At 58.0% G+C, this 461,373-nt stretch carries 394 protein-coding genes, 6 tRNA genes, 1 other RNA gene and 1 riboswitch (1 of these 402 only partly in view); of the genes, 216 read left to right on the plus strand and 185 right to left on the minus strand.

Translation table 11 applies throughout. The annotated features are described in order from the left end of the window. Positions 1-17: 17 nt before the first annotated feature. Genes I6L34_RS19015 through I6L34_RS19030 form a run of 4 tightly spaced genes read right to left on the minus strand, consistent with a single transcriptional unit; the run spans position 18 to position 1,236 of the window. Positions 18-242 (minus strand): ogr/Delta-like zinc finger family protein, encoded by a 225-nt coding sequence (locus I6L34_RS19015; RefSeq protein ID WP_005351998.1) that lies wholly within the window; start codon positions 240-242, stop codon positions 18-20. Between the two features lie 8 nt (positions 243-250). After that, a complete protein-coding gene (locus I6L34_RS19020) occupies positions 251-760 on the minus strand; it encodes a phage regulatory CII family protein (RefSeq protein ID WP_216955167.1) in 510 nt (169 codons plus the stop codon). Then, entirely contained in the window at positions 753-1,022 is a 270-nt protein-coding gene (locus tag I6L34_RS19025; protein WP_216955168.1) for a regulator, read from the minus strand. Before I6L34_RS19025 ends, I6L34_RS19020 begins: the two co-directional genes overlap by 8 nt. Positions 1,023-1,047: 25 nt before the next feature. After that, positions 1,048-1,236, minus strand: coding sequence for a Cro/CI family transcriptional regulator (locus tag I6L34_RS19030; RefSeq protein ID WP_216955169.1), 189 nt, complete (start codon positions 1,234-1,236; stop codon positions 1,048-1,050). A gap of 124 nt (positions 1,237-1,360) precedes the next feature. Between I6L34_RS19030 and I6L34_RS19035 the strand changes: the two genes are divergently transcribed. The 5 genes from I6L34_RS19035 (at position 1,361) to I6L34_RS19055 (ending at position 5,651) form a co-directional block, all read left to right on the plus strand. Next, complete coding sequence (locus I6L34_RS19035) at positions 1,361-2,056, plus strand: LexA family transcriptional regulator (RefSeq protein ID WP_139460780.1); 696 nt, start codon at positions 1,361-1,363, stop codon at positions 2,054-2,056. A 105-nt stretch (positions 2,057-2,161) separates the two neighbouring features. Continuing rightward, a complete protein-coding gene (locus I6L34_RS19040) occupies positions 2,162-3,022 on the plus strand; it encodes a DUF4393 domain-containing protein (RefSeq protein WP_216955170.1) in 861 nt (286 codons plus the stop codon). Positions 3,023-3,145: 123 nt separating this feature from the next. Then, positions 3,146-4,093, plus strand: coding sequence for a hypothetical protein (locus I6L34_RS19045; protein WP_216955171.1), 948 nt, complete (start codon positions 3,146-3,148; stop codon positions 4,091-4,093). Positions 4,094-4,145: 52 nt separating this feature from the next. After that, positions 4,146-5,189: a site-specific integrase gene (locus I6L34_RS19050; RefSeq protein ID WP_216955172.1), complete on the plus strand. Its 1,044-nt coding sequence runs from the start codon at positions 4,146-4,148 to the stop codon at positions 5,187-5,189. 144 nt (positions 5,190-5,333) lie between these two features. Continuing rightward, a complete protein-coding gene (locus I6L34_RS19055; RefSeq protein ID WP_216955173.1) occupies positions 5,334-5,651 on the plus strand; it encodes a hypothetical protein in 318 nt (105 codons plus the stop codon). Positions 5,652-6,202: 551 nt separating this feature from the next. On the opposite strand, the gene I6L34_RS19060 is transcribed toward I6L34_RS19055, so the two are convergent. Beyond that, a complete protein-coding gene (locus I6L34_RS19060; protein ID WP_058056142.1) occupies positions 6,203-7,273 on the minus strand; it encodes a permease in 1,071 nt (356 codons plus the stop codon). Between the two features lie 106 nt (positions 7,274-7,379). Here I6L34_RS19060 and I6L34_RS19065 point away from each other — a divergent pair, with 106 nt between their 5' ends. Then, positions 7,380-7,706: a helix-turn-helix transcriptional regulator gene (locus I6L34_RS19065; protein WP_058056143.1), complete on the plus strand. Its 327-nt coding sequence runs from the start codon at positions 7,380-7,382 to the stop codon at positions 7,704-7,706. An 88-nt stretch (positions 7,707-7,794) separates the two neighbouring features. Here the strand turns inward: I6L34_RS19065 and I6L34_RS19070 are convergent, their stop codons facing one another. Next, complete coding sequence (locus I6L34_RS19070; protein WP_005352966.1) at positions 7,795-9,177, minus strand: amino acid permease; 1,383 nt, start codon at positions 9,175-9,177, stop codon at positions 7,795-7,797. A 347-nt stretch (positions 9,178-9,524) separates the two neighbouring features. On the opposite strand from I6L34_RS19070, the gene I6L34_RS19075 reads away from it, so the two are divergent. Then, positions 9,525-9,860, plus strand: coding sequence for a hypothetical protein (locus I6L34_RS19075; protein WP_216956952.1), 336 nt, complete (start codon positions 9,525-9,527; stop codon positions 9,858-9,860). Between the two features lie 239 nt (positions 9,861-10,099). Here the strand turns inward: I6L34_RS19075 and I6L34_RS19080 are convergent, their stop codons facing one another. Next, positions 10,100-10,912, minus strand: a complete 813-nt coding sequence (locus I6L34_RS19080; protein WP_005333888.1) for a pyruvate, water dikinase regulatory protein — start codon at positions 10,910-10,912, stop codon at positions 10,100-10,102. 347 nt (positions 10,913-11,259) lie between these two features. Between I6L34_RS19080 and ppsA the strand changes: the two genes are divergently transcribed. Further along, positions 11,260-13,632, plus strand: coding sequence for a phosphoenolpyruvate synthase (gene ppsA / locus I6L34_RS19085; RefSeq protein ID WP_216955174.1), 2,373 nt, complete (start codon positions 11,260-11,262; stop codon positions 13,630-13,632). Between the two features lie 67 nt (positions 13,633-13,699). Here ppsA and I6L34_RS19090 read toward each other — a convergent pair whose 3' ends face one another. Together I6L34_RS19090 and I6L34_RS19095 are read right to left on the minus strand one after the other, a co-directional pair. Beyond that, positions 13,700-14,158 (minus strand): hypothetical protein, encoded by a 459-nt coding sequence (locus I6L34_RS19090; RefSeq protein ID WP_058056145.1) that lies wholly within the window; start codon positions 14,156-14,158, stop codon positions 13,700-13,702. Between the two features lie 18 nt (positions 14,159-14,176). After that, complete coding sequence (locus I6L34_RS19095; protein WP_058056146.1) at positions 14,177-16,051, minus strand: S8 family serine peptidase; 1,875 nt, start codon at positions 16,049-16,051, stop codon at positions 14,177-14,179. Between the two features lie 603 nt (positions 16,052-16,654). Here I6L34_RS19095 and I6L34_RS19100 point away from each other — a divergent pair. Continuing rightward, entirely contained in the window at positions 16,655-17,440 is a 786-nt protein-coding gene (locus tag I6L34_RS19100; RefSeq protein ID WP_058056192.1) for a MetQ/NlpA family ABC transporter substrate-binding protein, read from the plus strand. An 84-nt stretch (positions 17,441-17,524) separates the two neighbouring features. Here the strand turns inward: I6L34_RS19100 and I6L34_RS19105 are convergent, their stop codons facing one another. Both I6L34_RS19105 and I6L34_RS19110 read right to left on the minus strand, forming a co-directional pair. Continuing rightward, positions 17,525-19,375, minus strand: coding sequence for a DUF3413 domain-containing protein (locus tag I6L34_RS19105; protein ID WP_058056147.1), 1,851 nt, complete (start codon positions 19,373-19,375; stop codon positions 17,525-17,527). Between the two features lie 47 nt (positions 19,376-19,422). Further along, positions 19,423-19,650 (minus strand): YejL family protein, encoded by a 228-nt coding sequence (locus tag I6L34_RS19110; RefSeq protein ID WP_005333874.1) that lies wholly within the window; start codon positions 19,648-19,650, stop codon positions 19,423-19,425. A gap of 73 nt (positions 19,651-19,723) precedes the next feature. Here I6L34_RS19110 and yejK point away from each other — a divergent pair, with 73 nt between their 5' ends. The 5 genes from yejK (at position 19,724) to I6L34_RS19135 (ending at position 26,199) form a co-directional block, all read left to right on the plus strand. Then, positions 19,724-20,773: a nucleoid-associated protein YejK gene (gene yejK, locus I6L34_RS19115; RefSeq protein ID WP_005333872.1), complete on the plus strand. Its 1,050-nt coding sequence runs from the start codon at positions 19,724-19,726 to the stop codon at positions 20,771-20,773. A 408-nt stretch (positions 20,774-21,181) separates the two neighbouring features. Next, positions 21,182-22,363: a maltose/maltodextrin ABC transporter substrate-binding protein MalE gene (gene malE / locus I6L34_RS19120; protein WP_005333871.1), complete on the plus strand. Its 1,182-nt coding sequence runs from the start codon at positions 21,182-21,184 to the stop codon at positions 22,361-22,363. Between the two features lie 75 nt (positions 22,364-22,438). Next, positions 22,439-24,091 (plus strand): maltose ABC transporter permease MalF, encoded by a 1,653-nt coding sequence (malF, locus tag I6L34_RS19125; protein WP_005333870.1) that lies wholly within the window; start codon positions 22,439-22,441, stop codon positions 24,089-24,091. Between the two features lie 12 nt (positions 24,092-24,103). Continuing rightward, positions 24,104-24,994 carry a maltose ABC transporter permease MalG gene (gene malG, locus I6L34_RS19130; RefSeq protein ID WP_005333868.1) on the plus strand — a complete coding sequence of 297 codons (891 nt, stop codon included), beginning with the start codon at positions 24,104-24,106 and terminating at the stop codon, positions 24,992-24,994. Positions 24,995-25,062: 68 nt separating this feature from the next. After that, positions 25,063-26,199 (plus strand): ABC transporter ATP-binding protein, encoded by a 1,137-nt coding sequence (locus tag I6L34_RS19135; RefSeq protein WP_005333867.1) that lies wholly within the window; start codon positions 25,063-25,065, stop codon positions 26,197-26,199. Between the two features lie 112 nt (positions 26,200-26,311). Here the strand turns inward: I6L34_RS19135 and ppk2 are convergent, their stop codons facing one another. After that, positions 26,312-27,127, minus strand: coding sequence for a polyphosphate kinase 2 (ppk2, locus tag I6L34_RS19140; protein ID WP_069529166.1), 816 nt, complete (start codon positions 27,125-27,127; stop codon positions 26,312-26,314). Between the two features lie 128 nt (positions 27,128-27,255). Here ppk2 and I6L34_RS19145 point away from each other — a divergent pair, with 128 nt between their 5' ends. Next, on the plus strand, positions 27,256-28,056 hold the full coding sequence (locus tag I6L34_RS19145) for an alpha/beta fold hydrolase (RefSeq protein ID WP_058059009.1): 801 nt from the start codon (positions 27,256-27,258) through the stop codon (positions 28,054-28,056). A 114-nt stretch (positions 28,057-28,170) separates the two neighbouring features. Here the strand turns inward: I6L34_RS19145 and I6L34_RS19150 are convergent, their stop codons facing one another. Genes I6L34_RS19150 through I6L34_RS19160 form a run of 3 tightly spaced genes read right to left on the minus strand, consistent with a single transcriptional unit; the run spans position 28,171 to position 30,342 of the window. After that, positions 28,171-28,977 carry a MipA/OmpV family protein gene (locus I6L34_RS19150; RefSeq protein WP_021230832.1) on the minus strand — a complete coding sequence of 269 codons (807 nt, stop codon included), beginning with the start codon at positions 28,975-28,977 and terminating at the stop codon, positions 28,171-28,173. A 35-nt stretch (positions 28,978-29,012) separates the two neighbouring features. Next, positions 29,013-30,083, minus strand: coding sequence for an AI-2E family transporter (locus tag I6L34_RS19155; RefSeq protein WP_005333851.1), 1,071 nt, complete (start codon positions 30,081-30,083; stop codon positions 29,013-29,015). A 25-nt stretch (positions 30,084-30,108) separates the two neighbouring features. Continuing rightward, positions 30,109-30,342, minus strand: a complete 234-nt coding sequence (locus I6L34_RS19160; protein ID WP_005361432.1) for a sulfurtransferase TusA family protein — start codon at positions 30,340-30,342, stop codon at positions 30,109-30,111. A 121-nt stretch (positions 30,343-30,463) separates the two neighbouring features. On the opposite strand from I6L34_RS19160, the gene I6L34_RS19165 reads away from it, so the two are divergent. Next, complete coding sequence (locus I6L34_RS19165) at positions 30,464-31,918, plus strand: M48 family metalloprotease (RefSeq protein WP_005333848.1); 1,455 nt, start codon at positions 30,464-30,466, stop codon at positions 31,916-31,918. A 100-nt stretch (positions 31,919-32,018) separates the two neighbouring features. On the opposite strand, the gene I6L34_RS19170 is transcribed toward I6L34_RS19165, so the two are convergent. Continuing rightward, the gene (locus tag I6L34_RS19170; RefSeq protein ID WP_058056151.1) at positions 32,019-32,501 is read right to left on the minus strand and encodes a TlpA disulfide reductase family protein; all 483 of its coding nucleotides are present in this window, start codon (positions 32,499-32,501) and stop codon (positions 32,019-32,021) included. A 60-nt stretch (positions 32,502-32,561) separates the two neighbouring features. Here I6L34_RS19170 and arsC point away from each other — a divergent pair, with 60 nt between their 5' ends. Together arsC and I6L34_RS19180 are read left to right on the plus strand one after the other, a co-directional pair. Next, positions 32,562-32,912, plus strand: coding sequence for an arsenate reductase (glutaredoxin) (arsC, locus tag I6L34_RS19175; RefSeq protein WP_005352924.1), 351 nt, complete (start codon positions 32,562-32,564; stop codon positions 32,910-32,912). Further along, positions 32,909-33,292: a DUF2069 domain-containing protein gene (locus I6L34_RS19180; protein ID WP_005352922.1), complete on the plus strand. Its 384-nt coding sequence runs from the start codon at positions 32,909-32,911 to the stop codon at positions 33,290-33,292. The genes arsC and I6L34_RS19180 overlap by 4 nt, the downstream gene beginning before the upstream one ends. A gap of 56 nt (positions 33,293-33,348) precedes the next feature. Here I6L34_RS19180 and I6L34_RS19185 read toward each other — a convergent pair whose 3' ends face one another. Both I6L34_RS19185 and I6L34_RS19190 read right to left on the minus strand, forming a co-directional pair. Beyond that, positions 33,349-33,957 (minus strand): ACP phosphodiesterase, encoded by a 609-nt coding sequence (locus I6L34_RS19185; protein ID WP_058056152.1) that lies wholly within the window; start codon positions 33,955-33,957, stop codon positions 33,349-33,351. 127 nt (positions 33,958-34,084) lie between these two features. Then, positions 34,085-34,345 (minus strand): hypothetical protein, encoded by a 261-nt coding sequence (locus I6L34_RS19190; protein ID WP_141108856.1) that lies wholly within the window; start codon positions 34,343-34,345, stop codon positions 34,085-34,087. Position 34,346: 1 nt separating this feature from the next. Here I6L34_RS19190 and I6L34_RS19195 point away from each other — a divergent pair, with 1 nt between their 5' ends. Together I6L34_RS19195 and iadA are read left to right on the plus strand one after the other, a co-directional pair. After that, on the plus strand, positions 34,347-35,126 hold the full coding sequence (locus I6L34_RS19195) for an ABC transporter substrate-binding protein (protein WP_026034932.1): 780 nt from the start codon (positions 34,347-34,349) through the stop codon (positions 35,124-35,126). Between the two features lie 66 nt (positions 35,127-35,192). Continuing rightward, entirely contained in the window at positions 35,193-36,323 is a 1,131-nt protein-coding gene (iadA, locus tag I6L34_RS19200; protein WP_075115578.1) for a beta-aspartyl-peptidase, read from the plus strand. Positions 36,324-36,420: 97 nt separating this feature from the next. Here iadA and I6L34_RS19205 read toward each other — a convergent pair whose 3' ends face one another. Further along, positions 36,421-37,323 carry a lysine exporter LysO family protein gene (locus tag I6L34_RS19205; RefSeq protein WP_216956954.1) on the minus strand — a complete coding sequence of 301 codons (903 nt, stop codon included), beginning with the start codon at positions 37,321-37,323 and terminating at the stop codon, positions 36,421-36,423. 533 nt (positions 37,324-37,856) lie between these two features. On the opposite strand from I6L34_RS19205, the gene I6L34_RS19210 reads away from it, so the two are divergent. The 10 genes from I6L34_RS19210 to maiA all read left to right on the plus strand — a co-directional run bounded on the left by I6L34_RS19210 (position 37,857) and on the right by maiA (position 46,915). Further along, on the plus strand, positions 37,857-38,627 hold the full coding sequence (locus I6L34_RS19210) for an ABC transporter ATP-binding protein (RefSeq protein WP_005337310.1): 771 nt from the start codon (positions 37,857-37,859) through the stop codon (positions 38,625-38,627). Between the two features lie 49 nt (positions 38,628-38,676). Then, positions 38,677-39,450, plus strand: a complete 774-nt coding sequence (locus I6L34_RS19215) for an ABC transporter substrate-binding protein (protein WP_005337307.1) — start codon at positions 38,677-38,679, stop codon at positions 39,448-39,450. A 211-nt stretch (positions 39,451-39,661) separates the two neighbouring features. Continuing rightward, complete coding sequence (locus tag I6L34_RS19220) at positions 39,662-40,402, plus strand: ABC transporter permease (protein WP_005352911.1); 741 nt, start codon at positions 39,662-39,664, stop codon at positions 40,400-40,402. Between the two features lie 3 nt (positions 40,403-40,405). Next, positions 40,406-41,098: an ABC transporter permease gene (locus I6L34_RS19225; protein WP_005337302.1), complete on the plus strand. Its 693-nt coding sequence runs from the start codon at positions 40,406-40,408 to the stop codon at positions 41,096-41,098. Between the two features lie 176 nt (positions 41,099-41,274). Beyond that, positions 41,275-41,934: a TIGR01621 family pseudouridine synthase gene (locus I6L34_RS19230; protein WP_216955175.1), complete on the plus strand. Its 660-nt coding sequence runs from the start codon at positions 41,275-41,277 to the stop codon at positions 41,932-41,934. Positions 41,935-41,960: 26 nt separating this feature from the next. Then, entirely contained in the window at positions 41,961-42,629 is a 669-nt protein-coding gene (locus I6L34_RS19235; RefSeq protein ID WP_216955176.1) for an HAD family hydrolase, read from the plus strand. Between the two features lie 224 nt (positions 42,630-42,853). Then, the gene (gene hppD, locus I6L34_RS19240) at positions 42,854-43,990 is read left to right on the plus strand and encodes a 4-hydroxyphenylpyruvate dioxygenase (protein ID WP_216955177.1); all 1,137 of its coding nucleotides are present in this window, start codon (positions 42,854-42,856) and stop codon (positions 43,988-43,990) included. Beyond that, the gene (locus I6L34_RS19245) at positions 43,983-45,134 is read left to right on the plus strand and encodes a homogentisate 1,2-dioxygenase (RefSeq protein WP_075112729.1); all 1,152 of its coding nucleotides are present in this window, start codon (positions 43,983-43,985) and stop codon (positions 45,132-45,134) included. The genes hppD and I6L34_RS19245 overlap by 8 nt, the downstream gene beginning before the upstream one ends. Positions 45,135-45,144: 10 nt before the next feature. Continuing rightward, complete coding sequence (locus I6L34_RS19250; RefSeq protein ID WP_216955178.1) at positions 45,145-46,140, plus strand: fumarylacetoacetate hydrolase family protein; 996 nt, start codon at positions 45,145-45,147, stop codon at positions 46,138-46,140. A 139-nt stretch (positions 46,141-46,279) separates the two neighbouring features. Then, positions 46,280-46,915: a maleylacetoacetate isomerase gene (gene maiA, locus I6L34_RS19255; RefSeq protein WP_043819356.1), complete on the plus strand. Its 636-nt coding sequence runs from the start codon at positions 46,280-46,282 to the stop codon at positions 46,913-46,915. 125 nt (positions 46,916-47,040) lie between these two features. On the opposite strand, the gene I6L34_RS19260 is transcribed toward maiA, so the two are convergent. Genes I6L34_RS19260 through I6L34_RS19270 form a run of 3 tightly spaced genes read right to left on the minus strand, consistent with a single transcriptional unit; the run spans position 47,041 to position 50,012 of the window. Continuing rightward, positions 47,041-48,573: a tripartite tricarboxylate transporter permease gene (locus I6L34_RS19260; RefSeq protein ID WP_216955179.1), complete on the minus strand. Its 1,533-nt coding sequence runs from the start codon at positions 48,571-48,573 to the stop codon at positions 47,041-47,043. 9 nt (positions 48,574-48,582) lie between these two features. Further along, positions 48,583-49,014 carry a tripartite tricarboxylate transporter TctB family protein gene (locus tag I6L34_RS19265; RefSeq protein WP_216955180.1) on the minus strand — a complete coding sequence of 144 codons (432 nt, stop codon included), beginning with the start codon at positions 49,012-49,014 and terminating at the stop codon, positions 48,583-48,585. Positions 49,015-49,025: 11 nt separating this feature from the next. After that, entirely contained in the window at positions 49,026-50,012 is a 987-nt protein-coding gene (locus I6L34_RS19270) for a tripartite tricarboxylate transporter substrate binding protein (RefSeq protein ID WP_216955181.1), read from the minus strand. A gap of 221 nt (positions 50,013-50,233) precedes the next feature. Here I6L34_RS19270 and tctD point away from each other — a divergent pair, with 221 nt between their 5' ends. Both tctD and I6L34_RS19280 read left to right on the plus strand, forming a co-directional pair. Next, positions 50,234-50,908 carry a transcriptional regulator TctD gene (tctD, locus tag I6L34_RS19275; RefSeq protein ID WP_216956957.1) on the plus strand — a complete coding sequence of 225 codons (675 nt, stop codon included), beginning with the start codon at positions 50,234-50,236 and terminating at the stop codon, positions 50,906-50,908. Between the two features lie 91 nt (positions 50,909-50,999). Then, positions 51,000-52,307: a sensor histidine kinase gene (locus tag I6L34_RS19280; protein ID WP_254202982.1), complete on the plus strand. Its 1,308-nt coding sequence runs from the start codon at positions 51,000-51,002 to the stop codon at positions 52,305-52,307. Positions 52,308-52,373: 66 nt separating this feature from the next. Here the strand turns inward: I6L34_RS19280 and I6L34_RS19285 are convergent, their stop codons facing one another. The 5 genes from I6L34_RS19285 to I6L34_RS19305 form a co-directional block, all read right to left on the minus strand. Then, complete coding sequence (locus I6L34_RS19285) at positions 52,374-52,622, minus strand: GlsB/YeaQ/YmgE family stress response membrane protein (protein ID WP_005359720.1); 249 nt, start codon at positions 52,620-52,622, stop codon at positions 52,374-52,376. 247 nt (positions 52,623-52,869) lie between these two features. After that, on the minus strand, positions 52,870-53,046 hold the full coding sequence (locus I6L34_RS19290) for a DUF3606 domain-containing protein (RefSeq protein ID WP_021229425.1): 177 nt from the start codon (positions 53,044-53,046) through the stop codon (positions 52,870-52,872). A 255-nt stretch (positions 53,047-53,301) separates the two neighbouring features. After that, complete coding sequence (gene lpxH / locus I6L34_RS19295; protein WP_139411876.1) at positions 53,302-54,033, minus strand: UDP-2,3-diacylglucosamine diphosphatase; 732 nt, start codon at positions 54,031-54,033, stop codon at positions 53,302-53,304. Further along, complete coding sequence (locus I6L34_RS19300; protein WP_216955182.1) at positions 54,030-54,827, minus strand: DUF4269 domain-containing protein; 798 nt, start codon at positions 54,825-54,827, stop codon at positions 54,030-54,032. The genes lpxH and I6L34_RS19300 overlap by 4 nt, the downstream gene beginning before the upstream one ends. Continuing rightward, positions 54,817-55,314, minus strand: coding sequence for a peptidylprolyl isomerase (locus tag I6L34_RS19305; protein ID WP_005337417.1), 498 nt, complete (start codon positions 55,312-55,314; stop codon positions 54,817-54,819). Before I6L34_RS19305 ends, I6L34_RS19300 begins: the two co-directional genes overlap by 11 nt. Positions 55,315-55,526: 212 nt before the next feature. On the opposite strand from I6L34_RS19305, the gene cysS reads away from it, so the two are divergent. Next, positions 55,527-56,903 (plus strand): cysteine--tRNA ligase, encoded by a 1,377-nt coding sequence (cysS, locus tag I6L34_RS19310; RefSeq protein WP_019445081.1) that lies wholly within the window; start codon positions 55,527-55,529, stop codon positions 56,901-56,903. 199 nt (positions 56,904-57,102) lie between these two features. Here cysS and I6L34_RS19315 read toward each other — a convergent pair whose 3' ends face one another. From I6L34_RS19315 to I6L34_RS19360, 10 genes are all read right to left on the minus strand, one after another. Beyond that, on the minus strand, positions 57,103-58,875 hold the full coding sequence (locus I6L34_RS19315; protein ID WP_254202898.1) for an ATP-binding protein: 1,773 nt from the start codon (positions 58,873-58,875) through the stop codon (positions 57,103-57,105). Continuing rightward, a complete protein-coding gene (locus I6L34_RS19320; RefSeq protein ID WP_216955183.1) occupies positions 58,856-60,073 on the minus strand; it encodes an SIR2 family protein in 1,218 nt (405 codons plus the stop codon). Before I6L34_RS19320 ends, I6L34_RS19315 begins: the two co-directional genes overlap by 20 nt. 930 nt (positions 60,074-61,003) lie before the next feature. Then, positions 61,004-61,759: an ABC transporter substrate-binding protein gene (locus I6L34_RS19325; protein ID WP_216955184.1), complete on the minus strand. Its 756-nt coding sequence runs from the start codon at positions 61,757-61,759 to the stop codon at positions 61,004-61,006. Positions 61,760-61,898: 139 nt separating this feature from the next. After that, positions 61,899-62,645: an ABC transporter substrate-binding protein gene (locus tag I6L34_RS19330; RefSeq protein ID WP_216955185.1), complete on the minus strand. Its 747-nt coding sequence runs from the start codon at positions 62,643-62,645 to the stop codon at positions 61,899-61,901. Between the two features lie 130 nt (positions 62,646-62,775). After that, entirely contained in the window at positions 62,776-63,522 is a 747-nt protein-coding gene (locus tag I6L34_RS19335; RefSeq protein WP_076494799.1) for an ABC transporter substrate-binding protein, read from the minus strand. Positions 63,523-63,593: 71 nt separating this feature from the next. Continuing rightward, the gene (locus I6L34_RS19340; RefSeq protein ID WP_216955186.1) at positions 63,594-64,112 is read right to left on the minus strand and encodes a GDYXXLXY domain-containing protein; all 519 of its coding nucleotides are present in this window, start codon (positions 64,110-64,112) and stop codon (positions 63,594-63,596) included. Then, positions 64,109-65,113: a DUF4401 domain-containing protein gene (locus I6L34_RS19345; protein ID WP_216955187.1), complete on the minus strand. Its 1,005-nt coding sequence runs from the start codon at positions 65,111-65,113 to the stop codon at positions 64,109-64,111. Before I6L34_RS19345 ends, I6L34_RS19340 begins: the two co-directional genes overlap by 4 nt. Next, entirely contained in the window at positions 65,106-66,044 is a 939-nt protein-coding gene (locus tag I6L34_RS19350; protein ID WP_216955188.1) for a DUF2157 domain-containing protein, read from the minus strand. Before I6L34_RS19350 ends, I6L34_RS19345 begins: the two co-directional genes overlap by 8 nt. A gap of 164 nt (positions 66,045-66,208) precedes the next feature. Next, positions 66,209-66,766 carry a TMEM165/GDT1 family protein gene (locus tag I6L34_RS19355; protein ID WP_005346773.1) on the minus strand — a complete coding sequence of 186 codons (558 nt, stop codon included), beginning with the start codon at positions 66,764-66,766 and terminating at the stop codon, positions 66,209-66,211. Between the two features lie 259 nt (positions 66,767-67,025). After that, positions 67,026-67,355: a translation initiation factor gene (locus tag I6L34_RS19360; RefSeq protein ID WP_216955189.1), complete on the minus strand. Its 330-nt coding sequence runs from the start codon at positions 67,353-67,355 to the stop codon at positions 67,026-67,028. 119 nt (positions 67,356-67,474) lie between these two features. Between I6L34_RS19360 and I6L34_RS19365 the strand changes: the two genes are divergently transcribed. The 3 genes from I6L34_RS19365 to I6L34_RS19375 all read left to right on the plus strand — a co-directional run bounded on the left by I6L34_RS19365 (position 67,475) and on the right by I6L34_RS19375 (position 70,339). Further along, positions 67,475-67,702 (plus strand): FeoA family protein, encoded by a 228-nt coding sequence (locus I6L34_RS19365; RefSeq protein ID WP_005337384.1) that lies wholly within the window; start codon positions 67,475-67,477, stop codon positions 67,700-67,702. 130 nt (positions 67,703-67,832) lie between these two features. Further along, complete coding sequence (gene feoB / locus I6L34_RS19370) at positions 67,833-70,103, plus strand: Fe(2+) transporter permease subunit FeoB (protein WP_075115593.1); 2,271 nt, start codon at positions 67,833-67,835, stop codon at positions 70,101-70,103. After that, complete coding sequence (locus I6L34_RS19375) at positions 70,100-70,339, plus strand: FeoC-like transcriptional regulator (protein WP_005346763.1); 240 nt, start codon at positions 70,100-70,102, stop codon at positions 70,337-70,339. The genes feoB and I6L34_RS19375 overlap by 4 nt, the downstream gene beginning before the upstream one ends. 94 nt (positions 70,340-70,433) lie before the next feature. Here I6L34_RS19375 and I6L34_RS19380 read toward each other — a convergent pair whose 3' ends face one another. Then, positions 70,434-71,084: a DUF2913 family protein gene (locus I6L34_RS19380; protein ID WP_075115594.1), complete on the minus strand. Its 651-nt coding sequence runs from the start codon at positions 71,082-71,084 to the stop codon at positions 70,434-70,436. A gap of 98 nt (positions 71,085-71,182) precedes the next feature. Beyond that, positions 71,183-72,478 carry a DEAD/DEAH box helicase gene (locus I6L34_RS19385; protein ID WP_005337380.1) on the minus strand — a complete coding sequence of 432 codons (1,296 nt, stop codon included), beginning with the start codon at positions 72,476-72,478 and terminating at the stop codon, positions 71,183-71,185. Positions 72,479-72,765: 287 nt separating this feature from the next. On the opposite strand from I6L34_RS19385, the gene I6L34_RS19390 reads away from it, so the two are divergent. Beyond that, positions 72,766-73,344 (plus strand): O-methyltransferase, encoded by a 579-nt coding sequence (locus I6L34_RS19390; protein ID WP_075115595.1) that lies wholly within the window; start codon positions 72,766-72,768, stop codon positions 73,342-73,344. Positions 73,345-73,419: 75 nt separating this feature from the next. On the opposite strand, the gene I6L34_RS19395 is transcribed toward I6L34_RS19390, so the two are convergent. Both I6L34_RS19395 and gltB read right to left on the minus strand, forming a co-directional pair. Beyond that, positions 73,420-74,835, minus strand: coding sequence for an FAD-dependent oxidoreductase (locus I6L34_RS19395; RefSeq protein ID WP_216955190.1), 1,416 nt, complete (start codon positions 74,833-74,835; stop codon positions 73,420-73,422). A 12-nt stretch (positions 74,836-74,847) separates the two neighbouring features. Further along, positions 74,848-79,305 (minus strand): glutamate synthase large subunit, encoded by a 4,458-nt coding sequence (gltB, locus tag I6L34_RS19400; RefSeq protein WP_058059332.1) that lies wholly within the window; start codon positions 79,303-79,305, stop codon positions 74,848-74,850. 611 nt (positions 79,306-79,916) lie between these two features. Here gltB and I6L34_RS19405 point away from each other — a divergent pair. The 9 genes from I6L34_RS19405 (at position 79,917) to I6L34_RS19445 (ending at position 102,573) form a co-directional block, all read left to right on the plus strand. Next, positions 79,917-80,846 (plus strand): TIGR01212 family radical SAM protein, encoded by a 930-nt coding sequence (locus I6L34_RS19405; RefSeq protein WP_058059333.1) that lies wholly within the window; start codon positions 79,917-79,919, stop codon positions 80,844-80,846. Positions 80,847-81,223: 377 nt separating this feature from the next. Next, positions 81,224-83,368 carry a type I secretion system permease/ATPase gene (locus I6L34_RS19410; protein WP_005350980.1) on the plus strand — a complete coding sequence of 715 codons (2,145 nt, stop codon included), beginning with the start codon at positions 81,224-81,226 and terminating at the stop codon, positions 83,366-83,368. Then, on the plus strand, positions 83,361-84,794 hold the full coding sequence (locus I6L34_RS19415) for an HlyD family type I secretion periplasmic adaptor subunit (protein WP_005350982.1): 1,434 nt from the start codon (positions 83,361-83,363) through the stop codon (positions 84,792-84,794). The genes I6L34_RS19410 and I6L34_RS19415 overlap by 8 nt, the downstream gene beginning before the upstream one ends. Before the next feature lie 37 nt (positions 84,795-84,831). Further along, positions 84,832-86,148 (plus strand): TolC family outer membrane protein, encoded by a 1,317-nt coding sequence (locus I6L34_RS19420; protein WP_058059334.1) that lies wholly within the window; start codon positions 84,832-84,834, stop codon positions 86,146-86,148. 135 nt (positions 86,149-86,283) lie between these two features. Next, positions 86,284-87,036, plus strand: coding sequence for a transglutaminase-like cysteine peptidase (locus tag I6L34_RS19425; protein ID WP_234781291.1), 753 nt, complete (start codon positions 86,284-86,286; stop codon positions 87,034-87,036). Positions 87,037-87,039: 3 nt separating this feature from the next. Continuing rightward, positions 87,040-88,965, plus strand: coding sequence for an EAL domain-containing protein (locus tag I6L34_RS19430; protein WP_058059335.1), 1,926 nt, complete (start codon positions 87,040-87,042; stop codon positions 88,963-88,965). Between the two features lie 254 nt (positions 88,966-89,219). Then, on the plus strand, positions 89,220-101,159 hold the full coding sequence (locus I6L34_RS19435; RefSeq protein WP_302054754.1) for a retention module-containing protein: 11,940 nt from the start codon (positions 89,220-89,222) through the stop codon (positions 101,157-101,159). Positions 101,160-101,245: 86 nt separating this feature from the next. Further along, positions 101,246-101,806, plus strand: a complete 561-nt coding sequence (locus I6L34_RS19440; protein ID WP_019446091.1) for a hypothetical protein — start codon at positions 101,246-101,248, stop codon at positions 101,804-101,806. Positions 101,807-101,862: 56 nt separating this feature from the next. Continuing rightward, positions 101,863-102,573 carry an SIMPL domain-containing protein gene (locus tag I6L34_RS19445; RefSeq protein WP_058057381.1) on the plus strand — a complete coding sequence of 237 codons (711 nt, stop codon included), beginning with the start codon at positions 101,863-101,865 and terminating at the stop codon, positions 102,571-102,573. A gap of 136 nt (positions 102,574-102,709) precedes the next feature. Here I6L34_RS19445 and ahpF read toward each other — a convergent pair whose 3' ends face one another. The 3 genes from ahpF to I6L34_RS19460 all read right to left on the minus strand — a co-directional run bounded on the left by ahpF (position 102,710) and on the right by I6L34_RS19460 (position 106,118). Further along, complete coding sequence (gene ahpF / locus I6L34_RS19450; protein WP_075115864.1) at positions 102,710-104,290, minus strand: alkyl hydroperoxide reductase subunit F; 1,581 nt, start codon at positions 104,288-104,290, stop codon at positions 102,710-102,712. A gap of 123 nt (positions 104,291-104,413) precedes the next feature. Then, positions 104,414-104,980: an alkyl hydroperoxide reductase subunit C gene (gene ahpC, locus I6L34_RS19455; protein ID WP_005337335.1), complete on the minus strand. Its 567-nt coding sequence runs from the start codon at positions 104,978-104,980 to the stop codon at positions 104,414-104,416. A 691-nt stretch (positions 104,981-105,671) separates the two neighbouring features. Beyond that, positions 105,672-106,118 carry a CBS domain-containing protein gene (locus I6L34_RS19460; protein ID WP_013723842.1) on the minus strand — a complete coding sequence of 149 codons (447 nt, stop codon included), beginning with the start codon at positions 106,116-106,118 and terminating at the stop codon, positions 105,672-105,674. A 212-nt stretch (positions 106,119-106,330) separates the two neighbouring features. Between I6L34_RS19460 and queA the strand changes: the two genes are divergently transcribed. The 7 genes from queA (at position 106,331) to nlpI (ending at position 113,298) form a co-directional block, all read left to right on the plus strand. Continuing rightward, a complete protein-coding gene (gene queA / locus I6L34_RS19465) occupies positions 106,331-107,383 on the plus strand; it encodes a tRNA preQ1(34) S-adenosylmethionine ribosyltransferase-isomerase QueA (protein ID WP_216955192.1) in 1,053 nt (350 codons plus the stop codon). Positions 107,384-107,457: 74 nt separating this feature from the next. After that, positions 107,458-108,594: a tRNA guanosine(34) transglycosylase Tgt gene (gene tgt / locus I6L34_RS19470; RefSeq protein ID WP_005337329.1), complete on the plus strand. Its 1,137-nt coding sequence runs from the start codon at positions 107,458-107,460 to the stop codon at positions 108,592-108,594. Between the two features lie 50 nt (positions 108,595-108,644). Beyond that, positions 108,645-108,980, plus strand: coding sequence for a preprotein translocase subunit YajC (gene yajC, locus I6L34_RS19475; RefSeq protein ID WP_005337327.1), 336 nt, complete (start codon positions 108,645-108,647; stop codon positions 108,978-108,980). Between the two features lie 18 nt (positions 108,981-108,998). Beyond that, complete coding sequence (gene secD / locus I6L34_RS19480; protein ID WP_058059535.1) at positions 108,999-110,852, plus strand: protein translocase subunit SecD; 1,854 nt, start codon at positions 108,999-109,001, stop codon at positions 110,850-110,852. A gap of 10 nt (positions 110,853-110,862) precedes the next feature. After that, complete coding sequence (gene secF / locus I6L34_RS19485; protein WP_005337322.1) at positions 110,863-111,810, plus strand: protein translocase subunit SecF; 948 nt, start codon at positions 110,863-110,865, stop codon at positions 111,808-111,810. 84 nt (positions 111,811-111,894) lie between these two features. After that, a complete protein-coding gene (locus tag I6L34_RS19490) occupies positions 111,895-112,263 on the plus strand; it encodes a rhodanese-like domain-containing protein (RefSeq protein WP_019446086.1) in 369 nt (122 codons plus the stop codon). Positions 112,264-112,353: 90 nt separating this feature from the next. Further along, the gene (gene nlpI, locus I6L34_RS19495) at positions 112,354-113,298 is read left to right on the plus strand and encodes a lipoprotein NlpI (protein ID WP_302054755.1); all 945 of its coding nucleotides are present in this window, start codon (positions 112,354-112,356) and stop codon (positions 113,296-113,298) included. A gap of 65 nt (positions 113,299-113,363) precedes the next feature. Here the strand turns inward: nlpI and I6L34_RS19500 are convergent, their stop codons facing one another. Together I6L34_RS19500 and I6L34_RS19505 are read right to left on the minus strand one after the other, a co-directional pair. Continuing rightward, on the minus strand, positions 113,364-114,236 hold the full coding sequence (locus I6L34_RS19500) for a U32 family peptidase (protein ID WP_058059534.1): 873 nt from the start codon (positions 114,234-114,236) through the stop codon (positions 113,364-113,366). Between the two features lie 11 nt (positions 114,237-114,247). Further along, positions 114,248-115,243, minus strand: a complete 996-nt coding sequence (locus I6L34_RS19505) for a peptidase U32 family protein (protein WP_058057385.1) — start codon at positions 115,241-115,243, stop codon at positions 114,248-114,250. Positions 115,244-115,432: 189 nt separating this feature from the next. Between I6L34_RS19505 and I6L34_RS19510 the strand changes: the two genes are divergently transcribed. Next, the gene (locus tag I6L34_RS19510) at positions 115,433-115,966 is read left to right on the plus strand and encodes an SCP2 domain-containing protein (protein WP_005344837.1); all 534 of its coding nucleotides are present in this window, start codon (positions 115,433-115,435) and stop codon (positions 115,964-115,966) included. Here I6L34_RS19510 and I6L34_RS19515 read toward each other — a convergent pair. Next, positions 115,919-116,335 carry a hypothetical protein gene (locus tag I6L34_RS19515; RefSeq protein ID WP_005351023.1) on the minus strand — a complete coding sequence of 139 codons (417 nt, stop codon included), beginning with the start codon at positions 116,333-116,335 and terminating at the stop codon, positions 115,919-115,921. The two genes, I6L34_RS19510 and I6L34_RS19515, sit on opposite strands and share 48 nt — an antisense overlap. A 187-nt stretch (positions 116,336-116,522) precedes the next feature. Between I6L34_RS19515 and trmJ the strand changes: the two genes are divergently transcribed. From trmJ to I6L34_RS19615, 20 genes are all read left to right on the plus strand, one after another. Continuing rightward, a complete protein-coding gene (trmJ, locus tag I6L34_RS19520; protein ID WP_058057386.1) occupies positions 116,523-117,245 on the plus strand; it encodes a tRNA (cytosine(32)/uridine(32)-2'-O)-methyltransferase TrmJ in 723 nt (240 codons plus the stop codon). A 92-nt stretch (positions 117,246-117,337) separates the two neighbouring features. Beyond that, positions 117,338-117,841 (plus strand): Fe-S cluster assembly transcriptional regulator IscR, encoded by a 504-nt coding sequence (gene iscR, locus I6L34_RS19525; RefSeq protein WP_058059533.1) that lies wholly within the window; start codon positions 117,338-117,340, stop codon positions 117,839-117,841. 53 nt (positions 117,842-117,894) lie between these two features. Continuing rightward, entirely contained in the window at positions 117,895-119,109 is a 1,215-nt protein-coding gene (locus tag I6L34_RS19530) for an IscS subfamily cysteine desulfurase (RefSeq protein ID WP_013723838.1), read from the plus strand. A 41-nt stretch (positions 119,110-119,150) separates the two neighbouring features. Beyond that, entirely contained in the window at positions 119,151-119,534 is a 384-nt protein-coding gene (gene iscU / locus I6L34_RS19535; RefSeq protein ID WP_005333813.1) for a Fe-S cluster assembly scaffold IscU, read from the plus strand. Between the two features lie 15 nt (positions 119,535-119,549). Beyond that, the gene (iscA, locus tag I6L34_RS19540) at positions 119,550-119,873 is read left to right on the plus strand and encodes an iron-sulfur cluster assembly protein IscA (RefSeq protein ID WP_005333812.1); all 324 of its coding nucleotides are present in this window, start codon (positions 119,550-119,552) and stop codon (positions 119,871-119,873) included. A gap of 118 nt (positions 119,874-119,991) precedes the next feature. Further along, on the plus strand, positions 119,992-120,510 hold the full coding sequence (gene hscB, locus I6L34_RS19545) for a co-chaperone HscB (RefSeq protein WP_005351031.1): 519 nt from the start codon (positions 119,992-119,994) through the stop codon (positions 120,508-120,510). A gap of 28 nt (positions 120,511-120,538) precedes the next feature. Next, positions 120,539-122,386, plus strand: coding sequence for a Fe-S protein assembly chaperone HscA (gene hscA / locus I6L34_RS19550; protein WP_005351033.1), 1,848 nt, complete (start codon positions 120,539-120,541; stop codon positions 122,384-122,386). A 1-nt stretch (position 122,387) separates the two neighbouring features. Then, positions 122,388-122,726 (plus strand): ISC system 2Fe-2S type ferredoxin, encoded by a 339-nt coding sequence (fdx, locus tag I6L34_RS19555; RefSeq protein WP_005333808.1) that lies wholly within the window; start codon positions 122,388-122,390, stop codon positions 122,724-122,726. Positions 122,727-122,899: 173 nt separating this feature from the next. Further along, positions 122,900-124,204, plus strand: a complete 1,305-nt coding sequence (pepB, locus tag I6L34_RS19560) for an aminopeptidase PepB (RefSeq protein WP_005351034.1) — start codon at positions 122,900-122,902, stop codon at positions 124,202-124,204. Next, positions 124,201-125,484 carry an aminopeptidase PepB gene (gene pepB, locus I6L34_RS19565; RefSeq protein WP_005359802.1) on the plus strand — a complete coding sequence of 428 codons (1,284 nt, stop codon included), beginning with the start codon at positions 124,201-124,203 and terminating at the stop codon, positions 125,482-125,484. The genes pepB (I6L34_RS19560) and pepB (I6L34_RS19565) overlap by 4 nt, the downstream gene beginning before the upstream one ends. 267 nt (positions 125,485-125,751) lie before the next feature. Next, entirely contained in the window at positions 125,752-126,180 is a 429-nt protein-coding gene (gene ndk, locus I6L34_RS19570; RefSeq protein ID WP_005333805.1) for a nucleoside-diphosphate kinase, read from the plus strand. Between the two features lie 167 nt (positions 126,181-126,347). Next, on the plus strand, positions 126,348-127,451 hold the full coding sequence (locus I6L34_RS19575) for a bifunctional tRNA (adenosine(37)-C2)-methyltransferase TrmG/ribosomal RNA large subunit methyltransferase RlmN (RefSeq protein WP_005344856.1): 1,104 nt from the start codon (positions 126,348-126,350) through the stop codon (positions 127,449-127,451). Between the two features lie 11 nt (positions 127,452-127,462). Continuing rightward, positions 127,463-128,254, plus strand: a complete 792-nt coding sequence (gene tapF / locus I6L34_RS19580; RefSeq protein ID WP_152985403.1) for a PilW family type IVa pilus biogenesis/stability lipoprotein TapF — start codon at positions 127,463-127,465, stop codon at positions 128,252-128,254. Continuing rightward, positions 128,244-129,212 carry a cytoskeleton protein RodZ gene (gene rodZ / locus I6L34_RS19585; protein ID WP_058057393.1) on the plus strand — a complete coding sequence of 323 codons (969 nt, stop codon included), beginning with the start codon at positions 128,244-128,246 and terminating at the stop codon, positions 129,210-129,212. Before tapF ends, rodZ begins: the two co-directional genes overlap by 11 nt. A gap of 10 nt (positions 129,213-129,222) precedes the next feature. Continuing rightward, positions 129,223-130,338, plus strand: a complete 1,116-nt coding sequence (ispG, locus tag I6L34_RS19590) for a flavodoxin-dependent (E)-4-hydroxy-3-methylbut-2-enyl-diphosphate synthase (protein WP_103251707.1) — start codon at positions 129,223-129,225, stop codon at positions 130,336-130,338. A gap of 138 nt (positions 130,339-130,476) precedes the next feature. Next, positions 130,477-131,754 (plus strand): histidine--tRNA ligase, encoded by a 1,278-nt coding sequence (gene hisS / locus I6L34_RS19595; protein ID WP_040066513.1) that lies wholly within the window; start codon positions 130,477-130,479, stop codon positions 131,752-131,754. A gap of 3 nt (positions 131,755-131,757) precedes the next feature. Continuing rightward, positions 131,758-132,408, plus strand: a complete 651-nt coding sequence (locus I6L34_RS19600) for a tetratricopeptide repeat protein (RefSeq protein WP_040066512.1) — start codon at positions 131,758-131,760, stop codon at positions 132,406-132,408. Next, positions 132,401-133,585 carry an outer membrane protein assembly factor BamB gene (gene bamB / locus I6L34_RS19605; RefSeq protein WP_005333796.1) on the plus strand — a complete coding sequence of 395 codons (1,185 nt, stop codon included), beginning with the start codon at positions 132,401-132,403 and terminating at the stop codon, positions 133,583-133,585. Before I6L34_RS19600 ends, bamB begins: the two co-directional genes overlap by 8 nt. 74 nt (positions 133,586-133,659) lie before the next feature. Then, a complete protein-coding gene (gene der / locus I6L34_RS19610) occupies positions 133,660-135,156 on the plus strand; it encodes a ribosome biogenesis GTPase Der (RefSeq protein ID WP_005333794.1) in 1,497 nt (498 codons plus the stop codon). A gap of 123 nt (positions 135,157-135,279) precedes the next feature. After that, positions 135,280-135,504, plus strand: coding sequence for a zinc ribbon domain-containing protein (locus I6L34_RS19615; protein WP_058057395.1), 225 nt, complete (start codon positions 135,280-135,282; stop codon positions 135,502-135,504). 373 nt (positions 135,505-135,877) lie between these two features. Here I6L34_RS19615 and mltF read toward each other — a convergent pair whose 3' ends face one another. Then, the gene (gene mltF, locus I6L34_RS19620) at positions 135,878-137,362 is read right to left on the minus strand and encodes a membrane-bound lytic murein transglycosylase MltF (protein ID WP_005344877.1); all 1,485 of its coding nucleotides are present in this window, start codon (positions 137,360-137,362) and stop codon (positions 135,878-135,880) included. Between the two features lie 149 nt (positions 137,363-137,511). Between mltF and purL the strand changes: the two genes are divergently transcribed. Further along, positions 137,512-141,435: a phosphoribosylformylglycinamidine synthase gene (gene purL / locus I6L34_RS19625; RefSeq protein WP_216955193.1), complete on the plus strand. Its 3,924-nt coding sequence runs from the start codon at positions 137,512-137,514 to the stop codon at positions 141,433-141,435. Positions 141,436-141,499: 64 nt separating this feature from the next. Here purL and I6L34_RS19630 read toward each other — a convergent pair whose 3' ends face one another. The 33 genes from I6L34_RS19630 to I6L34_RS19790 form a co-directional block, all read right to left on the minus strand. Beyond that, a complete protein-coding gene (locus tag I6L34_RS19630) occupies positions 141,500-143,044 on the minus strand; it encodes an HD domain-containing phosphohydrolase (RefSeq protein ID WP_216955194.1) in 1,545 nt (514 codons plus the stop codon). A gap of 1 nt (position 143,045) precedes the next feature. Then, the gene (locus I6L34_RS19635; RefSeq protein WP_216955195.1) at positions 143,046-144,503 is read right to left on the minus strand and encodes an HD-GYP domain-containing protein; all 1,458 of its coding nucleotides are present in this window, start codon (positions 144,501-144,503) and stop codon (positions 143,046-143,048) included. Further along, positions 144,500-145,636 carry an FIST signal transduction protein gene (locus tag I6L34_RS19640; protein WP_216955196.1) on the minus strand — a complete coding sequence of 379 codons (1,137 nt, stop codon included), beginning with the start codon at positions 145,634-145,636 and terminating at the stop codon, positions 144,500-144,502. The genes I6L34_RS19635 and I6L34_RS19640 overlap by 4 nt, the downstream gene beginning before the upstream one ends. A 232-nt stretch (positions 145,637-145,868) precedes the next feature. Beyond that, positions 145,869-147,332: an NADH-quinone oxidoreductase subunit NuoN gene (gene nuoN / locus I6L34_RS19645; protein ID WP_139743581.1), complete on the minus strand. Its 1,464-nt coding sequence runs from the start codon at positions 147,330-147,332 to the stop codon at positions 145,869-145,871. Next, positions 147,329-148,873 carry an NADH-quinone oxidoreductase subunit M gene (gene nuoM / locus I6L34_RS19650; protein WP_216955197.1) on the minus strand — a complete coding sequence of 515 codons (1,545 nt, stop codon included), beginning with the start codon at positions 148,871-148,873 and terminating at the stop codon, positions 147,329-147,331. The genes nuoN and nuoM overlap by 4 nt, the downstream gene beginning before the upstream one ends. Positions 148,874-148,971: 98 nt before the next feature. After that, positions 148,972-150,819 (minus strand): NADH-quinone oxidoreductase subunit L, encoded by a 1,848-nt coding sequence (gene nuoL, locus I6L34_RS19655; RefSeq protein ID WP_216955198.1) that lies wholly within the window; start codon positions 150,817-150,819, stop codon positions 148,972-148,974. Beyond that, positions 150,816-151,124 carry an NADH-quinone oxidoreductase subunit NuoK gene (nuoK, locus tag I6L34_RS19660; protein ID WP_005337247.1) on the minus strand — a complete coding sequence of 103 codons (309 nt, stop codon included), beginning with the start codon at positions 151,122-151,124 and terminating at the stop codon, positions 150,816-150,818. The genes nuoL and nuoK overlap by 4 nt, the downstream gene beginning before the upstream one ends. After that, on the minus strand, positions 151,121-151,672 hold the full coding sequence (gene nuoJ / locus I6L34_RS19665) for an NADH-quinone oxidoreductase subunit J (RefSeq protein ID WP_005359828.1): 552 nt from the start codon (positions 151,670-151,672) through the stop codon (positions 151,121-151,123). Before nuoJ ends, nuoK begins: the two co-directional genes overlap by 4 nt. A gap of 10 nt (positions 151,673-151,682) precedes the next feature. Beyond that, positions 151,683-152,225 (minus strand): NADH-quinone oxidoreductase subunit NuoI, encoded by a 543-nt coding sequence (gene nuoI / locus I6L34_RS19670; protein ID WP_005337245.1) that lies wholly within the window; start codon positions 152,223-152,225, stop codon positions 151,683-151,685. A gap of 10 nt (positions 152,226-152,235) precedes the next feature. Next, positions 152,236-153,204: an NADH-quinone oxidoreductase subunit NuoH gene (gene nuoH / locus I6L34_RS19675; protein ID WP_005337244.1), complete on the minus strand. Its 969-nt coding sequence runs from the start codon at positions 153,202-153,204 to the stop codon at positions 152,236-152,238. Further along, positions 153,201-155,957 (minus strand): NADH-quinone oxidoreductase subunit NuoG, encoded by a 2,757-nt coding sequence (gene nuoG / locus I6L34_RS19680; protein ID WP_216955199.1) that lies wholly within the window; start codon positions 155,955-155,957, stop codon positions 153,201-153,203. The genes nuoH and nuoG overlap by 4 nt, the downstream gene beginning before the upstream one ends. A gap of 41 nt (positions 155,958-155,998) precedes the next feature. Then, positions 155,999-157,384: an NADH-quinone oxidoreductase subunit NuoF gene (nuoF, locus tag I6L34_RS19685; protein ID WP_216955200.1), complete on the minus strand. Its 1,386-nt coding sequence runs from the start codon at positions 157,382-157,384 to the stop codon at positions 155,999-156,001. Further along, the gene (gene nuoE, locus I6L34_RS19690) at positions 157,381-157,923 is read right to left on the minus strand and encodes an NADH-quinone oxidoreductase subunit NuoE (protein WP_042658436.1); all 543 of its coding nucleotides are present in this window, start codon (positions 157,921-157,923) and stop codon (positions 157,381-157,383) included. Before nuoE ends, nuoF begins: the two co-directional genes overlap by 4 nt. Positions 157,924-158,003: 80 nt before the next feature. Next, a complete protein-coding gene (nuoC, locus tag I6L34_RS19695) occupies positions 158,004-159,809 on the minus strand; it encodes an NADH-quinone oxidoreductase subunit C/D (RefSeq protein WP_159157078.1) in 1,806 nt (601 codons plus the stop codon). Positions 159,810-159,811: 2 nt separating this feature from the next. Then, the gene (locus tag I6L34_RS19700) at positions 159,812-160,486 is read right to left on the minus strand and encodes an NADH-quinone oxidoreductase subunit B family protein (protein ID WP_005344917.1); all 675 of its coding nucleotides are present in this window, start codon (positions 160,484-160,486) and stop codon (positions 159,812-159,814) included. 29 nt (positions 160,487-160,515) lie between these two features. Then, the gene (locus I6L34_RS19705) at positions 160,516-160,920 is read right to left on the minus strand and encodes an NADH-quinone oxidoreductase subunit A (protein ID WP_005344919.1); all 405 of its coding nucleotides are present in this window, start codon (positions 160,918-160,920) and stop codon (positions 160,516-160,518) included. Between the two features lie 100 nt (positions 160,921-161,020). Beyond that, a complete protein-coding gene (locus I6L34_RS19710) occupies positions 161,021-161,257 on the minus strand; it encodes a hypothetical protein (protein WP_216955201.1) in 237 nt (78 codons plus the stop codon). Positions 161,258-161,298: 41 nt separating this feature from the next. Next, positions 161,299-161,868, minus strand: a complete 570-nt coding sequence (locus I6L34_RS19715) for a DUF1566 domain-containing protein (RefSeq protein ID WP_005351118.1) — start codon at positions 161,866-161,868, stop codon at positions 161,299-161,301. A 13-nt stretch (positions 161,869-161,881) separates the two neighbouring features. Continuing rightward, complete coding sequence (locus tag I6L34_RS19720; protein ID WP_216955202.1) at positions 161,882-163,321, minus strand: DUF1566 domain-containing protein; 1,440 nt, start codon at positions 163,319-163,321, stop codon at positions 161,882-161,884. A gap of 59 nt (positions 163,322-163,380) precedes the next feature. Then, positions 163,381-165,828 (minus strand): proprotein convertase P-domain-containing protein, encoded by a 2,448-nt coding sequence (locus I6L34_RS19725; protein ID WP_216955203.1) that lies wholly within the window; start codon positions 165,826-165,828, stop codon positions 163,381-163,383. Further along, positions 165,825-167,831 (minus strand): prolyl oligopeptidase family serine peptidase, encoded by a 2,007-nt coding sequence (locus tag I6L34_RS19730; RefSeq protein WP_216955204.1) that lies wholly within the window; start codon positions 167,829-167,831, stop codon positions 165,825-165,827. Before I6L34_RS19730 ends, I6L34_RS19725 begins: the two co-directional genes overlap by 4 nt. After that, positions 167,831-169,969, minus strand: a complete 2,139-nt coding sequence (locus tag I6L34_RS19735; protein ID WP_216955205.1) for a TonB-dependent hemoglobin/transferrin/lactoferrin family receptor — start codon at positions 169,967-169,969, stop codon at positions 167,831-167,833. The genes I6L34_RS19730 and I6L34_RS19735 overlap by 1 nt, the downstream gene beginning before the upstream one ends. A 161-nt stretch (positions 169,970-170,130) precedes the next feature. Beyond that, positions 170,131-171,006, minus strand: a complete 876-nt coding sequence (locus I6L34_RS19740) for a flagellar motor protein MotB (RefSeq protein WP_152985400.1) — start codon at positions 171,004-171,006, stop codon at positions 170,131-170,133. Continuing rightward, positions 170,984-171,742, minus strand: coding sequence for a flagellar motor protein (locus I6L34_RS19745; RefSeq protein ID WP_216955206.1), 759 nt, complete (start codon positions 171,740-171,742; stop codon positions 170,984-170,986). The genes I6L34_RS19740 and I6L34_RS19745 overlap by 23 nt, the downstream gene beginning before the upstream one ends. Positions 171,743-172,130: 388 nt before the next feature. Beyond that, positions 172,131-172,218, minus strand: a tRNA-Ser gene (locus tag I6L34_RS19750). A 145-nt stretch (positions 172,219-172,363) separates the two neighbouring features. Further along, on the minus strand, positions 172,364-172,981 hold the full coding sequence (locus I6L34_RS19755) for a TPM domain-containing protein (protein WP_075115886.1): 618 nt from the start codon (positions 172,979-172,981) through the stop codon (positions 172,364-172,366). A 20-nt stretch (positions 172,982-173,001) separates the two neighbouring features. Further along, positions 173,002-173,727, minus strand: a complete 726-nt coding sequence (locus tag I6L34_RS19760; RefSeq protein ID WP_005351128.1) for a YgcG family protein — start codon at positions 173,725-173,727, stop codon at positions 173,002-173,004. Beyond that, a complete protein-coding gene (locus I6L34_RS19765) occupies positions 173,724-174,314 on the minus strand; it encodes a LemA family protein (protein ID WP_005346564.1) in 591 nt (196 codons plus the stop codon). Before I6L34_RS19765 ends, I6L34_RS19760 begins: the two co-directional genes overlap by 4 nt. Positions 174,315-174,399: 85 nt before the next feature. Then, positions 174,400-175,137 carry a penicillin-insensitive murein endopeptidase gene (gene mepA, locus I6L34_RS19770; RefSeq protein WP_058057411.1) on the minus strand — a complete coding sequence of 246 codons (738 nt, stop codon included), beginning with the start codon at positions 175,135-175,137 and terminating at the stop codon, positions 174,400-174,402. Then, positions 175,131-176,036 (minus strand): amino acid ABC transporter permease, encoded by a 906-nt coding sequence (locus I6L34_RS19775; RefSeq protein WP_058057412.1) that lies wholly within the window; start codon positions 176,034-176,036, stop codon positions 175,131-175,133. The genes mepA and I6L34_RS19775 overlap by 7 nt, the downstream gene beginning before the upstream one ends. Further along, positions 176,036-176,857 (minus strand): transporter substrate-binding domain-containing protein, encoded by an 822-nt coding sequence (locus I6L34_RS19780; protein WP_216955207.1) that lies wholly within the window; start codon positions 176,855-176,857, stop codon positions 176,036-176,038. The genes I6L34_RS19775 and I6L34_RS19780 overlap by 1 nt, the downstream gene beginning before the upstream one ends. Before the next feature lie 2 nt (positions 176,858-176,859). Beyond that, on the minus strand, positions 176,860-177,657 hold the full coding sequence (locus I6L34_RS19785; RefSeq protein WP_216955208.1) for an amino acid ABC transporter permease: 798 nt from the start codon (positions 177,655-177,657) through the stop codon (positions 176,860-176,862). Next, the gene (locus I6L34_RS19790) at positions 177,650-178,420 is read right to left on the minus strand and encodes an amino acid ABC transporter ATP-binding protein (RefSeq protein WP_216955209.1); all 771 of its coding nucleotides are present in this window, start codon (positions 178,418-178,420) and stop codon (positions 177,650-177,652) included. Before I6L34_RS19790 ends, I6L34_RS19785 begins: the two co-directional genes overlap by 8 nt. A 106-nt stretch (positions 178,421-178,526) precedes the next feature. Between I6L34_RS19790 and I6L34_RS19795 the strand changes: the two genes are divergently transcribed. Further along, entirely contained in the window at positions 178,527-179,069 is a 543-nt protein-coding gene (locus I6L34_RS19795; RefSeq protein WP_150389274.1) for a hypothetical protein, read from the plus strand. A gap of 249 nt (positions 179,070-179,318) precedes the next feature. Further along, positions 179,319-179,567, plus strand: a complete 249-nt coding sequence (locus I6L34_RS19800; protein ID WP_013723828.1) for an RNA-binding protein — start codon at positions 179,319-179,321, stop codon at positions 179,565-179,567. A 70-nt stretch (positions 179,568-179,637) separates the two neighbouring features. Here the strand turns inward: I6L34_RS19800 and I6L34_RS19805 are convergent, their stop codons facing one another. Next, positions 179,638-180,537 carry an aldo/keto reductase family oxidoreductase gene (locus tag I6L34_RS19805; RefSeq protein ID WP_075115940.1) on the minus strand — a complete coding sequence of 300 codons (900 nt, stop codon included), beginning with the start codon at positions 180,535-180,537 and terminating at the stop codon, positions 179,638-179,640. A 147-nt stretch (positions 180,538-180,684) separates the two neighbouring features. On the opposite strand from I6L34_RS19805, the gene I6L34_RS19810 reads away from it, so the two are divergent. The 3 genes from I6L34_RS19810 to ltaE all read left to right on the plus strand — a co-directional run bounded on the left by I6L34_RS19810 (position 180,685) and on the right by ltaE (position 183,013). Then, on the plus strand, positions 180,685-181,092 hold the full coding sequence (locus I6L34_RS19810; RefSeq protein ID WP_033137628.1) for a helix-turn-helix transcriptional regulator: 408 nt from the start codon (positions 180,685-180,687) through the stop codon (positions 181,090-181,092). A gap of 87 nt (positions 181,093-181,179) precedes the next feature. After that, complete coding sequence (locus I6L34_RS19815) at positions 181,180-181,881, plus strand: short-chain dehydrogenase (RefSeq protein ID WP_075115894.1); 702 nt, start codon at positions 181,180-181,182, stop codon at positions 181,879-181,881. A gap of 112 nt (positions 181,882-181,993) precedes the next feature. Continuing rightward, a complete protein-coding gene (gene ltaE, locus I6L34_RS19820; protein WP_216955210.1) occupies positions 181,994-183,013 on the plus strand; it encodes a low-specificity L-threonine aldolase in 1,020 nt (339 codons plus the stop codon). A gap of 90 nt (positions 183,014-183,103) precedes the next feature. Here ltaE and I6L34_RS19825 read toward each other — a convergent pair whose 3' ends face one another. Genes I6L34_RS19825 through I6L34_RS19835 form a run of 3 tightly spaced genes read right to left on the minus strand, consistent with a single transcriptional unit; the run spans position 183,104 to position 185,559 of the window. Beyond that, positions 183,104-183,535, minus strand: a complete 432-nt coding sequence (locus I6L34_RS19825) for a PAS domain-containing protein (RefSeq protein ID WP_005337175.1) — start codon at positions 183,533-183,535, stop codon at positions 183,104-183,106. 8 nt (positions 183,536-183,543) lie between these two features. Further along, complete coding sequence (locus I6L34_RS19830) at positions 183,544-184,566, minus strand: response regulator (protein WP_047438363.1); 1,023 nt, start codon at positions 184,564-184,566, stop codon at positions 183,544-183,546. Positions 184,567-184,620: 54 nt separating this feature from the next. After that, on the minus strand, positions 184,621-185,559 hold the full coding sequence (locus I6L34_RS19835) for a LysR family transcriptional regulator (protein ID WP_005337171.1): 939 nt from the start codon (positions 185,557-185,559) through the stop codon (positions 184,621-184,623). Positions 185,560-186,420: 861 nt separating this feature from the next. Here I6L34_RS19835 and I6L34_RS19840 point away from each other — a divergent pair. The 5 genes from I6L34_RS19840 (at position 186,421) to I6L34_RS19860 (ending at position 192,383) form a co-directional block, all read left to right on the plus strand. Continuing rightward, positions 186,421-188,373 carry a bifunctional diguanylate cyclase/phosphodiesterase gene (locus I6L34_RS19840; RefSeq protein ID WP_013723827.1) on the plus strand — a complete coding sequence of 651 codons (1,953 nt, stop codon included), beginning with the start codon at positions 186,421-186,423 and terminating at the stop codon, positions 188,371-188,373. A gap of 143 nt (positions 188,374-188,516) precedes the next feature. Beyond that, positions 188,517-190,082 (plus strand): AbgT family transporter, encoded by a 1,566-nt coding sequence (locus tag I6L34_RS19845; protein WP_216955211.1) that lies wholly within the window; start codon positions 188,517-188,519, stop codon positions 190,080-190,082. A 71-nt stretch (positions 190,083-190,153) separates the two neighbouring features. Then, entirely contained in the window at positions 190,154-190,879 is a 726-nt protein-coding gene (nfsA, locus tag I6L34_RS19850; RefSeq protein ID WP_058057420.1) for an oxygen-insensitive NADPH nitroreductase, read from the plus strand. Between the two features lie 191 nt (positions 190,880-191,070). Next, the gene (locus I6L34_RS19855; RefSeq protein WP_005337161.1) at positions 191,071-191,835 is read left to right on the plus strand and encodes a hypothetical protein; all 765 of its coding nucleotides are present in this window, start codon (positions 191,071-191,073) and stop codon (positions 191,833-191,835) included. Then, on the plus strand, positions 191,829-192,383 hold the full coding sequence (locus tag I6L34_RS19860) for a VOC family protein (protein ID WP_216955212.1): 555 nt from the start codon (positions 191,829-191,831) through the stop codon (positions 192,381-192,383). Before I6L34_RS19855 ends, I6L34_RS19860 begins: the two co-directional genes overlap by 7 nt. Positions 192,384-192,528: 145 nt before the next feature. Here I6L34_RS19860 and I6L34_RS19865 read toward each other — a convergent pair whose 3' ends face one another. Beyond that, positions 192,529-193,752, minus strand: coding sequence for an MFS transporter (locus I6L34_RS19865; protein WP_216955213.1), 1,224 nt, complete (start codon positions 193,750-193,752; stop codon positions 192,529-192,531). Between the two features lie 95 nt (positions 193,753-193,847). Between I6L34_RS19865 and I6L34_RS19870 the strand changes: the two genes are divergently transcribed. Both I6L34_RS19870 and I6L34_RS19875 read left to right on the plus strand, forming a co-directional pair. Beyond that, positions 193,848-194,723, plus strand: a complete 876-nt coding sequence (locus tag I6L34_RS19870; RefSeq protein WP_005337156.1) for a LysR family transcriptional regulator — start codon at positions 193,848-193,850, stop codon at positions 194,721-194,723. A 63-nt stretch (positions 194,724-194,786) separates the two neighbouring features. After that, entirely contained in the window at positions 194,787-195,743 is a 957-nt protein-coding gene (locus I6L34_RS19875) for a LysR substrate-binding domain-containing protein (RefSeq protein WP_216955214.1), read from the plus strand. A gap of 70 nt (positions 195,744-195,813) precedes the next feature. Here I6L34_RS19875 and ribA read toward each other — a convergent pair whose 3' ends face one another. Further along, complete coding sequence (gene ribA / locus I6L34_RS19880) at positions 195,814-196,407, minus strand: GTP cyclohydrolase II (RefSeq protein ID WP_005351157.1); 594 nt, start codon at positions 196,405-196,407, stop codon at positions 195,814-195,816. 248 nt (positions 196,408-196,655) lie between these two features. On the opposite strand from ribA, the gene cmk reads away from it, so the two are divergent. The 6 genes from cmk (at position 196,656) to pyrF (ending at position 201,829) form a co-directional block, all read left to right on the plus strand. Continuing rightward, on the plus strand, positions 196,656-197,348 hold the full coding sequence (gene cmk / locus I6L34_RS19885) for a (d)CMP kinase (protein ID WP_019444698.1): 693 nt from the start codon (positions 196,656-196,658) through the stop codon (positions 197,346-197,348). 94 nt (positions 197,349-197,442) lie between these two features. Further along, positions 197,443-199,113, plus strand: a complete 1,671-nt coding sequence (rpsA, locus tag I6L34_RS19890) for a 30S ribosomal protein S1 (RefSeq protein WP_005337148.1) — start codon at positions 197,443-197,445, stop codon at positions 199,111-199,113. 92 nt (positions 199,114-199,205) lie between these two features. After that, on the plus strand, positions 199,206-199,490 hold the full coding sequence (gene ihfB / locus I6L34_RS19895; protein WP_005299934.1) for an integration host factor subunit beta: 285 nt from the start codon (positions 199,206-199,208) through the stop codon (positions 199,488-199,490). A gap of 158 nt (positions 199,491-199,648) precedes the next feature. Continuing rightward, the gene (locus tag I6L34_RS19900) at positions 199,649-199,933 is read left to right on the plus strand and encodes a LapA family protein (RefSeq protein ID WP_005337143.1); all 285 of its coding nucleotides are present in this window, start codon (positions 199,649-199,651) and stop codon (positions 199,931-199,933) included. A 9-nt stretch (positions 199,934-199,942) separates the two neighbouring features. Beyond that, positions 199,943-201,109 carry a lipopolysaccharide assembly protein LapB gene (gene lapB, locus I6L34_RS19905; RefSeq protein ID WP_005346478.1) on the plus strand — a complete coding sequence of 389 codons (1,167 nt, stop codon included), beginning with the start codon at positions 199,943-199,945 and terminating at the stop codon, positions 201,107-201,109. Between the two features lie 18 nt (positions 201,110-201,127). Beyond that, entirely contained in the window at positions 201,128-201,829 is a 702-nt protein-coding gene (pyrF, locus tag I6L34_RS19910; RefSeq protein ID WP_058057425.1) for an orotidine-5'-phosphate decarboxylase, read from the plus strand. On the opposite strand, the gene rrtA is transcribed toward pyrF, so the two are convergent. Continuing rightward, positions 201,804-202,397 (minus strand): rhombosortase, encoded by a 594-nt coding sequence (rrtA, locus tag I6L34_RS19915; RefSeq protein WP_162838995.1) that lies wholly within the window; start codon positions 202,395-202,397, stop codon positions 201,804-201,806. The genes pyrF and rrtA overlap by 26 nt on opposite strands. Between rrtA and I6L34_RS19920 the strand changes: the two genes are divergently transcribed. The 5 genes from I6L34_RS19920 (at position 202,396) to I6L34_RS19940 (ending at position 205,284) form a co-directional block, all read left to right on the plus strand. Beyond that, the gene (locus I6L34_RS19920; RefSeq protein ID WP_058057426.1) at positions 202,396-203,019 is read left to right on the plus strand and encodes a tRNA-uridine aminocarboxypropyltransferase; all 624 of its coding nucleotides are present in this window, start codon (positions 202,396-202,398) and stop codon (positions 203,017-203,019) included. The genes rrtA and I6L34_RS19920 overlap by 2 nt on opposite strands. A 20-nt stretch (positions 203,020-203,039) precedes the next feature. Beyond that, positions 203,040-203,747 carry a 7-cyano-7-deazaguanine synthase QueC gene (gene queC, locus I6L34_RS19925; RefSeq protein ID WP_075115900.1) on the plus strand — a complete coding sequence of 236 codons (708 nt, stop codon included), beginning with the start codon at positions 203,040-203,042 and terminating at the stop codon, positions 203,745-203,747. A 61-nt stretch (positions 203,748-203,808) separates the two neighbouring features. Then, positions 203,809-204,480 (plus strand): 7-carboxy-7-deazaguanine synthase QueE, encoded by a 672-nt coding sequence (queE, locus tag I6L34_RS19930; protein WP_216955215.1) that lies wholly within the window; start codon positions 203,809-203,811, stop codon positions 204,478-204,480. Between the two features lies 1 nt (position 204,481). Further along, positions 204,482-204,712: a DUF3820 family protein gene (locus I6L34_RS19935; protein ID WP_005337126.1), complete on the plus strand. Its 231-nt coding sequence runs from the start codon at positions 204,482-204,484 to the stop codon at positions 204,710-204,712. Next, the gene (locus I6L34_RS19940) at positions 204,709-205,284 is read left to right on the plus strand and encodes a cob(I)yrinic acid a,c-diamide adenosyltransferase (RefSeq protein WP_058058407.1); all 576 of its coding nucleotides are present in this window, start codon (positions 204,709-204,711) and stop codon (positions 205,282-205,284) included. The genes I6L34_RS19935 and I6L34_RS19940 overlap by 4 nt, the downstream gene beginning before the upstream one ends. 69 nt (positions 205,285-205,353) lie before the next feature. On the opposite strand, the gene I6L34_RS19945 is transcribed toward I6L34_RS19940, so the two are convergent. Then, entirely contained in the window at positions 205,354-205,758 is a 405-nt protein-coding gene (locus tag I6L34_RS19945; protein ID WP_005337123.1) for an H-NS family nucleoid-associated regulatory protein, read from the minus strand. Positions 205,759-206,060: 302 nt separating this feature from the next. After that, positions 206,061-206,232: riboswitch (Lysine riboswitch) on the plus strand. 88 nt (positions 206,233-206,320) lie between these two features. Here I6L34_RS19945 and I6L34_RS19950 point away from each other — a divergent pair. Beyond that, entirely contained in the window at positions 206,321-207,901 is a 1,581-nt protein-coding gene (locus I6L34_RS19950; protein ID WP_005351177.1) for a Na+/H+ antiporter NhaC family protein, read from the plus strand. A 91-nt stretch (positions 207,902-207,992) separates the two neighbouring features. Next, positions 207,993-208,574, plus strand: coding sequence for a thymidine kinase (locus tag I6L34_RS19955; RefSeq protein WP_005351181.1), 582 nt, complete (start codon positions 207,993-207,995; stop codon positions 208,572-208,574). A gap of 80 nt (positions 208,575-208,654) precedes the next feature. On the opposite strand, the gene I6L34_RS19960 is transcribed toward I6L34_RS19955, so the two are convergent. After that, entirely contained in the window at positions 208,655-209,992 is a 1,338-nt protein-coding gene (locus tag I6L34_RS19960; RefSeq protein ID WP_005337120.1) for a flavohemoglobin expression-modulating QEGLA motif protein, read from the minus strand. A gap of 158 nt (positions 209,993-210,150) precedes the next feature. Here I6L34_RS19960 and I6L34_RS19965 point away from each other — a divergent pair, with 158 nt between their 5' ends. Then, the gene (locus tag I6L34_RS19965; RefSeq protein WP_005337119.1) at positions 210,151-210,606 is read left to right on the plus strand and encodes a YbjN domain-containing protein; all 456 of its coding nucleotides are present in this window, start codon (positions 210,151-210,153) and stop codon (positions 210,604-210,606) included. 134 nt (positions 210,607-210,740) lie between these two features. After that, positions 210,741-210,828, plus strand: a tRNA-Ser gene (locus tag I6L34_RS19970). Between the two features lie 306 nt (positions 210,829-211,134). On the opposite strand, the gene I6L34_RS19975 is transcribed toward I6L34_RS19970, so the two are convergent. The 8 genes from I6L34_RS19975 to I6L34_RS20010 form a co-directional block, all read right to left on the minus strand. Further along, a complete protein-coding gene (locus I6L34_RS19975; protein WP_216955216.1) occupies positions 211,135-211,842 on the minus strand; it encodes a virulence factor in 708 nt (235 codons plus the stop codon). An 11-nt stretch (positions 211,843-211,853) separates the two neighbouring features. Next, positions 211,854-214,403 carry a bifunctional lysylphosphatidylglycerol flippase/synthetase MprF gene (gene mprF, locus I6L34_RS19980; RefSeq protein ID WP_216955217.1) on the minus strand — a complete coding sequence of 850 codons (2,550 nt, stop codon included), beginning with the start codon at positions 214,401-214,403 and terminating at the stop codon, positions 211,854-211,856. Positions 214,404-214,556: 153 nt separating this feature from the next. After that, entirely contained in the window at positions 214,557-214,739 is a 183-nt protein-coding gene (locus I6L34_RS19985) for a hypothetical protein (RefSeq protein WP_076494658.1), read from the minus strand. Positions 214,740-214,793: 54 nt separating this feature from the next. Next, entirely contained in the window at positions 214,794-216,119 is a 1,326-nt protein-coding gene (gene rstB / locus I6L34_RS19990) for a two-component system sensor histidine kinase RstB (protein WP_216955218.1), read from the minus strand. A gap of 21 nt (positions 216,120-216,140) precedes the next feature. Beyond that, a complete protein-coding gene (rstA, locus tag I6L34_RS19995) occupies positions 216,141-216,851 on the minus strand; it encodes a two-component system response regulator RstA (protein WP_058057434.1) in 711 nt (236 codons plus the stop codon). A 316-nt stretch (positions 216,852-217,167) separates the two neighbouring features. Then, a tRNA-His gene (locus I6L34_RS20000) sits at positions 217,168-217,243 on the minus strand. A 53-nt stretch (positions 217,244-217,296) separates the two neighbouring features. Continuing rightward, a tRNA-Arg gene (locus I6L34_RS20005) sits at positions 217,297-217,373 on the minus strand. A 37-nt stretch (positions 217,374-217,410) separates the two neighbouring features. Then, positions 217,411-217,487, minus strand: a tRNA-Pro gene (locus I6L34_RS20010). Positions 217,488-217,700: 213 nt separating this feature from the next. Between I6L34_RS20010 and folD the strand changes: the two genes are divergently transcribed. Beyond that, positions 217,701-218,555 (plus strand): bifunctional methylenetetrahydrofolate dehydrogenase/methenyltetrahydrofolate cyclohydrolase FolD, encoded by an 855-nt coding sequence (gene folD, locus I6L34_RS20015; protein ID WP_005346435.1) that lies wholly within the window; start codon positions 217,701-217,703, stop codon positions 218,553-218,555. 116 nt (positions 218,556-218,671) lie between these two features. Here folD and cspD read toward each other — a convergent pair whose 3' ends face one another. Continuing rightward, positions 218,672-218,890 (minus strand): cold shock-like protein CspD, encoded by a 219-nt coding sequence (gene cspD, locus I6L34_RS20020; RefSeq protein WP_005300025.1) that lies wholly within the window; start codon positions 218,888-218,890, stop codon positions 218,672-218,674. A 229-nt stretch (positions 218,891-219,119) separates the two neighbouring features. Here cspD and clpS point away from each other — a divergent pair, with 229 nt between their 5' ends. Together clpS and clpA are read left to right on the plus strand one after the other, a co-directional pair. Next, positions 219,120-219,437, plus strand: a complete 318-nt coding sequence (clpS, locus tag I6L34_RS20025) for an ATP-dependent Clp protease adapter ClpS (protein ID WP_058057436.1) — start codon at positions 219,120-219,122, stop codon at positions 219,435-219,437. A 59-nt stretch (positions 219,438-219,496) separates the two neighbouring features. Beyond that, positions 219,497-221,752 (plus strand): ATP-dependent Clp protease ATP-binding subunit ClpA, encoded by a 2,256-nt coding sequence (gene clpA, locus I6L34_RS20030; protein ID WP_005351201.1) that lies wholly within the window; start codon positions 219,497-219,499, stop codon positions 221,750-221,752. Between the two features lie 68 nt (positions 221,753-221,820). Here clpA and infA read toward each other — a convergent pair whose 3' ends face one another. The 3 genes from infA to aat form a co-directional block, all read right to left on the minus strand. Then, positions 221,821-222,039 (minus strand): translation initiation factor IF-1, encoded by a 219-nt coding sequence (gene infA, locus I6L34_RS20035; RefSeq protein WP_005300033.1) that lies wholly within the window; start codon positions 222,037-222,039, stop codon positions 221,821-221,823. Between the two features lie 68 nt (positions 222,040-222,107). Next, on the minus strand, positions 222,108-222,824 hold the full coding sequence (locus tag I6L34_RS20040) for an arginyltransferase (RefSeq protein WP_040066402.1): 717 nt from the start codon (positions 222,822-222,824) through the stop codon (positions 222,108-222,110). After that, positions 222,821-223,528, minus strand: coding sequence for a leucyl/phenylalanyl-tRNA--protein transferase (aat, locus tag I6L34_RS20045; RefSeq protein ID WP_058057437.1), 708 nt, complete (start codon positions 223,526-223,528; stop codon positions 222,821-222,823). Before aat ends, I6L34_RS20040 begins: the two co-directional genes overlap by 4 nt. A gap of 19 nt (positions 223,529-223,547) precedes the next feature. Between aat and I6L34_RS20050 the strand changes: the two genes are divergently transcribed. Then, complete coding sequence (locus tag I6L34_RS20050) at positions 223,548-224,018, plus strand: glycine zipper 2TM domain-containing protein (RefSeq protein ID WP_005337104.1); 471 nt, start codon at positions 223,548-223,550, stop codon at positions 224,016-224,018. A gap of 108 nt (positions 224,019-224,126) precedes the next feature. On the opposite strand, the gene I6L34_RS20055 is transcribed toward I6L34_RS20050, so the two are convergent. The 3 genes from I6L34_RS20055 to ald all read right to left on the minus strand — a co-directional run bounded on the left by I6L34_RS20055 (position 224,127) and on the right by ald (position 227,688). Further along, positions 224,127-225,374 carry a diguanylate cyclase gene (locus I6L34_RS20055; protein ID WP_058057438.1) on the minus strand — a complete coding sequence of 416 codons (1,248 nt, stop codon included), beginning with the start codon at positions 225,372-225,374 and terminating at the stop codon, positions 224,127-224,129. Between the two features lie 62 nt (positions 225,375-225,436). Then, positions 225,437-226,387, minus strand: coding sequence for a thioredoxin-disulfide reductase (trxB, locus tag I6L34_RS20060; protein WP_019445530.1), 951 nt, complete (start codon positions 226,385-226,387; stop codon positions 225,437-225,439). A 185-nt stretch (positions 226,388-226,572) separates the two neighbouring features. After that, positions 226,573-227,688 carry an alanine dehydrogenase gene (gene ald, locus I6L34_RS20065; RefSeq protein ID WP_005351212.1) on the minus strand — a complete coding sequence of 372 codons (1,116 nt, stop codon included), beginning with the start codon at positions 227,686-227,688 and terminating at the stop codon, positions 226,573-226,575. A gap of 150 nt (positions 227,689-227,838) precedes the next feature. Here ald and lrp point away from each other — a divergent pair, with 150 nt between their 5' ends. The 14 genes from lrp to I6L34_RS20135 all read left to right on the plus strand — a co-directional run bounded on the left by lrp (position 227,839) and on the right by I6L34_RS20135 (position 243,090). Beyond that, on the plus strand, positions 227,839-228,330 hold the full coding sequence (gene lrp / locus I6L34_RS20070; protein WP_005300047.1) for a leucine-responsive transcriptional regulator Lrp: 492 nt from the start codon (positions 227,839-227,841) through the stop codon (positions 228,328-228,330). Positions 228,331-228,532: 202 nt separating this feature from the next. Further along, complete coding sequence (locus I6L34_RS20075) at positions 228,533-231,049, plus strand: DNA translocase FtsK (RefSeq protein ID WP_058057439.1); 2,517 nt, start codon at positions 228,533-228,535, stop codon at positions 231,047-231,049. Positions 231,050-231,129: 80 nt separating this feature from the next. Then, positions 231,130-231,738 (plus strand): outer membrane lipoprotein chaperone LolA, encoded by a 609-nt coding sequence (gene lolA, locus I6L34_RS20080; protein WP_058057490.1) that lies wholly within the window; start codon positions 231,130-231,132, stop codon positions 231,736-231,738. Positions 231,739-231,814: 76 nt separating this feature from the next. Continuing rightward, on the plus strand, positions 231,815-233,152 hold the full coding sequence (locus I6L34_RS20085) for a replication-associated recombination protein A (protein WP_216955219.1): 1,338 nt from the start codon (positions 231,815-231,817) through the stop codon (positions 233,150-233,152). Between the two features lie 308 nt (positions 233,153-233,460). Beyond that, a complete protein-coding gene (gene serS / locus I6L34_RS20090) occupies positions 233,461-234,756 on the plus strand; it encodes a serine--tRNA ligase (protein ID WP_005351225.1) in 1,296 nt (431 codons plus the stop codon). Between the two features lie 188 nt (positions 234,757-234,944). After that, complete coding sequence (locus I6L34_RS20095; protein WP_005337086.1) at positions 234,945-235,433, plus strand: CvpA family protein; 489 nt, start codon at positions 234,945-234,947, stop codon at positions 235,431-235,433. Between the two features lie 21 nt (positions 235,434-235,454). Continuing rightward, a complete protein-coding gene (gene purF / locus I6L34_RS20100; RefSeq protein ID WP_005351229.1) occupies positions 235,455-236,975 on the plus strand; it encodes an amidophosphoribosyltransferase in 1,521 nt (506 codons plus the stop codon). Between the two features lie 204 nt (positions 236,976-237,179). Further along, positions 237,180-237,938: a tRNA-(ms[2]io[6]A)-hydroxylase gene (gene miaE / locus I6L34_RS20105; protein ID WP_005346385.1), complete on the plus strand. Its 759-nt coding sequence runs from the start codon at positions 237,180-237,182 to the stop codon at positions 237,936-237,938. A gap of 303 nt (positions 237,939-238,241) precedes the next feature. Next, positions 238,242-238,886, plus strand: coding sequence for an adenylate kinase (adk, locus tag I6L34_RS20110; RefSeq protein WP_005337083.1), 645 nt, complete (start codon positions 238,242-238,244; stop codon positions 238,884-238,886). 98 nt (positions 238,887-238,984) lie between these two features. Continuing rightward, on the plus strand, positions 238,985-239,959 hold the full coding sequence (hemH, locus tag I6L34_RS20115) for a ferrochelatase (RefSeq protein ID WP_058057441.1): 975 nt from the start codon (positions 238,985-238,987) through the stop codon (positions 239,957-239,959). A 34-nt stretch (positions 239,960-239,993) separates the two neighbouring features. Then, on the plus strand, positions 239,994-240,386 hold the full coding sequence (locus I6L34_RS20120; RefSeq protein WP_058057442.1) for an MAPEG family protein: 393 nt from the start codon (positions 239,994-239,996) through the stop codon (positions 240,384-240,386). A gap of 186 nt (positions 240,387-240,572) precedes the next feature. Beyond that, positions 240,573-241,877, plus strand: a complete 1,305-nt coding sequence (locus I6L34_RS20125; RefSeq protein WP_005337079.1) for an inosine/guanosine kinase — start codon at positions 240,573-240,575, stop codon at positions 241,875-241,877. Positions 241,878-242,057: 180 nt separating this feature from the next. Then, positions 242,058-242,420, plus strand: coding sequence for a DUF2750 domain-containing protein (locus tag I6L34_RS20130; RefSeq protein ID WP_005337077.1), 363 nt, complete (start codon positions 242,058-242,060; stop codon positions 242,418-242,420). A 175-nt stretch (positions 242,421-242,595) separates the two neighbouring features. Continuing rightward, a complete protein-coding gene (locus I6L34_RS20135) occupies positions 242,596-243,090 on the plus strand; it encodes a hypothetical protein (RefSeq protein ID WP_042055706.1) in 495 nt (164 codons plus the stop codon). Here the strand turns inward: I6L34_RS20135 and I6L34_RS20140 are convergent. Then, positions 243,053-244,693, minus strand: coding sequence for an EAL domain-containing protein (locus I6L34_RS20140; protein ID WP_031227665.1), 1,641 nt, complete (start codon positions 244,691-244,693; stop codon positions 243,053-243,055). The genes I6L34_RS20135 and I6L34_RS20140 overlap by 38 nt on opposite strands. Before the next feature lie 189 nt (positions 244,694-244,882). Between I6L34_RS20140 and glgC the strand changes: the two genes are divergently transcribed. After that, positions 244,883-246,157, plus strand: coding sequence for a glucose-1-phosphate adenylyltransferase (gene glgC, locus I6L34_RS20145; protein WP_005337070.1), 1,275 nt, complete (start codon positions 244,883-244,885; stop codon positions 246,155-246,157). Between the two features lie 84 nt (positions 246,158-246,241). Here the strand turns inward: glgC and I6L34_RS20150 are convergent, their stop codons facing one another. Both I6L34_RS20150 and I6L34_RS20155 read right to left on the minus strand, forming a co-directional pair. Next, positions 246,242-248,239 carry a hypothetical protein gene (locus I6L34_RS20150; RefSeq protein WP_216955220.1) on the minus strand — a complete coding sequence of 666 codons (1,998 nt, stop codon included), beginning with the start codon at positions 248,237-248,239 and terminating at the stop codon, positions 246,242-246,244. A 195-nt stretch (positions 248,240-248,434) separates the two neighbouring features. Further along, positions 248,435-248,986 (minus strand): lipoprotein, encoded by a 552-nt coding sequence (locus I6L34_RS20155; RefSeq protein ID WP_005337065.1) that lies wholly within the window; start codon positions 248,984-248,986, stop codon positions 248,435-248,437. Positions 248,987-249,194: 208 nt separating this feature from the next. Here I6L34_RS20155 and I6L34_RS20160 point away from each other — a divergent pair, with 208 nt between their 5' ends. After that, positions 249,195-249,965 carry a hypothetical protein gene (locus I6L34_RS20160; RefSeq protein WP_042080398.1) on the plus strand — a complete coding sequence of 257 codons (771 nt, stop codon included), beginning with the start codon at positions 249,195-249,197 and terminating at the stop codon, positions 249,963-249,965. A 12-nt stretch (positions 249,966-249,977) separates the two neighbouring features. Here the strand turns inward: I6L34_RS20160 and I6L34_RS20165 are convergent, their stop codons facing one another. The 3 genes from I6L34_RS20165 to I6L34_RS20175 all read right to left on the minus strand — a co-directional run bounded on the left by I6L34_RS20165 (position 249,978) and on the right by I6L34_RS20175 (position 253,472). Further along, positions 249,978-250,439: a DUF2919 domain-containing protein gene (locus I6L34_RS20165; protein ID WP_042657897.1), complete on the minus strand. Its 462-nt coding sequence runs from the start codon at positions 250,437-250,439 to the stop codon at positions 249,978-249,980. 148 nt (positions 250,440-250,587) lie between these two features. Further along, a complete protein-coding gene (gene corA, locus I6L34_RS20170; protein WP_005337059.1) occupies positions 250,588-251,535 on the minus strand; it encodes a magnesium/cobalt transporter CorA in 948 nt (315 codons plus the stop codon). Positions 251,536-251,828: 293 nt separating this feature from the next. Next, positions 251,829-253,472 (minus strand): electron transfer flavoprotein-ubiquinone oxidoreductase, encoded by a 1,644-nt coding sequence (locus I6L34_RS20175; protein ID WP_058057447.1) that lies wholly within the window; start codon positions 253,470-253,472, stop codon positions 251,829-251,831. Positions 253,473-253,641: 169 nt separating this feature from the next. Between I6L34_RS20175 and I6L34_RS20180 the strand changes: the two genes are divergently transcribed. The 5 genes from I6L34_RS20180 (at position 253,642) to aroG (ending at position 259,433) form a co-directional block, all read left to right on the plus strand. After that, positions 253,642-254,409: an electron transfer flavoprotein subunit beta/FixA family protein gene (locus tag I6L34_RS20180; protein ID WP_058057448.1), complete on the plus strand. Its 768-nt coding sequence runs from the start codon at positions 253,642-253,644 to the stop codon at positions 254,407-254,409. Next, positions 254,406-255,332: an electron transfer flavoprotein subunit alpha/FixB family protein gene (locus tag I6L34_RS20185; RefSeq protein ID WP_058057449.1), complete on the plus strand. Its 927-nt coding sequence runs from the start codon at positions 254,406-254,408 to the stop codon at positions 255,330-255,332. The genes I6L34_RS20180 and I6L34_RS20185 overlap by 4 nt, the downstream gene beginning before the upstream one ends. Before the next feature lie 225 nt (positions 255,333-255,557). Further along, on the plus strand, positions 255,558-256,646 hold the full coding sequence (gene serC / locus I6L34_RS20190) for a 3-phosphoserine/phosphohydroxythreonine transaminase (protein ID WP_058057450.1): 1,089 nt from the start codon (positions 255,558-255,560) through the stop codon (positions 256,644-256,646). A 227-nt stretch (positions 256,647-256,873) separates the two neighbouring features. Then, positions 256,874-258,157: a 3-phosphoshikimate 1-carboxyvinyltransferase gene (gene aroA / locus I6L34_RS20195; protein WP_216955221.1), complete on the plus strand. Its 1,284-nt coding sequence runs from the start codon at positions 256,874-256,876 to the stop codon at positions 258,155-258,157. 220 nt (positions 258,158-258,377) lie between these two features. After that, entirely contained in the window at positions 258,378-259,433 is a 1,056-nt protein-coding gene (gene aroG, locus I6L34_RS20200) for a 3-deoxy-7-phosphoheptulonate synthase AroG (RefSeq protein WP_058057452.1), read from the plus strand. A 126-nt stretch (positions 259,434-259,559) separates the two neighbouring features. Here aroG and I6L34_RS20205 read toward each other — a convergent pair whose 3' ends face one another. Continuing rightward, a complete protein-coding gene (locus I6L34_RS20205) occupies positions 259,560-261,155 on the minus strand; it encodes a methyl-accepting chemotaxis protein (protein ID WP_058057453.1) in 1,596 nt (531 codons plus the stop codon). 256 nt (positions 261,156-261,411) lie between these two features. Here I6L34_RS20205 and hutW point away from each other — a divergent pair, with 256 nt between their 5' ends. After that, positions 261,412-262,773, plus strand: coding sequence for a heme anaerobic degradation radical SAM methyltransferase ChuW/HutW (hutW, locus tag I6L34_RS20210; protein WP_216955222.1), 1,362 nt, complete (start codon positions 261,412-261,414; stop codon positions 262,771-262,773). Positions 262,774-262,886: 113 nt separating this feature from the next. On the opposite strand, the gene I6L34_RS20215 is transcribed toward hutW, so the two are convergent. Both I6L34_RS20215 and I6L34_RS20220 read right to left on the minus strand, forming a co-directional pair. Continuing rightward, positions 262,887-264,275, minus strand: coding sequence for a DEAD/DEAH box helicase (locus I6L34_RS20215; protein WP_058057455.1), 1,389 nt, complete (start codon positions 264,273-264,275; stop codon positions 262,887-262,889). Positions 264,276-264,457: 182 nt separating this feature from the next. Next, positions 264,458-264,934 (minus strand): glutathione peroxidase, encoded by a 477-nt coding sequence (locus I6L34_RS20220; protein ID WP_019445549.1) that lies wholly within the window; start codon positions 264,932-264,934, stop codon positions 264,458-264,460. Positions 264,935-265,284: 350 nt separating this feature from the next. On the opposite strand from I6L34_RS20220, the gene I6L34_RS20225 reads away from it, so the two are divergent. Both I6L34_RS20225 and I6L34_RS20230 read left to right on the plus strand, forming a co-directional pair. Further along, a complete protein-coding gene (locus I6L34_RS20225; RefSeq protein ID WP_058057456.1) occupies positions 265,285-265,893 on the plus strand; it encodes a 2OG-Fe(II) oxygenase in 609 nt (202 codons plus the stop codon). Between the two features lie 204 nt (positions 265,894-266,097). Further along, positions 266,098-267,087 carry a D-alanine--D-alanine ligase gene (locus I6L34_RS20230; RefSeq protein ID WP_058057457.1) on the plus strand — a complete coding sequence of 330 codons (990 nt, stop codon included), beginning with the start codon at positions 266,098-266,100 and terminating at the stop codon, positions 267,085-267,087. Between the two features lie 170 nt (positions 267,088-267,257). Here I6L34_RS20230 and mngB read toward each other — a convergent pair whose 3' ends face one another. Together mngB and mngA are read right to left on the minus strand one after the other, a co-directional pair. Next, entirely contained in the window at positions 267,258-269,912 is a 2,655-nt protein-coding gene (gene mngB / locus I6L34_RS20235; RefSeq protein WP_216955223.1) for a mannosylglycerate hydrolase, read from the minus strand. Positions 269,913-269,998: 86 nt separating this feature from the next. After that, positions 269,999-271,945, minus strand: a complete 1,947-nt coding sequence (gene mngA, locus I6L34_RS20240) for a PTS 2-O-a-mannosyl-D-glycerate transporter subunit IIABC (protein WP_216955224.1) — start codon at positions 271,943-271,945, stop codon at positions 269,999-270,001. Between the two features lie 247 nt (positions 271,946-272,192). Between mngA and I6L34_RS20245 the strand changes: the two genes are divergently transcribed. Next, positions 272,193-272,912, plus strand: coding sequence for a GntR family transcriptional regulator (locus I6L34_RS20245; protein ID WP_005337027.1), 720 nt, complete (start codon positions 272,193-272,195; stop codon positions 272,910-272,912). 116 nt (positions 272,913-273,028) lie between these two features. Here the strand turns inward: I6L34_RS20245 and xseA are convergent, their stop codons facing one another. Then, positions 273,029-274,408, minus strand: a complete 1,380-nt coding sequence (xseA, locus tag I6L34_RS20250; protein WP_158113130.1) for an exodeoxyribonuclease VII large subunit — start codon at positions 274,406-274,408, stop codon at positions 273,029-273,031. A 290-nt stretch (positions 274,409-274,698) separates the two neighbouring features. Between xseA and I6L34_RS20255 the strand changes: the two genes are divergently transcribed. The 5 genes from I6L34_RS20255 to I6L34_RS20275 all read left to right on the plus strand — a co-directional run bounded on the left by I6L34_RS20255 (position 274,699) and on the right by I6L34_RS20275 (position 281,065). Next, positions 274,699-275,250 carry a cytochrome b gene (locus I6L34_RS20255; protein WP_216955225.1) on the plus strand — a complete coding sequence of 184 codons (552 nt, stop codon included), beginning with the start codon at positions 274,699-274,701 and terminating at the stop codon, positions 275,248-275,250. Between the two features lie 442 nt (positions 275,251-275,692). Beyond that, the gene (gene guaB, locus I6L34_RS20260) at positions 275,693-277,156 is read left to right on the plus strand and encodes an IMP dehydrogenase (protein WP_005345006.1); all 1,464 of its coding nucleotides are present in this window, start codon (positions 275,693-275,695) and stop codon (positions 277,154-277,156) included. Between the two features lie 84 nt (positions 277,157-277,240). Continuing rightward, positions 277,241-278,830 carry a glutamine-hydrolyzing GMP synthase gene (gene guaA, locus I6L34_RS20265; protein ID WP_040066364.1) on the plus strand — a complete coding sequence of 530 codons (1,590 nt, stop codon included), beginning with the start codon at positions 277,241-277,243 and terminating at the stop codon, positions 278,828-278,830. A gap of 379 nt (positions 278,831-279,209) precedes the next feature. After that, positions 279,210-279,482 (plus strand): hypothetical protein, encoded by a 273-nt coding sequence (locus tag I6L34_RS20270; RefSeq protein ID WP_005337011.1) that lies wholly within the window; start codon positions 279,210-279,212, stop codon positions 279,480-279,482. Between the two features lie 578 nt (positions 279,483-280,060). Next, positions 280,061-281,065 carry a DUF4062 domain-containing protein gene (locus I6L34_RS20275; RefSeq protein WP_120414420.1) on the plus strand — a complete coding sequence of 335 codons (1,005 nt, stop codon included), beginning with the start codon at positions 280,061-280,063 and terminating at the stop codon, positions 281,063-281,065. A gap of 343 nt (positions 281,066-281,408) precedes the next feature. Here I6L34_RS20275 and I6L34_RS20280 read toward each other — a convergent pair whose 3' ends face one another. Together I6L34_RS20280 and I6L34_RS20285 are read right to left on the minus strand one after the other, a co-directional pair. After that, positions 281,409-282,236, minus strand: a complete 828-nt coding sequence (locus tag I6L34_RS20280; RefSeq protein WP_216955226.1) for a bifunctional transcriptional activator/DNA repair enzyme AdaA — start codon at positions 282,234-282,236, stop codon at positions 281,409-281,411. Between the two features lie 51 nt (positions 282,237-282,287). Next, positions 282,288-283,052, minus strand: coding sequence for an SDR family oxidoreductase (locus I6L34_RS20285; RefSeq protein WP_216955227.1), 765 nt, complete (start codon positions 283,050-283,052; stop codon positions 282,288-282,290). Between the two features lie 322 nt (positions 283,053-283,374). On the opposite strand from I6L34_RS20285, the gene I6L34_RS20290 reads away from it, so the two are divergent. Together I6L34_RS20290 and I6L34_RS20295 are read left to right on the plus strand one after the other, a co-directional pair. After that, entirely contained in the window at positions 283,375-284,745 is a 1,371-nt protein-coding gene (locus I6L34_RS20290; RefSeq protein WP_216955228.1) for a leucine-rich repeat-containing protein kinase family protein, read from the plus strand. A 283-nt stretch (positions 284,746-285,028) separates the two neighbouring features. Beyond that, entirely contained in the window at positions 285,029-285,676 is a 648-nt protein-coding gene (locus I6L34_RS20295; RefSeq protein ID WP_005337003.1) for a thiopurine S-methyltransferase, read from the plus strand. 331 nt (positions 285,677-286,007) lie between these two features. On the opposite strand, the gene I6L34_RS20300 is transcribed toward I6L34_RS20295, so the two are convergent. After that, positions 286,008-288,794, minus strand: a complete 2,787-nt coding sequence (locus I6L34_RS20300) for an insulinase family protein (RefSeq protein WP_216955229.1) — start codon at positions 288,792-288,794, stop codon at positions 286,008-286,010. A 162-nt stretch (positions 288,795-288,956) separates the two neighbouring features. On the opposite strand from I6L34_RS20300, the gene sixA reads away from it, so the two are divergent. The 3 genes from sixA (at position 288,957) to I6L34_RS20315 (ending at position 290,846) form a co-directional block, all read left to right on the plus strand. Beyond that, positions 288,957-289,424: a phosphohistidine phosphatase SixA gene (gene sixA / locus I6L34_RS20305; protein WP_005336999.1), complete on the plus strand. Its 468-nt coding sequence runs from the start codon at positions 288,957-288,959 to the stop codon at positions 289,422-289,424. 133 nt (positions 289,425-289,557) lie between these two features. After that, the gene (locus tag I6L34_RS20310) at positions 289,558-289,764 is read left to right on the plus strand and encodes a DUF1107 domain-containing protein (RefSeq protein WP_005336998.1); all 207 of its coding nucleotides are present in this window, start codon (positions 289,558-289,560) and stop codon (positions 289,762-289,764) included. 164 nt (positions 289,765-289,928) lie between these two features. After that, a complete protein-coding gene (locus tag I6L34_RS20315; RefSeq protein WP_216955230.1) occupies positions 289,929-290,846 on the plus strand; it encodes a DMT family transporter in 918 nt (305 codons plus the stop codon). 103 nt (positions 290,847-290,949) lie between these two features. On the opposite strand, the gene I6L34_RS20320 is transcribed toward I6L34_RS20315, so the two are convergent. Next, on the minus strand, positions 290,950-292,566 hold the full coding sequence (locus I6L34_RS20320; protein WP_216955231.1) for a peptide ABC transporter substrate-binding protein: 1,617 nt from the start codon (positions 292,564-292,566) through the stop codon (positions 290,950-290,952). 382 nt (positions 292,567-292,948) lie between these two features. Here I6L34_RS20320 and fbp point away from each other — a divergent pair, with 382 nt between their 5' ends. Next, positions 292,949-293,983: a class 1 fructose-bisphosphatase gene (gene fbp, locus I6L34_RS20325; protein ID WP_005336993.1), complete on the plus strand. Its 1,035-nt coding sequence runs from the start codon at positions 292,949-292,951 to the stop codon at positions 293,981-293,983. Between the two features lie 100 nt (positions 293,984-294,083). Here fbp and mfd read toward each other — a convergent pair whose 3' ends face one another. Together mfd and I6L34_RS20335 are read right to left on the minus strand one after the other, a co-directional pair. Further along, positions 294,084-297,551 carry a transcription-repair coupling factor gene (gene mfd / locus I6L34_RS20330; RefSeq protein WP_216956963.1) on the minus strand — a complete coding sequence of 1,156 codons (3,468 nt, stop codon included), beginning with the start codon at positions 297,549-297,551 and terminating at the stop codon, positions 294,084-294,086. A gap of 55 nt (positions 297,552-297,606) precedes the next feature. Further along, positions 297,607-298,182: a hypothetical protein gene (locus I6L34_RS20335; RefSeq protein ID WP_005351323.1), complete on the minus strand. Its 576-nt coding sequence runs from the start codon at positions 298,180-298,182 to the stop codon at positions 297,607-297,609. Between the two features lie 76 nt (positions 298,183-298,258). Here I6L34_RS20335 and I6L34_RS20340 point away from each other — a divergent pair, with 76 nt between their 5' ends. The 3 genes from I6L34_RS20340 to lolE all read left to right on the plus strand — a co-directional run bounded on the left by I6L34_RS20340 (position 298,259) and on the right by lolE (position 301,522). Next, the gene (locus tag I6L34_RS20340; RefSeq protein ID WP_058059055.1) at positions 298,259-299,494 is read left to right on the plus strand and encodes a lipoprotein-releasing ABC transporter permease subunit; all 1,236 of its coding nucleotides are present in this window, start codon (positions 298,259-298,261) and stop codon (positions 299,492-299,494) included. Between the two features lie 88 nt (positions 299,495-299,582). Continuing rightward, a complete protein-coding gene (gene lolD, locus I6L34_RS20345) occupies positions 299,583-300,281 on the plus strand; it encodes a lipoprotein-releasing ABC transporter ATP-binding protein LolD (RefSeq protein WP_058059054.1) in 699 nt (232 codons plus the stop codon). Further along, the gene (lolE, locus tag I6L34_RS20350; RefSeq protein ID WP_058059053.1) at positions 300,281-301,522 is read left to right on the plus strand and encodes a lipoprotein-releasing ABC transporter permease subunit LolE; all 1,242 of its coding nucleotides are present in this window, start codon (positions 300,281-300,283) and stop codon (positions 301,520-301,522) included. The genes lolD and lolE overlap by 1 nt, the downstream gene beginning before the upstream one ends. 99 nt (positions 301,523-301,621) lie before the next feature. On the opposite strand, the gene yfbR is transcribed toward lolE, so the two are convergent. Together yfbR and I6L34_RS20360 are read right to left on the minus strand one after the other, a co-directional pair. Further along, on the minus strand, positions 301,622-302,212 hold the full coding sequence (gene yfbR / locus I6L34_RS20355; RefSeq protein ID WP_216955232.1) for a 5'-deoxynucleotidase: 591 nt from the start codon (positions 302,210-302,212) through the stop codon (positions 301,622-301,624). A 92-nt stretch (positions 302,213-302,304) separates the two neighbouring features. Then, positions 302,305-302,739, minus strand: a complete 435-nt coding sequence (locus I6L34_RS20360; protein ID WP_005336982.1) for a YccF domain-containing protein — start codon at positions 302,737-302,739, stop codon at positions 302,305-302,307. Between the two features lie 441 nt (positions 302,740-303,180). Between I6L34_RS20360 and tig the strand changes: the two genes are divergently transcribed. The 6 genes from tig (at position 303,181) to ppiD (ending at position 311,619) form a co-directional block, all read left to right on the plus strand. After that, positions 303,181-304,491: a trigger factor gene (gene tig, locus I6L34_RS20365; protein ID WP_075115925.1), complete on the plus strand. Its 1,311-nt coding sequence runs from the start codon at positions 303,181-303,183 to the stop codon at positions 304,489-304,491. 86 nt (positions 304,492-304,577) lie between these two features. After that, on the plus strand, positions 304,578-305,201 hold the full coding sequence (clpP, locus tag I6L34_RS20370) for an ATP-dependent Clp endopeptidase proteolytic subunit ClpP (RefSeq protein WP_005336979.1): 624 nt from the start codon (positions 304,578-304,580) through the stop codon (positions 305,199-305,201). Between the two features lie 70 nt (positions 305,202-305,271). Then, on the plus strand, positions 305,272-306,546 hold the full coding sequence (clpX, locus tag I6L34_RS20375) for an ATP-dependent protease ATP-binding subunit ClpX (protein ID WP_005336977.1): 1,275 nt from the start codon (positions 305,272-305,274) through the stop codon (positions 306,544-306,546). A 141-nt stretch (positions 306,547-306,687) separates the two neighbouring features. Then, positions 306,688-309,042 carry an endopeptidase La gene (lon, locus tag I6L34_RS20380; protein WP_005336976.1) on the plus strand — a complete coding sequence of 785 codons (2,355 nt, stop codon included), beginning with the start codon at positions 306,688-306,690 and terminating at the stop codon, positions 309,040-309,042. Between the two features lie 240 nt (positions 309,043-309,282). Beyond that, positions 309,283-309,555 carry a nucleoid-associated protein HU-beta gene (gene hupB, locus I6L34_RS20385; protein ID WP_005315375.1) on the plus strand — a complete coding sequence of 91 codons (273 nt, stop codon included), beginning with the start codon at positions 309,283-309,285 and terminating at the stop codon, positions 309,553-309,555. A 150-nt stretch (positions 309,556-309,705) separates the two neighbouring features. Further along, positions 309,706-311,619, plus strand: a complete 1,914-nt coding sequence (gene ppiD / locus I6L34_RS20390) for a peptidylprolyl isomerase (protein WP_216955233.1) — start codon at positions 309,706-309,708, stop codon at positions 311,617-311,619. Between the two features lie 208 nt (positions 311,620-311,827). Here ppiD and I6L34_RS20395 read toward each other — a convergent pair whose 3' ends face one another. From I6L34_RS20395 to I6L34_RS20415, 5 genes are all read right to left on the minus strand, one after another. Continuing rightward, a complete protein-coding gene (locus I6L34_RS20395) occupies positions 311,828-313,420 on the minus strand; it encodes an ABC-F family ATPase (RefSeq protein WP_005336974.1) in 1,593 nt (530 codons plus the stop codon). Positions 313,421-313,586: 166 nt separating this feature from the next. Continuing rightward, positions 313,587-315,239, minus strand: a complete 1,653-nt coding sequence (locus tag I6L34_RS20400) for a cation acetate symporter (RefSeq protein WP_216956965.1) — start codon at positions 315,237-315,239, stop codon at positions 313,587-313,589. Positions 315,240-315,250: 11 nt separating this feature from the next. Continuing rightward, the gene (locus I6L34_RS20405) at positions 315,251-315,562 is read right to left on the minus strand and encodes a DUF485 domain-containing protein (RefSeq protein ID WP_005336970.1); all 312 of its coding nucleotides are present in this window, start codon (positions 315,560-315,562) and stop codon (positions 315,251-315,253) included. A 105-nt stretch (positions 315,563-315,667) separates the two neighbouring features. Beyond that, the gene (locus tag I6L34_RS20410; protein WP_064336231.1) at positions 315,668-316,294 is read right to left on the minus strand and encodes a 3'-5' exonuclease; all 627 of its coding nucleotides are present in this window, start codon (positions 316,292-316,294) and stop codon (positions 315,668-315,670) included. 2 nt (positions 316,295-316,296) lie between these two features. Further along, the gene (locus I6L34_RS20415) at positions 316,297-318,084 is read right to left on the minus strand and encodes a putative nucleotidyltransferase substrate binding domain-containing protein (RefSeq protein ID WP_216955234.1); all 1,788 of its coding nucleotides are present in this window, start codon (positions 318,082-318,084) and stop codon (positions 316,297-316,299) included. 168 nt (positions 318,085-318,252) lie between these two features. On the opposite strand from I6L34_RS20415, the gene I6L34_RS20420 reads away from it, so the two are divergent. After that, on the plus strand, positions 318,253-319,059 hold the full coding sequence (locus tag I6L34_RS20420; protein ID WP_124929626.1) for a crotonase/enoyl-CoA hydratase family protein: 807 nt from the start codon (positions 318,253-318,255) through the stop codon (positions 319,057-319,059). Positions 319,060-319,129: 70 nt separating this feature from the next. On the opposite strand, the gene I6L34_RS20425 is transcribed toward I6L34_RS20420, so the two are convergent. Further along, positions 319,130-320,629 carry a sodium:alanine symporter family protein gene (locus tag I6L34_RS20425; RefSeq protein WP_005336959.1) on the minus strand — a complete coding sequence of 500 codons (1,500 nt, stop codon included), beginning with the start codon at positions 320,627-320,629 and terminating at the stop codon, positions 319,130-319,132. 348 nt (positions 320,630-320,977) lie between these two features. Here I6L34_RS20425 and I6L34_RS20430 point away from each other — a divergent pair, with 348 nt between their 5' ends. Together I6L34_RS20430 and I6L34_RS20435 are read left to right on the plus strand one after the other, a co-directional pair. After that, complete coding sequence (locus I6L34_RS20430) at positions 320,978-321,415, plus strand: GNAT family N-acetyltransferase (RefSeq protein ID WP_019445255.1); 438 nt, start codon at positions 320,978-320,980, stop codon at positions 321,413-321,415. Positions 321,416-321,491: 76 nt separating this feature from the next. Beyond that, positions 321,492-322,253: a zinc-dependent peptidase gene (locus I6L34_RS20435; RefSeq protein ID WP_058057492.1), complete on the plus strand. Its 762-nt coding sequence runs from the start codon at positions 321,492-321,494 to the stop codon at positions 322,251-322,253. A 197-nt stretch (positions 322,254-322,450) separates the two neighbouring features. Here the strand turns inward: I6L34_RS20435 and I6L34_RS20440 are convergent, their stop codons facing one another. The 4 genes from I6L34_RS20440 to I6L34_RS20455 all read right to left on the minus strand — a co-directional run bounded on the left by I6L34_RS20440 (position 322,451) and on the right by I6L34_RS20455 (position 325,825). Then, positions 322,451-323,350: an alpha/beta hydrolase gene (locus tag I6L34_RS20440; protein WP_216955235.1), complete on the minus strand. Its 900-nt coding sequence runs from the start codon at positions 323,348-323,350 to the stop codon at positions 322,451-322,453. A gap of 36 nt (positions 323,351-323,386) precedes the next feature. Next, on the minus strand, positions 323,387-324,220 hold the full coding sequence (locus I6L34_RS20445) for a LysR family transcriptional regulator (protein WP_216955236.1): 834 nt from the start codon (positions 324,218-324,220) through the stop codon (positions 323,387-323,389). 170 nt (positions 324,221-324,390) lie between these two features. Further along, on the minus strand, positions 324,391-325,425 hold the full coding sequence (locus tag I6L34_RS20450) for an alpha/beta hydrolase (protein ID WP_110303841.1): 1,035 nt from the start codon (positions 325,423-325,425) through the stop codon (positions 324,391-324,393). A gap of 34 nt (positions 325,426-325,459) precedes the next feature. Further along, positions 325,460-325,825 (minus strand): DUF6506 family protein, encoded by a 366-nt coding sequence (locus I6L34_RS20455; protein WP_230848150.1) that lies wholly within the window; start codon positions 325,823-325,825, stop codon positions 325,460-325,462. 185 nt (positions 325,826-326,010) lie between these two features. Between I6L34_RS20455 and deoC the strand changes: the two genes are divergently transcribed. The 3 genes from deoC (at position 326,011) to I6L34_RS20470 (ending at position 329,604) form a co-directional block, all read left to right on the plus strand. After that, positions 326,011-326,784, plus strand: coding sequence for a deoxyribose-phosphate aldolase (gene deoC / locus I6L34_RS20460; protein WP_216955237.1), 774 nt, complete (start codon positions 326,011-326,013; stop codon positions 326,782-326,784). Positions 326,785-326,893: 109 nt separating this feature from the next. Beyond that, entirely contained in the window at positions 326,894-328,216 is a 1,323-nt protein-coding gene (deoA, locus tag I6L34_RS20465; protein ID WP_058057181.1) for a thymidine phosphorylase, read from the plus strand. A 194-nt stretch (positions 328,217-328,410) separates the two neighbouring features. Continuing rightward, entirely contained in the window at positions 328,411-329,604 is a 1,194-nt protein-coding gene (locus tag I6L34_RS20470) for an MBL fold metallo-hydrolase (protein ID WP_201993728.1), read from the plus strand. A 274-nt stretch (positions 329,605-329,878) separates the two neighbouring features. On the opposite strand, the gene I6L34_RS20475 is transcribed toward I6L34_RS20470, so the two are convergent. From I6L34_RS20475 to I6L34_RS20515, 9 genes are all read right to left on the minus strand, one after another. After that, a complete protein-coding gene (locus I6L34_RS20475) occupies positions 329,879-330,475 on the minus strand; it encodes a GPR1/FUN34/YaaH family transporter (RefSeq protein WP_005336948.1) in 597 nt (198 codons plus the stop codon). Positions 330,476-330,698: 223 nt separating this feature from the next. After that, positions 330,699-333,701 (minus strand): DUF748 domain-containing protein, encoded by a 3,003-nt coding sequence (locus tag I6L34_RS20480; protein ID WP_058057193.1) that lies wholly within the window; start codon positions 333,699-333,701, stop codon positions 330,699-330,701. A gap of 52 nt (positions 333,702-333,753) precedes the next feature. Then, positions 333,754-334,515 (minus strand): ABC transporter substrate-binding protein, encoded by a 762-nt coding sequence (locus I6L34_RS20485; protein WP_058058286.1) that lies wholly within the window; start codon positions 334,513-334,515, stop codon positions 333,754-333,756. 36 nt (positions 334,516-334,551) lie between these two features. Next, the gene (locus tag I6L34_RS20490) at positions 334,552-334,962 is read right to left on the minus strand and encodes a MerR family DNA-binding transcriptional regulator (RefSeq protein ID WP_005336945.1); all 411 of its coding nucleotides are present in this window, start codon (positions 334,960-334,962) and stop codon (positions 334,552-334,554) included. Positions 334,963-334,964: 2 nt separating this feature from the next. Then, positions 334,965-335,933 (minus strand): hydroxymethylglutaryl-CoA lyase, encoded by a 969-nt coding sequence (locus I6L34_RS20495; RefSeq protein ID WP_058057195.1) that lies wholly within the window; start codon positions 335,931-335,933, stop codon positions 334,965-334,967. Next, positions 335,930-337,900 (minus strand): biotin carboxylase N-terminal domain-containing protein, encoded by a 1,971-nt coding sequence (locus I6L34_RS20500; RefSeq protein WP_216955238.1) that lies wholly within the window; start codon positions 337,898-337,900, stop codon positions 335,930-335,932. Before I6L34_RS20500 ends, I6L34_RS20495 begins: the two co-directional genes overlap by 4 nt. Beyond that, the gene (locus I6L34_RS20505; protein WP_058057197.1) at positions 337,897-338,751 is read right to left on the minus strand and encodes an enoyl-CoA hydratase-related protein; all 855 of its coding nucleotides are present in this window, start codon (positions 338,749-338,751) and stop codon (positions 337,897-337,899) included. Before I6L34_RS20505 ends, I6L34_RS20500 begins: the two co-directional genes overlap by 4 nt. 11 nt (positions 338,752-338,762) lie before the next feature. Continuing rightward, positions 338,763-340,364 carry a carboxyl transferase domain-containing protein gene (locus tag I6L34_RS20510; RefSeq protein ID WP_216955239.1) on the minus strand — a complete coding sequence of 534 codons (1,602 nt, stop codon included), beginning with the start codon at positions 340,362-340,364 and terminating at the stop codon, positions 338,763-338,765. Beyond that, entirely contained in the window at positions 340,361-341,503 is a 1,143-nt protein-coding gene (locus I6L34_RS20515) for an isovaleryl-CoA dehydrogenase (protein WP_058057199.1), read from the minus strand. Before I6L34_RS20515 ends, I6L34_RS20510 begins: the two co-directional genes overlap by 4 nt. A gap of 305 nt (positions 341,504-341,808) precedes the next feature. Between I6L34_RS20515 and I6L34_RS20520 the strand changes: the two genes are divergently transcribed. The 13 genes from I6L34_RS20520 (at position 341,809) to I6L34_RS20580 (ending at position 354,167) form a co-directional block, all read left to right on the plus strand. Then, on the plus strand, positions 341,809-342,966 hold the full coding sequence (locus I6L34_RS20520; RefSeq protein ID WP_058057200.1) for an acyl-CoA dehydrogenase family protein: 1,158 nt from the start codon (positions 341,809-341,811) through the stop codon (positions 342,964-342,966). A 140-nt stretch (positions 342,967-343,106) separates the two neighbouring features. Next, positions 343,107-343,889: an enoyl-CoA hydratase gene (locus I6L34_RS20525; RefSeq protein WP_005345131.1), complete on the plus strand. Its 783-nt coding sequence runs from the start codon at positions 343,107-343,109 to the stop codon at positions 343,887-343,889. Between the two features lie 18 nt (positions 343,890-343,907). Further along, complete coding sequence (locus tag I6L34_RS20530) at positions 343,908-345,020, plus strand: enoyl-CoA hydratase/isomerase family protein (protein ID WP_075114785.1); 1,113 nt, start codon at positions 343,908-343,910, stop codon at positions 345,018-345,020. Between the two features lie 51 nt (positions 345,021-345,071). Then, a complete protein-coding gene (gene mmsB, locus I6L34_RS20535; protein WP_216955240.1) occupies positions 345,072-345,974 on the plus strand; it encodes a 3-hydroxyisobutyrate dehydrogenase in 903 nt (300 codons plus the stop codon). A 51-nt stretch (positions 345,975-346,025) separates the two neighbouring features. Further along, complete coding sequence (locus I6L34_RS20540) at positions 346,026-346,805, plus strand: SDR family oxidoreductase (protein ID WP_216955241.1); 780 nt, start codon at positions 346,026-346,028, stop codon at positions 346,803-346,805. Positions 346,806-347,163: 358 nt separating this feature from the next. After that, a complete protein-coding gene (gene arcD / locus I6L34_RS20545; RefSeq protein ID WP_005336921.1) occupies positions 347,164-348,600 on the plus strand; it encodes an arginine-ornithine antiporter in 1,437 nt (478 codons plus the stop codon). Positions 348,601-348,706: 106 nt separating this feature from the next. Beyond that, complete coding sequence (locus I6L34_RS20550; protein ID WP_216955242.1) at positions 348,707-349,495, plus strand: sulfite exporter TauE/SafE family protein; 789 nt, start codon at positions 348,707-348,709, stop codon at positions 349,493-349,495. Between the two features lie 102 nt (positions 349,496-349,597). Further along, positions 349,598-349,694: signal recognition particle sRNA small type (gene ffs, locus I6L34_RS20555), an RNA gene on the plus strand. 137 nt (positions 349,695-349,831) lie between these two features. Then, on the plus strand, positions 349,832-350,479 hold the full coding sequence (locus tag I6L34_RS20560; protein WP_064336210.1) for a TnsA endonuclease N-terminal domain-containing protein: 648 nt from the start codon (positions 349,832-349,834) through the stop codon (positions 350,477-350,479). Beyond that, positions 350,472-352,343, plus strand: coding sequence for a Mu transposase C-terminal domain-containing protein (locus I6L34_RS20565; RefSeq protein ID WP_216955243.1), 1,872 nt, complete (start codon positions 350,472-350,474; stop codon positions 352,341-352,343). The genes I6L34_RS20560 and I6L34_RS20565 overlap by 8 nt, the downstream gene beginning before the upstream one ends. Continuing rightward, positions 352,343-353,350 (plus strand): TniB family NTP-binding protein, encoded by a 1,008-nt coding sequence (locus tag I6L34_RS20570; RefSeq protein ID WP_043826355.1) that lies wholly within the window; start codon positions 352,343-352,345, stop codon positions 353,348-353,350. The genes I6L34_RS20565 and I6L34_RS20570 overlap by 1 nt, the downstream gene beginning before the upstream one ends. A gap of 107 nt (positions 353,351-353,457) precedes the next feature. Next, entirely contained in the window at positions 353,458-353,787 is a 330-nt protein-coding gene (locus I6L34_RS20575) for a helix-turn-helix domain-containing protein (RefSeq protein WP_043826353.1), read from the plus strand. Between the two features lie 95 nt (positions 353,788-353,882). Further along, positions 353,883-354,167: a hypothetical protein gene (locus tag I6L34_RS20580; protein ID WP_043826351.1), complete on the plus strand. Its 285-nt coding sequence runs from the start codon at positions 353,883-353,885 to the stop codon at positions 354,165-354,167. An 89-nt stretch (positions 354,168-354,256) separates the two neighbouring features. On the opposite strand, the gene I6L34_RS20585 is transcribed toward I6L34_RS20580, so the two are convergent. After that, complete coding sequence (locus tag I6L34_RS20585) at positions 354,257-358,375, minus strand: HigA family addiction module antitoxin (RefSeq protein WP_216955244.1); 4,119 nt, start codon at positions 358,373-358,375, stop codon at positions 354,257-354,259. 318 nt (positions 358,376-358,693) lie between these two features. On the opposite strand from I6L34_RS20585, the gene I6L34_RS20590 reads away from it, so the two are divergent. From I6L34_RS20590 to cas6f, 4 genes are read left to right on the plus strand one after another with little or no spacing between them, the layout of a single operon-like run. Next, positions 358,694-359,926 (plus strand): TniQ family protein, encoded by a 1,233-nt coding sequence (locus I6L34_RS20590; RefSeq protein ID WP_216955245.1) that lies wholly within the window; start codon positions 358,694-358,696, stop codon positions 359,924-359,926. A gap of 5 nt (positions 359,927-359,931) precedes the next feature. Then, on the plus strand, positions 359,932-362,028 hold the full coding sequence (locus I6L34_RS20595; protein WP_216955246.1) for a hypothetical protein: 2,097 nt from the start codon (positions 359,932-359,934) through the stop codon (positions 362,026-362,028). Positions 362,029-362,032: 4 nt separating this feature from the next. After that, positions 362,033-363,073 (plus strand): type I-F CRISPR-associated protein Csy3, encoded by a 1,041-nt coding sequence (csy3, locus tag I6L34_RS20600; RefSeq protein ID WP_216955247.1) that lies wholly within the window; start codon positions 362,033-362,035, stop codon positions 363,071-363,073. After that, positions 363,070-363,717 carry a type I-F CRISPR-associated endoribonuclease Cas6/Csy4 gene (gene cas6f, locus I6L34_RS20605; RefSeq protein WP_216955248.1) on the plus strand — a complete coding sequence of 216 codons (648 nt, stop codon included), beginning with the start codon at positions 363,070-363,072 and terminating at the stop codon, positions 363,715-363,717. The genes csy3 and cas6f overlap by 4 nt, the downstream gene beginning before the upstream one ends. Before the next feature lie 464 nt (positions 363,718-364,181). On the opposite strand, the gene I6L34_RS20610 is transcribed toward cas6f, so the two are convergent. Together I6L34_RS20610 and I6L34_RS20615 are read right to left on the minus strand one after the other, a co-directional pair. Beyond that, entirely contained in the window at positions 364,182-364,832 is a 651-nt protein-coding gene (locus I6L34_RS20610; RefSeq protein ID WP_216955249.1) for a metallophosphoesterase, read from the minus strand. A 239-nt stretch (positions 364,833-365,071) separates the two neighbouring features. After that, positions 365,072-365,812, minus strand: a complete 741-nt coding sequence (locus I6L34_RS20615; protein ID WP_043819719.1) for an NYN domain-containing protein — start codon at positions 365,810-365,812, stop codon at positions 365,072-365,074. Positions 365,813-365,918: 106 nt separating this feature from the next. On the opposite strand from I6L34_RS20615, the gene I6L34_RS20620 reads away from it, so the two are divergent. From I6L34_RS20620 to I6L34_RS20655, 8 genes are all read left to right on the plus strand, one after another. Continuing rightward, complete coding sequence (locus I6L34_RS20620) at positions 365,919-367,088, plus strand: hypothetical protein (RefSeq protein WP_216955250.1); 1,170 nt, start codon at positions 365,919-365,921, stop codon at positions 367,086-367,088. A 231-nt stretch (positions 367,089-367,319) separates the two neighbouring features. Continuing rightward, a complete protein-coding gene (locus I6L34_RS20625; RefSeq protein ID WP_216955251.1) occupies positions 367,320-369,224 on the plus strand; it encodes an ABC-three component system protein in 1,905 nt (634 codons plus the stop codon). A gap of 1 nt (position 369,225) precedes the next feature. After that, positions 369,226-369,825: an ABC-three component system middle component 1 gene (locus I6L34_RS20630; RefSeq protein ID WP_043819727.1), complete on the plus strand. Its 600-nt coding sequence runs from the start codon at positions 369,226-369,228 to the stop codon at positions 369,823-369,825. Further along, on the plus strand, positions 369,822-372,812 hold the full coding sequence (locus I6L34_RS20635; protein ID WP_216955252.1) for an AAA family ATPase: 2,991 nt from the start codon (positions 369,822-369,824) through the stop codon (positions 372,810-372,812). Before I6L34_RS20630 ends, I6L34_RS20635 begins: the two co-directional genes overlap by 4 nt. Before the next feature lie 1,250 nt (positions 372,813-374,062). Further along, on the plus strand, positions 374,063-375,319 hold the full coding sequence (locus tag I6L34_RS20640; RefSeq protein ID WP_216955253.1) for a hypothetical protein: 1,257 nt from the start codon (positions 374,063-374,065) through the stop codon (positions 375,317-375,319). 630 nt (positions 375,320-375,949) lie between these two features. Then, the gene (locus tag I6L34_RS21925; protein ID WP_254202902.1) at positions 375,950-376,060 is read left to right on the plus strand and encodes a DUF3283 family protein; all 111 of its coding nucleotides are present in this window, start codon (positions 375,950-375,952) and stop codon (positions 376,058-376,060) included. A gap of 460 nt (positions 376,061-376,520) precedes the next feature. Next, a complete protein-coding gene (locus tag I6L34_RS20650; protein WP_216955254.1) occupies positions 376,521-377,846 on the plus strand; it encodes a DUF6602 domain-containing protein in 1,326 nt (441 codons plus the stop codon). A 476-nt stretch (positions 377,847-378,322) separates the two neighbouring features. Further along, complete coding sequence (locus tag I6L34_RS20655; RefSeq protein WP_230848183.1) at positions 378,323-378,604, plus strand: hypothetical protein; 282 nt, start codon at positions 378,323-378,325, stop codon at positions 378,602-378,604. A 140-nt stretch (positions 378,605-378,744) separates the two neighbouring features. Here the strand turns inward: I6L34_RS20655 and I6L34_RS20660 are convergent, their stop codons facing one another. The 3 genes from I6L34_RS20660 to I6L34_RS20670 form a co-directional block, all read right to left on the minus strand. Beyond that, positions 378,745-379,863 (minus strand): MFS transporter, encoded by a 1,119-nt coding sequence (locus I6L34_RS20660; protein WP_254202903.1) that lies wholly within the window; start codon positions 379,861-379,863, stop codon positions 378,745-378,747. Between the two features lie 96 nt (positions 379,864-379,959). Continuing rightward, positions 379,960-380,409 (minus strand): cyclophilin-like fold protein, encoded by a 450-nt coding sequence (locus I6L34_RS20665; protein ID WP_234781298.1) that lies wholly within the window; start codon positions 380,407-380,409, stop codon positions 379,960-379,962. An 82-nt stretch (positions 380,410-380,491) separates the two neighbouring features. Continuing rightward, positions 380,492-381,628 (minus strand): alpha/beta hydrolase, encoded by a 1,137-nt coding sequence (locus tag I6L34_RS20670; protein ID WP_058057346.1) that lies wholly within the window; start codon positions 381,626-381,628, stop codon positions 380,492-380,494. Between the two features lie 209 nt (positions 381,629-381,837). Between I6L34_RS20670 and I6L34_RS20675 the strand changes: the two genes are divergently transcribed. Next, positions 381,838-382,722 (plus strand): LysR family transcriptional regulator, encoded by an 885-nt coding sequence (locus I6L34_RS20675; protein WP_058057350.1) that lies wholly within the window; start codon positions 381,838-381,840, stop codon positions 382,720-382,722. Between the two features lie 213 nt (positions 382,723-382,935). Here the strand turns inward: I6L34_RS20675 and I6L34_RS20680 are convergent, their stop codons facing one another. Together I6L34_RS20680 and I6L34_RS20685 are read right to left on the minus strand one after the other, a co-directional pair. Beyond that, the gene (locus tag I6L34_RS20680) at positions 382,936-384,762 is read right to left on the minus strand and encodes an ATP-binding protein (protein ID WP_058057345.1); all 1,827 of its coding nucleotides are present in this window, start codon (positions 384,760-384,762) and stop codon (positions 382,936-382,938) included. Between the two features lie 8 nt (positions 384,763-384,770). Continuing rightward, positions 384,771-385,262: a molybdopterin-dependent oxidoreductase gene (locus I6L34_RS20685; RefSeq protein WP_005351410.1), complete on the minus strand. Its 492-nt coding sequence runs from the start codon at positions 385,260-385,262 to the stop codon at positions 384,771-384,773. Between the two features lie 339 nt (positions 385,263-385,601). Between I6L34_RS20685 and I6L34_RS20690 the strand changes: the two genes are divergently transcribed. The 6 genes from I6L34_RS20690 to I6L34_RS20715 all read left to right on the plus strand — a co-directional run bounded on the left by I6L34_RS20690 (position 385,602) and on the right by I6L34_RS20715 (position 391,755). Beyond that, complete coding sequence (locus I6L34_RS20690; protein ID WP_005333409.1) at positions 385,602-385,952, plus strand: STAS domain-containing protein; 351 nt, start codon at positions 385,602-385,604, stop codon at positions 385,950-385,952. Then, positions 385,949-386,365, plus strand: a complete 417-nt coding sequence (locus tag I6L34_RS20695) for a hypothetical protein (RefSeq protein ID WP_019445317.1) — start codon at positions 385,949-385,951, stop codon at positions 386,363-386,365. The genes I6L34_RS20690 and I6L34_RS20695 overlap by 4 nt, the downstream gene beginning before the upstream one ends. An 18-nt stretch (positions 386,366-386,383) precedes the next feature. Beyond that, entirely contained in the window at positions 386,384-388,489 is a 2,106-nt protein-coding gene (locus I6L34_RS20700; protein ID WP_005360128.1) for an SLBB domain-containing protein, read from the plus strand. Between the two features lies 1 nt (position 388,490). Continuing rightward, positions 388,491-389,159 carry a tyrosine-protein kinase family protein gene (locus tag I6L34_RS20705; protein ID WP_005360129.1) on the plus strand — a complete coding sequence of 223 codons (669 nt, stop codon included), beginning with the start codon at positions 388,491-388,493 and terminating at the stop codon, positions 389,157-389,159. A gap of 23 nt (positions 389,160-389,182) precedes the next feature. Next, positions 389,183-390,673 carry a SpoIIE family protein phosphatase gene (locus I6L34_RS20710; RefSeq protein ID WP_058058294.1) on the plus strand — a complete coding sequence of 497 codons (1,491 nt, stop codon included), beginning with the start codon at positions 389,183-389,185 and terminating at the stop codon, positions 390,671-390,673. Between the two features lie 80 nt (positions 390,674-390,753). Next, on the plus strand, positions 390,754-391,755 hold the full coding sequence (locus tag I6L34_RS20715; protein ID WP_216955255.1) for a glycosyltransferase family 4 protein: 1,002 nt from the start codon (positions 390,754-390,756) through the stop codon (positions 391,753-391,755). Positions 391,756-392,159: 404 nt separating this feature from the next. Here I6L34_RS20715 and I6L34_RS20720 read toward each other — a convergent pair whose 3' ends face one another. Genes I6L34_RS20720 through I6L34_RS20730 form a run of 3 tightly spaced genes read right to left on the minus strand, consistent with a single transcriptional unit; the run spans position 392,160 to position 395,132 of the window. Continuing rightward, positions 392,160-392,795, minus strand: a complete 636-nt coding sequence (locus I6L34_RS20720; protein ID WP_216955256.1) for a sugar transferase — start codon at positions 392,793-392,795, stop codon at positions 392,160-392,162. After that, positions 392,792-393,985 (minus strand): glycosyltransferase family 2 protein, encoded by a 1,194-nt coding sequence (locus I6L34_RS20725; protein WP_058058296.1) that lies wholly within the window; start codon positions 393,983-393,985, stop codon positions 392,792-392,794. Before I6L34_RS20725 ends, I6L34_RS20720 begins: the two co-directional genes overlap by 4 nt. 31 nt (positions 393,986-394,016) lie before the next feature. Next, positions 394,017-395,132, minus strand: coding sequence for a glycosyltransferase (locus I6L34_RS20730; RefSeq protein ID WP_058058297.1), 1,116 nt, complete (start codon positions 395,130-395,132; stop codon positions 394,017-394,019). Positions 395,133-395,289: 157 nt separating this feature from the next. Between I6L34_RS20730 and I6L34_RS20735 the strand changes: the two genes are divergently transcribed. From I6L34_RS20735 to I6L34_RS20745, 3 genes are all read left to right on the plus strand, one after another. Continuing rightward, entirely contained in the window at positions 395,290-396,705 is a 1,416-nt protein-coding gene (locus tag I6L34_RS20735; protein WP_216955257.1) for a GNVR domain-containing protein, read from the plus strand. A 390-nt stretch (positions 396,706-397,095) separates the two neighbouring features. Continuing rightward, positions 397,096-397,857, plus strand: coding sequence for a hypothetical protein (locus I6L34_RS20740; RefSeq protein ID WP_216955258.1), 762 nt, complete (start codon positions 397,096-397,098; stop codon positions 397,855-397,857). A gap of 48 nt (positions 397,858-397,905) precedes the next feature. Beyond that, positions 397,906-398,820, plus strand: a complete 915-nt coding sequence (locus tag I6L34_RS20745) for a DUF3754 domain-containing protein (RefSeq protein ID WP_216955259.1) — start codon at positions 397,906-397,908, stop codon at positions 398,818-398,820. A 210-nt stretch (positions 398,821-399,030) separates the two neighbouring features. Here the strand turns inward: I6L34_RS20745 and I6L34_RS20750 are convergent, their stop codons facing one another. After that, positions 399,031-399,876 (minus strand): DUF1194 domain-containing protein, encoded by an 846-nt coding sequence (locus tag I6L34_RS20750; RefSeq protein ID WP_128835868.1) that lies wholly within the window; start codon positions 399,874-399,876, stop codon positions 399,031-399,033. A gap of 167 nt (positions 399,877-400,043) precedes the next feature. Between I6L34_RS20750 and I6L34_RS20755 the strand changes: the two genes are divergently transcribed. Further along, entirely contained in the window at positions 400,044-400,811 is a 768-nt protein-coding gene (locus I6L34_RS20755; protein WP_005360144.1) for a hypothetical protein, read from the plus strand. 90 nt (positions 400,812-400,901) lie between these two features. Beyond that, positions 400,902-401,348 carry a hypothetical protein gene (locus tag I6L34_RS20760; protein WP_128835865.1) on the plus strand — a complete coding sequence of 149 codons (447 nt, stop codon included), beginning with the start codon at positions 400,902-400,904 and terminating at the stop codon, positions 401,346-401,348. On the opposite strand, the gene I6L34_RS20765 is transcribed toward I6L34_RS20760, so the two are convergent. Genes I6L34_RS20765 through I6L34_RS20780 form a run of 4 tightly spaced genes read right to left on the minus strand, consistent with a single transcriptional unit; the run spans position 401,326 to position 406,302 of the window. Then, positions 401,326-401,802 carry a hypothetical protein gene (locus tag I6L34_RS20765; protein WP_216955260.1) on the minus strand — a complete coding sequence of 159 codons (477 nt, stop codon included), beginning with the start codon at positions 401,800-401,802 and terminating at the stop codon, positions 401,326-401,328. The two genes, I6L34_RS20760 and I6L34_RS20765, sit on opposite strands and share 23 nt — an antisense overlap. A gap of 11 nt (positions 401,803-401,813) precedes the next feature. Further along, positions 401,814-404,354 carry a hypothetical protein gene (locus I6L34_RS20770; RefSeq protein WP_216955261.1) on the minus strand — a complete coding sequence of 847 codons (2,541 nt, stop codon included), beginning with the start codon at positions 404,352-404,354 and terminating at the stop codon, positions 401,814-401,816. Continuing rightward, positions 404,351-405,550, minus strand: a complete 1,200-nt coding sequence (locus tag I6L34_RS20775) for a glycosyltransferase (RefSeq protein WP_216955262.1) — start codon at positions 405,548-405,550, stop codon at positions 404,351-404,353. Before I6L34_RS20775 ends, I6L34_RS20770 begins: the two co-directional genes overlap by 4 nt. After that, positions 405,547-406,302, minus strand: coding sequence for an acyltransferase (locus I6L34_RS20780; protein ID WP_040069217.1), 756 nt, complete (start codon positions 406,300-406,302; stop codon positions 405,547-405,549). The genes I6L34_RS20775 and I6L34_RS20780 overlap by 4 nt, the downstream gene beginning before the upstream one ends. A 299-nt stretch (positions 406,303-406,601) precedes the next feature. On the opposite strand from I6L34_RS20780, the gene I6L34_RS20785 reads away from it, so the two are divergent. The 4 genes from I6L34_RS20785 to I6L34_RS20800 are packed head-to-tail and all read left to right on the plus strand — an operon-like array spanning position 406,602 to position 411,732. Further along, on the plus strand, positions 406,602-407,921 hold the full coding sequence (locus I6L34_RS20785; RefSeq protein WP_043819779.1) for a lipopolysaccharide biosynthesis protein: 1,320 nt from the start codon (positions 406,602-406,604) through the stop codon (positions 407,919-407,921). Next, positions 407,909-409,315, plus strand: a complete 1,407-nt coding sequence (locus I6L34_RS20790) for an O-antigen ligase family protein (protein WP_081042869.1) — start codon at positions 407,909-407,911, stop codon at positions 409,313-409,315. Before I6L34_RS20785 ends, I6L34_RS20790 begins: the two co-directional genes overlap by 13 nt. Beyond that, positions 409,312-410,583, plus strand: a complete 1,272-nt coding sequence (locus tag I6L34_RS20795; protein WP_058060038.1) for a glycosyltransferase family 4 protein — start codon at positions 409,312-409,314, stop codon at positions 410,581-410,583. The genes I6L34_RS20790 and I6L34_RS20795 overlap by 4 nt, the downstream gene beginning before the upstream one ends. A 12-nt stretch (positions 410,584-410,595) precedes the next feature. Next, a complete protein-coding gene (locus tag I6L34_RS20800; protein WP_058059085.1) occupies positions 410,596-411,732 on the plus strand; it encodes a glycosyltransferase family 4 protein in 1,137 nt (378 codons plus the stop codon). Between the two features lie 50 nt (positions 411,733-411,782). Here I6L34_RS20800 and I6L34_RS20805 read toward each other — a convergent pair whose 3' ends face one another. Further along, positions 411,783-412,823 (minus strand): diguanylate cyclase, encoded by a 1,041-nt coding sequence (locus I6L34_RS20805; RefSeq protein WP_216955263.1) that lies wholly within the window; start codon positions 412,821-412,823, stop codon positions 411,783-411,785. Positions 412,824-414,084: 1,261 nt separating this feature from the next. On the opposite strand from I6L34_RS20805, the gene hybO reads away from it, so the two are divergent. From hybO to I6L34_RS20865, 12 genes are all read left to right on the plus strand, one after another. Beyond that, positions 414,085-415,218, plus strand: a complete 1,134-nt coding sequence (gene hybO, locus I6L34_RS20810; RefSeq protein WP_005345182.1) for a hydrogenase 2 small subunit — start codon at positions 414,085-414,087, stop codon at positions 415,216-415,218. A gap of 2 nt (positions 415,219-415,220) precedes the next feature. Next, a complete protein-coding gene (gene hybA, locus I6L34_RS20815) occupies positions 415,221-416,267 on the plus strand; it encodes a hydrogenase 2 operon protein HybA (RefSeq protein WP_118853773.1) in 1,047 nt (348 codons plus the stop codon). Then, positions 416,260-417,447 (plus strand): Ni/Fe-hydrogenase cytochrome b subunit, encoded by a 1,188-nt coding sequence (gene hybB / locus I6L34_RS20820; RefSeq protein WP_216955264.1) that lies wholly within the window; start codon positions 416,260-416,262, stop codon positions 417,445-417,447. Before hybA ends, hybB begins: the two co-directional genes overlap by 8 nt. Beyond that, positions 417,444-419,147 (plus strand): hydrogenase 2 large subunit, encoded by a 1,704-nt coding sequence (gene hybC / locus I6L34_RS20825; RefSeq protein WP_216955265.1) that lies wholly within the window; start codon positions 417,444-417,446, stop codon positions 419,145-419,147. The genes hybB and hybC overlap by 4 nt, the downstream gene beginning before the upstream one ends. After that, the gene (locus I6L34_RS20830; RefSeq protein ID WP_216955266.1) at positions 419,147-419,677 is read left to right on the plus strand and encodes a HyaD/HybD family hydrogenase maturation endopeptidase; all 531 of its coding nucleotides are present in this window, start codon (positions 419,147-419,149) and stop codon (positions 419,675-419,677) included. Before hybC ends, I6L34_RS20830 begins: the two co-directional genes overlap by 1 nt. Beyond that, entirely contained in the window at positions 419,659-420,210 is a 552-nt protein-coding gene (gene hybE, locus I6L34_RS20835; protein ID WP_216955267.1) for a hydrogenase-2 assembly chaperone, read from the plus strand. Before I6L34_RS20830 ends, hybE begins: the two co-directional genes overlap by 19 nt. 131 nt (positions 420,211-420,341) lie before the next feature. Continuing rightward, the gene (locus tag I6L34_RS20840; protein WP_216955268.1) at positions 420,342-421,952 is read left to right on the plus strand and encodes an ABC transporter substrate-binding protein; all 1,611 of its coding nucleotides are present in this window, start codon (positions 420,342-420,344) and stop codon (positions 421,950-421,952) included. After that, entirely contained in the window at positions 421,937-422,947 is a 1,011-nt protein-coding gene (locus tag I6L34_RS20845) for an ABC transporter permease (protein WP_216955269.1), read from the plus strand. Before I6L34_RS20840 ends, I6L34_RS20845 begins: the two co-directional genes overlap by 16 nt. Continuing rightward, positions 422,937-423,752: an ABC transporter permease gene (locus tag I6L34_RS20850; protein ID WP_216955270.1), complete on the plus strand. Its 816-nt coding sequence runs from the start codon at positions 422,937-422,939 to the stop codon at positions 423,750-423,752. Before I6L34_RS20845 ends, I6L34_RS20850 begins: the two co-directional genes overlap by 11 nt. Further along, positions 423,746-424,534 (plus strand): ATP-binding cassette domain-containing protein, encoded by a 789-nt coding sequence (locus tag I6L34_RS20855; RefSeq protein ID WP_216955271.1) that lies wholly within the window; start codon positions 423,746-423,748, stop codon positions 424,532-424,534. The genes I6L34_RS20850 and I6L34_RS20855 overlap by 7 nt, the downstream gene beginning before the upstream one ends. Beyond that, positions 424,534-425,166: an ATP-binding cassette domain-containing protein gene (locus I6L34_RS20860; RefSeq protein WP_216955272.1), complete on the plus strand. Its 633-nt coding sequence runs from the start codon at positions 424,534-424,536 to the stop codon at positions 425,164-425,166. Before I6L34_RS20855 ends, I6L34_RS20860 begins: the two co-directional genes overlap by 1 nt. A 234-nt stretch (positions 425,167-425,400) precedes the next feature. After that, on the plus strand, positions 425,401-426,249 hold the full coding sequence (locus tag I6L34_RS20865; protein ID WP_139399792.1) for a hypothetical protein: 849 nt from the start codon (positions 425,401-425,403) through the stop codon (positions 426,247-426,249). A gap of 154 nt (positions 426,250-426,403) precedes the next feature. On the opposite strand, the gene hypB is transcribed toward I6L34_RS20865, so the two are convergent. Then, positions 426,404-427,264: a hydrogenase nickel incorporation protein HypB gene (gene hypB / locus I6L34_RS20870; RefSeq protein ID WP_254202985.1), complete on the minus strand. Its 861-nt coding sequence runs from the start codon at positions 427,262-427,264 to the stop codon at positions 426,404-426,406. Here hypB and I6L34_RS21930 point away from each other — a divergent pair. After that, complete coding sequence (locus tag I6L34_RS21930; protein ID WP_254202905.1) at positions 427,151-427,525, plus strand: hypothetical protein; 375 nt, start codon at positions 427,151-427,153, stop codon at positions 427,523-427,525. The two genes, hypB and I6L34_RS21930, sit on opposite strands and share 114 nt — an antisense overlap. On the opposite strand, the gene hypA is transcribed toward I6L34_RS21930, so the two are convergent. The 20 genes from hypA to I6L34_RS20975 all read right to left on the minus strand — a co-directional run bounded on the left by hypA (position 427,503) and on the right by I6L34_RS20975 (position 450,172). Then, positions 427,503-427,844, minus strand: coding sequence for a hydrogenase maturation nickel metallochaperone HypA (hypA, locus tag I6L34_RS20880; RefSeq protein ID WP_005333346.1), 342 nt, complete (start codon positions 427,842-427,844; stop codon positions 427,503-427,505). The two genes, I6L34_RS21930 and hypA, sit on opposite strands and share 23 nt — an antisense overlap. 69 nt (positions 427,845-427,913) lie before the next feature. After that, a complete protein-coding gene (gene hypE, locus I6L34_RS20885; protein WP_171280665.1) occupies positions 427,914-428,918 on the minus strand; it encodes a hydrogenase expression/formation protein HypE in 1,005 nt (334 codons plus the stop codon). Then, positions 428,915-430,033, minus strand: a complete 1,119-nt coding sequence (gene hypD / locus I6L34_RS20890; RefSeq protein WP_216955274.1) for a hydrogenase formation protein HypD — start codon at positions 430,031-430,033, stop codon at positions 428,915-428,917. Before hypD ends, hypE begins: the two co-directional genes overlap by 4 nt. Further along, positions 430,027-430,278, minus strand: coding sequence for a HypC/HybG/HupF family hydrogenase formation chaperone (locus I6L34_RS20895; RefSeq protein ID WP_040065728.1), 252 nt, complete (start codon positions 430,276-430,278; stop codon positions 430,027-430,029). Before I6L34_RS20895 ends, hypD begins: the two co-directional genes overlap by 7 nt. Positions 430,279-430,283: 5 nt before the next feature. Beyond that, positions 430,284-432,722 carry a carbamoyltransferase HypF gene (gene hypF / locus I6L34_RS20900; protein WP_216955275.1) on the minus strand — a complete coding sequence of 813 codons (2,439 nt, stop codon included), beginning with the start codon at positions 432,720-432,722 and terminating at the stop codon, positions 430,284-430,286. Beyond that, on the minus strand, positions 432,719-434,614 hold the full coding sequence (selB, locus tag I6L34_RS20905) for a selenocysteine-specific translation elongation factor (RefSeq protein WP_216955276.1): 1,896 nt from the start codon (positions 434,612-434,614) through the stop codon (positions 432,719-432,721). Before selB ends, hypF begins: the two co-directional genes overlap by 4 nt. Positions 434,615-434,618: 4 nt before the next feature. After that, on the minus strand, positions 434,619-436,097 hold the full coding sequence (selA, locus tag I6L34_RS20910; RefSeq protein ID WP_216955277.1) for an L-seryl-tRNA(Sec) selenium transferase: 1,479 nt from the start codon (positions 436,095-436,097) through the stop codon (positions 434,619-434,621). A 314-nt stretch (positions 436,098-436,411) separates the two neighbouring features. After that, positions 436,412-436,503, minus strand: a tRNA-Sec gene (locus I6L34_RS20915). 213 nt (positions 436,504-436,716) lie between these two features. Continuing rightward, positions 436,717-437,208, minus strand: coding sequence for a hydrogenase maturation peptidase HycI (gene hycI, locus I6L34_RS20920; RefSeq protein WP_041207574.1), 492 nt, complete (start codon positions 437,206-437,208; stop codon positions 436,717-436,719). Then, complete coding sequence (locus I6L34_RS20925; protein ID WP_011706331.1) at positions 437,208-437,621, minus strand: formate hydrogenlyase maturation HycH family protein; 414 nt, start codon at positions 437,619-437,621, stop codon at positions 437,208-437,210. The genes hycI and I6L34_RS20925 overlap by 1 nt, the downstream gene beginning before the upstream one ends. After that, positions 437,614-438,429, minus strand: coding sequence for an NADH-quinone oxidoreductase subunit B family protein (locus I6L34_RS20930; protein ID WP_005301886.1), 816 nt, complete (start codon positions 438,427-438,429; stop codon positions 437,614-437,616). The genes I6L34_RS20925 and I6L34_RS20930 overlap by 8 nt, the downstream gene beginning before the upstream one ends. Then, positions 438,429-439,007 (minus strand): formate hydrogenlyase complex iron-sulfur subunit, encoded by a 579-nt coding sequence (locus tag I6L34_RS20935; RefSeq protein WP_005333322.1) that lies wholly within the window; start codon positions 439,005-439,007, stop codon positions 438,429-438,431. Before I6L34_RS20935 ends, I6L34_RS20930 begins: the two co-directional genes overlap by 1 nt. A 9-nt stretch (positions 439,008-439,016) precedes the next feature. Next, the gene (locus tag I6L34_RS20940; RefSeq protein WP_049047265.1) at positions 439,017-440,735 is read right to left on the minus strand and encodes an NADH-quinone oxidoreductase subunit C; all 1,719 of its coding nucleotides are present in this window, start codon (positions 440,733-440,735) and stop codon (positions 439,017-439,019) included. An 80-nt stretch (positions 440,736-440,815) separates the two neighbouring features. Beyond that, complete coding sequence (locus I6L34_RS20945) at positions 440,816-441,769, minus strand: respiratory chain complex I subunit 1 family protein (protein WP_216955278.1); 954 nt, start codon at positions 441,767-441,769, stop codon at positions 440,816-440,818. 1 nt (position 441,770) lies between these two features. Further along, a complete protein-coding gene (hyfB, locus tag I6L34_RS20950) occupies positions 441,771-443,642 on the minus strand; it encodes a hydrogenase 4 subunit B (protein WP_216955279.1) in 1,872 nt (623 codons plus the stop codon). Next, positions 443,642-444,307: a 4Fe-4S dicluster domain-containing protein gene (locus I6L34_RS20955; RefSeq protein WP_216955280.1), complete on the minus strand. Its 666-nt coding sequence runs from the start codon at positions 444,305-444,307 to the stop codon at positions 443,642-443,644. Before I6L34_RS20955 ends, hyfB begins: the two co-directional genes overlap by 1 nt. A 488-nt stretch (positions 444,308-444,795) precedes the next feature. Beyond that, positions 444,796-446,664, minus strand: a complete 1,869-nt coding sequence (gene kup / locus I6L34_RS20960; protein ID WP_201995946.1) for a low affinity potassium transporter Kup — start codon at positions 446,662-446,664, stop codon at positions 444,796-444,798. Positions 446,665-447,198: 534 nt separating this feature from the next. Beyond that, positions 447,199-448,158 carry a DUF4435 domain-containing protein gene (locus I6L34_RS20965; RefSeq protein WP_216955281.1) on the minus strand — a complete coding sequence of 320 codons (960 nt, stop codon included), beginning with the start codon at positions 448,156-448,158 and terminating at the stop codon, positions 447,199-447,201. Between the two features lie 3 nt (positions 448,159-448,161). Next, positions 448,162-449,544 carry an AAA family ATPase gene (locus I6L34_RS20970; RefSeq protein WP_216955282.1) on the minus strand — a complete coding sequence of 461 codons (1,383 nt, stop codon included), beginning with the start codon at positions 449,542-449,544 and terminating at the stop codon, positions 448,162-448,164. 355 nt (positions 449,545-449,899) lie between these two features. Further along, positions 449,900-450,172: a hypothetical protein gene (locus I6L34_RS20975; RefSeq protein WP_216955283.1), complete on the minus strand. Its 273-nt coding sequence runs from the start codon at positions 450,170-450,172 to the stop codon at positions 449,900-449,902. A 15-nt stretch (positions 450,173-450,187) separates the two neighbouring features. On the opposite strand from I6L34_RS20975, the gene I6L34_RS20980 reads away from it, so the two are divergent. From I6L34_RS20980 to fdhD, 5 genes are all read left to right on the plus strand, one after another. Next, positions 450,188-450,787, plus strand: coding sequence for a 4Fe-4S binding protein (locus tag I6L34_RS20980; RefSeq protein WP_040065709.1), 600 nt, complete (start codon positions 450,188-450,190; stop codon positions 450,785-450,787). A 46-nt stretch (positions 450,788-450,833) separates the two neighbouring features. Continuing rightward, positions 450,834-452,978, plus strand: a complete 2,145-nt coding sequence (gene fdhF / locus I6L34_RS20985) for a formate dehydrogenase subunit alpha (RefSeq protein ID WP_216955284.1) — start codon at positions 450,834-450,836, stop codon at positions 452,976-452,978. Between the two features lie 96 nt (positions 452,979-453,074). Then, on the plus strand, positions 453,075-453,473 hold the full coding sequence (locus I6L34_RS20990; protein WP_005360244.1) for a hypothetical protein: 399 nt from the start codon (positions 453,075-453,077) through the stop codon (positions 453,471-453,473). 416 nt (positions 453,474-453,889) lie between these two features. Continuing rightward, complete coding sequence (locus tag I6L34_RS20995; protein ID WP_216955285.1) at positions 453,890-456,022, plus strand: sigma 54-interacting transcriptional regulator; 2,133 nt, start codon at positions 453,890-453,892, stop codon at positions 456,020-456,022. After that, on the plus strand, positions 456,019-456,879 hold the full coding sequence (fdhD, locus tag I6L34_RS21000; RefSeq protein ID WP_254202907.1) for a formate dehydrogenase accessory sulfurtransferase FdhD: 861 nt from the start codon (positions 456,019-456,021) through the stop codon (positions 456,877-456,879). Before I6L34_RS20995 ends, fdhD begins: the two co-directional genes overlap by 4 nt. Before the next feature lie 101 nt (positions 456,880-456,980). Here the strand turns inward: fdhD and asd are convergent, their stop codons facing one another. The 3 genes from asd to I6L34_RS21015 form a co-directional block, all read right to left on the minus strand. Next, positions 456,981-458,093, minus strand: a complete 1,113-nt coding sequence (gene asd, locus I6L34_RS21005; RefSeq protein WP_005345266.1) for an aspartate-semialdehyde dehydrogenase — start codon at positions 458,091-458,093, stop codon at positions 456,981-456,983. A 307-nt stretch (positions 458,094-458,400) separates the two neighbouring features. Beyond that, positions 458,401-459,666, minus strand: coding sequence for a D-amino acid dehydrogenase (locus I6L34_RS21010; RefSeq protein ID WP_216955286.1), 1,266 nt, complete (start codon positions 459,664-459,666; stop codon positions 458,401-458,403). Between the two features lie 224 nt (positions 459,667-459,890). Further along, on the minus strand, positions 459,891-461,373 hold the 3' portion of the coding sequence (locus I6L34_RS21015) for a cryptochrome/photolyase family protein (RefSeq protein ID WP_216955287.1). 38 nt of this gene lie beyond the right edge of the window; the window shows 1,483 of its 1,521 coding nt (coding positions 39-1,521); its start codon lies beyond the right edge, outside the window — the gene reads right to left on this strand; its stop codon occupies positions 459,891-459,893.

A 461,373-nucleotide genomic window follows, 5' to 3' on the forward strand; every position in this document is an offset into this window, starting at 1 on the left:
GGCGGCCAGTGAGGGGGTCACTGGGCCACCTCTTTCACCCTGCGCGGGACAATGGGCAGCACAATGGCCGGATTGGGCATGGCACTAGGGCTGATGGTTGCGATGATTTCGAACCCCGCCTTGAAGGTGTGGCCGCAATCCACATTGCTGCATTGGTAAGTGGCGATGCCGCAAAGCGGGCTCATCCGGATGGATGTGCGAGTGCTGGCGCGTGCACCACAGTGGGGGCAAATCAGTCTCATGGGTTCTCCTAAGCCCCGGCCGCCATGCGCGCCATATCCAGCGCACAAGACAGAGAGGGAATGGCTTGGTATTTGTGCTCGATCTCGGTGATCAGCAGGGCGAGGTTGCCCATGGCCGCTGTCGCCGCACCGACCAGCGCATTGCGCTGCCCCTTGGTGACACGACCGCTCTCCACCACCGTCAGCGCCTGCGCGCCGAGTCCGGCCACCTTGGCCGTGGTGTCAATCACCTGATGGGCCAGGCTCGGGCCCTTCTCCCGCTCGGGGATGGCCACGGCCGTCAGGCCACAGCAGAACAGGGCGCCATCGAAGAGGGTTTCATCGCCCTCACTCGCCTGGGTGATGGCAATCAGCTCGACCACGGTCAGTTCGTGGGGCTGGTCGGGGTTTAACTTGTTGCGCAGGGTCTGCGGGTTAATGCCTGCTTTGTCGGCAAGTTCGGCCACGTTGTGGTTCGCCGCAAAGCGCTGGCAGGCACTGACCCAGTGATGATGTTTGCTGCAAGTTTGCTCAAACATGGCTTTCATTCCTCTGCTTGCGCGACACTCTAGGGCGGCGGACAGGTGCCGGTGCAGGTTCCAGACCCGGCTGATTCATGGCCTGCTGGGTGTAGAGCACCAGGTTGATCAGCACTTTTTCAGAGCGGCCTTGCTTGGGCATGATGGGAATGCGCCCGGCACGCACGTAGTTTTCCACCGTGCGCTGGGTTAAACCGGTCCGTTCGGAGAAGCTCTCGACCGTGCAAACCGGGGTATCGATATGGATGGGGGCGATAATCATGGATGGTTGCCTCCTGCGAGTTCAGTTACGCGCAACCTTGCGCGGTATGGTGCAGATCGGCTTTCAACTTGCCGCCGGTAAGCACTTCGATTTGGTAGGAGCGCAGCTCTGGGACTTTCTCTTTCCATTGAGAGATCGCCTGTGTTTTTACGCCCAATGCCTTTGCTAATGGGGCTATTCCCCCAAAGTGAGCTACTGCGTCTGCTGTTTTCATGGTCGATAGCACCTTGGTTAACTAACTTACGAAACTTACTTTACGATCATGGAAAGCTCGGGCGCAAGTTAATTTACCCAAAAAGTAAATCTAATTACGTAACTTGGGGTGTAATCTCTCTTACATGAACGTAAGCGAACGCATTAAGACCCGGCGATCAGCCTGTGGGTTTACACAAGATCAGTTAGCTGCCCGAGTTGGTGTAACTCGGGTGGCTGTCAGTCATTGGGAGAGGGGAGGCGCAGAGCCAAAAGGGCGTTATCTCAATGATTTAGCCGAAGCCCTTGGCGTGACAGTGGATTGGTTGTTGACGGGAAATGGCACGGGTTCCGAAGTGTCACCCACTCAACCAATACCAGGGTTCCACAACGTCGAATCGGCGGTGATACCCCAGGGTAAGCGGATCCCTGTAATCAGCTATGTCCAGGCGGGGAACTGGCGTGAGATGTGCGAGCAGGCCACTACCTTCGATGGCAATGTTGAGTATGTGATGGCCAGTGTCGATATTGGGACCTGTGGCTTTGGCCTCTGGCTACGTGGCGATTCCATGTTGCCGCAGTTCAAAGAAGGGGACTTGATCATCGTTGACCCTGACGAAGCGCCACAACCTGGGGATTACGTCGTGGCCAAGAACGGCAGCAACGAGGCCACTTTCAAAAAGTACCGGCCCCGTGGCATCGACGAGAACGGGCAAGAGGTGTTTGAACTGGTCCCTCTCAACGACGATTACCCCACCATGCACTCTGATCGACAACACATCCAGATCATCGGCGTGATGGTAGAGCACCGAATATTTAGAAAAAGGCAAACAGGGCGCTAATGCGCCCTTTTGTTGTTGCCCTGGTCAACAAATAGCCTCATTAGGGCGAAAATTTCTGAATAGCTGGCTAGCTAGGATGGCAAGAACATTTTAGGGAGATAGAGGATGTCTGATGAAAACAAGATTCGTGACGCTGCTGATGCAATAAAAGGCATTGTCGAGGCTGTACCTGTATATCAGGACGCTGTGCAACCGGCCGCGAAGGAGATTGGAACTGCTCTACAGACAGTTGCAAAGACGATCCATATCGCCCTTGCACCAGTCAGCGCTCTGGTCTGGGGATATGACAAACTCACAGGTTTTCTATCGACTCGTGTTGCAGAGAAGCTGAAGCATGTGCCGCCTGATTGTATCGCGACCCCTAAGCCAAATGTGGCTGGGCCTGCATTGGAAGCCCTGAGATATACCGGTCACGAAGAGTCTCTCAGGGAGATGTATGCAAATTTGTTAGCCGCGTCCATGGATACTCGAACAGCTAAAGGAGCTCATCCCGCTTTTGTAGAGATCATCAAGCAATTGACACCAGACGAAGCGCGCCTGTTAAAACTCATGTCTGTCTCCAGACCGTTACCGCTTATTAATGTGCGCCGAGAGTTCAAATCTCCAACCGCAACGGAGAGAGGTAGCAGTGAACTGATGGCCAATTTTTCACTTTTAGGTTGGGAAGCTGGCTGCGAGCACCCTGAACAAACCCCAACTTATCTCAATAATCTTTGTCGACTGGGTCTATCAGAGATTCCAGTAATGTATGAATACACGGCTCCGAATGTTTATGATGAAGTCGAAAGCCATCCAATAGTTCAAGCTATCAAGGCTGCTTTCGAGTCGAATGCAAAGTATCGAATAGATATCTTAAGGGGTGGACTTCGAATTACAGCTCTTGGTCGATTATTTTGCGATACCTGTGTTGTGTCGCATGATGACAAGGAGTTAACTGTGGCAAGTAGCCACATGGCTCACGATTAGAAAAGCTGAAGGCAAACGCGTAGATGCCTATATCATTGGCTATGTGATGTTGGCAGGAAAAAGCCCTTACTCGAATAGAGATTTTAATTGTAGTTAACTAATGCAATGGTGGCCTGATAGCATATGGTAAAAAAAGAAGAGACTATTACAGATAATAGTATAGGCAAATTTAATGACACGGCTGAATCTTTTCAGAAATTAAAGTGTGGTCTGATAATGCCTATTTCAAAAAGCCAAGGGTTAGATCCTGAACACTGGCTTAATGTAAAAGCAATAATTTGTGAGGCATTGGCTGATACTGACTTTGAGGTGCGCTTGGTCAGTGAGTCAGATGATGTTGGCGTGATTCATAAATCAATAGTTCAGAATATATACAAAAACGATATAGTTATTTGTGACGTCAGCACCCACAATGCAAATGTGATGTTTGAACTTGGTCTGCGCTTGGCTTTTGATAAACCTACTGTAATCATTAAAGATGATGAAACGCCATTTTCCTTTGATACGCAAGTAATTGAACACATTGTTTATAAAAGAAGTCTTCATTATGTTGATATAGTTTCTTTTAAAAAGAAACTAAAAGATAAGGTATTGGCAACCCTTTCACTGTCTCAGCAGCCGGGTTTTTCGACATTTTTGGGACACTTTACGATTAACCATGTCTCAAAGATCGAGGAGAAAACCGTAAGCGTGACTGATGCGTTAGTTGAGCGAATTGATCAAATGCAAAGCACTATCAATATGGTGGCAAGGCAACAGGCAAAGCAAAGTAATTATATAGTGGAATCACCTACCGAAGCATTTGGCAAGCGACCGTTACCTGAGGGTGAGTGGATATTCAAGCGGAATGTTAGAGATTATTTATGCACTATGGCAAACGCTGCTGATATGGATGGGGTAACATTTGCTGATTATCTTCTTAATATGACTGATGATGAAACTGACTCTTTTGTGAAAAGAATATATTCAGCGGTGCTAAGTAATACTAAAAAAAATGGATTGCCCCCCCCTCCAAGTATTGTTAAGAAGGAAATAAAAGAATTCATAGACTCTGCAAAAGTAAATGCTTAGAAAAGCTAGCTTATTCTAGGCTAAGTAGTTTAGTCCACTGGCTGAGGATAACATGACGGTCCGTAAACTAGAGGATGGGAAGCCGCTTCTATGGCTTGTCGAAGTCTATCCTCAAGGCCGCGAAGGCCCCCGCAAGCGAAAGCGCTTCGCCACCAAGGGTGAGGCACTTGCGTTCGAGCGTTTTGTGCTGGACCCGGATAAGGGCAAGCCTTGGCTGGAAGGACAGGAGGAACCGACTGATGGCCGACGACTCTCCGATCTGGTCGAACTCTGGTTTGGTCGCCATGGACAAAGCCTGCGTGATGGAGAGGCTCGTAAGTCCAAGTTGCTGACGGTCTGCCAGTCCCTCGGAGACCCGCTGGCTGTGAACTTCACCGCTCGCGATTTTGCTGCCTACCGTGAAGCTCGTCTCTCGGGTGATATCACCGACCGACGCGCCATCAACCAGGAGAAGCAGGGCGTCACTCCCAATACCGTTAACCGCGAACATGCCTACCTGCGTGCGGTCTTCAACGAACTGAAAAGGCTAGGAGAGTGGCAGGGAGAAAACCCTCTTGATGGTTTGCGAGCCTACAAGGTGGCCGAGGCCGAGCTGGCCTTCCTCTATCCCGACGAACTCAAGCGCCTGTTGGCCGCCTGCGCCGAGAGCCCAAACCCCGACCTGTTGTTGGTGGTGAAGCTGTGCCTGGCCACCGGTGCCCGTTGGTCGGAGGTGGAGGAGCTGACCCAGTCCCAGGTATCCCCCAATCGCATCACTTTCACCCGTACCAAGAGCAAGAAAAGCCGCAGCGTGCCCATCAGCCCCGAGCTCTATGCCCAGTTGCCCAGAAAGCGCGGCCGCCTGTTCGGTGACTGTTATCGAGCCTTCGAGATGGTGGTCGAACGTGCAGGGTTGGAACTGCCACCCGGGCAGAATACCCACGTTCTGCGCCATACCTTCGCCAGCCACTTTATGATGAACGGCGGCAACATCCTGGTGCTGCAGAAAATCCTGGGTCACTCCACAATCACCATGACCATGCGCTATGCCCACTTTGCTCCCGATCATTTGGAAGATGCAGTGAGGTTAAACCCGCTGGCTAGGCTTATTTGGTAAGTGAAATTTTGTCTGATAAGACTGATTATTAGAGTGATCTAAAAGTACGAAAAAAAGTTGGTGTGCTACTTGAGTTATAGTTCAATCGACTCCATGTAATGGGTTCTTGGCAGTTTTCTGCTTTCACCATGCATGGAGTCACAAATGCACATACAGGACCTCGTTAACGACGTACTTCCTCACATTCCTTTCCGGAATGAATCTGTCGCGCAGACATTCCTTGATAACTATAGCGTTGATGATCAACTGGCCTTGATCTCAGCACTCCATATTGGCCGCAGCCACAATGGACTTAACAAGTTGATGGAGGATTACCAAGACACGGATCGTCGTCTTTGTGACCACATCCATGAGGACGAGTTTGCTCGTATTTTGTACGAAAAAAATACTCAGTTAGCGACCTATTATCAAAACTTTAATACTTGTGGAAGTAGCGAGGTTGGCTACTTCGATCGCTTCTAATTCAATTGATAGAGCCGTAGATATACCGGCTCTATCTCTTACATCTTTCGATTCAACAGTGATGAGACAATGATGGTTGTATCCAGCATGATTTGTGTTCATCAATGAATGGCGACAAAGTGGCGACAAAATTTTAAATGGATGGTCATTTTTGGTTGTCATTGGTTCGCTAACTATTTGATTTTTATGTAAGTGCTTGTTTTGTCATAGGGCTGAATCAGATTTAAAATCCCTCGACGTTCGCGTCGTGCCGGTTCGATTCCGGCCTCGGCACCATTAAAATCAAAGCGTTACGAAAGGCCACTAGAAATAGTGGCCTTTTTATTTTTCTTCAGTATCCACATTTGATCCACACAGATTTATTCCGGCAGCTCTGCCAGTTTCACTTCGAGTTGCAGGCGATTGGTGTAGCCCTTAATTGTGAGGTCGACCACTGAGATGAGGAGCAGACCAAAGGAACGCCGATCTGTTGATCGGCGTTTTGTCTATGGGAAGCCTGATGGTTTCACAATCAGCTGGCTTAACACCCAGTCTGTTTAATGATGGGCGACTTAAAACAGCAGTTGCGTCAGGTAGCCCATCAGGATCGCCATGCCGAGGATCACGGTAAGGAAGGCCGCAATCATCGGGGTTCTGAACATGGATTTGAGCAGGATCACCTCGGTCAGACTGGCACCGGCACTGCCGATGATCAGCGCCATGACGGCGCCCATCCCCATCCCTTTGCCCAGCAGTACCGACGCCAGCGGGATCACGGCCTCGGCACGGATGTAGAGCGGGATCCCTACGATAGCACTGAAGGGGATGGCCAGCGGGTTGTTGGCGCCGGCATGGGCGGCGATCCACTCGGTCGGAATAAAGCCGTAGATAAACGAGCCGATGAGTACCCCCAGTAGCAGGAAGGGCAATACGGTTTTGAACTGCTGCCATGCATCGATGCGAGCTTTGACCCAGGCTGTGGGGAGCTGTGGCGCACGAGTCAGGGTTGCCGTGCCATCGCCGCAGCAGGAGAGGGTTGCCTGTTCTGCCATCTCTGGTTGCGGTGCCGGGCAGCACGCTGCCCCGTTGAGGGGTTTTATTGCGCGAATGGCACTGCGTTGGTTGTCACTGCAATGTACTTGAGTGGTGGTGCGGGTCGCCGGGCCACAGCCGCTACCGCAAGAGGGGGTGGCCTCTTTGGGGTCGATGACATGGCGCTCGAACCCCAATCTGTCGAGCAGCATGCTCGCCATGACAGAGACGCTGGCGGCGATCACGGCGTAGAGCAGGGTCACTTTCCAGCCAAAGGTGGCCCACATCAAGCCGACGATGATGGGGTTCAGCAGTGGGGAGATAAACAGGAAGGTGAGAGTGGGGCCAAAGCCAGCCTTGGCCGAGAGCAGCCCTCTCAGCATGGGGATGGTGGAGCAGCTGCAAAAGGGGGTGACGGCACCGAGCAGGGCCGAGAGCAGATAGCCCTTGCCATGTCTCGCCCCCAGCATCCGCTGGATCTTCTCGTCGGGGATCTTCTGACGGATCAGGCTGACCCCGGCGCTAATGACCAGAAACAGCACCGACAGCTCGACAGCCAGAAACAGGAACATCTGGGCTGCATCGGTCAGCATGGTTAACCACTCATTCATTGTCGTATCCTCACTTGGTTTCTATATTTCCAAAATAATCGAAATGAATGGCCGGTCAAGATATTTCTGGTATTATCGAAATATCACATTTGTGGAGAGCGCAAAGATGCAACTGGAAGAGGTCGCCAAGGCATTGAAAGAGCTGGGTCATCCGACCCGGCTGTTTATCTTCAAGCATCTGGTCAAGGCGGGAGAGCAGGGGCTGCCGGTGGGTGAGCTGCAAAAGCAGCTGGCGATCCCCGCTTCCACCCTTAGCCACCATATCGCGGCGCTGGTCTCGGTGGGGCTGGTGAAGCAAAACCGGGAGAGTCGCACCCTGCTTTGCGTCTCTCAATACGCGGTGTTGGAGGAGATCATCGCCTTTTTCCGCGATGAGTGTTGCGTCAACAGCCCGGAGCATCGGCAAGATCAAAGGCAAGGGCTGCCTTCCTGAGGGCTATGGCTGCTAGTCGTGCTGCTCGCAATAAAAAAACGCCGATCATCCGATCGGCGTTTTGCATTGTTTTTCTCAGCTGCGGGTATTAACCCAGATTGGCTGCAACCTTGCTTTGGGCCTGTCCTTTGCGCTTGATGACAAAGCCAATGCCCAGTACCACCAGCCAGGCGGGGATCAGTTCGACCGAGATGCGAAAATCCGGGGTCATATACATGATCACCAGAATACCGGCCATGAACGCGAGGCAGAGATAGTTGCCGAAGGGATACCAGAACGCCTTGAACTTGGGCTGGACGCCCTCTGCGACCTTGGCCTTGCGGAACTTGAGGTGCGCGAGGCTGATCATCGCCCAGTTGATCACCAGTGCGGAGACCACCAGCGCCATCAGTAGACCGAAGGCTTTGCCCGGCATCAGGTAGTTGATAAGCACGCAGAGCAGGGTGGCGATGGCCGAGACTGAGAGGGCAACCAGCGGCACGCCGCTCTTGTTGGTCTTGAGCAGGGCTTTCGGGCCGTTGCCCTGTTTGGCCAGACCGAACAGCATCCGGCTGTTGCAGTAGACGCAGCTGTTGTAGACCGACAGTGCCGCCGTCAGCACCACGATGTTGAGTACGGTGGCGACCAGATTGCTGTCCAGTGCGTGGAAAATCATCACGAACGGGCTGCCGCCTTCCACCACTTTACCCCAGGGGTAGAGGGACATCAGGATAGCCAGAGCGCCGATGTAGAAGATGAGGATGCGGTAGATCACCTGATTGGTTGCCTTGGGAATGCTCTTCTCGGGGTTGTCCGCTTCCGCGGCGGTAATGCCCACCAACTCGAGACCGCCGAAGGAGAACATGATCACCGCCATCGCCATCACCAGACCGCTGATGCCGTTGGGGAAGAAGCCGCCTTGGGCCCACAGGTTGGTGACGCTTGCCTCGGGGCCGCCGGCACCGGAGAGGAGCAGATAGCCGCCAAAGCCAATCATGCCGATGATGGCAACCACCTTGATGATGGCGAACCAGAACTCCATCTCGCCAAACGCTTTGACGTTGGAGAGGTTGATGGCGTTGATCAGCACGAAGAAGAAGGCTGCCGACATCCAGGTCGGGATCTCGGGCCACCAGTACTGGACATAGATGCCCACTGCGGTTAACTCGGCCATGCTCACCAGCACGTAGAGCACCCAGTAGTTCCAACCGGACGCAAAACCGGCAAACTCGCCCCAGTATTTGTAGGCAAAGTGGCTGAATGAACCGGCTACCGGCTCTTCCACCACCATTTCACCGAGCTGGCGCATGATCAGGAAGGCGATAAAGCCACCAATGGCATAACCCAGCAGAACTGAGGGGCCTGCCATCTTGATGGTTTGGGCAATGCCCAAAAAGAGGCCGGTGCCGATGGCGCCGCCTAAAGCAATCAACTGAATGTGGCGGTTTTTAAGGCCGCGCTTCAGCTCCTCACCGTCTTGTTTCAAATCCATGGGTCTGTCCTTACGTCTCTGTTGTCTCTGGTCGGTGTTGGGCTCATCCTGAGCAGGCCGCAGTGCGTAGCCAAAACCTGACGAAAGCTGTATTTATTTCGTTACGCCATGCCATTTTCAATTTTTAGTGTTGGCTGGCAACCGAAGCAGAATAGTGATAATCGGCCGTGAATGCACCTGTTTTCCATCTCTAATGGCCGTGTTTTGTACCAAAGGCAGCTTTTTCATGATCTGAAGAGGCTTCTTGGTAGTTTTTGGTTGATGTTTGTGCAATCGAATTCTGTTTTGTTGACATTTTGTCTTGTTGGTGTGCTTTTTTGGTGCCAAGCCACAAATGGATGCAAATGATGCCAAGCAAGCGAGAGTACAGGGAAGAGTGCAGGGAGTTGGAGTGCAGAGAGCGCGAAAGCGTGCTGCAACAAGGGGTTGCCCGGGGTGTACTGGTGGCGCTCTGGTTAGGGATTGCCGCCAGTCCGCTGTTGTTGCTGGTGGCCGCCACCATGCTGCTGGGCTGGCTCTCGCTCGGTGATCATGGGTTGCTGCACTACTGGCAGCCGCTGTTGCTGATTGGCGGGGTAACGGGGGCGCTCGTTGGCGGCTGGCTGGCGGAGCGGGTTCGCCTGCGCCACGGTTTGCTGGCCTTCTATGCCCGGTTGATGAACAACCCTGAGCTCAATCGTTAGTTAACTCTGGCTGTTTGCCGAGCGCAGCAGAACGGAATCGAATAGCGGCTAACTGGCAGCAGGTGACAAGGGCACAACGCCAAGGTCGACAAGAAGAGGGATAAGCATTTGTGGTGCCTATCCCTTTTTTATCCACGCTTTTCACTGTCATCTATGTGAATTGCAGTTCGCCACAGCTGACTTTCGCCGCGACACTGTAATTTTTATCTTTTGTTGATGCCGATAGCTGTCAAGCTGGCTTAACAGAGCTGGCGGCGCAGACCGGTTGCCTCGAGGACCTTGGCGCTGATCTCCTCCACCGAGTGGGAGCTGGTATCCAGGAAGCGTATCGCCTCCTGGCGAAACAGCCTCTCCACGCAGGCCAGCTCCTGCTCGCACTGTTCGATGGAGGAGTAGCGGCTGTTGGCACGGCGCTGGTTGCGGATCTCGTGCAGCCGCTGCGGCGCTATGGTGAGGCCAAACAGCTTGTGACGGTTGGCCTTGAGGGGGGCGGGCAGCTCCAGCATCCCCATGTCCTGCTCGATAAAGGGGTAGTTGGCGGCGCGAATGCCGAACTGCAGCGCCAGATAGAGGCTGGTGGGGGTTTTGCCGCAGCGGGAGACCCCGATCAGGATGATGTCCGCCTCATCGTACTCCCTGGTGGTGATGCCATCGTCGTTGGCCAGTGCGAAGTTGACCGCCTCGATGCGATCGTCATAGAGCTTGCGGTTCTCCATGCCGTGGGTGCGGTGGAGGCGGGGCTCGGCTTTTACCCCCAGCTCCTGCTCCAGCGGGCTGACGAAGGTGTTGAGAAAGTCGTGGCCGCACGCCTCCGATTTCAGTACCTCTTCCCGTACCAGCGGGTCGACGATGGTGTGAAACAGGATGGGGCGCACCCCGGTCTGGCGAAACTGCTCGTCGATCCGCATCCGTACCTGACGGGCTTTCTCCAGTGTCTCCACAAAGGGGATAGTGATCTGCTCGAATGCCAGCGGAAACTGGCTCAGTACCGCGTGGCCGAACACTTCGGCGGTGATGGCGGTGCCGTCTGAAACATAAAATACGGTGTGCACGTAGGGCTCCTGTGATACCGCGGGTGGGGTCGCATGGGGTAAGGGGGGAGAAGTATCTCCCGAAACCATACCAGTTTTGTCAACCGGTCTGCTGTGCCCAAGTTGTGAAGTGGCTTGCAAACCTGAATCGTTATCTTTTTGTGTCGCCATTGTAGAATGTTCCGGTCATTCGACCATCCCCAACGCTTGCTCGGGGATTTTTTTGAAAATCAGTAGAAAACGTTTTCATGGTCGTTGGCAACAAAAGAAACAGACAATAACGCACCTGACTTACCCATAACCTCATCGATTAAATCGGGCGCACGAGGTGCTATGGCATCGGTGCCCACCAACCTGGAGACATCCAAGTGCAACAGTACGTGCTCTGGTACGAACAACTCGGAATGCAGGACGTAGAACGAGTTGGCGGCAAGAACGCATCCCTTGGCGAGATGATCAGCAACCTCTCTGGCGCCGGCGTATCCGTGCCGGGGGGCTTTGCTACCACCGCCTTTGCGTTTAACGAGTTTCTGGAGTCAAGCGGCCTCAACGGCAAGATCCACCATCTGCTCGACAATCTGGACGTGGACGATATCGCCGCCCTCAACCGGGCCGGTCAGCAGATCCGCGACTGGGTGATCGACGCCCCGTTCCAGCCCGAGCTGGAGCAGGCTATCCGGGTTGCCTATGAAAAGTTGAGTGCCGGTGTCGAGGCCTCGTTTGCGGTGCGCTCCTCCGCCACCGCCGAGGATATGCCGGACGCCTCCTTTGCCGGTCAGCAGGAGACCTTCCTCAACGTACGTGGCATCGATGCCGTCATGACGGCGGTCAAGCATGTGTTTGCTTCTCTGTTCAACGATCGCGCCATCTCCTATCGGGTGCATCAGGGCTACGACCACAAGGGTGTTGCCCTCTCGGCAGGGGTGCAGCGGATGGTGCGTTCCGATCTCGCCGCCTCCGGCGTCATGTTTACTCTGGATACCGAGTCCGGCTTCAACGACGTGGTCTTTATCACCGGGGCCCATGGTCTGGGCGAGATGGTGGTGCAGGGGGCGGTCAACCCGGATGAGTTCTATGTGCACAAGCCGACTCTCAAGGGGGGCCGCCCGGCGGTGGTGCGCAAGACCCTCGGCTCCAAGCTTATCAAGATGACCTATTCGGACGATGCCGGTCACGGTCGTCAGGTGAAGATTGTCGACACCAACGAGGCCGAGCGTAGCCGCTTCTGCATCACCGATGAGGAGGTGATGGCGCTGGCGAAACAGGCCCTCATCATTGAGCAGCACTATGGCCGCCCGATGGATATCGAGTGGGCCAAGGATGGTCAGGATGGCCAACTCTATATCGTGCAGGCCCGCCCGGAAACCGTGCGCAGCCGCCAGGAGGCTAACACCCTCGAGCGTTTTGCCCTCAAGCAAGCGGGCAAGGTGCTGATCGAGGGGCGGGCTATCGGTCACAAGATTGGCGCGGGCCCGGCGCGGGTCATCTCATCCATCAGCCAGATGGACGAAGTACAACCCGGCGATGTGCTGGTTACCGACATGACCGACCCGGACTGGGAGCCCATCATGAAGCGGGCCTCCGCCATCGTCACCAACCGGGGTGGCCGCACCTGTCACGCCGCCATTATCGCTCGCGAGCTGGGCATTCCGGCAGTGGTGGGCTGTGGCAACGCTACCGATCATATTCAGCTGGGCCAGCGGATCACCGTCTCCTGCGCGGAAGGGGATACCGGTTTTATCTATGACGGCGAGCTGGACTTCGACGTGGCGGTGACCGAGGTGGGCAATATGCCGCGCCTGCCCATCAAGATCATGATGAACGTCGGCAACCCGGACCGCGCTTTCGACTTTGCCCAGTTGCCCAATGCCGGGGTAGGGCTGGCGCGCCTTGAATTCATCATCAACCGGATGATCGGCGTGCACCCCAAGGCCTTGCTGGAGTTTGACCAGCAAACCCCAGAGCTGCAGGCCACCATCGGCAAGATGATCGCCGGTTACGACAGCCCGCGGGAGTTCTATGTGGCCAAGCTGACCGAGGGGATCGCCACTCTGGGGGCCGCCTTCTGGCCGGAGCGGGTGATCGTGCGGATGTCGGACTTCAAGTCCAACGAGTACGCCAATCTGCTGGGCGGTCGTGGCTACGAGCCCCACGAGGAGAACCCGATGATCGGTTTTCGTGGCGCATCCCGCTACATCGCCGACAGCTTCCGCCCCTGCTTTGCCCTCGAGTGCGAGGCGATCAAGCGGGTGCGCGATGTGATGGGATTGACCAACGTCGAGGTGATGATCCCCTTCGTGCGCACCGTGGGCGAGGCGGAGCAGGTGATCGACATCCTGGCCGAGAACGGTCTGCGCCGCGGCGAGCGGGGGCTCAAGGTGATCATGATGTGCGAGATCCCGAGCAATGCCCTTTTGGCAGACAAGTTTTTGGAGCACGTGGACGGCTTCTCCATCGGTTCCAACGACATGACCCAGCTCACCCTTGGGCTGGATCGGGACTCGGGGCTGATTGCCCATCTGTTCGACGAGCGTAACGAGGCGGTCAAGGCGCTGCTGGCGATGGCGATCCAGGCTGCGCGCAAGGCGGGCAAGTACGTGGGGATCTGCGGTCAGGGGCCATCCGATCACCCGGATTTTGCCGCCTGGCTGGTGGAGCAGGGGATCGACTCGGTGTCGCTCAACCCCGATACCGTGGTCGATACCTGGCTCTATTTGGCGGAGCAGCATGGCGCCAAGTAAGTCACTGTCAAAATGAGCAGCAGAAAGGGGGCCATGATGGCCCCCTTTGTTATTTGTCTGTCGCGACCTATTTCGGCTGCTGTTCGGCCCCCGACAGCTCGATCTGCACATTCACCCCTTCGCTCTTTAGCTTGGTGGCGATGGCGTTGAGATCGGTGCCCGGTTTGGCCTCTAGCAGGGCGATACCACCGCTGCTCTGCTTGAAGTTCAGGCCGTGGCGAGTCGCCAGCGCTTTGGCGCTGGCATCGTCAGCTTCCACCAGCAGGGTACCGCTTACAGTCAGCTCCGGGCTGGCGGCCCCTTGCATCAACACGTCACCACGGCGCAGGGTCTGTTGCGGGACCTTGCTGTCAAGGCTGCGGGCGACCCGCTTCTTGCTGCCGTTGTCGGGAATGAGGTAAGTCTGGCCGTTCACCTCTATGGTGCTGTATTGTTTGCCATCCATGGTGACGGACTCCTGGGCGCAGAGCTGTCCCGAGAGGGGGGCCAGCAGGGTTGCCAGAAGCAAGGTAACAGGTTTGTTCATGGTAATACTCCTAGCGTGTTAGCTGCGGTTGGCATCGTGACCCAGGACCCGCAGGGACCATGAGATCAGCTTGCCCGGTTGGCGATTGTTGCGCTCAGTCAGGGTGGTACGCTCACGGGTCTCGCGATTGAGCAGAGAGACCTGACGGGTACCGTTGGCAACGTCGGTTACTTCCAGTCGCCATGTGCCTTGCGCCGATTCGCCGTAGAACTTGTTGGATAGCATCCGCATGTCACGCAATCCCTTGGTTCGCACAAAGCCCAGCTGCTGCTGGTCGAGAGATTGGCCGACCAGGCTGTTGAAGGGGCTCAGCAGGATGCTGCGGGTGCCGGCGGGGGAGACCAGTTCGATCAGCAGATCGGGCAGACGCTGATGATCCAGACTCACCATCACCTGAACCGCTTCTACCGTCAATGGTGTGGCAATGCGGGTTGTCGAGCTGGTCGGGCTGTTGCCCACATCCGCAATGGCGGCGGCACTGCCGGTGACATTGATCTTCTGCCATGGCAGCTGTACCAGCGGGGGCAGGGGCTGGTGATTGGCTGCCAGCTCAAGGGCCTTGTTGACGTCGATCAGACCAAAACCGTAAGTCGGGCTGAACCACATGCCGGCGGCATTGCGCTCCCAACCTTCCAGTCCTTTCACGTCGCGCACCTTGCCGGTGCTGCTGGTGTAGCTGACCATCACGGGCTGATGTTTGGCATCGACCCGGGTTGCGCTGCGCGCCAGCAGATCCCGCAGGTCACGTACCGACAGATCCGGGTAGGCGGACATCAGCAGCGCCATGGCGCCGGAGGTGCTGGGGGTGGCGGAGGAGGTGCCGTTCATCACGCCGTTGTAGTCGCAGCTGGCATCCAGTTGCGAGTTGCCGTGCAGCCGGTTGGTGCTGGGATCGTCGGTGCGGTTGTAACCCATGTCGCAGCCGGGCAGGTCCGTGGTCACCATCGCCGGAGTGTCGGTACCGTACTCGCCGCCGGTCGCGCTCAGGAAGATGTTGCTGCCGACGCTGGAGTAGGAGGATCTGACGCCATCGGCGTTGAGCGCGCTCACCACCAGGTTCCAGAAGTTGCTGTTGGAGGGATCGAGGTTGCTGTTTTCAAACGGCAATTTGGGGCCATTGCCGGTGCGGTTAAGCACATAGCCGCCCGCCGCTATCTTGTTGAAGCCGTTGCCGGCGGCCTTGATATAGGCCGCGCCCTGCGCCTTGAGGGTCTGCTGTTCAAACAGACGATCAAGCTGGGATTGATCCAGAGAGTTGGCAGAGCGGGGATCCACCACACTCATGCCGTAGCTCTGGTTGAACACCCGGTTGTCGCGGCTGGCATTGCTGTCCCCAAGGGCGTAGAGCCAATCCTTCTGCAACTGCTGGCTGTTGTCATCCAGCAGGTTGAACCCCTGCAGTTGGGCTCGCGGGGCAATTCCTTTGGTCCCGATGGCGTTGTCTACCGCCGCTATGATGCCGGAGACCGAGGTGCCGTGGGCCGTATCCGGATCGGTCGGAGTCGGGTCATCGCTGCCGGTCACCACGTTTTTTGAGCCCGGACGGACGTTGTCCGCCAGATCCGGGTGGGCGATGGCCAGACCATCATCCACCACGGCCACATTGACTCCCTGGCCCAGCACGCCGGTGCGATGAGCCCACCAGAGGTTGAGATCATTGCCCGCTATGCCGCCACGGGCGCTGAATCCATCCTGGCCGCTGTTGAGCAGATACCACTGCTGCTCCTGCAGGGGATTGGCACCTGGCAGGCAGCGCTCGGTGCTGCTGCGTCCGATATCCATGCCGCTCTCCTTACCGGTGAGCGGCGCACAACCTTCATTTGCCTGAACGAGCGCACTGGGCAGGGTCGACAGCAGTGCTGTGATCGCCAGTGCTAACGATGTTTGCTTCATTATTTTTTTAACTCCATCTTGGATCGCACCATCCTGAGTGCGACGGAAATCTATACACGGGTGGTAGGGGTTCAAAAAGAGCCATTTTCAAAAAACGCAATGAGGTTCAAAGAAATCCGATCTGGTTTATGGTAGGTATTTCAATGACGCTGGTTATGTGTTCTATTGAGAATGGTTCTCACCGTTCACTACTGATCTTTTTATCTGTAATTCACTCCTCTCGCGACTCTCCTTCGCCGCAGCCATCTCGATTCGGGGCAATCCCGAGGGGAGCTCGTGCGCTCTTGAAAGTGAGTGGCATGGTGGTGTGTGCCAACGTGAGTACAGCTATGCATTCGGGGGTGACAGCAAGGGTGATGAGGTGGAACCAGCGGTTTATTGCTTGGCGGCGGTGGATGGCTCTGTTATGGTAATTAAAATAGCCGTTTGGATGGCTAGATTGCTGCGGTTTGAGGGGCGTCATCTCTGAGAGCCACCCCGCCGCAGTCCCATAGCTTGATGCGTACCTGACAGGGAGTCCCTATGCCGTTTCGTTCCTTCTTATCTTCTCCTTTGACTGCTTCCTTGCGCGCCACTGCTGGCGCCAGCACCTTTATTGCCGCGATGGCGGTCGGGAGCCTCTCTTTTTCCGCGGTTGCCGCCGATGCTCCCTTGCCGACCAAGCAGGAGATCGTGATTGGTACTACGGTGGGGGATTTTGCCGACATGGTGACCGACTCGATCAAGCCGCAGCTGGAGGCCAAGGGGTACAAGGTCAAGCTGGTGGAGTTCACCGACTATGTGACGCCCAATATTGCTCTGGCTGACGGATCACTGGATGTGAACTGCTTCCAGCACAAACCCTATTTGGAGAGTTTTGCCAAAGATCGCGGCTTGTCGCTGGCGCCCATTACCCAGGTGCCAACCGGTCCGATGGGACTCTATTCCGGCAAGCTGGCAGCACTCGACAAGGTGAAAGAGGGGAGCACGGTGGCCATCCCCAACGATCCCACCAATCAGGCGCGGGCGCTGTTGATGCTGCAGGATCTTGGTTGGCTCACTCTCAAGGAGGGGATAAACCCGCTCAAGGCGAGCGAGTTTGATGTGGTGAACAATCCGCACAATCTCAAGCTGGTGTTGCTGGAGGCGGCGCAACTGCCACGCTCGCGGGAGGATGTGGACTTCTCGGTGATCAACGGTAATTTTGCCGCCTCCAGCGGAATCCCGTTCAGTGAAGGACTGTTTCTGGAGCGCAGCTACGATTTTATCAACTGGGTGGTGGTGAAAAGCGCAGATGCGGATCAGCCGTTTGCCAAAGATGTGGCGGCAGCCTACAACTCGGCGGCTTTCAAAGCCTATGCAGCCAAGCGTTTCGTCGGCTACAAGTACCCGCAAGGGTGGGGTGGCTAACAGTCGTGAACGTGGCCGGCTATACAACGAAAAACGCCCCGAATTCGGGGCGTTTTTTATGGTATCAAGCCATCAACGGGCGCTTCACTGGTTGCGATAGAAGCGGTTCAGCTCGTTCATCACCTGGATCATGGCGCCCATATCCGGGGTGCCGTGCTTGATCGGGCGATAGCTGTTGCGCTCCAGCAGTTCGAAGTCACCCTGCTTGTTGAAGTGGGTGATGGTCTCCCCTTCATAGATGGCGAAGTCGTTCTGATCCCCGGCCAGCAGCCAGTTGCGCGGGCTGGTATCAAACAGCGAGCGGCCAACGCTGTAATCGCGCGCCGGATTGCGCACGCCCAGCATCCCCTGCATCAGGGTCGGCGCCAGATCGAAATGGCTGCTCGGTTGTTCCCGAACGTCACTGCCGCGCCCCGGCCAGGCCATTACCAGCGGTACCTGCACCTGATAGGGTGAGTAGTTGCTGCCTGCGCCCCAGCTGTTGCTGCGGGTGTCGTTGAACTCCTGACCGTGGTTGGAGGTGATGACGACGATGGTGTTGCTGTCCATCCCCTGCGACTGCAATTTGGTCAGCATCTGCTCAAGCAACTGGTCGGTATAGAAGACCGAGTTCTTGTAGCGGTTTTCCAGTTTTTGCAGGTTCTCCGCCCGATAGGCGGTCGCCGGATTGAAGTTGGCAAGCTCCGGTTGGAACGGCCCCTTCATGGTGGCGGGTAACTGGTAGTCGCCTGGGCTCGAGAGATAGACCAGCGAGAACCAGGGGCGCTCGGGAGAGCGCTTCTCCAGCCACTGTTGCCAGTCGGTCAGCAGCTTGCCATCGTCACTCTGTTCGGAGACAAACACCTGTTTGCGCAGACCGGCGAGGATGCTCTTGCGATACTTCTGGGCATCTTCCATCGCGCCGAACAGCCCGAACTGGTAATCCTGGCGCAGCATCTCGTCGAACAGCACCGGCGGACGCTTGTCGCTGCTGATGTCCTTGTAGTAGTGACCGGGCAACCCGTAGAAGAGGCTGAACATGCCCATCAGGTCGTCGTTGCCGCCACTCAGGTGATTGCGGAACGTCAGATGCTGATCCGCATAGCGCTGCAGATTGGGCATGTTGATGTTGTTGAGCATGTCAAAGCGCAGCGAATCGACCACCACAATCAGCAGATTGTTGTGAGTCAGGGGGGCGTTGACGTTGAGCGGGCGCAGCGGATAGTGCATCCGGCTGTCGCTGTTATCCCCCTGGGAAGCAGCCTGCTTCTCGTACTGATCCAGATCCAGCCAGCCATGTTTGGCCAGGAAGGAGCGGGCCGTCATGGGGTAGGAGAGGGGGAAGTTGGCTCTCTGCATGGTGATCGGCTGATAGAGGGTCGCATCCGCCCAGCTGTTGACCACGTGGGTCAGAATAAAGCAGATCAGCAGGGCCAGCCCCACCTGATTGCCGTACTGGCGGCGCTTGCGCTTGTTGATCTTGCGCCAGACATAGGCCGACAGCAGCAGTTGCAGCAGGAAGATGGTGGGCACGGCAACGAAGATGATGCTCCAGATTGAGCCCTCTTCGGTCTGCGCCTGATCCAGCAGTAACTGCCATACCTGACTGTTGAGGTGGAACTTGAACAGCCGGAATACCTGGGTGTCGATCAGCAGCAACACCAGCGCCAGGGTAGCGATGATGGCCGAGATGAACCGCAACGACTTCTCCTTGGGCAGCACGAAGCTGAGCGGGAAGATCGTCAACAGGTAGGTGACAAAACTCAAAAACGAGAAGTGGCCAATCCAGCTTACAACGAGATAGATCACGCCAAGCGTGGTCGATGGCCAGCTGATGGCACCCAGATAACGGGTGGCGATGAGCATGGCCAGAATAATGTTGAAGAAGGAGAACCAATGCCCCCAGGTGATCAGGCGAGAGACATTATCACGATAGGGGTTACCGGTTTCGACCATAGTGATCCATCTGCGTTGAGAAACGTCAAATCAACAGAGTCGGGGACTCAGTGTGCGTCGTGGCGATTATCGACCGATGCGGTCAGGGCCTGGACAAACTTTTCAGTGATGGCCTGGCGCTGGGCCGGTGCCATACCGTTGATGATATTGGTGGTCAGATTGCCAAGCACCATAAGGCTGAGATCCACCGGCGCTTTATGCTTTTCCAGCGCGGTGATCAGGTCGTTCATCAGGGCGTCAAATTGCTCGTTATTGTACTTTGATACGATAGGCATAATCTTCAGTTCATCTCGGTTCAAAGCGCCTTATAATACTTCACCCTTTCGGCTAACACTATGGCTTTGTGACATGAGTCTCGATATCGACAAGATCATTCTTCACTCCTTGCGCCAGGGCGGCGATGGTCAACCCCACGCCGATACCCGCAGCCAGACCCTGCCCCCTGATGAGGCGGTACAGGGACTGATGGCGGAACTGCATCGGATCTACAACGGCAAGGGCGGCAAGGGCTTTGGCTTCTTTGCTGACCCCGAGGCCGCCGTCGCCGAGCTGGCCGACGGTGAAGAGGCTCCCAAGCAGCCTTCACCCGCGTTTCGTATCGCCCTCGAACAGCTGCTCGACGAGCAGACCGAATTCGTCCCCTTCTCGGTCACTGTGACCCAGATGCTGGTCAAGCAGCTGGTGGAGCACGCCCTCGATGAGCAGGGGGTGCTGCTGTTTGCCAAATATAACTACGTCGGGGTCGATTATCTGCTAATTGCTCTGCTGGAGGGCAAGGAGAGCGTCACCGTCAGCGAAGCGCTGGAATTACGCCATATCCAGTATCTGGATATCGGCAAACTCAATCTGGTGGCCCGCATTGATTTGACCGAATGGAAAACCCAACCTGATTCGCGCCGCTATATCACCTTCAGCAAGGGGCGCATTGGTCGCAAACTGGGCGACTTCTTTATGGATCTGCTGGGTGCCCGCGAGGGCATGGATGCCAAGGTACAAAATAAAGGCTTGCTGCAGGCGGTCGAAGATTATTGCGACAGTCGTCAGCTCGAACCGACCGAGCGCAATGACTATAAAAAGCAGGTCTTCAAATATTGCACCGAACAGGCGAGCGCCGGTGAAGAGATCGAAATCAAGGAGCTGTCTGCAGAATTGCCCGGCGACGGTGACCTCGATTTTTACAGCTTTATCGGTCAGGAGTATGAGCTGGAAGAGCGCTTCCCGGCGGATCGCTCTACCCTGCGTGGTTTGACCAAGTTTGTCGGCTCCGGCGGCGGTCTGACTCTGAGCTTTGAGCAGAAGCTGTTGAACAGCCGGATCTTTTACGATCCCCAGACCGACACCCTGACCATCAAGGGTGTGCCGCCCAATCTCAAGGATCAGCTGCTGCGCCAGTCGTAGTCATGCTCCCGAGTGTGATCAACTCGTCATTTCTGGCAAAAAGAGACTCCGCCCCGGCGGGGTCTCTTTTTTTATTGCGCCCGGGCAGACCTCGAAACTGGCGCGGTACTTTGTTAACAAATCAAACAAAATAAACCATCTGAAAGGGTTTTCATTGAGGTGAAAACCCTTTCACTCATGAAATTTTATTTCATTTTGGTAATTATTATTCTGTGGTTGTCTGGAATTAAGCCGATAAATGGCCGTAATTCCCTGAAATAAGAAAATGTTTTCAAAACTTTCTGGAAGGAAATACGTAATTGCATTTCAAAAATGCGAGTTGCGTCATGTGAGCCGTTTGCCGCTTGGGATAATATTCATCTCGCACACAATGCTCTTACAGCGCGGAACTAATACAAGGAAAGGCTCATGAAAAAGAAATTGCTGTCATCCCTGATCGGTCTGGCCACTCTTGGCGTCGCTTGCTCTGCTACTGCTGCCATCGATGAAGGCCAGCTGACCATCTGGATCAACGGTGACAAGGGATACAACGGTCTGGCTGAAGTGGGTAAGAAGTTTGAAGCAGAAACCGGCATCAAGGTTACTGTGGCTCACCCGGATCAGGTTGAAGTGAAATTCCAGCAAGCCGCCGCCACTGGCAACGGCCCGGACATCTTCTTCTGGGCTCACGACCGTTACGGTGAGTGGGTCAAAGCCGGTTTGCTGGTTCCGGTAACGCCGAACGCTGCCACCAAAGGCAAATTTGAACAGCTGGCATGGGATGCCATGACTGTTGATGGCAAAACCTATGGCTACCCGGTTGCCATGGAAGCAGTCAGCCTGATTTATAACAAGGACCTGCTGCCCGAGCCGCCGAAAACCTTCGAAGAGATCGCCAAGATTGACGAGACTCTGAAGAAAAACGGCAAGCGCGCCATCATGTGGGCTTATGACACCCCGTACTTCAGCTATCCGCTGGTGGCTGCCAACGGTGGTTACGCCTTCAAGAAAACCGCTACCGGTTATGACGTCAAAGATACCGGCGTGAACAACGCAGGTGCCAAGATGGGCGTGGGCTACATCTCCGAGATGATCAAGTCCGGTCACCTGGAAAAAGGCATCGACTACGGTGTGATGGACGCCAAGTTCAACAAGGGCGAAGTGGCCATGATGATCAACGGTCCCTGGGCCTGGAGCAACCTGGACAAGAGCGGCATCAAGTACGGCGTAGCGCCGCTGCCGACCCTGAACGGCAAGCCGGCCAAAGCCTTCGTTGGCGTACTGGGTGCCACCATCAACGCCGCCAGCCCGAACAAGGATCTGGCTATCGAGTTCCTGGAAAACTACCTGCTGACCGATGCCGGTCTGGCGCCGGTTAACGCCGACAAGCCGCTGGGGGCCGTTGCGCTGAAATCCTTCCAGAAGACCCTGGAATCCGATCCGCACATCAAGGCTACCATGCTGAACGCCCAGGCTGGCGAGCCGATGCCATCCGTTCCCGAGATGAGCCGTTTCTGGTCTTCCTTCGAAACTGCCCTCAAGAACGTGACCTCCGGTCGTCAGGGTGTTGACGAAGCTCTGGATACCGCTGCCAAGCGTATCGTTCAGTAAGCACGCACTACCCGGGAGGCCGTCATGGCCTCCCACTCTCTCAAATCTCTCTTGGCGTTATAAAGGTTAATTGGCATGGAAGTAGTACCTTCTGTTGAGTCCTATGCCGGTCCGAAGGATAAGCACACCTGGCTTAAGTGGACCATAGCGGCCCTGGTTGCCATCCTCAACGGCTACGCAGCCGTGATGATGTACGCCAGTGGCGAGTGGGTATTCGCGCTGCTGGATCTGGTGGTGGTTTCCGTCGGTCTGTATGTCTTCATGAACAAGAAGACCTATGCCCATCGCTACATCTTTCCGGGTGTTGCGGGCATGGTTGTGTTTATCATCTTCCCTCTTGCCTACACCATTGGCATTGCCTTCACCAACTATTCGGGGTCCAACTTGCTCTCCGTGGAGCAGGCGCGGGACTACCACCTGAAGAAAACCTACAAGGTGGCGGGCGGTGAATTCGATTTTACCCTGCTGGGTGGCGACAATGGCCAGTTCCAGCTGCTGCTGACACAGGATGATCAATCCTTTATCAGCCAACCTGTTTCCCTGATGACCAACAAGGCCCGTGAGCTGGCGTCCCGCGAGGGCCGTGTGCAGAACACCCAGCAAGTGGTCGAGCTGCAGCCCTTCACTGGCGAAGCTGCCAGCAAGGCCGCACCGATCCGCGCCATTGTTGAGCATCGTACTCATCTGAGTGACCTTGATCTGGTACTGCCGGATGGCGGTACCCACCTGACCCTGAGCAGTCTGCGCAAGTTTGCCGCCCAGAAGCAGCACTACACCCGTCTGATGGATGGTGCCGTGCTCAAGTCCGGCGTGGTGATCAAAGACAGCAACCTGCTGCGTGATACCCAGAATGGCGAGCTGATGCTGCCCAATGGCGAGACCGGCTTCTATCAGTACATCGACGAACAGGGTCAGTTTGTCGGCAAGGGTATTGCTCCGGGCTTTGTGGTGAGCGTCGGTTGGAAGAACTTCGCGCGCATCGTCACCGATCCGGGCATCCAGTCACCCTTCCTGCAGATCTTCATCTGGACCGTGATCTTCTCAACCTGCTCCGTCGCTTTCACCCTGGCTATCGGCATGGTGCTGGCCTGTCTGGTGCAGTGGGAAGAGCTCAAGGGGCGCGGTTTCTATCGGGTCATGTTGATCCTGCCCTATGCGATCCCGGCGTTTATCTCCATCTTGGTGTTCAAGGGGTTGTTCAACCAGAACTTCGGTGAGATCAACATGTTCCTGGAAGCGGCGTTTGGCATCAAGCCGGACTGGTATACCAACCCCTTCCTGGCCAAGGTGATGATCCTGATTGTCAACACCTGGCTCGGCTACCCCTACATGATGATCCTCTGCATGGGCCTGCTCAAAGCCATTCCGGAAGATCTCTATGAAGCGTCTGCCATGGACGGTGCCGGCCCAGTACAGAACTTCTTCAAGATCACCGTGCCGCTGCTGATGAAGCCGCTGACACCGCTGTTGATTGCCTCGTTCGCCTTCAACTTCAACAACTTCGTGCTTATCCAGTTGTTGACCAACGGTGCGCCGGACATCATCGGCGCCAGCACCCCGGCCGGTACCACCGACTTGCTGGTGAGTTATACCTACCGGATTGCGTTCCAGGGATCGGGTGGTCAGGACTACGGTCTGGCCAGTGCCATCGCCACAGCTATCTTCCTCATCGTGGGTGCGCTGGCGCTGCTCAACCTGAAATTGTCCAAAGCCGACAAGCAGCTGTAAGGAGGCTTCAACATGGCAATCGTACAACCCAAATCAGTCAAATACCGGGTGTGGGCAACCCACCTGGTCATGTGGGGCTTCCTGGCGCTGATCATCTTCCCGTTGATCATGGTTATCGCCATCTCGTTCCGTAACGGTAATTTCGCGGTAGGGGAGATCATCCCCTCCAATCCGACGCTGGATCACTGGAAGCTGGCGCTGGGCATGTCCATCACCAACGCCGACGGCAGCATCACGCCGCCGCCGTTTCCGGTGCTGACCTGGTTGTGGAACTCCATCAAAATCGCCGGCATCACTGCCCTGATGATCGTGACGCTCTCCACCACTTGTGCTTACGCCTTTGCCCGCCTGCGTTTTCGTGGCAAGTCCACCATCCTGCAGGGCATGCTGATTTTCCAGATGTTCCCGGCGGTGTTGGCGCTGGTAGCCATCTACGCGCTCTTTAACAAGATTGGTGACTATATTCCCTGGCTGGGTCTCAACACCCACGGTGGCCTGATCCTGGCGTACATGGGGGGGATTGCCCTCCACGTCTGGACCATCAAGGGCTACTTCGAGACCATCGACTCCTCCCTGGAGGAGGCTGCGGCCATCGACGGGGCGACCCCGTGGCAGGCATTCCGTCTGATCCTGTTGCCTCTGTCGGTGCCCATCCTGGCGGTAGTGTTTATTCTGGCCTTTATCGGTTCCATTACCGAGGTGCCCATGGCCTCCATCCTGTTGCAGGATGTGAACAATCTGACCCTGGCGGTCGGGGCCCAGCAGTACCTCTATCCGCAGAACTATCTGTGGGGTGATTTCGCGGCGGCCGCAGTGCTCTCCGGTTTCCCCATCACAGTGGTCTTCCTGCTGGCACAGCGCTGGTTGGTTGGTGGTCTGACTGCTGGTGGTGTGAAAGGTTAAGTTTATGGCCGGGGGAGCTGACTCCCCCCGCTATCACGATTTGCAAAGATTCAAGAGCGGAGCTCGTCATGGCTGAAGTAGTACTCAACAACGTTCGCAAAAATTACGATCCGGCTGTTCACAAGGACACCCTGCGCAACATCAACCTCTCCATCAAGGAGGGCGAATTCATCGTCTTCGTCGGCCCGTCCGGCTGCGGTAAATCCACCCTGCTGCGGATGATCGCGGGTCTGGAAGACATCACCAGCGGTGAGCTGACCATCGGCGGTCGCTACATGAACGACGTACCGCCGGTAGAGCGCAACGTCGGCATGGTGTTCCAGTCCTACGCCCTTTATCCGCACATGAACATCTACGAGAACATGGCCTTTGGTCTGAAGCTCAAGAAGATGGACAAGGAGAACATCCACAAGCGGGTGATGCGCGCCGCCGAGATCCTGGGTCTCGAGCCGCTGCTGGACAGAAAGCCCAAGGCGCTCTCCGGTGGTCAGCGTCAGCGTGTCGCCATCGGTCGCTCCATCGTGCAGCAGCCGCAGGTGTTCCTGTTTGACGAGCCGCTCTCCAACCTGGATGCCGCGCTGCGGGTCAAGATGCGGATCGAGATCGCCAAGCTGCACAAAGAGCTTAACTCCACCATCATCTACGTGACCCACGATCAGGTGGAAGCGATGACTCTGGCCGACAAGATTGTTGTGCTGAGCCCGCTCAAGGCCGAAGCTGCCACCAACCTGGAACAGTTCGGTTCACCGCTGGATCTCTACCACAACCCGGACAACAAGTTCGTGGCGGGCTTTATCGGCTCTCCCAAGATGAACTTCCTGGCGGGCGAGTTGCTGGAGATTGGCGAGCAGGAGTGCCTGGTCAAGTTGACCTCTGGCGATACCGTGCGGGCCCGGGTCGATGCCCGCAGTGGCGCTGTGGGTGACAAGGTGGAGCTGGGTATTCGCCCCGAGCACCTGATGCCGCTGGATCACCCCCATGCGCACAGCAAGGTGAGCGGGATCGTGCAGGTGGCCGAGCACCTGGGTGCCGAGTCCTTCGTTTATATGGATGTGGATGGTCACGACTTTACCGTCAAGGCCACCTCGGATGTGGATGTGGCGACCGGTCAAACCTACAGCGTGGGTATCCCGGCCGAAGCCTGCTACCTGTTCGATGCCAAGGAGCAGGCGTTCCCCCGTACCGCCAAATATATCCGTACCTGATTTTTTGTTGTGCTGGTTTTCCTTTCTTAATAATCAATGCCTTTTTGCCGGTCGTCAGACCGGCTTTTTATTGCCTGCGATTTGAACATGCAGATAGGCAAGGTAGCCCGGTTCAAGCCTCGAGTTCGGCGGTAATATCGGGCACAAAGGTCTGGCTGGCCAGCGGCGGGCGCTCATACCCTTCGGTCTTGATGGGGGGGAGCTTGATAGGCTCGTAGTGGATCGCCTCGTAGGGCACCTTGCTCAGCAGATGGGCGATGCAGTTGAGGCGAGCACGGCGCTTGTCGTCCGCCTCCACCACGAACCAGGGGCAATCCTCGGTGTCGGTGTAGGTGAACATGTCATCCTTGGCGCGGGAGTATTCCACCCAGCGCGAGCGGGACTGCAAATCCATCGGGCTGAATTTCCAGCGCTTGATGGGGGTGTTGATCCGCTCCTTGAAGCGCTTCTCCTGCTCCTCGTCGCTGACCGAGAACCAGTATTTGATCACCGTGATGCCGGAGCGGATCAGCATCCGCTCAAACTCGGGGCAGGCGCGCAGAAACTCGCGATACTCGGCGTCGCTGCAAAATCCCATCACCCGCTCGACTCCGGCCCGGTTGTACCATGAACGGTCAAACAGCACCATTTCGCCAGCGGCGGGCAGGTGGGCCACATAACGCTGAAAGTACCACTGGGAGCGCTCCCGATCGGAGGGGGCGGGCAGCGCCGTGACCCGGCAGACCCTGGGGTTTAGCGGCTCGGTGATCGCCTTGATGACGCCCCCTTTACCGGCGGCGTCCCGTCCCTCGAACAGCACCACCACCTTCAGTCCCTCCTGCTTGACCCACTCCTGCAGCTTGACCAGCTCCTCCTGCAGATGGGCAAGGTGGTGCTCGTAGCACTTCTTGTCCAGACGCGGCCGCTTCTTGCTCTTCTCCTTCGCCATGGGCTTCTCCTTTTGGCATCCTTTCATGGGTGACTTCTTTGAGTCACTGTCAGCTTGCACCAGGGAGGCGTCACCTGCCAAGGGGGACGTGATACACTGCCCGCCCATCGCTGGCAACAGGAGATAACATGAAGCATTTTATGGAGATAGCGGGCCGTCGGATGGCCTATCTGGACGAAGGGCAAGGGCCGGTACTGCTGTTTGGTCACAGTTATCTGTGGGACAGCGCCATGTGGGCGCCGCAAATCGAGGCGCTCAAGGGCAGCTATCGCTGCATCGTTCCCGAGCTGTGGGGCCACGGTGATTCCGACCTGCTCCCCGAAGGTGGCTGCACCCTGGCGACTCTGGCGCGGGATCACCTGGCGCTGCTCGATGCCCTCGGGGTTGACGAGTTCGTACTGGTGGGCCTCTCCATCGGCGGCATGTGGGGTGTTGAGCTGGCGCGCATGGTGCCAAACCGCCTTAAGGGTCTGGTGCTGATGGACAGTTTTGTCGGCCTGGAACCGCAGATCACCTGCGAGCGCTACCTCGGCATGCTGGCGATGATCGAGCAGCTCGGCACCGTGCCGGCGCCCATCATCGAACAGGTGGCGCCTATCTTCTTTGCCAGCCAGCCTGATGAGGCGCTGATGAGTGGCTTCAAGGCGCGCCTCGCTGCCTGGCCAAAGGATAAGATTGCCGCCATGGTAGCGGTGGGCCGCAGCTTTGTGACCCGCGAAGATCGTATCGAGTGGCTGGAGGAGATCACCACTCCCGCGCTGGTGATGACCGGCTGCGAGGACAAGGCCCGTCCGGTGCTGGAGGGCTATCTGATGGCCGAGGTGCTGGGTTGCCCGTTCAGGGAGATCCCGATGGCTGGCCACATCTCATCGTTGGAAAATCCGGCCTTCGTCAATCAGCAGCTGGCCGATTTTCTGGCGACGCTGTAAGCCTGAATAGGCAGCTTGAGCAGGCTGTACTACCAGCCTGATGATGGCCGTGAAAAAGGGAGCAGAGGGCTCCCTTTTGTTTGGTCGTGTCTCACGGTTCAAGACTCATAACTGTTACCAGATATAGCCCAGCGCAAAACCCGCATAAAGTTCGCCATCGTGCTGGACGATGGGGCTGTTTTTGATGTCCCGATCATACCATTCGTAGTTCATGGCAAACATGCCAATCCAGTTGGGGCTGAAGCGGTAGCTGGTGATGAGGGCCGCCATCGGGGAGAGGGTGGTGCCGGTATCCCAGGCGGGCCGCTGGGCGGTTGCCTCGCTCTCGGAGATGCCGCCAAAGTAGTAGTTGGCCATCTTGTCGCTGCGCAGCATCAGCCCCATCCCCGGCATGATCAGCAGGTTGTCGCGCAGGATGGGGAAGTCGGCCCACAGTAGCAGCTCCTGCCCCTTGCTGCGGCCGGTGACATCGCTGTTGGCCCGCACGGTCAGCAGGGCATAGGGGGTGATGATGTTGCCACCGATCCCGCCCTCCAGTTGCCATTTTCGCTGCTCCATGCCAGTAAAGGCCGGAGAATCCTCGGGATCCAGATTGCCAAAACGGACCCGGCCATAGCCGTAGAGGGCCACGTTCTCATCCTTGTGGAAGTAGTAGCGGGCCCGATCTCCCAGAAACATAAAGTCGTCGCCGAAGTAGATAAAGCCGGGGATGGCGTAGAGGGCGTTGTCCTGCGCTTCATAGCGGGCTTGTCCCCCGATGAGCGCCGCTCCGGCGACAAAGCCCTGTGGCACCGGGCTGGTAGGGCTGTCGCTGGTGAGCAGATCCATGGCGCCAAGATCGATATCGGCACGCGCTGGGAGGGCGGCAGCGAGGAGCAGGGCCGTCAGCCCTGCCGCTCTGATTTGACGAAAAAAGGTCATGGACACTCCGTTGTCACGATTGCAGGGGAAGCAGGTTATTTTGCGGCACCGGGCATCTCTTCGCGTTTTGGCCAGGCATTGATCACCGCCTTGACCAGGGTGGCGAGGGGAATGGCGAAGAAGACTCCCCAGAATCCCCACAAGCCGCCGAAGACCAGCACGGCGATGATGATGGCCACCGGATGGAGGTTGACCGCTTCCGAGAAGAGCACCGGTACCAGCAGGTTGCCATCGAGGGCCTGAATGACCAGATAAGCTACCATCAGCCAGGCGAACTCGGGGGTGAGCCCCCACTGGAACAGGGCGACCATGGCTACCGGTACGGTCACCACGGCAGCGCCGATATAGGGGATCAGCACCGAGAAGCCGACCGCGACAGCCAGCAGCACCGAGTAGCGCAGTCCCATCAGGGCGAAGGGAACATAGGTGGCGATGCCGACGATGAGGATCTCGATCACCTTGCCGCGGATGTAGTTGATGATCTGGTTGTTCATCTCGACCCACACCCGGTTGACCAGGGTGCGGTTGCGCGGCAGGAAGCGGCGCAGGCTGCCCATCAGTACCCGCTTGTCTTTGAGCATAAAGAAGACCATCAGCGGCACCAGAATGAGGTAGATCATGATGGCGACCACGTTGACCAGCGAACTGAGGGAGGCGCTCACCAGATGCTCGCCGCCACTGAGGATGCGCTGGCGAATATTGTCGATGACGGTCTCCACCAGACTGACGTCGATGAGCTCGGGGTATTTGTCCGGCAGGGTGCGCACATAATCCTGAGCGTGGGTCAGCATGGCCGGCGCCTCTTTGGCCAGATTGATCCCCTGACTGACCAGCGTCGGGATAAGACCCAGCAAGGAGGCGACTGCTACCGCAATAAAGAGGATCAGAATGACGCTGGTGGCCAGGGTGCGCGACAGCCCCGCTTTTTGCAGCCGGGCGACCGGCCACTCCAGCAGATAGGCCATTACCAGCGCCACCAGCAGGGGGGCCAGCAGATCGCCAAACAGCCAGATGATGGTGAAGCAGAACACCAGCAACAGGAAAAGGGTAACGGCATCGGGATCGGAAAAACGGGTCTGATACCAGCGCTTCAATACTTCTAACATGACGGCATCCTTACATCACTGGGGCTCAAGATGGTTGTTTCGCCCCGACAACCAACTGCAAAGAGAGGGTATTGTCCGGTTGTTGCTGCATCTCGACATGGTGGCCCTGACGGTGCAGATAGGCCGGAATATCCTGCCGGGAGCCCGCATCGGCCAGCCGGATGGTGACGGTTTGACCGCTTTTGGCCCCCCTTAACCAGAGCTTGAGCCGGATCAGCGGCTCGGGGCAACGCCAGGGGGTCAGGTCGAGAATTTCCATGGGGTCTCCATCAGGCAGGTGGCTGCTATTATGGCCGTGATAAGAGCGTGAAACAACGCTTGTAGCCCTTGATGGGCAAGGGTATTCTGCCGAGGCCCTTTCTGATGGAGATAGAGATAACGTGGCACGTTTTTCCCCCCTGATGGCATCGCTTCCCCTGCTGGCTTCCCTGATGGGCGCCACGTTTCATGCCGAGGCCAACAATCAGCTTCCCGACATCGGCACGGCCGGGGTTGCTGCCCTGCCCATCGAGCAGGAAGTGCGTTACGGCAACGCTTTTATGCGCTTTGCCCGTGCGGGTCTGCCGATCATCGATGATCCGGTGCTGAGCCAGTACATTGATGATCTGGGTCAGCGATTGCTGACCAACGCAGATGGGGTGCGTTTCCCGTTTACCTTCTTCCTCATCAATGATCCCAGCATCAACGCGGCCGCCTTCCTCGGCGGGCGAGTCAAGGTGCACACTGGCCTCTTCCTCTACGCCGACAGCGAGAGCGAGCTGGCCTCGGTGCTGGCCCACGAAATCACCCACGTGACCCAGCGCCACATCGCCCGTTATATGGAGGCGCAGGCGAGCAGCTCGGCGGTGACCCTGGCCGGTCTGGTGGGCTCCATCGCGCTAGCGGTGATCAACCCGACTGCCGGTATCGCTGCGTTGCAGACCACGCTGGGTCTCTCCATGCAGTCGGCCATCAACTACACCCGCGACAACGAATATGAAGCGGATCGCATCGGCATGAAGACGCTTTATGATGCCGGTTTCGACCCCATGGGGATGGCCAACTTCTTCCAGAAACTGGCTGCCGAGTACCGTTACGCCAGCAAGCCGCCGGAAATGCTGCTCACTCACCCGCTGCCGGAGACCCGGATCAGCGAGGCACGCGCCCGGGCGGGCAGCTATGGCCGCCGCGACTTGCCGCCCAGCCTCGACTTCTGGCTGGCCAAGGTGCGGATTCAGGTGCGTTTTGGTACCGATACCCCGCAGGGGCTGCTGAGCTACTTCGATAGCCGGATCCAGAAGGGGGATTACCCGCTCAAGGATGCCGCCATCTATGGCAAGGCGCTGGCGCTGATCCAGCTCAAGCGCACCGACGAGGCGGATACCCTGATGCAGGAGCTGGCGGCCCGTCATCCGGAAGATCTCTTTATCGTCGATGCCCAGACCGACATCGATCTGGCCAAGGGGCGCAGCGCCCAGGCCATCGCGCGCCTCGAGAAGTTCCGCAGCCGGATGCCGGATAACGAAGTTGTGGTGGTCAACCTCGGCAACGCCTACCTCGAGAGCGGCAACTACAAGAAGTCCATCGCCATCCTCGACCCCTATGCCCGTGCCCATGAGGAGAACAATCTGGCCTGGAACCTGCTGGCCGATGCCTATCGCAAGGCGGGCAGAATGACCGAGCTGCATATGGCGCGGGCCGAGATGCTCGCGCTGCGCGGGGATTATCAGGCGGCCATCGACGAGCTGATCGTGGCGCGCGGTACCACCAGCGACCGGATGACCCTGGCTCGTCTGGAGGCGCGCATCACCGAGCTGGAGCGGGCCAAGAAGGATCTCGACAGCCTCAAGGGCTAACGAAATCTGGCATTGGCCTATCAAACAAGGGTGCACCACGGTGCGCCCTTGTTGTTTATAGCGATGATGTTGATGTGGGTTACATTGATAGTGCGACGAGTTAGTGATTCAGGCTGCTGGCGGTCGCCTTGAGCATCTCGATCTGCTGCTGGTCTAGCTCGCCGACCAGCGTCTGCTTGAGCTTGCCCTCGCTATCGAGCAGATAGCTGGTGGGCAGGCCGCTTGGGCGCGGGAAGGGAAGCCTGGCATCTTCATTGGCAATAAGGAGCGGCACCTTGATGTGGTACTGCGCGGCCAGCTTGCCCAGCTCTGCCGGGGTGGTCGGGTCGTAGTTGATGGCCACCACTGTGATCTGGCCTTCTGCCGCCAGCGCGTTGAGGCGCGGCATCTCCCGCAGGCAGGGGGCGCACCAGGGGGCGAAGTAGTTGACCAGCAGCGGCTTGCCGGCAAAGTGGCGCAGGCTGACCGACTGCCCTGTTGCATCGGTAAATTCGGGGGCTGGCGTGCAGGCGCCCAGCATGCCAGCCACAATCAGCCAACAAATTCGTTTCAATTCCTTTCCACTGCCGCTTACCCTGACCATCACTTTCCCCTACAATAGCGCCGTTTCTAGTCCCATCTTGCGATTAATCAGGGAGTTACCATGAGCGAGACCCAAATCTACCACAATCCGCGCTGCTCCAAGAGTCGCGAAACCCTGGCCCTGCTGGAACAGCACGGGATCGCCCCTGATGTGGTGTTCTATCTGGAGCAGGCCCCGAGCGAAGATGAGATCCGCAACCTGCTCTCTCTGCTCGGTTTTAGCGATCCCCGCCAGCTGATGCGCACCAAGGAGGATCTCTACAAGGAGCTGGGATTGGCAGGTGTCAGCGGCGATGCCCTCGTCCGCGCCATGCATCAGCATCCCAAGCTGATCGAGCGTCCCATCGTCATCAAGAACGGTCAGGCCCGTATTGGTCGGCCGCCGGAGCAGGTGCTGGAGATCCTCAAGTGAGCACCCGCTTCGCACGTTGGCTGACTCTGGTCGGCTTCTTCGGTCTGCTGTGTTGGGTCATCCTCTGGCATCTGTGGCTGTCGCCCCATCCGGACCTCAACCCCTGGCTGCTGCCGGTGATCTGGACGGTGCCGCTGCTCTTCCCTCTCAAGGGGATAGTGCAGGGCAACCCCTACACCCACGCCTGGGGCAACTTCGTGTTGATGCCCTATTTCCTGCACGCCCTCACCCTGATCACCACGGATGAGGGGGAGCGGTGGCTGGCGGTGGTGGAGCTGGTCTTCACCACTCTCGCCTTTGTCGGCACCATCTATTACGCCCGACTGCGTGGTCGGGAACTGGGCTTAAGCATTCGCAAAAAGAAAGACGAAGCCAACTGATGACAAACGCCCCGCAAGGGGCGTTTTTTATGGGGAAGCAGCGCTATCCAGAGGGATCACTGTGCCCCTTGGGCTGCCCGATATTGGGCCAGCTGCTGCTGGCTAAAGGCCATCAGCTGGGGATAGAAGCGCAGAAACCCAGCCTCGCATGTTTGCCACTGCGATTCATCGAGGGTCAGCAGCGCCTCTCCCAGTTGTACCGGGCGGCGCAGTCGGCGACCGATGCCATTTAGCGCTTGCCCCAGCCCCTCCCTGTGGCGGTAGGAGGCGATCCAGTTTTGCTCGGCCATCCGCTTGAGGGGGAGTGGCAGCCCATCCTGCAGGCGTGGGTGATCCGCCAATAGCTGGTCATAACTGCGTTGCAGGAAGCGGGGCAGGGGCTCGGTACTGAACAGCTCCCAGTGCTGACTCAGCCAGTGGTCGTAGATCATATCCACCACTATGCCGCCAAAGCGGCGCCAGGGGGCCTCGAAACAGGCGACGGCCGCCTTGTGCTCGGGGTGGCTGTCGGTGAAAGCGTCAATTTTGCGGTGCAGCCAGATCCCCTCATCGAAGTGGGCGGCAAGCCCCGTGGGCAGCGTGCCTTTGACGAAATCGCCGAGCAGATTGCCGGTGAGGGAGCTTCGGGTGTGGGCAGCCAGATGGAGATGGGCCAGAAAATTCATCGGTCGCTGTGGGTCTGTTATGGGATGGCAAGGTGCTTCGAGCCTAACGGATCCCGCCCGCCTTGACCATGATCTGGATTTTGCTACTGCCCTGCGGCTGCCTCTTGCCGGGCAAAATTCGGGCGTGCTAAGGTGATGCCATTTTTGTCACAGGACGCGACAAACCACCATGATGCGCAAAGCCAGAGGCTTTTTTCTGGCCTTCTACTTCAAGCCTTTCTATCTCTCCGAGTGGTTCGACGAATAGATCGAACCCCTGGAGCAGTTCACTGACGCCCGCTCGGGCGTGATCTCGCTCATCCAGATTTTGCCGCTTTTGGTCATCGCATGCTTTCGCCTGCGGTGCCTTGTCCGCGCCTGTGCGCTTTTTATGTAATGGAGTACTCATGATGAAGATCAGACTGACCCTCTCAGCCCTGTTTGTTGCCAGCCTGCTGGCCACCCCCGCCATGGCCAAGGAGTGGAAAACCGTGCGTTTCGGGGTGGAGGGGGCCTACCCGCCCTTCTCCTGGACCGATGCGTCGGGCGAGATCAAGGGGTTTGATATCGATCTCGCCAACGCCCTGTGTCAGCAGATGGCGGTCAAGTGCGAGCTGGTGGCGCAGGATTGGGACGGCATGATCCCGGCCCTGCTGTCGCGCAAATACGATGCCATCATCGCCGCCATGTCGATCACCGACGAGCGGCGCCAGAAGGTCGACTTCACTGAGAAATATGCCCATATTCCCAATCGTTTTGTGGCGGCCAAGGGGACCGAGCTGACGCTGACCCCGGAAGGCATGGCGGGCAAGCGCATCGGTGTGCAGCGTGCCACCACCCACGACAAGTACCTGACCGACAATTTTGGCTCGAATGTCACCATCGTCCGCTACGGCAATGCCGATGAGGCCTATCTCGATCTGAAAGCGGGTCGGGTGCTGGCCCTGTTGGCCGATGCCTCTGCCATTGAGCAGGGACTGCTTGGCAAAGAGGGGGGCGACAAGTTCGACTATGTGGGGCCCGCCCTGACCGATCGCCAGTGGTTTGGTGATGGGATGGGGATCGCCGTGCGCAAGAGCGATAAGGAGCTCAAGGGCAAGCTGGACGAGGCGATCAAGGCCCTGCGTGCCAATGGCACCTATCAGCAGATCAACCAGAAGTACTTCAAGTACGATATATATGGTGGTTGACGGGGGGAGGGAGCTTGCTCCCTCTCTTTTCATTGGACAAGCGACAATCGTGCAAGGAGGATCGCCATGTTGACCCTGATCGAGGGAGCCGAGATCTTCAGCCCCACCCACCTTGGCCAGCAGGATCTGCTGGTGGCCGATGGCCGTATCGCCTGGATGGGCAAGGGGTTGACGGTGCCCGCAAACTGGCCGTTGCACAGGGTCGATGGTCGAGGCCGCTATCTGGTGCCCGGGCTGGTGGATCCGCTGGCCCATATCACCGGCGGTGGCGGTGAGGGGGGCTTTGCCTTTCGCACCCCTGAGCTGTCGGCGAGCGAGGCGCTCAAGGCCGGCGTCACTACCCTGGTGGCGGCGCTTGGCACCGACAGCCTGACCCGCACTCCCGCGCAGGTGCTCGGCAAGGTGCGCGAGTTTCGCGCCGCCGGGGTGAGCGCCTTTATGTATACCGGCTCTTACCATCTGCCGGTCAAGACCCTGACCGGCACGGTGGAGTCGGACATCATCCTGATCCCTGAGGTATTGGGGGTGGGGGAGGTGGCCATCAGCGACCACAGATCCAGTGCGCCGACCCACGATGAGCTGGCCAGGCTTGCCAGCGAGGCGCGAGTAACCGGGCTGCTTGCGGGCAAGAGCGGGGTCAGCTTCTTCCATGTCGGGGATGGCAAGGGGGCATTGGCCCCCCTGCGGGCCCTGCGCGATGAGACCGACATTCCGCTGCGCCAGCTCTATCCCACTCACTGCAACCGCAACCCCTGGCTCTTTGCCGAGGCCATCGAGTGGGGCAAGGCAGGAGGTTGGGTCGACCTCACCACCTCGAGCTTTCCCGATCTGCTGGAGGATGGCGAGCGGCTTGCCGCCGATGCGTTTCTCGAGCTGCTGGCCGCCAATGTGCCTGCCGATCGCATCACCTTCAGCTCGGATGCCAACGCCAGCCTGCCGCGCTTTGATGGCGAAGGGCGGCTAATCGAGATGCGCTGCGGCCAGATTGCCAGCCTGTGGCAGCAGTGCGTGCGCGCGACCCGGCTCGGTGTCTCGCTGGAGAGGGCATTGGCCGCGGTGACGAGCAATCCGGCACAGGCGTTGGGGCTCGGCAGCAAGGGGCGTATCGGGGTCGGGCAGGATGCGGATCTGCTGCTGGTGCACGATCGGACGTTTGCTATCGAAAGGGTGATGAGCGGCGGCCAGTGGCGCAAATAATGCTGCGAGCAATATCGCAGCCAGTGCGTGGTTGCTCCAAACAGCAAAAGCCCGACAACAAGGTCGGGCTTTTTTATCTGCAATGTGGGAACAAGGCTTAGATCGCCAGAAATCCGAGGATCAGGATGGGGCCGAGCAGGCTCAGGATAAAGCCGGAGACAATGGCCACCGGCACCACCTGAATGCCCCCTGATTTCTGGATAACCGGCAGGGTGAAGTCCAGCGCCGTGGCGCCGCCGTAACCGATGGCCGCCGAGGGGTGGCGGCGCATCAGGACCGGGATGATCAGAATGGCGATAAGCTCGCGCCCAAGATCGTTGATAAAGGCAGCAGAACCGAGCACCGGCCCCAGTTTGTTGGCCACCAGAATGCCGGAGAGCGAATACCAGCCGAAGCTCGAGCTCATCGCCAGACCATGGGCAAAGGGCATGCCCAGCAATTGGGCCGCCAGCAGGCTACCCAGCCAGCTGCTGAGGATGACGGTGGCGGCGATTTTCATCCCCCAGGGGTTGAGCAGGATCTGGCGCAGCCGCATGCCGGAGTTGCGCATCTGCACCCCGATGAGAAACAGCAGCAGCATCAGGGCCCACTCGCTCCACTTGTCGATGGGCAGGGCGCGCAGATCCACCAGTAGACCCAGCAGCACACCGCCGAGCACCACAAAGCAGAGCTGCAGGGATTCCCACAGCAGGTGTAGCTTGCTCGGCATCTTGGTATCACTCGCCTCATGGGTCGGCGGTGTGCGCTTGTCGAGCCACCAGAGGGCCAGCAGGTTGCAGACCGTGATCGCGGTCAGCATCACCCCGGCGACCTTGAAGATCACCGCCAGATTGCTGCCCAGGTTCTCCACATAGGCAAGCCCGAGCCCCATCAGAAACAGAATGAGGTAGACCATCTTGCCCAAACTCTGGTTGACCAGCTTGATCAGCCGGGCAGAGGAGAGGGGAACCAGATAGCCGATTGCCAGTGGCAACAGGATCAGCAACACATTGAGCAGCATCGAAGCCTCGATCACAAAAACTGATAAAAACACCACCTTATCATTACTTATTGGCTCTGTGTCACATATCTCTCGCTTTCATGGCCGAAAACAGCCCTTTTGGGGGCTGATTGTTACTTTTTTGCCACAACCTTTCTGTTTGATAAGGTTCTGTGCGAGCCCGAGTGCACCAATGAAATCAAGTTGATCCAATCGGGGGGCTGATATTTCGCTCTGCAAGGGGGTGCATAAAGCCATTTTGGTGCCGGTTTGGCACACATCACGCTTTTCTCTTGCCACTGATATGATTGGGGTATAAAAAGGCGTTATCGGAATAGCCATTGAAACGGCTTTTTATGCAAACAAAGTGCTGAAAAATACGCAAAGAGCGAATAAAAATAGAGCGAATACCCTGAAGACCCTCGTTCTGTATTGTTTTTTCACTATCTGGGTGATATTTTCGCTGAAGGTTGCCATCGGTTAACTTTTTGTTAAATAGATGATGGTTGAGTCACGCCCCCTGCGGCGTCTAGGGACAGACAAGGTTGTAATGGATGAGCGACGTTGCCGCACTGGAAGTACGTGATCTGCACAAATATTTTGGCACCCACGAAGTGCTCAAGGGCATCGACATGACCGCCCACAAGGGGGATGTGATCTCCCTTATCGGCTCCTCCGGCTCGGGGAAGTCGACCTTTCTTCGCTGTATCAATCTGCTTGAAACCCCCTCATCCGGCACCGTCTCGCTCCATGGCGAGCTGATCCGGATGAAAACCAGCCGCGCCGGCGAGCGGTTGCCCGAGGATATGCGTCAGGTGGAGCGGATCCGCAGCCGACTGGCCATGGTGTTTCAAAGTTTCAATCTCTGGTCACACATGACCATCATGCAGAACATCATCGAAGTGCCAATCCAGGTGCTCAAGGTGCCTCGCGCCGAAGCATTGGCCAAGGCAGAGCAACTGCTCAACCGGGTTGGACTCTGGGAGCGGCGTGACTACTATCCCGGCCACCTCTCCGGTGGTCAGCAGCAGCGAGCCGCCATTGCCCGTGCGCTGGCGGTAGAGCCCGAGGTGATGCTGTTCGATGAACCCACCTCGGCGCTGGATCCCGAGCTGGTGGGAGAGGTGCTCGGCCTGATGCGCGAGCTGGCCGAAGAGGGGCGTACCATGCTGGTGGTGACCCACGAGATGTCGTTTGCCCGGGATGTGTCGAACAAGGTGATGTTTCTGCATCAGGGGCGGGTGGAAGAGGAGGGCAACCCCAAGGAGATTTTCGCCCATCCCAAATCCGAGCGGTTCAAGCAATTCATCTCCTCCATCTACTGATGGCGGGATGCCTGGTTACCCAATCAACTGTTTTATCAAGGAGAGATACATGAACAAGCTGATGCTGGCGACAGCCGTAGTTACTGCCCTCGCGTCTGGTAGCCTGATGGCCAAGGAGTGGAAAGAGGTCCGGATCGGGGTTGAGGGTGCCTATCCCCCCTTCTCCTGGACCGAGCCCAGTGGCGAGGTGAAAGGCTTTGATATCGACATCGCCAACGCCCTGTGCGAAGAGATGAAAGTGAAGTGCACCCTGGTCAAGCAGGACTGGGACGGCATCATTCCGGCGCTGCTGTCACGCAAGTTTGACGCCATCATCGCCACCATGGACATCACAGAAGAGCGCAAGAAGAAGGTGGACTTCACCCAGAAGTACCAGCACATTCCGGCCCGCTTTGCCGCCAAGAAGGGCACTGATGTGCAGCTCGACAAAGCCTTTATGGAAGGCAAGTCCGTCGCGGTGCAGCGTGCGACTTCCATGGATACCTTTATTACCGACAACTTCCCCAACGCCACCATCAAGCGTTACGGCACGGCCGATGAAGCTTATCTCGATCTGAAATCCGGTCGTGTGGACTATGTGCTGGCCGACTCTGCCGCCATCACCGACGGTCTGTTGAAGAAAGAGGGGGGTGATGCCTTCGAATTCGTCGGCCCGAAACTGACCGATCCCAAGTGGTTTGGCGAGGGTGCCGGTATTGCGGTGCGCAAGGCTGACAAGGATCTGAAAGAGAAATTCAACGCCGCCATTCTGGCGCTGCGTGCCAACGGCAAGTACAAGGAAATCAACGACAAGTACTTCGAGTTCGACGTTTACGGAGAGTAAAACAAAGAGGCGTTTACGGCGAGTAAGTCCAAAGACGTCTACGGCAAGTAACGACAGGTTGATCCCGTCAGTAGTCATCGGGCCCGTCACCTCCCTGAGGGAGTTTACGGGCCCGCATTGATTGCAATGGAGCTGCACATATTTCATTCGGACTGCTATGGAGCCTTCTGGTTAGCAGGTGCGTGAAGATTCAGTGGCGATGGAGCTGCATATGTTTGATTTGAAAGGATACGAAGCCTCGCTGCTGGAGGGCGCCTGGGTCACCCTGGAAGTGGCGCTGGCCTCCCTGCTGCTGGCGTTGCTGCTGGGGATGCTGGGGGCGCTGGCCAAACTCTCTCCCTACAAGTGGGCCCGGGCCATCGCCACCGGCTACACCACCATTATTCGCGGTATCCCCGATCTGGTGCTGATGATGCTGCTCTTCTTTGGCGGCCAGGTGCTGATTAACGGCATCTGCACCTGGGTCAACGAGACTTACAACAGCTGGTTACTGGAGAGCAATCCCAATCAGGAGTGGGTCTCCCTGCTTCCGGACTATATCGACATCAGCCCCTTTGTGGCCGGTGTCGCGACCATCGGTTTTATCTTCGGCGCCTACATGACCGAGACCTTTCGCGGCGCCATTCTGGCGGTGGACAAAGGTGAGCTGGAGGCCGCACGGGCTTTTGGCATGCGGGCTACCCAGGTGTTTGTGCGGATCCTCTTCCCCCAGATGATGCGCCACGCTCTGCCCGGGTTTGGCAACAACTGGCTGGTGCTGCTGAAAACCACCGCGCTGGTCTCCATCATCGGCCTTGATGACATGGTGCGCAAAGCCTCGCTGGCGGCGGGCTCGACCCAGCAACCCTTCACCTTCTACATGGCGGTGGCGTTGATCTTCCTGATCTTCACCGCAGTCTCCACCTCGGCGCTCAAGTGGGCCGAGCGTCATTACGCCATCAAGACGAGGTAAGCCATGGATTTCTCAATCATTCTCAAAGAGTGGCCCACCTACTGGGAGGGGCTCTATACCACCGTCTGGCTGGTGGCCCTCTCTCTGATCCTTGGGTTGATGCTGGCGGTGCCCATGGGCATTCTGCGCAACAGCCGCAACTGGCTGATCAAGGGGCCGATCTGGGCCTATATCTACTTCTTTCGCGGCACCCCGCTGCTAGTGCAGCTCTTTATCATCTACTACGGCGCCGCCCAGTGGGAGTGGCTGAAGAACAGTGCCGCCTGGTCGCTCTTCTCCGAAGCCTGGTTCTGTGCGCTGCTGGCTTTCACCCTCAATACCGCCGCCTATACCGCCGAGATCGTGCGCGGGGCGGTGCACAACATGCCGCGCGGCCAGATTGAGGCAGCCAACGCCTTTGGCATGACCCGCTGGCAGACCCTGACCCGGATCATTTTGCCCAACTCGTTTCGTCGGGCACTGCCGGCTTACAGCAACGAGGTGATCTTCATGCTGCAAGGCTCGGCGGTGGCGGGCATCATCACCATCGTCGATCTGACCGGCGCGGCGCGGATCATCAACTCTCGCTACTACAGTCCGTTCGAGGCCTTTTTGACCGCAGGGCTGCTCTATATGCTGCTCACCTTTGTCATCGTCTGGCTGTTCAAAAAGTGGGAAGCGCGCTGGCACGCCCACCTGCGCCCGCGCAATGTGTAAGGGTTGACCTGCCAATATGAGCGAAAATGGCTCCGCCTGTTGCAGGCGGGGCCATTTTTTATCTTTATCCTCTGCCCGCCCGGTTTGCCAAATAGTGCCCGAGCAGGGAGAATGCAGCACTCCCGAGCGCCGCCAGTCGTTGGCTGTGAGCCTTATTCCCCAGTTCCCGAGGTTTTATGTACCGGATATTGTTTGAGCATCCCGCTTTCCTGGTTATCGACAAGCAGCCCGGCATAGGCATGCACGACGAGAAGGGCGACGGGGAGTCGGTCAATCCGGGACTGGTCAATCGCGTGAAAGCCGATACCGGGCTCACCCTCTATCCGGTGCACCGGCTCGACAAGATGACCTCCGGGCTGGTGCTGCTGGCCCGCACCACAGAGGCGAACCGTGAGCTGAGCATGGCTTTTGCGGCCCGTGAGGTGAGCAAGCAGTATCTGGCGCTCTCCGATCGTAAACCGAAGAAGAAGCAGGGTTGGGTGAAAGGGGATATGCAAAAGGGGCGTGGCGGCAGCTGGCTGCTGGCGCGCACGCTGGATAATCCTGCCATCAGCTGGTTCGATTCGGTGTCGGTGCGCGAAGGGCTGCGGCTCTATCGCGTCAAGCCCCAGACCGGCAAAACCCACCAGATCCGGGTTGCCCTCAAAAGTATCGGTGCCCCCATTCTCGGGGATGAGCGCTATGGCGGTACGCCAGCCGATCGCGGCTATCTGCACGCCTGGCGATTGAGTTTTAAGCTGGCGGGCGAGCCGTTCGATTTTGTCTGCCCGCCCGATGTGGGGAGTGAATTTGTCACCCCCGAGCTCATGGCCGCCATCGCAGCCCTTGCGCCCTGATGCTGATGCGCCCAGCACCTGACACCATGATTCATTCAGCGAAAGAGCGTGATCCTGACGGACGTGCGCCGCGCTGGATCCTGGCCGACTTTGACGACACCCTGGCCCCCGGCGACAGCCACGCCGGTCTGCTGCGCTATATCCTGCGCCGACGGATCTGGCCGTTGTTGCTGTTGCCAGTAATCGCGCTCGGTGGTTTGGTCTATTTGCTGCCCAGCCAGCGGCGGCGCGGTATCTCCCTGATCTGGTGGGCCATCACGCTTTGGCTCTCTCCCCTCGGCTGGCGCAAGCTGGTGCGTGCCTATTGCCGCACCAGGCCGGGGCTGTATCGTCAGGCTCGCGAATTGCTGCAAAGCGAGGGGGCGCGCTGCTGGGTGATCTCCGCCAGTCCCTGCGCACTGGTGCGAGCCCAGCTCTATCAGCAACTGCCCGGCCAGTTGCCCCACCGGATCATTGGCTCGCAGATGCACTACCGTTTTGGCGGCCTGATGCCGCGCTTCTATTGCCACGGCCAGCACAAGCTGCTGCCGGAGATTTGCGCCCTCAATGCCGAGCTGGCCTTGAGCGACAGCCTGCACGATCTGCCACTGCTGGGGTTGGGGAAAGAGGCGTGGCTGATCAATTCGACGCCTGTGCGACTGCAAAAGGCCCGGGCCTGCTTGCCCCATCTGATGGTTAAAAACTGGCAACTGTAAGGCAAAGCTGACAGCCCTGCGGGTCATTACCGTTTGATCCGCAAGGCTGCGGCTTGAATGTCACAATCCATTTACATTCTTTGCTGCCAGCTGCGAAAAACTATCTGCATCTCGCCTCTTCTCTTCCTGCTACGCCCTGCTTCTAATGAAACAAGTTGTTAACACTTGCCGCGCCGCTGGGTGCCGCAATCCGTTTTAACCGAATCAAGAGCAAGGAGCGCCCGATGAATGCCACCTCTTCCGCCACCCATACCATCAATCCGTTAGGCACAGACGGTTTCGAGTTTGTCGAGTACACGGCCCCCGATGCCAAGGGGATTGCCGCCCTCAAGAGCCTGTTTGTTTCGCTCGGGTTTGCCGAGGTCGCCAAGCACAAACACAAGCAGTGCTGGCTCTACCGGCAGGGGGATATCAACTTTGTGGTCAATGCCGAGCCTCACTCCCAGGCGGAGCAGTTTGCCAGCCTGCACGGGCCGAGCGTTTGCGGCATGGCATTTCGAGTGAGCGATGCGGGCAAGGCCCAGCAGTTCGCCATAGCCAAGGGGGCCAAGCCCTTTGTCGGCAAGATTGGCCCCATGGAGCTCAATATTCCCGCCATCTACGGTATCGGCGAGAGTACTCTCTCCTTTGTCGACCGTTATGGCGACAAGGGCTCCATCTATGACGTGGATTTTGTCTTCTACCCCGACTGGCAGTCCCGGATGGCAGAGGTAGATGCCGGTCTTATGGAGATCGATCACCTGACCCACAACGTCCATCGCGGCAATATGGATGTCTGGTCCAACTTCTATGAGCGGATCGGCAACTTCCGCGAAATTCGCTACTTCGATATCGAGGGCAAGCTGACCGGGCTGCATTCACGCGCCATGACCGCTCCCTGCGGCAAGATCCGCATCCCCATCAACGAGTCGGCGGATGACAAGTCCCAGATTGAGGAGTACCTGCGTCAGTACAAGGGGGAGGGGATCCAGCACATCGCCATGGCCTCCAGCGATATCTACCACACCATCCGCACCCTGCGCAGCCGCGGTACCGGTTTTATGCCAACCCCGGATACCTACTACGAGAAGGTGAACAACCGGGTCGAGGGGCATCAGGAGGATCTGGCGGCCCTCAAAGAGCTGCGCATCCTCATCGACGGCTCCCCCACCAAGGACGGCATCCTGCTGCAGATCTTTACCGATACCGTGATTGGCCCGGTTTTCTTCGAGATCATCCAGCGCAAGGGCAACGAAGGGTTTGGCGAGGGCAATTTCAAGGCGCTGTTTGAATCGATCGAGCTGGACCAGATCCGCCGCGGCGTGCTGGATGGCACCGAGGATGAGAAGGGTGCCCGCAAAGAGGGAGCGAGCGATGCGTAACTGGATTAACTTCCCCCATCGGGAGGGGACCCACTCCCGACAGGCCCATGCAGATCTGCCCGAACAGGCCATCTATGAGCGCGAGCTGGGGCGCAGCGGCTTTTTCGGCCCCGCCACCCACATGCACCACAAGCATGCCCCTACCGACTGGAGCAGTTGGGAGGGGCCGCTGCGGCCACGGTTGTTTGACCTTAATGCCCTGCAAGAGGAGGTGAGTTCCCTCTCCCCTTGGGTGGCTCCCGACATTCTCAGCAACCCCCACTGCCGCTATCGCATCTGGCGGCTCTCCGAGGCGATGCCGTTTCTGGTGCGCAACGCCGACGGTGACGAGCTGCTCTTTATCCACGAGGGGGGCGGCGAGTTCTTCTGCGACTACGGCCACCTTACTCTGCGCGATGGCGACTACGTGGTGATCCCCCGCGGCACCATGTGGCGCATCGAGCCGACGGCGCCCCTGTTCATCCTGATGATCGAGGCGACCAACGACAGCTACCAGCTGCCGGATAAGGGGCTGGTGGGCAATCACGCCATCTTCGACCCGGCGGCGCTCGATGTGCCCGCCATCAACGAGCGCTTTTTGGCCCAGCAGGATGAGAATCCCTGGTCGCTGCAGGTGAAGCGCCACGATCAGGTGTCGGTCATCACCTGGCCGTTCAACCCGCTGGATGCACAAGGGTGGCACGGGGATTTGTGCGTGGTGCGCCTAAACTGGCGGGATATCCGCCCGCTGATGAGCCATCGCTACCATCTGCCGCCGTCGGCTCATTCGACCTTTGTGGCGAGCCGCTTCGTGATCTGTACCTTCGTGCCGCGCCCCATCGAGAGCGACCCTGGTGCCCTCAAGGTGCCCTTCTACCACAGCAATGACGATTATGACGAAGTGCTCTTTTACCACGCCGGGGACTTCTTTAGTCGCGACAATATCGAGCGGGGCATGGTCACCTTCCACCCTGCCGGTTTCACCCACGGCCCCCATCCCAAGGCGTTTGCGGCAGGGCAGGCCTATGCCAAGAAATTCACCGACGAGGTGGCGGTGATGCTCGATACCCGCGATGCGCTGAACGTCGGCAGTCTGTGCGAAGGGATCGAGAACACCCGGTATGTCTCCAGCTGGCAGCGCCCGGACGCGGCTGCCGGCAAATAAGGAATCGTTTATGAAATTGGCAACATTGAACAATGGCAAGCGCGATGGCGCTTTGGTGGTGGTGAGCCAGGATCTGACCCGTGCGGTGCGGGTGAGCGAGATTGCCCCGACTTTGCAGGCCGCCCTCGACGAGTGGGCCGAGGTTGCCCCCAGGCTTGAGGCTGTCTATCAGCAGCTTAACGAGGGCCGCGTGGCCGAGGCGTTCCTCTTTGACGAAGCGTCTTGCCTCTCTCCGCTGCCGCGCGCCTATCAGTGGGCCGATGGCAGCGCCTACGTCAACCATGTGGAGCTGGTGCGCAAGGCGCGCGGCGCCGAGATGCCCGAGAGCTTCTGGCACGATCCGCTGATGTATCAGGGGGGCTCCGACAGCTTTTTGGCTCCCCGTGGGCCGATTGTGATGGGTTCGGAAGAGTGGGGGATCGATTTCGAGTCGGAGGTAGCCATCATCACCGACGATGTGCCGATGGGGGTGAGCCCGCAGGGGGCCGCCAGCCACGTCAAGCTGCTGATGCTGGTCAATGACGTGAGCCTGCGCAACCTCATTCCGGGGGAGCTTGCCAAGGGCTTTGGTTTCTTCCAATCCAAACCGTCTAGCGCCTTCTCGCCGGTGGCCATCACCCCGGACGAGCTCGGCGATGACTGGCGCGATGGCAAAGTCCATCTGCCGCTTCTGACTCACCTCAACGGTGCGCTGTTCGGTGCGCCCGAAGCCGGGGTGGACATGACCTTCAACTTCTTCGAACTGATTGCCCATGCCGCCAAGACCCGTCCCCTTGGCGCTGGCTGCATCATCGGCTCGGGCACTGTCTCCAACTACGATCGCAGCGCCGGTTCATCCTGCATCGCCGAGCGCCGCATGCTGGAAATTCTTGATTGTGATCAAGCTATAACCCCCTATTTGCAGTTTGGTGATAGAGTGTCGATCGCGATGGAGGATCGCTCTGGCCAAAACCTGTTTGGCACCATCTCTCAACAGGTGGTGCCAGCGAGCGGTCAGGGAGGTTGATGACCAGCGCCGGTTGGCGGCAAGGATATTCGGGATATGTCCGGATCACGACGAGTGCTCAACCGGTGCCGGATACACACGGAGGCAGGTGGCGAGCACCTGCCGGGCTTCAGGCCCAGATAAGATGCAGGGACAGATTATGTTGCAGTTGTTTGGCTATTGGCGTTCGTCGGCAAGTTTTCGGGTGCGGATCGTGTTGCAGCTCAAGGGGCTCGCCTACGAGCAGCATCCCATCAATTTGCGGCAAGGCGAGCAGAGCGAGAAGGCCTATCGCCGGATCAACCCCCAAGGGCTGGTGCCGTTTCTGGTGGATGGCGATGTGCAGATCGGTCAGTCGGTCGCCATCATGGAGTACCTTGACGAGACCTATCCAGCCTACTCCCTGATGCCCTCTTCCCCCGACGCGCGGGCCCGAGTGCGCCAGATCGTCAACATGATCGCCTGCGATATTCACCCGCTCAACAATCTGCGGGTGCTCAACTATCTGGAAGAGCACTTCAGGGCTAACAACGAGCAGGAGGCTCGCTGGTATCGCCACTGGATTGACGAGACCTTCACCGCCCTCGAACAGCTGTTGATGACCACCGCCGGTGTCTACTGCGTCGGCAACGAAGTGACCCTGGCCGACTGCATGCTGGTGCCCCAGGTCTACAACGCCCGCCGCTACGACATGACCCTTGACGATTACCCCACCATCCGCCGCATCGTCGCCAACTGTGAACAGTTGCAAGCCTTTATCAAGGCAGCCCCCGTCAACCAGCCGGATGCGCAGTGACCTATTGACTTGAATCGCGGGATGGCATCAACACGCCATTCATAAACAAGGGCCCCACTGTGTGGGGCCCTTGTTCGTTAACGGCACTCCAGTTTGCTGGCGCGCCTCTTTCTGTTCAGAGGGGATCAGGCTCCCTGCTCCGGGCGGGCGTCCGGGATCTGCGGATCGGCTTTGCGGCGGCGCAGCAGGCGCACCAGCGGGGGTAGGGCGATCACCACGATCGCCAGCACCAGCAGGGTCTGGCTGATGCTGCTGCTCCACAGGATGGCGGTATCGCCATTGCTGATGGAGAGGGCGCGGCGCAGGTTCTGCTCCAGCATTTCACCCAGCACGAAGCCCAGAATGAGCGGTGACATGGGGAAGTGCATCTTGCGCAGCAGGTAGCCAAAGACCCCTAGGCCAACCATCAGCAGCAGGTCGAAGGTGGTGCTGTGCACCGCATAGACTCCCACCGCCGAGACGCTGGCGATGGCGGGCACCAGAAACCAGAGCGGGATGGAGAGCATGCGGGTGAAAATGCCCACCATGGGGATGTTCATCACCAGCAGCATGACGTTGGCCAGCAAGAGGGCGGCGATCAACCCCCACACCACATCGGGCTGTTCGGTGAACATGGTGGGGCCCGGGGTGATGTTGTAAAGGGTCAGCGCCCCCATCATGACCGCCGTGGTGCCCGACCCCGGCACCCCCAGGGTCAGCATGGGGATAAAGGAGCCACAGGCGGAGGCATTGTTGGCCGCCTCTGGCGCGGCCACACCGCGAATATCCCCTTCGCCGAATTTGGCATTGGGCCCCGCCAGCCGTTTCTCGCTCATGTAGGTGATGGCGCTGGCGATGGTGGCACCGGCGCCGGGCAGAATGCCGACGAAGAAGCCGATGGTGGAGGATCGCAGCATGGTGCCGGTGCAATAGACCAGCTCCTTGAAGTTGAACAGCATCCGCCCGGTGGTGCGCACCAGCTTGCCGCCACTGCTGGTGTGCTCCAGCATCAGCAGGATCTCGCTCACCGAGAAGAGACCAATCACCACCACGATAAACTGCACCCCGTCCGAGAGGTGGACGCTGTCGAAGGTGAAGCGATAGATGCCGGTGTTGGCATCCACCCCGACGGTGGCGAGCCCGAGCCCAATCAGCGCCGCCATAAAGGATTTGAGCGGGTTCTGGCTCATCATGCTGCCAAGGCAAGCGATGGCGAACACCATCAGGGCGAAATACTCTGCCGGGCCGAAGGCCAGTGACCAGCGCGCCAGCGCCGGAGCGAACAGGATAATCCCGCCGATGGCGAGCATGGAGCCGACAAAGGAGCTGACCGCCGAGATGGAGAGGGCCACGCCCGCCTTGCCCTGCTGGGCCATGGGGTAGCCATCCAGCGCGGTCATGATGGCAGCGGCATCTCCCGGTACGTTGAGCAGGATCGAGGAGATCCGCCCGCCATACTCGCAACCGATATAGACGGTGGCGAGCAGAATGAGCGCCGATTCGGGAGGCAGTTTCAGGGCAAAGGCCAGCGGCAACAGGATGGCGACGCCGTTGATGGGGCCAAGACCCGGCAGCAGACCGACCACGGTGCCGACAAAGCAGCCGATGAGGGCAATCACCAGATTCTCCGGGGTGAGTGCCACCGCAAAGCCCTGGGAGAGGTACATCCAGGTATCCATATTGACTCCTTAAGAGAACCAGATGCCGAGGGGCAGGGTGACATCCAGCAGCCTGTCAAAGGCGAAATAGAGCACCAGCCCGCCGACGATGCCGGAGAGCAGGGCGGCTTTGGCCGAGGCGCCAAACAGGCGCCCCAGCACAAAGGTGAGCAGGGCGGTAGCCAGCGGAAAGCCCAGCCACTCGAAGCTGGCGCCGTAACCGGCCAGCGCTGCCACCATGATGGCGAGGTGGCGCAGGGTACGCAGCGGCGGCCAGCTGACGGTGTCCGGCTGGCGGCGCAGCAGGAGCAGGGCACAGAGTGCCATCAGACCGAGGATCCCGAGCGGAAAGGGGCGTGGCCCCAGCGGCTCATAGCTGTATTCGCTCTGGTACTGCCAGGCGAGGGAGGCCCCCGCCAGACAGAGCAGCAGCCAGATGGCGGCAAAGATGCGATCGCTCATGGCTGCGGCTCCTATTTGGCCAGACCGAAGGCCTTGGCCTGCTCGCGATATTGCGCCACCTGGGTCTTGACGTAGCTGTCGAGGGCATCCCCGGTCAGGTCAAACTCGAACAGGCCGCGCAGATCCCGCTGCGCCTTGAAGGTGTCGGTCTTCACCAGCTGATCGAAAGTCTGCTTCCACCACTGGTATTCGCTGTCGCTCACCTTGGGGCCGACATAGAAGCCGCGGATCACCGGCCACTCCAGATCATAACCCTGCTCTTTGGCGGTAGGAATGGTGGCCAGCTTGCCGGGCAGCCGCTCTTTGGCGAACACCGCCAGCACCCGCAGCTTGTCGCCACCGATATAGGGCACCATCTCGCTCAGATCGCCGGAGACTGCCTGCACATGGTTGCCCAGCAGTGCAGTGACCGGCTCGCCGCCCCCTTCAAAGGCGACGTAGCGCATCTTGTGGGGGTCAACTCCGGCCTGTTTGGCCAGCAGCGCCGTCTTCATCCAGTCCTGACTGCCGATGGAGGCTCCCGCCCCGATGACCACGCTGTTGGGGTCGTTTGCCATGGCATTTACCAGATCCTTGAGGTTCTGATAGGGGGCATCATGGCGCACCGCGATCATGCCGTAGTCGGTACCCACCGCCGCCAGCCAGCGCACATCATCCACCCCGTAACGGCCAAATTTCCCCTGGGAGAGGTTGAGCAGGGATCCACCGGAGAAGGCGACCACAGTCCCCGCTTCGGCAGGGCGCTGCGCCACGATGGCGTTGTAGGCCACGGCGCCGACCCCGCCCGGCATATAGGTGACCCGCATCGGTTTGTCGATGGTGCCGGTCTCCTGCAGGCTCACCTGCAGCAACTTGCAGGTGAGATCGAAACCACCACCCGGTTTGGCCGGTGCGATGCATTCGGTACGGCTCGGGGCGGTGACACTCTCGGCCGCCTGCAGCGGCAGGGCGCCGAGCAGGGTCAGCAGGGCGAGGGCATGACGTGTGCATTGCTTCATGGTTGTGTGCTCCATCTTGTCGTTGTTTTTTCTCGGTGTGACTCCGTCGATGGACGAAGTGATGCGAAATTGTTAAAACAACAACCTTTCATTCACCTTTCAATCGCTGACCAATTGGCGGGAGTGTGACCGTGATCGCACCTTGTTCCACTCAGGCAAAGTGAATGGATGCAGTTGCAGCACTGTGGTTGCACGCCGTCGTTAAGAACAAGGGGATAGGGATGCGCTTGCTGTTGGCAGAAGACAATCACGAACTGGCCCACTGGTTGTCGCGGGCGCTCACCAGCGCCGGTTTCGCAGTGGATTGGGTGGCTGACGGCGCCCGGGCCGATCACCTGCTGCGCCACGAAGAATACGCGCTGGCGGTGCTCGATATCGAGATGCCCAAGCTCGACGGGCTGGCGGTACTCGGCCGGTTGCGCAGTCGGGGGCAGGGGTTGCCGGTGCTGCTGCTTACCGCCCGCGGCGCGGTGGAGGAGCGGATCTGCGGCCTCAATGCCGGTGCCGATGACTATCTGGCCAAGCCGTTTGATCTGGGGGAGCTGGATGCCCGGCTGCGGGCCCTGCTGCGGCGCAGCGAAAGCGGTGGTGCCGAGCTGCGGCTGGGGCGCCTGACCCTGCACCCCGACGGCTATTTTCTGCTGGCCGATACCCGGCTGGCCCTGACTCCGCGCGAACAGGCGCTGCTGACGGCGCTGATGTACCGCCACGGGCGCCCCGTCGCCAAGGGGCAGCTGTTCGAGCAGGTGTTCAACCTCGATGACGAGGCGGGGCTCGACAGCATCGATCTCTATATCCACCGGCTGCGCAAAAAGCTGGTGGGCAGCGGAGTGGTGATCACCACCCTGCGCGGGCTGGGCTATCTGCTGGAAGCGGCGCCGGAGGCCTCCCATTAGTCGCTCCCTGCTCAATCAGCTGCTGCTGTTTCTGGGCGGCCCCCTGCTGATCCTCTGGGCCGCCTCGGCCTGGTACAGCTACTACGGCGCGCTGGCGGCGGCCACCTCGGCCTATGATCGCACCCTGCTCGCCTCGGCCCGCACCGTCGCCGAGCGGCTGACGGCAAGCGATGGCATCCTCAAGGTGGATGTGCCCTATGTGGTGCTCGACAGCTTCGAGCGCAACATGCGCGATCGCCTCTTCTATCAGGTGCGCGGCATCGACGATGGGGTCATCTCCGGTTTTGACGATCTGCCCCCCATGCCGGTTGGCACGCCCCTGACCGACCGCTATCCGGCACTCGCCTACTTCTACGACGGCCTCTATCAGGAGGCGCCAATTCGCGCCGTGATGCTGCTGCAACCGGTGGGCGAGGGGGGCGTCACCGGCATGGCCCGCATCACGGTGGCGGAAACCCTGCTCGGCCGCCAGCAACTGGCACAGCAGTTGCTCTGGTCGGCAGTGCTGACCCAGGGGGCGCTGGTGGTGCTCACCCTGCTGCTTGCTTATCTGTTGCTCAAGCGGCTGCTCACCCCGATGCGCCGTTTGTCGTGGGAGATCCTGCGCCGCGATGCCGCCACGCTCGCCCCCTTGCCGGATCTGCTTCCCTGGCAGGAGACCCGGCCGCTGGTGCAGGCGTTCAACCGCCAGCTGACCCGATTGCGCCAGCTGGTGGCCCGGCAGGAGCGCTTTAGCGCCGATGCCGCCCACCAGCTGCGCACCCCGCTCACCATTCTGAAAACCCAGGTTGAGGTGGCGCGCGGCAGTGGCGATCCGGCCCTGATGAGCGAAAGTCTCGATGCCATGGCCGTGCGGCTCGATCACACCATCGCCCTGACCGAGCGGCTCCTGCTGCTGGCTCGGCTCAAATCGGACGAGTGTTCCGGGCTGCGCCAGCGTGAGCCCATCGAGTTGACGGCGCTGGTGCAGCAGGCCTGTCTGTCACGGTTGGCGCAGGCGCGCAGCAAGGGGATCGATCTCGGTTACGAGGGGGAGGAGTCCGCCATCATGGTGGCGGGGGAGCCGCTGCTGCTCGGGGAGCTGTGTGCCAACCTGCTCGACAACGCCATCAAATACACCCCGCCCCACGGCACGGTGACGGCGCGGGTGGTGCGAAGCAAAGGGCAGATCTGGCTGGAGGTAGAGGATAGCGGCCCCGGCATTGCCCCCGAGCTGGCAGAGCGGGTCTGGCAGCCGTTTCAGCGCCTCGAGCAGGGCAGCGAACAGCCGGGAGCAGGGCTTGGTCTGGCGCTGGTGCGCGATATCGCCCACTACCACCACGGCGAAGTTGTGTTGCTGCCAGCGACCCAGCTGGGGGGCTTGCTGGTGAGGCTGATCTTGCCGCTGGCAATATCGTGAGGGCGATAAAAAAAGAGAGGGCACCTCGCGGTGCCCTGTTTATCTACACATAGATGGCGTTGGGGGTCAGCTGCGGATCTTGTTGAAGACAAACAGGACGATAAGGGCGCCCACGGTCGCCAGCGCGATGCTCGGGATATTGAAACCGGTCACCGAGCCCAGCCCCAGCAGGGTACCCACATAGCCGCCAACCATGGCGCCGACAATCCCCAGCAGGGCAGTCATAAAGAAGCCACCGCCGTCGCGACCCGGCATGATCCACTTCGCCAGAATACCCACCAACAGTCCCAATACGATCCAGGTGATAAAGCCCATGGATTAATCCTCTCTGTGTGTTTGAGCCCGCATTATAGGCAGGGATACCGGGATGCGAAGGGCCGGATGGCGCTGGCCGGTCACAAGCTGTCGGACGGCGGCCGGCGCTGGTCTGGCTGCACAGTCCGGTTATGAGCGGTTGAATGGCGGTATGTGCGCCGCCAAACAGGGACGGGGATGGCTCACGTAAAGGCCAAGATGAGAAAAGCCCCGCAAGCGGGGCCGGGTTTGTGACGGGGTTGTGCCCTCACTTTTTGAGGTGTTTTCGGATCGCCTTGCCTGAGGTGCCGACTGCCTTGACTGCCCGCTTCAGCTGGACTTCGGTGCACTCGAACATTTTGACCCACTGCTTCATCTCATAGGGATCGTTGACATTGATCTTCTTGGCATCGAACGGGTGAGCGACCGCATTGCTGTCAGGCATACAAACCTCAACTTGTTGAAATAGCTGGCGAGAAAGACGTTTCTGCCTGAGCGCCATCATCCTCTCAATTGGCAAGGGGCAAGGTGACGGGGTTCACACAACCCGGGGACTGAAGGAGGAGTGCAGGTTTGCTTTGCTGATCTGTGAGCGATCACCACTTATTCGCTCGCGCCTGATGGGCAGTGAACCGGATGGCGCGAACGATGGGGAGTGATGGGGGGCCGGCGCTTGGTGGTCAACCGGACTGGCGGGCTATCAAGCCTCTGCCAGCGCCCGCATTTCCAGCCGCTGCTCGCCGGGGCGGCAGACCAGCACCGAGCCTTGCTCGAACCAGTCTCCCAGCACGATGCGGCGGGCGGGGTGGCCATCGAGGGTGAAGTCGTGGATGGCGGGTCTGTGGGTGTGGCCGTGGATCATCATCCGGCAGTCGTGGGCGCGCAGGGTGTCGTCCACCGCCGCGGGCGTCACATCCATGATGATCTGGCTCTTGTGGGCATTTTCCATCTGGCTTTGGCCGCGCATCTTGCAAGCGATGGCCTGACGGCGGGCGAGCGGCAGTCGCAAAAAGAGCCAGCGCAGCCACTTGAGCTGGGTGATGCGGCGAAACTTCTGATACCCCTCATCCAGGGTGCAGAGCAGATCGCCGTGGCTCAGCACTACCCGCTCCCCATAGAGGTCGATCACGCAAGGGTCACCCAGCAATGTCATCCCCGCGCGCTTGGCAAACTGCTGGCCCAGCAGAAAGTCGCGGTTGCCATGGATAAAGTAGATGGGCACGTTCTGCTGGCTCAGGGCCAAGAAGGCGTCGGCCATCTGTTGATGAAGCGGATTGGGGTCATCATCGCCAATCCAGAATTCGAAGAGATCCCCCAGCACATAGAGGGCATCGGCGCCGGGGGCGTCGTGCTCGAGAAAGCGCACCAATGCCGCGGTCATATCGGGCCGCTGGGCAGAGAGGTGAATGTCACTGATAAAGAGGGTGCTCATGATGTGGGGGTCGGGCTCTCGGTCGAAACAGGGCAAACAGGGGTGGCAGAGGTAGTAGAAACAACAGGGGACGAACAGTGCGCTGCGGGCGCCATCGCGCCAGTTGAGGTATGGATATCGTCACGGGATGGCGGCTGCCATGACAGCTCGGCCAGATTGCATCCCTCCAGCGTCAGCAGGGCGGCGTAAGGATCGCCCGCCAGACCCAGCAACCGACATATGGCTGCTTCCCCTTTTAATCCCTCTTCAAGGCGCAGGCGCAGCACTTCGAGATAGAAGTCATCGCCAAAGCGTTGTAGCAAAGCCGCCATCAGGGTGAGGTGGCGCCAGCCATTCAGCGTCTCGATGGGGGCGGGGGTGACATAGAGCTCCAGCGGCCAGCTGGCATCGCTTTGATCGCAACCGCTAACAGCACAGTGCTGGTCGAGGCAGGAAAAGGTACGCTCCAGCAGCCAGATATTGCCGCCCTTGTCGCTCGCCTGCCAACCTTGAGCCTCGAACGTTGTGGCAAACGCCGCAGGATCGGGATGCTGGCAGAGAATATCGAGATCGCTGCCCGGCCGATCGAGGCCGATGGCCAGCGTGCTCACCAGCGCCATATCGGCGCACTGCGCGGCCAGCTCATCCCACACACCGGCGGTGAGCAGGGCATGGGCCGAGCGCTGGCGCGGGTTGCCGTGGGCCAGATAGTCGAGGCGGCGCCAGTTCGGACTGGCTGTTGGGGAGGCAGATGGAAAAACTGCGGCCGGGGCCGCAGTTTTGTCAGTGCCGAGTCGGCAGAGATCAGTCAGCAAGGGTCACCTTGGTGATCACCACGTCTTCTACCGGCACGTCCTGGTGGATGCGGCCGTAGTTACCGGTCTTGACGCCCTTGATCTTGTTGACCACGTCCATACCGGCGGTCACTTCACCGAATACGCAGTAGCCAAAGCCCTGGGTGGTGGCGGATTTGAAGTCGAGGAAGTCGTTGTTGTTCACGTTGATGAAGAACTGGGCGCTGGCAGAGTGCGGCTCCATGGTGCGGGCCATGGCGATGGTGCCGATCTTGTTGGACAGACCGTTGGCCGCTTCGTTCTTGATGGGAGCGCGGGTGTCTTTCTCTTCAAAGCCCGGGGCATAGCCGCCGCCCTGGATCATGAAGCCGTCGATGACGCGGTGGAAAATGGTGTTGTCGTAGTGACCGTCACGGCAGTATTGCAGGAAGTTGGCCACGGTTTCCGGGGCTTTTTCAGCATTCAGGGTGAGGGTGATGTCGCCGTGATTGGTGTGCAGAGTGACCATGATATGTCCTTTCATTTGATGCGGGCGACGAAGTGCCCGCAGGTGTATGGCATAAAGTGGTGGCAATTCTAGCCCATCAGGGGCTGGCGGCATAGTCTCTCTGGCGCCGTAACCGTGCTGGCAGGCGGGATTGGCCCGCTTTTCTGCCTCGTTTTCTGCCCCTGAACGGGGTATTATGACCAACCATTTTACTCACAGGCAGTGGTTAGAAGATGCTGAAGATATACAACACACTCACTCGTCAAAAAGAAGAATTCAAACCTATCCACCCGGGCAAGGTGGGCATGTATGTGTGTGGTGTCACCATCTACGATCACTGTCATATCGGCCACGGCCGCACCTTCGTCGCCTTTGATGTGGTGGCTCGCTACCTGCGTTACGCCGGTTATGACCTCACCTACGTGCGCAACATCACCGACGTGGATGACAAGATCATCAAGCGCGCCGCTGAAACCCGCGTCACCTGCGACGAGCTGACCGAGCGTCTGATTGGCGACATGCACGCCGACTTCGACGCCCTCGGCATGGTGCGCCCGGATATCGAACCGCGCGCCACCCAGCACATCGAAGAGATCATCGAGCTGGTGCAATCCCTGCTGGAAAAAGAGCACGCCTACGTGGCGGATAACGGCGATGTGATGTTTATCGTCGAATCCTACGCCGACTACGGCAAGCTCTCCGGTCAGGATCTGGAGCAGCTGCAAGCCGGTGCCCGCGTCGACGTGGTCGATGCCAAGCGCAACCCGCTCGACTTCGTGCTGTGGAAGATGTCCAAGCCGGGCGAACCGACCTGGGAAAGCCCCTGGGGCCCGGGCCGTCCTGGCTGGCACATCGAGTGCTCCGCCATGAACTCCAAGCACCTTGGCAACCACTTCGACATCCACGGCGGCGGCTCCGATCTGCAGTTCCCGCACCACGAGAACGAGATCGCCCAGTCCTGCTGCGCCCACGGTGGCGACTACGTCAACACCTGGATGCACAGCGGCATGGTGATGGTGGATAAAGAGAAGATGTCCAAATCCCTTGGCAACTTCTTCACCATCCGCGATGTGCTGGCTCACTACGACGCCGAAACCGTCCGTTACTTCCTGATGTCTGGCCACTACCGCAGCCAGCTCAACTACTCGGAAGATAACCTCAAGCAAGCCCGCGCCGCGCTGGAACGGATGTACACCGCCCTGCGCGATCTGCCGGTGGCCGCTGCTGCCGGTGGCGACGAGCAGGTGGCTCGCTTCAAGGAGGCGATGGACGATGACTTCAACACCCCGGAAGCCTACTCCGCCCTGTTCGATCTGGTGCGCGAGATCAACCGCCAGAAGGGTGAAGACATGGCCGTTGCCGCCGCGCTGGGCGCCCGTCTGCGCGAACTGGGCGCCGTGCTCGGCATCCTGCAGCAAGACCCCGAGGCTTTCCTCAAGGGTGACGAAGCGGATGAAGAGGTTGCCGAAATCGAGCGCCTGATCGCCGAGCGCAATCAGGCCCGTGCCGACAAGAACTGGGCTGCTGCCGATGCCGCCCGCAACCGTCTCACCGAGATGGGTATCGTGCTGGAAGACAGCGCCGGCAAGACCAGCTGGCGCCGTGCCTAAGGCCGGTTGGCCTTGTTGGCGTCTGGTGCCAACAGGTTGAGCCAATAAAAAAACCGCAGCCCTAGGGCTGCGGTTTTTTATTGCCTGCTTGAAGGCTGGTAGCCATCTTTATTTTCTAACATCAATAGCCTTTTCAAAAATAAGCTACTCAATGACGATGTGTCTCATGTGACAACAACTAGATACATACCTTCAATATTTACCCCCACAGAGTTTCAATATCAATATCATCACTGTCGGGCCTACTACCCTCAGCCATCTCATTGAACTGAACAACCATTGGAATATCAAATGATGTTCCAGTAATAACAGCACATCCTTTTGCTAGGTTAGGTATCATCTGCCTTGATAAGTCGTCTAGTGAGCTAATAGTACTTTCAAGTAATTTAAGGTCTCGATCATTTACTAACCGATGGATAAAGAAGTTATGTAATTGAGACATGATCGTTGGTGATATATCTGCAGGTCTTTGACTTGATAGAGTCAAAAAGAAACCAAATTTACGACCTTCTTTAATTATCTCTTCAAATAACTCTAACCTGTAGTCTTTCCAACTTTCACTTTCACGATTGGACTGCGTTGAAAGGATATTATGTGCCTCATCTATAATCATGTGAAAGGTGTGTTTGGGAGGGCTTTGATTAATCACCTTTTGTTTATGTGAGCTATAATAATACTTGGCGAGCAACAGCGGCAATATCTTTTTAATCTCTTGGTTTGTTTTTCGAAGAGAGATTATTGATAATAGCTTGTTTGACGGCGGTGTATCACCAATGTCAAATACACGTTCAAGTGAGTTTAATGATGCTTCGACCCTTTTTAATAGAGGTTGAATATGATCAAATTGGACATAGCCACTGATGAGATCAGAAAGTAATTGAACATGAATCCTTAACTTTAATTCATTGAAAGATGATAATTGATTGATGTTGATAGCGTCAATGTGTTGCTTGCAAGTCAGAATATATGTTCTATCATTATATCCCCCATTAAAGAATTGTTGAGAATTTGGGAAATATAGTTTTTCATGACCACTATGCCATCCCATTTGTGCAGAGAGCCGTTTCAATTCGTGAGAGTCAACAAGTTTTGATATTTCTAATATTATATCTACAAACTCTTTTTTTTGCGCTGTACTGGTGAAGGCTTTATGTAATGTTGATTTAACGTAATTAGTCAGACTATCATGTTTTTCTTTGAATTTACTTCTCCCAGAAACTATACGTTTTAAGAATGGTTTTTGAGTATTTTCAGTTGCTTTGAAAAGAATGCCAAATAACTCTTCATCCCAAAAAACATCTCTCATTAATGGGAATTTATTTCCTTCAGTGCTGCCGGTGTCTAGTTGGTATACTGTTTTAAATTCTGAATCAGAAATAAGTTGGTTTCTAGTATACTCACCATTAAAATCAATTACGATGAAGTGACTAACTTCTTTGATATTATTTATCTTATTGTTAAATAGAGTTGTATAGATGTTGGTCAATGTATTGGACTTTCCACTGCCGGTATTGCCAAATACACCTATATGAGTATTGAAAAGCTTAGTCCAAGGAAGTGATATTGCTACTTCTTCTGTGAGAGTTTCACCAATAATGAACTTGTCATCTGGTTTACCAAAGAGAGATTTTACTTGATTGTCACTCATCAAGTACGCAGTATCCCGGATCATTGGTAAGTGCTTAATTCCCTCATGGAAAATGTCAAAATAAAAATACCCGATAGGCACTAATTCGACTTTACGAATGTAACAATTATTTACCTCATCCTTTACTCTTTCATCTAGATATTCACCTTGGACTCTAGCAACAATTTCCCTAAATCCTCGACGAATTAATATAAATTCTTGGATTGATACACCATTAAATTTCTCGCCGTTATAGAAAAGGGTTTCTTTATTTGATTCTTCGTAAAGTGCTATGATGATATTCGTGCCCCTAACTGAGATAACTTCACCTATAGCGATACTCATTTTTTCCACCTAGTACTGGTTCAGTTTCGTTGGGGAGGGGGACTTTGTCATGTTCTTCTTTTTGTGGGTGTAGAGTGAAAATCGAATTATTAAACGTTCTGAAATCTAACAAATCATTCTCAGAATAAATGAATTTTACATTTTGATAGCCATTAAACTTATCTTTCATCCACCGTAATTCTGACTCATTAAAGCATGAAATAAACACTGTCAGTGATGGATTGGACAAAGACCGTTGCACTAAAGTAAGAATATGTTCATCAGCAAAAGAGAAACCAAATGTAACAAGAACAGTATTTTCTCTCTCTAATTCATAGCTTAAATGGCGTAGGATTTGATAGTAGGCTTCTTCAAAAACAGTTTCATGGAATTTCCATTTCGTTGGATTGACAATAGGCATTTCATTATATTTTCTCCAAAACTCATCGATCCTTGAAAGTTTAAAATCGTCAGAAGAATAAAATTCTTCTATATCATTGTTAGTTTTGTTAGCATCATACAAAATTGCTTTAAATTGATCTATTATTTTGTCTTCAGCTTCATCAAATTGAATTATGTAGTTGCTCATACCATAATTTAGTTCAATTTCACCATCTCTGGCCCCTTTTTCCCAATGAACGGAGCCATGAGCATGTAGAACGTTTATCTGAGGAATAATTTGATCATATCGCCCAAATGCCCCTTTATTCACAACTCTGTTATTGAAGTTTTTCGTGTGAAAGATACGCTTTTGGAATCCACTACTTCCATCATTAACATAAAATGGAGATACACGCAGGGTTAGTAACTCTTCGCAGGCAGTTTCAATGCAATTATCATAGTTCGTGGTAAATATATTTGCCTTTTTTGCAGAGTCCCTCTGTCTATCTAAAACACGAATTAATGTGTTAATAAAAAGTTTATATTCGCGAATGACTGCTTCTTTTACTGGCGCTCTAGGGGGTGCCGGCACCCCTTTAGGCAATATACATGGCAGTCCAGGTTTTATACACTCTCGGTAGTACAACATAAATAGCAAACATTTCATTTCAGAATTACTTTCAAAAATCTTAGCTAATGTTTCAAATGTATGCTTTTTACCATCATCATCTTTAATTTCTAGAGCTAGGGTAGGTAAAAATCCGTGTGAGGCTCCAGCTCCAATCAAGAAATTTAAATTTTGTTCGTATATATCTTTTAGGTTGAATTGGTCAGGCATTTGAAAGTCCACATAAAATAGTCGGGGCTATAGGTTCGATTAGCGAAGTGTAATCGGACGTTCGAGAAATAAGGTGTTATTACGGTGAGCTACTCACTATCGGGTCTTCTATATACAACCGCTCCCGATAGGAATGTATACCGCTTTCTGTTGTACCCACCATGATTTTTCATCTATGTAACTATGGCGATGACTCCTGTTGCATAGGAGTGACAATCTGATCTCGCCATAGGGTGGTCGAGGGGGGGAGGTAATCCCTCTCCCGATCTTACCCTCAAATAGACAGAGGCCTGTTAACTGGCCTCGGGGCTGAAGGTACGGGGTTGCCCCCTGTTGTTCGCCGAGGTGAGCCCGACGCAGGAGGGCGAACAAGTGGGGGAGAAGACTTTTGGTGTTATTTGCTAAAGAGAGCGGGTCTTTCCAAAGTCACTCGCCAAGCCGCGCAGCGGCGGCGAAACCCCGTCGAGGACGGAGTCCTCGCGTCCTGCATGGCGAAGCCATGCCAATACCTTGTTGCAGGGCAAAGACGTTACCTACCCCCTCACCCTAGCCCTCTCCCGCAAGGGGAGAGGGGACGGTTACCGCGGACGATTACGCTTCGCTAATCGACCCTACGCTAAAGTCGCTACCGCCCCTGACTGTCGCTACCAGATTGCGCCGTTGACCATTGATCTCGGAAAAGGGGTCAACAGACGCCCGTCGCCATATTACGGAGCCAGAGTGGTCTTATCTATGGTTTTGATGAGCTAACTATCAGAAATGAGTGATTTTTTGCGCTGGCACAAACTTTTATTAATTAGCGATTAGTTGATGATTGTCGGGGCTTGGCAGTGGCAGGGCGGTGGGGTGACGCCGCGAGAGGCGTGCAAACGGTAAAAAGCGAAGGGGCCCGCGGTGGGCCCCTTGTTGTTGGTACTCGACGCCGCGCCGCTATTTGGCGGCGGGGGTTGGGAAGTATTTGCTGTGCAGCAGCGGGTATTCGCTGCTCGCCAGCACCTGGGTCAAGCCGGTCTGGAACTCCTTGACCAGCTCGTCGCTCACCGGATGGCTGAAGGCGAAGCAGAACTGCTCCGAGCTCAGCACCCACTGCTCCTTGAAGCGGGCGGGGTCGAGTTTTTGCTCGACGATCAGCTGCTCCATGGTGGTCTTGTTGGTGGAGACCAGATCGACCCGGCCTGAGGTGAGCATCTTGAGCGCCTGTGCCAGTCGGTTGGCGGCCATCAGTTTGGTCTCGTCAAAGCCGTTGTTGAGCAGCAGTTGCTCCCCCACATCGGCCCGCACCGCCCCGATATTGAACGTCTTGGCATCGTCGAGCTTGGTGATGGTGATATTGCGATCGGCCAGCCCCACCAGCACGATCTCGGCATACCCGATGGGGCAGGCCCACTTGAACAGGGGATCCCGCGCCTGGGTGCGGGCGGTGGAGAAGAGCACCGCATTGGGCTTTTGGGTCAGCAGGTAGTAACCACGCGCCCACGGCATGATGGTGATGGGCTGCGCCGGGGTATTGGTCTTTTTCCACACCAGTTGCAGCAGCTCGACCGCGAGGCCGGTGGGGGCGCCGCTGGTATCGGCGTAGTTGTAGGGTTTGTACTCTTCGGTGATGTAGTGCAGTTTGCCGAGCTCAGGACTCGCCTGTGCGAGGGTGGCCAGCAGCGCCCCGGCCAATCCAATCCATGGTTTCATTTTTGCCATCCTGATCAAGGGAATATCTGCTCAAGTGTGACCAAGCTGGCCGATTTCGCCAAGGCGACGGAGCATGTTTGGCAAAAAAGCGCGAGGGGCGGCCGCCATCTTGCGCCCTATGTCGGCGGCGATCAGGGCGTTAGCGCAGCGGCAGGTATTTGGCTTGCAGGGCCGAGTAATCTGCCGAGGCGACGACCTGGGTCAGCGCCTGCTGAAAGAGGGCGACCTCGCTGTCGGGCACCTGACGGCTGAAGGCGTAGCAGAGCGGTCTGGCATCCAGCACGAAGGCGACATGAAAGTCATCCGGTTTGAAGCCGAGCTGCTGCAGAGTTTGATAGCCCGCCAGCTTGTTGGTCGCAAACAGATCGGCGCGACCTGAGGTGAGCATCTTGGCCGCCTGGGTGAGGCGGTTGGCCAGCATCAGCTGGTGTTCATCGATACCGCGTTCGAGCAGCAGCTGTTTGGAGACGGTGGAGCGCACCACGCCGACCTTGTAGCGGCTGATCTCGGCCACGGAGCCTAGGGTGATGTTGTCCGTTTTGCGCCCCAGCAGCACAAATTCAGAGTGATCGATGGGGCAGGCCCACTTGAAAAGCGCCTCCCGCTGCGGGGTGCGTGCGGTGGCAAACAGCACCACATTGGGTTTTTGTTGCAGCAGGTTGTAGCCCCGGGCCCAGGGCAGAATGCGGATTGGCTGGGGCGATACGCCGCGCGCTTTCCAGATAAGCTGCATCAGCTCCACCGACAATCCGGTCGGCATCCCTTGCTGGTCGCTGAAATTAAACGGGGGAGAGATTTCGCTCAGATACTCGAGCTTGCCCGGATCGGCTTGCGCGAAGGTGGCCCACAAGAGCAGTAGCAGATGAGGTAGGTGCCATGTCCGCACGGGAAAGATCCTTCGCAATCAACTATGTAGCACAGTTTGACTGCTTGTGGCGGGAATAGCTAGCCACCTCTATTGCATCTTTCATCAATAAAATGGGCAGCGAACTGCTGCCCATCGGGTGAGTGAGTGCTCAGCGCACCGGCAGGTATTTGGCCTGCAATTTGCGAAACTCTTCCGAGGCGAGAGCGCGGGTCAGGCCCTGCTGAAAGAGGGTGATCTCGCTGTCGGGCACCTGACGGCTGAAGGCGTAGCAGAGCTGCTCGGCGCTCAGCACCATGGCTACATTGAAGTCGTCGCTGCTCAGCTTCAGTTCGCGGATGGCGTCATATCCCGCCAGCTTGCTGGTGGCGAGCAGGTCGGCGCGGCCGGAGAGCAGCATCTTCAACCCCTGCGACAGGCGGTTGGCCGGGATGATGTTGTTGTCATCCATGCCGTTGTTGAGCAGCAGCTGCTCGGCGGCGTCCGAGCGCACCGCGCTGATCTTGTACTGGCTCATCTGTTCGAAGGCGGTCAGGGTGATGTTCTGCGCTTTGCGGCCGAGCAGTATGTACTCTGAGTAGCCGATGGGGCAGACCCACTTGAAGAGATCCTCCCGCGCCTGGGTGCGGGCGGTGGAGAAGAGCACCACGTTGGGCTTCTGGGTTAGCAAGTAATAACCTCGTGCCCAGGGCAGGATGCGCACCGGCTGGGGTGTCACGCCGCTGTGTTGCCAGATCATCTGTAGCAGATCGACCGCAAGGCCGGTGGGCTGGCCTTGCGGATCGCTGAAGTTGTAGGGGGGGTACTCTTCGGTGAGGTACTCGAGCTTGCCCAGATCAGCCCGTGCCGTCGAGGCCCAGCAGAGCAGCAACAGATGACAGATCAGCCATATCCTCATTGGGAACATCCTTAGCGATCAACCTTCCCTTGAGTGTGACCATGAACAGAGTAAATAGCCACTCACTGCCATTACCAGCGGGCGCGGATCTGCCCGATGGGCTGGTAGGCCTCATCCCGCAGCCCCACCAGCAGGGTCTTGCCATCTGCTTGCAACCGGAACTCGCCGTAGCGGGCCATTTCGTACTGCTCCCCCGTGCCCTCTTCAAAGAAGTAGGCATCGGGGCCAATCTGCCACTGCCGCTCGCTCTGGTGCACCTGCAATAGCCGCTCATCGCTGGCGAGCCGATCCGGTTTGCTATCGGCCACCAGAGTGGCCACCTGATGGGCATCGAGGCGGATCACCAGGGTGTCGCTGCCCTTGTTTTGAGTCGCACGGGCGTCGCGGCTGGTCAGCTCGCGGGCAATCTCGTAGTTCAGCCGCATGTAATCCCCCTGCATCAGGGAGCGGGGATCGACCGGAGCGAGTCGCAGCAGCACCACTTCGCCGCTGCTCATGGCGTGCTCATAGCGCCAGACGGTGGCATTGATGCCCGCCAGGATGGCGAGGCCGCTCAGCAACAGGGCGAGTTGTCGGGTGACGGGGTTCATGAATCGCTCCTTGCCGCGAAGGTGTTGAGCAGTTGGCGGGCACCCAGCAGCAGGATGCCGGAGCCCAGCAGCAGCCAGGATTTGGTCATCAGGGGGAGCCCCAGATCGTAGTAATAGAGCGAGCCATAACCGAGCAGCAGCAGGGCCGAGAGGGTCATCAGCCCCAGACTGCCAGCATAAAAGCCGAGGATCAGCACCAGTGCGCCTGCCCCCATGCCGGGAATGATGGCGCTGATCAGCACCAGCGGCAGGCCAAACAGCAGGGGGAGCTTGAGCTTCACCATCACCGCCAGCAGCAGGGCGGCGCAGAGCAGGGGATTGAGCCAGAGCGGCAGGCGGGACAGCCCTAGCTCGTCCAGCACGCTGCTGCCACCATCCCAGAGCGGGTGGTGCAGACGGCCCAGCACCAGCAGCGAGAGGGCCAGCCCCAACGTGATGGAGTGGTAGAGCTGGTGGCGCTCTGGATCCCTATCTGCCCGCAGCCAGCAGAAGGTGATGGCCGCCATCACCAGCGGCAGGGCCAGCAGTTGCAACCCGAGGCAGGCGAGACCAAGGGTGAGCAGCAGGGCCGCCGCCACGCTGTGAAACAGCCGCACCAGCCAGTGATCGAACAGCACGGCGATGACAAGGGACAGCAGGCACAACCCAAACCAGAGCAGGGCGTGATGAAGATCAAGCTGATCGAGCAGGCCATAGAGCAGCCATGCATCGGCCGCCAGGGTGAGGGCCAGCACGAACTGATCCCAGAGATCACCGCTTTGGCTGCGATTGAGGGCGTAGGCCCCCGCCAGCAGCACGGTCCCGAGCAGCAGGGCACTGTTGGCCTCGCGGGTCAGCTGCTCGAAGGTGAGAAACAGGAAAAAGAGCAGGAACAGGGCGGCAATCCAGCCCACCAATCCCAGCAGAAAGCGGCTCGACCAGTGGGGTTGGGTATCACGGGGCATCTCCCCTTCCACCAGATTGGCCTGTTGCAGCGTTTGCCAAAGGGTCAGATCACTCATGGGACCTCCGTTGTTGTTGCAGCCAGCGGGCGGCGGTGACAGAAAGGCCGATGGCAATCAGGCTCAGCAGCAAGAAGCCGTTGATGTCGGGCTCCATCCACTTGCCCAGCGCCGCGAGGATGACGGCAATCAGGCTGAGGCACCCCATGGCGAGTCCGGCGATAAATCTGTGATGCCAAAGGGCATAGGCCGCAGCGAGCCAGCCAAGCCAGAGCGGCCACACCAGCGGGGAAGCTGCATCAAACAGCGCCAGCAGGGTGAGCAGGGTGGCCCCCAGACCGGCAGCCAGACCCGCCAGCCAGCTTGGCATCAGGCGCCAGCGGGCCGGTGCCAGCAGAAGCAGACCCCATAGGGCGGCGTTGAGCAGGGTAAGGCACCAGCCCAATCCCTCTTCATCGAAGGTAAAGAAAAACGTGAACAAACCGAGCCGCCAGTAGAGCACCAGCGCCAGCTGGCCGAGCAGCCAGCTTAAGGTCCAGAGCAGGGGGCTTTGGCCAAATACCGCCAGCGGCACCAGCATCAGCGCCCAGGTGGCGAACAGCTGCCAGGGATCGGCGCCGGTCTGGTAGGTTTGACCCACCAGCGCCAGCAGGGCGCCGGTATTGAGGGCGATGGCGAGCAGCAGCGCCTGACGGGGGGTATCCCCCAGCGGTTTGCGCCACAGCAGAAGCAGCATGGCGAGCAGCGGTGCCTCCAGCAGGGCGAGGCGGGAGACCCGGCCCAGCTCTTGCCAGTTGAAGGCGACGAAGAAAATAAGGCCAGCCCCGATACAGAGGGCTCCGAGCCAGAGCAGCAGCCGGTCAAACAGCCACTGCCAGCGCGCCGGATGGGGGGGAAGATCGGCGAGGGTCAGGGCGTCCGCCAGCTTCTCTGGCACCAGCCGTCCTTGTTTGACCCATTCGAGAAGCGTCTCTCTTGATACGTTGTGCATGGGGGGACTCCGCGAGGTTTGCCCCATTATGGCATGAGGCACCCGCAACCGTGCACTGCCCCTTGGCTCTGCGGCTGGTGGTTGCGACAGCGGATTACGCAATAGACACAGCAGTAAACAAAAAAGCCCTCCGAGGTGGAGGGCTTGGTCAGCGGAAAAGGCGATCAGGCAAAGATCAGGGTGCTCACCCCGAGGCCGACGAAGAGGATGGCGCAGGCGATGCGGATCCCCTTGAGCGGCAGCTTGTCTGCCCCCAGCTTGCCGATCAGCACCACAGGCACGTTGGCCAGCATCATGCCGAGGGTGGTCCCGGTAATGACCTGCACCAGCGAGTCATACTTGGCGGCCAGCAGCACGGTGGCGATCTGGGTCTTGTCGCCGATCTCGGCAATAAAGAAGAGCACGAAGGTGGCCATAAAGGGGCCGTATTTATCCAGCGGGCTCTCCTCGTCATCCATCTTGTCCGGCACCAAAATCCAGATAGCCATGGCGATAAAGGCGATGGCGACCAGCCAGGTCATTATCTTGGGATCGAGCCAGCGGCTGATGAACTCACCAATCCAGGCAGCGCCCGCATGGTTGAGCAGGGTAGCCGCCAGCATGCCGGCGATGATGGGCCAGGGCTTGCGAAAACGGCAGATGAGCAGCAACGCCAACAGCTGGGTTTTATCGCCGATTTCGGCAATGGCGACGCTGAGGGTTGAGGTTAACAAGGCTTCCATAAAAATGACCGGGGGACGGAATTGTTATAAACCAAAGACAAGCCTGCGCCATCCGTCCCCGGTATTGGCACTGGCCCGTCAAAGGTCTTGTCAAATCCATGGCTGGCATGGATCACCCTGACCATGGTGATTTGGCACCAAGTATGTTGATCAGGGTCGCAAACCGGTATTCATGCAATGGATGGCGCCGGCGTGCGAGACTACTCCCCCTCGATGGGAGCGGGCATTCTAGGGAAAAACCGCATGAGTGACAAGGGGATCAGCCACCCACCAGCTTGACGCTGAAACCGGCTTTCTCCAACTCGGTTTTGATCAGGTCCCGTTTATCCCCCTGGATCTCGATCACTCCCTCCTTGATACCGCCTCCGGTGCTGCACTTTTTCTTGAGCAGGGTGGCCAGGGATTTTTGCTGATCGGCGGGTACGCCATGAATGGTGATCACACCGGCACCCTTGCGCCCCTTGGTCTCGCGGCGAATGCGCACGGTGCCGTCGGTGGGGAAGGGGGAGGCGGATTGGGGAGCGCTCTGCTCCTTGATCATGCCGCCATCTGTGCTGTAAACGAGGCGGCTGTTGTTGTCGTGACTCATGGCAATACTTTATGGGTTAGCTAAGCGGAGTTTGATTTTACTCAAATAAAAGTTGAAGACACAGCTTATAATGCCCCAAGTAAAAGCGAATTATTATTGTTTAACTTCAGGAGTCAGTCATGGTACTCACGCAGTTGTCACCGGGACAGAGTGCTCGCATCAAGAATATGAATCAGCTCGCCCGGCCGCTGCGCCGCAAACTGATGGTGATGGGCCTGTTGCCCCAGACTGAAGTCATCTATCTGCGCTCCGCCCCCCTGGGGGACCCGCTCCAGATCCAGTGCCAGGGGATCTGTCTCTCCATGCAAAAGAGTCTGGCCCAGCAAATAGAAGTCGAGCCGGTATAACCCCCCTGCTCGGCTGCCGCTCCCGTTTAGAAACGTCACCGGGAGCGGTTCAGAGACAAGAAGTCGAACCTGCAAAGCGGCTTGCCACACGCACGCGGCGGGTTCAGAAGAAAATAGAGGTAGAGCTGGTATGAATTATTCCCTGGTAACGGTAGGTAACCCCAATAGCGGCAAGACCTCCCTGTTCAACGCCCTGACCGGCGCCCGCCAGCAGGTAGGCAACTGGAGTGGTGTCACCGTCGACAAGAAGATGGGTGAGTTCAGCGCGGGTGAACATCACTTCAAGCTGATGGATCTGCCCGGCATCTATAGCCTGGCCAGTCAGGATGGCAGTCTGGACGAGCAGATCGCCAGCCGCTTTGCCCAGGGCCAACAACCCGACCTGCTGCTCAACGTCATCGACGCCGCCAATCTGGAGCGCTCCCTCTACCTCACGCTGCAACTGCGCGAACTGGGCCTGCCCATGGTGGTGGTGCTCAACAAGCTGGATATCCTGCAAAAGCGCCGCATCGTCATCGACGAGAGCAAGCTCGGCAAATCCCTCGGTTGCCCGGTGGTGGCCCTCTCTGCCCACAACAGCAAGCAGGTTGCCGCCTTCAAGCAGCAGATCCGCCAGTTTATCGGTCAGCCGCAAGCGGCCTTGCAGCTCGATTACGGCCACGCGCTTGAAACCGATCTGGCGGAGCTGGAGACCCTGCTCGCCCCGCATCACCTCACTACCCGTGGCCGCGCCCTGCGCCTGCTGGAAGAGGATGCGGTGATGCAGGAGACCCTGCTGCCCGGTCAGCAGGCGGCCGCAGCCAATGTAGTGGCTCGCGCCCATCAGGGACAGGATATCGACCTGCAACTGGCGGATATTCGCTACGGCCATATCCACCAGTGGGTACAACAGGCTCGTCAGCAGAAGGGCAAGCTCACCGAGGCCCAGAGCGAGTGGCTGGATCGGGTGCTACTCAATCGCTGGATTGGCATCCCCTTCTTCCTGTTTGTCATGTACCTGATGTTCCTGTTTGCCATCAACGTTGGCAGCGCCTTTATCGACTTCTTCGACATCATGGGCGGCGCCCTGTTTGTCGATGGGGTGCACCACCTGCTGGGGCTGGTCAATGCCCCCGAGTGGCTGGGCGCCATTCTGGCTGATGGCTTTGGTGTCGGCTTGCAGACCGTGGCCACCTTTATTCCGGTGATTGGCTGTCTCTATCTCTTCCTCGCGGTGCTGGAGAGCTCCGGCTATCTGGCCCGTGCCGCCTTCGTGGTGGATGCCCTGATGCGCCGCCTCGGCCTGCCGGGCAAGGCGTTCGTGCCGATGCTGATGGGCTTTGGCTGTACCGTCCCCTCGGTGATGGCGACCCGTACCCTCAACTCCGAGCGGGAGCGGCTGATGACCTCCGCCATGGCTCCCTTCATGTCGTGCGGTGCCCGTCTGCCGGTTTACGCCCTGTTTGCGGTGGCTTTCTTCCCCGAGTCAGGTCAGAACCTGGTGTTCGGTCTCTACCTCATCGGCATTGTGGTGGCGGTGCTCACCGGCCTGTTGCTGCGCAGCACCCTGCTGCCGGGCAAGAGCGACTCCATGCTGATGGAGATGCCGGATTACGAGTGGCCGCGTCCGGTCAACGTTGCCATCAAGACCTGGCAGAAGCTCAAATCCTTCGTCTTTGGCGCAGGTAAAACCATCGTGCTGGTGGTTGCCGTGCTGAGCGTGCTTAACTCCTTGGGTACCGATGGCAGCTTCGGCCATCAGGAGCAGGAGAGCTCGGTCCTGAGCAAGATAAGCCAGGCGGTGACCCCGGTGCTGCACCCCATCGGTGTACGCGATGACAACTGGCAGGCCACGGTCGGTATCGTCACCGGTATCTTCGCCAAAGAGGCGGTGGTCGGTACCCTCAACAGCCTCTACGCTGGTGGTGGCGATGCAGAGGAGGAGAGCGAGTTCTCGCTGGTGGCCAGCTTCCACGAGGCAATCGATGCCGTGGCGGCCAATCTGGCGGAGATCAACCCGAGCGACCCCATGGGGCTTGATGTTGGCAACCTCGACGACCAGAAAGCTGCCGCCGAGGCGCAGGAGGTAGATGTCTCCACCTACGGCAATATGCAGACCCACTTCGACGGGGCTGCCGGTGCCTTTGCCTACCTATTGTTCGTGCTGCTCTACATGCCTTGCGCCGCCGCCATGGGCGCGCTGGTGCGGGAAACCGGTCGTCAGTGGGCGCTGATGACGGCGGTATGGTGCAACTATATGGCCTTTATGTGCGCGACCCTCTTCTATCAGGTGGCCACCTTTGCCGCTCATCCGGAGCAGAGCCTGTTCTGGATCGTCAGCTACGGCCTCTCTCTGGTACTGCTCTGGTGGGCCGGTCGCCGTCACGGTGACATCGTTGCCCGCAAGGTGGTGACCTTATGATCCTGCGCGAGCTGGGGGATTACCTCGCCGCGCAGCAGAAGGTGAGCCGGCGTGATCTGGCTCGCCACTTCCACACCTCGGAAGATGCGGTGGAGGCCATGCTCGGCGTCTGGATGCGCAAGGGGCGGGTCATCAAGCGCGAGAGTCGGGTCTGTGGTGGCAGTTGCTGCGGCAAGAGCGAGGAGGTGATGTTCGAGTGGTGTGACGCGGGCCAGATTGGGTTCAAGATCCGCTAAACGACTACCCAACCTCATCACCAAACATCGAACAATAAAAAACGGCAGATCCTGCGCAAGGGTCTGCCGTTTTTATTGCAGCACACTGGCGGGATCAGGCGCTCTGGCGAGCCTCGCTCAGCAGTGCCAGCGCCGGTTGGGCGTTGTCCGGCATCAGCCGGTAGGCTTTGTGGTGTTTGACCAGGGTGGTTTTCTTGTTGCCCTGGCTCAGCAGCAGGCCGTGCTTGAAGGCCGCTTCGGCCAGCACCTTCTCGTCACCGCGCACATAGAGGGTGAGGGGTTTGACAAGCTCACCGTCCTCGATATGGCCTTCATATTCGCTATGGCTTACTACCAGACTCGGCTGACCGCCCGATTGCAGGCGCAGCTTGGCGTTCACCTCGCTCTCGGTCAGCACCAGCCAGCCTGCCGTTGCCAGCTCATCCAGCAGGGCTGCCAGCTTGGCCCCCAGTTGTTGCGGGTTGGTCATGGCGCACTGGTACTGGAAGGCGATGCGCTCCAGCAATCCCTTGAGATCGGCGCCCGCACCCAGAGTGCGGCCAAGCTGCACCCAAGCTTTCAAATCTTCCATCACCAGACGGGAGAAGCGCTTCTCCTTGAGGGAGTCGGCCATCCAGGTGCAGAGAAAGTGGCTCTCTTGGGCCGGAGTGCGCTTGCCCGCCTTTTGCTCGGCGGTGCGGGCCAGTTCGGCCAGGCTCTGGGTGGCCATCTCGAACAGGGCCTGATTGTAGGTCGGAGAGGTCATAAGCAATCCTTGGGTTGACCACCAGGGGCCAACACCGATGACAGAGATGGCAAAGGCGCCAGTGGCGCCTTTGCGGTTCAATAGAGCAACAGCCCGCCTTATTTCGGCTGACGGGGCTTCTTGGCGGCGGCCAGACGCTTGAGGCGCTGACCCTGCAGCTTGGCTTCGGCCATTACCTGGGCCACGGCGTTATCTTCACGCTGCGGGCGCTTGCCGAAGCGACGACGCTCTTGCAACTGTTTGATCAGCTCGTCACGGCTGCTCACCTCATAGCCAGGCACCATGATGCGACGGATCTTCTGGCCGATCAGGGCCTCGATCTCCAGCAGGGTACGCTCCTCTTCACGGCTGACGAAGGAGATGGCCATGCCGCGCTTGCCGGCGCGACCGGTACGACCGATGCGGTGCACATAATCTTCCGCCAGGAACGGCAGATCATAGTTGACCACGTATTCCAGATCCGGAATGTCCAGACCACGGGCGGCCACTTCGGTGGCGACCAGTACCCGTACCTTGCCTTCCATGAATTCGCGCAGGGCGCGGCGACGGTTGCCCTGGGCCTTCTCGCCATGGACCACGGCGGACTTGATGCCGTCGAGGTTCAGCTCCTCGACCAGCACATCACAGCTCTCGCGGGTACTGGCGAACACCAGCACCTGCTGCCAGTTCTGCTTGCCGATGAGCTCGGAGAGCAGCTCACGCTTGCGCTTCTGCTCGACCGGATAGACGGTGTGGCTGACGGTGTCGGCGGTGGAGTTCTGCTTGTTGACGCTGACGATCTGCGGGCGATCCAGCATCAGGTTGGCCAGCTTCTTCACCGCGTCGGAGAAGGTGGCGGAGAAGAGCAGGTTTTGACGGGTCTTGTTGACCGCTTGCAGGATCTTCTGCACATCGGCACTGAAGCCCATGTCGAGGATGCGATCCGCTTCATCCATCACCAGACACTCGACGCCGGAGAGGCTAAGGTTGCAGGCGGTGAGGTGCTCCAGCAGACGGCCCGGGGTGGCCACAATGATGTGAGCGCCCGCTTTGAGCTTCTTGGCCTGCACGTCCTGCTTGCCACCGCCGACGATGGTGATGGTGGTGATATCGAGATACTTGGCGAAGTCATTGATGTTGCTCGCCACCTGAGCCGCCAGCTCGCGGGTCGGGGTCAGGATCAGCACACGGGCGTTGGAAGGCTGGACCGGCGCCGGATTGTCTACCAGACGTTGCAAAATGGGCAGGGCGAAGGCGGCGGTCTTGCCGGTACCGGTCTGGGCGCTGGCCAGCACATCGCGGCCACGGCGAATGGCCGGGATCGCTTGCTGCTGCACAGGGGTCATCTCCTGATAACCGCAATCTGAGACAGCACGCAAAATCTCGGGGGCAAAATCGAACGATTCAAATCTCATAATGGGTTCCTGTGTTCCAGCTGGGCTGTGTTTGGCTTGGTTAGCTCGGCATGAGCGAGACGGAGGTTGTAACCACCGACGGCTGCGCCTGACATCAAGTCAGAGAGTGAGCCGGAAAATGGCGGGCGCGAAGTGTAACAGATAGACGTCACAAATTCTGCCTCAAATGGTTGTCCTTTTCTCATCCTTTGTGGTGTGAATGGCGGTTGAAAGCAATCATTTGACTCCCAAATGCCAAGCTTGGAGGTGTGGGCTAACGGTTTTGGGCAAGGACGAAAGGGATATCGATGGAACTGGAACAGTTAAAACGACAGCTGGAGCAGCTTGGCGAGCGCAATGACAGCATGCAGCAGGCACGCCACCGCAAGCTGCTCAATATCACCCGCGACACTGGGGAGTTGCTGTCAGTATTGGTGCAGACCCGTGGGGCGCAGGCGGTGCTGGAGATAGGCACCTCCAATGGTTACTCCACGCTCTGGCTGGCAGAAGCGGTGCGTCGGCTGGAGGGGCACGTGACCACCATTGAGCTGGATGAGGATAAGCGCGTGCTGGCCCATGACAACTTTCAGAGGGTAGGGCTGGCCCCCTGGGTAACCTTGCTGGCAGGGGATGCAGGCGAGCTGTTACCGACCTTGCCGCAAGCCGGCTATCAGCTCATCTTCCTCGATTCGGATCGTCAGCACTACCGGGCATGGTGGCCGCAGATCCGCCGCCTGCTGGCACCCCGTGGCCTGCTGGTGGTCGATAACGCCATCTCCCATCGCAGCGAGATGGTGGAGTGGATGAACGAGGTCGGGCAGGATCCGGCCTTTGCCACCTCGCTGGTGCCGGTCGGCAAGGGGGAGTGGCTGGTGGTGCGTTTGTAGGGGGTAGCTACAAAAAATCAGCCTCGCATTGGCGAGGCTGATTGTGAAAGCGCATCAGGGTCTTGGTCGGTCGGATCAGACCGCCAGATAGTCCATGATCCCTTCGGCCGCTTTGCGCCCTTCGTAGATGGCGGTCACCACCAGATCGGACCCACGCACCGCGTCGCCACCGGCGAACACCTTGGGATTGCTGGTCTGGAAGGCATATTCCGCCTGCTCGCGCGCCTTGATGCGATCCCGGTTATCGAGCTCGATGCCGAACTCCGCCATCCAGGGCTGGGGGTTGGGCTGGAAGCCAAACGCCATCACCACCGCATCGGCGGCAAGCACCTGCTCTGAGCCTTCGATGACCACCGGATTGCGGCGGCCATTGGCATCGGGTTCACCCAGCTCTGTGCTCACCACCTTGATGCCGACGGTGCGACCGCTGGCATCCAGCTCGACCGCTACCGGTTGCAGGTTGAACATGAACTCGACCCCCTCCTCGCGGGCGTTTTTCACCTCCCGCTTGGAGCCCGGCATGTTCTCCTCGTCGCGGCGATAGGCACAGATCACCTTGGCGGCTCCCTGACGGATAGCGGTACGTACACAGTCCATGGCGGTATCGCCGCCGCCCAGCACCACCACCTGCTTGCCGGCGAAGTCGATGTAGTCGGCTTGCTCCTTCTCAAAGCCCAGCAACCGGTTGGCGTTGGCGATGAGGTAGGGCAGGGCGTCATAGACGCCCGGCGCCTCTTCGTTGGCAAAGCCGCCCTTCATGTACTTGTAAGTGCCGACCCCGAGGAAGACCGCATCGAACTCGCCGAGCAGATCGGCGAAAGTGATGTCCTTGCCCACCTCGGTTTCGAGACGAAACTCCACGCCCATCCCCTGAAAGATCTCGCGGCGACGCTGCATCACCTCTTTTTCCAGCTTGAAGGAGGGGATGCCGAAGGTGAGCAGGCCACCGATCTCCGGATACTTGTCAAACACCACCGGGGTGACGCCATTGCGTGCCAGCACGTCGGCGCAGGCAAGACCCGCAGGGCCGGCGCCGATGACGGCAACCCGCTTGCCGGTCTTGACCACGTTCGAGAGATCGGGCTTCCAGCCCATCTCGAACGCCTTGTCGGTGATGTACTTTTCGATGTTGCCGATGGTCACCGCGCCGAAGCGATCGTTGAGGGTGCAGGAGCCCTCACAGAGGCGATCCTGCGGGCAAACCCGGCCACACACCTCCGGCAGGCTGTTGGTCTGGTGGGAGAGCTCCACCGCCTCCAGAATGCGCCCCTCTTTGGCCAGCTTCAGCCAGTTGGGGATGTAGTTGTGGACCGGACACTTCCACTCGCAGTAGGGGTTGCCGCACTCGAGGCAGCGATCCGCCTGCATCTGTACCTGCGGCTGATTGAAGGACTCGTAGATCTCCACAAACTGGATTTTGCGGATCTTGAGAGGCTTCTTGGGTGGGTCGACCCGCTGGACATCGATAAACTGAAATACGTTCTGGCTCATAGGGTTCCCTCCTTATTGCGCCTGGATTCTGAGTTCTGCACTGGAACGGCTGGTGTGACCCAGCAGCGATTTCACGTCGCTGGACTTGGGTTTGATCAGCCTGAACTTGGGCACATAGGAGTCGAAGTTGGCCAGGATCTCCTCGGCGCGCGAGCTGCCGGTCTCATTGAGGTGCGCCGTGATGATGCCGCGCAGGTGCTCCTGATGGATGGCGAGATCCGCCACGTCCAGCAGTTCCACCAGCTCGGGGTTAGTGCGCTTGGCGAAGTTGCCGCACTCGTCGAGCACGTAGGCAAAGCCGCCGGTCATGCCCGCCGCAAAGTTGACGCCGGTCTGACCCAGTACGGTGACGATGCCGCCGGTCATGTATTCACAACCGTTGTCGCCAATTCCCTCGACCACCGCCAGGGCGCCGGAGTTGCGCACCGCGAAACGCTCGCCGGCAGTGCCTGCGGCGTAGAGTTTGCCGCCGGTGGCGCCGTAGAGGCAGGTGTTGCCGATGATGGCCGCTTCATGGGATTTGAACGCTACGCCGACATGGGGCTTGATCACCAGCTTGCCGCCGGTCATCCCCTTGCCCACATAGTCGTTGGCGTCACCGGTGAGGATCATCTCGAGGCCACCTGCGTTCCAGACGCCGAAGCTCTGGCCTGCGGTGCCGTTGAAGTGCACCTTGACCGGATCCGCCGCCATTCCCTGATTGCCGTGACGTTTGACGATCTCGCCCGAGAGACGCGCCCCCACCGAGCGGTCGGTGTTGCGAATGTCGTAGCGGAACTCGCCGCCGCTTGAGGTTTCCACCGCTTCCAGCAGATCTTCCACCATTTTCAGGTTGAGCGGCCCCTTGTCGAAGGTGGGGTTGTGCTGCTGGCTGAACAGGCTGGATCCTGCCGGTGCTACCGGACGGGCCAGAATGCCAGAGAGATCCAGCTTGGCCTGACGGGCGGTGAGGCCGGGCAGGGCTTCCAGCAGATCGGTGCGGCCAATCAGGTCGGTCAGCTGGGTGACGCCGAGCTGAGCCATCAGCTCGCGGGTCTCTTCGGCGATGAACTTGAAGTAGTTCATCACCATCTCCGGCAGGCCGGTGAAGTGCTCGCGACGCAGCTTCTCATCCTGAGTGGCAACGCCGGTGGCGCAGTTGTTCAGGTGGCAAATACGCAGGTATTTGCAACCGAGCGCCACCATGGGGCCGGTGCCAAAGCCGAAGCTCTCGGCGCCGAGGATGGCCGCCTTGATGATGTCCAGACCAGTCTTGAGACCGCCATCCACCTGCAGCCGCACCTTGTGGCGCAGACCGTTGGCGACCAGCGCCTGCTGGGTCTCGGCCAGGCCCAGCTCCCACGGGGAGCCGGCATATTTGACCGAGGTGAGGGGGCTCGCGCCAGTGCCGCCGTCATAACCGGAGATGGTGATAAAGTCGGCATAGGCCTTGGCCACGCCGCAAGCGATGGTGCCCACACCGGGCTCTGAGACCAGTTTCACCGACACCAGACAGCTCGGGTTGATCTGCTTGATGTCGAAGATGAGCTGGGCCAGATCCTCGATGGAGTAGATGTCGTGGTGCGGCGGCGGCGAGATCAGGGTCACGCCGGGCACGGAATAACGCAGCTGGGCGATCTGTGCGGTGACCTTGTCGCCGGGCAGCTGGCCACCTTCGCCGGGCTTGGCACCCTGAGCCACCTTGATCTGCACCACATCGGCGTTCATCAGGTAGTGGGGGGTGACGCCAAAGCGGCCGGAAGCCACCTGCTTGATGCGGGAGTTTTTCTCGGTACCGAAACGCTTGGGATCTTCGCCACCTTCGCCGGAGTTGCTCTGACCGCCGAGGCGGTTCATGGCGACAGCCAGTGCCTCGTGGGCCTCAGGACCGAGGGCGCCGATGGACATGGCGGCGGAGTCGAAGCGGGGGAACAGCTTGTCGGCCGGCTCAACCTGATCCAGCGCGACCGGATTGTCGACTTTTTTCAGGGCAAGCAGATCGCGCAGGGTGGCAACCGGGCGCTCGTTCACCAGACGGGCATACTCCTTGTAATCGGCATAGTTGCCGGAGCGCACCGCGGTTTGCAGGGTCTGCACCACATCCGGGTTGTAGGTGTGGTACTCGCCGCCGTGGACAAACTTGAGCAGGCCGCCGTGGGGGAGGGGCTTGCGCACCAGCCAGGCCTGACGGGCCAGATTGTGCTGATCCTGCTGGATGTCGGCAAAATCGGCACCCTGAATACGGCTGGAAACGCCGCGGAAGCAGGTATCGACCACCGACTTGGCCAGGCCTACCGCTTCGAACAGCTGGGAGCAGCGGTAACTGGCGACCGTGCTGATGCCCATCTTGGACATCACCTTGTAGAGCCCCTTGTTGATGCCGTTGCGGTAGTTGACCATGGCCTGGCGCAGGGACATGGTGAGCACGCCCTCTTCAACCTGTTTGGCCAGGGTTTCGTAGGCGAGATAGGGGTAGATGGCGGTCGCGCCAAAGCCCAGCAGCACCGAGAAATGGTGCGGGTCGCGGCAGCTTGCGGTCTCCACCAGAATGTTGGCGTCGCAGCGCAGGTTGTTGTCCACCAGGGTGCGCTGCACTGCACCCACCGCCATGGCGGCCGGGATCGGCAGGGTGTCGGCGCTGATATCGCGATCAGACAGCACCAGCAGTACGGTGCCGCTCCTGGCGGCGGTTTTGGCCTCATCGCAGATGCGCACGATGGCCGCTTCCAGTCCCTCTTCGGGCTTGAAGTTGAGGCTGATCACCTGATGACGGTAGTACTCACCTTCCAGTGCCAGTAGCTGGTGGAAGTCGGAGTAGAGCAGGATCGGTGACTGAAACAGCACCCGGTGGGCGTGGCCGAAGGTTTCGTTGAAGACGTTCTGCTCGCGACCGATACAGGTGGCCAGTGACATCACGTGGTTCTCACGCAGTGGATCGATGGGAGGGTTGGTCACCTGTGCAAACATCTGGCGGAAGTAGTCATAGAGGGTACGCGGGCCGGAGGAGAGCACCGCCATCGGGGTATCATCCCCCATGGAGCCCACCGCCTCCTGACCATTTTCACCGAGCACCCGGATGATCTGATCCAGCTCCTCGAAGGAGTAGCCAAACAACTTCTGATAGGTTTTCAGCTGGTCGTCGGAGAACTCGCGGCTACCGGTCTGGCTGTCGTCCATCTGCTCGAAGGGGACCAGTCGGCGGCAATGTTTGTCCATCCACTGTTTGTAGGTGTGGCGGGTCTTGAGATCGTCATCGATCTCGAAGCTGGTCCACACCTTGCCGTTGCTGGTATCCACCACGAACAGCTCGCCAGGGCCGACCCGGCCCTTCTCCAGCACTTCGTCCGGGGTGTAGTCCCAGGTGCCGACCTCGGAGGCGAGGGTGATGAACTTGTCCTTGGTGATGACGTAGCGGGCCGGACGCAGACCGTTGCGATCAAGTGCGCAGGTGGCGTAGCGACCGTCGGTCATAACGATACCGGCCGGGCCGTCCCACGGCTCCATGTGCATGGAGTTGAAGTCGTAGAAGGCGCGCAGGTCGTCATCCATGTTCGGGTGCTTTTGCCATGCAGGCGGGATCAACAGGCGCATGGCGCGGAACAGGTCCATGCCACCGGCGAGGAAGAGATCCAGCATGTTGTCGAGACTGGAGGAATCCGACCCCGTGGTGTTGACGAAGGGGGCCGCTTCCTGCAAATCGGGAATGAGCGGCGTCGCAAACTTGTAACTGCGTGCCTTGGCCCACTGGCGGTTGCCGGCGATGGTGTTGATCTCGCCGTTGTGGGCCAGATAGCGGAACGGCTGGGCCAGCGGCCAGCGCGGGCTGGTGTTGGTGGAGAAACGCTGGTGGAAGACGCAGATGGCCGCCTGCATACGGATGTCGGCGAGATCCAGATAGAAGCGCGGCAAGTCCACCGGCATGCACAACCCTTTATAGACGGTGACCAGGTTGGAGAGGCTGACCACGTAGAAGTAGTCATCGTTGACGCGCTTTTCGATACGGCGACGCACGATATAGAGACGGCGCTCGAGATCCTTGTCGACCCAGCCGGGCGGGGCGTTGACAAAGACCTGTTCAATGCTGGGCAGGGAGGCTTTGGCGATGGTACCCAGTACGTTGGTATCGACGGGCACCTTGCGCCAGCCGACCAGACTCAGGGTCTCTTTTTCCAGCTCTTCGTCGATGATGTCGCGGGTCTGCTGGGCCAATACGGGGTCAGGGTTGAGAAACAGCATGCCGACCGCATAGTTGCGGCCAAGGTGCCATCCCTTCTCCTCGGCGACAGCTCTGAAGAAGCTGTCCGGTTTTTGCAGCAGCAGACCGCAACCATCGCCGGTCTTGCCATCGGCGGAGATCCCGCCGCGGTGCTGCATGCGAGCCAATGCTGACATCGCGAGACGGACAAGCTTGTGGCTGGCTTCCCCTTCCATGTGGGCCAACAGGCCGAAGCCACAGTTATCCCTCTCCAGCTTTGGATCATATAGTGACATTGCATTTCTCCCTTGCTCGGCCTTGTATCGCACAGTCATCACCTGACTGCATAAATTGCGATTGGCTCTTGTGGTTCCGTCTGCCTGACGTGGCGAATCTCCAAACTAATGGGATTTTCTGGCGAGGTCAATCGCAGGTCAGGTTTGTCTTCATGGTTACATTCGCATAACAAAATGTCGGGTTAGGGGGATTCGCTCGCAGTTATGAAGTATTTATTCTGTGTTGTTTGATTTTGTTGGTTAAATATATCGCCATTGACAGGCTCAATGGTGTGCTCGGCGACGATGGGCGAATGTAGTAATTTTACCAACCCGATGTGGCCGACAGCGGAAGGGATCACATTTTCAATATCCCATGCTTGCAATTGTGTGCTGTCGGGTCTCTTTGAATTTCTCATTGTTCAACAGTGGGTTATCAGGTCTCATTTTCATATGGATGTTTACTGTTTGAATCGTCAAAGAACTGTAAAAATCCTTTTTTTGCGCTTTTTCTCTATATTTATTCAAAATTGGTCGGGTATTTATATGTTTTACCCTCTCCGCTAGCTTGATCCAGCTCAGCCCCTGTTTTGCGCAAGCTCGTACAATGGCGCTCCTTTAGCGGAGGTGTCATGCAGTTACACGAACTCGTCAATACATTCGGTCAGGATCTCAAGCAACGTCATGGTCAGAAGATCCACAAACTCTCCATCCACGGGGCCTTCACCTGCCCGAACCGTGACGGCACCCTGGGTCGTGGTGGCTGCACCTTCTGCAATGTATCCTCTTTTGCCGACGAGTCGGCCCAACAACTCTCCGTGGTGCAACAACTGCTGGCTCGCCGGGACGAAGTCACCCGTGCCAAGCGCTATCTTGCCTATTTTCAGGCCTATACCAGCACCTATGCCGAGGTCGAATATCTGCAGCGGATGTATGAAGAGGCGCTGTCGGTGAGCGATATGGTGGGGCTCTGCGTGGGCACTCGCCCCGATTGCGTACCGGATGCGGTGCTGGATCTGTTGGCGGGCTATCAGGCCCGGGACTACGAGGTGTGGCTGGAGCTCGGGCTGCAAAGTGCCAATGACAAGACCCTGCAACGGATCAACCGCGGCCATGGTTATGCCGCCTATGAGGATGCGGTAAGACGTGCCCATCAGCGTGGCATCAAGGTATGTGCCCATCTGATCGTCGGCCTGCCTGGCGAAGTACCGATGGACAGCCTCGATACCCTGCATCGCATCGTTGAGACCGGTGTTGAGGGGATCAAGTTGCATCCGCTTCATGTGGTTGAAGGCAGTACTCTTGGCAAAGCGTGGCAGGCGGGGCGCCTTGAGGTATTGACGCTGGAGCAGTATGTGGAGGCGGCCGTTGCCATGATCCAGCACACGCCGCCCGAGGTGGTGTATCACCGGATTTCGGCATCCGCGCGCCGTCCAACCCTGTTGGCGCCAGCCTGGTGTGAAAATCGCTGGACGGCCATGGCGGACATTGCCAAAGCACTTTCATTGAGCGGCCCGCAAGGTCACGCGTTGGGCAGACCCTTCATACTCCCTGACCTATAATTGAGCGCCAGATTATTATTTTCACGTAAAACATAGGGTTATATAAAAAACTTCATACCCTAAACTATAGTTTTGGTACGTGCCGGTTGATATAGTGGTGCGCCATAATAAATGTCATTATCAATTAACACCGACATTCACCCTGATTGCAGTGTTAGCATGGTGTTGATGAGCCGATTATTTTTACCAATAACGAATCATGCCGCCATTGCTGCTGTGCCGGGAAATTGGCGATGAGTGTCGCGATCTATCTGGACAGGTTTATCCCCTGATCAGTCTCATCAGCGGGAAGGCCACTCGGTTTTAGCGTGGCTATAGCAGGGAAATATGAGCGATGAACGCTCTTATCTACCTCATTTATGCAGTGACAGGATGCTATGCAAGCAGAAACAAGTCGTATTGATGAGTTATTGGAGTGTCTGGTCTTCTTGACCCGTTTTTATGGTGTGCCCAACAGCCAGGATGCCCTGACGACCGGGTTGCCACTGGTCTCCGGACGCCTGACAACCGCACTCTTTTGCCGTGCTGCCGAGCGGGGCGGGTTATCCGCCCGTGAAGTGATACAGCCACTGGCCGATATTTCTCCCTTGCTGCTGCCTTGTGTATTGCAGATGCGCAGTGGTGGCGCCTGCATTTTGCTGGAGTGGAACGAAGATCGCAGCCAGGGGAAAGTGATTTTCCCGCAGGCCGGTGATGCCGCGCAATGGCTGACCGCAGCCCAATTGGGTGATGAGTATCTGGGACGCCTCTTCTATGTAAAGAAGCAGTTCAAGTTTGACGAGCGCTCGCCCAAGGTACTGGAAACCCGTGATGGACACTGGTTCTGGAGCACCTTGTTCGAATCCCGCGGCATCTATCGCGATGTGCTGATCGCCTCCATTCTGATCAACCTGTTTGCCATCGCCAGTCCGCTCTTTACCATGAATGTTTATGACAAGATTGTGCCCAATCTGGCGTTTGATTCGCTCTGGGTGCTGGCGGTCGGGGCCATGGTGGTCTTTACCTTTGATTTTGTGATGCGGCAGTTGCGCAGTTACTTTATCGATATCGCTGGCAAAAAGTCTGATGTGCTACTGTCCGCCAAGATTTTCGCCAAGGTGATGGGCATGAGGATGGAGTCTCGTCCCGCTTCCACTGGCGCGTTCGCCAAACATCTGCAGGAATTTGAATCGGTGCGGGAGTTTTTCACCTCCGCAACGGTTTCTACTCTTATCGATCTCCCCTTTGCCGTTTTCTTCCTTTTTATTATCTGGATGTTTGCCGGTGTGATGGTGGTGGTCCCCATCGTCGCCATGCTGATCCTCATCGCCTACAGCTTCTATATTCAGGAGCCCCTCAAGCAGTCCATCGAAGAGGGGTCACGCCTTGCGTCCCAGAAGAACGCCAACCTGATTGAAAGTATTTCCGGGCTGGAAACCGTCAAGATTTTCGGCGCCGAGAGCATGTTCCAGCATCGCTGGGAACAGGCCGTCTCCCATATTTCCACCTGGGGCGTACAGACCCGCCGCATTACCAACTCCATGTCCTCACTGGCCAGTTATATCCAGCAGGTGGTGACGGTCGGTCTGGTGATCGTCGGTGTTTACCAGATCTCCGAAGGCTTGGTCACTATGGGGGGCATGATTGCCGCCGTGATGCTCTCCAGTCGTGCCATTGCGCCCATGGTACAACTCTCCGTGTTGTCGACCCGTTATAACCAGGCTAAGTCAGCACTGGATATTCTGGAAAAAATCATGCAAACCCCGGGTGAGCAGGAGGAGGGCAAGCAATATATCCATCATCCGGTGATTGCCGGCCGAATTGAATTCGAAAATGTCTCCTTCAAATATCCGGGAATGGAAACCAGCACCCTGCACAATATCAATTTGCGCATTCAGCCGGGCGAAAAGGTGGCGATTATCGGCCGGATTGGGGCGGGTAAAACGACCCTCGAGAAGTTGTTGATGGGACTGTATCGACCGACCGATGGCTCGGTACGTATCGACGGCTTTGAACTCGATCAACTGCCACCTGCTGTGATCCGTCGCAATATTGGTTGTGTCCCGCAAGATGTCATTCTTTTCTTTGGCTCGGTGCGGGACAACATCATGCTGGGTAATCCGCTGGTGGATGATGTGAGAGTCTTGCGCGCCGCCAAGCGGGCGGGTGTCACCAACTTTACCAACCGGGATCCCAACGGGCTGGATCGGCAGATAGGCGAGGGTGGCCGTCAGCTTTCCGGTGGCCAGCGTCAGTCGATCCTGCTGGCTCGCGCCCTGCTTAATGACCCCCCCATTCTGGTGATGGATGAGCCGACCTCCAACATGGACAACCAGTCCGAGATGCAGGTCAAACAGGAGCTTGCCAGACTGGGCCCGGAAACCACATTGATCCTCATCACTCACAAAACCTCGATGCTGGATGTGGCATCGCGAGTGATCGTTATCGAGCAGGGGCAGATCGTTGCTGATGGCCCCAAAGAGGTGGTGTTACAGCAGTTGAAGGAAGGGAAAGTACGCGTGCAGGAGGTGTCCCATGGTTAAGGGGCTCATGGACTGGTTCAAGCGCAGCAAAAAGACGCCTTCCGGCGAGGTATTGCCGGCACCCGAGCATCTGGAGTTTGTCGATGACGGCGCGGCAGCTGTACTGCTGACCACGCCGACCGGAGCTCGTATCCTGTTGTGGTGCTGTTTCCTCTTTTTCATGAGTGCCATCGTCTGGGCGGCCTGGGCCGAACTGGATGAAGTCACCGTGGGTCAGGGCAAAGTTATTCCGTCCCGTCAGCTGCAGGTGATCCAGAACCTGGAAGGGGGGATCGTCAAAGAGATCTTCGTCAAAGAGGGGGATATCGTCGAAAAGGGGCAGCCGCTGCTGCGCATTGATGACACCCGTTTCCGCTCCGACTTTAGAGAACGGGAGCAAGAGGTAGTCACCCTCAAGGGGGATGTGGCTCGTCTGCGCGCCGAGATGGCCAGCGTCGAGGTGAAAAACGACCCAGCGTTAGGGTGGCGTGAACAGGTCGTGGTAGGCGAAGCGCCAATCCAGTTCCCCGATGGTTATGAAACCGTCTTTGCCGAATATGCGCACCGTGAGCGCTCTGTACAGCGGGATCGCCTCAATAACCTGAAGAACCAGCTCTATATTCTTGGTCAGCAAATCGAACAGAAAGAGCAGGAGCTGATTGAACTGAATGCCAAGATCCGCACCGTGAATCGCAGTGTGGATCTGGCCAGACAGGAACTGAATATTAGCCGTCCGCTGGCGAAAGAGGGCATAGTGCCTCAAGTGGAGCTGATCAAGCTTGAGCGGCAGGTCAACGAGATGCAGGGGGAGCTGGAGAGCAACCGTCTGCTGATCCCAAAACTCAATTCGGTACTGCGTGAGACCATCTCCAAGCGTAATGATATTGCGCTGAAGTTCAGAGCAGACTCCCAGACTGAACTGAATGAGAAACAGGGGCGGCTTGGCCAGTTATCAGAAGGGCAGGTTGGCTTGCGAGACAGGGTCGACCGGACCAGCGTGATTGCTCCGCTCAAGGGCACCATCAAGAAACTCAAGATCAACACCCTGGGCGGCGTGGTTCAGCCCGGCATGGATTTGATGGAGATTGTGCCGCTGGAGGATACCTTGCTGGTAGAAGCCAAGGTGTCACCGAAAGATATCGCCTTCCTGCGACCGGGGCTGGATGCCATCGTCAAAATTACTGCCTACGACTTTACAATCTATGGAGGATTGCATGGCAAGGTTGAACAGATAAGTGCGGATTCGATCCAGGATGAGGAGGGGAACTCCTTTTATCTGGTTCGGGTTCGAACAGAGAAGAGTTACTTGGGCGATGAGCTTAACGCACTTCCCATCATCCCCGGTATGTTAGCCAGTGCTGATATCATTACTGGTAAAAAAAGTGTCCTAGACTATTTGCTTAAGCCGATTTTACGGGCAAAGCAGTCGGCACTGAGAGAACGATAAGCCAACAATCTAAAAACAAAACATGACTGGAGATAACATGAAAAAAACGATTGTTGCCATGCTGGTCAGTGGCTGCATCCTGATCCCGAGTTTGGGTCAGGCCCAGACTCTGGAAGAGTCGGTGGCACAGACACTTGCTACGCATCCCAAGATAAAGGAAGCGTTTGATCTGTATCAGGCACGACTCTATCAGCATGATGGAGCCAAGGGTGGCTATTATCCTACGATCGATCTGCGTGGCGGCGTAGGCTATGAAAAAACTGATAGCCCTTCAACGCGTCGTGATCCAACTAGTGATGACTCGTTGACTCGTAAAGAGGCTGGGCTCAGTCTGCGGCAAATGTTGTTTGATGGCTTTGATGTCAGCAACAATGTCTCCAGAACCGAAGCTGAAGCGAATGCCCAGCGTCTGGCGATGATCTCTGAAGCTGAAAATACCGCGCTGCGAGTAGCTGAGGTCTACCTCAATATGCTGCGTCAGCAGGAGATCCTGGAGCTTTCCAAACAAAACCTGGAAACCCACGAACAGATCCGCAGCGACATCAGCAAGCGGACTGATTCAGGGCTTGGTTCTACTGCGGATCAGACCCAGATTGAAGGTCGTGTTGCCCGAGCCTATTCAAATCAGGCTGCTGCTGAAAACAACTATCGAGATGCAGAGAGTGAATTTATTCGTGTCGTGAACGAGGTACCCAAAGATCTGGTGCAGCCGGTTCCCAATACCGAGCTTATCCCGACCAGCCTCGATAGTGCGCTGAAAACGGCGACCGAAGTCCACCCCACCCTGCTCTCTTCCTTGCAGGATATCGAAGCGGCCAAGTATCAACATGAAGGCGCCAAATCCGGTTTCTACCCGAATGTAACATTCGAGGTCGATCAGAACTGGAATGAGGATATCGATGCGGTCAAAGGGCGCAACGATGATCTGACCGCAATGGTGCGCATGCGTTACAACCTGTTCCGTGGCGGTTCTGATGTGGCAGAGAGCAATGCAACATCGGCGCTCTACTCTCAGGCGAAAGACATTCACTTGAATGCGTTTCGCCAGGTTGAGGAAGGCACTCGTCTGGCCTGGAACGCGAAAGAGTCGCTGGCCAAGCAAAAGACCTTCCTGAAAGAGCATGTTGACGCCAGCTATGACACCGTACAGGCATACAAGAAGCAGTTTGGGTTGGGTCAACGGACATTGCTGGACGTATTGAACACCGAGAACGAACTGTTCGAGGCGCGTCGCAGCTATATCACTGCCGAGTATGATGCACTGCTGGCGGACTATCGCATTCTCAACGCGACAGGCAGTCTGCTCAATGCATTTAGCGTCAAACAACCCGCTGAATGGCAGGCCAGGCAATAACCATTTGCCCATGATCCCGCAGGGAGCATGAACGCCAACATGGTGACTGCTGCTGGTAGTCACCATGTTTGGCTAACGCAGGTGGTTGCACGGGCTTTGAGGAGTGCAGCAGCAATAATGCAGCAGGAATATGATGTGACACTCCAGCGTGGTACTAGTAACAGATGGTGTTATCTTCTTAATGAATGGAGATACAGATCCCTACGCGCTTTGCGCCACTCCTTATGGATCCTGCTGTTACCCTTCTCACTTCTGCTCTGTGCCAGTCAGCCTCTGCCACAGGAAGATCTCAACTTGATCAAACGGGCGGAGCAGACCTATGGCGCCAGAGCCGGCAAGCGTGTAACCAGTTGGCGTATGCTAGTCATGGAGACAAAGGGCAGGGCCCTGAGCGAAGAAAAGAAGCTTGAGCGGGTAAATAATTTTTTCAATCGGATGCGTTTTATTGACGATATCAAGTTGTGGCGCAAAAAGGATTATTGGGCAACCCCGCTAGAATTTTTGGGAGCCGCCGGGGGAGACTGTGAAGATTTCAGTATCGCTAAATACTCTACGCTGCTCGAGCTTGGGATCCCGGATGATAAAATGCGGATGGTGTACGTAAAGGCTCTTGATTACAACCAGTTTCACATGGTGGTGGCATATTATGAGACACCCTCTTCCGTTCCGGTTATTTTGGATAATTTGATAGGCTCGATTCGCCCTGCCACACAGCGGCGTGATTTGGTGCCTATTTACAGTTTTAACGGTAGTCACTTGTGGTTGATGAAGGCACGAGGCCAAGGGGAACTGGCTGGTCAATCATCCCGCTTGGGATTATGGAATGATTTACGCAATCGCATGACCTCGGGGCGATTGGCTCGGCCAGTGGTGAATTTGGATGATTAACCTATGACGCTCTATCGACAGTTATTAGCCACCATGCTGCTGCTGTTTGGATTGTTATTTGCGGCCACATACTGGGTGCAATTCAATTCAACCCGCACTTATCTGGCGCAGCAACAGGAAACAACGGTCATCAATACGGCAACCTCGCTGGGGCTTGCGCTCACCCCCTATCTGGAAAATGGTGACAAAGTCGGTGCCGAGTCGGTGATCCAGGCTATTTTTGATGGCGGCTATTATCGACTTGTTCGCCTTGACCTGCTTGCATCAAAGGATGTCATCGAGCAGGAAAATACCAACAATATTCAGGGGGTGCCGCAGTGGTTTGTGAATTTGGGTCTGTTTCCTGAGGTATCCAACGAGTCAATTCTGACGTCTGGCTGGTTGCAGCTTGGAAAATTAAAAGTAGTGGGTCACCCTGGCCAGGCTTATTACGAGTTGTGGCGGGGGATGAGCGAGCTGGCGAGCTGGTTTCTGGTCGGCTTTTTGATCACCACAATTTTGTTGATGAGAGCACTCAACTACTTGCTCAAGCCACTCAAACAGATCTGTGATCAAGCCGTCGAGATCGAGCTGCACCATTTCGGTCATACGATCCCGGAGCCTAAAACCCATGAATTGAAGCAGGTCGTTCAGGCGATCAACACCCTCTCAAGCAAGTTGGCGTTGCAGTTCAAAGAGCAAGCCGATGAGGCCGAGAAATTGCGTGAGCGGGTTTATGTCGATGCCGTGTCGGGGCTTGGCAACCGAGCCTATTTTGTGGGTCAGGTAAACGCATGGATAGCGGAGGCTGGCCAAGGTGGCGTCATGCTGGTTGCGGTCGACATGCTGGATGATATCTATCGCGATGAAGGCTTTGCTGCCCGTGACAACATGGTCAAATCGATAGCTCAGGCTTTGAAAGAGCAATTAAAAGGGTGGGATGGCGCCGCCTTGGCACGGATCTCCGCGACGGAATATGCGCTGCTCTGTCCAACTGACGATCTGACTCAGCTAAAAGAGTTGGCTGAAGTGATTAATAGTCGCATTGCTGATCTGGTGGTGAATCCAATGGGCGAAGGGGATGCGCTCTCCGTCATTGGTATTGCCGGTCGTGATGGCAATGATGATCTCTCTGCCTTGTTGACCAAAGCCGATAATGCGCTTGGCAAGGCGCGCAATGAACGCCGCGGTGCTGTGGTGATGGAAGGGGGGACTGAGCAAGGTTTGATGGGGCGTTTGGCCTGGCGAGATCTGGTACAAGATGCCATTTCACGTCAACTTTGGCGCTTCAAAGCCCAACCAGCTTGCCGGTTTGATAATGGAGCAAGGTTGCATGCCGAGCTGTTTGCTTCTATCTCTCGGGATGGCACAGATTATTTTGCCGGTCAGTTCTTGCCCGCGATTGAACAGTTCAAATTGGGGGGCGAGTTTGACCAGGCGGTGCTTGATGCTTGCGTTCCATTACTGCAAAAACAGTCTGATCTGGTACTGGCGATCAACATCACTGCTGGCTCGCTCTGCTCGGATGAGTTTTTAACCTGGCTGACGCGCTATCTGACCGAACATGCAGAGCTCAAAGAGCGGTTGTTATTTGAAATACCTGAAGCTGCCATCATGAAACATAAAGACAACGTGGCTGCGTTGGTGGGCACCTTGCAAGCTCATGGCTTCCAGTGGGGGGTTGACCACTATGGTCGTCACTTCCAGTCTCTGGGCTATCTGGAGGAGCTGTCGCCGGCTTATGTCAAGGTCGATCACGGTTATACCAGTCAGGTCATGGAGCCGGGGGCAGACACCTCATTCCTGGCGGCTGTGTGTCGCGCCGCACACAATGCCGGTGTGACCACCATTGCGACCCGCGTCGAGGATCAACATCAAGTGGAACTGCTTTCCAAGTTGCATATCGATGGTTACCAGGGATTTGTTCATCCCGCCTTCCCATTGCCTTGAATTAAATGGCCCCGATAGGGGCCTTTTTTATACCAGTCACTTCTCTTTTCGCCATTTTTCTATAACAAACTCAAGGTCAGCCTTGAATGGGGCTGTATCTAGGGTTCTGATTTGTATTAAGAAATACCAACTCTTCGATTTTTTTCCGTCCATTTGTTGAATTCCTCTCGAACGTGCGCTTTTTTGCAACGGAACAGCGCGCTATCTCCTTCTACGGTGTAGACATCAAGATCTGTCACCTTGGAGCAATGGATATGCGTACCCAAATCATCGACAAGTCCGTGGTTGTCTCAGCTATAGAAGGCAATGTGGAGATTGTGCTGGCTGATGGAAGCAGCCGTCCTCTGCAAAAAGGGGAAATTCTCCAACCCGGAGCAAAATTGGCCATAGCTGATGACGCCAAGCTGGCTCTTTACCCTTATGACGATACTCCAGCATCGGATGTTCCGGCAGGTTCCGAGTCCGCTGAACCTGCTCAACCGCAAGTGGCGGCTAGCCAGGAAGGCGCACCTTCAGATATTGCCGCATTGCAAGAATCGATTCTGCAGGGTGTTGACCCGACTCAAAACTTTGAGGCTTCTGCTGCTGGTGGGGCACCAGCGGCCGGTGGTGGTGGCGGTATTGGTGGGGTTGCGGGGGCCAGTGGTAATGGTGGTTTCGTCACAATTGATCGAACTGGTGATGCCACGATAGCGGCTGCAGGGTTTGATACCACCTACGATACGGCCGCTGTCATCAATGAAAATCAGGCCGAAGATTTGATTCTTGAAAATCAGCTTGATGATTTGGGCGAAACCGCCGTGACCCTGGAAGACACTCAGGTCAGTGGGAATTTGCTCGACAATAGTACCAATCCAGATGGACCTGCTGATGCCTCTATCGTTTCATATGACTGGGGTATCAATATCGGAGTCCCTGCCGGTGTTGCTGCCACTATTACCGGAGTGGGCACGCTGATCATCAATCCGGATGGGAACTATACCTTTACTCCTGCTCCTAACTATGATGGCGCAGTTCCCCCGGTGAGCTATCAGGTAACTGATGGCCAGGAGACAGTGACTTCAACACTCGTTATCTCCATTACTCCGGTAGATGAGGAGGTAAGTCTTGATGGGCTTACTCAGGAAGGGGGAGAGGTGTTGGTCAGTGATGCCAACCTGGTCGACGGTTCGGCACCTAACGCTGCCGCGTTAACTCAAAGTGGGGTGTTTACCTTTAATGCCCCTGATGGTGTGCAAACGCTGGCAATCGGGGCGATCCAGTTGATCAGCAATGGCACCGTGATTGCTCTGCCTGTATCCATTGAGACTCCGCTTGGCAATGGATTGCAAATCACTGCAATAACCTACGATCCCGTTACCGGTAACGGCAGTGTCTCCTACAGCTATACCCTCCTTGATAACGAGGCCCATCAACAACCCGCGTTTGATCTGCAATTGGGTGAGAGTCTCGCTGTGACCTTGACCGATGATGACGGTGATACAACCAGTGCAACGCTGGACATCGTTATTCAGGATGATGTGCCGACCCAGGATGTGGGGGTGGCCGAAGAGGCTAATTTGGGTGGATTGTCGGTCAGTCTGGACGAGACGGTTGGCAAAGAGGATACCTACAGCGAAAGTGATGTGAATGACGGCTATGTCAGTGATGACGTAGAGGGTGCACTGGCCCGGGCTACAACTGCGATTGAAGGTGGTCTGCTGTCACTGTTTACCAGCAGTGGCAGCTACGGTGCTGATGGTGCAGGTAGCATCACCGGCAGTTTCAGCTTTGTCGGAATTGGCGAGGCGGGGGTTGCCACCAACCTGTCGGCCACCAAAGGTGGTGCGATTACCCTCAATGCAGCGAGCGCGACCGAGCTGCAAGGGGTTGATGGTGAAGGAGGTGTGGTCTTCAGCATCAAGATTGTGGTGGTAGATGGGGTATCCCAACTGCAGACCACCCAGTTTGAAGCCTTGTCTCATGACGACTCCGGTTTGTTTGATGAATCACTGTCGCTGCTGCTCAGTGGGCAGAACAGTCTGGAACTGCAATACAGCGTGACCCGTGTGGACGGAGATGGCGATAGCGTGACCGACAGTGCCACTGTCACTCTGATTGCAGGCGAGCGGTCGGTATTCAGCTTCGATGATGATGGCCCGACTCTGAGTGTCAGTGCCGAGGCCTCGGAAGGGGAACTGGCGGCCCTGCAGGTCAGCTTGGATGAGAGCGTCGGGGACGACCGAGCGGCGCCTGGTGAGACCGCCGATGGTAATGATGACGATACCGGTCCGGGCCTGGCCCAGGTGTACAGCAGCGTCAGTGGCGGACTGGCCAGCCTGTTTGCCCAAAGTGGCGTCAGCTATGGCTCGGACGGTGTGGGTAGCACCACCGCCAGCCTGAGCTTCGTGGGGGTACCGGTGGGGGGGCTGGCGACCAATCTGAGCTCGACTGCGGGGGGGGCAATCACCCTGTTCCTGGAGGGGGGGAACCTGGTGGGTCGCGATGCCAATGGTGGCGACCCGGTGTTCACGATCAAGATCGTCAATGTGGCCGATGCCGGCGACCCGCCGGTCTACCAACTGGAAACCACCTTGTACGAAGCGCTGGACCATGATGATAACGCCACCTTTGACGAGGCGGTAAACCTGTTGCTGAGCCAGGACGGCGCTGTGCAGCTGCAGTACAGCGTGACCGTGGTGGATGGTGATGGTGACAGTGTGACCGACAGTGCCACTGTCAGTTTGATTGCGGGCGAGCGGTCAGTATTCAGCTTCGATGATGATGGCCCGACTCTGAGTGTCAGTGCCGAGGCCTCGGAAGTGGAACTGGCGGCCCTGCAGGTCAGCCTGGATGAGAGCGTCGGGGACGACCGTGCAGCATCTGGTGAGACCGCTGATGGTAATGACGACGATACCGGTCCGGGCCTGGCCCAGGTGTACAGCAGCGTCAGTGGCGGACTGGCCAGCCTGTTTGCCCAAAGTGGCGTCAGCTATGGCTCGGACGGTGTGGGTAGCACCACCGCCAGCCTGAGCTTCGTGGGGGTACCGGGGGGGGGGCTGGCGACCAATCTGAGCTCGACTGCGGGGGGGGCAATCACCCTGTTCCTGGAGGGGGGGAACCTGGTGGGTCGCGATGCCAATGGTGGCGACCCGGTGTTCACGATCAAGATCGTCAATGTGGCCGATGCCGGCGACACGCCGGTCTACCAACTGGAAACCACCTTGTACGAAGCGCTGGACCATGATGATAACGCCACCTTTGACGAGGCGGTAAACCTGTTGCTGAGCCAGGACGGCGCTGTGCAGCTGCAGTACAGCGTGACCGTGGTGGATGGTGATGGCGATAGCGTGACCGACAGTGCCACTGTCACTCTGATTGCAGGCGAGCGGTCGGTATTCAGCTTCGATGATGATGGCCCGACTCTGAGTGTCAGTGCCGAGGCCTCGGAAGTGGAACTGGCGGCCCTGCAGGTCAGCTTGGATGAGAGCGTCGGGGACGACCGAGCGGCGCCTGGTGAGACCGCCGATGGTAATGATGACGATACCGGTCCGGGCCTGGCCCAGGTGTACAGCAGCGTCAGTGGCGGACTGGCCAGCCTGTTTGCCCAAAGTGGCGTCAGCTATGGCTCGGACGGTGTGGGTAGCACCACCGCCAGCCTGAGCTTCGTGGGGGTACCGGTGGGGGGGCTGGCGACCAATCTGAGCTCGACTGCGGGGGGGGCAATCACCCTGTTCCTGGAGGGGGGGAACCTGGTGGGTCGCGATGCCAATGGTGGCGACCCGGTGTTCACGATCAAGATCGTCAATGTGGCCGATGCCGGCGACCCGCCGGTCTACCAACTGGAAACCACCTTGTACGAAGCGCTGGACCATGATGATAACGCCACCTTTGACGAGGCGGTAAACCTGTTGCTGAGCCAGGACGGCGCTGTGCAGCTGCAGTACAGCGTGACCGTGGTGGATGGTGATGGTGACAGTGTGACCGACAGTGCCACTGTCAGTTTGATTGCGGGCGAGCGGTCAGTATTCAGCTTCGATGATGATGGCCCGACTCTGAGTGTCAGTGCCGAGGCCTCGGAAGTGGAACTGGCGGCCCTGCAGGTCAGCTTGGATGAGAGCGTCGGGGACGACCGAGCGGCGCCTGGTGAGACCGCCGATGGTAATGATGACGATACCGGTCCGGGCCTGGCCCAGGTGTACAGCAGCGTCAGTGGCGGACTGGCCAGCCTGTTTGCCCAAAGTGGCGTCAGCTATGGCTCGGACGGTGTGGGTAGCACCACCGCCAGCCTGAGCTTCGTGGGGGTACCGGTGGGGGGGCTGGCGACCAATCTGAGCTCGACTGCGGGGGGGGCAATCACCCTGTTCCTGGAGGGGGGGAACCTGGTGGGTCGCGATGCCAATGGTGGCGACCCGGTGTTCACGATCAAGATCGTCAATGTGGCCGATGCCGGCGACCCGCCGGTCTACCAACTGGAAACCACCTTGTACGAAGCGCTGGACCATGATGATAACGCCACCTTTGACGAGGCGGTAAACCTGTTGCTGAGCCAGGACGGCGCTGTGCAGCTGCAGTACAGCGTGACCGTGGTGGATGGTGATGGTGACAGTGTGACCGACAGTGCCACTGTCAGTTTGATTGCGGGCGAGCGGTCAGTATTCAGCTTCGATGATGATGGCCCGACTCTGAGTGTCAGTGCCGAGGCCTCGGAAGTGGAACTGGCGGCCCTGCAGGTCAGCTTGGATGAGAGCGTCGGGGACGACCGAGCGGCGCCTGGTGAGACCGCCGATGGTAATGATGACGATACCGGTCCGGGCCTGGCCCAGGTGTACAGCAGCGTCAGTGGCGGACTGGCCAGCCTGTTTGCCCAAAGTGGCGTCAGCTATGGCTCGGACGGTGTGGGTAGCACCACCGCCAGCCTGAGCTTCGTGGGGGTACCGGTGGGGGGGCTGGCGACCAATCTGAGCTCGACTGCGGGGGGGGCAATCACCCTGTTCCTGGAGGGGGGGAACCTGGTGGGTCGCGATGCCAATGGTGGCGACCCGGTGTTCACGATCAAGATCGTCAATGTGGCCGATGCCGGCGACCCGCCGGTCTACCAACTGGAAACCACCTTGTACGAAGCGCTGGACCATGATGATAACGCCACCTTTGACGAGGCGGTAAACCTGTTGCTGAGCCAGGACGGCGCTGTGCAGCTGCAGTACAGCGTGACCGTGGTGGATGGTGATGGTGACAGTGTGACCGACAGTGCCACTGTCAGTTTGATTGCGGGCGAGCGGTCAGTATTCAGCTTCGATGATGATGGCCCGACTCTGAGTGTCAGTGCCGAGGCCTCGGAAGTGGAACTGGCGGCCCTGCAGGTCAGCTTGGATGAGAGCGTCGGGGACGACCGAGCGGCGCCTGGTGAGACCGCCGATGGTAATGATGACGATACCGGTCCGGGCCTGGCCCAGGTGTACAGCAGCGTCAGTGGCGGACTGGCCAGCCTGTTTGCCCAAAGTGGCGTCAGCTATGGCTCGGACGGTGTGGGTAGCACCACCGCCAGCCTGAGCTTCGTGGGGGTACCGGTGGGGGGGCTGGCGACCAATCTGAGCTCGACTGCGGGGGGGGCAATCACCCTGTTCCTGGAGGGGGGGAACCTGGTGGGTCGCGATGCCAATGGTGGCGACCCGGTGTTCACGATCAAGATCGTCAATGTGGCCGATGCCGGCGACCCGCCGGTCTACCAACTGGAAACCACCTTGTACGAAGCGCTGGACCATGATGATAACGCCACCTTTGACGAGGCGGTAAACCTGTTGCTGAGCCAGGACGGCGCTGTGCAGCTGCAGTACAGCGTGACCGTGGTGGATGGTGATGGTGACAGTGTGACCGACAGTGCCACTGTCAGTTTGATTGCGGGCGAGCGGTCAGTATTCAGCTTCGATGATGATGGCCCGACTCTGAGTGTCAGTGCCGAGGCCTCGGAAGGGGAACTGGCGGCCCTGCAGGTCAGCCTGGATGAGAGCGTCGGGGACGACCGTGCAGCATCTGGTGAGACCGCTGATGGTAATGACGACGATACCGGTCCGGGCCAGGCCCAGGTGTACAGCAGCGTCAGTGGCGGACTGGCCAGCCTGTTTGCCCAAAGTGGCGTCAGCTATGGCTCGGACGGTGTGGGTAGCACCACCGCCAGCCTGAGCTTCGTGGGGGTACCGGTGGGGGGGCTGGCGACCAATCTGAGCTCGACTGCGGGGGGGGCAATCACCCTGTTCCTGGAGGGGGGGAACCTGGTGGGTCGCGATGCCAATGGTGGCGACCCGGTGTTCACGATCAAGATCGTCAATGTGGCCGATGCCGGCGACCCGCCGGTCTACCAACTGGAAACCACCTTGTACGAAGCGCTGGACCATGATGATAACGCCACCTTTGACGAGGCGGTAAACCTGTTGCTGAGCCAGGACGGCGCTGTGCAGCTGCAGTACAGCGTGACCGTGGTGGATGGTGATGGCGATAGCGTGACCGACAGTGCCACTGTCACTCTGATTGCAGGCGAGCGGTCGGTATTCAGCTTCGATGATGATGGCCCGACTCTGAGTGTCAGTGCCGAGGCCTCGGAAGTGGAACTGGCGGCCCTGCAGGTCAGCTTGGATGAGAGCGTCGGGGACGACCGAGCGGCGCCTGGTGAGACCGCCGATGGTAATGGCGACGATACCGGTCCGGGCCAGGCCCAGGTGTACAGCAGCGTCAGTGGCGGACTGGCCAGCCTGTTTGCCCAAAGTGGCGTCAGCTATGGCTCGGACGGTGTGGGTAGCACCACCGCCAGCCTGAGCTTCGTGGGGGTACCGGTGGGGGGGCTGGCGACCAATCTGAGCTCGACTGCGGGGGGGGCAATCACCCTGTTCCTGGAGGGGGGGAACCTGGTGGGTCGCGATGCCAATGGTGGCGACCCGGTGTTCACGATCAAGATCGTCAATGTGGCCGATGCCGGCGACCCGCCGGTCTACCAACTGGAAACCACCTTGTACGAAGCGCTGGACCATGATGATAACGCCACCTTTGACGAGGCGGTAAACCTGTTGCTGAGCCAGGACGGCGCTGTGCAGCTGCAGTACAGCGTGACCGTGGTGGATGGTGATGGCGATAGCGTGACCGACAGTGCCACTGTCACTCTGATTGCAGGCGAGCGGTCGGTATTCAGCTTCGATGATGATGGCCCGACTCTGAGTGTCAGTGCCGAGGCCTCGGAAGTGGAACTGGCGGCCCTGCAGGTCAGCTTGGATGAGAGCGTCGGGGACGACCGAGCGGCGCCTGGTGAGACCGCCGATGGTAATGGCGACGATACCGGTCCGGGCCTGGCCCAGGTGTACAGCAGCGTCAGTGGCGGACTGGCCAGCCTGTTTGCCCAAAGTGGCGTCAGCTATGGCTCGGACGGTGTGGGTAGCACCACCGCCAGCCTGAGCTTCGTGGGGGTACCGGTGGGGGGGCTGGCGACCAATCTGAGCTCGACTGCGGGGGGGGCAATCACCCTGTTCCTGGAGGGGGGGAACCTGGTGGGTCGCGATGCCAATGGTGGCGACCCGGTGTTCACGATCAAGATCGTCAATGTGGCCGATGCCGGCGACCCGCCGGTCTACCAACTGGAAACCACCTTGTACGAAGCGCTGGACCATGATGATAACGCCACCTTTGACGAGGCGGTAAACCTGTTGCTGAGCCAGGACGGCGCTGTGCAGCTGCAGTACAGCGTGACCGTGGTGGATGGTGATGGCGATAGCGTGACCGACAGTGCCACTGTCACTCTGATTGCAGGCGAGCGGTCGGTATTCAGCTTCGATGATGATGGCCCGACTCTGAGTGTCAGTGCCGAGGCCTCGGAAGTGGAACTGGCGGCCCTGCAGGTCAGCTTGGATGAGAGCGTCGGGGACGACCGAGCGGCGCCTGGTGAGACCGCCGATGGTAATGATGACGATACCGGTCCGGGCCTGGCCCAGGTGTACAGCAGCGTCAGTGGCGGACTGGCCAGCCTGTTTGCCCAAAGTGGCGTCAGCTATGGCTCGGACGGTGTGGGTAGCACCACCGCCAGCCTGAGCTTCGTGGGGGTACCGGTGGGGGGGCTGGCGACCAATCTGAGCTCGACTGCGGGGGGGGCAATCACCCTGTTCCTGGAGGGGGGGAACCTGGTGGGTCGCGATGCCAATGGTGGCGACCCGGTGTTCACGATCAAGATCGTCAATGTGGCCGATGCCGGCGACCCGCCGGTCTACCAACTGGAAACCACCTTGTACGAAGCGCTGGACCATGATGATAACGCCACCTTTGACGAGGCGGTAAACCTGTTGCTGAGCCAGGACGGCGCTGTGCAGCTGCAGTACTGCGTGACCGTGGTGGATGGTGATGGTGACAGCCTCACCCGTTCAGCGACCGTGGATCTGATCAGCCGCAGCACAGATGAACAAGAGGTGGTCAGCCAGAGCAGTGTGTTCAGCTTCGATGATGACGGCCCAGGTGTGACGGCGATGACGCTGGCAAGCAGTGTCACCACCGATGAATCGACCCAGCTGGGTGTCACCGTGACCAGCGTTGCGTCGATCTTCAGTGGTGGCGTGGGCAGTACAGGCGTGGACGGCGGCACGACCGATGTGTCGCTGCGTATTGATGTGGCGGCCAGCGGGCTGGTGACCACGGTGGGCAACAAGGCCATCACCCTGGTGGCGGACGGTGCTGACAGCGACATCGTGTACGGCAAGTTTGACAGCGATGGTAACGGTAGCCTGGACAGCAACGCATTCAAGCTGGAGATAGGGGAAGACGGCAAACTGAGCGTGACCCAGTTTGTAGCTATCAAACATCCGGATAGCCCGACCAACTATGACGAGCCGGTAGACCTGGCAGGCAAGCTGTCGGCGGTGGTGACCACCACCGATGGTGATGGTGATGTGGCGAGCAAGAGCGTGAGCATCGGTGCTGGCGTCAAGTTCGAGGACGACGGTCCGAGCGTGACGGCGATGACGCTGGCAGGCAGTGTCACCACCGATGAATCGACCCAGCTGGGTGTCACCGTGACCAGCGTTGCGTCGATCTTCAGTGGTGGCGTGGGCAGTACAGGCGTGGACGGCGGCACGACCGATGTGTCGCTGCGTATTGATGTGGCGGCCAGCGGGCTGGTGACCACGGTGGGCAACAAGGCCATCACCCTGGTGGCGGACGGTGCTGACAGCGACATCGTGTACGGCAAGTTTGACAGCGATGGTAACGGTAGCCTGGACAGCAACGCATTCAAGCTGGAGATAGGGGAAGACGGCAAACTGAGCGTGACCCAGTTTGTAGCTATCAAACATCCGGATAGCCCGACCAACTATGACGAGCCGGTAGACCTGGCAGGCAAGCTGTCGGCGGTGGTGACCACCACCGATGGTGATGGTGATGTGGCGAGCAAGAGCGTGAGCATCGGCGCAGGCGTCAAGTTCGAGGACGACGGTCCGAGCGTGACGGCGATGACGCTGGCAGGCAGTGTCACCACCGATGAATCGACCCAGCTGGGTGTCACCGTGACCAGCGTTGCGTCGATCTTCAGTGGTGGCGTGGGCAGTACAGGCGTGGACGGTGGCACGACCGATGTGTCGCTGCGTATTGATGTGGCGGCCTGCGGGCTGGTGACCACGGTGGGCAACAAGGCCATCACCCTGGTGGCGGACGGTGCTGACAGCGACATCGTGTACGGCAAGTTTGACAGCGATGGTAACGGTAGCCTGGACAGCAACGCATTCAAGCTGGAGATAGGGGAAGACGGCAAACTGAGCGTGACCCAGTTTGTAGCTATCAAACATCCGGATAGCCCGACCAACTATGACGAGCCGGTAGACCTGGCAGGCAAGCTGTCGGCGGTGGTGACCACCACCGATGGTGATGGTGATGTGGCGAGCAAGAGCGTGAGCATCGGTGCTGGCGTCAAGTTCGAGGACGACGGTCCGAGTGCTGTGGCTGATACCATTACCAGTGGCACTAATGGCACTGTCAACCTGGTGTTGGTTCTCGATAGCTCAGGCAGTATTGGTGATACCAATATGCAGGTTATCAAGGATGCTGTAACGAATCTGATGAACAGCTATGGCAACTCGTTGGTCAAGGTTATGCTGGTTGATTTTGCGGGCTCTGCCACCGTCAAGAGTGTCGGTAGTCAGGTATGGCTGACTAAGGACCAGGCGACTGGTCAGCTGACAACTATCTCTTCCGGTGGTTCGACAGACTACGATGATGCCTTGCAAGCGGTACAGGACAACTATGGAACACCGCCTTCGGCTGATAATACCTTTGTATTTTTCATCTCGGATGGTGTGCCCAGTTCGACCGATGACGCTATTAACACCGCAGAGCGCAATGACTGGACGAATTTCCTGACGCAAAAAGGTATTGATGGTGCCTATGCCGTGGGAATTGGCTCAACCAGCGTGCTTGATGCCGACTTGCAAAGTGTCGCCTGGTCACCTAGTGGTGCTCACAACAGCAATGTGGTGGTGATCAATACCGCGGGTCAGCTGTCGGGAACTCTGACCAACCTGACGCAGGTAATCGATGGTAATGTCACAGCCAATGACAGTGCCGGTGCTGATGGTTTCGCTACGCCCAAGTTGGTTTCTGTGGAGTACAACGGAACAACCTACACCTTTAATAACAGCAATACCTCTTTCTCTATCGCACTGGGTACCAATAAGGGCACCCTATACATTGAAAATGATGGTGATTACCGATTCACACCACCATCAGGAGGTGCTGAGGGGGCTCCTGTCGAGATCACTTACAAGATCAAGGATGGCGACGGTGATACCAGCAGTGCCAAGTTGACCATTATCAATCCGGTCCTGGTGGTTGGTAGCAATGCCAATGACACTGGTTCTGGGGCAAGCACGGCCATTGACGATCACGTTCGTCCCAACCCTCTTCTTGCTCCGGATGTGGATGGGGCAATAGTGGGTGGAGTTGGGGCAGATGTATTGATCGGTGATGTTGGCGGAGTGACTTCGGGTAGTTACAACCTGACATTCATGATTGATATGTCGGGAAGTATTAGCGGCACTGAATTCCAGCTCATGAAAGATGCCATCAATAACTTGCTGGCCAAGTTCAGTGGCATATCACAGTTGCAAGTCGAGATTGGTACGTTTGCAGATAATAGCAACGTTGTGGGTACCTATTCCTCGGTTACCGCTGCTCAGCAGGCTGTCAGTAATCTAACTCGCTCAGGGGGGGGGACCAACTATCAGGCTGCGTTGACAACTCTTAATACCATGATGACCGGGGATCCTGTCGCGGATCATAAGTATGTCTACTTCCTCACGGACGGGGAGCCAACTGTTGGAAGCTGGACCAATTCAACCCAGATTGCTAACGGTATGGCAGCCCTGAATGCGTTGACGGCTCCTGGGGTGGTGATTAATGCGGTCGGGATTGGGGTGCCATCAGGTGCATCATTTGGCAATAACCTCAATGCGATTGATAACACGCCAGACAACTACCTCGCCGTAGACAACTTTGATGACCTGTCCAGTGGCTTGGGTTCGCTCTTTACCGCTGTTAGTGTCGGCTCTGACCTGTTGCAGGGCGGTGCAGGCAACGACGTGATTTTTGGTGACAGCGTTCATGCGGACAATGTGGATGGTGGCTGGTTCGAGTTTGTGGCAGACAATCCGGGCAAGAGTGGTGGGCAACTGCTCAACGAACTTTACAGTCGGCATGCAGTGTATGGTAAGGAGGGGGCTGTCGGTGGCGATGATACCCTTGAAGGTGGCGACGGTAATGATGTGCTTTATGGCCAAAAAGGGAATGACATCCTGATTGGCGGTGACGGTATCGATATTCTGATTGGTGGGACCGGGTCTGACACCCTCACTGGGGGGGCTGGCAAGGACACCTTCAAGTGGGGCGCTGGAGATGTTGGTGGCACCGATGTGATCAAGGACTTCACCACTGGAACTGGCGGTGATGTGCTGGATATCAGCGAACTGCTTACTGGTGAACATGCCAACTCTAGTTCGCTTGATGCGTACCTCAATTTCAGTAGTGATGGGCCAGGCACAAACAAATCAACATTGACTATTGATTTGGATGGTACGAATGGAGGAACCACCCACGTCATAAAATTTGACAGTATTGACTTGACGACCCTGGGTAACAGTGACTTGCAGATTATTCAGAAGTTGCTGGATGACGGTAACTTGAAGGTTGATCCGTAACCTTGTCTTGGGGCCGGGCTTGCCTGGCCCCTGTTTTTTCCCCAAGGGGATGGATAAGATAGCGGTAGTAGATGAGAGGGGTAATCATGCAGTCATTCAACTGGGTCGACATTGATGGCATCCGTTATAGCTGGGATGGGCAGGGGAACATTACCTGCGCAGGCCAGTTTGGCTATCAGGCCTCGATCGAGGGGGATCGGCTGGATGGGATGGAGATTGAGAATGAGGCCGGTGATGTAGCGGGCTCGCTCTATGTTGATTTCGCTACGGCCTCTATCACTTATGTGCCGGTCATGGATACCGAGTCTGCCCATAACATGATTCTGGTTGGCCATCATCAGGGGCAGCAGGAATATCCGCTGGCCAGTTTTCACTCTCCGTTGTTGCAAGATTTGCTAGGGCCATCTGATACCATCCCTTGGTCTGCGATGGAGGAGGATAGTGGTGGCACCAATATCGGACAGGCGGTGCAAGGACACGTTCTGTCGTGGGACTCGTTCCATTTCGATGATGAGGTGTTGGTCTGTGGCGCGGCTCCTGCGCTGGATATGGCAAACCAGAGCCAGGATCCCGGCAGCATGGTCACCATAAGCCTCGATCTGACCAATCAGATACTGGATCAGCTCCCGCCCTTGCACGATATATGAATCCCCTAGCTGCACGGGCATAATGGCCTCAATCTTTCCGATTGAGGTTTTTTTCTATGTGGCGTCCCCTTCTTACTCTTTCTGCTCTGGTTGTCAGTGCTCCGCTGCTGGCGATTGAAGTGCCGCAAGCACCCCATCTGGTGGTGAGCGGTTATGCCGAGCAGAAGACCGAACCCGATATGCTCACCCTCAATGTGGCGGTGAGTGCACTGGATAAGCAGGGCCTCAAGGCCAAGCAGCAGGTCGATACCAAGGTCGCAGCCTTTTTCAGCCAACTGGAAGGGTTGGGGATCAAGCGCAGCGATGTTGAGGCTGGCAACCTGATGGTCTCTCCGGAATATCAGTATGGCGAGAACAAGAAGCCGGTATTGTTGGGATACCGTGCTCAGCGACAATTGGCGGTGAAGCTCTATCAGCTCGACAAGTTGAGCCCCCTGATGGATACCGCACTCAAAGCCGGGCTGGAGTCCGTATCCCAGATTGAGTACGGGTTGAAATCGCCGCAGGTCATCAAGGAGCAGGCCCGTCTGAATGCCGTTGAGGATGCTAAAACCAAGGCTGAATCTCTGGCCAAGGCGTTCGGGATGAAGCTTGGCAAGGTCTACAGTGTGGAGTACCGCAATGCTTCGCCCATTACCGCCTACAGCCGCAACCTGAAGATGTTGCAGGCGATGGCTGCACCTGCGGCGGATATGGCGGACAACAGCTATCAACAACAGCAGATCACGGTAAGTGATAATATCGAGGCTGTTTTCTTGCTGGAGTGATGCCCGTAGTTTAAGTCCAGTCATGAATAACCCCGCCATTTGCTGCGGGGTTTTTATTGCGCATCGATGCAGATATAAAAAAGCCGACGCTCGTGTTTACTTCATCGGGCGTCGGCTTTTTGTTGCGCGGGGTTTATCAGACAGTCACAGCGTCAGCCTTGGTCGCTTCAGGAGCCGGGTTGCGGATGAGGTAATCAAACGCACCCAGTGCGGCGGTGGCGCCAGCACCCATGGAGATGATGATCTGCTTGAACGGTACCGTGGTGGCATCCCCTGCGGCGTAGACGCCGGGCAGGGAGGTCGCCCCTTTGGTATCGATCTCGATCTCGCCAAAGCGGGTCAGGGCTATCTCGCTCCCTTTCAGGAACTCGGTGTTCGGTACCAGACCGATCTGGACGAAGATGCCCGCTACCGCCAGGTGTTTGATCTCACCTGTGGTGCGATCTTCGTAGTCCATACCGACCACCTTGCTGCCATCACCGATCACTTCGGTGGTGCGCGCGCTCATGATGATGTCGATATTGCTCATGGAGCGAGCCTTCTTCTGCAGCACTTCATCGGCACGCAGGGTGTCGGCAAATTCCACTACGGTGACGTGTTCGACGATGCCAGCCAAGTCGATCGCTGCCTCGATGCCGGAGTTACCGCCACCGATCACAGCCACTCGCTTGCCCTTGAAGAAGGGACCATCGCAGTGCGGGCAGTAGGCCACGCCCTTGGTGCGGTACTCGAGCTCACCCGGCACGTTCAGGTCACGCCAGCGGGCACCGGTCGCCAGGATCACGGCGCGGCTCTTCAAGGTGGCACCGGAGGCGAGATCCACGTTCACATACCCATCTTTGCTGATGGCGGCGGCGCGCTGCTCGGTGATCACTTCCACGCCGTACTGTTTGACGTGCTGCTCCAGGCTGGCGGCCAGCTTGGGGCCTTCGGTATAGGGGACGGAGATAAAGTTCTCGATGCCGACAGTGTCCATCACCTGACCACCGAAGCGCTCGGCAACGATGGCGGTGCGAATGCCTTTACGGGCGGCATAGATGGCCGCTGCGGCGCCAGCCGGGCCACCGCCCACCACCAGTACGTCGTAGGGATCTTTCTCATTCAGCTCGGCAGCCTTGCGCTCGGCGGCGCCGGCGTCGAGTTTGGCGACGATCTCTTCGAGTGAAATACGGCCCTGGCTGAACGGTTGACCGTTCAGGTAGACATTCGGTACCGCCATGATTTGACGCTCGGCGACTTCTTCCTGGAACAGGGCGCCGTCGATCATGGTGTGAGTGATGCCGGGGTTCAGGGTCGCCATCAGGTTGAGGGCCTGTACTACGTCCGGGCAGTTGTGGCAGGAGAGGGAGATATAGGTCTCGAAGTGGAACTCGCCCTTGAGATTGCGGATCTGCTCCTGCACGGCCGCATCGGCCTTGGAGGGGTGGCCGCCGCTTTGCAGCAAGGCGAGCACCAGAGAGGTAAATTCATGACCCATGGGGATGCCGGCAAAGTGAACGCGCGGGGCTTGGCCCTGCGGCGCGACACTCATGGAAGGCTTGCGAACGGCAGTGCCAGAGGTCTGGGTGATCTTGGGGGACATCTCGGCGATCTCGCTGGCCAGTGCCAGCAGCTCTGCAGATTTGTCGCTGTCGTTGCCGGACACGCTGATCTCGATGGGATTGACGATGTACTGCAGATAGGTGTTCAGCTGTTGTTTGAGGTTGGTATCCAACATGGTCGAATTCCTTCTTGTAATGGCGAGTTGGCATTAAATGTGAGTCGGTCTGCTTTCAGGCCTATTTGGCAATGCCGGAAAGCAGACCGGCCCTTATGCGGGCCGGTCTTGGAAGCGGGAGGCTTAGATCTTGCCTACCAGGTCCAGGGACGGGGCCAGAGTGGCTTCGCCTTCTTTCCATTTAGCCGGGCACACTTCACCCGGGTGGGAGGCAACGTACTGGGCTGCTTTGACTTTGCGCAGCAGTTCCAGTGCGTCACGGCCGATGCCGCCAGCGTTGATCTCGACGATCTGGATGATGCCCTGCGGGTCAATCACGAAGGTACCGCGGTCAGCCAGACCAGCTTCTTCGATCATCACGCCGAAGTTGCGGGTGATGGTACCAGTCGGGTCACCAATCATCGGGTACTGGATCTTCTGAATGGTGTCAGAAGTGTCGTGCCATGCTTTGTGAGTGAAGTGGGTATCGGTAGAGACAGAGTAGATCTCGACGCCCAGCTTCTGGAATTCAGCGTAGTTGTCAGCCAGGTCGCCCAGCTCGGTCGGGCAAACGAAGGTGAAGTCAGCCGGGTAGAAGAAGACCACGGACCACTTGCCTTTCAGGTCAGCGTCAGACACCTGAACGAATTTGCCATTGTGGTAGGCGGTAGCATTGAACGGCTTGATTTCAGTGTTGATGTAGGTAGACATGTAATTGCTCCTTGGTGATGTACATATGCCGGTCTGGTGTTGAAGAGTCTTGCCAGACGAGGCGCTTAACTTTCGATGGATTCATCATAGGGGCTTCCGTTAATCGATAAAAGCCGCAATTTTGAATCGCTTAAATCTATTTATTAGATAGCTCACTATGGCTGTACCTAACATGAATATCTCTGGCCTACTGAGATAACTCCTTGTCGTGGTTCAATATCTGTGCGCTACATCGCCTTTTCAAGGCATAAGAAGGGGTGTGCAGAGTCACGATGACGCGATGAGATAAACGGTGGTGCAAACAGGTGGCGCAGGAGGTTGAGGCCGCTGCTCGCAGCGATGGGGGATGTGCTGGTAAGGGGGAAGCCGAAAAGCGCAGATAAAAAAATCCCGGCGCTATCGCAACGACAGGGCCGGGTCATCAAACAAGGAATGGCTATATAAACAAATGCTTTACAGCAAAGACTAACTACGGGGTGTGCAAACTTGCAGACATATGAGAGGAAGATAATGGGTGCACAATCCCTCGTCTCCCCTCGGCAACTATTGCATGAGAGGGATGATAGTGTGACGCAGATCACAAGGCAAGTGTTTGGTGTAATTTTTCAATCAAAATGAAAGTGTTTCATCATTTCAGCTTATTTTGACGGCTGAAAACGCTTTTGTTGTAATTTAATTACAGATAGATCTATCAAAAGTCGGTAGGTGGTTCCTGCTCTTCCATCAATTCCAGCAGGTTGATGGCCACGGCAATAAAGTCCGACTCGGTGACAATGCCGATCAGCTTGCGTCCTTTGAGTACCGGCAGGCAGCCATATCTGTGGCGCTGCAGGTAGAGTGCTGCCTCTTTGATGCCGGCGTGAGGATCTACGCTCGCCACTTGCCGTGTCATGATCTCGTCGAGTTGCACGCTGTCGGTAAATTCGGCTTCCCGCTCCGGGCTGATGAGCAGCAGCTTGGATTCCCGGGTGGCCAGGATATCGGTGAGGGTCACCAGCCCCAGCAGGTGGTGCTGCTCGTCGACGATGGGAATGTGGCGGATCCGCTCCTGCTGCATCAGGTCCATCGCTTGTTTGACACTGTTTGACGGACCCAGAGTGAAGGGGTGTTCGGTCATGATTTCGGATAGGGTCATCATGGTGGGCCTCCTTGTGTATCTGCTTTCACCCTAGCCCAGCCCCAACTGGCAAAACATGATCAGGGTCAATACAGAACATTAAAGAATCATTAACCGGATGTGTGTCTCAATATTGCTCGCTACCCCTTGTCTCTCTTGGGTTTTTGGTCTTTTGGGTTGCCTTGGAAGATGGGGATAACTAGACTAGCCGCCGATTCCCCCCGAGGTGAAAGATGCAAGTATCCGATTTTCATTTTGATCTGCCAGACGAGCTGATTGCCCGCTATCCGATGGCAGAGCGTACCGCCAGCCGCCTGTTGCAGCTCGATGGTCAAACTGGCGCCCTGCGCCACGGTCAATTTGTGGATGTGCTGGATCAGCTCAATCCGGGTGACCTGCTGGTATTCAATAACACCCGTGTCATTCCGGCGCGCATGTTTGGCCAGAAGGCCAGCGGCGGCAAGCTGGAGGTACTGGTCGAGCGCATTCTGGACGAGCACAGCGTGCTGGCCCATGTCCGTGCCTCCAAGGCGCCCAAGCCCGGCACCCGGATGATCATGGATGGTGGTGTGGAGGCAGAGATGCGCGCCCGCCACGACGCCCTGTTCGAGATCCACTTCCTCGACCCGCGTCCGGTGCTGGAGATTTTGGAGGCCATCGGCCACATGCCGCTGCCACCCTATATCGACCGTCCCGACGAGGATGCCGACAAGGAGCGCTACCAGACCGTTTACAATCAAAAGCCGGGCGCCGTTGCCGCGCCGACCGCCGGTCTGCACTTTGATGAGCCGCTGCTTGAGAAAATTCGGGCCAAAGGGGTTGAAACGGCCTTTGTCACCCTGCATGTAGGGGCGGGGACCTTCCAGCCGGTGCGGGTTGAGAAGATTGAAGATCACCACATGCACTCCGAGCATGCGGAAGTGCCGCAAGAGGTGGTAGATGCCATCGCGGCCACCCGTGCCCGTGGTGGTCGGGTGATTGCGGTAGGTACCACATCGGTGCGTTCGCTGGAGAGCGCGGCCAAGGTCACCCTGGCACAGGGCAAACCGCTGGCGCCCTTCTTTAGTGACACCGATATCTTCATCTTCCCTGGTTACAAGTTCCAGATTGTCGATGCCATGGTCACCAACTTCCATCTGCCGGAGTCGACCCTGATCATGCTGGTCAGCGCCTTCGCCGGTTATGACAACGTGATGGCGGCCTATCAGGCAGCTGTGGCCGGTCGGTACCGTTTCTTCAGCTACGGGGACGCCATGTTCGTCACCCGTCGCCAGGTTGAAGCATAAGCTTCAGCTTATTTACCGGGCCGTGAGCGGCCCTCCTATTGTCAGACTGTTTATCTGACGCAGCCGAGGTAGCAATGAAATTTGAGCTGAAAACCACCGACGGCCGTGCCCGTCGCGGTCAACTGGTCTTCGAACGTGGTGTGGTACAAACGCCGGCCTTTATGCCGGTCGGGACTTACGGCACCGTCAAGGGGATGACCCCGGAAGAAGTGCGTGAAACCGGCGCCCAGATCCTGCTGGGCAACACCTTCCACCTCTGGCTGCGTCCGGGTCAGGAAGTGATGCGTGCCCACGGCGATCTGCATGACTTCATGAACTGGCAGGGCCCGATCCTGACCGACTCCGGTGGTTTCCAGGTGTTCAGCCTGGGCCATATTCGCAAGATCACCGAAGCGGGCGTCCACTTCCGTCACCCCATCAATGGCGAGAAGATCTTCCTCGACCCTGAGAAGTCCATGGAGATCCAGTACGATCTGGGCTCCGATATCGTGATGATCTTCGACGAGTGCACCCCGTACCCGGCCACTTATGAAGAAGCGCGCAAGTCCATGGAGATGTCCCTGCGCTGGGGCAAGCGCTCCCGCGACAAGTTTGATGCGCTGGGCAACAAGAACGCCCTGTTCGGCATCATTCAGGGCTCGGTCTACGAAGATCTGCGGGATGTCTCCCTCAAGGGGCTGCTGGAGATCGGTTTCGACGGTTATGCGGTCGGTGGTCTGGCCGTGGGCGAACCCAAAGAGGACATGCACCGCATCCTCGAGCACGTCTGCCCGAAAATTCCGGCTGACAAGCCGCGCTACCTGATGGGTGTCGGCAAGCCGGAAGATCTGGTGGAAGGGGTGCGCCGTGGTATTGACATGTTCGACTGCGTCATGCCGACCCGTAACGCCCGCAACGGCCACCTGTTCACCACCGATGGCGTGGTGAAGATCCGCAATGCCCAGCACCGCAACGACACCAGCACCCTGGATGCCGAATGCGATTGCTACACCTGCAAGAACTACAGCCGTAGCTACCTGCACCATCTGGACAAGTGCAACGAGATCCTCGGTGCCCGTCTGAATACGATTCATAACCTGCGTTATTACCAACGCGTGATGCAGGGTTTGCGGGACGCGATCGAGCAGGGTAAATTAGACGACTTTGTAACAGAGTTTTACCGTCGGCAAGGGAAGCCTGTGCCTCCGTTAGCTGAAAATGACGTTAAATAACAACATATAATTTTGTTTTTTTTAAATCTACATCAATAAGAGGTTGTTAAATGAGCATTATCTCCAAGGCGTATGCAGAAGGCGCAGCACCGGGTGCACAGGGTGGTGGTATGGAAATGATCATCATGCTGGCCGTATTCGGCCTGATCTTCTACTTCATGATCTATCGTCCCCAGGCCAAACGTGCCAAGGATCACCGCAATCTTATGAGCTCCTTGTCCAAGGGTGATGAAGTGCTCACTTCCGGTGGCCTGGTTGGCAAAATTGCCAAAGTGGCTGCTGACAGCGATTACCTGGTGATCGCCCTGAACGACCAGACTCAAGTCACCATCAAAAAGGACTTCGTCTCTGCCGTTCTGCCCAAGGGTTCTATCCAGTCCCTTTAATCTCCCAAGGAGCACAGCGTGTTGAATCGCTATCCGCTGTGGAAATACCTGATGGTGATCCTGGTGATCGCCATCGGTTTTCTATATGCAGCCCCCAATCTTTACGGCGAAGATCCGGCTTTGCAGGTTTCTGCCAGCCGTGGTGCCGAAGTCAAGCTAGATACTCTTGATCTGGTGAAAGAGACCCTTGAAGCGGCCAAGATCCCGGTCAAACATGCTGCATTCGAGCACGGTTTTATCCTGGTCCGTTTCAAGAACACCGAAGACCAGCTGAAGGCGCGCGATATCGTTGCCAACAAGCTGGGCGACAACTTCATTACCGCACTCAACCTGGCACCTTCCACTCCCGCCTGGCTCGAAGCCATCGGTGCGGCGCCTCTGAAGCTGGGTCTTGATCTGCGCGGTGGTGTGCACTTCCTGATGGAAGTGGACATGGCCGAAGCACTGACCAAGCAGCAAGAGCAGATGGTGCAGGATTTCCGCTCCGAGCTGCGCACCCAGAAGATCCGTTACTCCGGCGTACGCCGGGTCGGTGATCAGGTGCAGGTGATCTTCCGTGACGAAGCCGATCAGGAACGCGCCGTTTCTCATCTGCGTCGTCAGAACCCTGATTTGACCTTCACTACCGAGCAGAAAGGGGATGAGTTTATCCTGCTGGCTGGTCTGAGCGAAGCCAAGATCAAGGAAGTGAAGAAGTACGCCCTCGAGCAGAACATCACCATCATCCGTAACCGGGTCAACGAACTGGGCGTGGCCGAGCCGCTGGTACAACAGCAAGGCGCCGAGCGCATTGTCGTTGAACTGCCCGGTATTCAGGATACCGCCCGCGCCAAGGAGATCCTGGGTGCAACCGCGACCCTGGAATTCCACATGGTCGATGAGACTGCCGACATCCAGGCTGCGGCCGATGGCCGTGTCCCGCCCAGCTCCAAGGTCTACAACGATCGCAATGGTCGTCCCGTGGTGCTGCAAAAGCGGGTGATCCTGACCGGTGACCACATCGTGGGTGCCCAGTCCGGTTTCGACGAGTACAGCCGTCCCCAGGTCAACATCAAGCTGGATGGCCAGGGTGGCAACAAGATGGCCAACTTTACCAAGGATAACGTCGGTAAAGGGATGGCGACCGTCTTCATCGAGTACAAGCCGGTCGGTCAACCGGGTCCGGATGGCAAGCGCAAGTTCCGCAAGCAGGAGGAGGTGATCAACGTCGCCACCATCCAGTCGCGTCTTGGCAGCCAGTTCCGTATCACAGGTATCGACAACGCCAACGAAGCCCACAACCTGGCGCTGCTGCTGCGTGCCGGTGCCCTGATCGCTCCGATCCAGATCGTGGAAGAGCGGACCATCGGCCCAAGCCTGGGTCAACAGAACATCGACAGTGGTATGGAAGCCATCGGCTGGGCCATGCTGGTGATCGTGCTGTTCATGGGGATCTACTACCGCGCGTTCGGCTGGGTTGCCAACCTGGCGCTCTGTATGAACCTGGTGTTGATTGTCGGCATCATGTCGATGATCCCGGGGGCCACCATGACACTGCCGGGTATCGCCGGTATCGTCCTGACGCTGGGTATGGCGGTGGATGCCAACGTACTGATCTACGAGCGTATTCGTGAAGAGATCCGCAACGGTCGCGGTGTTCAGCAAGCCATCCATCTGGGCTTTGATCGGGCATTCTCCACCATCGCCGACTCCAACGTGACCTCGCTGATCACCTGCGTGATCCTGTTCGGTATCGGTACTGGCGCCATCAAGGGCTTTGCCCTGACGCTGGGCATTGGTCTGACCGCCTCCATGTTTACTGCCATCACAGTTTCCCGTGCCATTATCAACCTGGCTTGGGGTGGACGGCGTATCGACAAGCTGCCCATCTGAGGATAGAGAAATGTTTCAGATTCTACATTTTGAAAAACCGATCCCGTTTATGCGTTATGCCAAGCCGGGTGTGGTTTTCTCTTCCGTGCTGATGGTGGTAGCCCTGTTCTTCCTGTTTGATCGGGGGCTGAACTGGGGCCTGGACTTTACCGGTGGTACCACCATCGAGGTGGGGTTCCAGCAGTCGGTGAGCCTGGACAAGATCCACGACGCTCTGGAAGAGCAGAAGATTGAAGGGGCAACCCTGCAACACTTTGGCTCCAGCCGTGACGTGCTGTTCCGCCTGACCCCGAAAGAGGGGGTCAAGGTAGAACAACAGGGTAACGAAGTGCTGGCGGCGGCCAAGCAGCTCGACGAGGGCGCAGTGCTCAAACGCGTCGAGTTCGTCGGCCCTTCCGTGGGTGATGAACTGGCGACAGACGGTGCGCTGGCCATGCTGGCCTCCATCCTCTGTATCCTGGCCTACGTGGCAGTGCGTTTCGAATGGCGTCTGGCGCTGGGGGGCATTCTCTCCCTGGTGCACGACGTGGTGATCACGCTGGGTGTCTTTGCCTACTTCCAGTACGAGTTCGACCTGACCGTACTGGCGGCGCTGATGACCCTGGTGGGTTACTCCCTGAACGATACCATCGTGGTGTTCGACCGCTTGCGGGAGAACTTCCGCAAGGTGCGTAAAGGGGATACCGAGTACATTCTGGATCTCTCCATGACCGAGACCCTGAGTCGTACCATCATCACCTCCGGCCTCACCTTTATCGTGGTGCTGGCGCTGCTGCTCAAGGGCGGTGCGCTGATCCACGGTTTTGCCGTGGCCATGGTGATCGGTGTGGCGTTCGGTACCTACTCTTCCATCTATGTGGCGAGTGCGTTTGCCATGTTCCTCGGCGTCAAGCGCGAGCACATGCTGCCCACCCAGGTAGAGAAAGAGGGTGCGGACCAACAGGAAATCCTGCCGTAACAGTGAAGAGCGCCTCATGGCGCTCTTTTCTTATCTCTGCGTGTCGTTTGCTGACGCACATGATTTAAACAACAGGAGTTTGTCATGCATCACAATCCCCGTTTTTTGGCGCTGGTTGACGGGATCCGCTCCCGCATCACCGAAACCGATGTTCACCAGATCAAGCGCTGGCAGGACGAAGGGCGCACGTTTCACCTGATCGACGTGCGGGAAGAGAGCGAGTGGGCCAAAGGCCATCTGCCCGGTGCCCGATATCTGGGTCGTGGAGTGATTGAGCGGGATATCGAGACCCAGTTCCCGGATCTCGAGACCGAGCTCTACCTCTATTGTGGTGGTGGTTTTCGCTCAATTCTGGCGGCGGACAACCTGCAACAGATGGGTTATCGCAAGGTGATCAGCGTCGACGGCGGCTTTCGCGGTTGGTGCGATGCCGGATACCCTGTCGAATCCTGATTTATTTGAGGTAGAGGGGCACAGCTACATGACAAAGCGGCAGTTGACCTTTACCATATGCGGGGTCAAGCGTAAGCGTCGGAGTGTTCATTGAACGTCAGGAAAGGGATTGGATACCTCCTCGGTATCCTGTTGTTGCTTCCCATGTGGGGTTGCAGCAGTAGCAGTCAGGTTAACACCCTCAAGGTTCCCAAGCCGCAGCCTGCTTCACTGGTGTTGGCGACCCCCCTGCAGGTCTCCTACCAGAGTGAGCTGGCGCTCGCCCGACTCGGGCAGATGCTCAGTGAAATGGAACTGACCACCGAGCAACGGGCAGAGTTGTTCTATGAGCGTGCCGTGGTGTTTGATCGGGTTGGTCTGCGTTCCCTCGCGCGGCTCGATTTCAACCGTGCCCTGCGGGAGAAACCGGATTTCGCCGAAGCCTACAACTTCATCGGCGTCTATCTGGTACAGCAGCAGAATTACGACGAAGCCTATGATGCGTTCGATTCCGCCCTCGAACTGGCGCCGGACTATGACTATGCCTATCTCAACCGTGGCATTGCCCTCTATTACGGCAACCGTCCCGAACTGGCTGCGGCCGATATGAAGCGTTTCTACGAGGCGCAGCCGGAAGATCCCTATCGGGTGATCTGGCTCTATCTGGCCGAGCAGAAACTCGACCCGTCGGCTGCCATGAGCCGGATGCGCGAGCGTCTCAACAAGTACGATGACGACGCCTGGAACTGGGATCTGGTTCGCCTCTATACCGGCGAGATCAACGCTTCCCAGCTGATGGGCAACGTGGTGAAAGGGGTGAAGGATAACCGGGAGCTTGCCGAGCGCCTGTGTGAAACCTACTTCTATCTGGGCAAGTTCGAGTTGGGCAAAGGCAACCGCAAGGAAGCCATCAGCTACTTCAAGCTGGCCTTATCCAACAACGTCTATGACTTTATCGAGCACCGCTATGCGCTGCTGGAGCTGGAGTTGATGGCGCGCAAACCCTTGCCGCCAGGTGCCCAGAGCGCTCGTAACAAGGGTGATCAGCCCTCCTGATCTACTGCCAGATAGTGGTAAAAAAGGCCTCGCGATGAGGCCTTTTGGTTGGGCGAATGGCGGGTTTACTCCACCAGGCTCATACCGGGGATCTGGCGCCAGTAGCCGTTGCAGTCGCTTCCTTGCTGCAAGGGGAGGGGAGCCTGGCCCTGCCGGTTGGCTTTGAAGCGGGCCAGCATCTCCAGCGTCTCCATCCCTTGCGGCGAAAGCCTGACCACATCTACCAGACCTTCCATACCAGCCAGCTCGTTACCCAGGTTGTAGCAGTAACCGGACTGGGTCTGGATCCCGTTGAGATTGAACACCCGTTGCCCCTCGCGGCTGTTGGCCAGTCGTCCGGTGGGGTAGTTGATGCAGGCGAGCTCGCAGTTGTCCTTGGGCTTGTCGAGGGATCGGGCGGTGAAGCAGCGCGCCGAGTATGCGAGCGGCAGATGGCCGTAGGCAAACACCTCGACCTCAAATTGGTCGCGCAGGGTGCCCAGATCCTGATTGAGCTGGATCAGCCAGTCACGGGAGAGCTCCACCGGCATGACCCAGCGTTTCATCCCCTGTTTGAGCAACATGCGCAGCACATCGGCGTTATAGGCGTTGATGGCGGGGCCACAGACGAAGGGGATCCCAGCCTCCCAGGCGAGTTGCACCGTACCGAGATCGTTGGCTTCGACCATCAGATCGCCATTGTCGACCAGCCGCTTCACCTCCTTGAGTTCGGAGGGGGCGGAGATAAGGGCGAGGGTCGAGAGCACCACCTGCTTGCCGGAGCTGGCCACCTGACGGGCCAGCGTAATCCAGTCATCGACTTTGAGTTCGCGCCGTTTGCTGCAAACGGTCTCTCCCAGATAGATGATGTCGGCCTGACTGTCGGCGGCGGCATGGTAAAAGGCTTCGGTATCGGCTTTGGGCCAGTAGAAGAGCAGAGGCCCGAGAGAAAATTGCATGGGTGGACTCCTTATTGCCACTGACGATGGTAGGCGCCGAGGGTAGTCTGGCTACCTTCGGAGACGCGGGCGAGCTGGGCATCCCACTCAGCTTTGACCTGATAGGCCTCGGGATTGGCCTGATAGGCATCGATGGCTGCACGCCAGACCCGGGTCACTTGCTCCACATAAGCGGGGCTGCGCTGGCGCCCTTCAATCTTGACCGACTGGATCCCGGTCTTGAACAGCTCGGGCAGGAGACCCAGGGTATTGAGACTGGTGGGCTCTTCCAGCGCGTGGTAGGTCTGGCCATCCACGTTGAAACGCCCCTTGCACAGGGTCGGGTAACCGGCATTTTCGCCCGGGCCATAGCGGTCGATCAGCACCTCGTTGAGCCGCGACTCGAGACCGTTCGCGGTCTCTTCCCAACGGACGAACTTGGCCGGTGAGCAGGCGCCGACGGTGTTGGGACTCTCGCCAGTCATGTAGGAGGAGAGATAGCAGCGCCCCTCGGCCATAATGCAGAGGCTGCCAAAGGCGAACACCTCTAGGCCAACATCGGTCTCGCGGGCCAGCTGCTTGACCTGATGCATGGAGAGCACCCGCGGCAGCACCACCCGTGTGACATTGAATTGCTGCTGATAGAAGCGAATGGCGGCGGCATTGGTGGCGCTGGCCTGCACCGAGACATGGAGTTCCATCTCGGGGTAGTGGCGGCTGGCATATTCCAGCACGGCGAGATCGGCGATGATTAACGCATCGGCGCCGAGGGCCACCCCGCGATCAACCGCCTGTTTCCATCGAGTATCGGCCCCGGGATGGGCAAAGGTATTGATGGCAATATGCAGCTTGCGACCATGTTGATGCACATAATCCACCGCCTTCTCCAGTTTGCTGTCGGTAAAGTTGAGGCCGGCAAAGTGGCGGGCATTGGTGTCATCCTTGAAACCGATATAAACGGCATCGGCCCCGTTATCCACGGCGGTTTTCAGTGCCGGCAAACTGCCTGCCGGACAGAGTAATTCCATTGGTACGCTCCGAGAGTGCATATGAAGGGCAAACGAGCCCTGATTGTATGCAGCCATGCTCTCCCGCTTTTTGACCTGAGGCAGCTTTGTGTGGCTTTACCCTTCTTGAGGTAACCCTGCACAAGTTTGATTTCCAACAGGATCTTGCGACTCTCCCTGTGTTTGAATGCGCAAAAAAGGGAGTCTATCGTGTTTCAACAACTGCAACGCCGCCTGGTCGAACAGGCTCCGCGCTTCTTGCGCCATCCCCTCAAGCTGGTTCCGTTCAATCTGCAAAAGCAGCTGATGGAGAGTTTGCTGGCCCGGGTTTTCAAAGAGGCTATCGAAGATGGCGATTTCGAGTTTCTGGCAGACAAGTGGCTGAAAGTCGAAGTCTCTGATCTGGAACTGTGCTGGTTTATCAGTGAGCAGAATGGCCAGCTGGTGGTGGCTCGCGAGTGTGACAAGGCCGATGTCTGCTTCAGCGGTACCGCCAACGACCTGATCCTCATCGCTGGTCGCAAAGAGGATCCGGACTCGCTCTTTTTCCAGCGCAAGCTGAAGATAGAAGGGGATACCGAACTGGGCCTTGAGGTGAAAAACCTGATGGACAGTCTGGATCTCGATGGCTTGCCAAGCCTGATGAAGTATCCCCTGATGGATCTGGCGACGTTTATCGAACGCGCCCGCACCGAGTCAGCGCAGGCTCCGGTGCAGACGGCGCCGGGCGGGATCCCGTCTTAAGTGGACAATCACCCCATGGGCATGGCGACGATAATGGTGCCGTGCCCAGAGGCAACGACAGGCCCACAGACAGGGCACCAAGGCGATGAGTGCCGCAGGGGCGGGCAGCTGTGACATGGCCAGCCCCGCAGCCAGCCAGATGAAGGGCTGCGCTTCATACAGCCACTCCGGCTGTAGCCAGCGTTTGCTCGGAAAGATAATCAGGTCGGTACGCCGGTAACTGGAGCGCATCATCCAGGTCACCGCTCCGGCGATAAACAGCAAGGCGCCTGCAAACCAGAGCAGGGGCTGTTCACTCAACGTAATAATGGCAATGGCTGCCAGCAGGTAGAGGCTGGGCAATCTCTCATAGATAAAGGGAGGAAGCATGGCGTTGTGTCTCCTGTGCCGTTTATCGGATATCCATCAAGTTTAGTCCCCCCCTCTCACTTCCCTCATGCTGGTTTGTTATACAAACGGGTGGTTTTGTTCTGAAATGGCTCGGCTTTTACGGTGCCAACATTGCGTACTCTTATGTTACAATTGCGCGCCATTTTTGACTGAAGATTGACTGGGCATGTTGGATCAGATTCGTATCGTTTTGGTAAACACCTCTCATACCGGCAACATGGGGTCTGCGGCACGCGCCATGAAGACCATGGGGTTGACCCAGCTGGTATTGGTTGATCCGCAAGCCTTGCCGGATGACAATGCCTTCGCCCTGGCGGCTGGTGCCAGCGATGTGCTTGCAAATGCCCGTATCGTCCCGACACTGGACGACGCGATCGCCGATTGTGTTCTGGTGATTGGCACCAGCGCCCGCTCTCGAACCCTGAGCTGGCCGATGCTCGATCCCCGTGAGGCCGGCGAAAAGTCGGTGGTTGAGGGGATGCAGCACCCGGTTGCGTTGGTGTTTGGTCGTGAGCGCACCGGTCTCACCAACGACGAGTTGCAAAAGTGCCACTACCACGTGGCCATTCCGGCCAATCCTGATTATAGCTCTCTCAATCTGGCCATGGCGGTGCAGACCCTCTGTTACGAAGTGCGGATGCGCTGGCTGCAGGGGCAGGCCGCCGAGCCTGAAGATGAGATGGCCTACCCGAGTGCCGCCCAGCTGGAAGGGTTTTATCAGCACCTGGAACAAACCCTGATGAAGACCGGTTTTATTGCCGATGACCATCCGGGTCATGTGATGAGCAAGCTGCGTCGCCTGTTCAATCGGGCTCGGCCGGAAGCAGCTGAGCTCAACATTCTGCGCGGTATTCTGACCTCGGTGCAGAAAGCGCGCGTACCGGATTAATCCGACTGATTTACTCAACCATATACTTGACTGATTTGGTCGGGTATGTGACCATGTGCCCCATTAAATTGCTTCGCAAGACGGTAAGGCACATGAGACTGACTTCAAAAGGACGTTACGCTGTAACCGCCATGCTCGACGTGGCGCTGCATGCAGAGCAGGGGCCCGTCCCCCTTGCCGATATTTCCGAGCGCCAGGGCATCTCGTTGTCCTATCTCGAGCAGCTCTTTGCCCGCCTGCGCAAACATGGTCTGGTGAGCAGCGTGCGTGGTCCGGGCGGTGGTTATCGCCTCGGTTTGGCCCCAGGCGAGATTTCGGTTGGTCAGGTGATCACCGCGGTCGATGAGTCGGTCGATGCCACCAAGTGTCTCGGCAAGGGCGGCTGCCACGGTGGTACCCAGTGTCTGACGCATTCCCTGTGGCGCGATCTGAGCGAGCGGATCTCCAGCTTCCTCGGGGATATTACCCTGGCCGAGCTGGTACGCCAGGCCGATGTGCGCCGCATTGCCGGCAAGCAAGATGAACAAATGAAGACCGTGTTGTCCCTGGTTGATCGGGCAGAACGCGGCGATGTGAGCTTGAAAGTCCAACTATAAACGTGCTTTCCACAGCGGGACTCTGTATGACCCGGACTGTGACGGAGAAAAACATGAAACTGCCTATTTACCTTGATTATTCGGCAACCTGTCCGGTGGACCCGCGTGTCGCAGAAAAAATGATGCAGTGTCTCACCATGGATGGCCTGTTCGGCAATCCGGCTTCCCGTTCTCACCGCTTTGGCTGGCAAGCCGAAGAGGCGGTGGATCTGGCCCGTAATCAAGTGGCAGATCTGATCGGTGCCGATCCCCGCGAGATCGTCTTCACTTCCGGTGCGACCGAATCCAATAACCTGGCCATCAAGGGTGTTGCCCACTTCTATGCCAGCAAGGGCAAGCACATCATCACCTCCAAGACCGAACACAAGGCGGTGCTCGATACCTGTCGCCAGCTGGAGCGTGAAGGGTTCGAGGTGACCTATCTTGAGCCGATGCCCAACGGCCTGTTCACTATCGAGATGATCGAGAATGCCATGCGTGATGACACCATCCTGGTCAGCATCATGCATGTGAACAACGAAATCGGCGTGGTTCAGAACATTGCCGCCATCGGCGAGTTGTGCCGTTCCCGCAAGATTCTGCTGCACGTGGACGCCGTTCAGAGTGTGGGCAAGATCCCGGTAGATGTGGAAGCACTGAAAGTGGATCTGCTCTCCGTCTCAGCACACAAGGTGTATGGTCCGAAAGGGATCGGTGCACTGTTTGTTCGCCGCAAACCCCGCGTTCGTCTGGAAGCCCAAATGCACGGTGGCGGCCACGAGCGCGGCATGCGTTCCGGTACTCTGCCGACCCACCAGATCGTCGGGATGGGCGAAGCTTTCCGCATCGCCAAAGAAGAGATGGTGAGTGAAGGCGAGCGCATCTTGGCTCTGCGCCAGCGTCTGTGGAATGGCATCAAGGATATTGAAGCCGTCTACATCAATGGCGATCTGGAGCAACGTGTTCCGGGCAACCTCAACGTCAGCTTTGCCTATGTGGAAGGGGAATCCCTCATCATGGCGCTGAAAGATTTGGCGGTATCTTCCGGTTCGGCCTGTACCTCCGCCAGCCTGGAACCTTCCTATGTGCTGCGCGCACTGGGTCTGAACGACGAGTTGGCGCACAGCTCCATCCGTTTCAGCATGGGTCGCTTCACCACCGAGGAAGAGATTGACTACGCGGTCAAGCTTATTCGTGACTCCATCGGTCGTCTGCGCGAGATGTCCCCCCTGTGGGAGATGTACAAAGACGGCGTCGATCTGAACACGGTCGAATGGGCTCATCACTGATCTATCTGGTCAGTGAGCAACAGAATTAGCAGGAGTGAGATATGGCTTACAGTGAAAAAGTAATCGACCACTACGAGAATCCTCGCAACGTCGGTGGTTTCGACAAGAATGATCCCAGCGTTGCAACCGGCATGGTCGGTGCGCCCGCCTGTGGCGACGTGATGAAGCTGCAATTGAAGATCAGCGACGAAGGCATCATCGAAGATGCCAAGTTCAAGACCTACGGCTGCGGTTCCGCCATCGCCTCCAGCTCCCTGGTGACCGAATGGGTCAAGGGCAAGACCCTGGACGAAGCAGCTGGCATCAAGAACACCGATATCGCTGAAGAGTTGGCCCTGCCACCGGTGAAGATCCACTGCTCCATTCTGGCTGAGGACGCCATCAAGGCCGCCATCGCCGATTACAAGCAGAAGAAAGGTCTCTAAGCGCCGGAGAGCAGTATGGCTATTACCATGACAGATGCCGCCGCGGCACGGGTTTCCTCTTTTCTGGCTAACCGGGGCAAGGGCATTGGCCTGCGCCTCGGCGTCAAAACCACCGGCTGCTCCGGTCTGGCCTACGTGCTTGAGTTCGTTGATGAACTGACCGATGAGGATCAGGTGTTCGAGCAGCAGGGCGTCAAGATTATTGTCGATGCCAAGAGCCTGATCCATCTGGATGGCACCGAGCTGGATTTCGTCAAGGAGGGCCTCAACGAGGGCTTCCAGTTCAACAATCCCAACGCCAAAGGCGAGTGTGGTTGCGGCGAAAGCTTCAGTGTCTGAGTTGTTTGACGTCAATGATCCTTCGTCTGTGGTTGAGCGGGTTGTCCATGACCCGTTCAACCACATCTCGTTTGCCAAGGGCGAGTGAGGTTGTGACGAACGTTTCCAAGAGGTTTGCATGAATCATTTCGAGCTGTTTGGGCTGGTTGAAGGCTTCGAGCTCGATACCCGTCAGTTGGCTGATACCTACCGCCAGCTGCAAACCCAATTCCATCCTGATCGTTTTGCCACCGCCCCCGAACGGGAGCAGCTGGCTGCGGTGCAACGTGCCGCCCAGATCAACGAAGCATTCACCACCCTCAAGGCGCCGCTGCGCCGTGCCGAATATCTGCTCTCCCTGCGTGGCACCGATATCCGTGGTGAACAGCAGACTCTGCAAGATACCGCATTTCTGATGCAGCAGCTGGAGTGGCGCGAGCGTCTGGCCGATCTGAAAGATGACGCCGACCCTGAGCGCGCCATCAAGGATTTTCGCAGCGAGATCAGGCATGATCACCAGATGTTGATGCAGCAGCTGACCGAGTCTCTTGCCGCCGGCAGAGATCTCGTTGCCGCTGATTGCGTTCGCAAACTCAAGTTTGTCGACAAGCTCCTCGAAGAGCTGGAACGATTCGAAGACTCGCTTCTCGAGTCTTGATCCTTTAACGCTGGAAGTTTCATTATCCATGGCATTACTGCAAATCGCCGAACCCGGCCAGAGCGCTGTTCCTCATCAGCACAAACGTGCCGTCGGCATCGATCTTGGCACCACCAACTCTCTCGTCGCTGCGGTTCGCAGCGGTCACGCTGATACCCTTTGCGATGAGCAAGGGCGCGACCTGCTCCCGTCAGTGGTGCACTATCAAAGCGACGCCATTCGAGTCGGAATTGATGCCAAGCGCGAAGCGGCTCTCGATCCTCACAACACCATCGTCTCGGTCAAACGGATGATGGGCAAGGCGCTGGCCGATATAGATACCCGCCAGCAGCCTTACCAGTTTGTTGCCGCCGACAATGGCATGCCGCAACTGCAAACCCGTCAGGGGCTGGTCAATCCGGTGCAGGTCTCGGCCGAAATTCTCAAAAAGCTGGCCGAGCGTGGCGCCCAGACACTCGGGGGCGATCTCGATGGCGTGGTCATTACCGTGCCCGCCTATTTCGATGATGCCCAGCGTCAGGGGACCAAGGATGCGGCCCGTCTGGCCGGTCTGCACGTACTGCGTCTGCTCAACGAGCCGACCGCGGCCGCGATTGCCTATGGCCTTGACTCCGGTCAGGAAGGGGTGATCGCGGTTTACGATCTGGGGGGCGGCACCTTCGATATCTCCATCCTGCGTCTGCACCGCGGTGTGTTCGAAGTGATGGCGACCGGCGGCGATTCGGCCCTCGGTGGTGATGATTTTGATCACCTGCTGGCGGACTGGATCAAGGAGCAAGCGGGCCTCTCCGGCGAGCTGGATGCCCATCTGCAGCGCGAGCTGCTGGATGTGGCCGCTGCCGTCAAACACGGCCTGACCGATGCCGAGCAGGTGGCGTGCACCTTTGCTGGCTGGCAGGGTTCAGTGAGCCGTAGCCAGTTTGATGAACTCATCACCCCGCTGGTGAAACGGACCTTGCTGGCTTGTCGCCGCGCCCTGCGCGATGCCGGTCTCGAGCAGGTGGAAGTGCTGGAAGTGGTGATGGTCGGTGGCTCCACCCGGGTGCCGCTGGTGCGTGAACTGGTGGGCGAGTTCTTCCAGCGTACGCCGCTGACCAGTATCGATCCTGACAAGGTGGTCGCCATTGGCGCCGCCATCCAGGCCGATATTCTGGTGGGCAACAAGCCCGATGCCGAGATGCTGCTGCTGGACGTTATCCCCTTGTCGCTGGGTCTGGAGACCATGGGTGGCCTCGCCGAGAAAGTGATCCCGCGCAACACTACCATTCCGGTTGCCCGCGCCCAGGAGTTCACCACCTTCAAGGATGGTCAGACCGCCATGGCCATTCACGTGGTACAGGGTGAACGCGAGTTGGTGGCCGATTGCCGCTCCCTGGCCCGCTTTACCCTGACCGGTATTCCGCCGATGGCAGCCGGCGCCGCCCATATTCGCGTCACCTTCCAGGTGGATGCGGATGGTCTGCTCTCGGTCAGCGCCATGGAGAAATCCTCCGGCGTGCAGGCCGAGATCCAGGTCAAGCCCTCTTACGGGCTGGCGGAGCAGGATATCCTCAACATGCTGAGTGCCTCCATCGAGAACGCCCAGCAGGATATGGATGCCCGCATGCTGGCAGAGCAGCAGGTTGAAGCTGACCGTGTGGTCGAGAGTTTGAATGCCGCGCTGGCTGCCGATGGCGATGCCCTGCTCAATGCTGCCGAGCGTGCCGAGATTGATGCCGCCATCGCCCATCTGCTGACCATGCGCAACAGCGGCGCAACCCATCAAATCAAAGAAGCCATTGAGGCAGCCGATGCTGTCAGTGGCGAGTTTGCAGCCCGCCGGATGGACGCCTCCATCCGCAAGGTGCTGACCGGACAAAACGTCAACAAGGTGTAATATGCCAAAACTGATCATTCTTCCTCATCCCGTACTCTGTCCGGATGGCGCCGCCCTCGAGGGGCAAAGCGGCGAGACCATTCTGGATGTGGCGCTGCGCAACGGTATCGAAATCGAGCATGCCTGCGAGAAATCCTGTGCCTGCACTACCTGCCACTGCGTGGTGCGCGAGGGCTTTGACTCCCTCGAGCCAAGTGACGAGCTGGAAGACGACATGCTGGACAAGGCGTGGGGGCTGGAGCCGGAATCGCGCCTCAGCTGCCAGGCAAAACTGGCGGACGAGGATCTGGTGGTGGAACTGCCCAAGTACACCCTGAACCTTGCCTCTGAACGCCATTAATTACACATGAGTGAATTGCACGTGCAGCATCCTGTGGTGCTTCAGTGATATGGTGGAAGGCCGTGACCCTCGGGGGCACGGCCTTTTTTGTATTCGTTATTCTCTCTTTGCCAATAAGCTCTTTCCCATAAAGAGTGCTTATACATAGTGCCAGTAAAAAGGAAGCAAACACGATGGCTGACATGATGAAGGTAGCGTTATCCACCCAGGCTGCGGCCGCCTATTGGGGCGAGGGCGCCCAGCTCAGTTTCAATGGCGACGAGGCACTGATCCATCTTGGTGCCGCCGGTCAGGAGAAGGATGTTCTGCGCACCGTTCAGCGCGCCGCCCGTCGCCTCGAATCGAGCGGGATCAAGCGGGTGACGCTGGTCGGTGAAGGCTGGGATCTGGAGCGTCGCTACGCGTTCGCCCAGGGGTTCTACGCCGCCAAGGGATCGCGTGAACTGGATTTTGGCCAGCAGAGCGACGCGGAAGCCCGTGAACTGGATGCGCTGCTCAAGGCGGCTCGCTGGGTACGTGACATCACCAATGGCTGTCCGGAAGAGATCTACCCCATGAGTCTGGCGGAATCGGCCCTGTTGCTCATTCGTGGTCTGGCCGGGGATCAGGTTACAGCTCGCATCACCGCCGGTGAAGCGCTGCGCGAGTCCGGCCATATCGGGATCTGGTCGGTTGGCCGTGGCAGCGAGCGCGAGCCTGTGCTGCTGGAGCTCGACTATAACCCGACTGGGGATCGCAATGCACCCGTGGTGGCGGCGCTGGTGGGCAAGGGGATCACTTTTGATTCCGGTGGCTACTCCATGAAGTCCTCTGACAACATGCTGCCGATGAAGTCCGATATGGGCGGCGCGGCCATGGTGACCGGCGCGCTGGCGCTGGCTATCAGCCGCGGTCTGAACCAGCGGGTGAAGCTCATTCTCTGCTGCGCCGAGAACCTGGTCTCCGGCCACGCCTTCAAACTGGGCGACATCCTCACCTACAAGAATGGGGTTTCGGTCGAGATCCAGAACACCGATGCGGAAGGTCGTCTGGTGCTGGCCGATGGCCTGATGGCGGCCTCCGACAGCGGTGCGGCTTATATCCTTGACGCAGCCACCCTGACCGGCGCCGCCAAGATGGCGCTGGGGCGCGATTATAATGCGGTGTTTGCCCTCGATGAGACCGAACAGCAGCGTGCGCTGGCCGCCGCCAAGGTGGAAAACGAGCAGGCGTGGGCGCTGCCGCTGGAGCCCTGGCATGCCAGCCAGCTCACCTCGGCCTTTGCCGATCTGGGCAACGTCGCCTCGGCAGAAGGCACGGCCGGTGCCACCACGGCTGCTGCGTTCCTTTCCCGTTTCGTACGTGATGAGGGCAAGGGTTGGGTGCACCTGGATCTGGCAGCCTCTTATCAGAAATCGGGCAATGATCTCTGGGCGACCGGCGCCAAGGGGCACGGTCTGCGTACCATCGCCCGCTGGCTGCAGGAGGTGACCGCATGAATGTCTGGTTAAGTCGTGAATTTGCACCGGCCGAGTGGGGGGAGGGGGCGCTGCTCTCTCACCGTGCCGACGGCATGGTGATCCATCTGGTGACGGCCAATCCGCTGCTCGATATCCAGCAGGCGGCCCGTCGTCTCTGCCAGCAGGGGATCCAGAAAGTGACCCTGGCTGGTCACTGGGAGCGTGAACAGCAGTGGGCTTTTGCCCAAGGACTGCAAACCCCCAAGGCGGAGGTGCAACTGCAGTGGGCCATGTCCTCGGAAGAGGACAGAGAGGAGCTGGAAGCGCGTTGGCTCTGCGGCCGCTGGGTGCGCGAGATGACCAATGCCACCCCGGAGCAGTTGGGCCCGCTGGAGCTGGCGGTGGAAGCGGCCTCCTTTATTACCGAGCTGGCGCCGGACAAGGTGAGTCATCGCATTTTGAAAGGCGAAGCGCTGCAACAGGCGGGCTGGGTCGGCCTCTATCAGGTGGGCCGCGGCAGTGCGCGCGAACCGGTATTGCTGGAGCTCGACTTCAACCCGGGGCGTGACCCCAAGGCGCCGGTGGCGGCAGCGCTGGTGGGCAAGGGGATCACCTTTGACTCCGGCGGCTACTCCATGAAGAGCTCCGAGGGGATGCTCACCATGAAGTGCGACATGGGTGGTGCGGCGATTGTCACCGGTGCGCTGGCGCTGGCTATGTTGCGCGGGCTCGACAAGCGGGTGAAGCTGATCCTCTGCTGCGCCGAGAACCTGGTCTCCGGCCACGCCTACAAGCTGGGCGACATCCTCACCTACAAGAACGGCACCACGGTCGAGATTGTGAACACTGATGCCGAAGGGCGGCTGGTACTGGCCGACGGTCTGCAACTGGCGAGCGAGTCCGGCGCACCGCTGATCATCGATGCCGCGACCCTGACCGGTGCAGCCGTGATGGCGCTGGGTGGGCGCTACAATGCCCTGTTCGGCCTCGATAAAGGGCTGGTGAGCCGGGCCATGACTTATGCCGATGCCGAGCATGAGCCTGCCTGGCCACTGCCGCTGGAGCCCTGGCACCGCCAGCAGTGCCCCTCCCATTACGCCGACACGGCCAATAGTCGTCCGGTGAAGGGGGGCGGGCCGGGGGGGGCCTCCAACGCGGCAGGTTTCCTCTCCCGTTTTGTTGCCAACGAAGGGATGGGCTGGTTGCATATCGATCTGGCCGCCTGCTTCAGTGACAACGGCGATGCCCTCTGGGCGCCGGGGGCCAATACCCTGGGGATGCGCACCATAGCGCGGGCCTTGCTGGCGGAAGCCAAATAGGCGAGACAAGGCACCTTCGGGTGCCTTTTTCATGCTGTTCGAATTGTGAACAAAAGATGGGGTTTTGGCGGCTTAAGGTAACTATCGTGCGCAAGCGCACATATTTTCCGGCTCTGCTCGGTCAAGATGAGTGTGGATGTTGATTGCAAGGGAGTGATGTTTAATAAAAAGTTGCTTGTTTGTGTGTTTTTCCGGTTTTTGTTTACGTATAATCGCCAGCGAACATGGATTCTAACAATAAAACTCTGTAGTTAAGGAAAGATATCAATGGCCATCGAACGTACCTTCTCTATCGTCAAACCGGATGCTGTCAGCAAGAACCTGATCGGTGCCATCTATAGCCGTTTCGAAAGCGCAGGCTTGAAAGTGGTGGCATCCAAAATGCTGCACATGAGCAGTGAACAGGCTGCCGGTTTCTATGCCGAGCATCAGGGCAAGCCTTTTTATGACAATCTGGTCAGCTTCATGACCTCTGGCCCTGTCATGGTGCAGGTGCTGGAAGGGGAAGACGCCATTCGTCGCAATCGCGAGATCATGGGGGCTACCAACCCGAAAGAGGCGCTGGCTGGTACCTTGCGTGCCTGTTATGCCGAGAGCATCGATCGCAACGCAGTACATGGCTCCGATGCACCGGCATCCGCAGCCCGCGAAATTGCCTACTTCTTCTCTGACAACGAGATCTGCCCGCGCGGCTGATTCTTGTGGATGATGACCCAAGGGAGCCTCGGCTCCCTTTGTTGTTTTCGCCGTTTACGCAATATCCCTCTATTCTCCAGGTGGAAAGCCAGACCCATTATTTGTACAATGCCGCCCCCTGACGTCGTCAGCCAATAATTGATGAAGTGTTTGAACTGAGGCCATTGATGAGCGAAACAAAAATCAACCTGCTGGATCTTGATCGGGATGCCATGCGTGCCTTTTTCGTCGAACTGGGCGAGAAGCCATTCCGGGCAGATCAGGTCATGAAGTGGATCTATCACTTTGGGTGTGATGATTTCGATCAGATGACCAACGTCAACAAGGTGCTCAAAGAGCGCCTCAAGGCGATCGCCGAGATCAAGGCGCCCGAGATCAGCCGCGAGCAGCGCTCTGCCGATGGCACCATCAAGTGGGCTCTGCAGGTGGGCGATCAGGAGGTAGAGACCGTCTACATCCCGGAAGATGACCGCGCGACCCTCTGCGTCTCCTCTCAAGTTGGCTGTGCGCTGGAGTGCAAGTTCTGCTCCACGGCTCAACAAGGCTTCAACCGCAATCTGAAAGTCTCCGAGATCATCGGTCAGGTGTGGCGTGCGGCCCGCGTGGTCGGTGGCAAGCGTCCCATCACCAACGTGGTGATGATGGGGATGGGCGAGCCGCTGCTCAACCTCGCCAACGTGGTGCCCGCCATGCGTCTGATGATGGATGACTACGGCTTTGGTATCTCCAAGCGCCGGGTGACCATCTCCACCTCTGGCGTGGTACCTGCGCTGGACAAGTTGGGCGACCAGATCGACGTGGCGCTGGCTATCTCCCTGCACGCCCCGAACGACAAGCTGCGTTCAGAGATCATGCCGATCAACGACAAGTACAACATCGAGGAGTTCCTCGCCGGTGTCCGTCGTTACCTGGCCAAATCCAATGCCAACGGTGGCCGGGTGACCGTCGAATATGTGCTGCTCGATCATATCAATGACGATATGCAGCATGCGCACGAGCTGGCCAAGGTGCTCAAGGACACTCCGAGCAAGATCAACCTGATCCCGTTCAACCCCTTCCCGGGCAACCCTTACGGCAAGCCGAGCAATAGTCGTATCGATCGCTTCTCCAAGGTGCTGATGGAGTACGGTTTCACCGTGATTGTCCGCAAGACCCGTGGTGATGACATCGATGCCGCCTGTGGTCAGCTGGTGGGTGACGTGATTGACCGTACCAAGCGAACTATCAAAAATCGGATGCAACAGGATGGGATTTCCGTCAAAATGGTTTAAATGCTAAGCCATTGTATAGACAGGGAATGGATACACGTACATTGATCGTAGTGGCAGCGCTCTGCGCGCTGCCAGGCTGTGTGACCGAGACCACTTACGCTGGCCAGAATTCGACCCAGCGTGAAGTGGGTCCTGACCTCAAGGCGGCTGCCCAAACCCGCCTCGACCTTGGTATCCAGTACCTGCGTCAGGGCAATGCCGAGCAGGCCAAGTTCAATCTTGACCGCGCCCTCCAGTATGACCCCTCCAACCCCCAGATCCAGATCGGTTTTGCCTACTTTTACCAGAAGGTAGGAGATTTCAAGGCAGCCGAGACCCATTACAAGAACGCCCTTGCCATGGATCCGTCCAATGCTGACGCAATGAACAACTATGGTGCCTTCCTCTGTGATCGCGGCAGGTATACCGAGGCAGATCAGGCGTTCAACCAGGCTGTTATTCAGCCAGGCTATGTAAAAATTGCCGATACCTATGAAAATGCGGCACTTTGTGCGCTGCAAAATCGCAGAAATGATAAAGCAGGCGAGTACTATCGCCTGGCCTTGGGGTATAATCCCCGCAATCCAGGGTTATTGCTGGACTTGGCCGAGCTTTCCATGAAAGATGGCAAGCTGCCTGATGTGCAGTCCTACCTCGCCCGTTTTGCCGATGTGTCAGACGAGAACGAGGAGAGTCTCTGGTTGAGACTTCGGCTGGCACAGGCGATGGACAAGCCGGCATTACTTCACCAATTCGGGACTGAGCTGGTAAGGCAATATCCCACTTCGCAACAAGCCAAGCGTTATTTAGCCAATGACTATTGAACAGCAACACGATTTCCAAGACGACTCCCAGGCAGTAGGCCCAGGCCAATTGCTGCGCAACGCCCGTGAACAGCTTGGCTGGACACGAGAACAGGTTGCGTCCCGCATTCACCTTCGTCTGACCCTGATCGCCGCTATCGAATCGGATACCTACGACAAGCACACCTCCCATACCTTTATTCGGGGCTATCTGCGTACCTATGCCAAGCTGGTCGGGATCCCCGACGAGACCATTCTGGCTGCTTACGACAAGCTGGGTCTGACTCCTCCCGACAATATCGACATGCAGAGCTTCTCCCGTCGCTCCCGTCAGCAAGCCAACGACAGTCGGCTCAAGGTGGTGACCTGGCTGGTGATCCTGGTGTTGATTGCGCTCTCGGTCGCCTGGTGGTGGCAGAGTACTTCCCGTCGCTCCGCCGGTGATGAAGCGCTGGCAGCCACCGAGATGAGTGCAACCGGTTCGACTCCGGCTGAACCTGCCATCACGCCGCCCGATGCAATCAACACCGCTCCGGTGGAAGGCGCTACCATCGCACCGGCCGCCACTGATGTAGCTGCCCCTGCGGTGGTCTCCGATGCGTCTGCTACCCTGGCGCCTGCTTCTGCGGCTGTTGCCCCGACCGATGTCAGTGCGGCTGTCGGCACTGCGACCGATGCTGCAGTATCCGGTGCCAATGGCACTGAATCTGAAGAGGCTGTCGTTGATCCGGCGACTGCGCCGCAACTGAAGATGAGCTTCACCGCCGATTGCTGGCTGGATGTGAAGGATGCCAACGGCAAGACCCTGTTCAGTGGTCTGAAGAAGGCCAACGACGAGCTGGTGCTGGAAGGCGCCGAGCCCCTGAAGTTCATCATTGGCGCGCCCATGGCCGTCAAGCTTGACTACAAGGGTCAGTCGTTTGATATGAGCCGTTACAACAACGGTCGTACAGCCCGCTTCTCACTGCCGCAGGAGTAATCTGTTTCCCATGTCTTCTCACGAATCTCCCATCATTCGTCGTAAATCCAGACAGATCATGGTTGGTAATGTACCGGTGGGGGGCGATGCCCCCATTACCGTGCAGACCATGACCAACACCAAGACCACAGATGTCGCCGCCACCATCGAGCAGATCCAGCGGATCGAGCGGGTCGGTGCCGATATCGTCCGTGTCTCCGTGCCCACCATGGAAGCGGCGGAAGCCTTCCGGCTGATCAAACAGCAGACCCGCATTCCCATCGTCGCCGATATCCACTTCGACTATCGCATCGCCTTGAAAGTGGCCGAGTACGGTGCCGATTGCCTGCGTATCAACCCGGGTAACATCGGCAACGAGCAGCGGGTGCGCTCGGTGGTCGATTGTGCACGCGACCTCAATATCCCGATCCGTATCGGGGTCAATGGCGGGTCGCTGGAGAAAGATATCCAGGAGAAGTACGGCGAGCCGACCCCAGAGGCGCTGGTGGAGTCCGCCATGCGTCACGTGGACTATCTCGATCGTCTCGATTTCCAGGACTTCAAGGTGAGCGTCAAGGCTTCCGATGTGTTCCTGGCAGTTGGTGCCTATCGCTTGCTGGCCAAGCAGATCGAGCAGCCGCTGCACCTTGGCATCACCGAAGCGGGCGGTTTCCGTGCCGGCGCGGTGAAGTCTGCCATCGGTCTGGGTATGCTGCTTACCGACGGCATCGGCGATACCCTGCGTATCTCGCTGGCGGCGGATCCGGTGGAGGAGGTAAAGGTAGGTTTCGATATCCTCAAATCCCTGCGTATTCGCTCCCGTGGCATCAACTTTATCGCTTGCCCATCCTGCTCACGGCAGGAGTTCGATGTGATCGCCACTGTCAACGCGCTGGAAGAGCGGCTCGAAGACATCATCACCCCGATGGATGTCTCCATCATCGGCTGTGTGGTGAATGGGCCAGGCGAAGCGCTGGTCTCCGACCTTGGTCTGGCGGGTGCCGCCAACAAGAGTGCCTTCTATGAAGGGGGCCAGCGGGTCGATCGGCTCGACAACAAGGATCTCATTCCAACTCTGGAGCGCCGCATTCGCGCCCGCGCCGCCATGCTGGATCCCGCCAACCGGATCCTGATGGACAAGGAGTGAGCGAAACAGGGCCACATTGGGTGGCCCTTTTTCCAGGTGACTGATTTTAAATCCCGCATCCGGATTCCCTGATTTTACCTTGGGGGGGAAAATCCCTATAATGCGGCCAAATTTTACCTCTTTTTCTCGAGTATCAACGTGGCAAAACAGATCCAAGCTATTCGCGGTATGAATGATTGCCTGCCGGAGCAGAGCCCGGTATGGCAGAAGGTTGAACAGATCCTGCGCCAGGTCGTTGCCAGCTATGGCTACAGCGAAGTGCGCATGCCGATTGTCGAGCAGACTCATCTGTTCAAGCGCGCCATCGGTGAAGTGACCGACGTGGTCGAAAAAGAGATGTACACCTTTGAAGATCGCAACGGCGACAGCCTGAGCCTGCGTCCGGAAGGGACCGCCAGCTGCGTCCGTGCCGGTATCGAACACGGTCTGCTCTACAACCAAGAACGCCGGATGTGGTACATGGGCCCCATGTTCCGTCACGAGCGTCCCCAGAAGGGCCGTTATCGCCAGTTCCACCAGTTCGGTGTCGAGCTGTTTGGCATCAACGGGCCGGACATTGACGCTGAGCTGATCATGCTGACCCACCGTCTGTGGCGTCTGTTTGGCATCAGCGAGCATGTCACCCTGCAGCTCAACACCCTGGGTCAGAGCGCCGAGCGTGCCGCTTACCGCGATGCGCTGGTGGCCTATCTGGAGCAGTACAAGGAGCAGCTGGACGAAGAGAGCCAGCGCCGTATGTACAGTAACCCGCTGCGGGTGCTCGACTCCAAGGATGAAAAGGTGCAGGCCATTTTGGCGGGTGCCCCGCGTCTGTTCGACCATCTGGGCGAAGAGAGCCTGGCCCACTTCGAGGGGCTCAAGCGCCTGCTCGAGTCTGCCGGTATCAAATACGAAGTGAACGAGCGTCTGGTGCGTGGTCTTGACTACTACAACCTGACCGTGTTCGAGTGGGTCACCAGCAGTCTGGGTGCCCAGGGCACCGTCTGTGCCGGTGGCCGCTACGATGGTCTGGTAGAACAGCTGGGCGGTCAATCGACCCCTGCCGTGGGCTTCGCCATGGGCATGGAGCGTCTGGTGCTGATGCTGGAAACTCTCGAGCTCAACGCCGATATCCGCCCGGCGGTGGATGTCTATCTGGCGATGGTGGGCGAGGGGACCGAACAGGCTGGCTTCCAGCTGGCCGAGCGTCTGCGCGATGCCCTGCCGGACCTGCGCCTCATGAGCCACTGCGGTGGTGGCAACTTCAAGAAACAACTCAAACGTGCCGACAAGAGCGGCGCGGCAATCGCCCTGATCCTTGGTGAGACCGAGGTGCAAAACGGGGAGATCACTATCAAATATCTGCGTGGTCAGGCCGAGCAACAGACCGTCAAGGTTGACGCCGCCATTGCCCTGCTGGCAGCCAAAGGAGAGTAAGCTGTGGAAGTCTATACCACCGAAGAACAACAGGTTGAGGTTATCAAGGAGTGGTGGAAAGAGAACGGAACCTCGGTGATTGCCGGGACCGTGATCGGTCTGGTCGGTCTGTTCGGCTGGCGCTATTACAACCAGCACCAGCAAGAGACCATGGAGGCCTCCTCCCACTCTTACAACCAGGTGATTGAGCAGCTGGCCAAGGGCGATGCCGCCGGTTTCGAGCAGGCACAGCAGTTTGTTACCGCCAACAAGGGTGACTCCTACGGTGAACTGGCCGCTTTGCAACTGGCTGCCGCTGCCGTCAAGGCGGGCAAGCTGGATCTGGCTGTCGAGCAGCTGGAGCTGGTGGCGACCACGGGTGACGAGAGCATTCGTCCCATCGCGGCGCTGCGTCTGGCTCGTGTGCTGAATGATCAGGGCAAGGCAGATGAAGCGCTGGCCAAGCTGGCAACCATCCAGAATGAGGCCTTCAAGGCGCAGGTAGCCGAAGCCCGTGGTGATGTGCTGCAAAAGCAGGGCAAGACCGAAGAGGCTCGTGATGCCTATCAGGCGGCGGCCGATGCCGGCGGCCTGCAGGGTAGCGCCGAGCTCAAGCTGAAAATGGACGATCTGGCCCTGCCGGCCGTTGCGACTGGTGAGGCACCGGATGCGTAATCTATTCAAGATGGTGGCGCTGGGGGCTGCGGTCTCCTTCGCTCTGCAGGGTTGCTCCCTGTTCAGTTCCGAAGAGGATCTCAACCCGATGGCGCCGCTGCCCAAGGTTGAATCTGCCTTCACGGCCGACACCGCATGGTCATCCACTGTGGGTGATGGCATCGGTGACTTCTACTCCCAGCTCAAGCCGGTGGTGGAAGAGGATCGTATCTATGCGGCGGCCCGTGACGGCGATGTCAGCGCCTTTGACCGTGCCAGTGGCGATCGCCTCTGGACTGTCGATCTGGCCGACCTGCCGGTCAACGCCGACAAGCGCAGCGCCCGCCTCTCCGGTGGTCTGGTCTCCCGTTACGGCAAGCTCTTCCTCGGCTCCGAGAACGGGGTGGTCTACGCCCTGAACGAAGAGAACGGAGAAGTGCTCTGGCAGACCAATGTGCCCGGCGAAGTGGTGGCAAGCCCTGCGGTGGAAGATGGCCGCGTGGTGGTGTTGACCACCTCCGGTCGCCTGATCGCCCTCGACACTGATGAAGGCAAGATGCAGTGGTCGCTCTCCGAAGAGCAGCCGCCGCTGACCCTGCGCAGTGCCGGTGCACCGGTGATCACCAACGGCGCTGTGATTTACGGTCGTGCCGATGGCAAGGTGGGCATCGCTCTGCTGAGCAACGGCCAGCCTGTGCGCCAGTCCAAGGTGGCTGATCCGCGCGGTGCTACCGAGCTGGACCGCATGGTTGACGTCGATGCCAGCCCGCTGATCGCCGGTGATGAGCTCTACGCCATCGCCTACAACGGTCAGTTGATGGCGCGCAAACTGATGACCGGCGATGAAGTGTGGAAGCGCAAGTATTCCGGCTATCGCGATCTGGCGATGACCGGTAATGCCATCGTGCTGACCGACAGCCGCAGCCACCTGTTTGCCATCGACCGTCGCAACGGTCTGGAGCTGTGGTCCAACACCCAGCTGGAAAATCGTACCGTCACTGCACCTGTCATCTTCGGTGACTATGTGGTGGTGGGTGATGTGGAAGGATACCTGTATTGGCTTGATCGTACCGACGGTACCATCAAGGCGATGCAGCAGCTCGATAGCAGTGGTCTCTACGCCGCCCCGCTGGTGGATGGCGAGACCCTGTATGTGCAGAGCCGTGACGGCAAGTTGTACGCCCTCAAGCGTCCTTGATCGTCCGATAATGTGAATATCCGGCTCCTGGTCTTCGGACCCGGAGCCTTTGTCGTCTTGAGAATGAGGCTTTTATGACTCCTGTAGTAGCCCTGGTGGGCCGCCCCAACGTGGGGAAATCCACCCTGTTTAACCGCTTGACCCGTACTCGGGATGCCCTGGTTGCCGATTTTCCCGGTCTGACCCGGGACCGTAAATACGGTCAGGCGAAGTTGGGCGAGCTGGAATTTATCGTGGTCGATACCGGCGGTATCGATGGCACCGAAGAGGGGATCGAGCTGAAGATGGCCGAGCAATCCCTGCTGGCCATCGAAGAAGCGGACGTCGTGCTGTTCATGGTGGATGCCCGTGCCGGTCTGACCGCGGCGGATCAAGCCATCGCCGAGCACTTGCGCAAGGCCCACAAGAAGGTATTTCTGGTGGCCAACAAGACCGACGGTATCGACGGTGATTCCGCGGTCTCCGAGTTCTACGGTCTGGCGCTGGGCGAGGTCTACCAGATCGCGGCCGCTCACGGTCGTGGCGTGCTGAGCCTGCTGGAACTGGCCCTGGCTCCCCATCTGGAGACCCTGGTCGACTCCGCTACCGATGAAGATGCGCAGGATGAGGAAGAGGAGGACTTCGACGAAGAAGCCCTGCTGCGCATGGTGGCTGCCGGTGAACTCGATACCAAAGAGGACACCAAGGAGACCCCGTTCGCCGACCTGCCTATCAAGTTCGCCATCGTTGGTCGTCCCAACGTCGGTAAATCTACCCTGACCAACCGTATGCTGGGTGAAGATCGGGTCATCGTCTATGACATGCCCGGCACCACCCGTGACTCCGTTTACATTCCGATGGAGCGTGACGAACAGAAGTATGTGGTCATCGACACCGCCGGTGTGCGTCGTCGTGGCAAGGTGCACGAGACGGTGGAGAAGTTCTCCGTTATCAAGACCTTGAAAGCCATCGAAGATGCCAACGTTTGCCTGCTGGTGATCGACGCCCAGGAGACCATCACCGATCAGGACTTGAGCATCCTTGGCTATGTGCTCCACGCCGGTCGCTCCGTGGTGCTGGTGGTGAACAAGTGGGATGGTCTGGATCAGAAGGTGAAAGAGGATGTGAAGAACGAGCTGGATCGTCGCTTGGGCTTCATCGACTTCGCCCGCGTTCACTTCATCTCCGCCCTGCACGGCAGCGGTGTCGGCCATCTGTTTGAATCCATTCAGGAGGCTTACCAGTCCGCCACCCGTCGTACCAGCACGGCCATGCTGACCCGCATCATGCAGATGGCGCAGGAAGATCACCAGCCGCCGATGGTCAATGGTCGCCGCGTCAAGCTCAAGTATGCCCACGCCGGTGGCTACAACCCGCCGCGCATCGTGATCCACGGCAACCAGTTGAACGACTTGCCGGACTCCTACAAGCGGTATCTGATCAACTACTTCCGCAAGTCCCTCAAGATCATGGGCTCGCCGATCCGGGTCGAGTTCCAGGAGTCGGTCAACCCGTTTGAAGGGAAGAAGAACACCATGACCCTGAGTCAGGAACGTCAGCGCAAACGCCTGCTGAAAATGAAGAAGAAATAAGTCCTTGCGGCTGCCCTCACCGGCAGCCGCTTTGTTATCCTCGCCATGTTAAGGTGAGGAATAAGGGGAGGGGGATCGGCCATGGAACAAGACCATGGCAGATCCACTTTCGAGGAGTTGATTATGGAAGTCCTGCTTTGTCCATCATGCCAGGCTGAACTGGATACCCGCAGCAAGGAGCAAACCTGTGGCCAGTGTCAGGTCAATGTCCGCGTCACGGCCATCTGCCCCACCTGCCAGCAGGAGCTGGAGCGTCTCAAGGCGTGCGGCGCGGTGGATTACTTCTGCAACCACTGCAACTCGCTGATCTCCAAGCGGTCGGTACAGTTCAAGGCGGCACTGGTGTAAGACAGTATTCAGGTGAGAAAGAAGATAAAAAAACCCGGCGAATGCCGGGTTTATGCTGTGTGCTCTGCAATAAGCAGGGTATAGGATCGATTTCTGCGCCACAGGTTGCGCTTGATGTCATTAAGCTTGAGTTTGCGTCTGGGGCTCCAGCTGCACTTCGCTTTTCTGACCAGACTGATTTTTCTACGTTTTTGCATCTTGGTCTCCTCCCAACTCAGGTGGCCATCCCGGCCTTGGGTCATTGATGGAGCCCATCCGAAATTGCTGTTATTTAATCTCTCAACATAATGAAAACAATGCGATTTCGGATAGGCTCCGATGTGAATCGATGGTAACAGAGAAGTTTGCGTGAAAACAGCCGAATAATGGCTGGTTAGCGCATGGTGATCTGATTGACCACTTCGGCGATGGCGGTGGGGCGCTCGGCCAGCTCGGGCTCGCTGTCGTTGTCGAGACTCTCCCGCTGATGTGCCTTCTGCTGCTCGTTGTCGAGCCAGAGCAGACTCTGGTAATACTGCCGCACGTTGTTGACATAGTTGCGCGCCTCGCTGCCACGGGCATAGCCGTAACGTACCTTGCGGTGCCAGCGCGCCTGTTGCAGCAGCGGCAGCACCTCTTTCACGTCGCTCCAGGCGTCGGGATTCTTGCCGAGCTCTTTAGTTAGGCGGCGGGCGTCCATCATGTGGCCGTAACCTATGTTGTAGGCGGTGAGGGCAAACCACACCTTCTCGTCATCGGGCACCGAATCCGGCACCTTCTCCATCATCTGTTGCAGATAGAGGGAGCCACCTTTGATGCTCTCTTCCGGATGAAGCCGGTCGTTGACTCCCATCGCCTTGGCAGTGGGCTCGGTCAGCATCATCATGCCGCGCACGCCGGTGTAGGAGCGGGCCTGCGGGTCCCAGTGGGACTCCTGATAGCTGATGGCGGCGAGCAGACGCCAGTCAATATTCTTGGCGTGAGTCTGGAACAGCGGCTGGTACTTGGGCAGCAGGCTCTTGGCGCGCTTGAGGAAGGTACGGGTATCGACAAAGTCGAAGTTCTGCACGTGGCCGAAGTACTTCTCGTCCAGCTTGGCGATGGCACCATCCATAAAGCGCTGACCGAAGAAGTCGATCACGCTGGCATAGAGGCTGTCATCGGGCAGCTTGCTCATGGCCCAGGCAACGGTCTGCTTCTGGGCCAGGGTCAGCCCCTCGGTGAGCTCCGGGTAGTAGCGCTGGGTACGGGCCAGCACGGTATCCTGCACCACCGTGTAGTCAATCTTGCCATCCACCACCTGCTTGAGCAGCTCCTCCACATCGGCGTTGTCGCTGGTGCTCCAGGCTAGTTTCGGATTTTCTTTGCTCATCTCTTTGAGCAGATCTTCACCGGTGGAGCCGGCGGCCACCACCAGCTTGCCCTTGATATCGTTCAATGAGGCCGGCTTGGGTTTGCCGTTGCGGTAGACCAGTTTGGGAGAGACCTGATAGAAGCCCGGGCCGAAGCGAAACAGCTCGCGCCGTTCGGGGGTGACCATGATGGCGGCAGCCGCCAGATCGAGTTTGCCCTTTTTCAGCAGGGTGACCAGTTGGTCAGTGGTGTCGACCGGGATGATGGTGAGTTTCACCCCCAACCAATCGGCATAATTTTGCGCCAGCTCGTAATCGAACCCCTGGGCGAGGTCGTCACGCTGGTAATAGGAGGTGGGACCATAGATGGTGCCAACCCGGATCTCGCCTCGCTGGCGGATCTGCTCCAGCTGGCTGGAGGGGCTATAGAAGTCGCAGCCAACCAGTGTCAGCGTCAACAACAGCCCGATAAACAGTCGAAAAATGCAGCGCAAGTAGGTGAGTACCTTTGTTGAAAAAATCGGCATTTGTCAAAAAAGAGGCACCTTTATACCAGAGAGTGTGCGCAGAGTCACACTGCACGAAGTGAGAAAAACGTTTGTCCGCTGTGAGCCAGATCCCTATAATACGCGCGTCTCAATTCCCCCCCACTTTAAAACTTGGTGAGAAAGGTCATATGGATATCTTGCGTGGTGCCCCAGCACTGTCTGATTTTCGTGTCCAAAAACTGCTGCAACGCTTCGCACAGATGAGAAACGAGAGTGGAGTAGAGAGCGGAGTAGAGATAGAGGATGTCTATGCCGAGTATGTGCACTTTGCCGAGCTGACAAGCCCCCTCTCTCCCCCCGAGCGAGCGACCTTGGGCCAGCTCTTGCGCTACGGCCCGACCATCCCCGAACACACCCCCAGCGGTCAGCTGTTTCTTGTTACCCCCCGCCCCGGCACTATCTCCCCCTGGTCTTCCAAAGCAACCGACATCGCCCACAACTGCGGCCTGAAACAGGTCAAGCGGCTGGAGCGTGGTATTGCCTATTACCTGACCATCAAGGGGCAGGGTGAGCTGAGTGCCGCCCAGCGCAGCGCCATTGCCGCCGTGCTCCATGATCGGATGATGGAAGTGGTGTTTGCCGAGATGAGCGAAGCTGCCGCCCTGTTTGCTCACCACGAGCCGCGCCCCTTCACCCAGGTGGATGTGCTGGGCGGTGGTCGCGCAGCCCTGGCCGAAGCCAACGTGGCGCTCGGTCTGGCGCTGGCCGACGACGAAATCGACTATCTGGTGGAGAACTTCACCAAGTTGGGTCGCAACCCCAACGACATCGAGCTCTACATGTTCGCCCAGGCGAACTCCGAACATTGCCGTCACAAGATCTTCAATGCCGACTGGACCATCGATGGCGAACAGCAGCCCAAGTCGCTGTTCAAGATGATCAAGAACACCTTCGAGCAGACGCCGGATCATGTCCTCTCTGCCTATAAAGACAACGCCGCCGTGATGGAAGGGAGCCAGGGGGGCCGCTTCTTCCCGAGCCCGGCCAACGGCGAATACCAGTATCACCAGGAACAGGTCGACATCCTGATGAAGGTGGAGACCCACAACCACCCGACCGCCATCTCCCCGTTCCCGGGGGCAGCCACCGGCTCCGGCGGCGAGATCCGCGACGAGGGGGCCACCGGTCGCGGTGCCAAGCCCAAGGCGGGGCTGGTCGGTTTCTCCGTCTCCAACCTGCGCATTCCCGGCTTCGAGCAGCCCTGGGAGCAGGATTTCGGCAAGCCGAGCCGTATCGTCAGTGCCTTCGACATCATGCAGGAGGGGCCGCTCGGCGGAGCCGCGTTTAACAACGAGTTCGGCCGTCCGGCCATTCTCGGCTACTTCCGTACCTTCGAAGAGGAGGTGCCGAGCCACAACGGCGTCGAGGTGCGTGGCTACCACAAACCCATCATGCTGGCAGGCGGCATCGGCAACATCCGCACCGAACATGTCCAGAAAGGGGAGATCCCGGTCGGCGCGGCGCTGATCGTGCTGGGCGGCCCGGCGATGAACATCGGTCTGGGTGGCGGTGCCGCATCCTCCATGGCCTCCGGCCAGTCAGCCGAAGATCTCGACTTTGCCTCGGTGCAGCGTGACAACCCCGAGATGGAACGCCGTTGCCAGGAGGTGATCGATCGCTGCTGGCAGCTGGGTGACGACAACCCTATCGTCTTTATCCATGACGTGGGGGCGGGCGGTCTCTCCAACGCCATGCCGGAGTTGGTCAACGACGGTGAGCGCGGTGGTCGTTTCGATCTGCGCGCCATCCAGAGCGACGAGCCGGGCATGAGCCCGCTGGAGATCTGGTGCAACGAATCCCAGGAGCGTTACGTCCTGGCGGTAGCGCAGGACAAGCTGCCGCTGTTCAAGGCGCTGTGCGAGCGCGAGCGCGCACCCTATGCCGTCATCGGCACCGCGACCGAAGACAAGCATCTGACCCTCTCTGACAGCCACTTTGACAATCAGCCCATCGATCTGCCGCTGGATGTGCTGCTCGGCAAGGCCCCCAAGATGCACCGCGACGTGGTGACCCTGCCTGCACAAGGCAAAGCGCTCCAGCTCGATGGCATCACTTTGAGTGACGCGGCCGAGCGGGTACTGCGCCTGCCGACCGTGGCGGAGAAGTCCTTCCTTATCACCATCGGCGATCGCAGCGTGACCGGTCTGGTCAATCGCGACCAGATGGTTGGTCCCTGGCAGATCCCGGTGGCCGATTGCGCCGTCACTGCTGCCACCTACGACAGCTATCACGGTGAAGCCATGTCCATGGGCGAGCGTACCCCGGTGGCGCTGCTCTCCCACGCCGCCTCCGCTCGCATGGCGGTGGCGGAAGCGCTCACCAACCTGGCACCGGCTCATATCGGGTCGCTGAAGCGGGTCAAGCTCTCCGCCAACTGGATGGCCGCTGCCGGTCATCCGGGTGAAGATGCCGGTCTCTATGAGGCGGTCAAAGCGGTGGGCGAGGAGCTCTGCCCGGCCCTTGGCATCACCATTCCTGTGGGCAAGGACTCCATGTCCATGAAGACCCGTTGGCAGCAGGATGGCAAGGAGCACAGCGTTACCTCGCCGCTCTCCCTGCTCATCTCCGCCTTTGCCCGGGTCGAGGATGTGCGCAACACCGTCACGCCACAACTGCGTACCGATCTCGGTGAAACCGACCTTATCCTCATCGACCTTGGCAACGGCAAGCAGCGCCTCGGCGCCTCGGCGCTGGCGCAGGTCTATCGCCAGCTGGGTGACAAGGCGCCGGATCTCGATAATCCGGTCCAGCTCAAGGGCTTCTTCAACGCCATTCAGGCGCTGGTGGCCGATCGCAAACTGATCGCCTACCACGACCGCTCCGACGGCGGCCTGTTCGTCACCCTGACCGAAATGGCGTTTGCCGGCCACTGCGGCCTCGACATCCAGCTCGATCGCATCGGCGGCGAGCTGCTGCCGGCGCTGTTCAACGAAGAGCTGGGCGCCGTCATTCAGGTGCGTCGTGAAGATAAAGAGGCGGTGATGACCCTGCTGGCCGGTCACGGTCTGGCAGCCTGCTCCCATGTGCTCGGTACCGTGCGCGAAGGGGATCTCATCACCTTGCAGCGGGGCGGTCAGGAGGTCTATCGTGCCAGCCGTACCGCTCTTCGCACCATCTGGGGCGAGACCAGCTGGCAGATGCAGCGCCTGCGCGACAACCCGGCGTGCGCCGACAGTGAGCACGCGGCCCGTCAGGACGCCACCGATCCGGGTCTGCATGCCAAGCTGACTTACAACCCGTCCGAGGATGTGGCTGCACCTTACATTGCCCGCGGGGTCTCCCCCCGTCTGGCGGTGCTGCGCGAGCAGGGGGTCAACTCCCACGTGGAGATGGCGGCGGCGTTCGATCGTGCCGGTTTCGCGGCGGTCGATGTCCATATGAGCGACATTCTCTCCGGTCGCATTAAGCTGGAAGAGTTCCAGACCCTGGTGGCCTGTGGCGGCTTCTCCTACGGTGACGTGCTGGGGGCCGGTGAAGGCTGGGCCAAGTCCATCCTGTTCAACGACAACGCCCGCGAGCAGTTCCAGCGCTTCTTCGAGCGCGGCGATACCCTCTCTCTGGGTGTCTGCAACGGTTGTCAGATGATGTCCAACCTGCGAGAACTCATCCCGGGCGCCGATCTGTGGCCGCGCTTTGTGCGCAACCGCTCCGAGCGCTTCGAGGCGCGCTTCAGCCTGGTGGAAGTGCAGGAGTCCCCGTCGGCCTTCTTCGCCGGCATGGCAGGCTCGGTGATGCCGATTGCCGTTTCCCACGGGGAAGGGCGTGTCGAGGTGCGTGATGCCGCTCACCTGAACGCACTGCAGCAGAGCGGTCTGGTAGGGCTGCGCTTTGTCGATAACCGCGGCAGCGTGACCGAACAGTACCCGGCCAACCCGAATGGCTCACCGAACGGTATCACCGCCGTGACCACTACCGATGGCCGTGCCACCATCATGATGCCGCACCCAGAGCGGGTGTTCCGCACCGTGGCCAACTCCTGGCACCCCGACAACTGGGGCGAGGACGGCGCCTGGATGCGGATGTTCCGTAACGCCCGGGTTCGTCTGGGTTAATAGAGACAGCGCCAGCGCATAAAAACAGAAACCGGCCACTTGGCCGGTTTTTTTATCCGTGTCGTTACGGCTTGCCGAGCGGTTGGGGGATAAAGTCTCCCCGGTCGAGGATCCGCAGACAGGCATCCACCACATCCGCATCGAGCTGATGGCCGCGCATCTGGATGATCTGCTCACGGGCCTGGGGAATGCCGAGGGCGGCGCGATAGGGGCGATCCGAGGACATGGATTCGACGATATCGGCGACGGTGAGGATGCGGGCCTCCAGCAGGATCTCATCCCCCTTGAGTCCCAGCGGATAGCCGGAGCCATTGAGATACTCGTGGTGCTGGTGGATCATCCGGGCGATGGGCCAGGGGAAGTCGATATCCTTGAGCACCAGATAGCCGATGGCGGGGTGTTCCTTGACCAGCTCGAACTCCAGCGGCGTGAGGCGCTCCGGTTTGGTGAGAATTTCGGCCGGTACCTGGATCTTGCCGATATCGTGCACCATGGCGCCCAGATAGATCCCTCGCAGCCGCTTCTCTTCCAGCCTGAGCTCCCGGCCGATGGCTTGGGCCAGCTTGGCCACATGTTTCTGATGGCCAGCGGTATAGGGATCGCGCTGCTCCAGCACGGCGGCGATGGCACCCAGTGCATCTTCCAGTGCCAGCTCCAGCTGGCGGGCATGGAAGATCTTCTCCTGTTGCGAGCGCAGATAAGCCTGCTGGGTATGGCGCGCCTGCAGGCCATAGGTGAGGTAGTCGGTCAGCTGGATGAAGAGTTGCTCCTCCTCCTGGCTGAACAACCGTGGCTGGTCGCTGTGAATGATCAGCGCACCGGCCAGATCCTCCTGCAGTTGCAAGGGGATCAGCAGGCGGGATCGCAACGGGTGGCGGCCGGTATGGGGCCGCTCGTGGAAGATCACCTGATTGAGGCGCCGCTGGTGGAGGATGGCCTGGGTGAGGGCCTCATCGTTCAACCACAGCGTTTGTTCCGAGGCATCGGCACTGCCTGCCTGCGCCACGATCCTCGGCGGTTGGGCGAGTTCGGGCTGGCCTTGCAGCACTGCCACCAGCGGAAAACGGTCATCGACGGCGATGGCATCGCAGATATCCTGCAGCAGTTGTGGCTCATCGCCCGGTTTGAGCAGGGCGTGGTGGGCGCGGCTGATCGCTTGCTGGGTCCAGGTGTACTGTTGCAGTTTCTCCTGCTGCCACTTCTGCTCGGTAATGTCTTCGAAGAAGACGCCGACCCCCACGATGACCCCCGCCTCATCACGCAGGGGAAACTTGGTGGTGCTGAGCCAGCGGGCTTCTCCCCCCTTCAGATAGGGCTCTTCGATGTGCTGGTGTATCCCCTCGCGCATGACTCGGGCGTCATCCTCCCGATAGCGTTGTACCAGTTCGGGGGGAAAGAAGTCGCAGTCATTCTTGCCCACCAGTGCCTCTGGTGAGAGGGCGAGATCCGCCGCCAGCAGGCGGTTGCCCGCGATGTAGCTGAATCGGGTGTCTTTGAGCAGCACCCGATAGGGAAGCTGATCCATCACCTGGGTCAGCAACAGCGCCGAGGAGGGGAGCGCATCGGTCAGTGGGTGGGGGAGTGTACAGGAGGTGAGGAGTTCGGACATCTTATCCCGCCTTGTCTGCAAGTTGACTGATGGGAGGGCCGAAGTGGTAGCCGGTCTGCCAGAGCACGATACAGCTGTTGACCACTTTTTCATCGTAATGGATCCCGGCATAGCGGGTCAGTTCGGCAATGGCGTCACTCAGAGGCATGGCCCGGCGGAACGGGCGATGGGAGGTCATGGCGATCAGCGAATCGGCCACCCGGATAATGCGAGCCTCCAGGGTAATGGCGCTGCCCGCCAGCCCCTGCGGATAGCCGCTGCCATCGAGGTTTTCGTGGTGCTGCAGCACTATAGTGGCGATGGGCCAGGGGAAGTCGATCTGTTTGAGAATATCGTGGCCGGCCTGGGGGTGCTGCTTGATCAGTTCGAACTCCACCGGCCGCAATTCACGGGGGCGAGTGATGATCTCGGTGGGGATCTGCAGCAGGCCAATATTGTGCACCATGGCCGCCAGTCCCAGCGCATCCAGCCTCTCTTGCCGCAGTTGCATGGCCTGCCCGATGGCCAGTGCCAAATCGCGCACCCTCAACTCATGGCCCGCACTGTTGCGATCCTTGTGGCTGATGGCGCTGGCGAGGGCACTGATGGTCTGGAACAGCAGCTCACGCTGGTGGCGCTCGCTCTCCTTAAGGCGGGTGATGTCGACCAGGGTGCCGATGATGCCGGCAACCATCCCTTGATGGTCATAGAAGAGATCCTTGAAACAGATGACCTGATAGCGCATGCCATTGCGGTCATGCAACTGCTGTTCGATGCACTGGGGCTGGCGACTTCGCAGCAACTCGGTTTCCCGCATGCTGTAGGCCTCGGCAAGCCCGACTGGCAGCAGCTCCTCGACCCGTCGACCCAGCAGCGCCTCCTTGCCGATGCCGATCACCTGATTGAAGGCCTGGTTGCAGCCCAGAAATCGCCCTTCGATATCTTTGTAGAACACCGGGATCGGGATAGCCTTGAGCAGGGATTCGTTGAAGTGTTTCAGATCCTTCAGTTCGGCCTGCTGACGCAGGGCGAGCAGCTCGCTGTCCTTGCAGAGGGAAATGGCGCGGGCCAGGTTGCCGAGTACCGGGCTGAACAGATGGCAGACCGGTACGATCTGCTGATGTGGCTGGGGGGCGAGCAGCAAGATGAGATACCCCCCTTCAACCTTGAGCCGATAGGCAAACTGGTAGGGGCGGCTGCCCGGCAGGGGGAGCGTCTGTTGCAGCAGGCAGTGCTCCTCCTCGCTGACCCACCCGGGCAGTGGCAGGGTGGTGCCGGTGTGCTGGCGCAGCTGCTCGTCGCCGATCACCTTGAGCAGGGTGTATCCCTCCCGTTGTTGCTGCAATACCGCGCCAACCGGCGTGGCGCAGTGATGCATAAAACGTTGCAGTACCTTGGTGAGCAGCGCATCCAGCGTGACTTCACGCCCGATGCAGAGCGCCAGATCGCAGACGATGGCCATGGCGTGGTCGTTGTTCATATCAATGCCCCGTTACAGAGAATGGCGCCGTTATGAAATTGGGGGTAATCCCCGTGGCGCACGCTGCCAATTTCGCCAAGGGAGAGGGCTCCTGCCAGATCGCCGGCCCCCGAGTGGGTCAGCAGGGTGCGCAGCTCGGTCACCGTCTGCTGGTCGAAGTGCAACTGGCGTCCCGCGCAGTAGTAGACCTCCAGCAAGTGTGCCCGGGTGAGGGTTTGTTGCTGGTTGAGGCGCCTGGCTAGTGAGCAGGCATGTTCGGTGGCACTCTCTGGCGCCTTCAGCAGAGTGAGGATGCTGTGCTCCGCTACCTCGCCGGCGCAGAGCAGGGCGCCGTCATCGTTTGCCTCGACGGGAATCCTGACAATCACATCCCCGTTGGCCCGCAGCAGGCCCAGTGGCATGTGCACCACGAAACGGTAGAGCTCCTCGCGCACCATAGTGTGCTGGAATTGCTGGCGGATCAGCCCCTGATATTTTTGAAAGGCCGGTTGCCAATCGATGTAGGCAATCTTGTTCGCTTCACTGCTGGTGGCCAGCATCGGTTGGGCCGAGAGTTGGTAACCATGTTCCAGAAAGGGAAAGCTGTTGCTGGGCAGCAGCGTGCAGGTGACCCCGTAGGCAAGTTGCCGTTGATTGTCGAACAGGCAGGCAAGGGGGGTGAAGCTGCCGCTGCCTGCGTTGGCGCCGGCATAGTTGACGCGATTGGCCAACTGCAGATAAAGCGCATCCAGAATGGAGGCGATATTGGGAATGAGGTTGTCGAAGGTCAGAAACAGGGTTGGTGGCGGCGAAGGGGTTGGCCAGATGGCCAGCATGCTCTCCACCTGTTCCGCAATCCGGTGGGCAAGGGATGCTGCGCTGGCCTGCGGTGTCAGGGGCAGCAGTGTGGCGTGATAGGGGTTGGCTCTGGGCAGTAGCCAGGCCCCTTGCGGCAACAATCCTTGCGCACCGATCAGCTGGGGGAAAATGGCGCCATCCAGGGCGATGTTGAAGTCGCGGCACAACTGCTGCAACAGGGGAACCTGCGCGCAATCCTGTTCGGCCAGCAGTATGGTCAGCTTGCCTCCTTGCAAGGGTGCCAGCGTGGCGGCCAGTTCTGTCGGGTTAAATTGGCAAACGTAGTGTTGCTTCATCAATCTGAACTCCATTCCAGAATATAACCAATATATCAATAAGGAATTCAAGAGGGTATGAGGATCTCGCCCGGTTCTGGTTGTATGGCAAAAACCATGATGGGCATCACCCAAGCTGACTGATCTGTCATTTGCTGGCTCGCGGAGTGCGCGATGCTGTTGTTACGCAAATAGAAAACCGGCAGCCAAGGCTGCCGGTTTTGCGGGTAATGAGGGGTAGCGACGGTAAAGGTTACTGCAATACCACGTGCTGGAACCCTTGTACCAGGCTGATGACCGGCTGGGGATAGAGTCCCAGCAACACCACCAGCACGGCAGAGAGCAGCACTACTACTCCACCGGAGGAGAGAGCCCAGTCGGCGCTGGCATCGCGCTGCTGCATGCCCGGTTCGCGCAGATAGAGGGTCACCATCACCTTGAGGTAGTAGTAGAGACCCAGTGCGCTGCCGAGCACGATGGCACCGGATAGCCACCAGAGCTGCGCCTCGACGGTGACGCCGATGAGGTAGAACTTGCCGATAAAGCCGAGGGTCATCGGGATGCCCGCGAGTGACAACATCATCACCGTCAGTACGGCAGTCAGATAGGGGCGCTTCCAGAACAGACCACGATAGCTGTGCAGGGAGTCGGCATCCTTGCCGCGATAGGGGCTCGACATCATGCTCACCACCCCAAAGGCACCCAGGCTGGTGAACAGATACATCAGCAGATAGACCCCGGCTGCTTCCACCGGCATCTGGCCGAATCGGCTCGCCACGATCACCGCCAGCAGGTAGCCGAAGTGGGAGATGGAGGAGTAACCCAGCATCCGCTTGATGTTGGTCTGCACCAGGGCCAGCAGGTTGCCGACCAGGATGGAGATGACCGCCATGGCTGCCAGCAGCCAGTGGATCATGGGATCGCTCGCCGCCGGTACCGCCAGATAGAAGCGCAGCAGCACGGCAAAGACCGCCACCTTGCTGACGGTGGCGAGGAAGGTGGCCACCGGTGCCGGGGCACCTTCGTAGACATCCGGGGTCCAGAGATGGAAGGGGGCCAGGGAGAGTTTAAAGGCAAAGCCGACCAGCATTAACCCCAAACCGCCCATCAGCAACGGATGGTGAGCCGGGCTCTCGGCCAGGGTCTGCCCCAGGGCTGCAAAGCTCAGGCTGCCTGCCTGCGCATAGAGCAGCGCCATGCCAAACAGCAGGAAGGCGGTGGCGGCGGCAGAGAGCACCATATATTTCACCGCGGCTTCCAGCGAGTGGCGCTCGCGGTAGGCGTAACCCACCAGACCGAACATCGGCAGGGTCAGCATCTCGATCCCGATAAAGAGAGAGGCGAGGTGACGGGAGCAGGCCAGCACCAGACCACCAGCGGTGGCGATCAGCAGCAGCAGGAAGAACTCCTCCCGGTTGTCCGGGTAGGCTTTCAGCCACGATTGACCGAAGGTGCAGGTGGCCAGGGCGCCGATGAGCACCAGTCCCATGTAGAAGACGGCGTAACTGTCCACTTGCAGCAGCGGGGTGACCCCCTGATCCCCTTGCGCCATCACGATGGGCAGCGAGAACAGAGCAAGGTTGAGGCCAACAATGGTCACGGTAAAGGCGGTAGTGACACAGCGGCGCCAGGCGATGGCCAGCATCAGGGCCGCCATGGCCCCGGTGGTCAACAGCAGGGGAAGCAGTGCCAGCAGTTGGGAAGCGGAGAAAGTCATTGCAGGGCTCCAGCAGTCGGCAGCAGATACCAGTGCAGCACGTTGATAAGGCTGCTGCTGGCGGTGTCAATCACGGGTTGGGGATAGAGGCCAAGCAGAACCAGCAGGCCCGCGATCACCATCATCATGGTCAGCTCGCGGCGATCCAGCCCCTTGAGCATGCTCTCATCCTTGGCGGGGCCAAAGCAGGCACGCTGCAACATGATGAGAGAGTAGACCGAGGCCAGCACCAGACCGAAGGTGGCGACCGCCGTGATCACCGGGGCCACCTGGAAGCTGCCGACCAGGATCAGGCACTCGCCGACAAAGTTGCCGGTGCCCGGCATGCCAAGTGACGCCACCGAGAAGAAGAGCATCACACCGGGCAGATAGCGCAGGCGTCCCCACAGGCCGCCCATCTGGCGCAGATCCCGGGTGTGCAACCGCTCGTAGAGCTGACCGCAGAGGATAAAGAGGCCGGCAGCCGAGAGACCGTGGGCGATCATCTGCACCACGGCGCCCTGCAGGGCCAGCTCGCTACCCGAGTAGATGGCGATCATCACAAAACCCATGTGGGAGATGCTGGTGTAGGCTACCAGCCGTTTGATGTCGGTCTGGGCAAAGGCCACGATGGCACCGTAGACGATACCGATCAGGCCAAGCACCATGGCGTAGGGGGCAAACTCGGCGGACGCCTCGGGGAACAGCGGTAAGGCAAAGCGCAGCAGACCGTAGGCGGCGGTTTTGAGCAAAATACCGGCGAGATCCACCGAACCTGCGGTCGGCGCCTGACTGTGGGCATCCGGCAGCCAGCCGTGCAGCGGTACCAGCGGCATCTTGACCGCGAAGGCGATAAAGAAGCCCAGCATCAGCAGCCACTGAACGCCCTTGCTCATCGGGGTATTGAGCAGCTCCAGATAGTTGAAGGTGAAGACTCCGGTGGCATGCTGGTGGGTCAGCACCAGCCCGATGATGGCCACCAGCATGATAAGGCCGCTCACCTGGGTGTAGATGAAGAACTTGGTTGCGGCGTTGATCCGTGATTTGCCGTCAGTGACCGAGTGGCCCCAGAGCGCAATCAGGAAGTACATGGGAACCAGCATCATCTCCCAGAAAAAGAAGAAGAGGAACAGGTCCAGCGCCATAAAGACCCCGAGCACGCCGCCCAGGATCCAGAGCAGGTTGAGGTGGAAGAAGCCGATGCGCTGTACGATCTCTTTCCACGAACAGAGAATGGCCAGTACCCCGATAAAGCAGGTGAGGATCACCATCAAGAGCGACAGGCCATCCACCGCCAGATGCAAAGAGATGCCGAAGCGGGGGATCCACGGCAGGCGCCACTCGGCGGCCCAGGCGGAGGCAGCACCAGAGACGCCCGCGCTGTCGAGGCCGGTCGTGGCAAGGGAGAAATCACCACTTAGCCAGATGGCACAGGATAGCAACAAGCTGGCGCTCATGGAGAGCAGGGCAACCCAGCGGACAAACTGCCCGCCGAGACGCTCCATCTGCCAGCAGAGCAAGCCGCCGATAAAAGGAATTAGCAAGATCCAGAGTAAGGTCACGGTATCAGCTCTCGTTCAAGTTCATATGAGATGGCGCTCCCTGTTCCATCAGGGAGAGCAAACAGCCTGGCTGTATGATTGTCCGGTTGTTCATCGCGTTACCCCAGCAGCAACAGCGCCAGCACCAGCACGGCGCCGATCCCCATGGAGGCGGCATACCAGCGCAACTTGCCGGTCACGGTCCAGGCCAGCAGCTGGTTGCCACGCAGGGCAAGCCAGGCGGGCAGGCCCATCATCCAGTCCAGCGGATCCTGCCCGACCAGACGGGTCGCCAGCAGATAGGGTTTGACCCACAACTGGTCATAGAGCCAGTCAAAGCCCCAGGCGTTGAACCAGAGGGTGCTGAGCAGGCGGCCCGGCGCGCTGTTGGCAATGGAGGTGGCCAGACGGCGCTCACCAAGGAACAGAAACGCGGCCAGCGCAATGCCTGCGATGGCGATGATGCCAGAGGTGATTTCCAGGGCATGGCGCCCCTCTTCGATATGATCACCAGGGCCTGCGGGTAGTACACCTGCCAGTGGCGGGGTGATCAGCGCGCCTATGCCGGTAGAAAGCACCAGCAGCACCAGCAGCGGCAGATGGTGAGCCAGACCGTGACCAGCGTGGGCTTTGGTCTGCTCTTTGCCATGGAAGGCGATAAATATCAGCCGGAAGGTATAGAGCGAGGTGAGGAATGCCCCCGCCAGACCGGCCCACAGCAGCGCGCTTTGGCCAGAGGTTTCTACTTGCCACAGGATGGCGTCCTTACTGTAGAAACCGGAAGTGACCAGCGGCAACGCCGCCAGCGCCGAGCCCCCCACCAGGAAGCAGGCATAGACCAGCGGCAAACTCTTGCGCAGGCCACCCATCTTGAAGATGTTCTGCTCATGGTGGCAGGCAACGATAACGGCACCGGCGGAGAGGAACAGCAGCGCCTTGAAAAAGGCGTGGGTCATCAGGTGGAAGATGGCCCCTTCCCATGCGCCGACACCGAGTGCCAGAAACATGTAGCCAATCTGGCTCATGGTGGAGTAGGCGAGGATCCGCTTGATATCGGTCTGAACCAGCGCGGCAAAGCCTGCCAGCACCAGGGTGATGGCGCCAACCAGCCCGACCAGATGGAGGATCTCTGGCGCCAGCAGGAACAGGCCGTGGGTACGGGCAATCAGGTAGACACCGGCGGTCACCATGGTGGCGGCGTGGATCAGCGCTGAGACCGGGGTCGGGCCAGCCATCGCATCCGCCAGCCAGGTTTGCAGCGGCAGCTGTGCCGATTTGCCGACCGCGCCGCCCAAGAGCATCAGGCAGGCCAGCGACAGGGCAGGGGAGCCCTCGGCAAACAGGGTCGGTGCGCGCACCAGCAGCTCGTGGATATTGAGGGTGCCCAGTTCCCGATAGAGGATAAACAGGCCGATGGCGAGGAAGACATCACCCACCCGGGTCACGACAAATGCCTTGAGGGCCGCCGCTCCGTTCTTGCGATCCTTGTAGTAGAAGCCGATCAGCAGATAGCTGCACAGCCCCACCCCTTCCCAGCCGAGGTAGACAAACAGCAGGTCATCGGCCAGCACCAGAAACAGCATGCTGGCGATAAAGAGGTTGGTGTAGGTGAAGAAGCGGGAGTAACCCTCTTCCCCGCGCATATACCAGGAGGCGAACAGGTGGATAAAGAAACCCACCCCGGTCACCACCCCCAGCATGGTCAGCGATAGGCCATCCAGTGCCAGTGAGAAGCTCGGGGTAAAGTTGCCCACCGCCATCCATTGCCACAGGCGCTGGACATAGACGCCCCCCTCGGGCGGGTTGCCCAGAAAGTCGATGCCCACCCACAGGGTAGTGAGGGCCGACAGGCCAATGGAGCCTACCCCGATCAGCGCCGAGGTACGTTCACCAAACCGGCCGAGGGAGAAGGCCAACACCAGCCATCCCAGCAGCGGAAATAAAAAAGTCAGATATAAGAGGCTCATCCGCGCATCTCGCTCACAGTGTCCACGTTCAGGGTGTGGTAACGACGATAGAGCAGCAGTAACAGGGCAAGGCCGATACTGGCCTCCGCTGCCGCCAGAGAAATCACCAGGATATACATGATCTGGCCATCGGCCTGGGCCCAGCGGCTACCCGCCACCACAAACGCCAGTGCCGAGGCATTCATCATGATCTCGATACTCATCAGGATGTAGAGCAGGTTGCGGCGGATCAGCAGACCGCACAAGCCGATGCAGAAGAGCACCGCGGCCAGCAGGAGGCCGTGCTCCATAGGGATTCCATTCATTGCTGACCTCCTTCTTGTGCAGAGCGGGATGCTGTGCGGGGGACGGAGAGCACTTCACCGCTCTTCTCTTCCCGACCCAGGTGATAGGCGGTTACCAGACCCGCCAGCAGCAGGATGGAGGCAAGCTCCACCGCCAGCACATAGGGGCCAAAGAGCTCGACACCCACCTGCTTGGCGGTCACCTCGGTCACTCCGATCAGGCCCCCGGTCACCCCGAGAATGCCGTGGGCCAGAAAGCCCAGCAGGATCAGCGAGAGCAGGGCTGGGCCCCCCCAGGTCATGGGGGTGAGCCACTTTTTCTCCTGTGCCTGGGCACTCCCCAGGTTCAGCATCATCACCACGAACACGAACAGCACCATGATGGCGCCGGCGTAGACGATCACCTGCAGGGCGCCCGCAAAGGCGGCACCCAGGCAGAAGAAGATCATGGCCACGGCGATGAGGGAGATGATGAGATTGAGCAGCGCATGCATGGGATTGCTGGTGCTGATCACCCGCAGCGTGCTGTAAATGGCCACCAGGGCCGAGGCATAAAATGCCAGTTCCATGATTGACTCCTCAGGGCAGCAGGCTCTTGACATCGATGGGCTTGGCTTCGTTTTCGGCATCCCCTTTCGGCTTGCCGTCGATGGCCATCCCGCTCATGCGATAGAAGTTGTAGTCCGGGTATTTGCCGGGCCCGCTGATCAGCAGATCCTCCTTCTCGTACACCAGATCTTGGCGGCGGTACTCACCCATCTCGAAATCCGGTGTCAGCTGGATGGCGGTGGTGGGGCAAGCCTCTTCACACAGGCCGCAGAAGATGCAGCGAGAGAAGTTGATGCGAAAGAACTCCGGATACCAGCGACCATCTTCCCGCTCGGATTTTTGCAGCGAGATGCAGCCGACCGGGCAGGCAACTGCGCAGAGGTTGCAGGCCACGCAGCGCTCGTCCCCGTCGGGGTCGCGGGTCAGCACGATGCGACCGCGGTAGCGGGGGGCCGCATAGACTGCCTGCTCCGGATAGTTGAGGGTTTCACGGGGCCGCCAGGCATGGGAGAAGACCATGGCCAGACTGCGTAACTGGGTGCCGACACCCTGAATAATGCTAACAATTTTCATATTGAGTGCCTCACTGCGTACTTATCAGTACAACTGCCGCGGTGACCAGCATATTGATCAGGGTCAGCGGCAAGCAGACTTTCCAGCCAAACGACATCACCTGGTCAAAGCGCGGGCGAGGCAGGGAGGCCCGCAGCAGGATGAAGAACACCATGAAACAGGCGGTCTTCAGGGCAAACCAGATGAAGGGGGGCAGCCAGGGGCCGTGCCAGCCACCGAAGAAGAGGGTCACGATGAGCGAGGAGATCAGCACGATGCCGATATATTCGCCCACGAAGAAGAGACCCCACTTCATCCCCGCATACTCGATGTGATAGCCGTCGGCGAGCTCCTGCTCGGCTTCTGGCTGATCGAACGGGTGACGGTGGGTGACGGCGACACCGGCAAACAGGAAGGTGACAAAGCCCAGGATCTGGGGCACCACGTTCCACAAGTCTGCCTGTGCCTCGACGATATCCCGCAGGTTGAAACTGCCGGTCTGGATCACAATCCCCATCAGGGATAGCCCCAGAAACACCTCGTAGGAGAGGGTCTGGGCCGAGGCGCGCAAGCTGCCGAGCAATGAGTATTTGTTGTTGCTCGACCAGCCGGCGAACAGCACCGCATAGACCGCCAGCCCCGCGATGGCCAGGATGTAGAGCAGCCCCACATTGAGATCCGCCACGCCCCAGGTGGGGGTGATGGGCACCACCGCAAACGCCAGAATAAAGGCGGTGAAGGCGATGATGGGGGCCAGGATAAAGATCCGGCGATCGGCGAACGGCGGGATCCAGTCCTCCTTGAAGAACATCTTGATCATGTCGGCGGCCAGCTGGAGCAGACCAAACGGCCCCACCCGGTTGGGGCCGTAGCGATCCTGCCACAGGGCCAGCAGACGGCGCTCGATGAAGCTCATGAAGGCGCCAGCCCCCACGATCCCCACCAGCACGATCAGTGCCTTGCCCACCTCCAGCAACAGATCGATCAGCGACTCGCTCATGCGATCACCTCCTGCAGGTTAGTGATTGAGGCTTGTTGCAGGGCCGTCGGCAGGCCGTTCACCCCAAGGGGGAGCCCCACCAGACCGGCGCTCAGCTGTTCGCTCAGGCGCAGGCGCAGTTGCCAGTGGCTACCGCCCCAGGAGAAGGAGACCTGATTGCCTGCATGGAGGGCCAGACGCTGCGCATCTGCTGGATTCAATACCAGCTCGGGTTCGTTCATCCGGGCCTGAATGACCGGGCTGCGAGCGGAGAGCTCCTCGCCGCCAAACAGCTGGGCATAATTGACCACTTGCAGCGCCTCTGCGGCCTTGAAGGGGGCGGGGATGGTGGTGAACCAGCCGAGCAGCTCCTTGCCTTCTGCCTGCGGGTCTGTTGCTTCCAGCAGGCGGCGACCCGGATCGCCAGCACGCAGTTTGCCACCCACTTCATCCTGGAACTTGTTCCAGGCGGAGGGAGAGTTCCAGCCCGGCGCCCAGGCGAACGGTACTTGCGGCAGCGGCTGACGGGCTCCGGCATACCCTTCCATGGAGAAGTTGAAGGGGGAGTCGGGATCTTGCGCTACCCGTGGCTCGCTGACGTTCTGATCCGCCAGCATGGAGGTGCGACCGCTGTAACGATGCGGCTCACGGGCCAGTCGCATGCCACGGATCCGCAAGCCTGCATTGGGCGCCGCTTCCAGCATGGTAGCCAGCAGCGGATTGCTGGTGGCGCAGTCATGGTTGACCTGGTCGAAGTTCTGCCAGCGCAGTGGTTTGCGTTCGATCGCCCCTTGCAGCGCCGCCAGCCAGCGCCACCCTTCACGCACCTGAATATCGGCGTTGTAAAAGGCGGGTGCATAGACCTGGAAGAAGCGCTGGGCGCGCCCTTCCATGTTCACCAGCGTGCCATCGGCTTCGGCAAAACTGGCCGCTGGCAGCACCAGATCAGCCTTGTTGGCGGTCGGGGTCGCCTGATGGTCGATGACCAGCAGGTGCTGCAGCCGTGCCAGCGCAGCATCCACCCGGTTGCGCGGCGCGCGGCGGTAGAGATCGTTCTCCAGGGTGACCAGCGCCAACCCCTCTTCTGACTCGATACGCGCAAGGGCGGCTTCGAGCGGCTTGTCTGACAAGGTTTGAGCGCCCAGCATGGCCAGACCCAGCGAGTTGGCCTCCTGGCCAACCAGCGCGATGCTGGCTTCCAGTCCTCGGCCTTTCAGGGCGCGGGCAATGTTGCTGGCCGCCTCAAGCAGCGCCACATCGCGGGCAGTGGAGCCTGCAATGATGAGCGGCTTCTTGGCGTTGCCGAGCAGCTCGGCCCAGCGAGTTGCTTGTGCCTGCTGCTCGGGGCCGAGATCGGCCACGGCCGGTGCACTCGGGTCGAGCAGGTTGGCGATGGCAAAGCCAATGCGCGCCTGATCGGCATAGGGGGCGTGCAGCTTGTCGGCCGCCACATCGTCCAGACGGGTGGTGTCGAGACTGGTGATGAGCAGCGGGTAGCGCTCGTTCTGACCCAAGGTCTGAACGGCGGCGACCTGCCACAGATCGACCTTCATCTTGCGGGCCAGTTCGCGGGCCTTGCCCTTGACGGCTTGACGCAGGGCCAGCGCAATTCGAGCCGCGCTCATGGTGACATCTTCGCCGAGCAGCAGAATGGCGTCGGCTTCTTCCATGTCCCGCAGGCTTGGAGTCGGCACGCCGCCCTGTTGCAGGATCTGCAGCATCTTCAGCTGACAGGCCCACTCGGCCTGCTCGACGCCTGCGTAGAAGTTGTCTGCCCCCACCAGCTCGCGCAGGGCAAAGTTGCTCTCCAGCGAGGCGCGGGGCGAGCCGATGCCGATGAGGCCGCGGGCCGTGCGCAGGGCATCGGCGGCGCGGTTGAGGGCGCCATCGACCGTAATGGTCAGCTGGTCGTTGCCATCTTTGAGCAGCGGCTGGCGCGGGCGGTCGGCCAGATTGACGTAGCCATAGCCAAAGCGGCCACGGTCACAGAGGAAGTAGTGGTTGACGCTGCCGTGGAAGCGGTTTTCAATCCGGCGCAGTTCGCCATAACGCTCACCCGGGCTGATGTTGCAGCCCACGGAACATTGCTGGCAGATGCTGGGGGCAAACTGCATGTCCCACTTGCGGTTGTAACGCTCGGAGTGGGTCTTGTCGGTGAAGACGCCGGTGGGGCAGACCTCCACCAGGTTACCGGAAAATTCACTCTCCAGGGTGCCATCCTCGACCCGCCCGAAATAGACATTGTCGTGGGCACCATAGACCCCGAGATCCTCGCCACCGGCATAATCCTTGTAGTAACGGACGCAGCGGTAGCAGGCGATGCAGCGGTTCATCTCGTGACCGATGAAGGGGCCCAGCTCCTGATTCTGGTGGGTGCGTTTGGTGAAACGGTAGCGACGGCTGTTGTGGCCAGTCATCACCGTCATGTCCTGCAGGTGGCAGGCGCCGCCCTCTTCACACACCGGGCAGTCGTGGGGGTGGTTGGTCATCAACCACTCCACCACGCTCTTGCGAAATTCTTTAGCCTCTTCATCCTCGATGGCGATGTAGCTGCCATCGGTGGCCGGGGTCATGCAGGACATGACCAGGCGGCCGCGCTTGTCATCGGCATTCTGATACTGTTTGACCGCACACTGGCGGCATGCGCCAACGCTACCCAGCGCCGGATGCCAGCAGAAATAGGGGACGTCCAGACCCAGCGACAGACAGGCTTGCAGCAGGTTATCTGCTCCGTCTACCTCGTACTCTTTGCCGTCTACATAAATGGTTGCCATACAACTTCCCTGAAACCTGTTTTGTGAAATCTGTGGTGTCGTTACCAGCGCTCGCCCAGCAGATTGGGCTGGATCCCTTTGACCGGCTTGCGGTTATCACCGCTGCCTTTGATCCCGGCCTCGAATTCGGAGCGGAAATATTTGATGGCGCTGGCCAGCGGCTCGACGGCGCCCGGTGCGTGGGCGCAGAAGGTCTTGCCCGGGCCAAGGAAACCGCAGAGTTGTTCCAGAGTCGCCAGATCGCCGGTTTGCCCTTCGCCACGCTCCAGTGCCCGCAGCAGCTTGACGCTCCAGGGCAGGCCGTCGCGGCAGGGCGTGCACCAGCCGCACGATTCGCGGGCGAAGAACTCCTCCATGTTGCGCAGCAGGGAGACCATGCTGATGGAGTCATCCACCGCCATGGCGAGGCCAGTTCCCATCCGGGTGCCGACCTTGCCGATACCGGCGGTATACATCTGGGCATCGAGGTGCTCCGGCAGCAGGAAGCCGGTGCCCGCGCCGCCCGGTTGCCAGGCTTTCAGGCGATAGCCGCTCTTCATGCCGCCGGCGTAATTTTCAAACAGCTCGCGGGCGGTGATGCCAAAGGGCAGCTCCCAGACCCCGGGGTTGTTCACCTTGCCGGAGAAGCCCATCAGCTTGGTGCCGTGATCTTCCGAGCCCGGCAGCGCCAGCCCGTGATACCAGGCGACTCCGTTGCCGATAATGGCGGGGACGTTGCAGAGGGTTTCGACGTTGTTGACGCAGGTGGGTTTGCCCCAGACGCCGGAGACGGCGGGGAAGGGGGGTTTGGCGCGCGGGTTGGCACGGCGCCCTTCCAGCGAGTTGATCAACGCCGTCTCTTCACCACAGATGTAGCGGCCGGCGCCGGTGTGGACGAACAGCTCGAAGTCAAAACCGGATCCCAGAATGTTCTTGCCCAGCAGACCGGCGGCCTTGGCCTCTTCCACCGCACGGCGCAGGTGGATGGCGGCATCAACGTATTCGCCACGCAGGAAGATGTAGCCGCGATAGGCTTTGAGCGCCCGGGCACTGATGATCATCCCCTCGATCAGCAGATGGGGCAGTTGCTCCATCAGCAGGCGATCTTTCCAGGTGTTGGGCTCCATCTCGTCGGCGTTGCAGAGCAGGTAACGAATGTTCATGCTCTCGTCTTTGGGCATCAGCCCCCACTTCACGCCAGTGGGGAAGCCTGCACCGCCGCGCCCCTTGAGACCGGCATCCTTGACGGTACTGACAATCTCGTCCGGGCTCATCTGGCCGAGCGCCTTGCGCACCGCTTCATAGCCCTGTTTGGCCTGATACTCCTCCAGCCACACCGGCTGGCCGTCATCCCGCAGCCGCCAGGTAAGCGGGTGGGTCTCGGGGGCTCGCGGGGTGCGATTGGCGGTGCCAAGAGAGGCGAGGATCTTGTTTTGCGGCAGGCTCATGGGTAAGCCTCCAGCGTTTTCAGCAAGGTCACCGGATCGAGGCCGCCATAGGTGTCGTCATCGATCATGATGGCTGGCCCCTTGTCGCAGTTGCCAAGACAGCAGACCGGCAGCAGGGTGAAGCGGCCATCCGGGGTGGTTTGACCGGGGCCGAGGTTCATCACCTCCTTGAGACCGGCCATCAGATCTTCATGGCCATTGATGTAGCAGACCATGCTGTCGCAGACGCGGATGATGTGACGGCCTACCGGCTGGCGGAAGATCTGGCTATAGAAGGTGGCAACCCCCTCCACGTCGCTGGCGGGAATGCCGAGCTCGGCCGCGATGGCGTGAATGGCACCGTCGGGTACCCAGCCTCTGGCCTGCTGCACGATCTTGAGCGCTTCGATGCTGGCGGCGCGGGGATCTTCGTAGTGGTGTTTCTCGTGTTCGATGGCATCGCGTTCAGCCTGGCTCAGAACGAAGTCGTCCTGTTTGCTGCTGCATGCCCCTTGCCCTTGTGGGGTCTGATTATTGTGACACTGACATTGCTGGCTCATGACTTGACCTTTGGTGGCTTGTCCTTTTACTGCTCGTCCGGCGATCCCGATTCCCGGCCATGGCCGGGAGGGCGGATCACTTAACGGTCCACATCCGACATAACAAAATCGATACTGCCCAGATAGACGATGAGGTCCGACACCATGCTGCCCTTGATCACCGAGGGGATCTGCTGCAGGTGAGCAAAGCTCGGGGTGCGGATCCGGGTCCGGTAGCTCATGGTGGAGCCGTCACTGGTCAGGTAGTAACTGTTGACCCCCTTGGTCGCCTCAATCATCTGGAACGACTCGGCAGCGGGCATCACCGGGCCCCACGACACTTGCAGGAAGTGGTTGATCAGGGTCTCGATGTGCTGCAGGGTGCGCTCTTTAGGCGGCGGGGTGGTGAGGGGGTGATCCGCCTTGAAGGGGCCCTCCGGCATGTTCTTCATGCACTGCTCGATGATCGACATGCTCTGGCGGATCTCCTCGATCCGCACGGTGGCTCTGTCGTAGGCATCGCCATTGCTGCCGACCGGCACTTCAAAGTCGAACTGATCGTAACCGGAGTAGGGGCGCCACTTGCGCACGTCGAAGTTGAGGCCGGTGGCGCGCAATCCGGCCCCCGTGGTGCCCCAGGACAACGCCTGCTCGGTGGTGTAGGCAGAGACGCCAATGGTTCGACCGCGAAGAATGCTGTTGCGCATCGCCGCTTTTTCGTAATCCATCAGCCGCTTGGGCAGCCAGCTCAGCAGGTTGTCCTGCACCAGCCGCTGCCATCCCTTCGGCAGGTCGTGGGCCACACCGCCGATACGGAACCAGGCCGGGTGCATGCGGGCACCGGTGATCGCTTCGATGATGGTGTAGATCTTCTGCCGGTCGGTGAAGGTGAAGAAGACTGGGGTCATGGCCCCCACGTCCTGGATATAGGTCCCGAGGAACAAGAGGTGGCTCTGGATGCGGAACAGCTCCGCCATCATCACCCGGATCATGTCGACCCGCTGCGGCACCTTGATGCTGGCCAGCTTCTCGACCGCCAGCACATAGGGGAGGTTGTTCATCACCCCGCCCAGATACTCGACCCGGTCGGTATAGGGGATGTAACTGTGCCAGGATTGGCGCTCGCCCATCTTCTCGGCACCACGATGGTGGTAGCCGATGTCGGGCACGCAGTTGCGGATCTCCTCGCCATCGAGCTGCAACACCAAGCGGAAGGCGCCGTGAGCAGAGGGGTGGTTGGGGCCGAGGTTGAGGAACATGTAGTCCTCGTTCTCGTTGCCGCGGGCCAGGCCCCACTCTTCCGGTTTGAACAGCAGGTTCTCCTGCTCCATGTCCTGTTTGGCGGCATCAAGCATGAAGGGATCGAATTCGGTAGCGCGCGCCGGGTAATCCTTGCGCAGCGGGTGACCCTGCCAGCTCTTGGGCATCATGATGCGGGTCAGATGGGGGTGGCCATCGAAGGTGATGCCCATCAGATCCCACACTTCCCGCTCGTACCAGTTGGCATTGGGGAAGTGGTTGGTGATGGTGGGCAGATGCAGGTCACTTTCGGCCAGCGCCACTTTCAACATCACATCGGCGTTACGGTCGATGGAGATGAGGTGATAGAAGACGGTGAAGTCGCTCTGGGGCAGACCGTCGCGATGGCTGCGCAGCCGCTCATCGGTGGCGCTGAGATCAAACAGCATCACAAACGGGGAGGGCACCTTGCGCAAAAAGCCCATCACATCCTGCAGCAGTTCGCGGGGAAGCCAGACCACCGGCACGCCGGTGCGCGTGGTCTGCACGGTGAAGTGCTCGGCCCCGAAGTGGGCAAACAGTTCGCCAATGACTTTGGCATCCTTGTGGTCGCTGGGCTGCCACTGGGCCATGGCGTAATTGCTGGGAAAATCACGAGTCAGTTTCATGGTCAGATCTCATCCGGCGTGCGCAGGTTGGTCACATTGATCCGTTCGCCGCGCTTGCGCTCTTTTTCGGCCTGCATCTGGGGACGGTAGATCCCCTGATCGCCCACCACCCAGGAGAGGGGGCGGCGCTCTTTGCCGATGGAGTCCTGCAGCAGCATCAGGGCTTGCAAAAAGGCTTCGGGACGGGGCGGGCAACCCGGAATGTAGACGTCGACCGGCAGGAACTTGTCCACCCCCTGCACCACGGAATAGATGTCATACATGCCGCCGGAGTTGGCACAGGCCCCCATGGAGATCACCCACTTGGGTTCGAGCAACTGTTCATACAGGCGCTGGATGACTGGCGCCATCTTGATGAAGGGGGTCCCTGCAATCACCATGAAATCGGCCTGACGGGGCGAAGCGCGGATAACTTCGGCGCCGAAGCGGGCCACATCGTGGGGGGAGGTGAAGGCGGTACACATCTCCACGTAGCAGCAGGAGATGCCGAAGTTGTAAGGCCAGAGGGAGTTTTTGCGGCCCCAGTTGACTGTGTCTTGCAGCACCTCCTCGAGGCGGCCCATCATGATGCCGCGCGTCGCTTCTTGCGCCAGTGGGTCATCGACGGTCTGGCGCTGCTCCTGGGGGTAGCGCTCAACGGGTGCATCCGGGTCAATCCGGGTCAGGGTGTACTTCATGGTGCAACCTCAAGGAAAGGGTCTGTGGTTCAATCACTGTTTTTGTTGTTCAGCTGCGGTTTGCGCGGTGACCAGTCCAGTGCGCCGATGCGCCAGAGGTAGATCAGGCCGATAAGCAGCAGTCCGATGAAAATGGTGGCTTCAATAAAGCCGACCCAGCCGCTCTCCCGCACGGAGACAGACCAGGCAAACAGGTAGAGCGCCTCGACGTCGAAGATGACGAAGAACATGGCGACCAGATAGAACTTGGCGGAAAAACGCAGGCGGGCACTGCCGACCGAGTCGACACCAGATTCAAATGGCTTGTTCTTGGTGCGGCCGTAGGCGCGACCTCCCAGCAGGGCAGCGAGGCCTATCATCACCAGACAGATGGTGATGGCACCGATGACATAAATGGCAAAAGCCCAATGTTGAGCAGAAATATCAGCAAACATAGAGGTTTTTCCTAACCAAATTAATCAAGTGACTTAACAATAATGTTACGCATTATGACACTTTCGCACTGATTTACATGTCATTTTTACGGGTTAATTATTAATCGGTTAACCTGTAATTAAATTTTGTTAAGAAGCGCACTTTTTTGCTGGTTATGGCGGGTGGGAAAGGCCTGGAAAGCGCAGAGAGCTGCTCCTCGTTATCACCTGAAAGGGGTAAATGCCGCGGGCGAAGCCGGATCAGGTCGGTATCGCGGGCAGGGGGCACAGGTGGGAGAAGAGCGTGATGGCGGGTGAGATAGGGGGTGGCAAGAGCAATAAAAAGAGAGGCTTTCAAGCCTCTCCTGTCATCGCGTTCCGGTTTCGAGCGTGGGGCGGTCAGGGTTTATTGGCGACCAGCAAGACCTGATCCGGGTAGGCGCCAATGGAGCGAAGACCGATATCTCCCGAGGTGATATCCAGATACGCCCGCTGACCATTGGCGGAGGTTACCGTGCTGCTCATCAGATAGACATAACCCTCATTGACCTCTTTACCGCCCCCCGCCATGGCGCGCGGGAAAATGGCTTCATTGAGAGAGGGCTTGTAGCAGGCGTGCTCGACCAGGGTCGCCAGCTCCTTGATGTCGGGCAGGCGCCACTGGCTGATACCGCCGAAGTGATAGAGAGCATGGCTGCTGTCACTGCGGATCCGCTCCGCCACTTGCAGCCCCTGCTGCCAGTAGTAAACGGTCGGTTCACCCAGGCAACTGCTGCCACTCCATGTCTGCCCCAGTTTGCATCGCATCCAGGTGAGGCCGGTGTGTTGATCCGTGACGGTGCCGTTGCCATGGTCAAGAAAACGGGCAGAGGGGGCGGTGCGATCCATGGTGTCATCACAAATGGCAGCACCGTGGGCCAGGGGGGCCAGCAGTGCCAGCATGGCGAACGAAAAGCGATAAAGGCTCATGATATTCCTCGGGTTATTGGGGAGTGGCGACCAGTCGTACCTGCATCAGCTCGATATAGGTATCTTGCTGCACCAGCGCGGGATAGGTGGTGCCCGCATCTTCTCCCAGGAGCAGGACTGTGCGTTTGCTGATGGGGCCACCGGAGAAGCGCTGGGCGGTGTTGCTGGTGGCGCTCCAGTAGTAGCCATGGTAGGTGTCATCTTCCGAGGGGGCGATATCCGGGAAGTAACGGGTATCCACGATGATGCGCTGACCCAGCGGGTCCTTGGCCAGGCTACCGTAGTGCATCAGTGACATCAGCTCACCCATGGTGGGCAGCCGCCACTGGCTGATGCCGCAGCGCTGCTCGCCATTGAGCCACTGCTGATACGCGCGGGTGGTCAGCATGGTGGTCAGCGCCTGTGCCCGGGCGAGGGCCGCCAGATCTCCTTCGGCGGTGAGCTGTTCGATCCTCTTATGAATATGCTGGTAGGCCGCTTGCTGCTCGCCTGTGGTCGCCTTGAACTGCTCATCCTCATAGGCAAAGGGCCTGCTTTTCCAGGCCGGGCTCAAGGGATCGTCCGATTTGACCTCCCACACCAGACCGGTATTGAGATCCTTGACGCACTGCCAGCTCGGCGCGTTGTCGGGGAGAACCTGACCGCGATCATCGAGTTTACGATAGGCAAGTTGGGGACGAGTGCGATTCCAGCTGGCATCTTGTCCCGGATAGTCGGCGGGTTCCTGTTCCAGCAGCGGGTCATTGCCATCGCTGAAGGTGGTGACGCCGGTGACGGTCAGCAGGTTGCGTGGCTGCTGCTGCACCAGCAGGGTCAGCAGTTCGCTTTGGGTCTCTTCAGCAAACTGGCCGTTGCGCTGCCACTCCTGAGCCAATTGCGCCAGCATCAGGCTGATGGCGCGATAGCTGGTGGTGAGCAACTGGGTCTCCTTGGCGTTGGCAAGGCGTGTGCGGGCCTGTTGCTGCAAGCTGATCGCCACCTGTTGCAGCGCCTGATCAAACTGGCCGAGACCTGCGAGGGCCACGCGGTCGCTGCCCGGTTGCAGCGGGGCGAGATCGGCCAGCAGCAGTGACAGTGCGCGATCGGCGGCCACCCCTTCGGCAATGCGGCTCTGCCACAGGGTACTGAGCAGGGTTGGTTGCAGCCGTTGTGGATCCCCTTTGGCGGCCGGATGTGCCAGTAGCAGGCCTCCGCTCCTCGGTCCGAACAGCAGAGGCGAGTTGACGATGTTGGCCGAACGGCTGACCAGGGCCACAGCTCCTTCGCCGCTGACGGCAGGGTCGGCAGGATCACATTGCCAGTTCTGATCCAGATCGGCGCACAGGGTACCGGCAGTCGGCAGGGCGACATCGACCCGGTAGTCCGGGATCGCCAGTGGTGCGTTATCTTCCCCGCCGCCACAGGCGCTGAGCAGGGCTGAGAGGGTTGCAATAACCAGTACGGATGGTTTCACTTCACATTCCTTGATTCGGTCACAGGTTCACGGGGGCGGTAACCCCCGTGGTACAGGATTCAACGGCGCGGGGTGCTCCGGCGCCAGAGGCGGGGCCAGAGGGCCAGCAACAGCAGCAGGGGGGAAGCCGTGCCGCCACCCCCTTCATCCTGCTCAAGGGGAATGATGCCGGTGTTGGGCAGGGCTTCATCCTTGTCGCAGCGGGCGCCGACTTGCTGGGCTACCCGCCAGTTGCGCAACTGACCGGTGTCACCGGCGCTGGTGTCGTTGATCTCCAGCAGCCAGCGGCCAGCGAGCGGTTCGCCGTGCAGCTTGTCCAGCGATTCGAACGGTACCAGTTCACGGGGAAACTCCCCCTTAAGCCGGGTATGGCTGGCGTAGCCCTTGTTCCACAGGCTGATCCGGGTGCCGTAAGGGGAGGTGAGCCAGATCTCCAGCTGCTCCAGCTTGCTGTGCTCCAGATCGAGGGCGACCACGAATCCGCTGTCGATGCGGGCCTTGCTCTCGGGCAGGGTGAGAGTGAAGCGGGACAGGCCGTGCCGTTCATCGCTCACCGCATCCTTGATCTGGCCACCCTGGCCGATGGCCCGCTGCCAGAGCGGTTCACCGATCGGCAGTTGCAGGTCAAGGCGGGTCTGGCGCTCGGTGGGGCTGGGCAGGGTGAGCTGGAACTGCAGCGGCAAGGTGACTGCCTCGCCACAGGTCAGGTTGCTCGCTGCTTCCAGCGGCAGGGTCCAGCGGGCGGTGCCATCGGCGTTGAGCTCTCCTTGCCAGTGACCATCACCCATGAGCCCCTTGCTCGGGAGCAGGTTGGCGTCAGCCACGGTCAGGGGGCGGCCGCTCTGGTTGGTCAATTCGATGGCGAGGCTCTTTTTCTCCCCGGGCAACAGGTAGCTGTCATCGGCAAGGCGGGCCGCGATGGGCGTGGGCAGCAGGGCGTGGTGGCGGAAGGCCTGCTCCAGCAGCTTGCCATAACTGCGATCCGGATAGAGGCGGTTGGCGGTATCCACGGTGACCCGCGCCAGCTGGGGCATCCGCACCTGCGGGCCGAGGCCGAAGTGAGATTCAATCAGCAGGGTATCGAACTCGTCACGGGCTACCTCGCCATACTGTTCAACGGCCTGGCGCAGCGCGGTGAAGAGCGGGGTGCCCCACAGCTGGTCGCCGTTGCTGCCGTTGATGGTGAGGTGAGCCGGATAGAGGAAGCCCGGATGATAGCGCGCCCGCAGGTCATCGAGCTGACGGGGCGTCCGGCCGCTTATCCTGGCATCCCAGTTGAAGACCATGAAAGGCTCGAACTGGCGAGCCTCTGGACTACGCTGGCGCCAGCTGGCGGCCAGATAGTCGCTAAAGCCCTCGCCGATGGCGCCCCAGTCACCCTCTTCTCCCATGTCGGGCAGGATATGGTGCTGCACCGCATGGCCAAACTCGTGCCAGATCACCATGGGATCTTCCGCGTCGGGCACCCCTATCCGGCCAATTTCCAACCGGCGCAGGAAGGGGTCATAGAGAGAGTTGTCCTGCTCCCCGGCATCGGTATCGATGGCCAGGGGGCCGCCCATCAGCGTCGGGTAGCCAAGGGATTCCACATGGCGCTGGGCCAGATCCAGATGGTAGTAGCCATTGATATCAAGGAAGGCGGGCTGCTGGTGATCCAGCTGGAAGCCATCGGCATCAGGGCTGCTAAAGGGGGCAGTTTCCGGCGCCGTGCCATCCACGACCCGGGCGCGTGGGCCACTCAGCTGGTAGGTGTCATCCACCTTTTGTACCCTGAGCGGGACGGTACGATAGGCCCCGTTGTCCAGCACCAGATCGTGGCGCCACAGCAGGTTGCCATCTTGCAGCTGGGTGCGTGGGTCGAGGGCAAAGATGCGGGCTTGCACCGTGGCCACTTCCCCTGCCAGCGGGGTCGGTTCGGCACGGGTGCTGGCTTCTTGCAGCGTGCGCCCCAGCAAGGCGCTGCCATCGCAGGTGACAAACAGCTGCCAGTGGCTGCTCTTGCTGTTGCCCGGCTGGCTTTCCACCGCCAGCAGACGCCAGGCCGCAGTCAGGGTGTCGCCATCCTGCCAGTACCAGGGCTGGGCCTCGTCACTGCCGGCGAATTGCCACACAGCGCCATCCAGCGTGACGGTATAGGCATCCACCCCGGCGCGGCTTGCCTCATCACATGGAGTCGCCTGTGCCTGCATCAGTCGGGTATTGTGATAGAGACGCCACGGGCGACCCTGCTCATCGAGACTCACGGCAGCCATAAGGCCGGCGATCGGTGCGTCATTGAGCTGCTGGCGATAGTGCAGATAGTGGCCCAGCTTGCCTTGGCGCTGATAGGCCGGGGCATCACTCAGGGTGACGCCGAGTTGCTGTTCGAGCCAGAGGCGGGTATCGGCCGGTGCGTTCTGTTCGACAAAACGCAGTTCGGCGGCCTGAGTGGCAAAGCCAGCCAGCCCCAGCAAGAGGGCGGGCAACAGGGGTTTCATAGTGGTACTCCCAATCAGCGGCAGGGTCATTGGTTGATCCCCGCCAGATGCAACAAGAAGGCAAATTCACGAGCCCGATCGCCACCACCGGCGCGGTGGCCCCCCTCCAGTTCGGTCAGCAGCAGGTAGGGGCCGGAGCCCGTGCTGTGCTCCCGCAGGCGGGCCAGCCACTTGACCGGCTCCCAGTAGGGCACCTGACTGTCGTGCAGGGCGGTGGTGACCAGCAGGGGCGGGTAGGGTGCGCGGTGCAGGTTGTCGTAGGGGCTGATGCGGCGCATCGCCTGATACTCTGCGGGCTTGGCCGGATTGCCCCACTCCTGGTACTCCTGACGGGTCAAGGGGAGGGCTGGATCGCTCATGGTGCCGAGCATATCGACGAAGGGAACCTGCAACACGGCGCCGCTAAAGAGTGTCGGTTGCTGGTTGAGGGCCGCAGCGACCAGGGTGCCTCCGGCGCTGCCCCCCATGGCAAACAGGGGCAGAGGGGCTGAGTCGGGCGACCAGTGGCGCAGGGTGTTACCGGCAGCGATAAAGTCGCTGATGCCGTTCTGCTTGTGGATGCCCCGCCCGTCGCGGGTCCACTGCTCCCCCAGCATGCCGCCGCCGCGCACATGGGCGATGGCGTAGACAAAGCCCCGATCCAGCAGGCTCAGCAGCTCTTTCTGGTAGTAGGGGCGCATCGGCGTGCCATAGGCGCCATAGCCGTAGAGCAGCACGGCGCGGGGAGCCAGATCTTTGCGCCACACCAGCGAGACAGGCACCCGGGTGCCATCGGCAGAGGTGACCCAGCGCCGCTCGCTCTGATAGGGCAATGCCTTGTCGTCACCGGTGTGCTGGTCGTTGATCCACTGACCGTTATTCAAATCCAGCCAGCGCTGGCCTGGGGGCTGGCTCAAGCCCTGACTGCGCACCAGAATGCGGTCGCTGGCCGGGTCATGTTCTCCTTGCAGCCAGCCGGTACCGGCGCCACTGGCCAGCGGCAGGTGCCGGCGTTCATGGCCGTGGCGATCGAGCAGGGCGAGCCAATCCTCCCCCTGCTGGCGAAACTGCACCACCAGATGGCGATCAAACAGCCGCCACTTCTCGGGATCGCCGAGATCCTCCTCTTTGGCGGGCCACAGGCGCTGCCACTCACCGAGCGGCGTGCTGGCTGAGTAGAGGGCAAACGTCCCCTCCCGGTTGCTCTTGATCACCCAGCCAGACTGGCTGTCCAGATAGTATTCCACCCCGCGCTGGCGGGGTTTGACCTGCTGCGGCTTGCCCGAGTCGAGCAGGTACTGCTCCGAGCTGTCGTGGTTGTTGCCCTGCAACACCAGATGCTGGCCATCCGTGGTGCGATAGAGGCTGAGCAGCCAGGCGGGATCCTGCTCCTCATAGAGAGTCTGCTCCTGGCCATCCTGCCAGCCGCGCAGCTGCCAGGGGCGCAGGGTGTAGCGCTCGTTGGCGATGCTGTAGAGGGTGCGACCATCTTGTGACCAGGCGAGATCGGCGCTGCGCTGCGCCAAACTGGCCAGCGCCTTGCCGCTTTGGAGATCGAGCAGGGTGACCTGATAGTCGAGATCGCCGCGCCTGTCTTCGGCGATGGCCAGTGTGCGGTTATCCGGGCTCAGGGCCCAGCCGCCCGCTTCGTAATAGCCCTCACCCGCTCTGGCGGGAAGCCGTTGCTGCACCTTGCCCCCGTGGCGTTGCCAGAGTGAGCCATCCGGGCGCAGCTGCCATGCCTGATCGCCGCGCACAAGCCAGTTGTCCGGTACGGGTTCACCCGCCGGATGGCGGGTAAATTCGGAGCGCAAGGTTGCTTCCAGCGGCTGCTGCGCGGCGAGTTGCTGCTCGCTCCAGCGATTTTGCTGCTTGAGCAGGGCGAGTATGGCCGGGTTGCTGCGGCTCTCGTCCCGCAACCAGAAGTAGGGATCCTGGCGTACGGGACTGCCTGAAATCAGGTGTGATTGGGACGGGATCGGCGGTGGCAGGGCCTCTTGCGCCCACGCCAACGGGGCGGCCAGCAGGGCCGCCATGATTGCATGATGTTTCATCACATCCCCACGAAACGGTAGCTGAGGCTGGCTGACAGGTAGCGGCCGCTCTGGCTGTAGAGGGAGGTATCGCTGCCAGCCGGCAGTCCGGCCACATCCTGATAGCGGACGTAGCGGGTATCGAGCAGGTTGCCGATGGTGGCATTGACCTTGAGCGCCTCGGTGATCTGCCAGTCGCCGGTGAGATCCAGACTGAACCAGCCTGCGCTGCTCTGGCAGGCACCGTTGTAGCCAGTCTGCGCATTGGCGCACTGGGGCACCTTGGTCATGGCGGCGGCATAGTTGCCACTGAGCTCAACCCCCCAGTCGAGCTGTTGCCAGCGCAGGGTGGTGTTGCCTTCCAGCGGTGTCTGGGTGCGCAGCGGCTCACCGCGGTGATCCTTGCCATCCATCCAGGCCAGATTGGTCGAAAGCTCCCACTCATCGCTCAGCCAGAGGCTGGCGGCCAGCTCGGCGCCCCAGGTTTCTGCTTTGGCAACGTTGCGATATTGGCGCAGGAAGACACCGTCATCGAGGCGAAAACCGGTCTGGCGCCAGTCGATGAAGTTGTAGTAGCGGTTGTAGAAAACGGCCGGTTTGACGCTCCAGTTGTCGCTTTGGCCATTCACTCCCCACTCCAGACTGTGGCTGGTCTCCTCCTTGAGGTTGGGGTTGGCAATGATCTCGAACGGCGGCATGGCAAAGTAGTGAGGAATGTTGCCGTAAACCTGATCGTAAGCGGGGGCGCGGAAGCCGTTGGCATAGCTGAGCCAGCTGCGCCATGTCTCGTTGAAGCGGTAACTGGCCGCCACACTGGGGGAGATGTGGTCGCTGTGGTTCTCGGCCAGATTGCTGTCCGGTGCGCGCAGGCGCTGGCGGTCAAAGCGCAGGGTCGGGGTAAACTGCCAGTTGCCCAGGTCGATCACATCGCTCAGCCAGATGCCATCGCGGCGGGTTTCGGCCTTGCTGAAGGGAGCTTTCTGTCCTTGGGTGGTGATGCCATCTTCCAGGGTCAGATTGCTGACCGGCCGCTCGTGGTTGGCCTGCTCCAGCTCCACACCGTAGCTGAAGGTGTGATCCAGCGAGCCGGTGCTCAGCTTGCTCTGCAGCTCCAGCTCACTGCCAAGGCGCAGCTCCTCGAATGTGGAGAGGGTGCGCTGGCTGCGATATCTGGGATAGCCGCTCAGGGCATCGTTGCGCAGCAGCTGGCGCTGGTTGGCTTCGTTGCGTGACAGGTTGCCAAACAGGCTCCAGTTGAGGGTATCGACCATGCCCAGATCGTTGGCTTCCCAACTGAACTTGCCGCCCTGGGTGCGCTGATCGCCATCTTCCTGAAAACCGACCACATCCCAGCTGCCATCGGGTTGGGGCACCGCCTTTGGGCCCATCTGGCGTTTGGCGTGATCCTCGTAGTAGTCCAGCTCCAGCCGCAGAGCGTGATGGGCATTGAGGGGGAGGCGGCTGCTGGTGGAGGCACTCATGCCATCCAAATCAGCCGGAATGCGATTCTCCTCAAAGTTGGCGGTTTCGTTGCCACGCCAGCCGGAGAGGCGCAACAGATGTTCGCTCTCCAGTGCCCGCACCGCGCCGGTCATGCTGAGCTTCTTCTTGTTGCTGTCGCCACCGTAGAGGGTTTTGGCCGCCAGATAGCTATCTTGCTGTTGCAGATAATCTTCCGGCTGCTTGGTATTCATCACCACGGTGCCGCCGATGGCATCGGAGCCATGCAGAGAGGAGCCGGCCCCCTTGGCCACCTCAATCTGCTTGATGTCATCAAGGTCGAAGTTGAAGCGACCCACCTTGTCATTGATGTTGTCGGCGCCAAAGCCGTCGCTGACGCGCACCCCATCCTTGATCAGCAGGATACGGTTGCCACCGATGCCGCGCACGCTGATGTTTTGCGGTCGCCCGGCAGAGCCGGTGACCGAGACACCGGGGATCTTGCGAAACACATGAGTCAGCTCGCTGGCGACCTGACGGTCCAGCTCTTCCTGGGTGATGACGGTGATGGAGCCGGAAACATCGGAGAGTTTCTGTTGTACCCGTTGCCCGGTGACAATGATGGTGTCGTCGCTGCGAGCCTTCTCCACAGGGGGAAGATCGGCCGCGCCAGCGGAGGCACACAGGAGTGCCGGCCATGCCTGAAGCAGTTTGTTCATAATGATAATTGTTTTTATTTAAGCCTGAAGGGCGGCATTATTGCAGAGGCCTGACCACTTGACAATAAATGGCAATCATTATCATTAAGATCTTATGGTATTGATATTATTGAGTTATTTGTTTTTAAAAGAGGCTCCCGCGTGAAGCGGGAGCGGGGGGATCAGGGCTTGAGCAGTTGCAGCGACTCTTCTGCGGCCTTGCCCTGGGAGAGGGTGATATCGACCCGGCGGTTCGCCTGGCGATGTTCGGGGGTGTCATTGGCAAAGCGGGGTTGGGTGTCGGCAACCCCCTGAGCGATGACTCGTCTGGCATCCAGCTGGGGGTTAGCCAGCATAGTTTGCACGATGGAAGAGGCCCGCAGCACTGATAGCTCCCAGTTATTGCGATAAAGCTCCACCGGCGCCTGGGAGTTGTCGGTATGGCCGGTGACCACTACCTGCCCCGGGATATTGGCCAGAATGCCGGCGATCTTATGGACCAGCGGGACGAACTGGGGCTGCAGGAACGCTGAATCGGAGGGGAACAGCGCCTTCTCGCCGATGCGGATCACCAATTGACTGCCGAGTTGCTCGACCTCGAGATCCTTCGATTCAATCTGGGCCTTGAGCTGTTGCTCAAGCTTCTGCTTGGTCACCTGCACCCACTCCTGCTCCTTGGTCTTGTGGGGCCAGGCTTCGGTGGCGCTCGGTTTTTCAGAGGCACCTATGGTCTCGTTGAAGGGGTCCGATGCCGCCATGGGGGCATCTTTCTCCAGCACAGTCTCCTCTTTCGGGCTGCTCGGCGTGGTTTTTGATTCCGGCTCGAGAATCCCTGTGCCCCCCTGCATCAAGGGTGAGCCGGCAGGCGGGGAGATGAGGCCGATTTTACCCAGCGACTCGATAAAGCCCTGGATAAGCACCCGGGTTTCGGACTGCTTGGCCATGGCAAAGGAGTAGAGCACCACAAACAGGGCGAACAGCAGGGTCATGAAGTCGGCATAGGAGACCAGCCAGCGTTCATGGTTCTCCGGTGCTTCAGCCTTTTTCTTTTTGGCCACCGTGACCTCCCAGATAAGGTTCGAGGGTAACTTGCAGGCGCGCTTGGGATTCGCCATCCACGATGCAGAGAATGCCGGTCAGGGTCATCTCCTTGTAGTGGCGGATCTGGTGGGCAAACCCCTTGTAGCGGTTGCCGAACGGCAAGAAGATCAGGTTGGCTGCGGATACCCCGTAGATAGTGGCGATAAAGGCCACCGCGATGGCGCCGCCCAGCTTGTCGGGGGCATCCAGCAGACCCATGGCGTGGATCAGACCAAATACCGCCCCGACGATCCCCATGGTCGGGCAGTAGCCGCCCATGGCTTCATAGAATTTGACCGTCTGTTCGAGATCTTCCTGTTCAAATTCGATCTCGTTCTCCAGCACCTCGTGTATCTTGGTTTTCTCGTAACCATCAACCATCATCTGCACCCCTTTCTTCAGGAAAGGATCCTTGATCTCGTCGATCATCCCTTCCAGCGCCAGCATGCCGCTGCGGCGGGCGTTGCCTGCCAGGGTCTCCAGCAACTGGGCCTGTTCATGCATGTCGAGCTTGAGGGGGGAGAGCAGCCATTTGAAACGCTTCATGGTGTTGCCGACGACGGAGAAAGGGAACTGGGTCAGCGCAGCACCTATGGTGCCACCGATCACAATGAGGAATGCGGGCAGATCGAGCAGTGCACTGGGGTGCCCCCCCTCGATCATGTTGCCGCCAAGGATGGCGATCAACGCCAGTACCAAGCCAATCAAGCTCATTTTTTACTCGTCCCTGCATGTTGATAATGGCTAGTGTAGCTACTTAAGTATCAGTTTTTCAAAATGAAATCCAATCGCTGAGCAATTAATGGGCGCTGGGTAACGTCCATAAAAGAAGGCGTGTTGCGGTCATAAGATGGCATTGCAATCATCTTGTTGCTCCTGTTGTCACAGGAAGGATCGCTTGTCGGGTGGGGCAATCACAAAAGCAAGGTAGGGGGCGGGAGCTGGCAATACGAAAAGCAGTGATGTTCCATCAGGGCTTTGCAAACCGGGGGATGAGTGCGTGGATGACCCGCCGCTGCGTGGCTCTGGCTCACTTGTCGGCATAGGTGTTTGCGTTTGCCGGAAAGCAAAAAACCGACCCTGAGGTCGGTTTTTTTAAATTTGGCGGTGAGGGAGGGATTCGAACCCTCGATACGTTGCCGTATACACACTTTCCAGGCGTGCTCCTTCAGCCACTCGGACACCTCACCAAATTTTCGTTCGCTGCGCTGTTGCGCTGGAACGGGGCGTAATTTAGGGGAAAGGGCTGTGTGGGTCAACCTCTTTTCCCCTTATTTTTCATAATCTTTTCCGAATGCCTAACCCTTGTGCAGAATGCCGATTTTTTAAACCGGATCAGGGCTTGTCGAGGATGATCAGACTGTCCGGCAGCTCGTTTTGATCCCGGGTGGCCGGGAAGGCATCGGTCAGAATGGCACTAACGCGCTCCACGCACTCCAGAAAACCCTGTTCGATCTCCTTGTTGCGCACTCGTGCCACGAAGTCGTTGATGATCTCCTGCCACTGGCCATTGTCGATATGCTGGGCGATGCCGTCATCCACCAGTATTTCTACATAGTGCTCGGCGGCCGAGACGAAGATCAGTACCCCGAGCCGGTCGCGGGTGCGGTGCAGCCCCTGCTCGACAAATTGCAGGCGGGCCATCAGGGCCGCCCGGTGCTGGCGAACCTTCTTCGGGATTAGCCGCATCTTGATGGGGGTCCAGTGGAACAGCAGGCTCAGCAGCAGCCAGACTGACCACTGCACCAGCAGGATTTCGTACCAGCCTAGCCAGAAGCCGAGCTGGAACACCAGCAGCGGGGTGAGCATCGCCAGCAGCGCCGCCCAGAGGGTGGGAATGTAGCGATAGCCATCGCTGGCCGGGGCCAGCACGGTGACCAGTTCAGCATCAGTCTCTAGCTCCGCTTCGCGCACCTTTGCCTGAAGCGTGTGGAAGAACTGTTTAGAAATCATGATTTGTCTCTTTACTCCTGTTACCAGCCACCGGAGGCTCCGCCACCGCCAAAACTGCCGCCGCCACCGCTGAATCCGCCGCCGGAGCGACCACCAAAGGAGCCGGCACCCAATCCACCAGCCATGTAGGTCGACCGACGTCGTCCTCCCGGCCCACCGCCACCCCCCCCGCGCAGGTTGTGGAGCACGATCATCGCAATCACCACCAGAATAAACAGCCAGGGGCCGCCACCGTTGTCACTCTTTGGCTGCTCGACCGGCTGATATTCTCCGGCGAGTGCCTTCATGATGCTCTGGCTGCCCGCCATGATCCCGGCCACCATATCGCCGCGCTTGAAGGCGGGCAGGATGCGGCCATGGATGATGTTGGCGGCGATGGCGTCGGGCAGGGCGCCTTCCAATCCATAGCCTACCTCGATCCGCACCTTGCGCTCATCCTGGGCGATCAGCAACAGCACGCCATTGTTCTTGCCTTTCTGGCCGATCCCCCAGTGGCGACCGAGCTGGTAGCCGTACTCCTCGATAGTCTCCCCATCGAGGCTGTCGACAGAGACCACCACCAGCTGGATACCGCTGCGCTTTTCAAAGGCGGCCAGTTGCTGGGTCAGTTGATGGGCCTGTTTGCGGGACATCAGACTGGCTTCATCCACTACCCGTCCGCTCAGCGTCGGGAAGTCCGGTGCCGCTTGCAGGGCACTGGCCCAGAGCAGCAGACAGGGAAGAAACCAGCGCAGCATCATCTTCATTGGAAGCTGACCTTGGGCGCCTCATCGGCACCGGGTTTGGCACTGAAACTGGGTTTGGCTTCCAGATCCGAGTAGAGCAGCTTGGACCAGATAACGCCGGGGAAGGTGCGGATCTCGGTATTGAACTGGCGCACCGCCTCGATATAGTCGCGGCGAGCCACCGAGATGCGGTTCTCGGTTCCTTCCAGCTGTGCCTGCAGGGCAAGGAACTGCTGATCCGCTTTCAGCTCGGGGTAGCGCTCTACCACCACCATCAGGCGAGAGAGGGCGCTGGAGAGCTGGTTCTGCGCCGCTTCAAACTCCTTGAGCTGGGCAGGATCGCTCACCTGCACGCTGCCGACCCGGGCACGGGCATCGGTGACCGCTTTTAGGGTCTCCTGTTCATGGCTGGCGTAGCCCTTGACGGTGGCGACCAGATTGGGAATGAGGTCGGCGCGGCGCTGATACTGGTTCTCCACCTGCCCCCAGCTTGCTTTAACCTGCTCATCCAGGGTCGGAATGTTGTTCATGCCGCAGCCGGTCAGGCCGAGCAGCAGGGTCAGGGTCAACAGGCTCTGCGTGGTTCTGCGCCAGAGTGATGTGGCCATCTTGTTGTTCTCCTTTGGTATTTCGAGTCGATAGTGCGCCATGGATGGTGTACGACCAAGAGTGCATCACCATACCAGCTTGGGGTCAGTTGCCACAACGCGCAGGTAGCTCGGGTCGCTTGTTGATGCCGGAGACCTTGGGCAGTTGGGGCTTGTCTTTGAGCCAGGAGGCCAGCTCTTCCCCGCAGCCATTGCCGGGCGGAATGGGAGCCTGGGGTTCACAATCGGGGCTGCCTACCGGGCAGCGCAGCCGCACGTGGAAGTGGCTGAAGTGGCCCACCCAGGGGCGTAGCTTGGCGACCCAGGGTTCGTTACCAGCCTGTTGGCAGACCGCGGATTTGATCACCGGATTGACGAAGATGCGGGCCACCTCGGGCTTGCTGGCTGCCAGCCGCAGCAGGGTGAGCTGCTGCGGGCCAAAGCGACCCGGCAACATCTTGTAGCTGGGTTCGTCGATCAGCGCCCACTCCTTGGGGGCATCCTGCTCCCATTTGCTGATGGGGCGGTTGGCCATGCGAAACCAGATATCGGCATCAAGGCCAGTCTGGTGGCTGCGATGGCCGGAGGTAAAGGGGCCGCCACGGGCCATCGCCAGATCAGCGATGTAGAGATCCGGCAGCCCGGCCATGCGGGTCTGGTTGGCCAGCGCTTGCAGGTAGTGGATGAGGTCGGGGTGGCCGTAGTAGCGCAGCCGCTTGGTGCGGATCACCTGATAACCAGGCCCTTCGAGGGGAAGGGATACGCCGTTTTTCAGGCAACCGGCGGCATAACCGCCGATAGCTTCCGCTTGCAATACGGTCGCCATCAACAGGGACGTCAGCATGTGCGTGCTCCTTGTCTTGTTTCGAGTCGGCTCAGCAATACGAACAGACTCAAACATATAAATAAATAGGCTGCGGCTACCAGCAGCCAGATCTCGTAGACCAGCCCGCTGGAGTTGGCCATCTCGGTGCCGACGAAGGTAAGCTCCTGCACCGAGATAAGGGAAACGATGGCGGTATCCTTCACCAGCGCAATGAGCTGGCCGGTGAGGGGGGGGAGCATCAGCAGCATGGCCTGCGGCAGGATCACATGGCGCAGCCGCACCCAGGGGGAGAGCCCGAGGCTCTGCGCCGCCTCCCACTGGCCACGGGGGATGGCGGCCAGCCCGGCGCGGACGATCTCGGCGACGAAGGCTGCGCTGATCATGCCAACGCAGAGGGTGCCTGAGATGAGGTTCTCCCAGCGGGCTGGTGGGCCAAACAGCGCCTCTTGCCACGGGGAGAGTGATACGGTGCCGAGCCAGCGGGAGAGGCCGCTCGAAGGCAGCAGCTGGTTGGCGATAAAGAAGTAGAAGATGAAGATAAAGACCAGCGGCGGCAGATTGCGGATCAGCTGGATAAAAAGGGTCGCGGGCATCACCAGCCAGGGGCGGCGGCTGAAGGCGGCTACCCCCAGCGCAGTGCCGAGCAGCAGCGCCAGCACCATGCCGAGCAGGGCGATGCGCAAGGTGGTGAGCAGACCGCTGAAAAAGTAGGGCAACTCGCCGTGAGGGCCGGGGGTGAACAGCAGGTCGAAGGCCTCATGCCAGCGCCACTGATAGGCTACCCCGATGTGCAAGCGGCTGGCCAGCCAGAGGCCAGCCAGCAGCAGGATCAGGGCGATCACCCCATCCAGCCAGTTGATGTTCCGACATGCCCCACGGACGATGCGCCGGATGGTCTCTTTTAGAGCAATCAGCATCAGGGGTTGGCGACCTGCGCTTCCCACGCCAGCGACTTGAACCAGTAATCATGGCGCGCCTTGAGCCAGCCATCGGCCTGACGGGCTGCGATCCACTCGTTGAACTGCTCAGCCAGGGCATCATCCCCCTTGCGCAGGGCAAAGCCTTCATCGCCTTGTGCCAACGGCTCGGCAAACGGCATAAAGAGGGCATCCGGGTGGCGCAGCGCCTCTTGCTCGGGTTTCGGGGAAGAGGAGAGGGCGCCGTGGGCGCGGCCGTTCAGCACCTCCTGAAATACCTGTGACTCGTCATCAAACTGGCGCAGGGTGGCCTTGGGGAAGTGTTCTTTTGCCACCTGTACCGGTGAGGCGCCACGACGTACCGCCAGGATCACCCCGCGCTGGTTGAAGTCCGCCACGGTTTTCTTCTCTTTGGCCATGGTGCTGGAGGCGGCCAGCTGCACCCCCGAATGGGAGTAGGCCTGGGTGAAGCGCACGCTCTTCTCCCGCTCGGGGGTGATGGTGAGGCCGCCGATGATGACGTCATATTTTTTCGCCAACAGGGAGGGGATGATGCCATCCCAGGCGGTAGGCACGAACTCTACCTGCCAGCCGTTATCTGTGGCGAGGCGACGGGCCACGTCAATCTCGAAACCGATCAGGGCCCCCTGCTTGTCGCGCATCGCCCAGGGGGCGAAGGTGGACATGCCGACCCGCAGGGTACCGCTCTGCTCGATCTGTGCCTGGGTGTCGGAGGGGGCAGTTTGTGCCAGTGCCGGAGTGAGCAGGCTTGTCAGTAGCAGGGCAGCGCCCGACAGGATGGTCTTGAATGACAGATTCATGGTTAGCGTCCTTGTTGATCCGGATTCAGGTGACGGGCCAGCGCCCGCGAACAGGCTGACAGCGTCAGGGTTAACAGCAAATAGAGGGCAGCTACGGTAAACCACACCTCAAAGGTCAGAAACGTATCGGCAACCAGAGTACGCCCTTCGTTGGTCAGATCGAAGATGGCGATCACACTCACCAGCGCCGAATGTTTGATAAGGGAGACCAGCTCGTTGGTCAGCGGCGGCAAGGTGATGCGCACCAGCTGGGGCAGGATCACCTTGCGCAGGGTGATGGCCCGTGACAAGCCAAGCGACTGGGCTGCCTCCCACTGTCCTTTGGGAATGGCCTGTACACCTGCACGCAGCACTTCGGCGGTGAAGGCCCCCTGATAGAGGGAGAGGCTCAACACGGCGCAGGCAAGGGGGGCCAATCCCAGCATGGGGCCCAGCAAGAAATAGAGAATATAGAGCTGCACCAACTGGGGCGTGGTGCGCACCAGCGCCAGATAGGCGATGGCGAGCCAGGGGCCGAGCCTGGAGGGGTGCAGCCGCAGGCTAACCACGCACAGACCGACCGCCATCGTGCCCAACAGACTGAGCAGCGCCACCTGCAAAGTGACCAGCAGGCCGTTTAGCAAGGGGCCGGCATAAAAAGTTCCCTCATCCCATTCGCCGAGAAAGGGCAACACCCGCGGCCACTGCCACTCATAGCCCATCTGGCGAGCGCCGCTATAGAGCGCCCAGCCCAGTAGCGCAGAGAGCATCACAGTGCCTGACAACCAGCCGAGCAGGCGGGGGCGATTGAGCCTAGCCATGATAGCTGAGCACCTGTTCGAGGAAGGTCCGGGTGCGCGGGTGTTGGGGGGCGTTGAACAGCTGGGCGGGCGGGGCCGACTCGATGATCTTGCCCTCGTCCATAAAGAGCACCCGATCCGCCACCTGACGGGCAAAGCCCATCTCGTGGGTGACGCAGATCAGGGTCATCCCCTCGTCAGCCAGCTCGCGGATCACATCGAGCACTTCGCGGATCATCTCGGGGTCGAGGGCTGAGGTGGGCTCGTCAAACAGCATCAGCTCGGGTTGCATGCAGAGGGAGCGGGCGATGGCGACCCGCTGCTGCTGGCCGCCGGAGAGCTGGTGGGGGTACTTGTCGGCCTGTGCCTGAATGCGTACCCGCTCAAGCAGCCCGAGCGCCCGGGCTTTGGCCTCCTGAGGGCGCAACCCCAGGGTATGCACCGGCGCTACCATCAGGTTTTCCAGCACCGTCATATGGGGGAAGAGGTTGAACTGCTGAAACACCATGCCAACCCGACCTTGCAGGCGGCGCAGGTAGGAAGGGGTCACCGGCTCGCCAAACAGGAACAGCTGGCCGCCGTCGATCCCCTCCAGCCCGTTGATGGTGCGGATCAGGGTCGATTTTCCCGAGCCTGACGGGCCACAGATGACCCACTTCTCTCCACGTTCAATGGTGAGATCGATGTGATGAAGAGCCTGAAAATCGCCATAGAATTTGTCAACGCCACAAAAGCGCACACAGGGTTGCGAGCTGGTCAAGAAGCGGGTTCCACTGAGGATCATTTACGCCATGGTATTGATTTTATAGGGGGATGACAAAGAAAACCCCCTTGTCAGCATCCTGATGGCTATTCACAATGGCGCCATTTCGTGATGACAGGAGCTTTTCATGCGTATTACATCCTTGCTTGCCGGTTCCCAGGTGCAGCTGTTGATGCCGCCAGCGGTTCGCTATCGCTGCGTCATTTTTCTGTTGTTGCTGGTGAGTTGGGGCGTGGTGGCGGCCTCCTTGTGGGATGGTTGGGGCGCCATGGCGCTGCTCAACTGGGTGGGCGTGGTCTTTGGTGGCATCACCGGGATCATGGTGTCGCTGCCCCGCAGCTGGCAGCCCTGGCGCCTGGCGGAGCTGGGGTGGGATGAACAGCATATCTATTTGCTCAATGGCAACAAGGATGAGGCGTTGGCGCTGCCCCGCAACCAGCTGGTGGCGCTCGAACGAGAGAGGCGAGTGGGTCACGACGGCCAGTGGCTCGACTTCAGCCTCGATCTGCAACTGAGTGAAGAGGAGCTGGCGGCGGCCATGGCCTTGCTGGATCTCAAGGCGGGGGAGCTGCATCTGGTGAGCCCGTCTGTCTATCGCTTCGGCTTTAAACGGGCCTGGCACGGTCGCCGGATGCTGGCGCAACGGTTGTCAGATCTGCTATCGGCCTGAGTCGACTATTTTCTCGACAATTCCCGGCAAAGCTCAGATACTGCCAGTGACTCGAATTGATCTTGTCTGCACTGTTAACCCAAGAGATCAATCACTTGACGACAGTGTGGAGAAGGCCACGGCATGAAGCCATGGCAGGTCCGGCATAGGGGTTGTGCCCTTACCGTTATGCTGGGAATTGCATAGAGAAGGCACCTTGAATCGAGAGTGGATGGCATGAAGATTTACGTAGGAAATCTGTCGTACCGGATGACGGCCGACGAACTGAAAACCCTGTTCAGCCAGTTTGGACAGGTCGACAAGGTTGATATCATCATCGACCGTGATACCGGCCAGTCAAAGGGGTTTGGTTTTATTGAAATGCCGGTCAATGGTGATGCCGAAAAGGCCATCGCTGGTCTGCATGGCACTGAGGTCGGTGGCCGTACCATCACCGTCAACCAGGCCAAACCGAAGACAGATGCTCCCCGTGGTCGCCCGCAACAGCGCCACCGCTAAGGTGCCTCGGCAATAAAAAACGGCATGGGTTTCCCCCATGCCGTTTTTGTTTCTGGACGTTTTGCTGTGATCAGGGGACGTCGTAACCGAGCGCCGCCTTGCGGATGCGGAACCACTGCTGGCGATTGAGGACGATGGATTCGGCGGCCACGGCGGCAGCAATCCGCTCCCGTTTGCCGGAGCCAATCAATGGCAGCGGCTGGCTTGGCAGCATCATTACCCAGGCGTAGACCACCTGCTCGATAGTCTGGGCGCCCACTTCCTGACGGATCTGCGCCAGTTCGGCACGCAGCGGGGCATAGGCGTCATCGCTGAACAGTCGGCCGCCGCCGAGACATGACCAGGCCATCGGCTTGATGCCAAGCTGCTGGCACTGATCCAGGGTACCATCGAGGGTCGCTTCCTGATGAAGCGGCGAGATCTCCAGCTGGTTGGTGACCAGCGGGAAGGGGAGACGCGATTGCAGCAGCTCGAACTGACGGGCGGTGAAGTTGGATACCCCGGCGTGCTTGATCTTGCCCGCCTGTTTCAGGGTGATAAAGGCGTCGGCCATTTCATCTGCGTTCATCAGGGGATCCGGGCGGTGGATCAGCAGCAGGTCCAGATGGTCGGTGCCGAGCTTGCGCAGCGAGGTCTCGGCGCTGGCGATGATATGGTCCTTGCCGGTGTTGTAGTGGTTGAGAGCATGCTCCGGCTTGGCGGTGAGGGCGATACCGCACTTGGTGACGATCTCCATCCGGCTGCGCAGGGAAGGCTCGAGGCGCAGGGCGTGACCAAAGGCCTCTTCGCACTGGTAGCCACCATAGATATCGGCGTGATCGATGGTGGTGACCCCCAGATCCAGATGATATTTCATCAGATCGAGCAGAGCGGCCGGAGAGAGCTGCCACTCCATCAGGCGCCAGTAACCCATGATGAGGCGAGAGAAGGTGGGGCCTTGCGGATGCAGGGCGACACGGGATACAGACATGGTTGACTCCTTGAAAAACACGGTGCGAAAACGATGTGCAACATAGATGACTGCGGGCATCTTGGCCTCATGTGGCTGGCAAAGCAATAATGGGCAGTGGCATGATTCGAACTTTGGTTCTGAGCGCAGAGTAGGAGAGATAGTTGGATGGAAGGATTTGCCGAGCGCTTGCAGAGCCTGATCGGGGAGATGAGCGTGAGCGCGTTTGCCCGCAAGGTGGGGCTCAGTGAAGCGCTGATCCGCAAATATTTGAAGGGAGCCGAGCCTGGCCTGGCGCGGGCCAACCAGATCGCCATGGGGGCCAACTGCTCGCTGGAGTGGCTGGCAACCGGCTGCGGTTATCTCTACCGTCAGGCGGAAGTGGTGGACAGGGAGGCGCTGGCTGCGGCGCAGCAACTGCTGGGCGAGCAGCAACCCGGGGTGGGGCTGCCCGATGAGGAGGCGCTGGTCACCCTGCTCGCCTACTACCAGTTTTTGCGCACCCACAAGAAAGCGGACGGTTTTCTCGACTTGGCGCTGGCGCGGGAGTTTGGCCGCCATCTGGGGGAAGCGTGATGAGGAGCATATTACCCTTTGGTCGTGTCACGGCCGGTTGATTATTCTGATACGCTCTAAGCAAGATAACTCTCCATGGAATGGGCGATGAGCTACTTGATCCTCGGAAGCGGTGCGCTGGGCTCGGCGCTGGCAAGAGAGCTGATGGCAAGGGGGGAGTCCTTCCTTCTGGCCGGGCGCACCTATCCAAAAGGGATCGAGATGGGGGCCTTCTTCCCGCTGCAAGAGGTGGACGCCATCTCGTTCGACGCCCTGTTTACCCTCTACGACACCGATCCGCTTCCCACTGTGGTGATCAACACCATCGGCCTGTTGCACGATGTCAGCTTTATGCCAGAGCGGCGGGTCGAAGAGGTGCACCCCAAGTGGCTGTGCGACAGCCTGCTGGCCAATGCCTGGCCAACGCTGGCACTGGCTGCCCGTTTCAGTCGGTTGATGGGCAATGATCATCCGCTGTGGCTCTGTGCCATCTCCGATCTGGCGGGCTCCATCACCGCCAATCTGGAGGGGGGGCGTTACAGCTACCGGATGAGCAAGGCGGCCCTCGACATGGGGGTGAAAACTCTGGCCCTCGAGTGGGCGCAACGTTTCCCGCAAGCGGGGGTGGTGGCGGTGGCGCCCGGCTTGATGGACTCCCCGATGAACACCCCCTTTCTGAGCGAGTTGCCTGCGGAGCAATTGCAGGAGCCTGCCGAGGTGGCGGTGAAACTGCTCAATCTCATCAAGGGGTTATCGTTGACCCAATCGGGTCAGCTACTGGATCTCAACGGTCAGCCGCTGCCTTGGTAAATCCCGCCTGCGGGTTTTATGGACGTCTATTGGCTTCACATTCTGCTCATGCGCCCCTTGCCAAGCGAGGGGCGCATGGCTAACGTCACTCTCCTGTTTCAGGAGGGATCTCATGCGCTATATCGATTTACGAAGTGACACCGTCACCCAGCCTACTGACGCCATGCGTCAAGCCATGCTCCACGCCGAAGTCGGTGACGATGTCTATGGTGAAGATCCGGGCGTCAACGAGCTGGAGGCCTTTGGGGCCAGATTGCTGGGCAAACAGGCGGCGCTGTTTGTGCCGTCCGGCACCATGTCCAATCTGTTGGCGGTGATGAGCCACTGTCAGCGCGGTGAGGGGGCCATCCTCGGCAACGCCGCTCACATCTATCGCTATGAAGCGCAGGGGAGTGCCGTGCTGGGCTCCGTAGCCCTGCAACCCTTGCCGATGCAGCGCGATGGCACGCTGGCATTCGATGATATCAAGGCTGCGCTGGCCCCTGATGATGCCCACTTCGTCCAGACTCGCCTGATCTGCCTTGAGAACACCCACAACGGCAAGGTGCTGCCGCTCTCCTATCTGCAGGAGATGGGGGCATTCGTTGCCGAGCGCGGCTTGAGGCTTCATCTCGATGGCGCCCGGCTCTTTAACGCCGCCGTGGCCAGCGAGACAGCGGCCGCGGTGATCGCCGCGCCGTTTGACAGCATCTCGATTTGTCTCTCCAAGGGGTTGGGCGCACCGGTGGGCTCGCTGCTGGTGGGCAGCCACGATTTCATCGCCCGTGCGCGCCGCCTGCGCAAGATGCTGGGAGGTGGCATGCGTCAGGCGGGCATTCTGGCGCAGGCCGGTCTGTTTGCCCTCGAGCAGCATGTGACTCGCCTGGCCGATGATCACCGCCGTGCCAAACGGCTGGCCGAAGGGTTGGCTGCACTGCCGGGCATCGAGATCGACCTCTCGCTGGTGCAGAGCAACATGGTGTTCCTGCGGCTGCATGAGGGGGAATCAGCCCCTCTGCTGGCCTTTATGAAGGAGCGGGGGATCCTCTTCTTCGGTTACGGCGAGCTGCGGCTGGTGACTCATCTGCAGATCAACGATGACGATATTGAAGAGGTGATCGACGCCTTCACCGAGTATCTCGGGGCGCGTTGAGGCGGCTCGGTGAGGTAGAGGTTATACCGAGACCTGTTTATACCGAAATAACAGAGGGCGCCGCGGCGCCCTCTGTTATTTGCTGCAAGCTCAAGCCTGTCGCTGGCCGCTCATCAGCATGGCCTCATCGGTGGCATCGTAGATCATCACCGCGATGTGGGTCACCTGACCGCCGAAATCGGCCAGTGGCACCAGGGTCAGGTTCTGGAACATATGGGGGGCCGAGCCGGTAATGGGGCGATAGTTGGAGAAACGTAGCAGATAGGGCTTCTGTTCCCAGGTGCTGAAGGCGCGGTTGTTGAGCTTGAAGACCATGTTGGCCTTGCGCTCGAACCAGGCTCTGTCCACATCGGGGAAGAGCTCGAACAGTACGCCATCGCGCACGTCACTGGCCAGTCGGCCGCTGTGGCTCTCCATAAAGCCGTTCCACACCTGTACCTTGTACTCCTTGTCGAGCACTACCAGGCCTACGTCCAGGTTCTGGACTATGTTCATCAACCAATGAAATTCACGGATTTCCATAGTCACTCCTAGAGCATGTGCATGATTTTGTTGTTCATGGTGGCGATGGAATCTTCGGTAAACAGCAGCAGCAGATCACACTGCACCGCGTAATCCTGGATCCGGTAGTTGATCTCGATGGCGAGCGTGCGGCGCCAGCGGCTCTTGTTGGTGTTGATCAGCTCGTTGATGGGTCTGTGTTGGCCGAGCACCACCGGGTGGCCCTGACTGAAGGGGGTGTCGAGCTGGTTGGCGTAGCCGCGCAGGAAGGCGCCGATCAGCACGTTGGCGGTATCCATCAACAGCTCCAGTTCGGCGGTGCGATCCAGCGTCCCCTGATGGTTCATCAGCTTGGCCAAATCTTTGAAGCTGGAGTCATGGAACAGGATCAGCGCTTCACCGGCGATCCCCGCTCCGATAAACCCCTGACAGACGGCGGAGAGGGTATCTGAATCCGCAGCGGCCGAGAGGGCCATATGCAACTCTGATACTTCCAGCACGTTGACGTTGGGGATAGGCAGTACCACGAAGGCGTTGAGCAGACGAGCCAGCAAGTCGGCCGCCTGACCCATGGAGACGTTGGCCAGCTCCTGATAGACATCGCGGATTTCGGGGGTGATCTTGACGCCAGCATCGGCTACAACGCCGTTTGGCTGCTGCTCGGGGGCGCTTGGTTGACCGCTCGGGGCGGCACTCCAGAAATCATGCTTTTTGAGCAGGGCGAGCAGGGTCTCGGGGGCGGCGGGTTTCTTGATGAAATCGAGCGCTCCCAGCCCCATGACCCGTTGATAGGCCTCTGGCTGGATATCCCCGGAGACTACGATCACCTTGTTGCGTAGACCCTCCCGTTGGAGGGTCTCCAGCACGCCGTAACCGTCCATTTCCGGCATGGTCAGATCGAGGAAGATGAGATCGCCATGACCCATCAGCACCTGTTCGATCCCTTCGAGACCATTGGCTGCGTAGTGCAAATCGACTTTCCAGTCGGCCGGGAGCGCCCGCGCCAGCTGTTTGCGGGCGAACCCGGAGTCATCACATATCAATACATTCATGGCGTTAGGCAGGCTCTGTTGGCAAGGGATGCTATAAGTGTGGCCCGCTAACGGTCAGATGCAATGGGTGAGGCTATCACCTTGTGAAAATTGGTTGTCCCACTGCCGATTGCGATAGCGTGCTGAGTATTTTTCAACAAATTCAACGAACATCTTAACACGCAACGGAGCGAACTGGTGCTGGCAACACAACATGTAGAAGGGGCGATTGCCGGTTTGCCAGTCGGTCAGTACCGGCACCAGCTGCTCGTCATGGAGGAAGCTGCTCAGATAGTGCAGCGGGGCGTTGACGATCCCCAGATGACGCCGGGCTGCACGTACCGCGGCCTGGGTCTGGTTGACGGTCAGTTTGGCGCTGCGTTTGATGCAGACGCTCTGGCCATCCTTGTCGGTCAGCTGCCAGTGCTGGTGAGGCCAGCAGTAGATCAGATCGTGCTCTTCCAGCTGGTTGGGATGGGAGGGGGTGCCCTTCTTGGTCAAATAGAGTGGTGAGGCAAACAGACCGTACTCGATATGGCCGAGACAGATCGCATTGGGCAGCGACTGGGGCAGCTCACCGTTGAAGAACACCAGATCCCGATCATTGTCGAACAGGTGCTGGTGATCATTGGTCTGGGTGATATCGAACTGTACCTCGGGATAGTGCAGTCCGAATTCGGCCAGCATATCGATGAGGATGGTGTTGGAGAGCGCGATGGGCGCAGCTATCCGGATAAGCCCGGTGATGTCGGCCTCTTGACCCTGGATCTCGCTGGTGGCCTGCTCGATTTGTGCGAGTGGCGTGCAGAGACGTTCGTAGTATCTGAGGCCATCATCGGTCAGGCGGAGCTTGCGGGTAGAGCGATGTAGCAGGGAGCAACCCAGTTGCTCTTCCAGCTGGGAAATGCGTCGACTGATGGTGCCTGTTGGCATGCCCAGTGCGGCTGCAGCGTGGGAGAATCCTCCCTCTTGCACCACCTTGACGAACAGGTAGAACTCTTCGATGTGCTTCATAAACGCTGTTCTGGGTGTAACAAGGGGGCAACCATAAAAAGAGCGTTCCGGGTTGGCAAGGGTAATTCAGCGTTTAATTGATCTGGATTCGATTTCTGTTGATACCAGTTCTCCACCCGCCCGTCATCTCAGTTTCCCCGAGCTGGTGATTATTCCGGCACGATGCCAAATGGTACTGCGGCAGTGATGTTTGCCATATCCCCTGATTTGTTCCGCTATAACCGCAGGCGAAGGCCGATATTGCAACCTGATGGAAGGGCGCCGGGTTGCTCTGCGTGCTCAGCCGGGGTGGTTTGTCATCCACAGCCAATGTGATGCAGATCATATATTCGGGTTTTGCTCATTGCCTGTTGAAAAATGAATTTGGGGTATATCAATTCCGCCTTAGTGAACTATTTTTGTCCGTTTTGGCGTTTTTTTGGCTGTTTATCCATCCGCTTGGTTAATTAATGGAAGCTTTGTGACAGAGAGTGATGACTATTTCCACCATTGATTTAAATGTTAATAACAAATTTATCGCAGCAAATATGCAATTGCTCTTTCAAGGTCTCGAGTGGATAGCTCTTAGTGCTTGTTTTTACTGGGGAAAAAAGTTAAAAATCGACTATATGATTTGCCTGGATTAACAGGGTCCTTGGCTGAGTCCTTTGTAGTATTGCCGTACAGGCTGCCCTGTTGTTGATATCTGAAATAGTTTTGTCCGCTCTTGGCTATGTGAAAAGGGATAATGGCCGAGAGGTATTTGCACCTTGCATTCTGCAGCTAGCGGTTTGCCAGATCTGTTTTCCGGTTAACCAGTGACCATCCAGCATGAATGACCTTGACCAGATGAATACGCTTGACGAACGGTTACTGAAGACGATGGATGTTCTGCATACCCCGATCTGGGTTTATGACATCGAGCATCACCATATTTTCTGGGCAAACAGCGCCGCGCTCTCCGTGTGGGAGGCGACGTCTCTCGACGAACTCTGCTCCCGCGACTTCTCTGCCGATATGGCAACCGCCATCGATCTGCTGCTGCAGCGCTATCTGGGTGATTTTCAGCAGGGGCGCAGTTACAACGAGTGGTGGACCCTCTCCCCAAAGGGGGTCAAGAAGCAGATCTATCTGCGCCTCTCCGGTATTCAACTGGCTGGCCGGCTGATGATGATGACCGAAGCGGTGCTCGACTCCGATACCCTCTATCAGGAGTCCTCGCTGGCAACCGGCGATACCCTTGCCTGCCTGTTCGATAGCCATGGTGTATTCGAGAGTGGCAACTATCACTTCGAAATGTGTTTCGGCCACCAGATCGCCAAGCTCTCCCAGGTTTTCTCCGGCAATGATGACAGCTTCTACCAGAAGCTCTCCCGTCTCGATGAAGTGGTGACCGAGGGGGAGTGCCGTACCCTCAAGGGGATGCGCTGGTTCCAGTATCAGTTCCGCTATATCCAGCAGGGGGCCCGCATTCTGCTCACCATGCGCGATATTACCGATCGCAAACTCGAAGAGCTGGAGCATCGCCACCTCGCCTGGCACGACTCCCTGACCGGCCTGCTCAATCGGTATGGCTTGATGAAATCCCTTGAGGCCTATTGCGGGCTGGGGGAGCGTTTCGCGTTGGTGTTCATGGATCTGGACAACTTCAAGCTGGTCAACGACAACTACGGCCACAAGGCGGGAGATCGCCTGCTGGAGCGGGTCGCCGGTCGCCTCAAACAGATTTGCCCGCGGGATGTGGAGCTGGCTCGCCTCGGTGGCGATGAGTTCACCGCACTGGTGCCGCTGGGCAATCAGGGGGATCGGGCGCAAGAGGTGGCCGATCAGATGCTCTCCCAGATGACCAAGCCGCTGCAACTGAGCGGGCTGCCGGAGGTGACCATTGGCGGCAGTATCGGTATCGCCATCTATCCCGATGATGCGGATGACGGTGACAACCTCATCACCCGTGCCGATATGGCCATGTATCAGGCAAAGCAGATGGGGCGGCTGCGCTGGCAGCGTTTCACCCCCAGCATGCAACAGACCCTGCAGCGCAAGCTCAATCTCAAACAGTTTCTGGCCAAGGCCATCGGCCGTCAGGAGCTGAGCCTCTGTTACCAGCCGCAGGTCGATGCCGCCAAACGGCGTCTGATCGGTTACGAGGCGCTGCTGCGCTGGTACAACCCGGTGCTCGGCCATGTCTCGCCGGTGGAATTTATCCCGCTGGCCGAAGAGATGGGGCTGATCCGCGAGATCGGCAGTTGGGTGCTCTCCACCGCGCTGGCACAGGTAGCCAGCTGGCAGAAGCGCTTCCATCAGCGGGTGCCGGTCTCCGTCAACCTCTCCGGTTTCCAGCTCTCGTCGGCGTTGCCCGGGCAAGTTCGCCAGCAGCTGGAGCTGCACGGGGTGGATGCCTCCCTGTTGACGCTGGAGCTGACCGAAACCGTGCTGATGCTCGATATGAAGGGGTGCCTCGGCATTCTCGACGATTTGAGCGAGCAGGGGATCAAGATTGCCATCGATGATTTCGGTACCGGCTACTCCTCGCTGGCCTATCTCAACCGGTTGCCGATCAACAACATCAAGCTGGATCGCTCCTTCGTGGTCGGCCTCAACTTGCCGGTGATCCGGGCGACTGCGGCCATGGCCACCAATCTGGGGTTGGGGATCATGGCGGAAGGGGTGGAGGAGCCTCACGAGCTGGCTGCACTGCAGACCCAGGGGTGCCATGTGTTCCAGGGATATCTGTTCAGCAAGCCGCTGACTGTGGCGCAAGTCGAGGCGAGCGGTTTCGTGGTGGAGTGCCAGGTCGGGCGTTATCCACTGCTAGATGCCGTAATGGCAGAGTAACAAGTGTGCGTTAGGCCACAACTTGGAATTTTATTCCGCAATATTTAATCAAAATTAATCATTCTTTTGCGATCGGTCATGAGACGGATTGGCTGGAGTTGCTAGCATGCGACCTCGTTTCTAGGGAAAGGAGTATCGCAATAATGAGTCATGCTACTGTCAATGACCGTCCGGCCAGCCCTCCCAAGGGTTGGCTGAACCGTTTTCTCAATGGCGTCGAGAAAGCCGGGAACAAATTACCCGACCCCGCCATGCTGTTCCTCTACGCCTTGCTGATCGTCTGGGTCGGCTCCTGGGTGTTGTCACAATTCCAGTTTGATCTGGTCAACCCCCGTACCGGGGAGGCGGTAGTGGTCAACAACCTGCTGACCGGTGCCGGTCTGGCCGAGTTTCTCTCTACCATGGTCACCACCTTTACCGGCTTTGCCCCGCTGGGGATCGTGCTGGTGGCCATGCTCGGGGTCGGGGTGGCCGAGCAGTCCGGTTTTATCAATACCGGTCTGAAAAAGTTGCTGAAAGTGACGCCTGCCCGTTTTCTCACTCCCATGCTGATCCTGGTAGCGATCGTCAGCCATACTGCCGCAGATGCGGGTTATGTGCTGGTGATCCCCATCGGTGGCATCATCTTTCACGCTGCCGGACGCCATCCGCTGGCGGGGATCGCCGCTGCATTTGCCGGCGTTTCCGGCGGTTTTGCCGCCAACTTCCTGCCCTCCGGCGGGGATGCGCTGCTGCAGGGTTTTACCCAGTCCGCCGCTCAGTTGCTCGATCCTGACTACATGGTCAACACCCTGTGCAACATCATCTTTACCGGTGCATCTTCATTGCTGATCATCTGCGTCGGTTGGTTCATCACCGAAAAGGTGGTGGAGCCGCGCCTCAAACACGTGGCGCTCAACGAGGATCTGGAGAGTGCCGACGAGATGGGGCGCTACAGCGCGCAAGAGAGCCGTGCCTTCAACTGGGCCGGGTTTGCCATGCTGGCGGCTATCGTGCTGCTGGCGCTGGCGCTCTCCCCGAGCGATTCACCGCTGCGTGCTGCCGATGGCTCCCTGACCACCTTCGCCGCGCCGGTGATGAAGTCCATTGTGCCGCTCATCTTCCTGCTCTTTATCCTGCCCGGGATTGTCTACGGCTTTGTCGCAGGCAGCTTCAAGAGTGGCAAGGATGTGATCGACGCCATGTCGGCCACCATGAACAAGATGGGCTCCTACATGGTGATGGCCTTCTTCTGCGCGCTCTTTATCAAGGCGTTTGGTGACTCCAATCTAGGCACCCTGCTGGCCCTCTCTGGCGCCGAAGTGCTCCATGCACTGGCGCTGCCCGGTGAAGTGACCATCGTCGGAATGATCCTGCTCACCGCCAGCGTCAATCTGGTGGTGGGATCGGCCTCGGCCAAGTGGGCGCTGATCAGCCCGATCCTGGTGCCGATGCTGATGGCGGTGGGGATCTCCCCCGAGCTGACCCAGGCAGCCTATCGGGTCGGGGATTCCGCCTCCAACATCATCACCCCGCTGATGGTCTTCTTCCCGCTGGTGGTGGTTTATTGCCAGCAGTATGTGAAGAGCACCGGGATCGGTACTCTGGTCTCCATGATGCTGCCGTACTCGCTGGCCTTCCTGGTGAGCTGGACCATCTTCCTGCTGCTTTACTGGGAGCTCGGCTTCCCGCTCGGGTTGCAAGCCCCTTACGTCTATCCGGCCCCTTAAGCCGGGTGTGCGAGGGAGCCTTGGGCTCCCTCGTTTTTTTCGCTATGGTGTTACCTCATTTTGGAGGTGCCATGAATCAGACCATCGATCTTATCCTTTCCCATCGCTCCATTCGCCAGTTCACTGCCGAGCCGATCGTCCCGCAGCAGCTGGATGCCATTCTCGCCGCCGCCCAGTCTGCCTCGACCTCGAGCTTCTTGCAGGTGACCAGCATTGTGCGAGTCAGCGAGCCCGAGGCGCGTCAGCAGCTGGCCGTGCTGGCGGGCAATCAGCCTTATGTAGTGCAGGCAGCCGAGTTTCTGGTGTTCTGCGCCGATTACCATCGTCACAGCCAGATCGTGCCCGAGGCCCAGACCGGTTATGCGGAGCAGCTGCTGATCGGTGCCATCGACGGCGCCCTGATGGCGCAAAACGCCTTGCTGGCGGCCCAGTCGCTGGGGCTGGGCGGGGTCTATATCGGCGGCATTCGCAACCATCCGGCCGAGGTGAGCGAACTGCTCGGCTTGCCCCATCAGGTGATCCCGCTGTTTGGCCTCTGCCTTGGTCATCCTGCCCAGCAGCCGGAACAGAAACCCCGTCTGCCCAGGGGATTGGTGGTGTATCAGGAGCGCTACCAGCACGAGCTGGATCGCGACCTGCTGGCCCGGTACGATCAGCAGATCGCGGACTACTATCAGGCTCGCAGCAGCAACAACAAACAGCAGACCTGGAGTGGCCAGATCCGCGCCATTCTGGGCAAGGAGTCCCGCCCTTTCATGCTGGGGTTCCTGCAATCGCGGGGCTTTAACCTCAAGTAATGGCGCTGATGGGCGATACTATGGGGAGGTGACCGTCATGGTCATCATCCCCTGATCCTGCAATCTCTCCCTGAGACCGGGGGCACAGCTTGGTGACAAATCGTGGGCAAGGGGGGATCTGCAGGCTACCTTAAGTGGGTAAGCTGTTGTAGGATCACGCAATTGGATAGGAACAGGGGTTTGGACATCCTATGATTTTAACTTTGGTATTGCTGTCTATCGGCGCACTCCTGTTTTTGGTTATCGCCTATAACGTGGTGCAGCAATATAAGCAGAAGGCAGAGGCGGACAAGCGTCACGCCGTTGCCAGACACAAGACGGTGGCCGACGAGACCGAAGAGGTGCTGCTGAACGTCAATCTGGTGCCTTTCTCCAAGAACATGGTGTTGCTGTTGCAGCACCGGATCCTCGATGCCTATCGCGCTATCGCCCAGGTGATGCCGAACAATCAGATCAAGCAGCGCATCGTTGATGTGCAGACCCAGATCAAGAATGTGCAGGAGAACTACAGCGTGCAGGATGAGGGGCAGTTCAAGACCCCGGAGTCCGATCGTCAGGCGATCCAGATGCTGCAGCTGGTCAAGAAGATGCGGGCCGTGCTGCGGGTCGAGCACAACAAGGGCAAGATTGACCCTCAGGGGTTTGCCCAGGAAGAGCGCCGCCTCGAGCTGATGCAGCTCAAGATCAACATCTCCAATCTGGTCAAGCGGGCGATGGATGCTCGCATTCAGGGCCAATATGGCACTTGCCGCCAGCTCTATACCAAGGGACTCTCTGCCATGGCGAGCGTGGGCGACAAGGATCCCTATCTGCTGGCTCGTGAAGAGGATATGCGTCAGGGGCTCAAGGAGCTTGAAGAGCTGCAGCAGCAAAACAGTGCGCAGGATCTGCAAAACATCAAGGACAAGGAAGCCGACGAGCTCGATGTCCTGTTTCAACCCAAGAAGAAATGGTAAGCATGTCCCACCCACTCGATTCCACACTGGGGCCAATGGCCCCATTTGTTTCTCAGCTGTTGGCCGAACTGGCCGCCACTGGCGTCACAATTTCACAGCCAACGGTCGATCACCTCTGTTATCGGGCGGCAACCCTGCAGGAGTACCGCGCGCTATGTGCTGTGCTGGCTGAGGCGGGTACCTTGCTGGTGGAGGGTATAATTGGCGGACGTCCTATCGCCACTTATCAGTTGCATCAGCCGCTGTTGGCTGGTGAGGTACAGGTACCCTGTATCGAGCTGGCTGCACCGAAACCGGGTCGCGTCCATCAGGCTGGGCTGGAACATATCGAGCTGGTGGTCGCTTCACTGCAAGATCTGGTAGTGCGCTATCCCGAGCTGCCATTCAAAACCGGCAACATGCAGGATACCCGAAACCCCGATATTGGCCTGATGTTGCCCTCCGGCCAGATCAAGTTTCACCTGCGCCCGCTGGCTGAGGTGATCGCCGAAGAGGTGGCGACCGACGCTGTGGTCTCGGTGCCTGCGGATTATTTCGATCAGGAGTGATCCTGCGCTCAATGCGGTGCGGGCCTGACAGGCTCTTGAATAACGCAGCAAAAGGGGTCACCGGTGTGACCCCTTTTGTTATCTGGCGGTGCTGGGTTGCGAGATCGCCATCTGCTCGTGGGTGACCCTGTTTGCGCTGAGCCTGTTACCCGTGTCGGTGGGGTTGCTGGGCGGGCAGTGGCGATTGGCTTCGCTGCTTGAGACGGCCGAGCCAGAGGCTCAAGCCTGCCGTCAGGATGAGGACCAGTTCAATTCCCATGACCAGACCGCCCAGCTCGCCTTGCTCCCAGAAGGGGTGCAGGTAAAGTCCCCCCAGACTCGCCCCCAGATAGTAGGCCACCAGATAGAGGGAGGAGGCGAGGGCCCGGTTGTGTTCGACATGATGACCCACCCAGGCACTGGCGCAGGCGTGTGCCAGGAAAAAACCGAAGCTGGAGACCAGCAAGCCACTCAGGATCCCGAGCAGGCTAGCTTGCAGCAGCCACAGACTGCCGAGGGCCATCAGGGCGATCCCGACCAGCAGCATCCGTTGTGCCCCCCAGCGGTTGGCAAAGCGGCCGCTCAGTGAGGAGGCCACCGTCCCCGAGAGATAGGTGAGAAACAGCATGCCGAGCCACTGGGTGGGCAAGGAGAAAGGAGGCTTTGCCAGCAGGAAGGTGAGATAACTGAACTGGTTCAGAAACACCATAAAGTTGAGCCCGCCGATAAGGTAAGCCCCTACCAGCAAGGGATTGGTCAAGTGTTGCTGCAAGGCGCGAGCAAATTGGCCGCGAACGGGGGCGCTCGCCACAAAGCGGGTCTGATGGGGCAGCAGCCAGAAGACCAGCGGCAGCAGTAACAGGCTGATTACACCGATCCCCAGAAAGGTATGCTGCCAGTCGCCAAACCAGCCCGCCAACAGACCGCCGACCACCCGACCGGCAATGCCACCGAGGGAGTTGGCGGCAATATAGACCCCCACCGCCGAGAGCAGCGCCCGTTTGCTGAACTCTTCCCCCATATAGGCAATCGCGGTCGCGGGCAGCCCTGCCAGCAGCGCGCCCTGCAGGATGCGTAGCAGCAGCAGGGTACCAAACTGCTCAACCAGCGGGATTAACAGTGAGAGCAGGATCGCCAGGGTGAGTGTCCCCAGCATGACTTGCCGACGGCCATGGCGATCCGCCAGTCTGGCGCAGATCAGCAGGGAGGCGGCGAGGCCTGCAGTGCATCCTGCCAGGGTCCAGCTGGCCGAGAGGGAGTTGACCGAGTAGACCTCGGCGATCAGGGGCAACAGGGGATGGGTCTGGTAGAGGTTCAGAAACACCAGAAAGGAGCCCAGGCTGAGGGCCAGGGTTGCACGTATCCACTCGCGACTTCCAACTTCAATCATTGCGTATTGTCCTGACTACTTTTGGTCAGGGTAGAGTCCTTGCGGTTATAAATATAATATATTTAAGTTATCCATCTCATAAGATGAATTGATACATGGATCTGAAACAGCTCACCTATCTGCTGGCGGTCAGGGATGCCGGCTCATTTACCAAGGCAGCCAATAGCTTGCACGTGGCGCAACCGGCCATCAGCATGGCCATTGCCAAACTGGAGCAGCAGCTCGAATTGCGGCTGTTTGATCGACAGGATCGGGCGGTACGGCTCACCCCGGAGGGAGAGGTGCTCTGTCGCCATGCCGAGCGTCTGTTGCTGCAGATGCATCAGGCCGAGGCCGAGATGGCCGAGCTCAAGGGGCTGGAGCGGGGGGAAGTGCGGATCGGGATCCCCTACATGATGGGCTCCTACTATTTCCCCCCTCGTCTGATGGCCTTCAAGCACCGCTACCCCGGCCTCAAGATCCGGGTCGAAGAGGCCGGCACCCGTGAGCTGCTCAGCCGGATGGTGGATGGCTCCCTCGATCTGGCCATTCTCATCACCAGTGATCTCCCCCCCGCCATCGAGGGGGCACATCTGCTGAGTGAAGAGATGTTGATGGTGGTGGGGGACGATCACCCCCTGCGCGGTGAACCAGCCGTCACCCTCTCGCAGTTCTTTGCTCAGGAGCTGGCGCTGTTTCGCCGCGGCTTTTATCACCGGGAGCATATGGAGGCGCTGGCCCAGAGCCTTGGCGTTGAACCCGATATCGCCTTCGAGAGCAATCTTATCCCTCTGCTCAAGGCGGTGGTGCGGCAAGGTTTTGCGGTGACAACCTTCTTGCGGATGGTGCTGGAAGAGGAGCCGGATCTGAGTGGCGTGCCCTTCGACCCGCCCATCTACCTCGACCTCTGTGTGGCGTGGCGGCGTGGCGATCCGCTCTCCATGGCCAACCGTGCCTTGCGTGATTTCCTACTCAAGGAGCGCCCGGCCTGATGGCGGCGGGTCATTGCTGAAAGTTTGTTACTATTAACGGTGGGTTCGCTTGAGGGCTACACCATGAAACTGCAGCAATTGCGCTATATCGTCGAGGTGGCGAACCACAGGCTGAATCTGTCGGCCACCGCCGAGAGCCTCTTTACCTCCCAGCCCGGGATCAGCAAACAGGTGCGGATGCTGGAGGATGAGCTGGGGATCCAGATCTTCGAGCGCAGCGGCAAACACCTGACCCAGATCACCCCCATAGGTCGGGACGTGATCAAAGTGGCCGCGGAGGTGCTGGACAAGGTCGCCACCATCAAGGTCATGGCCAGGCAGCATGTGCATCCGGAGCAGGGAACTCTCACCATTGCCGCTACTCATCTGCAAGCCCGTTATATTCTGCCCGCCATCCTCAAGGGTTTCATGGCCCGCTTTCCCAAAGTTGCCGTAACTGTGATGCAGGGGAGTGCGGCGCAGTGCCGCGCAGCCGTGCATGATGGCGCTGCCGATCTGCTGCTGGCGGATGAACCGGAGGATGGGAGCGATCTGCTTGTGCTCCCCTCTTTTCAGTGGCAACGGGGCTTGGTGCTGCCAAAGGAGCATCTGTTGGCCAAAGCAACATCGCTGACCCCGGCCGAGCTGGTGGAATTTGCATTGGTGACCGATGGAAGGGGTCTCTTCACAGCTCATGGCACTGATTGCGCTCATGCCGAGAGCCGGATCGCCTGCTGTGCGAGCGACAGCGATGTGCTCAAGACCTATGTCAGACAAGGGATGGGCATCGGGGTTATGGCAACTTTTGCCTGGGAGCCCCAGCGCGATGGCGATCTGGTGCTCAAAACGGCGCCCTGGCTACCAGGCGGTGTGGCCGCTATCGGGTTGCGCAGAGGGGCATTTTTATGCGGCTATCTCTACGATCTGATTGAACGTCTCGCGCCGCAATTGACCCGCGAGCGGGTCGAACAATACTGTGCTGCCCGCACTGGCGAAGAGCTTGAAGCTCTGCTGGCCAATCTGACCGTACCACAGCGATAGCTAGGGGCGTCCCAAGAAAAACGCCTCCGTTCGGGAGGCGTTTGACTATCTGTAATTTGTCAATGCAGGCTCACTTCTTCAGCATATGATCCAGCTTGTTGGCCTTGGTCGACAGATAGAACTCGTTGTGGGGATTGCGCCCTTCCTGTAACGGTACCCGTTCGGCCACCGGAATACCGAAGGATTCCATGGCTTTCATCTTGCGCGGGTTGTTGGTCATCAGTTTGAGAGACTTGACCTCAAGCTGCTTGAGCATATCGGCGCAGATGGTGTAGTCGCGCATATCGGCGGCGAAACCAAGGGCAACGTTGGCTTCCACGGTATCGGCCCCCTGATCCTGCAGGTGATAGGCGCGGATCTTGTTGAGCAAGCCGATGCCACGGCCCTCTTGACGCACATACAGCAACACGCCACGACCGGCTTTGGCGATATTCTCCATGGCCGCCTGCAACTGGAAACCGCAGTCACAACGCAGGCTGAACAGGGCGTCGCCGGTCAGGCACTCTGAGTGGATCCGGCCCAGCACGGGCTCGTCACCGGTAATGTCGCCCATCACCAGTGCGGCGTGGTCTTTGCCTGTGCCGGTTTCCTGAAAACCTACCAGCGTGAAGGTGCCCCAGGGGGTTGGCAATTTGGATTTGGCCACGAGGGTAACGCTGCTCATAGGTTGCTCCTTACTACTAACGGCTCAAAAAAGGGGGCCAGTTTAGCGCGCCTTGTCAGGAACGACCATAAGAACAAGTCCCTGCATTGCTTAATGAAATCTCCAAATGAGATACAAGCACAGCTGTCCGGCGGGGTTTTGGCCCTTTGTGCGGATTGATGACTGCCAGGCTCACCACATTCGGGTATAATCGGCGCCCATTAACCCACCCCTTCGGGATGGGAGCAACACAGTGCAGGAGAGAAGTTATGCCTCAGATGGCCCCCGTAATGACAATTGATGGCCCCAGTGGTGCAGGTAAAGGCACCTTGTGTCAGCTGCTTGCTGAGAAGCTGGGTTGGCACTTGCTGGACTCGGGCGCCATCTATCGGGTGTTGTCCCTGGCCGCCCTGCATCACGATGTAGAGCTGGACAGTGAAGCCTCACTGGTGCCACTGGCTGCCAATCTGGATGTGCAATTTCAGGTTGAGGGCGATCTGGTCAAGGTGATCCTGGAAGGGGAAGATGTCTCCCGCACCATCCGCACCGAAGAAGTGGGTAATGCTGCCAGTAAAATCGCCGCCTTCCCCCGGGTGCGCGAAGCATTGTTGCGCCGTCAACGTGCTTTTCGTCAGGCTCCGGGTCTGATTGCCGATGGTCGTGACATGGGCACAGTTGTTTTCCCCGAGGCCGAGGTGAAGATTTTCCTCGACGCCAGTGCCGAAGAACGGGCCCAGCGTCGCTATAAGCAGTTGCAAGATAAGGGCTTTGATGTTAACTTTGAGCGTCTTTTAACCGAGATTCGGGAACGTGACGATCGCGACAGAAATCGCGCTACTGCACCCCTGAAACCGGCAGAAGATGCTCTGGTGGTAGACTCTACCGCCATGACCATAGATGAAGTACTGGCAACAGTACTCGCCTATGCAGAGCAACAACTTGGTGATGCCAGCGCAAGCTGACATCCGGTCGTCTGCACCAAGGATGGCGCAGATTATTTAAAACAGCCCCGCTTGTGCCGGATTGCAAGTGGATGTTTCATTTGTGACATAAACAATGATCGAATCTTTTGCTCAACTCTTTGAAGAGTCCCTGAACGCCGTTGAAACCCGTCAAGGTTCCATCGTCAAGGGTACTGTCGTTGCTATCGAGAACGGTTTTGTACTGGTTGACGCCGGTCTGAAATCCGAGTCCGCTATCCCGGCTGAAGAATTCAAGAACGCCATGGGCGAGCTGGAAATCAACGTCGGCGACACCGTTGACGTGGCTCTGGACTCTATCGAAGATGGTTTCGGCGAAACCAAGCTGTCCCGCGAAAAAGCCAAGCGCCACGAAGCCTGGCTGCAGCTTGAAAAAGCTTACGAAGAGCAAGCTACCGTTATCGGTATCATCAACGGCAAGGTCAAGGGTGGTTTCACCGTTGAACTGAACGGCATCCGTGCCTTCCTGCCGGGTTCTCTGGTTGACGTGCGTCCGATCCGTGACACCGCTCACCTGGAAAACAAAGAACTCGAGTTCAAAGTCATCAAGCTGGACCAGAAGCGCAACAACGTTGTTGTTTCCCGTCGTGCCGTGATCGAGACCGAGAACACCTCCGAGCGCGAAAGCCTGCTGGCTAACCTGCAAGAAGGTCAAGAAGTTAAGGGTATCGTCAAGAACCTGACCGACTACGGTGCATTCGTAGATCTGGGCGGTGTTGACGGCCTGCTGCACATCACCGACATGGCGTGGAAGCGCGTTAAGCATCCTTCCGAAATCGTCAACGTTGGCGACGAGATCGCTGTCAAGGTTCTGAAGTTCGACCGCGAGCGTACCCGTGTATCCCTGGGTCTGAAGCAGCTGGGCGAAGATCCCTGGGTTGCTATCGCCAAGCGTTACCCGGAGACCACCCGTCTGTCTGGCCGCGTGACTAACCTGACCGACTACGGCTGCTTCGTTGAAATCGAAGAAGGCGTTGAAGGCCTGGTACACGTATCCGAGATGGATTGGACCAACAAGAACATCCACCCGTCCAAAGTTGTTAACGTTGGCGACGTGGTTGACGTGATGGTTCTGGACATCGACGAAGAGCGTCGTCGTATCTCCCTGGGTCTGAAGCAGTGCAAATCCAACCCGTGGCAGCTGTTTGCCGAAACTCACGCCAAAGGCGACCGTGTTTCCGGCAAGATCAAGTCCATCACTGACTTCGGTATCTTCATCGGTCTGGATGGCGGCATCGACGGCCTGGTTCACCTGTCTGACATCTCCTGGAACAACCAGGGCGAAGAAGCCGTGCGTGAATTCAAGAAAGGCGACGAGATCGAAGCCGTTGTTCTGCAAGTGGATCCGGAGCGTGAGCGCATCTCCCTGGGTGTCAAGCAGATCGAAGAAGACCCGTTCAACAAGTACCTGGCTGACAACAAGAAAGGTGCTATTGTGAAGGGTAAGGTTACCGAGGTTGATGCCAAAGGTGCCGTTATCGAACTGGCTGATGGCGTAGAAGGCTACCTGCGTGCCTCCGACGCTGCTCGTGACCGCGTAGAAGACGCCACTCTGGTGCTGTCTGTTGGTGACGAAGTTGAAGCTAAATTCATGGGCGTTGATCGTAAGAACCGCACCGTAAGCCTGTCTGTCCGTGCTAAGGACGAGGCTGATGAGCGTGTTGCTATCGATAACCTGAACCAGCAAGAAGAAGTTGTGTTCAGCAATGCTATGATGGAAGCGTTCAAAGCCGCCAAGGGTGAGTAATCCTTGATGCAAGAAAAGGGCGGCATTGCGCCGCCCTTTTTTATCCTGGCAAAATGAATATTGCATGTGATCGGGGAAGGAGATTTAACGTTATGACCAAATCAGATCTCATCGAACAACTGGCAGCCAGCCGCATGCATATGCCGGCCAAGGATGTCGAAGCCGCCATCAAGGAGATCCTTGAGCAGATGGCGTCGACCTTGCAAAACGGCGACCGGATTGAAATCCGCGGATTTGGCAGTTTTTCACTGCACTATCGTGCCCCCCGTGTGGGCCGCAACCCCAAGACTGGGGACAAGGTTGAACTGACCGGGAAATATGTCCCGCACTTCAAACCTGGTAAAGAGTTGCGCGAGCGCGTCAACATCATTGAATAATGCAGAAATGGGCATACCTCGGGTATGCCTTTTTTCTTTTTGGCACCGATTCCTGTGCCAATCGTCTTGTTTCTTAAACTCTTTTCCCATTCACTCTAGAGTCTGCCTGCGATTTTAAGGATAATCAGCCTCTCATTAGATACTGACAGGGAGCTCTTATGAAGCGTATTTTGGCCCTCATTCCGCTGGTGCTGGTGTTTGTTCTGACCCTGGCGCTGGGCTCACAAAATGGCCAGCTGGTTCAGTTCAATTACCTGATCGCTCAGGGTGAGTTTTCGCTTGCCATGCTGTTGGGCTTCTTCTTCGCTGGCGGTTTTTTGCTGGGCTGGCTGGTATTCGGCCTGCTGTTCCTGCGCCTGAAAATGCAAAACCGCACCCTCAACCGCACCATGCGTCGTCAATCCCGCGAGTTGGAGCTGGCCCGGTCACCGGGTAAGGAATAATGTTCCTCAATGCTTGAACTGCTTTTCCTGCTGTTACCCATCGCCGCCGGTTATGGCTGGTACATGGGTCGCAGGAGTGTTCGCCAGGACACCCAGAAACAGAGTAACCAGTTTTCCCGCCAGTATGTGGCGGGCCTCAACTATTTGCTGTCCGATGAATCCGACAAGGCGGTGGATCTCTTTATCCAACTGCTTGAGGTGGACAGTGAAACCATCGAAACACACCTCTCCCTCGGCAACCTGTTTCGCCAGCGTGGGGAGGTCGATCGTGCCATCAAGATCCACCAGAACCTGGTAACCCGCCAACTGACCCGGGAGCAGCGACAGCTGGCCCTGCAGGAGCTTGCGCGCGACTTTTTGGCTGCTGGTCTGCTGGACCGAGCGGAAGCGCTCTGGAATGAGCTGTGTGATGACAGCGACTATGAAGAGACGGCGCTGGCACAGCTGTTGATCATCCATCAGCAGTTGCGGGACTGGGATAAGGCCATCGATGTGGCGGTTCGTCTGCAAAAATTCCAGGGCAAGAAGCTGGCCGACCCCATCTCCCATTTCTATTGTGAACAAGCCGAGATCGCGCTGCGTGAGGGCAATAAAGGGGAGGGGCTGGCCAAGCTCAAACGGGCGCTCAGTATCAATCCGGCATGTGCCCGGGCCAGTTTGCGCCTCGCTGAGCTCGCCATGGCAGAGGGGGAGTATGAGCAGGCCAGCAAGGAGCTGCTGCGGGTGTTCGAGCAGGATATCGACTTTGCCTCCGAGGCAATGCCCAAATTGCTCGAGTGCTATCAGCAGTTGGGGCGCACGCCTGCGTTGATCCCGCTGCTTGAGAAGGCAGTGGAAGATCACGCCGGTGTCAGCGTGACCCTGGCCCTTGCCAAGCTGGTTGAAGAGCGTGATGGCCTGAGCCAGGCCCGTTCGCTGGTGCTGCGTCAGCTGCGTCGTCATCCGTCGATGAAAGGTTTTTACCAGCTGGTGGGTTTTCAGCTGGCCAGTGCGGAGGAGGGGCCTGCCAAGGAGAGCCTCGAACTGCTGCAACAGCTGGTCGGCGAGCAGATCAAAATCAAGTCAACCCACAAGTGTCGGCAGTGCGGCTTTGCCACTCACTCGTTGTTCTGGCAGTGCCCGTCTTGTCGCCAGTGGGGTTCCATCAAGCCGATCCGCGGTCTGGACGGTGAATAACAAGCAATAGGATGTGAGATGCAAGATCCCAAAGTACTGGTAGCGCTGGATTATCAGCACGAGGCAGATGCCTTAGCGTTCGTTGAACGTATCTCTCCGGCCCAGTGCCGTCTCAAGGTAGGCAAGGAGATGTTTACCCTGTTTGGCCCGCAGTTTGTACGCCAGCTGGTGGCCAAGGGATTCGATGTCTTTCTGGATCTGAAATTTCACGATATTCCCAATACCGTTGCCAAAGCCGTGGCAGCCAGTGCCGAGCTCGGTGTCTGGATGGTCAACGTGCATGCCAGTGGTGGTGAGCGGATGATGCGTGCCGCCAAAGAGGCGCTGCTGCCTTATGGCGACAAGGCGCCATTGTTGATCGGGGTGACCGTACTGACCAGCATGGAGCAGTCCGACATGATCCCTCTTGGTCTGGATGTAAGCCCCGCCGAGCAGGTGATCCGGCTGGCTACCTTGACCAAAACATCCGGTCTGGATGGGGTGGTCTGCTCTGCCAACGAGGCCCATGAGCTTAAAGCCTTGCTGGGCGAAGATTTCAAGCTGGTGACCCCGGGTATTCGCCCGACCGGTTCAGCGGCCGGGGATCAGCGCCGGGTGATGACACCGAAAGCGGCGGTCGAGGCGGGGTCCGATTATCTGGTTATCGGTCGCCCCATTACGCAGGCTGCCGATCCGGCCGCCATGCTGGCCAGCATCAATGCCGAGCTGGTTGGTGCGTAACAGGCTCACTCAGTGATACGCGGTGCAGGCCGAGCAACAGGCCTGCACCGGCCCCGATAAGATGAGAGCCGATGTGTACCCTGGCATTGATCAGGGTGGAGATCGGACTCTCTCCTGCGTTGTAGAAGTCCATCACCAGCTTGAGCCCCATCCCCGCTAGCAGCAGCCAGCCCGATGTGCGGCGTCCGTGACGAATATCCTGCATTGCCCCCCAGACAAACAGGCCATGCAGCGAGCCGGATAGCCCCATGTACCATTGGGTCTGCGGGCACCACCACCAGATCCCCAAGCCCACTGCCAGCCAGAGCAGCAACATCAGCAGCGGCAGGCGAGCCCCACCCAGATAGTCGCGAAACAGGCTATAGAGGATGGCGAGGCCGCCCAGATTGAGCAGCAGGTGCCACAGATTGGTATGAGCCAGATTGCCTGTTATGATCCGCCACCCTTCGCCCCCGGCGATCAAGGGCCGATCGAAGGAGAGCTGAAGATTGGGAACGGTAAAGAAGAGTAGCAAGCTGGTGAGAGAGAGCGTGATAACCCAGAGCAATCCAGATTTGTCTGACAACATGAAACAGTCCAACGACAAGAACAGTCGATACTGTACACGTTGCACCCGAGCCCTCAAAGCCTGCCTGTGCGATTATATTGTGCCGGTTGACAATCACACGCCCCTCTACATCTTGCAGCACCCCAACGAGGTGGCACATCCCAAGGGGACCGCGGCACTGCTGGCGGCCTCTTTGCAACAGTGCGAGATCCATGTGGGGGAGGACTTTTCCCGCGATGAGTGGCTCAATGGGTTGCTTGCAGATCCTTCCCGTCGCTGCTATCTACTCTGGCCAGATGAGGATGCCATTTCGCTGACCGATCTTCGCCAACAGTGGGAGAGTGAATCCTCTAGCTCCGCATCCGTCGCCTTTATCTTGCTTGACGGCACCTGGCGCAAAGCCTATCGCATGTTGCAGAGCAACCCGGCACTGGCCCGCTTGCCCTGCATCGGCATTGGTGCCATTGCCGGTCAATATGCCATTCGAAAGAAACCCTTTCCCGATGCCCTCTCTACCATAGAGGCGGGCTATCACCTCTTGTCCCGGTGGGAGGGGAGGCCGGAGCGCTATGCGCCCTTGCTGACCCTGTTCAATCGGTTGAATACCCAGTGGCAGGACTTTGTCGAAGGCCGCCGCGGGTGACAATTCAAGGAGTTATCAAGATGAAAAAAGCAGTTGTGGTTTTCAGCGGTGGTCAGGACAGCACTACTTGTCTGGTGCAGGCATTGGCTCAGTATGATGAAGTGCACGCCATCACCTTCGACTATGGTCAGCGCCATCGGGAAGAGATCGACATCGCGCGCCGTCTGGGCAGTGCACTGGGGATCGCCGCCCATAAGGTGATGGATGTAACGCTGCTCAATGAGCTGGCGGTCTCTGCCCTGACCCGTGACGACATTCCTGTCAGCTGCGAGCTGCAGGATAACGGGCTGCCCAACACCTTCGTACCGGGCCGCAATATCCTGTTCCTGACCCTGGCCTCCATCTATGCCTATCAGGTGGGCGCCGAAGCGGTGATCACTGGTGTGTGCGAGACCGACTTCTCCGGCTATCCCGATTGCCGTGACGAGTTCGTCAAGGCCCTCAATCAGGCGGTGTCGCTGGGGCTGGATCGCGGCATCCGTTTTGAAACTCCCCTGATGTGGCTCGACAAGGCCGAGACCTGGGCACTGGCGGATCACTATGGTCACCTTGACACGGTGCGCCAGCAGACCCTGACCTGCTACAACGGCATTGCCGGTGACGGTTGCGGCACGTGTCCTGCGTGTGAACTGCGCAGTCGCGGCCTGAACAACTATCTGGCCGACAAGGCGGGCATCATGGCCAGACTGTTTGAGAAAACCGGGCTGGGTGAGAAAAGCGCAGAGTGAGCCTGCGTCTTGCCGTGGCTTGGGGTATAATCCGCGACTTTTGCAACAAGCCGTGATCGAGATGCACTACCCAATCAACGAGATTTTCCAGACCATCCAGGGGGAGGGCATCTTTACCGGCCTGCCCGCCATCTTTGTTCGCCTGCAGGGTTGCCCGGTGGGCTGCCCCTGGTGCGATACCCGTCATACCTGGGTTGTTGATCCGGCTCGTGAAGTGGGCAAGGCGGCGGTGCTGGATCGCTCCAACGAATCCGATTGTTGGAGCCAACTCAGCACCGCGCAGATTATCAAGAGCTTTACCGACCAGGGTTATCAGGCGCGCCATGTGGTGATCACCGGTGGCGAGCCCTGCCTCTACGATCTGCACGAACTCTCGTCAGCCCTGCTGGCGGCGGGTTATCAGGTGCAGATTGAAACCAGTGGCACCAGCGAGATCAAGACCCATGAGCAGACCTGGGTGACCGTCTCCCCCAAAATTGGCATGAAAGGGGGGCTGCCTGTGCTGGTCTCGGCGCTGGAGCGGGCCAACGAGATCAAGCATCCGGTGGCCACCGAGCACCATATTGAAGAGCTGGATACGCTGCTCGCTACTGCTACCCTGCGCCCTGATGTGGTCATTGCCTTGCAGCCGATCAGCCAGAAGCCAAGGGCCACCCAATTGGCGATGGATACCTGTATCGCGCGTAACTGGCGACTCTCAATCCAGACTCATAAATATCTGGATATCGATTAATATGGATTGGCTATCCGACGAACAGGTGCTGCTGACCCTGACCAACAAGATGCCTTACGGTAAATATCAGGGGCGGCGTATCATCGATATTCCCGAGCCCTATCTGGTGTGGATGGCGCGCAGCGGTTTTCCGGCGGGTAAATTGGGCCAGACGCTGGCGTTGGCTTACGAAATCAAACTCAATGGACTCGAATCCATGATTATTCCCATTATTAACAGGATGTCGGTATGAGAATATATACGAGGCAGGGCGACAAGGGCATGACCCGGCTGGCCGATGGTATCCCATTGCCCAAGGATCATTTGCGGGTCGAGACCTACGGTTATATCGATGAGCTCAACTCCCATATTGGCTTGCTGATTTGTGACGTGCCGTCGCAAGAGGTCGGCTTATTGGCTGATTTACAGCTGTTACAACAGGAGTTGTTTGATCTGGGGGGCGAGTTGGCATTCTCCAGCGACGCCCAGAATGAATCAATTTGGCAGGTTAATGCCGCTTGGACAACTCGCCTTGAACAGCAGATAGATCGTTATAGTGAGCCATTGCCACCGCTGCGCGAATTTATATTACCCGGTGGTTCCCGTGCCGCGGCGCAAGCGCATGTGGTGCGTACTCTGGTGCGTCATTGCGAGCGCTTGCTGCTGACATTGAGCCGGGAAGAGCGGGTCAATCCCGAGGTGCTGCCCTATCTGAACCGGATGAGTGACTGGTTCTTTACCGTTGCCCGCTATCTCATCTGCGTGGCAGGGGATCGTGAAGTGCTGTGGGTCAAGGCAGCAGATCGCCCGCAATCGACTATCTGATATGTCACATTTAAGCGGCAATAAAAAACCTCGCCTTGGCGAGGTTTTTTATTAGCAACGAGATTGAGATCAGATAGCAAAGTCTTCCAGTGATTTGCCTGCTGCCACTGCGCTGGCAATAGCCGAAGGCATACGGCCCTGGCCGGTCCAGGTTTTCTCTACGCCATTATCCTGATAGCGATATTTGGCAGGACGTGGCGCCCGCTTGGCTTTTTCTGATTTGCCGGGGTTGGTAGCGACAGCGCTTACCAATTCTGCCGGGTCAATACCGGCGGCTTTCAGCATTTCGCTATATTCGTTAATTTTCCGCAGATGCTCTTCACGGGCCTGACGCTCGGCAGCTTCATCCTGCTGACGCTCAGCAACGATCGCAGAGAGTTTTTCCAGTGCCTCTTCCAGTTGTTCCAGAGAAAGCTCGCGGCAGGTCGCACGCAGACTGCGGATATTAAGCAGTACCTTTAAAAATTCATTCATAGGAGTTACCACGTCGAGTCAGAGAAAAATATTATGTTCCAGCTGATTCTTGCTTGGTGATTTAAATAAGTCAAGCCGGGTTAAATAGAATATCCGAGGGGAACATCAATACAGATATTTAATATGGCCTGCAATAGGCTTGGAGATTGGATGCCAATGAAACCGCAGTAGGTGAAAATAGCGTCAAAGCTGGCGTTGTTGCATCATTTGACTACCATTTTCCGACCTTGATTTGTTTATTATGATTATTTAATCAAAAAACTTGCTATAAGCTGCCATCTCGATAAAATGTGCGGCGAATACCTTTAAGTAGAGGCGCGCTGCCTATGAGTATTTGTGCGGAGGGTGATGCCTGTGATGCACAAGGAAAGGAGTCAGCGCCGAAGTGGCCAGGCCATCATACCGGGCTGCTGGTTCTGCATCTAATAGGTGCAGGACTGCCATAGTCATCCACTATGGAGCGCTACCTGAAGGGGCTGAGGAGTATAACCTCCCCATAGGTTTTGTTTCTTTAGATCCTCTCGGTAGATCTCCACCTGTAATCTTTAGGTGCAAAGAGATCATGGACATTAGTCATTTCGCCGACTCCGGTTGGTCCGTTCTTCCCCCCCTGTTGGCTGTCGCGCTGGCGATCATGACCCGCCGCGTGCTGCTGTCCCTTGGTGTGGGCATCGTCACCGGCAGTTTGCTGCTCAATCAGTTTTCACCCCTCGAATCCCTGCATTACATGTTGAATACCGTGCTCAAGATCTTCTGGGTCGATGGCGCGCTCAATCGTGACAATGTCAACATGATCCTGTTTATGCTGCTGCTGGGTGGCCTCATCAGCCTGATGAGCGTCTCCGGGGCGACCCGTGCCTTTGCCGAGTGGGCCGAGCGTCGAGCCAAGACCCGCAAGGGCGCCAAAGCCCTGACTGGCATGATGGTGTTTGCCTTCTTTATCGATGACTTCTTCCACAGCCTGTCGGTGGGGGCCATCTGCCGTCCGGTGACCGACCGCTTCCAGATCTCCCGTGCCAAATTGGCCTATCTGCTGGACTCCACCGCGGCGCCGGTCTGCGTGCTGATGCCCATCTCCTCCTGGGGGGCTTATATCATCGCCCTGGTTGGCGGCATCATGGCGGCCCACGGTCTGACCGAGCAGAGCCCCATCGCTGCGTTTGTCGAGATGATCCCGATGAACCTCTACGCCGTCTTCACCCTGATCATGGTGTTGGTGGTGATCGCCTGTCAGCTGGATATCGGCCCGATGCGTCAACACGAAGCGTGGGCGCTGGAAGGCAAGCTGTGGGATGAGTCCAAGGGCCGCCCCATCGGTCTGGATATGGAGAGCCCGGAAGAGAGCAACGGCGGCATGATCGACATGGTACTGCCGATCCTGACCCTGACCGCCGCCACCATCTATTTCATGATTGATTCCGGTGCTGCGGTGCTGAGCGAGAAAGGGCTGCCCTTCAGCGTGCTTGGCTCGTTCGAAAACACCAACGTCGGCTCTTCGCTGGTTTACGGTGCCCTGTGCAGTCTGGTGGTCTCCATCGGTCTGGCTATGCGCCTGAAGCTGGGTGCCAAGAACTGGATCAAGGCCGCGCCGCAAGGCGTCATGGCCATGCTGCCAGCCATCAACATCCTGCTGTTTGCCTGGACCATAGGTGCCGTGGTGCGCGACGTGGAGACCGGCAAGTACCTGGCTTCGCTGGCTAACGGCAACCTGCCGATCGAAGTGCTGCCTGCGGTGGTCTTTATCCTCTCCTGTGCCATGGCGTTTGCCACCGGTACCAGCTGGGGTACCTTCGGTATCATGCTGCCGCTGGCCGGTGACATGGCTGCCGCCAGCGACATCAGCCTGATGTTGCCGATGCTGGCCGCGGTACTGGCTGGCTCGGTGTTCGGGGATCACAGCTCGCCCATCTCCAGCACCAGCATCCTCTCTGCTACCGGTGCCGGTTGCCATCACATCGATCACGTGATGACCCAGCTGCCCTATGCACTGGCCATCGCCTTCGGCGCGGCCATCGGTTACCTGGCGATGGGCTTGATGCACTCCAGCCTGGCCGGTTTCAGTGTCAGTGCCCTCTGGTTCGTGCTCTTTACCGGCTATCACCTGAAAAAGGCCAAAGCGCGGCCAGTGTTGGCCACCGCGTAACATTTATAGAGCAAGGGGCCCGCGGGCCCCTTGGTTTTGTCAGGGGCTTTGGTTAGCATGCGCCCCATAAATTCAGTTTCGGAACAGTATCATGGCTTCACTGCACTACAAATTTGCCACCATGAATTCAGGCAAATCCACCCAGCTCATTCAGGCGCACTTCAACTATCTGGAGCGGGGCATGCATCCTCTGGCGATGACGCCAGCCATCGATGACCGTTTCGGGGTCGGGGTGATCAGTGCCCGGGTTGGCCTTGAACTGAAGGTGGACGTGTTCAGCGACAGCTGCGATCTGTTTGAAATGGTGAAAGCGCGCCATGCGAAGAAACATATCGATGTCTTTATCGTGGACGAGGCCCAGTTCCTGACCCGTGAGCAGGTCTACCAGTTGGCCCGCATCGTCGATGAGCAGGATATTCCGGTGATGGCCTATGGCCTCAAGACCGATTTTCGCGGCGAGCTGTTCCCGGGCTCCTACCATCTGCTCTGTCTGGCCGACAAGTTTGAAGAGCTGAAGAGCATCTGCTGGTGTGGCAACAAGGCTCACATGAACTCCCGGGTCAATGAAGCGGGGCAGGTGATGCGTGATGGCGAACAGGTGGAGATCGGTGGCAACGATCGCTATGTGTCACTCTGTCGCAAACACTATCTCGAAGGTCGGGCTTACAAGTAATTCGGCTGCGATATTTGAATCGTCGAGCAGGGCGCCAATCTGGCGCCCTTTTTATTTTCCCCAACTTCTATCGCTGTGGTTCAGTCGATCTCGATATCCACCGGCGCAATGATGGGGTCGGCCACCGGCAGGCGTTGAAACAGCTGGCGAAAATGGTGCTGTACCCGACCGATATCCACTAGCGACATGCCGGAGGCAAAACCGAACCAGACATAGAGGCCGGTGAGATCGCGAAACATCGGCGGCAAATAGCGGGGTGCGGCAATCAGCCCCTCCAGATAGTGCTGATAGAGCACCGGAATGTCATCCAGTGTCACCTTGCCGACAAACAGCATCGGCAGGATTTCGGGCACCCCTTCCAGTACGGCGCTGCGGATGAAGTTGACCGTCTCCACATAGCCACGCACGTAAGAGAGATCCTTGGTAAAGCAGGCTCCGCCGCCCACCATGCCGCCACGAAAGACCCGCTGGGTGATCTTGTAGGCGTCGTGCTCGCTGGTGCCCTGCTGCACGAAATGCTGAAACACCTCGATAAAATCGGCGCCGCGCTCGGCCATGTCGATGGCCATCACCCGATCGGAGATGCGCTTGGCCCGATCCGGAAAGGAGCTGAAGGTGAGGGTCTCTATCAGGACAGCCAGCCCCTCCTGACAGGCGGTGATCCGCGGTGAACCGGCGCTCAGCCAGGTGGCATAGGGCTGCTGGCGACCGTTGAGGGTGGTGCCGACATGGACCCACCCCTCGTGTACCTCCAGCACCTGCAAGTCCAGCTCGGAGAAACGGGCGTGGGAGTTGAGCTTGATGTAGTCGCCACCGGCAGCGGCATCGGAGACAATCCCATCGCTCAGCTTCACCTGCACAGTGCCGTCACTGAAGTAGCTCGACAGCTTGCCCTGCAGTTTGGCGACCGCGGCCTCTCCTTCGAACTCCTTGGGGTAGGGGCGCACCAGATGGCGCGCGCCGGGCAGGGAGAAGATATCGCACAGGCGGGCGCCCAGCTCCTTGAGAGTCTTGCGATCCCCGCGCAGGTGATCGCTGGCAGAGCCATAAAGCAGCTGGCTGTAACGCTGAAAATCGGGTTGGCCCCGCTGGCGCAGCATCTCGATCACCACCATGTACTGATCGACCGTCTCTTGCAGGATCCGGCCAAGATCGTCCTGTGGCCCCAGTTTTCTGCGGATCCGGTCCCGCAGCTCTTTGAGCTCCAGATACTTGTTGCGCGGATCGAAGCCGAGGGGGAGGGCATCATAGAAGTGCCTGTCGATAGCGGGCAGCTCCCTGCCACCGCTTGCCAGAAAGCGATCCTGCAGATGGCGTGGCCATTTGATGGCATCCAGAATGCGGATGGGTTTTTGCAGGGTGAGCAGCTCATCCGAGAGTGATTTCAGATGAAGGCGATACTTTTCTTGGATAGTCATGGGGCCCCCTGTGGGGCAAGCGTCATCGTGGATTTGGCTGAGTATATGCATAGCGCTTGCCAAAAAGAAGCGAGCCGCAGGGTTATCGGGTTGGCGTGCTTTTTGTTGATAGCAAATTGGTTTAGACTGCGCCCCTTGATCCCAATCTTGTCGTGGAAATGATGAATATCCCCAGCTCCGAAATGATAATGCGTTGGTTGCAACAGGCTCGTATCGAGCACTATGTCTGCGACCAGTGTCACGGTATCCACATTGTCTCTTTGCAGTCGGTCGATGGTATTCAGGAGAGCCGGATCTTCGTGGAAGAGGAAGGCCTGCTGTTCTCCTCCGAGCTGGAAGTGCGCCCCTCCGCAATGCTGCCGCTGGTTGCCGAACTGGGCCGACTCAATATGCAGTACCCCTCCCTCAAGGTGTTCCTCGATATCATCGATGACAACCTGCCGCGGCTGGTGGTCGGCCACACCGTCTTTACCAAGGCCGGACTCAGCGTCGAGCAGTTCCTGCTGTTCGTGCAAAGCACCATCGCTGCCACCCACGAACTGGTTGCCGAATGCGAACGTTCCGGCTTCCTCAACCTGCCGGAAATCCAGGTCGCACCGGAATCTGTGCATTAAGTGTTCGAACGGTTCGCCAGGTGAAAAAAGCCGTTGACGCGGGCGGGGCTTTCCCCTAAATTACGCCCCGTTCCAGCGCAACAGCGCAGCGAACACCGTGTTGGCTGAACACGTTAAACCACAGACCAAAATTTGGTGAGGTGTCCGAGTGGCTGAAGGAGCACGCCTGGAAAGTGTGTATACGGCAACGTATCGAGGGTTCGAATCCCTCCCTCACCGCCAAATTGCAAAGCCCTGATGGAAACATCAGGGCTTTCGTTTTATGGCGCAATCCCCAGCGTGGTTGCTGGCATAGGAATGCGAATCTTCGTTCTTGATGGCGCATCAGGCTGAACCGCTTGGGCAATCGCAGTGAAATGCCTCGGTGACTTTGACGCCACGGCCAAGCCATTGGTCGATCCTTTTAAAGTTTCCACCCGATTCAGTACAAGGGCCTCTCGCAAGAGAGGCCCTTTTCATTGTTCGCTGATTTGCCCTGCTCGGCACTTGAAAGGCATTCCGTGATGATACCGGTTAATGCTCCACAGACTACGGATCCGGGGACAGGTTCAGATGCGTGGTGATGGCCTGATAGAGCTGGGGGTAGTTATCGTCAAAATGGTGTCCTCCCGACAGGGTGACGGTGGTGACGTTGGGCTGGTTGAGACGGGGGCAGAGGCGGTCGTCGTCATCGTCATCAGCACCTTGCAGGCAGAGCATCGGTAGATCGCGGATGGTCTTCACCTGCGGTTCGGTCGGGTAGCTACGTGTCTTGTGGGTCAGCATATCGCTGACGTGGATCTCGAAATCCGAGCTGGTGGAGGGGGAGAGCATCACGGCCCCGACCAGCCCCTGACGATAGTGCTCCGGCAACCGGTTGATGACGAAGGGGACAATCTCGGCACCAAACGAGAAGCCGACCAGCAGCCAGCGGGGGCGCTGCCAGCGAGTCTGGTAATCATCGAGGATCCGCTCCAGATCGGCGGTCACCTGCTCCGGGTTTTTTTTCTTCCAGTAGTAGGTCAGGGAGCTCCAGCCCACGACCGGCATGCCGTGCAGCTGAAACTGGGCGCTCAACCCCTTGTCGAGGGCTGCCCAGCCACCATCGCCGCTGAGAAAGATCACCATGGGGGCATCGGATGGCTGCTTGACCGGCAGCTCAGTCAGGCTCAGGTCATCCTTGACCGGGGCGGCGTGCGCCGCAAAAGATGAAACGGGCAGTACGAGACTGAGTAACAGCAATATCAGGGCTCTCATTGGCCATGCTCCTATTTCTTTATCAGCCCCAGCGGGCCGCGGCTAATCAGGGTGATCAGGTGAGTCAGGGTTCTGGGCAGTACCAGCTTGCTGCTGCAGAGCAGGTAGCGGGGTTCCCAGCGGGGCGAAAATTTCTCCTTGTAGCGTCTGAGCCCCTGAAAGTTGTAAAAACGGCTGCCACGGACGAACAGGGTATTGCCAAGGCGGGCCCAGTAGCTGTTGAGCGGGTGATCGTTGAACCCGGACATGGGGGCCATCCCCAGATTGAAGCTGGCGTACCCTTGCGCCTTGCCCCACAGCAGCAGCTCGACAAAGAGAAAATCCATGATGGGAGCGGTGCCGGTATCCAGGCTGTAGCGCATCAGATCGATGGAGAGCATCTCCTTGTTATCGCTCACCCATAGGTTGGCAAAGCCGACGATCTGCCCCTCGTGCCATACCAGCGCAGCCGGGCTCAGAGTCAGGTAGTCAGGCTCGAAACGGCCGACCGAGAAGCCCTTCTCCTTGCCCATCTTGCTCTGCAGCCAGGTATCGGAGACGGTCTGCAATCTGGGCAGCAGGGGGGCCACGGCACCTGCCTCGACCACCTCGAAGGTCAGTCCTTCCCGTTTGCCCTTGGCGTGGCTCTGGCGCAGGTTGCGCAGCCGGCTGCCCGCCAGATCGAAGGTAGCCAGATCGACCATCGCCTCTTCACCGAGCTTGAAGGGGATCAGCCCCAGCTCCAGATAGAGCGGAAGATAGCGGGCCGAGACCTGATAAAAGACCGGGTTGGCGTCGTGCTCGTCGCACCGCTCGCGAAATTGCCAGAGCAGCTCTTCGATTTGCTCGGGGCGGCCGACCGGATCCCCCATCACAATCCAGCTGTTGCCCTCGATGCCATACATCAGGAAGGCGTCACCGGCGGGGTGGAACAGCAGGGATTTGTCCTGTAGCTGGGCCAGATAGCCGTGGATCCCCCCTTCGCGTACCACCAGCTCGTGGGCGCGCGCCAGCGTCTCCTTGTCCGGCTTTTCACCGACTACGCGCAGCGGCGCAAGCAGCTGGGCAACCCCGGCCACGGCCAGCACGGCCACCACGCTCCCCATGGCGCGCAGGCCGCGGGCAGCCCCGCCGTGGGGCGAGAAGTGGAACCAGAGGGCGTGGTCATACTCCACCTGACGGTAGGAGAAGAGCAGCAGCCACAGCGCCCCCAGCAACACGGCGCCGACTGAAATAAGCCAGCCCGGGGTGTACTGGGGATAGAGCAGCGACCCCTTGCGATAGAAGAGAGAGCGGCAGGGGGTCATGATGAGCAGGAAGCTGCCAAGCAGCAGGGCTGACTCCCAGTCTCCCCCCTTGAGCAGGGAGAAGGCGATACCCAGAGCCAGCAGCAGCTGGGTGATGCGAAACGCGGCGTCGTGACGGCGATAGAGGCTGCGCGCCAGCAGGATCAGGAGGATACCGCTCACGCTGCCGAGCACGTGGGAGAGCTCCAGCAGATGGAGCGGTAACACCTGCAGCCACACTTCGATGTGGCTGCGCATGGTCGGGATCATCCCCGAGCAGAGCAGCAGGCTGCCGGCGGCGAAGGTGCCCATGCTGATAAGAGCGGGCAGAAATTCGCGTACTGCGCTCATCAGCCCCTGTAGCCGCTGCCAGCGCGCTTTTTGTTGCAGCATCTCCTGACTGGTAAAGAGCAGCAGGGCACAGAGAAAGGGAAGCAGGTAATAGATGCAGCGATAGAGCAGCAGCGAGGCGAGCAGCTTGTCGGTTGGCAGGTAGTTAGCCAGCAACAGGCTCATGCTCGCTTCGAACACGCCGATCCCGCCCGGCACGTGGGCCAGCACCCCGAGGAAGCTGGCCAGCACGAAGGCACTGAGCAGCACGGGGTAGGGGACGCTATCTGCAGGCAACAGCACAAACAGCACGGCGGCGGCGGCCATCCAGTCGGCCAGCGCGACCAGCAGTTGCAACAGACGTATCCGAAAGCCCGGCAGGGTCAGGGTGTGTTTCCGCAAAGAGAGACGTGGGGCGGGCCAGCAGAGGTAGCAGGTGACCAACAGCAGAGCCATGACGCCCGCCAGCCTGAGCAGGGTATCTGCCCACTGCGGCCAGTCAGGCAGCAGCTGTGATACATCGCAGGTCAGTAGGGCGCCACCTCCCCACGCCAGCAGGCCGAGGAAAAAGGTGATGGAGCAGAACAGCACCACTCGGGCTACCTCACCGGTCGCCAGACCGAGAGCTGAGTAGAGCCGATAGCGTACCGAGGTGCCGGTCAGCAGGGCAAATCCCAGGGTGTTGGAGAAGGTGTAGGCGATAAAGGAGGTGATGCTGACCTGTTGCCAGGGAAGGCGCTTGCCCAGCGCATGGAGCGCCAGCATGTCATAGCTGCAGAGGCAACCATAACTGAGCAGGGTCAGCAACAGGGCGCCCGCCAGTCGCGGCAGGGGTTGGGACCAGATGGCCACACGAATATCGTGCCAGTGCCATGCCTGAGTCAGGTGATACAGCACGGTCAGTGCGGTGCCGAGCAGCAGCAAGCTGCACAAGGGGCCGAGCCATTTAAGCAGATGACGCCACATGCCATGTTCCTGTGGTCATTGACCGTTTCCCGCAAAGGGGGAGCCGGGTCGTGGATCCGGTTTGGACGAGGGAGGCGCTCGTCAGGAAAATTTCGGGAATAGATGGAAAGGGAGGCGTCAGCCTCCCTCTGTGTTATCCAGTGACCGGTTGGATCACTTGGTTTTCGGCGCGACTTTGACGGCAGGGGTCTTGGCGTGGGTGGTTTTATGGTGTTTTTTCACCACCTTGGTCTGGGTCGCCTGCGGTGTGGCTGTCTTGGTCGGAGTGGCCGCCATGGTGAAACCGGAAGTGAGGGCGAAGACGGCTGCCAGGGTCAGGGGAATGATCTTTTTCATGTTCAATTTCCTTATTCGGGTTGATGTTATGGAGCGTTCTCCATGACAGTCATCCTATGACGGTTGCAGCGGCCCTTCAGTGAGCGGTTGGTGACGGTTTGTATCCAAATGTACAGGCAGGGTGAGGCAGAAGCGGGCGCCGTGGTCACTGGCCAGCAACGCCACATCCCCCCCGTGATGACGGGCAATGCTGCGCACGATGGCCAACCCCAAACCAGTGCCGCCGGTGCGACGATCCCGGCTCTGATCAAGGCGTACGAACGGCTCGAAGATCTGGGGCGCCAGCGCCGGATCGATCCCCGGCCCATTGTCGCTCACCTCCAGCAGATAGTTCTCCTGCAGCCGCGAGATGGAGAGGGTAACCTCGCTCTCGGCGTAGCGCAGAGCATTGCCGATCAGGTTCTCCACCGCGCGCGTCAGCAGACGATGATCGCCGCACCAGGGCATGTGACGTGGCGGCAGATCGAGGGTGAGCCTCTTCTCGGGGGCCAGCGCTTGCCAGTCGCCAAGATGCGCTTGTGCCCAGTGGCTGAGTTCAAGCTCGTCGCGCTGCAACGGCAGCTCCGGCCTGTCCAGCTTGGCGTAGGTGAGCATCTCTTCGATCAGGGCGTCCAGCGCTCCCAGATCTCGCTCCAGCGCCTGCTGCTCCTGCTCGGCAGGGGCAGGATCGAGCATGGCAAGCCGATAGCGCAACCGGACCAGCGGGGTGCGCAACTCGTGGGCGATGGCATCGGTCAGTTGCTTGCGGCTGGCAATCATGGCCTGCAATTGGGTCGCCATTTGATCGAAGGTGCGTCCCACCCGGGCCAGACTGCTGCCCGGTGGCAGATTGGTTCGGCAGGAGAGATCCCCATCGCCTACGCGACGTGCGGTTTGCTCCAACTGCTGCAAGCCGCGCCAGTGGGGACGCAACCAGAGCAGAATGGGCAGGCCGAGGGATAGGCCGATCACCAGCAGCAGCCCCACATCGACCCAGTGCAGCTCGTGCAGGTAGGAGAGGTAGGGTACAGGGCCGACAATCAGCACCCGATCGGTATCGGGGATGCGCTGCAGGAAGGTGTCATCCTCCTCGACGATGACAATATTGCCGGCGGCCAGAAAGGCTTGATCCTCGCTGGTCAGGGGCTGGCGCACCAGCTCGCCGATCTTGAGGGGGAGGGTAAACTGACTGCTCTGCTCGGCCAGTCGATCGGGCCAGCGCTCTGGCGGGGTTCTTGCCAACTCGCCGGTCAACAGGCCAAGAGAGCCTTGCATCATGCGTTCGAGATAGCGATCACCCGCCCGTTCGGCGGTCACCTGATAGACCACGCCTACCAGCAGGATGGCCAGGGTGAAGCAGCCGATCAGCAACAGATAGAACTGGATAAAGAGACGGCGCATGGCGGTGCTCCCGAAAGAGGGTTATTCCCAGGCGTGGGGGACGAAGAGGTAGCCTTTCTGGCGCACCGTCTTGATCCGGGTCGGGTTGTCGGGGTTATCACCCAGTTTGCGGCGCAGGCGGGAGATGGCCACATCCATGCTGCGATCCTGACCGTCGTACTCCCGGCCGCGCAAGCTGCGAAAGAGGGCTTCCCGACTCAAGATTTGGCCCGCGTGGCAGGCGAGCTCCCACAGCAGATCAAAGTCGGCGGTCGAGAGAGCAATGCTCTCGCCATCGAGGCGCACATCTCGCCCCGGGCCATCCACCCGCAGCAGACCAAATTGCAGTTGCTGGGGAACGCTGCTGGTGGCTGCCGGTTGGGTTGATGCTTGCTGGTGCTGGCGAAACTGCACCCTCAGTCTGGCCAGTAGCACGGGGGGCGGGGTGGTTTTAAGGATGTAGTCGTTGGCGCCCAGCTCCAGACTTAGGATCTGGTTCATGTCGCTATCCAGCGAGGTGAGCATTACGATGGGGCCGTCGAAGCGCGGCCGCAGATCCCGACAGAGGGACATGCCATCCTGCCCCGGCAACATGATATCGAGCAGCACCAGATCGGGCTGTTCGGCCTCGACCCGGGCCAGCGCCATATCCCCTCTGGGCTCGAGGAGCACATCCATATCGTGGCGACCGAGCCAACTGCTGATGAGCTGGCCAATCTCGGGATCATCTTCGACAAAAAGAATGCGTTGCATAGAAAAGCTCCAACGGGAAGCAGGAGAGAAGAAGAGCGATCAGCATATCAATGGCGCTTGGGAAATACAGAAAAAGAACCAGGCAGGCTGATGTGCGGGGGAGCGTGGTTGTGTCATCGATGGGGAGAAGCACATCGTGACAAATGGGCAGAGCCGCGTTTATCGATCTGGAGGATGATGGCCTTGCAGACAAGGCAAGGCGCTGTCGGGCGCAAAAACAAAAAAACCGGCCAAGGCCGGTTTTTCGTGGAGCAGACCAGAAGGTCACTGCACCAAGTCGATGGACATCACCTTGCGGCTATTATCGACATAATAATGGGGTGGCTGATGGGGCTCGAACCCACGACAACCGGAATCACAATCCGGGACTCTACCAACTGAGCTACAGCCACCACTAAAATCTTCATCAACACTCGCCAATCCAGAAGGAAAGGGGGAGCATCAATGGCGCGCCCTGCAGGATTCGAACCTGCGACCCACGGCTTAGAAGGCCGTTGCTCTATCCAACTGAGCTAAGGGCGCTTTGTATCAACACGTCTTGACGACAAGTTGATGAACATGGTCGGTGATAAAGGATTCGAACCTTTGACCCTCTGGTCCCAAACCAGATGCGCTACCGGGCTGCGCTAATCACCGAAAATCCCTGACCAGCATATCGACATGAGTCGTACTGGGCAACGGGCGGGCATCATAGCCAAGCGTAAGGGCCAGCGTCAACGACTTTTTCCCCCAGTAAATTCAAGTGCCTACTTATTGCCCGCTACAGGTATGGCGTGCGTCTGCCGCTAACATCCCGGCTAAAAAAATGCGACAATGCGCGGCAGTTGAACACATGGTGAGTGGAGAACGATGTCTGCCAAAATCATAGATGGAAAACAGGTTGCGCAAACGATTCGCAGCCAGGTCGCGGCGCAAGTCCAACAGCGGTTGGCGGCAGGGAAACGGGCTCCAGGGCTGGCAGTCATTCTGGTGGGGGCGGATCCCGCCTCTCAGGTCTATGTCGGCAGCAAACGTCGGGCGTGCGAGGAGGTGGGTTTTCTCTCCCGCTCCTATGACCTGAGTGCCACTGCCAGTCAGGAAGAGCTGCTGGCGCTGATTGATCAGCTGAATGCGGATAGCCACGTAGATGGCATTCTGGTTCAGCTGCCGTTGCCGGATCACTTTGATACCACTCAGGTGCTGGAGCGGATCCAGCCTGACAAGGATGTAGATGGATTTCACCCGTATAACGTCGGCCGTCTGGCCCAACGTATTCCGGCGCTGCGCCCCTGCACTCCGAAAGGGATCATGACACTGATCGAGACCACCGGCGTGAAGACACATGGTCTGCATGCGGTCGTGGTGGGAGCGTCCAACATAGTGGGGCGTCCCATGACCCTCGAATTGTTGCTGGCGGGCTGCACAACCACGACCTGTCACCGTTTTACGCGGGATCTGGAAGATCAGGTTCGCCGTGCCGATCTGCTGGTTGTTGCGGTCGGCAAGCCCAATTTCATACCTGGCGAGTGGATCAAACCGGGAGCGCTGGTAATCGATGTGGGCATCAATCGCTTGGCTGATGGCTCGCTGGTCGGGGATGTAGAGTTTGAGACGGCGCGCAGCCATGCCTCCTTCATTACCCCGGTACCCGGTGGCGTGGGCCCGATGACGGTCGCCAGCCTGATGGAAAATACCCTGATCGCCTGCAGTGAATATCACGACTGATCATGGCTGGCGATAACCTGTGATCCCATGAGGAGGCAGGATTCGCCAGAAATCTGACAATAAAAAACCGGTTGCTCAGAGAGGAACCGGTTTTTTATTTATCCAACGGGTGTTATTTACATATTTTGTGCTTCGTTTGGCACAATCACAGAGGCGTGATTTCCTTTCGGCCCCTGTTGCAGTTCAAAATTGACAGCCTGACCCGCTTTCAGGGTCTTGTAGCCCTCCATTTGAATCGTGGAGTAGTGAGCGAAGATATCCTCACCGCCCCCTTCCGGACAGATAAACCCAAATCCTTTTGCGTTGTTAAACCACTTAACTGTGCCGGTTGCCATACTTCTACATCCTTTTATTGATTACCCAGAAGTCGTTGAGTAACCTGCGCCAGCCCTTTATAACTAGGGACATGAGCCCATAGCAGACGGGCACAGATTAGCAAGTAACCAATCTAGTCTAACTTTTGAGCGAGTCAAGAAGTTGTTAACAGCTGATGTGATCTGGTTAACAAGTCTATTGACAACCTTGTGTTAGACGGTAGTAATCTAGAGGTACCAAAGCGCGATTATGAGCAAGCAGAAAGAACTCTTTGCTAATGAAGAGATTGCAGAAGCAGAGAAAACAAAGCTGCAGCCGCCACCCATGTATAAGGTTGTGTTGAACAACGATGACTACACGCCCATGGAGTTTGTGGTGGAGGTGCTGCAAAAGTTCTTTGGTATGGATTTGGACAAGGCGACTCAGGTCATGCTGAGTGTGCATTATAGTGGTAAGGGTGTCTGCGGCATATTTACCGCAGAGATCGCCGAAACCAAGGTTGTCCAAGTCAACACCTATGCACGTAACAACGAACATCCACTGCTCTGTACTATGGAAAAGGCTTGAATCTGATGACTTGATGGCGAGTGTGACACCACATTGTAGCTGTACTAGGGGAGGTGCCTATGTTGAATAAAGATCTAGAAAAGACGCTGAACGAGGCTTTCAAACTGGCCCGTGACGAGCGCCACGAATTCATGACCGTCGAGCACCTGTTGTTAGCCCTTCTGGATAACAGTTCAGCCCATGAGGCGCTGAGCTCTTGTGGTGCCGATGTTGAGCAGATGCGCAAGGAGATCCGCGCATTCATCACCCAAACCACTCCGCTCATACCGCGCGATGATGAAGATCGTGAAACCCAGCCGACACTGGGCTTCCAGCGCGTGTTGCAGCGTGCCGTCTTCCATGTGCAATCCTCCGGCAATACCGAAGTCAGCGGCGCCAACGTGCTGGTCGCTATCTTCAGTGAGCAGGAGTCACAAGCTGCCTATTTCCTGAAAAAAGCCGAGATCAGCCGTCTCGACGTCGTCAATTTCCTCTCCCACGGGGTGCGCAAGGACAGCAAGCCGGATCTCGGCAGCAATAACAATCCCGAGTCTGATGATGATGTTTCGACCGCACAGATCGAGAGCTTTGCCACCAACCTGAACCAGCTGGTGCTGGAAGGGCGCATCGATCCGCTGATTGGCCGTGATCAGGAGCTCAACCGTACCATTCAGGTGCTTTGCCGTCGTCGCAAGAACAACCCGCTGCTGGTGGGTGAAGCGGGCGTGGGTAAAACCGCCATTGCCGAAGGTCTGGCCTATCGCATCGTCAAGGGGGATGTCCCCGAGGTGATTGCGGGCAGTACCATCTATTCGCTGGATATGGGTTCTCTGCTGGCGGGCACCAAATACCGTGGTGATTTCGAGAAGCGCCTCAAGGTACTGCTCAAGCAGATTGAGCGTCAGGAAGGGGCCATTCTCTTTATCGACGAGATCCATACCATCATCGGTGCCGGTGCGGCATCCGGTGGTCAGCTGGATGCCGCCAACCTGATCAAGCCGCTGCTTTCCAATGGTTTGCTCCGCTGTGTGGGATCCACCACTTATCAGGAGTACGCCCAGATCTTCGAGAAAGACCGTGCGCTGGCCCGTCGCTTCCAGAAGATCGATATTGTCGAGCCGACTATCGATGACACCACTCGCATCCTGATGGGGCTCAAGAGTCGCTATGAAGCCCACCACGGCGTGCGCTATACCGCCAAGGCGATCCGTGCAGCTGCCGAGCTCTCTGCCAAGTACATCAATGATCGTCACCTACCCGACAAGGCGATCGATGTGATCGACGAGGCGGGTGCCGGTCAACGGTTGCTGCCTGCGAGCAAGCGCAAGAAAGTGATCAATGTGCAGGAGATTGAGTCCATCGTAGCCAAGATCGCCCGCATTCCGGAAAAATCAGTCTCCTCTTCAGATAAAGAAGTACTTAAGAACTTGGAACGCAATCTGAAGATGGTGGTCTTTGGTCAGGATAAAGCCATCGAGGTGCTGACCGATGCGATTCGCCTGTCACGCTCCGGACTTGGCAACGAGCGTCGCCCGGTTGGTTGCTTCCTCTTTGCTGGTCCTACCGGTGTTGGTAAAACAGAGGTGACCCAGCAGTTGGGCAAGGCATTGGGTGTCGAGATGCTGCGCTTTGATATGTCCGAGTACATGGAACGCCACACCGTCTCACGCCTGATTGGTGCGCCTCCCGGCTATGTCGGTTTTGAGCAGGGGGGTCTGCTGACCGATGCGGTGATCAAGCATCCTCATTCCGTTGTGTTGCTTGACGAAATTGAGAAAGCTCACCCGGACGTATTCAATCTGCTGTTGCAGGTGATGGACAACGGCACCTTGACCGATAACAACGGGCGCAAGGCGGATTTCCGTAACGTCATTTTGGTGATGACTACCAACGCCGGTGTGCAGGAGACCCAGCGTAAATCGATTGGCTTCCAGCAACAGGATTTGAGCCACGATGCCATGGCGGTGATCAACAAGACCTTCAGTCCGGAGTTTCGTAACCGGCTTGATCACACCATCTGGTTCAACCATCTCGATATGACGGTGATCCATCAGGTGGTCGACAAGTTCATTGTCGAATTGCAGGTTCAACTGGATGCGAAGGGAGTTTCTCTCGAGGTGTCCGAGCGTGCCCGCCACTGGTTGGCGGAGAAGGGATATGACAGAGCCATGGGCGCCAGACCGATGGGGCGGGTGATCCAGGAGCACCTCAAGAAACCCTTGGCCAACGAGATCCTGTTCGGTTCACTGGTTGACGGGGGAATTGTGAAGGTTGAGTTGGTAAATGACAGCCTCAGCTTTGATTTTCAGGTCAATGTTGAAGCTGTTTCCCACTAAGCGTCAGTGATCAGAAAACGACAAAAAACCCCAACCGAAAGGTTGGGGTTTTTTGCTGAATTCCTGGCTTAGCGAGAGCGGAAAACAATACGTCCCTTGGAGAGATCGTAGGGAGTCAGTGCTACCGTTACTTTGTCTCCAGTCAGGATACGAATGTAGTTTTTGCGCATCTTGCCTGAAATATGAGCGATAACCACGTGACCATTCTCCAGTTCCACACGGAACATGGTATTGGGCAGGGTTTCGAGAATAGTGCCCTGCATCTCAATACTGTCTTCTTTAGCCATTGAATCCTCTTGATAAGCCACAACAAAAAACCGCTGGATCATGCCGGATTTAAGGCTATGTGTAAAGTTTACTCGGGCTTGGTGTCGATATTTTTCCATTCCCCCTGAATTAACAGTTCATGAGGGAGGTAATTGCGTTTGTAATTCATCTTGCGACACGCCTCTACCAGATAGCCAAGATAGAGCCAGCTTCGCCCGGTTCGCCTGGCCAGATCGAGCTGGCAGAGGATGGCAAAAGTGCCCAGGGAGCGATCGGCATAGTCAGGATCGAAGAAGGTGTACATGGCGCTCAAGGAGTGGGGCAGCAGGTCTGTGGTGGCTACACCGATAAGGCGGCCCTCTTTGCGCATCTCCAGGTAGAGCGGCGGCATCCAGTCACAATGGAGAAACCCGCGATACTGGCTGCGGTTGGGGGGATACATGCTGCCATCGTGGTGGCGTTCGCGGATATAACGTTCGTAGAGCAGGTAATACTCGGGCTTGTCGTCGTAGCTCAGGACGATCTCGATATCTTTGTTGAGCTGGCGGATCCGCTTCTGGCCACGGCTGGGACGAAAGCGCTCGCTGTGAATTCGAAGGGATTGGCAGGCATGGCACGCCGGGCAGTGGGGGCGATAGATGTCGTTGCCACTGCGGCGAAAACCGGCAGTCAACAATCTCTCGTAGCCGTTGGCGTTGAGCAGATTGTGATCCATCAGTACCAGCAATTGCTCCTGCTCATGGTCCAGATAACTGCAGGGATGCTTGGGAGTCAGCCCTACTTTAAGGATCACTTCTTCAGTCATAGGCTGATCTCCCCCTCTTGCCAGCAGGAAGCCAACAGTGGTTGATGGCCAAGGCGCGCCAGCTCGGCCAGAAAACGGGCCCTTGGCCACTCCTCGATACCCAGGGTCGCCAGAAACGGATTCTGCATCTGGCAATCGATAAGTGCTCCACCATGGAGTGAAAAGTGTCGACAGAGTGCCACCATGGCAAGTTTGGCGCCGTTATCAATCCGGCTGAACATGGATTCACCGCAAAACAGTCGGCCGATAGAGAGGCCATACAGTCCCGCTTGCAGCTCTCCTTCCTGCCAGATCTCGATCGAGTGGGCATGACCCAGCCGATGCAACTGCTGGTAGGCCTCGATCATGGGCTGGCTGATCCAGGTGCCATCGGCAGTGCGACGAGGGGCGGCGCAGGCGGTGATGACTTCATTAAAGGCGCGATTGACGGAAATATCGAATGGGGTACGGCGGATAATCTTCTGCAGTGTCCGCCCCACATGGAGTTGGTCGGGACGGATCACCCCGCGGGGATCCGGTGACCACCACAGGGTCGGCTGGTGGGGTTCATTCCACGGGAAGATCCCCTTGTGGTAAGCTGCCAGCAATCTGGCCGGGGAGAGATCTCCGCCGATCGCCAGCAAGCCGTTGGGCTCTTCCAGCGCATGGTTGGGGTCGGGAAACCAGCAAAGCTCATCATCCAGTTGGGTAAGATAGCGAGACATAAGGCAACGAGGTTCATAGATGAAGGCCATTATCCTGATAGTATCCAGCTTGCTCTGCTTTGTCACGGCGCCCGCCGGGGCGGAGGTCTACCAGCGCAATACCGCGCGGCCGGTCAATCAGGTGGTGTTTGGTCAGGTCGAAACGGTGCGCAATATTACCCAGCGCCAGATCCTGGAGTCCGAGCACTCTGGCTGGAAGACGCTGGGTGGTGCCGTGTTGGGCGGCTTGCTGGGCAACCAGTTTGGCGGCGGTCATGGCCGTGAGATCGCCACCGCCGTCGGGGCGCTCGCTGGTGCTGCGGCTGCGCAGCAATACCAGTCCGGGGGAACCGTGGTGGAAAACAAGTTGGTGGAGCTGCTGATCCGCAACGAGCAAAATGCCCTTATCAACGTGATCCAGGATTATGATCCCGCCATGGTCTTTGCCAATGGAGACAAGGTGCGCATTCTCTACTTCGATGATGGGGTGCGGGTCGACAAGACTTACTGACTTTCGATAGTCATGGTGATGGGGAGACTGTGGCAGGAAAGGAACCCGCAGACTCTCCTGCCGGAAAGTCTGTCGGGCGGTAATACACGGGACTGATGCCCTGAGGATTCAGATAGTTATCTCTTGAGAGACTATCTTGTCGCGACCGGTGTTCTTTGCCTGATAGAGCAGCCGATCCGCTACGCTCAGCGCCTCGTCCATGGATATCCGCCCGACGCTGATCACGCCGTAACTGGCGCGAACAAAGAGCGGGGTTTCCGGTGACAAAGGTTGCTGGCGCAGCTGCTGACGCAGCCCTTCAAGACGCTTGATCAACACGGGGACGGTACAGTGAGGCACCATCATGGCAAACTCCTCTCCGCCAAAGCGGGCGATCATGGCATCGGGGAAGAACTGGGTCAGTAGCCGGGTCAGATGGCAGAGCAGTTGATCGCCGATGGCATGGCCCCAGTGATCGTTGACCTGCTTGAAGTGATCCACATCGAGCACACAGAGTGCAAGAGGCGTCTGCAGGCGCTGATGCTCTTCAAACCATTTTTGCCCTTCGTTGAACCAGTAGCGCCGGTTGTAGAGACCGGTCAGGTAATCACGATTGGCTGACTCCTGAATGCTGTTGAACTGCTCGAGCGCTTCCAGATTGTGGCTGACCCGACACTGCAGTTCTTCCGGCTCGAACGGCTGGTTGAGAAAGTCGTTGGCGCCCTGCTTGAGGTAGCGAGCAGAGAGACCGCGCTTGTCCGAGACCGAGATCCCGATAATCGCGAGCTGCTGCTTGCTGTATCGCTCTCTCAGCATCCGCACCAGACTGATGCCATCGATATCCGGCATATAGTAGTCGACGAGTGCCAGCCGGATGTCCGGGTGTTGCTCCAGCATCGCCATCGCTTCACGGGCATGACTGGCCTCATGCACCTGCAACAACTGCTTGCGCAACTGGGCCATGGTGCGGTGACGGGAGGTGCGTGAGTCGTCGACCACCAGCACTTCGATCGACTGGTTGAGATAGAGGCGGTGCACCAGACTGACGGCATATTGCAGCGAGTGGCGCGAATCCTTCATCACATAGTCCAGCACGCCGGTTTCCAGCCAGGCGGCACGTTTATCCTCGCTGATGTCGGCAGTGAGGATCACCACCGGCAAACCTCGAGCAAGCAGCTCGTTGACCGCTTCGCCACGGGGCGCATCCGGCAAGGTCAGGTCCACCAGCGCGACCACATACTCCTCGCCCCGGCAGTGACGGGCACCTTCGAGGGTATCGAAGGCGTCAATCTCGAGGCCAGTTTGCTGGGCAATGGCCTGAGTCAGCATACGGCGGATGGTCAGGCTATCTTCGACAATCAATATCTTCTGTTTCATTAGACTCCTTCAAATAAAAAAGGCATACCGACTGGTATGCCTTATATCACAACTACGCTTATTTATTGCGCGTCAAGGTAGCGTTCGGCATCGAGGGCTGCCATGCAGCCGGTACCGGCAGAGGTGATCGCCTGACGGTAGTTGTGGTCGGCCACGTCGCCGGCAGCGAAGACACCTTCAATGCTGGTCTGGGTGGCAAAACCGTCGAGGCCGCCACGTACCTTCAGATAACCGTTTTGCATCTCCAGCTGGCCATCGAAGATCTGGGTATTGGGCTGATGGCCGATGGCGATGAAGACGCCCATCAGCGGCAGCTCGCTGGTACTGTTGTCCTGAGTGTTGCGCAGGCGCACACCGGTGACCCCCATCTGATCGCCCAGCACTTCGTCCAGGGTCTGGTGGGTGTGCAGCACGATATTGCCGCTCGCGACCTTGTCGTGCAGACGCTTGATCAGGATCTTCTCGGCACGGAATTCGTCGCGGCGGTGGATCAGGTGCACCTTCTTGGCGATGTTGGCCAGATACAAAGCTTCTTCAACAGCGGTGTTGCCGCCGCCGATCACCGCCACTTCCTGATTGCGGTAGAAGAAACCGTCACAGGTGGCACAGGCAGAGACGCCGCGCCCCTTGAAGGCCTCTTCGGAGGGTAGACCCAGATACTTGGCGGAGGCGCCGGTCGCGATGATCAGGGCATCGCAGGTGTACTCGCCGTTGTCGCCCTTGAGACGGAACGGGCGCTGAGTCAGTTCGACACTGTTGATGTGATCAAACAGGATGCGGGTGTCGAACTTCTCTGCATGCTCTTTCATGCGCTCCATCAGGGCCGGGCCTGTCAGCCCTTCCGGATCACCTGGCCAGTTTTCCACTTCGGTGGTTGTGGTCAGCTGACCACCTTGCTGCATGCCGGTGATGAGCAGGGGATTGAGGTTGGCGCGGGCGGCGTAGACGGCCGCGGTGTAACCGGCCGGGCCTGACCCTAAGATCAGCAATTTGCTGTGAGTGACTTGGCTCATGATGTCATTTCCGGGATGTGATGAGTTTGCGCGATTGTAGGTAATTCGTGATCCGGGGTCAAAGGCTGGTGAGTCGATTGCACTAATCGTGTTCACAAGGGGTGACATGCAAAATAAAGGAATAAAAAAACCGCCCATCGCGGGCGGATTTTCACTCATCTCCAACTGGCGCAGGCCAGCGCAGATCAGTTCAGCAGGGTCAGGGGATCCGTGTAGGCAAGGCCATGTGCCACGGCCACTTCCTTGCAGGTGAGCTTGCCCTCCATCACGTTGAGCCCGTGCAGCAGGTTGGGATCGTTCAGCAGTGCCTGACGATACCCTTGCTGTGCCAGCTTGATGATAAAGGGGAGGGTGGCATTGTTGAGCGCCACGGTCGAGGTGCGGGCCACCGCCCCTGGCATGTTGGCGACACAGTAGTGCACCACCTCATCGACGATATAGGTCGGATCCTGGTGGGTGGTGGCGTGGGAGGTTTCCACACAGCCGCCCTGATCGATGGCCACATCGACGATGGCAGAACCCGGCTTCATGCGCGCAATGTGGTCACGGCGGACAAGTTTTGGCGCAGTGGCACCCGGTACCAGCACACCGCCGATGACCAGATCGGCCGCCAGCAGATGGCGTTCCAGCGTCTCGCTGTTGGAGTAGACCACCTTGGCCGCTCCCTGGAACTCGTTATCGAGACGACGCAGGGTATCGACGTTGTTGTCGAGGATGGTCACATCCGCGCGCAGGCCAATGGCCATGCGGGCTGCATTGGAGCCGACCACGCCGCCGCCGATGATCACCACCTTGGCCGGTTCGACACCGGGTACGCCGCCGAGCAGCACACCGCTCCCACCGCGCGATTTTTCCAGCGCTTGGGCACCCGCCTGAATAGACATGCGTCCGGCCACTTCCGACATGGGGGCCAGCAGGGGCAGGCCGCCACGGCCGTCGGTGACGGTTTCATAGGCGATACAGATGGCGCCGCTTTTCAGCAGGGCTTCGGTCTGGGGCAAGTCTGGCGCCAGATGCAGATAGGTGAACAGGGTCTGACCCGGACGCAGCATGGCACATTCGACAGGCTGAGGTTCCTTGACCTTGACGATCATCTCGGCTTTGGCGAAAACCTCTGCTGCAGAGGCCAAAATTTCGGCTCCAACAGCGATATAATCTGCATCGCTGAAGCCAATGCCGTTTCCGGCACCGCTTTGGACGAAAACAGTATGGTTTCGTGCTGTCAGTTCACGTACACTGGCCGGAACCATGCCTACGCGGTATTCATGGTTTTTTATCTCTTTAGGTACACCGATAATCATGCTATCCCTCGTCTATAGATTGGTGTTTCATGTTGCCAAAATGTTAACCAACATTTGCGCCTAGTATATTCAGGTATTGACAGGATTTGTGACCATAATTATAAAATGACTGGTGATTCTTACCAAAAAATAGCCAAAGGATGGAATAAAATGATGGAAGCTAAGAGTCGGCTAAAGGATTTGGACAGGATTGACCGCAACATTCTTAATGAACTGCAAAAGGATGGCAGGATTTCGAATGTTGAGTTGTCCAAGCGAGTTGGCCTGAGTCCTACACCGTGTCTGGAACGGGTTCGTCGCCTCGAGCGACAAGGTTATATCGAAGGATATGCCGCTATTCTGAACCCTCATTATCTGGACGCATCTCTGCTGGTGTTTGTAGAGATAACCCTCAATCGCGGGGCGCCTGATGTGTTTGAACAGTTCAACAAGGCTGTTCAGGTGCTCGAAGAGATCCAGGAGTGTCATCTGGTTTCCGGTGACTTCGACTATCTGCTCAAGACCCGGGTAAGCGACATGTCGGCCTATCGCCGCCTGCTGGGTGAGACCCTGCTGCGTCTGCCCGGTGTCAATGACACCCGCACCTACGTGGTGATGGAAGAGGTCAAGCAGAGCAGTCGTCTGGTGATCAGCACCCGATAAAGCAGGTTATGCCGTGGTATCTTTTCCATATGAGACACCATGACAGTCAGAAACGAGCGGCCGGTCCGCTCGTTTCTTCTTGTAAAGATAATTGCAAATATGGCCCCGTCCCATCAGGCTCTGGCTGACAATCGATGGGCTTTTCGGGGATACTAGGCCCCCTTATTTCCTGCATTACATGTTTTCAGAAAGGAGCCGGAGTTTGGCCGATAAAAAGCTGTTTACTCCTTTATCAGGTACACAACGGATCTTCGAAGCCGTCTTGATCGCCATCACCCTGATGGCTGCTTATCTTCTGCTTGCCCTGTTGTCCTATCATCCCGCTGATCCCGGCTGGTCCCAGACCTCCTGGCAAGGGGAGGTGAAGAACCTCGCCGGTAGTGCCGGTGCCTGGCTCGCCGACATCACCATGTTTACCTTTGGTGCCTTCTCCTATCTGGTGCCGCCGCTGGTGGTGCTGCTGGGCTGGAGTCTGTTCTGGCGCCCGAGCCGTCTGCTCGATGTGGATTACCTCACCCTGGGGGTGCGGATCATCGGCTTTATCCTGACCGTGCTCGGCATGTCGGCCATTGCCAGCATGAACTTCAACGATATGCAAAACTTCTCCGCCGGTGGTCTGGTGGGGGATGTGATCGCTTCAGCCGTGGTGCCGCTGTTTGGCGGCGTCGGGGCCAACCTGATGCTGCTCTGCTTCGTGGCAACCGGCATCACCCTGTTTACCGGCTGGTCCTGGCTCACCATCGTCGAGCAGATCGGCGCGGCCTGTACCGGTTCGGTCAGCGCCGTTTACAACTTCCCGACCACCCTCGGCCGCTGGCTGACCGGTGGCTGGCGTCAACCCCGCAACGAGGGGCCGGATCCCTTGCTGGAAGGCGGGGTAGGGGCCATCGCGTTTGATGACGAGGAAGATGAGCCGCACACCAGCTGGACTCGCAAGCCCAAGGCCAAGAACCAGAAGGCTGCCGCCGAAGAGTGGCTGCCCGAACTCGACGACGATACCTTCGAGTTCGATCCCCAGTTTGATGATGAAGATGATGAGCCGGTTCCGGCTGCCAAGCCGAAACGTGCGGTGGCGGCCGCCAATGGTCGCCGTCAGCCGGTACTGGCTGTGGCCGATGACGATGATGAGGACGATCTGGATCTGCCCTGGGCCAAAGGGGACGACGAGGTTGCCGCGCCGGTAGCCGTCGCACCAACCAAGCCCAAGCGTCGTCCGCAGTCAACAATGCCGCCGTTACCGAGTATCGAACTGCTGGACAGACCGCCAGCCAAGACTCAGATGATGAGCAAGGATGAGCTGGATCGCATGGGCCGTCTGGTGGAGGCCAAACTTGCCGACTACAACGTGCAGGCCAAGGTGGTGGGTGTCTATCCGGGTCCGGTCATTACCCGTTTTGAACTGGATCTGGCTCCGGGCATGAAGGCGAGCAAGATCACCAACCTCTCGCGCGACCTAGCACGTTCCCTCTCTGCCAGCAGCGTGCGGGTGGTGGAAGTGATCCCGGGTAAAACCTATGTCGGTATCGAGCTGCCCAACCGGGTGCGTCAGACCGTTTACCTGCGCGAAACCCTTGACTGCGATGCCTTCCGCGATAGCCGCAACCCGCTCACCATGGGCCTGGGTCAGGACATCGCAGGGGAGCCGGTGGTGGTGAACCTGGCCAAGATGCCGCACCTGCTGGTGGCCGGTACCACAGGTTCCGGTAAGTCGGTGGGGGTGAACACCATGATCATCTCGATGCTCTACAAGTCCTCCCCCGATGATCTGCGCTTCATCATGATCGACCCCAAGATGCTGGAACTCTCGGTCTACGAAGGGATCCCGCATCTGCTGACCGAGGTGGTGACCGACATGAAGGACGCCGCCAACGCACTGCGCTGGTGCGTGGGTGAGATGGAGCGCCGTTACAAGCTGATGTCGGCTGTCGGGGTGCGCAACCTCAAGGGCTACAACGACAAGGTACTGGCCGCCATCGAGGAGGGGGAACCCCTGCTGGATCCGTTGTGGCGTCCGGGTGACTCCATGGATCAGATGCCGCCGGAGCTGGAGAAGCTTCCCCACATCGTGGTGGTGGTGGACGAATTTGCCGACATGATGATGATCGTCGGCAAGAAGGTGGAAGAGCTGATCGCACGTATCGCCCAGAAGGCGCGGGCCGCAGGTATTCACCTCATTCTGGCAACCCAGCGTCCGTCGGTGGATGTCATCACCGGTCTTATCAAGGCCAATATCCCGACCCGGATCTCGTTCCAGGTGTCGAGCAAGATTGACTCCCGTACCATCATCGATCAGGGCGGCGCCGAATCCCTGCTCGGCATGGGCGACATGCTCTACATGCCGGCCGGTACCTCCAACCCGACCCGGGTACACGGTGCATTCGTCGATGACCACGAAGTGCACAAGGTGGTGGCAGACTGGAAACTGCGCGGCGAGCCGAACTACATCGAGGAGATCCTCTCCGGTGAGTCGGGTGGCGAAGGTGGCAGCGGCGAATATGGCGGTGGTGGCGATGAAGAGCTCGATCCCCTGTTCGACGAAGCGGTCGCTTTTGTGGTGGAGTCCCGCCGTGGCTCGACCTCCAGCGTCCAGCGCAAGTTCAAGATTGGTTACAACCGGGCAGCCCGTCTCATCGAGCAGATGGAGAATCAGGGCATCGTCAGCTCACCGGGTGGCAATGGTCAGCGCGACGTGCTGGCACCGCCGCCGGTGCGGGACTAAGCCTCACCGTTTCATACTATCCCTGGCCATGCCCTCCGCGGGCGTGGCCTTTTATCGAGAGCGTCTTTATGAAGAGCGTGATGAGAAAACAACTGTTGATGGGTACCGTGCTGCTGATGGCCAGCAGCCAGGTGTGGGCCGATGCGGCCAGCGATCTCAAACAGAAGCTGGCGGGGGTGAGCCTCTTCTCCGCCAAATTTGCCCAGACCGTCTATGACAGCAAGGGCAAGGAGCTGCAAAAGGCCAGCGGCGACCTGCTGGTGCAGCGGCCAAACCGTTTCAACTGGCACACCACCTCGCCGGACGAGAGTCTGATCGTGGCCGATGGTCAGGATGTCTGGGTCTATGATCCCTTCGTCGAGCAGGTGACCGCCCTCAAGCTGAAAGATGCGGTGCTCAACACCCCCTTTATTCTGATCGCCGGCAATGACGACAAGTTCTGGAAGAACTATGACGTGACCCAGCAGGGGGATGTCTACACCGTCACCAGCCGCAACAAGGATGAGCTGATTGCCTCCTTCCGTGTCACCTTCGACAGACAAGACAACATCAGTCGTTTCGATGTGAAAGAGGCGCAAGGACAGTGGAGTGAATTCACCCTGAGCAGCTTCAACCGCAAGCCGGTGCTCAAGGGCAACGAATTTGTTTTCAAGATCCCGAAGGGGGTCGAGCTGGACGACCAGCGCTAATGAGCAAGCGGTCGTTGGATTGCTCGCCACTGCGCCAGTCAAAGGCGAGTGACGTGACGTTGGGTGGTCAATACAGATGAGCAACTTGTCGCTGGATTTCTCATCGGACTTTCGTCCGCTGGCGGCCCGGATGCGGCCGCAAAACCTCGACCAGTATATCGGTCAGCAACATATCCTGGGGGCTGACAAGCCCCTGCGCAAAGCGATTCTGGCGGGTCACTGCCACTCGATGATCCTGTGGGGGCCGCCCGGTACCGGCAAGACCACGTTGGCGGAGTTGATGGCTCACTACTGTCAGGCGGAAGTGGAGCGACTCTCTGCGGTCACCTCCGGTATCAAGGAGATCCGCGCCGCCATCGACAAGGCGAAGGAGAATAGCTGGCGCGGGGTGCGTACCATCCTCTTCGTGGATGAAGTGCACCGCTTCAACAAGAGCCAGCAGGATGTGTTCCTGCCTCACATCGAAGATGGCACCATCACCTTTATCGGTGCCACCACCGAAAACCCCTCGTTCGAACTCAACAACGCACTGCTCTCCCGGGCCCGGGTCTATCTGCTCAAGCGACTGGAGGAGAGCGATATTCTCGTCATGCTCGATCAGGCGATGACTGATCCCCGTGGTCTCAATGAGCCGGCACTCACCTTTGCCCCCGGCGTCAAAGAGGCGCTGGCCAAGGCGGTGGATGGGGACGGGCGAAAATCCCTCAACTATCTGGAGCTGTTGGCCGACATGGCCGAAACCGACAGCACAGGGGCGCGGGTGATCGACAGTGCCCTGCTCGCCGCCGTGGTGGGGGAGCACGTGGCCCGCTTCGACAAGGGGGGGGATCACTTCTACGACCTCATCTCGGCGGTGCACAAATCCATTCGCGGCTCGGCGCCGGATGCGGCGCTCTATTGGTACGCCCGCATGGTGAGCGCCGGTTGCGATCCCCTCTATATAGCCCGCCGTTTGCTGGCGATTGCCTCGGAAGATGTGGGCAATGCCGATCCGCGCGCCATGCAGGTCGCCCTGTCGGCCTGGGATTGTTTCCATCGGATCGGGCCGGCGGAAGGGGAGCGGGCTATCGCCCAAGCGATCGTCTATCTCGCCTGCGCCCCGAAAAGCAATGCGGTCTATACCGCCTGGAAGGCGGCGCTTCATGATGCCAAAAATCTCCCTGACTTCGAGGTGCCGGTACACCTGCGCAATGCGCCGACCAAATTGATGAGCGATCTGGGCTATGGCGCCGAGTATCGCTACGCCCATGACGAGCCGGGCGCCTATGCTGCGGGCGAGCAGTATTTCCCGCCCGAGCTGGCGGGCAAGCAGTACTACCAGCCCACCGATCGCGGCCTTGAAAAGCAGATTGGCCAGAAGCTCGATTACCTCCATGAACTGGACAGGCAAAGTCCGCAGCAACGGGGCAAATAGCCCCTTTGTTACCTCGCATGGCTGAAAATTGGTCAGGCGTTTGAATATACAGGACGGTTTGCGTGCCAAAGTCGGTAAAAACGACACAAATAGTCCCTGTTCGGGCGGGGGGGCGGTCTGCTACACTGCCCGTCTGACCCCGCTTGTCTTGGCCTTGCGCCATCTTCTTGATCTCGAAGGCCTGTGATAGTTAAGGCCCGATTCTGAAGACGATTGGGGTGCGCCAACCGATGTTAACTTCCGGATCTGTTTCCCAGCCCGTCATGACGACTCAGGCCCAGATCCCATTTTAAAAAAGTAGGTAAACCATGCTGGATCCCAAATATCTGCGCAGCGATATCGAAGAGGCTGCCGCTCGTCTGGCGACACGTGGCTACGTTCTGGACGTAGCGGCTGTCAACGCTCTGGAAGAGAAACGCAAGGATCTGCAGTCCCGTACCCAGGAGCTGCAGGCCGAGCGCAACGCCCGCTCCAAATCCATCGGTGAAGCTGCCCGTCGTGGTGAAGATGTTGCCCCGCTCAAGGCCGAAGTGACCAAAATCAACGACGAGCTGGAAACCAGCAAGGTTGAGCTGGATGCCCTGCTGGCTCAGCTGAAAGCCATTGCCGACGCCATCCCCAACCTGCCGAGCGAGACCACTCCGGTGGGCCGTGACGAGAACGACAACGTGGAAGTGCGCCGTTGGGGTACCCCGCGCGAGTTCAGCTTCCCGGTACGCGATCACATCGATCTGGGCGAAGCGGCCAAGGGCGTTGACTTCAAAAACGGCGTCAAACTCTCCGGTACCCGTTTCGTGGTGATGAAGGGGCAGATTGCCCGTCTGCACCGTGCCCTGGCTCAGTTCATGCTGGATCTGCACACCCAGCAGCACGGTTACACCGAGTGCTACGTGCCCTATCTGGTGAACCCGGACAGCCTCTATGGCACCGGCCAGTTGCCGAAATTTGCTCAGGACCTGTTCAATACCGGTATCGAAGGTGAAGGGGAAGAAGAGGGCAAGCTGCGCAAGTTCTCTCTGATCCCGACCTCCGAAGTGCCGCTCACCAACATGGCCCGTGACGAGATTTTTGACGCGCAAGAGCTGCCAATCAAGATGACCGCCCACAGCCCCTGCTTCCGCTCCGAAGCAGGTTCCTACGGTCGTGATACCCGTGGTCTCATCCGTATGCACCAGTTCGACAAGGTTGAAATGGTTCAGCTGGTTCACCCGGAGAAGTCCTGGGATGCGCTGGAAGAGATGGTGGGTCACGCCGAGAAGGTGCTGCAACTGCTGGAGCTGCCGTATCGCGTGATGGCGCTCTCTACCGGTGACATGGGCTTCTGCGCTTCCAAGACCTACGATCTGGAAGTGTGGCTGCCGGCCCAGAACACCTATCGCGAGATCTCCTCTGTCTCCAACTGCACCGACTTCCAGGCGCGCCGCATGCAAGCGCGCGTGCGTATCGACGGCAAGCCACAACTGTTGCACACCCTGAACGGCTCGGGTTTGGCAGTGGGTCGTACCCTGGTTGCCGTGATGGAGAACTACCAGCAGGAAGATGGCCGCATCGCCATCCCGGCTGCGCTGCAATCCTACATGGGTGGCCTGACCCACATCGGGTAAGTTCACGCCGCAGACCACAACGCCATGGCATTGCCATGGCGTTGTGCATTCTGGCGCCGATCAACCGTTTTAGTGCTGAAAAAAATGCGGCTTTTCGGCGTCGCTTTGAACAGTTAACACATTTTTATCAAGCAATGCGCAATCGTTTTTGTTAGACTGCGCCGCAATTTCGCAGGACATCTTTTTCTATGGTCTGGATTGATTACGCCATCATCGGCATCGTCGGTTTCTCTGCTCTCATCAGCCTGGTGCGCGGCTTCGTCAAGGAGGCCATGTCTCTTGTCACCTGGTTCGTCGCCTTCTTTATTGCCAGCCATTTCTATCCCGATCTCGCCGTCTATTTCACCTCCTTCTCCGACGCGCTGGTTCGCAACGGTCTGGCCATCGCGGCGCTGTTTGTGGCGACCCTGATCCTCGGCAGCGTGGTCAACTATGTGGTGGGCCTGTTGGTGGACAAGACGGGTCTCTCCGGTACCGATCGGGTGCTGGGGGTCTGCTTCGGTGCAATTCGCGGGGTGCTGATCGTCAGTGCCCTGCTTTTTTTCATGGATACCTTCACCAGCCTCTCCCAGAGCGACTGGTGGGTGGCGTCCAAGCTGGTGCCGGAGTTCAAGCCGGTGATCCAGTGGTTTTTCGGGTTCATGTTGAACTCATCCAGTTTTCTTAAACAGGTATAGTGACTTCGAGGTAGCAAAGACATGTGTGGTATTGTCGGTATAGTTGGCACCACCCCCGTCAATCAGGCCCTCTACGACGCCTTGACGGTGTTGCAGCACAGGGGACAGGATGCCGCCGGGATCGTGACCATTGATAGTGGAAACTTCCGGCAACGCAAGGCCAATGGCCTGGTGAAGGACGTGTTTGAAGTGCGCCACATGCAGCGTCTGCAAGGGAACATCGGCATAGGTCATGTCAGATACCCCACCGCAGGCAGCTCAAGTGCCGCTGAAGCCCAACCTTTTTATGTGAACTCGCCCTACGGCATGGTGCTGGCCCATAACGGCAACCTCACCAACGCCAAGGAGCTCAAGGAGCAGCAGTTCAAGGTCGCCCGTCGCCACATCAACACCACCTCCGACTCGGAAGTGTTGCTGAACGTGCTGGCTCACGAGCTGGATCGCTGCGACAAGATGGCCCTGCGCCCCGAAGATATCTTCGCCGCGGTGCGCAGAACCCATCAGCAGATCCGCGGCGCTTATGCGGTGGTCTCGCTGGTGATTGGTCATGGTCTCATCGGTTTTCGCGATCCCAACGGCATTCGCCCGCTGATCCTCGGTCGTCGTCAGGACGAGCAGGGCCAGGTGGAGTACATGCTCGCCTCCGAGAGCGTGGCGCTCGACGCCATCGGTTTCGAGACGGTGCGGGATATTGCGCCGGGTGAAGCCATCTACATTACCGAGCAGGGTCAACTCTTCTCCGAGCAGTGTGCGGAGAACCCGCAGATGAGCTCCTGTATCTTCGAATATGTCTATTTCGCCCGTCCCGATTCGTGCATCGACAAGGTCTCGGTCTACGCCGCCCGCCTCAACATGGGTCGCAAGCTGGGTCAGAAGATTGCCCGCGAGTGGGAAGATCTCGATGTAGACGTGGTCATCCCCATCCCCGAGACCTCCTGTGACGTGGCGCTGGAGATCGCCCATACCCTCGACCTGCCGTACCGTCAGGGCTTCGTGAAGAACCGCTACATCGGCCGTACCTTCATCATGCCGGGCCAGACCCAGCGCAAGAAGTCGGTGCGTCGCAAGCTCAACGCCATCAGCTCCGAATTCAAGGGCAAGAAGGTGTTGCTGGTGGACGATTCCATCGTGCGTGGTACCACGTCCGAGCAGATCATCCAGATGGCCCGTGAAGCAGGGGCAGCCAAGGTCTACTTCGCCTCGGCGGCGCCGGAAATTCGCTTCCCCAACGTCTATGGCATCGATATGCCCACCGCCAACGAGCTGATCGCCCACGGCCGCGAAGTGGAAGAGGTGTGCAAGCTGATTGGCGCTGACGGTCTGATTTTCCAGGATCTGGAAGATCTGGAAGCCGCCGTACGGGAGATCAACCCGGATCTGCGTCACTTCGAGACCTCGGTCTTCAATGGCCACTACGTCACCTCCGACGTGGACCAGTCCTATCTGGATCACCTCAACGCCCTGCGCAACGATGACACCAAAGCGGTGCGTGAATGGCAGGAAGGCACCAGCAATCTGGAAATTTTTAACGAAGGAAGTTAAACGTTTGCGGTTTTGCCGGATGGGATAGCGAGATGGGGGCCTGTTGCCCCCATTGTCGTTTTTGCCTCACACCGGCAGAAGGGGTAGGAGATATCTGTTTGAAAAATATCCGCTTATCTTGCCGGATATGGGCATGGTCAGCGGGATCCGCTAGCATAGGCGGCAACATATATGACCGATACGCTTTAAGAGACGAGAGTTCAGATGGATGATCTGCTAGCCCCAGTGCGCCAGTTTTTACAGTGCGAGACCCCGGATGAGTGGGTGGAGATGGCGCGGGATCCGGCCCGTTTACCGACCCTGCTCATCGATCACGCCAACTGTGAGACCAAGGCCGCACTCACTGCCCACAGTCTGGTGCGCCGCTACTGCTTGCCCAAGGGCAAGCGCCATCTGCTGCCCAAGCTGGAGTTCTATCGCGAGCTGGATGCCATTCCGGAGAAGGCCGAGATCCTGGGCAAACGCAGCATGGGGGAGTCTGATCGCACCGTCTTTGCTGAGCTGGAGCGCAATCCGCTGCTGTTTCCCATGGTACGGCTCATTCAGGAGGAGCTGCATCACTTCGAGCAGGTGCTGGAGATCATGCAGGCCCGCGGCATCGAATACGGGCCGGTGACGGCCTCCCGCTATGCCCGCCAGTTGATGCAGCATGTGCGCACCCATGAGCCTGCCACCATAGTCGACAAGATGATCATCGGCGCCTATATCGAGGCCCGCTCCTGCGAGCGGTTTGCCAAGTTGGCGCCCCATCTGGACGAGGAGCTGAGCCGCTTCTATGTCTCTTTGCTGCGCTCCGAAGCGCGTCACTATCAGGATTACCTGAGCCTGGCCGAACAGTACGCAGGGGAGGATATCAGCGAGCGGGTGGCCTTCTTTGGCAAGCTGGAAGCCGAGCTAATCTGCTCGCCGGATCCGCAGTTCCGGTTTCATAGCGGCCTGCCTGTCACATCTGACAGTTGTTGACGCACAGGGGGCAAACTACTATTGCCCTGTTCCTACTACGAGCGACAAGTAGTTACTTTTGAGCGCAATTCCCGGCCCTGAGCCGGGATCTTTTTTTCTGTCGTACGTCCTTCCTGCTTTTGGCGCCCTATGCTGAATTCCTGGCTATTTTTGCTTCTTCCCCTTGCGATGAAATCCTGTTCGATCAGCCGGTTATTGTGGTGATAAAGTGCTCATTCAAGTGGCTCACCCTTGTAGAAACGGGCGAAACCGTGTACTTTTTTGCCTTCGCAAGATTTGAATAACCAATCAATAGGAGCGTGTATGCGCATTGTTCTGTTGGGGGCTCCGGGCGCCGGCAAAGGTACCCAGGCTCAGTTCATCATGGAAAAACACGGTATTCCCCAGATCTCCACCGGCGATATGCTGCGTGCGGCGATCAAAGCGGGCACCGAGCTCGGTCTGAAAGCCAAAGCTGTGATGGACGCAGGTCAGCTGGTCTCTGACGACATCATCATCGGTCTGGTCAAAGAGCGTATCGCTCAGCCTGACTGCGCCAAAGGCTTCCTGTTGGACGGTTTCCCGCGCACCATTCCCCAGGCGCAAGCCATGAAGGACGCCGGTGTCGTGGTTGATTTCGTGCTGGAGTTCGATGTGCCGGACGAAGAGATCGTCAAGCGCATGAGCGGCCGTCGCGTTCACTCCGGCTCCGGCCGTACCTACCACGTGGTGTTCAACCCGCCGAAAGTGGAAGGCAAGGATGATGTGACCGGTGAAGATCTGGTGATCCGTGCCGACGACGAAGAGACCACAGTACGCAAGCGTCTGGATGTATATCATCAGCAGACCGCGCCGCTGATCGGTTTCTACGGCAAAGAGGCGGAAGCGGGCCACACCCGTTACGTCAAGATCGACGGCACCCAGCCGGTTGATCTGGTCAGCAAGCAGCTTGCCACCATTCTGGGCTGATCTTTGCTGCCGGCACTGTATCCCGTGCCATCAGATAAATAAAGAGAAGGGCCCTGTCGGGCCCTTTTTGCATAATGACAGATAGACAGGAAGCCAACGTGACCACGAAAACCGGAATATTGCTGGTCAATCTGGGTACCCCAGCCGCACCGACCACCGCTGCCGTCAAAGCGTTCCTCAGCCAGTTCCTGCACGATCCCCGTGTGGTTGACCTGCCCCGCTACCTCTGGTGCCCGCTGCTCCACTTCATCATCTTGCCGACGCGCTCGCCCAAAGTGGCCAAGCTCTATCAGCAGGTGTGGACCGAGCAGGGCTCGCCGCTGATGGTGATAAGCAAGCAGCAGCGTGCTGCGCTGGAGCAGGAGCTCAAGCGGGAGGGGGTTGAGGTGCCGGTGGAGCTGGCGATGACCTATGGTTCCCCGTCAGTGAATGATGGCTGGCAGGCGCTCAAGGCCAAAGGGGTCAACCGGGTGATCCTGTTGCCGCTCTATCCGCAATATTCGGTCAGTACCACCGCCTCGGTCTTCGATGCCTGGGGCAAGGCGATGAAGATAGAACGCAATCTGCCGGTGGTACGGCTCATTCGTGATTATCACGCCCACCCCGAATACATTCAGGCGCTGGCCATGAGCGTGCGCCGTCACTGGGAGCAGCACGGTCAGGGTGATCACCTGCTGATGTCGTTCCACGGTATTCCCGAGCGCTACGAGAACGAAGGGGACCCCTATGGTCACCAGTGTCGCCATACCGCCAGCTTGCTGGCCGAGGCGCTCGGGCTGGAGGCCGGGCAGTGGACGGCCAGCTTCCAGTCCCGCTTTGGCAAGGAGGAGTGGCTCAAGCCCTACACCGACGTGACTATCGCTGGCCTGCCGGCCGCCGGGGTCAAGCGACTCGATGTGATTTGCCCTGCCTTTGCGGCCGACTGTCTCGAAACCCTCGAGGAAATTCAGGTACAGAATCGGGAGCTCTTCATGGAGGCCGGTGGCGAGCGGTTTGAATATATTCCGGCCCTCAACAGTGATCAGGCCCACATCAGGATGATGGTCTCACTCATCTGCCGCGAATTGGCATGAGTGACCTGCAGCCAGTCAAACAAGGAGTCGTCTTATGGTGCATATCACGCTGATTTACGCAGGCCTGCTGGGGCTGCTGTTTTTGGGGCTCTCCTTCTGGGTGGTCAAACGCCGCGCCCAGTTCGGGGTGATGATAGGGCAGGGGGAGGCCCCCGAGCTGCTGGCGGCGATCCGGGCCCACGGCAACTTTGCCGAGTATGTGCCGTTGACCCTGCTGCTGATGGCGCTGTGCGAGCTCTCCGGTGCCGGTGCGTTCTGGCTGCATGCCGGTGGCGCCATGCTGCTGGTCGGCCGCATCCTGCATGCCATCGGCATCCAGATCCCCAAAGCTCCCAATGTGCCCCGTTTTCTGGGCACCCTGCTGTTCTGGCTCGCCCTCGGACTCTTCTCGCTGCTGGCCCTGTTGCAGGGCATGGCGGCCGCCTGAAAACAGGCGCTTTTTTATGCTATAGAGCCACCCCGGGCGGGGTGGTTTTTTTATGGTGAAAAGGCAAACGTTTTTCCTTGCAGGCCTTGTCTATACTGACTCCATTATTTAAACAGGGCGACTTTTCGGGGCGGCGGATTGTGTTAAAATCCCGCCCCTCTTTCCCCCAGAGCACAGAACATTGCCATGAAATTTCCCGGTCAGCGCAAGTCCAAACACTACTTCCCTGTCGACAGACGCGATCCCCTGGTGCCGCAAAATCCCCTGTTAACCGAGCTGGGCAAAGCCTACGTCGTCGGGATTGATCAGACCCTGGTTGATATCGAAGCCCATGTGGATGAAGACTTTCTGACCCGTTATGGTCTGAGCAAGGGGCACTCCGTCGTCATCAACGACGACGTGGCAGAACGCATTTATGACGAGCTCAAGGCCAACAACATGGTGGTGAGCGAGTTTGCCGGTGGTACCATTGGCAACACGGTACACAACTACTCGGTACTGGCCGATTCCCACTCCATCCTGCTGGGTGTGATGAGTCAGGACATTCGCATCGGCTGCTACGCCTACCGTTATCTGTGCAACACCTCTTCCCGCGTCAATCTGGACTATCTGCAGCCAGTTGATGGTCCCATCGGCCGTTGCTTCACTTTCATTACCGAGTGCGGCGAGCGTAGCTTCGGTATAAACGCTGGCAAGATGAACCAGCTGGATGTGCAGCACATTCCGGAGGATGTGATCAAAGGTGCGTCTGCCCTGGTGATCACCGCCTATCTGGTACGCGGTGACGATGGTGATCCGATGAAAGAGGCGGCCATGACCGCAGTGCGTTATGCCCGCGAGGCCGGTATTCCCGTGGTGCTGACCCTGGGCACCCGTTTCGTCATCGACGAAAACCCCCAGTGGTGGCGCGACTTCATTGCCGAAAACGTGACTGTGCTGGCGATGAACGAAGACGAAGGTGAAGCCCTGACCGGTATCGCTGATCCGCTCGGTGCGGCCGACAAGGCGCTCGACTGGGCCGACATGGTGCTCTGTACTGCTGGCCCCATCGGCCTCTACATGGCGAGCTACACCGATGAGGACTACAAGCGCGAGACCACTCATACCCTGCTGCCCGGCGTTATCCCCGAGTTCAACATGTATGAGTTCAGCCGCCCGATGGCCCGTGCCAAGTGCCGCAAACCGGCCCGTATCTACTCCCACATCTCCCCGTATATGGGTGGCCCTGAGAAGATCAAGAACACCAACGGGGCAGGGGATGGCGCCCTTTCCGCCGTGCTGCACGACATGGTGGCCAACTCTTATCACCGGATGAATGTGCCCAACTCCGCCAAGCACATCTCCGAGTTCCTGACTTACTCCTCACTGGCCCAGGTGTGCAAATACGCCAACCGCGTCAGCTACGAGGTGTTGGCCCAGAGCAGTCCCCGTCTCTCCCGCGGTTTGCCGGAGAAAGAGGACAGCCTGGAAGAGGTTTACTGGGAGCGTTGATCTCCTGAATCTGCAAGACGCCTCCATCGGGAGGCGTTTTTGCAGGCAAATGGGAGTTATCCCGGCTTTTTTCCCGGAATAACCCCAATATGCTTGAGTCCATGTCACTTTTGCGACACCATTTGGCCATCGTATTGTCGCCCGACAATGCCGCAGCACCCGAAAGAAAGAGAGAATCCCATGAGCATGCTTAACGACAACCTTGACGCCAATTTCCAACTGTTTATCGAACAAGTCCGCGAGTCGGGTCAGGTGTGGGGTCTGCGCTATGGGGAAGACTGGGTCGTCTGCCGCTCCGCCGAATTTGAAGATGCCGACGTGATGCCGCTCTGGTCTGCCGAAGAGGACGCCCGTCTGCACTGTGTTGACGAGTGGGCCGATTACGAGCCGGAAGTGATCGATCTGGAAGAGTTTCTCGATATCTGGATCAACGATCTGGATGAAGATGATGTGCTGGTCGGCCCGAACTGGAACGCCGATCTGGAAGGCCAGGAGCTCGAACCCATCGAGCTGGCCAAGGCACTGGTTGAACTGGACGCCTGAAAGCGCCTCCATTGATGGCCTGAACGCACAGGCCATCGGGACAAAGACCGGCATCCGTGAGGGTGGCGGTCTTTTTTATGGTCGAATGGCCCGATTGATGAGTTAAAAGCCGATTTGCCTTTGCACCTGTCAGGGGGATGGTCCATCATCAACCTTTTGCCAAGGGAGGAGCGCCATGTTTGTATTCGACGTAACGGGAGCTGCGGGTGAGAAGGCCAGCATTCGGGTGCAGGCGCTGGATTGGGCACAAGCCGGGCCAGTGACCTTCCAGTGCGATGATGATCAGCTGGCGGTCGTGCTCCTGAGCGGTTGTCGTTGCGATGCGGTGGGCTTTTTCAACCTGTTGGCTGGGTGTAAACCCCTCTATATCGAGCAGTGGCTCAGCTATCTGCAAGAGAGCGGTCGCATTGGCAAGTGGAGTCACCAGACAGAGAGTCCCGCCGATGGGGACTATCTGGCCAGAGCCGGTCTGGAGCACGATGAGCTCAATACCCTGCTTGGCCAGGTCTATCAGGTGGCGGGGTTCAACCGGTTGCAGATCAACCGTTACCTCAAGAACCGCCACAACCCCACCACGCTGGCGACCCGTTACGATCAGAAAGAGCTGGAGCGCTATCGCCAGCTCAATGACATCATTCTGACCCTTTTGAAGCTGAAGCATCCTCAGTAAAGAGCCCCAGTTGGCTGATATCCGGTCGCAACGGTTGCGGCCGGGCGATCAGATAGCCCTGCAAACCATCCACGTACATCCCCTGCAGCAGCTGTTTCTGGCCAAGCTGTTCTACCCCCTCTGCAATCACCTGACACCCCATCCGATGTGATACATCGACGATCATCCGCACGAACTGCTGGTTGGTCTGATCCTGCTCCAGCCCGGTGATCAGGGCGGGGTCCAGCTTGATGTAGTCGGGCTTGAGCTCGCGAAACAGGGTAAAGGAGCCGATCCCTTTGCCGAAATTGGCGATGGCCGAGCGGCTGCCGTTGCGGCGCAGCAGTTCAAACACCCGCTTGGCGCCGGTCAGGTTGCGTTCCAGATGCTCTTCATCCAGTTCGAACACCAGATTGGCGCTGGTATTGGGATCTTTGAGCAGCTGGCGGTCAAGCCAGATCAGGAAGGCGCTGTTTTGCAGCAAGTTGGGAGAGAGATTGATCCCCCAGCGACTCTGGTTGGCACCAAAGGCCCGGTACTGACGCATGATGTGGGTAATGACCAGCTGCTCCAGCCGCATCACCATATCCAGCCGCTGGGCCATGGCAAACAGGGTGTCGGTGGGCAGGGCGGTGCCGTCATTGCCGCTGAAGCGGGTGTAGATCTCGTTGTAAGCCAGCATGCTGCGGTGCAGGGGCTGGATCGGCTGGTAGGTAAAGCTGAGTCGCTCCTGCGCCAGCACTTCGGTCAGCACGTCGCGCCAGTGGTGTTGCCCCTGCAGATCGGAGGCGCTGTCATCCTGCTGGATGGCCCAGCCGTTGATGGTTTCGGTCTGGGCGCGAGCCAGCGCCAGATCCGCTCTGGCCAGCACGGCTTCAATTTTCTGGCCGCTGCTGAGCTTGGTCAGCCCCGAGTAACCGGTGCTCTCCAGCTCGTGCTGATCCTGATAGTGATCGAAGGCCACCTTCAAATCCTGCCCCAGCAGATGGGGAGGAATATTGGCCACCGGTTGCACCAGAACGGCGAAATCAGCCCCCGAAATGCGGTAGACCTGATTGCCCGGGAAGCGGCTTACCACCCGTTTGATGAGGGCGGCCATGTCTTTGATGTAGGCATCGCCAGACTGGAAGCCGCGCTGGGCGTTGATCTTGCCAAGCTCGGTGGCACGGATCAGCACCAGGGTCGCGGTCTGGGTGTCCTGATCCCGCTGCAGCAACTCGGTCATGTCGCGGCGAAACGCGTGGCGGTTGAGTAGCTGAGTCAGCTCGTCGGTGGTAGCCAGGTTGCTGAGCTCGGTCAGCTGGCGATGGGCGCTCTGCTCGGCACTTTCGAACTGCTCCAGCAGTTGTTGCAGCACCTCCTGGGAGGCGGGCTCATCGAGTTGTGAGGGATCCCGCCCCCTGATCGCCTTGACCCAGGTGAGCTCCTGATGCTGGAGCATGCCATCCATGGTGCGGATGGCCAGCATCAACAGCAGGATCATGCCAAGCAGTGTGGTGGCCAGAATAATGGCCAAAGTAAGCGGTGTGCTCTGCAGGGCTAACCAAACTGCTTGCAGGAGCAGCAGGGGTATGGTCACTATGGTGGCGATCAGAAAGAGGGTACGTCCGAGCTTGTGAACCATCTTGTCATCCTTGAAGTGGCTGCTTTGTGGGGGAATTTTAACCAAGCTGGCGGAGCAAAGCATGCTATTCCTCGCAACTCGGTGAAAAGGGTCAATTGAGATCGGTTAAATGTGAGTGAAACCACTTTCACAGGTGCCGAAACAGGCGAAGATGAGTTGAAAATAGATCAAACAAGGCAGAGGTAAATCATGTTGTTAGAGCCCGAAAATAGTGCCAAAGCACGACAATTATTGAACCAGAGTATGGCACTGGTGCTGGCGGGTGGACGTGGTAGTCGCCTGAAGCAGTTGACTGACAACCGCGCCAAGCCTGCCGTCCATTTCGGTGGCAAATTCCGGATCATTGATTTTGTGCTCTCCAACTGTATCAACTCGGGGATCCGCCGCGTTGGTGTAGTCACCCAATACAAGTCTCACAGTCTGCTGCGTCACCTGCAATCGGGCTGGTCCTTCCTGCGTTACCAGATGAACGAATTCATCGACCTGCTCCCTGCCCAGCAACGGGTGGACGAGGTGCACTGGTATCGCGGCACCGCCGATGCCATCTATCAGAACGTCGATATCATCCGTGACTACGGCCCCAAATACCTGGTGGTGCTGGCGGGGGATCACATCTACAAGATGGATTACGCTGCTATGCTGCTCGACCATGTGCGCCTTGGCGCCAAGGTTACGGTGGCTTGTATCGAGGTGCCGCGGGCTGAGGCATCCGCCTTCGGGATCATGGATATCGACGAGCAGCGCAAGATCCGCGCCTTCGTCGAAAAACCGGCCAATCCGCCCGCCATGCCGGGTTGCGAAGATCGCTCGCTGGCCTCCATGGGGATCTATATCTTCGAGGCGGAGTACCTCTATCAACTGCTGGAGGAGGATATTCATAATCAGGACTCCAAACACGACTTCGGGATGGATGTGATCCCCCGCATCGTGGAGGAGGGGATGGCATTTGCTCACCCCTTCAACATGTCCTGTGTCGGGGCGCGCGAGGGACAAAAGCCCTACTGGCGTGACGTGGGTACGCTGGACTCCTTCTGGGAAGCGAACATGGATCTCGCCTCCGTGCTGCCCGAGCTCGATATCTACGATCAGAACTGGCCCATCTGGACCAGCCAGACCCTGACGCCACCGGCCAAGTTCGTGCAGGATCGCAATGGTCAGCATGGCATGACCATCAACTCCATGTTCTCGGGCGGTACCATCGTCAGCGGGTCGTTTGTGCTCAACTCGGTGCTCTTTACCAATGTGCGGGTGCACTCCTTCTGTACCCTGGATCAGGCCATCATCTTCCCCGGGGTCGAGATTGGTGCCGGCTGCCGTCTGCGCCGGGTGGTGGTGGATAAAGGGTGTGTGCTGCCCGATGGGCTGGTGGTGGGCGAGAATGCCGATGAGGATAGCCGCCGCTTCTACCGCTCCGAGCAGGGGATTGTGCTGGTGACCAAGGAGATGCTGGACAAGCTGGTTTGAGGAAAGCCCTTGAAACTGTGTCAGACGCTGTAATGCAAAGGGAGCCAAGTTGGCTCCCTTTTTCATGCTGGTGAATGGCGAGGATTATTCGCTAACCACCGCTTTGGCGGCCATCACCATGGCGGTGCCGTGCTTACCACCGGCAGCGGTCACTTGCGGTACGCCATCTTCATCGGTGTCGCTGCCGGCACCTTCGATGATGTTCTCGCCGGAGTCACCGATCCACTCGGCCATCTGCATGCCACCGTTGACGGTACCACGGAACCAGCTGACGTACTGACCGGTCAGCTTGGCCAGCTCCAGCTCGGGTGCCTTCTCGGCCCCTTCGTTGCGCAGGTTCAGCATGGCAGAGCGCAGGGCGCCGGAGATGGCAGCCTGGGTCCAGGGAGTGTATTCACCCTGTTTACCCGCCAGCCAGGTGCCCGCCTTGTCATTGAAGTAGGCCTTGTCGGCAGCGATAAACAGCTCGCGGGCGGCAGTGCGGTACTTGGCATCGGAGGTAGCGAGGAACGCGGCGGTCAGACCACGGATGGCGGCGAACTGCGCATCGATGGAGTTGCCGGCATCGAGCTTGCCACCTAGCGTGATGCCGTCATGCACCAGACCATTTTTGCCCTTGAGGTTGGCAAGGATGAAATCGGCCTGTTTGCGGATCAAGTCGAGCGCCTGCTGACCCTGCTTGGTCTTGAGGTTCAGCTCGCCATTGTCACCGGCGGCGTAACCGACCGGCAGTGCATCCTGAGCGCGCTGGAAGATCTGCAGGGCGACCAGTGCGTAAGCGGCGTCAAAGGTGGTGACGTGCTTGCCCTGTTTGCCTGCCTGCCAGCTGTCGACCAGGGTGCCAGCCTTGGCATCAAAGTGCAGGGCTGCCAGGTTCTTGAAGGTGAGGTTTGAGAGATTGATCGCCAGCGAGAAGGCATCGCTGCCCGCGACCGCTTTGCCCAAGTCATTGGTCTTGTTGGCAGCCGGTGCGGCGGCAAACGGCGCGCCGTCAAACACGGCGTGGAAGGCCGGGTTCTGGTTGGTGTTGGCGCTGCGCTGATCGCTGAAGGCATAGAACTCGGAGAGCGGCCACAGCATCATCCAGGCATCGCGCAGCTGGGCGGAGCCATCCACCACCTCCAGCTTGCCGATGGCACCGGCATCGTTGTTGCTGGTTTCGGTCACTTTCACCTGATGGGGGAAGTAGACAACGCCCTTGGCAGGATCGTACTGCGGGGTGATCTTGGCGCCCAGTTGTTTACCGTCGAAGCCAAGCTGATTCTGCATGATGGCCAGCTTGTCGATGGACTGCTCGGTCAGCATCATGCCGTTGAAGCCATCGGCGGCAGAGACGCCCAGCTTGTGCTTGCCATCCTGATCCATGGTGGCGGAGGCGGCTTCTACCTCTTCATCGGTTTCGGCTACGTGCATGCCGCCGAGGAAGTCCTGTGACCACATCACCTCTTTGAGCAGGATGCCGCCCACCGCTGCGGGCACCAGCAGGTTGTCGCTGCCGCTCCAGCGCAGGGTGCTGTAGTCGCGGAAGTAGGCGGGTACCTGGGTCTTGACGGTTTTCTCGGTCCCTTTGGCGGTCTTGATGGTGATCTGGTCGCCATTGACCGGGGTGGCGTTGACGGCCTGGGCAAACTCCGGATTGGCGGAGGCGTAGGGCAGGGAGAGGGGATACATGCCCTGCGGCACTTCATCAGCCGGGAAGCCAACGGCATCGGCCATGGCCAACACCCGTTGCCCCAGAGAGGCCATGGTGCCGCCACGGGCCAGGTTTTGTGGCCCGTTCACCAGATGCGGGCCCATGCCGGATTGGTAGTTGAGGGCGTACATCGCCTCTTCGGAGTATTCGTATGATTCGATGCCGGCGGCGAAGTCGAACGGGGTCGGCTCATCGGCACGGTTGGCATCCAGCACATCCAGATCTAGCCCCAGCGCTTCGGCCAGCGGCTCACCGGAGAGCTCGAATTCGGTATAGGCCAGCATGTTGGCGGCGGTATTGAATGTCTTGTCTTCGACTTTGACGGCAGCGTGTGCGGCGCCGCTGATCAGTGCGCAGGCGATCGCCTGAACCAGTACGGTTTTTCTCATGTCCCTTCTCACCATTGGTTTTATTATTGACGCTTCTCATGACGAATCTAAATGAGAATGGTCTGCATTATGCTGTGTTGAGGGGAACTTGAGAAGTAAAAAACCGCCCCATTCGGCTGCACGTTAAACTGGATGTGCGCTGTCGAAGAGGACGGTTATCTGCTTATTGCGCTGAAAGTGCCAGCGCTGCGGGGATCAGAGCAGCTTGAACGGGATGACCAGACGGCCCGGCTCTACCTTGAGGGCTTCGACCTTCTCCTTGATCCTGGCTTCGTTCTTGCGGCTGCTGTCGAGGCGGTAGACCGGGGTCTGCGACAGGAACAGGGAGAGCGACTGATTGAAGGTGGGCAGCAGCGGGGTGAGGGCGGCCCCGATATCGGCCGGCTCGGTCTTGACCGAGACCAGTTCAAGGTCGCGCAGATAGATGGCGCCCTGATCGGCCACATAGTCCGGACGGGCACTCAGGGCAAAGCGGATCTTCATCTGCTGGCTGCCAAGGGGGCTGCTCACCTGCAGGTCGCCAGCAGCGTCCAGCTCGATGCGATCTGCTTGTTTGCGGCCTATACGGCTCTGCATCTCGTCCAGACGGATCTTGCTCGACATGATGCCGGGGATCCCCAGCTGTTTTTCAAAAGAGACCTGATCCTTGAGGTACTGATTGATTTCGGCCTCGCTGACGTTGTATTGGGTCAGCGAGCAGGCCCCCAGCAGCAGGGCGAGGGGGAGTAACAACAGCTGTTTCAACATGATGGATTCCGCTTGGGCAACTATGATGGCGCTATCTTACGCGATAACGGGCGTGGAATGAGAGCCTCATACCGTGGGAAATCACGGAGTTGCTGCATTCCCGATTGTTTTTTGGCAACCGCCGGGTTCATCATCGACGGGTGAGCGGAATAAGGCCGATCAGTTGGCTGCGGGTGTGGGTCTACGCACAGAGAACGAGGAGAGCGTAATGGTTCGGATGGGCAAGGTTGGCCGCAGGGCGCTGCTGTGGCTTGGCTGCATGATGGGACTGTGGAGCCCGTCGCTGTGGGCTGAGGTGAAAGTGATCCCGGTCTTCGAGGCGCAGGCGGCGGTGCAGACCCTCAAGGAGATCTACCCCCAGCTTGGGGTGAGTGCCATGGGGAACCAGTTGGTGCTGAGCGGGACGCCAGCCCAGCTGCAGGAGGCCGAAGCCACGCTGGCGCAGGTCAACCAGCCGCCGCAAAGTCTGCTTATCGAGTGGCGGGTCGATGGTGCCGCCAGCGGTCAGCAACTGGGGGGCTCAATCAGTCGCGACGAGGCCAAGCGGCAGTGGCTGGTCGATGGCAACGCCCGGCAGTACCAGCGCAGCCAGAACGACAGCTGGCAGGTGCGCGGGCTGTCGGGCCGTCCCGTGCTGCTGCAGATGGGCTCCTATCAGCCGGTCACCTTCTATCAGTGGAACGGGGGCGCCGTGGTGGGGATGATGCCGCTGGTGAACGGCCTCTATGCCACGGCCACCTTGATTGGCGATCGGGTGCAGATTGCGCTGAGCAGCGAACAGGCGAGGCTGGATCAGGGCACCATCAATCGTGGGCAGAGTGCCACCGAGGTGAGCGGGGCCCCGGGCCAGTGGCTGACGGTGGGCGAGCTTTCGACCAGCTCAGCGGATCAGGGGAGTAGCCTCGGCACCCAGCTACAGGGCGGTCGAGGCAGCCAGAGCGAGCGCCAGACCCTGCAGATCCGGGTCACTCGTCAATAGGTATCAGCCCCTTCAGTGGGGCTGATCTGCTGCATATTCCCGTAGTTGGCGACTGCGCAGCAGATACCAGAGTGACCAGAGGCTGGCGACCAGCACCAGTGCGGTGGGCCAGCTGAATGACCACTTCTGCAGATTGAGGCTGTGCAGTTGCATCAGCAGACCGCTGACGGCAGAGCAGAGCAGCAGCAGCGGGCTGTGGCGCCGGAGTCTGGCGCGAATGCTCTGGGTCTGCTGATAGGTGCCCCCGCAGGCGAGCAACGCCAGCATGGCGGGTACGTCGGTCAGCAGGCTGATGTAGAGGGTGATCTTGTCCGGATAAAAAAGGGTCAGGATCTCGCTGCCGCTCTCGCGGGTCACTCCCGCCATCAGAAATAGCCAGACCGAGCGGGTCAGCAACAGGGCGATGGGCCAGAACCAGAGGGGCGGGCGCAACTGGCCGTGATCGTCATATCGGTGTTCGGGGTAGAGGGTCATGGTTGCCCGTTATCCACTTGAATTGAGTGATGGAAGGGATATGGGGCGACGAAGCGTCCTTTGCAAGGCGTTGGGAGTGGCGCAAATTAATCGGGGGGCCATGCCCCCCAATCCGTTTCTTCAGATATCGCAGCGTGCGTCGGCTGCGTTACAGCCAGCCTTTGCGCTTGAAGAAGAGGCCGGTGCCGAGCGATGACATCACCATCAGCACCAGTGACATGGGATAACCATACTCCCAGGCGAGCTCCGGCATGCGGCCGAAGTTCATGCCGTAGATACTGGCGATCAGGGTCGGCGGCAGGAAGATCACGGCGGCTACCGAGAAGATCTTGATCACCTTGTTCTGCTCCAGATTGGTGACCCCCATGGAGGCCTCCAGCTGGAAGTTGATCTTGTCGAACAAGAACTGGGTGTGGGGCAACAGGGATTCCACGTCGTGCAGCATCTCGTCGATCCACTTGTTCTGCTCAAGGCTCATGCGCTGGCGCAGGCTGCGTTTGAGGAAACGCAGGGCGCGGCGGGTATCGTGCAGAGAGAGACGGATCTGGCCGTTGGCCTCTTCCTGTGCCATCAACTCTTTGAGCATGGGGTTGATCTGATCTGGTTCGAAGATCTGATCGGCGGTGTTCTCCAACGTTTTGTAACCATCTTCGATAAGGTCGGAGAGGTACTCCACCTTGAGGTTTTGCACCTCCAGCAGGATGTCGAGGGCATCCTCCACTTCCAGCCGATCCTGGCGCATATAGTGGCGCAGCAGGCGCACCAGCCCGATGTCATCTTCACGAATGCTGATCAGCAGGTTGTTGCGCAGGGTAAAGGAGACGTGGACACCCTTGGTGTCACGACCTATCCGCTGGGGAAACAGGGAGTGAATGTGCAGACCATCGGTATCCCAGTAAAAACGGGCGGATGCTTCGATGTCGTCGAGCTCTTCCTTGTCGGGGACCTCTTCCAGGAACAGGCCCGTCAACCATTCTCGCTCTGCCGTGTCCGGCTTGTAGGCATCCAGCCAGACCGTGTTGTCAGGTACTATGTCGTCAGGCCCGAGCGTGACTATGTCCAGCACCTTGTTGTTGAGAATGTAGGCGGTGATCATCTGTCCCCCCTTAAAAAGTCATGGGTAATCAGGGATGGTTGCACAGGTCATGCGGCCTTAGATCGCTGCAGAAGGCGATCCCGTGGATAAGCAGATCGGGCCGATGGAAAACCTGAATGCGGCGAACTATACAGGGGCGGGCCGCGCTTGTCAGGGGCTATTCATCAGGGATTCAGCCTGTTTGTTCAAAAAAACAGCGAGGTCGGATCACCTGAGCTGCTATGCGGGGTAGAACCCAGCCTTTGGATGGGGGAGGGCTAGCCGGGGCTGCTTGTTGCCGCTGCCCCGCTTCATCACATATTCGGATAATTGGGCCCGGAGCCCCCCTGTGGCGGCGTCCAGATAATGTTTTGACTGGGGTCCTTGATATCGCAGGTTTTGCAGTGGATGCAGTTGGCTGCGTTGATCTGCAGTTTGGCCGCGCCTTCCATTTCAAGCACTTCAAACACCCCTGCCGGGCAGTAGCGTTGGGCGGGTTCGGCCCAGGTGGGCAGATTGACCTCGACCGGAATGCGCTCGTCCTGCAGCTTGAGGTGGCAAGGCTGATCCTCGTCGTGACTGGTGTTGGCCAGATATACAGACGAGAGCTTGTCAAAGCTCAGTCTGCCATCGGGTTTGGGATAACGAATGGGCTCGCAGCGGCTGGCCACGCGCAGCTGACGGTAGTCGTGAGCCTTATCGAGCAGCTTGAAGGGCGAGTTTGCGCCAAACAGCCGTTGCTCCAGCCAGTTGAAGGCACCGCCCAACCAGGGACCATAGCGGTGAAGCGCCGCGCCGAAGTTGCGTGCTGCCTTGAGTTCGTGGGCCAGCCAGCTCTGGTGCAGCTCGTCACCATACTGGGCCAGGTCCCGACCCCCTTCATCGCCCCCCCGCAGGGCCATCGCGACGGTTTTTGCCGCCAGCATGCCGGACTTCATGGCGGTGTGGATCCCCTTGATCCGGGAAAAGTCGAGGGTGCCGGCATCGCAGCCGATCAGCAGTCCGCCCGGGAAGTGCATGCGGGGCAGGGCGTGCCAGCCCCCCTTGGTGATGGCGCGGGCGCCATAGCTGATGCGCTCACCCCCTTGCAACACGCCGGCGATAAGCGGGTGATGCTTGAGGCGCTGGAATTCGTCGAACGGGCTGAGCCAGGGATTCTGGTAGTTGAGATCGACAATCAGCCCGACTGCCACCTGATCCCCCTCCATGTGATAGAGATAGAAACCGCCGTGACTATTGCCGCCCCCCTGCTTGCCAAGGGGCCAGCCACTGCCGTGCAGCACCTGTCCCGCTTTGCCTTGGCCAGCAGGCAGTTGCCACAGCTCCTTGAAGCCGATGGCATAGTGCTGGGGCTGGGCAGCGCTTGCCAGGTTGAATGCGGCGATCAGCTGCTTGCCGAGATGACCGCGGGCCCCTTCGGCAAAGAGGGTGTAGCGACCGAGCAGCGCCATGCCGGGCACATGATCAGCTTTTGGATTGCCCGCGCGATCCAGCCCCAGATCGCCGGTGATGACCCCCTTGACCTGGCCCGCTTCCATGATAAGTTCGCTGGCGGTAAATCCTGGGTATATTTCGACTCCCAGTTTTTCCGCCTGTTGGCCAAGCCAGCGGCAGAGATTGCCCAGACTGACCACATGGCAACCCTGATTGTGCATCCGGGGCGGCACTGCCCAGGCGGGGAGTTGCAGGGAGCGTTGCTCGCTTTGCAGCAGATGAACCTGATCGTCGCTGACCGGCACGCCGAGCGGCGCTTGCTGCCAGCCATCCGGCAGCAGCTCTTGCAAGGCGACGGGATCAAACAGGGCGCCGGAGAGCAGATGGGCGCCAATTTCCGCTCCCTTCTCCAGCAGACAGACAGAGAGAGTGGCATCCTGCTGTTTCAGGGCGATGGCTGCACTGAGCCCCGCCGGACCGCCGCCGACGATGACGACATCAAATTCCATTGCTTCCCGTTCCATCTTGCCTCTGCGCTCTGGTTGGCCTAGGGTAATGCTGGTAGTTTACGTAAACGTAAAGCAGTTGTAAGCAAAACTGAGCAAGAAAAAGCAAAAAATCAGGGAAGAGCGTACTGCAACAAACGCAGAGGCACACTAATGAATTCAATCCAAAGAGACGAGGCATGACCCCATGAAGCTGCTGGTCGCGATCAAACGGGTAGTCGACTACAACGTCAAGATCCGGGTGAAGGGAGACGGCTCCGACGTGGAGCTGGCCAATGTGAAGATGGGGATCAACCCCTTTTGTGAAATTGCGGTGGAGGAGGGGGTCAGGCTGCGGGAAGCGGGTATCGCCAGCGAGCTGGTGGTGGTGACTTTCGGCCCTGACGCTGCCGCCGAGCAACTGCGCCATGGGCTGGCGCTGGGGGCGGATCGGGCACTGCATTATATAACCTGTGAGAGTGTCACCGATGAGGCGCTCGCCCCGCTGACTGTCGCTCGCGCCTTGCACAAGGTGTGTGAGCAGGAGCAGCCGGATCTGGTGCTGCTCGGCAAGCAGTCCATCGATTCAGACAACAATCAGGTGGCCCAGATGCTGGCTGCCCTCAATGATTGGCCGCTGGCGACCTGCGCGTCCGCCCTCAAGGTGGAAGCTGCTGAGCTGCTGGTGACCCGCGAAATCGACGGTGGCCTCGAGACCCTGGGCATGCCTTTACCTGCGGTGGTGAGCGCCGATCTGCGTTTGAATGAACCGCGCTTTGCCTCGCTGCCCAACATCATGAAGGCCAAGCGCAAGCCGCTTGATAGCGCTCCGTTCTCTACACTCGCCGTTGAGGTGGCCAATCAGACCCGCTTGCTCGGGGTGATGGCGCCGCCAGCCCGCAGCGCCGGGATCAAGGTGGGCTCGGTGGACGAGCTGGTGGACAAACTCAAACACGAAGCGAAGGTGCTGCCATGAGCGTGCTGATCATTGCCGAACATCATCAGGGCCATCTGGCCGACAACGTGGCACAACTGGTCACCGCCGCCGGAGCCATCGGCGGTCAGGTTGACCTGCTGTTGCTGGGTCAGGGGCTGACCGAGGCGAGTGAACAGGCGGCAGCTCTCGGCGGCGTCGGCAAGGTGTTGCTTGCCGAACATCCGATGCTGGCCGACGGGCTGCTGGATGGGGTGGACAAGCTGCTGGCCAGCTGGTGCGAAGGTTACAGCCACTGCCTGATGGCGGCGAGTGCCATGGGCAAGGCGTTGCTGCCACAGGTGGCGGCCCGGCTCGGGGTGGAGATGCTCTCCGAGGTGACGGCTATCGAGAGCAGCGATACCTTCCTGCGCCCCATCTATGCGGGCAATGCCATCGCCAGAGTGGCAAGTTCGGCATCCGTCAAGGTGATGACGGTGCGGGCCACCGCGTTTGCCAAGGCGGCGACAGGCGGGCAGGCTCTCATCGAGCGCTTGGCCGTGCCCGAATTCGCTGGTCGTACCCGGCTGGTCGAGCGCCGCGCGGTGCGCTCCAGCAGGCCCGAACTGACCGCCGCTCGGGTGGTGGTCTCCGGTGGCCGGGCTCTGGGCTCCAAGGCGCAATTTGCCCTGATTGAGGCGCTGGCCGACAAGCTGGGTGGGGCGGTGGGGGCATCGCGAGCCGCTGTTGATGCAGGATATGTCGCCAACGATCTGCAAGTGGGGCAGACCGGCAAGGTGGTGGCGCCCGAGCTCTATATCGCGGTCGGTATTTCGGGCGCCATCCAGCATCTGGCGGGGATGAAGGAGTCGAAGGTGATCGTGGCCATCAACAAGGACAGCGATGCCCCCATCTTTCAGGTGGCTGACTATGGGCTGGTGGGGGATCTCTTCACCCTGCTGCCGGAGCTCACCGCCAAACTGTAAATTCGTCAGAAATGGCTGAGCTGTGGTCGTTTATGCGCTCTGCCCGCCATTTCTGTGCATGTTCCCTGCAAGCCCTGACCCGTTCAGGGCTTTTTCTCCTGCAAGGGGGATGCAGAGTGACGGTAAAAGGTTGAGCCAGCTCCCAAAAAGCCTTTGATCCGCTGGCTGCTCTTGTGTAAAACCTGACAAGTCATCGATTACTCTCATCCACTCACGGAAAGCGTCATGAGCAAACAGATTTACAACTTCTGCGCCGGCCCCGCCATGCTGCCGGTTGAAGTCATGGAGCGCGCCCAGCGCGAATTTTGTAACTTTCAGGGGCTGGGAGCCTCGGTCATGGAGCTTTCCCATCGCGGCAAGCCCTACATGGCGGTTGCCGAGAAGGCCGAAGCGGATCTGCGCGAACTGCTGGCGGTGCCGGACAACTACAAGGTGCTCTTCATGCACGGTGGCGGCCGCGGTCAGTTCTCCGCCGTGCCCATGAACCTGCTGGGCGGCGCCAACAAGAAAGCGGACTTCCTGCTGACCGGCGTCTGGTCCCAGAGCGCGGTGGATGAAGCCAAAAAGTATGGCGATATCCAGACCTTCCAGGGGGTTGCCAAGAACGAGCAGGGGATCTCCCACCTGCTGCCGACCCCGGCGTTTCGCGCCGATGCGGCCTATGTTCACTACTGTCCGAACGAAACCATCGACGGCATCGAGATGTTCGACATCCCGGCCACCGGCGAGGTGCCGCTGGTGGCGGATCTCTCCTCCACCATTCTCTCCCGTCCTCTCGACGTGAGCCGCTTTGGCATCATCTATGCTGGTGCCCAAAAAAATATCGGGCCGTCCGGGCTTGCCATCGCCATCGTGCGCGATGATCTGCTGGATCAGGCGAGAGCCGATGTGCCCTCGATTTTCGACTACCAGCTCACTGCCAAGAACGACTCCATGTTCAACACGCCGCCCACCTACGCCTGGTATCTGGCCGGTCTGGTGTTCGAATGGCTCAAGGAACAGGGTGGCCTCGAGGCGATGGAAGCGCGCAACAAGGAGAAGGCCGACTTCCTCTATGACTATCTCGATCAGTCGAGCTTTTACGGCAATCAGGTGGATGTCAGCTGCCGTTCGCGTATGAACATCCCGTTCCAGCTGAAAAATGCCGAGCTGGACAAGCAGTTCCTGGCCGAATCGGAAGCGGCCGGCCTGCTGGCCCTCAAAGGGCACCGCATCGTCGGTGGCATGCGCGCCAGCATCTACAACGCCATGCCGCTGGAGGGAGTGAAGGCCCTGGTGAGCTTTATGGATGGTTTTGCCAAGCGCAACGGCTGAGAAGAGAGTACTAACATGCTTGCTGGCGGCCTCTCGTGACAACCCGTGAGCCGCTTCCAGCTATTGCAGTGATTCAAGACGCCTGGGATACCCCGGCGTCTTTTTTTCAACAGAACCTGCGCGCTGGCGTTTGCCGTGCGATTTCCCCTGAAAGTGCCCTTGCCGAGCGGGACGCAGGCTGTTAACGTCCGGACAGGCGTTTATTTTTGAGATAGCACAGGAAGTCTATGAATTCGTTGCGTTTGGAACCCATTTCTCGTGTGGCCGGTGAGGTCAATCTGCCCGGCTCCAAGAGTGTCTCTAACCGTGCGCTGCTGCTGGCGGCGCTGGCTCGTGGCACCACCCGTCTGACCAACCTGCTCGACAGCGATGACATTCGTCATATGCTGGCTGCGCTGACCCAGCTCGGGGTCAAGTACAAGCTCTCCGCCGACAAGACCGAGTGCACCGTGCAGGGGCTGGGTCGCAGTTTTGCGGTGAAAGAGCCGGTCAATCTGTTCCTCGGCAACGCCGGTACTGCCATGCGACCGCTGTGCGCCGCCCTGTGCCTCGGCTCCGGTGAATATACCCTGGGCGGCGAGCCGCGCATGGAAGAGCGTCCCATCGGCCATCTGGTGGATGCCCTGCGTGAAGCGGGTGCCCATATCCAGTACCTCAAACACGATGGTTATCCGCCGCTGGTGGTGGATGCCAAGGGGCTTTGGGGCGGCGATGTGCACGTTGATGGCTCCGTCTCCAGCCAGTTCCTGACCGCGTTTTTGATGGCAGCGCCGATGGCGGCCGGTGATACGCGGATCCACATCAAGGGGGAGCTGGTCTCCAAGCCTTACATCGACATCACTCTGCACATCATGAAGCAGTTCGGGGTGGTCATCGAGCACGACAACTACAAGCTGTTCTACATCAAGGGCAACCAGACCTACATCAGCCCGGGTGACTTTCTGGTGGAAGGAGATGCCTCCAGCGCCTCTTACTTCCTCGCAGCGGGCGCCATCAAGGGCAAGGTACGGGTCACCGGTATCGGCAAGCACAGCATTCAGGGTGATATTCACTTCGCCGATGTGCTGGAGAAGATGGGCGCGCGCATCATCTGGGGCGATGATTTCATCGAGGCGGAGCAGGCACCGCTGCACGGAGTGGATATGGACATGAACCATATTCCCGATGCGGCCATGACCATCGCGGTTGCCGCGCTGTTTGCCGAGGGGCCGACCTCCATTCGCAATATCTACAACTGGCGGGTGAAGGAGACCGATCGTCTGCACGCCATGGCGACCGAGCTGCGCAAGCTGGGCGTCGAAGTGGAGGAGGGGCATGACTTTATCACCGTGACCCCGCCGACCCAGCTCAAGCATGCCGAGATCGATACCTACAACGATCACCGTATCGCCATGTGCTTCTCGCTGGTGGCGCTGTCGGATATCCCGGTCACCATCAATGATCCCAAGTGCACCTCGAAGACCTTCCCGGATTACTTCGACAAGCTGGCCAGTATCAGCCAGCGTGGCTGATCACTGACAAACCCGTCATCACCGACGCTTCGGGCCCGCGCTGAGCGGGCCTTTTTGCCTTCCTCATCCGCACTTCCATTTCGCCTAGCATCATTTCAATAACTTGCAAGATTGATATATAAAATAGTTTTATGATTGCTGTAATTTCCTATTTACACATGCCCTGTCGCGGGCTATGTTGAGATTTCCTAATCGCAGTCATCTAGCAGGAAGCCTTGTCATGCAGCATCAAACCGACGACGTTCGTATCAGTGAAATCAAAGAGTTATTACCCCCGGTTGCGGTGCTTGAGAAGTTTCCGGCTACCGAGGTTGCCTCGTCCACCGTTTTTGAATCCCGTCAGGCCATTCACAATATCCTGGCCGGCGAAGATGATCGTCTGCTGGTGGTGATTGGTCCTTGCTCCATCCATGATCCGGTTGCCGCGCTGGAGTATGGCAAGCGCCTCAAGGCGTTGCGCGACGAGCTGAAAGGTCAGCTGGAGATCGTGATGCGGGTCTACTTCGAAAAACCGCGCACCACAGTGGGTTGGAAGGGGCTGATCAACGATCCGTACCTCGACAACAGCTGCAAGATCAACGACGGTCTGCGCATTGGTCGCAAGCTGTTACTGGATCTCAACGACATGGGGCTGCCGACTGCCTCCGAGTTCCTCGACATGATCACCCCGCAATATGTGGCGGATTTGATGAGCTGGGGTGCGATCGGTGCCCGTACCACTGAATCCCAAGTACACCGCGAGCTGGCCTCCGGCCTCTCCTGCCCGGTGGGCTTCAAGAACGGCACTGACGGCACCATCAAGGTTGCCATCGATGCCATCGGTGCCGCCAGTGCGCCGCACCACTTCCTGTCGGTTACCAAATACGGTCACTCCGCCATCGTGGCGACCCGCGGCAACCCGGACTGTCACATCATTCTGCGTGGTGGTCGTGAGCCGAACTACAGCGCCGCCCATGTCAGCGAAGTTGTGAAGGGGCTGGAGAAGGCCGGTCTGCCGCAGAAGGTGATGATCGACTTTAGTCATGCCAACAGCAGCAAGCAGTTCAAGAACCAGATGGTGGTGGCCGAGGATGTGGCCGGCCAACTGCGTGCCGGCAGCAAGGCGGTGTTTGGGGTGATGGTGGAGAGCCATCTGGTGGAAGGTCGTCAGGATCTGGTGGAAGGGGGTGAACTCACCGTCGGCCAGAGCATCACCGATGCCTGCATCGGTTGGGCCGATACCGAAGTGCTGCTACGCAACCTGGCTGATGCCGTCGCAACCCGTAACGCCCGCTAAAACCATCCCGGTGGCGCTGTTAATCGTCAACGCGCCGCTGGAATAGCAACGCGGCCGCTCGGCCAAATCGAATCCATAAAGCAAAAGCGCGACCCTCGGGTCGCGCTTTTTCATATGTGAAGTGGATTACCAGCGGTAGGTTTTCAGCAGCGCCTCCAGTTTCTGGCACTGCTCTACCAGCTGAATGCTGGCGAGGTTGGCGGCGTGCGCCTGACCCAGGGTGTCGTTGGAGGTGTTGCGAATATCGCTCACCGAGCTGTCTACCTCATGGCAGACCCTGTCCTGCTCTTCGGCCGACTGCGCCATCTGGGCGTTGAGGTCGTTGATGCGGGCGATGCGCTCGATGATGTTCTGCATGGCTGCCAGGGTCGCTTCGGTCTTGCTGATGCTCTCATCGGCTTTGCTTTTTGCATCCCCGATCACCGTAACTGCGCTCTGGGCCTCATTTTGCAGGGCGGCGATCATCTGGGAGATCTCTTCGCTGGCGGCGCGGCTGCGGTTGGAGAGGGCCCGCACTTCATCGGCCACCACCGCAAAGCCACGGCCTTGCTCACCTGCCCGGGCCGCTTCAATCGCAGCGTTGAGGGCCAGCAGGTTGGTCTGATCGGCAATCCCCTTGATCACCTCGAGCACACCGTCAACCGCCAGGCAACGACTGTCGAGCTGCTGGATCACCTGATCCACCCGATCAATCTCTGCCGACATCTCGCCCATGTCGGTGATGGAGTGCTGGGCGAGGCGGCTGGTGTCAGCAGCATCCTGATTGGTGAGGGCGGAGAGCTCGGCGCTGTGGCGGGCATGTTCGCGCACTTCATGAGAGCTGGCGGCCAGCTCGCTCACGGCGGCGGCGACCTGGGTGGTCATCCCCTCTTGCTGGCGGGCCGAGTTTTCGGTCTGGGTCGCCACCTGACGGATCTGGTTTGATTCCTGATAGAGCTGGTGGGTCGCCCCTTCCACCTCCTGCAGGCTGTGGCGGAAGCCCTGCACCATGTCATTGACGGCGCGGGTCATCTGGCCCAGTTCATCCCGGCTGTCATTGACCAGGGGGAGGGCGAGGTCGCGCTCTTTGGCCATCCGGATCATGGTGAGCTGCAACTGGCGCAGTGGGTGTTTCACGTAACGTTGCAATACCCACCAGAGCAAGCCGAAGCCAATGCTGAAGACGGCGGCCAGGCTGCCGCTCAGGATCAGGTTGTTGTGGCGGATCTCGCCGAAGGTGTGGCTGAGGTCATAACTGATCCGCACAGCCCCCATCACTGTTCCTTCATTGACCTGGTGACAGGTGAGGCACTGGGTGCCGCGATACTCCTTGTAGGCTTTGAACGGTTTGATCAGGGTGAGCCGGTTGCCCTGCTGCTCCAGGATGGCTTCGCCCTGATTGATGGCACGCTCATCGAGGGGATCCTGCGCTTTCTGATCCGGATGACCCGGGCCAAACAGGTTGCTGACGGCCGGTGCGCGCACCAGACGGGCCTCAACGATGCCCGCTTCACTCTTGAGTTTGGTCTGCACTATCTGCCGGTTGGCCATGCCACCTGTCATCATCAGCACGTTCACCTGATCCATATAGGTGTTGGCCATGCTCTCAACTTTCTCCTCTGCCAGCCGGATGGCGAGATCCCGTTGCAGCCAGGCGGAGAGTTCGAAGCAGAGGCCAAAGGTGGTGCTGATGACCAGCGCAAGAGGGAGGAATATTTTCCAGTTCAAGGAGAGGTTATGCATTTTGGGCAAGTTCCATGCGCTTGGTGTTGTTATGTGATCCCGTATCATCTTGATCGTAGACGAAGAAACGGCGGGAGATGGTTCTCTATCGGCACACGATAACCACTCTTGAGTAAATAATCTGTTAAGCAGATCGGTAATGCAGGTTGCCAAAATGCCTTTCGGGAGGGGGGCTGCTCCTCGGGTTGATCCAGAACAAATTGCCAGTAACGATAATCGTTATCATTGTCATTATTTGCTGATAATAGTGACCATCATGAATCTGACCCCTTCCATGACCGGTATTGCCACGCCGGATCCCCTCAAGTTTGCTTTTAGCGCCAAGACCTCGGCTCACGCCAGTCGGGGAGGGATGCGCCCCTTCCAGTTGGATGAGGCTGGCTGGCAGAGCTGGTGGCAGCGAGAGAGTGAAGCTGAGGAGCGCGCCCTCTACATCCACATTCCGTTTTGCCGCAAGCGCTGCAGCTTCTGCAATTTCTTTGAAAATGGCGCCAACCCGGCGCGGATCAACCGCTATGTCAACGCCTTGTGCGCCTCCCTTGCGCAGGCGGCTGATACCCCGCTGGCGCAGAGCATGCAGTTTTCAGCCGTCTATGTGGGGGGCGGTACGCCGACCGACATGAGCGCCGACGAGCTGGCCATGCTGGCCGCCGTGATCCGCCGTTTTCCGCTGGCGGCCGATGCCGAGGTGACGCTGGAGGGACGCCTCAACGGCTTTGATGATGAGAAATGGCAGGCGGCGCTGGCGGGGGGCTTCAACCGCTTCTCCTTCGGGGTGCAGAGCTTTGATACCCGGGTGCGTCAGCAGGCGGCCCGTTTCGATGACAGGGAGACGCTGCTGACCCGTCTGGGTGAGCTGACCCGTGATGATGCGGCTGTGATCGTGGCGGATCTCATTTTTGGTCTGCCCGGTCAGGATGATGCAGTGTGGCAGCAGGATATCCGCGATGTGATGGCGAGTGGTGTACACGGGGTCGATCTCTACCAGCTCATCGCCATGCAGGGCACCAATCTGGAGCGGGCGCAGGAGAAGGGCACTCTGGATTGGCTCGCCGATGGCCAGCAGCGGGCGGCCATGTATGCCTATGGCGGGGCGCAACTGGAAGCTCACGGCTGGGAGCGTCTCTCTTGCAGTCACTGGCGGCGCAGCCCGGCCGAGCAGAGTCGTTATAACCAGATGGCCAAGCGCGGTGCGGAGATCCTCCCCTTTGGCGCCGGTGCTGGGGGCAGCATTCTTGGCCACGGCTTGATGTATGGACGGGATCTGGCCCCCTGGCATGACGCGTTGGCCAGTGGCAAGCGGGCGCCCGGGATGGTGATGGGACGCAATCCCAATGCAAGGATGGACGGTCTGCTGCGTGGCGCCCTCGACAGTGGCGTGCTGGCGCTGGATCGTCTGCCAGCGCCTTTGCTGACCCATCTGATGCCGCTTTTTGCCGCCTGGCAGCAGCACGGGCTGGCCGAGATCGAGAACGCACGGTTGCAACTCACCCTCGCCGGCCGCTTCTGGAACGTCAATATGCAGGCTGGCTTGTTCGAGTTCTTGCAGCTCAATCCGCTCAATGGTTCAGCGCCGCCCAGCCATGGTACCGCCGCGGTGCGCCATTCGCTGGTTTGAGCCCGAGCGGAGCATTTGCACGGAGCACTTGCACGACTCCGTGCGATCCATAACGAAAGAGGGAGCCTTGCAGGCTCCCTCTTTTGGCTTGGCAGTTAGCGTCGCGCGCGAGCTTACTCGTCGCTGCTCTCCTGATAGCTGTCGCGCATTGCTTTGGGCAAGCGGCGCATTGGCGCAAAGCCGATATCCTCGCCCACTACTTCCCGCTTGCGGGCCGGTGCAGGTTTTTTGCTGGCGTCCCCCTTGGCTTTGCCCTTGCCCGCGGCTGGCTTGCCCTTGGCATTGCTGCTCTTGGCGTTGGCATGACCGCGAGCCCGAGGCGGGTTCTGCACCGGCTTGCTGCCCGGCAGAGTCTGGCGACTCGGCTTGCCGCTTGGCTCATACCCTTCCAGGATCTCCACGGTCAGGGATTGGCCGATCAGGGCTTCGATAGCCTTGAGCTGACCCAGCTCGTCCTGGCTGACCAGCGAGATGGCCTCGCCGCCACGACCGGCGCGGCCGGTGCGGCCGATACGGTGGATGTAATCCTCCGCCATCTGGGGCAGTTCGAAGTTGATCACGTAGGGCAGTTGATCGATATCGAGACCGCGGGCGGCGATATCGGTCGCTACCAGCACCCGCACCTCGCCACTGCGAAAATCGGCCAGCGCCCGGTTGCGGGCTCCCTGGCTCTTGTCACCGTGGATCGCCACGGTATTGAGACCATCTTTTTGCATCTGCTGGGCGAGGCGGTCGGCGATCTGCTTGGTGCGAACAAACACCAGCACCCGTTGCCAGTTGCCACGGCCAATCATGTGGGAGAGCAGCTCGCGGCGGCGTTCCCGATCCACCTGAATGATGCGTTGGGTTACCTGCTCGGCAGCAGTATTGCTGGGGTCAACCTCGATCAGGGTGGGGTCGTTCAGCAGATCATCCGCCAGCGCCTTGATGTCGTTTGAGAAGGTGGCAGAGAAGAGCAGGGTTTGCCGCTCTGCAGGCAGCGCCTTCATGATGCGGCGGATGTCGACGATAAAGCCCATGTCGAGCATGCGATCCGCTTCATCCAGCACCAGCACTTCGAGCTGGCTCAGGGTTAGAGCGCCCTGGGTCAGCAGATCCAGCAGACGGCCCGGGGTGGCGACCAGAATGTCCACACCCAGCTTGATGGCGTCCAGATTGGGCTTGATGCTGACACCGCCATAGGCGATCAGAGTCTTGAACGGCAGGTGGTGGGCATACTTGATGATGCTCTCGCCAACCTGGGCCGCCAGTTCGCGGGTCGGGGTCAGTACCAGTGCGCGCACCTGACGACGGCCACGACCGTGGTTGGCCAGCAGACGCTGCAACATCGGCAGGGTGAAACCGGCCGTTTTGCCTGTGCCTGTCTGAGCGCCGCCGAGCACATCCTGACCGGCCAGAATGGCCGGAATCGCTTGCTGCTGGATGGGGGTTGGCTGTTCGTAACCCAGCTCCTTGACGGCCCGCAGAATATGCGGAGACAGACCCAGTTCGTTGAATGACATGTTCGAGAGAAACTCCTGAGATGAGCCTTTGGCTCAACGGGCAGCCAGCATGTTGGGGCCAGCCACGATATGGAAAAGATAGTGGGGCCGTAATATAGCAAAAGAGCGGCCGCTGCGCAGTAGCTGTCGCACCGGCCGCCATACAATCGTTCAACGCAGTGGCGTAAAACGGTGCGGGAGCATCAGAGCATCTCGCGGATCTGCTCGGCCAGACTCTCCGGTTTGGCCTGGGGGGCAAAGCGTTCCACCACGTTGCCATCGCGGTCGATCAGGAACTTGGTGAAGTTCCATTTGACGTTTTCCAGCCCAAGAAAGCCCGGTTTCTGTTGCTTGAGCCACTGGTAGAAGGGGTGGGCATGCTCACCGTTGACATCGCACTTGGCCATGATGGGGAAGGTGACCGGATAGTCGAGGGAGCAGAAGCGGGCGATCTCGTCCGCATCCCCCGGCTCCTGCTGACCGAACTGGTTGCAGGGGAAGCCCAAAATCACCAGCCCCTTGGGGCCTAGCTCCCGATAGAGCGTTTCCAGCCCTTCATATTGGGGAGTAAAGCCGCAGCGACTGGCCACGTTGACCACCAGCACCACCTTGCCCGCCAGTTGAGTCAGCGGGTAGGGGGTACCATCCAGTCGTTGCAAAGTGAGATCGGGCAGAGGCATAAGAAGATCCTTTCGTGGGTGATGCGCGGGTTGTGCCGTGAGTGGTTCGGTCGGGGACAGAGACAAGCGCCGGATGAACAGCAACATGGCGATGCGGATACGGTATCGGCTGGCTCTTGGAACCGCAAGGAGGCCGCGGCGCCTCCTCGTACCGATTGCAAGGGCCATCACAGTTTCGACAGCCAATACGCTCTTTGGCAGCGCGGGATCACAACTGGCGACAAAAATGCGGGGAGGCGAGCAGCGACTCGCGTATTGATGTTGGGACTTCTCAAGAGAAGCAAACCGGTTTGTGACTTTGCCGGTAAGTCGCTACAAAGCGCCCTCTTTCCACTCATTGTGAGCCAATCTTGGACTATCAAGCTGCCATGGATGCCATTTACACCCGGGGATGGGTGATAGTGGATGATTTTTTGACCGCCGCCGAGGTGGATGCCCTCAAAGCCTGTTTGCCAGGCGAATGGCAACCTGCCGGGATCGGCCGTGATGCCCTGCATCAGGGCAATCCCGACATTCGCCGTGACCAGATCCACTGGCTGGAGCCCTCCCTCGGTGCGCCGGTGGCTGACTACCTCGCCCGGATGGAGTCCCTGCGTCTTGCCGCCAACCGGATGCTGATGCTGGGATTGTTCGACTACGAGGCCCACTTCGCCCGCTATCGCAGCGGGGATTTTTACGCCACCCATCGGGATGCCTTTGCCGGTCGATCCAACCGCCGTCTTACCACCGTGTTTTACCTCAACAACGACTGGCTGCCCGAAGCGGGTGGAGTGCTGCGCATGTATGACGACAAGGAGCAGTTTCTGATGGATGTCAGTCCCAAGGGGGGGCGGCTGGTCATGTTTCTCTCCGAGGAGTTTCCCCACGAGGTGCTGCCTGCCAATCGCGAGCGCTACAGCATTGCCGGCTGGTTTCGGGTCAATGGCAACGGCATGGGAAGGGTCGATCCCCCGCGCTGAGGGGCAATGTGTCCCGATTTTGACACAGGGGAGACTTTTCACTGCAAGAAGTGGGGTCATGGGTCTCCCATCAGCTGACAAGGGTTGATCTCCCTTGCTACACTGGCGCGCACTTATGTTCGTATCTGGCTTCGTCCGGTTTTTATGGTGGTTGGCTTATCAAATGGTCATGACGAGGCCGCTTTTCCCAAGGGATCACATCTAATGAAGAACATGCATGTCTTGCTGCTGTGCGGCGGCGGTGGCTCAGAGCACGAAGTTTCTCTGCGCAGCGCCAATTTCCTCGAGCAACAACTGGGCCTTCTGCCCGGTGTCGAAGTGACCCGCGTCGAGATGTTCGCCGATCGCTGGCTCAGTGCCGATGGCCGCGAGTGCAAGCTGGGGCTCGACAAGCTGCTTTCGTTTGACAGCGTGGCCCGTCCGGTGGATTACGTGGTGCCCTGCATCCACGGCTACCCGGGTGAGACCGGCGATCTGCAATCCTTCCTCGAGCTGGCCGGATTGCCTTATCTCGGTTGCGATGCCGAGGCGAGCAAGATCTGCTTCAACAAGATCAGCACCAAGCTGTGGCTCTCCGCCATCGGCATTCCCAACACCCCGTACCTGTTCCTGACCGAGCAAAATGAGGCGGCGCTGGCCGAGGCCAAAGCCGCGCTGGCCAAGTGGGGCAAGGTCTTTATCAAGGCGGCCTCCCAGGGCTCTTCCGTTGGCTGCTACTCCGCCAGCAACGAAGCGGATCTGGTGAAGGGCATTGCCGATGCTTTCGGTTACTCCGAGCAGGTACTGATTGAGAAGGCGGTCAAGCCGCGCGAGCTGGAAGTGGCGGTTTACCAGTATGGTGACGAGCTGGTGGCGACTTATCCGGGTGAGATCTGCGTGCCGCAGGACAAGTTCTACACCTATGAAGAGAAGTACAGCAGCGCCAGCCATACCGAGACGGCACTGCGTGCCGAGGGGCTGACCCAGGCGCAGGCCGATGCGATTCACGAGTATGCCCTCAAGGCGTTCCGTCAGCTGAAACTGACCCATCTCTCTCGCATCGACTTCTTCCTGACCGAGGAGGGGGAGATCCTGCTGAATGAAATCAACACCTTCCCAGGCATGACCTCCATCTCCATGTTCCCGAAACTGCTGGAGCATCACGGTCACCGCTTCGCCGACTACCTTGAGCAGATCCTGCGCAAGGCCAGCTAAGCGCGCTCTCCCGCTCGCGGGATGAAGAAGAATCCAATAAAAAATCCCCGCCAATCGGCGGGGATTTTTTTATGCCTTTATCAAACGGGGCAGGCCAGCTTGAAGGGATAAACAGGCGGGGAGGGGATGACTCTTCCCCGCCTGTTGCTACCTGTGGGTGTTACCGGCGGTTAGCCGCGAGCCACCCGAAAGCGCACGCTGCGGGAGTGGCACGGCGCCAGCTCGCCAAACTCGCCAGCGGCCAGTTCAAGGGGCAGGGGCTGCTCGTCCATCCGCACCGCTTGCCAGTCGTTCAGGGCGTGTTTGCAGCTCACTTTGCCACCCTCCAGCCGCGCCTGCTCGCTCGGGTTGTAGACCCGGATCACCAGCGCCTCTTCATCCTCGGCTTTTTTCAGGGCGCTCAGCACCGGACCGGAGGGATCCATGGTGAGCAGACTGAAGTGGAGCGGGGTAGTGAAGCTTGCCTTGTTGAGCTTCATGGCATCGAACGGGATCTTGTTGTAGCAGCGCACCGGGGTGAGGTAGCTGCGCGCCGCCTGCATCACGTTGGCGCTGATGTGATCGCCAGCAAACGCCAGCAGGCTGAAACGGCAGCTGAGTTTGCCACGCACCTGGGAGTCCGGGGTGGGCAGCTTGATGCCGGAGGGGCGACCCGGGCGCAGCAGCAGCTCCTCTTTACCGAGTACGCCGACCCCGCGCAGCAGGGTGAGTGCCAGGGTGTCGCACTGCTCGCCAATCACTTCAAACTCGCGCAGACCGTCGCTCAGCACCGCCAGCCCCTGCTTGCCATCTTGCAGGGCGACGAAGCTCATCAGCTGCCAGACCGGAATGGGGGCCTCTTTCCACCCCTCCGCTTCCCAGTTCGCCATGGCGCTGTCGCGGGTGGGGCGGGTGATGCAGCCAAACTGGTTGTCGGAGACCACAGTGTCGCTCGGGAAGGGGGTGGGGATCAGCACCCGCACCCGGTGATCATCGGCCTGATTGTCGAGTTCCAGCTCGATATCGATACGCGGGCTCTGATGCGCCAAGGTGATGCGGCAGATGACATCAAGGTGGCCGCTGCACTGGCGGTTGGCACGCTCGGCGAGGTTGGCAGGCAAGGCCATACGCAATTTGAGCGTAGCGATGCTCTGCCACGCCTGATGGGTGACCTCACGGGTCACCGTAAACTCGGTGGAGTAGCGCAGCCACTCCTCCCGCGATGGCGAGTAGTCATACTCGTCGCCATCATCGGAGCCCTCTTCCAGCGTGAGCACCTGATCGAAGGTGGTGCCGCGCAGCTTGTCCAGGATCTGCAGGGTGCCGTTGTCATTGAGGGCGATGCGGTAAAAATCGTTCTCTAGCAGCTCGCCGCGGGTGGTCACCGGCTGCTCCATTCCCGGCTGGTTGCCCTCGATATGAAGGGTGCAGTAGCCCATAGACGGCAGCGGATGGCAGAGCTGGATGTCGTACTCCATAAAGGGGTCGTAGTTGCCGTAGTGAACGATCTGTCGGTCTACCAGACCCGGATCAATCTCGCGCTTGGCGCGGATGAAGTAGGGGACCGGTTGGCCCGCTTCATCGCGCAGGGCAAAGGATTGGGCGCGAATGCGGATACTGGTGTTGATCACCTCCTGACGGGGGAAGGGCATCAGGTTGAACAGGCAGAGCTTGTCGGCCACCTGCACGCCGTCTTCGCACAGTGCCACCGGCATGTTGTCGACAATCTTGCGCATGTAGAAGCGGATCAGGTTCTCGGCCATGTCGTCGGCCAGAATGAAGCGGGTCATCACCTCCTGATGCACTTTGTCGCTGCAGCAGCAGCCGATGCTGTCATGGGCGTGGTTCTTCATGATCTCCTTCCACATCTTCTCCAGCAGCCCGTGGTGGTACTCGAAGCCGAGTGCCCAGGCGATGCTCGCCAGCGGCTCGAGGATGTTGACGATCTTGTTCTCGATGGCGGCGTGGGCCAGCTTGATGTCCATCCGGGTGGAGGAGATGGTGCGGTGTACCCGCATATATTTGCCGTCGTTGAACTCCCCCTTGAGGGTGGCCAGCTGGTCGCGGCACGCCTCGATGCGCTCGAATACCTGCTCGAATCGGCTCATGTGGAATTCACGCTGGGGGTAGATCTCCCGCAGCTTGTCGATGATGGCAAAGATGTTCTGTTGCAGCGGCATCTGGTCGTGGCCGTTGGGCAGCAGGATATCCTGGGTCACCGAGGCCTTCTCCAGCACCTCGAAGTAGGATTCGAGCCGCTTGCGCAGGCCCGCTTCATCTTCCGGCAGGTACTTGCCGATGGCGTAGCCGAGCGGCAGGACCTGGGCGGTCACCTCGCTGCCATCGTTGCTCTGCCAGAGGAACTCGGTCTTGTCGGTGCCGTGACGCTCGGAGCAGCCGCGCCAGAACATGGCCCGATCGATCCCGAAGCCGTTGAAGATGTGGGGCAGTTGGGAAGACATGCCGAACGAGTCTGGCAGGTAACCGATCTTCATCGGCTCGCCAAGGCTAAGGCAGTCGCGCATTCCGTAGAGCAGGTTGCGCAGGATGGACTCGCCGCTCACCTGCATGGTGTCGGTCTGGGTGTACCAAGGGCCGATGATGAGTTTGCCCGCTTCCACCAGCGCCTTCACCCGGGCCTTGTTCTCGGGCTGGATGGCGAAGTAATCCTCCAGCACCGCGGTCTGGCCGTCCAGCACATAGAACTTGTAGTCGGGGTCGGATTCAAGCCGCGCCAGGATCTCCGCCATATTGTTGACCAGCAGGATGCGGGACTCCTCGGTGGTGAAGTACCACTCCCGATCCCAGTGCATGTGCGGCGTGATGTGAACTCGTGAAACTGTCATGACAATGATCCTTTGCTGACGCACGGCGGCCCTTGCCTGCCGCGCGGAAAAATAGTCTGTTGAAAAATCGGTGGTGAAGAGGAGTCTTACTCTGCGGCGACCACCTGATAGGTGCCGCGCTGCATGGCGTGACGGCGCCAGCCGATCAGCACCACAGTGGAGATAAGGGTGCCCACCAGCGCCGCCCCGAGCCAGACGGCGGCAGCCATCAAGGCGCCGTGGCCGCCATCGTGGAGCAGGAACAGGGAGAAGATGCCGGCCCCCGGGGTGGAGAGACCAATTCCCATGGCACCCACCATGGCGCCGGTGACCACCGATCCTGCGAGGAAGGAGCCGATCACCCGGATCGGATCTTCGATGGCCATCGGAATGGCGCCCTCGGTGATCCCTGCCAGCCCCAGCAGCCAGGTCGACTTACCGGTCTCGATCTCGAAGGTCTGGAACAGGCGCGGTGCCAGCAGGGTGGAGAAGGTGACGGTAAAGGCCGAGACCATCTTGACCGCGCCGAAGATGGCGTAAGGGCCGTAGACCCCGTTGGCCATGGCGCCGAGGCAGAAGGCGTAGGCCGCCTTGTTGACCGGGCCACCCAGGTCAAACGAGCACATAAAGCCGAGCAGGGCGCCCAGCACCAGCGCATTGGTGCCGGAGAGGCCGTTGAGCCACTCGGTGAGGCTGTTGTTGAGCCAGGCCACCGGCTGACCGATGACAAACAGCATCAGGCTGCCCGCCACCAGGGTGCCGATCACCGGATAGAGGTAAAAGGTGAGAAAGCCGTTGAAGTTGGGGCTAAGGCGCACATGCTGCTTGACCCAGCGCATCAGGTAACCGGCGATAAGGCCACCGACCACGCCGCCGAGGAAGCCGGAGCCAATCATGTTGGCGGCCAGTCCCGCCGCAAAGCCCGGGCCCAGCGCCGGTTTGTCTGCCAGCGAATAGGCGGTATAGGCCGCCAGCACCGGCACCATCAGGGTGCCCAGCATGCCACCGCCGAGTTTTCGGTACATCCAGAGCCAGGAGTTCTCGGTATCAAACAGATGTTGCAGGCCGAAGATCTGGGCCAGCAGCACAGAGACGGCGAGCACGGTACCGCCCGCCACGATGAGCGGCACTGCAAAGGAGATACCGCTCAGCAGCGCCTGCTTGAGCTCGGTCTTGAGGCTCACCTTCTTGCCGGTCGGCGCGTCGCTCTGGCTGGGGTTGGGCGTCGGGGCGGTGCGACCGGCCTTGGCCGCTTCCAGCGCATCATTGAGGATCCGCTCGGCATGGCGGATGGGCTCGGCCACCGGCGTCTCGATTCGGGGGATGCCAGCAAAACGCTCCTGCTCCTTGATGGCCACCTCGGCGGCGAAGATGCAGGCCACCGCAGCATCGAGTGCCTCTTGCGGCAGGCGATCCTCGATGCCGTTGGCACCCTGCTTCTCGACCAGTACCCGAATGCCCAGCTTGCGCCCCGCCTTTTCCAGATACTCGGCGGCCATATAGGTGTGGGCGATCCCCGCCGGGCAGGCGGTGACACAGACCACAGTAGGTTTATTTGTATCTGATTTGTCTTCTTTTTCTGATTGCTTGCCGCTATCCCCTTCACCATCGAGCAGTGCCATCAGTTGCTCGGCACTCTGGGCCGCCAGCACCGCCTCGCGGGTATCGTCATCCACCAGGGCAGTGGTGAGGGTGGTGAGCAGCTGCATGTGGGTGGAGCCCGCCTGATCGGTCGGGATCGCCAGCATGAAGATCAGGTTGACCGGCTCGGGGCCGTCGACCCCCTCCCAGCCCAGCTCCTCGCTCAGGGTAGCGACGGCAAAGGCTGCTTCACGCACCGCATCACACTTGCCGTGGGGCACTGCCAGCCCTTCGCCAAGGGCGGTGGGGCCCTGCGCCTCGCGGGCCATGACCGCAGCCAAAAAGGCGGCCTTGTCGTGCAGCTTGCCGGCCTGATCGAGCCGATCAGCCAGAGCATGAATGGCCGCATCCCGATCGGCAAACCGGGTTTGCAACGTGATGAGATGGGGGCCGGTAAGACTGGTCAGATTCATGATGATCCTCTGTCAGGTTGGCTTGCCAGCAAGCCGTCATGGTGAAAGTGACAGCGATGCTAACAAACCGGCCGACTGATTTTTGTGAGTGGTATCATACAATTCGTTATTTGTATTGTTTTTGTATTGTTTGTTCGAGGTAATTTGTTAGGTCAAATGAGGCTGAGCCGTTTTGTCTGCCCGGTAACTGGGGTAGAATGGCGCCTCTTCCATTTATCATGGCGCAGAGCCGACGAGGTGGCCTTTCGTGTCGAAAAAACCCATGTATCGCCAGATAGCCGACACCATCCAGCAGTGGATTGCGCAAGGGGAGCTGGCCCCCGGCGATGCCTTGCCCACCGAAGCCGAGCTGCGCGAGCAGTTCGGGGTGAGCCGGGTGACGGTGCGCCAGGCCCTCAAGCAGCTGACCGAACTCAACGTCATCGAGAGCATTCAGGGCAGTGGCAGCTATGTGCGGCAGGAGAAGGTGAACTATGACATCTATCAGCTCACCAGCCTCTACGAGAAGGTGACCGATCCGGCGGCCGAGACCCACAGCGACATTCTCGCCTTCGAGGTGATCAAGGCGAGCAGTGAGTTGGCCGAGCGGCTCAATCTGCTGGAAGGGGCGCTGGTCTACTACGTCAAGCGGGTGCGCTTTATTCGCCAGATCGCGGTAACGCTGGAGGAGACCTGGATGCCGCTCGCCCTCTTCCCCGACCTCAGCTATGCGGTGATGCAGGGCTCGAAGTACCACTACATCGAAGAGGTCAAGCAGCTGGTGATCGACCGCAGCGAGCAGGAGATCATTCCGGTGCTCCCCTCGGCGCAGGTGGTGGAGGCGCTCGGTATCGATCCTGCCAAGCCAATCATCGAGAAGGTCTCCCGCGGTTTTTTGCAAGATGGCACCGTGTTCGAGTTCAGTCGCAACTTCTTCAAGAGCGATGACTACAAGTTCACCCTGGTCGCCCGCCGCGCCAAGGGGTGAGCAGGCGACAGCACCCGAGATAAAAAAGGCCACCACCGTGTTTGCTGTGGTGGCCTTTGTTTTTGGCTGATTGCCGGGCTGAATAGCAGATTGGCTGGTGGTTTGATGCAGCCGACCTACTGCGCAGAGTCCTTGACGATCCCCTCGACCCGCACCTGCAGGCTCCCTTGCGCCAGGGTGGTGATGAGCTGGTCGCCACTGTTGACCTGATCGGCGCGGCTGATGACTTCGCCGCGTGGAGTGCGGGTGATGGAGTAACCGCGACCCAGAGTAGCGAGCGGGCTCACCCCGTCGAGGCGGGCGGTGAGCATGGCGAGGCGGTGACTAGCAAGGTCTTGCCGCTTGGTAATCAGGGCATAGAGCCGCTCCTCGGCCAGTTGGTGGCGGCGCTTGCCAGCTGCCAGCAAGCGCTCCGGGCTCTTGCCCTGCAGGCGCAGCTCAAGGTTGGTGAGGCGCCGCTCTCCCTGATGCAGCCGCTGTCGTAATAGCTGTTGCAAACGGGTGGAGAGTTCGTCGAGGCGCTGGGACTGCTGCTCCAGTCGCCGTTTCGGATCCTGATGGTCGAGCCGTTTTTGCAGCAGGATGAAATCGTGGCGGGCGGCGGTCTGCTGGCGACTCATCGCCTGCAGCAGTCGCTGCTTGAGGTGAACGATACGCAGGGCACGGGCGCTCTGATCCGGCGCCACCAGCTCGGCGGCAGCCGACGGGGTAGGGGCGCGCAAGTCGGCGGCAAAGTCGCTGATGGTGACATCCACCTCGTGGCCCACTGCGCTCACCACAGGTATGGCTGAGTGGGCAATGGCGCGCGCCACCGCCTCTTCGTTAAAGCACCAGAGATCTTCGAGGGAGCCACCACCACGGCCGACGATCAGCACATCCACCTCGGCGCGCTGGTTCGCTTTGGCGATCGCCGCGACGATCTGGCTGATGGCGGCGCTGCCTTGTACCTGAGTCGGGTAGATAAAGACCGGCAGATCCGGCGCACGCCGCTTGAGCACGGTGAGCATATCGTGCAAAGCCGCGCCGGTGGCGGAGGTGATAAGGCCCACCGCCCGCGGTTCGCGGGGCAGCGGCCGCTTGCGGCCTTCGTCAAACAGCCCCTCGGCACCGAGGCGGCGTTTGAGCTCTTCAAAACGCAGGGCCAATACGCCGTCGCCCGCCGGCTGCATCGACTCGATGATCAGCTGGTAGTCGCCGCGCGGCTCATAGAGGGAGACCCGCGCCTGCACCAGCACCTGCATGCCATCCTGCGGGCGAAACGCCACCCGCCGGTTGTTGCCCTTGAACATGGCGCAGCGTACCTGCGCCGACATGTCCTTGAGGGAGAAGTACCAGTGGCCGGAGCTTGGCATCGCCAAATTGGAGAGCTCGCCGGTCAGCCACACCAGCCCCAGATCCTGCTCCAGGATCATGCGCACGGCGCTGTTGAGGCGGGTGACGGTAAAGACCTGCTGCTCGCGGCCGCTCGCCGCACTGGATGGGGTAAATCGGTTCAAAGGCGTACCTGTGGTCTGCTCCGGCGGGGCCGGGATAAAACGGTGGCCGCTATCTTAACCCGAAACAGGGAGAGGGCGTTAAGCAGGAGGCGTCAGCAGCAGAAAAGCAAGATTGGAAACGCTGCCGTTTATCCGGGCAGGCAGAATGGCTCCCGATAAAAGCCCTCGCGCTTGCCCGCATCTGGCCGCGTTGCGGCTTGCCTCGATGCCGTTGATATCTCAGGTGCTGCTGATATTCACGACGCCACCATCTTGACCTGCGTTCACTCGCCCCCAGTTTGGAGTAGCTTATGAATCCCTCAACCCACTTAAGTTTGACGACCCGTTTGCTGCACTGGTCGGTTGCCTTGCTGATGATTGGCCTGACCCTTGTCGGTTATCTGATGGTGAAATTTGAAATATGGGATCTCTACGCCCTGCATAAATCTCTGGGTGTGATTGCACTGCTCTTGATCCTGCCCCGCGCCATTCTCCGCCTTGTTAAAGGGTGGCCTGAGCCTGTGCGTCAATATCCTGTTTACGAGGCATTGGCAGCCAGGGCGATCCACTGGGGTTTGCTGATTTCAACGCTGCTTATTCCGGTGTCCGGTCTCTGTTATTCCGCAGCGGCTGGCCGAGGTGTCGCGATATTTGGCTGGTCTATTATCCCGATGAATCCAGATATTCATGATCCTGCCAACGTGATTCCATTCAGTGAATCCGTTCGGGATATTGCTCACACAGTCCATATCTATTTGCCATATATCATGCTGGCATTTTTGCTAGTGCACATTGTCGGGGCGTTGAAACATCATCTGCTGGATAAAGATAATACCTTGCTGCGGATGGTGGGGCGAAAATAATAAAGAGAGGCAACCCTTGTTGTGCCAGAAAATATATATTGGCAGCGGGCTAAATTTATTATCCAGACCGAGTAAAGGACATTGAGAAGATAATGATACCGGTGCGAGTGGTCGCCGCGAGGGCAAGAGACAATACAAGGACACAAGACAAGGGGAGGGGGGCAGAAGCCGTTTGCCCCTGAGCCCCTGTCGACCATCCCTTTGCATGGGGGTTGCGCCGCGTCGGCACCTACCGGTTTTGCATAAATCACCGGTTAGCCAACTCTTTTGCCCCGAAATGGCGCTTTTCGTACTGATAATCTTGGTTTTTTGGCGTTTTGGCCTCCTAAATGAGGGCTACGCCATAAAAAATTCAAAAAACTTCTTTACCAGTGACCAATCCGTGAGTAAACTTCGTCGGCAATATTTTACACCCCCACTTCCTCAACGGTGAGATATTGCCATGCTCAGGATTGCCAAAGAAGCGTTAACCTTCGACGATGTACTGTTGGTTCCCGCCCACTCCGAAGTTCTTCCCAATACTGCCGATCTGCGTACCAAGCTGACCTCCGCCATCAGCTTGAACATCCCGATGATCTCCGCTGCCATGGACACAGTGACCGAAGCCCGTCTGGCTATTGCACTGGCCCAGGAAGGCGGTATCGGCTTTATCCACAAGAACATGTCCATCGAGCAGCAGGCTGCCGAAGTGCGCAAGGTCAAGAAGTACGAGAGCGGCGTGGTCACTGACCCCGTTACCGTGCGCCCTGACATGACCATCGCCCAAATCAAGGAGCTGAGCCACAAGAATGGCTTCGCCGGTTACCCCGTGGTGACTGACGGCAATCAGCTGGTCGGTATCATCACCGGCCGTGACGTGCGCTTCGTGATTGACCTCTCCCAGACCGTTGAACAGATCATGACCCAGAAAGATCGTCTGGTCACCGTGCGTGAAGGTGCCCCTCGTGAAGAGGTGGTTGCCCTGATGCAAAAGCACCGTATCGAAAAAGTGCTGGTGGTGAACGGCGACTTCAAACTCAAGGGCATGATCACCGTTAAAGATTTCCAGAAAGCCGAGCGCAAGCCCCACGCCTGTAAAGATGACAAGGGTCGTCTGCGGGTCGGTGCTGCGGTTGGTGCCGGTGCCGGTAACGAAGAGCGCGTCGCTGCGCTGGTGGAAGCCGGTGTAGACGTGCTGCTGATCGACTCCTCCCACGGCCACTCCCAGGGCGTGCTGGATCGCATCAAGGCCACTCGCGACGCCTATCCGGATCTGCAGATCATCGGTGGCAACGTGGCGACCGCCGCGGGCGCCAAAGCGCTGGCTGCTGCCGGTGTCAATGCGGTCAAGGTCGGTATCGGCCCGGGCTCCATCTGTACTACCCGTATCGTGACCGGCGTGGGCGTGCCCCAGATCACCGCCATCTCCGACGCCGTTGACGCGCTGGAAGGCACCGGTATTCCGGTGATTGCCGATGGCGGTATCCGCTTCTCCGGCGACATCGCCAAGGCCATTGCCGCCGGCGCCAGCTGCGTCATGGTGGGATCCATGTTCGCCGGTACTGAAGAAGCGCCGGGCGAGATCGAGCTCTATCAGGGTCGCTCCTTCAAATCCTACCGTGGTATGGGTTCTCTGGGCGCCATGTCCAAAGGCTCCAGCGACCGCTACTTCCAGACCGACAACGCCGCCGACAAGCTGGTACCGGAAGGTATCGAAGGTCGCGTGCCGTACAAGGGTCGCCTCAAAGAGATCATCCATCAGCAGATGGGCGGCCTGCGCTCCTCCATGGGCTTGACCGGCAGCGCCACCATCGACGACATGCGCACCAAGGCAGAGTTCGTGCGCATCTCCGGCGCCGGGATGAAAGAGTCCCACGTCCACGATGTGACCATTACCAAAGAAGCCCCCAACTATCGGATGGGCTGATAAAACGGGGCCCTGCGCCCCGTTTTTCCACCCTTTTTTTATCCCGTGCCCTTTGTGACAACATCAGCCTGATGCAGGAATAAAATGACTAAAGACATTCACCAGCACCGTATTCTTATCCTCGACTTCGGTTCCCAGTACACCCAGCTGATCGCCCGCCGCGTGCGCGAAATCGGCGTTTACTGCGAACTGTGGGCCTGGGACGTAACCGAAGAGCAGATCCGCGAATTCAATCCGAGCGGCATCATCCTCTCCGGTGGCCCCGAGTCCGTGACCGAAGCTGGCAGCCCGCGCGCCCCCGAGTATGTGTTCAACGCCGGTGTCCCTGTGTTCGGTATCTGCTACGGCATGCAGACCATGGCCGAGCAGCTGGGTGGCAAGGTGCAATCCTCTACCGAGCGTGAATTCGGTTACGCCAAGGTGGAAGTGCTGGGCGAAGCTGGCAAGAGCAGCGCCCTCTTGCGCAATATTGAAGATGCCATCGCCGACAACGGCAATGCCCTGCTGGATGTCTGGATGAGCCACGGTGACAAGGTCACCACCATTCCGGCCGACTTCACCACCATCGCTCAGACCCCGACCTGCCCGCACGCGGCCATGGCCAACGAAGCCAAGCGCTTCTATGGCGTGCAGTTCCACCCGGAAGTGACCCACACCCGTCAGGGTGCCCGCATGCTGGAGCACTTCGTCAAAGACATCTGCGGCTGCGAATGCCTGTGGACCCCGGCCACCATCATCGACGACGCCGTTGCCCGCATCCGCGAGCAGGTAGGTGACGATGAAGTGATCCTCGGTCTCTCCGGCGGTGTCGACTCCTCCGTGGTAGCCATGCTGGTGCACCGCGCCATCGGCGATCGCCTGACCTGCGTCTTCGTGGACAACGGTCTGCTGCGTCTGAACGAAGGCGAGCAGGTGATGGAGATGTTTGGCGATCACTTTGGTCTGAACATCATCAAGGTTGAAGCCGAAGAGCGCTTCCTCTCTGCCCTGGCCGGTGTTGACGAGCCGGAAGCCAAGCGCAAGATCATCGGCCGCGTCTTCGTCGAAGTGTTCGACGACGAAGCGAAAAAGCTGAAAAACGCCAAGTGGCTGGCGCAAGGCACCATCTATCCGGACGTGATCGAATCCGCTGCCAGCAAGACCGGCAAAGCCCACGTCATCAAGTCTCACCACAACGTCGGCGGCCTGCCGGAAGAGATGAAGATGGGTCTGGTCGAACCGCTGCGCGAACTGTTCAAAGACGAAGTGCGCCGCGTTGGTCTGGAGCTGGGTCTGCCCTACGACATGCTCTACCGTCACCCGTTCCCGGGCCCGGGTCTGGGCGTGCGCGTCCTTGGCGAAGTGAAGAAAGAGTACTGCGATATTCTGCGCCGCGCCGATGCGGTCTTTATCGAAGAGCTGCGCAAAGCCGACCTCTACAACCAGGTCAGCCAGGCGTTCGCCGTCTTCCTGCCGGTGCGCTCCGTTGGCGTGATGGGCGATGGTCGCAAATATGACTGGGTCATTGCCTTGCGTGCTGTCGAAACCATCGACTTTATGACCGCCCACTGGGCTCACCTGCCGTACGACTTCCTCGGTCACGTATCGAATCGCATCATCAACGAGATCAACGGTATCTCCCGCGTGGTGTACGACGTATCCGGCAAGCCGCCCGCAACCATCGAATGGGAATAAGCGGCTCGCGCCCTTCTGCCCTTCGAGCATAAAAATGCAAAAAGACGCCCTTGAGGCGTCTTTTCTTTTCTCAATCGTTTGCGCAACACATCTTCTTTTTTCGAGCAGCTTTTTTGCCACCTTGCCCCTGTCATATGTGACAGGGGCATTTTTGCCATCCCGCACTAGGCTCTCTCATGCCAATTAAGCCCGCTGCCAACAGCGGCTTCTGGCAAGGGGGAGGGCTGATCCAGTTGCAGATAGCTGCGCAAACGGGCCCATCGTCATTGCGCCAACCGGCAGTGATGACACCCCGGTGGAGACCGGAAACCACTTGAATCAACGGGGCGCAGCCTGAACGGCCAAACGAGTCGGGATCATAGAGCACGGAGAGTTTGATATGTCAGAACAAGCAGTGTTGGTGGGTGGATGGACCGCATATCACAAGCTGACCGCCGAGGATCAGGCGGTATTTGATCAGGCGCTGAAAGGATTTGTCGGGGTGCAGTACGTACCCTTTGAAGTCTCCACCCAGGTGGTGGCTGGCACCAACTACCGCTTCAAGTGCAAGAGCACTGTGCCGCTTGCCAAACCGATCCATGGCGAAGCCGTGGTGCAGATTTTCAAATCACTGGACGGGGATGCCCATATCACCTCCATTACCCCGATCTGATAGGGTTATGGGCAGGGTGGGGAGGGGGAATAACCTCCAACCTTTTTGCTCCAAGTCCTTAAAATAAGAAAGACGCCTTAGGGCGTCTTTTCTTTTCAACAATGAGTTACCTCTGATGCGTGGTCGGTATTTGTACTTATTGATTAATTTGTTGATCTTGCTCAGGAAACTATCATCATTCGCTTTTGCTTATCTGCCTTGCTCGTTAGGATAACCAATAGGATATTTCTTCTTAGGGGACGTTTATTAATCAAGCTAGAGGAACAACGTGAGCGAAATCCTGCAAATTGGGGGTTGCCGTAGTTTATGTCAGCACATTACAGAGCAGGCATTGCTCATATTGATGGAGTTTTCCATAGCTGATTTATTTTTATCTTGTACTGCGTAAGTCATAGAGACAAGAGGAAATTTCAGCGAGTATGCTAAGTTGCCAGAGATTGGTTAGTAATTTCTATTTAAAACGATTTTTTGCGGATATGAATACTGAGCTGAGTGATATGGAAGGTTTTAATATCGGATTAGTTCCACCTTTCATCCAATCTCTGCTAGAAGGCCGCCTAGAACTCGGAAGGAATTAGATGAATAAAAGATATCAGGTATTTGTTAGTTCAACATATGCTGACTTAAAAAAGGAACGTCAGCATGTATTGCAAGCTTTGATGGAAATGGACTGTATTCCTGCTGGAATGGAGTTGTTCCCAGCTGCTGATGAAGAACAATGGGAATTTATTAAAAGTGTCATTGATGATTGTGATTACTACCTTCTAATCATAGGTGGCCGATACGGATCAACTACCGATGAAGGTATCAGCTACACGGAAAAAGAATTTGATTATGCTGTTGAAAATGGATTGAAAGTAGTAGCCTTGGTTCACGGTTCACCTGATGACATTCCTTTCGGAAAATCTGAGCAAGATCCCCACCTCAGAGCAAAGCTATTGAGGTTCAAAGATAAAGTGATGGACGGCAGATTGATCAAGTTTTGGAATCAAGCTAATGAATTACCGGGTCTTGTAGCTCTTAGTCTTTCAAAGACAATTAAAATGTATCCTGCTGTAGGCTGGGTTAGAGCCAGTAATATTGCCAGCGAAGACTTACTTTTAGAGCTTAATGATCTCAGAAAACAAAACATTGAGCTTCAAGGCAAGTTATCTAAGCTAAGTGCTGATTTAACACCAACTATCAATGGTATAGCCGATATAGACTCAACAATAACGTTGCATGGTACCTATAAAGTAAATCATGGTCGAAATTATGGAGTCGGTACATATGATTTCACTTCAGAAATTTCTTGGCGCAAGCTATTCTCCCTCATAGCCCCTTATATTGTTGAACATCCTAATGACACATCTGTTAAATTAACTTTGGCTACATCCCTTCATCAATTAATTGAAAGTAAAGGTTATTCTCATACGTTAAATGATCAAGAGTTCAAAACTGTCACAATACAGTTAAAAGCATATGGACTGATAAAAACACAGTATTTGAAAACTACTAAAGGGGGCATGGCTTTATTTTGGTCCTTAACTGATAAAGGTGAACAACTGATGATAGAGTCAAGAATTGTTCGCGAGAATACCTGACAAGTTGCCGGTATGGAACTGTTGGCGATCAAAGCCGGTACCTTAGGGTGCAATGAAATTGCACCTCTACTTTTGTTCCTCATACCTTGCCCAAGAGCTGCTCGGCAAATGGTGCAATGTGCTGCACTTATTGCACCCTACGTGTTTCGTTAATTTGCTGGGGTGGGGCGGCTGAGCGCGGAGCCTCGCCAAAGCAACCAAAGGGGCGATCTGCGCCCCGATTCTTCTTATGTCCCCGCTTTATATCGCCGCACGCTGTCTGGCGCAGCCTGATTGTCTGCTGACTCACTACTAACACTCCTGTTTCGTCACCCTTATCAGGCCGGGCAGAAAAAGGCCACGTTTACTCATACCTCGCCGCTTCCCAGGCGTGTATCGCCTGTTTGCGGGTCTCGCCCCAGTGATAGCCGCCGAGTTTGCCGTTTTGCTGGATGACTCTGTGGCAGGGGATCATCAAGGCGACGGGGTTGGCGCCCACCGCCAGCCCCACAGCGCGGGCGGCCTTGGGGTTGCCGACGGCGCTCGCTACCTGGGCGTAGCTCACCACCTTGGCGGGCGGGATCTGCAGCAGCGCCCGCCAGACGCTGATCTGAAAGTTGGTGCCGCTCACGTACAAGGAGATGGGGCGATCCGGCGCCTTGCTGCCATCGAACATGGTGTTGATGACCCCTTGGGTGCGTGATGGCGCTTCTTGCAACGTTGCCTCAGGCCAGCTGCGGGCGAGGTTGGCCAGCGGTGCCTCTGGGGCCTTTTCATCGAGAAACGAAAAGTTGCACACCCCCCGCGGGGTCAGGGCGACGAATGCCTGACCGAAGGGGGTGTCGTGCACCCCGTGATCGATAACCAGCCCGGCCCCCCGTTGCTTGTACTCGCCCGGCGTCACCGCTTCGAGCTGCACGAAGTGATCGTAGAGCCGCGAGCCGCTGCTAAGGCCCAGGGTATCGGCCACCTCCAGCAGCGGGCGCGACTCCTGCAGCAGCGCCTTGGCCCGCTCCAGGGTCAGCACCTGCAGATAGCGTTTGGGCGTCACTCCGGCCCAGCGGCTGAACAGCCGCTGGAAGTGAAAGGGGCTTAAGTGAACGTGCGCCGCTATCTCGTCCAGAGTGGGCTGGCGCTCCACCTGACTTGCGATAAAACGGATGGCATCGGCGATGCGGGCGTAATCAGACATAAGGCGCTCTCACGATAAGTTTGCGGTCGCAGTGTGTTGGGGGCGACAACATCATGTGCGACAAATAGATACCCCACCATCGGCCAGCAGGGCAATGCCGGTGGTAAAGCTGGATGCATCGGACGCGAGATAGAGGGCCGAGCGGGCGATCTCCTCCGGTTGGGCCAGCCGTTTGAGGGCATGCATATTCTGCACAAAGGCGAGGCTCTCTGGCGTATTGGCAAAAGCCCGCCCCATGGGAGTGTCGGTGCCCCCCGGCAACAGGGCATTGACCCGAATCCCTTGTGCCCCATACTCGGCAGCCAGCACCCGGGTCAGGCCAATGAGGCCTGCCTTGCTCGCCGCATAGGCCGCCATGCCGGGCAGCCCCAGGGTATGGCCGACGAAGGTAGAGGTAAAAATAAGCGAGCCACCGCCGCGAGCCTGCATGGCGGGGATCTGGTACTTGGCTCCCACAAAGGCGCTGGTGAGGTTGGTATCCAGAATTTCCTGCCACTGCGCCAGTTCAAGCTGCTCTACGCTGCCCGGCATGCCTGTGGTACCTGCGTTGTTGAAGGCGATATCGAGCCCGCCGAAACGGGTGAGCGCGAGATCAACAAGGTCGCGGGCGTAACTCTCGCTTTTCACATCTCCCGCCAGACTCACCGCCTGGCCCCCCTCATGGCGGATCTCCTCCACCAGTAGATCCAGTTCGGGCTGGCGGCGGGCGCCGACGACGACGCAGGCCCCTTCGCGGGCAAACAGAATGGCGCTGGCGCGGCCGATGCCGGAGCTGGCGCCGGTGATGATGGCGACCTTGTTGGACAGTAATGACATGGCATTTCCCTCGCAGGTGTGTTGTGCGCCAGATTAAGAGGCGCACAAGGTTGGCTGTGGGTTGGAACTCCAATAGGTTCCAACCGACTTGGGTTTGGCCCCCACTATGGCAACCACTCCTTGCCGGGACGACCCGAATCTTGCTCTCTTTGTTCCCAAGTCGTTTTGCTACATGTCGATACAGGCCTTTGCGGCAACAAAAGGGGCGAACTGCACCCCGAATTCTTTATAATGCCCCCCTTTAAAATCGCCGGACCCGGGTTCGGCGCGCGCTGATGGCTGGCAACGCCATCAGGCAGATCATCAGGATTGAGAAACGGTTATGCATACTCTGGAACAGCTGCGCGCAGGTGAACTGTGCGGTGCCCGCCATCTGAAGCTTTGTGAAAACCTGACGGCGTTCCCCACCGAGATTTTGAGCCTGAAAGAGACGCTGGAGGTACTGGATCTCACCGGCAACCAGCTAAGCGCGCTCCCTGACGAGCTGGCCGGGTTTGGCAAACTGCGCATTATCTTCTGCTCCGAGAACCGCTTTACCGAGCTGCCGGAGGTGCTGGGGCGCTGTCCGGCGCTCACCATGGTGGGCTTTAAGGCCAACCGGATTGCCACCGTCTCGGCCAGGGCGCTGCCCGCCGGTTTGCGCTGGCTGATCCTGACCGACAACGCGGTGGAACAGTTGCCTGATGAGCTGGGCCAGTGCGATGCCCTGCAAAAGCTGATGCTGGCGGGCAACCGCCTGCGCGAGTTGCCCGCCAGCCTTGCCAATTGCCGCAATCTTGAGTTGTTGCGTATCGCCGCCAACCGCATCGAATGCTTCCCCGAGTGGCTGCTGGCGCTGCCGCGCCTTGCCTGGCTTGCCTACTCCGGCAACCCCTTTAGCGAAGGGGCGGAGGCGCGGGCCATCGATGATGCCCATGTCGCGCCCATTGCCTGGGAGACGCTGGCGCTGGGCGAACTGTTGGGGCAGGGGGCATCCGGCGTTATCCATCGCGCCGCCCTTGTGGGTAATAGTGCTGATGCAGTGACTCAGGCGAGCGGCAGAGCCGATGCCAGTCAGGTGGCGGTCAAGCTGTTCAAGGGGGCGGTGACCAGCGATGGACTGCCCCGCTGCGAGATGGCGGCGTCGCTGGCGGCGGGCACTCATTCCAACCTTATCAAGGTGATAGGCAAGGTGGTGGATCACCCCTCCGGTATTCCGGCGCTGGTAATGGAGCTGATCGATCCGGCCTTTGCCAATCTGGCCGGGCCGCCGAGCCTGGACTCCTGCACCCGGGATATATATCCCGAGGGGCTGCGCCTGAGTGTGCCGGATGCGCTGGCGATGGCCCACGGCATTGCCTCGGTGGCGGGCCATCTGCACCGCGCGGGCATCATGCACGGGGACCTCTACGGTCACAATATTCTGTTTGCCCGTGGGTCTGACACGCCGGCTCGCGCTCTGCTGGGGGATTTTGGCGCCGCTTCCTTATATGACCGCTGCGACCGCGAGCGGGCCGTGGGCCTTGAACGACTGGAAGTGCGCGCTTTTGGCTGCCTGCTGGAGGAGCTGTTGGCCCATTGCGATACGCAAGACTCACCGCTCGATAGGTTGCATCAGCTCAAAGCGGCCTGCCTCTCGGAACTCCCCGCCGATCGTCCCGATTTTGCTTATATCGAGCGTCAGCTGGCGGCCGCTCGCGCCACGCTGTCGTGATCTTTTTGGCGTTGGCAGGCACGTTTTGGCTTGCCAACGTCATTCCTTTTATTCATTCATCGCCATACACCCATGACGTTTTTGCATGGGTTGGTATGCCTCTGCCCGTCATAAACGTATCCAGTAGCGCCGATTGCGACAGCGAAGCGCACGGCAAGGTGACGTCCCGTCATTCGCCCGATAACAGGCAGAGGCTGCGTGGCAAAAAGGGAAGGGCAGAGGGTTGCGCGGTGCCGGTTAAGTTGTGATATTGAGGCATCTTTAGTACAGAAGGGTAATAACGATGGAAGCTGCGTTTTGGCATCAGCGTTGGGAAGAGAACCGGATTGGCTTTCATCAGGCGGACTTCAACCACTGGCTGCAATCCTGGTGGTCAGCCCAGCAAGCGGACGAGCCGGTGCTGGTTCCTCTGTGCGGCAAGTCCCGCGACATGCTCTGGCTGAGCGCTCAGGGTCATCCGGTCGACGGTTTCGAGTTATCGAGCCTTGCCGTCAGCCAGTTCTTCAGTGAAAACCAGCTCGCCGCGACCGTGAGCGAGGTGGGCCCTTATCAGTGCCATCAGGTGGACAGCCTGCGCATTTTTCAGGGGGATTTTTTCGCCGCCCCCAGTCTGGGCCGCCGTTACCGGCTGGTCTATGATCGTGCGGCGCTGATCGCCCTGCCGACCGCGATGCGCCGCCAGTATGCAGCCCTGATCAGTTCGCTGGTCGAGACTGGTGGCCAGATCCTGCTGGTGACCCTCGAATATCAGCCTGAACAGCAGAGTCAGCCCCCCTTCTCGGTGGGTGAGATGGAGGTGCGAGCCCTGTTCGAGCGCGATTTTCGTATCGAGGTGCTGGGGCGCGCCGCCGAGGTGGATCACCCACGGGTGCTGTCGGGTCAGCTCTCCTACTTCGATGAGGTGGCCTACCGGCTGGTTCGCCGGGGTTAACGGGCAGCTAACGGGCGGCCAAAGGGTGATCTGCGCCGACAAATCGTCGGGCTGTGCGCTCTTCGCTACCTCCTTTGACGTAGATCAACGTGACTGACGGGGGGAGTGCCTAATATGAGGCTGTTTCTCAATCACTGTTGGCATTGCAAAGCGAGTATCGGGTCTTTCCCGCTTGCTGATCAGCAACTCAGTGTCTGATTTTCACGCTCATGTTCACTTTTGGCGGCTCTGGTCGCAATTGTTATGGTTTTTCCAGCCGACCCTGATGGGTCGGCTTTTTATTGTCTGTGATTTGCGGTGGGAAGGAAAAACGGGGGATGTCGAGGCCTGATCAGGCCTCGAAGGTGGTGGCATTGAGCCGAAATGCCCGTGGATCATCGATAAACTGGCCGGTGATCCGCTCGTCATGTTCGTGCCCCTGACCATAGCTGCAGAGAATCAGCCGATCGGAGGTGCGCGAGCGCAGCTGGGTGACAAAGCGCACCAGATCGGCGCGGCTCAACTTGCCCACCTCATCGCAGACCCGCTCCCGCTGATCGAACCCCAGATCCTTGTTGCCGATGCTGACCCACAGCCGCTGGCCGCGACTGCGCAGGTTGGCATCTCGCTCGCTCAGCTGGGCTTGCAGCCCCGCCTTGCTCTCTTGCCACTGCTGCTCGGTGAATTCGAGCATGGCGAGCGGGAAGAGGTCGATAAACTCCTCCACCGCATCGAGCAGGATCTGTGGCCCCGCCACCGGCGACTGGATATAGAAGATCAGGCCCGGGTGGCGATTGAGGGGCAGGTTGCCGGCGCCCACCACATACCCCAGTTGCTGGCGGGTGCGGAGCTCGTGGAAGAAGGTGGAGGACATGATGTGGTTCGCCAAAGTGAAGCAGGCGAGATCTCGCGCACGGGTGGTACGGGACTGGTAGTAGACCAGGAGCGCCGAGTCTTCGTGATCGCAACCCTGCTCGCGAATAAGGGTGCCCCTGTCCTGAATGGAGATGAGCGGGCGGCGGGTCTCGCCGCTCGGCTTGCTGCTGGTGCCATTGATGTCGCTCAGGTGGCGCTCCATCAGGGCGGCCAGCTCAAGCGCCTCGGCGGCAGTCCAGTCGCCGTGTACCAGCGCCTCGACATGCACCTCGCCAAACAGCTGGGCCACGAAGCCGGGCATCTCCTCCAGCTCGACGGTGCGCAGGTGACGCAGCAACTGCTCGAACGGCGGGTTGTTGGGTTGCAACAGGCTGGTGAGCTGGTTAAAGAGCTGGGAGATGGGGCGCGCCTTGGACTGGTTGTCCCAGTTGCGAATGAGCTGCTCTTTGATCTCGGCGAAGCGGCCCGGATCCGGATACCCCAGGGTGCGGTTGCCGAGGATCATGTCGAGCAACAGCGGCTGCTTGTCGGCAAAGCCGCTCAGGTTGATGGTAAAGCCCCCCTGATGGGCATAGATCTGATAGCCCAGCCCCGCCAGCTCCGCCGGATAGGTGAGGGCGTTGAGGTGGTCGGCCAACAGCTCCACGGCGAGGCGCGCCATGGCTATATTGCGCGGATTTTTGACCGCATGTTCGCTGTCGATGGAGATATAGAGATTGCCCTTGGGCACGCTGAACAGGTGCTCATGGAGGTGCCAGAGGCGAAAACCGGGGCGATCGATAAGGCATGCGGGCAGGTCGGCGGCAAGCGCTGGCGTGCGCGGATCGAGCCGACTGCTGATAAAGGGGTTGGGCAGTGGCAGCGCCAGCGCCGGATCCGGCTCGCTCTGCTGCCAGCGAATTTTCTCGGCCTCGGTAATGGTCGCCACGCTGTAGGGGGTCTGATACCAGCGGGCCAGCCGATCGGTCGCCACTTCCGGCGCAGTGATGGTGATACGCAGGTTGTGCGGGGTGAGCTTGGCGAGGAAGCGGCGGATCAGCCCCTCGTCATATTCGCGCATCATGTAGTCGCCGTAGAGCAGATCCTCTGGTTTGTAGCTAAAGAGGTTGAGCACCAGCCCCGACACCGTATCGAGGGGGCGGCCGCGCTCCTGAAAACGGAACGCCGATTCGAGTACGGTCCGTTTTTCGTCATAGCGCCAGCTCTGCAGCCCTTCGCGGCCGATCAGTTTCAGATAGCCAAACAGGGCGGCGAGGATGTCATCCACATGCTCAAGGCCCAGAGGGGTGAGGCCGAAGTTGACGCCAAAATCCTTGAAGTTGGCGCCGCTAATGCCACCGCCCGCCGAGAGCTGGTTGACCCAGCCTTTCGCCTTGAGCAGAGAGAGCAGGCTGCCATCCCCCTCATAACCAATCAGATGGCTCAGGAAGGTGAGGGGCTTTTTGTCGTAAAACTCGTCCACATTGGGCAGGGGGAAGCAGAGCGACAGCTTGCGGGTCTCCTTGACCGGATTGATGTGGATACGCACGCCGAGATCGTCGAGCCGGTAGAGTGGCATGGTGAGGGTCGGGGTTCCCAAATTGCGATTCAAAATGGGAGCAAAGTAGCGACAGCACCACTGCAACTGGGTATCGATGGATTCCGGCGAGATCATCACCAACGCCATGCGATCCGCGCTGTAGTGGCTTTCGTAAAAACGGATAAGGTCGGAGCGCAGATCCCGCCCCGGCAGATCGGCCAGGGTATCGAGGTTGCCCACCGAGAACTTGGAGAAGGGGTGCGCCGGGTTGACCGTCTCTTTATGCACCTGATAGCTGCGGCGCATGTCGTCCTGCAGCTTGAGGCGATACTCGGAGTCGACCGCGTTGCGCTCCTTGTCCACCCACTCCGGATCAAAGGTGGGGCAGATAAAGAACTGGGAGAAGCGATCCAGCCCCGCTTCGAAGAAGCCGTTGTCGATCTCGAAGAAGAAGTTGGTGAACTCGGTACCGGTCCAGGCGTTGTTGCTGCCGCCATGACGGCTCATAAATTGCTGGTACTCACCAGGCTTGGGGTAGGTGCAGGTGCCGAGAAACAGCATGTGCTCGAGAAAATGGGCCATTCCCTGCCGATCGGCGGGGTCGTCAAAATGGCCGGTATTGACCGCCAGCGAGGCGGCGGATTTGTCGGTGTCGGGATCACAAATCAACAAGACCCTGAGCCGGTTGGCCAGCTCCAGAAAATGGTATTGCCGATGGTCATTGGGACTGGCATATGGGCTCATTGGCGTGTGACTCACGTTGGATTTATTTGAATTTAAACATGATTATCGACCCCGCTATCCCGTCAGGCAAACCCTTTTCTGAGAGGTAGCGCAATTGTTTCCACACCCGTGGCGGGGTAAGATCCCCCGGCTATCAAAACAGGCCCGTTGGGCGAGGTTGTAATGAAGATCTATATCATGCGTCATGGCCAGGCTGGCATGAATGCGAAAACAGATGAACAGCGTCCATTGACCGAGCAGGGTATTGAAGAGTCTATCCAGATGGCCCGCTGGTTGGCGCCTCAGCTGATTGGCCCGCTGGATCGGGTGATCCACAGCAACTATCTGCGGGCACGCCAGACCTGGCAAGCCATATGCAGTGAATTACCTGACGCAGCAGCCGTTGAAGAGAGTGGCGACATTACCCCTTACGGTGATCCCGCTTTCGTGGCCAGCTACCTCACCACTTTGGCTGAACAACATGACCAAATCCTGATGGTCAGCCATCTGCCGCTGGTGGGTTATCTGGTGCAAAGCCTCTGCCCGGCCGCAGGAGCACCCATGTTCGCCACCTCGGGGATCGCCTGTATCGAGTGGCTTGATGGCAAAGGAGCCTTGCTCTGGCTCGAAGGGCCGCATACAATAGGCTAAAAGTTAATAAAAAGTTATAGATTGAATTTTTTGGGAAGAGATGGGCGAGTTTTCCGGATTTTTATAAATACTTTACGGAATTAATTCGCAGAAGCTGCTGTCATACGGATACAACTGCAAGAGGTTGCAAACGATGAGAGTGTTCAAGAAGTACCTGCCACTGATGGTGGCAAAGCATGTCAAAACCTTCTTTAAAGGTCGGATTTACATCCATGGTCGGGGGCGGTTTGATTTCCAATCCGGTTTGTTGCTGATGCCGAATCCGGCGGATATTCCTCATCGCCAGACAGTCACCGAGGTCAACGAGCTGATCTCCAGACTGCACATGGATGCCGCGTGATGCGCTTCTGAACCTGTTTCTGCACTGATATGCCCGCACTTTTGCGGGCATATTTGTTTGTGGCGACTGGCGTTCACCGCGTGGCTGTTCAGGCCCACACCTTTGTTTATCTCCCATCGCCCCCTATACTGGCCCGCTGTTGTCTCTTCGGTCTGGATCTTCTCATGCCCCTTGCCTTTCTGTTTCCCTTCTCCTGCATTGCCATCTGGGCTGGCAATGGCATCGTCAGTAAACTGGCGGTTGGTGTGTTGTCCCCGGCAGCCTTGGCCTGGTCGCGCTGGGTGGTGGCTGCGCTGGTATTAAGCCCGTTTCTGGCCCGTCGGGTATGGCGTGCGCGTGCCCGTCTACGCTCTGGCCTTTGGCAGATCGCCATGCTGGCCTTGCTGGGCATGGTGCTCAACCAGACTTTTGGGTACTACGCGGCGCAAACGCTGGGGGCTACCGAGATGGGGTTGATGATGGGACTGACGCCGCTGCTGACCGTGTTGTTCAGCATCTGGCTGCTGCGCGAGCGGCCCACCTGGGGCGCTGTACTGGGGGCGCTGCTTTCCATCCTTGGCTTGTCTATCTTGCTGGGGCAGGGGGATCCTACCCGGCTGTTTACCCAAGGCATTCATATCGGCTCTGTCTATATGCTGATTTCGGCGGGTACTTATGCCCTTTACAGTGTGCTGCTCAAGAAGTGGGATCTTGGGCTCGACAACTGGTCGCTGCTCTATGGTCAGGTGATCTGCAGTGTGGTGATCCTGACCCCCTTCTTTTTGCTGATGGATGGCCAGTGGCCTGATGGGCGGGCCCTGTGGCTGATCCTCTATGCCGGTATCCCCACTTCGGCGCTCTCGCCCTGGCTCTGGATGCAGGGTATCGCCCTGCTCGGTGCCAACCGTACCGCCATCTTTATGAACCTGCTACCGGTGATGACGGCTGGCCTTGCCATCACCCTGCTGGGTGAGCGGTTGACCAGCTATCACCTGATCGGGGGCGGTCTGACCCTGCTGGGGGTTTTGCTGGCACAGTTGCTGGTACGTCCGGTGGTGATGGGTCGTCGCCGGGTGGTGCTGGCACCCTGTCCCGAAGAGTAATCTTGCGCGAAAGCGTAGATGGGCCCAATGGCCTGCTTGGCCGCCAATGAAAAGCGCCTGCAGCAATGCAGGCGCTTTTTTATGGTTACATCTTCCTAGCCGGTTACTGGGCAACCAGATAGAGCTCCTTGCTGTAGACCACATCCTGCGGGTTAAGGTGGGGGTAGCCTTTCACGAAAGGTTTGAGCAACCTGGATTTGACCGAGAAATAGATAGGGGCGATGGGGGCATCCGCATCAATGAGTGCCTCTGCCTGTTGATACAGGGCATTGCGTTCAGCGGGATCCAGCGAGTCGTGGGCCTTGGCCAGCAGGGCGTCGTACTCCTTGTTGAACCACTTGCCGCTGTTGGCACTGCTGCTGGAGGTCATGATATCGAGGAAGGTGGAGGCGTCGTTATAATCCCCGTTCCAGCCATAGCGGCTAACGCCAAAATCCCCCTCGTTGAGTGCCGAGACCATGGTCTTCCACTCCATGTTGTTGAGGGTGGCAGTGACCCCCAGGTTGTGTTTCCACATGGAGGAGACGGCCAGCGCAATCTTTTTGTGGCTCTCGTTGGTGTTGTAGAGAATGTCCACTGTGAGTGGCTTGTCCGGACCATAACCCGCTTCGGCCAACAGGGCTTTGGCTTGCTTGATCCGCTCCTCTTTGCTCTGCAGCTGGCTGGCCGGTTTTTTCAATTCAAAACCGTCCACAATGGGGGGCGTGAAGCTATATGCGGCAATTTGTCCCTGCCCCAGGATCTTGTCGGTGATAGTCTCCCGGTCGATGGCGAGCGAGAGCGCCTTGCGTACTTTCGGGTCATCGAACGGTTTGCGCTGGGTATTGAAGACATAGTAATAGCTGGCCAGCGTGGGGACGCTGACCAGTTCTTCCGGACTCTTGCTCTTGAGCTGTTTGTACTGCTCCAGCGGATAAGTGGTGTAGTGCAGTTCACCGGTGCGATAGCGGTTGTAGGCGGCGGTTTCCGAGACGATCTCCAGATAGATCACCTTGTTCAGGACGGTGTGCTGGTTGTTCCAGTAGTGGGTATTGCGCTCGGCGCTCAGCCGCTCGTTGGGGGTCCACTCCTTGAGTACAAAGGCACCGTTGGAGACGATATTGCCAGGTTTGACCCAATCCATACCGTATTTTTCAATGGTGGCCTTGGGGGCCGGGAACGTGGTGTAGTGGGCCAGCGTCTTCAGGAAGAAGGGGACCGGATTTTTCAGGGTGACTTGCAGGGTGTGGTCATCGAGCGCCTTGATCCCGAGCTCTGACGGGCTCTTCTTGCCCTGTGTCACCTCGCTTGCATTGACCACTCCGGTCAACTCGATAAACCAGGCGTAGTTGGAGGCCGTCTTGGGATCGGCCGCCCGTTGCCAGCCGTAGACATAATCGGCGGCGGTGACCGGTTCACCGTTTGACCACTTGGCCTCGGGCCTCAGCTTGAAGGTGTAGACGGTACCTGTCTTGTCGACCTCGTAGCTGACGGCGCCTGCTGGTTTGATCTTGCCGGTATTATCCAGCTCATAGAGCCCTTCAAACAGATCGTTGACGATGGCACTACCGGCGGTCTCTTCTACCAGCTGGGGGTCGATGGTGGTGGGTTCGGTGCCGATATTGGTCACGTAGATTTGTTGGGCATCCGGCAGCAGCTTGGTACCGGCAGGCACCTGGGCAGCCCAGGCGGGAAGGGCAAACAGTCCGGCTACCATGCCGGCAATGAGAGTCTTGTTCATTGATAATCCTTGAGTTTTATTTGCTTCCAAAGCGAAATCAGTGTGCTGGATTGGCGATCGGATCTCAAGAGGCAATGGCTAAGGGAGCAGCAGGCCCATCAGACTCTATTTTTAATGGCCCAAGGCCAGTCAGCTCATGGCTTGCAGCAGGTTATTGCCACGAATTAAGGGGCTGAAAGTTATCGATTGAAACCGAATGAAACGCGCCTTTTACCATAACGTGAGGCGAAATAGTCTATTTAATAGGCCGCTTAATTCGCTGCAAAAACAAAAAACAGACGTTACATTAGGTTACAAATCAAGGCCGCCGGTGATCGGCATTTTTTTTGCCGATGCCTGCAAACGTTTTCAATGCCAACGGATGCGATCTAAAGGAACAAAAATGCGAAACATGATCACCATGGGTGAGTTCATCGTCAAAAAGCAGGCGGATTATCCTACCGCGACCGGCGAGCTAACCTCGTTGCTCAGCTCGATCCGCCTTGCTGCCAAGGTGGTGAACCGGGAGATCAACAAGGCGGGACTGGCGGATATCATCGGTTCCATGGGCGCTGAAAACGTACAGGGCGAGGTGCAGCAGAAGCTGGATGTGTACGCCAACGAACGCTTCAAGGCGGCGCTCGAAGCGCGCGGCGAGGTGTGCGGCATGGCCTCGGAAGAGGAAGAGGACTTCGTCGCCTTTGACTCACCGCTCTCCAAAAACTCCAAGTATGTGGTGCTGATCGACCCGCTCGATGGCTCTTCCAATATCGACGTCAACGTCTCGGTCGGAACCATCTTCTCCATCTACCGCCGTTTGAGCCCGCAGGGTTCGCCGGTGACCCTGGAGGACTTCCTGCAACCGGGCAACCGTCAGGTCGCCGCCGGTTATGTGGTCTACGGCTCCTCCACCATGCTGGTCTACACCACTGGGTTTGGCGTCAACGGCTTTACCTACGACCCCTCCATCGGCTGCTTCTGCCTCTCCCACGAGAACATCCGCATTCCGGAAGAGGGCAAGATCTACTCCATCAACGAGGGCAACTACATCAAGTTCCCGGACGGGGTGAAGAAGTACCTGAAATATTGTCAGGAGCGCGATGAGGCGACCCACAGACCCTACACCTCCCGCTATATCGGCTCCCTGGTCTCTGATTTCCATCGCAACCTGCTCAAGGGCGGCATCTACATCTATCCGTCCGGCACCAACTCGCCGAATGGCAAGCTGCGGCTGCTCTATGAGTGCAACCCGATGGCGTTTCTGGTGGAGCAGGCTGGTGGCAAGGCCTCCGACGGCTTTGGCCGCATCATGGATATCCAGCCCACCGCGCTACACCAGCGCACCCCTTACTTCGTTGGCTCGACCAAGATGGTGGAGCGGGCCGAGGCCTTTATGCGCGAGTTTTCCGCCCATGAGGATCCAGCTAACCAGGGCTGATAGTACGCAGCTGACTGATAGCGAATAAAAAACGGGAGCCGATATGGCTCCCGTTTTAGTTGGTGTTATCTCTCTGGCTCGCCGCTAGCGTTGCAGATATTCACAGGCTGTTGTTGGCCAGATCAGCCAGCAAACCATCCACCAGTTTCAGGCGCATGGCGCGATCCTGGGTTGGCACCTGGAAGCGCAGCCGGGTCGGCCCGTCCATCTTGTAGACCCGTGGCTGGCTGGAGAGCAGCTTGACCAGATAGGCCGGATTGACCTTGGTCTCCTGGGTGAAGTCGAGATAGCCACCGCGCTCGCTCATCTCCACCCGGCGAATGCCAAGGGCTGTGGCACGCTGACGGAAGGCAGCCAGCTCCAGCAGGGTTTTGGTCGCCTCCGGCAAGAGGCCGAACCGGTCGATCAGCTCCACTTTCAGCTCGCGCAGCTCCTGCTCGTCCGCCGCACTGGCAATCCGCTTGTACATGGAGAGACGCATATTGACGTCCGGAATGTAGTCATCCGGCAGCAGCGCAGGCAGGCGCAGCTCCACCTCGGTGTGCTGGCTCATCAGCTGCTCCAGCGATGGCTCCTTGCCATTTTTCAGCGCCTCGACCGCCTGCTCCAGCATCTCCATATAGAGGGTGAAGCCGACTGATTCGATCTGGCCGCTCTGATCGTCGCCGAGCAGTTCGCCTGCGCCACGGATCTCCAGATCGTGGGTCGCCAGCGCAAAACCGGCGCCGAGATCTTCGAGCGAGGCGATCGCCTCCAGCCGCTTCGCCGCATCCTTGGTCATCAGCTTGGGATGGGGGGTGAGCAGGTAGGCATAGGCCTGATGGTGGGAGCGGCCAACCCGGCCACGCAGCTGGTGCAACTGGGCCAGACCAAGATGATCCGCCCGATCCATGATGATGGTGTTGGCGCTCGGCACATCGATGCCGGTTTCGATGATGGTGGTGCAGACCAGCAGGTTGAAGCGCTGGTGGTAGAAGTCGGACATGATCCGCTCAAGGTCACGTTCGCGCATCTGGCCGTGGGCGATGCCGATGCGGGCCTCCGGCACCAGTTCGGCAAGGTCTGCCGCGCACTTCTCGATGCTCTCGACATCGTTGTGCAGGTAGTAGACCTGACCACCACGTTTGAGTTCACGCAGCACCGCCTCGCGCACCACAGCCGGTTCGTGCTGGCGCACGAAGGTCTTGATGGCGAGCCGCTTGGCGGGCGGAGTGGCGATGATGGAGAGATCCCGCATGCCGGACATCGCCATGTTGAGGGTGCGCGGAATAGGGGTGGCGGTGAGAGTGAGGATATCCACATCGGCCCGCAGCGCCTTGATCTTCTCCTTCTGGCGCACCCCGAATCTGTGCTCCTCATCGACGATGAGCAGTCCCAGATCCTTGAAGGTGAGTTCGGAGCCGAGCAGCTTGTGGGTGCCGATGATGATATCCACCTTGCCTTCGGCCAATTCCTTCATCACAGCGCTCTGCTCCTTGGCGGAGCGGAAGCGGCTCAGCACCTCGACCCGCACCGGCCAGTTGGCGAAGCGGTCGCGGAAGTTGTCGTAGTGCTGTTGCGCCAGCAGGGTGGTGGGTACCAGCACGGCGACCTGTTTGCCGCCATGCACGGCGACAAACGCCGCCCGCATCGCCACTTCGGTCTTGCCGAAACCCACGTCGCCGCACACCAGTCGGTCCATGCTCTTGGCCTGACACATGTCCCCCAGCACCGCATTGATGGCGTTGAGCTGATCGTCGGTCTCCTCGAACGGGAAGCTGGCGGCAAACTGGCGATAGGCCTCTTTGTCGTGCTTGAAGGCAAAACCGGCGCGAGCGGCGCGATGAGCGTAGACATCCAGCAATTCGGCTGCCACGTCGCGCACCTTCTCCGCCGCCTTGCGCCGCGCCTTGCTCCAGGCTTCACCGCCGAGCTTGTGGCTGGGCGGGTTATCAGAACCGGTGTAGCGGCTGATAAGGTGCAAACTGGTAACCGGCACGAACAGCTTGTCGCCGCCGGCATATTCGAGGGTCAAAAACTCGGTGGGCAGACCACCGGCGTCGATGGTTTCGAGCCCCAGATAGCGGCCGACCCCGTGATCCAGATGGACCACCGGCTGGCCCTGGGTCAGCTCGCCCAGGTTTCTGATCACCGCATCGGAGCTCAGGTTCTTGCTCTTCTCCCGCGCTCGCTTGCTGCGCACCTTGCCGCCCAGCAGCTCGGTCTCGGTGATCAGCGCCAGTGGATCCTGACCTGCCTCCTGCCACAGGAAGCCACGCTCAAGCGGTGCAACCAGCAGGCCGTGGCGATCCGGGCTCGCCATAAAGGCGTCGAGGGAGGGGAACTCTTTAGGTTGCAGGGAGATGCGCGCCAGCAGATCGCCGAGCACCTCCCGCCGTCCTTCGGACTCCACCGCAAACAGGGTGCGCCCGGCAAAACCTTGGAGGAACTGGTTGAGCGCCAGCAGGGGTTGCTCCTTGCTGTGATCGAGTTGCAGATCCGGCAGCGCCTCGATGGGCAGATCGTGCTGACCGGCATCGCCCGCGGTGGCAGCCTCTTGCAGCCGCACCGCGCCATATTGGCCCAGAGAGGCAAAGAGCTGCTCCACTGGCAGATAGAGCTGGGCCGGTGGCAGTAGTGGGCGAGTGTTGTCCCAGCGTCTGTCTTCATAGCGCTGGCCGATATCGTTCCAGAAACGCTGGGCGGCGGGGTAGATATCCCCTACGGTGAGCAGCAGGGTCTCTTCCGGCAGGTAGTCAAACAGGCTGGCGGTCTGGTTGAAGAAGAGCGGCAGATAGTACTCGATGCCGGCGGGCCAGCGCCCCTTGCTCACCTCCTGATAGACGGAACCCTCGGCCCGCGACAGCTCGAACTGCTCGCGGAACTGGCCGCGAAACAGCTCGATGGCTGCCTCGTCGGTGGGGTATTCCCGAGCGGGCAGCAGGCTGACCGTCTTGACCGGTTCGCTGGAGCGCTGGGTCTCGGGATCGAATGGGCGGATGGAGTCCACTTCATCGTCGAAGAAGTCGATGCGATAGGGGCTGCTACTTCCCATGGGGAAGAGATCGAGCAGGGAGCCGCGGGCGGCAAATTCGCCATGTTCCAGCACCTGATCCACCGCCACGTAACCCGCTTCGGCGAGGCGCCCGCGCAGCTGTTGCAGATTGAGGCGCTGACCGGCCTTCACCATCAGGCTGTATTTGTCGAGATAGACCCGGGGGGCGCAGCGCAACATCAGGGTGGAGATGGGGACAATCAGCACCCCCTTGCTCATCTGCGGCAGCTTGTAGAGGGTCTCGAGCCGCTGGGAGATGATGTCTTGATGGGGGGAGAAGGTGTCGTAGGGCAGGGTCTCCCAATCGGGGAACAGCAATACTGGCGCGGACTGATCGGCTAGTTGCTTGTCTGTCAGCAAGTACTGCAGCTCCTGCTCCAGGCGCAGGGCGCTCGGGGTATCGGCGGTGATAAGCAGTACCGGCCCCTTGGCTTCATTGGTGAGACGGGCTGCAATCAGCGAGAGGCTGCTGCCGACCAGCTGGCCGAGCGTGATCTTTTGGCCCGCTTTGGCGGGCAAGGCGGGGAGTGTCATTGGCATGATTCGATTCTTTTAACGTTGACGTTATCTATCGCGACGTTCGCTCTGGTTAGCGCTGACGTTCTTGGGCGCGCAGCTTGAGCTGCTTCGATTGCACGTGGAGGCTGGCACGAACCAGCAGTTCACGGTCATCTTCGCGGATCCGCACATAGTCGAGCTGCACATGGGTGCCATGTTCACCGCCGTCGAGTTGTTTGACCTGGCCATAGCAGTAGATGGCGGCCGCCTCTTCCCGCAGGAAGATCTTGAGGCGCACGATCTGGTGCAGGTGCGGTGCATCCCCGTGATCATGATAGGGGTGCAGGTAGGTGAGCTGGCCAGCCCCGAAGCGCAGGGTGTGAAAGCGCTGCTCCGGATGGTCCTGCAGGGAGAGCACATAGCCCATGATCATGTCGATCTTGCGGGACTGCTGATTGACTATCTCGATCAGATCGTGCATCGACTCGTTCTGGTTGCGCAGCAGGCGAGTGGTCACCAGATCGATGGAGGTAATGGCCGAAGAGATCCGAAAGGGCTCCGGCAGCTCAGCGTCCAGCTCCTCCAGCGAGGGGAGGTGGAAGTCGGCCGGCATGGGGATCACATTGACCGGCGTGGCATGAGTGACGCTGAAGAACTGTTCCTGCATGGAGGCTATCCCTTGTTGTCATGGACGGTTTCCCTTTATTATCCGGTATCTTATTTTGTTGGCAACGTACATATCCTTGAAGACCGGACTTTTTCAGCCCCTTTCGCTGGCCATCGGCCTGCGTTATGCAGGCTCGAAGCGCAGCAATCGCTTCGTCTCATTTATCTCCCTGTTCTCTACCTTTGGCATCGCCATCGGGGTTGCCGCCCTGATGGTGGTCATTTCGGTAATGAATGGTTTCGAAGGGCAGCTCAAAGGGCGCATCCTCGGGGTGATCCCCCATGTGGTGGTGACCAATCAGGCTGGCCGCATTGATGCAGACCCGCAAGGCTTGCCGGATCTGGCCAAATTACCCCACGTGGTTGCCTCTGCCCCCATGCTCGACAGCGAAGGGATGCTGCAAAGCCCCGGCCAGCTGACCGGGGTGAGCGTGCAGGGGATCGACCCTGCAAAGTGGCCCAAGGATGACATCCTCCATAGCCAGATGTTGGGGGGGCGCCTCGATACCCTGCAGGCGGGTCACTACCGCATCGTGCTGGGGCAGGGGGTTGCACGTCGCCTCAATGTTTCCATCGGCGATCAGGTTCGTCTGATCCTGACCGAAGGGACCCGCTTCACCCCGTTTGGCCGGGTACCGGCCCAGCGCCTCTTTACCGTCTCCGGTATCTTCGGGGTCGGCGCAGATGTGGATAACCAGATTGCGCTGATCGCGCTTGGGGATGCCCAGCGACTGCTGCGCCTGCCGACAGAAACCGTCGGTGGCATTCGCCTCTGGCTCGATGATCCCTTTGCCGCTGACGATGTGATCAAGACGCCGTTGCCTGATGGCTTGCTGTGGCAGGATTGGCGCCGCGAGCGGGGCGAGCTGTTCCAGGCGGTCGCCATGGAAAAACGGATGATGGGGCTGATGCTGGTGCTGATCATCGCCGTCGCTACCTTCAACATCCTCTCCGCGCTGGTGATGGTGGTGACGGACAAGGAGGGCGAAGTGGCCATCCTGCGCACCATGGGTATGAGTGAATCAGGGATCGTCAAAATCTTCATGGTACTTGGCGCCTCCAGCGGGGTGATTGGTGCCCTGTTTGGCGGACTGGCGGGCCTTGCGCTCTCCTTGGGTCTCAACCCTCTGCTCAATGCGGTGGGGCTCAACCTCTATATGGCGGCGGGCGGCAGTGGCCTGCCGGTGATCGTCGAGCCGGCTCAGGTCATTACCATTTTGCTGGGCGCCGTGCTGCTGAGTTTCAGTGCCACCCTCTATCCGGCGGCCCGCGCTGCGCGGGTGAAACCGGCCGAGGCGCTGCGTTATGAGTAATGCCGTGAATAATGCATCTTCTGTTGTGACTGGTGCCCCCGTAGTTGCGGGTGCCAGCGTTGTTACCGAGGCAAGTGGAGCCCCTGTTATGAATGAAGCCGTATCCCGTGAACCTCTGCTGCGCTGCCAGGCGCTTAATCATGTCTATAAAGAGGGGGAGCTGGAGACTCAGGTGCTCAAGGGGATCGATCTCTGCGTCGCGCCCGGTGAAATGCTGGCGGTGGTGGGGAGCTCCGGCTCCGGCAAGACCACTCTGCTGCATCTGATGGGGGCGCTGGACAACCCCTCCAGTGGCGCCGTGCTGTTCAAGGGGGAGGATATCCACCACTGGGACAGCCGTACCCAGGCGAAGTTTCGAAACCGCGAGCTGGGCTTTGTCTACCAGTTCCATCACCTGCTCTCCGAGTTCAGTGCGCTGGAAAATGCGGCCATGCCGCTGTTGATTGCCGGTGAATCGGTGGCGGTTGCCACCGAAAAGGCAACCAAGATGCTGGGGCGGGTAGGGCTCTCCCATCGCTTGAATCACCGTCCCTCCGAGCTTTCTGGTGGCGAACGTCAGCGGGTGGCGATCGCCCGGGCGCTGGTCAACGAACCGAGCTTGGTGCTGGCGGATGAGCCCACCGGCAATCTGGATCACGCCAGTGCCACCGCGGTGTACGAACTGTTGTGTGAACTGAATCGTGAGCTTGGCACTGCGTTTGTGGTGGTGACCCACGACTTGAGTCTCGCGGCCAAGCTCCATCGCCGGGTGACCCTGGTGAGCGGCGTGATGGCGGAGGTTGCCTGATGTTCAAACCGCTGCCCCTCTTTCTGGGCCTGCGTTACAGCCGCTCCCGCCGTCGCAACGGGTTTATCGCCTTTATTTCTGCCTCTTCCCTGATCGGTATCGCCCTCGGGGTGATGGCGCTGATCCTGGGCCTCTCTGCCATGAACGGTTTCGAGCGGGAGCTCAAAGATCGGGTGCTCTCGGTCGTGCCGCAAGGTGAGCTGGACGCCGTCGAGCGGCCGCTGCCGGATTGGCCCCGTCTGCGTGACTACCTGCTGGCCCAACCGGGTGTCGAGGCAGCTGCGCCGGTCATTCGCCTCAATGGCCTGCTGGAGCACGGCTCCGCCCTCAAGGGGGTGCAACTGCGCGCGGTATTGCCGGAGCTGGAAGCCAATTTGTCGGATGCGGGCAAATACATGACGGGCCGCGGCCTGCGTGAGCTGCAACCGGGTGAGCGTGGGGTGATCCTTGGCAAGACCATTGCCGACAAACTGGGGGTCAAGGTGGGGGATTCGGTCGCCCTGCTGCTGCCGCAAGGGGGTGATCAGGCGGGGATCAAGAATCCTCGCCGCGAAGCCCTGACCGTGGTGGGGCTGCTGGAGATTGGTGGTCAGCTCGACGGTCTGCTCGGCTTTATGCATCTGGCCGATGCGCAAGGGATCACCGGCATGGGCAGCGACGTGGAGGGCTTCAGCCTGCGGGTGAGCGATGTGCTTAATGCACAAAATATTACGATCGCTGCGGCGCAGCAGTTCCCTCATCACGTCTATATCCGCAGCTGGATGAACAGCCAGGGTTACCTCTATCAGGACATCCAGATGGTGCGTACCGTCATGTATGTGGTGATGCTGATGGTGGTGGCCGTCGCCTGCTTCAATATCGTCTCCACCCTGGTGATGGCGGTGAACGAGAAGCGCAGCGAGATTGCCATCCTCAAGACCATGGGGGCGAGCCCCGGCCAGATCCGGCTCACCTTCGTCATTCAGGGGATGGTCAATGGCGTGGCCGGTGCGCTGCTTGGTGCCCTGCTGGGTGGGCTGCTCTCCAGCAAGCTGACCCAGATCCTGAGCGTTGTCGAAAAGCTCATCGGCCACCGCTTCCTCAATCCGGATATCTACTTTATCGACTTCTTGCCGACCGAGTTGCATATGCAGGATCTGCTCATCGTGACGGGCGCCGCCATCCTGATGAGTCTGGTGGCGACCCTCTATCCCGCCTGGCGGGCGAGCGGTCTGGTGCCATCTCGCGAGCTGGGTCACTGATGTACAGCATCTGATCTGCTGATAAAGACGAAGAGCCCGCCGGTGTTAAACCGGCGGGCTCTTCTGTTTTTTGTCAGTGTGTCGATGTGATGAGCAGACTTAGTGGGCGTTCAGCTCATCGAGCGGCAGGGAGAAGCTCGCAACGAAGGTGTCAATAAAGTAGCGCATCTCCTCGCTCATCCGCGCTGCCAGCATGGCCTCGAGGCGTTTGCGAGCCGGTTCAAACTCCCGGTTGCCGGCGTTGATCTCCTCCAGACACTTGGTATAGGCGCAGAGGGTGTCGGCATCCTTGACCAGCCTGGCCAGCTCGTCATCCTGGGCTGCCGAATCGAGCAGGGGGCGAAAGTCATCGACCAGTTCTGGCGGCAGCATGCCAAGCAGACGCTGTTCGGCGGCCAGCTCTATCTTTTTGTACTCGCGGGCAATTTCGGGGTTGAAGTATTTGACCGGGGTAGGCAGATCGCCGGTCAGCACCTCGCTACTGTCGTGGTAGAGGGCCATCACGGCGGCGCGGTCGGCATTCACGTTGCCGCCAAACAGCCGGTTTTTGATGATGCCGAGGGCATGGGCCACCATGGCCACCTGCAGGCTATGCTCGGCGATGTTTTCCGGCTGGATGTTGCGCATCAGGGGCCAGCGGTAGATGAGTTTCATGCGGGCGAGATTGGCGAAAAAGTGGCTGGGTAACATGATGGCCTCAACAAAAGAGAATAGAAAAGGGCAGACCCTAGTCTGCCCTTTTTTTCGTTGCAGGGCAGCGTCTGCCCGCGCATTTCCCGTGTTTAGCGGATATAGCGGCCCGATTCTGCCTCCTGGTTGGTCACAATCATCTGGCCGATAGGAGCCAGGCTGATCAGCGCCAGCTTGAGGTGCTGGATACCGAACGGGATACCGATAATGGTCACGAAGCAGGCCAGCGCGGAAGCGATGTGGCCGATGGCCAGCCAGACGCCGATCAGCACGAACCAGAGGATGTTGCCAATCAGCCCCAGAGTACCGGTGCCGATATCGCTCTGGCCGGTCATGGTCTTGCGATTGACCGCCTGCTTGCCAAACGGGAAGAAGGTAAAGGTGCCGATCACGAAGCAGGCACGTCCCCAGGGGATGCCGACCAGCGAGATAAAGCAGACAAGACCGGCCAGCCACCAGGCCAGGCCCATAAAGACACCTCCCAGTACAAACCAGAGCAGATTGAACAAGAAGCGGAAAAAGGCCATGTGAGTGACTCCAGATCATCAATTTGGTTGCCACCATAACGAGGGAGGGGTAGGGACGCAATGGTTGATTGGTCCAATCGCCATTTGGCTGGTCAAATTGAGTCGCCGCCCGCAACGATGGGCTGTTTTTCGGCGAAAGATGGGTAATAAAGCGGCGTTCGGATGAAAAAAGGTGAGCAAACGCAAAATTATTGCCATCGGATAGTTGAAGTCGGGCACCTCTCTCCCCATATAAAGGGCAGTTTTGCACGAATTGTGCTTGCACGCCGCTCAATGTGGGGGATGTGTGGCTCGACTCAACCAAAGTGCGCCGCTATAATGCCGCGTCATATTTTCTCATCACAAAGACATATCGTTGTCTTTATAAACAGGAAGACTCCGGGCTTTGCCCAGGGGCAATAAAGGGTCAGCACACAGTGCTGAGTTGAACGAGGTAGAAGAATGCAAGTTTCTGTAGAGACAACCCAGGGTCTGGAACGCCGTCTTACCATCACTGTACCGGCCGCTACCGTAGACGCCGCTGTGCGTAAAGAATTGAATGGCCTGGCCAAAACTCGTCGCATCGACGGTTTCCGTCCTGGCAAGGCTCCGGTTGCCATCATCAAGAAGATGTTCGGCGCCATGGCTCACGCCCGCGTTGCTGATGAAATGATGCAGAGCAACTTCATCAAAGCCATCATCGAAAACAAACTGAGCCCGGCTGGTGCCCCGACCATGGATCCGAAAGAGATCAAAGAAGGTCAGGATTTCGAATTCACCGCCACTTTCGAAGTGTATCCGGAGTTCGAAGTTGCAGGTCTTGAGACCATCAAGGTCGAGAAGCCGGTTGCGACCGTGAAGGACGAAGATCTGGCCAACATGATCGACACCCTGCGCAAGCAGCACGCTACCTGGGCTGATGCCGATGTTGCCGCTGCCAATGGCATGCGTGTGACCATGGACTTCGTCGGTTCCATCGACGGTGAAGAGTTCGATGGCGGCAAAGCTGAAGGCTTCAACCTGGTTCTGGGCGCTGGCCGTATGATCCCAGGCTTCGAAGACGCCATCATGGGCAAGAAAGCAGGCGACGAGTTCACCATCGAAGTGACCTTCCCGGCTGACTACCACGCTGAAAACCTGAAAGGCAAAGAAGCCAAGTTCACTTCCAAGCTTAATAAGGTTGAAGAGCAGATCCTGCCTGAGCTGACCGAAGAGTTCGTGAAGCGTTTCGGTATCGAAAGCGGTTCTGTTGAAGAGCTGAAAGCCGAAGTGCGCAAGAACATGGAGCGCGAACTGGCTCAAGCCCTGAAAAACAGCGTGAAAGAGCAGGTTCTAAACGGTCTGGTTGAAGCCAACCAAATCGACCTGCCGAAAGCAGCTGTTGCTCAAGAGATCGACGCACTGCGTCAGCAGGCTCTGCAGCGCTTCGGTGGTTTCCAGGGCGGTAACGCTCCCGAGCTGCCGGCTGAACTGTTCCAGGCTCAAGCCGAGCGTCGTGTACGCGTAGGCCTGCTGCTGGGTGACGTGATCCGCACCAACGAGATCAAGGCTGACGATGCCCGTGTAAACAGCATCATCGAGTCCATGGCGACTGCCTACGAAGATCCGAAGGAAGTGATCGAGTACTACCAGAAGAACGAACAGATGCTGAACGGCGTTCGTAACCTGGCAGTAGAAGATCAAGCCATCGACCTGATCCTGTCCAAAGCGCAAGTGACCGAAAAAGAAGTTGCCTTTGACGAAGTGATCAACAAGTCTGGCGCCGCTGCCTAAGAACATTTGACTTAAGGTCAAGACTGTTAAGTATAATGGCTCGTGTGATCTCCACTCGGGCCATTTTATTTTAGGGACAATGCCTTATGTACAAGAACTATAACGATATGACCGATTCTCCCAGCAATGCGCTGGTCCCCATCGTGGTCGAACAGACTGCCAAGGGTGAACGTTCCTACGATATTTACTCCCGTCTGCTGAAAGAGCGGGTGATCTTCCTGACCGGTCAGGTTGAAGATCACATGGCCAATCTGGTGGTTGCCCAGTTGCTGTTCCTCGAGTCCGAGAATCCGGACAAGGACATCTATATTTACATCAACTCGCCGGGTGGTTCGGTGACTGCGGGCATGTCCATCTACGACACCATGCAGTTCATCAAGCCGGATGTCAGCACCGTCTGCATGGGGCAGGCCTGCTCCATGGGTGCCTTCCTGCTGGCTGGCGGTGCCAAGGGCAAGCGTTTCTGCCTGCCTAACGCCCGCGTGATGATCCACCAGCCGCTGGGTGGCTTCCAGGGTCAGGCATCTGATATCCAGATCCACGCCCAGGAGATCCTGAAGATCAAAAATACCCTGAACGAGCGCCTGGCGTTCCACACCGGTCAGGACATGGCTACCATCGAGCGTGACACCGATCGTGACAACTTCATGTCCGCCGAGCAGGCCGTGGCCTATGGTCTGGTAGACGGTGTCCTGAGCCAGCGTAGCTGAGCAGGGTGTCCTGGTCTGTTGTAAACTCAACAGGCCGATCCATCCTCTATTGATAAAACGAGGTTGCTGAATGACAGAGAAACGCAAGGGTGAGGGTGATAAGCTGCTCTACTGCTCTTTTTGCGGCAAAAGCCAGCATGAAGTGCGCAAGCTGATCGCTGGCCCTTCCGTCTACATATGTGATGAGTGCGTCGAGCTGTGCAACGACATCATCCGCGAAGAGATCCGCGAGATCTCGCCCAAGCGCGATGGTAACGAGCTGCCGACCCCTCATCAGATCCGCGCTCATCTCGATGACTATGTGATCGGGCAGGAGTACGCCAAGAAGGTGTTGGCCGTTGCCGTCTACAACCACTACAAGCGTCTGCGCAACAGCGGCGAAAACAGTGGTGTGGAGCTCGGTAAATCCAACATCCTGCTGATTGGCCCGACCGGTAGCGGCAAGACCCTGCTGGCCGAGACCCTGGCTCGTCTGCTGGATGTGCCGTTCACCATGGCCGATGCGACCACCCTGACCGAAGCCGGTTATGTGGGCGAGGACGTGGAGAACATCATCCAGAAGCTGCTGCAAAAGTGCGACTACGACGTAGAGAAAGCCCAGCGTGGCATCGTCTATATCGACGAGATCGACAAGATCTCCCGCAAGTCGGACAACCCCTCCATCACCCGCGATGTCTCCGGGGAAGGGGTACAGCAGGCACTGCTCAAGCTGATCGAAGGGACCATCGCTTCCGTGCCGCCGCAAGGTGGTCGCAAGCATCCGCAGCAGGAGTTCTTGCAGGTTGATACCTCCAAGATCCTCTTTATCTGTGGCGGTGCCTTTGCCGGTCTGGACAAGGTGATCGAGCAGCGTTCCGTGAAGGGAACCGGTATCGGTTTTGGCGCCGAGGTGAAATCCAAGGATGCCAAGGCCACCCTGAGCGAGACCTTCGCCAAGGTAGAGCCGGAAGATCTGATCAAGTATGGTCTGATCCCCGAGTTCATCGGCCGTCTGCCGGTGGTCGCGACCCTGACCGAGCTGGACGAGTCTGCCCTTATCCAGATCCTGAAAGAGCCGAAAAACGCGCTGACCAAACAGTACGCTGCGTTGTTCGATCTGGAAGGGGTCGAGCTGGAGTTCCGTGACGACGCACTCAACGCCATTGCTCGCAAGGCGATGGAGCGTAAAACCGGTGCTCGTGGTCTGCGTTCCATCGTGGAAGCCGTGCTGCTGGATACCATGTATGACCTGCCTTCTCTGGAAGGGGTCAGCAAGGTGGTGATCGACGAGACCGTGATCAAAGGGGACTCCGCGCCCTTGATGATCTACGAAAATCCCGAAACTCAGGCTGCTGCATCAGAGTAAATGTCTGATTTTTAATCAAATGGAAGGGGCTTTTTGCCCCTTTCATGCTTTTTACGGTTTCGGCGATTGAATCTCATCTCAGCGCCCCCATATACTCAGCCAAGCGCTTTGCCAACGGTATAACAAGCCGAGAGGACATATATGAACCTAGAGCGTTCAGAACGCATCGAGATTCCCGTCCTGCCTCTTCGTGACGTGGTGGTTTATCCCCACATGGTCATTCCACTCTTTGTGGGGCGGGAAAAATCCATTCGCTGTCTGGAAGCGGCCATGGAGCAGGACAAGAAAGTTCTGCTGGTGGCCCAGAAGGATGCGTCAACCGATGAGCCAACGGTGGAGGAGATCTTCACTGTCGGGACAGTGGCCAATATTCTGCAGATGCTCAAGCTGCCGGACGGCACCGTCAAGGTGCTGGTAGAGGGGGGACAGCGTGCCCGCCTGGAGCGGATGATCGACGACAAGGATTTCTTTGTCTGCGAGGCCCAGTACATTCCCTCCCAAGCCATTGAGGAGAAGGATCAGGAAGTACTGGTTCGCTCCGCCATCGGCCAGTTTGAAGGCTATATCAAGCTCAACAAGAAGATCCCGCCCGAGGTACTGACCTCGATCTCGGCGATCGACGATGCTGCGCGTCTGGCTGACACCATGGCGGCCCACATGCCGCTCAAGCTGGAAGACAAGCAGAAGGTGCTGGAGATCGTCTCTGTCTCCGAGCGCATCGAATTCCTGATGGCGATGATGGAGTCGGAAATTGACCTGCTGCAGGTCGAGAAGCGCATCCGTACTCGCGTCAAGAAGCAGATGGAAAAGAGTCAGCGCGAGTATTACCTCAACGAGCAGATGAAGGCCATCCAGAAAGAGCTGGGTGAGCTGGAAGATAGCCCGGATGAGTTTGAAGCCCTCAATCGCAAGATTGAAGAGGCTGGCATGCCGGAAGATGCCCGTGAAAAGGCCCAGGCCGAGCTTGCCAAGCTGAAGATGATGTCTCCCATGTCCGCCGAGGCTACCGTGGTTCGCAGCTATGTGGACTGGATGGTACAGGTGCCGTGGAAGGCACGCTCCAAGGTCAAGAAAGACCTTGGCAAGGCGCAAGAGGTGCTGGACGCCGATCACTATGGCCTCGAGAAGGTCAAGGATCGCATCCTCGAATATCTTGCGGTACAGGCACGGGTGAACAAGCTCAAGGGCCCCATTCTCTGTCTGGTTGGGCCTCCCGGTGTGGGCAAGACCTCGCTGGGTCAATCCATCGCCAAGGCGACCGGCCGCAAATATGTGCGGATGGCTCTGGGTGGGGTGCGTGACGAAGCGGAGATCCGTGGTCACCGCCGTACCTATATCGGTTCCATGCCCGGCAAACTCATCCAGAAGATGGCGAAAGTCGGCGTGAAGAACCCGCTGTTCCTGCTCGACGAGATCGACAAGATGAGCTCGGACATGCGTGGCGATCCCGCATCCGCCTTGCTGGAAGTGCTGGATCCGGAACAGAACAACAGCTTCAACGATCACTATCTGGAAGTGGATTATGACCTGTCGGACGTCATGTTCGTGGCTACTTCCAACTCCATGAACATCCCGGGTCCGTTGCTGGACCGGATGGAAGTGATCCGTCTCTCCGGTTACACCGAAGATGAGAAGCTCAACATTGCCAAGCAGCATCTGGTTGCCAAGCAGATCCAGCGCAACGGCCTGAAAGAGTCCGAGATCACCATCGAAGATTCTGCCCTGGTCGGAGTGATCCGCTACTACACCCGCGAGGCGGGGGTGCGGAGTCTGGAGCGCGAGATCTCCAAGATTTGTCGCAAGGCGGTCAAGCGAATCCTGCTGGACAAGAGCATCAAGCATGTTCAGGTCAATCAGGAGAACCTCAAGGAGTTCCTCGGGGTGCAGCGTTTCGATTACGGCAAGGCCACCGACCAGAACCAGGTGGGTCAGGTGTGTGGTCTGGCGTGGACCGAAGTGGGGGGCGATCTGCTCACCATCGAGACCACCAACATGCCTGGCAAGGGCAAGCTCACTTATACCGGTTCCCTCGGTGACGTGATGCAGGAGTCCATCCAGGCGGCCATGACGGTCGTACGAGCCCGTGCCGAGAAGCTGCGCATCAACGCCGACTTCTACGAGAAGCGCGATATCCATGTGCACGTACCGGAAGGGGCAACCCCGAAAGATGGTCCGAGCGCCGGTATCGCCATGTGTACCGCCCTGGTCTCCAGCTTGACCGGTAATCCGGTTCGTGCTGATGTGGCGATGACAGGGGAGATCACCTTGCGTGGCGAAGTGCTGCCCATCGGTGGTCTCAAGGAGAAGTTGCTGGCAGCCCACCGTGGCGGCATCAAGCGAGTGCTTATTCCGAAAGAGAACGAGCGTGACCTTGAGGAGATCCCGGCAAACGTCAAACAAGACCTTGAAATTTATCCGGTTCGCTGGATTGACGAGGTGCTGGAATTGGCGTTGCAGGACAATCCACAGGGGTTTGAGCGCGTTTCTGTCGTGTAAATGTTGATGCGCCGCAAATTTGGCGCATTCGGCGGGTGGTTAAGGCTTGCATGCGCCCGATAACGGAAGTAGCCTTGACCACCGATCGGGTACTCGTGATGAGTCGCAATGCGTTGTGTGGCGCGGGTTTGCGCCAGATTGTCACTTGCAACTGATCAGGAGGCTTGCTATAAAACCTCCACTTGTTGTGGCCAGGGAAATCAGCGCCGCAGCGGTGTTTGATAAAAGGGGAATATAAGAGTGAATAAATCTCAACTGATTGACAAGATTGCAGACGGTGCCGATATCTCCAAAGCTGCCGCTGGCCGTGCGTTGGATGCCTTCATTGATGCTGTTGGTGAAGCGCTGAAAGAGGGTGACCAGGTTGCTCTGGTTGGTTTCGGTACTTTCGCTGTACGCGAGCGTGCTGCCCGTTCAGGCCGTAACCCGCAGACTGGCGCGACCATCGAAATCGCTGCTGGTAAAGTTCCTGCCTTCAAAGCCGGTAAGGCCCTGAAAGACGCTGTTAACTAAGTCGGTCGCTGATATCCGTCGGCTACCGTCCTTGGTCGCAGACCAGACAAGTTAGAGAGTCTTCTCTCATACTGATTGACCAAGGCGCATCGCAATCGGTGCGCCTTTTTATTGTTTACGCCCATCGAGTTCGGGAGCATAAGTACAAACATGATGTTGGATAAACTACGCGAAGGGGCGCAGGGCAAGGTAGCCAAGGTTATCTTGGGCCTGATCATCCTCTCCTTTGCCTTGGCTGGTGTAGGTAGTTACCTGAACGGCCCGGCCCGTACCGCCCCCGCCACCGTCAATGGCACCGAGATCAGTGCTGCGGCACTGGAAAATGCCTACCGTAACGAGCGCGCCCGCATGGAATCCCAGATGGGAGAGGCATTCAGCCAGCTGGCCGCGAACCCCGATTACATGAAACAGTTCCGTCGTGGCGTGCTGGATCGGCTGATCGATCAGGCGCTGCTGGACAGCAAGGCCCGTGAACTGGGTCTGCGTATCAGTGACGAACAGATCAAGCAAGCCATCGTGGCCATGCCGGAGTTTGCCGAGAACGGCAAGTTCAACAATGACCGCTATCTGCAACTGATCCGTCGTGCCGGCATGACTCCCGAAATGTTCCGTGACTCCCTGCGTCAGGACATGGTGCGTCAACAGTTGATGAGCGCCCTGCTGGGCACCGAATTCTCCCTCAAGGGCGAAGCGGAGCAGCTCGACAAGCTCTATAACCAGACTCGCGATCTGCGTCTGGTACGTCTGGCTGCCGCCAACTACATGGCTGACGTTCAGGTCTCCGACAACGAGCTGGAGCAGTACTACAAGACCAATGGCGCCCGTTTCATGAACGACGAGCAGGTCAAGGTCGACTATCTGCTGCTGGACGCTGCCAACCTCGCCAAGGATATCAAGGTCACCGAGCAGGATGCCCAGGATTACTACGATCAGCACCAGGATCTGTTCCAGCGTGCCGAGCGTCGCCACGTGGCTCACATCCTTATCCCGTTTGGCAAGGATGAGAAAGCGGCCGAGCAGAAAGCAGAAGCCGTGCTGGCCAAAGCCAAGGCGGGCGATGATTTCGCTGCGCTGGCCAAGGCTGACTCTTCCGATACCTTCTCTGCCAAAAAAGGCGGCGAGCTGGACTGGTTCGAGAAAGGGGTGATGGATCCGGCCTTCGAGAAAGCCGCGTTCGCCCTGGACAAGGCTGGCGATCTCTCCGGCGTGGTGAAGAGCCCGTTCGGTTTCCACATCATCAAGCTGCTGGGGGTTGAATTAGCCCAGACCAAGCCGTTTGCCGATGTGAAAGAAGAGACCATCACTCGCCTGCAAGCAGACAAGGCCAAGGAGAAATTCTTCGCCGAGCAGCAGAAGATGGCTGACAACAGCTTCGAAAACCCGGACTCGCTGGATCTGACCGCTGATGCCATGGGGATGAAGGTTCAATCTTCCGATTTCTTCACCCAGGCGACAGCTCCGGCTCCGCTGAACGATCCCAAGGTGCTCTCTGTTGCGTTCTCCGAACAGCTGCGCGATGACAATACCAACTCCGACGTGATCGAGCTGGCTGACGGCAAGGCGCTGGTGCTGCACATCACTGGTCACAAGCCCAAAGCGGTCAAGCCGCTGGCCGAGGTGAAAGAGCAGGTGATTGCCGCCATCAAGCATGACAAGGCTAGCGAAGTGGCCCGTGGCAAGGCCCAGGGCCTGCTGGACAAGCTGAAGGTCGGTGAGAGCATCAATGCCGATCTGACTGCACTCGGTCTGAAAGTGGAGACCCACAAAGGGGTTGCCCGCTTCGATCGCGAGCTGGATCAGAACCTGATTGCCCAGGCGTTCACGCTGCCCCATCCGATCGACGGCAAGCCGAGCGTGGCTCTGGTTGCCGAGACCAATGGTGACCGCGTTGTGGTTGCGCTGGACAAGGTCAACGTCCCTGCCGCCGCATCCGGCATGGCCGCCATGCTGCAAGCTCAGCTGGGTCAGGGCAAAGCTCAGGTGGATTACAAGTCTCTGATCGACGAGCTGCGCAAAGCGGCCAAGATCGAGTACTTCACCAGTGTGGAAGCGACCGTCGAGTAATCGGCACTGCGCAATCCATTGAAAACGGCTCCTTGATGGAGCCGTTTTTTTATCTGTGGGCAAGAGGGGGAGACTCAAGCTCTGTGCTCTGTTCTGTGGCGTGTAGTCACACCGCGGTTATACGCCATCTCAGTCGTCTAAAAACGGGATATAAAAAAACCGGCACCTGAGTGCCGGTTTTGCATTGCGAGTTTGTGTAGGGCTGGGGTTATACCACGCCCTGGGTGCGCAGGTAATCCTCGTAGGTGCCGCCGAAGTCGCGGATACCATCTTCGCTCAGCTCCAGGATGCGGGTCGCCAGAGAGGAGACGAATTCGCGGTCGTGGGAGACGAAGATCAGGGTGCCTTTGTACATCTCGAGGGCCAGGTTCAAGGATTCGATAGATTCCATGTCCAGGTGGTTGGTCGGCTCATCCATGATCAGGATGTTGGGGCGCTGCATCATCAGCTTGCCGAATAGCATGCGGCCCTGTTCACCACCGGAGAGCACCTTGACCGGCTTCTTGATGTCGTCCTGGGAGAACAGCAGACGACCCAGTACGGAGCGCACAGCCTGCTCGTCTTCGTTATCCTGTTTCCACTGGGCCATCCAGTCGAACACGTTGAGGTCGGTGTCGAAATCTTCGGCGTGATCCTGGGCGTAGTAACCGATCTGGGCGTTCTCGGACCACTTGATGGTACCGGTATCCGGTGCCAGATCCCCGACCAGCGTCTTGATCAGGGTCGATTTACCGATACCGTTGGTACCCAGAATGGCGACCTTCTCACCCACTTCCAGCATCATGTTGAGGCCCTTGAACAGGGGCGCCTCGCCATAACCTTTGGACAGGCCTTCGATCTCCAGAATGTTGCGGTAGAGCTTCTTCTCCTGCTCGAAGCGGATGAAGGGGTTCTGACGGCTGGAGACCTTCACTTCCTCAATCTTGATCTTGTCGATCTGCTTGAGGCGGGAGGTCGCCTGGCTGGACTTGGAGGCGTTGGCACTGAAACGGGAGACGAAGGATTGCAGATCGGCGATCTGGGCCTTCTTCTTGGCGTTGTCGGCCAGCAGACGCTCGCGCGCCTGAGTGGCGGCCAGCATGTAGTCATCGTAGTTGCCCGGGTAGACGCGCAGCTCGCCGTAGTCCAGATCCGCCATGTGGGTACAGACGGAGTTCAGGAAGTGACGGTCGTGAGAGATGATGATCATGGTGCTTTCACGTTCGTTGAGCACCTGCTCCAGCCAGCGAATGGTGTTGATATCCAGGTTGTTGGTCGGTTCGTCCAGTAGCAGGATGTCGGGGTTGGAGAACAGCGCCTGTGCCAGCAGCACACGCAGTTTCCAGCCCGGGGCCACTTCGCTCATCGGGCCATTGTGCTGCTCGATGGGAATACCGGCACCCAGCAGTAGTTCACCTGCGCGAGATTCGGCGGTATAGCCGTCATACTCGGCGACCAGACCTTCCAGCTCGGCAGCCTTCATGTAGTCATCGTCGGTGGCTTCGAGGTTGGCGTAGATGGCATCGCGCTCGGCGATGGCCGCCCACAGCTCGGTGTGACCCATCATGACCACGTCCAGTACGCGCATATCTTCGTAGGCGAACTGATCCTGACGCAGCTTACCGATGCGCTCGTTGACGTCCAGGCTCACATTACCGCCAGTGGGCTCCAGATCACCGCCGAGGATCTTCATAAAGGTGGACTTGCCACAGCCGTTGGCGCCGATAAGGCCATAGCGGTTGCCGCCGCCAAACTTGACGTTGATGTTCTCAAACAGCGGCTTGGCGCCGAACTGCATGGTGATGTTGTTGCTACTTAACAAGGTGTGTGTCCCGATTGGTCTGTCAAATGGCGCGCATTATGGCACAGATCCCCCGAAAGTTTTAGCGAGAAGTGTGATCTTGATCGGGGCAAGCGGGGCGTGCAGCTGATTGATGGCAATAAAAAAAGCCGGCATGAAGCCGGCTTGGAAGGATGAACTTGATCTGTTAGTGGGAGGTAGCGCCAGAGGCACCCAGCCCGGTTTGGGAGCGAACGAACTGCGGCATGAACTTGGCGTGTTCGTCGGCGGCGTTCTGGGAGCTGTCGGTGATGGAGAAGAACCAGATCCCGACGAAGGCCAACCCCATGGAGAAGAGGGCAGGGTATTCGTAGGGGAAGATAGCCTGGGCATGGCCCAGCACTTTCACCCATACGGTCGGGCCCAGGATCATCAGGGTCACGGCGCTCACCAGTCCCAGCCAGCCACCGTAGACGGCGCCACGGGTTGTCAGGCGTGACCAGAACATGGAGAGGAACAGTACCGGGAAGTTGCAGCTGGCGGCGATGGAGAAGGCCAGACCCACCATGAAAGCGATGTTCTGCTTCTCGAACAGGATCCCCAGACCAATGGCAACCACACCCAGCACCAGAGTCGTCATTTTGGAGACACGTAGTTCATCGGTCTCGTTGGCCTTGCCCTTCTTCAACACGCTGGCATAGAGGTCATGGGAGACCGCAGAGGCACCGGCCAGGGTCAATCCGGCAACTACCGCCAGAATGGTGGCAAATGCCACGGCGGAGATGAAGCCGAGGAACAGACTGCCACCGACCGCATTGGCCAGATGGACGGCCGCCATGTTGGTGCCGCCCAGCAGGGCGCCGGTGGCGTCCTTGAAGGCCGGGTTGGTGCTCACCAGCAAGATGGCGCCAAAGCCGATGATAAAGGTGAGGATGTAGAAGTAGCCGATAAAGCCGGTGGCGTAGAACACCGATTTACGCGCCTCTTTGGCATCGCTCACAGTGAAGAAACGCATCAGGATATGGGGCAGACCGGCGGTACCGAACATCAATGCCAGACCGAGCGAGATGGCGGAGATGGGGTCAGCAACCAGGCCACCCGGGCTCATGATGGCGATCCTTTTCTCGTGCACCTTGACCGCTTCGCTAAACAGGGCACCGATATCGAAGTTGACCGATTTCATGACCATGATGGCCATGAAGCTGGCACCGGAGAGCAGCATCACTGCCTTGATGATCTGCACCCAGGTGGTGGCCAGCATGCCGCCAAACAGCACGTAGAGCACCATCAGGATACCGACCAGCACCACGGCCACATGGTATTGCAGGCCAAACAGCAGCTCGATCAGCTTGCCGGCACCGACCATCTGGGCGATCAGGTAGAGGGCGACCACCACCAGCGAACCACAGGCGGAGAGGGTACGCACCTCAGTTTGCTTGAGACGGTAGGAGGCAACATCGGCAAAGGTATATTTGCCAAGGTTGCGCAGCCGCTCGGCGATCAGGAACAGAATGATGGGCCAGCCCACCAGAAAACCGATGGAGTAAATCAGGCCATCGTAGCCGGAGGTGTAGACCAGCGCGGAGATCCCGAGGAAGGAGGCGGCGGACATATAGTCACCGGCGATGGCCAGACCGTTCTGGAAGCCGGTGATACGGCCACCGGCGGCATAGTAGTCGGAAGCCGAGCGGTTGCGCTTGGAGGCCCAGTAGGTGATGAACAAGGTGGCGGCTACAAAGACCACGAACATCACGATGGCCGACACATTGAGGGGTTGGCGTTGTACCTCGCCGGTCAGCGCATCCGCTGCCAGCAGGGGGGAGGAGGCCAGTGAGGCCAACAGCAGCCACTTGCCTTTCATGCTTTTTGCGCTCATGACTGCACTCCCTTGAGGATCTTCTGATTCAGCTCGTCAAACTCGCCGTTGGCCCGAAACACATAGATGCCGGTCAACACGAAGGAGGAGAGGATCAGTCCTACCCCGACCGGAATGCCACGGGTGACGGTGGTGCTGTCGCTGAGCGGGGTGCCGAGCCAACCGGGGGCAAAGGCGATGAGCAGAATAAACGCCAGGTAGAGTCCCAGCATCAGAGCCGAGAGGGCCCAGGCAAAACGCTGGCGCTTGGCGACCAGCTCCTGGAAGTTGGGATCTTGCTGGATCCTCAGATAGCTTTGCTGTTCCATTGCAGTTCTCCATGACATGAGTGTCAGCGGTGGATGGGGTAACCCCGACGAGCAGGCAATCTGCTCATGTAAGCAAAATGTGAATTAAATGTTATTTATCGACAATTAGACTTTGGGATAAGCCAGTGGCGAGCCGCAGGTCAGGCGCAGGTAGATGAGCGCGGCCGTGGTGGCATCGGCAAGGGCATCGTGGGCTGGCAGGGATGGCAGTTCAAGGTGGCTGCAGATGGCTCTCAAGTGCAGGTCAATGGCCGCATCGGGATAGCGGCGATAGAGGTGGTCATGATAAAGCTGGCTCACCTCGATCCCTCGCTGGGGCAGGGTCAATCCCCACAATTTCTGGCAGGCGAGATTGAGAATACGCAGATCGTAGGCGATGTGATAGCCCACCAGTTCACGGGGGCCGATAAAGTCGAGCAGCAGGCGCAGCGCGGCTTCCAGCGCCATCCCCTGTTGCAGATCCTGATGGCGCAGACCGTGGATCACCACCGATTGGCTGGTCAGGCTGGCCGGTGGCTGCACCTTGATGGCGAGGGCCTCGCCGGTCAGCAGCCGGTTACCCTGAATGCGCACCGCCCCGATGGAGACGATCTCGGCCTGCTCGGGATCGAGACTGGTGGTCTCGAAATCGAGGGCGATCCGTTCATCTTCCGGTGGGGTGGCAAAGAGCGGCGCGAACTCGCCCGTTCGGAACGCGCGGCCATACCAGTAGCGTCGAACGCGGCTCAACATGGCTATTGTCTCAGACGAAAGTGCAAGGTGAGCCATTGCTGGAACTTCTTCACCTGATGCAGCGCCTGGCGCAACAGATCCCGCTCGCTGTGGCTGAGCTCGCTTGTCTGCACCCGACTACCGCTCCCCTTGAGCTGGCTGCGTAGCCTCAGCCGGATAAAGAGCCGGAACGCCTCCGCCAGATTGCTGCCATAGTCGGCGCTGAGCCGCTCGGCGGCCACCAGCGCATCGATACGCCCAAGGGTTGAAGTCTCCAGAATGCCTGCCTCAAGGGCCAGCATCCGGATGCCGTGTACCAGCGGGAACAGGCCGCCCCGCTTCAGATCCAGCCCTTCCGGTGGCTGCTCCAGCCGGCCAAACAGGGTGAGGGGGGCATGAAAGGCCACTGCCGGTCGCACCATCTCCGCCAGCAGATCCCGTCTGTCCGCCAACTGCTCGCGCAGCGCTCTGGCAACCGGCAGATGCAGTTGGCGATCCCCCGCGATGGGGTGAGCATCGGCCAGGGTGGCGAGCCAGAGCAGCTCATCCTCTTTTGCCGTGGTGCAGGCGCAGGCAATGGCGCTTTGCCACTCGCTGCCTGTTTTCACCCAGGCCGGATTGTTCACCATCACCTGCCCGGGGCACAGCGGGTAGCCGAGTCGCTCCAGCAGACCGCTGAATTCGGCCAGATCGGCTGTCTGGGTGGGCCATGTCAGCCCCTCTGGCAGGATCAGGGCGTTGTCCTGATCGGTTTTGAGGATCTGCTCGCCGCGCCCCTCCGAGCCCAGCATCAACAGGCAGACTCTATCCTGCACCTCGGGGGGGATCACCAGCGCAAAGGCTTTGGCGATCAGCTGTTCGTTGATGGTGGCGATCAGCTTCATCAAAAAGGCGGTGTGGATCCCCTGGGCAAACAGTGAGCGGGTCAGTTGTTGCTGTTCGCGGGCCACCGCCTCCAGTGCCGGCAGGCTGTCGGCACGGGCGATACGCAACGTCAGCACGTGGGAGTGGGTCGAGAAGAGCCCCAGCACCTGAGTCAGTTGCAAGATGCCCGCCACCTCGTTGCCACGCCACACCACCAGTCGCTTGATGCGATGGCGGGTCATCAGCAGCAGGGCATCAAACAGATAGCTCTCCAGCGATAGACCAATCAGCGGGGTAGGGGTCAGCACCGAGAGGGGGGCCGTCAGCGGCAATCCCTTGAGGGTCAGGGCGTGGAGCAAAGTCTTGCGGGTTGCCAGCGTGAGGGAGCCATCGTGGGCGGGGTAGAGCAGGCAATCGGTCCCCTTGCTCACCATGGCTTCGGTCGCCGCCAGCAGTGACAGCTTGCTGTCGACGATAAGCGGTGCTTGCAGGTGGCTGGGTTCGATGCGGGTCAGGATAAATTCCGCCAGATTCTTCTGACCCAGTTGTTCGCGTTGCTCTTGCTGGCGCTGACGCTCGGCCAGATTGGCGGTGAAGTAGCTGGCAAACTGCGGATCCTGCTCACAGAGCGCCAGAAAGGTGTGGCGAGGAATGAGCTGACAGAGGCTATCTTCCAGCGCGGTGAAGCGGTGGCGGCAGCGGCCGTCAAACTGGGCGCGCACATCGAACAGATCATCGACCCCGTAATCACCAAACTGGTGGTGAGGGTCAGACTCTTCCACCGCCCCCTTGATGATGAGATAGAGGCCGGGAGGCTCATCCCCCTCTTTTAGCAGCAGATCTCCGGCCCGAAAATAGCAGAGCGAGAGGTGACGGGAGAGCCGCTCGCGCGCCTCCTCATCCAGTCGGTCGAACGGTGGTCTGGCAAAATTGAACAGGGTTGACATGACAGCGTCCTCTGCTGGCTTGCGGCACTCATGCAGCTCCCAGTGTGACAAAGGGAGGGGGAGGCGACCAGCCGACTTTAGTCTCAGCTGTACCACCTGTTCACACTCTGATAACGTGGTGGTATGACCAGTGAGTCAGTTTCAGGGATCAAGGAGAGGATAAGGGAGATGGAAAAACCAAGGATCAAGTGCGAGATCCACGACGGGATTGCCGAAGTGATGCTGACGCGGGGGGACAAACTCAATGCGCTGGACCGCGCCATGTTCAGTGCTATCGACGAGACGCTGACACAGCTCGCCCGGCACAAGGGGCTGCGGGCGGTGATCCTGCACGGCGAGGGGCGGGCCTTCTGCGCCGGGCTGGATGTGAAATCCATGCTGAGACAGCCGGTGGCGGCGCTCGATATTCTTAAGCGTGAAGCAGACGAGGCGACCAATCTGGCCCAGCGGGTTGCCTATGGCTGGCATCAGCTGCCTGTGCCGGTGATTGCGGTGACCCAGGGAGTCTGTTTTGGCGGTGGCTTGCAGATTGCGCTCGGCGCCGATTTTCGCTTCAGCACCCCCGATTGCCGCTTCTCGGTGATGGAGATCAAGTGGGGGATCATCCCCGACATGAGTGGCAGCGTCACCATGCGCAATCTGATGGGAGTGGATACCGCCATGGAGCTGGCCATGAGCGGGCGTGAGCTGGATGCCGTCGAGGCCAAATCTCTCGGGATGGTGAGCCGGGTCTGCGCCGATCCGCTGGTGGAGGCGCGGGAGTTTGCCCGCACCCTGATCACCAAGTCGCCCGATGCCCTGGCGGGGATCAAGCAGCTCTACAGCCAGGCCTGGGCCCGCAGTGACGAGGCGATGCTCAAAGAGGAGACTCGGCTGCAAAAGCAGATTTTGGGGCGACCCAATCAGTGGCGGGCCACCCTTAACAGCCTGTTTCGCTGGCGGCTGCCCTTCGGGCCGCGCCGCAATGCGCTCTGAGATGAGGTGACAGGAAAAAGAAATGGCAGCCGAGGCTGCCATTTTTATTGATGTCTTATGTCGTTCTGGTTCAGGAGGTCTTGCGATCCTGATCCGGCTCGAACTGATGGCCCGATTTCTCCAGTTCCAGGTTCTCTTCGGAGCGCTTGCCCACCCAGTAATCGGCGTTCTTGATGCCGAGCTTCTCCGGGTGGAATACGGGGTCAATCCCTTGTGCCTGCTGCGCTTCATAATCCTTCAGACAGGTGAAGGCTGTCTTTTGCAGCAGCAGAATGGCGATGATGTTGAGCCAGGCCATCAGGCCAACCCCGATATCACCCATGCCCCACGCCAGATCTGCAGTCTTGACTGTGCCGTAGACGGTGGCAGCCATCAGCGCAATCTTCAGCAAGAAGGTGAGCCAGGGGCGATTAATCTTGCGGTTGATGTAGGCGATGTTGGTTTCGGCAATGTAGTAGTAGGCAACGATGGTGGTGAACGCGAAGAAGAACAGCGCGATGGCCACGAAAATGCTGCCAAAGCCCGGCATCATGCTCTCCATGGCGGTCTGCACATAGCCCGGGCCTGCTGCGATACCGGCAATACCCGTGTAGATGGCGGCGCCGTCCGGCCCTTGTACGTTATAGAGACCGGTGATCAGCAGCATAAAGCCGGTGGCGGAGCAGACGAACAGGGTGTCGATATAGACGGAGAACGCCTGCACCAGACCCTGCTTGGCCGGGTGGCTCACTGCCGCAGCAGAGGAGGCGTGCGGCCCGGTACCCTGACCGGCTTCGTTGGAGTAGACCCCGCGTTTTACCCCCCACATGATGGCCAGACCCAGAATGGCACCGAAACCGGCATCCAGACCGAAGGCGCTCTTCCAGATCAGCAGGATCACGCCCGGCAGCTGGCCGATATTGAGGGCGATGATGACACAAGCCACGATGATGTAGCCCAGAGCCATAAAGGGCACCACGGTACTGGCGAAGCTGGCGATACGCTTGACGCCACCGAAGATAATAAAGCCGAGCAGCAGCGCCAGACCGGCGGCGGTGACGTTCGGATCGATATTAAAGGCGGTCTGCAGGCTGGAGCCGATGGAGTTGGCCTGCACGCCCGGCAGCAGCACGCCGCAGGCGAAGACGGTAGCGATGGCGAAGGTCCAGGCGTACCACTTCATGCCAAGCCCTTTCTCGATGTAGAAGGCCGGGCCGCCGCGGTATTCACCGTTGATCTTCTCTTTGTAAACCTGACCCAGGGTGGACTCCACGAAGGCGGAGCTGGCGCCGAGGAAGGCGACCATCCACATCCAGAACAGGGCGCCCGGGCCACCGAAGGTGATGGCGGTGGCCACACCGGCGATGTTACCGGTACCCACGCGACCGGCCAGGGTCATGGCCAGCGCCTGGAAGGAGGAGACACCGGCATCGGTGCTCTTGCCATCAAACATCAGGCGCACCATCTCTTTGATATGACGCAGTTGCAAAAAACGGGTACGCAGGGAGAAGTAAAGACCGACCCCCAGACACAGGTAGATGAGCGCAGGGCTCCAGATTACACCATTGATGGCATTGACGATTTCATTCATGTACAACAACTCCTTTGTTGTGTTTGTGGCGCTGTCTTGGCGAGATCTTGGCCTCGCTCTCTGTCACTGTTTTCGGCCCTGTTTGTTAACAATCCAGTTAACAAATGAGCGCGAGGTTGAGGGGTTAAGCAGAGCGCAAACACGCGCCATGCATGGCTTGTAACATATCGAGTTGTATCGGTGCTTCCCAGCGAAAAATGTTGCCTTGTTGCAAATTTGTGAATTGACAAGGGTGGGGGGATAATGGCAGGCAGCGTTTTCTATGAGTAAAGATGAGATCCTCCTTGTTGATCTGCGCCAGACAATGTGACGGGCGTAACACAATGGAAAGCAAACATGAGGCCAACAATGAAAAATGATCCTGAGACGTTGACGATCCGTCCCCCTGAGGCCGACGACGGGAGTGCCATCGCCCACCTGTTCACCCAATTGGGGTATCCTGCCGAAGGCGCTGACGTGACGGCACGCCTGTTGGCGCCGGATCCCGCGAGCGTTGTGCTGCTCGCCTCCCTGGCCGACAAGGTGGTCGGCGTGCTGGTGTGGCACAAGCTGGCACCATTGCATGTTGCACCAGCTTGGGGCCTGATCTCGGCGCTGGTTGTCGATGAAGGGGCAAGAGGGGCGGGAGTGGGCGCAGCCCTGCTCAAGGGCGCCGAAGCGATGGCGCGGGCCGCAGGTTGCGCCCAGCTGGAGCTATCCAGTAGCCTCAAGCGCGAGGCGGCCCACCGTTTTTATCTGGCGCAGGATTATCAGGAGCGGCCGAAACGGTTCGTCAAACTGTTGTGACCTGTTGTTTGCATCAAAAGAAGGAGTTGGCGTGCTGGGATGGTTCAAATGGCTGGGTGGTCGCCCGCAAACGTCCATGAGTGAGGATGAGTTGGCGCTGTGGCGTCAGGCGCTGGCGGCAGTGCCCATCTTGCAAGGGCTCAGCGACACCGAGCAGACGACGCTTATCGGCTTGGGGCAACAGCTACTCAAGCGCAAGACCCTGACCCTGATCGGGGTAGAGCTCAGCCGCCGTCAACAGGCGGTGCTGGCGCTGCAGGCGGCGTTGCCCATTCTTCATCTCGGTATCGACTGGTATCGCGGCTTTCACGAAATCATCATCATTCCCGAGCCCGTCACCCGGCGTCAGGAGGTGCAGGATGAGTTCGGGCTGGTGAGCGAAGTTGAAGAGGAGAACGCCGGTGAATCCTGGCCACAAGGGCCGCTGGTGCTGGCATGGAGCGATCTGCAACAGGATGGCGACTGGGACGGCTTTAATCTGGTGATCCACGAGCTGGCCCACAAACTCGACATGCTGGGCGGTGAGGCGGACGGCGCGCCGCCGTTGCCGGGGCAGATGAGCAGCCAGCTGTGGCAGCAGGCCTTTCAGGCCGCCTTCGATGAGTTGTGCCAGCAGCTAGATCGGGATGAGGTAACTGCCATCGATCCCTATGCCGCCGAACATCCCGCCGAGTTTTTTGCCGTCAGCTGCGAGTGCTTCTTTAGCGATCCGCTGCGGCTGCAGCAGGTCTATCCCGCGGTATACCGGCAACTGAGCCAGTTCTTTAGCCAGGATCCCGCGCAGCGTTTTCCCGCGACCCGCTTGCTGGCGGGGGAGGGAGGTTACGGAATTCTGTGACATCAATGCACAACAAAAATGGTAAAACAGTGGAAATGCTTAATTGTGGTCAGTGTTAAATTAAATACGAAAATCCAAAACTGACGAGCTTTATATTTAACGTAAACGTTATTTAAACACACAGCCAATACCGGTGTTAGTCCGGTATTGGCAAAGTATCAGAGAATAAAAATAGGGGGTATTTCATGTTCGATATGTTATAAACGATAAAATGCTATCAGTTTATCGATTGCTCTTTCAACAAATATGCTTTTGTCATAGAGATCAATGTGGTTGGCGCTATCTATTTCGAATAGTTCTTTAGGCTCACTTGCTTCTTTATACATTTGTTCACTCTCATTTTTAGAGCCTGCTAACTCACCAATTATCATGAGTAGTGGCGTTGGCGCTAAAAATTTCGCGTTATCTAGCGCTGAAAACGTCAATAGCTTCTCATAGCTCCATGGTAAAAATTTACTCTCGTACTTTCCTTTTATTCCCCGGTCTGTCATATAATATTCATAAAACTCTTGAAATAGTTTCGGCGTGTCAGGCGTGCAGTTTTCTGGCGCATGCGGTAAATATGAAATCGCCTCACCATTTACAAACTGTAATCTAGCATTATTTACTGATGAGAGTAATTCATCTAAATCCTTTTGAGAGAATAAGCTGCGATAAAAACCTCGATGATCGAAGTACGCATTCACGGTTGCAACTTTTGATATTCTTCTATCGGTAACAGCTGTATGTGATAAGTATCCTCCGCCGGAGCAGATTCCTAAACCAAAAATTGATTTTTTATCAACTATATCTAATGTTGATAAGTAGGTAACTGCTGCAGAAATATCTTCTGACTTATTATATGGATTTTCATAGAATCTGGGTTCACCTTCACTGTCACCAAAAGTTGCATGATCAAATGTCAGGCAAATAAAACCATGTGCAGATAATCGCTGAGCATACTCATCAACAGTGTGCTCTTTAACACCGGCTTGAGGTGGGACAAGAAGAATCGTAGATCGTACTTCATTATCCACAATGTTGTCAGGTTGATATAGATATCCAATTAGTTTGTTTTCTTGGCTATAAAAACTGATTTTTGATTTGATTGTTATCATGGCTTTCCCTATTTTATATTTAATTTATGTGAATTATTAAACGTTTTCTATAGAAATTAATTTTGCATTACTTCGTATTTTTTTTAGTACTGGGTTTATCGCTTGATGGGATGGCATACATAGCCCTACGCTTCGACCTCTAATGGGGAGATTAATATCAAAAACGTTTATGTCTGATACTTTTTCAACTAGTCCCATAGGAAGGAAGCAACTACCTAAACCCGCAAGAGCTAACAAAAAAGCCTGTTCCTTTGTTTCTGCTGTAGACACAATGTTCAATGCAATGTTCTTTGATGATATTAATCCGAGCACTTCTTGGTGAACTTCACAACTGGGGCACTCTATAAAATCTAAGTGATAAAAATCTTCGATTTTACTTGGTGCTGAAATGTTCTCTTTTGTAACAAAAACAAACTTCTCTTCCCATAACGGGATAAATAGATCAGTATCATTTTTGTCTTTTTCTAATCCAATTTTGCAATCAGATTTATCTGATGAGGTCAAAATAAAATGGCAATTAGGTGCCAAACGTTCTAAATGAGAAAGTGTTGTCGCAGTTTTATATTTACTGATGGAGTTGCAGACCCCAACACTTATTTTAGGTGTTGTTGCCTTTGACATGAATAAAGTTGAGATTGTAGCGCTGTCATTCACAAGACGCTTTGCGTGAGGATATAACTCGTGGGCACTGTTAAGTGGTTGAACTCCCTTTTTATCTCGTAAAAAAAGATCGTTGCCAAGTAGTTCCTCAAGTTGTTTCAATGCGGCAGATATGGATGGCTGCGTAATGTGACATTTTTCCGCAGCAAGAGTTAAGTTTTTTTCTTCATAGATAGCTATAAACAAACGTAACAGTCTAATATCAACCATATTTCCCTCCACTTTATTAACGATAGAGTACATAGCATGGTGTCATTAATAAAATACCGTTTGCCAATGATACCCATAGCCTTAGGCTATAGAAAAAAGAACCTCCCAAACAATTCATCTGAGAGGTTCTAAAAACAACGACTTAGTTAGGGCAATGGTACTATATGTAGTTAAAAAATGGTCTTTTTATAAAATTCATCCAGTTTTATAACAGCCTGATTAACATACTTATCTTGGTCATATAGGTCAAAGTGACCAGCACCTTTGATGGTAAAAAGTGTGGCATCAATTTTTTTCTGTTTTGCACGTTCCACAGCAATTTTACTAAATGGAGCAGACAATGCCTCTGACCCAATGATCGCCATAAATGGCTTTCCTTCAAGCAATTCAATGTGTTCAGTTGGGTTAAATGCATATCTTGAATCTAATGAGATAGCTGCTCTCTTGGGGGTGTATGTTGCTACGGCACCACCGCGCTTGCTATTTCGGTAGTAATCTGCAGCTTGATCCCAGAATTCACCAAGACCAGAACCTGCAGCGGGGATCCCATCTACATAGAGTACCTCACCGGTTTCAAAGTATTTTTGACGAGCATCACTAGCCCATTTAATTTGCTGTTGATATTGCTTAACAGGGGAGCCGTTGAGCATGTTTGCATATTGAGTTGCGCCACCCATGCCATAATCAGTGAAGTCAATAAAGGCGCTAACAACAGCTAGCGATTTTACTCGTGAATCTTGATAGGCAGTTTGAAGACCGTAACCAGCACCAGAACATAATCCTAGTTCAGCAACTCGCTCATCATCAACACCTGGAATAGAACGGATGAAGCTAATTGCATTTTTAATATCTTCCACTTTCATCGGAGCATTTTCCATGCCTCGAGGCATACCACCACTTTCACCATATGTTCTGTGGTCAAATGCTAAAGTGACATAACCCTTCTCAGCCATTTTTTTTGCGTAAATTCCGGCGGTTTGCTCTTTTACGCCACTGGCTGGAGTTATCACCACGATAGCAGGGTACTTTTTAGCCGGATTAAAATCCTTAGGTAAGAATAAATTCCCTGAAATTCTTGTGTTTTCACTTAGGAAATTTACTTTATTAATACCGGGTTGGAGTTCATAGTTGATATCCGCAAATGAATTGAATGATGCAATTGCGGAAAGGCCAAACATGAATGCTGAAATTGTTTTTAGTTTCATTTTTCTTTTCTCTTGGTTAATGAAAACATACTGTTTAACTGAATAAAACATCACCGCTGACATTATCAAGGCATGGGTGTATATCAAATCTTACAACACCTACCTGCATGCGCCCCAAGCATTGTTCTTTAACTTTCGCAACACCGATATGTCCAAATCCTGCACATAGCTCTATAGCTCTGATACCTTCTGAATATAAATCATCAAGCTGTAAGCATGCTTCTTGATAGCTAGATACTGCTATTGTTTTAACATGAACGCTATCTGTTTTAACCCATTGAAAATCAAGTTCTGGATTGACATTAGGAGCTAGAAAAATGAAAGCTGCTTTGAAACAAGACATGTAAACTCCGTATAGTGATATTCTATGTTTAAATTCATCGTATTTCTGGCCTAACATTCCCTCCTTTCTTTATCATTGCCCTTTAAATGTGGCATTGATAAACACGAATCTGCAACAGTCAGTGTCTATGACCATTATTTGATTAGACTATTTGCCATGCCTTAAATTTTAGATAACGATGATGATTGTTTTATTAAGTTAATAAATCCGAATTGGATAGTAGAATGACTGAGGAGAACAGAATGACTGATCTGAAAGTGGCCGCTCAGCGCGCCCTGAACCTGATGGACCTGACCACCCTGAACGATGACGACACCGATCAGAAGGTGATCGACCTGTGCCATAAGGCCAAGTCACCGGCTGGCCTGACCGCCGCCGTCTGCATCTACCCCCGTTTTATCCCTATCGCTCGCAAGACCCTGCGTGAGATCGGCGCAGCCGACGTACGCATTGCGACCGTGACCAACTTCCCGCACGGCAACGACGACATCGAGATCGCCGTGGCCGAGACCCGTGCCGCTGTCGCCTACGGTGCTGACGAAGTGGACGCGGTGTTCCCGTATCGCGCCTTCATGGCTGGCAATGAACAGATCGGTTTTGATCTGGTCAAAGCCTGTAAAGAGGCCTGTGGTGCCAACGTGCTGCTGAAAGTGATCATCGAAACCGGCGAGCTGAAAGAAGAGGCGCTGATCCGTCGCGCTTCCGAAATCTCCATCGATGCCGGTGCCGACTTCATCAAGACCTCCACCGGCAAGGTGCCGGTCAATGCGACACCGGAAGCGGCGCGGATCATGATGGAAGTGATCAAGGCCAAGAATCCGAAAGTTGGCTTCAAGCCTGCTGGTGGCGTGAAAGATGCCGCCGTTGCCGGTCAGTATCTGGCCATGGCCGAAGAGATCCTCGGCAACGACTGGGTATCCGCCCGTACCTTCCGCTTTGGTGCATCCAGCCTGCTGGCCAGTCTGCTGGCCACTCTGGGGCATGGCGACAAGCCGGCCAACACCAGCGGTTACTAATAGGTTGATGAGAGGGCGGACCGCTGTTCGCCCTGTTAGCCCCCACCATGCTGTGTGCGGGCAAAGATTCAGGCTTGTGTAACGCCAGTAATGGCGGAGGGAATGAAAGATGTTTTTGCCTCAAGAAATTATTCGCAAGAAGCGCAACGGTGAAGCGCTCAGTACCCAAGAAATTCAATTCTTCGTTCAGGGCATTACCAACAACACCATCGGCGAGGGGCAGATTGCGGCGCTGGCGATGGCGGTCTACTTCAAAGACATGACCATGGATGAGCGGGTTGCCCTGACCTGCGCCATGCGCGACTCCGGCATGGTGCTGACCTGGGATCACCTCAATCTGGGTGGCCCGATTGTCGACAAGCACTCCACCGGCGGGGTGGGGGACGTTGTCTCCCTGATGCTTGGCCCGATGGTCGCTGCGTGCGGCGGTTTCGTGCCGATGATCTCCGGCCGTGGCCTGGGCCACACCGGCGGTACCCTCGACAAGCTGGACGCTATTCCCGGCTACCAGACCTCGGTCGACAACGACCGTTTCCTGAAAGTGGTGAAAGAGGCGGGTGTCGCCATCATCGGTCAGACCGGCGATCTTGCCCCGGCTGACAAGCGTATCTATGCAGTACGTGACATTACCGCCACCGTTGAATCCATCGCGATGATCACCGGCTCCATCCTCTCCAAGAAGCTCGCCTCCGGGCTCGAAGCGCTGGTGATGGATGTGAAAGTGGGCTCCGGCGCCTTTATGCCAACCTTCGAAGCCTCCGAAGAGCTGGCCAAGAGTATTGTGGCCGTGGCCAACGGTGCCGGTTGCCGCACCTCTGCGCTCTTGACCGACATGAACCAGGTGCTGGCCTCCAGCGCCGGTAACGCGGTGGAAGTACGTGAAGCTGTGCGCTACCTGACCGGTGAATACCGCAACCCGCGCATCCACGAAGTGACCATGGCGCTGTGCGCCGAGATGCTTATCTCCGCCGGTCTTGCCAGCGACGAGCGCGATGCCCGCACCAAGCTGCAGGCGGTGCTGGATAACGGCAAGGCGGCCGAAATCTTCGGTCGCATGGTGACTGGTCTCGGTGGCCCGGCCGATTTTATGGAGCGTTACGACGCTTACCTGCCCAAAGCCGCCATCGTGCGCCCGGTCTTCGCGGCCAACAGCGGTTTCGTGACCGCCATGGATACCCGCGAGCTGGGTCTGGCCGTGGTGGCGATGGGCGGTGGTCGCCGCGCTGCCGGTGACAAACTTGATTATGCGGTCGGTCTGACCGACTTTATCCGCCTGGGTCAAAGTGTTGATGCTGACAAGCCGATCGCGATGATCCACGCTCAGACTGAAGATCAATTTATTTTGATTGATCGAATGGTTAAAAACTCAATATTGATAGGTCCACAAAAACCGGAAGATAGAAACAGTGTAATATCTGTAATTCGAAGTTAAGTTTATTTATCATCACTCTCACATTTTTAATGTAGCTACCTGTAGTCAGGGATTAACTATGTTAATCCCTGAGTCAATGTTTACAAATGGTCTTGAGTCTATTCTATCTTCCATGAATAGTTTAATTTAATCCTGTTGATGCAATCTGCTGTTGTATTAAAAGATTCAACTTGCTTTTATTTAGAGGTGCTTTTGTGAAAGTTATTTTAGCATTGCTATCCATGATATTCATTGTCGTCTTGTCGATATATACATCCGTCTATATTGTTATCGGCGACACTGATGCTCCAAAAGATAACCTGAAAGTCATTAACTCAGAACATTGGAATGGAAAGGGATTTGAGAACATTGATGAGATGAAGGAGGATGATAGCTCATCGATAGAACGCTTGTATCACCTTCTATTTAATAATAAGGAGGTTAGAACTCCTGAGGAGCCTATTGATTATGGTATTCGCAATGGCAAAGATTTGGTTGCGTTACCATCGTCAGGTTTGAGAGTTACATGGTTTGGGCATTCAAATGTATTATTGGAGTTCAAAAAGAGTAGAGTCCTTATTGACCCGACATGGTCTGAACGAGCATCTCCATTTAAGGCTCTGGGGCCAAAAAGATTTTATTCTCCTTCCATGAGGCTAGATGCGCTACCTCCAGTTGATCTTATCGTTATATCGCATGATCACTATGACCATCTAGACTATGAGGTAGCGAACTACTTTAGAAGTAAAAAAACAAAATGGGTTGTTCCATTAGGAATCAAGAGCATTCTCATGAAATGGGGGGTGCCAGAAGCTCAAGTGATTGAATTTGATTGGTGGGAAGAAAAAGTCATTGATGGGGTGTTTATTGCTTCAACACCGGCACGCCATTACTCTGGCCGTTTATCAAGATCTAATCACACCTTGTGGTCGAGTTGGGTCATAAAGGATAGTAATAATTCAATCTTTTATAGTGGTGACACGGGGATGCATCGGGAGTTTAACACTATTGGTGAAAAGTATGGCCCATTTGATCTAACATTAATGGAGGCTGGCTCATATAGTGCCATGTGGCATGATACACACCTAGGACCAGAGCAAGCCGTTATAGCGCATAAAATATTGCGAGGGAAATATTTATTACCTGTTCATTGGGCTGCTTACAATATGGCTCCACATGGGTGGTCAGAACCCATAGAGCGAGTGATAAATGCTGCTAATAAATTGAATGTGAAGATTTTAACTCCACAACCGGGGACAACAATCGACAAGGCAGATTTTGATAAACATGGTTTTGTATGGCCTATCAAAAAAAATGAAAATAAAGAATATGAACCTGTTTGGTCGAGCAAGGTGAATGACCTTTTGATGGCAGATAAAAAAGTATTGAACCGGGATGCTTTAAAATAACCTGATAGTATTAGGTGGATTATTTCCTAAAAAAGGCAGTGGCTATACGCCCTCATACTAAAAAACAAACTGCATCCCTTGTGGTGGCCCGTGAGAGCCTTATTTAGTTGATGGATATATCCACAAATGGGGGGGGCAGGAGTGCCGAATCGCTAGAGACGGATATCCGGATGTAGGGCTGAAAAGGGAAGATGTGTGCGCAGGCAAATCAGCTTTGCGAAATAGCAAAAAGGCACCCGAGGGTGCCTTTTTCACAATCTGAGTGGCTTGCTTATCAGGCAGCGGCTTTCAGCTGTACTGCGGCGGCTTTCTTGTGATCGCCGATTGGCATCACGGTGCGGCCGAACTGCTCGTTGATCACGGTGGCCATGGCCAGGTAGATGGCGCTGGCGCCACAGATGATGCCTTCGAAACCGGCGATGGTGCCGATCAGGGTGCTGCCGGTGAAGTCACGGGCGGCCAGCAGGAAGAACAGCACGGTCAGGGAGGCGAACACGAACTGCTTGGCGCGCGGGTAGTTGATGGTGCCAACCAGCATGAACAGGGTGAACATGCCCCACATCAGCAGATACCAACCCATGTAGGCGTGCGGAGTGGCTTCGGCCAGACCCATGGTCGGCATGATCAGCAGGAACACCAGGCTCAGCCAGAACAGGCCGTAGGAGGTGAACGCGGTCACACCGAAGGTGTTGCCACGCTTGTACTCCATGATGCCAGCGATGATCTGGGCGATGCCGCCGTAGCACAGGCCCATGGCCAGGATCATGGCGCTGATGGGGAAGAAACCTGCGTTATGGATGTTCAGCAGGATGGTGGTCATACCGAAACCCATCAGACCCAGAGGGGCAGGGTTGGCCAATTTTTCGCTCACGTGGCGTTCTCCAAAAATAGAGGTGGGGTTAACAAAAGACGCGCGATTTTAGGCAGGCTGTGGCGCGCCCGCAAGGGGGCAAGGGGGATAAATCGTAAAAAAACTACGTGATTATTTGTATCAGAGGCCAAATGCTCACCAAGACAGGCTGTTTGGTGAGCAAAAGGTGTCAAAATAGTTGAGGGGTTGTATTTTTATTACGCTTTTGTGCAGTGCGGCGGCCTTACTGATCCAGTGTCAGGATCACTTTGGCTTCCTTGTCCTCTTCCTTGACCTGGCTGTCGAGCACGAACAGCCGCTCCGGGGCGATCCCCTGGCTGTCGACCAGAAACTCCTTGGTATTTTGCGCCCGGCGCATGGCGAGATTGCGCAGGGATTTGGCGGTGATGAGCTGCTGATCCCGCAGCAGGATCACCGCCTGGGCCCGCAGTGCTGCGCTCTCTTCATCCAGATGGAGCCGATCGGCCAGATCATCCAGATCTTCGCCAAAGCGCTCTTCATAGGCCCGGGCCAGCGCCTCTTGCAGGGCGGGGTCCTGTTCCAGCAGGTCGAGATCCGCCTGATTGCCGGTGAGCTTGGCCAGTACCCGTTCCAGCTTTTGCCGTTGCAGGATGGGGCGCTCCTCGTTGAAGTTGACCTTGCCGCGAATGTTCATGCTGAGCTTGGGTCTATCCTTGAGGGCCTGCGCCAGCTTGACCAGTTTCTCCTGCTGGGTGGGGGTGAGATCGGGATCCCCCGGCAGGAAGGGAAGTTCGTCGAGATCTTCGGTACCATCGGCCAGCGAGGCGAGCAGGGAGAAGGGGGAGGTGATCGCCTTGCTCAGAGTGTTGCCCAGCACATCCCAGAAAATATTGCCGATGCTGAAGTCCGGTTGATCGAGATCCCCCTTCACCTTGAGGTTCATCTGTATCACCCCGTTGGCATCGCTTAGCAGGGCGATGGCTAGCCCCAGCGGCAGATCCTTGGCCTGATCGCTCTTGATCTTCTCGCCCAGTTGCAGCTTCTTGATGGTGATGTCGTTATCCCCCTCCAGCCGATTGCCCTCCAGCTTGTAGTGCAGCTTCATGGAGAGCTGCCCTTTGTCGATGGCATAACCGGCATAGGTGCCCGAATAGGGGGTGAAGGTGGTGAGCTCCAGATTGTGGAAAGCGACCGCGATGTCGAGGATCGGGTTGGCCACCAGCAGGTTGGTGCCGCCGCGAATGGTCACTGGCGCATAGCGATCCACCTTGCCGTTGAAGGCGAGATCGGAGCGTTGCCCCGGAATATTGCTGATATGGCGACTTTGGCCGCCCAGTGAGGCGATATCGGCCACAAAATCCTGACTCAGGCTGCGATCGGCAAAGCGCAGGTTGCCCTGCTCGGTGCGCAGCTGGTCAATGGTGAAACGAAAGTCAGGAGTCTTGCTGCCTGCTTTTGTTTCAGTACTTTTGGTTGCCGCCGGTTGCGGCAACAGCAGCTGTTGCAGGTTGGTGGTGCCATCTTCGTTGATCTCGATGCGGGCGAAGGGCTTGTTCAGGGCAATGTCCTTGATCCGCATCTGCTGGCTGATGCCGTCGTACGTCAGACCGGTGAGAGCCAGGGTGTTGAACTCCAGCAGCCGCTGATTGTCTGCCCGATCGACCACCTTGAGCCCGTTGACATCGAGCCCCCCTTGCAGGGTCAGCTTGCTGAGATCTCCTTGGGCGGTGGTGGCGAGATCAAGTCTGGTCTTGCTGCTCAGCAGCCCGTTTTGCACCTTGATACGCACCAGATCGGCCAGATAGGGCTGTGCCAGCGTCAGGGGCAGCTCCTGCTGGTTGATGTCGCCGCTTAAGGTGAAAGGAGTCAGGGTCAGTTGGCCATCAAAGGCGAGGGGGCTGCTCTGGTTGAACTGGGTGGCCAGAGTCAGTTTGCTCGGTTGCTCCCCCTTGCTGCCCAGTGGCCCCAACGCCAGCTTGAGGCCGGAGAGCTGGCGTGCCTGCGGTTTGCCGCTGCTCGATTCGGTGAGAGTGAGATCGCCCTTGTCGATAAGGATCTGCTTGATCTGCCACTGCCAGGGTTTGTCTGCCCCGTGTTTCTTGCCGTTATCGGCTGTTTTTGCTTGTTGTGCCGACTTGGGCGCCGCATTGTTGGCCACCTCGTTTGCGGCGTGGGCCCCTTTGACGGGCTTGGCGGGGGCCTGTTCAATCAGCAATTCAGCCAGATCCAGCTCCTGCTGTGGGTTGAGGGTGGCCTTGAGCAGGGGCTGTTGCAGGGTCACCTTGCCGATCTGAAGCGACTGTTTCTGGCCATCGACAGCCAGATCGCTAAGGGCCAACTGGCCGAAGCGGGCAAATTCGTCGCCCTTGTGTTTTTTAAGCTGCCAGTTGTCCAGCGTCAGCTTGCCTTTGGACAATTGCCAAAGCACCCCTTGCTTGCCCTCTTTAAGCTGGTACTGCACCTCTGCATTGGCGTGGCCCTTGGCCAGATCCAGCTTGAGATAGGGTGCCCAGAGCGGGGCGAAGGGTTTCAGCTCGACCTGCTTGAGGCTCACCTTACCCTGACCCATGCCGCTCATTACATCGAGTTTGCCGTGAGCGGAGAGGTTGCTTTTGCCGTTGATGGCGGCGCTCAGCTGATAGGCGGTCGGGTGATTTGCCTCGGTGCGCAGGTTATCGAGCTTGAGGGTCACTTTTTCCAGATTGAGGAGCGGCAACCAGCCAGGTTCGCTCTCCTTGCGTTGATCCTGATAGCGCACATGCCCGTCAGTGACATTGACTCTTGCAATATCGACCAGCAGCGGGGCGCTGGCTGTTTCGGGCTCGTGGGAGGGCGCAGGGGCGAGCAGGGTCGCCAGCGCATCGGTCAGGTTGAGTCGAACATCCCCTTTTTTGTCTGTCAGCCGTTGCAGCTGCACCACGGGGTTGGTCAGGGTGACGGCGGAAAGCACGACCCCTTTCTGCTGCCAGCTGGCTTGCAGGTTTGGGGTGATAAAGAGCTGCTCAAAACGGATGATAGGCTGCTGTTTGGCATCGAGCAGGGCAGTCGCGCCGAGGGTGAGAGAAGGGTTGCGCAGCCCTACGTCAATCTCACCCAGCGTCAGTTGCAGGCCGTAGTGCTCGGCCAGCCAGCCGGGCAGATAGCGCTGGACCAGACGGGGGGTTTGCCACAGCAGCAGGGTGATCAGGATAAGAAGCAGCAGGAAAGCGTAGGCAAGGTAGCGCAGCAAGCGGAGCTTGGGGGACGCGGGCTCGGTGGTGTTCATTTGGTGCACTCCCATTTGGTTCCCACCATGGTACAGAAAAGCTGGATAGTAATCATGGGGTTGCGTGCTGTTGTACGCCGTACTTTGTCCAAAGGCGATCCAGTTCACCCTTTTGTTGCAGCGCTGCCAGCCACTGTTCCAGCTGGGCAGGGGTAATGGGGGCCGCAGGGTGAAGGATGGCGCGGTGTTGATATTGTTGATCCCATTTCTGCGAGATCAGCAGCTGGTCGGCGGTGTCGGGGTGGGCCAGCAGATACTGGTTAAGGTATGAGACGTTGAGAATGGCTACCTCGCCACGTCCTTTGAGCAGGGCTTGCAGGGCGCTGACATTGTCCTTGACCAGGGTGATATTGAGCTTGCGCTGCAGGTAGAGGGGATCGGCATTGAACTGGCCGACGCCGTAGTGGTAGCCGGTCACTCCGATAAGATGATGCCGAGAGGGGTCATCGAAAAAGCGCTGATCCCGACCCACTTTGTTCAGGGCCACATAGACCTCGCCACCACCGAGGAAGGGGGCTGTCATCTTGAATTTATCTGTGTCCCAGCCCCATTTGGTGTCTTCAAACAGCATCAGCGAGAAACGGCCCAGATCGAGCGCCTTGTAACGGTTGGAGGCCGAGGTGGGAACAAACACGAATCTTACCTCTTGCTGGATCTCGTTTAGCTTGGCGATGAGGTCCAGCGTCAGTCCTTCATAGCGTGAATCGGAGAGTTTGACCACAAAGGGGGCATAGGGGTATCCACCAACCTTGATGAGGGGATGGCTCCAGCCAGAGAGGCTGAACAAGAGCAAAAACCAGCACCAATATCTCATGGGATCCCCAGGGCAATAGCTTGCTCCCAGATTCGGTTAATCTGCGCCAGTTTTCAAGCTGTTAAGGGAATTAACACAGCGCTGTTCGGCGGCCTCCAGCTCGGCCATCACCATCTGGATATCCTCCAGTTGCTGGCGCAGGGCGCCGCGTTTTGCCTCGATCAGCTGGATCATGGAGTGGAGCTGGGTTTTGCTCGATTTGTCGGTGTCGTACATATCGAACAGCTCGCGGATCTCGGCCAAGCTAAACCCCAGCCGTTTGCCGCGCAGGGTCAACTTGAGCCGGATCTTGTCCCGATGGCTGTAGATGCGGGTTTGCCCCTCCCGCAGCGGGGTGAGCAGCCCCTCATCCTCGTAGTAGCGGATGGTGCGCGGCGTGACATCGAATTCGTGGGCCAGCTCCGAAATGCTGTAGGTGATCTCCTTGCCGGGCAGGGAACGGGACATGGTCATGACTCCTGTTGCTGGGCGTGTGGCTGGCAGAGGCGGGCGCGCAGCCGCTCGGCATTGGCGTGCAGGGCCTGACCGACCCGCGAGCCGTTGGGACGGCCGAGCTGCTCGCTCACCCACTGGCCGGTGGCCGCCAGTTTGTCGAGATCCACCCCGGTCGTCATGCCAAGGCCGTGCAGCAGGTAGACCACCTCTTCTGACGCTACATTGCCGGAGGCGCCCGGCGCATAGGGACAGCCGCCAAGCCCCGCCACCGAGCAGTCGATGGTGCGAATGCCGCGCTCCAGCGCGGGTAGCAGGTTGGCCAAGCCCTGACCGTAGGTGTCGTGGAAATGGACCGCGAGTCGACCCGCCGGGATCTCGTGCAGCACCGCATCCAGCATGGGCGCCACCGTGCCCGGGGTGCCGACGCCTATGGTGTCCCCCAGCGAAATTTCGTGGCAACCGAGATCCAGCAGTTGCTCGGCCATGGCGGCGACCCGTTTCGGGCGGGTCGGGCCATCGAACGGGCAGGCGATGACGGTGGAGAGGTAGCCGCGCACCTTGATGCCGAGGCGGCGCGCCTCCTGCACCAGCGGGGCGAAGCGGACCAGCGACTCCTCCACGCTGATGCCGATATTGGCCCGGGTAAAGCCGTCGGAGCAGGCGGTGAAGAGGCCAATCTCGTCGGCGCGGGCGGCAATGGCTGCCTGCAAGCCTTGCAGATTGGGTACCAGAGCGCCGTAACGGGTCGGTCCCTTGCGCAGCAGTGCCTGAAAAAGTGCGGCGGAGTCTGCCATCTGCGGCACTTTTTTGGCAGAGACAAAGGCACCCACCTCGATGCGCTGCAGACCGCTGTCGGTAAGGCGCTGGATCAACTCCAGCCGTTGCACCAGGGAGAGGGGCGCAGCTTCATTTTGCAGACCATCTCGCGGCCCCATCTCCACCAGACTGACCCTGTCGTCACGGACGTCCTGTGATCGGTTCATGGGTGATCCTCCTGTGTGGCAATCTCTTCGGCAAAGCGCACCAGCACGGTTCCCTGGCTTACCTGCTCGCCCTGTTTGCACTGCAGCGCCTCAATTACCCCGTCCCGCTCTGCACGCAACTGGTGTTCCATCTTCATCGCCTCCAGCACCAGCAGGGGTTGCCCCTTGCTGACTGTTTGCCCCTGCTCGATCAGCACGGCTACCACTATGCCGTGCATGGGCGCGATGGCGCCCTGCGCCTTCTCGTTTGCCTGCTCATGGTGGTGGCTGTGCTGCCGATCATCGGCTGCGAAGCGGATGCACTGGCCCCCCAGGGTCATGATGAAGGCTGTCTCCGAGCCTGCGACCGTTTGAATGGGGATCTGTTGCCAGTAGCCACCCTGCTGCAGCCGGATATGGTCATCGCCTTTTTGGTAGCAACGGGTCTCCCCTTGCCACTCAAACTGGCCGCCATGATCGTTAAGGGTCAATACCCGGTGCTCATCACCGATGCGCACCGCCGCTGTCCAGCAGCGATCCGGCCCCAGCCGAAATCCGCAGGCTTGCTGCCAGGGGGAGGTGCCCGCAGGGCGGCTCGCCAGCCAGAGGGCGGCCAGCGGCCAGGTGAGCTCAGGAATGGGCCGTGCTGTGGTGGGTATGGGCCACTGGGTATGGTGGCTCATGGCCAGGACGTCAGGCTCTTCACACAGGCGCAGCAGCAGCGGGCCGTTGTGCACCAGCGGGCCGAGATCCAGTGCCGCCAGCGCATCGGCCAGTTTGGCGAACGCCTCGGTGCGGCTTTGGCCGTGGGCGATCAGCTTGGCGATCATGGGATCGTAATAGGGGCTGACCTCATCGCCAGCGGTGACGCCGGTGTCGATGCGCACGCCAACGGGCCAGTGGAGCCAGTGGATAGGCCCGCTGGCAGGCAGAAAACCGGCCGCCACATCCTCGGCGTAGAGGCGCGCTTCCACCGCATGGCCGCGCAGCACCACTTCCTCCTGAGTGAGTGGCAGCGGCTTGCCTTCGGCCACGGCCAGCTGCCAGGCCACCAGATCCTGCCCGGTCACCGCTTCGGTGACCGGATGCTCCACCTGCAGCCGGGTGTTCATCTCCATAAAGAAGAACTCATCCTTGCAGAGCAGAAACTCGATGGTGCCCGCCCCCTGATAGTTAATGGCTTTGGCTGCGGCCACGGCCGCATCCCCCATGGCGCGGCGCAGAACCGGAGGGATGTCGGGGGCGGGCGCCTCTTCGATCACCTTCTGATGGCGTCGCTGCAAGGAGCAGTCCCTGTCCCCCAGATAGATGGCGTTGCCGAGGCTATCGGCAAAGACCTGTACTTCCACATGGCGAGCTTGGGGCAGATAGCGCTCCAGCAGTACCAGATCGTCACCAAAGGCGGCCTTGGCTTCCCGTTTGACTGCCGCCAGCGACTCGTCAAAATCGGCCAGCTGATCGACCCGGCGCATCCCCTTGCCACCGCCGCCACTGGCCGCCTTGATAAGTAGCGGGAAGCCAATCTGGCTCGCCTGATCGCGCAAGAAGTCCGGTCGTTGATCCGTGCCGTGATAGCCGGGCAGCACAGGTACGCCAGCAGCCTGCATCAGCGCCTTGGCGCCCGATTTGTCGCCCATGGCGAGAATGGCGGCGCCGCTTGGGCCGACAAAGCACAGGCCGCGCTGTTCGCAGGCGGTGGCAAAATCGCTGTTTTCCGACAGAAAGCCGTAACCGGGATGGATGGCATCGGCGCGCGCCTCTTTGGCAATCTTCAGCACCTTGCCGGTGTCGAGATAGCTCTCTCTGGCCGGTGCGGGCCCCAGATGCCAGGCCTCATCGGCCAGACGGGTGTGCATGGCGTGGGCGTCGGCATCGGAGTAGAGGGCGATGGTGTGGATGCCGAGGCGTTTCGCCGTCTTGATGATGCGCACGGCGATTTCGCCGCGATTGGCAATCAGCAGGCGTTTAATCTGAGAGTGATGGGTCATGTCTCATCCTTGAAACGGGGACGCCAGGCGGGAGGACGTTTGTCGAAGAAGGCCTGCATCCCCTCCTGGGCTTCGAGTCCCACCCGAACCCGGGCGATGGTCTCGACGGTTTTCTCTTCGTGCAGGCGGGAAGGATGGGCCTCTATGGCCGCCAGCAGTCGTTTGGTCTCTTTCATCGCTTCCGGCCCGTTGCGGCACAGACGAAGGGCCTGCGCCCGTCCCTCCGCCAGCAGTTGATCCGGCTTGCAGAGTTGATGTGCCACATTGAGCCGACAGGCGGTGATGGCATCGAACGGCTCGGCACTGAGCATGTAGCGGCGCGCCTGACGCATTCCCATGGCGCGTACCACGTAGGGGCTGATCACCGCAGGCACTAGCCCGAGGCTCACCTCTGAGAGGCAGAAGCGGGCATCGTCGCTGGCCAACACCAGATCGCAGGCACAGATCAGCCCCAGCGCCCCGCCATAGGCGGCCCCTTGCACCAGCGCCACCGTGGGGAAGGGGAGCTCATCGAGGGTCTGCATCAGCCGCGCCAATACCCGGGCGTCTTCGCGATTGTGTTCGAAATCGGCGTGAGCCAGATTGCGCATCCAGTTGAGATCGGCGCCCGCGCAAAAGTGTTTGCCCTCTGCCCGCAGCAGCAGGGCGTGGGGGCGTTCGGCAAGATCATGACCATGGAGATGGGCCAGATCATCGAGGCAGTCGAGCAGCCCCAGCATCAGGTCGGCATCAAAGGCGTTGTGGCGGGCCGGGCGCGACAGCACCAGCTCGGCCAGTGGGCCGTGCCGCTCCAGCCGAAACGGGCCCTGTGTTGAAGAACCAAGTGCTGAGGAAGTAAGTGGATCTGACATGGGTTTGCTCCTTACATCCGAAAGATGCCGTACTGCTCGGGTTCAATGCGGGCACCCTGACAGGCGGCGAGCGCCAGCGCCAGCACGGTGCGGCTCTGGGCCGGGTCGATGACGCCATCATCCCAGAGGCGGGCGCTGGCGTAGTAGGGGTGACCCTGGCGCTCATACTGCTCGATCACCGGGGCTCGGATGGCGGCCGCTTCCTGCTCGCTCAGACTCTTGCCCTCGGCAGCCAGCTTGTCCCGACGCACCTGCACCAGCACCCCGGCCGCTTGCTCGCCCCCCATGACGGAGATGCGGCTGTTGGGCCAGCTAAAGAGAAAATCGGGTTCATAAGCGCGGCCGCACATGCCGTAGTTGCCGGCACCAAAGCTGCCGCCGACGATCAGGGTGATCTTGGGCACCCGGCTGCAGGCCACCGCTGTGACCAGCTTGGCGCCGTGCTTGGCGATCCCCTCTTTTTCTGCGCTACTCCCCACCATAAAACCGGTGATGTTCTGCAAAAAGAGCAGCGGGATGGCACGCCGGTTACAGAGTTGGATAAAGTGGGCCCCCTTCTGGGCACTGTCGCTGTGCAGCACGCCGTTGTTGGCGAGGATACCCACTTCCATGCCGCAAATACGGGCAAAGCCGGTCACCAGAGTGGTGCCGAACAGCGCCTTGAATTCGTCAAAGTCAGAGCTATCCACCAGTCGTGCAATCAGTTCGCGGGCGTCGTAAGGGCGTTTGAGACTGGTGCCCACCAGACCGTAGAGCTCCTCTATGGGGTAGCAGGGGGGCTCGTAGCCGGGGCTGCTCTCTATCGGCTCGTTACCCAGATGAGTAACCAGCGTGCGGGCGATGGCCAGCGCATGGGCATCGTCACGGGCCATGTGATCCGCCACCCCTGAGTGGGCGCAGTGTACCCCGGCGCCGCCCAGCGCCTCGGCGCTGATCTCCTCGCCGGTGGCGGCCTTGACCAGCGGTGGGCCGGCCAGAAAGATGGTGGCCTGCTCCCTGACCATGATCGACTCGTCTGCCATGGCGGGCACATAGGCGCCGCCTGCGGTGCAGAGCCCCATCACCACCGCCAGCTGCGGAATGTTCTGGGCCGACATGCGGGCCTGGTTGTAGAAGATGCGGCCAAAGTGATCCCGGTCGGGGAACACCTCGTCCTGCATCGGCAAGAAGGCGCCGCCGGAATCCACCAGATAGAGGCTGGGGAGGCGCAGCCGCTCGGCGATGGCCTGGGCGCGCAGGTGTTTTTTTACCGTGAGCGGGTAGTAGGTGCCGCCTTTCACGGTGGCGTCGTTCACCACCAGCATGCAGAGCCGGCCCGAAACCCGGCCGATGCCGGTGATGATACCGGCTGCGGGCACCGGCTCGTCATAGACCTGCCAGCCAGCCAGCGCCGAGAGTTCGAGAAACGGGGAGCCCGGGTCCAGCAGCTGATTGATGCGCTCGCGGGGCAGCAGCTTGCCACGGGCCTGATGGCGGGCGTTGTTGGCCGCGCCGCCCCCTTGCGCGATCTCGGCAATGCGGGCATGGAGATCATCGACCAGCCCCTGCATGGCGGCCCGATTGGCCGCATATTCCGGGCTCGCCGTGTCAAGGTGGGAGTGGATACGACTCATGCATTTTCTCCCATCAGCTCGCGGCCGATGAGCCAGCGGCGGATCTCCGAGGTGCCGGCGCCGATCTCGTAGAGTTTGGCGTCCCGTAGCAGGCGGCCAGTGGGGTATTCGTTGATGTAACCGTTGCCGCCGAGCAGCTGGATAGCGTCGAGGGCCATCTGGGTGGCGTTTTCGGCGGCAAACAGGATAGCTGCGGCGCAATCTTTACGGCTGGTGCGACCCTGATCGCAGGCGTTCGCCACCGAGTAGACCAGCGCCCGGCTGCTGGCTTGGCGGGTATACATGTCGGCGAGCTTGCCCTGCACCAGCTGGAACTCGCCGATGGCTTGACCAAACTGCTTGCGCTCACGCACATAGGGCAGCACTACATCCATACAGGCCTGCATGATGCCAAGGGGGCCCGCCGCCAGCACCACCCGCTCGTAATCCAGCCCGCTCATCAGTACCTTGACCCCGCCGTGCAGGGGGCCCAGCAGGTTTTCCTGCGGTACTCGGCAGTTGTCGAACACCAGCTCGCAGGTGCTGGAGCCGCGCATGCCGAGCTTGTCGAGCTTCTGGGCGGTGGAGAAACCGGGAGTCCCCGCCTCGACGATAAAGGCTGAAATTCCTTTGGGGCCCGCACTGGTATCTGTCTTGGCATAGATGACGAAGGTGTCGGCATCGGGTCCGTTGGTGATCCACATCTTGTTGCCGTTCAGCACGAAGTGATCGCCCTCGCGCTCCGCGGTCAGGCGCATGCTGACCACATCGGACCCGGCTCCCGGCTCGCTCATGGCCAGTGCCCCCACATGCTCGCCGCTCACCAGCGGGGGGAGGTAGCGTGCTTTTTGCTCCGCCGTGCCGTGGCGGTGGATCTGATTGATGCAGAGGTTGGAGTGGGCGCCGTAGGAGAGGCCGACCGAGGCGCTGGCGCGGCTCACCTGTTCCATTACCAGCACGTGGGCCAGATAGCCGAGGTTCACCCCGTCATACTCCTCCGCCACCGTGATGCCGTGCAGCCCCAGTTCACCCATCTGGGGCCAGAGATCACGGGGGAAGGCGTTGCTCTGATCGATCTCGCTGGCGCGCGGGGCGATCACTTTCTGGCAGAAGGCCGCAACCTGTTCGGTCAGGGCATTCAGGGTCTCATCCATCTGCATCCATGCTCTCCTTGCGGATATGACAGTCGGTTTGGAAGGTTGGTTCGACCGGCTGACTCGGCGTTACGGCTGGCAGTGGTCGGTCCATTTTGTACTTCACTTCTGCCACAAGTTTACGTTAGCGTAAACGTAAATCAATTGTTAATCTGTTGTGTGTCGATAGAGAGGTGGTAGTGAGAGCGTCATCAGCTACCACGACAACAGCGCCATAGTGGCAGATCCGACTGACGCAGCGTGTGGGCGCCGCGTCATAAAGCACTAACTCAGGAAAGTAAGCGCGGGGCAACAAGGGAGCGAACGACAAGATGGATTTTACCCTGACCGATGATCAACAGGCGTATGTGGAGGCGGCCGCCGCCTTTGCCGATGAGGCGCTCAAACCTAATGCCGCGCGCTGGGACAAGGATCATGAGTTTCCGATCCCGACCATCAAGCAGGCGGCCGGGCTAGGTTTTTGCGGTCTCTATACGCCGGAGCAGTTTGGCGGATTGGGGCTGCCGCGCCTCGATGCGAGCCTCATCTTCGAGCGCCTCGCCATGGGCTGTACCTCGACCACGGCGTATCTGACCATTCACAACATGGTGAGCTGGATGCTGGGCAGCTGGTTACCCACCGAGGTTGCCAAGGAGTGGGTGCCCAAACTGGCCAGCGGCGAGCTGTTGGGATCATATTGCCTTACCGAGCCGGGTGCGGGTTCCGATGCGGCGGCCCTCAAGACACGAGCGGTGTGCGAGGGTGACAATTATCTAATTGAGGGAACCAAGGTCTTTATCTCGGGAGCGGGCAGCAGCGATGTGCTGGTGGTGATGGCGCGCACCGGTGGTGAAGGTGCGAAGGGGATCTCAGCCTTTATGGTACCGGCTAATGCCCCCGGCGTGAGCTACGGCAAGGCAGAAGAGAAGATGGGCTGGAACAGCCAGCCGACCCGGGAGGTTGTTTTCAATGGGGTTCGCATTCCTGCCTGCTATCGGTTGGGCGAAGAGGGGGAAGGGTTCAAGTTCGCCATGCTGGCCCTCGATGGGGGGCGCATCAATATTGCCGCCTGTTCGGTGGGCACAGCCCAGCAGGCGCTGGACGATGCGCTGGCTTATGTGCAGCAGCGCCAGCAATTTGGTCACCCGATCAGCGAATTCCAGAGCGTGCAGTTTCGCCTGGCCGATATGGCGACCGAGCTGGCTGCCGCCCGCCTGCTGGTACGTCAGGCCGCCGACAAGCTGGATCGCGGGGCACCCGACAAGAGTGCCTGGTGCGCCATGGCCAAACGGTTTGCTACCGATGTTGGTTATCGAGTCTGTGATGAGGCTCTGCAACTCTTTGGCGGCTATGGTTATATCCGCGAGTATCCGCTCGAGCGCTATCTGCGCGATACCCGGGTACACCGCATTCTGGAGGGCACCAACGAGGTGATGCGACTCATCATCGCGCGCCGCCTGCTGGCCGATCCCGGTTTGTCGCTGGGCTAACCGGTGGTCGCATCAAGGGTGTGTTACCTGCCACCCGATTTGCACTGTGCCATGCCGGTTTCGGCTTTGTGAGCCAGCCACAGGTTGGTGTCATTCCAGCCTGTCATCATGGCGGCAGCTTCATCGACAAGGACAATGTTATGACAAGGATCAGACTCGAATATCATGGCCACGTGGCCTATATCACCCTCGACCATCCCCCTGCCAACACCTGGACCCTCGCCAGCCTGCAGGCCTTTTTGCAGATGATGGTGGAGCTCGACAGTCGTCCCGATGTGGTGGCACTGGTGATCCGTGGTGCGGGCGACAAATTTTTCTGCGCCGGTGCCGACCTCAATATGTTTGTCGAGGGGAATGTCGAGCTGGCCCGCGAAGTAGCCGAGGCCTTTGGCAAGGCCTTCGAGGCGCTGGCCCGTTTCCATGGCGTCAGTATCGCCGCCATCAATGGTTATGCCATGGGAGGCGGGCTGGAAGTGGCGCTGGCCTGTGATATCCGCATCGCCGAGCAGCAGGCGTTGCTGGGACTGCCGGAAGCCTCGGTGGGCTTGCTTCCCTGTGCCGGTGGCACCCAGCGCCTGACCGAGCTGGTGGGGCCGGGCTGGGCCAAGCGGATGATCCTCTGCGGTGAGAAGGTGAGTGCCTCGCTGGCCTACGAGATGGGGCTGGTGGAGGAGGTGGTGAAAACCGGTCAGGCGTGGGAGGCCGCGCACCAGATGGCCCATCTGGTGGAGCGCCAGAGCCCGAGCGCCCTGCGCGCCTGCAAAACCCTGATCAATCAGGGCCGCAGTGGCCCGCGGGATGCCGCCTTGCCCCTTGAGCGAGCGCTGTTTCTCGATCTCTTTAGCGATGCCAACCAGCGTGAAGGGGTGGCCGCCTTCCTGGAGAAACGCTTACCGCGCTGGCAATATGGCCCAACAGAATAAATCCATACGGAGCCGTTTATGAGTGAGCCGGTCAAGGTTAGCTGTTATCCCACCGAAGATGGTCATCAGATCGGGGTGTTGACCCTCGACAGCCCTGCGTCTCTCAACGCATTGAGCCTGCCGATGATCCAGATCCTGCAACAGACGCTGACCCGCTGGGAGCAGGATCCCGCCATCGTCTGTGTGCTGCTGCAGGGGGCGGGTGAGAAGGCATTTTGTGCCGGTGGCGATATCCGCTCCTTCTATTACCGCAAACAGGAGGCAAGCGGATCTGAACTGTTCGAATATGCCCGCGACTTTTTCGAGCAGGAGTACCGGCTCGACCACTACATCCACTCTTACCGCAAGCCCCTGATCTGCGTGGCGGACGGTATCTGCATGGGGGGCGGCATTGGCCTGTTTGCCGGTGCCGATTTTCGGGTTGTCACCGAAAGAAGCCTGTTCGCCATGCCGGAGGTGACCATTGGCCTCTACCCCGACGTGGGGGCAAGCTGGTTTTTAAGCAGGATGCCGGGGCGGCTGGGGCTCTGGCTCGGTCTGACTGGCGCCCGCTTCAACGGGAGTGATGCCATCGGTCTTGGGCTGGCGGATCACGCCATCGCCAGTGGCGAGCGCAGTGCGCTGTTGTTACGCCTCGCCGTGCTCGACTGGACTGGCAGTGATGATCCCCGTGAGCAGATCGATCTGTTGCTCAGGGGATTGCACCGTGAGGTGGCGGCCCGCTTGCCTGCGCCTGTGCTGCTGCCCCATCAACAGAGGATCGATGCCTTGCTGGCGGGACGCACGTTGCAAGGGGTATTGGCGCGGCTGTTCAGCGCCCATTTCGATAAACAGGAGGCAGTACTCCAGCAGGCGCAGCAGCTCTGCCGCACCGGTAGCCCCATCAGCCGCGCCATTTTGTGGCGCCAATATTGGCAGGCTCGCCGCAACTCACTGGCAGAGGTATTTGCCGAGGAGCTGACCCTCTCGGTCAACTGCGTGCTGAAGGGGGATTTTGTGGAAGGGGTGCGGGCACTGCTGATCGACAAGGATAAAGATCCCCGCTGGCAACAGTTGCCACCGGAGGGGGAGTGGTTGAACGAGTTCTATCGCTGGCCGCAGGGGCGCAATCCGTTGGCCTGCAAGGAATAACATCTTGGCAACCGGCGGACGCCGCCATCAGCAACGCAAGGAGCAAGCGGGATGACAAGGATAGGGTTTATCGGGCTCGGCAACATGGGCGGCCCCATGGCGGCCAATTTGGCCAGGGCCGGGCACACGGTGCAGGTGTTTGATCTGGTTGCCCAAAACATTGAGCGCGCCATCGCCGCTGGCTGCATAGCCGCGGGGGATGCCCGAGAGGCGGTGACCGGCTGCGAGGTGGTGATCAGCATGCTACCTGCGGGGGAGCATGTGCGCGACCTTTGGTTGTCTGAGGGGCAGGATCTGCTGGCAGCCCTGCCGGTTGGTGCACTGGTGATCGACTGCTCCACTATCGATGTCGACTCTGCCCGTCAGGTCGGGGAGGCGGCCCGCGCCCGCGGTTTGCGCTTTATCGATGCCCCCGTATCGGGCGGTGTCGCCGGTGCAGCCGCCGGGACGCTCACCTTTATCGTTGGCGGCGACGCGGCCGATTTCGAGGCGGCAAAGCCCCTGCTCGCCTGCATGGGGCAGAATCTGTTCCACGCCGGCCCCCTTGGCGCGGGGCAGATCGCCAAGATGTGCAACAACATGCTGCTTGCGATCCATATGGCGGGCACCGCCGAGGCGCTGGCGCTTGGAGTGAAGGAGGGGCTGGAGCCGGCAGTGCTCTCCACCATCATGGGCAAGAGCTCGGGCAACAACTGGAGTCTGGAGCGCTACAACCCCTGGCCCGGAGTGATGGAGAATGTGCCCGCTGCCCGCAACTATCAGGGGGGATTTATGACTCGGCTGATGGTGAAAGATTTGGGATTGGCCATGGCGCTGGCCGAGCATGGCCACAGCGCTGTGCCGATGGGGGCGCTCGCTCGTAACCTGTTCAACCTGCATGCCGCTCAGGGGCAGGGGAGCCGTGATTTCTCCAGCATCGTCGAACTCTATCTGGATAAACAGGATCCCGCCTGACGGGCCACCTCTCTTCAAGGCATCTCCCTTCGACCGCTACAAGGAGCATTGATGGATATCAAAGATAAGGTCATCGTTATTACCGGCGCTGGACGTGGCTTGGGACGGGCCATTGCGCTGGCCCTGGGCGCACAGGGGGCGACGCTGGCACTGCTCGACATCAATCGCGCCGATCTGGAGGCGACCTCAGCCATGGTGCACAGCCAGAATGATCAGTGCGATCAAGATAGCCTGTGCGAGCTGTTTGTCTGCAATGTGGCGAGCGAAGCCGAGGTCGAGGCCGTGTTTGCTGCCATCAAGGGGCGTTTTGGCGTGCTGCACGGTCTTATCAACTGCGCCGGCATTTTGCGCGATGGCATGCTGATCAAGGTGAAAGAGGGTGAACTGGTGGAGAAGATGACGCTGGCCCAGTGGCAGAGCGTGATTGACGTCAACCTCACAGGTACCTTCCTCTGCGGTCGCGAAGGGGCGGCACTGATGGCGCAAGGGGGTCAGGGGGGCGTTATCATCAACATCTCCTCCATTGCTCGCGCCGGCAATATCGGCCAGAGCAACTATGCCGCCAGCAAGGCAGGAGTGGCTTCGCTAGTGGTGACCTGGGCGCGGGAGCTGGCGCGCCATGGCATTCGGGTGATGGGGATTGCCCCCGGGGTGTTTGCCACCGACATGACGGCGGCGATGAAGCCGGAGGCGATGGCGCGGATGCAGCAGGCCATTCCGGTCGGCACCCTTGGCGAGGCGCAGCAGCTTGCCGAGACGGTGAGCTTTATTTTTGCCAACGACTATCTGTCGGGAAGGATGATAGAACTGGATGGCGGTTTGCGTTTATAGGGATTTACATAATGGGCCCCGGTGTTTCCACCGGGGCTTTTTTATGCAGATTATTTATACAGAGAGTGCCTGAATGGCGATGCATAGGAACCATGCGAGTCAGGTTGTGTTGGCAGAAAAATGAGAAATATCAATGGGTCTTGGTTAATTTGAGCCAGCTCACAGGCCATATGGGTCAGTGCTGTAAAATTGCGCGCGGTCAAGGCGGTGCATGATTGACGGGGCGAGGGATTGCGGTCGGAATAGTCATGCAATATAGTTGCCGCCTTTTTCACGGGGTCAGGATTCCCAGCCCCTCCCATATTGCGCGCAGTATGAATACGGACGCTCTGCCGCCGCCTAAATAAACAGGATTGAAATGGACAAGAAACTAGGGCTGGGCGCCCTCATTTCGCTGGTGATCGGCTCCATGGTCGGCGCCGGGGTCTTCAGTCTGCCACAAAACATTGCTGCGCATGCCAGTGCCGGGGCGGTCGCCCTGGGTTGGGCCATCACCGGTCTTGGCATGATCTGTCTCGCGCTGGTCTATCAGAACCTCTCCATGCGCCGCCCCGATCTCGATGGCGGTATCTTCAGCTATGCCAAAGCCGGTTTCGGCGATTTTATCGGCTTCAACGCCGCCTGGGGTTACTGGCTCTGCCAACTGCTGGCCAACGTCTCTTACGCCATCGTGGTGTTCAGCGCCCTGAGCTACTTCTTCGATACGCCGGACAACGTCATCTTCGGTGACGGCAATACGCCGGTGGCCATCACGCTGGCCTCCATCCTGATCTGGTCGGTGCATGCGCTGGTGCTACGCGGGGTACAGGTTGCTGCACTGGTTAATATCGTCACCACCATCGCCAAGATGGTGCCGCTCATCGTCTTCTGTGTCGCGATCCTGCTGGCCTTCAACATGGATACCTTCACTCTGGATATTTGGGGCCAGAACAACATGGAGCTGGGCTCCGTGATGGATCAGGTCAAGTCCACCATGAAGGTGACCCTCTGGGTCTTTATCGGGATTGAAGGGGCGGTGGTGGTCTCTGCCCGTGCCCGTCATCGCAAGGATGTGGGCCGTGCCACCGTGCTGGCGCTGCTCGGCGCCCTGACGCTTTACGTGATGGTGACCTTGTTCTCGCTGGGTGTCATGAGCCAGCCGCAACTGGCGGCGCTCAAGAACCCTTCGACCGCCATGATCCTTGAAGCCGTAGTCGGCCCCTGGGGCGCCTGGCTTATCAACATCGGTCTGGTGGTGTCGGTAATGGGTGCTCTGCTCAGCTGGACCGTGCTGGCCGCTGAAGTGCCCTATATCGCAGGCAAGACCGGCGTCTTCCCGGGCTGGTTTGCCAAGGAGAACAAAAACGGCTCGCCGCAGGTGTCCCTCTGGTGCTCCACCTGTCTGGTGCAGATCTTCCTGATCATCATCTACTTCCAGAGCAGCACCTATCTGGCGCTGGTCAACATCGCCACCTCGGCGGCGCTGGTGCCCTACGTTTTCTCCGGTGCCTATGGCCTGAAGCTGGCATTGAAAGGGGAGACCTATCAGGGTCAACCTCATCAGCGCAAGCGTGACCTGCTGCTGGCCCTGGTGGCGACCGTTTACGGCTGCTGGCTGGTCTACGCTGCCGGTGTGGAGTACCTGTTGCTGGTGGCGCTGCTCTATAGTCCGGGCATCTTCATCTACTGGAAGGCGCGTCAGCATCACGGTCTGCGCGGTCTTAACCGGCTGGAGCAGGGGATGACGGCGGCCCTGCTTGGCTGTGCCGTGCTGGCCTTCTACAAGGTGATGGACGGTACCATTCCACTGCACTAACCGGCACAATGAAGAGATGGCCCTCGCGCCATCTCTTTTTTTTTCATGCAGATATCCACTGTTGCCCGGCCGTGTTGGCCAGTTTTTGTTTAACACAGGAATTTTTATGCTGTTTATGGGTTACCTCCTGCTGGGCGCCTTTGCCGGTATGCTGGCGGGACTGTTCGGGATCGGCGGCGGTCTTATCATTGTCCCCGTGCTGGTCATGACCTTTCGCGCCCAGGGCATCGACCCTGAAATCATTACCCATCTGGCCCTCGGCACCTCGTTGCCCACCATGATCTTTACCGGATTCAGTTCGCTGCGGGCCCACCGGGAGGCGGGCGCCGTCGATTGGGTGATGATCCGCCGACTCGGCGCCGGCATGCTGATCGGGGGCTGGCTTGGCGGCATGACCGCCAATCTGCTCAGCACCAGCACCCTCAATATCATCATCGGTTGTTTCGCCTGGAGCATGGCGCTACAGATGGGGCTTAACCTTAAACCCAAAGCGGAGCGCTATATGCCGGGGCCGCTCGGCACAGGCATTGCCGGTACCATCATTGGCTGGATGTCAGCCCTGTTTGGTATTGGCGGTGGCTCGCTCACGGTCCCTTATCTGAGCTGGAACTCGGTGCCAATGCGCAATGCGGTAGCGGCCTCTGCAGCTTGCAGCATGCCCATCGCGCTGGCGGGGAGCCTCAGCTACCTCTATGCGGGTTGGGGTCATGCCGATCTGCCCGAGTGGAGTGTGGGCTACATCTATCTGCCAGCGCTGCTCGGCATTGTGCTGACCAGTACCCAGTTTGCCCGCCTTGGTGCCAAGCTGGCACACCGATTGTCACCAAGACGCCTCAAGCAGGCATTTGCCCTGCTGATGCTGCTGGTGGGGGCGAAATTTATGCTGTTTAGCTGATTCATTCGGCAGATTGTTGAAAAATAAGGCAAACGATCTGTTGGAGGGTAGAAAGCCGTTGCATTGAACGCCCAGTTTGCCTATTCTCCTCGCCGGTGGTCCTATTGGTCCTCTCGCATTGATAACCCGTCGACCTGGTCAGGACCGGAAGGTAGCAGCCAAGGCGGGGGACTCGAGTGCCGGGATGTGGCTGGTAGGGCCACCACTTGTTTCTGCAATTCAATTGTCGTCTAAATCATAAGTTGACATATCCAAAGCATAAGCTGACATGATCTTGCATCATAAGCTGACATAGCCTAAACCTGTAGTAAAGTAACAACAGGTTGGTGGTGTGTTATGTACCGTCGGCATCTCAAGCACTCCCGTGTCAAAAACCTCTTCAAGTTCGTCAGCGCTAAAATGAACACTGTATTTACAGTGGAATCAGCTTTGGAGTTCGATACTTGCTTTCATCTTGAGTACTCTCCTTCTGTCAAATTTTATGAGGCCCAGCCAGAAGGCTTCTATTACGAATTCGCTGGAAGGCAATGCCCCTATACTCCAGACTTTCGTTTAGTTGACCAGAATGACAGTGTCAGTTTTCTTGAAATAAAACCTTCAAATAAAGTCGCTGAGCCTGATTTTCTCCATCGATTTCCGCTTAAGCAGCAGAGAGCCATCGAGCTTTCCTCCCCGTTAAAGCTCGTTACAGAAAAGCAGATCAGAATTGACCCTATTTTGGGAAATTTGAAATTGTTGCATCGATACTCCGGTTTTCAGAGTTTTACACCCTTGCACATGCAGCTTCTTGGGCTAGTACAGAAGCTTGGCCGCGTATCATTGCTACGGTTATCTGATTCGATAGATGCGCCACCAGAAGAAGTCCTGGCATCAGCCTTGTCATTGATTGCCAGAGGAATCATGCAGAGTGACCTGACGGTACAGGAAATTGGTATTTCCACTTTAGTGTGGGCTAGCGGTCATTCAGGAATTGACCATGGATGAGCATAATGGATTGTTTGAGGACGAGTTCGTCATTCCTCAACCATCGGCCTCCACTTCCCCCATTGATGCCATTCAAGCTGTTGTACCTGCTACAGTGGATAGTTTTCCTGATGCTCTCAAGGTAGAAGCACTGCATCGACGCGATTATATTCTTTGGGTTGAAAAAAATTTGGCAGGAGGCTGGACAGAGAAAAACCTGGCGCCATTGCTTGCTGACGCGGCATTAGTTTTACCCCCTCCCATCCCTAATTGGCGAACACTGGCGCGTTGGAGAAAGATCTATATCCAGCATGGCAGAACGTTGGTTTCTCTCATTCCTAAACACCAAGCGAAGGGGAACTCTCGAAGTCGGCTTCCACCTAGTGATGAGCTGTTTTTTGAGCAAGCCGTCCATCGTTATCTGGTAGGTGAGCAACCTTCAATCGCATCTGCGTTTCAACTCTACAGTGATTCTATTCTAATAGCGAATCTCGGTGTGGTCGAAAATTCTATAAAAACCATATCTTATATGGCTTTTTATAATAGAGTGAAGAAACTGCCAGCTTATCAAGTCATGAAAAGTCGGAAGGGTTCATATATAGCCAATGTTGAATTTAAGGCCATTGGTAGTCATAAACCACCAAGCAGAATAATGGAGAGAGTAGAAATAGACCATACACCATTGGATCTACTTTTACTCGATGATGATTTATTAGTTCCCTTAGGACGTCCGAGTTTGACATTGCTAATTGATGCTTATAGCCATTGTGTTGTAGGTTTTAATCTGAATTTCAACCAGCCTAGTTATGAATCTGTTCGTAACGCATTGCTCAGTAGCATTTCTAAAAAAGATTATGTAAAGAATAAATATCCATCAATTGAACATGAATGGCCATGCTATGGTAAACCAGAGACTTTGGTTGTTGATAATGGAGTTGAATTTTGGAGCGCTAGCCTTGCACAGGCTTGTTTGGAACTTGGGGTCAATATCCAATACAACCCAGTTAGAAAACCATGGCTGAAACCTATGATCGAACGGATGTTTGGCATCATTAATCGCAAACTTCTGGAGCCGATCCCTGGTAAAACCTTTTCCAATATTCAGGAAAAAGGAGATTACGATCCGCAGAAAGATGCAGTCATGCGTTTTTCCACCTTCCTAGAGATTTTTCATCATTGGGTCATCGATGTCTACCATTACGAACCAGATAGTAGGTGTCGCTATATTCCAATTATATCTTGGCAACATGGAAGCAAAAATGTACCTCCCGCACCTATTATTGGTGATGACCTGACGAAGCTTGAAGTAATCCTGAGCCTCAGCTTGCAATGTACGCATAGGCGAGGTGGCATCCAGTGCCATCACCTCCGCTACGATTCGGATGAGCTGGCTTCTTACCGGATGAATTATTCTGACAAGACAAGGGGGAAACGGAAAGTCCTCGTAAAACTCAATCCAAGAGACATATCTTATGTGTATGTTTTTCTTGATGAGATTGGTAGCTATATTCGTGTCCCGTGCATTGATCCTATAGGTTATACAAAAGGTTTGAGCCTACAGGAACATCAAATTAATGTGAAGTTACACCGAGATTTCATTAATGAACAAATGGATGTTGTCAGTTTATCAAAAGCACGAACCTATCTAAATGATAGAATAAAAAACGAATTAGTGGAGGTCCGGCACAATCTTAGACAACGTAATGTCAAAGGAGTCAACAGAATTGCGAAATATCGTAATGTTGGCAGCCATGCAGAAACCAGCATTGTTCACGAACTCAATATTCCGGCCACAAATGACGTGATTTCTAAAATGGAGAACGCAAGTCAGCCAGAACACTATGATGATTGGGATAAGTTCACTTCTGGTCTGGAGCCCTACTAATGGAACTATCCTGTGATGATGCAAATAAACTCAGATCGTTTATCGAATGTTATGTCGAGACACCATTGCTACGGACAATCCAAGAGGATTTTGATCGTCTTCGCTTTAATAAACAGTTTGCTGGTGAACCGCAATGTATGTTGTTAACGGGTGATACCGGGACGGGTAAATCTTCCCTAATCCGTTATTATGCTGCCAAATATCCAGAGCAAGTCAGACATGGTTTTATTCATAAGCCACTGCTTGTCAGCAGGATCCCCAGTAGACCGACTTTGGAGTCCACCATGGTTGAGCTACTGAAGGATCTTGGTCAATTTGGTAGTTCAGAACGAATTCACAAGAGTTCTGCTGAAAGTCTTACCGAGGCATTAATTAAGTGTTTGAAACGCTGCGAGACTGAGTTGATTATTATCGATGAGTTTCAGGAACTCATCGAAAACAAGACCCGCGAAAAACGCAATCAGATTGCTAATCGGCTAAAATACATCAGCGAAACCGCCAAAATCCCGATTGTGTTGGTTGGTATGCCGTGGGCTATCAAAATTGCTGAAGAGCCACAATGGTCTTCAAGGCTATTGATACGTAGAGCCATTCCATACTTCAAATTGTCGGATGATAGAGAAAATTTTATTCGCCTCATTATGGGATTAGCCAATCGTATGCCTTTTGAAACTCAGGTCAGGCTGGAGACCAAGCATACAATTTACGCACTGTTCGCTGCTTGTTATGGTAGCCTGCGTGCACTTAAACAGCTGCTGGATGAGTCAGTCAAACAGGCACTTGCTGTTCATGCCGAGACGCTGAAACATGAGCACATTGCTGTGGCATATGGGGTGTTTTATCCAGACCAAGTGAATCCGTTTTTGCAACCGATTGATGAGATACAGGCTTGTGAAGTGAAACAATATTCACGTTATGAAATTGATGCAGTAGGTAAGGAAGAGATTCTGAGCCCGCTGCAATTCACCGACAAGCTCCCTATCAGTCAGTTACTAAAAAAGCGATAACGTGAAATTTTTCCTCTGAACATCAAAAACTAAGTATTGCTTAGTACACTTATTCGTATAAGACTAAGAAAATCTTAGCTACCTGATCCTCAGCTAGCAGAGACCCCATGACAAACCCATTACCCATCAGACTCAAAGCCGCAAGAAAGGCGACGGGTCTGACTCAACAGCAGTTGGGGATACGATTAGGTATGGAACAGAGCACAGCTAGCGCCAGGATGAACCAGTACGAGAAGGGGAAACATGCCCCTGACTACCAGACCATGCAACGCATTGCTCAGGAGTTGGGTTATCCAGTGGCCTACTTCTACTGTGATGATGAACTGCTTGCGGAACTGATCTGCATGATGGCAAAGCTGTCAGAGGAGAAACAACGAGAGTTGCTACAGAAGCTGTCTGTCACCGAACATGCGGGATCACGAGATTCTGCGGAGTGACTCGGCCCCATCGTTTGGGCGGTGAGTCTCCGTTTCGCCCATCAGCCATTCCGATGCTGGAATCGTATAGACAACACGGAGGTTAAGGAGTGCACATGCTGGTGAAAGCCGTGGTTCCAACTGAGCAGGTGGTAGATGTACGCTGCGATATCTGTAGCGAAAGCACAATGATGACGGGGGAGCAGAACTATGCAACCTTGTCTGCCAACTGGGGATATGGCTCCCAGCATGACGGAGAGCGATATGACGTTCATCTTTGTGAGAGCTGCTTCTTTGAAACCCTTGCGTATTTGCGCCAGTCTCATCGGCAAAATCACATGTTTTCTGATGATTATGAGCCAGCAGATCCCGAGTGTTTTGGTCGAGTAGACTTGAACTAGAGTCTGCGACCCAATACCTCTGGCTCGCAGGCTGTGAGTGCAGCTCAGGCGATCACCTTTGCTGCGCTCAGCCCTCACCCGGCTGTCAGCTAGCGTAATCTCCGGTTGATTTTTGCTTCGGTATCCTCTCGAACAGCTTCCCGCTCGTAGGTTTCTGTCAGCTTCATAAGCAGCTCGGAAGCGACGTACGGTGACGACATCCGTATCTGTTGTGCCCACTTCCTGTATTTGTCGGCAAGTTGACGTTCCTGGTTTCCGTCAGGACCACGGGCATGTACCCCTCGCGAGTTGTAAACGCCGGTATGTGCTCCGTGCATCATGTCCTCAGACTGGATATCCTCCATCATTGTTCTTACCGCTTCACAAGGCCAAGCACCGTCTTCACCAATCGGTGCCGAGGCAAGCAGTTCTCCGATTACTGCATCAGCGATTTCTATACGCGATAACTCCGCGCAGGACTTGCGTACTGTTTCGGTCCAATTCGCTAGACGCTTGGTATCAATGTGTCCTTGTTCGTCGCTGCCAGGAATTCTTTTCAGTGCTTGTAAAAGCTTGTATCCCTGCTCAGCCATGCGCTTAGTCTTGTCTTCTTCAACCTTGAATTCAGGTGGGTCTTCAGCTCGGTCATTGCGCTTGTATGTCCATACGATGGCTTGGACCAATACTTCTGGGTGGAACTCGATATATCGCTCAAGGTTTGGGACTGCGGATTTGGCATGCCGGTCCCATGCGCGGTCAAGCACGTCTAGATACGCGAACTCGAGGCCGGCCTTCTGTTCAAGTGACAGTTCGGCTGTTTTGTTGATGCATTCGAATACTCGCTCGACGTAATGGTGTTCAAGCTGGTATTCGCCAGCCTTTTCATCACTCCCCTGTGCCATGGCTGTGAGAAGTTGGAACAGTTTGAGGACTGGCAGTGTTTCTGGATGATACTTAACGAGAGCAAACGCAGCGCGTGGTCGCCGAGCTTTCATGAGCATGTCGACCGCTTTAGAGGTCTCCGCAGGGATGTCCCGCAGCCAGCTTGGAACAACTTCCTTCCAGTACCGTAATTCAACTTCCTTGCCGTATGAAAATACTAGCGACCAAGTAGCTTCGCCAAAGGGAGCGAGTGTAAGAAGGTGTACCGTGTTTTCGGGACCAATTGCTGTAATGGCGGACCTTAAGACTGCTTCGCCTTTCTGATCGTTGGTGATCACACCTAAAATATCTTGGATCAGGCATTCCGAGGAGCGAGCAGCGGACTCGCTCTCACTCCTTTTCTGAAAGGCGAGAATGATGAGTGACAGCAGTTCTTCCTCATCCAATATATACTTAGCAGAAAGGGCTCCAATTGTTCCCGGCACTCCACTGCGGGTTGCCATATTGAGTAAGCCTGTGATGCCATACTGACCATGGATTTCCTTTAGTGCATCGACCCGTTGTTTTCGAATCCGCGCCTCGCGTTCTTCATAGTTAATGTTCTCTATGTCTTCGAGCTCGTCGGCAGACTCATCGATCCAAGAGCCCTTGAAAAGCCACGCGTGCTTGTCGAGGGGGTTACTCGGTTCGAGCGCGGTATGGATGTGCTTTGCTGCGTTCGCAATGCGTGATTGCTTACTACTTCTCCTCGCACGTAGTGCTGCACGGCGGGATAACGTCGAGACTCGAATCTTCTCGCGTAACGCAATCTTGTCGCTGTCACTGGCGGTCTTTGCCCATGCATCGACTAGCGCCCATACGCGATCTTGGTCGGCGTCCGTCAAATCATGTAGGCGATCGATCAGGTCAGACAGCATCGAGACTGTGTAGCGTACCTGGGATAAGGCCAGCTGTATCATCTCCTCAGCGAACTCTAATATCGGTCCCCAGGTCGGAAACGGCTCGCCGTGGCCGTATCCGTCCGGGCGCCATGTCGGCTTGTGGCTGTAGTCCCCAGTTTGATGGTGATTGCCGAACTGTGCTACACAAAGCGTCCAAGCGATATCCGGGAACCGGTTGAACAGAGCTTTCATCAGTGCTGAGCGATCGTCATTATTGGCTGCGGTCTGGGGCATCCATGATCGGAATATCGCTGCCAGCGAATGCGCCGGTTTGTTGACCCAGTTGTCGTTGATCTCGATCTGCGCGAGACGAGCAAGGATCATCGCAGTACGAGGAAGCGTCTCCGGATTCCATGCTAGTCCTTCTAGCGCCCAGAGAAGTCCGGTGCGACATGGACTGCCAAATATGCCGGACCCAGCGGGACGAAGGAGGCCTATAACTGCAGGAGTGTCCGTCTTCAGGTCGCGTTCGATGATCGAGAGGAACTCGGTCGGCGCTGCTTCGGCGTAGAGTGGCAAGTCGCGGTTGTTGGCTTCGAGCATGCGTGTGGTAAGGGGATCCTTAAGCAGGTCGCGCACTACCAGAGCGGCTTCTATTTCTGTATCTATCCCCAGGCGTGCCTTGAAGAGGCTCACGCCGTGAACGGCCAGGAGCACTAGCGTTTCCGAAATACCCTGGCGGAACGCAGGAGAGAATTCCCGAGTTTTTCCGTGGATGGACGCAGCCCATCGCTGCTCTTCAGCGAGATCAAGGGATGGGTCATCCTCCCCCAGCACCATCCGCGCAACATCGAAGTATCGCTTCAGGTCGTCGCTGGTCATGTAGCGAGCGATGGCGTAGAGCAGGTCAATCTTCGAGACGACCCCGCGATACGTTCCAATGGACCAGAGCGGCGCGTCGTTCAGTTGGATCAGGCGTTGGCAGTCCTTTGCCAGTATTTCGTACGTGCGGTCACCTGCAAGCAGGGACAGACCAGCCTTGTCGGTTTCGTTAAGATCGTGCCAGGCGCCAACCAGCATGAAGGCGATGAGGCTTTCTGGGGAGTGTTGCTGTGTTGCCCAAAGTGGTATTCGCACTGCCTCGACGGTCGCGAGCCGGCGGCGTAAGACGGTGAGTGAGTGTCCCGACTCGTTTGCCAAGATCCTAATCTCATCTCGTTTTTTGCCGATTCCTTTGAGCGCGGAGTCGAACACTTCGAAACTGACGGGTTCAAGAACGATGTCTGGCTCTGCGTTGATCGAGTTCCTCGGATATACCACGATGGAGTGCATCTGTTCCGCATAGGGAGCTAATTCAATTTCGACTTCGTGTGAATGCACCACGGGAATGAACGGCCTCGTTCCGCCAGCAAGTTGCGGCAAGATGCCTGCTTTATCGAAAACCAGAATCAGGTATCGATAAGGCTCCAGTTCTGCACTTCCTTCTGGGCTAAAACACTGGGCAATGAAGGCTAGTGCTTCATCGGTGGAGTCTGCTGCGACCACTATCGGTCCAGTAAACTCCGGTTCGAGGCGGGAAACGAACTTGCGTTTCGCTTCCTCAATGGCTGAATTGAACAGCGAGCCAGGCAGTGGCGGAGTTGCTACATTCGCCCAGTCTGTCCAGCACTTGTCGAGTGAGCGGACGCCCTGCGCAGGGGATCCGGTCTCGTTGGCAAACCATGCTTGGCCGGGCAGAGACTGTTCCACCCACTGTTCCAAGTCGCTAGAATCGTAGGCTCGGACGTCCTTCCAAGAACCTTCTTTCTTCTTTTCAGTAACCCAATCGTTCTTGCCAGCCCATCTGCGAGGAGTGACGAACACGAACTCCATTGATGCCCTGTCGTTTGCATCATTTGCAGTTACGCTTTTCTTGTAATCTTTATCTGCCTTTGTCTTAGGATCCTCGTTAGTACCAAATTCCCAACCAGAACGTCCAGATGGCACCCAAGCAGTCCCCTCGTTTGCCATGACTCGACCGTCCCAGCCAGCGCGCTGGGAGTCGTCGTTCCCAGGGAAGTCGACTTCCGAGAGGCCGCTACCTGTCGAATGAACCAAGGTCCTTAGGAATACCGCGAACCTGCTGCGAGCGGCGATGTTGTGTGAAGCCCAGTGCTCTATGTCGTTGGCCTTGATTGCTAGGAACTGGGGGACATACGCTTTTGCGTTTGTCGGGGCGCTCTTCTGCTTAGCCTTGAAGGCGTCGTACTGAGCCTGCATTTCGAGTAGGTCTTCCCTAGGAACTCCGAATACCTTCTCAATGCGGGTTGCCATTTCGGTAGAGAGAGATGCTTTTCCGTTAAGCAGATTAGAAAGAGCCGGTCGCCCGACACCAATCAGCTCGGCAGCTTTTGTGACGGACATTTTTGCAGGGAAAACCTCTGTTTTGATGCGCTCGCCAGGATGGCGTGCTTCGATAATGTCCATACATATCTCCTATTGCTAATTAGTGCCAGTGGACACATAACAACAACTATCCTGTTGCGCGTAGCGTTACGCAATACATTAGTTGAATATTTAATCAGTTTTTTCGTGTTGGTGCCTGTTTAGGTAGAGATACTGCGGCATGATGTTGTTGTGTTGAACTTCCACATCTAAGCAAGCTGATATCTGCTTAGAATCCTTCTTGAGAGAGGAAAGAGAGCTGTAGTGTGCTGCCGAACTAAACGTGTGTCTGCTCGGATGGTAATTCCAAGGATCTGTGCTACACCTTAAAACTAAGTAATATTTAGTTTTGGTGATTTAATGCATCTTCTTATTCGACCAGACCCCTCCATTGACGAGTCCTTGGAGAGCTATTTTTTACGTTTGTCCCAAGAGAACGGATTTGAGCGCTTTTACCTCTTTAGCGGTGTAATAAAGGATTGGCTTCACACAACGGATCATGCCGCGGCTGGAGCCTTTCCGCTGGAGCTATTCAGGCTCAACATCTTTCATGCGAGTCGCTCTAGTGGTTTGCGGGTCAGAGCCTTGCAACTCGTGGATAGATTGACTGATGGAGCTCCTTTTCGTCTCCTCCAATTGGCGCTGAGCCATTCAGCTATCAGTTTTGGTAATCACCATAAAGCTGTACACCGGTCGGGCGTCGATATTCCACTCTGTTTCATTCGCACCAGCAAAATCCCTTGTTGTCCAGATTGTTTGCGCGAGTCAGCGTATGTGCGTCAATGCTGGCACTTCAAGCCGTATGTTGCATGCCATCGTCATGGCGGGAGATTGATAGATAGTTGCCCGGCTTGTGGTGAATCCCTTAATTACTTGGCCAGCGAATTGATAAATTATTGCCAGTGTGGGTTTGATTTACGCACAGCATCAACAGTCCCAGCCCAGCCCGATGAAATACAATTGTCGGCATTGGCATATGGCTGTTCGTTTGAATCGTCAAACCCGCTGTTAGCCATAGGATGCTTGAGTGCGCGATTTGGAGCCTTGCTTTGGTATCAGCAGCGTTACTTAAGTGACCATGAGGCCGTGTGTGATGACAGGGTTCTTGCAAAGGCTATCGGTCACTTTGCTGCATGGCCTGACGCTTTCTGGGGGGAATTGCAGCAGATGGTGGATGACGCATTGGTCAGGCAAACCAAAGAGCTGAATCATACCGATTTTGTTGATGTTTTCGGGAGCGTAGTGGCTGATTGTCGCCGCATTCCAATGCGCAATACGGGACAGAATTTTATCCTCAAAGATCTGATCGTTTTTTTGACTGATCTAGTCGTAAGCCATCCTCAGTGCAGGGTCGCGAATGTAGGCGATCTCTTGCTCTCAGCCTTAGACTCTGCGACCTTGCTATCTACGTCTATCGAGCAGGTTCGCCGCTTACAGCATGAGGGATTTTTGCCATTGGCTATCAGACCGGCTAGCCGGAACACTGTATCGCCCCATCGGGCTGTGTTTCACCTGCGGCATGTGGTCGAGTTACGCCAGGCGCGTATGCAGTCCCATCATGATGACAGTTCAACCTATCTGCCTGCATGGTGACGACGATGCACATCCAAGAGTTATTAGGCATAGCTGAACACGTCGAGCGTGACAGGCAGTTACGACGCCACTTCGCCCCCTATTCTGCGGATATGGATGTCGATGATGCTGAGAGGAAAACATTAGTTGTGTTGTTGAATCTGACGCTCAAACGGGACCGGGTCGATAACCTTTGCAATGAGCGTCAAGCGCGGGATATTTTGAACGATGCAAGTCACATCGCACATTGTTTGCATACCGCGCGTTGGCTACATACCCACAATCTAAAATACCCGGACACTCGGGTCAGTGGTCAGCGACTCATCGTCAACGCACCCCCAGTTATCACAGGAATCATCACTAGCGCTGGTTTACCTATGCGCATGGGGTGGGCCCACGATAGCTCAGATATAAACTTGGCTAAGTTGTTCTGCACTTCGTTTCGATACCACGGCGACGCAACTAATCTAGCATTACAGCTAGTAGCTAGGAATATGGTATGGGTGCAGGCACTGCTAGGGTTAGGGGGGACGCAACAGCAGCTTGATATCTGGTGCCAGCAGTTAGCGGGTCATCTTGGGGGGGAAGTGATTCCTAGTGAGGTAAGCCCATATTCCAAGCAGACGCGCTTTCCTTATCGAGGCCAGTACTGTTCAGTCACACCTGTTGTCAGCCATGCGTTACTAGCCCATCTGCAAGATGTTATCCATGAAAAGAAATTGCACCATACCCTAATACAGCATGATCACCCTGCCAGTGTTGGAGGGTTGGTTGGTGCTTTGGGCGGCAAAGTGGCTGTACTGGATTACCCACCACCGGTCAGTAAGGGCAAAGATCGCAATTTCTCACAAGCCAGAGAAAGCCGGTACGCTGATGGCCAGAGTCTGTTTGATCGCGCTATCTTCAACGACCATGTATTTCTTGATGCCCTAAAGCATCTGATAGTCCGACCCGGATTAACTCGAAGGCAGCAGCGCCAACTTCGGCTTTCCGCGCTTCGCTACCTGCGTCGGCAATTGGCCGCATGGTTAGGGCCGATCATTGAGTGGCGGGATGAGGTTGAGAGCGGTGGAAGCAACGATCCTAGTGAACTGCCAGTAGCGAGTCTGGAATTCGGGCTACTCACTCAGCCTCAAGAGGCGTTACCTGACCTGATGTTGAATGTGGCAAGCAGATTTCATCTTGAGCTGCAAAACCATCCGGTTGGTAGGCGTTATGCGTTTCATCCCGAGTTGATGGCCCCGATCAAATCACAGATTTTATGGTTACTCAGGCAGTTAGCTAACCATAAGGAGGGGGCCCAGCCACCAAGTTCCTCTTACTATCTGCATTTATCGGGGTTAACTGTCTATGATGCTGCGGCGTTGGCAAACCCCTATTTGTGCGGCATACCGTCGTTGTCTGCGTTGGCTGGATTTTGTCATGACTATGAGCGTCGGTTGATATCTTTGCTCAAGCAACCTGTGTGCTTTACTGGTATAGCGTGGTACCTGAGCCGTTACAGCAGGGTGACGGGTAAACATTTGTCTGAGCCAGATAGACCCGAACATGCCAGAGCCGTTTCAGCTATTCGCCGCCCAGGTATGATCGATGGAAGATATTGTGATTTGGGTATGGATCTGGTTATCCAGGTGCTTGTTCCAACCGATGGAACCCAGTCATTAACCCATTGCCTTGATCTGTTGCGGGCAGCACTGCCTGCTCGTTTCGCTGGAGGATGTTTGCATCCGCCGTCGCTGTATGAGGAGCGAAATTGGTGCAACTTGTATCAGGATCAGGATGCATTGTTTACCGCGTTATCTAGGCTCCCGCGATATGGATGCTGGGTATACCCCTCTAATAGAGAGCTATCCAGTGTAGAGGAACTCACGGAGGCTTTAGCCCTGGATCGCCGATTATGTCCGGTATCGACAGGGTTTGTCTTTCTTGAGGAGCCAATGGAACGGGCAGGAAGCCTCGAAAATCTGCATGTCTACGCCGAGTCTGCCATCAGCACGGCTCTGTGTATTAATCCAGTGGAAATGAGATTGGCAGGCAAACCCCCATTCTATAAAAGTGCTTTTTGGCGAATGAGGGATGAGAACGGGACTATCCTGATGAAGGGCCCAGAAAACATGGGATAGATACATGGAACTTTGCACTCATCTCAGCTATTGCCGCTCACTTTCTCCCGGTAAGGCCGTGTTTTTCTATAAAACAGCGGAATCCGATTTTGTACCATTGCGGATCGAAGTGGCGAAAATTAATGGCCAAAAATGCGGCTACACTGAGGGTTTTGACGCAAATCTAAAGCCGAAAAATATTGAGCGCCATGAACTCGCCTATAGCAATCCTCAAACAATCGAGGTCTGTTACGTTCCTCCGAATGTTGATGAACTGCACTGCCGTTTTTCGCTCAGGGTAGAGGCCAACTCAATGCAGCCGTCAGTCTGCTCTAACCCTGAGGTATTGCGCGTGATGGCCAGACTGGCTCAGGCATATCAGCGTCTAGGCGGATACAATGAGTTGGCCCGCCGTTACAGCGCTAACGTGCTGATGGGAACCTGGCTGTGGCGCAATCAATACACTCAGGGAACCGAAATCGAGATCAACACCTCGCTTGGTTCCACATACCATATTCCAGATGCCCGCAGGTTGAGTTGGTCGGGCGGTTGGTCAGACCCCGACCAGCAACAATTGGGGCAGTTGGCGAGCGAGATGGCGAATGCCTTGAGCCAGCCCAATTTGTTCTGGTTTGCCGATGTCACCGCCAAACTGAAAACTGGTTTTTGCCAAGAAATTTATCCTAGTCAGAAATTTACTGAACGAACAGATGATCACGCTGTAGCAAGCCGACAGTTAGCTACTACCGAATGCCTCAGTGGTCAACTGGCTGCCTGTATTAATCCACAGAAAATTGGTGCAGCACTGCAGCAGATAGATGATTGGTGGGCTGACGACGCAGACCAGCCGCTAAGAGTTCATGAATACGGGGCCAATCACGAGGCCCTCACTGCTTTTCGTCATCCAGCATCCGAGCTGGATTTTTACCACCTACTGACAAGGGCCGATCAGTACCTCACAGACATGGAGTCTCATGACAGAGGGTGCGAGCTGCCAGGAGATGTTCATTTTTTAATGGCGGTGTTGGTCAAAGGGGGATTGTTTCAGAAAGGGAAGGGGAGATGACAGAAAGCCGTTACTTTTTTGCTGTCCGGTACCTACCTGATGATGTCGATTGTGGTCTGTTGGCTGGCCGCTGTATATCTACCCTCCACGGATTTAGTCGAGCTCATCCCTATATCCAGATCGGTGTGGCCTTTCCTGAGTGGAGCAATCGTAGCCTCGGTCGTTCGATCGCCTACGTCAGCACGAACAGGTCTATGTTGGAACGATTTAGATCTCGATCCTATTTTCAGGTGATGCAGGCGGATAATCTCTTTGCGCTCAGCGCTGTGCTGGAGGTGCCAGAGACTTGCCAGAATGTCCGGTTTATTCGCAACCAGAATCTGGCAAAATTGTTTGTGGGGGAGCGAAAGCGGCGACTGACCAGAGCAAAGCGCCGGGCAGAGGCTCGAGGCGAAGTATTCCAACCTCAGATACCTGCTGGGACGAGGGAAGTTGGGATTTTTCATACCGTTCATATGCAAAGCGCTAGCAGTGGGCATAGTTGTATTCTGCACATACAGAAGCAACAGACTGAACTAAATGAGGGAATTGACTCCTATAGCAGCTATGGCTTGGCATCCAACGAGGTCTACACTGGCGACGTACCAGAGCTGGGCGAATTTGTTTTCACCCTTTTTCATAATGAACTATCTTTAGCAAGGTAAAACAAGGAGTTGGAAAATCACTCGGAATGATGGTCAAGGTGTTGAATTGGTATTTTTTTATAAATGATTCAATGTCTTATCTATAACTATATGCTGTGAACTGCCGCATAGGCAGCCAAGAAACGCCATTGCTCGGGGTGGCCAGCGGGGCTCACGTGAACTGCCGCATAGGCAGCCAAGAAACAGAGAATTACAGTGGGGAACCTACCCCTGAGGTGAACTGCCGCATAGGCAGCCAAGATTAGGACAGGAGGAAAACACCCAAGTTGGGGTCTGTTTTCTGCCGGAAAGGCAGTTTTTAGTCAAGCCCAGGCTTACCGTCTGGGCTTTAATTTAGTCCCTTATGAGCCTTTCTTCGACGTGACACAGTTCAAGTTACCTAGCTGTGCATCGTACCAACTGATGTCATTTTTGAAGTTAGATAGATGGTTAAAACCAGACGGCATGGTGTTCTATGAGATGAATTATCGCTCTGTGGTGAAGCAAGTTCGTGTATAAATTTCTCGCAACCCAACGTTTATCGTGTTGGGGTCATCATATTTGAATGGATCGTGGTGGTGGCCATGGATGATGCTTGCTACTTCGAGAGACTGAGCCAGTTGATCGATGATTTGAAAACCATGAGGGTGGGCTCGAGGTGCTTCATGACTGACGAGAATATCGGCTTTGATCCCCTGAAAAAGTTGAATATCCTCAGGAAAAATTGAACTGCGGTGCTTTCGTGGAAGGCTGCCTCGCCAGAGGTTTCCTTTTCCACAATTGGCCAGAAAGTCTAGCCGGGTAGAGTATCGAGGTGGTTCAGGGGGATACCAGATTTGACTCCGGAATATACCGCCTAAACCTGCAATCTTGAGTCCATCTATCTCAATGACGCGGCCATGAAGGTTACGCTCAGGACAAGCGAACAGATGGTCGTAATATCTCACGTCATCTGTGTCATGGTTACCATGGATGAACCAGATGTCAGTTAACTCCAAGATGGAAGCGAAGGTTTGTTCGAATGGCTGTGACAGACACAGGTCCCCTAGCATTATCACTGCGGAAGGTTGTTCCTGCTTAACATGTTGAATTATATGGGAAAATTCCCCGTGGGGGTCACCGCAGAACAAGATCATTTAATTTCCACTGATGGGAGGGCTCGTTGTCTCACGTTAGAGTCTCATTACCACAGTGAATAATCGACCACTGGGTTGAAGGCGTGCAATGTTGACACTCACCTCATTCATTAATAAGGGGGGAGGGGTGATAGAGTTTACTAGATGTAGACTCCCCGTCCACCTTGGTAAGTTTCGTCTACTTTGACCCTAGCTCAACGCGAATATCGCTCGATATTGAGCCAATTGGCAAATAGATGTCACAGCTTGGCGACCTTCTTGATCTGAGGTGCCGTTTTGAGATTCCTTACCATCAATCCCGATTTTTCGTTCTTCTTCAACTCGAATAGGTCAATAGCGGCAAACAGGTCGCTCAGTTTCCTGAAACCATAGTTACGCGGGTCAAACGACGCATGATTTGAGATATGGCTGCCAACCCCGCCTAGTGATGCCCAACCATCCCCCGTCTCCACTGCATCAATGGCTTGCCGCAACAGATTGATCAGACGCGTGTCCCCTTTCAGGTTCTTCGCATGGATAGCAACCGGCATTGCGTCTTTCACTTCCTGGAGTGGTGGATCTAGATAAAGGAACTTGGAGCAGCTGTTCACGAAAGGCATTGAAGCCTTGCGCTCCCCAAACCCGACCACCAGTTTTCCATCCGCGAGACAGCGAGTGACCAAGGGCGTAAAGTCACAATCTGAAGAGACCAGACAGATAACATCGATATCCTTGGTGTAGAGCACATCCATCACATCGATCACCAACGCCATGTCTGTAGCGTTCTTGCCTTTGGCCAAGTCAAATTGCTGTACCGGCTGGATGGCGTACTCGTGTAATATGTCCTCCCATGGCTTGAGGTTGGTATTCTTCCAGTTGCCATAGGCCTTGCGTATATTAACCACTCCATAGAGAGCCAATTCTGATAGCACCGTTTCTATTTTTCTTGCCGGCGCGTTATCTGCGTCAATAAAGAGCGCGATGGTATCCTTGTCTTTCACCTAACCTCCTTGTTCTGAGTTGGTATAATCGGTGCTGATCTTCGTTGAATCATAGATTTGATATTATGGCACATTGCCTAAACCTGTTGGTCGTTGAGATCTCCTTATGTGGCAAGATATTCGTATTCCCTTCGCGTTCAGAATTGATACCGGAGAAATGGTATCAATTGATGAGGTTGCTCGGGGGCTAGCTTGCAACTGTAAGTGCCCCAGCTGTGGCGGACGCTTGGTGGCCAAAAAAGCAGATATAAATGCACATCATTTCGCGCATCACACTGCTAGTAAGGAAGCCTGCCAATACGCTTTTTACACCAGCATTCGCTTGATGTTGCTCTCTCGACTGAATGACATCACGTTGCTCAATACTCCTGCCTTCGAGATCTTGTCCGAGGGAGTCAACCATCTGGTCTCCGCGCCGCACACCGACATCAAAGTGTACCGTACGTCCCAGGAGTGTCAGCAATTGGCACCGACAGCGCTCTATGCTCTACAGGGGCGGAACGATTATCGACTCGGACTGGATTTCCCTGCTGCTAACGAATCGTCACAGGATAAACCCTATTGGCTGGACGATTACACCTGTACCAACCCTAAAACAGGCATTCTCTCGGTCGTGTATAGCACCTTTGCTGAACATCTTTTTCGGAAGGATCGCCCAGACGACATGGATACCACGTCATGGATGTTCCACATACTCAGTTCCAATCCGAAGTGCCTGCACTGGCAATATCATCCCGCCGCAGAGCGGGTACGTATCCGCTTGCAACATGAAGCCAAAGAGAGGGAGCTGGTTCGGGCCGAGCAACGTGCGAGAGAGGAGGAGCGTCTGCGGCTGTGGGCAGAAGAAGAGGCTCGGAGAGAGCCTGAGCGGCGAGCACGTCGTGAGTGTGAACAGAGGCTGGCACAGGAGCGGCAACAAAAACGGGAGGCGGTGTTACGGTTATCTCGTCAGCAACAAGATGAGGAGGAACAGCGTCTGATGGTGGTGCGCAAACAGCGGAATGACGCTATTTGGGAGCGGATGGAAAATAAGCGCAAAGAAGCCATTGAACGTAGGCGTTTGGATGAAGGTGCAATTCAACGGGCTGTAGACCAACTGGTTACCGGATTACAAACAACGCATTCTGTGACCGATCTGGTGGAGGAGGGATCCAAGGTTTGTAAATATTGCTTCCTTGAGTCGGAGGCTCTTTCCCTGCATGGCTATTGCTATCGCGAGCAGTGTGTCGGTGCCCGCGAACGAGCTCGGCGGTTTGGTAAGTATCTCCCCGATTAGGGAGTGTTGGTGTGGTGAAAAGCCCAACCCTCAAATCTACTTCCTTGGAGTCTTATTTCGGGGGGAAGTGTAAATCTGCACCTTAAAGCAAGGAAATTAGTCCAATTAAAACATTGAGTTGTCTATGTAATTGGGAGCAATTCAATCTGTAAAAAACTAGCCAATTCAGATAGTATGCACCTTACCACTAACGAAGTTGGTTAGGATGATAATGCAGTAAGGGAAATCTGGATGATCAGAAGGTTCCGGCTAGAGCAGAAGTCTCATTACGAGCGGCTAGTGATTGCTCAACGTTTGTCGGATATGCTTGAGAAGTTCTTGGACGGGCGGCGGACACCACTAGCGATCGGTGCTGAACAGGGCGGTATCGAAGAATGGGATGACGTAGTCATCCTCCACTCCCAAGATTCCTATGAACATCTGCAGGTCAAACGCCAGGCTAGTGATTTCTGCATCAAAAATCCAGATAAAACAAAACACCGGCCCAAAGCCTCCAACAATGGGGCAATGAGCACTGAGCCCACAGAGTCAGTCATAGACTCGGCATTCACCAGCCTAGCTAAGCATGCTGCCTTGGGTACTTTTGATTCCCTTCCCGATCGCCAGTTTCAGTTGACCCTCATTGGCGCACACTTGAAGATCAAAAAAGACCTGACCGTCGACCATTTGGATGCATTATGCAAACTGTGTCGCCAGGATGGACTTGATCTGGACGAACTTGCCAATCGCAAAGATGGCCCCACCGAACGAACCTATCTTTGGCTCACGACTTGGTGTGGGTTCAAAGATTGGGCTCAGATCAGGCATACTCTGCGTCGAGTCACCATTGTCTGCGTAGGCAACGATGCGACGTTGGAGCAACGCTCCGCCGAATCTCTCGGTCGACACTTTTCCGATCCGAAACGGACACTTGAGCAACTGATAACGTACATCACTGCTGAGACATCTGATGTGTCTGCTTTAGGATGCCATGCGGTAGTCCGAGAGCTCAAAGACGGGCTTCGTCCCGATATCGCAACCTGGGCTCAATACCAGTTAGGCGACGAAGTCTTGCCTACCGGCAAATCATGGTCGTTCGCAGGAACTCATGACCTTGGCGGGACGGCTTCCCGATCTGCGCAGGGGGTTGTGGCGCACATGTGGAGTAGTGAACCTGGGAATCGAAAGCTCAGGATATACGCCCCATACACACCTTCCACTGGACCAAACCTCACTCTTCCATCCGCATTATTACGTATGGCTATACACCTGCCTGCTGGCAGTCAGAGTCTAATGCTGGGCGAACCATCGTGGCGCACTAGCGTAGGCCATGAGGTCGGATACACGCTTGGTTGTTCGGAGAGCGACCTAAACATCCTCCCATGGCTCGAAAACCCTGAATGTCTTGCTTGCGCGCTGGATCATGAATTCAAGACACTAGGCGCGGCTCGGGCGGAAGCTGAAGCGCTTGCGAGCGCTATGGACGATCTGGTGTGGCAGCACCTCATACAAGGTGTCTCAGCAAAGCTTACGGCCATTACTGATCCTGCCCTCGCTGACGCCATGGAGGCGGTTTGGTTGGAGTGGTTAAGCGGGTTCGCAGCGAATCCCGATAGCCGCCGGAAGTTCCTGGAACAGCTTCTATATCCGCAGACGGAGGGAAAAAATGCGAAGCACGCACTTCGCTTAGGTCCTCGCACTTTAGAGCTGCTAGTCACCGCAGTTGAAACCTTGTTACTGGTTGCGGTAGGGCTCGGTGGGGATGGCCCCAGTTGGGACTCTTTCCCTAATTGTGGGCAAGTGCTAAGCATTGCGTTGAAGTTCTGGTCTGGCCCTGCCAGTAGCGCTCCAGAGGTCCGCGAGCTGTCTGATGATCCATTGATGAGCGTTATCGGACCTTCTCCTAACCCGGTCGTAATCTTGTCAGGCGTTAGCACCTCTCCCTCAGACCTGTTGAACATAGGAATGGCTGATGATACCGAGACAACTACCAGTATGGCGGCCGAACGTCAGCCTCACCTACTTGTAACTCGGTCTGGGATGTTCAATCTGCGCAGGACGAGCCTGGCCTCCGTGCGCCAATACTTCACGAAGCAATGGCAAGATCGACTGCTCGCCCGCGATTCAGCCATCGAGAAGAACACGAAAGGACCCTGAAATGCTAACAATCCCGGAGATGGTTGCAGCCATCTCAAAGCGCGCTGAAGATCGCTACGAAGTTTCTTTGTCTGATACGTTGGAACTGGCGTCACCGTCGATTGATATCTACTCGGCTATGGTGCAACTCAAACGGGCAAATCGGGAAGGTGCTGGCTGGCGGACTGTGTTGATCGCAGCCTTTCCTTTTGATTTGGCGAAAATCCAAGGCGCATTTCGATGGGCAGCGGATGTCCGTGACATGCTTGCGGAGCCGCAGACCGCCGACCTCTACATGTTCATGCTCGTCGAAGGTATTGCGTCAGAAGACGCGGCTCGGCTCGAGACTGATGATCGTTTCTGCAGAAAGGTGGTGGTCAGAGAGCAGGAAGATGTCGACTCCTTTCTTGACCGTACTTTCTTGGCTACCCTTTCGCCCGCCGGTAACTCAGACAACATCAGCGACCCAGTGCTGACGTCCCTGGGCTCACTGAGCTTGGCGCATCCCTGGGTTAAACCACATATTGAGACGTTGCGAGAATTACTGTTGTCGGGACAATCAGGCGTTGATATCGCTGAAGCCCTGAAAATTGCTGCGTTTGGTGACGAGGATTCCCAATGAAACAGCTAAAGTCCATTACGCTTTCGAACATTCGCAGGTTTGGCCGCGACACCACGATTGAGCTTAGCCGCGGTGCAACCATTTTGCTGGCGCCGAATGGAACTGGCAAGACGGCGTTCTTCGAAGCCATTGAGTTCGGTCTCACAGGCAAGATTTCCCGGCTCGGTGAGAACCTGTCCCCAATCATTCGAGACTCTCAAGCCATGGCTCGAGTGAGCTTGGATTTCGGTGAAGTACAAGCGTCTGCTCAGGTGAACAACATTGGTGATGTTAAAATAACCGGCGATCTTAGCCCTCTCTTTCCAGATACAAACCCTGAGGATATTCCGTTTCTGCTGAGGCTGACCCATCTGCTTGATCAGCGGGAAGGGGAATGGCTGGTAAAGGCAGATGCCAAAGTTGCGGGCTCTCAGCTGGCCCGGTTGCCGGTTGGCAAAGATGGCACCCAGGTTAGTTCTGCCCTAGGCGGTATTCGCCGTGCGCTCACGGAGCAATTGAAACAAGCTAAGAGCGCACTCGAAACACTCGAAGCAGAATTTAGTGAATGGCAAAGCTTGACCCTTGACAGGGATCTGGCAGCTTCTCAGTCTCAAGGCGCACTTCGTAGTAAAGAAAACATCGCTGAATCCATTTCGGACATCGCGCGCCAGACGCAGAGCTTCGAGCAATTGCCCATAGGCCTACTGGTGCCTCCATTGGGCCAGGATGGCTTGGAAACGGTGCACGATGCTTTGGAGCAATTGGTACAAGCTAAACTAGACCGACTTCGTGATCAGATCACGGCGCTAGCTGAGGTTGATGGGCTTATAGGCCGGTTCGTTTCAGAGCAAGCACGTTCAGAGCAGCTTGGTAATGCGCTCATTACTGCTACGCAGGAGTTTGCACACAAGAAACAAGAGCGCGCCCTAATCGCTGTCAATCATGAGCGACTCCAGCAGGAGTTAGTCAATGCAGAAGGTGAGCGTGATGCTGTCGCGCTGCAGCTCAATCGGCACGTGAATGAGACCCAGGCCAAAGCGGCGGTCGATCAACGTAAGCAGGTACTGGAGGTCGCGGATAAGACCCTGACCACGGCTGAGTCCTTGGCCTCCACCTTGCGTAGCGAGCATGAAGGCAATGTGCAGCTCGGCGTTCAACATGACCTCATCAATAGACAACGCAAGGCGTTGCTACAGATAGACGCTGACCTTCTCAATGCTCATCAACTTTTGGAGCGCTGGGAGCAGACACTTCAGCAAGTTGCAGATGTAACGGGCACCATCACTGGTGAAAAGGCACATGAGGATGTTCTTCAGAAAAAGTTGCAAACCACAAGTTCGTCAAGGAAAGCCGCTGAAGCTGAGGAGCTGGCTGCGAAGACCCATCACGAGACCCTGACCTCGGCCGCTGATTCAATACGACAAGCTGTTGCCTCCATTGCAGCACACCTGCCCAGCGATCGCGGTGACTGCCCCCTATGTGGCGAAGAGCACGGCGCAATAATCCTTCATGCGCGAGTCGCCGAGGCTTTAGAGGCTATCGACCCAAACGTCGTCAACGCCGAACGACGCGTCAAGAAGGCCACTGATGATTTGCGTGCATGTACAGAGGCGGTAGCACACGCTGAAGCAGAATTGAGAGCATGCAAGGGTAGGATTGTTGACTTGGAAAACCAGCAGGTGGGTCTGCTAGCGAACATCCACGATCTCAGAACTAATGTTCTGCTCGGTGGCGATACGGTATCCCTCGCGAAAGAGTCGATCCGACGTCGCGAAGATGCAAATTCTTCAGCCAAGCTTCAGCTCGACGAGAAGCAGCGCAATCTTGCGCCCCCGCTAGCCCCCGAAGTCTTTGATCAGACCAAAAACGCTTACGATTCGGCTGTTCGTGCATTGGACTCTGCGCGGCAGGGCCGATCAGATGCCAGCAGCAGGCTCGAGCAAGCGACTGCGGCATTGGCGGCTATAACTGCAGACGTTCCGCCAGCACAAACGCTGGAAGAATTGTCCTTGGCGCAAAACCAAAATGCCAATCAGCTCGCTGAGCTGAGTGCCAAGGTGGCGGCCGATCAATCCGCCTTGGATCGGCAGCAGGTTCAACTGACCGCCGCGATGAATAGGGTATCTGACCTAGAAAAACAACTATCTGATGTCCAATCTCGACTCGCTACTGTCCGAGCTTCTTGGCGCCAGCTATCGTTCCCCGGTGATCCAACTGCGGAGGTTGCGAGCAGTCGTGAGGCTCAGTTGCAGTCCTCAGTCACCGAGCTGGCTCGACATTCAGAATCGCTACAAACGCTTAAAATTGAAATTGCTGCCTGGGGCAAATTGGAGCAGGCGCGCCTAGCTCAGGGGCTGCTGGATCGTAGGCGCGGCGAGCTCTCGGAGGAGGCGTTCACCACCAATCTTCGTCTGCGAGTGGAGAAAGAACAGTCCAGCCAGAAGCGTCTGTCCCTGCTATCCGATGCGATGGACACGCTGAATCAGTATCTATCTTCCGAAATCGCTAATGTTCAAAAACACGTACTCGCCGTAGTACCGCGGTGGCAGGCGCTCTTAAAGCGAGTGGTTCGGGAGCAGCGTTTTACCGGAACGAATCTGGATTTTCGCAGCCTCTATAGAAAGGAGCGTGCTGAAGTGTCGGTACCGCTCCACGGGGGATTAGTGCCGGTACCGGCTATAGCTAGTGAGGCTCAGCTGACGGATTTACAGCTAACCTTCCTACTCTCAATGGCGCTGGATCATCAGTGGTCTTCTTGGCGCGGCCTGCTACTAGACGACCCAACCCAGCATCATGATCTGGTACATGCAGCGTCGGTATTCGATGTGCTTCGTGATTACATCGTCGATCATGGTTTCCAGGTCGTGATTGCAACCCATGACGCTCTTCAAGCCCGTTACTTCATGCGTAAGCTACAAAACGACGGAATCGAAGCACGTATATGGTCACTCGCCCCAACTCCTGATGGTGTTACGGCCTCGGAAAGCCCATGGCCGGGTAAAAGTTAGTCTGTGCGGCTGCGTTGTTGAAAATTCATGCGTGCCTACCTGTAAAGATTGGTGATTGAGTCAGTCGAACAAACACAAGAACCACCTATCACCGTCATCGCTCGGGCAAAGATTGCTATGAATGAACCAGGTGAACCGTCATTCGTCACAGTGGATGGAATAAAAGCGCAAGGAGGCGATTGAGCGCAGGCGTCTGGATGAAGGCGCGATACAACGGGCGGTGGACCAGTTGGTTACCGGCCTGCAGACACCGCAGGCCGAGGTCCGCCCGGTGGAGGAGGGGCCGAAGGCTTGCAAATATTGCTTCCTTGAGTCGGAGGAGCTTCCCTGCATGGCTACTACTATCGCCCCAGCAGTGACGGGCGTCTGGGAGCAAGAAAGACCGTTGTGAATGCACATCATTTTGCGCATCACACCGCCAGCAAGGAAGCTTGCCAATAAGCCTTTTACACCAGTATTCGCCTGATGTTGCTTTCTCGACTTAATGATATCAAGTATACTTAATACTCCTGCCTTCGAGACCTTGTTCGAAGGAGTTAGTCTTCCAGCCTCCGCGTCACATCCCAACATCAAACATCCTACGCATTCTCGACATGCTTGTTGATATGGGCGATCAGTGAAGTGCTGCACTTCAGCTAGGAAAGGCGTTCCGTGAAGTTCACTTCCCTGCGTAGGGAGGGCGGCAAATGGGTTCCTTTGTTTAACCAAATTTAATGCTCCCCAGATGAGCCTTTAATAGAAATGGGGAGGCAATAAGTCTCCCTTGTATTTTAATGCGGACTTAGAGAAAGAAGGACATCATCCTGGAAGGTAAAATAGATAAGGTAAATCAGATGTCTGCTGTTCTCTGACCATTTTAGAACGGTTGACGCGACTAACGGACTCCAGTATGAAAGTCATACACATGTTTATTGATGGCTTTGTACCAATAACGGACATGGCAAACATCTGTTAAGATAGCGAGAATTAGTATGTAACACATACTTCTGTGCGGAACGGATGTTACTCGTTCAAATGAACATAAATGCTCAACATATTGCAGTCTGGTTCCATACAATTACTACCCCACTTTGTGATCATTAATCATGACTCCACTTCCTCCTTATATATTCGATGTGTATGCCTTGTCACTGCCAAAAGGTCTAGGATTTGGTGTTAACCTCCCCGTGAGCACATGGAGCAGTAGTGATCATTTAACAGTCGGCACACTGTTACAGAATCATTGTAGTGGAAAGTATGGAGTTCTGATCATGCGACGCCGCGAAGACGATGTATGGGCCGTTCTACGTAGAGAATCAGAATCATTTAGTAAAAACGAGGCTTTGGCGATCATCCGCCAGGCATGCGACGAGGCTGCATGTCCCGTTCCTATACCTCCCGGCACTCGTAGGCGCGCACCTCTGTGGGATACCAAGGGATGTGTACCAAGTGGCATATTCAAATTGCTCGGACACCCTGCTAGGCAGCGTGGTGCATGGATGCTAAATCAGTTGTATCTTGCTATGCCCAATCCAGACCCCAATTGGGCTAAGGATTGTCAGACTGGCAATTTTCACACCAGACTATGGGAAGCACTGCTCTTGGCTAGTTTCCGTGAACAGGGTTTGTTGGTGACTCAGGAATATTCCTCTCCAGACTTTTATGTGATGAATCATTTGGGTGGAGATGCTTGGGTCGAAGCGGTAACAGTCAATCCATCAGTGCGATACGACCATGCTAACTGTGGAGAGGCTCAGTTTCCTCTGGAACGATGTGAAAGAATGCTTGGAATTGCAGCTGAGCGTTATGCCCGGACTTTACGAAACAAATTATGCAGGAATTATACGAGTTCACCTCATGTTATTGGTAAGCCTTTTGCCATTGCAATAGCTGACTTTCACTCGCCAGGATCAATGATGTGGAGTCGTGAGGCCCTGATATCTTATCTCTATGGATTCTATGCCAGAGAAGTAGAGATCGAAGGGAAGGTTGTCGCTGTAGCCGAACCTATTGATAACCTTCCTAACGATCCCACTATTCGGGCTGGTTTATTCACTTCCTGCGAAAATAAAACACTGTCGGCTGTTATTTTTTCGAACGCAGCGACTTTATCCAAGTTGAGTAGAGTGCCTATGTCCTTCGGCGGTAAAGGCGAAGATTACCGGTATGTGAGAATTGGTGAGTTTGCTGACGACACACCGGGTGCACTTCGTGGTATTCCCTTCTGCATGGATGTGAGCAGCGATCAGTATCGTAATTTGTGGAAACCATATGGTTATGAGCCATGGACTGCGGAGATTGAAGTGTTTCATAATCCGAATGCGCTTCATCCGATCAGCCCTTCTCTATTACCAGAGGCAAGCCATTGGTTTCAGGTCAATGATGAGTTCATTTGTAAGCGCTTCTTTAAGAATAGCATCTTGAGCAGTCGGACCTTGATCCAGGACTCAAATTCACCTCTCCCCGATGTAGATAGGATTGTATTCCAAAATACTAACGGCACTGACATTGACGAGATAATGGAATAACCTAAAGAGATTAATTCCCCTGCTACCATTGCTAAAATGTGTACCCTTACACAATAGGCGTGTTTTTTCAGCCCAGCAGAAAAATATCCTGGATGATTAACAGTATAAAATCACAACAATGGTCGACCCAGTATGACTATACAAACCAGTGACCTTGTAAAAACGCTACAGCATGTACTACAGTTCTTAATTTAATAGCTGCGCAGGCTCGGGAGGGGGTACCCGATGCATTCCCAGATAAGGATACACTGCACACAGATATATCCCTACAGGTGGAGATTATAGCAGAGCAGACGGAGAAACTGTTATTCCTGCAACCCTACTCAATGCTATTCGGGATACTGTGTCATGAAGAGACCATCAGGCACGGGGCTGGGGAAGTCATGGCTTGCTGGCTGTTTTAGGCAAGAACGCCGAAGTACGCACTAGCACTAAAGTAGTGTAAACAAGACACCGGTTTTAGGTCGGTGTCAGGTGATCACTAGATCTGAATGAAGTACTGTAAACATGGTTATGGCTCCACATGCCTGTGTATATACAGTGTGGCTGTGCCGTAGATGAAGATCATCATGGAGCAATTGGCTCCGGTTTGCGGTAAGATCTCGGCAAACCTAGAGTTAGGACTCGTTAATGTCATTTAACCTGTGCAACCTGCCGAAAGTTGAGCAGGAGAAAGTCGAGATTGAGAAGGCTGCCGCCTATGCGGTCTGGAAGGAAGAGCAAGGTGCCAGCCGAGAGTGAGTCTGGGAACTACAAGGGGGAGATGCAGACTTACTTTTTGCAACAAGTCGAACGGTACAGGAAGATGAGATGACCGAAGAAAAAACGCTTCTATTGCTGCCACGTTGGTTTTTAATAAGACAGCTTATTTTGTCTACTTGCCTGTTTGTAATTTTTCCGGTTGTAATGATGTTCCCAACAAAATCAATGTATATAGTGCTAAGCCTTAATTCGTTGGGTATGGTGATGATGCTAATTGGGATGGCTCTATTGTATCCTTACAGCCGGTATGCGGTTCAGTGGGTCATTGACTATTGGTATGGGAATGAGCAGATAGTTTATGACTGTTCAATAAAGGGTTCATTAGATCGAAAGTTCATTAAGCTAATGGCAAGTTTAATCCTACTAATGGTACTAGGACCATTGTGCCTTTTAGTATTATTTATGTCGCGCTGGAGAAAGCACTGATGGAGTTGCTTATATGCAGATATTGTCAGAGTTCCTCAGGAAACTGATGCTCGAAGAAAAGAAGGTTTTAAACAGTGACCCAGTGAGCCATCCTTCACTGATCGGCGCCATGTACGAGGGTTTGACAAAAGAACTACTTGAAAAAATAGATATGTCACACCCTGATCTTAAAGTCGTATCAGGAGTTATTCGCTCAGGAGAAACGCAGTCTGGCCAGATCGACTGTATGATTGTTATCGGTGAAGGTAAGAAAATTCCAAAGACTGATAATTTCTTCTACCCAATAGATAAGGTTGTGGCAGTATTTGAAGTCAAGAAGAATTTATTTTCCAATCAAATAAAAGACGCGTATCAACACTTAGAAGAAGTCTTTCAGTTATCTAAAAAGGACTATCAGACTAAACAAAACACAAGAACCCTCAGTTTCAATACTATCCGTCCCGCTGAGGAATTTTTAAATCTTTTTGGAAAATGGCCCCCGCATTACGAGGAAATTATTAGTCTCCCGTTTCATCAGCAGGCTGTATATCAGAGTCTTGTAAGAGATTGGCTTACCCCATTGCGTATTGCGATTGGTTATAACGGTTTCAAAAGCGAAAATGCACTGAGAGCGAGTGTGTTTAAAGTTTATAAGGGTAAGGAGTATCAGTCTGGATATGGCGTACCGAATATGCCAAACCTTATAATAAGTGATGGATATTCACTTATCAAAATGAATGGTATGCCCTATAAAGGTTTCTGGGATGATGAGGATGGATGGTGCTGGTTGGGCTCCAGTGATGCAAATCCGATTTTACTGATTATGGAACTCCTGTTTGATCGGATACAACTATTGCTCGGTGTAACACCTGACAGGGGGAATGACTTGAATGAAGAACCATTGTTCCCCCTAGCTTTAAGTAAGCCAGTAGAAGAATGCGGGGTAAAAGGCTGGTCCACGATCATCATTTCCTCTCCTATTCCTGAACGAGATAACTCTCAGATACAGTGGTCCCCGTTAAAGTTATCATATGAAGAAAAGGAATTTCTGTGGCTACTGCACACCTATGGCCCACTGAAGAATGACAGCAAATTAATTAGTGATTACAAGGCTATGTTGGGTATTGATGACATTTCTGATGTTACTCAGTCACTCCTTAAATCCCGTGTGGTCTTGGCTAAGAATGAACAGTTATGTATATGCTCCGGCCAATGGTCTGTAGCCTCAGTATGCGGTATTTTTTATTGTGGTGATAATTCCGGGAACCGGTTCGAAAATTGGGTCAGGCTTAACACGGTACCTCCGTGGAAGATGGAGGAACTCTTAAAAATCAGTCCATCTTCCAATAGGCCCGTGTAAGGATTGCCGGCCTGAAATTAATGAGTATTCGTAAGATGATACGTTGGAGATCGCTGAGTCAATTGAAGTACTGAGAGTACCAGGGTTGCTACCGCTGCCCTGGGTCAGAAAATGTGGTCAGGGATTGCTAGGTTGAGCTAGAACCTGACTGCAATATAAAGATGAGATAACCATGTGTGAGCAATGTTAGGGGCGATTCAGTACGGGTTGATGCAGTTAAGTGCCAGCTGTGTATCTCGAACAGATTGTTGAAGTGGTAAAATAACAACCCCGCAGGGGGAGGGTGTAGGGGTTGATGTCACTCTATGTCAGCTTATGGTTTATTTTTATGTCAACTTATGGGTTATAAAACTCTCGTAAGTTACTGATTTATGGATGTGTGTTATGTCAACTTATGGTTTAGACGACAAATTCAATAAGTTAGCTTTCTAAAGCCCTTGGTCATCCACTTTGTGTGGACGACGAGGAGCTCATCGATGAATCTCTGGCTCAGTCCCCACGGCATCTGGTATTACCGGAAAGTCACCACGCTCCCCTGTGGTCGTCGTAAAGAGATCAAAAAATCCCTGCATACCCGAGACAAGCTGACGGCCCGTGCAGCTGTTGCGAAGCGGCTTGCCTGTGTGCGTTCTAAAGCTAAGCCAGTTGTGCAATCCACAAGCGAGCCAGATAACCCTCAACCTCAGCCGAATATCAAGCCTGTTGTTCCGGCGGCCAAACCGCTTGCTCCGCTGTTGTCGGTCTCGTGTGACCGCTAGCAAAAAGAGAAGGCCCTCTCTTGGGCACCGAAAGAGCTCAGCAACCAGAAGAACTACATCGGCTGCTTCATCAAGGCGCTGGGTGAAATTACACTGTGCGATGGCGAATGGATTTGCTAACGGATGGGTCAACTTACTGGTCAAGCGTGACGGGCCTTAGTCGGCTGCCATTGCCGACCACCATGGAGGCGGCGGTCAGTAACAGGGCACTGCCCATAAAGGTGGCCCTGATAGAGAGGGAATCCAGTAACCACCCCCCCCACGGCAGCCCCCAACGTGATCGCCAGCTGAATAGCTGCCACCATCAGGCCTCCACCGCTCTCGGGTGAATCTGAGATGCCCTGGGTGATCCAGGCGGACCAGGCGACCGGAATGGCGGAGTTGAGCATCCCCCAGAGGATCAGCATCAGGGCCACCCCCCAGAAGTGATGAGCCACCGTCAAAAGAGCCAAGGTGATGACGCCGAGCGCCAGCGGTAACCAACGCAGCATCTGGTAGAGATGACGGTGCAGCAGCAAGCTCACAGCCGTGGTGCCTGCAAAACCGGCCAGCCCCAGCGCCAGCAGCAGCGCCGAGAGTTGTGGCAGGTCGACCAGGGTGCGTGTTTCCAGGAAGGGGCGAAAATAGGTAAAGGCACTGAAGGCGCCGGCAAAGGTCAGCGTCACGCCCATGATGGCAATGGCGACGTTGGGTCTGCGCATAAGGCGAAATGCGCTGTGCGGGCGTGCTTGGGAGTGCATGGAAGGCAGGCAAAGTACCATCCACAGCAGGTTGATCACTACCAACGGTACCAGCAGCCAGAACACGCCTCGCCAGCCGATCAGTCCACCCAAGTAACTGCCAATGGGGGCCGCAAAGGCTGTCGCGACCGCATTGCCGGTATACAGGATGCCCAACGCTTTGGGGACGGATGGGCTGCCGACCAAACGCATGATGGTGGCCGTTGCCAATGCCCAAAACCCGCCGATAACGATCCCGAGCAGAGCGCGTGCCACCATCAGCACGGTAAAGTTGGGGCTTAGGGCGATCACGATTAAAGAGGTCAGCATCACGACGGCTAGCCCCATGAGCACATGACGTCGGTCCAGCCTGTGAGATAGAGGTGCGATCAGCAAACTGGTCGGGACGGCAAACAGGCCGGAGATGGCAATAGCAAGACCGGCCATGCCATTGCTGGCACCTAGATCGGTGGCGATCGGCGTCAGCAGGCTGACCGGCATAAACTCGGCGGCAATGAGCAGTGCCACACACAGGGACATGGCGGCAACCGCAGACCAGTGTTCGTTGACGACAGCGGGTGTATGTGATGATAACGATGTTACGTTCATAGCATGACCTGAAAGTGAAATATGGGCTTATTCGATTGCTTCGATCGTGATGCTGGCGGCCGAGGTTGTGCTCAGGTGGGAGAGACCCGATTCAATGCGCCCTAACTTAATCAGTCCGGTCGAAAAGCCAAAGTCCCGATAGAAGATCGCCAGATTGCCCCACGGGGCGTAATAGGTGAGATCCCCCACGTTCGGGTCAATGCCTTTTGGGGCGCCCTGTGTGGTCAATTTGCGGGGCAGATAAGCAATCTTCTCGGTGTCGGCGTAATCCTCGAGGGGCAGTGTCAGGGGGAGCATGGCAAAAAAGTCCCGGGCGCTGTGACTATCTTCCAGGGTGGCCGTGATGATCTGGCTGGCTATCGTCATCTTGATGTTCATACTATCTGCCTTGTTCTGAGCCTTAGCACTTGTAGCGGTTGCTGTGCTGGTCACCCCCAGCAACAGAGCCATCGCGCCAACAAACACTCCTCTGATCATTGAGCTTCTCCCTATGTGACGTGAATAGTGGCGTCGAAACCAGTGAGAAAACGCGGCGAAGAGGCCGCCGCGTTTTCGACGCTTACTTCATGTTGGTCTTGAAGAACTGCTCGAACTTGGCGAACGGGATCTTGCCAGCCTGGTTGTCATACAGGTCGACATGATTGGCGCCAGGCACAACGACCAGCTCTTTTTGCTTGCTGCCAACGGCCTTGAAGGCATCTTCGGCAAAGTAACGAGAGTGAGCCTGCTCACCGGTCACGATCAGGGTGGGAATGGATATTTCGCTTGCATAGCTCAGCAGCGGCATATTCATGAATGACAGCGGCATGGTAGTGGTCCAGGCCCCGTTGGAGTTGACAGAACGGGCATGGAAACCACGAGGTACACGGTAGTAATCGAAGAACTCCTTGAGTACCGGGTGCGGGTTTTCCGGCAGAACCTCTGGCAGGGTGCGGGCGGCTGCGGTGACATTTCCCTTGTCATCGACATAGAGGTCGTGATTGCTATGGGCATAGGTGCCACTTTCCGCATCTTTCCAGCGTTGTTCATTCAGGTATGCCAGCACGGCGCGGCGATCGGCGGTGGAATATCGATCCTTGCCATCGCCCACTCCATGCCCCATGGCCCGGCTCATGTCATACATCACGCTGGTTGCCACCGCCTTGATGCGGGTGTCGCCAGCGGCGGCATTGAGGGCCATGCCACCCAAGCCGCAAATCCCCAGTAGACCGATACGGTTGCGGTCGACCTCTTTTTGCAGGCCGAGAAAATCGACGGCGGCGCTGAAATCTTCGGTGTTGATGTCTGGCGAGGCCACATCACGCGGCTGGCCGCCACTCTCACCGGTGTAAGAGGGGTCAAACGCCAGCGTGACAAAACCACGCTCAGCCAGGGTTTGGGCATAGAGGCCGCTCGACTGCTCTTTTACGGCACCAAATGGGCCGCTCAGAGCAATGGCCGCCAGCTTGGCGTCTCCCCGGTTTTTCGGCAGATAGAGGTCAGCCACCAGAGTGATGCCGTAACGGTTCTTGAAGGTGACCTTGCGATGATCGACCTTGTCGCTTTGGGTGAAGGTCTTGTCCCATTGGGTGACCATGGAGACTGGTTCAGTGGGGTTGGTTGTTTGGGCATGACTCAATGTAGAGACTCCGGTTAATGCGGCGCCCAGCAGCAGGGTAGACGCGATAGCTGTCAGTTTCTTGGGGAGAACATTCATGGCAAAGTTCCTCGAAATCGGATTTCTGATGCGTGGTCCTGGTGGTGGAGGGCTGGTTCTGTGAACCACGACACACAGTCTAGTTAGAACTAATAGTGATGATTAGAGGCGGTTTTTTGATAACATTAATGCTTACTTGTTCTAAATTAAGACATCTGACGCGCACCTGACTCAGGTCGTGGCGGACAGGAATATAGGGGGTGAACAAAATGACAGGCCGCGAGAATTACAACGATCTCCACGTCTTTATGCTGGTCGCTCGGGAAGGGAGTTTTACCAAGGCCGCAGCTAGGTTGGGGCTTGCCCAGTCCGGGGTCAGCCGAACGATTCGGGATCTCGAGGCCCGGCTCGGGGTGCAGCTTCTGATGCGCACCACCCGCAGCCTCTCCTTAACCCAAGCGGGTGAGCAGTTGTACCGCACGGCGCAGGGCTGTTTTCAGTCCCTTGATGCGGGTCTGGCCACGCTCGCCCACTATCGTGATACCCCTTCAGGCACGGTACGGATCAACGCCAGCCAACATGCCATCGACAAGGTGCTGCTTCCCAAGCTGACCATCTTCAGGCAGCGTTATCCGGATATTCGGCTGGAACTCATCAGTGAAAGCCGCTTCGTGAACATCATCGATGAGCGCTTTGATGCCGGCGTGCGGCTGGGTGACGAGGTGGATGAGGGGATGGTGGCCGTGCGCATTGCGCCCGATCTGGAGATGGTGATGGTGGCCACACCAGATCATTTTCTTCAATACGGATTTCCCCAGACGCCGGCCGATCTGGCTGGACATCCCTGTATCGCTTACCAGTTTGCCGATGGCAGCCTCTATCAATGGGAACTGTGGCAAGAGGGCAAGGCGATTAAGCATCGACCACAGGGGCAGTGGGTCTTCTCTGACAGTTACATGGAGGCGGCTGCCGCCAAAATGGGACTGGGACTGGCCTATGTGCCAGAGGAATTGGTGAGCGATGAACTTGAGCGCGGCATCTTAATCCAGGTATTGAAACCCTATAGTCACCGTTTGGCTGGTTTGTACCTCTATTATCCCCACCGGAATGTTTCACCCGCATTAAGAGTGGTTATTGATGCATTAAAAACATAAATATAGTCATCCACTCTGGTCTGGACTTTGTAGGGAGGGAATTACTAGATCTGTACAGATCAAAAAATCCCTGCATACCCGAGACAAGCCGACGGCCCGTGCAGCTGTTGCGAAGCGGCTTGCCTGTGTGGATTCCAGACCCAAGCCCATTCAGTTGCCTGCAGAGGTCAATGTTGCCCCACATGAGCAATCAGTAGCCCGGAATCCGCGGTTTTATTGCTTGGTGACACGCATGGCTGCGTTGTATTTGAGCCGCCCATGGGAAATATGTCTGTTTATCTCGTTCAGTAGCGTCTCTTTATTGATGGGCTTGGTGATATATCCATTCATGCCATGGGAGAGATAGTATTGCTTGGATTCCGGCATCGCATCCGCCGTCAGGGCGATGATGGGGATATCTGCCCAAGGCATCTGGGAGGTGCGGATCCGGGTGGTGGCCACCAGGCCATCCATCACTGGCATCTGAACATCCATCAACACCAGATCAAATTCGGTGTGACCCAGTTTCTCCAGCGCCTCTTCTCCCTGAACGGCCAGTGTGACCTGATGGCCCACGGAGTCGAGCATGGCGCCGATCACCTTGCGGTTGGTGGCATTGTCATCAACCAGCAAGATGCGATAGCTCTCCTGATCCAGCGGCTTGGACGGCAGGCAAACAATCGAGGGGGTCGTGGCTCTGGCGGGCCAGATATAGGTAAAAGTACTGCCATGCCCCTCGCTGCTCTCTACCGAGATATCGCCGCCCATCAGGCGTGCGAGGTTACGGGATATTTCAAGACCCAGGCCCGATCCGCCATATTGGCGGGTGATCGAGACATCCGCCTGAGCGAAACGTTGAAACAGGTTCTTTAACTGACTTTTGCTCATGCCGATCCCGGTGTCCTGGATCGAGATACGTATCGAGTGGCGATCCTGCTCCAACAGGGTGCTATCAACGTGGATCTTTACTTCCCCCTGATGGGTGAACTTGATGGCATTGCTCACCAGATTGAAGAGGATCTGGCGCACTCTCAGCGGGTCGATCATCAACCACTCCGGCGTATCGGGGGCAACAGTCAGGGTCAGCTTGATCCCTTTTGCATCGCAGTTGCTCTGCATCAGAGCCCGGATATCCTCCAGCAGCTGGGGCAAGTGATGGGGGGCCAGTTGCAGCTCGATCTTGCCCTCTTCCAGCTTGGATACATCCAGAATGTCGTTAAGCAGACCGAGCAGATGGTTTGCCGATTCGCGCGCCGTCTCCAGATAGTCTCGCTCCCTCGGATCCATATCCCGGTCGGCCAGCAGTGAGAGCATGCCGAGAATACCATTCATGGGGGTGCGAATTTCATGGCTCATGTTGGCCAAAAAGCTGCTTTTGGCTCTTGTGCCTGCCTCTGCCGCCTGATTTGCCCGCAGCAGTTTGTCATTGAGCTGCTGCATCAGTTTGTGTTGCAGAAACGAGATATTCATTTGCCGCCAGATCAGCAGGGCGAGCACAAAGAGCAGCGCAAATTGCAGGGTTGCGATGAGTGTCGTCGTGATGATCTGCTCCCTCACGCTGTCGCGGCGTGCCACATCAAACAGGGTTGCCTGCTGGTTCACCTCCAGAGTCAGCTGATGGAGCAGGGGAAGCAGGGAGGCGAGCTGTTGGCGCAGCTCCTGATGGGCAAGATTGTCCAGCGGCTTGGTGGCTTCCGGGCCGAGCCAGATATCCGCCAGAGAGATGTAGGAGCGAATGGCTTTGCTTGCCTGCTGGTAGATCTCTGTTTGCTGAAGCAGGCTGCGATCCTTGCTCTCCAGCACCAGATCCATGCGGCTGACCAGAATATCGTATCTGAGCTGGAAGGTCGGTTGCGACTCATGGAGCAGCGAGCTTTGAAAACGCAGCGCTTCGTTATAGAGCTGGAAATAGTTCCACATCACGTTGTCTTCGCCCTGACTGGTACTGCGCTGCAGATCCTGAAATTGCCGGTACTGGATGGTACCAATACCGGCAAAGGCAAGGAGCAGCACACAAAGCACCACAAACAAGAAACGTTGACTGGCCGCCATGGAACGCATGATGGGATCTACTCCACTTTTATCGCGCTGATCTGCCAGATAGCCCGACCGTAATAGAGCTTGTTTTGCAGTTCGGGATATTGATCGAACGGATAGACAAGGAACAGCGGCCCTTTGTCACGCACCGACAGTGGCTTGCCATTGATCGTGCGGGCGAGGATGACCCGATACTGCTCGGCATCGCTTGTCGGCACCTGTACCGAGTAGTCATTGAGCGCGGTAATGGTGAGCTGTTTGCCGGTTGCCCCGACCTTGGCCAATACATCTTGCAGCAGCGGGCCGCGAAAGGTCTTGGCTTCGTCATACCAGGGGGTATGGGTTTTGATTTCGTGTACCGGCAGTTGATCCAGCATGGCGCTGTCCCACAGGGCCAGAGCCTGATGAGTGGGGCTGCTGATGGCGCCTTCAACCTTCAACACGGCGCTGTCAGGGGAGGGGGCTGCGTATGCGGTGCCGCAAAGGGCTGCCAACAGTGGTGCGATGTAAAGGCCTGCTTTCATGATCTCTCCTTCCTGGAAAATGGCGGCATGGGGGGCCGAGCCAACGGTGGCTTGTGAAGTGTGTCCAAAGGCAAGCAATAATCGGGCCCAGTCTAATGGGCTTGAATTATCAGCCATTTAGCCTGTTATCTGGCGATCTCGGCCAAGGTGAATTGCAGTTTGCAACGTGCGGGGGAGGTCAATTGCAATTTGGCAATCAAAACGAGGAGTGGGTGTTGGTGAATAAGGCGCAAAGAGTATCATTTGGAGAACAAGTGCCGTGGCACTGTCCGGCATAACATTTGCAGCGTGCTGAATGCCGTGACAGCAAATAGTCTGAGAATCGACAAGGAGCTAGCGATGGAAAGCATGACTTACACCCTTAATGATATCCAGGTAGTGGTACTGGAAAACGAGTTTGACGCGATGGCCGTCAGTGAGCTCCGCCCGTTGTTTGAAACCCTCTCGACCCACCCGGGAGATATCCTGGCCGATATCAGCGATGTTCATTTTATCGACTCGTCGGGGATCGGAGCCTTGGTATTTCTCTATAAAAGATTGATTATGAACGGGCATCAGATGGCCCTTGTCTGCGGACCCGGTCAACCCCATGACCTGCTGGAGATGCTGCATATCGACCGGGTGATCCCCTGCCATGAGAGCATCAAGGCCTATATGCGTTCCCGTGGCATGATGGCCGCGGCATCATGAAACGCTTTGGTATCCTGCTCTCGTCCATTCTGCTGTCGGGTTGTGCGCAGTGGCCGCCGCAGGGGTATGGCGGCATGGCAGAGGCAAGACCCACCCGTATTCCGGTCAATGAGGATGAACGGCGGGTCTGGTCTCGTTATGATGAGCGTCAGAAGGAACTCGACTTGCAGCTGACGGAATTAAAGCAAGCGAGTCTGCAGGGGTGTATGCCTGCCGAGTTGAAACGACTACAATCTCAACGTATTGATATCGAACGGGATATGCACGGACGGCTCTGGTCGGATGTAGCCTGGCGTCAGACCGTGTTGGCACAATCACTACAACAAGTACGTTTGCGGCTGCAACAGACAACAGCGGATGGCTGTCGTGCTGATTGGTCAGGGCTCCCCTTACGCCAATGGGGGCAGACGTAACAGACGAAAAGGATGTCTATGAAACGGGGCGCTCTCGAAGGATTGATCTGTGTTCTCTTGCTGTTGTTCACCTGCCCGTTACTGGCCTCCACCTTGTTGGCTCCCGGTGATCGGTTGGCCATAGTGCAACCCGGTGAGCCTGCTTTTGATCAGCCTTTCCAGATCAACAAGCAGGGGGAGATTGCACTGCCTGAAGTTGGCAACGTCGTGGTGGGGGGAAAGACCCTGCAACAGGCGGATGAACTGATCCGCACCGCCCTCAAACCTGTTTACAACAACCTCTCTCAATTGACCGTCACCTTGCTGGAGAAGCGGCTGCTGATCAGCGTGATGGGCTATGTCAAAAAACCCGGCAGTTATGATCTGGCGCCCGATGGCAACGTGCAGATGGCCCTTGATGCCGCTGGCGGGTTGGTACCCGGTGCCCAGCTCAACAACATGCAGGTGCGGCGCGGCAGCACGGTCTCGAGCTTCGACTACAAGCGTTATCTCGATACCGGCGATGCCAGCGTGTTGCCGCCATTGCAATCCCTCGATGTGGTGTTCGTGCCCGCATCGCCTTTGATCGGCAACGTGCAGATCGATTTTGATGCGGCGACCCTGGCGGCAGGCGGGGATGGGGATACCGGCAAGGCGATCAAGGTATTTGGCGAGGTCAACAGCCCCGGCGCCTTCAGTTTCAAGAGCGGCAACTCTATCGTGGATCTGCTGATGCGAGCCGGTGGGGTGACCCGCTTTGCCGGGGTGGAGCGGATCCGGGTGATCAATGGTGATGCCCCCGAACTGTTCGATCTCAAAGCCTATCTCGACTCCGGCAACAACAAGCTGCTGCCCAATCTGGCGCCGGGCGCCACCATCTTCGTGCCCAAGGATGAAGAGCAGATAAAACGGGGGGCACGCACCATCTACATCATGGGCGAGGTGTTCAAACCCGGCGCCTATGAGGGGCGGGAAGGGGACTCCTTCCTCGATATTCTGGCCAATGCCGGCGGCCCGACCCGCTATGCCGAGAGTCGCCAGATCCGTTTGCTGCGCACCGATGGCACGATCGAACCCATCGACTTGCAGGCCTATACCGAAGGGATGCAAAAGGCGCTTCCCCAAGTCAAACCCGGTGATGCCATTTTTGTGCCGGAAAAGACCGATATCAACGAGAAGTCCTGGTTGAAGGTGGCACCCGGGCGGGCGGTGATGGTGATGGGGGCGGTGCGGATCCCGGGCCGCTATGAATGGTCTGACGAGATGTCGTTGCTGGATCTGATCGCCCACGCAGGTGGCCCCAACGAGCGAGCCGATATCGCCAAGGTGCAGATCCTGACCGCCGAAGGGGGGCAGGCCACGCCGACCCTGTTTGATCTCGACAAGTTCCTTCATCAGGGGGGGGCGCTGGCCAGCCTGCCGAAGATCCGGGCCGGATTCACCATCATGATCCCCGAGCTGCCCACCGATCCCAGTGATAATAAGTCCCAGTGGGTGCGCCAGTCACCGGACAGTTCCATCTATATCTTCGGTCAGGTCGGGGCTCCCGGTCGCTATGCCTTCAATGAGCAGATGGGCTTTATCGACATCCTGTCGGCCGCCGATGGTCCGACTGCGGCGGCGGATCTGCGCAATGTGCGCATCGCCCATCGCAGTGGCAGCACGGCGCGGGTCAGCAAGCTCGACCTTGCTCTCTACTTTGAAACCGGCGATGAAACCTTGCTGCCCAAGGTGCTGCCCGGCGACTCCATCTACCTGCCGGAGAAGAATCGCCCCTGGCTCGATGAGCCGAAGGAGAACACCATTAGGGTGCTGGGGGCGATAGCACGCCCTGGTCGCTACCGCTTTGACTCCTCCATGACCCTGCTGGATCTGCTGGCAGAGGCAGGGGGCCCGACCAGCAGCGCCTATATCAAGAAGATTGTGGTGATCAACATGGCCACCAGTGGTCAGGGGGATCAGGCCCGCAGCTTCGATCTTGACGGCTTTGCCAAAGAGCCCGACTTTAGCCAGTTACCGGTGCTGCGCGCAGGGGACACCGTATTTATCCCTGACAGCAAGAGCAGCAACTGGGCCATTTTCATGGATGGCATGCGCGACATTCTGACCACGATCTCGGTGGTGGCCCTGGTCGGGACGCTTTGATATGAGCATCCCCATTCAATATCTGGAGCTCGAATCCCTCTACGCGGCGACGGTCGCCCGGGGGATCCGCTCGCTGGCTGTCACCTCGTCGGAAGGGGGGGAGGGGGTGAGCTCCATCTGCGATGCGCTGGCAAGGCGCTCGGAGGCGGATGGGCTGCGCACCCTGCTGGTGGACCTCAATCTCTATCACCCCGGCCGCGCCACGGCGGTTGCCTGGGGGCCCAATGATGTGCCCGAGCCGGTGGCCACTGGCCGCTCCTTGTCCTTGCTCCCGGCGCCGGGCAAGGATCTGATGGCTTTTCGCAACAAGGATACCTTGCGTCAGCTGCTGGTTCGCTGGCTGGAACATTACGATGTTGTGATCTTCGATACCTCGCCGCTCACCGCCCTCAATCGGGGCAATATTCCGGCCGATCAGGTGTGTGGAGCCTGTGAAGGGGCGCTGCTGGTGGTGCTGGCGGGGGTGACGCCGACGACCGTGGTACAAAGTGCGGTGGATAAACTGACCCGTGCCGAGGCCAATCTGATTGGCGCTGTCTATAACGACAAGCTCAACCCGGGGCTGGCCAGCGAGATCCTGCGCGAACTCAACCGGCTGCCCAGCAACCGGGTGACCGAATGGCTCAAGCGCTGGTGCCGGCGCAGTGCCTTGCTCAATTTCCGGATCTGATCGCCCGCTGATGGAGGCCCGATATGGATGACTGGTTGCGATCTGCTCCGGCAACCCTGCAGGCGGTGCGCGAACTGCGCAACCGGCTGGCACAGGGGCTCTCCCTGTTTCAGGTCTCCCCAAAGGATCAAGCCAACTGGCTGCTCTGTTTCAGTGAGCTGGCCACCAATAGCGTCAAGCACACAGCTCCTCCCGCGACCCGGCTCTGGCTCACGCTGAAAGAGGATGAAACGGGCTTGAGTCTGATACTGGAGGATGATGGCGGCCCGCAACCCGGTCTTGCCAGTGCGCCGTTACCCGATGAACTGCAGGAAGGGGGATACGGGCTGGCGCTGGTGCACCAACTGTTTGCCGAGGTGCACTTCTCTCGCGACGGTGATCGCAATCGCGTGACCCTTCGCCAGCAGGGCCCGGTCAACCAACTGCCGGTGCTCGCGGTGATCGACGATGACAAGGTGATGCGTGCCTTGCTCACCGCCTACCTTCATGAGCACTACCGAGTTGAAAGTTATGCCGACTCCCATGCCGCCCTGCTGGCGCTCGGGAAGCAACCTCCCGCGCTGGTGCTCTCCGATATCGAGATGGAGGGGATCGATGGCTTTGGGCTGCGCCAGCAGTTGATGAAGGATCCCAAGATGAAGGGGGTGCCCTTTATCTTCCTGACCGGTCATCAGGATCAGTGGACCCAGAGTCGGGCGGGGGCGCTGGGGATCGATGACTTTCTGGTCAAGCCCATCACCAGGCAGGACCTGTTGCTGGCGGTTTCGCGGGTGCTGCAACGCTCGGAGCAGCTCAAGTCGCAATGGGGCGAACAGCTGGATCAGCGCATGACCTCGGCGCTGCGCCCGTTATTGCCCGCCACCTCCATAGGGGGATACCAGCTGGCGCTGCAAACCCGCGCGGCCACCGTGGGGGGCGGGGACTTTCTGCTGGTCAAGGATCGGGTGCTGTGGCTCGGGGATGTGATGGGCCACGACGCGGAAGCCAAGTTTTTTGCCCATGCCTATGCCGGTTATCTGCGTGGCTTGCTGACGGCGCACGATCTGGAGCGTGCCCCCGCCCGTTTGCTGACCATCTTGTCCAATGCGGTTCACAGTGATCCGTTATTGGGGGCTACCCTGCTCACCACCCTCTGCATTGAACTCGGCAACGAGGGCCGGGTGCAGTGGGCCAGTGCGGGCCACCCTGCGCCCTGGCTGGTCGGGCCCGGCACCATCCGTCAGGTCGGCGTGACCGGCCCCTTGCCCGGTTTGCGCCCGGATCCTCACTTCGTGACCAATGAGCGTCAGCTCAAGTCCGGCGAGATCCTGCTGTTCTGGACCGACGGTCTGCTCGATAGTCGTGATGCCGCAGAGCGCCAGCGCTGGGAGTCGCAGCTAAAAGAGATCTGCCTGACTTCGGGGCCTGGTCTTGAGCAACTGGCTCATCGCATTGCCCGCTGGTTTGATGAGCGCATCAATGATGCCGCCCTCGATGACATGACCCTCTTGCTGGTCGCCTGTCCCGGCGCCTGATCCTGCCCCTCTTTGCCTGACTGGCCCGCTCTATGCAGCGCCTCATTTCAGGTGGCATGGAGCCACGGGAGGAGGTGCCTATGTTACCCATGCAGCAGATCTGGCTGGCCATCGATGCGCGTCAGGTCGGTGGAATAGAAGTTCACATTATCCACTTGGCCAACGATCTGCTAGCCAGGGGATTTCGCCCCACCATAGTGCTGGTGAGCAACCACGGTATGACCCCCTTTACGACCCTGCTCAAACAGCAGGGTTTGCCCTATGAGGTGTGCCAAAACAGCCGCGACTTTATGCGCCGTCTGGCTCGCCAGCCTGCTTCTGTGCTGATCCATACCCACGGCTACAAGGCCGGGGTGCTGGGGCGGCTGACAGCCTGGTTCACCGGTAAATCGGTGGTCTCGACTTTTCACAGTGGAGATGACGGGGAGGGATTGCTGAAGTTTTACAGCTGGCTGGATCGCACTACAGCGCGTTTTGCGAAGTGTATTGCAGTAAGCGAGCCCATCGCTCGCAAATTGCCTGTGCCAAGCACGGTGATCAGCAACTTTGTCCCCATGCCTGCGACGCCGGCTACGGTAACTGGCAACCGGATTGCCTTTGTCGGCCGCCTCTCGACGGAAAAGGGGCCGGAGGCATTCTGCCAGCTGGCCGCCTTCTGCCCGGAGGGGGCGTTTCATCTCTACGGGGATGGCCCCATGAAAAGTGCCTTGTTGCAGCAGTATGGTGATCGCGTCCAGCTTCATGGTTTCCAGAACATGGCCAATGAGTGGCACAACATCGACCTGCTCTGCATCACCTCCCGCTTTGAAGGGTTGCCGCTGGTGGCCCTGGAGGCGATGGCTCACGGCATACCGGTTTGTACCTTTGCGGTGGGGGGCCTGGTCAATCTGATCGACCATAAATCCAATGGCTGGCTGGTGGAGCCCGGCCATGTGCGGGATATGGCGGAGCTGGTCAACTACTGGCTGCGCAGCGATGGGGTGGTGCGCAGCAAAATGAGTCAGGCGGCCCGCAACACCATAGCCCGCGGGTACAGCGTCAACAACAGAGTGACCGATATTCTGGCTGTCTACGGCGCCTGAATCACGGAGAAACCTGTCAAAACGAGTGGCCGCTGGCCATAATGCCAGTCAGTTAAGCACTTTTATGACTAAATATTCGAGATATTGAATATCAAAAGTAGCTCCATGATTAAAGAGTCAATTTGGCTCCAACCCTTGCCATGACTGGCATGTAATAAAAAGAGGGAGGCATCATGCCTCCCTCACTCGTTAGCCCTTATACCCCGCGGGTTGGGACTCAAATTCTCTTAACTGACTTGCATTAGGCCGCTGGCCACTCGTTTTTTTATGTGCCGGTGTTAGGGGGAGCAGGGGGCGGATTGCTTCTGTGATCACCATTGATGTGCCACAAGGATGCGCCATAAAAAAGGCCATTGCAGTGGCAATGGCCTGATGGTCTCGAGGTGTGGCTGAGATTGGCGGGATTAGCGCCCCTTTTTGCCAACCATGATGGCGATCGTCTTGCCGATGATATGCACATCCTGCACCAGCCAGCGCCAGGGGTGGAGCAGGGCGACCGAGTAGGCCAGATCGAACGCCAGCTTGCTGCGCACATCATCGAGCGACTCGTCGTAACCCTGATTGACCTGCGCCAGACCGGTAATGCCAGGGGCCACTTCATAGGTGCGTTCGATAAAGTACGGCACTGCATCTTCCAGCCGGTTGGCGATCCCGGGTCGCTCCGGGCGGGGGCCGATCAGCGACATCTCCCCCTTGAGCACATTGATAAACTGCGGCAGCTCATCGAGCCGGGTTTTGCGCAGGAAGTCGCCGCTGCGGGTGATCCGGCTGTCCCCCTTGCCACACCAGACCGGCCCGGTGGCCGCCTCGGCATCGGCGTGCATGGTGCGAAACTTGATCATGAAAAAGAGCTCGGTATGGGTGGCGTGGCTGCGCCCGATCCGCAACTGACGAAAGAACACTGGCCCCGGGCTATCGAGCCGGATGGCCAGCATGATCAGTGGCCACAGCGGCAGCGTCAGCAGCAGGCCAAGAGTGGCACCGAGCAGATCCATGCTGCGTTTGACTACCAGGGTCAATCTTGGAATGGGGTGTGTCATACGGCTTTCTCCTGTGACATGAAACGTATGGGGGCGCGCAGGCAGTAGCGCAGGGTGCCCATGCCGTTGTACCAGTGTCCGAGTACCAGATAGTGGATCTTGCGAAACAGATTGGGCCAGGGGTGGACAGGGGTCAGCTGGATCAGGATGACCAGCAGATACCCCAGCAGTTGCAGCCCCAGCAGCAGCTGAAACAGCAGGGATTGGGTGGCCAGCGGGATGGCGCAGAGCCACAGCAGGGTCAGGCAGAGCGGCATCAACACCCGCAGCCCCTTGCCACTGGCAAAGTTGAAGGCAACCCAGCCGAACTTGGGGTGCAGCAGGGGCAGCAACCGCAACAGCTGCTGGGTGTTGCCAGCCCCGATCCGCTTGCGCCGTGTCGCCTCCAGCGCGGCATCGGAAACTTCCAGCTCCAGTGCGGCGCAGCGATTGTCATAGACAGCGCGATACCCCTTGGCGATGGCCTGCATCGGCAGGATGAAATCGTCGTTGATGGTATCGGCGGCCAGCGGGGTGAGGCACTCCCGGCGCATCATGTAAAAGGCCCCGTGGGCCCCCAGCATGCCGCCAAGGGCCGACTCGCAGAGCTTGATCTGGCTTTGATAGTGCCAGTAACTCTCCTCGCCCTGAGAGCCCGGTTGCCAGAAGCGGTACGCTTCCCCGACCACCCCTACCTTGGGATCGGCAAAATGGGCGACCGCCAGCAGCAGGCTGTCGATGGGCAGCAGGGCCGAGACATCGGTGAGGGCCACCAGATCGCTATGCACCCGGGTCATGGCCTCATTGAGCACGGCGACCTTGCCGCGATTGCGGGGGTGATCAAACAGCCTGATCTGCAACTGCTGCAGGGCGGGATCACCGAGCTGACTCAGCGCAATGGGGTAGCTGTTGTCGCTGCAACCGTCGAAATGCACATGCACCCACAGCTTGTCGGCGGGGTAATCGAGGCTGGCGAGGTTTTGCAACTTGGCCGCGATGGTCGCTGCCTCGTTATAAACCGGCATCAGCAGGGTGATGGTCGGCAGCGCCTCATCGGTGGCGTCTGTTTTGAACCCTCGATCCAGAGGGCGGGGTGGATTGGCTACCTTGCGCGCCTGCCGACCACCGAATTTGAGCAGCAGGGGATAGCCGACATGGTGGTAGACCACCAGTACAGCGCACAGACAGAACACGATCATGATCCATTCCATGGGATGCTCCTCTGGTCATCGGGTCGCTTGATCAGCGGCTGTAGAGCTGCTGATAGGCCTGAGCCATCCGGCTCAAGCTGCTTTGCTGGCACACAAACTCACGGGTGACGGCACGCAGGCTATGGCACTGCAGCAACCCTTGTGCCAGAAGCTGGGCAAGGCGGCCGGGATCCCGCTCCGACAGGATATGGCCGCTGGCCTGACAGACGATCTCTCTGGCCGCCCCCACATCGCTCATCACCACCGGCACCCCGCACGCCTGTGCTTCCAGCACACAAAGCGGCATCCCCTCCGCCAGCGAGGGGAGGCAGAAAAGATCCAGCCCCTGATAGAAGCGCGGCATGTTTTCGACCAGCCCCAGAAAATGGACCCGATGGGAGATCCCCAGTTGCTGACACTGTTGTTGCAACGCATTTTGCAAACTGCCGACCCCTGCCAACGCAAGATGCACCTCCTCCGGCAGGGCGCGGATTGCCTCCAGCAGCAAGGTATGTCCCTTGACCGACTCAAGGCGGGCGGCGCAGCCAATCAACCTGACCCCTTGCGGCAGCCCCATCTCCTGACGGGCGAGGGCGGCGGCGCCCGGGGCAAAGCGCCGCTCATCGATGCCGTTGGGGATCACGGTTGGCGACAACTGCCCCAGCTTGGCCAGCAGCTGGTTGGCCACCGGCGTGGCATCGGCCACCAGAATGGGTTTGAAGGCGCGCAGCCCCCACAGGGCCAGCGTGCGCTGATGGGGATCATCGAGATACCAGGCATCGTGCTCTGTGTGTACCAGGGTGGGCACCCGGGTCAGCCGACTGGCCAGCCCGCCATAGAGCATGGGCCCCAGATGGTGGGTATGTACCGCGACGGGCTTGAGCTGGCGCAGCAGTCGGGTGAGCCGCCAGAGGGTCGCCAGCGACCAGCCCGCGGGCTTTTCCAGGCAGTGAATGCGGTCTGCGAAGGGATGCAGGGCGGGCCATGCCCTTAGTACATCCCCTTTGTGCCCTTCGAGGGAGATGATATGCACCGGCTGCTCGGCAGGGCTCGCTTGCGTGAGGTTGAGCACCATGGTCTCCAGCCCGCCGGGCTGCAGGTGCTGCACTATTTGAACGATGGAGCTTCTGCGGGGATGGGGTCTGTGCGACGGGGTTGATGACAACATGGTTCGCGCTCCGGCAAGGAAAGGGGTGACACCCCGGATAGCGGGAGAATGCGAATCTTGTACCACTCTTGCGATCTGCCCACAGAGGCGATCAGCACCTCTGGTGGCACTGCCTTTGCATCGTGCGGGGGGAGGGCTTTTCTCAGGGAGTGATGCCATGCCTGTCCAGTTCTATTACAACCTCTACATCATTCTCTTTGCCGCCTGGCGCCGTCGCTATCTGCTGGTGATCCCGGTACTGGTGATGCCGCTGGTGGGTGTCACAGTCGGCCTGCTCACCCCCAAGGAGTATGAGAGCCGCACCACCTTTATGGTGCCGCAAGATGCCAACCAGACCCCGACCCTCAAAGACCTCATCACTCAGGAGAGTCTCAAGGATCGCTTTGCGGTGCTCGAAGCCCTGCTGCGCAGCCGTTATGTGCTGGACGGGGTGGCGCGGGATCGCGGTCTGGTCAATGACGAGACCCCCCCAGCCCAGCGCGATGCCATCATGGACTGGCTCTCGAGTGCCGTCTCGCTGCGGCTGATCGGCGATGAGGTGATCGAGATAAAGGTCAAAGCGGATTCGGCGGCCAACAGCGCCGGTTTGCTCGAAGCCATTTCACGGCGCTTTTTCTTCAACCTGCTCAGCAAGGGGCGCCAGTCGGCGGAATCGTCCGAACGTTTCCTGCAAAGCCAGCTCGACAGCCGCCGCAGCGAACTGCAAGCGGCCGAGCAGCTGCTCGCCGACTTCAAACGGGAGCATGCCAGCGCCTTGCCCCAGCAGCAGAGTACCAACGTCGCCCGTCTCTATGGCTTGCAGGAGCGTTATGCCGAGAGCCTGATCACCCTGCAGCAGGCCAAGGCCCGGGTCGATCAGCTATCACTGGGGCAGGAGAGCCAGCTGGCCCGCCAGCTGGATGAGAAGCTGCAACTGATGCGCACCGAGCTGGTATTGCTGCGGGCCCGCTACAGCGACGAGCACAGCAAGGTGCAGAGTCTGCGCTATCAGATTGACCAGTTGCAGCAGGAGTTTGAGCAGCTCAAATCCCAGCCGGATATGGCCCGCGGGCCCGAGTGGCAGTTGGCCCAGACGCAGCTGACGGAGGCAGAGCAAAACGCCGCTGGCTTGAAGAGTCAGCTGGATGGGCTGGACAAGGTGGTCGACTCCCAGGGAGATACCGAGCGCCAGCTCGCCGAGCTGGAGCGGGATCTGGCGGTCAAACGCACCCTCTATCAGGATTTGCTGCTGCGCTATGAGAAGGCCAAGGTGACTGGCGATCTGGGCAACTTCGAGCAGGGGGAGCGGATCAAGGTGATCGACAAGCCCTTTGCACCCAGCAAGCCGAGCAACTACCCGCTCTGGCTGTTTCTGCTGGCTGGCATTGTTGGCGGGCTGGGGCTCGGCTGCGGTCTGGCACTGGTGGCCGAACTGGCGGATGCCAGCCTGCGCCGCTCCGATCAGCTGGCCGCCCTGGTCAAGGCGCCGGTGCTAAGCCGGATTCCCTACTGCGAGCCAGTGCCGGACTATCCATCCAACAGTGATCAGGCGCTGGATGGGCAGGTGCTGCCCTTGTCACCCGAGCCTGGTTGATTGCAGTAAAGCTGGCTACCAGCCTGAATCTGGATATTTCTGAAAAGGCCTTGTTGATGAGCCTCAGCCGGTGTTTTGGGCAGCAACGCCATTTAATTCGACTCGATTAGATTTCCGTCCTGATGTCTTCAAAAAGGCGATGCTGGTGGCATTTTCCATAACCGCGCCTTGACTGTGGTTTTGTACAGTAGTAAAAATGGGGCCAAAAGAGGACGTTGTGCGAAGATCTTCTCTTCGGAGTCTGGTTTTTAATATTTTTTTAAAATAATTTCTCTGAGTTGATTATGTGTGGTAGGCCGAATTTAATGTAAGCCGATATTATCGGCTGAATGCCACTTTTCATCGGATCATTTTTGTGCCGTTTAAAATTTTAGTGTAGAGGTAGGTAAATTGAGTTCAATAAAAGATCATTTATTTGCGATGCAAGAGCAACGAGCTGATGAGTGGATAAGAGAGAGATTGAGTGATGACTCGCTTGATGACGATTCAGAGGAGTATCTACAATTAGCAGAAGAGTATTCAGATTACAAAGAGCACTTGTGGGAAGAGGCAGAGTGGCGAGCAGAGTTGCAATGGTTGAAAGAAAACGGTTCATCAAGCATTCACAAGTTTTTTATTAGTGAGCTAGATGCACTAAAAATTATGGCGAGCAGCAACTTTAATAATCGCCAAAAAATGGCTTTCATACTACACACAGACATCGTCGTAAAAATGTCTTATGCGTACGCGGTGACTTTACTTGAGTCTTTCTTAGGTGATTCCTTAAAGAGTCTCATATCACAAGATGATCAACTCTTAAAGAATGCACTTTGTAAATTCAAAATCCTTAAAAATGTGAAAATTACAGAACTAGCTGAAACAGACTTGGATGTGAGATCTTTGGTTTTGAAATCCGTAAGTGAAGTCTTGTATCACAATATCCCAAATGTTGTGGAAATGTATGAGCAGGTCTTAGGTACAAAACTTGATATCGATATATCTAAGATTATTAAAGTAACAAAACTAAGACACGATATTGTTCATCGAAATGGTAAAACCATAGATGGAAATAAGATCAGTTTAAATGCCGAAGATTTTACTCAAGCTATTGATGACATCAAAGAATTTTCCAACCTATTGCAAGTAGCAATCAATAAGGCTCAAATGGCATAACAAAAATCGTAGATACCGTCTCTGGTAGCTTTTTAAAGGACAGTTTTTGTGAATAAAGAACTAAAAAATGGAATTATACTTGCCATTGTGTCTGCGTCATTTGGTGTAGGCGGTTTTTATGGAAGTCAGTATTATCAATCAGAAACAAAAAAAACCGAGTATCGCCTTAAGCTTACAGAAAAACTGTATGAAAAAAACTATGAAGCAACGGAGGAATTAAAAAAAAGTGTAGATGGATTTATTCTTTTGTTTGGTAATAGCTTTGCGCTGACAAGCTACGAAATAAAGCCTAAATTAGATGATTTTGAAAAAGCTCTCGACGTATATGAGAAGCATCTTTCAGAGTTAAAAAGGCTTGGGTCTTCTTCTCAAATTGAGGTTGCAAAAAGATATTTAGATTGGGTGTATTCGATTCGGTTTGCTTTCAATTTGCAATACAAAATGGCAGCTTCAGTAGAAGATAGAGTTGCTGAATTACTGTTGAATAAGGACAAAGACGAAGAATTTATTAAGTTTATTGATGACGCTTTGAACGATGAAATTGAACGCTTAGTAAATGCAGAGAACTCTCTATATTATGGCGAAGGACATCATAAGAGAAAAGTACTGAGTGACTTTGAGCAATACCTGAACTATCAGTTTCGATATGAGTTGGGTCTCGAAGCAACATTGGATATGAAGACTTCAATTGAACGTCTTCAAACCGTAATTGATAAAAGCAACAGCTTTGTTTTTAAAGAAAAACATCTTCCGTTTGCATTTGCTTCAGGAAGACAGTTTTTTTCAGAAACGCTAACATTAAGTGAAGCCGGAGACTTAATGGAACTAAAAGATAAACAGCTGCGGTCCATGACGAAATTAAAGTTTATTTCGGCGGTTTTGAAACACAATGACTCCTTGCGTGAAGAATTTAAATCAAAGTCTTCAAAAGCGTTGGTGGTAGAATCTGATAAACAAAGCTAACAAATTGCGCCACGCGTGGCATTTTTATTACGTGTTTAATTAAATGATTAAAGTGGTTTGCAGGGGGCAGGATTACATTTTTTATCCCACTCAGTTGAGCGTTGATATAGCGGGATAATGATGGCCTTGGCGATCGCACCCCGGCCTCATCGTCGCCACAAAAAAATCAGGGAGCCATAGCTCCCTAATCGCGACACACGGGGTGATTAACTAGCCGATGGCTGGCGTTTGTTGCCAGTTAGCTTGCTGCAGGCGTCCTTGGTTACGGCGCTGATAGCGCCAGGCCAGCAGTAGCGGCATACCGAGCAGCAGCTGGGCGGCCAGCGGGATCTCCTCGATGGGGGCGGCCAGTGCACCTTCCGGAATAATGCCCCCCTCAATTTCGGCTGCCAGTTTGAGCTCCAGCGCATTGCCAAAGTCGGCGAAGGTGGTGGCATTGATCACAAACGCATCCTGACCGCCCGCCACGTTCTCCACATACCACTCTTGCAACACCCCATCGGCGTAGTCCTGACCTATGGTGATGCCGTTGATGGTGTCGATGCCGGAGGCGAGCAGTTGATCCCGCACGGTAGAGGTATCCAGCCCGTTGTTCTGGATGCCATCACCCGACACATCCATCACCTGGCGGGCGGCGGTGTAGTTGTTGGTATCAAACTGCTGGGCACCAAAGGCCATGGCCGAACCGGGGGCCGTCATCCCCGCATAGGGGCGTACCAGGGCATCCAGGGTGGCGGCGAAGTTGTTGATGGAGGTCATGTCGTAGAGGTGGAACCAGTCGGTCATCACGCTCTGCTGGGTCGAGCCGCTCCACATCACCATCTGTACCGCAATGGACCCCAGCTTGTCGCCACTGGTGTCGAGGATGGCGCTTTGTACATCCTGACTGTAAAAGGCGTCCACATAGCCCTGTAATTGCAGATTGAATTCCGATGAACTGACGCTGCCCGACACATCCATCAGCAGTTGCAGTTCGGTATCGACTTCGGTCAAGGCGTATGCGGGGGAGGTTACCAACAACATCCCCAGCAGCCCTGCCAACGGTTTGAGTTTCATTGCCCACTCCTTCTCCTTGGCGCTAGTGCCAGCAGGGGGAATGAATAAAGCGTGCCAGCTTTGTTGCATCCTCTGACTTGGCTTGGTCCGGGTGAGGCTGGGCAGGCATGGAACTTGCGAGAACTTGCGACAGAGGTCAAAAGCGCTGATAACCGGCAGGAGTTGCGATGGAGATCCGTCCCTGGCAGTGGGCACCCAACTGGCTGCTACTTGGTTTGGCCAATCAGTGGGGCATGGTGTGGCTCAATATGGGCCACTTCAACCTGCTGGTGGTGTTGCTGATTGCTATCTGGTGGCAAATTGCATCGCGGGTTGCACCGAGCTGGCGTCCGCATCCACTGGCGCTCGCCCTCTTTATCCTGCTGATCCTGATCCCCAGCGCCAGTTGCAAGGCGCTGGCCTGTCTGCTGTTGGTGGCCTCGCTATGGCGCCGTCATCAGAGTGGCGATGAGCGGGCGGTGTTGCAGATTGTGCTCGCCTTTACCGTGGCGGTGTTGTGGGGGCAGCAGGTGTTTGCCCTGCTCTCCGGCCCTGTGCTGGCGCTCGATGCCTGGGGGGTGGGCCAGTGGTTGCAACTGCTTGGCTGGGAGACTCGCCTTGATGGCAATCGCATCGAGCGGTTGGGGGGCCATGCCCTGATTGTGCTCAAGGGGTGCTCCTCGTTTTCTCAACTCTATCTGGTGGTGCTCTCCTGGCTGGTCTCTTGCTGCTGGCTGGCGCCGGAGCGCCCCCTCTACCGGCAGTGGCCCATGTTGCTGCTGGTCTGCCTGCTCTATATCGGGGCCAATCAGCTGCGGCTGGTGCTGATGAGCCTGGATCTGCGCTGGTATGGCTGGCTGCATACCGGCTCGCTGGCCCAGCTCTACCAGTGGGCCATCATGTTGCTGGTGATGACCATCCTCTTTATCCGGGGGCGCCGTGATGGGTCTGTCTAAGGGATATCTGCGGTTGGTGGCGTTATCAGAGCCGGGTGGTCAATATGATGCTGCTGGTGATGACCATCCTGTTTCTAAGGGGGCGCCATGATGCGTCTATCTAGGGGATATCTGCTGCTGTTGCTGGTGGCGCTGCTCAGTGCTGCCGCCATGGGCTGGCGTTATCAGAACCGGGCAGTTAACGAGGGGGCCAAGCCCATGCTGATGGAGCTGGTCCAGTTGGGCTGGCGCTTGCGGGTGGCCACGCCGGTATTGGGCGGCACCTATGTCAGCTATCAGCTGGCCCATCCCCGCTGTGACGGCCTGCTGCAGGCCATGCTGGTGGCGCCGGATCGGGAGGCGATGTCAGTGACGCTGGCGGGTGAAGGGATGAGTCAGGGGGTGATGTTTTTAGGCGAGCTGCACCAGAGTCCGCCGCTGCTCTCTTACCGTCTGACCCAGGGTTGGCGCAAATTGTGGGGGCTGGCACCTTATCCCCTCTATCGGGTGGCCTTGCCGACTTCTTGCATTGACCTTATTGCGCCGCCGCTGGGGTGACCGACCCCGGTTCACCGTTTGGCAGAATGCGGATCAGCAAGGTATTGGGGGCCAGCATGGGGTCATAGCGGGGTTCCAGCTCAATGGCGCGAGAGCCCAGCAAACGGGTGAGTGCGGTCAGCCGCACGCTCGCCATCCGCGCACTCTCCAGCATGTCGGTTTGCAGCCCGGGGCCGCTTACCAGCGCAATCCGAGCCGGATCCTTGCGGCCTAAAAACTGATGCAGCAGCTGCTCCTGATCCGCTGGCAGTTGTGTCTCCGCTTGCTGGTACTGCAGTTGCAGCTGGGGCTGTTCGGCCATTTGTTGTTCCCGCAACTGGTTGAGGATTGGCAGGGTCTCATTGACCGGCTCCTGACGGGCGCAACCGGTGAGGATCAGCAGCGGCAGCATCAGGGGCAACAGGCGGCGCAGGGCGCTGTCTTTGGCTGTGGAGCGGGGAGTCTGGTTGGCCATACGCAGTCACTTCAGGAGGATGAGTTGGCACCAGTTTGCAATGTTTTCAATCCCTTGGCCAGTCGTTCAATCTCGCGGCGCCACTGGATCCAGGCGGCAGAGGGCAGTTGCTCTGCCACCTGCCAGCGGGTCGGCAGCTGATCCCGCAGGCGCTCCAGCAGCAGGGCGGCATCCACCTGATAGCGGGCCTCCTGCTCCAGCCATGCGAGCCAGCGCAGATCTTCGATGGCTTGCTGCAACAGCAACAGATCGTGGGAGAGGCGATGCGCCTCGCAGGCTTGCGGGCCGAGCAGCATAAAGTCGCTCTCCCGCCCGTCGGTGGGGTCATAAGGCAGGGCGGTGGGCATGCGACCATGCCACTGCAAATAGCCCTCGGCGCCGCTTTGCCACAAATAGAACCCGGCGGCTCTCGGGGTGCCCAGATTGTAAAACCAGGGGGTGACCTTGTGCTGGCGTATCCGCGCCACATCGGCCTTGTCGGCGCCAAAGCCTGCGTTGATCAGGGCAATCTCCACCTCTGCAAGCAGACCAACCTGACCCGGATGATTGAAGTGGCCTGCGCGGATCACCGCTGGATCCCGCCGTTTCATCTCCCGCGCCAGGGTGGTGATGGCGGGCAGGGTGGCAAGATCCGGCTCATCAAACAGGCTCCATGCCAGCGGGGGCAAGCCGCTGGCGGTCAGCCCCTGTTGCCGCGCCTGCCACTGATCAAGCTGGTTGGCAGGGTCTCCCCCCCAGCGTTTGAGCGGGGTATAGGCCAGCAGGGGCGGCACAAAGCCGAGCCCGGCCGCCTCTCCCATGACCTCCCGCATCCCCGCCTCATCTTGTGGCAGGGCGGGCGAGAGGCCGCTGATCCCCAGCTTGGCGAGCCGCTGCAGATCGCAGCGACTGGCCGCGGCGATTTGCTCTTTTAGCGCCTCGGGGTTGGGGTTCAGCCAATTCAGATAAGGGGGTGCTTCGACATAGATGCCGACCGGCTTGCTGGCCGCGGGCAGAGTCAGTGGCAGCACCTCGATAGTCAGTGGCAGCTGCACCAGTTGCTGCTGGCTCAGCAGCTGAATATTGCCGAGATAGCGCCCCGCCGGCGCATCGCGTGGGACGGTCATTTGCAGCACCAGACGCCGAGGTACGTCTGCCAGCAGGGTGAGCCCGGCGATCCCCTCGACCAACTCCTGATCCGAGGGGGCCAGCAGGGTGCCACTCGCCTGCGGGCGAACCAGATGCCACTTGCCGTAATAGGGGGTCAGCGCCAGCGGCGATTCTGCCTGCTCGGGGGGCTGGATCACCAGCAAGGGGGCCGGATCGTCGGTGACGGCGTGGATGGCAAACTCCAGCAACAGCTGGCTGCCACGGGCGGCCAGCACGGGTTGCGCAGCCTGCTGCAACGCATCGGCCGCAGATAGCGGGGCGATCTGCAGGGTTGGGGCGGCATCCGTAATCGGCGTGAGGCTCAGTTGCTGCGAAGCTGGGGCTGGGGTTGGGGAATAGGGGGCCAGAGTCCACTTTTCCAAAAACAGCTGGCGCTGCTTGGTCAGCACGCTTGCGGTAGCGTCGGCCAATACGGCGAGAGCTTTTCCACTATTCGGGAGAGCCTCTTTGCTGGTGCTGGCCGGATAGGGGGCAAGCAGCAGCCCTGCCAGGTATTTGGCATCCGGTGAGTGGCCCACCAATGTGATAGTGAGCGGGCCGCCGGGGTGGTTCAGGGTGACATGAACGGGGCCGCCTTGACGCGCCCCGAACAGCTGCCAGGGATCCGGGTTTGGCAGTGCCTCGCGCGACTGTCCCGCCAGATAGCGCTGCGTTAGCCACTCCTGCGGTTGCCACTGCTCGGCCCAGATGGGCTCGCCATTGACCAGCACGCTGCGCTCGAAGGGGTGGGGGAGGTACTCCCACTCGCCGGGATCATCGAGCCAGAGGGTGAGCTGGTAGCGTCCTTTGGCGACCTCCAGCCGTACGCCATCCAGATTGCGCAGCCCATCGCGCACAAGGGCATCGCCGGAGAGGCGCAAGATGGGGGTGGGATGGCCAATCAGCCGGGGATCCCCCGGGCTCAGGGCCTCAAAGCCGGTAAATCGGGGCGCGGCGGCCGCCCCCAGATCCAGCGCAATGGTGCCCGCTGGCAGAGTCAGACCGGGCTCCCAGTACCAGCGGTGAATGGTCATTGAGGGGGCGTTATCGGCCATAAAGAGATAGAGCTTGGTGAGTTTGTCCAACGCCAGCGCTCTGGGCTGGCTGGTGCGCCACTCACTCAAGGCAAAGCGCTGGGTGAAGGGGCCGGGGGCGACAATCCGCTCCAGATTGACCCGGCTGCGGTAGTTGACCGAGGCCCCATCGTCGATACGCAGGATCAGGGTTTGCGGGCGGGCGCTGGGGTTATGGCCCTCGATCACCAGTTCATCATCGCTGCCCACCGGCCAGCTGTGGGGGCTCAGATCGAGCCGCTGGGGTGTCTGGTTACTGGTTAGGGGCAGCGGGGTCTGCCCCTCCAGCCGAGTAGCGCCCATCGCTGCATTGGCGCAGAGCAGGATAACCAGCCAGAGCCCTCTGCTCATCCGGGCAGCCCCTTCAACCAGTTGTTCAGCTCGGCAGCCTTGTGATCCCAGCTTTGCAGGGCCACCTGCTGTTGGCGCGTGTGGCGCCCTTCGCTGCGGGTGAGCCCCTCCCAGCCACTCTCCTGAAACCAGCCCGGATTGGATTGATCAAAGGCGGCCCGATTGATGGCCTGGGCCAGGCTCTCTCCATCGTGGGGCAGCTGGATCTGATCCCGATAGCCATCGAGAGCCGGAAAATCGGTGCTGACGATGGGGCGCCCTGCGGCCAGATACTCGCGCAATTTCAATGGATTGCAGGCACGGATCTGGGCGTTGTCGACAAAGGGCAGCAAACTCACCTGCCAGTGCTGGGCATAGGCCGCCAGCGTGTGATGGGGACGGGGCCCCAGCAGATGGATATTGGGGAGCCCCTTGAGGTGGGAGATATCGGTCTGGACCGGGCCAATCAGCACCAGATCCCAGTGGGGCAGGGCGGCGGCCGTCTCTGCCAGCAGGGGGATATCAATCCAGTCGCTCAGGCTGCCGTAAAATCCGGCAATGGGACGGCCGGAGGGGAGATCCGCCGGGCGCTCTCTGGGGGGCATAAACAGCTCGAGATCCACCCCGTGGCTGAGGAGCCGGGTTTTATGGGGGGGGAAGCGGCTGGCCAGCGCGGGGCTGGCGGCCAGAATGAGATCCGCTTTTTCCACCAGTCGGGCTTCGCAGTGGGCAATAGCTTGATGATCCACCCCCGCCAGCGCCGAGAAGTCATCGCCGCAGTAGTAGATGACCGCCCGCTCATCCAGCTTGCCAATCAGATCGACGGCGCTGGGCAGGGAGATCCAGAGCAAGGGGCGATCCAGCTCGGGCAACTGGCGCCGGATCTGCGTCGCCAGCCAGTGGCCATTGATCTTGCCCGCCAGCCGACTGCCCGGCAGCGGCAAGGCGAGCGGCGGCAGAACCCGGGGGCTTCTGGCGTCGACTGGCGCAACCGACTGGCCGCCAGCATGGCGCGCGCCGCGCAGCACGGCCCCCAGTTTGCGGACGATGCGGGTGAGATCATGAAGGGTAAAGCGGGGACAGCGCATGCCGATGGAGTTGACCCAGAGCACTTGATAATCGGGCAACAGACGCTTGATCAGGTGTTGGGTGCTGGAGGGGTGCTGGCCCCAATCCTCTCCCAATACCACCAGTTGCGGCAGTGAGTGTGGTTTCATGCAAAGGTCTCCGAAGCGTGTGCGAGGTCGCTGTGATCTTGTGGCTGCAACGGGCGCAGTACGGTAGCCGGTACACCCGCTGCCAGCACACCTGCAGGCAGATCCCGGGTGACGACGCTGCCTGCGGCGACAATGGTACCGGCGCCTATGGTGACACCGGCCATCACCATCACCCCGGTGCCGAGCCAGACATCCTGCTCCAGCACAATGGCCCCCACCTGTTCATCGCGATCCGGTTTGCCAAGAGCGCGATCGCGGGCATTGACGGGATGCCCCGGGTACCCCGCCAGAAAAGCACGGCCAGCAATTCTGACGTTATCCCCCAGCACTATCTTGCTGCCCACCGCCAGGGTGGTCTGCCAGCCAATGCCGACATTGCGGCCAATCACCAGCCTTGGTGTCTGGCTCGATGCCCGGCCGCTGATGGTCATGGCGGCGCTGAGGCGGCAGTCGGCACCAATTTCGATGGTGACCGGACCGCTGATATAGGGGATGCCGCCATAGAGATAGAGGCGCGGGGCGGGGGCCGTGAGGCGAGATTGAAACAAGGGGGTCCACCAGAGGGTGCGGGTCAGGGTCGCCAGCGCGTTGCTGCCCAGCAGATAGAGCCGATAAAGCAGCCGGTGCAGGGGAGGGATCACTGGGCATGACCAGTGGCGGGCACTTTTGGCCAGTCGCCATACCCGGCGGGCCAGTGGCGTCTCCCCCTGTTTGGCCCAGCTTTTCATCCGGTGCAGGTTGATGGTGTTCATGGCGGCCTCTCCCTCTGGTGCAGTCCGTTGCTCGCTATGCAGAAAGCAGGGATCGGGCCAACAGGACGACCCCAGCTAGATCGGGCCAAATGGGGCTAAGAGGAGGGGCAGATTGCGCCGGTCGGTGCAATTTGCAGCCAGCGTTGTGCAAAACGCAAATGCCAGTCTCATTCTGGGCTTGTTCAGGCCGGTTAAGCCGCACAGAGGGACTATCGCTTCAGGGCGGGAGTGAGTGGCGTGGGCTTTGCATTAGCGGTAGCTGACCCGGAGCAGGATGCTTCGGGTGGCTGGGAGGCCCTATGAAACTTGGTGTGAACCAGATTGCCATGCTTTATTACGCCGGTGGCTTGCTCTTGATGAAGGGGATCTCCCTGCTGATGCTGCCGGTGCTGACCCATCAGCTGCTGCCTCGCGAATACGGCCAGCTGGAGGTGCTGCTCACCCTCATCAATCTGGGTTCCCTTATTTTGGGCTTCGGGCTGGTGGATGCCCTCTACCGCTTTGCCGGATTGGCGAAAGATGAGCAGGAGCGCCAGCAGGTGGTGGCCCGCATGTTTGGTCTGGTCTGGCTGATCGCCCTGGCCAGTCTGGTGCTGCTCTGGCTCTTGGCACCTGTGGTGCAAGCCTGGCTGCCGGTGGAAACCCGCCTTGCGGATGTGCGCTGGGTGCTCTGCGCCCTGCCGTTTGAAGGGGTGATCGGCGTGCCGCTGGCATGGCTGCGGATGCGCAATCAGGCGCGGCTCTTTTTCGTGGCGACCGCAGGCAAGGCGGTGATCCAGTCGGTGCTGACCGGCTGGTGGCTCTGGCTCGGTTGGGGCGTGAGCGGGGTGCTGGCCTCCGGCACCCTGACCTGCGTTGCACTGGCGCTGCTGCTGAGCCTTTGGCAGTGGCGAGATAGCGGGATCCGCTTTGACTGGCAGCACTATCGGCCGCTGCTGCGCTATGGATTGCCCCTGGTGGTGAGCGGGCTGGCAGGTTTTGCCCTGAGCGGACTGGATCGCTGGCTGCTGGCCGATGTGGTGGGGGAGGCGCTGCTCGCTTACTACGCGGTGGCGGGCAAGTTGGCGCTGGCGGTGGGGCTGTTGCTGCAACCCTTTGCCCTCTGGTGGTATCCCCGCCGTTTCATGCTGCTGCGCGAGCCGGATGGACTGCGGCTCAATGCCCACTACAGCGTGATGGGGTCGGTGCTGGGGTTTGTCACCGCGGGGATTGTCGGGCTTACCGCCCCCTTGCTTATTCGCTGGCTGACCCCGGAGAGCTATCACGGGGCGATCGCCTATATTCCGCTGCTGGTGCTGGGGATGGCGGTGCGCAATGTTTCGGACTTGCTCAATGTCGGCTGCTTTAGCGGCGAGAAGAGCAATGCCCAGATGGTGATCAATCTGGGCTGCAGCGCTCTTGGGGTCGCAGGCTTTCTGCTCGCCATCCCCCCCTTCGGGGTCGCCGGGGTGATCTGGACCCTGCTGCTGGTCTATCTGGTGCGGGCGCTCGCCTTTTATCTGGTGAGCCAGCGGTTGCTGCCGCTGCCGTATCGCCTCTCGACCCTCTGGGCCAGTTCCCTCGGGGCGCTGGCGATGGTCTGGCTCGGCCAATGGTGGGCAGGATCATGGCTCGTCTAACGCCGGCCATCTGGGCAAGCGCCATCTGTCTGGTGCTGGCTCTGCTCTGGTGGCGGCTGCCCCATCCTTTGCTGCTGCCGGTGCTCGGCCTTGCCATTCCCGCCATCTGGTTTGCCCTGCGCTGGCCCTTCTTGATGGTGCTGGGGTTTGTCACCTTCTCCTTTTTTCGGCTGCATGAGGTGTTCCCCCAGCTCTATCCCCTCAAGATCCCGCTGCTCTTCTCGCTGGCCGCCATCGGCGCGCTGGTCTGGCACATTTTGCTGACCGGCCGGATCAAGCCCTACTGGAGTCCAGCCCTGAGCTGGCTGACGGCCTTCTTTGTGATGGTCTCCATCGGTGTGCTGTTTGCCAGCAACCGGGGCGAGGCGATCGCCACCTGGACCGGCAGCTACAGCAAGATCTATCTGATGACCCTGGCAACCGCCTGGCTGGTGCGCACCCCGGGGGATTTTGCGCTGGCGGTGCGCACCTTTGTGGTGGCGGGCTGTCTGGTGGCGCTGGTGGCCCTCTACAACAAGGCGAGCGGGATCGGGCTGGTGGAGGGTACCCGGGTGACCATAGGGCGCGAGCTGGGCTCTGTGCTGGGGGATCCCAACGATCTGGCGCTGGTGCTGCTCTTTCCTGCCGGTTTTTCGCTGAGCTTGCTGCTCAATCAGGGCAATGGGGTGGGGGGGCGTTTGCTGGGGGGGCTTGGCTTTGCGCTGACCGCCGCCGCCATTATCGCCACCCAGAGCCGCGGCGGCTTGCTTGGCGTGTGTGCGGTCAGCGGCCTGTTTGCCTGGCAGCGGGTGAAGTCGAAAACCCTGTTGATCTCGATGGGGATGGTCGCACTGGTGGTGCTGTTTGCCGCCGCCGGGATCAGCGACCGGGCATCTGGCGGCGCCGCCGAGAGCGGGGTCGATGCTTCGGCCATGGGGCGAATCTACGCCTGGCAAGCGGCCTGGGGCATGGCGTTGGCCCATCCGCTGGTGGGGGTGGGCTTGTCCAATTTCTATTACAACTACTTCTTCTACAGCCCCCACTGGGATGGACTGAATCATGCGGTGCACTCCACCTGGTTCGGGGTGCTGGCTGAAACCGGCTTTGTCGGGTTGGCGCTGTTTATCGGCATGGTGACGGTGACCCTGCGCAGTTGCTGGCGTTGCCAGCTCGCTGGCATGCCTCCTGCAGTGATCACGGCGATGCAGGGGGTGATGGCCAGCATGGTGGGGTTTGTGATTTCGGGATCCTTCCTGACCCAGGGGTTTACCTGGCCCATCTATCTGGAGTTGGCGCTGGCCGTCGCCGCCATCAAGTACGTGCAGCAGGCGGCCACAGAGGTGAAGGCCACCGCTGAGGATCATCAGGAGGCAACCCGGTTGCCGGCAGTGCCACCAACGGGAGCAAGAGGATGAACGCAACCCCTGTTTTGCTGGTTCACTACGGAGAGGACTGGATCCGCGGCAGCGAACGCTGCCTGCTGGATCTGCTGGCTCACCTCGATCGCAGCCGGTTTACGCCGTTGCTCTGGTGCAATAGCCCGACGCTGGCGGCAGAGGCGGCCACCCTTGGGGTAGAAACCATGGTCGAGCCGTTCAGCCTGCTGCTGGGATGGCAGGCGCCCCGCTTTGATCTTGCTGCCCATCGGCGCCTCTCCCGACGAGCCAGAGAGCTCATCACCGAACGGCAGATTGGGCTGGTGCATGCCAATAGCGCGGCTCCTTGTCAGTGGCTGGCGGGGGTCTGTCGGGCGTTGCAGGTACCGTTGGTGTGCCACCTCCATGCCCGTTACCAGCCCAGAGACAGATTCAGCCTGCGGGTTCATCAGGCAAGCGTGCTGATCGGGGTGAGCGAGCCGGTGTTGACCGGTTGGCGCCAGGATGGCTGCGTGGCCGATCGGTTGATCCGGGTACCCAACGGGGTGGATGCCGCTCGCCTGAATGGCGGTGCTCACTGGCCGGTCGTCGGCATGCTGGGCTTGCGCCCGGGGGATATGATCATCGCAACCGTCGGCTCATTGATCAAACGCAAGGGGATTGATCTGCTGATCCGCTCGCTGGCTGCCCTGATGGCATCGGGGGAGGAAGCCCAGTTGCTGATTATTGGCAGCGGTCCGGAGCGGGAAGCATTGATGGCGTTGGCTGTCGAGCTCGGGGTGGCCGAGCGGGTCCACTTTCTCGGCGAGCGGCCGGACAGCGCGGCTATCTTGCGGGGCGGGGTGGATCTGCTGGTCTCTGGCGCCCGTGAGGAGGTGTTTGGTCTGACGTTGGCGGAGGCGGGCATGTTGGGGCTCCCGGTCAGTGCCTACCGAGTGGGCGGCATCCCCGAAGTGGTGGAGGAGGGGGTGACCGGCTTGCTGGCAACCCCGGGGGATTGGGCCGAGATGGCTGATCACTGGCGGCAATTGAGTAATCCGCAGCGCCGATGTGAAATGGGGCGAGCAGCTCAGTTGCGTGCAGCACAGTTGTTCACGGTGGCGCGCTACGTTGACGGGGTCACGGCGGTGTGGGACGCCGCGCTGGCTGGTCGTTGGCACGCAACGGCCCCCACACCCTTCCGACCACTCATGCATTGGGCGGGGCAACGACTCCTTGCCAGAGGGCGCCATATGCTGGCGAGTGGGATGGCAAGAGTGGCGCAAAAAGTGCAACTGGGGTTTGGCCGCCGCAAGGTGCCAGAGTAAGGGAGCAGCAAGATGAGCATGCAAACTGAGCCGGTGTTTGGAAAGATCATCGTCGTGGATCCCATCCCGTTTCGCGGTGGCTCCAAGGTTGCGACCGAAGTTCTTCTCGATGAGTTGGCCAAGCGGATGCCCGGGCTCACATGCCATGTGTTGACCCAGGATCCCGACTCCTGGTCCCGTAGCCAACATCACCCCCTTTGGCTGCCCCACATATTGAAGGGGCGGGAGTCCGGCATCGGTTATCTGCTCAAACAGGGGTGGCAGACCCTGCTGATCCTCTGGCTTGTGCTGCGCTTGGGGCAGGTGAAGTGCCTGGTGGCGGCGTCCGGGCCGGGGGTGGATCTCTGCTGTTACTGGGCGGCCCGCTGGTTGCGGTGCCGGGTGGTTCAGCTGATCCATGGCCCTGTGGGGTGTTCGGGGCTCTCTGCCAGAGCCTTGCAACGGGCGAGTTTTGTGTTTTATCTCGAATCGACCCGCAGCTCCCTGGCGGCGCTGCTGGCCCGGCTTGGCGAGACCGAGTTCCCGTCACACTGGCAGCCATTTACCAACGGTTTGAGCGAGATTGATTGGCCCAAAGCGACCTTGGGGGGGCCCCGTATTTTGTGGGCGGCTTCGTTGCTGCGCTGGAAGGGGCTGGAGACCATGCTGGCCGCCCATCAACTGATCCCTGACGCTCGCCCCGAGCTGATGGTGTGCTATCTGCAACCCAAGGGCACGCTGCAGCCCTGTAGCCAGCCTCAGCCACAGCTGCCAGACACGCACTGGTATGCCAACCCCGCCAATCTTGACGAGATCCGATCTCGATGCGGCATTTTTGTCTCCACCAGTCATCAGGAACCCTTTGGCCTCTCCATTCTGGAGGCCATGGCGGCAGGATTATGCGTAGTGATCCCGGCCGATGGCGCCTGGTGGGATCGACACCTCACCGATGACGTGAATTGCTGCAAATATCAGCCAAACGATCCCGGCGATCTGGCGCGGGTGCTGGCCAGCCTCAATGCCATGCCCGACGTGGTCAAGCGACTTGGCCATCATGCCCGCCTGCATGCCATGGTCCATTACAACGCGGCGGATACCTATCAAAGCACACTGGATCAGTGGGAAGGCATGTTGCGATGGGATGCGTTGAGCATTGCCGTGCATGGTTAGCGCGCAGTGGTTCCCCACGGGGAAGATGGGGGGGGGTGAGGGACTTATGGTCAGACTGGTTGCGGGAGGCTGGGTGACTCCGCCACTCTGATGCAGTTGCGGCCGGATGATTTGGCGGTGTAGAGCGCAGCATCAGCCAGTTTTACCAGTTCAGACGGCTGCCAGTGACTCGATGGTCTGAGGCAGGCAACACCCATGCTAACGGTCACCAGACCGGTGGTATTTTGTGCGTGTGGCTGCGCGAGTGCAAAAATCAGCCGCTGGATATGTTGGGCAATTTCATAGGCGGATTGACGCTCGACATGTGGCAGCAGGATGACAAATTCCTCTCCGCCGTAGCGGGCCACCAACTCCCCCGAGCGGCGCCCGGATTGCGCCAGGGTATGGGCCAGCAATCGAAGGCACTCGTCACCGGCAACGTGGCCATAGAGGTCGTTGAACTGCTTGAAATGATCGATGTCGAGCATGATGAGCGCAATCGGCATCTCTGTCTGAATACAGTGCTCCCAGGCCTGGTTCAATGAGTTGTCGAATAGACGACGGTTGCCGATATTGGTGAGCCCGTCGGTATTGCTGAGCGCTTCCAGTTTCCGGTTCGCTTCCGCCAGCTCCTTGGTTCTGAGCTCGATAATGAGCTCCAGCTCATGTTGGCGCTCCTCCAGACTGGTCATCGGGTAAATTTCGCTTTCCCGAGCCGCACTGTAAGGGATGGAGATACTGCTGTGAGCAATTTTCCACGCCATGGCTTCGTGTCGAAAAATCAATACCAGTCTGGCGGTTCTGCGGGAGAGGATAGGTTCTGATTTCGGTAGATGGATATGGAAGAAGGCGGTGACAGCCACCACATCGGCGGCCAGATCTTGCAGGGTCACATCGAGTATTTCCAGGCGGATCCTGCCCGGGATCTGGGCAAAATCGCGGCGGGTTATCCGGATCCACTCATCCCTATCGGTAACCAGAACATCACTGCTGCCGGCAAAGCCGCTGAAATTGTCGCTAAACCGCGTGGTGAGCCGATCATCCCGTGATGAATACAGCTCGATGTACTCATCAAACAGTGAGCGGATCAACTGTTCCCGTTCAGTGGTCATTGCGCTGGGTCCATGTGAAGTGGTCACGTTTTTCAAACGTTCGATTGAACTATAGTCAATTATGTCATTTTAATTGGCTATCTATCTTGATTTTTCTCGTTTTTTTGTTCAATTCCCGCACTTGGCAAGTGTCCGTAGGGCCAGCCAGAAACAAGGCTCTATGGCGTTGTTATCAGAGGCAGTCAGGGGGAGGCATCTCTCTGCAACGGCGGCCGCTGCGGGCTGCATTTCACGAGGTGAGCTGGGCTGTCAACGCGTTCGAGTTCGATAAGGCGCTGCAGTTGCTGGCACCACTGCTTGGGTGATGGTTAACACCCTTATCGCTTGTCATGTTCATCGTCATCCCAACTCATTTTTTAGGGTTGCCATTGAACAAGAATAATTATCATCTATATCGATAGATATGGATATTTACGCTATGGTTAATTACGCAGGGTGACGTGAAGGTAAATAGTGTGAATACGTGCAGTAACATCTGTAACCGGATGAGCGAATGTATCGCGAGTTAAATATGATCACTATGTTGAAGGCAGCCTTCCACCTTGCCTTTTCTCTCTCCATTAATTTGAATGCAGATTCACGATGATGCGTAAACATATCCGTGAGTGCGATATTTTACTCACCAGAATCCAAGACAATAAAGAGTGGGGGGGAGCGTATTGATATGCATACCTCTGCGGCACCTTTTCATTAAGCGGTGTTAAACGGCAGGGAGGCCAAGCGGGGTTGTGCTGTGTGGGCTCGCAGTAGAACGTGTCGCACTGAAGCGCAGGTAAAATGCAAACTGAAACCAAGCTACATGCAGGTAAATCGTGCCGTGCAGGCCGTGCTTGCTACCGGTGGCAGCTGGCCGTGAGACAGTTCTGGTGTGGGGAGGCAAGTCAGGAGGTTGTCCCGTGGATGACTGCATGAAATATGCAATGAGATGAGTAAAGATATATTCAATGGATCATTTATGGGTGGGCATCAGTATTGTGAAATGAGCGGTATAGCCAAGATTTCAATCATGTTAATTTGGCTCACAGTGAAAGAGAGGATATGCGGTGATTAATTATTTAATATCCAATTAAGTTCATAAAATTTACGGTATCGCTAAATATCTCTTAGGGGGTAATTAATTTCATTTGTGATGTGGCTCGCTATGAAAATAGGGGTAAGCCGGTCGAAATTGATAGAGATCAATACTGCAGGGTGGGTGAGTCCTTAGCATTTCCGCTATTAAGCATTTATCAAACAAGTGCTCACTACGGGAATAAGTAGAATGGTCGAGGATAATTTTTTATCGGCTCATGGGATTAATCGCCGTGATTTTATGAAATTGTGTGCCGGGATGGCCGCAACCCTGGGATTAAGTCAGCATGCCGTCGCCAAGATGGCCACTGCGCTCACCAGCCCCGAACGGCCGCCGGTGATCTGGATTGGGGCGCAGGAGTGCACCGGTTGTACCGAATCGCTGCTGCGCGCCACCCACCCCACCATCGAGAACCTGATCCTCAACACCATTTCGCTGGAGTACCACGAGGTACTCTCGGCGGCCTTTGGTCATCAGGCGGAAGAGAACAAGCACAACGCCATCAAGCGCTATAAAGGCAAGTATGTGCTGGTAGTGGATGGCTCCATTCCGCTCAAAGATGGTGGCGTCTACTGCATGGTGGCCGGTGAGCCTATCGTCGACCATATTCGCCGTGCTGCCGCCGACGCGGCTGCGGTGATCGCCATAGGCTCCTGTGCTGCCTGGGGCGGTGTGCCTGCCAGCGGCGGCAACCCGACCGGCGCGGTCAGCCTGGAAGAGGCGCTCGGCAATATCGGCACCCCGATCATCAATATCCCGGGATGCCCGCCCAATCCCCACAACTTCCTCACCACGGTTGCCTACTACATCACCTACGGCAAGCTGCCGGCGCTGGATAGCAAGAAGCGTCCGCTGTTTGCCTATGAGCGGCTGATCCACGAGAACTGCGAGCGCCGTCCGCACTTTGACGCAGGGCGTTTTGCCAAGGAGTTTGGTGATGAGGGCCACCGGCAGGGCTGGTGTCTCTACCATCTGGGCTGCAAAGGGCCCGAGACCTACGGCAACTGCTCGACTCTGGAGTTCTGCGATGTGGGCGGCGGCATCTGGCCGGTCGGTATCGGTCACCCCTGTTATGGCTGCAACGAGCAGGGGGTCGGTTTTAGCAAGGGGATCTTCCAGCTTGCCAAGGTAGAGAACCCGACTCCGAGGGTGGATAAACCCGATGTGAAGATCCAGGAGGGGGGCTATACCTCGCCCACCGCGACCGGCCTTATCGGTGGCGCCCTCGGGGTGCTGGTAGGGGTGAGTCTGATGACGGTGCGTGAACTCGGTCGCCAGCAGAAACGCCACGAAGCCGGGCAGCACCCATCACGGGAGGAGTAGCCGTGAACAGACGAAACTTCCTCAAATTCGCCTCCGTCGGCGCGCTGGCGGCGGGCACAGCCGTACCCGGCACCGCACTGGCGGCGGCCAAGAACAAGCCGCCCATTCCCGGCGCACTCGGCATGCTCTACGACTCCACCCTCTGCGTTGGCTGTCAGGCCTGTGTGGCGGAGTGTCAGCGCCTCAACGGCAACCCGGCCAATCCAGCCGGGGCGCAAACCTGGTCCAACAACGACAAGCTGACCCCCTACACCAACAACATCATTCAGGTGTGGAAGAGCGGCACTGGCGAGCACAAGGATCAGCTGGTGGATGGCTACGCCTACATCAAGAAGCAGTGCATGCACTGTGTCGATCCCAACTGCGTCTCTGTCTGTCCGGTGCAGGCTCTTAAAAAAGATCCCAAGACCGGCATCGTTCACTACGACCCGAGCGTCTGCACCGGCTGTCGCTACTGCATGGTGGGTTGCCCGTTCGATGTGCCCAAATATGACTATGACAACCCGCTGGGGGCGATCCACAAGTGCGAGCTCTGCAACCAGAAGGGGCTTGAGCGGATCGATCAGGGCAAGTTGCCTGGGTGTGTCGAGGTGTGCCCCACCGGCGCCGTCATCTTCGGCACCCGCGAGGAGCTGATGGCAGAAGCCAAGCGTCGTCTGCTGGCGACTCCGGGCAGCGAATATGCCTATCCGCGCCAGACCCTCTCTGCCAACGACCCTTACCTGCACGAAGTGCCCAACTACCAGCCTTACGTCTATGGCGAGAAGGAGGGGGGCGGCACCCAGGTGCTGGTGCTGGCCGGGGTGCCCTATACCAAGCTCGATATGCCCGATCTGCCGGAGCTCTCCTCCGGTGCCCGCTCCGAGCATATCCAGCACACCCTCTACAAGGGGATGGTGCTGCCCATGGTGGTGCTGACCGGCCTTTCGGTGCTCATTCGCCGCAACACCAAGAATGGTCACGATCACCATCACGATGATGGCCATGATCAGGGGAGTACGCAGATCAAGGATCAGGGCACCACAAAGGGAGGCAAGGATCATGAGTAATCACAAGGCACATCCCCTCGGCGGCAAGCTGGTCAGCTGGCCTGTGCTGGTGCTGGCCCCCTTTGCCGTGTTGTGCGGCATGTTGATTTTAAAACGCCTCGTCTTCGGGCTGGGCTCGGTCACCGATCTGAATGGCGGCTACCCCTGGGGGCTCTGGATCTCGTTCGATCTCTTGATCGGTACCGGTTTCGCCTGTGGCGGCTGGGCGCTGGCCTGGGCTGTCTATGTGTTCAACAGGGGCGAGTATCACCCGCTGGTGCGACCGGCCCTGCTGGCGAGCCTGTTTGGCTACTCGCTGGGCGGCCTCTCCATCACCATCGACGTGGGGCGTTACTGGAACCTGCCGTACTTCTACCTGCCTGGGCACTTCAACACCTCCTCGGTGCTGTTCGAGACGGCGGTCTGCATGACCATCTATATCGGGGTGATGGCGCTGGAGTTCGCTCCCGTGCTGCTGGAGAAGTTCGGCTGGAAGGCGTCGCTCATTCGCCTCAACAAGATCATGTTCTTCGTGCTGGCGCTGGGGGCACTGCTGCCTACCATGCACCAATCCTCCATGGGATCCTTGATGATAGTCGCGGGGGAGAAGATCCATCCGCTCTGGCAAAGCTACGAGCTGCTGCCGGTCTTCTCTTTGCTCACCGCCTTTATCATGGGTTTCTCCATCGTGGTGTTCGAGGGATCTCTGGTGCAGGCCGGATTGGCGGGGCGTGGCCCCAACGAGAAGTCGCTCTTCTACAAGCTGACCCAGGTGATCGACATCTTCCTGATCCTGTTTGTGGCGCTGCGCTTTGCCGAGATCGTCATCCACGACAAGTCGGAGTACCTCTCCGAGTTCAATCGCTACTCCATCATGTTCTGGAGCGAGATCGCGCTGATGATCTTCCCGCTGCTGGTGTTCCACTGGGACAAGAGCCGCCGGGATTCGCGCATGTTGTTCCTGGGGGCCCTCAGCATGCTGCTGGGCGCCGCCCTCTGGCGGCTGGATTACTCCCTGCTCGCCTTCAACCCCGGCAATGGCTACCACTACTTCCCCTCCGCGGAGGAGGTGCTGATCTCTCTGGGCTTTGTTGCCATCGAGGTGTGTGCCTATTTGCTGTTGATCCGGCTGCTGCCGGTACTGCCATCACTTGAACGTGTTCACCAAGATTATCAGGCCCGAGGGAAAGCCAACGTATGAGCCAACGTATCACCATAGACCCCATCACCCGCATTGAGGGGCACCTGCGTATCGACTGCGAAATCGAAGGCGGCAAAGTGACCAAAGCCTGGTCGTCCGGCACCATGTGGCGCGGGATGGAGGAGATCGTCAAGGGCAACGACCCGCGCGATGCCTGGATGATAGTGCAGCGCATCTGCGGGGTATGTACCTCCATTCACGCCATTGCCTCGGTGCGGGCGGTGGAGAACGCTATCGGCGCCAAGGTGCCGGTCAACGCCCAGTTTATCCGCAACCTCATCATCGCGGCCCACAACATCCACGATCACATCGTTCACTTCTATCAGCTCTCCGCGCTGGACTGGGTGGATATCACCGCAGCCCTTGAGGCCAATCCGCAAAAAGCGGCGGACATGCTCAAGGGGGTATCAACCTGGTCTCTCAACAGTGCTGATGAACTGACCAAGGTGCAGGATAAAATCCGCGCCCTGGTGGCGAGCGGCCAGCTTGGCATCTTTGCCAACGGCTACTGGGGTCACAAGGCGATGAAGCTGAGCCCGGAGGTGAACCTCATCGCCGTGGCCCACTACCTGCAGGCACTGGAGTGCCAGCGCGATGCCAACCGCATTGTCGCCATTCTGGGGGGCAAGAGCCCGCACATCCAGAATCTGGCGGTGGGCGGCGTGGCCAACCCCATCAATCTGGATGCGCCTAGCGTGCTCAACCTGGAGCGGCTGCTCTATGTGAAGAGCTTTATCGACCGGCTCGGCGAGTTTATCGAGCAGGTCTACAAGGTGGATGCCGCCATCATCGCCGCCCACTACCCCGAGTGGCTGAGTCTGGGGCAGGGGGCCAAGCACTATCTGAGCGTGCCGGAGCTGCCCACCGACGCTAACGGCGGCAGCTTCCTGATGCCGGGCGGCTATATCGAGAATGGCAATCTGACGGGTTATCGCCCCATCGAGAGCCATCAGGATGGCTGGCTGATGGACGGCATCGCCGAGAGCAACAAGCACGCCTGGTACAAGGATGACGAGCCCCTCAAACCCTGGGAGGGCAAGACCGAGCCCGATTACACCGGCTGGCAGGATGACGGCAAATACTCCTGGGTCAAATCCCCCACCTTCTACGGCAAGGTGGTGGAGGTGGGGCCGCTTGCAGACTTGCTGGTGAAACTGGCCGCCAAACACCCGGAGACGGTGGCGCATTTCGATCAGCTGAACGGCATTTATAAAGCGCTGACCGGCTCGGCCATCAAGACCGAGCAGCTGCACTCCACCATGGGCCGCATCATCGGCCGCGCGGTGCGCTGCTGCGTGCTCAAAGATACCCTGTCCCATCAGTGGAAGGCGCTGGTGGACAACATCGGCAAGGGGGATACCACCGCCTATATCAAGGCCGAGATCCCGGCGGACAAAGAGTTTCGCGGGGTGGGCTTTGAAGAGGCGCCGCGTGGCATGCTCTCCCACTGGATCGTCATCAAGGATGGCAAGATCGAGAACTATCAGGCGGTGGTGCCATCGACCTGGAACTCGGGCCCGCGCAACTTCAACGATGAACCCGGCCCCTACGAGCAATCTCTGGTGGGCACCCCGGTGGCGGATCCCGCCAAACCGCTGGAAGTGGTGCGCACCATCCACTCGTTCGACCCCTGCATGTCCTGCGCGGTGCACGTGGTTGATACCCAAAATGGCGAAACGACTCAGGTGAAGGTGCTGTGATGAACACCCTGATCCTGGGCGTGGGTAACCTGCTCTTGAGTGACGAGGCCGTCGGCGTGCGCATCGTTGAGGGGTTGGGGCGCAACTACCGTTTCGCCCCCGGCATCGAGCTGCTCGATGGCGGCACCGCCGGCATGGAGTTGCTCGAAGCGATGGCCAGTCGCGATCACATCATTCTGGTGGATGCGGTGCGCAGCGGTAATCCGCCGGGCACCGTGGTGACCCTGAAAGATGAGGAGATCCCGACCCTGTTTGGCCGCAAGATCTCCCCCCATCAGCTGGGGCTGGCGGATGTGCTCTCGGCGCTGCATATGACGGGGGAGTCGCCCAAGCGGCTCACCCTGATCGGCATAGAACCTGAATCACTCGAACCGCGCATCGGCCTCACCCCTGTGGTGGCGGCCGCCATGGGGGAGGCGAAGGATCGGATTTTGACCCTGCTGGCCAGTGTTGGTGCCCCCGCCATCCCGCTTTCCGAACAGGAACGAGCAGAACAAGAACGGGAGGGCTTATGGCGCAGTCCCATTTAAGCGAGGTTGATAGAGTGCTGGAGAGAGTGCTGGAGAGAGTACCGGAGATGGCGCAGGAGTTTGCCGGTCTTGCCACCAATCCCGCTCCTCTGCTGGTAGCCCAGTATGAGCGGATCGCTCGCGAAGAGATGCAGGCGTTGCCCTTCTATCACCCGGACATGCCAATCGTTGCGGAGTGCGTGTTGTTTGAAGACCAGTGGCTCGGCTGCGTGCTCACCCCCTGGATGCTGAGCGTGGTGGTGCTGCCGGGGCCGGAGCAACTGTGGCCGGTACGCAGCAACAGCGATCGGCTCGCCCTGCAGCTCCCCTGCGGCAACATGACCTTTATGGTGGGTGAACTGCCCGAGACGGGGCAGTTGCTGGCCTGCTCCCTGATGTCGCCGCTCGATCCCCATCTCGGGGCCGGTGAGGGGCGAGCACTGGTGAGCAGCACCCTCAAGATGCTGCTCTCCTTGCCGGTGCAGCAAGGGGCTGGCAGCGTGGATCTGGGCCGCAGACGGCTATTCGGTGCCCGGCGCGGTCAACCGGCATAGTCGCTAGGTTTCACGCGAAATCAAGTTTAGAATAGGGGGCCATTTTGGCCCCTCACTCCCATGTTCAGACACGCATTCCACCTCTTTTTTGAGTGATGATCCGTGAGTGGTACAAAACAAGAAGGATCCCCATGACTGTTCCACGCAATTCCCTTCGCCATTACTGTGGCACCAGTGCTGCCGCCCTGTTGACTCTGCTGCTGGGCACCGCCTCCCACGCGGCGCTGGCCGCTGCCCAACCTGTGCCTGCCGAGCTCAAGCTCGCCATCGGAGCCGAACCCACCGAAGGGTTTGACCCTCTGCTTGGCTGGAGTCACGGCAGCTACCTGCTGCTGCATAGCCCGCTGCTCAAGCAGAACGCCGATCTCAGCTGGCAGAATGTGCTCACCCAGGCGGTGACCCCGAGCAAGGATGGCAAGGGGTGGATCATTACCCTCAAGCCTGACCTGAAATTCTCCAATGGCGCGGCGCTCACCGCCGAGGATGTGGCCTTTACCTACAACTGCGCGGCCAAGGGTGGCGGCAAGATCGACATGGGCAACTTTGTCTCGGCCAAGGTGCTCTCGCCCACCGAGGTTGCCATCACCCTGAGTGCCCCCCAGAGCACCTTCGTCAACGTGCTGGGATCTTTGGGCATAGTGTCGAAGAAGGATTACGACGCAAAAGCATATGCCCAAAAGCCGGTCGGTGCCGGCCCTTACCGGTTGGTGAGCTTCCTGCCCGGCCAGCAACTGGTGGTGGAGGCGAACCCCTATTACGCTGGCGGCAACAATGACTTCAAACGGCTGGTGTTTGTCTTTATCGATGAAGAGAGCGCCTATGCCGCGGCCCAGAGCAGCCAGCTCGATGTGGTGCGCATTGCCCCGTCGCTGGCGCCCACCGTGCCTGCCGCCCTCAAGCTCTGGGTGCGGCCGAGCGTGGAGAATCGCGGCATCGTATTCCCCATTCCGCCTGCTGGCGGCAAGGATGCCAAGGGCTATCCCATCGGCAACGACGTGACCTCGGATGTGGCGGTGCGCCGCGCCATCAACTACGCCATCGACCGCAAGCTGCTGGCCGACCAGCTGCTGGAGGGGCACGCCATCCCCGCCTACAGCGCGGTGGAAGGCCTGCCTTGGCTAAACAAGGCCACCGCCTTCAAGGATGGCGATGCGGCCCACGCCAACGCCCTGCTCGACGAGGCGGGTTGGAAGATGGGCAGTGACGGCATTCGCCACAAGGGCAATCTGCGCGCCGCCTTTACCCTCTGGTACACCAGCGGCGACAGCACCCGCCGGGATCTGGCGGAAGCGGTGCGGGCCATGCTCAAACCCATCGGCCTCGAAGTGAGCCTTAAATCCGGCAGCTGGGAGCAGGTGGAGCGGGAGATGCACGCCAATCCGGTGCTGATGGGGTGGGGGAGTCTGGATCCCATGGAGCTCTATCACCACTACCAGAGCGGCTCCGGTGGTGTTGAGTTCTACAACCCGGGCTACTACAGCAACCCTGTGGTGGATGGCCACCTCAAGCAGGCGTTGGATGCCCCGAACTGGCAGGCGGCGGTGCCGTTCTGGCAACAGGTGGAGTGGGATGGCAAGAGCGGCGCCGGAGTGCAGGGAGATGCCGCCTGGGCCTGGCTGCTCAATGTGCAGCACACCTATCTCGCCAACCGTTGCATCGATCTTGGCAAGGGGGCGCCGGAAATCCACGGTAGCTGGTCACTCCTCAACAACCTGCAGGATTGGCGGTGGACGTGCCGTTAAGTTCGCCCTTGAGTCATTCAGGTTATCTGTTGCTAAAAGCCCTGCTGCGTCTGGCAGGGCTGCTCTGTCTGGTCTCGGTCGCCACCTTTGTGCTGCTGAGTTACTCCCCCATCGACCCCATCAAGGCATATATCGGCAATGATCTGCTCCATGTGCCGCCGGAGCAGTACGCCCGCATTGCCGCCCGCTGGGGGCTGGATCAGCCGCTCTGGCTGCGCTATTGGCACTGGTTTAGCCAGGTGCTGCAGGGGGATCTCGGTTACTCCATGCTCTACAACGCGCCTGTGGGTGAAGTCATAGGCCAGCGCTTTGCCGCCTCCTTCCTGCTGCTGGCGGGCGCCTGGCTGCTATCCGGCTTTTTCGGGATTTTGCTGGGCCTCTGCGCCGGTCGCTATCTCAATCGCTGGCCCGATCGCCTGATTTGCCGGTTTGCCTATCTGCTCGCTTCCCTGCCCACCTTCTGGGTCGGCCTGTTGCTGCTCGCCCTGTTTGCGGTGCACTGGCCGCTGTTGCCGGTCTGCTGCGCCTGGACGCCGGGGCTCGCTGCCGAGGAAGCGGATTGGGCATTGCGAGCGCGCCATCTGTTGCTGCCGGTCACCACGCTCGCCCTGCTCGGGCTGGGCAATATTGCCCTGCATACCCGGGGGCGGGTGGCCGAGGTGCTGGAGAGCGACTTTATCCGCTACGCCCGGGCTCAGGGGGATGGCGGCTGGCCCATGCTGCGTTTTCACGTGCTGCGCCACGCCCTGACCCCGGCGCTCTGCCTGCAGTTTGCCTCCCTTGGCGAGCTGATTGGCGGCTCGCTGTTGGCGGAGAAGGTCTTCTCCTATCCGGGGCTCGGCCAGGCCACTGTGGATGCGGGGCTCAGGGGCGATATCCCCTTGCTGATGGGCATAGTGCTTTTCTGCACCCTGCTGGTCTTTATTGGCAACACGGTGGCCAGTTTGCTGCTGGCCCGCATCAATCGGGGCTGGGAGGGTGAGCATGCTGTTTAATCCGCTTCCCTCCATACTACGGCTGGTTTTTGCCCTGCTCGGATTGGCGCTGCTGGCCACTTACGGCTGGAGCCTCTCTCATCAGGATGTGCCGATGGATCTGCTGGCGCGCCAGCAGCCTCCCTCGCTGACCCAATGGTTCGGTACCGATCAGATGGGGCGGGATCTCTGGTTGCGCGCCTTTCAGGGCACCCTTACCAGTCTGGAGCTGGGGATCAGCACGGCCCTCTGCAGTGGCCTGCTGGCCATGGTGGCGGCCAGCGTATCGCTCATTCATCCCAGATGCGATGCGGCGGTGCGGCTGCTTATCGACGCCATGCTGGCGTTGCCCCATATGCTGCTCTTGATCCTTATCTGCTTTACCGTGGGGGGCGGTATGCGCGGGGTGATCCTGGCGGTGGCGCTCACCCACTGGCCCAAACTGGCGCTCATTCTCCGCGCAGAAGCGCGGCGGATCGTCTGCAGCGACTATGTGGTGCTGGCACGCAGTCAGGGGATGGGGGCGCTGCGTCGCTGGCGCATTCACCTGCTGCCGGGGCTTTTGCCCCAGTGGTTTATCGGCACCCTGCTGATGTTTCCCCATGCGGTGCTGCACAGCGCAGCCTTGAGCTTTCTCGGCTTTGGTCTGGCGGCCCACGAGGCCTCGCTGGGCCTGCTGCTGGCCGATGCCTTGCGTTATCTGGCGGGTGGCGGCTGGTGGCTGGCCCTCTTCCCGGGGCTGATGTTGTTGCTGCTGGTTCTGCTGTTTGATCAGGCTACCCGCGCCTTGCAACAGCTGCTGTGGCACAGGAGTGAACCATGCTGAGTTTTGATCAGGTGACCATAGAAGCGGCCAACTACTCCTGGCTGGGGCGGCGCAGCTGGCAGCCTTTGCTGACCGATATCAGCCTGCAACTGGCGCCGAGGGAGATAGTGGCGCTGGTGGGGGGGAGCGGCGAGGGCAAGAGCCTGCTGCTGCAAAGCGCCCTGACCCTGCTGCCGGACAATCTGCGCATGCGCGGCACCATCTCCCTCGATGGCACACCGCTGTGCGATGTCAGCCGGGCCCGTCTGCGCGGCCACACCCTCTGCTATGTGCCACAGGGGGTAAGCGCCCTCAATCCGCTGCTGACGGTGGAGCGTCAGCTGGGACGTGCGGCACGCCTCTGCGGCCAGAGCGGTTCTCGCGAGCGGCTCGGCGAGCAGTTGCTGCGCTATCAGCTGCCCGCGACCACCCTGGACAGATTCCCGCGCCAGCTCTCCGGCGGCATGGCCAAGCGCATTCTGGCCTGCACCGCGGCCCTCGGCGGCGCTCGCTACATTCTGGCAGACGAGATCACCGCCTGGCTCGACGAAGAGCTGGCCTGTCTGCTGCTCGGTCAGTTGCGTGAATTGGCCAATCAGGGCAGCGGTATCCTCTGGGTCACCCACGATCTGGCGCTGGCGGCCCGCTTTGCCGATCGCATAATCGCGCTCCATAAGGGCCAAGTGAGCGATACCTTGAGCAGCCACCATCTGCGGCAAGGGCAGGGGAGCGAGATGCTCCGTGCCCACTGGCAGGCGCTGCCGGAATTCAACGCGCTCTTCTCTGTGCCGGAGGTCTCCTGATGTTGGAAGTACGAAATCTCACTATCGCCCAGGGGGAACGTCCCCTCTGGCAGGGGTTATCGCTGACAGTGAAAGCGGGCGAGCGGCTCGGTATCTCTGCCCCCAGCGGTTATGGCAAGACCACGCTGGGGCGGATATTGGCCGGTTGGCAACCGGTTGGGGCCGGCGGGCAGATCCTGCTGGATGGGCAGCCAGTACCTGAACATGTAAAAGGTTATAACCCCATCCAGCTGGTGCCCCAGCACCCGGAACTGACCTTCAATCCCTATCGCACCACCGGGCAGGCGCTGTGGGATGTATGGCGCCCCGATGACGCCATGCTGGCCCGCTATATGGTCAAGCCTGCGTGGCTCGGTCGTAAACCCGGTCAACTCTCCGGTGGCGAGTTGGCCCGCATCGCGCTGCTGCGCGCCCTCGATCCTCGCACTCGTCTGCTGATTGCCGATGAGGTGACTGCCCAGCTGGACCCGCAAATCCAGCGCCATATTTGGCAGGAGTTAATGCGTGAGTGCGAACAGCGCGGGCTTGGCATGGTGATCTTCAGTCACCAGCAGGCGCTGCTGCGCCAGATCTGCCATCGGGTGGACATATTTGATGTGTGTCCATTTATCTCAAAAGCCTTAACTAACTGAAATCGTGTTTTAATGTTTCTCATTAGTTGGGGTGAAAACCTTTCGTATTTGGTCGATATTTGTGAGGATTCCATCTAAAACGATGACTTAGCAAGCCCAAATAATAGAATTGTTATTTATGGTTTTTGATTTGAAAGCGCTGTACATGTTAGTCGATATATCTTATCTTTCGTGGGTCTCGATAGAGGCTTCGTGTGGAAATTGATGTGATTTATGTCACGCATGGGATGAATTATGAAGGCTATTTACATTTCTATTTTAGCTATGGCATTTGGTGTTAATGCAACAGTCGTTGAATACCAACTAGAGCAAGATGGTATTGTCGATGGAGTGGTAACTGAAGGTACGTCTATTGCTTTAAAAGTCAACAAGCAACAGGGTGCATTCTCTGGATATGATGAATCCTTTGTCACACGGGGATCATTTTCGGACAATGAGAAAGTTATACGCTTTGATAAAACAACAAAAGACAATGTTAGTTACTATATTGGGACTAAGTCTGAAGATGGTCAGTATAAAGGTAACTGGTACGATTCGAATGGAAATGGTGGTGATTTCCGTCTTTTAAGTCCCGACGCTGAAAGCGAAGGATGCTCTGGTGCAATTCAAACCGGCTGGTACAATGGCCAGTACTGTAATATGGATGTTGATGGCGGAGGCTGGCAACTTGTTGCTATCCGAATGGGAGGTAGTGTTGGTAGTTCAGTCGATAAAATAACGACTCTTGATAAGAGTCAGTATATTAAAAGTGAAGAGTGGATAAGTCTCAAGAAAAAAATGAAAGAGATCCTTTTCGTTCAACCTAATACTGGCGTTTGGGGTGTTATGAATATATTGTCTGCAAGTGCCAAAGATATATGTGAACCACTATCTGATGATCTGGGTTCACGGGTACTTCTGCATGCAGAGGATTCTGGATGTGATGGGAGTGGTCTGGATTATACTTATGTCGGACATCCTCAAGAAGTGTATCAAGGAAACTTATATTTTCATTCTAAAAAATACCCACTTTGGACTATCGATGGTAGGAGTAATAGCCAAGAGTACTCTTATAGCGACCAGTTAATGGTGTATGTGAGATAAAAAAGACTATATATCTCTTCTTAATAGTGGGTCAGTGCAGAAGGTATTGAATGCTTAAGGCCCTACTATTTTGCAATCAGCATATAGAAGAGGGAGGCATCGGCCTCCCTCTCTTGTTTTCTACCGTTATCAGCGGCGTTTAACCGGTTCTGGTTCAGGCCGTAGCCAGCCAGTTAAGCCAGGCATCCATCCCTTCGCCTGTGGTGGCGCTGACCTGGATCACCTGAATATAGGGGTTGACCCGTTTGGCGTTCTCGATGCAGCGGGCCACGTCAAAGCTGACGTAGGGCAGCAGATCGATCTTGTTGATCACCATCAGCTGGGCGGCGGCGAACATGTCCGGGTATTTCAGCGGCTTCTCTTCCCCCTCGGTGACGGAGAGGATCGCCACCTTGTACTTCTCGCCGAGATCGAAGCTGGCGGGGCAGACCAGATTGCCCACATTCTCGATAAAGAGGATGCCCCCTTGATTGGCGGGCAGCTGGTGGCAGGCGTCGTGGACCATTTTGGCGTCCAGATGGCAGCCCTTGCCGGTGTTGATCTGCACGGCAGGGACACCGGTGGCACGGATGCGATCCGCATCGGCGCTGGTCTGCTGATCCCCTTCGATCACCGCGCAGGGGCGCTTGTCGGCCAGCAGGCGCAGGGTTTCGCACAGCAAAGTGGTTTTGCCTGAACCCGGGCTAGAGACCAGGTTGAGCACCAGCTGGGCAGCCTCGTCGAAGTGTTCGCGGTTGTGGGCCGCCAGCGCATTGTTCTTGGCCAGCACATCCATCTCGATGGCGATCAGCTGGCGCTGCCCCATGCCGGGCACCGACAACCCCGCTTCCCCTTTGCCGTAGTGCAGATCACCCTGCTGATGGTCATGGTCATGGTCATGGTCATGGTCATGGCTGTGATCATGGGGATGCGCGTGGGAATGGCCGTGGTCATGAGTGTGGGCATGATCATGATGATGGTCGTGGGGGTGATCATGGTGGTGCTCATGGGGGTGAGCATGCCCATCATGGCTTATGGGAGCCCTCATCCCGTGGTAGTGGTGATGGACATCCCCCTGATGGTGATAGTGGTGGTGAATGATCAGGGTGCGCGGCGCACCCTGCTCGTGGTCATGATGGTGATGGGCATCATGAGCATGATGATGGTCGTGCTCATGACCATGTTCATGGTGATGTTCATGTTCGTGATGATGCTCATGATCGTGCTCATGGCCGGCGATCCGCGCCTGGCCGCATCCGCATACGCTACACATATCAACTTACCTCGATGTCGGTGATGCGCAGGCTATCACCCTGCGCGACTCGTAATTTGTATCCGCCACACTCGGGACAGGCCTGCCCGCGTTCGGTGAGGGTGACCGTCTTGTTGCAGTCATAACACCAGGCCTCTGCCGCCTGGTGTTGAAAGTGCAGTTGGGCCCCCTCGACGGCGGTGCCCTTGGCGGCCGCCTCGAAACAGAAGGCAATGGTGTCCGGGTCGACGCAGGAGAAGCTGCCGACCTCGAGCCAGAGGGCGGTCACCTTGGTAAACCCCCGCTGGGTGGCCTGCTCGGCCGCCAGATCGATGGCGGCCATGGCCAGAGACATTTCGTGCATGGTGGCTCCTTAACCTATATGGGGAGGAGCCGTGACTCCCCCCTGTAATTGACGGAACGGCATGGCCGCTCAACAGATCCGCGGCAGCAGCTCCCCTTGCGGCAGCTCCAGATAGCGGCGGCTTCCCCAGGGGTTGTTGAGGATCACCTTGTGACGATCGCTCGCCTGCACCACGCCGATCTGGCTGGCGGCGGGGTTGAATTGCCGCAAGATGCCCAGTGCGTCCTGCGCCTGTTCGGCAGGCAGGGCCAGCACCATGGTCCCCTCGTTGGCGAGATCATGGGGCTCGAAACCGTAGAGCTCGCACAGGCCGCGCACCGGATCGCACACCGGAATGGCGGATTCCTCCAGCTCGATGGCAACACCGGAGGCGCTGCTCCACTCGTTGAGCACGGCGGCAAGGCCACCGCGGGTGGCATCGCGCAGGGCGTGAGGGGTAATACCCGCTTTTAGCAGCGCTTCTACCTGTGGCCAGAGGGTGGTGCAGTCGCTCTTGAGATCAGATCCCAGCTGCAGGGCATCACGGGCCATCAGGATGCAGGCGCCGTGGCTGCCGATATCCCGCGACACCAGAATGGCGTCACCGGCCTTGAGGCTCCGCACCGAAATGCCCCGGCTCTGTTCAGGCAGAGGGAAGGTGCCGACCCCGCTGGTGTTGATAAAGATCTTGTCGGCTGCCCCCTTGGGCACCACCTTGGTGTCGCCGCAGACGATACGGGCGCCGCTCTTGGCAAGCTCCGCGGCCATCGACTCGACGATGCGGGCGAGATCGGCGTAGGGGAAGCCCTCCTCGATGATAAAGCTGCAGCTCAGATACTCGGGCTTGGCCCCCATCATGGCGAGATCGTTGACCGTACCGGCGATGGCCAGCTTGCCGATATCGCCCCCCTCGAAGAAGAGCGGCGAGACGGTAAAGCTGTCGGTGGTGAAGGCGACGGGGCCCTCTACCGGCAACAGGGCGGCATCTTCACCGCGTAGCAGGATCTCGTTGCCAAAGTGGCGAAAGAAGAGCTGATTGATCAGCTGGTTCATCTCTACACCGCCGCCGCCGTGGCTAAGTTGGATTTCTCTCATTGTTCCTGGATCCCCATATATCGGTAGTAGGCATTGCAGGCCCCCTCGGAGCTGACCATGCAGCTGCCCATGGGCTGGGTCGGGGTGCAGCCCCGGCCAAAGACTTTGCACTGGTTGGGTTTGGCCAGGCCGCGCAGGATATCGGCGCACTGGCACGCCTTGTGGTCATCGATGGGGGTCTGATTGAGCGCGAAGTGGCGCTCCGCATCGCGCTTGGCAAACGCATCGCGCAGGCGCAGGGCGGAGGCGTTGATATCCCCCAGGCCTCGCCAGCGAAAGTGCTCGCGGGTCTCGAAAAAGCGCTCGACCAGCCGCTGGGCGGCTTTATTGCCGCTGGCGGTGACGGCGCGGCTGTATTGCACCTCCAGCGCGTAGCGACCCTCCACCTTCTGGCGCACCATCATCAAGAGCGCCTCCATCACATCCACCGGCTCGAAGCCGCTCACCACCACCGGCACCTGATAGCGATCGACGATGGGCAGGTAGATATCGGCGCCGGTAATGACACTGACGTGGGAGGGGCCGATAAAGGCGTTCACCTTGGCCACCCCGTCGGCCATCACCGCATGAATGGCTGGCGGCACCAGCACATGGTTGATATGAAACAGCAGGTTCAGGGCCCCTTGCTCTTCAGCGGCAGCCAGCAGCGCAGCTGTCATCGGGGTGGAGGTCTCGAAACCGATGGCGAAGAAGACCACGGTTTTTTCCGGGTTTTCTTTGGCGATGCGCAAGGCGTCGAGGGGGTCATAGACCGGACGGATATCGCTCCCTTTGGCGCGCTGCTGGGCCAGCGTGCCCCTGGAGCCCGGCACCCGGATCATGTCCCCCAACGTCACCAGAATGACGTTGGGCTGGCTCGCCAGCTCGATGGCCTGATCGATGCGCTCTTTTGGCATGATGCAGACCGGGCAGCCGGGGCCGTGGACAAACTCGATGCTGGCCGGCAGCAGCTGGTGCAGGCCGTACTTCATGATGGTATGGGTATGGCCGCCGCACACCTCCATCACCCGCAGCGGTTCGGGCAGATCTTTGGCCAGTTCGGTGATCTGGGCGGCGAGGGCGCGGATCACCTCGGGTTGGCGAAAGCCCTGAAAGAGATCATTGAGGGTCAGCATGGCAAGATATCCTGCTTGGGCATCAGGGCCACCATCTGGCGGAAGCTCTCGAGGCTGGCCTGCGCCTCCTCTTCGTCAATCTTGCTCATCACAAAGCCGATATGGAGCAGCACATAGTCGCCCACCTGGAGGGGCTCTTCGAGCAGCATGCAGCTGACGCGCCGCTGCACCCCCAGGGTGTCGACGGTGACGCAGTTATCTTCGGGGTGCAGTTGCACCACCTGAGAGGGGATGGATAGACACATGGATTTCAGGACTCCGACAAGGTGGCACAACCGGCTGTGGCAGGCTGGTGCGTGGCAATATGGTGGATGGCAAACCAGAGCTGACCGGCGGCGATGCCACCGTCATTGAGCGGCAGGGTTTCGCTGGTCAATACCTGCCGGCCGGCGGCTTCGAGAGCGGGCACCAGCTGGTCCATCAGCACCCGGTTTTGAAAGACGCCCCCCCCGAGCGCCACCGGATAGCCGGGGAAACGCTCGGCCAGAGCGATGACCAGAGCGCTGATGGCGCGGATAAAACCGGCGGCCAGGCTGACGGTGGAGGTGCCTTTGCGCCGCTCGCTGACAAGGGTATGGATCAGCTTGGCCCACTGGATCTGCAGTGGCCCCTCTGTTGATTGGCTGAGATCAAAGGCGAGGGGGAAGGGCGCTTCATCGGGGGCCAGCTGCAAGGCGGCCGCCTCCAGCAAGAGTCCCGCTTCGCCCTCGTAATCGGGGGTGTCGATCACCCCCAAGAGCGCCGCCACCGCATCGAACAGCCGACCGATGGAGCTGGTGTAGGGGGCGTTGCGAGCGAGATGCCAGAGCTGGTGCAGGTTGCTGATCCGCTTAAGGGGCAGTTTGTTGATCAGCGGAATATCGAGGGCGCTGATCTCCTCAGGGCTATGCGATTCAAACAGCAGTCCCAGCAGTTGGCGCAACGGCTCGCGGATCGCCGCCTCGCCGCCGATCAGCTTGAAGGGGGCAAGGTGGGCAACGCGCGTAAAGCTCTGAACGTCTGCGAGCAGCAGCTCGCCGCCCCAGAGGGTGCCGTCATCGCCAAGGCCGGTGCCATCGAAGGCAACCCCCAGCACCGGGCCCGTGATGTTGTGCTCGGCCATCACCCCCAGCAGGTGGGCGTGATGGTGCTGCACCTCGAGTTGGGTGGTACCCTGATCCTGGCAATAGCTTTTGGCCCACTGGTGGCTGAGGTAGCCGGGGTGGCGATCCGAGACCAGCACTTCGGGGTTGAGATCGTAGAGATCGCGAAAGGTGGCCAGGGTCTGCTCGAAGTGCTCCTGCATCGGCAGGCTGTGCAGATCGCCGATATAGGGGCTGTAGATGCGCTGGCGGCCGAAGGCGAGCGCCAGCTGGTTCTTCTGCTGCGCCCCGACCGCCAAGAGCGGCACCCTGACCGCCTCTTGCAGGCTGGGGGTGCAGGGGGCATAGCCTCGGGCCAGCCGCAACGTCTGGCGTCGTCCGCCCGCCCACTGCACCAGACTGTCGTCGCACGGGTGCAGGATGGGGCGGTTGTGATCCAGGATGCCGTCAATCTCGCGGCCGAGTTCCCTGACCACCGCCTCGCACTCGATAAGGATTGGGCTGCCGCGACCATTGGCGCTGGTGGCCACCAGCGGCATGGCGCAGGCGTCCAGCAGCAGCTGATGGAGCGGGGTATAGGGGAGCATGACCCCAAGGTAGGGGATGCCGGGGGCGATCCCCTCGGCCAGCGGCGCCGTTGTCAGTTGGGATTCTGACGGCCGATCATCGCTTTTTCGCTTGCGCAGCAAGGTGATGGGTCTGGCCTGAGAGGTGAGCAGCGTCCACTCTGCCTCGCAGCCGGTGACATGCAATTTGGCCTCGGCAAGGGAGCCCATCATCACCGCCAGCGGCTTGCGTGCGCGCCGCTTGAGCGTTCGCAATCTGGCCACACTCTGTTCATTGCGGGCATCACACATCAGGTGATAACCCCCCATGCCCTTGACCGCAATCAGTGCTCCCGCTTGCAGGGTGCGGGCAGCGGCCTGCAGGGCATCCTCGCGCTCGGCCAGCGCATCGCCGTGGCCATTTCGCCAGCTGAGATGAGGTCCGCACTCGGGGCAGCTCACCGGCTGGGCGTGGTAGCGTCTGTCCAGCGGGTTTTCATAGGCCGCCGCACAGCGCGGGCACATGGCAAAGCCCGCCATGGCGGTATGGGGGCGGTCGTAGGGGAGGCGGCGGATAATGGTGTAGCGCGGGCCGCAGTGGGTGCAGTTGGTAAAAGGGTAGCGATGGTGGCGATCGTTGGGGTTGGCCACATCCCGGGCACATGTCTCGCACATTCCCTGATCCGGCGAGATGGCGACCGTGGCCGCGCTCTGCTGCTGGCTCGCTTTAATTCGAAACTGGCCATGAAATTGGCCATCGAAGTCGGGATCATGAGCAAGGGGCAGTTCCCGCTCGCTGAAATGATCGATGCGGCTCAGCGGCGGTGCCAGTTCCCGCAGTTCGCGGGCAAAGCTGGCGAGCTGCTCGGGCGATCCTTCGGCGCCAATGGTGACGCCGTTGGCATCGTTCAACACATAACCGGCAAGGCCGTGGCGCAGCGCCAGCCCATAGACGAAAGGGCGAAAGCCGACCCCCTGTACGATGCCGTCGATATGAAATTCGCGGCGCAGCCGGTTGGCCACAGGATTGGCAGAGCCAGAGTGGGCGATGGTGGTGCTCATGCCGGCTCCATCTCATCTTGACTGGCTGGGAGACGCAGCACCCGGCGTTCGTTCTCCTCGCGCCGCACCCAGCCATCCATCTCCATGCGCAGGCAGAACGGAATGGCGTATTTGCGCGACAAACCGGTGATCTCCTTGAGGGATGCCATGTCGATCAGATCTCCCACCTGCTGGCCCGCCAGCACGGCGGCGACCATCTGGTTGTAAAGCTCGGCGTCGTAGTAGATGGGGCCATCGAGCTGCACCAGATACTTGAGTCGCGCCAGATTGCGCAGCTGCTTTTGCAACGCACCTTTTTGTAGCAGGCCCTGCTGCAGGGCCGCGGGCAGCTTGCGGGTGATAAAGGGGTCCAGCTCCACGCCGCCGGGGCCCAGTTTACCGGGCTCGTAACCCTCCTTGCCTTGATCTCGCACCACCTTGAGCACCAGCTGTGCCTCTTCCCCCAGATCATCTTCCGACTCACCGCTGCCCGGTTGCCACTTGTCATGGTGCAGGCGAACAAGCTGCTCGCTCTTGAGCTGCTGGAGCAAGGCCTGAGTGACCGGCAGGGCGATGCCAAAGCGGGTTGCCAGCTCGGCGGCACTCAGCGGTTCGCTGGCCAGCGTGGCGAGCAGCTGGTCGCGGCGTTGGGCCAGCCAGCAGTTATCCAGCAGCCACTCACCGAGGGGGGTGACCTGCTCGGGTTGCTGGTCAAAGCGGCTGGCCAGCACATAGCCATTGAGGCCCAGTTGCAGGGTGGCCGGGTTGTAGTGCTCCAAGTCATCAGGCAGCTCACCCAGCAGGGCGTGCAGCGCCTTGCGTCTGGCGGGATGGATGTCACCGCACCAGACGATACGGGCGCCGTGCAGCAGTTCGCTGCTGCCGTGGCGAATGATGGCGAGCGGCTGGCCAAAGAAGCAGGGGATGGGGTTGGCAAAGATCAGCCGCGCCAGCCGGGTGTTTTTTATTGGCACAAAGCGCGCCCGGCCATGCCAGCTGCCAAGGGCTACTTCGACCTCCTTGTTGTGCAGAGAGGGGCGCAGCGCCTTGCCGCTCAGGCTCTCGGCGTTGAGTCGCACGATAAGGTGGGTTGCCGCCTCGCACTGGCCAGCGGCGCTGGTAAGGCAGTGGCCGCGTGCCACCTCCTTGTTAGGCACTTTTTTAAGGCCCACCGCCACCCGGCAGACGGCGCCGATCTCGTCGACGCTCTGGTGATAGGCCTGCAGGGAGCGGATTTGTACCTCCCGATCGGCGGGGTAGAGGCGCAGCTTGTCCCCCACCTTGAGGCGGCCCTGCTGCAAGGTGCCGGTAAGCACGGTGCCGGTGCCATTGGCGGTAAAGACACGATCAACATACAGTCGCGGGGCGCCCTGCTCGCGAGCCGCTTGTGAAGCTGGCAGATCGGCAAGCTGGCGCACGATGGCGGCGTGCAGGGCAGCCATATTGGCGCCGGTTTTGGCGCTGACGCTGACGAGGTCGGGCACCATGCCGCTCTCGTCCATCACCCGCTCCAGCAGGCTCTCTTCCAACAGCAAAAGCTCGTCGGGGGAGACCAGATCGCACTTGTTGATGCAGACCAAGAGACGCGGCACCCCCATCGCCTTGAGCAGGCGCAGGTGATCGCCGGTCATCGGCATCCACCCCTCGTCGGCGGCAATCACCAGCAGCACCAGATCCAGACTCCAGAGCCCCGCCACCATATTGCGGATATAGCGCTCGTGGCCGGGCACGTCGATGACGCCGATGGTGTTGCCCTGACCGTCGTCGAAGTGGGCAAAGCCGAGATCCTGGGTCATGCCGATGGCCTGCTCATGGGCGCGGGCCGTGGTGATGCCGGTGAGGGCCTTGATCAGCAGGGTCTTGCCGTGATCTACGTGGCCAGCAAGGCCGATAACAGCGCGATAGGAAGTCATGGGATCAGGGCTCCTCGGTCGCATTTGTTGCATTGAACGGGGCGGGCAGTAGCAACTCCCTGAGTTGGGCGATCAGCAGTTCCATCTCGGTCGGCAGCAGGGTGGCCATATTGAGCAGTACCTTCTGCTGGCGCACGGTGGCGATGACCGGCACCGGCAGTTCGCGCAGGGCGTCGAGCAACTGCTGGGCCGGACGCGGGTCGGTGCATTCGAGCGCAGGGGCCGGATAAAACTCGTCCGGCAAGGTGCCACCGCCCACCACCAGCTGGGCGGGAACCGGCACAAAGCCGCCGGGCAGGGCGGCCATCAGCTGGTCGGCTCTCGCCTGCATGGCGGCAGGGTTGCTCAAGGTGCGCTGGGCGATGCCCTCGCCGATGGGGGACTTGTTGAGCTTGTGGATGAGCAGGCGTTCGAGCAGGGAGTAGACGATGCGGCTCGGGCGGAAGGTGCGCATCATGGGGTGTTTTTCCAGCCGCTTGATAAGGTCGCTGCGGCCGCTGATGATGCCCGATTGCGGGCCACCCAAGAGCTTGTCACCGGAGTAGCAGACCAGATCCGCCCCCGCCTTGATGTACTGGCGCACCGAGGTTTCATCCGGCGCAAACTCCTCGCTGGTCAAGCCTGACCCCTGATCCACCGCCAGCACCACGTGCTCGGGCAGGGCGCGGGCCACCTCGCCGATATCGGGTGATTCGGTAAAGCCGCGAATGGCGAAATTGGATCTGTGCACCATCAGCACCAGCGCGGTCTGATCGGTGATGGCATCGAGGTAATCTTTGGCGGTAGTGATATTGGTGGTGCCCACCTCCACCAGTTTGGCGCCGGAGAGGGCCAGAATGTCGGGGATGCGAAAGCCGCCGCCAATCTGGATCTGCTCGCCGCGCGAGACGATCACCTCGCGCCCCTTGGCCACCTCCTGCAGCAGCAAAAAGAGCGAAGCGGCGTTGTTGTTGACCACCAGCGAATCCTCGGCCTGGGTGAGGCAACGGAGCAGGGGGGCGATCAGCCCCTTGCGCCCGCCGCGCTTGCCGGTGGCGAGATCCAGCTCCAGATTGTTGTACCCGGTGTTGAGGTCACGCACCTCGTCCCACAGCTCGTGACTTAATGGCGAGCGCCCCAGATTGGTATGCACCAGGGTGCCGGTGGCGTTGATCACCCGGGTCTGGCGCTGGCGCAACTGTTGCCGACAGCGTTTGGCAATCAGCGCCTCGATCTGCTCGGGGGCGACGCCATGCTGGCGAAAATCTTCGCTCTGGCGCAGCTCGCTCAGGGTATCGCGTACCGCCTGAGTCACCAGCGGGCGGCTCAGCGCCTCGATAAATCCGGCGAGAAAGGGTTGCTGCAGCAGCTGTTCCACTTGCGGCAGACGGCGCGTTGGTTGCTGGCCGGGCTGTTGCTGAGAATCTGGCTGTGAATCGCCGGCAGCCGTACCTGATGCGGGCTGGCGATGGGGGATGGCTGGCGCGTGAGACGAGTTCGGCATGGAATTACCAGTGCAGTGCGTGGGTTCGGGATGCGCACCGGTTTGCCGATAGAGAGGCCGAGCTGACGGGTTATGGCACTACTGGCGATTTGCGGACGACTACAAACTGGGTGCATCAATGAGCGGGTATAAATTAATGCTGCATCGATGCTGATAAATTAATTTTTGGCCAGCGAGATAACCTGAGTTCGGATTATATTGGCAAGCGGCAAGCACCTTTTTTAAGGTATTACTTCAAACATATTGAACAAACAATGGAAATAACATTCAGGCCGAAAAATTCAGCGAGAGAGTATTTGTTCAATAGATGAATTTGGCGGAAGAGGCAGGAATCGAACCTGCCAAAGCCTTCTCGGCTCACATCGGTTTTGAAGACCGAGGAGGCCACCAGACCCCATCAACTTCCGTAACGGTCGCCATTTTGTGGTAAATTTCTGTGACTGGCAACGCTTTTTTTGTCATAAAAAAGCGAGAGTTAGCGATTTTTTGAAAAAATCAAAGAACCTTGTTTTATATCAAGTTCAGCACAATTAGCCCGATGTTTTTAATTTAACATCGGGCCTCGATCACATTGCCGGAACCGTCGGTCAATAACGGTCGTTAACAACTCGATAAATAATCACCGCTTGGCGTTGGCAATATTCCACTGTTCCAGTTTATCTATTAACAGACTGGTGTCACTGGCGGCATCAAGATGCTGATAAAGATAATCCATCGCCTCGCTCACCATCTCGGTCATCGGGAAGGAGAACGCCACGATGGCCGGTTGTACCCCGACAAAGATCACCTCGGGGACAAAGGTCTTGAGCTCGTCGATCAGGAAATTGAGCGGCATATTGTGGGTCGAGAAGATAAACATCTCGGCGATGGTCTCGGGGGGGATCACCTGCAGGGTTCCCGCCTTCTCGCCGATCTCGGCGGCATCCACCAGCACCACCCGCTCCGGTTGCAGCTCCCGCACCTTGTAGACCACATTTTCCGGCGCGATGCCGCCGTCGATATGGATCCAGCCGGACAGGGGGGCGGCCTGCAGTTTGTCAGCGAGATAGGGGCCGGCACCGTCGTCCCCCATCATGGCATTGCCCACGGTCAACACGAGATTGCAGCCCATCAGCGGCTCCTTACCATCAGGTACATATGGGGGTCGTTAAAGAGGGCGGTGAGCTGATCCATAAAGGTGTTGGTCCAGCCCAGCTCCTGCTCATCGAGCAGATTGTCGGCTTTGCGCAGTCGGTCGAAGGCGCAGGCCAGCATATGGCAGTGCTCGCGATAGATGGTGATCTCGCCAAAGGTGAGAAACCCCTCCATCTTGCGGCGTGCTTCGCTCCCCTCTGGCAGCTTGGCTACCCAGTCGCGATAACCGGTCAGCGAGCAGACCAGGTCTGCTCGCAGGCAATCGACAATGCCGAGGTGGTGGCCGATGGCGAGGCTGTAGTACATCACCTCTTTGGCTTCCTCGGGGACGTCGAACTGCTCGTCGACGAACTTGCGCGAGAGGCGGTAGAAAAAAACCTCGTCAGCCATGCACCGCCTCTCCCTTGCCGGCCGCCCGGTTGAGGCAGGCGTTTGCGAGGTTGTTGACGATCTCAGCCAGGCGGGGATCGTCGTGCTGATCGAGGTAGCTCTGGATGCGCAGATCCACATCCTGCTGGGTCGCCCCTTCGAGCAGGGCCATAAACTCGTCGGCGATGATCCGCCCCTGCCGATAACCGGCCATGCGGCGCGCTTCGCGCTCGATCATCACCCGGATTTCATTGGGGATGCCGGTGTGGCGCAGCTCGACCCGCTCACCCGGTTGCACCTCGTGGCTGGTGGCTTTGAGTTTTTGCTCAAGCAGACCGAGCGCCACGGCAAAGCCATAAATGGTAGCCGCCGGTGTCGGAGGGCAGCCGGGGATATAAACATCCACCGGCACGATCTTGTCGGTGCCGCCCCAGACGCAGTAGAGGTCGTGGAAGATGCCACCGTCACAGCCGCAGGCGCCGTAGGCGATGCAGATCTTGGGATCGGGCGCCGCCTCGTAGGCACGCAGGGCCGGCACCCGCATCGCCCGGGTCACCGCGCCGGTAAAGAGCAGGATGTCGGCGTGGCGGGGGGAGGCGACCACCTTGATGCCGAAACGCTCGGCATCGAACAGCGGGGTGATGGTGGCGAAGATCTCGATCTCGCAGGCGTTGCAGCCGCCGCAATCGACCCGGTAGACATAGGCCGAGCGGCGAATGTCCTTGAGCAGGGTCTTCTTGAGTTTGGTGATCTCGGGATCCTGTGCCAGCGGCACGGCGCGGGTATGGGCATGGCCGACAACCGGTTCTATGCCTTTGATCTTGCTCATCACATCCACTCCTTTTGTGCGGCCATCGGTGTGGCTATCGGTGTGATCAGGGCCGAGTCAGGCTGGCTCAGCATGCTCTGTTTTCGTTTGCAGTCGGGGCAGTGGTGCAGCCGCTCTGGCGGCGCAAGCGGCTTGGCATCGCGAGCGAGCGGCGTGCCCGCCTGCTTGAGGGTGTCCTCCACCAGCGCCACCAGCTTGCTTGGGGCAAAGTAGGTGCCGCACAGGGTGCAGGGGGCCAGCGCGAAGCGGGCCTCCTCATAGAGGTCCGCCTTGTTGGTCACCGCCAGCTCGAACTCGGGGGAGAGGGCGATGGCGCGGGTCGGGCAGACCTCCTCGCAGCGGCCGCAGAAGATGCAGCGCGCCATGGAGATCTCCCAGCGCCGTTCGCCGGTCTCCATGTCCACTTCCATCACCAGCGCGTTGGCCGGGCAGGCCTTGGTGCAGGCGGCGCAGGCGATGCACTGATCCGCCTGATATTTCGGTTTGCCGCGAAAATCCCGGTTCACCTCGTAAGGGGCGAAGGGGTACTTGGCGGTCGGGGTGCCAGCCTTGAGGATGGTCTTGAACAGCTTGATCATGATGACCCCTTATTTCAGCGGAGAGTTTTTGCGATCGATGCCGTAGCGCTCGATCTCCTTGTAGGAGACCACGGTGGATTTGCCCTTCTTGGGGTCGACCAGGGTCACCCGATCGGTACAGGAGTAGCAGGGATCCAGACTGCCGATGATGAGCGGCGCATCCGCCACGGTATTGCCGCGCAGCATGTAACGCAGGGCAGGCCAGTTGGCGTAGGTGGCGGCGCGGCAGCGCCAGCGGAACAGCTTCTGGTTGTCCCCGGTCATGCTCCAGTGGACGTTCTCGCCGCGGGGCGCTTCGGTAAAGCCCAGTGCAAACTTGCCCGGCTGGTAGGTGAACCCTTCGGTCAAAAGCGGCCCCTCCGGCAGATGCTCAAGACCAAACTCAATCATGTCGAGGGAGTCGTAGAGCTCGTGGATGCGCACCAGCACCCGGGATTGCACATCGCAACCCGCCTTGGTCTGGATCTCCATCGGCAGCTCGCGGTAGCCGGCAAAGTCGTGAACCCGGCGCACGTCACGCTTGAAGCCGCTCGCCCGCACCATGGGACCTACGCAGCTGAAATCGCGGGCAATCTGCGGCTCGAGCTTGCCGATACCGATGAGGCGGGAGGAGATGTTGGCGGTATCCAGCAGCATGGCGACCAGGGGTTTGAGCTCGTCACGGAGCTCGCGCACCAGCTGGGCACCCTTGATGCGATCTTCCTTGAAGATGTCGCGGCGCACCCCGCCAATCAGGTTGAGGCCATAGGTCTTGCGCGCGCCGGTGAGCAGCTCGGCCAGGGTCATGGATTTTTCCCGCACCCGGAAGAACTGCATGAAGCCGGTGTCGAAACCGGTGAAGTGGCTCGACAGGCCGATGTTGAGGATATGGCTGTGCAGGCGCTCCACCTCCAGCAGCACGGCGCGGATCATCTTGGCCCGCTCGGGTACCACAATACCCATGGCGTTCTCTACCGAGGTGGTGTAGGCGACGCTGTGGGTAAAACCGCAGATGCCGCAGACCCGGTCGGTCAGAAACGCCACTTCGTTATAGCCCATGCGGGTTTCCGCCAGCTTCTCCATGCCGCGATGGACATAGAAGAGGCGGTAGTCGGCATCGATGATGTCTTCGCCATCGACGAACAGACGAAAGTGGCCCGGTTCATCCGAGGTGATGTGCAGCGGGCCGACCGGCACGATACGGTTGGCATCACTGCCGAGCTCGTTGACGAAGGGGTAGGTCTCGGTGTCAGTGGTGGGCATCGGGCGCTGGCGATAATCCATGGCGTCCTTGCGCAGTGGATGGATATCCTCCGGCCAGTCATCCGGCAGCACCAGACGACGTTCGTCTGGCAGACCGATGGCGCGCAGGCCGTACATGTCGCGGATCTCCCGCTCGCCCCACACCGCCGCCGGAATGGTCGGGGTGATGGAGGGGTACTCCTGGGTATCGGCATCTACCAGCACCTTGACGGTGATCCAGCACTTGGTGTCGCCCTCCATGGAGAAGACGTGGTAGACGGCGAAGTGGCCGTTGAGGCTGCGCTCGTCATTGGCAAAGGAGAGCGGAAGCCAGCCCCCCAGCTGATGGAAGATCAGGCTGGCGGTCTCGACCAGACTGGTGGGTTTGACGGTGATGGTGGCCTGATCGGCGGTTTGCCACTCCTCGTCGACGATGGCGTGGGGCAGTTGTGCTCGCACCTGCTGGATGTAGTCGCAGCCGATGCGATCCGAAATGGCGATGGTCATGCAGTTCTCACTTTAATGTTCGGGAATGAGCATTCGAAAATGATGAAATCGGAAAAAGTTGCTGTGCTGGCGGGCATGATTCAGATCCCGACCAGATAGGCGAGCAGCGCCAGCAGGGCCAGCCCCAACCCGTAGCGGGTGAGCTTTTGGGTGCGCACGAACTGGGTACGGGCCATGGCATTTTCGATGATGCCAGCCAGCAAAAAGGCCACCAGCAGCTTGCAGGCGAGGATCAGCGCCGCGCCGATGAGCGCAGGCAGACTCCAGTTGGCCGCCTTGCCGAAGGGCAGGAAAATGACCAGAAAGAGCTGCACCACCACCAGTTGCTTGAGGCCGATGGAGAGCTTGAGCAAGGCCAGGCCCGCACCGGAATACTCGGTAAGCGGCCCCTCCTGCAGCTCCTGCTCGGCTTCGGCGCAGTCAAAGGGCAGCTTGCCCATCTCGACAAACACCGCGAAGGCGCAGGCGGCGCCAGCCAAGAGGGTGGCAACCGGCGCGGCCAGCGGTTGGGTCGCCACATAGTTGCTGATGTTGCCCAGATCCGAGCTGCCCACCATCATCGCCATGATGAAGCAGGCGAGCACCAGAATGGGCTCCACCAGAATGCCCAGCGTCAGCTCGCGGCGGGCACCAATACCTGCAAACATGCTGCCGCTGTCGAGCCCGGAGAGGGAGAAGAAGAAGCGGAAGATGGCAAACAGATAGATATCGGTGATGAGATCCCCGGCGATGGGGAAGGGAGACTCGTGAGTCAGGGTCGGCAGCGCCATCCCCACCAGCAAGAGGGCGGCGATGAGCAGCGCAGGCATCAGGTTGAAGATGATGCCGGCAGGCTCGGGGGTCACCTCCTGACGGCGCAGGAGCTTGGCGATATCCCGGTAATCCTGCAGCAGGCCCGGCCCCTGACGGGAGTGCATCTTGGCCCGCAGCACCCGGTTGAAACCGGTGGCGAGCGGCGCCAGCGCCAGCATGGCGATGGCCTGGGTCAGGGCGAGGGCAACCATGCCCCAGCTCGGCATTTCAAGAACAGGCATATCAGACTCCTACAGCCATCAGGATAAAGAGCGCCAGCACCACGCCGTGCAGCAACCAGCCGGTTGTCCCGCTGGTATCGCTCACCCCGTGCAGGGCGGTGGCCAGATCGAGCTGCGGCTGCTTGCGATAGAGCGGCGCGCAGAGTTGGCGCAAGGTGTGGGTGACACCGCCAGAGGTGAGGCTCATGCGCTCCTCGTAGGCGTAACCACAGGCCCACGGGGTGCCAGCGTGACGACGACCGAGCTTGGGCCCCTTGAAGATGGCCAGTACCAGCAACGGGATGAGGAACAGCCCCAGCAAGGTGATGGCGATAACGGGCGGGGAGAGGATCGCCTGGCTGCTATCGAGTGGCAGCAGGGTGGCGCCGGTGGCCACGTTCATTTGGCCGCTTACCAAGGCTTGGCCATAGCTGGCGATATGGGGGGCAATCCAGGGGGCGCCCAGACCCAGCACCAGACAGACCGCAGCCAGCAGCAGCGTGCCTGCCACCATGGCCCCCGGCACTTCGCGGGCGTGGCTCGCGTGTTCGCTGCGCGGTGCGCCGCAGAAGCAGATGCCATACACCTTGACGAAACACATCACCGCCATGGCGCCGGTCACTGCCAGCATCACTACCGCGAGCGGCGCGACGACAGAGGTGCCGAGTTTGGTCATGGAGAGCAGCGACTGGTAGATAAACCACTCGCTGACAAAGCCGTTCAGGGGCGGCAACGCCGAGATGGCCATGGCACCGATCAGGAACGCCAGCGCGGTCCAGGGCATCAGTTTGGCCAGCCCCCCCATCTTGTCCATGTCGCGGGTGTGCAGGCGGAACATCACCGAGCCGGTGCCCATAAAGAGCAGGCTCTTGAAGATGGCGTGGTTGAGCAGGTGATAGAGGGCGCCGAGCAGCCCCAGCACCACCAGAGCCGGTTGCTGGTTGGCGATGCCGATCATGCCGATGCCCATCCCCATCAGGATGATGCCGATGTTCTCCACCGTGTGGTAGGCGAGCAGCCGCTTGAGATCGTGCTCGGCCAGCGCAAACAGCACCCCGAGCACTGCCGAACAGGCACCGAAGATCAGCACCACATAGCCCCACCAGAGCTGGCTGGCGCCGAGAAAATCGATACTGACCCGCAAGATGCCAAAGAGACCCAGCTTCACCATCACACCGGACATCAGCGCCGAGATATGGGACGGCGCAACGGGCTCGGCCACCGGCAGCCAGCCGTGTAGCGGCACGAAACCGGCGCGCAGGCCAAAGCCGCAGAAGCTGAGCAGGAACACCAGCGAGGCCAGGGCGCCCGCCAGATGGTTCTCGCGCAGCGCGGCGAACTCCAGCGAGCCGTTTTCACGGCAGAGCAGCCAGAAGGCGATCAGCACCAGCGCCATGCCGATATGGTTCATCACCAAGTAGAGGCGGCTCTGTTTGGCGGCCTCCGGGTTGGTCTTGACCAGCCAGTAGGTGGTGAGGGTCACCAGCTCGTAGCAGAGCAAGAAACCGAGTGCGTTGTCGGCCAGCACCATGCCCACCATGGCAAAGAGGAAGAGGTTCATCAGCGCGCCGATGGCCACATCCCCCTTGCCCTGATATTCGCGGATATAGGCAAAGGAGTAGAGGGCGACGGCGACGCCGACGGTGCTAATCACCAGCAGCATCAGCGCGGCCAGCATGTCGAGGTGCACTGAGCCCAGCAGCCAGAGCTGGCCGTCGACGGGGGCGCCTTGGGCAAAGATCTGGATGGCGGCGACCAGACCCGCGAGCGAGCCCAGCAGGGCAAAGCCGCTATTGAGGCGGTTGGCCAGTGCGGGCAGCTTTTGCAGCAGCAAACCGGCGGCAGCGCCCAGCAAAAAGAGCAGGAGCGTGGCCATAACAAGGGGGGACAACATCAGCACGCTCCCTCTGTGGTGGATAAATCGGATGCAGGGATCGCCGTGGCAGGCGCCGAGAAGGCAGAGGCCCCTTGCGGGTTGGTGTCGGCCGCTTGCTGGCGACGGATACGGGCGGCGCGTTCGGTGTCGCCGTCATTAACCAGCTTCAGTGCCTGGGAGGGGCAGGCTCCGACACAGGCCGGGCCATCGGCGCGAAACTCGCACAGGTCACACTTGACCGCGATGCTGCGCACGCCCGGCTCCCAGCTCAGCAGATCCTCGCCAAAGCAGCGCAGGCCAGCAGAGGTGGAGGGGTTGTTGGAGCGGATGGAGCAGGGGATATAGGTGTCGTAACTGGTGGCCACGGCCACCGGACGGCTGCCGCCGCTCTGGATGGCGCCAAAGGGGCAGGCCACGGCGCAGAGATTGCAGCCGATGCAGAGCGACTCGTTGAGTTGCACGCAATCGCCGGTCTGGCGAATTGCCTCGACCGGGCACACCTTGATGCAGGGGGCATCGTCACAGTGACGGCACTGAACCGGCATGGTCGCCTGCTCGTGTCGCATAACGGTTAAACGGGGGGCTTGCTGCAAACCTTGCGCCTTGTGTACCTCGCTGCAGGCCGCCATACAGGTGCCACAGCCGATACAAAGCTTGGGGTCAGCGATAACGAAGCGGTTCATAGCCTACCTTGTCGTGTCGCGAACGGAGAAAGTAGGGGCAGGTTGGCAAGATACGGGCCAGAATGGTTTTTTACAGATGAATTGGTTTTAAGTGGCTGTTTTTAAATGAATAAAAATCTTGATGTGGTTGGGTCGAAGCGCTGATACGGCTGTCGAACTGTGACGTTCGTCACTTGTGACGAAGCCCCCAAGAGGGTTCGTCACCCCGGAAAAGGCAGCATGAGTAGGGTGCAATGAACGCAGTGAATTGCACCGCTATCAAAATATGTTCGTGGTGCACGGCGGTGCGCTTATTGCACCCTACGGCTGTTGTGAGAGGGGAGATGAGCTGGTTCGAATTGCCGTGGTTTGCTCCCTTCTCCCCTCGTGTGAGAAGGGCTGGGGATGAGGGGGCGGTAATCGGGGTTAACGGAAAAGAAGAGGGAGGCCAATGCCTCCCTCTCTCTTGCTGACGTTTTCTATGCCATTAAAAGGCCATCAACCCGCCATCAGATATCCACCTGCGAACCCAGCTCGATGACCCGGTTGGGCGGGATCTCGAACTGATCCGGGGCGCGCAGGGCGTTGCGCTGCAGCAGCATAAAGAGCTTGCCGCGCAGATAGAGATACCAGGGGCGGTCTTTCATGATGAGCGACTCGTGGGCCATAAAGAACGAGGTCTCCATCATCCGGCAGCTCAGCCCCTCGGCGTTGCAGCGGTGGAAGATCTCCTCCACGTTCGGGGTCTCGCGCCAGCCATAGCTTGCCACTACCCGCCAGAAGGTGGGGGAGAGCTGCTCGATGCAGACCCGGCGCACATTGTGGACGTAGGGCACATCCTCCACCCGCAGGGTGAGCAGGATGATCCGCTCGTGCAGCACCTTGTTGTGCTTGAGGTTGTGCAGCAGCGCATGGGGGATCACATTGACCACCCGCGACATATAGACGGCAGTGCCGGCCACCCGGGTCGGCGGGGACTTTTCCAGCGAGGCGATCATCGGCTCAAGGGAGTTGCCGTGCTCGTTCAGGCGACGAATAAGCTGGAAGCGCTCGCTCTTCCAGCTGGTCATCACGGTGAACATCACCGCGCCCAGGGTGAGCGGCAGCCAGCCGCCGGAGAAGATCTTGGCGAGGTTGGCGGCAAACAGCGGCACGTCGATACAGAGCAGCGCGGCAAACAGAATGGCCACCAGATACTTGTTCCAGTGCCAGCTGTTCTTGGCCACCGAGCAGGAGAGGATGGAGGTAAGCACCATGGTGCCGGTCACCGCGATGCCGTAGGCCGCCGCCAGATTGCTGGAGTGCTCGAAGCTCATGATGACGATCACCACCGAGATATAGAGCATCCAGTTGATGACCGGAATATAGATCTGGCCGGACTCCTGCTCGGAGGTATGAACGATGCGAATGGGGGAGAGATAACCGAGCCGCACCGCCTGCCGGGTCAGCGAAAAGACCCCGGAGATCACCGCCTGCGAGGCGATCACCGTCGCCATGGTTGCCAAGAGCAGCAGCGGCACCAGCGCCCATTTCGGCGCGAGCAGGAAGAAGGGGTTGGCAATGGCAGCCGGATTGCTTAGCAGCAGCGCCCCCTGACCGAAGTAGTTGAGCACCAGCGAGGGCAGCACCACGATAAACCAGGCGAGGCGAATTGGATTTTTGCCAAAGTGGCCCATATCCGCGTAGAGCGCCTCCACCCCGGTGATGGCCAGCACCACGGCGCCGAGGGCAAAGAAGGAGGTGGTCTGGTACTGGACAAAGAAGCGCACCGCCCAGATGGGGTTGAGTGCCCCCAGCACCTCGGGGTTGTGGACGATGCCGCGCAGCCCCAGCACCGCCAGCGTCATAAACCAGATCAGCATGATGGGGGCAAACAGCTTGCCCACCATGGCGGTGCCATGTTTCTGGATGGCGAACAGCAGGGTCAGCACCAGCACCGAGAGGGTGACGATATAGGGGTCGAGGGCGGGGGTGAGAATGCTCAGACCCTCGATGGCCGACATCACCGACATCGCCGGGGTGATCACCACCTCGCCATAGAAGAAGCTGCCGCCAATCAGGCCGAGGATGATCAGCAGCGGCGTCCAGCGGGTGGAGGCGTTGCGGGTCGCCAGCGACATCAGGGTGAGAATGCCACCCTCGCCGGCGTTGTCGGCCCGCATCACAAAGGAGAGGTACTTGACCGACACCACCAGGATCAGCAGCCAGAAGATCAGCGAGAGAAAGCCGAGAATGGAGGCCGGCTCGACGCCGAACCCGAATTGACCTGACAGGCACTCGCGCAAGGTATAGAGCGGGCTGGTGCCGATATCGCCATAGACTACGCCAATCGCCGCCAGCATAACGCCGGGAGTGGCTTGTTGTTTATCACAGTTCATGAGTTCATCTTGTCAGTTTGATGTTTACACGTTTGCCAACGCACAGCTGCCCGACCTACCAAGAGAGTCGTGATATTTAATCGGGAGAGAATTAATGGATTGCGATGGGAAAGGGCGCTAACGGAATAGTGATCTGCTTGTCATGGAACACAGTCTGTTCATCTGTCGTTAAGCTTATAATGACACACACTCTGCGGGTTCATGCTCAGGTATAAATAATCAAAACGCCCTTTTGAGTAAGGTTATTAATTGGCCATTGATTGAAATATTCATGCGCTCTGCGGGCAACCGTTTGTTTTATCTGGGGAAGCGCTTTGGCCACTATTTTTTACCGAAGTGAGTGAAAAACAGATGATGAAATAGTGACTAATTAATTGCTGGCAGGGTGGCAAAGGGGAGGGGGTTAGGCAGCGATGGTTTTTTTAAACGAGAGTTCATTGTATAAAAAATGGCCCTTTGAAAGGGCCACAAAATATAAAGGCTTGGTATTATATAGTTGGTATTTAAAACCCCAGACATGATCCATCAAATGTATTATGCAGTTATGGTTTTCCCTGTGGATATGGATGTGTTTTCAAAATGCGTCATTAAAAATGACAACAGAGATTGATGGGGTTTAATTCTCGGACCCATAATATCTATAGCATTCGCACAATTAATATCTACTTGAGTAGTTATCTTAACTGTCTCAACACTAGTGGATATTTTTTTCAGAGCTTTGCAAAATTCAATAAAAAAGTCCATTTCATTATGTCCTCTTGATATCTGCTTTATTTCAAAAGAAGATAATTCATGTAGACACTTCTGAATGTTTTCATATTCATTTGCTTGAGTTTCAACTTTTGTTTTTTGGAGTAAGTAATTATATAAACCAGATAGTTCTGTAAAAGATGGTGTTAATTTTAAATTATCATCAATTGTGAATAACTCATTGGTTTTGATACAGTCTAGGTTTAGTCTTCCCCCTCCCTTTCTCCGATGATGAAGAACCCATGCCATAAATTGTAATGCAATTTTATTATATTCATTGTGGGCTTGCTCGAAAAGCGTCTCTAGTTTTTCAGCAACAGCTGTACCAGATGATTGTCTGAAAACTTCCGCCCATAGTTGCAAGAGGCTAGAACTTGTTACAATATAATTTTCTATAGAGTAATAATCAGTCTCATATATAGATTCTGATTTCACTATCTCGACGGGTATTATGTTGTCAATATCCTTGTCGATGAAAAACAAAAGAGGTTGTTTCTTACTCGTTCTATTCCCTAATTCGTTATAGTGAAATAAAACGTTATCTTTTTTACCACAAATATAAGTTTTTAGTTTATAGCCATCAGGTAGCAGGTTGCGAATAGTTGTGCCATAGAAAGATTCATCGGTTTTACCCTCAAAAAAACAATGAATTATTTTATTTTGAGGGTTGTAGCTTATTAAAAAATGGTGGTGCTCAATGTTGTTGTTTGAGAGCTCATCATTAAGATATGCGAGAAGGTCCATGGCTTAAATATAGAACTCCATTAATGATTTAGCTTTGCTTTTTAAGCTGTTGTTATAAACAAAAGGTGAGTGTGTAACTGCAATTAATCCGTTGCAGTTTTCTGTGGAGGTGATATCAACGAGTAGCCTTTTTTGCCAAGGAACTGAGAGTGACAGCTCTGGTTCATCAATGATGACTAGGAAGTCGTCAAAATCAGACAAATACATATGTGCAAAAAGAGAGACAATTTGCTTTTCTCCTGATGATAATTGGCTCAAGTCGATTTCATCAGTGGAATTACATAATACATAATCTTCATTTTCAAAGTCTGGCACTAATGGAAGTCTAAATTCTTTGCTGTTAAAATCAAATTTTTTGCCTTTAAGGTAGCTGTTAGTTATTTTTGCAAACGTTCTGACTTTGTCTTCTTTATTTAATTGGTTTTTGTGAAGGTTTAATAATTGCTTAATCAAGTGAGCTGACAACATGTCGATATCTGATGATAAGTTACCTTCGTTTAGTGCATGCGCAGTATTTCGAAGGTTTTTTAAATCATCCCGAGAGAAAAATGATCCGTCTCGTTCTATCTTTTCAAATATAGAATCTAGTTCCTGATCATTGAATTTATATTCTGGTAATGCACTCTCTTCTTTGTATTCTTTTCGTAATATTACTCGAAGGTAACCACTTGTTAGACGTTCTAAAGATGATCTGAATTCATTCTCAAGCTGATTCATTTTTAAAGAAATCATCGACTGGACATCTTGCATTCCAAATTCAACAAGCTCAACATGCTCTCGATTTCTACTAATGCTGGAGTGATATCTGTTGTATTTTTGAAGATCTTCCTCTAGTGAAGGGAAAATTTGCTTTAAGTCTCTTTCAATTCTTCGATATGTTGGTAGATATAACACATGAAAATTTAATGCCGATTCTAATTTAAGTAAGCTTTTTGGTAAATGGTCAAGAGTGAGTTTATTGTCAGCAAGTTCCATTAGTGCTCTTCGTAACCTTGCCGGCTCACTAAAACTATCATTTCTAAGTTTTCTATATATATCCGAGCTAAAGTTAAGATATGCTTGTTTGGCCGTTAAATTATGATTCTTTAGTTTAAACAAAAGATTAATGTAAGAGTTTTCATTTACTTTATCAAAAACACTATTTATATCATCCATGGTAAATGAGTAGCTCTTACCATTAACTCCTACCTCAATTTTATGAAACTGATATTTAAGAAGCTTTTGCCACTGGCTTGTTAAGGTATAAAAAAGTATGTTAATAACTGTACTTTTCCCCAAGCCATTTTCACCAACAATAATCAGTTGGTTGTCAATCAATTCAACATTGAAGCTCTTATGGCCATATAGTTTTTCTATCTTTACGTAATTAATTGTTGAGGTTTTCATTAAATTTCCCTTTAACTCCTAAAACGTAACATTAAAATTATTTATTTGTAAATGGTTAGCTTAACATTGTGGTGTACAATATATATTATGTTTTTAATATAAGTAATAATCAAAAGGCTGGAATATTTATATGAATTAACATTCTTGAGTTGGTTGTTGTAAGATCTTTTCCATGCTACCGCCCCTAGGTTACAGCTCCTAATGTACTGTTTTTAACCTGTATGATTTCATTGCTTGGCAGCATGTGAATGCCCCCCCCCCAACGGAGCTGGTTGCCAACTGGAACATGATATCCAGTTGGATTAGTTGAGAGAAGAGTCATCGAAGAAAAATCTGCCCTAAATCAACAAACTAGTCATTGAGAGTCGTTTTGCGTATCGGGCAAGAGAATCGCTCCCATACAACCAAGTGTCGAGCTCGTCACTTTTGTCGTGTCGATCACACTTCCCACCCCGTCGTCACCCTCGTCAGAGGTGGCATTCAGCATATATCTCTTTCTGATTAACCCTTTATTTTCAGTTGCTTGTGATTTTTTATCGCAACCTTGGCCCGTTTTGGTCTGATAAATGCTTTGTGGGGGCTGGCCGCCTCTTTGCCTGTCGGCGGGCGGCCCGGTGTAACGAACCATTTAGGATCCCTCTCTATGAACAGCTTCGTGATTGCAGATCCCAGTCTCTGTATTGGGTGTCGTACCTGTGAGGTGGCCTGCGCCGTTTCACACCAGTCAGGGTCTTGCAGCGGGACCCTTGAGCGGGAGGGCGGCCTGCATCTTGCCATCGAGGATGGACATCTGGTCTCCAAGGACAGCTACTTTCAGCCGCGCCTGAAGGTGATCGTGGGCAGCAAGGTGACCACGCCGGTGCTCTGCCGCCAGTGTGAAGACAAGCCGTGCGCCATGGCCTGCCCGAACAATGCCATCGTCAGTGAGGATGGTTGCGTCAAGGTGTTGCAGGAGCGCTGCATCGGCTGCAAGTCCTGCGTAGTGGCCTGTCCTTACGGCGCCATGGCGGTGGTGCTCAAAGAGGTGGCACCCGCTGCCGATTCGCTCTTCAAGCGTCCGCAGACCAAGGCGCAGGCGCTCAAGTGCGATCTCTGCCGTCACCGCGAGGCGGGCCCGGCCTGTGTCGAGGTGTGTCCGACCCAGGCGCTGCGGCTGGTCACGCCGGAGCATCTTGAAACCCTGAACCGGCAGAAGCAGCTGGCCAGTGCCGAGGCACTGCTGGCGATGCCGGCACGGGTGTGAGCGGGCTTGCCGAGCCGTTTTTCGTTAACAAACAAGAGTGTGAGTCATGAAAAAAGTCATTACCGTGTGCCCCTATTGCGGCACCGGTTGCAAAATCAACCTGCTGGTTGAAAACGACAAGGTGGTGGGGGCCGAAGGCGCCAACGGCCGGACCAACGAGGGGCAGCTCTGCCTCAAGGGCTATTACGGTTGGGATTTTTTGAACGACACCAACCTGCTGACCCCCCGTCTCAAGAGCCCGATGATCCGCCGCGAGCGCGGTGGCAAGTTCGAGGCCGTCTCATGGGATGAGGCGATCGCGTTCGCCAGCAGCCGTCTCTCCGCCATCAAGGCGAAATATGGCCCGGACGCCATCATGACCACCGGCTCTGCCCGTGGCCCCGGCAATGAAGCCAACTATGTGATGCAGAAATTTGCCCGTGCGGTGATTGGGACGAACAACGTCGACCACTGCGCGAGGGTGTGACACGCACCCTCAGTCTCCGGTCTGGAGACAACGGTAGGCAACGGCGCCATGAGCAACGCCATTCCCGAAATTCAAGAGACCAAGTGCCTGCTGGTGTTTGGTTACAACGCTGCTGACTCTCACCCCATCGTCGCCCGCCATATCCTCAAGGCGAAGGCAAAAGGGGCCAAGGTGATTGTGTGTGATCCCCGCATGGTGGAGACCGCCCGCATCGCCGATCAGTGGCTGCCGCTCAAAAACGGTTCCAACATGGCGCTGGTTAACGCCTTCGCCAACGTGTTGATCAATGAAGGGCTCTATAACAAAGCCTTTGTCGCCAACTACACCGAAGGGTTCGAGACCTTCAAGGCGACGGTGGCCAAGTACACCCCGGAATATGTGGAGGGGATCACTGGCCTCAAAGCCGCCGATATCCGCGCCGCCATTCGCACCTATGCCGAGTCGCCTGCTTCCATGATCCTGTGGGGCATGGGGGTGACCCAGTACGGTCAGGCGGTGGACGTGGTCAAGGGGCTGGCGGGGCTGGCGCTGCTGACCGGCAACTTCGGTCGCCGTGGCACCGGCTGCGGGCCGGTGCGTGGTCAGAACAACGTGCAGGGCACCTGTGACATGGGGATGCTGCCGCACCAGTTCCCGGGTTATCAGTCGGTGGCCGATCCCGAGATCAGCGCCAAGTTCGCCAAGGCGTGGGGCGTGGAGTCACTCTCCCAAAAGCCCGGCTATCGGCTGACGGAGCTTGGCCACAAGGTGGAGGAGGGCAAGTGCAAGGCCTTCTACATCTTCGGTGAAGATCCGGCGCAGACCGAGGCAGATCTCGGTCAGTTCCGCCGCACTCTGGCGGGGATGGAGTTGGTGATCGTGCAGGATATCTTCATGACCCAGACTGCCGAGATGGCCGACGTCATTCTGCCCGCCACCAGCTGGGGCGAGCACGAAGGGGTCTACAGCTCGGCGGATCGCGGCTTCCAGCGTTTCTACAAGGCGGTGACGCCCCCCGAGAACGTGAAGCCGGACTGGGCGATCTTCTCGCTGATGGCGACCGCCATGGGTTATCCCATGGAGTACCACAACACCGAAGAGATCTGGGACGAGATGCGTGCGCTCTGCCCGCTCTACGCCGGGGTCAGCTACGACAAGATGGCCGATCTCAAGAGTGTGCAGTGGCCTTGCCCGACCGAGGATCACCCGGGCACCAGCACCCTGTTCGAGGGGAACGTGTTCACCACCCCGAGTGGCAAGGGTCAGCTGATTGCCTCCGAGTGGCGGCCGCCGCTGGAGCAGCCCTGTGCCGAGTACCCGCTGGTGCTCTCCACCGTGCGCGAGGTGGGTCACTACTCCTGCCGCTCCATGACCGGCAACTGCTCGGCGCTGCAAACCCTGGCCGATGAGCCCGGTTATGTGCAGATCCACCCGAGCGATGCCAAAAAGCTCGGGGTGAAGGATCAGGCTCTGGTCTGGATCTCGTCGCGCCGTGGCAAGGTGATCACCCGGGCCAACTACAACGACCGGGTCAACGCCGGGGTGGTCTACATGACCTACCAGTGGTGGATCGGGGCCTGCAACGAGCTGACCATCGAGCACGTCGATCCCGTCTCCCACACGCCGGAGTACAAGTACTGCGCGGTGAAGATCGAGCGTATCGACAATCAGCCTGAGGCGGAAGTGTACGTCCAGACTGAATACAGCGCGCTCAAGGCGAAATTGCGCAGCGCAGCCAAAGGCTGATCGCCCTAAAAAAGAGGTTCTGCACAAATAAGGGAACCCGACTCGGATTTATCGAGTCGGGCACCCTTTTATTACCCAAAAAAAGGGGAGTAAATGATGCAACATGAAATTGGTCGCTTATTCGGACTTTTCTATATTGGCACCTATCTGGCGGCGATATTGCTGGGAATAGGTTGCTATATTTGGCGCGACGAGATGATATTTCTGCTCGGCTTCGGTTTTTTCGGCTGTTTTATGGCAGCGCGGCTCGCCATGAGCAGCGTATTTTCTGCCTTGAGTATTTCCAGTGCCTGGTTGATCGGGTTTATCTCCACCACCTTGATCAACGGCCTGCTGCTGGGGGTGATCACCCTGCTGATCTACCTCACGCACCAGAGCGTCGCCGCCGAGCTTGCCGACAACGCCAGCTGGCTGCTGATGGCCTTCCAGAGCCTGTCGGCCCTATTTATCTTCGGTGGCCTGAAGTGCTGCCACAGCCGGATCATCACCTCATAAACTGCCGATGGATGGGCAGCAAACGCCATCTCGAAACTCGCAGCCAGCGAAGAGGAGAGGCAGATCTGACAGTTGACGGCGGCCCACTTTTCGGGCGCCTTAATTGAGATCAAGAACTGATGAAATAACCGGTTAAATATGGCCATCAGATATATTAAATCGGATTGTAATGAAATTTGAGCTCATCTATGATGAGTCGCCATTCCAATATATCCCCCGATAACGATGTTACTTTTTGTTGTCGTTCGTTAATAACAACTCTGGAATTGCAACATGCGACAATTTTCGTCACCGCTTTTCTTATTGGCAACCGCATTTACGGGCTGCGGCTATTTATTTTGGTGACGGGTGCTTGTCGTGATGCGATGGCATGGACAGCCTGACTGGTGACTAAATCGATATAACGTGAGGCCGCAATGCTAAATGTGAGTGCCATCCCCCTGGACGAGATCTCTCCCATCTGGGACGACGGTTTCCTCCTGCTCTCCAAATCCCTCCTGTCGGCCGTGACGCTCGATGATTTTATCCACAAACTCAACAAGATAGATGCCAGCTTCGGCGGCGTGACCCGGGTCAACCTGATCCTCAACATGGGTGCGGACGAGGAGGCCATCTTCTATTTCATGGGACATTCCGGCCCAAAGCATCTGGTCTGCCCCAAGGCAGAGCTGCACCTCTCCCCCCGTCCTACCAAAGAGACCCCGGAACAGGCCATCATTCTCGCTGCCGCCCGCTTTGAGAATCGCTGCCCGGCGCTGGATCGCGAAGGGGTCTACGGGGGGCTGCGCTCCTACTGCCAGCTCCCCATCACCACCGCCCGCAGCCATCTGGGCGGGGTCGAGTTTATCAACACCCAGCTCGACAGCTTCACCATGGAGACGCTCGCCAAGCTGACCCAGCTGGCGGCCATTATCGCCATTGCGCTGGAGAACGTGCTCGACAAGGAGCGCACTCTGGAGCAGGCCAACTCCCTGCGCCTTGAGCGCGACAGCTGCAAAATTCTGGTGGATGTGACCAACGCGGTGATCAAACTGGTGCGCATCGCCGAGCTGCCCAAAAGCCTGTTTGCCATCCTGCATCACCACTTTGGCATCAGCAGCTTGTGTCTGGCCGAATACAACGCCACCTCCGACAGCTTCAAGAGCTATCTGGTCAATCAGCACCAGAGCGAGCAGCCGGGCATCATCGATCACTCCTGTTTTGAAAAGAAGTGCCTGCAGGGGGCCCTTGGCCATAGCGAGCCGTTTTTTGTCTATCGCGAGCACGGTCACGGCTGCAGCAATCGCTGCCGCTTTACCTCCCAGATCCTGCCGCCCGAGGCCGACAGCTCCTGCATTTTGCCGCTGCGCTATCGGGGCAACCTGCTGGGGGTATTGATCCTCTCGCACCCCAACGCCGACTTCTTTGCCGATATCGATATCTCCTTGCTGGAGCAGGTGGCGGCGCGCACGGCAATTGCCATGAACAACGTGCAGGCGCAGCAGGAGATCTCCAACACCAACGGCGCAAAAGAGAAGACCATTCGCATCAACGAGCCGCAGATGCAGGGGGAGTTCCCCCACATCATCTACCAGAGCGCGGTGATGGAGAGCGTGCTGGAGAAGGTGCGGCTGGTGGCCGAGAGCGACAGTACCGTGCTGATCCTCGGCGAGACCGGCACCGGCAAGGAGCTGATCGCCCAAGCCATTCATGCCCTGAGTGCCCGCCACGACCACGAGATGGTGAAGGTGAACTGCGCCGCCATTCCGACCGGCCTTATCGAGAGCGATCTCTTTGGCCACGAAAAGGGGGCCTTTACCGGCGCCCTGACCCAGCGCATCGGCCGTTTCGAGCGGGCCCACAAAGGCACCCTGTTCCTCGACGAAGTGGGGGATATGCCGCTGGATTTGCAGCCCAAACTCTTGCGGGTATTGCAGGAGCACGAGCTGGAGCGGGTGGGCAACAGCAACCCCATCGCAGTGGATGTGCGGCTGGTGGCCGCCACCAACTGCGATCTGCTCTCCATGGTCAAGAACAAGCGCTTTCGAAGCGATCTCTACTACCGCCTCAACGTATTTCCCATCGAGCTGCCGCCGCTGCGCGAGCGGCGCGAGGACATTCCGCTCTTGGTCAATTTCTTTATCAAGAAGATCGCCAAGCGGATGCGCCGCACCATCACCTCGCTCCCCGCCGATGCCATGAAGATGCTGGTGTCGCTGCCCTGGTACGGCAATATTCGCGAGCTGGAGAACGTCATTGAGCGCGCCGTGGTGATGACCCGTGGCCATGTGCTCAACCTCTCGCCCGATGAGCTGATGCCCCTCAAGGGCTACCACAAGATTGAGACCCTGGTTTATGACGAGCCCGCCACGCCGCTCTTTACCGAGGAGGGGCCGATTGATGAGCGTGAGGCGATCATCGCTGCCCTGCGTGACTGCAACGGCATCGTCGCTGGCGAGCGGGGGGCGGCCAACCGCCTTGGCATGAAGCGCACCACCTTGCTTTCGAAAATGAAGCGGCTCGGCATCTCAGCCAGAGATCCCGAGATCATTGACGGGGTGGCACCATGAGAGAGCTACTTGAGCTTGAGGCGCGTGACGAGCTTAGCGAGCAGAGCGAACAGAACGAGCTGGCCCGCTGCGCCATCCATCGCGAGGTGGTGCACTACCGCGCCGATACCTTGACCTGCGACAGCGAAATGGCGCTCCCCTCCGAGACGCCGGTGGCGCTGGTCTACAACGGTATCGCCCACAGCGTGATGATGTGTTCGGCCTCCGATCTGGAGGATTTCGCCATCGGTTTTTCGCTATCCGAGGGGATCATCGACAGCCTGCTCGATATCCACGACATCGAGCAGATTGATGGCTGTCAGGGAATTGAGCTGCATATCACCCTGGCCAACCGCTGCATTCATCGCCTTAAAGAGACGCGGCGCACGCTCGCGGGGCGCACCGGTTGCGGCATCTGCGGCAGCGAGAGTCTGGAGCAGGTGATCCGCACCCAGCCAGCGCTGCCTGACAGCCAGCGTCTGGCGGTGGGCCATATCGACAAGGTGCTGAACGCACTGCGCCCGCTCCAGCTGCTGGGCCAGCGCACCGGCGCCACCCATGCGGCAGTGCATCTGGACGGTGAGGGCAACATTCTCGCCATCCGCGAGGATGTGGGGCGCCATATTGCGCTGGACAAGCTGGTGGGGCACTTGTGCCGCGCTGGCCGCCGTGACGGTGCCATTCTGGTGACCAGCCGCGCCAGTTTCGAGATGGTGCAAAAGTGCGCCAGCGCCGGGGTGGAGATCCTGCTCGCCATCTCCGCTGCCACCGAGCTTGCGGTCGAGCGGGCCGAGCAGACCGGGCTGACGCTGGTGGGTTTTTGCCGCCCTGGGCGGGCCGAGATCTACAGCGGGTGCCAGCGCATTCTGCTCAAGTAATGGCAAGGCCGCAAACCCGCTAAACGGGTCACGAAAACAGGCAATGAAAAAGGGCGGGGAGTGTGACTCCCCGCCCTTGTTGTATCTGCTTCTGTGGCGGATTAGCGCGCCAGCAGGATACGCAGCATGCGGCGCAGCGGCTCGGCGGCGCCCCACAGCAGCTGGTCACCCACGGTAAAGGCGGCCAGATACTCAGGGCCCATATTGAGTTTGCGCAGACGACCGACCGGAATGCTGAGGGTGCCGGTAACGGCCGCCGGAGTCAGCTCGCGGGCGGTGATGTCGCGATCGTTGGGGATCACTTTTACCCAGTCGTTGTGGGCAGCCAGCAGCGCTTCGATCTCCGCCAGCGGCACATCCTTTTTCAGCTTGATGGTGAACGCCTGGCTGTGGCAGCGCAGGGCGCCGATCCGCACGCACAGACCATCCACCGGAATGACGGCATTCTCGATGCCCAAAATCTTGTTGGTCTCGGCCTGACCCTTCCACTCTTCACGGCTCTGGCCGTTGTCGAGCTTGGTGTCAATCCAGGGAATGAGGCCACCGGCCAGCGGCACGCCGAAGTTGTCCACCGGCAGGGTGCCGGAGCGGGTCTTTTCGGTGATCTTGCGCTCGATGTCGAGAATGGCGGAGGCGGGATCGGCCAGCTCGACCGCCACTTCGTCACGCAGCATCCCCATCTGGGTGACCAGCTCGCGCATATGGCGGGCACCGCCACCGGAGGCGGCCTGATAGGTGGCCACGCTCACCCACTCCACCAGATCGGCCTTGAACAGGCCACCGAGGGCCAGCAGCATCAGGCTGACGGTGCAGTTGCCGCCGACGAAGGTCTTGATGCCATCGTTCAGGGCCTGCTCGATGACGTCGCCGTTGACCGGATCCAGAATGATGACGGCGTCTTTCTCCATCCGCAGGGAGGAGGCGGCGTCAATCCAGTAACCCTGCCAGCCAGCGGCTTTCAGGCGCGGATAGACATCCTTGGTGTAGTCGCCGCCTTGCGCGGTGATGATGATATCCTGCTTGGCCAGCGCCTCGATATCGAAGGCGTCCTGCAGAGTACCGGCATCGACGCCGAAGTTGGGTGCGGCCTCACCGGCCTGGGAGGTGGTGAAGAATGTGGGTTGAATATGGGCGAAATCCTGCTCTTCCTGCATCCGGCTCATCAGAACCGATCCCACCATGCCACGCCAACCGACCAAACCTACTTTTTTCATATTGTCCTACCCTGGATTGCTGCTAATGAAAGGGGTGTTGCACGCCTGCGTCCCTGCTGGCGAAGGCCATTAACAAGGTATTTACAAGCCATTTAAAAAATATGCGCTGCGAAAAATGCGTCTATCCACATTACGGATTGTGGCGGCGGGCGCAAGTCGAATTGCGCAATATTCTGTGCCGTTCGCTGCAATAAGCGGCAACGGCGGAGCGAGGGACAAAACGGGGCGCAGTAACGATGAAAAGGCCACCGCTTATGGCGGTGGCCTGTCAATAAAAGGGGGGGAAACAGCCCGACCGCGTGAGCGCTCAGGCGTAGCGGGCCAGGGTCAACCCCTCATCGCTGATGGCGGGCTCGCTGCCGCTGATTAGATCGCACAAAAGCTGACCCGAACCGGCCGCCATGGTCCAGCCCAGGGTGCCGTGGCCGGTATTGAGCCAGAGACCGGGAATGGGGCTGGGCCCCACCAGCGGGGTGCCGTCCGGCGTCATGGGGCGCAGACCGGTCCAGAACTCGGCCTTGCTGATATCGCCCCCTTCGGGGAAGAGATCGCCCACCACCATGGCCAGAGTGTCGTGGCGCCTCGGATTAAGGGCGAGGTTGTAGCCCGACAGCTCCGCCATGCCACCGACCCGGATCCGCTTGTCAAAACGGGTGATGGCCACCTTGTAGGTCTCGTCAAGCACGGTACTGCGCGGCGCGGCCTCGGCGTTGATCATCGGCAGGGTGAGGGAGTAGCCCTTGACCGGATAGACCGGCAGCTCCAGCCCGAGCGGGCGCAGCAGCGGCCGCAAAAAGCCGGTGGCATAACTGCCGAGCGCACAGACGATGGCATCGGCGCGATAGCGCTGCTCACCCGCCCGCACCGCCACGGCGCGGCCGCGGGCTTGCTCAATCTCGTCGATGTCGCAGTTGAAGACAAACCTGACCCCGAGCTTCTCGGCTTCAAGGGCAAGGGCCTTGGTGAAGCGGAAGCAGTCGCCGGTCTCGTCGCCGGGCAGACGCAGGCCGCCGACGATTTTGCCGCGTACTCGCGCCAGCGCAGGCTCTGCCGCTTCGCAGCCGCTGGCATCCAGCGACTGGTAGGGGACGCCATACTCCTCCAGCACCTCGATATCGCGCTGACTGGCATCGAGCTGGGACTGGCTTCTAAACAGTTGCAGGGTGCCGAGCTGACGCCCTTCGTAATCGATGTTGAGCTCGTCACGCAGTGCCTTCATACAGTCGCGACTGTATTCGGCCAGACGCACCATGCGCCCCTTGTTGGTGGCATAGGCGGTCGGGGTGCAGTTGGCGAGCATCTTCAGCATCCAGCGCAGCTGGAAAGGGTCGGAAGTGGGGCGCACCGTGAAGGGGGCATGCTTTTGCAGCATCCATTTGGCCGCCTTGAGCGGGATGCCGGGAGCCGCCCAGGGGGCTGCATAGCCCGGGGATATTTGCCCGGCGTTGGCATGGCTGGTTTCAAGGGCAACGCCCCCTTGCCGCTCCAGCAAGGTCACCTTGTGACCCGCTTTGGCCAGATACCAGGCGCTGGTTACCCCAATTACGCCGCCACCGAGAACCACTATCTCCATATCGTCTTTCCTTAGACTCGTTTTTCTGATGTTTGGTTGATGGAAACCTTGATGTGGCCACCACCATAATCAGCCGCCACAGGATATTCAACCGCTCTGCGCAGGATTGGGATCTCCGTCTGCCTGCCAGTCACGGAGTGGTGTTTGGTGCGATGACGCGCCTGATTGCCAGCGTAAATCGCTGCGCTACTGTCACGGGGCATGTGTCAGGAGGCATGGTCCGCCTACAGCTGCTCCAGCTGGATTAGGTACTGCTCCGCCGTCGCCAGAATGGCCTGCTGCTGTTCGGCGGCTTGGCCATTCCAGTTGGCATAGGGGAGGGCGAGGCGGGGATTGCCGCCCAGTTTGTCCCGATTGCGCCAAAGAAAGTGCCAGTAGAGGCTGTTGAAGGGGCAGCTCCCGTCGCCGCTGCGGGCTTTGACCCGATAGTGGCACCCCTTGCAGTAGTGGCCCATCCGCTCGAGATAGGCGCCGCTGCTGGCGTAGGGCTTGCTGCCCATCAGGCCGCCATCGGCAAACTGGCTCATGCCGCGGGTGTTGGGCAGCTCCACCCACTCGATGGCATCCACATAGATACCGAGATACCACTGATCCACCTCGTCAGGATGGATCCCCGCCAGCAGGGCAAAGTTACCGGTCACCATCAGCCGCTGGATATGGTGGGCGTAACCGTGCTCAAGGGATTGGTTGATGGCGTGGCGCACGCAGGCCATCCTGGTTTCGCCACTCCAGAAGAAACCGGGCAGCGGCCGGTTGGCCCCGAGAAAATTGGTCTGCTGGTAGTCGGGCATCTTCTCCCAGTAGAGGGCGCGGACAAACTCGCGCCAGCCGAGGATCTGGCGGATAAACCCCTCCACCTGCGCCAACGTGATGGTGGCCTGATTGGCCTGCCAGTGGGATTCGGCGGCGCGGATCACCTCAAGCGGATGAAGCATCTTGCTGTTGAGGGAAAACGACAGGCGGCTGTGAAACAGGCTCCAGCCCCGCTCACTCAGGGCATCCTGATAGCGGCCAAAGTGAGGCAGGCAGTGGGTGAGAAAATGGGCCAGCAGATCGCGACTCTGACGCCTTGTGATGGGCCACGGCAGTCTGCTGGCATCTGCCTCGCCGATGGTGCTGACCCCGTGGCGGGTCAGCATGGCATCAATATCGCTCACCTCGTTGGCAAAGGTGAGGGGTTCCGGGATCGGCTGACGCTCCGGCAGCTTGGCGCGGTTCTCGTCATCAAAATTCCAGCGCCCGCCAAGAGGTTGGCCGCGCTCATCGAGCAGCACTTGATATTGCTTGCGCAGGGCGCGGTAGAAGAACTCCATCCGGCTGTGGGGGTAACGCTGCCAGCCATCGCGGGGGGTGAGAAAATGTTCGCTCTCCACCTCGGTGGCAGGGATGGCAAGGCCCGCCGCCCAGCTTTTCAACTGGTTGGCGAGGCGCCACTCGTCCGGGCTCTGCCAGGCAAAGCTGTCGGCCTGATGTGCTTCGAGTTGATCCTCCAGCAAGCCGGGCAAGTCGGGCCAGCGGGCACTCTCATCCAGGGTCAGGTAACAGACGCGGTGGCCCGCTTGGGTGAGTGCCGCTGCGAAGGCGCGCATGGCGGCAAAGAAGGACAGCACCTTCTGGCGATGGTGGCGGCAGTAGTCGGTCTCCTGGCGCAGCTCCGCCATCAGGTAGCAGACCGCCGGATCTGGCGTGCGAAACCAGCTGTGAGCG

The organism is Aeromonas sp. FDAARGOS 1404, from assembly GCF_019047085.1.
GTDB lineage: Bacteria > Pseudomonadota > Gammaproteobacteria > Enterobacterales > Aeromonadaceae > Aeromonas > Aeromonas veronii.

Coding starts and splice junctions, on each gene's coding strand:
- I6L34_RS19015 (WP_005351998.1), bottom strand. CDS start 242: ATGAGACTGATTTGCCCCCACTGTGGTGCACGCGCCAGCACTCGCACA.
- I6L34_RS19020 (WP_216955167.1), bottom strand. CDS start 760: ATGTTTGAGCAAACTTGCAGCAAACATCATCACTGGGTCAGTGCCTGC.
- I6L34_RS19025 (WP_216955168.1), bottom strand. CDS start 1,022: ATGATTATCGCCCCCATCCATATCGATACCCCGGTTTGCACGGTCGAG.
- I6L34_RS19030 (WP_216955169.1), bottom strand. CDS start 1,236: ATGAAAACAGCAGACGCAGTAGCTCACTTTGGGGGAATAGCCCCATTA.
- I6L34_RS19035 (WP_139460780.1), top strand. CDS start 1,361: ATGAACGTAAGCGAACGCATTAAGACCCGGCGATCAGCCTGTGGGTTT.
- I6L34_RS19040 (WP_216955170.1), top strand. CDS start 2,162: ATGTCTGATGAAAACAAGATTCGTGACGCTGCTGATGCAATAAAAGGC.
- I6L34_RS19045 (WP_216955171.1), top strand. CDS start 3,146: ATGGTAAAAAAAGAAGAGACTATTACAGATAATAGTATAGGCAAATTT.
- I6L34_RS19050 (WP_216955172.1), top strand. CDS start 4,146: ATGACGGTCCGTAAACTAGAGGATGGGAAGCCGCTTCTATGGCTTGTC.
- I6L34_RS19055 (WP_216955173.1), top strand. CDS start 5,334: ATGCACATACAGGACCTCGTTAACGACGTACTTCCTCACATTCCTTTC.
- I6L34_RS19060 (WP_058056142.1), bottom strand. CDS start 7,273: ATGAATGAGTGGTTAACCATGCTGACCGATGCAGCCCAGATGTTCCTG.
- I6L34_RS19065 (WP_058056143.1), top strand. CDS start 7,380: ATGCAACTGGAAGAGGTCGCCAAGGCATTGAAAGAGCTGGGTCATCCG.
- I6L34_RS19070 (WP_005352966.1), bottom strand. CDS start 9,177: ATGGATTTGAAACAAGACGGTGAGGAGCTGAAGCGCGGCCTTAAAAAC.
- I6L34_RS19075 (WP_216956952.1), top strand. CDS start 9,525: ATGCCAAGCAAGCGAGAGTACAGGGAAGAGTGCAGGGAGTTGGAGTGC.
- I6L34_RS19090 (WP_058056145.1), bottom strand. CDS start 14,158: ATGAACAAACCTGTTACCTTGCTTCTGGCAACCCTGCTGGCCCCCCTC.
- I6L34_RS19095 (WP_058056146.1), bottom strand. CDS start 16,051: ATGAAGCAAACATCGTTAGCACTGGCGATCACAGCACTGCTGTCGACC.
- I6L34_RS19100 (WP_058056192.1), top strand. CDS start 16,655: ATGGCGGTCGGGAGCCTCTCTTTTTCCGCGGTTGCCGCCGATGCTCCC.
- I6L34_RS19105 (WP_058056147.1), bottom strand. CDS start 19,375: ATGGTCGAAACCGGTAACCCCTATCGTGATAATGTCTCTCGCCTGATC.
- I6L34_RS19110 (WP_005333874.1), bottom strand. CDS start 19,650: ATGCCTATCGTATCAAAGTACAATAACGAGCAATTTGACGCCCTGATG.
- yejK (WP_005333872.1), top strand. CDS start 19,724: ATGAGTCTCGATATCGACAAGATCATTCTTCACTCCTTGCGCCAGGGC.
- malE (WP_005333871.1), top strand. CDS start 21,182: ATGAAAAAGAAATTGCTGTCATCCCTGATCGGTCTGGCCACTCTTGGC.
- malF (WP_005333870.1), top strand. CDS start 22,439: ATGGAAGTAGTACCTTCTGTTGAGTCCTATGCCGGTCCGAAGGATAAG.
- malG (WP_005333868.1), top strand. CDS start 24,104: ATGGCAATCGTACAACCCAAATCAGTCAAATACCGGGTGTGGGCAACC.
- I6L34_RS19135 (WP_005333867.1), top strand. CDS start 25,063: ATGGCTGAAGTAGTACTCAACAACGTTCGCAAAAATTACGATCCGGCT.
- ppk2 (WP_069529166.1), bottom strand. CDS start 27,127: ATGGCGAAGGAGAAGAGCAAGAAGCGGCCGCGTCTGGACAAGAAGTGC.
- I6L34_RS19145 (WP_058059009.1), top strand. CDS start 27,256: ATGAAGCATTTTATGGAGATAGCGGGCCGTCGGATGGCCTATCTGGAC.
- I6L34_RS19150 (WP_021230832.1), bottom strand. CDS start 28,977: ATGACCTTTTTTCGTCAAATCAGAGCGGCAGGGCTGACGGCCCTGCTC.
- I6L34_RS19155 (WP_005333851.1), bottom strand. CDS start 30,083: ATGTTAGAAGTATTGAAGCGCTGGTATCAGACCCGTTTTTCCGATCCC.
- I6L34_RS19160 (WP_005361432.1), bottom strand. CDS start 30,342: ATGGAAATTCTCGACCTGACCCCCTGGCGTTGCCCCGAGCCGCTGATC.
- I6L34_RS19170 (WP_058056151.1), bottom strand. CDS start 32,501: ATGGTCAGGGTAAGCGGCAGTGGAAAGGAATTGAAACGAATTTGTTGG.
- arsC (WP_005352924.1), top strand. CDS start 32,562: ATGAGCGAGACCCAAATCTACCACAATCCGCGCTGCTCCAAGAGTCGC.
- I6L34_RS19185 (WP_058056152.1), bottom strand. CDS start 33,957: ATGAATTTTCTGGCCCATCTCCATCTGGCTGCCCACACCCGAAGCTCC.
- I6L34_RS19190 (WP_141108856.1), bottom strand. CDS start 34,345: ATGAGTACTCCATTACATAAAAAGCGCACAGGCGCGGACAAGGCACCG.
- I6L34_RS19195 (WP_026034932.1), top strand. CDS start 34,347: ATGAAGATCAGACTGACCCTCTCAGCCCTGTTTGTTGCCAGCCTGCTG.
- iadA (WP_075115578.1), top strand. CDS start 35,193: ATGTTGACCCTGATCGAGGGAGCCGAGATCTTCAGCCCCACCCACCTT.
- I6L34_RS19205 (WP_216956954.1), bottom strand. CDS start 37,323: ATGCTGCTCAATGTGTTGCTGATCCTGTTGCCACTGGCAATCGGCTAT.
- I6L34_RS19210 (WP_005337310.1), top strand. CDS start 37,857: ATGAGCGACGTTGCCGCACTGGAAGTACGTGATCTGCACAAATATTTT.
- I6L34_RS19215 (WP_005337307.1), top strand. CDS start 38,677: ATGAACAAGCTGATGCTGGCGACAGCCGTAGTTACTGCCCTCGCGTCT.
- I6L34_RS19220 (WP_005352911.1), top strand. CDS start 39,662: ATGTTTGATTTGAAAGGATACGAAGCCTCGCTGCTGGAGGGCGCCTGG.
- I6L34_RS19225 (WP_005337302.1), top strand. CDS start 40,406: ATGGATTTCTCAATCATTCTCAAAGAGTGGCCCACCTACTGGGAGGGG.
- I6L34_RS19230 (WP_216955175.1), top strand. CDS start 41,275: ATGTACCGGATATTGTTTGAGCATCCCGCTTTCCTGGTTATCGACAAG.
- I6L34_RS19235 (WP_216955176.1), top strand. CDS start 41,961: ATGATTCATTCAGCGAAAGAGCGTGATCCTGACGGACGTGCGCCGCGC.
- hppD (WP_216955177.1), top strand. CDS start 42,854: ATGAATGCCACCTCTTCCGCCACCCATACCATCAATCCGTTAGGCACA.
- I6L34_RS19245 (WP_075112729.1), top strand. CDS start 43,983: ATGCGTAACTGGATTAACTTCCCCCATCGGGAGGGGACCCACTCCCGA.
- I6L34_RS19250 (WP_216955178.1), top strand. CDS start 45,145: ATGAAATTGGCAACATTGAACAATGGCAAGCGCGATGGCGCTTTGGTG.
- maiA (WP_043819356.1), top strand. CDS start 46,280: ATGTTGCAGTTGTTTGGCTATTGGCGTTCGTCGGCAAGTTTTCGGGTG.
- I6L34_RS19260 (WP_216955179.1), bottom strand. CDS start 48,573: ATGGATACCTGGATGTACCTCTCCCAGGGCTTTGCGGTGGCACTCACC.
- I6L34_RS19265 (WP_216955180.1), bottom strand. CDS start 49,014: ATGAGCGATCGCATCTTTGCCGCCATCTGGCTGCTGCTCTGTCTGGCG.
- I6L34_RS19270 (WP_216955181.1), bottom strand. CDS start 50,012: ATGAAGCAATGCACACGTCATGCCCTCGCCCTGCTGACCCTGCTCGGC.
- tctD (WP_216956957.1), top strand. CDS start 50,234: ATGCGCTTGCTGTTGGCAGAAGACAATCACGAACTGGCCCACTGGTTG.
- I6L34_RS19285 (WP_005359720.1), bottom strand. CDS start 52,622: ATGGGCTTTATCACCTGGATCGTATTGGGACTGTTGGTGGGTATTCTG.
- I6L34_RS19290 (WP_021229425.1), bottom strand. CDS start 53,046: ATGCCTGACAGCAATGCGGTCGCTCACCCGTTCGATGCCAAGAAGATC.
- lpxH (WP_139411876.1), bottom strand. CDS start 54,033: ATGAGCACCCTCTTTATCAGTGACATTCACCTCTCTGCCCAGCGGCCC.
- I6L34_RS19305 (WP_005337417.1), bottom strand. CDS start 55,314: ATGGTCACTCTGCACACCAATCACGGCGACATCACCCTCACCCTGAAT.
- cysS (WP_019445081.1), top strand. CDS start 55,527: ATGCTGAAGATATACAACACACTCACTCGTCAAAAAGAAGAATTCAAA.
- I6L34_RS19315 (WP_254202898.1), bottom strand. CDS start 58,875: ATGAGTATCGCTATAGGTGAAGTTATCTCAGTTAGGGGCACGAATATC.
- I6L34_RS19320 (WP_216955183.1), bottom strand. CDS start 60,073: ATGCCTGACCAATTCAACCTAAAAGATATATACGAACAAAATTTAAAT.
- I6L34_RS19325 (WP_216955184.1), bottom strand. CDS start 61,759: ATGAAACCATGGATTGGATTGGCCGGGGCGCTGCTGGCCACCCTCGCA.
- I6L34_RS19335 (WP_076494799.1), bottom strand. CDS start 63,522: ATGAGGATATGGCTGATCTGTCATCTGTTGCTGCTCTGCTGGGCCTCG.
- I6L34_RS19340 (WP_216955186.1), bottom strand. CDS start 64,112: ATGAACCCCGTCACCCGACAACTCGCCCTGTTGCTGAGCGGCCTCGCC.
- I6L34_RS19345 (WP_216955187.1), bottom strand. CDS start 65,113: ATGAGTGATCTGACCCTTTGGCAAACGCTGCAACAGGCCAATCTGGTG.
- I6L34_RS19350 (WP_216955188.1), bottom strand. CDS start 66,044: ATGCACAACGTATCAAGAGAGACGCTTCTCGAATGGGTCAAACAAGGA.
- I6L34_RS19355 (WP_005346773.1), bottom strand. CDS start 66,766: ATGGAAGCCTTGTTAACCTCAACCCTCAGCGTCGCCATTGCCGAAATC.
- I6L34_RS19360 (WP_216955189.1), bottom strand. CDS start 67,355: ATGAGTCACGACAACAACAGCCGCCTCGTTTACAGCACAGATGGCGGC.
- I6L34_RS19365 (WP_005337384.1), top strand. CDS start 67,475: ATGGTACTCACGCAGTTGTCACCGGGACAGAGTGCTCGCATCAAGAAT.
- feoB (WP_075115593.1), top strand. CDS start 67,833: ATGAATTATTCCCTGGTAACGGTAGGTAACCCCAATAGCGGCAAGACC.
- I6L34_RS19375 (WP_005346763.1), top strand. CDS start 70,100: ATGATCCTGCGCGAGCTGGGGGATTACCTCGCCGCGCAGCAGAAGGTG.
- I6L34_RS19380 (WP_075115594.1), bottom strand. CDS start 71,084: ATGACCTCTCCGACCTACAATCAGGCCCTGTTCGAGATGGCCACCCAG.
- I6L34_RS19385 (WP_005337380.1), bottom strand. CDS start 72,478: ATGAGATTTGAATCGTTCGATTTTGCCCCCGAGATTTTGCGTGCTGTC.
- I6L34_RS19390 (WP_075115595.1), top strand. CDS start 72,766: ATGGAACTGGAACAGTTAAAACGACAGCTGGAGCAGCTTGGCGAGCGC.
- I6L34_RS19395 (WP_216955190.1), bottom strand. CDS start 74,835: ATGAGCCAGAACGTATTTCAGTTTATCGATGTCCAGCGGGTCGACCCA.
- gltB (WP_058059332.1), bottom strand. CDS start 79,305: ATGTCACTATATGATCCAAAGCTGGAGAGGGATAACTGTGGCTTCGGC.
- I6L34_RS19405 (WP_058059333.1), top strand. CDS start 79,917: ATGCAGTTACACGAACTCGTCAATACATTCGGTCAGGATCTCAAGCAA.
- I6L34_RS19410 (WP_005350980.1), top strand. CDS start 81,224: ATGCAAGCAGAAACAAGTCGTATTGATGAGTTATTGGAGTGTCTGGTC.
- I6L34_RS19415 (WP_005350982.1), top strand. CDS start 83,361: ATGGTTAAGGGGCTCATGGACTGGTTCAAGCGCAGCAAAAAGACGCCT.
- I6L34_RS19420 (WP_058059334.1), top strand. CDS start 84,832: ATGAAAAAAACGATTGTTGCCATGCTGGTCAGTGGCTGCATCCTGATC.
- I6L34_RS19430 (WP_058059335.1), top strand. CDS start 87,040: ATGACGCTCTATCGACAGTTATTAGCCACCATGCTGCTGCTGTTTGGA.
- I6L34_RS19435 (WP_302054754.1), top strand. CDS start 89,220: ATGCGTACCCAAATCATCGACAAGTCCGTGGTTGTCTCAGCTATAGAA.
- I6L34_RS19440 (WP_019446091.1), top strand. CDS start 101,246: ATGCAGTCATTCAACTGGGTCGACATTGATGGCATCCGTTATAGCTGG.
- I6L34_RS19445 (WP_058057381.1), top strand. CDS start 101,863: ATGTGGCGTCCCCTTCTTACTCTTTCTGCTCTGGTTGTCAGTGCTCCG.
- ahpF (WP_075115864.1), bottom strand. CDS start 104,290: ATGTTGGATACCAACCTCAAACAACAGCTGAACACCTATCTGCAGTAC.
- ahpC (WP_005337335.1), bottom strand. CDS start 104,980: ATGTCTACCTACATCAACACTGAAATCAAGCCGTTCAATGCTACCGCC.
- I6L34_RS19460 (WP_013723842.1), bottom strand. CDS start 106,118: ATGATGACCCTATCCGAAATCATGACCGAACACCCCTTCACTCTGGGT.
- queA (WP_216955192.1), top strand. CDS start 106,331: ATGCAAGTATCCGATTTTCATTTTGATCTGCCAGACGAGCTGATTGCC.
- tgt (WP_005337329.1), top strand. CDS start 107,458: ATGAAATTTGAGCTGAAAACCACCGACGGCCGTGCCCGTCGCGGTCAA.
- yajC (WP_005337327.1), top strand. CDS start 108,645: ATGAGCATTATCTCCAAGGCGTATGCAGAAGGCGCAGCACCGGGTGCA.
- secF (WP_005337322.1), top strand. CDS start 110,863: ATGTTTCAGATTCTACATTTTGAAAAACCGATCCCGTTTATGCGTTAT.
- I6L34_RS19490 (WP_019446086.1), top strand. CDS start 111,895: ATGCATCACAATCCCCGTTTTTTGGCGCTGGTTGACGGGATCCGCTCC.
- I6L34_RS19500 (WP_058059534.1), bottom strand. CDS start 114,236: ATGCAATTTTCTCTCGGGCCTCTGCTCTTCTACTGGCCCAAAGCCGAT.
- I6L34_RS19505 (WP_058057385.1), bottom strand. CDS start 115,243: ATGGAATTACTCTGTCCGGCAGGCAGTTTGCCGGCACTGAAAACCGCC.
- I6L34_RS19515 (WP_005351023.1), bottom strand. CDS start 116,335: ATGCTTCCTCCCTTTATCTATGAGAGATTGCCCAGCCTCTACCTGCTG.
- trmJ (WP_058057386.1), top strand. CDS start 116,523: ATGTTGGATCAGATTCGTATCGTTTTGGTAAACACCTCTCATACCGGC.
- iscR (WP_058059533.1), top strand. CDS start 117,338: ATGAGACTGACTTCAAAAGGACGTTACGCTGTAACCGCCATGCTCGAC.
- I6L34_RS19530 (WP_013723838.1), top strand. CDS start 117,895: ATGAAACTGCCTATTTACCTTGATTATTCGGCAACCTGTCCGGTGGAC.
- iscU (WP_005333813.1), top strand. CDS start 119,151: ATGGCTTACAGTGAAAAAGTAATCGACCACTACGAGAATCCTCGCAAC.
- iscA (WP_005333812.1), top strand. CDS start 119,550: ATGGCTATTACCATGACAGATGCCGCCGCGGCACGGGTTTCCTCTTTT.
- hscB (WP_005351031.1), top strand. CDS start 119,992: ATGAATCATTTCGAGCTGTTTGGGCTGGTTGAAGGCTTCGAGCTCGAT.
- hscA (WP_005351033.1), top strand. CDS start 120,539: ATGGCATTACTGCAAATCGCCGAACCCGGCCAGAGCGCTGTTCCTCAT.
- fdx (WP_005333808.1), top strand. CDS start 122,388: ATGCCAAAACTGATCATTCTTCCTCATCCCGTACTCTGTCCGGATGGC.
- pepB (WP_005351034.1), top strand. CDS start 122,900: ATGGCTGACATGATGAAGGTAGCGTTATCCACCCAGGCTGCGGCCGCC.
- pepB (WP_005359802.1), top strand. CDS start 124,201: ATGAATGTCTGGTTAAGTCGTGAATTTGCACCGGCCGAGTGGGGGGAG.
- ndk (WP_005333805.1), top strand. CDS start 125,752: ATGGCCATCGAACGTACCTTCTCTATCGTCAAACCGGATGCTGTCAGC.
- I6L34_RS19575 (WP_005344856.1), top strand. CDS start 126,348: ATGAGCGAAACAAAAATCAACCTGCTGGATCTTGATCGGGATGCCATG.
- rodZ (WP_058057393.1), top strand. CDS start 128,244: ATGACTATTGAACAGCAACACGATTTCCAAGACGACTCCCAGGCAGTA.
- ispG (WP_103251707.1), top strand. CDS start 129,223: ATGTCTTCTCACGAATCTCCCATCATTCGTCGTAAATCCAGACAGATC.
- bamB (WP_005333796.1), top strand. CDS start 132,401: ATGCGTAATCTATTCAAGATGGTGGCGCTGGGGGCTGCGGTCTCCTTC.
- der (WP_005333794.1), top strand. CDS start 133,660: ATGACTCCTGTAGTAGCCCTGGTGGGCCGCCCCAACGTGGGGAAATCC.
- I6L34_RS19615 (WP_058057395.1), top strand. CDS start 135,280: ATGGAAGTCCTGCTTTGTCCATCATGCCAGGCTGAACTGGATACCCGC.
- mltF (WP_005344877.1), bottom strand. CDS start 137,362: ATGCCGATTTTTTCAACAAAGGTACTCACCTACTTGCGCTGCATTTTT.
- purL (WP_216955193.1), top strand. CDS start 137,512: ATGGATATCTTGCGTGGTGCCCCAGCACTGTCTGATTTTCGTGTCCAA.
- I6L34_RS19630 (WP_216955194.1), bottom strand. CDS start 143,044: ATGTCCGAACTCCTCACCTCCTGTACACTCCCCCACCCACTGACCGAT.
- I6L34_RS19635 (WP_216955195.1), bottom strand. CDS start 144,503: ATGAACAACGACCACGCCATGGCCATCGTCTGCGATCTGGCGCTCTGC.
- I6L34_RS19640 (WP_216955196.1), bottom strand. CDS start 145,636: ATGAAGCAACACTACGTTTGCCAATTTAACCCGACAGAACTGGCCGCC.
- nuoN (WP_139743581.1), bottom strand. CDS start 147,332: ATGACTTTCTCCGCTTCCCAACTGCTGGCACTGCTTCCCCTGCTGTTG.
- nuoL (WP_216955198.1), bottom strand. CDS start 150,819: ATGAGCCTCTTATATCTGACTTTTTTATTTCCGCTGCTGGGATGGCTG.
- nuoK (WP_005337247.1), bottom strand. CDS start 151,124: ATGAATGGAATCCCTATGGAGCACGGCCTCCTGCTGGCCGCGGTGCTC.
- nuoJ (WP_005359828.1), bottom strand. CDS start 151,672: ATGGAACTGGCATTTTATGCCTCGGCCCTGGTGGCCATTTACAGCACG.
- nuoI (WP_005337245.1), bottom strand. CDS start 152,225: ATGAAAATTGTTAGCATTATTCAGGGTGTCGGCACCCAGTTACGCAGT.
- nuoH (WP_005337244.1), bottom strand. CDS start 153,204: ATGAGCGAGTCGCTGATCGATCTGTTGCTGGAGGTGGGCAAGGCACTG.
- nuoG (WP_216955199.1), bottom strand. CDS start 155,957: ATGGCAACCATTTATGTAGACGGCAAAGAGTACGAGGTAGACGGAGCA.
- nuoF (WP_216955200.1), bottom strand. CDS start 157,384: ATGAGCCTGCCGCAAAACAAGATCCTCGCCTCTCTTGGCACCGCCAAT.
- nuoE (WP_042658436.1), bottom strand. CDS start 157,923: ATGAGCCAGCAATGTCAGTGTCACAATAATCAGACCCCACAAGGGCAA.
- nuoC (WP_159157078.1), bottom strand. CDS start 159,809: ATGAAACTGACTCGTGATTTTCCCAGCAATTACGCCATGGCCCAGTGG.
- I6L34_RS19700 (WP_005344917.1), bottom strand. CDS start 160,486: ATGAAGTACACCCTGACCCGGATTGACCCGGATGCACCCGTTGAGCGC.
- I6L34_RS19705 (WP_005344919.1), bottom strand. CDS start 160,920: ATGTTTGCTGATATTTCTGCTCAACATTGGGCTTTTGCCATTTATGTC.
- I6L34_RS19715 (WP_005351118.1), bottom strand. CDS start 161,868: ATGAGCCTTTATCGCTTTTCGTTCGCCATGCTGGCACTGCTGGCCCCC.
- I6L34_RS19725 (WP_216955203.1), bottom strand. CDS start 165,828: ATGACCCTGCCGCTGATTGGGAGTACCACTATGAAACCCCTGTTGCCC.
- I6L34_RS19730 (WP_216955204.1), bottom strand. CDS start 167,831: ATGAAACATCATGCAATCATGGCGGCCCTGCTGGCCGCCCCGTTGGCG.
- I6L34_RS19735 (WP_216955205.1), bottom strand. CDS start 169,969: ATGAACAAACTGCTTCAGGCATGGCCGGCACTCCTGTGTGCCTCCGCT.
- I6L34_RS19745 (WP_216955206.1), bottom strand. CDS start 171,742: ATGAGCTTGATTGGCTTGGTACTGGCGTTGATCGCCATCCTTGGCGGC.
- I6L34_RS19755 (WP_075115886.1), bottom strand. CDS start 172,981: ATGATTTCTAAACAGTTCTTCCACACGCTTCAGGCAAAGGTGCGCGAA.
- I6L34_RS19760 (WP_005351128.1), bottom strand. CDS start 173,727: ATGAAGATGATGCTGCGCTGGTTTCTTCCCTGTCTGCTGCTCTGGGCC.
- I6L34_RS19765 (WP_005346564.1), bottom strand. CDS start 174,314: ATGGCCACATCACTCTGGCGCAGAACCACGCAGAGCCTGTTGACCCTG.
- mepA (WP_058057411.1), bottom strand. CDS start 175,137: ATGCTGACGTCCCTGTTGATGGCGACCGTATTGCAAGCGGAAGCTATC.
- I6L34_RS19775 (WP_058057412.1), bottom strand. CDS start 176,036: ATGCTGATTGCTCTAAAAGAGACCATCCGGCGCATCGTCCGTGGGGCA.
- I6L34_RS19780 (WP_216955207.1), bottom strand. CDS start 176,857: ATGAATCTGTCATTCAAGACCATCCTGTCGGGCGCTGCCCTGCTACTG.
- I6L34_RS19785 (WP_216955208.1), bottom strand. CDS start 177,657: ATGGCTAGGCTCAATCGCCCCCGCCTGCTCGGCTGGTTGTCAGGCACT.
- I6L34_RS19790 (WP_216955209.1), bottom strand. CDS start 178,420: ATGATCCTCAGTGGAACCCGCTTCTTGACCAGCTCGCAACCCTGTGTG.
- I6L34_RS19795 (WP_150389274.1), top strand. CDS start 178,527: ATGCGTATTACATCCTTGCTTGCCGGTTCCCAGGTGCAGCTGTTGATG.
- I6L34_RS19800 (WP_013723828.1), top strand. CDS start 179,319: ATGACGGCCGACGAACTGAAAACCCTGTTCAGCCAGTTTGGACAGGTC.
- I6L34_RS19805 (WP_075115940.1), bottom strand. CDS start 180,537: ATGTCTGTATCCCGTGTCGCCCTGCATCCGCAAGGCCCCACCTTCTCT.
- I6L34_RS19810 (WP_033137628.1), top strand. CDS start 180,685: ATGGAAGGATTTGCCGAGCGCTTGCAGAGCCTGATCGGGGAGATGAGC.
- I6L34_RS19815 (WP_075115894.1), top strand. CDS start 181,180: ATGAGCTACTTGATCCTCGGAAGCGGTGCGCTGGGCTCGGCGCTGGCA.
- ltaE (WP_216955210.1), top strand. CDS start 181,994: ATGCGCTATATCGATTTACGAAGTGACACCGTCACCCAGCCTACTGAC.
- I6L34_RS19825 (WP_005337175.1), bottom strand. CDS start 183,535: ATGGAAATCCGTGAATTTCATTGGTTGATGAACATAGTCCAGAACCTG.
- I6L34_RS19830 (WP_047438363.1), bottom strand. CDS start 184,566: ATGAATGTATTGATATGTGATGACTCCGGGTTCGCCCGCAAACAGCTG.
- I6L34_RS19835 (WP_005337171.1), bottom strand. CDS start 185,559: ATGAAGCACATCGAAGAGTTCTACCTGTTCGTCAAGGTGGTGCAAGAG.
- I6L34_RS19840 (WP_013723827.1), top strand. CDS start 186,421: ATGGATGTTCTGCATACCCCGATCTGGGTTTATGACATCGAGCATCAC.
- I6L34_RS19845 (WP_216955211.1), top strand. CDS start 188,517: ATGAGTCATGCTACTGTCAATGACCGTCCGGCCAGCCCTCCCAAGGGT.
- nfsA (WP_058057420.1), top strand. CDS start 190,154: ATGAATCAGACCATCGATCTTATCCTTTCCCATCGCTCCATTCGCCAG.
- I6L34_RS19855 (WP_005337161.1), top strand. CDS start 191,071: ATGATTTTAACTTTGGTATTGCTGTCTATCGGCGCACTCCTGTTTTTG.
- I6L34_RS19860 (WP_216955212.1), top strand. CDS start 191,829: ATGGTAAGCATGTCCCACCCACTCGATTCCACACTGGGGCCAATGGCC.
- I6L34_RS19865 (WP_216955213.1), bottom strand. CDS start 193,752: ATGATTGAAGTTGGAAGTCGCGAGTGGATACGTGCAACCCTGGCCCTC.
- I6L34_RS19870 (WP_005337156.1), top strand. CDS start 193,848: ATGGATCTGAAACAGCTCACCTATCTGCTGGCGGTCAGGGATGCCGGC.
- I6L34_RS19875 (WP_216955214.1), top strand. CDS start 194,787: ATGAAACTGCAGCAATTGCGCTATATCGTCGAGGTGGCGAACCACAGG.
- ribA (WP_005351157.1), bottom strand. CDS start 196,407: ATGAGCAGCGTTACCCTCGTGGCCAAATCCAAATTGCCAACCCCCTGG.
- cmk (WP_019444698.1), top strand. CDS start 196,656: ATGCCTCAGATGGCCCCCGTAATGACAATTGATGGCCCCAGTGGTGCA.
- rpsA (WP_005337148.1), top strand. CDS start 197,443: ATGATCGAATCTTTTGCTCAACTCTTTGAAGAGTCCCTGAACGCCGTT.
- ihfB (WP_005299934.1), top strand. CDS start 199,206: ATGACCAAATCAGATCTCATCGAACAACTGGCAGCCAGCCGCATGCAT.
- I6L34_RS19900 (WP_005337143.1), top strand. CDS start 199,649: ATGAAGCGTATTTTGGCCCTCATTCCGCTGGTGCTGGTGTTTGTTCTG.
- lapB (WP_005346478.1), top strand. CDS start 199,943: ATGCTTGAACTGCTTTTCCTGCTGTTACCCATCGCCGCCGGTTATGGC.
- pyrF (WP_058057425.1), top strand. CDS start 201,128: ATGCAAGATCCCAAAGTACTGGTAGCGCTGGATTATCAGCACGAGGCA.
- I6L34_RS19920 (WP_058057426.1), top strand. CDS start 202,396: ATGAAACAGTCCAACGACAAGAACAGTCGATACTGTACACGTTGCACC.
- rrtA (WP_162838995.1), bottom strand. CDS start 202,397: ATGTTGTCAGACAAATCTGGATTGCTCTGGGTTATCACGCTCTCTCTC.
- queC (WP_075115900.1), top strand. CDS start 203,040: ATGAAAAAAGCAGTTGTGGTTTTCAGCGGTGGTCAGGACAGCACTACT.
- queE (WP_216955215.1), top strand. CDS start 203,809: ATGCACTACCCAATCAACGAGATTTTCCAGACCATCCAGGGGGAGGGC.
- I6L34_RS19935 (WP_005337126.1), top strand. CDS start 204,482: ATGGATTGGCTATCCGACGAACAGGTGCTGCTGACCCTGACCAACAAG.
- I6L34_RS19940 (WP_058058407.1), top strand. CDS start 204,709: ATGAGAATATATACGAGGCAGGGCGACAAGGGCATGACCCGGCTGGCC.
- I6L34_RS19945 (WP_005337123.1), bottom strand. CDS start 205,758: ATGAATGAATTTTTAAAGGTACTGCTTAATATCCGCAGTCTGCGTGCG.
- I6L34_RS19950 (WP_005351177.1), top strand. CDS start 206,321: ATGGACATTAGTCATTTCGCCGACTCCGGTTGGTCCGTTCTTCCCCCC.
- I6L34_RS19955 (WP_005351181.1), top strand. CDS start 207,993: ATGGCTTCACTGCACTACAAATTTGCCACCATGAATTCAGGCAAATCC.
- I6L34_RS19960 (WP_005337120.1), bottom strand. CDS start 209,992: ATGACTATCCAAGAAAAGTATCGCCTTCATCTGAAATCACTCTCGGAT.
- I6L34_RS19965 (WP_005337119.1), top strand. CDS start 210,151: ATGATGAATATCCCCAGCTCCGAAATGATAATGCGTTGGTTGCAACAG.
- I6L34_RS19975 (WP_216955216.1), bottom strand. CDS start 211,842: ATGAGAGCCCTGATATTGCTGTTACTCAGTCTCGTACTGCCCGTTTCA.
- mprF (WP_216955217.1), bottom strand. CDS start 214,403: ATGTGGCGTCATCTGCTTAAATGGCTCGGCCCCTTGTGCAGCTTGCTG.
- I6L34_RS19985 (WP_076494658.1), bottom strand. CDS start 214,739: ATGAAAAAGATCATTCCCCTGACCCTGGCAGCCGTCTTCGCCCTCACT.
- rstB (WP_216955218.1), bottom strand. CDS start 216,119: ATGCGCCGTCTCTTTATCCAGTTCTATCTGTTGCTGATCGGCTGCTTC.
- rstA (WP_058057434.1), bottom strand. CDS start 216,851: ATGCAACGCATTCTTTTTGTCGAAGATGATCCCGAGATTGGCCAGCTC.
- folD (WP_005346435.1), top strand. CDS start 217,701: ATGTCTGCCAAAATCATAGATGGAAAACAGGTTGCGCAAACGATTCGC.
- cspD (WP_005300025.1), bottom strand. CDS start 218,890: ATGGCAACCGGCACAGTTAAGTGGTTTAACAACGCAAAAGGATTTGGG.
- clpS (WP_058057436.1), top strand. CDS start 219,120: ATGAGCAAGCAGAAAGAACTCTTTGCTAATGAAGAGATTGCAGAAGCA.
- clpA (WP_005351201.1), top strand. CDS start 219,497: ATGTTGAATAAAGATCTAGAAAAGACGCTGAACGAGGCTTTCAAACTG.
- infA (WP_005300033.1), bottom strand. CDS start 222,039: ATGGCTAAAGAAGACAGTATTGAGATGCAGGGCACTATTCTCGAAACC.
- I6L34_RS20040 (WP_040066402.1), bottom strand. CDS start 222,824: ATGACTGAAGAAGTGATCCTTAAAGTAGGGCTGACTCCCAAGCATCCC.
- aat (WP_058057437.1), bottom strand. CDS start 223,528: ATGTCTCGCTATCTTACCCAACTGGATGATGAGCTTTGCTGGTTTCCC.
- I6L34_RS20050 (WP_005337104.1), top strand. CDS start 223,548: ATGAAGGCCATTATCCTGATAGTATCCAGCTTGCTCTGCTTTGTCACG.
- I6L34_RS20055 (WP_058057438.1), bottom strand. CDS start 225,374: ATGAAACAGAAGATATTGATTGTCGAAGATAGCCTGACCATCCGCCGT.
- trxB (WP_019445530.1), bottom strand. CDS start 226,387: ATGAGCCAAGTCACTCACAGCAAATTGCTGATCTTAGGGTCAGGCCCG.
- ald (WP_005351212.1), bottom strand. CDS start 227,688: ATGATTATCGGTGTACCTAAAGAGATAAAAAACCATGAATACCGCGTA.
- lrp (WP_005300047.1), top strand. CDS start 227,839: ATGATGGAAGCTAAGAGTCGGCTAAAGGATTTGGACAGGATTGACCGC.
- lolA (WP_058057490.1), top strand. CDS start 231,130: ATGAGAAAACAACTGTTGATGGGTACCGTGCTGCTGATGGCCAGCAGC.
- I6L34_RS20085 (WP_216955219.1), top strand. CDS start 231,815: ATGAGCAACTTGTCGCTGGATTTCTCATCGGACTTTCGTCCGCTGGCG.
- serS (WP_005351225.1), top strand. CDS start 233,461: ATGCTGGATCCCAAATATCTGCGCAGCGATATCGAAGAGGCTGCCGCT.
- I6L34_RS20095 (WP_005337086.1), top strand. CDS start 234,945: ATGGTCTGGATTGATTACGCCATCATCGGCATCGTCGGTTTCTCTGCT.
- purF (WP_005351229.1), top strand. CDS start 235,455: ATGTGTGGTATTGTCGGTATAGTTGGCACCACCCCCGTCAATCAGGCC.
- miaE (WP_005346385.1), top strand. CDS start 237,180: ATGGATGATCTGCTAGCCCCAGTGCGCCAGTTTTTACAGTGCGAGACC.
- adk (WP_005337083.1), top strand. CDS start 238,242: ATGCGCATTGTTCTGTTGGGGGCTCCGGGCGCCGGCAAAGGTACCCAG.
- I6L34_RS20120 (WP_058057442.1), top strand. CDS start 239,994: ATGGTGCATATCACGCTGATTTACGCAGGCCTGCTGGGGCTGCTGTTT.
- I6L34_RS20125 (WP_005337079.1), top strand. CDS start 240,573: ATGAAATTTCCCGGTCAGCGCAAGTCCAAACACTACTTCCCTGTCGAC.
- I6L34_RS20130 (WP_005337077.1), top strand. CDS start 242,058: ATGAGCATGCTTAACGACAACCTTGACGCCAATTTCCAACTGTTTATC.
- I6L34_RS20135 (WP_042055706.1), top strand. CDS start 242,596: ATGTTTGTATTCGACGTAACGGGAGCTGCGGGTGAGAAGGCCAGCATT.
- I6L34_RS20140 (WP_031227665.1), bottom strand. CDS start 244,693: ATGGTTCACAAGCTCGGACGTACCCTCTTTCTGATCGCCACCATAGTG.
- glgC (WP_005337070.1), top strand. CDS start 244,883: ATGTTGTTAGAGCCCGAAAATAGTGCCAAAGCACGACAATTATTGAAC.
- I6L34_RS20150 (WP_216955220.1), bottom strand. CDS start 248,239: ATGAGAAAAACCGTACTGGTTCAGGCGATCGCCTGCGCACTGATCAGC.
- I6L34_RS20155 (WP_005337065.1), bottom strand. CDS start 248,986: ATGTTGAAACAGCTGTTGTTACTCCCCCTCGCCCTGCTGCTGGGGGCC.
- I6L34_RS20160 (WP_042080398.1), top strand. CDS start 249,195: ATGGTTCGGATGGGCAAGGTTGGCCGCAGGGCGCTGCTGTGGCTTGGC.
- I6L34_RS20165 (WP_042657897.1), bottom strand. CDS start 250,439: ATGACCCTCTACCCCGAACACCGATATGACGATCACGGCCAGTTGCGC.
- corA (WP_005337059.1), bottom strand. CDS start 251,535: ATGATCACCGCCTACATTCTCAACAACAAGGTGCTGGACATAGTCACG.
- I6L34_RS20175 (WP_058057447.1), bottom strand. CDS start 253,472: ATGGAACGGGAAGCAATGGAATTTGATGTCGTCATCGTCGGCGGCGGT.
- I6L34_RS20180 (WP_058057448.1), top strand. CDS start 253,642: ATGAAGCTGCTGGTCGCGATCAAACGGGTAGTCGACTACAACGTCAAG.
- I6L34_RS20185 (WP_058057449.1), top strand. CDS start 254,406: ATGAGCGTGCTGATCATTGCCGAACATCATCAGGGCCATCTGGCCGAC.
- serC (WP_058057450.1), top strand. CDS start 255,558: ATGAGCAAACAGATTTACAACTTCTGCGCCGGCCCCGCCATGCTGCCG.
- aroA (WP_216955221.1), top strand. CDS start 256,874: ATGAATTCGTTGCGTTTGGAACCCATTTCTCGTGTGGCCGGTGAGGTC.
- aroG (WP_058057452.1), top strand. CDS start 258,378: ATGCAGCATCAAACCGACGACGTTCGTATCAGTGAAATCAAAGAGTTA.
- I6L34_RS20205 (WP_058057453.1), bottom strand. CDS start 261,155: ATGCATAACCTCTCCTTGAACTGGAAAATATTCCTCCCTCTTGCGCTG.
- hutW (WP_216955222.1), top strand. CDS start 261,412: ATGAATCTGACCCCTTCCATGACCGGTATTGCCACGCCGGATCCCCTC.
- I6L34_RS20215 (WP_058057455.1), bottom strand. CDS start 264,275: ATGTCATTCAACGAACTGGGTCTGTCTCCGCATATTCTGCGGGCCGTC.
- I6L34_RS20220 (WP_019445549.1), bottom strand. CDS start 264,934: ATGCCTCTGCCCGATCTCACTTTGCAACGACTGGATGGTACCCCCTAC.
- I6L34_RS20230 (WP_058057457.1), top strand. CDS start 266,098: ATGAAGAACATGCATGTCTTGCTGCTGTGCGGCGGCGGTGGCTCAGAG.
- mngB (WP_216955223.1), bottom strand. CDS start 269,912: ATGACAGTTTCACGAGTTCACATCACGCCGCACATGCACTGGGATCGG.
- mngA (WP_216955224.1), bottom strand. CDS start 271,945: ATGAATCTGACCAGTCTTACCGGCCCCCATCTCATCACGTTGCAAACC.
- I6L34_RS20255 (WP_216955225.1), top strand. CDS start 274,699: ATGAATCCCTCAACCCACTTAAGTTTGACGACCCGTTTGCTGCACTGG.
- guaB (WP_005345006.1), top strand. CDS start 275,693: ATGCTCAGGATTGCCAAAGAAGCGTTAACCTTCGACGATGTACTGTTG.
- guaA (WP_040066364.1), top strand. CDS start 277,241: ATGACTAAAGACATTCACCAGCACCGTATTCTTATCCTCGACTTCGGT.
- I6L34_RS20270 (WP_005337011.1), top strand. CDS start 279,210: ATGTCAGAACAAGCAGTGTTGGTGGGTGGATGGACCGCATATCACAAG.
- I6L34_RS20275 (WP_120414420.1), top strand. CDS start 280,061: ATGAATAAAAGATATCAGGTATTTGTTAGTTCAACATATGCTGACTTA.
- I6L34_RS20280 (WP_216955226.1), bottom strand. CDS start 282,236: ATGTCTGATTACGCCCGCATCGCCGATGCCATCCGTTTTATCGCAAGT.
- I6L34_RS20285 (WP_216955227.1), bottom strand. CDS start 283,052: ATGTCATTACTGTCCAACAAGGTCGCCATCATCACCGGCGCCAGCTCC.
- I6L34_RS20290 (WP_216955228.1), top strand. CDS start 283,375: ATGCATACTCTGGAACAGCTGCGCGCAGGTGAACTGTGCGGTGCCCGC.
- I6L34_RS20295 (WP_005337003.1), top strand. CDS start 285,029: ATGGAAGCTGCGTTTTGGCATCAGCGTTGGGAAGAGAACCGGATTGGC.
- I6L34_RS20300 (WP_216955229.1), bottom strand. CDS start 288,794: ATGAGCCCATATGCCAGTCCCAATGACCATCGGCAATACCATTTTCTG.
- sixA (WP_005336999.1), top strand. CDS start 288,957: ATGAAGATCTATATCATGCGTCATGGCCAGGCTGGCATGAATGCGAAA.
- I6L34_RS20310 (WP_005336998.1), top strand. CDS start 289,558: ATGAGAGTGTTCAAGAAGTACCTGCCACTGATGGTGGCAAAGCATGTC.
- I6L34_RS20315 (WP_216955230.1), top strand. CDS start 289,929: ATGCCCCTTGCCTTTCTGTTTCCCTTCTCCTGCATTGCCATCTGGGCT.
- I6L34_RS20320 (WP_216955231.1), bottom strand. CDS start 292,566: ATGAACAAGACTCTCATTGCCGGCATGGTAGCCGGACTGTTTGCCCTT.
- fbp (WP_005336993.1), top strand. CDS start 292,949: ATGCGAAACATGATCACCATGGGTGAGTTCATCGTCAAAAAGCAGGCG.
- mfd (WP_216956963.1), bottom strand. CDS start 297,551: ATGACACTCCCCGCCTTGCCCGCCAAAGCGGGCCAAAAGATCACGCTC.
- I6L34_RS20335 (WP_005351323.1), bottom strand. CDS start 298,182: ATGCAGGAACAGTTCTTCAGCGTCACTCATGCCACGCCGGTCAATGTG.
- lolD (WP_058059054.1), top strand. CDS start 299,583: ATGAATGAAGCCGTATCCCGTGAACCTCTGCTGCGCTGCCAGGCGCTT.
- lolE (WP_058059053.1), top strand. CDS start 300,281: ATGTTCAAACCGCTGCCCCTCTTTCTGGGCCTGCGTTACAGCCGCTCC.
- yfbR (WP_216955232.1), bottom strand. CDS start 302,212: ATGTTACCCAGCCACTTTTTCGCCAATCTCGCCCGCATGAAACTCATC.
- I6L34_RS20360 (WP_005336982.1), bottom strand. CDS start 302,739: ATGGCCTTTTTCCGCTTCTTGTTCAATCTGCTCTGGTTTGTACTGGGA.
- tig (WP_075115925.1), top strand. CDS start 303,181: ATGCAAGTTTCTGTAGAGACAACCCAGGGTCTGGAACGCCGTCTTACC.
- clpP (WP_005336979.1), top strand. CDS start 304,578: ATGTACAAGAACTATAACGATATGACCGATTCTCCCAGCAATGCGCTG.
- clpX (WP_005336977.1), top strand. CDS start 305,272: ATGACAGAGAAACGCAAGGGTGAGGGTGATAAGCTGCTCTACTGCTCT.
- lon (WP_005336976.1), top strand. CDS start 306,688: ATGAACCTAGAGCGTTCAGAACGCATCGAGATTCCCGTCCTGCCTCTT.
- ppiD (WP_216955233.1), top strand. CDS start 309,706: ATGATGTTGGATAAACTACGCGAAGGGGCGCAGGGCAAGGTAGCCAAG.
- I6L34_RS20400 (WP_216956965.1), bottom strand. CDS start 315,239: ATGAAAGGCAAGTGGCTGCTGTTGGCCTCACTGGCCTCCTCCCCCCTG.
- I6L34_RS20405 (WP_005336970.1), bottom strand. CDS start 315,562: ATGGAACAGCAAAGCTATCTGAGGATCCAGCAAGATCCCAACTTCCAG.
- I6L34_RS20410 (WP_064336231.1), bottom strand. CDS start 316,294: ATGTTGAGCCGCGTTCGACGCTACTGGTATGGCCGCGCGTTCCGAACG.
- I6L34_RS20415 (WP_216955234.1), bottom strand. CDS start 318,084: ATGTCAACCCTGTTCAATTTTGCCAGACCACCGTTCGACCGACTGGAT.
- I6L34_RS20420 (WP_124929626.1), top strand. CDS start 318,253: ATGGAAAAACCAAGGATCAAGTGCGAGATCCACGACGGGATTGCCGAA.
- I6L34_RS20425 (WP_005336959.1), bottom strand. CDS start 320,629: ATGAATGAAATCGTCAATGCCATCAATGGTGTAATCTGGAGCCCTGCG.
- I6L34_RS20430 (WP_019445255.1), top strand. CDS start 320,978: ATGAAAAATGATCCTGAGACGTTGACGATCCGTCCCCCTGAGGCCGAC.
- I6L34_RS20435 (WP_058057492.1), top strand. CDS start 321,492: ATGAGTGAGGATGAGTTGGCGCTGTGGCGTCAGGCGCTGGCGGCAGTG.
- I6L34_RS20440 (WP_216955235.1), bottom strand. CDS start 323,350: ATGATAACAATCAAATCAAAAATCAGTTTTTATAGCCAAGAAAACAAA.
- I6L34_RS20445 (WP_216955236.1), bottom strand. CDS start 324,220: ATGGTTGATATTAGACTGTTACGTTTGTTTATAGCTATCTATGAAGAA.
- I6L34_RS20450 (WP_110303841.1), bottom strand. CDS start 325,425: ATGAAACTAAAAACAATTTCAGCATTCATGTTTGGCCTTTCCGCAATT.
- I6L34_RS20455 (WP_230848150.1), bottom strand. CDS start 325,825: ATGTTAGGCCAGAAATACGATGAATTTAAACATAGAATATCACTATAC.
- deoC (WP_216955237.1), top strand. CDS start 326,011: ATGACTGATCTGAAAGTGGCCGCTCAGCGCGCCCTGAACCTGATGGAC.
- deoA (WP_058057181.1), top strand. CDS start 326,894: ATGTTTTTGCCTCAAGAAATTATTCGCAAGAAGCGCAACGGTGAAGCG.
- I6L34_RS20480 (WP_058057193.1), bottom strand. CDS start 333,701: ATGAACACCACCGAGCCCGCGTCCCCCAAGCTCCGCTTGCTGCGCTAC.
- I6L34_RS20485 (WP_058058286.1), bottom strand. CDS start 334,515: ATGAGATATTGGTGCTGGTTTTTGCTCTTGTTCAGCCTCTCTGGCTGG.
- I6L34_RS20490 (WP_005336945.1), bottom strand. CDS start 334,962: ATGTCCCGTTCCCTGCCCGGCAAGGAGATCACCTACAGCATTTCGGAG.
- I6L34_RS20495 (WP_058057195.1), bottom strand. CDS start 335,933: ATGAACCGATCACAGGACGTCCGTGACGACAGGGTCAGTCTGGTGGAG.
- I6L34_RS20500 (WP_216955238.1), bottom strand. CDS start 337,900: ATGACCCATCACTCTCAGATTAAACGCCTGCTGATTGCCAATCGCGGC.
- I6L34_RS20505 (WP_058057197.1), bottom strand. CDS start 338,751: ATGTCAGATCCACTTACTTCCTCAGCACTTGGTTCTTCAACACAGGGC.
- I6L34_RS20510 (WP_216955239.1), bottom strand. CDS start 340,364: ATGAGTCGTATCCACTCCCACCTTGACACGGCGAGCCCGGAATATGCG.
- I6L34_RS20515 (WP_058057199.1), bottom strand. CDS start 341,503: ATGCAGATGGATGAGACCCTGAATGCCCTGACCGAACAGGTTGCGGCC.
- I6L34_RS20520 (WP_058057200.1), top strand. CDS start 341,809: ATGGATTTTACCCTGACCGATGATCAACAGGCGTATGTGGAGGCGGCC.
- I6L34_RS20525 (WP_005345131.1), top strand. CDS start 343,107: ATGACAAGGATCAGACTCGAATATCATGGCCACGTGGCCTATATCACC.
- I6L34_RS20530 (WP_075114785.1), top strand. CDS start 343,908: ATGAGTGAGCCGGTCAAGGTTAGCTGTTATCCCACCGAAGATGGTCAT.
- mmsB (WP_216955240.1), top strand. CDS start 345,072: ATGACAAGGATAGGGTTTATCGGGCTCGGCAACATGGGCGGCCCCATG.
- I6L34_RS20540 (WP_216955241.1), top strand. CDS start 346,026: ATGGATATCAAAGATAAGGTCATCGTTATTACCGGCGCTGGACGTGGC.
- arcD (WP_005336921.1), top strand. CDS start 347,164: ATGGACAAGAAACTAGGGCTGGGCGCCCTCATTTCGCTGGTGATCGGC.
- I6L34_RS20550 (WP_216955242.1), top strand. CDS start 348,707: ATGCTGTTTATGGGTTACCTCCTGCTGGGCGCCTTTGCCGGTATGCTG.
- I6L34_RS20560 (WP_064336210.1), top strand. CDS start 349,832: ATGTACCGTCGGCATCTCAAGCACTCCCGTGTCAAAAACCTCTTCAAG.
- I6L34_RS20565 (WP_216955243.1), top strand. CDS start 350,472: ATGGATGAGCATAATGGATTGTTTGAGGACGAGTTCGTCATTCCTCAA.
- I6L34_RS20570 (WP_043826355.1), top strand. CDS start 352,343: ATGGAACTATCCTGTGATGATGCAAATAAACTCAGATCGTTTATCGAA.
- I6L34_RS20575 (WP_043826353.1), top strand. CDS start 353,458: ATGACAAACCCATTACCCATCAGACTCAAAGCCGCAAGAAAGGCGACG.
- I6L34_RS20580 (WP_043826351.1), top strand. CDS start 353,883: ATGCTGGTGAAAGCCGTGGTTCCAACTGAGCAGGTGGTAGATGTACGC.
- I6L34_RS20585 (WP_216955244.1), bottom strand. CDS start 358,375: ATGGACATTATCGAAGCACGCCATCCTGGCGAGCGCATCAAAACAGAG.
- I6L34_RS20590 (WP_216955245.1), top strand. CDS start 358,694: ATGCATCTTCTTATTCGACCAGACCCCTCCATTGACGAGTCCTTGGAG.
- I6L34_RS20595 (WP_216955246.1), top strand. CDS start 359,932: ATGCACATCCAAGAGTTATTAGGCATAGCTGAACACGTCGAGCGTGAC.
- csy3 (WP_216955247.1), top strand. CDS start 362,033: ATGGAACTTTGCACTCATCTCAGCTATTGCCGCTCACTTTCTCCCGGT.
- cas6f (WP_216955248.1), top strand. CDS start 363,070: ATGACAGAAAGCCGTTACTTTTTTGCTGTCCGGTACCTACCTGATGAT.
- I6L34_RS20610 (WP_216955249.1), bottom strand. CDS start 364,832: ATGATCTTGTTCTGCGGTGACCCCCACGGGGAATTTTCCCATATAATT.
- I6L34_RS20620 (WP_216955250.1), top strand. CDS start 365,919: ATGTGGCAAGATATTCGTATTCCCTTCGCGTTCAGAATTGATACCGGA.
- I6L34_RS20625 (WP_216955251.1), top strand. CDS start 367,320: ATGATCAGAAGGTTCCGGCTAGAGCAGAAGTCTCATTACGAGCGGCTA.
- I6L34_RS20630 (WP_043819727.1), top strand. CDS start 369,226: ATGCTAACAATCCCGGAGATGGTTGCAGCCATCTCAAAGCGCGCTGAA.
- I6L34_RS20635 (WP_216955252.1), top strand. CDS start 369,822: ATGAAACAGCTAAAGTCCATTACGCTTTCGAACATTCGCAGGTTTGGC.
- I6L34_RS20640 (WP_216955253.1), top strand. CDS start 374,063: ATGCGACGCCGCGAAGACGATGTATGGGCCGTTCTACGTAGAGAATCA.
- I6L34_RS21925 (WP_254202902.1), top strand. CDS start 375,950: ATGTCATTTAACCTGTGCAACCTGCCGAAAGTTGAGCAGGAGAAAGTC.
- I6L34_RS20650 (WP_216955254.1), top strand. CDS start 376,521: ATGCAGATATTGTCAGAGTTCCTCAGGAAACTGATGCTCGAAGAAAAG.
- I6L34_RS20655 (WP_230848183.1), top strand. CDS start 378,323: ATGAATCTCTGGCTCAGTCCCCACGGCATCTGGTATTACCGGAAAGTC.
- I6L34_RS20660 (WP_254202903.1), bottom strand. CDS start 379,863: ATGTCCCTGTGTGTGGCACTGCTCATTGCCGCCGAGTTTATGCCGGTC.
- I6L34_RS20665 (WP_234781298.1), bottom strand. CDS start 380,409: ATGATCAGAGGAGTGTTTGTTGGCGCGATGGCTCTGTTGCTGGGGGTG.
- I6L34_RS20670 (WP_058057346.1), bottom strand. CDS start 381,628: ATGAATGTTCTCCCCAAGAAACTGACAGCTATCGCGTCTACCCTGCTG.
- I6L34_RS20675 (WP_058057350.1), top strand. CDS start 381,838: ATGACAGGCCGCGAGAATTACAACGATCTCCACGTCTTTATGCTGGTC.
- I6L34_RS20680 (WP_058057345.1), bottom strand. CDS start 384,762: ATGCGTTCCATGGCGGCCAGTCAACGTTTCTTGTTTGTGGTGCTTTGT.
- I6L34_RS20685 (WP_005351410.1), bottom strand. CDS start 385,262: ATGAAAGCAGGCCTTTACATCGCACCACTGTTGGCAGCCCTTTGCGGC.
- I6L34_RS20690 (WP_005333409.1), top strand. CDS start 385,602: ATGGAAAGCATGACTTACACCCTTAATGATATCCAGGTAGTGGTACTG.
- I6L34_RS20695 (WP_019445317.1), top strand. CDS start 385,949: ATGAAACGCTTTGGTATCCTGCTCTCGTCCATTCTGCTGTCGGGTTGT.
- I6L34_RS20700 (WP_005360128.1), top strand. CDS start 386,384: ATGAAACGGGGCGCTCTCGAAGGATTGATCTGTGTTCTCTTGCTGTTG.
- I6L34_RS20705 (WP_005360129.1), top strand. CDS start 388,491: ATGAGCATCCCCATTCAATATCTGGAGCTCGAATCCCTCTACGCGGCG.
- I6L34_RS20710 (WP_058058294.1), top strand. CDS start 389,183: ATGGATGACTGGTTGCGATCTGCTCCGGCAACCCTGCAGGCGGTGCGC.
- I6L34_RS20715 (WP_216955255.1), top strand. CDS start 390,754: ATGTTACCCATGCAGCAGATCTGGCTGGCCATCGATGCGCGTCAGGTC.
- I6L34_RS20720 (WP_216955256.1), bottom strand. CDS start 392,795: ATGACACACCCCATTCCAAGATTGACCCTGGTAGTCAAACGCAGCATG.
- I6L34_RS20725 (WP_058058296.1), bottom strand. CDS start 393,985: ATGGAATGGATCATGATCGTGTTCTGTCTGTGCGCTGTACTGGTGGTC.
- I6L34_RS20730 (WP_058058297.1), bottom strand. CDS start 395,132: ATGTTGTCATCAACCCCGTCGCACAGACCCCATCCCCGCAGAAGCTCC.
- I6L34_RS20735 (WP_216955257.1), top strand. CDS start 395,290: ATGCCTGTCCAGTTCTATTACAACCTCTACATCATTCTCTTTGCCGCC.
- I6L34_RS20750 (WP_128835868.1), bottom strand. CDS start 399,876: ATGAAACTCAAACCGTTGGCAGGGCTGCTGGGGATGTTGTTGGTAACC.
- I6L34_RS20755 (WP_005360144.1), top strand. CDS start 400,044: ATGGAGATCCGTCCCTGGCAGTGGGCACCCAACTGGCTGCTACTTGGT.
- I6L34_RS20760 (WP_128835865.1), top strand. CDS start 400,902: ATGCGTCTATCTAGGGGATATCTGCTGCTGTTGCTGGTGGCGCTGCTC.
- I6L34_RS20765 (WP_216955260.1), bottom strand. CDS start 401,802: ATGGCCAACCAGACTCCCCGCTCCACAGCCAAAGACAGCGCCCTGCGC.
- I6L34_RS20770 (WP_216955261.1), bottom strand. CDS start 404,354: ATGAGCAGAGGGCTCTGGCTGGTTATCCTGCTCTGCGCCAATGCAGCG.
- I6L34_RS20775 (WP_216955262.1), bottom strand. CDS start 405,550: ATGAAACCACACTCACTGCCGCAACTGGTGGTATTGGGAGAGGATTGG.
- I6L34_RS20780 (WP_040069217.1), bottom strand. CDS start 406,302: ATGAACACCATCAACCTGCACCGGATGAAAAGCTGGGCCAAACAGGGG.
- I6L34_RS20785 (WP_043819779.1), top strand. CDS start 406,602: ATGAAACTTGGTGTGAACCAGATTGCCATGCTTTATTACGCCGGTGGC.
- I6L34_RS20790 (WP_081042869.1), top strand. CDS start 407,909: ATGGCTCGTCTAACGCCGGCCATCTGGGCAAGCGCCATCTGTCTGGTG.
- I6L34_RS20795 (WP_058060038.1), top strand. CDS start 409,312: ATGAACGCAACCCCTGTTTTGCTGGTTCACTACGGAGAGGACTGGATC.
- I6L34_RS20800 (WP_058059085.1), top strand. CDS start 410,596: ATGAGCATGCAAACTGAGCCGGTGTTTGGAAAGATCATCGTCGTGGAT.
- I6L34_RS20805 (WP_216955263.1), bottom strand. CDS start 412,823: ATGACCACTGAACGGGAACAGTTGATCCGCTCACTGTTTGATGAGTAC.
- hybO (WP_005345182.1), top strand. CDS start 414,085: ATGGTCGAGGATAATTTTTTATCGGCTCATGGGATTAATCGCCGTGAT.
- hybB (WP_216955264.1), top strand. CDS start 416,260: ATGAGTAATCACAAGGCACATCCCCTCGGCGGCAAGCTGGTCAGCTGG.
- hybC (WP_216955265.1), top strand. CDS start 417,444: ATGAGCCAACGTATCACCATAGACCCCATCACCCGCATTGAGGGGCAC.
- I6L34_RS20830 (WP_216955266.1), top strand. CDS start 419,147: ATGAACACCCTGATCCTGGGCGTGGGTAACCTGCTCTTGAGTGACGAG.
- hybE (WP_216955267.1), top strand. CDS start 419,659: ATGGCGCAGTCCCATTTAAGCGAGGTTGATAGAGTGCTGGAGAGAGTG.
- I6L34_RS20840 (WP_216955268.1), top strand. CDS start 420,342: ATGACTGTTCCACGCAATTCCCTTCGCCATTACTGTGGCACCAGTGCT.
- I6L34_RS20850 (WP_216955270.1), top strand. CDS start 422,937: ATGCTGTTTAATCCGCTTCCCTCCATACTACGGCTGGTTTTTGCCCTG.
- I6L34_RS20855 (WP_216955271.1), top strand. CDS start 423,746: ATGCTGAGTTTTGATCAGGTGACCATAGAAGCGGCCAACTACTCCTGG.
- I6L34_RS20860 (WP_216955272.1), top strand. CDS start 424,534: ATGTTGGAAGTACGAAATCTCACTATCGCCCAGGGGGAACGTCCCCTC.
- I6L34_RS20865 (WP_139399792.1), top strand. CDS start 425,401: ATGAAGGCTATTTACATTTCTATTTTAGCTATGGCATTTGGTGTTAAT.
- I6L34_RS21930 (WP_254202905.1), top strand. CDS start 427,151: ATGGGGATGCGCGTGGGAATGGCCGTGGTCATGAGTGTGGGCATGATC.
- hypA (WP_005333346.1), bottom strand. CDS start 427,844: ATGCACGAAATGTCTCTGGCCATGGCCGCCATCGATCTGGCGGCCGAG.
- hypE (WP_171280665.1), bottom strand. CDS start 428,918: ATGAGAGAAATCCAACTTAGCCACGGCGGCGGCGGTGTAGAGATGAAC.
- hypD (WP_216955274.1), bottom strand. CDS start 430,033: ATGCTGACCCTCAATGATCTCTTTCAGGGCTTTCGCCAACCCGAGGTG.
- I6L34_RS20895 (WP_040065728.1), bottom strand. CDS start 430,278: ATGTGTCTATCCATCCCCTCTCAGGTGGTGCAACTGCACCCCGAAGAT.
- hypF (WP_216955275.1), bottom strand. CDS start 432,722: ATGAGCACCACCATCGCCCACTCTGGCTCTGCCAATCCTGTGGCCAAC.
- selB (WP_216955276.1), bottom strand. CDS start 434,614: ATGACTTCCTATCGCGCTGTTATCGGCCTTGCTGGCCACGTAGATCAC.
- selA (WP_216955277.1), bottom strand. CDS start 436,097: ATGCCGAACTCGTCTCACGCGCCAGCCATCCCCCATCGCCAGCCCGCA.
- hycI (WP_041207574.1), bottom strand. CDS start 437,208: ATGGGCTGCAATCTCGTGTTGACCGTGGGCAATGCCATGATGGGGGAC.
- I6L34_RS20925 (WP_011706331.1), bottom strand. CDS start 437,621: ATGGCTGACGAGGTTTTTTTCTACCGCCTCTCGCGCAAGTTCGTCGAC.
- I6L34_RS20930 (WP_005301886.1), bottom strand. CDS start 438,429: ATGAGCAAGATCAAAGGCATAGAACCGGTTGTCGGCCATGCCCATACC.
- I6L34_RS20935 (WP_005333322.1), bottom strand. CDS start 439,007: ATGATCAAGCTGTTCAAGACCATCCTCAAGGCTGGCACCCCGACCGCC.
- I6L34_RS20940 (WP_049047265.1), bottom strand. CDS start 440,735: ATGACCATCGCCATTTCGGATCGCATCGGCTGCGACTACATCCAGCAG.
- I6L34_RS20945 (WP_216955278.1), bottom strand. CDS start 441,769: ATGCCTGTTCTTGAAATGCCGAGCTGGGGCATGGTTGCCCTCGCCCTG.
- hyfB (WP_216955279.1), bottom strand. CDS start 443,642: ATGTTGTCCCCCCTTGTTATGGCCACGCTCCTGCTCTTTTTGCTGGGC.
- I6L34_RS20955 (WP_216955280.1), bottom strand. CDS start 444,307: ATGAACCGCTTCGTTATCGCTGACCCCAAGCTTTGTATCGGCTGTGGC.
- kup (WP_201995946.1), bottom strand. CDS start 446,664: ATGAACTGTGATAAACAACAAGCCACTCCCGGCGTTATGCTGGCGGCG.
- I6L34_RS20965 (WP_216955281.1), bottom strand. CDS start 448,158: ATGGACCTTCTCGCATATCTTAATGATGAGCTCTCAAACAACAACATT.
- I6L34_RS20970 (WP_216955282.1), bottom strand. CDS start 449,544: ATGAAAACCTCAACAATTAATTACGTAAAGATAGAAAAACTATATGGC.
- I6L34_RS20975 (WP_216955283.1), bottom strand. CDS start 450,172: ATGGTTCGTTACACCGGGCCGCCCGCCGACAGGCAAAGAGGCGGCCAG.
- I6L34_RS20980 (WP_040065709.1), top strand. CDS start 450,188: ATGAACAGCTTCGTGATTGCAGATCCCAGTCTCTGTATTGGGTGTCGT.
- I6L34_RS20990 (WP_005360244.1), top strand. CDS start 453,075: ATGCAACATGAAATTGGTCGCTTATTCGGACTTTTCTATATTGGCACC.
- I6L34_RS20995 (WP_216955285.1), top strand. CDS start 453,890: ATGCTAAATGTGAGTGCCATCCCCCTGGACGAGATCTCTCCCATCTGG.
- fdhD (WP_254202907.1), top strand. CDS start 456,019: ATGAGAGAGCTACTTGAGCTTGAGGCGCGTGACGAGCTTAGCGAGCAG.
- asd (WP_005345266.1), bottom strand. CDS start 458,093: ATGAAAAAAGTAGGTTTGGTCGGTTGGCGTGGCATGGTGGGATCGGTT.
- I6L34_RS21010 (WP_216955286.1), bottom strand. CDS start 459,666: ATGGAGATAGTGGTTCTCGGTGGCGGCGTAATTGGGGTAACCAGCGCC.